Below are 461,373 nucleotides of genomic sequence, written 5' to 3' on the forward strand. Positions count from 1 at the left end.
CGCGTCGAGGGTGACGAAGCCGTAGCCCGCCGCCCGGAGCTGGGAGATCACCTGGGGGAGGGCCGCAGCGTCGAGCGTTGAGCCGTCGTCCGGGTTCGAGCCGAGGTGCATCAGGACGATCTCACCGGGCTGCGCGGAAGCCATGACGCGCTGGACGATAAAGGCCGGGCCGCGCGTTCCGTTCATGGTGCCTTGCCAGCCAAGGGTGTCGACGGTCCACCGGACCGCCGCGTAGCCGGCGCCGTTGACGTCGGCGATCGTGCGCGAATCGCGGGCGCCGAACGGGAAGCGGAAGAACGGGAGCGGGTCGCCTCCTGCGGCCTCGATGGCCCTCTGCGCGCCGCTGATCTCGGCCGCGATCTGGGCGTCGGTCAGGGTGGTGAAGTCCGGGTGGGTCATGGAGTGGTTGCCGATTCGATTCCCCGCGTTGTAGATCAGGGCCGGGTCGGAGGGGAACTGGTTGACCCAGTTTCCGGTGAGGAAGAATGTGCCGGGGACCCCGTTGGCTGTGAGGGTGCTGAGGATCGATGGCAGGCCGGCGTCGTTGGCGCCGGCGTCGAACGTGAGTGCGACAACCTTCTGCGTGGTCGGAATACGCTCGAGGTCCACGCCCAGAAGTGCCGCCGGGATAGTGGCATGGATGACCTCAATCCTGCTGCTGGCCTCATGCCACAGGATCGAACCGTGCTGGAAGTCGCTGCGTCGTCCGCCCGTGATGCCATACTCGTCGCTGGTCGGGTAGCCGAGCCTGCTGTGCTCCCAACCGAGGGCCGCCCACTGGGCCCGGATGGCTCCATGCACCTCCTGGGCTCCGGTGGCGGGGCTCCAGTAGATCGAGCCCCCGGCGAAGTGGTTGAACCTGCCAACGCCGTCTGGGGTTCCGGTTTCGTCGGTGAGGGGGAAGCCGAGGAAGCCGGCTGGGCCGCCGAGTTCTGCGTAGTGTCCGCCGATTGAGCCGTGTATTTCGTGGGCTCCGGTGGCGGGGCTCCAGTAGATCGAGCCCCCGGCGAAGTGGTTGAACCTGCCAACGCCGTCTGGGGTTCCGGTTTCGTCGGTGAGGGGGAAGCCGAGGAAGCCGGCTGGGCCGCCGAGTTCTGCGTAGTGTCCGCCGATTGAGCCGTGTGTTTCGTGGGCTCCGGTGGCGGGGCTCCAGTAGATGGTGCCGCCGGCGAAGTTGTTGTAGCGGCCGGGGATGCCTGGGGTGGCGGTTTCGTCGGTGAGGGGGAAGCCGAGGAAGCCGGCTGGGCCGCCGAGTTCTGCGTAGTGTCCGCCGATTGAGCCGTGTGTTTCGTGGGCTCCGGTGGCGGGGCTCCAGTAGATGGTGCCGCCGGCGAAGTTGTTGTAGCGGCCGGGGATGCCTGGGGTGGCGGTTTCGTCGGTGAGGGGGAAGCCGAGGAAGCCGGCTGGGCCGCCGAGTTCTGCGTAGTGTCCGCCGATTGAGCCGTGTGTTTCGTGGGCTCCGGTGGCGGGGCTCCAGTAGATGGTGCCGCCCGCGTAGTTTTGGGCGCGGCCCCCAGCGATGTCGTACGGGGTGCCGACGGGCGCTCCGAGGAACGATGCGCCGCCGCCGAGCTGCTGATAGTGCTGGACGATCGCGTCGTCGCCAACCTGCTGGACCGCTGCCGACGCCGGAACGCTCTCGTGCGAGGCTGCCGCTGACGCCGTGGCCGCGGGCGGACCCAGAGCCGTACCGCCGAGGCCACCGCCGAGGGCGAGGGCCAAGGCCATTCCGAGGACGGCGGGTCGGGACCGGCGCATTGTGACCCCTTCGTACTGACCGAGACATGCAAGCCTTGATCAAGACGCTACGCCCCGGGGGCGTGCCCGGGCAGGACCGGAAGTCCCGAATCTGCCCGGGCGGGCCGTGCAACGTCCCGGGTGCCTGGTCTTCCTACTTCAGGAACTTGGACGTGCGCCGGTCAGCCAGGATCTTGCCCTTGGTCTGGCAGGTGGGGCAGTACTGCAGTGCGGTATCCGCAAACGACACCTCACGGACGGTGTCGCCGCAGACCGGGCAGGGTTGGCCGGCACGGGCGTGGACCCGCATATGGCTGCGTTTGACGTCCTTGAGATCCTTGGGCGGCTTGCCGGCCGCTTCCGCCAGCGCTTCGCCCAGTACGCTGTGGATGGCGTCGTACAGCACCTGTACGGTCTCCCGGTCCAGTGACTTCGCGATGGCGAAGGGCGAGATGCGGGCCGCGTGCAGGATCTCGTCGCTGTACGCGTTGCCGATCCCCGCGATGACGCTCTGGCTGCGCAGGAGGCCCTTGATCTGCTGCGAACTGCCGGCCAGGATCTCAGCCAGCATGCCGGCGTCGAACGCCTCCGTGAAGGGGTCCGGGCCCAGCGAGGCGATGCCCGGCACCACCTGCGGATCACGCACCACGTAGATAGCCAGGCTCTTCTTGGTGCCCGCTTCCGTCAGGTCCAGCCCGCGCGGACCATCCGGCCCGGAGAAAGCGCATCGGACCGCGATGAGGCCCTTGCCCATCCGGAGCTGGCTGTCGGCGGGGGAGTCCGTGAAGCGCACCCAGCCGGCCCGTGCCAGATGGAACACCAGGGAAATGCCGTCGGTATCGATGCTGATGAACTTCCCGAACCGCCGGACGCCGGACACGGTGCGGCCCTCGACCGCGTTATAGGGAGGATCGGCCGTCTTGAGCACGGCAAAGGAGACAACCTGCAGTTTGGTGACCACGCAGCCACGCAGCTGTTCATCAAGGAACGCGGCCAGGCCTGCGACTTCCGGCAGTTCCGGCATGGCCTACCCCACCTTCCCCAAAGACGCTGCACCGGTGCTTGCACTCATGGGTTCCATCTTGTCAGAAAGGCCCGTGCCGGCCCCGGCAGTTATGCCTATACTTTCAGCGGCGGCCCGATTTCCGGGCCCCTTGTGACATTGGCGCGTACCCCGATGAAAGGCCCCCCATGAGCAACATTCCCGAAGACCTGTCCTACACCGCCGAACACGAGTGGGTTACCGCCCCGAATGCCGACGGCGTGGTCCGCGTGGGAATCACGGATTTTGCCCAGGACGCGCTCGGAGACGTCGTCTACGCCCAGATGCCCGAGGTCGGCACGAAGATTACGGCAAACGAAGTGGTGGGTGAGGTTGAGTCCACCAAGAGCGTGAGCGACATCTACGCGCCCGTTTCCGGCGAAGTCGTGGCCCGCAACGACTCCCTTGACAGCGATTCGGCCCTGATCAACACCGATCCCTACGGCGACGGCTGGCTCATCGAGATCAAACTGGCCGAACCTGACGCCGTTGAGTCTTTGCTCAGTGCATCCGAGTACGAACAACAGGTAGGCTAAAGCTAACCGGTATTTCCGGTCCGGCCCCGCGTCGCGGGCATGGCGTCTGCGCACGTCAGAGCCCGGATCGGGAGCCGGTGCCGGACCTGGCGGACAGGACCGGAGACTAACCGTTGGTTGCGGGTTGAGTGCCCGCAACGTCTAAGAGGAGGAATCCATGGCTGGCCACAGACACAACCCTGCCGATGGGGAATACGGCACGGGTGCGGCTAGGTCGTCGGAGACCACCTCGATCCATCTCACCCCCGTCACTGACGAACCCATCATCGCCCCCAAGCTGTCCTCGGAAGAGCGCAACTCGGTGGAGGCCCTGCCTGCCGGCTCGGCGCTGCTCGTTGCCCACAGCGGCCCGAACGCCGGTGCCCGGTTCCTCCTGGATTCGGATGTGACCACCGCGGGGCGCCACCCCGACGCCGACATCTTCCTGGACGACGTCACGGTATCGCGGCGCCACGTGGAGTTCCGGCGCACCGCCCGCAGCTTCGAAGTGGTGGACAAGAACAGCCTCAATGGCACGTACGTCAACCATGACCGCGTGGACAGCGTGGAGCTGAAGTCCGGCAGCGAAGTCCAGATCGGCAAGTTCCGCCTCACCTTCTACCTGAGCCCTGCCACGGCTGCAGGCCGCAGCTGAACCGGGGACCGCTGCCTGTGGCAATGGCACAACCGGAACGCCGGGGCCCCCAGGTCCTGAACATTGGTGAAGTCCTCGCCCAGCTGAGCGCCGACTTCCCGGGCATGACCGCGTCGAAGATCCGCTTCCTGGAGGAAAAGGGACTGATCAACCCGCGGCGCACCCCTGCCGGCTACCGGCAGTACTCGGACGGCGACGTGGAGCGGCTGCGGTTCGTGCTGGCCCTGCAGCGGGACCAGTACCTGCCCCTGAAAGTGATCAAGGACTACCTTGACGCCATCGACAGGGGAGAGCGGCCGGAGAACCTGCCGCCCGGCGTCGTGGTTTCCCCCCGCATTGTCTCCGATGAACTGGCCGCCGAACTGCAGAACCGTGGCCGCAAGCTGAGCGAGGAGCAGCTCCGTACCGAGTCCGGCGCCAGCGTACCGCTCCTGCAGTCCCTCCTGAGCTTCGGCCTCATCAGCCACAGCAACGGCCAGTTCGACGAGCACGCCCTCCAGGTGGCCCGCGCCTGCGTCCAGCTGGAAAGCCACGGCCTGGAACCACGGCACCTGAGGCCCTTCCAGGCAGCAGCCGAACGGGAATTCGGCCTCGTGGAACGCGCTGTCGCGCCGCTTGCCTCACGCAAGGACTCGGCATCCCAGGCACGCGCGGCAGAGGCGGCCCGCGAGATCAGCGATCTTTGCCTCACCCTGCACCGGGCCCTGGTGCAGGACCACATCTCACGCATGGACATCTGATGATCGAAGTCGAGATTGTAGGCGTTCGCATCGAACTGCCTTCCAACCAGCCGCTGGTCCTGCTCAAAGAGATGCACGGCGAACGCCACGTTCCCATTTGGATCGGCACCCCGGAAGCCAGCGCCATCGCCCTGGCCCAGCAGGGCGTGGTCCCGCCCCGGCCCATGACCCACGATCTCCTGGTGGACGTGGTGGAGTCGCTGGGCCACTCCGTGGTCAGCGTCAACATCGTGGCCGTGGAGGACAACATCTTCTACGGGCAGCTGCAGTTCGAAAACGGCACCACCGTTAGCTCGCGCGCCTCGGACGCGCTGGCGGTCGCGCTGCGCGCCAAGTGCCGGATCTGGTGTGCCGATTCCGTAATGGACGAGGCAGGCGTCCGCATTACAGAGCACGACGAGGGGGAAGACGCCGAGCCGGGCCCCACCGTGGACGAGGAGCGCGAACTGCGGCGTTTCCGTGAATTCCTGGACGACGTGGAACCAGAGGACTTCGACGGCTAAGGTCACGTTAAGGTTAAAGTTAAGGCTGAAAGTTTCGACACGCCTCTTCGAAGCCCCCGAGGTCTTTGACCTCGGGACCCGCCGGGCCTAACGTCGAAGTATCAAGTTCCCTTGCTTACGGCAGCCGCGCAAGTCACACTGGAAAGTGCGCCCCGCGGAGAAATTACACCCATGGTCTTCATGCCAAGGATGCTGTATCAGTTCCGGGGGAGCGTACGACAAGGAGGATCCAGGTGAGTCCCAAAGGCGAAGCAGGCGGGCTTAAACAGCCCACGGCTGGTGTTGCTGTGCCCGTGAGCGGTGCCCAAGGCCTCCTGTTCACCGAAGACCTGCCGGTACTGGATGAGGACGCCGGCTACCGTGGCCCCACTGCCTGCAAGGCCGCAGGCATCACCTACCGCCAGCTCGATTACTGGGCCCGCACTGGACTGGTCGAACCGGCCGTCCGCGGCGCCGCCGGCTCAGGCTCGCAGCGGCTCTACGGATTCCGCGACATCCTGGTCCTCAAAGTGGTCAAAAGGCTCCTCGACACCGGAGTTTCCCTCCAGCAGATCCGCACCGCCGTGGAACACCTGCGGGAGCGCGGCGTTGAGGACCTGGCACAGATTACGCTCATGAGCGACGGCGCCAGCGTCTACGAGTGCACCTCCGCCGATGAGGTCATTGACCTGGTGCAGGGCGGCCAGGGCGTGTTCGGCATCGCAGTGGGACGCGTATGGCGCGAGGTCGAGGGCAGCCTCGCATCGCTGCCCAGCGAGCACGCCGCCGAACAGTCCTTTCCGGACGACGAACTAAGCAAGCGCCGGGCAGCGCGGAAGATCAGCTGACCCACCCGCAGCCATACGAATAAGGGGCCGCCCTCCAGCTGGAGGGCGGCCCCTTATTCGTTTACGCGCTGTGGTTTTTGCGGCCTGCGGAACGTCCCGGTCAGCGGGCGCGGCTGCGGAGGCCGCTGCCGGCCGTCATCAGGTTGGACAGCAGGTCGTCAAACAAGCCGGCCGCGGACTTTGCCGAGTCACCCGGCCAATGGTGGACCGGGTGGGCTGCGCCCTGGATCTGCTGCCAGTTGGCCTGCTCGGGAATGCGCGGGCTCAGCAGGAGTTCGCCGAACATGGACTCCATCTCCGCAAGCCGGTAGGTGTGCTCGGAGGAACCGCTCCGGACCCGGTTGGCAACGATTCCTGCCGGCGAAAGATTGGGCGCAAACTCCTGCTTGAACAGCTGGATGGCCCGCATGGTGCGTTCGGTACCGGCAACAGAGAACAGGCCCGGCTCGGCAACCAGGGCCACTTTGTCACTGGCCGCCCAGGCCATGCGCGTCAGGCCATTGAGCGAGGGCGGGCAGTCGACCAGGACCAGCTGGTAGTCCGCGGCGCCGGCGAGCACGGCCGAAAGCCGCCGGAGATCGCGGCGGCCAAGGTCCGGCCGGTCGTAGATACCGGTGTAGGCGGAGCCGACGGCGACATCCAGGACGGCGGGCCCGGAACCGTTGGAGGGGGCGCGGTCGGCCCAGCTGCTGCGCACCACGTTCTCAGCCAGCTTCGCCCGGCGCGGGCTCTTCAGCATCCTGCCGATATCCAGCTGGTCACCCGGCTGCACGCCTAGGGCGGTGGTGGCGTCGGCGTGCGGATCCAGGTCCACCACCAGCGTGCGTACTCCTGCGGCCAGCGCCGCAGACGCCAATCCTGTGGTGACGGAAGTCTTGCCGACTCCACCCTTGAGGCTGCTGATGCTGACTACTTGCACTTGAGAGACCAAAACCTAACGCCGGATGCCGTGTTGGGGGTAATGTTTGCCTCGGCAGAGCCGAAGCCGGACGGTCCTGCCGCCCTACTCATCATATGTTGATGCGTCGGCGAATCCTGCTTTATCGGGCGTCGGCATGGCACCGACTGTGCTGCCGGGGCGGTTTCCGCCAGCCAGGCTGAAAGCGTTCGGGACATGACGGGAAAATCTGTGACCGTGGCCACAAAGATTTGTGTTTGTCCTTGCAGGTCCTAGACACTGTGACCACTCATCGATCCACCCGCAATGATGCAGGAGAAGTATGTTTTCCAAAGTTCTGGTGGCCAACCGCGGCGAAATCGCGATCAGGGCCTTCCGCGCCGGCTACGAGCTGGGCGCTAAGACCGTTGCCGTTTTTCCCCAAGAGGACCGTAACTCGATCCACCGCCAGAAAGCGGACGAGGCCTACCTGATTGGCGAGGAAGGACATCCCGTCCGCGCATACCTGGACGTGGCGGAAGTGGTGCGCGTCGCGAAGGAGTCCGGCGCAGACGCCATCTACCCGGGCTACGGTTTCCTCTCCGAGAACCCGGAACTGGCACGAGCCGCAAAGGAAGCCGGCATCACTTTCGTGGGTCCGCCCGCCGAAGTGCTTGAGCTCGCCGGCAACAAGGTGGCGGCCCTGAAGGCGGCCCGGGAGGCCGGGGTGCCGGTCCTGAAGTCCAGCGAGCCGTCCAAAGACCTGGACGAGCTCCTGGCCGCCGCCGATGAGATCGGATTCCCCATTTTCGCCAAGGCCGTGGCCGGCGGCGGCGGCCGCGGCATGCGGCGGGTGGACACCCGCGAGGCACTGCCCGAAGCACTGAAGTCGGCCATGCGCGAAGCCGATGCTGCGTTCGGTGATCCCACCATGTTCCTGGAGCAGGCGGTCCTTCGACCGCGGCACATCGAAGTGCAGATCCTCGCGGACGCCGAGGGCAACGTCATGCACCTCTTCGAGCGTGACTGCTCCATCCAGCGGAGGCACCAGAAGGTCATCGAGATCGCGCCCGCCCCGAACCTGGACGACAGCATCCGCCAGGCGCTCTACCGCGATGCGGTGAAGTTCGCCAAGGCACTCAAATACGTCAACGCCGGCACCGTGGAATTCCTGGTGGACACCGAAGGCGAGCGGGCAGGCCAGCACGTCTTCATCGAAATGAACCCCCGCATCCAGGTGGAGCACACCGTCACCGAAGAAGTCACCGACGTGGACCTGGTCCAGGCTCAGATGCGGATCGCCTCCGGTGAGACGCTCGCCGACCTCGGACTGTCCCAGGACACGGTCAGGCTTCGCGGCGCCGCCTTGCAGAGCCGCATCACCACCGAGGACCCCGCAAATGGTTTCCGCCCCGACGTCGGAAAGATCACCGGCTACCGCTCGGCAGGCGGTGCCGGTGTCCGCCTGGACGGCGGCACGGTCTACTCCGGTGCCGAGATCAGCCCCCACTTCGACTCAATGCTGGTCAAGCTCACCTGCCGCGGCAGGGATTACCCCGCCGCGGTTGCCCGCGCCCGCCGGGCACTTGCGGAGTTCCGCATCCGCGGCGTCTCCACGAACATCCCCTTCCTCCAGGCTGTGCTGGATGACCCGGACTTCATCGCCGGAGATGTGGCCACGAACTTCATCGACCAGCGCCCGGAACTGCTCAAGGCCCGCGTCTCGGCCGACCGCGGCACCAAGCTCTTGACCTGGCTGGCCGACGTCACCGTCAACAAGCCCAACGGCGACCTGGCCGTGCATTCGGACCCGGCCCACAAGCTGCCCGACGTCAAGGACATGCAGGCAGGACCCGGTTCACGCCAGAAGCTTCTCGAGCTGGGCCCGGAGGGCTTCGCGAAGGCACTGCGTGAGCAGAACGCCGTTGCCGTCACCGACACCACCTTCCGTGACGCGCACCAGTCCCTGCTGGCCACGCGTGTCCGCACCCGCGACCTCGTCGCCGCCGGCCCCGCCGTTACGGCCCTCATGCCGCAGTTGCTGTCCGTCGAGGCCTGGGGCGGCGCCACCTATGATGTGGCACTGCGCTTCCTGGGCGAGGACCCCTGGGACCGGCTCGCCGCACTGCGCAAGGCCATGCCCAACGTCTGCATCCAGATGCTGCTGCGTGGCCGCAACACCGTGGGCTATACCCCTTACCCCGAAGAAGTGACTGAAGCTTTCGTCAACGAGGCTGCCGCCACGGGCATTGACATCTTCCGCATCTTCGACGCCCTGAACGACGTCAACCAGATGGCTCCTGCCATCCGCGCGGTCCGGGCCACCGGCACCGCCGTCGCAGAGGTGGCGCTTTGCTACACCGGCGACATGCTGGACCCGGAAGAGAAGCTCTACACCCTGGACTACTACCTGGGGCTGGCACAGAAGATTGTCGACGCCGGAGCCCACATCCTGGCCATCAAGGACATGGCCGGGCTGCTTCGGCCCGCTGCCGCCGCCAAGCTCGTCGCGGCGCTGCGTGAACGCTTCGACCTGCCCGTCCACCTGCACACCCACGACACTGCCGGCGGCCAGCTGGCTACGCTCCTGGCGGCTGTCGACGCCGGTGTGGATGCCGTGGACGTGGCTTCCGCATCCCTGGCCGGCACCACCAGCCAGGTGTCGGCGTCGGCCCTTGTTGCTGCGCTGGCCCACACGCCCCGGGACACCGGCCTCAGCCTGGACGCCGTCAGCTCGCTTGAGCCGTACTGGGAGGCCGTCCGCCGCGTCTACGCGCCGTTCGAGTCCGGCCTGCCCGGCCCCACCGGCCGGGTGTACAAGCACGAGATCCCCGGCGGGCAGCTCTCCAACCTGCGCCAGCAGGCCATGGCCCTGGGCCTGGGGGAGCGGTTCGAAGCGATCGAGGACATGTACACGGCAGCCGACCGGATCCTTGGCCACCTGGTCAAGGTGACGCCGTCCTCCAAGGTGGTGGGCGACCTCGCCCTGCACCTGGTGGGACTCAACGCGGACCCCGCCGACTTCGAGGCCAACCCGCAGAACTACGACATCCCCGATTCCGTCATCGGCTTCCTGTCCGGCGAGCTCGGCGATCCTCCCGGAGGCTGGCCGGAACCCTTCCGCACGAAGGCCCTGCAGGGCAGGAGCGTCAAGGTCCGCGACGTCGAGCTCAGCGCCGAGGACAGCGCAGCGCTCAAGTCCGACTCCAAGACCCGGCAGCACACACTGAACCGGCTGCTTTTCGACGGGCCCACCAAGGACTACCTGAAGAGCGTGGAGACATACGGCAACATCTCGGTGCTGGATACCCGTGATTACCTCTACGGCCTCCAGCGCGGAACCGAGCACGAAATCCAGCTGGAACGCGGCGTACGGTTGATCGCCTCCCTGGAGGCCGTGTCGGAGCCGGACGAGAAGGGCATGCGCACCGTCATGTGCACCTTGAACGGCCAGTCCCGTCCCGTGGTGGTGCGCGACCGTTCCGTGGTGAGCAACGTCAAGGCCGCTGAGAAGGCCGATCCCGCGCAGCCCGGCCAGGTGGCCGCCCCCTTCGCCGGTGCCGTCACCGTCACCGTCAAGCCAGGGGAGACGGTCAAGGCCGGAGACACCGTGGCCACCATCGAGGCAATGAAGATGGAAGCGTCCATTACGACGCCGGTAGCCGGCAAGGTGTCCCGCCTCGCCATCTCCGCCGTGGAACAGGTCCAGGGCGGAGACCTGCTGCTGGTCATCGACCAGTAGGCTTCACCGGAGACGGCGAAAGGGTCCTCCCGTTCGTGAACTGCTCCCCGGAAGTTGGACTGATGATGAATTCAGTTCCGGCCTTCGGGGAGCAGTTTTTTGCGTGGAGACGGGAAGCCCGCCACCCCGGGAACAGTGCGAAGCCGCAGTGGTCCGGTCAGGCCAGCCAGCGCCACCAGCGTGGCTGCTCCGGTTCCGGCTCCGGTTCAGGCTCCGGCTCCTCGCCGAGGGCCAGCGCGGCCTGGACGATGTCGTCCGCGGTGAGGGTCATGACGGCTTCACGATCGAGGGCGTCGAGGCTTTGTTCCTCATCGAGCGAGAGCCGCAGCGCCTGGCGGTTGAGTGCCTGCTCGAACAGCGTGCGGGCGAACCGCGCGTTGCCGGAGTCTTCGCCCGCATGGAGCCCGGTGAAGATGCGGCGCAGCATCTGGTCCGCACCCGGCTCCAGCATGTACTCGTGCTGGGCCAGCATCTGGTGGAAGATCGTCTGGAGCGCGTCCACCGAGTAATCGGGGAAGGTGATCTCACGGGCGAACCGGGAGCGCAGCCCGGGGTTCGAGAGCAGGAAGGACTCCATCAGCGCCGGATACCCTGCCACAATCACCACCAGGCGGTGGCGGTGGTCCTCCATCCGCTTGAGCAGGACCTCGATCGCCTCCGGGCCGAAGTCCATCCGGCCGTCCTCAGGGGCCAGCGCGTAGGCCTCATCGATGAACAGGACACCGTCCAGCGCGCGCCGGATCACCCGGTCCGTCTTGATGGCGGTCTGGCCGACGTACTGCCCCACCAGGCCCGAACGGTCCACCTCCACCAGGTGGCCTTTCTGCAGCAGGCCGACCGCGCGGTACATCTCGGCCAGGAGCCGGGCCACGGTGGTTTTGCCCGTGCCCGGGTTTCCCAGGAACACCAGGTGCTGTGATGTGGCAACCTCCGGCAGGCCGTGCGCCTTACGGCGTGCCTGGACCTGGAGCAGTGCGACGAGGGCCCGCACCTGTTCCTTCACGGTTTCCAGTCCGACCAGCGCGTCGAGTTCGGCCTGCACTTCGGACAGCGGCCGGGCCGGCCCGGGCCTGGCCCCCATGAGATCGCCCACGAGGTCGTCCACGCGCTCCGAACCGCCGGGCAGCTTGAGCTGATCGGCGAGGTGTCCGATGGTTTCGCGCAGGTCATCGAGCGGTTTGCGGCTGGCAGCCATGCAACCACTGTAGTACCCGATGCCGAACCAGGGGTGGTCCGTGGAACAGGAAAGGGTCCTCCCGCCATGGGAGGACCCTTTCGTGTTACCGGCCTCAGGAGCGCGGGGCGGAGTACATTTCCTCGATTACGCTTTCGAAGTCCTTCATGACCTGTGACCTTTTGACCTTCATTGACGGCGTGAGGTGCCCGGAGGCTTCGGTGAAGTCGGCCGGGACGATGCGGAAGGACTTGATGGCTTCGGCCTGGGAGACCGACGAATTTGCCGCGGTAATGAGGTCCTGCACTGCTGCCTTAACCACTGGATTGGCCGCTGCCTGCTCCAGGGTGGTGTCCGCCGGAAGGCCGTGGCGCTGGAGCCAGCCCGGCAGGGCTTCCTGGTCCAGGGTTACCAGGGCCCCGATGAAGGGCCTGTTGTCGCCCACCACGAGAACCTGCGATACCAGGGCGTCGGCACGGATCTGGTCCTCCAGCAGGGCCGGGATGACGTTCTTGCCGCCGGCGGTAACGATGATTTCCTTTTTGCGGCCGGTGATCCAGACGAAACCGTCGTCATCCAGCTTGCCGATGTCCCCGGTATGGAACCAGCCATCCGTGAACGCCTCCGCGGTGAGGTCGTCCCGCCCGTAGTAGCCGCGCATGACGCAGACTCCCTTGGCCAGGATCTCGCCGTCGTCGGCAATCTTGACGGAGTTGCCCGGGAGGGGCTTGCCCACGGAACCGATCTTGATCCGGGACGGGGTGTTCACCGTGATGGGCGCGGTGGTTTCGGTGAGCCCGTATCCCTCCAGCACCTGCAGGCCAATGCCCTGGAAGAAGTGGCCCAGCCGCTCGCCCAGGGGGCCGCCACCGGACACGGCATGGGCAACATGTCCACCCATGGCAGCCCGCAGCTTGCCGTAGACCAGCTTGTCGAACAACGCGTGCCGCAGCTTCAGGCCCAGCCCCACCCGTCCGTCCTGCCGCGCCTTCGAGAAGGCGATGGCAGTCTCGGCGGCCCGGTGGAAGATGGCGCCTTTGCCGCCGTCCTCGGCCTTGGTCAGCGCGGAGTTGTAGACCTTCTCGAAGACCCTGGGCACCGCCAGGATGAACGTCGGTTCGTAGCTCTGCAGGTCCGCCAGGAGGTTCTTGATGTCCGGGGTGTGGGCCACCGTGGTTCCGGCTGCCATCGCCAGTACCGAGATGTACCGGGCAAACACGTGGGCCAGCGGCAGGAACATGATGGTCTTGGCATGCTCGTGGACAATTTCGCCGATGATGCCCAGGGCATTGTCCGAGAGTTCCACGAAGTTGCCGTGCGTCAGCTCACAGCCCTTGGGGCGTCCTGTGGTTCCGGAGGTGTAGATGATGGTGGCAACGTCCTGCAGTCCCGCAGCTTTGCGGCGGGACTCGAGGTCCTCATCGCTGACGCCGCGGCCTGCTTCCCGGAGGCTGTCCAGGCCCTGGCCCTCAAGCTGCCACACGTGCTGCACGTCCGTCAGGCCTTCGGCGGTGACGGCCTGGCGGATAACGTTCTCGTGCTGGGCGGACTCGCCGAACGCGGCCACCGCGCCGGAGTCACCCAGGTTCCAGGCCACCTGGGAAGGGGAGGAGGTTTCATAGATGGGGACCGAGACCGCTCCTGCGAACCAGATGGAAAAGTCCACGAGAGACCACTCGTAGCGGGTACGGGACATGATGCCCACACGGTCACCGGCGCCGACTCCACTGGCCATCAGCCCCTTGGCCAACGCCTTGACGTCGGCCAGGAATTCGGTGGCCGACACGTTGCGCCACGCACCCGAGGCGTCCAGGCGGGAAAACAGTGCCGGGTTGCTGGGCTTGGCCGCCTGCCGCAGCACCAGGTCAGTGATGTTGGTTTCGGGCGGGACAACAACCAGGGGCGGAACACTGAATTCGCGCACTATAGCTCCTTTGATATCTGAAGTCCCGCGCAGGGGGTTTGCCTAAAGACTAGTACCCCGGGCGGAACAGTGCAGTACACAAACCTACTGGCGAGTAACTTAGCCGTCAATGGGCGCTGTGAAGGGCTGTATGTCAAGACAATGTTTCCGCCCGCCTAGAATGGTGGACTATGTACGGACCGTTGCCCGGCGATCAGGCCGGCCCCCTGAAAAGACCAGCTCCGTGGCGCCGCCGTCCCGCCACCCACCGTGCCGGACAGCTCCATGGCGGCGCCGGCGGGCACCTCCGCCTGGGCCGCAAGGGACTGGCCATCGGAATCGACATCGGGGGAACCAAGGTCGCTGCCGGCGTGGTGGACGCCGAAGGACGGATCCTCAGCGAGGCCCGCCGCTCCACCCCCGGAACGGACCCGCGGGCAGTGGAGCAGGTCATTGTCGAACTGGTGGAGGAACTCGGCCGGGGGCACCGCATCTGGTCAGTGGGCATCGGCGCAGCCGGCTGGATGGACCTTGCCGGGGGAACCGTCCTTTTCAGCCCGCACCTGGCCTGGCGCAATGAGCCGCTGCGTGACAACCTCCAGCGGCTCCTCCGCCGGCCGGTGCTCCTGACCAACGACGCCGATGCCGCAGCATGGGCGGAGTGGCGCTTCGGCGCCGGGCAGGGGGAGGACCGGCTGGTCTGCATCACGCTGGGTACCGGCATCGGCGGCGCCATGGTGATGGACGGCAGGGTGGAACGCGGCCGCTTTGGCGTGGCAGGCGAGTTTGGCCACCAGATCATCATGCCGGGCGGCCACCGCTGCGAATGCGGCAACCGAGGCTGCTGGGAACAGTACGCTTCGGGCAACGCCCTGGGACGGGAAGCCCGGCTCCTGGCGCGGTCCAACTCACCGATGGCCCAGGACCTGCTGGCGGCCGTGGGGGGACATCCGGAAGCGATCACCGGAGCCATCGTGACCGAACTGGCGCTCGCCGGCGACCCCGCTTCGCGGGAGCTGATCGAGGAGGTCGGCGAATGGCTGGGCCTCGGGCTGGCCAACCTGGCAGCGGCCCTGGACCCGGGGCTGTTCGTTATCGGCGGCGGCCTGTGCTCAGCGGGCGACCTGCTGGTCGAACCGGCCCGCAAGGCCTTCGCACGGAACCTGACGGGGCGCGGATTCCGCCCGGCTGCAGGGATCGAGCTGGCGGCCCTGGGCCCCAACGCGGGGCTCATCGGAGCTGCCGACCTTTCCCGCGTCAGCAGCCGCGTCCGCAGCTGAGGACGACGGCGGTGCGGCCGCCGGGGAGCTAGACCCTGGCGCCGTCGTCGTCGCCGTTCTTTTCCTGGGGCAGCTTCATGATCAGGTACACCGTGGCCAGCACGAACACCGCAACGATGCCAACGATGGCCAGCAGGGGTGCTGACCGCCAGAACATGGCTGAGAGCAGCAGTGCGACGGGTCCGCCGACGGCCCCGAGCCAGGCGAGCATGGTCAGGGGGTCGGTGCCGGCCAGGCTGGGCGGTTCCTCCGGCACGAACTCTTCGCCGTCGTCGTCCACGTCATAGTCCCTGGGACCCTCGCCGGGCCCGTCCGCGCCATTCCCGGGCCGCGCCTGACGTTCGGCCGCGGACATTTCGGCGGGAGGAGTTCCCGCCAGTCCCAGGGGATCGAAATCGCGGAACGTTGGTTGCGCGGGGGGGTCCGGCGCAGCAGCCACCGGACCGGTGGGCACATGTTCCCCGGGAGCGGGGGAATCGGGGCGGATCGCCACGGTGTCCGATTCCAGCCTTGCCACCAGGTCCAGCCAGACGGCGTCGTCCTGGTTGGCGCCCTGGTCCGGCTGGTCGGAGTCAGGCCTGTTCACTGCGGACCTCCTGTCCGGGCCGCGCAGGGCCGGCCGGCGCATTCTGCAGGACGCGCCGGATGAACTCAACAGACCCCTCAAAGATGCGGTCGGCGTCGTTGTCCAGGGTCGCGACGTGGTAGCTGTTCTCCAGCCGCACCACTTCCAGCGGAGCGTGCGTCAGCCCGCGCCGGAGGGCGTTCATGCTGGCATCCGACACCACGTGGTCCACGGTGGAGCGGTAGACCTGCACGGGTGCGGTGACCCGTGGCAGGAGCCGGACGGTGTCCCTGAACATTTTGTTCAGTTCGTGGGCAGCGGCCACGGGTGTGCGTGCATAGGCGCCCTCATCCATCCCTGCCTTGAGGATGTCATTGCCGATGGAGGGGGTGCTTTTAAGCACCAGCTTCAGGATCCCTGCCAAGGGCGCGCGGGGATCATCAATCACCAGGCCGGGGTTCACCAGGATCACTCCCGCGACGGGCCGGGTGGCCGCAATGCGCAGGGCCAGAGCCCCGCCCATGCTCAGGCCGGCTGCGAAGACCTGGTCGCACTCCGCGTCCAGTTCCAGGAAGGCGTCGTCCAGGGCGCCGTGCCACTGCTGCCAGCGGGTGCGGGCCAGATCCTGCCACGTGGTCCCGTGGCCGGGCAGCAGCGGCATGCGGACGGCGAAACCGGCTGCGGCGAACGCCGCGGCCCAGGCGCGCAGGCCATGGGGGCTTCCCGTGAAGCCGTGGGACAGGACCACCCCCGTGCGGGATCCTTCGCCGCTGAAGGGGCTGGTGAACGGGCTGTGGTCCGGACCGGAGGTCATGGCGTCTCCAAGGGACTGGTGTGGCGGGCGTGGGCGGCGACGAATTCTCCTGACCTGGCGAAGATCGCGGGCGCGTCAACGTCCAGAGTAGCCACATGGCCGCTGCTGGCAAGGTCCACCACGTCGGTGAGGTTCGCGCCCAACCCCGTCCGCAGCAGGGCCAGCGATGTGGGCGGGACCACGGCGTCGGTACGCGACTTGAAGACCTGGACCGGGGCGTCGACACCGGGCAGCGCCCGTACGGTTGCACCGAACAGTTTCTTGAGCTCATGCACTGCCGCGAGCGGCGTCAGGGAGTAATCGCCATCGTTCGTCGCCGGCGCCCCGGTCTGCTCCTCCTGGATGGGGACCGTGGTCCGCTGGAAGTATTTGAGGAGGCCGATGATCCGTACCCGGCGGTCGTAGAAGCTGAGGCCCGGGTTAACGACGCTGACCCCTGCCACCTGGTGGCGGGATGCTGCGAGGAGGGCAATCGCACCGCCCATCGACAGGCCCGCCGTAAAACAGGAATCCGTCCGGCCCGCCAGGTCGAGGAGGGCCTTTTCATAGCTGCGGTACCAGTCCTGCCAGCCGGTCAGCGCTAGCTGGCGCCAGTCCGTTCCATGCCCCGGCAGAAGCGGGACGGATACGGCGTATCCGAGGTCCGCGAGGTGCTGTGCCCACGGCATGATACTCAGGGGACTGCCCGTGAAACCGTGACAAATGGCCACCCCGGTGCGGGCGTTGGCGCCGTGGCCCGGATAACTGAAAGCGGCCGGACGGGACGGGGGGCTGCTTTCAGTCATGACTCCATCGTGTCACTGTTCCAGCCAAATCTCACTAGAGTAGGGTTGCATTGAATCGCTGGCCAGGCCCGACGCAGGGCCTGGGGCTGCCTTCCGGAGAGGTTCACCACGTGTTCTATTGGGTCATGAAAAGGATCTTCCTCGGTCCGGTGATCAAGCTGCTCTTCAGGCCCTGGGTCAAGGGCCTGGACAACATTCCGGCGCAGGGGGCCGCCATCATCGCCTCCAACCACCTGTCGTTCTCCGACTCCATCTTCATGCCGCTCATGGTGCGGCGCCCTGTGGTCTTCCTCGCCAAGTCGGAGTACTTCACGGGAACCGGCATCAAGGGCAGGCTCACGGCCGCGTTCTTCCGCCTCACCAACCAATTGCCCATGGACCGCTCCGGGGGCGCTGCCTCCGCCGCGTCCCTGAACGCAGGGATGGAAGTACTCGGCGCCGGCGGCCTGCTGGGCATCTACCCGGAGGGCACGCGAAGCCCCGACGGACGGTTGTACCGCGGCAAGGTAGGCGTGGCACGGCTGGCGCTCCAGGCCGGGGTCCCTGTGATCCCCGTTGCCATGATCGGCACCGACAAGGTCCAGCCCATCGGCAAGCGCCTGCCCAACATCCGCAGGATCGGCATGATCTTCGGCGAACCGCTGGATTTCAACCAGTACCGGGAGCAGGCAGAAGACCGGACGGTCCAGCGCCAGGTCACGGACGAGATCATGTCCCGGCTGATGCGGCTCTCCGGCCAGGAATACGTGGATGAATATGCGGCCGTGGTGAAGCTGCGGCTCGCCGGGAAGCCGGAGGAACCGCGGGCTGCCGCCGAGCCCCTCGCGGCCCCGGCAGCCTCCGGAGACGGATTCATCCAGGACTCCGGGTCAGGCCCGGCGCCGGGCAGCCCCGGTGTGGAGGACGACGCCCGCACAGAGGCCGCGGGATAGCGGAACCTTCCGGCGGCCCCGCGGCAGTTGTGACGGGGACAGCGGGCAGCGTGACGGTCCGGTGCCCGGCGCTGCCGCCCTGCCGCTAGTCTTAGAGGGTGACTGAGCTATCTGCAAAACCAGCCTTTTCTCTGTCCAGCACCGCCCAGAGCGGAGCGGCCAACTATCCCGGACTGGACCATTGGCGGGACCTTCCCATCTCCCAGCAGCCCAGCTGGCAGGACCGGGATGTCTTTGAGGCCTCAGTGAAGGAACTGTCGGTCCTGCCGCCGCTGGTGTTTGCAGGCGAAGTGGACGTGCTTCGCGAGCGGCTGGCTGCCGCTGCCCAGGGCAAGGCGTTCCTTCTGCAGGGCGGCGACTGCGCCGAGACCTTCGAGGCTGCCACGGCCGACAAGATCAGCGCCCGTGTGAAAACCATCCTCCAGATGGCGGTGGTGCTCACCTATGGTGCCGCGATGCCGGTCATCAAGATGGGCCGCATGGCGGGCCAGTTCGCCAAGCCGCGCTCCTCCAATGACGAAACACGTGACGGCGTGACCCTGCCCGCCTACCGCGGCGACATCGTCAACGGGTACGACTTCACCCCCGAGTCGCGCGGCCACGACGCCGCGCGCATGCTGCGGGCGTACCACACGTCGGCCTCCACCCTGAACCTCATCCGCGCCTTCACGCAGGGCGGTTTCGCGGACCTGCGCTCCGTGCACCAGTGGAACAAGGGGTTTACCGAAAACCCGGCCCACGCCCGTTACGAATCACTGGCCCGCGATATTGACCGTGCCATCAAGTTCATGGACTCCTGCGGCGCCGACTTCGAAGCCCTCAAGCGGGTGGAGTTCTTCGCAAGCCACGAGGCACTGCTCTTGGATTACGAACGCGCGCTGACCCGTATCGACTCCCGCACCGGCTTCCCGTACGACACCTCGGCCCATTTCCTCTGGATCGGCGAGCGTACCCGGGAACTGGACCACGCCCATGTCGACTTCCTCTCGCGGGTACGCAACCCCATCGGCGTGAAGCTGGGCCCGTCCACCACCGGTGACGACGCCCTGCGCCTGATCGACAAGCTCGACCCGGACCGCGAGCCCGGCCGCCTCACCTTCATCACCCGCATGGGCGCCGGCAACATCCGCGAAAAGCTGCCGGCCGTCGTCGAGAAGGTCACCGCCTCCGGGGCGCAGGTCCTGTGGGTCACCGACCCCATGCACGGCAACACCGTCACCTCGCCCAACGGTTACAAGACCCGGAACTTCGACGACGTCATCGACGAAGTGCGCGGGTTCTTCGAGGTGCACCACGGACTGGGGACTGTACCGGGCGGCCTGCACGTGGAGATGACAGGCGACGACGTCGCCGAGTGCCTGGGCGGCGCCGACCCGATCGACCAGGATGCGTTCCTGGACCGCTACGAGTCGGTCTGCGATCCCCGCCTGAACCACATGCAGTCACTCGAAATGGCCTTCCTGGTGGCCGGCGCGCTCGCCAAGCACTAGGAACCAAGCCAAACGGTTCCGGGGTGGGCAGGCTTATGCCTGCCCACCTGGACTACACCACCGTGATGGTGACGACGGAGCCTTCCGGGACCTCCCGGTCCACCGGCGACTGGTCCCGCACGGTGCCGAAGAAGCCGCCCAGGATGTTGTTCACCCGGACCTGGAAGCCCAGTGCCTCGAGCGCCTTGCGTGCCTCCGAGGCCTGCTTGCCGATGAAGCTGGGGACAGCCACCATCTTCGGGCCCTTGGAAATGGTCAGGGTCACCGTGCCGCCCCTGGTCAGCGTCCCGTTGGCCGGGGACTGGCTGACCACGGCGCCCTCCGGAACGTTCCGGTCGAACACCTGGTCGGGGGCTACCTCGGCAGTGAGGCCTGCTGCCTCAACCGCAGCGACGGCGTCGTCCTCGGCCTTACCGACGACCGACGGAACGGCAATAGGCTGCGGTCCCTTGGAAACCGTAAGTCCCACGGGAGTACCGTGCCGGGCAGGGGTGCCGGCAGCGGGATCCTGGGACAGGACGGTACCGGCAGCTGCTTCCTCATCAAATTTTTCGGTGACCGTCCCCAGCGCCATCTCCGCCGCGTTCAGGGCGCTCTTCGCCGCGTCCAGAGTCCCGCCGGTAAGTGGTGGCAACGGGAAAAGCTGCGGCCCCTTGGACACCAGCAATGAGACGGGCTGGAACTTCCTGATTTCCGTCCCAGCGGCGGGCTCACTGCCCACCACGAGCCCGGTGGGCACGTCGTCGTCGAAGACGTCGCTCGTGGTGGAGCGGAAGCCCACCCCGTTGAGCAGTTGCTGGGCCTGTGCCACTGTCTTGTTGGCTACTGCCGGCACGGCAGCGGCGGCACCGGGGCCCATGCCGAAGAACCAGCCCGCGCCCGTCGCCAGCAGGGCCGCGAGGATGAGGACCACCACCCAGATGAAGCCGCGGCGGCGCGGATTTCCCTCCCGCAGGGTACGCACCGGAGTTGCGGCGGCCAGCGCGCGGAGCTTCTCGCTTTCCCGGTCCGCTTTCCGCTGCGCCCGCTTGCCCAGCCGCGGCGGCGGGGGAGACCAGCCGCTGTCCCCATCGTCGTCGTCGGGCAGCGTAAGCCCGGGCGGGTAAGCTGGCGCTGCCGGCCGGGAGGGAGGAAGCAGCGTTGTCGGATTGCTGGTGCGGCCCAGAATTTCCGTCGCGTGCTGCCACGCAGCGGCGGCCGCTGCCGGCGGCTGCAGGTCCAGCTCCGCATCGGTGAGGTTGGTCCGGATGTGGCGCAGCTCCTGGAGCAGCGCGTTGCCGTCCACGGGCCGGTTCTCGGGATCGTTGGCGGTACACCACTGCACCAGTTCATCCACTTCGCCGGCCAGCCGGGGGACCAGGTCCGACGGCGGCCCGACCATCCCGTTGACGTGCTGGTAGGCCACCTGGATGGGTGCTTCGCCCTCGAACGGCTGCCGCCCGGTCAGCATTTCGTACAGCATGATGCCCACCGAGTAGACGTCGCTGCGCGCATCCGCCGGCTTGCCGAGGACCAGCTCCGGCGAGATGTAGGCCACCGTCCCGATCAGGGCTCCGGTGCTGGTTGAGCTGGTTACGGCACGGGCGAGGCCGAAGTCGCCGATCTTGATCCGGCCGTCGTCGGCGATCAGGACGTTTTCCGGCTTCACGTCGCGGTGGATGAAACCGGCTGCGTGTGCCGCCCCCAGCCCCTCCACCACCGGATCTATCAGTGCCAGCGCCAGTCGGGGTGGCAGGGCACCCCGGTCGCGGAGGACGTCCCTGAGCGTGTGGCCCTTGATGTATTCCATGACGAGGTAGGCGGTGTTGCCGTCGTTTCCCTGGTCCAAAACACCCACCACGTGCGGATGGGACAGGCGGGCGGCGGCCTTGGCCTCACGGCCCAGCCTGCCCAGGAAGTTTTCATCTGCTGCGAGGTGGGGATGCAGCACCTTGAGGGCCACCTCACGGTCCAGCCTTTGGTCCACGGCCAGGTAGACGGTGGACATCCCGCCACGGGCGAGCCTGGAAGTGACGGCATAGCGGTTGTCCACCAGCGTCCCTACAACTGGGTCTGACACGTGTTCCTGCACCTTACGATCCTAATCCCGCAGCAAAACGCGTCTGAAATGAAAACGGGTCCGAACCGGTAACGGTTCGGACCCGCAATCATGAAATTGGTCAGCGGCCGGAGCTCAGCTGAAGTTCTTCTGGTGCGCCTTGATGGCCGCCAGATAGGCCTTGGTGTCGTCGTACATACCGTTCTTGCTCACCGAGTACTGGCCCTGGTAATAACCGGCGATGGCGGTGTCCTGATCCTTGCTGGTGGCCAGGAGCTGCCGGATGATGGCTACCCCGGCCGTGGCGTTGTCGTACGGGTCCAGCAGGTTCAGCTTCCGTCCAACCAGGTCCGATGCCCACTGCCCGGAGCTCGGAATGACCTGCATGGTGCCGATCGCGTTGGCGGGCGACACGGCGCGCTGGTTGAAGCCGGATTCCTGGAACGCGAAAGCCAAAGCCAGAGAGGGGTCCACGCCCATGCGGCGTGCCGTGTCCGCAACGATGTTCTTCATTTCGTCCCGCGAGGGAACGGGCGAGGCGTTCAGCAGGGCCTTGTTTTCATTGGCGGAGCTGACAACAGCGGCCGGGTAGCTGAACCCCAGGAAAGAACTGGGCACCAGGGGAGCGGCTGCCGGCTGGGGTGCTGCTGCGGGCTGCGCTGCCTGGCCGGAGCCCCCGGGAATCACCAGCTTGCTGCCCGGGTAGATAACCGTGGTCATGCCCAGCTTGTTCGCGGCGAGCAGGTCCGACAGCTTGACGCCGTGGCGCGACGCGATGGCGGAGAGCGTGTCGCCAGCCTTGATGGTGTACGAGCCCGTTGCCGGTGCCGCGGTGTTTGCCAGCGGTGCAGGTGCAGGTGCGGCGGGAGCCGGGGCTGCGGGGGCGGGTGCGGGATCGCCGCCGCCCACCTTGACCTTCTGTCCCGGGTAGATGATGGAGCGCATGGAGAGGTTGTTCCAGGCGAAGACGTCCGAGAGGGAGACGTTGTGCCTGGCCGCGATGGCACCAAGGGTGTCGCCGGGCTTTACCGTGTAGGTCGCGCCGCCCGCGGGGGCCGGCGCTGCGGGAGCCGGAGCGGCGGGTGCAGCGGCGGGTGCAGGAGCCGCAGGCTCCGCGGAGCCGGACAGCTTGAGCTTCTGGCCCGGGTAAATGATCGTGTTGGCCTGCAGGTTGTTCAGCTTCAGGATGTCCCCGGTGTTCAGGCCGAACCGGCCGGCGATCCCGCTGACGGTATCCCCGCGGACGATCGTGTACTCGGCGGGTGCCGCCGGCTGCGCGGGCTGGAACGCTGCGGGAATGGTGGTGGAGACAACTGCGGCGGGGATTACGGTGCCGGCCGCTTTCGCTGCAGCCTGTGCCTTCATTGCTGCTGCAAGGCTGCTGGGAATGTTCCGTACGGGCTGCTGGGCGGTCGCCGGCTGGGCGAGGGCCAAAGATGACAATACGACCGCTGGCAGCGCCGCAGTGGTGGCGGCAATCATCGGCAGACTCGGCTTGGGGGGCTGCTTGGGCGAGCGGGACATCGTCATCGGAAAGAATCCTCTTCTCAACTGCGGGTGCGGACGCGGACGGGGATGCCGCTGTCAATCTTGATACTACTGTGACTCAAGTTATTAGTGTTACAACTGTGATGTGTGTGAATCTCTCATGAATTTGCGGATAGCACAAGAATTTTGGAAATTCGGGTAATAGCTTCTTTTTGGGAGTGTCCCCAGGCCAGGGGCGGAATGAAATGCGCCGACTAGGCGCCGGGGTGGGCGGCGTGGCAACCTTGATCCGTGAGTAATGTAGAAAACCTGGTGGGCGAGTGGTTGCCGCTGCCCGACGTCGCCCGTTTGTTGGATGTATCAATCACCAAGGTGCACAGCCTTATTGACGAGCGTTCCCTGGCGGCTTTGCGCGTGGGGGACCGGAAAATCCGCTCGGTACCCGCGGAGTTCATCCAGGACGGCCAGGTAGTAGACAGCCTTAAGGGAACCATCGTGGTGCTGGCGGACGCCGGCTATTCAGACGAGGACCTTATTGTGTGGCTGTTTACGCAAGACGAGTCACTGCGTGGCCGCCCCATCGATGCCCTGCGTGAGGGCCGCAAGACGGAAATCAGGCGCAGGGCCCAGACCCTGGCCTGGTAACAGCCCGCTTCAGGAGGCTCGGCTGACCGTCGCTTCGGCCAGCCTCCGGAGGGCGGTTTTGGGCAACTCTTCCAGTTCAAGCCCGTCAAGTGCATCGAAGGCTGCCGAGCCGAATTCATTGATGAGGACTTCGGTGGCCTGGAGCGCTCCGGAGTCCTCGATGATCCGCCGGATCTCCAGGATGTCAGCGTCTGACAGATCCGGGCTGCCCAGGCTGGCATCGATGAATGCCGACTCTTCCGGCGAAGCCTGGTCCAGGGCGAGTGCCACCAAAACCGTCCGCTTTCCTTCGCGCAGGTCGTCGCCGGCCGGCTTCCCGGTGGTCAGCGGATCACCAAACACGCCCAGGACGTCATCGCGGAGCTGGAACGCTTCGCCCAGCGGGAGGGCAAATGCCGAGTAGCCCCGGAGCAGCTCATTGGTGGCCCCGGCCAGGGCCCCACCCAGGGCCAGGGGGTGTTCGGTGGAGTACTTGGCACTCTTGAACCGGATGATCGACTGGGCCCTGCCGACGGCACCGGCCCGGTCCCGGACCGGACCTGCTACTTCTTCCAGGATGTCCAGGTACTGGCCGGCCATGACCTCTGCCCGCATGAGGTTGAAGATGAGCCTGGCCCGGCTGCCCGACGCAGCCCGTTCGCCGATGTCAGTGAACGCCTCTTCGCTGAAGGAAAGGCAAAGGTCGCCCGCAAGGATGGCAGCGGCCTGGCCAAACCGTTCGCTGTCCAGCGCCCAGCCCTGCGCAGTGTGCAGCTGGCTGAAACGGCGGTGCACGCTGGGACCGCCCCGCCGCGTATCCGAACGGTCGATGATGTCATCGTGGATCAGGGCGGCCGCCTGGAACAGTTCAAGTGCGGCACCGGCCGTGACGACCTGGCTGGCCCCCGCCTCGCCGCCTGCGCCCCGCCAGCCCCAGTAGCACATCAGCGCCCGGAGGCGCTTGCCGCCGGTGACCAAATTGGAGATCGAGCCCATGATGGGTTCGATGTCGGGGGAAATGCCGGACATGACCGACTGCCGTGCCGTCAGGAAGCCTGTGAGCTCCCCGGCCACCCCTGCTACAAAGTCGGCCTGTTCATTCCTTAACTGCTCCGCGGCGGTCACTTTACCGACTCAGCAGCCACGTTGGCACCAATGGTGAAGGTGGAGACGCCGGCAGCTTCCACGACGGAGAGATTAACAGTCTCGTTGTCACCGCGGACGAAATCCTTGGATGCCACCCCGCCGACGTTGTCGCCCGGAACGGCCTTGAAACCCTGGCCCTCCAGAACCTTGCTGTAGAAATCGATGACAGAGGCGGTGGGCGCTTTGACGGTTCCCACGAGTGCCGCCGTGGACGGGGAAGACGCCTTGTCAAAGCTGCTGGACACCACCGTTGCACCGGTCATCAGCGGGAGGAGCTGCTGCGGAAAGCCTTCCACCACGGCGCCAACGGTTGCCGAGGTATTGGGCGACGCCGAGGGGCTCGGCGAGGCTGTCAGGGAGGACTGAGTGGCGGCGACGGAAGCGGATTGGGCTGGCTCGGCTTGTCCGGACGGGGCCTGGCTGCAGGCAGCCAAGACCAGCGCTCCGGCGGCGGCAAGCGCGGCGAGGCCAGCCGGCTTGAAGTATCCAATAGCCGTCACGACGACTTTCCTCCTGGTGTTGTGGGGGCGGAACCAGCCTCCAGTTTAGCCAGCCTGCGGTGCTCTCCCGACAAACAAGGGCAGCCCGCACAAACCGATAGGATGGCAGCCGTGGGGCCCGCAGGTATGAACCAGGCATCCGCCGCGCGCCCTCCGGCCCGGCGGCGCACGTGCATCATGCACGTAGACATGGACGCTTTCTTTGTCTCCGTGGAGCTGCGCACGCGCCCCGAACTTCGCGGCAAGCCCGTCATTGTCGGCTTTCCGGGGGAGCGCTCCGTGGTTCTCTCGGGGTCCTACGAAGCCCGGGCGTTTGGCGTCAAATCCGCGATGCCCATGGCCGTGGCCATGCGGATGTGTCCGCAGGCAGTAGTGATCGAACCCCGGCACAAGCTCTACTACGAGGTGTCCGGGCAGCTGATGGCCATCTTTGAATCCATCACGGGACTCGTGGAGCCGCTCAGCGTCGATGAAGCCTTCCTGGACGTTACAGGAGCCCTGCGGCGGCTGGGGCCGCCCAGGGGAATTGGCGAGCTGATCCGGCGCCGGGTCGCAGCGGAACTTGGCATCACCGCCTCAGTCGGGATTGCCGAGACCAAGTTCGTTGCCAAGATCGCGTCCACCCGGTGCAAGCCCGACGGCCTGCTGCTCATCGGACCGGACCAGACCGTGCCCTACCTGCACAGTTTGCCCGTGGGTGCGCTCTGGGGTGTCGGTGCCAAGACCAAAGAGGTCCTGGCAAAGATGGGGATCAGCACCGTGGCGGACGTCGCCGCAACCCCGGTGTCGTCGCTGAAGAAGGTCCTGGGCGCTACGGGGGAGCACGTTCACCAGCTTGCCTGGGGCATCGATCCCCGTCCCGTCACGCCGGTGCGGCTGGAAAAGAGCATCGGAGCGGAAGAGACCTTTGCCACGGATACCGACGACGACGCCCTCCTTCGCCGGGAACTGCTGCGGCTTTCGCACCGGACCGCGGGCCGTCTGCGGAGTTCCGGGATGGTGGCCCGGACCGTGGCACTGAAGCTGCGGTTCGCCGACTTTTCCACGATCACCAGGAGCAGGACCGTCCAGACACCAGTGGACAGCGCCCAATTGATCTACGCGGTGGCACTCCAGCTCCTGGAGTCCGTCGGGACCAGGGCCATGGCCGTCCGGTTGGTGGGGGTCAGGGCCGAGCAGCTCGAGGAAACGGCCCGGACCTCGCTCCAGCTGAGCATTGACCGCAGGGATGACAACTGGCGCGCGGCCGAGCAGGCACTGGACGAGGTGGCGCGCAAATTCGGCAACAAATCGGTCCTTCCGGCCCGCCTGATGGAGCCGGAAAACCGGCCGGGGGACAGCACGCAACGGCCCGCCTGACGGGGTCCGCCGAAGTCATTGCCGTCTTTCAGATCAGCCCTCAACAATCTATCCTTAGAGGTACATAGTTTCGAGTGAATGGACTTACTGCCGGACCCTCTTGGACATGCTTCCGCTCCCGCGACTGCATGCTGGGTTCCCGTTTTGGCAATGGCTGGCCAAGCGGGAACTTTCCAGCAACAGCAGGCGTTCATCGGAGTAGAAGTTATGGCTGGGATCAGCCCGGACGTTGGCCTACAAAAGGAGGTCGTGATGCCGCTGTCGGAGCACGAACAGAAGCTGCTTGAGCAGCTTGAAAAGCAGCTTCACGAGGACGACCCGAAATTTGCGAACTCCATGGGTTCGGACCCGGGGCGTTCATGGTCAACCAGGCATGTGGTCATTGGGGTTCTCGGCGCGTTGGCCGGCGTCTTCCTGCTTCTGGTCGGGGTCACCCTCCAGAACATCTTTGTGGGAGTGCTGGGCTTCGTGGTCATGGGCGGGGGCGTTTACTTCGCCACCATGCGCAGTTCCCGTGGCAAAGCCGGGTCCAAGGCCGGCGGGGGAAAGCCCGGCAAACAAAGGAGTTCGTTTATGAGCAGCCTTGAAGAGCGGTGGGACGAGCGCCGCAGGGGTGAACCCTAGGCACTACGGAAGCCCGGCCGCTATCCGGCTCCAGGCTCCTCCATTTCGCTCCCCCCGCAACAGGGGGCCGCAGGAAAAGACCCGCTCCGGCGGGTCTTTTCCTATTTTAATCGGCAATTCCCCGCAAATTCCGGGGCTCCCGCCGGCTGGCCGAATTCAACCGGCGCCGCGGAGGCCGAAATTTCCTCCACTTCCCACCACCGCATCCAATCCGCGGCATTTCAAGGGACTATTCCCATATTTGGGGGCCGCAACGGCACGTTTTGCGTTGACTGTGGTGGAAAGTGGAGTAATGTGGAGGACATAAGAGGGTGGTTGCAACATAGGGGATGTGCAGTTCCTGACGGCGGACAGGCGGTGGGCCAGTGTTTCTGGGCACTCACTCGCCGCGTCTGGATGAAAAGGGACGGATCATTCTCCCCGCTAAGTTCCGCGAGGAGCTTGCCAGCGGCTTGGTGCTTACAAGGGGCCAGGAGCGTTGCATCTACGTCTTCAGCGAGAAGGAATTTGCGCGGGTCCACGAGCAGATGCGGGAGGCTCCAATCTCCTCCAAGCAGGCACGTGACTACATCCGCGTCTTTCTCTCTGGAGCCTCTGACGAGGTACCTGACAAGCAGGGGCGCGTGACCATTCCACCGGCGCTCCGGGAGTATGCAGGACTCGGAAGGGAACTTGCCGTCATCGGCGCCGGTACCCGCGCCGAGATCTGGGACGCCCAGGCTTGGAATGAATACCTCGCGGAGAAGGAGACGGCCTTTTCCGAAACTGACGATCCCATTCCGGGCATTCTCTGAATTCCGGAACGGGCGGCAGAGGTTTCTTGGATGAGATCTCCAGCCGGCCCATCGGCTGCCAACCTGGCTCACCTTCCCCGGAGCCAGGCGGGCGGAACGGTAGGCGCGGATGGGGATCTGATCCCAGAAGCATCCAGGGGACAACGACGGCGGGAAAGGACCAGGCATGACCGATCAACCCAAGCCCACGTCCGAACGCCATGTACCGGTCCTTCGCGACCGGTGCATCAATTTGTTGGCACCGGGATTCGAAGCGGCACGGCTGCGCGGCGAGACCCCCGTTGCCGTCGACACCACCCTGGGCATGGGCGGGCACTCGGAGGCCATGCTGCAGAGGTTTCCCGACCTCCACCTCATCGGCATCGACCGGGACGAGGAAGCGCTGGCCCTCGCGGGGGAACGGCTTGCTCCGTTCGCCGCCCGGACTGACCTGGTGCACGCCGTGTATGACGAGATCCAGGATGTCCTGGCAGACCTCGGCGTGGCCGAAGCCCACGGAATCCTCATGGACCTGGGTGTCTCGTCCCTGCAGCTGGACGAGCGTGAGCGCGGCTTCGCCTACTCTTTCGACGCGCCGCTGGACATGCGCATGGATACCAGCCGGGGCCAAACCGCCGCGGACGTGGTCAATACGTACAGCGAAGAGGACCTGGTCCGGATCATCCGCAAGTGGGGCGAGGAAAAGTTTGCCGGGCGGATCGCCAACAGGATCGTCTCAGCGCGTGCGGCCAAGCCCTTCACTACCACCGGCGAACTGGTGGAGCAGATCCGTTCCGTGGTTCCGGCGTCCGCTGCGAAGTCCGGTGGACATCCCGCCAAAAGGACCTTCCAGGCTTTGCGGATCGAGGTCAACGAAGAGCTCGACGTCCTGGAACGGGCAGTGCCTGCCGCCGTCGATTCACTGGCCCTCGGCGGCCGCATCGTGGTCATGTCCTACCACTCACTGGAGGACAAGATCGTCAAAGGTGTTTTCCAGTCCCGCTCCAAGTCTTCGGCTCCCCTTGGTTTCCCGGTGGAGCTGGAAGAACACAAGCCCGAACTCAAGACCCTGACCAAAGGCACTGAGGTGCCCACCGCCGTCGAAATCGCCGAAAACCCGCGCGCCGCCTCCGCCAGGCTCCGCGCGGCAGAACGAATCAGAGCCAGGAGAGCTGCATGAGCACCGCCGCCGTCAAGAACTTTCCCGTTGTTTCCGGCAGCTCGGCGCCCGATACGAGGCAGGCAGGCAAACCCGGCGGGGGACAAAAAGCGCGCACACCGCTCTCCGTGGTCCGCTCGGCCCCGCGGAAACGGCGTGCACCCTTCGTCGTGCTGTGCTTTGCCATGCTCGCAGTGGCGCTGGTTGCGGTGTTGGTCCTGAACATCTCGGTGTCCACCGCGCAATACCAGCTGGTGGAGCTGCGTGCCAAGCAGAGCTCGCTGACCAAGGCAAACCAGGACCTTACCCAGCAGGTGCAGAGCTACGAGGCCCCGCAGAACCTCGCGGCCAAGGCCACGGAGCTGGGCATGGTGGCGTCGACCGTGAAGGGCCAGATCGACCTGTCGACACTGTCAGTAACAGGAAAGGCCACCCCCGCGGTCAAGGGCGCGGCAACAGGAGCAGTCATCCCGTCGCCCGCCGTGGCAGGGCAGCTGATCGTGCCGCCGGCGAAGAGCGCGGACGCCAAGGGGGCAGCCGGTGACAAGGCCGCCGCGCCGGCCACCGGCGCCGCTGCTGCCGCGGCTCCCTCCGCCGATGCCGGCCAGGCAGCCGCAGCCCAGGCGGCTGCAGCGGCACAGGCCGCAGCAGCTGCGGCGAAGCCGGCCCCCGAACTTCACGGCGGCTCCGTCCCGGCGCCGCAGCAGAAGGTCCCCGGACAGTAGGCCGGCAGGCAGGTAAGGCAGCAGCGTCGAGCAGCAAGGAAATACACGGTGGCGAAGACGACCGGCACGGCAGGAAAAAGCAAGGTACCCAACGCCACGAAGCGCTTGCGTCTGGGGCTGGGCATCATGCTCACACTCCTGCTGGTGGTGGGCGGAAAGCTGTTCCTGGTCCAGGGGCTCGACGTCGGCGGCATGGCCGAAGCGGCCCTGAACAGCCGGATGACGTCCGCCATCCTGCCGGCCGAGCGGGGCAGCATCCTGGACTCGCGCGGCACCGTCCTGGCCAACAGCGTGATCCGCTACAACATCGTGGTTGACCAGCGCGTCAACACGAAAACCGACTCCTACAAGCGGCTGGAACAAACCGACGGCCACGAAAAGCTGGTGGATGTCAGCCGCGACCAGGCAATCTCCGAACTCGCCTCGGCCCTGGGCATGGACACCAACGCCGTCAGGGACGCCGTCACCGGGCAGCAGCCGTATTACATTGTGGCCAAGGACGTGAAGCCCGACGTTGAGGACCGTATCTCCAAGCTCCAGGTCCCGGGCATCGTGGCCGAAGGCGTGAGCAAGCGTGTCTACCCTAACGGTGCGGTCGCTGGGGGAGTGGTGGGATTCCTCCAGGACGGCACCACCGGGCTGGCAGGCATTGAGCAGACACAGGACGACAAGCTGAAGGGAACGGACGGCAAGCGCCTGTTCGAGATCGGAGCGGACGGGCTGCGCATCCCCGTGGGCCTTGACGAGCTGACCCCGCCCCAGAACGGCAAGGACGTCAAACTCACCCTCAACTCCGACCTGCAGTACTTTGCCCAGCAGGCCATCCAGAGCCAGGCGGACAAACTGAGCGCCGAATGGGGCGTCATCATCGTCATGGACGCCAAGACCGGCAACCTGCTTGCCCTGGCGGACACCAACTCCCCGGATCCCAACAACCCCGGGCTGGTGGCAGCGAAGGACCGCGGCGTCCGCTCCGTGACCGCAGCGTATGAGCCCGGCTCGGTGGAGAAGATGATGACCGCCGCGGCTGTCATCGATGAAGGCCTCGCCAAGCCACTGGACACGTTCACCATTCCGCCCACCTACACCGTGGACGGCCAGACGTTCAGCGACGCGTTTACGCACGGCACCGAGGAACGGACGCTGGCAGGAATCATCGGGTACTCCATGAACACCGGAACCGTGATGGCTGGCCAGCGGCTGAGCAAGGAACAGCGCTACGACTGGCTGAAGAAGTTCGGCATTGGCGAGGCGCCGGACATCGGACTTCCCGCAACGGCATCCGGCATCCTCTCGCCCCCGGACCAGTGGGACGGGCGCCAGCAGTACACCGTCCTGTTCGGGCAGGGCGTTTCGCAGTCCACGCTCCAGACGGTCCGGGCCTACCAGAGCATCGCGAACAACGGCGTGATGCTGCAGCCACGGCTGATCGACTCCTACATTTCCCCGGACGGGACTGAGGAGAAGGTACCGGCACAGCCCTCCCGGCAGGTCGTTTCGGACAGCACGGCCCAGCAGGTCCAGGACATCCTGGAAAGCGCCGTCACCGAGGGCGAAATCAAGGACGCGGGCATCGACGGCTACCGCGTAGGAGCCAAGACGGGTACGTCCGAATCGCCCTGCGACGACGGCAAGTCCGGCTACTGCGGCTACACCGCCTCCATCGTGGGAATGGCGCCGATGGATGATCCGCGGTTTATTGTGGAGGTGGTGCTCCAGCGGCCGAAGGGCAGCATCTACGGCATCACCAACGGACCGGTGTTCCGCTCCGTTATGAGCCAGACGCTGCGGACCTACAACGTCCAGCCTTCAACCGGCGAGCCGGCCAGGATGCCCCAGTACGCCAAATAGCAGCTGTTCCAGGCCGGAAGTACCAGCAGCATCCAGCGCATCACAGTGCCCGGGCCGAACCATGCCGGGCACGCACTAGCACCATCGGAGATTCCCTTGTCAGAGTTCACCACGCCCGGCAGCGATGCTGCCCGGGATGAAAGCGCAGGCCGCTTCCGGCCTGAAGCCGTCGCACCCGTCCCGCTGGCCGCCGTCGGGCAGGCCCTTGGCGTAGCCGTGCCCGCTCCTGCTGCTGACGTGGAAATCACAGGCATATCCCTCAACTCCCGCACCGTGGAGCCCGGCGACCTGTATGTGGCGTTGCCGGGCTCCAGCAGGCATGGCGCCGACTTTGCCAGGGACGCCATCGGCGCCGGGGCGGTGGCCGTCCTGACGGACGACGCCGGTGCGCGCCTGCTTGCCCTGTCCGCGGACACGCCGGTTCCCGTGCTCGTCGTCGCGAAACCCCGCAACGAGGTGGGGCCCCTTTCTTCCATGATCTACCGCAGCCAGTCCGCGGACGGCCGCCCGCTGCAGCTTTTCGGCGTCACCGGCACCAACGGGAAGACCACCACCACCTACTTCATCACCTCGCTGCTGCGTGCCCTTGGCCGGCAGACCGGGCTGATCGGGACCATCGAGATCCTGGCCGGCGGCCAGGCGATTCCCAGCCTCCTCACCACGCCGGAATCGCCCGAGGTCCACGGCCTCATCGCCCTCATGCACGAACGTGGGCTCGACGCCGCGGCCATGGAAGTGTCCTCGCATGCCATCTCCTACCAGCGGGTGGACGGACTTGTCTTCGACGTGGCCGGGTTCACCAACCTGACCCAGGACCACCTGGACCTGCACAACACCATGGAGGAGTACTTCGCCACCAAGGCAGAGCTTTTCACTCCAGGGCGTGCCCGGCAGGCAGTGGTAACGGTCGACGACGAATGGGGCCGGCGGCTGGCCGGCAGCGCCCAGGTGCCGGTCACCACCCTCAGCACCAGCGGCTCAAGCCCGGCGGACTGGACCGTTACCTCGGCCTCACCGCGTGGCCTCGGGACCAGCTTCACCCTCGCGGGTCCGGACGGCGCCGTCCTGGACGTCCACACCGGACTGCCCGGCAGCTTCAACGTCGCGAACGCTGCCCTGGCCGTGCTCATGGTGCTGGCGTCCGGCGTCGGACTCTCCGACCTGCAGGCGGCCCTGGGCCACGCCGACCCCTTCACCGTCGCCGTGCCCGGACGCATGCAGCTGATCTCCGACCGGCCTGCGGCCGTGGTGGACTTTGCGCACAACACCGACGCCCTGGCCAGGGCGCTGGAAGCCGTCAGGTCCCCGGAACCGGACTCGCGCCTGATCGTCGTTTTCGGTGCCACAGGACAGCGGGACCAAGGCAAACGCCCCGCAATGGGTGCCATCGCGGCCCGGCTCGCAGACACCGTAATCATTACCGACGACGACCCGCACGACGAGGACGCGGCAGCGATCCGCGCCGATGTGCTGGCCGGGGCGCGTGATGCCGTGGAGACGGAGTCCCTGGGCGCCGAAGTGCTGGAGGTCTTCCCGCGGGAGGAGGCCATCCGGCATGCCGTGGCCCTGGCACGCCCCCAGGACAGCATTCTCGTCGCGGGACGCGGCCACGAGGTATGGCAGGAAGTGAAGGGCGTTAACCTCGCCCTGGATGACAGGGTTGAACTGCGCACCGCCTTGACAGCCAGGGGATTCAACGTTCTCCAAGACGACCGGATAGAGTCCTAGACCGAGATGATTGCATTTACTGCGGCGGAAATCGCCGAAATCACCAGCGGGCGCCTGGACGCCGATCCCGGAATTACGCCCCTCTCGGTGGTGACGGATTCACGCGAAGCCATCCAGGGTTCGCTTTACGTCGCGAAGCCGGGCGAGCACGCCGACGGCCACGATTTCATTGACGCAGCGTTCGCTGCCGGTGCGGTCCTGGCACTTGTCGAGCGCCCCGTACCCGGCCCCGACGGCACCGCCTACCCCTCCATCATGGTTCCCGACGCCGTCCTGGCGATGGGAGCCCTCGCCGCCGAAGCCGTCCGCCGCATCCGTGCCGCCCGTGCAGAAGCGGGAAGCCAGCTGACGGTTGTGGGCATCACCGGTTCAGCCGGCAAGACCACCACCAAGGACCTGCTGGCCGGAGTCCTGGCAACGCAGGGCAACACCGTGGCGCCCCAGGGCTCCTACAACGGCGAGGTGGGCGTCCCGCTCACGGTCTTCCGGGCGGGCACTGATACCCGCTACCTGGTCATTGAAATGGGGGCCACCGGCATTGGCCACATCCGCTACCTTGCGGAGATGGTCAAGCCGGACATCGGAGTTGTCCTGGCAGTGGGCACCGCACACGCCGGCGAGTTCGGGGGAGTCGGGAACATCGCGCTGGCCAAGGGCGAAATGGTTGAAGGCCTGACCGCCCAGGGAACGGCCATCATCAACCTCGACGACGAACGCGTCGCGGCCATGCGCAGCCGCACCGAGGCCACGGTCCTCGGATTTTCCGCGGAAGGCCGGCAGGACGCCCAGGTGCAGGCCCTGAATGCCGACACCAACGCCGGGGGCAGCCCCGAATTCGATCTCCAACTTCCCGACGGCGCCCCTCCCCGCCACGTGAGCAGCAGGCTCATCGGAGCCCACCACATGGGGAACCTGCTGGCAGCCGCCGCAGCGGCCTGGGCCGCAGGCGTGCCCGGAGACCACATCGCGGAGTCACTGAGCAACCAGGCAGCAGCCAGCCGCTGGCGCATGGAGCGTACCGAGCGGCACGACGGCGTCACCATCATCAACGATGCCTACAACGCCAACCCCGAATCAATGCGGGCAGCCCTTCGCACCCTGGCCGACCTTGGCCGGGGACGGCGCACCTGGGCCGTGCTGGGGGCCATGCTGGAACTCGGTGAGGACTCCATCCGCGAGCACACCGCCGTAGGCACCCAGGTTGTCCGCCTCAACATCTCGCGGCTGCTGGTAGTGGGCCGGGAAGCGAGGGCCCTCTACGTCTCCGCCGTGCAGGAGGGATCCTGGGGCGACGAATGCCTCTTCGCGGAGACGCTCGATGAGGCCTACGACGTCCTGGACGCAGAACTCGAGCCGGGCGACCTGGTGCTGTTCAAGTCCTCCAACAGCGTTGGACTCCGCCATTTGGGCGATCGGATAGCATTACCCCCAGCCCCCACCCCTGCCGACGAAAGGAGCACTCTGCTGTGATTGCTCTATTGATCGGCGCAGGCCTGGCCCTGCTCTTTGCCCTGGTGGGCACCCCGCTGTTCATCCGCCTGCTGGTGCACCGCGGCTACGGCCAGTTCATCCGTGACGACGGCCCCACCTCCCACCACACCAAGCGCGGGACGCCCACCATGGGCGGCACCGTCGTGGTGGCCGCAGTACTGCTGAGTTACGGACTCACCCACCTCATCATGCTGATGATGAACCCCGACTCACCCGGCCCCTCGGCCTCAGCACTCATCCTGCTGTTCCTTATGGTGGGTATGGGCCTGGTGGGTTTCCTGGACGACTTCATCAAGATCTCCCGGCAGCGGAGTTTGGGCCTGAACGCCAAAGCCAAGCTCATCCTCCAGGCGGCCGTCGGCATCGTCTTCGCCATCCTGGCATTGAACTTCCCCAACAGCGCCGGGCTGACGCCGGCGTCGACAAAGATTTCCCTGGTCCGCGACCTGCCCTGGCTCGACCTCGCCTTTGGCGGCACCGTCCTCGGCGCGATTCTGTTCGTCATCTGGTCCAACCTGATCGTCACCGCAGCCACGAACGGGGTGAACCTGACCGACGGATTGGACGGCCTTGCCGCCGGTGCCTCCATCATGGTCTTCGGCGCCTACACCCTTATGGGCATCTGGCAGAGCAACCAGGCCTGCGGTTCCCCCCGGGAGGCCGGCAGCGGCTGCTACCTCGTCAGGGACCCGCTGGACCTCGCCCTTCTGGCGGCCATCCTCAGCGCCGCCCTGGTGGGGTTCCTCTGGTGGAACACCTCCCCGGCGAAGATCTTCATGGGCGACACGGGGTCGCTGGCCATCGGCGGCGCCGTAGCCGGATTCGCCATCCTGTCCCGCACCGAACTGTTGCTGGGCATCGTGGGTGGCCTCTTTGTGCTGATCACGCTGTCCGTCATCATCCAGGTGGGCTACTTCAAGGCAACCGGCGGTAAACGTGTGTTCAAGATGGCGCCGCTGCAGCACCACTTTGAGTTGAAGGGCTGGGCCGAAGTGACCGTCGTCGTCCGGTTCTGGATCCTTGGCGGACTCTTCGTCGCCGTTGGCCTGGGCATCTTCTACGCTGAATGGGTTGTACTGCTGTGACCGTTTCCCCCCGCCTGGCAAACCTTGTCTCCTGGGACTCCGACTGGGCCGGCCTGCGCGTCGCCGTGACGGGCATCGGCGTCTCCGGCTTCGCGGCCGCGGACACCCTGATCGAGCTCGGCGCCCGCGTCGTGGTGGTGGACGCCGCCACCAGCGACACCGCACGTGCACACGCCGACACCCTGAAAATCGTCGGCGCCGCCGATGTCCTGCTGGGCCCTGACGCGGTGACCCACCTCCCACGGATCGACGGCGAACTGCCGGAACTGATCGTGACCTCGCCCGGGTGGCGCCCAGACCAGGCCCTCCTGGCGGCCGCGGCACGGAAGCACATCCCGGTGTGGGGCGACGTCGAACTCGCCTGGCGCGTGCGGATCAGGGAAGGCCGGAAGACGGCCGACTGGCTGGCCATCACCGGCACCAACGGCAAGACCACCACGGTGGGACTCACGGAATCGATGCTGCGGGCCGCAGGACTCAAAGCCATCGCTGTGGGCAACGTGGGCACCCCCATCCTTGATGCCCTTCGGGATCCCGTGGAGTACGACGTCTTCGCGGTGGAACTTTCCAGCTTCCAGCTGCACTGGACGGAATCGGTGTCGCCTGTTGCCAGCGTCTGCCTCAACGTGGCCGAAGACCACGTTGACTGGCACGGCTCCTATGATTCCTACCTGGCCGACAAGGCGAAGGTCTACGAGCGGACCCAAAAAGCCTGCATCTACAACGCCGAGCAGGTGGAAACCGAACGCATGGTGGAAAACGCCGACGTGGTGGAGGGCTGCCGCGCCGTTGGCTTCACCACACTGACGCCGGCCATCAGCATGCTCGGAGTGGTGGAAGGGCTGCTGGTGGACCGGGCCTTCATCGAAGAACGCAAGGACAGCGCAGCCGAACTCGCCTCCATGGCCGACCTTGGACCGCTGGCCCCGCGCCACATGGTGGCCAACGCCCTTGCCGCGGCCGGCCTGGTGCGCGCCTACGGCGTGGAGCCCAAGGCTGTGCGCCAGGGCATCCTGGACTACGTGCCCGGCGACCACCGCATCCAGCCTGTGGCCCGCCTGAACGGTGTCCTGTGGGTCAACGACTCCAAAGCCACCAACCCCCATGCCGCGTCGGCATCCCTGTCAGCTTTCAGCAACGTGGTCTGGATTGCCGGCGGCCTCTCAAAAGGCGTGAGCTATGACGACCTGGTGCGGGATCACGCAGCGCGGCTCAAGGCCGTGGTCCTGATCGGAACAGACACGTCGCACCTCCGCGAAGCCCTCCAGCGACACGCGCCGGATGTCCCGGTGATCGAACCGGGGGCAGGTGACACTGAAGGAGTGGAGACTGCTTCGGCGCCCGGCGGCACCACTGCCGGTACCCCCGGCAACGGAGAACAGGTGATGTCCTGGGCCGTTGCGTCTGCGGCCCGGCTCGCCGAATCCGGCGATACCGTGCTCATGGCTCCGGCAGCTGCTTCCATGGATCAGTTCTCTTCCTACGCTCACCGTGGTGGTACTTTCATCGACGCTGTCCGCGAGCTGGTGGAAGGGCAGGCCCAGACCGGCGAGGAGTAACAATGGTCAGCACGCCCACCCGGCAGCAGGGTGTTAAGCCGAAGGGCGCCAAAGCCCGCCCCGGCTCAACCGCCATCCGGCAGCCCGCCGCGGCCGGCGCAAAACTGCGGACCTTGTACCGCCGGTTCTGGTCCGCGCTTGAGGGCACGGGCAAGTCCCGGAACGGCTCCACCTACTACCTCATCCTTGGTGCCACCCTGGCCCTGACCGCCATTGGCATCATGATGGTCCTCTCCGCCTCGAGCGTTGAATCAATCGCCGCCGGCAAGTCCCCTTATGGCGATGCCCTCAAGCAGGGAGTCTTCGCCGCGATCGGCATCTTCACCATGTTCGTGCTCTCACGCATCAACGTTGTCTGGCTGAAGCGCCTCGCCTGGCCCGCCGTGGGGGCAGCCGTCCTGCTCCTGGGCCTGGTCCAGGTGGTGGGCACCGAGATCAACGGCAACCGGAACTGGATCGACCTTGGCGGCATCACCTTCCAGCCCTCCGAGGCGGCCAAACTGGCCCTTGCCCTCTGGCTGGCCACGGTGCTGGCCCGAAAGGGCAAGCTGCTGGGCAAATGGCAGCACGTGCTGGTACCCGCCATACCCATGGCAGCCATCGTCATCGTCCTGATTCTGGTGGGCAACGACCTGGGGACTGCCATGATCATCATGATGATCATGGCAGCGGCCCTGTTCTTCGCCGGCGTTCCGCTCTACCTGTTCGGCATCGCAGGCATCATCGCCGCCGCCGGCACCGCAGTCATGGCCGTCACCTCTTCAAACCGCATGTGCCGCATCACCTCCTGGTGGACCGGCCAGTCCTGCGCGGACGGAATTGACGCCAACTACCAGGCCACCAACGGCATGTACGGCCTGGCATCCGGAGGCTGGCTGGGCGTAGGCCTCGGGCAGAGCCGGCAAAAGTACAGCTGGATTCCCGAAGCCCACAACGACTTCATCTTCGCCATCATCGGCGAGGAACTCGGCCTGGTGGGCACCGTCGTCGTCCTGATCCTCTTCGCCATCCTCGGCGCTGCCATTTACCGCGTGGTGGTGGCACAGGAGGACATGTTCCACCGGGTCCTTGCCGGCACCATCATGGTCTGGCTGCTGGGCCAGGCCACCGTGAACATGTCCGTGGTCACCGGCCTCATGCCCGTCATCGGTGTTCCGCTGCCGTTTATCTCCTACGGCGGTTCGGCCCTGCTGATGTCGCTGTGTGCGGTGGGGGTGGTCCTCTCCCTGGCCCGGGAGCAGATGGCGCCTGCCATGCGACCCAAGCGGATGCTGAAGTTCAAGCTCCGGCCGGGGCGGGACAAGAACCAACCAAAGAATTCCAGAAAGCGTGCCTAACCCCAGATGACACCGACACAACCTTCCATCGTCCTGGCCGGTGGCGGAACAGCCGGCCATATCAGCCCGTTGCTTGCCATCGCGGCGGCCCTGCGCAGCGAAGCCCCCGGCGCTTCAATCCTGGCGGTCGGAACGCCGTCGGGAATGGAAACCCGGCTGGTTCCCGCCGCCGGCGTCCAGCTGGCCACGATCGACCGGGTGCCGTTTCCCCGCAGGCCATCCGCTGACCTGCTCCGCCTGCCGGCCCGGCTCGCCGGTGCCGTCCGGCAGGCCGGCGCCATCCTGGACCGGGCGCACGCCGACGTGCTGGTGGGCGTCGGCGGATACGTCTGCACGCCCATGTACCTGGCGGCGCGGAAGCGCGGCATACCCCTGGTGATCCATGAGGCGAACGCCCGGCCGGGACTGGCCAACCGGGTGGGGGCCTTCCTCAAGGGCCGGGTGGCTGTGGCTTTCGAGGGCACTCCGCTCCGCAACGCGGTGCACGTGGGCATGCCCATGCGCAAGGAGATTTCCGGCCTGGACCGGAAGACTGCCCGCACCGCCGCACGCGAGGCCCTTGGGCTGGATCCCCACCAGCCCACCCTGATCGTCACCGGCGGGTCCTCCGGCGCGCAGAGCATCAACCGGACCATCGCAGCCTCCGTGGCCCTCCTTGCGGAGGCCGGTATCCAGACCCTCCACGTCACCGGCCGCGGAAAAACCGTCCTGGACCCGGCCGGGCAGCCCCTTGCCGCTGAGGGTTACCGGCAGGTGGAATACATCGACGGCATGGAACGTGCCTACGCCGCGGCCGACCTCCTGCTGGCCCGGTCCGGGGCTGCCACGGTCTGTGAAGTCGCTGCCGTCGGCGTACCGGCAGTCCTGGTGCCCCTGCCCATCGGCAACGGGGAGCAGGCACTGAACGCAGCGGGCCTGGTCTCCGCAGGAGGCGCAGTACTCGTTGCCGACCGTGACTTCACTCCGGAATGGGTTGCGCGCGAGCTGGTTCCGCTGATCACCGATAAAGCACGGCTTGCCGCCATGGAAGCGAAGTCCTACCGGCTCGGCATCCGAAACGCCGACCAGCGCATGGCTGGTCTTGTCCTGGAAGCGGTATCTGCATGAACGCCCATAACACCCCCGGCCTGGAATCCCTTGGCAAGGTGCACTTCATCGGCATTGGGGGAGTAGGAATGTCTGCCGTGGCCCGCATCATGGTGGCGCGCGGCGTCCCGGTCAGCGGCTCCGACGCCAAGGACCTGCCCGTCATGGCGGACCTCGCCGCGGCCGGTGCACGCATCGCCGTCGGGTACGCCGCCGGCAACCTGGCGGACGCGCAGACCGTGGTGGCCGGATCGGCAATCCGTGAAGACAACCCCGAACTGGCGGCAGCCCGCACGGCGGGCCTGCCCGTGCTGCACCGGTCCCAGGCGCTGGCCGCCACCATGGGTGATGACACCGTGGTCACGGTGGCCGGAACGCACGGCAAGTCGACCACCACGTCCATGGTCACCGTGCTGCTGCAGGCGGCGGGCCTGGACCCGTCGTTCGCGGTCGGCGCCAACATCCCCGCGCTTGGCGTCAACGCCGCGCATGGCACGTCCGGCATCTTCGTGGCCGAGGCCGACGAATCCGACGGATCCTTCCTGAACTACCGGCCCCGCATCGCCGTCGTCACCAACGTGGAGCCCGACCACCTTGACTACTACGGCACGGCCGAAGCCGTGTACGAGTCCTTCGACCGCTTCACGGCGCTGCTGCCCGCGGACGGCCTCCTGGTGGCCTGCGCGGACGACGCCGGGGCGCTGGCCCTGGCCGAGCGCACCAGGGCCAGGGGCAACACCCGGGTGCTCCTGTACGGCACCAGCGAGGCCGCGGACGTCCGGCTGCACGACGACGGCCCGGGCCACGTCGCGGTATCGGCACACGGCGCCCGGTACGGGCTGTCACTGCAGGTACCAGGCCGCCACAACGCGCTGAACGCGGCCGCCGCCTTCGCCGTCGCCCTTGAACTCGGCGTGGACCCGGCCGCTGCCGCCGCCGGCCTGGCCCACTTCGCCGGCGCCTCGCGGCGCTTCGAACTGAAGGGATCGGTACGGGGCGTCCGGGTCTTCGACGACTACGCCCACCACCCCACGGAAGTCCGTGCCGCCCTCACCGCCGCGCGTTCGGTGGCAGGCGGCCACAAGGTCCACGTCCTGTTCCAGCCGCACCTGTTTTCCCGCACCCGGGAGTTCGCGGCGCAGTTCGCAGACGCCCTCAACCTTGCCGATACCGCCCTGGTCCTGGACATCTACCCCGCCAGGGAGGATCCCATTCCGGGCGTCACCAGCCAGCTCATAGCCGACCACCTCACAGCGGGCGGACGGCTGGCAGAGGGAGCCGACGCCGTCGAAACCCTGACCAAGGCCGCCGCGGACGGGGACGTCGTCCTGACCGTCGGTGCCGGTGATGTCACGTCTTACGGCCCACGGATTGTGGAGGCGCTGCGTGCCTAGCTCCCGCCGTCCCACCTACGCCCCGCCCCGGCGGAATGGCCGCCCAGACGCAGCGCCTGCGGAAAGTGCGGAGAAAGAGCCCCGATCGTCCGGGACGCCGGGCGCCTCCACAGGTGGCGATGTGATCACGGCATCCCGCAGCATCCCGGACCAGGCGCCGGCGCACAAGCCGGCGAAGGCGGAGAAACCTTCCGGGGCAACGGTGCTGGCGTTCCCCGAGCCCAAAGGCCGGCGCCGCAGGAAGAAAGTCCTGGCAGCTGCCGGAACAGTGGTTGCGCTGGTGGTGGGACTGCTGGCAGCCGCCATCTATTCGCCGGCCCTGGCCCTGCAGACCATCTCGGTGACGGGCACGCACTTCGTCACCCCGGCCCAGGTGCAGACGGCGCTGGAGCCACTGCGCGGCAAGCCGCTGCCCCAGATCAGCGACGACGACGTCCGCGGGCTCCTCCGCTCTTTGGTCCAGGTCAAATCCGTGTCCGTCGAGGCCCGGCCGCCGTCCACCCTCGCCGTTGCCGTGCATGAGCGGGTGCCCGTGGCGCTGGTCAAGCAGGGGGAGCAGTACCAGCTGGTGGACGTCGACGGCGTCCAGCTGGCCACCACCGACGATCCAGCGACGGCATCGCTGCCGGTCATCGACGGCGGTGCCGGTGCGATCGGACAGGACCTGTTCCGCGCCACGGCCGCAGTGCTGGGTGCCCTGCCGGCCGACGTCCTGGCGAAGCTGTCCAACGCGTCCGCGCAGTCCGTCGATGCCGTGGAACTCAAGCTCGTTGACGGCCAGACAATCGTGTGGGGCAACGCCTCGGAGAAGGAGCTCAAGGCCAAGGTCCTGGCCGCCCTCCTCAAGGCTCCGGCGGACCCTAAGAACCCGGTCAGGGTCTACGATGTCAGTGTGCCCCGGCACCCCGTGACGCGCTGAGCGCTTTCTTTCCCGGTATTAATCCGACACGCGGACCCGGTTATTGAATGTCGGAACCAGAGGAAATACCGTCACAGACAAGAGTTACTTGACATAACTCTAACCTTCAACCGGAGGGTTAGGGTTTAGGGTTTCAAGCTCACCATCAGTTTTCGCAATAAGACACGAACAAGGGACACGTAACGTGGCAGCTCCGCAGAATTACTTGGCCGTCATCAAAGTCGTCGGCATCGGCGGCGGTGGCGTGAACGCAGTCAACCGCATGATCGAGGTCGGCCTCAGGGGTGTTGAATTCATCGCCATCAACACCGACGCCCAGGCCCTGCTCATGAGCGACGCCGACGTGAAGCTCGACGTCGGACGCGAGCTGACCCGTGGCCTCGGTGCAGGCGCCAACCCCGAGGTAGGCAAGCAGGCCGCCGAGGACCATGCGGACGAGATCGAGGAAGTCCTCCGTGGCGCCGACATGGTCTTCGTCACCGCCGGTGAGGGTGGCGGCACGGGCACCGGTGGCGCGCCCGTCGTCGCCCGGATCGCCCGTTCGCTCGGTGCCCTGACCATTGGCGTGGTCACCCGTCCCTTCACCTTCGAAGGCCGCCGCCGCGCCGGTTCGGCAGAGGCAGGCATCGACGCCCTGCGCGACGAGGTGGATACCCTCATCGTGATCCCCAACGACCGCCTGCTGTCCATCAGCGACCGCAACGTGTCCGTCCTTGACGCGTTCCGCTCCGCCGACCAGGTCCTGCTGTCCGGTGTCCAGGGCATCACCGACCTCATCACCACCCCCGGCCTGATCAACCTTGACTTCGCGGACGTCAAGTCCGTCATGCAGGGTGCCGGCTCGGCCCTCATGGGCATCGGTTCGGCCCGCGGTGAAGACCGCGCCGTGAAGGCGGCCGAACTGGCCATTGCCTCGCCGCTGCTGGAAGCATCCATCGACGGCGCCCACGGCGTGCTGCTGTCCATCCAGGGTGGCTCGGACCTGGGCCTGTTTGAAATCAACGAGGCTGCCCGCCTGGTCCAGGAAGTGGCCCACCCCGAGGCAAACATCATTTTCGGTGCCGTCATCGACGACGCCCTGGGCGATGAAGCACGCGTCACCGTGATTGCCGCGGGTTTTGACGACGTCAAGGCCACCTCGCCCTCCATGGACCAGTCCCAGCCGCAGGCCGCGCCCCAGCGGCCGGCCGCCCCTGCTGCTGCTCCGGCTTCGGCGCACCCGCAGAGCGGAAACCACCAGGGCAACGGGAACCACCAGCAGAACGTCCAGCCGATCCACGCAGGCGTCGGCGCTGCCGGACTCAGCAACTGGGGTCAGCAGCGCCCGCAGGCCGTTCCGGCGGACTCCGGCTTCGACGTCGACCTGCCGTCCGTGGTGGAGCCGGACATGACCGGCACCCACCCGGATGACCTGGATGTTCCCGACTTCCTGAAGTAGGCAGCGGCTTGTTCCATTGGCGTGCCGACATCCTCCCGGGGGTGTCGGCCGCATTTACCGATGCGGGGGCGGGAAACCTCGCCCTGCACGTGGGGGACGATCCCGCCTCGGTCCAGGAGCGCCGGTCGCGCCTGGAAGAGTCCATCGCGGCGGCGCCCGGCTCGCTGCGCTTCATGAACCAGGTCCACGGCAACACCGTGGCGATCATGGAGGCCGGGTCACCTGCCCCTGAGGCCGATGCCATGGTGTCCCGTGGGCTGCCCCTGGCGGTCATGGTGGCGGACTGCATTCCGGTGCTGCTGGCGGGGGAGTCCGCACACGGGCCCGTCCTTGCCGCCGTGCATGCCGGGCGCCCCGGCATCGCAAACGGTGTCCTCCCGGCTGCCGTGGACGGCATGAAGTCGCTGGGTGCGTCCCGGATCCGTGCCTGGCTGGGACCATCGATCTGCGGGTCCTGCTACGAAGTCCCCGCAGCCCTGCGCGAGGAGGTGTCGGCCCTGGTTCCGGAGACGCGGAGCACCACCGCCTGGGGAACACCGGGGCTGGACCTTCCCGCCGGCGCACGCGCCCAGCTGGAGGCTTCCGGCGTCGAGGTGGAGTACGCCGGTTCGTGCACGCTGGAGACGGAAACGCTCTATTCGTACCGGCGGGACCGGAACACGGGCCGCTTCGCCGGCCTGGTCTGGTGCCATGACTGAGCGGCCGGGCAGCGGGCAGGGAAGTGATCCCCGCAGCGCGGAACTCGCCGAACGGCTCGCCGTGGTGCGGAAGCGGATCGCCGATGCCGCCGGCACCGCCGGCCGCAGTGACCGTCCGCCCTCGCTGATCGTGGTCACCAAGTTCCACCCGGCAGAGGACATCCGGCGCCTGGCCGCCCTCGGAATCACCGACGTCGGCGAGAACCGGGACCAGGAGGCTGCTGCCAAGGCGCTGGAGCTCGCCGATCTGGACCTGACCTGGCACTTCGTTGGCCAGCTGCAGACAAAGAAGGCCAAATCCGTGGCGCGCTACGCGGCCGCGGTCCACTCTGTGGACCGGCCGCAGCTCGTGGATGCGCTGGCAAAGGCTGTGCGGAACGAGATGGACTCCAACGGCCGGTCCCCGCTGGACTGCTTCATCCAGGTCAGCCTTGAGGAAAGAGAACACGACGGTGACGGCGGCACGCACCGTGGCGGGGCAGTCCCCGCCGACGTGCACCTCCTGGCAGAGCGGATCGCCGCGGCTGACAGCCTGAACCTGGCCGGCGTCATGGCTGTTGCGCCGCTGGGAGCGCCGCCTGAACCGGCGTTCGAAAAGCTCGCCGGGATTTCCGCCCGGCTGGTCGCAGCGTACCCCGGAGCCACCGGCATCTCGGCAGGCATGAGCCAGGACCTGGAGGCGGCCATCAGGTTCGGGGCGACACACCTGCGAATCGGTTCCGATATTCTCGGTTCCCGTCCTGCCGTGGGGTAGCGTCGGACCTATTGGAAGTGATGGGCGGGGGACTCCAGTGCTGTCAAATCATTGGGCGGCCCGCTTACGGGACACGATTAGGAGTCGACCATGGCCGGCGCTCTGCGCAAGACAATGATCTATCTTGGGCTCGCCGACGGCGATGAGCATTACGAGTCCGAGCAACAGACCACACGTAAGGATGAGGACGAACCGATGGAAGTTGACCGCGAGGAACGCCGTGCTCCGGCGCCGGTCCGCGAAGTCAGCCGCGAGGCGTCCTACGCCCCTGAAGAGGAATACCGCGCCCCTGTGACCCCCATTAAGCGTGCGGCCTCGAGCCGCGAAGAGAACACCGGTCTGCGCCAGATCACCACCATCCACCCCCGCTCCTACAACGATGCCAAGCTCATCGGCGAGAGCTTCCGGGACGGCATCCCGGTGATCATGAACGTCACGGACATGGGCGAGGCCGATGCCAAGCGCCTGGTCGACTTCTCGGCAGGGCTCGTCTTTGGCCTGCGGGGAAGCATTGAACGGGTCACCAACAAGGTGTTCCTGCTCTCACCGTCCTACGTCGAAGTGATCGGTGACGACAAGAAGGCCAGCGATACGCAGGCCAGCTTCTTCAACCAGAGCTAAGCGCCATCGGCTGCGCACAGATGCCAGGCAGGGACACCTGCCTGGCATCTGTGCTGAAATAGACAAGACAACAGCAGTACGACAGCGGCCGGACGCAATGAACCGGCCGCACGAATATGGAGATATGAAATAAGTCATGGGAATTGTTTTCGGACTTCTCTATCTCGCCCTGCTGCTGTTCTTTGTGGCCCTCATCATCCGCCTGGTCTTCGACTGGGTACAGATGTTTGCGCGGGAGTGGCGGCCGCGGGGCGCGGCCCTGGTGGTGGCCCACGCCGTCTACTCCATCACGGACCCGCCACTGAAGGGGCTGCGGCGGCTGATTCCGCCACTCCGCCTCGGCGGCGTCTCCCTGGACCTGGGCTTCCTGATCCTGTTCATCGGCGTCAGTATCGCGATGAGCGTCACCAGGGGACTGGCCTGATTTTTCCCCGCCGGACCCCGCAATGCAGTGTGTTCCTTCCCGGAACGGCTACTGTAAAGCGAAGAAACCTCCCGTTTGACACCGCAGTGTTGAATTAGAGTAAGCAGACCAAATTTAGGTACCTTAGTTTTGACGGCCGGAAGGCCTACTGACTAACCAGACCAGTGAGGTGACCAGATGGCTTTGACGCCAGAAGACGTTGTCAACAAGCGCTTTCAGCCCACCAAGTTCCGCGAGGGCTATGACCAGGACGAGGTTGACGACTTCCTGGACGAAATCGTCGTTGAACTCCGCCGCCTGAACCAGGAAAACGACGAGCTCCGCAAGAAGCTCGCCGAAGCAGGTTCCAGCGTTCCGGCAAGCTCAGCTGCCGCCCCCGTGGTGGAGAAGGTCCCCGCGCCGGTCAAGGCCGACAAGGACGAAGCCCGCGAGAAGGCTGAAGCCGAAGCGAAGGCTGCCGAAGCCAGCAAGAAGAAGGACGTCCAGCCGGCCGCTCCGGCCGCCGCCGCCCCCGTTGCACAGGCTCCCGCCGCTACTGCATCCGCCGAGTCCGCTGCCGGCCTGCTGGCCATGGCACAGCAGATGCACGACCGCCACGTCGCCGACGGCCAGGCCCAGAAGGACAAGATCATCGCCGAGGCGCAGATTGAAGCCAGCAGCCTCGTCAACGATGCCCAGGAAAAGTCCCGCAAGATCCTCGGCGCCCTGGAGCAGCAGCGCTCCGTCCTGGAACGCAAGGTGGAGCAGCTCCGCGGCTTCGAACGCGACTACCGCTCACGCCTGAAGGCCTACATCGAAGGCCAGCTCCGCGACCTGGATGCCCGCGGCTCCGTCGCTACGCCGGAAGTCAGCGAAGCCAACTAAGTCTGGCAGCACGTATTCTGAAAGCCGGTGGCTGAGGATTCCTCGGCCACCGGCTTTTGGCATTGACACCCAGTTCCACGAATTGAAAGCACCATGACTGACGAACTTGCCGCCGACGCGGCACGCCCTGTCCCACCCTCGCCGCGCCCCCGCCGGGCGGTGCTGCTGTCCCTGTTCGCGGGGTTCGCGGTCTTCGCCTACGTCCTGGACCAGCTGACCAAGCTGTGGGTCACCTCCACCATGGTGGAAGGGGAACGGATCCCGGTGCTGCCGCCCCTGCTCCACTGGTACTTCATCCGGAACTCCGGCGCCGCGTTCTCCATCGGTGAGAACGTCACCTGGGTGTTTTCCATCATCATGGCCGGCGTGGCTGTCGCCATCCTTTTCCAGGTCCGCCGGCTGGGCTCCGCCTGGTGGTCCCTGGCCCTGGGCCTGCTGCTCGGCGGGGCGCTGGGGAACCTCACGGACCGGCTCTTCCGTGAGCCCTCCTTCGGCATGGGACACGTGGTGGACTTCATCCAGCTTCCCAATTTCGCCATCTTCAACATTGCCGACTCCGCGGTGGTGTCCGCCGTCGCCATTATCTGCATCCTGACCATCCGCGGGATCGCCCTGGACGGAACACGGCTGGGGAGCGCACACAAGGACAAGCCTGGCCATGACTGACCGCATCGTCGTCGCCGAAGAATACGCCGGCGCGCGGGCGGACGCCGGCCTGGCCGGCCTCCTGGGCGTGTCCCGTTCTGTCGCCGCATCCCTTCTCGCGGACGGCCACGTCCTCAACCGGGGCAAGGCCCTGGGCAAGTCGGCAAAACTCGTGGCCGGGGACACCCTCGAGGTCACCGTCCCGGAACGGCGGGACCCGCTTGAAGTCGTGGAGGAAGTTGTGGAAGGCCTGAATATCCTGCTCGACGACGATGATTTCGTCGTCGTCGACAAACCCGTCGGCGTGGCAGCCCATCCCTCACCGGGCTGGGTGGGGCCCACCGTGGTGGGCGGCCTTGCCGCTGCCGGCTACCGGATCTCCACGTCAGGCGCCCCCGAGCGGGCAGGCATCGTCCACCGGCTCGACGTCGGGACCTCCGGCGTGATGGTGGTGGCCAAATCCGAGCGCGCCTACACCGCCCTCAAGCGCGCCTTCAAGGAGCGCACGGTGGACAAGGTCTACCACGCGGTGGTGCAGGGCCTTCCCGATCCCCTGACGGGCACCATCGATGCCCCCATCGGCCGCCACCCCGGGCACGACTGGCGTTTCGCCGTCATCGAGGACGGGCGCCCCTCCGTGACCCACTACGAAGTCCTGGAGGCCTTCGGCAAGGCCAGCCTGGTGGAAGTCCACCTTGAAACCGGCCGCACGCACCAGATCCGGGTCCATTTCTCCGCGCTCCGCCACCCCTGCGCCGGCGACCTCACCTACGGCGCCGATCCCCGCCTGGCCGCCAACCTGGGGCTCACGCGGCAGTGGCTGCACGCCCGTCAACTGGCCTTTGACCACCCCGTGACGGGGGAGCGCGTTACGGTCACCAGCGAGTACCCGCAGGACCTTTCCTACGCCCTGGAAGTGCTGGAGTCGGGCCAGGCCTGACACGGCCGGCCTGGCAGGACTGTCCGGGGGCAGCGCTTAGAATAGTGCGGTGAGTTCCAGCAATGATTCGTTTGTCCACCTGCACACCCACACCGAATATTCCATGCTGGATGGAGCGGCCCGCCTGGGGGAGCTGTTCGATGAGACCGAACGCCTTGGCATGCCGGCCCTCGCCACCACAGACCACGGCTACCTGTTCGGCGCGTTCGATTTCTGGCGCAAAGCCACGGACAAGGGCATCAAGCCGATCATCGGCGTCGAAGCCTATGTGACGCCCGGTACTGCCCGGACGGACAAGGAACGCGTGCGCTGGGGCGATGAATCCCAGCGCAAGGACGACGTCTCCGGCGGTGGGTCCTACACCCACATGACCCTCCTGAGCTACAACAACGTGGGCATGCGGAACCTCTTCCGGGCCTCCTCCATCGCCTCACTCGACTCGGTCTTCGGCAAGTGGCCGCGGCTGGACCGGGAACTGCTTAACACGTACTCAGAGGGACTCATCGCCACCACGGGCTGCCCTTCCGGCGAGGTCCAGACCCGGCTCCGGCTCGGCCAGTACCGCGAAGCACTCGAGGCGGCGGCCGAGTTCCGCGACATCTTTGGCGCGGAGAACTACTTCTGCGAACTGATGGACCACGGGCTGGACATCGAACGCCGGGTCACCGGCGACCTGCTGCGGCTCGCCAAGGACCTGAACCTGCCCCTGGTGGCCACGAACGACCTCCACTACACGCACGAGCACGACGCCAAGGCGCACGAGGCCCTGCTGGCCATCCAGTCCGGCTCCACGCTGCTGGAACCCACCTATGACAACGGCGGCTCCCGGTTCGCGTTCTCCGGCAGCGGCTACTACCTGAAGTCCCCGCAGGAGATGCGGGAGCTCTTCCGCGACCACCCGGAGGCGTGCGACAACACCCTGCTGATCGCCGAACGCTGCGAAGTGTCCTTCAACACCGACGCCAACTTCATGCCGCGGTTCCCCTGCCCGCCCGGCGAGGACGAGACCTCCTGGCTGGTCAAGGAAGTGGACAAGGGCCTGCAGTACCGCTACCCGGGCGGCATCCCGGATGAAGTCCGCAAGCAGGCCGACTACGAGCTCGGCGTCATCACCTCCATGGGTTTCCCCGGCTACTTCCTGGTGGTTGCCGACTTCATCAACTGGGCGAAGAACAACGGCATCCGGGTGGGCCCCGGGCGTGGTTCGGGTGCAGGCTCCATGGTGGCCTACGCCATGCGCATCACCGACCTCGACCCCCTGCGCCACGGGCTGATCTTTGAACGGTTCCTCAACCCGGACCGCGTCTCCATGCCCGACTTCGACGTCGACTTCGATGACCGGCGCCGCTCGGAAGTCATCGACTACGTCACCCGCAAGTACGGTGACGAGCGCGTCGCGATGATCGTCACCTACGGCACCATCAAGACCAAACAGGCCCTCAAGGACTCCTCCCGCGTCCTGGGCTACCCGTTCAGCATGGGCGAGACGCTGACCAAGGCCCTGCCGCCGGCCGTGATGGCCAAGGACATTCCCCTGGCGGACATCCAGAATCCGGAGTCCAAGCGCTACAGCGAAGCAGGGGACTTCCGGCAGCTGATCGCCACCGACCCCGAAGCCGCCAAGGTCTTCGAAACGGCCCTGGGCATCGAAGGCCTGAAGCGCCAGTGGGGCGTGCACGCCGCCGGCGTCATCATGTCCTCGGACCCCATCATCGACGTCATCCCCATCATGCGCCGCTTCCAGGACGGCCAGGTGATCACCCAGTTCGACTACCCGACGTCCGAGGGCCTGGGCCTGATCAAGATGGACTTCCTGGGCCTGCGGAACCTGACGATCATTTCCGATGCCCTCGAGAACATCAAGATGAACCGCGGCATCGACCTGGACCTTGAAAACCTTGAGCTGGACGATGCCCCGTCCTACGAGCTCCTGGCCCGCGGCGACACCCTGGGCGTGTTCCAGCTCGACGGCGGTCCCATGCGGTCGCTGCTCAAGCTCATGAAGCCTGACAACTTCGAAGACATCTCCGCCGTCCTGGCGCTCTACCGTCCGGGTCCCATGGGCGCCAACGCCCACACCGACTATGCGCTGCGCAAGAACGGGATCCAGGAAGTCATCCCCATCCACCCGGAGCTGGAGGAGCCCCTCAAGGAAATCCTCGGTGGGACCTATGGCCTGATCGTGTACCAGGAGCAGGTCATGGCCGTGGCGCAGAAGCTGGCCGGCTACTCGCTGGGCCAGGCAGACATCCTCCGCCGCGCCATGGGCAAGAAGAAGAAATCCGAGCTGGACAAGCAGTTCGCCGGCTTCTCCCAGGGCATGCAGGACAACGGCTACTCCATGGAGGCCGTCAAGACCCTCTGGGACATCCTGCTGCCCTTCTCCGACTACGCCTTCAATAAAGCCCACTCGGCCGCCTATGGCGTGATCTCGTACTGGACCGCCTACCTCAAGGCCCACTACGCCCCTGAATACATGGCGGCGCTGCTGACCTCGGTGGGCGATGACAAGGACAAGTCGGCCATCTACCTCAACGAGTGCCGGCGCATGGGCATCACCGTGCTTCCGCCGGACGTCAACGAGTCCGCCCTGAACTTCACTCCGGTGGGCAACGACATCCGCTTCGGCATGGGCGCCATCCGCAACGTGGGCGTCAACGCCGTGGAAGCCATGGTGGCAGCCCGCGAAAGCGAGGGAGCGTTCACCTCCTTCAAGGACTACCTGATGAAGGTCCCGGCCGTGGTCTGCAACAAGCGGACCATCGAGTCCCTGATCAAATCCGGCGCGTTCGACTCGCTGGGCCACCACCGCCGCGCCCTGGCGATGATCCACGAAGAGGCCATCGACTCCGTCATCACCCTCAAGCGCAACGAGGCCATCGGCCAGTTCGACCTCTTCGCCGGTTTCGAAGACGCCGGGGCGGAATCGTCCTCCCTGAGCATCGAGATCCCGGACCTGCCCGAGTGGGAAAAGAAGGACAAGCTCTCCTTCGAACGGGACATGCTGGGCCTGTACGTATCGGACCATCCGCTGCAGGGCCTGGAGGGACTCCTGGCCCAGCATGCAGAGATGAGCATTACCTCCATCATCGGCGAGGACGGGCCGCAGGACGGAGCGATCATCACGATCGCCGGCATGATCACGTCCCTGAGCCGCCGCATCGCAAAAGCCAGCGGCAATGCCTACGCCCGGGCCGAGGTGGAAGACCTGGGCGGCTCGATCGAAGTCATGTTCTTCGGGCAGGTCTATGGGCCGATCGCCTCCGTACTGGCGGAGGACCTGATCGTGGTGGTCAAGGGCCGGCTGCAGAAGCGCGACGACGGCGCCATCACGCTCAACTGCATGGAGCTTTCCGTTCCGGACCTGAGCGAAGGGCTGCACGGGCCCCTGGTCATCACCATGCCCACCCACAAGGCCACCGAGGCCGTGGTCACGGAACTTGGCGACGTGCTGCGCACCCACCGCGGCAACTCGGAGGTCAGGCTCCACCTGCAGGGCGATACCCGCACCGAAATCATGGGCCTGCCCGTCCACCTTCGGGTGAACCCCAGCCCGTCGCTGTTCGGCGACCTGAAGGTCCTGCTGGGCCCGGCCTGCCTGGACGCCTGACAAACAGGCGGCCGACGGCGGGAATCACCTCCCGCCGTCGGCCGCCTTTTTGCTGCGCCGGTCCGTGGGCGTCAGATCTCGTAGTCCAGCGGCACCGGCTGCCCATAGGCGCCGCCGTGGTACAGCAGCGGCGATCCTTCGCCGCCCACCTGGCCGTCCACTACCTGGACCACCACCACGGCGTTGTTCTCGAACGAGAGCCGCATCTGGATCTCGCCGATCAGCCAGCCGGCAACATCCTTGAGGATGGGCACCCCGTGCGGGCCGATCTCCCAATGGTTGCCTTCGAAGCGGTTGCCGGGGCGGGCAAAGCGGGCCGCCAGCTCCTGGTTCTCCAGCCCCAGCATGTGCACCCCCAGGTACTGGGTGTTGGCCACGGCGGGCCAGGACCTGGAGCTGCGCGCCATGTTGAACGTGAAGCGCGGCGGCTTCGCCGACAGGGACGCCACGGAGGTTGCCGTGAAGCCGTAGGGCTCATCCTGGTAATTCACGGTGATAATGGCGACGCCCGCGGCATGCCGGCGGAACATCTCCCTGAACGTCTGCTCGAACGGCTCGCTGTTGTCGGTCACCGGAACTCCTGAACTAAGTGGCGTAACTCTTTCCCCAAGCGTATTGGCCCACGGTCACGGCGGGAAAACAGGCAGCGGCCGCACCACGGCGGATGGCCTTGCAGGAACCTTTGTTAAGGTGTGTTGCATGACGAACTTCGCCCGCCCCGACAGGCGGCTGCTGCCATGGTCCCTGCTGCTGGTCCCGGCGGCCGCGGGCATCCCGGCGGGCATCCTCTGGTGGGTCCTTGCCCCGGGCGGATTGAACCTGATCACCCGCGACCCAGCCCTGGCGGCCGGCACCGTGCCCCTGGTCTGGCTGCCGCGCGATCTCACGCTCGCAGGCATCCTGGTGCTGGCCGGCTGCCTGCTGGCCGTATTCCTGGCGGACGGCAAGCGCCCGGACCCGCAGGCGGCACTGCTCACCGGCCTGGCCGGGGCGTTCGCGGGCAGCGCCGTGGCATGGGGGACAGGTGTCCTGGCGGGACGGCTGTGGGGTCCGGCCGTCGACACGTCGGCAAACGCCAGCATCGCCTTCTCCCTGCGGGCGTGGCCGGTCCTGTTGCTGTGGCCCGCCGCCACGGCCGTGTCGGTCTTCATCCTGGAACTGGTGGGCACCACGGGCAGGAAGCCTGATTCAGCCGGCGCGGAAACAGCAGGCGTGCACAGCCCCGTAAAATAGAGCGGTGACCACATCCCCGGAGTTTCCCGCCCCCGTGACCGCCGCCGTCGAGTTCCGCACCATTGACCTTCGGGGCCGCCACCTGAGCCTTCCGGCACTGCGCGCCGCGGTGCCACGCGCCAAGGGACAGACCGTGGCGGACGCCGAGGAAAAGGTCCTGCAGATCATTTCCGCCGTCCGGGAGCGCGGCTTCGCGGCGCTGGCCGAGCTGGCCGAACGGTTCGACGGCGTGGCGCAGGAGCACCCGCTGGTCCCCGGGGAGGCACTCGCCGCAGCGCTGGACCAGCTGGATCCGGCCGTGCGGGCTGCCTTGGAGGAATCCATCAGCCGGGCCCGGAAGTTCGCGGACGGGCAGCGCCCGCGCAATGTCGACGTCGAACTGGGCGACGGCGCCGTGGTCAGCCAGAACTGGGTTCCGGTGGCCCGCGTGGGGCTGTACGTTCCCGGCGGCCTTGCCGTGTACCCGTCATCGGTGATCATGAACGTCGTGCCCGCGCTGGCGGCGGGCGTGGAGTCCATCGCCCTCGCGTCGCCGCCCCAGAAGGAGTTCGGCGGGCTGCCCCACCCCACCATCCTGGCGGCGGCGGCGCTGCTGGGCATCACTGAGGTTTACGCCATCGGCGGGGCCCAGGCCATTGCCGCCTTCGCTTACGGCGTCGAAGCGACGGAGGCAGGTCCGGCCCTGGAGCCCGTGGACGTGGTCACCGGCCCCGGCAACATCTTCGTGGCCACGGCCAAACGCCTGGTTAAGGGCGTCGTCGGCATTGATTCCGAGGCAGGAACCACGGAGATCGCCATCCTGGCGGACGACTCCGCCCAGCCCGCCCTGGTTGCCGCCGACCTGCTCAGCCAGGCGGAGCACGATCCGAAGGCAGCGTCGGTCCTCATCACCGATTCCGAGGAGCTGGCCGCCGCCGTGCGTGCTGAACTGGCACTGCAGGCCGCCGCCACCAAGCACTCGGCCAGGGTGCAGGAGGCGCTGTCCGGCCCCCAGTCCGGCGTCGTGCTGGTGGACGGCCTCGAGCAGGGAATCGCCGCCTGTGACGCGTACGCAGCGGAGCACCTGGAAATCATGACCCGCGACGCTGCAGCCGTGGCCGCCCGCATCCGGAACGCGGGCGCGATCTTCGTGGGGGACTACAGCCCCGTCAGCCTTGGCGACTACTGCGCCGGCTCCAACCACGTGCTGCCCACCAGCGGTACGGCAGCCTTTTCCTCCGGGTTGAACGTGACCACCTTCCTGCGCGCCATCCAGGTGGTCAACTACAGCCGGGAAGCCCTGGCCGAGGTCAGCGGACACATCGTGAGCCTGTCCCGGGCCGAGGATCTTCCGGCCCACGGGGACGCGGTGACGGCCCGGTTCCCGGGCGACCGGTGATACCACTACATGTAGTAATTACAGGATTGTTATTACCCCACATCTGCCCGTAAACTGGGAACGCCACGGCATCGCCCCCCGGCGGTGCTGGTGGCTTCCAACGCCGTTGCACACCACAACCGAAAAGGGGGAACGCCATGTACTGCCCGTTCTGCCGCAACCCTGATTCCCGCGTGGTGGACAGCCGGATGGCTGATGACGGCTCGGCAATCCGCAGGCGCCGGCAATGCCCGGAATGCGGCCGCCGGTTCACCACGGTGGAAACCACCAGCCTGTCCGTGATCAAACGTTCCGGCGTGGGCGAGCCCTTCAGCCGAAGCAAGGTCATCAACGGCGTGCGCAAGGCGTGCCAGGGGCGCCCCGTGAGCGAGGATGACCTCGCCATGCTGGCCCAGGAAGTCGAAGAGCAGATCCGTGCCTCGGGCGCCGCCGAAATCGATGCGCACGAGGTGGGCCTGGTGATCCTCGGGCCGCTGCAGAAACTCGACGAGGTAGCCTACCTTCGCTTCGCCAGCGTGTACCAGGCCTTTGAGTCCCTCGAGGACTTCGAGACTGCCATTGCCCTGCTCCGCCACGAGGCCGGGGAAGGCGCCAAGGGCGCAGCTAAGAGCTCCGAGAAGAGCCCCCTCTAAAACTCCGGTGGCGGCAGCGGAGGGGAAGCCGCAGCCGCCACCGGCACCACTCCTACTTGGCCAGGTTGTGCTGGAGCGCGATTTCCAGCGCCGCACCCACGATGCCTGCCTCGTTGCGGAGGACCGCCGGGACAATCGGGGTACGGAGCTTGAGGTTGGGAAGGTACTCGTCGGCGCGCTTTGAAATCCCGCCGCCCACGATGAACAGTTCCGGCGAGAACAGGAACTCCACGTGCGAGAAGTAGCGCTGCAGCAGCACGCTGTACTCGTCCCAGGACAGCCCGTCACGTTCGCGGGCAACGGCGGACGCCTTGGATTCGGCATCGTGGCCGTCAATTTCAAGGTGCCCCAGCTCTGCGTTGGGGACCAGCTTTCCGTCAAAGATGAAGGCTGAACCGATGCCGGTACCGAGCGTGATCACCAGGACAGTGCCGGCGACGCCTTCGCCGGCCCCGTAGCGTGCCTCTGCCAGGCCTGCGGCGTCCGCATCATTGATGACTTCCACCGGCCGGCCGAGCCGGGCCGTGAGGAGGGCGTCGATGTCCGTGTCCAGCCAGCTCTTGTCCACATTGGCTGCGGAGTGGACCACTCCGTGCTGGATGATGCCGGGAAAGGTCACGCCCACGGGGGAGCCGGCTTCCGGGGCCTCGGGGCGTGCCGAGAGTTCGGCCACCACCAGGGCCACGGCCTCGGCTACGGCCTCAGGGGTGGCGGGCTGCGGGGTGGGCACCCGGAAGCGTTCTCCGAGGAGCTTGCCCTTCTTCAGGTCGACAATGCCGCCCTTGATGCCCGTACCACCGATGTCGATGCCGATCAGCGGTGCGTTCTTGTGCGACTTCTCGTCCTTCTTGGCCAATGGGATTCCGTTCTTGACAGGGGCGGGCAGGAAAAGGGGCGGCTTTGGGGGCGGCCCGTAACAGGTGTCCGGTCTGCACCGGCAGCATGCCCAGGGGGCATGGGCCGGGCTACGGCAGGGTAAGGATTTCGGCGCCGGTCTCGGTGACCAGCAGGGTGTGCTCGAATTGGGCGGTGCGCTTGCGGTCCCGTGTGACCACGGTCCAGTCATCGCTCCACATGTCCCACTCCACAGTGCCCAGCGTGAGCATCGGTTCGATGGTGAACACCATTCCCGCTTCGATCACGGTGTTGTAGGCAGGGGCGGCATCGTAGTGCGGGATGATGAGCCCGGTGTGGAAGGCTTCTCCGACGCCATGGCCGGTGAAGTCGCGGACCACGCCGTAGCCAAAGCGCTTGGCATAGGACTGGATGGCCCTGCCAATGACGTTGATTTCACGTCCCGGCGCCACGGCCTTGATGGCCCGGTTCAGCGACTCCTGCGTGCGCTCCACGAGGAGCCGGGACTCCTCGTCCACGTCCCCTACCAGGAACGTGTAGTTGGTGTCCCCGTGGACGCCGTTGAGGTAGGCCGTGATGTCGATGTTCAGGATGTCGCCGTCCCGGACCACGGTGCTGTCCGGGATGCCGTGGCAGATGACCTCGTTCAAGGAGGAACACAGTGACTTTGGGAATCCGCGGTAACCGAGCGTGGACGGGTAGGCGTTATGGTCCAGCAGGAATTCGTGGCCCACTTTGTCCAGCTCGTCGGTGGTGACTCCCGGCTGGATGTGCTTGCCCACTTCCACGATGGCCTGCGCCGCGATCTTCCCGGCAATCCGGATCTTCTCGATGGTCTCCGCAGACTTGACTTCGGAGCCGGTGAATTTGGCGGGTGCCGGCTTGCCGACGTATTCCGGACGGGGGATGGACGCCGGGACGGGACGCTGCGGACTCAGGGTACCCGGGGTGAGGGTGCCAATGGGTGCAGTTGAGGCAAGGGAAGGCATAGATTGATCATATAAGGCACCACAGAACGCCTAACAACCGACAAGCTGGGGAGGGGGCGCGTAAGTGTTTGTGTTACGTGGATCACCCCGGTATTCCTGTCGCCGGAACGAGGAGCAACGATGACTGAGTACTGGTTCAACGTCAATACCCACGAAGTGGAAGAGGACCGGCTGTCGGACTGGAGCCAGCTCATTGGGCCCTACAAGACCCGCGAAGAAGCTGAGCACGCCATCGAGAAGGTCCGGGCGCGCAACGAGGCCTGGGAAAAGGGCGACGACGACTGACGGGCCGTTTCCTGCCTAGAACGAGTGTTCCGGGCCGGGGAACGTGCCGGACCGGACGTCGTCCCCGTAGGCGGTGGCGGCGTCGTGCAGTGTGCTGCGCAGGTCCGCGTACTGCTTGACGAATTTGGCCATCCGGCCGCCGCGAAGCCCGGCCATGTCCTGCCAGACAAGGACCTGGCCCGTGGTGGCGTTCCCGGCCCCGATGCCCACGGTGGGCACGCCCACGGCGGCGTCAACCGCGGCGGCAGTCTCCGCCGGCACCATCTCCATCAGCACGCAAAACGCACCGGCCTCCTCAAGGGCGCGGGCGTCCTCGATCAGCCGTTGGGCGTCGTCGCCGCGGCCCTGCACGCGGTAGCCGCCCAAGGCGTGTTCGCTCTGGGGCGTGAAGCCGATGTGGGCCATCACGGGGATGCCCGCCTGCACCATCGCGCGGACCGTGGGGGCGTAGTACTTCCCGCCCTCGATCTTCACCGCGTGGGCCAGCCCTTCCTTCAGGAACCTGACGCCCGCGCCGACGGCCTGTTCCGCGCTGACCTCGTAGCTGCCGAACGGCAGGTCGGCCACCACCAGGGCACGCTTGGCGGACCTGGCCACCGCCCGGCAGAGGGGGAGCAGTTCGTCAACGGTCACCGGGAGGCTGGTCTCATTGCCAAAGACGTTGTTGGACGCCGAGTCTCCGACCAGGAGCACCTCGATGCCGGCAGCATCGAAGATCTCGGCCGTGTACTGCTCGTACGCCGTGAGCATGGCAAACCTGGTGCCGTCACGCTTGGCCTGCTGCAGGTGGTGGATGCGGACCTTGGCGGGCTTCCGTTCGGCAGGAACCGGCACGCCGGGGCCGTTGCCGTACGGGGCGGGTACTTCTGCGGACGCGCTGGAGTCGGAGCTGTTGGAGGCCATGGGATGAGCGTAGTGCGGTACCGGCCGTCCTAGCTACCGCGGGCATCCCCGCAAAAAGGTGATAAGCGCCATAGCTCCGCGCCGGGACGGGGTGCCGGGTATCGCTGGAAACCGCGCCTGGGGGCATGTTTTGGGGACCGCCAGGTTAATGCTGTGTTACGCACGGCGCAGGCTCAAGCATCGGCGCCGAATGATTAGTACAGTGATGATGAACTGCTGCCGGCTTTCCCCTTTGCGCGGACCCCGGAGCATGGACGTTGACCGGAGAAGAGGCCATCATGGACCGCCAGCAAGAGTTTGTCCTGCGCACAATCGAAGAGCGCGACGTACGTTTCGTGCGCCTGTGGTTCACCGACGTCGTGGGTTCGCTGAAGTCAGTGGCGCTGGCCCCGGCGGAGGTCGAGGGCGCATTCGAGGAAGGCCTGGGGTTCGACGGTTCCTCCATCGAAGGCCTGGCCCGTGTTTTCGAATCCGACATGCTGGCCCAGCCGGATCCCGCCACCTTCCAGATCTTGCCGTGGCGGGGCGAGACGGAGCAGACGTCCAGGATGTTCTGCGACATCCTGACCCCCGACGGCGAGCCCTCCGCCGCCGATCCGCGCAACGTGCTCAAGCGGACCCTCGCCAAGGCCGCGGACATGGGCTTCACCTGCTACACCCACCCCGAGATCGAGTTCTACCTGCTCAAGTCGCACGAGCCGGGTCCGAACGGTGCTCCTGTTCCGGTGGACGAGGGCGGCTACTTTGACCATGTCCCCGGTGGCGTGGCCCAGGACTTCCGGCGCACCGCGGTGACCATGCTGGAATCGGTCGGCATTTCCGTGGAATTCAGCCACCACGAGGCAGGCCCGGGCCAGAACGAGATCGATCTCCGCTACGCCGACGCCCTGCAGACGGCGGACAACATCATGACGTTCCGCACCGTCATCAAGGAAGTGGCGCTCCAGCAGGGCACCTACGCCACGTTCATGCCCAAGCCGTTCACCGACCACCCCGGGTCGGGAATGCACACGCACTTCTCCCTGTTCGAAGGCGACAGCAACGCGTTCTTCGAAGCAGGGGCTGAGTTCCAGCTGTCCAAGACGGCCCGGCAGTTCATCGCCGGCATCCTCAAGCACGCCCCGGAATTCACGGCCGTCACCAACCAGTTCGTCAACTCCTACAAGCGCCTGTGGGGCGGCGGCGAAGCACCCAGCTACCTCAGCTGGGGCCACAACAACCGCTCCGCGCTGGTCCGCGTGCCGCTGTACAAGCCAGGCAAGGGCCAGTCCGCAAGGATCGAGTACCGCGGCATCGACTCCGCCGCGAACCCGTACCTTGCCTACGCCGTGCTGCTTGGCGCGGGCCTGAAGGGCATCGAGGAGGGCTACGACCTTCCGGCCGCGGCAGAGGACGATGTCTGGTCGCTGAGCTCCGCGGAACGCCGCGCCATGGGCCATGACCCGCTCCCGGCCAGCCTGCACGATGCCATCCGTTCCATGGAGGACTCGGAGCTGATGCCGCAGATCCTGGGCGAACAGGTTTACGAGCACTTCCTGCGCAACAAGCGCGCCGAATGGCAGGACTACCGGCTTCAGGTGACGCCCTACGAGCTGCAGCGCAACCTCGGCATCCTCTAGGTGCCGGGCGTGAGCCTGGCACGCCGCCTGATCGCGGCCGGATTCAGCGACCTGGAGAAGGGCGAACGGTTCCTTGCCGCGCGCGAACTTGAGGGGCTGGACCAGGACAGGCTCTTTGCCGGGCTGCAGCTGGCCGCGAGCCCGGACACTGCCCTGCAGTCCCTGGTCCGGCTGATTGAAAAGCACCCGCAGCTGCGTGACCTGGCGGCCGCTGACGCGGAGGACAGCGAGCCCATGTACCGGGTCCTGGGTGCTTCCGAGGCCCTGGGGGAGTTCCTCATCAGGCACCCGGAACACCTGGAGGCCTTCCGGGTCCGGGCCAGTCCCGAGCCGCTGCCTGCCGACCCGGGCCGGCTGCGCACCACCCTCCTGCAGGCCGTGGGCGCCGACCCCCGCGCCGCACGTCCCGTGGCCGCCGCCACCGGCGCGGACGCCTACGCTGCCCTGCGCACGGCCTACCGGCGCGGACTGGTGGACCTCGCCGTCAAGGACCTCTGCGCCGCGGACCCGCTGGACTTCCTGCCATCGGTGGGCGGTGAACTGGCGGACCTGGCCGCGGCCGCCATCGAGGCTGCCCTCGCCGTCTCCCGCGCTGAAGCGGCGGAGCAGCACAGCGCTGCCGACGTCGCCGACGTCGGCCTGGCAGTCATCGGCATGGGCAAATGCGGAGCCCGGGAACTGAACTACATCTCCGACGTCGACGTCATCTACGTCGTGGACGCCGGCAGCCTGGAGGACGCCCAGGCCAACACCATCGGCACGGCGCTGGCAAGCGGCATCTCCCGGGCGATCTCCTCGGTCGCGAGGGAACCCGGACTGTGGGAAGTGGACGCGAACCTCAGGCCCGAGGGCAAATCGGGGCCGCTGGTCCGCACCCTCGCCTCCCACGAGACGTACTACGCCAGGTGGGCCGAAAGCTGGGAATTCCAGGCGCTGCTCAAGGCCCGTGCCATCGCGGGCGACGCCGCACTGGGCCGGGCGTACGAGGAAGCCGTGGCGCCGCTGATCTGGAGCTCGGCCGGGCGGGAGGGCTTCGTCGAGTCCGTCCAGGCGATGCGGCGCCGGGTCACCGAGAACATTCCGGCCGCCGAGGAGCAGCGCCAGATCAAGCTGGGCCGCGGCGGACTGCGCGACGTTGAATTCACCGTCCAGCTGCTCCAGCTGGTGCATGGCAAGGCGGATGAAACTTTACGACGGCGGGACACCACCTCTGCGATCGCTGCCCTGTCAGCGGGCGGTTACATTGGCCGTTCCGACGCGGCGGCATTCGACAACGCCTACCGTTACCTGCGGCTCCTGGAGCACCGGATCCAGTTGTTCCAGCTGCGCCGCACCCACCTCATGCCGGTGGCGGAGCCGGCGCTGCGCTCTTTGGCCAAAGCCGTCCTGGGGCCGTTCTCCAACGAACGGCCCAGCCCGGACTCCCTGCTGTCCGCCTGGCAGCGGACCAAGCGCTCGGTCCGTGAACTGCACGAGCGCATCTTCTACCGGCCGCTGCTGAATACGGCAGCCAAACTCAGCAGCGAGGACGCCAGGCTGACCCCCGAGGCGGCGCAGGGACGGCTTGCGGCGCTCGGATACCGGGACCCGCAGGGGGCGATGCGCCACATTGAGGCGCTGACCGCCGGTGTGAGCCGCCGGGCCGCCCTGCAGCGCCAGCTCCTGCCCATCCTGCTCGACTGGCTCGCCGAGGGCGTGGACCCGGACGCAGGCCTTCTGGCCTTCCGCCGCGTCAGCGAAGCCCTGGGCACCACCCACTGGTACCTGGGCCTGCTCCGCGACTCCAACGCCGCCGCTGAACGCCTGTGCCACATGCTGTCCAACTCCCGGCTCATCGCGGACCTGCTCGAGGTCTCGCCGGAATCGGTGGCATGGCTGGGACAGGACAAGGACCTGGTTCCCGTGGGCTTTGAAGCCCAATGGCAGGAGATCACGGCAAAGATGTCCCGGCACGAGGACCCGGAGAGTGCCATGCGCCTGATCCGGCTGATCCGTCGGCGGGAAATCCTGCGCATCGCCATCGCCGATTCGGCGGGCCTCCTGGACCAGGAACAGGTGGGCAGCGCCCTGGCGGACACGGACCGCGCCGCCGTCCTGGGCGCGCTGCGGGTGGCGGAAGGAATAGTCTCTGCCGCCGGCCCGCTCAAAACCACGGTGCTGGTGGTGGCCATGGGCCGGCAGGGCGGCCGGGAGATCGGCTACGGCTCTGACGCCGACGTCATGTACGTCCACAGGGCGCTGCCCGGCTTTACCGAAGCGGAGGCGCAGGAACAGGCGGCCCGCATCGTGGCGAAGGTGTCCAGCCTCCTCACGCAGCCCCTGAAGCCGGCCATCATGGCGGAACGGGTCCTCCAGATGGACGCCGACCTCCGTCCCGAGGGGAAAAACGGGGCCATGGTGCGCTCCCTGGACTCCTTCGCCGAGTACTACCGCCGCTGGTCCCTGATCTGGGAAGCCCAGGCGCTCCTGCGGGCACGGCCCATGGCCGGCGATGATGCCCTGGCCGCTGATTTCCTCTCGCTGATCGATCCCATCCGGTACCCGGAAACTGTGGCGGAGCAGGACGTACGGGAGATCCGGCGCATCAAGGCCAGGGTGGAATCGGAGCGGTTGCCGCGCGGCGCAGACCCAGCACGGCACCTCAAACTCGGCCGCGGCGGCCTCAGCGACGTTGAGTGGCTGGTGCAGCTGCTGCAGCTCCAGCATGCCGGGAAACACCCGGAACTCCGGACCACATCCACGCTGGAAGCCCTCACCGCAGCAGCGGAACTTGGACTGTTGGATGCTGCCGACGCCGGTTTGCTGGCCGAGGCCTGGCGGCTGGCCAGCCGCATCCGGTCCGCCAATGTCATCTGGAACGGTAAGGCTTCCGATCTCCTGCCATCCTCCCGCCGCGACCTTGAAGCCGTGGCGCGCTGGTGCGGCTATGAGCCGGGACACGCAGCCGCGCTGGAGGAAGACTATTTGCGGGTGAGCCGCCGCGCCCGGGCTGTTTTTGAACGTGTCTTCTATGGGCACTGACTGGGTCTGGCTCATCCCGCTCCGGGACCTGGACGCGGATGCCCGCGCCATCCAGTTGGGCGCCATCGCGGACATGTCGCTCCTGGCAGGCCAGGAACGTTTCGTGGGCGACCCCCTGCGCATGGCGCTGGCAGGCCTGGCCGAGGAATCACGGCACCCCTACGTCGTGGAGGCCGGCGGGAACGCATCCGGTGTCCTGACCCTCCAGGCGGGGGCGGCCGGCCTTGCCGGGTGGCCCGACGACAAGTCAGCGTGGCTGCTGCGGGGCTTCCTCATCGACAGCCGGCACCAGGGCAAGGGGCTGGGCACGCTGGCGGCCACCGCCGCTGTGGAGGCCGCACGCAGGCTCACCGTCCGGCACCAAAGCTGCGAGTCCGGCGTCGTACTTTCCGTCAATGAGGAGAACCATGCGGGCCTCTCCGCGTACCGCCGCGCCGGCTTCGTCGACGCAGGCCCGTACCTCGGCGGTTCCGCGGGGCCGCAACGGATCATGTTCCACAGCTTCGCTGCCGCCGCACCGGCGTAACGCGCCGGACCGGCATTGCGCTTAGCAAGCGTTTGCCCGATTATGTGGATGGCGGTGTTCTCCAACCTTGTTGGGGGGAAGGCTGGACAGTCTTCGTCTCGGGGGGCATTCGTCAGGGGGTCCGGCTCCCGGTCTCAGCACGTCTGGAGGCGGGCCCCCACCTTACGGTCTCCGTCTGCGGCCTTGACGGCCCGGACAACGCAAAAGGCGGCCACCGGATGAACCGGTGGCCGCCTTCGCTGCTTCAGCGCTCCTGCGGGGCAGGCCGCAGACTAGACGCCGTAGTAGAGCTCGAACTCGTAGGGGTTCGGGCGCAGGGACAGCGGACGGATCTCGTTCTCGTACTTGTACTCGATCCAGGTGTCGATCAGGTCCTGGGTGAAGACGCCGCCGGCCTGCAGGAACTCGTTGTCCTCGCGCAGGGCCTCCAGGGCTTCCTCGAGGTTGCCCGGAGCCTTGGGGATGTCCTTGGCTTCCTCGGCCGGGAGCTCGTAGAGGTCCTTGTCGATCGGAGCCGGGGGCTCGATGCGGTTGCGGATGCCGTCAATGCCGGCCATCAGCTGGGCAGCGAAGGCCAGGTAGGGGTTGGAGGAGGGGTCCGGTGCGCGGAATTCGATGCGCTTGGCCTTGGGGTTGGAGCCCGTGATGGGGATGCGGATACCGGCGGAGCGGTTGCCCTGCGAGTAGACCATGTTGACCGGGGCTTCGAAGCCCTTGACCAGGCGGCGGTAGGAGTTCACCGTCGGGTTGGTGAAGGCCAGGACAGCGGAGGAGTGCTGCAGCAGGCCGCCGATGTACCAGCGGGCGGTGTCGGACAGGCCGGCGTAGCCCTTCTCGTCGTAGAACAGCGGCTCGCCACCGTTCCACAGCGACTGGTGGCAGTGCATGCCGGAGCCGTTGTCACCGAAGACCGGCTTCGGCATGAAGGTCACGGACTTGCCCCAGGCGTCAGCGGTGTTCTTGATGACGTACTTGAACTTCTGCAGGTCATCGGCAGCGTGGGTCAGGGTGGTGAACTTGTAGTTGATCTCGGCCTGGCCGGCGGATCCAACTTCGTGGTGGCTGCGCTCGACCTCGAGGCCGGCTTCGTCCAGGGCAACGCACATGGCGTCGCGCAGGTCAGCCTGCTTGTCGGTGGGGGAGACCGGGAAGTAACCGCCCTTGACGGGGGTCTTGTAGCCCAGGTTGCCGCCTTCTTCCTCGCGGCCGCTGTTCCAGTGGGCTTCCTCGGAGTCGATCTTGTAGAAGCTGCCCTCGGGGGAGGACTGGTACTGGACGTTGTCGAACACGAAGAACTCGGCTTCGGGAGCGAAGAACGCGGTGTCGGCGATGCCGGTGGAGGCCAGGTAGGCCTCGGCCTTCTCGGCTACGCCGCGGGGGTCGCGGTGGTACGGGTCACCGGTGCGCGGGTTGACGATCGAGAAGTTCAGCGCGAGGGTCTTCTCCATGCGGAAGGTGTCCAGGAACGCGGTGGTGACGTCCGGGATCAGCTGCATGTCAGATTCGGCGATGCCCTGGAATCCGCGGATGGAGGAACCATCGAAGAGCTGTCCGTTGACGAAGAAATCAGCGTCAACACTCTTCGCGGGGACGTTGAAGTGCTGCTGGACACCCGGAAGGTCGGTGAAGCGGATATCGACGAACTTTACATCTTCGTCCTTGATGAACTTGAGGACTTCGTCCGCAGTCTTGAACATCTATGCTCCTAACGCATATGTAAATATCTGGCATGCACGCCATGTGATCCAGCGCAATCCAAAATCAGGGAGAACGCATGTTGTCCCTGTCGCGTGTACCTGCCGGGGGATTGCTTGAAACTTCTAACAGACTATGGATCCGGCATTTCCCGTCCATGTCCGCATTGTTTCGGGCAGGTTACAGAATGCCCTGCTATGACCACGCTATCGTCCGTCCACACTGTGGTCGAGCCCCATCCACAGTGTGGGCGCCCTGCTGCCCCGGGGTCGGTAAACTTGGACGGTGGTAGATCGCAAAGACATTGGCTCCTGGCTCACCGGACCTGACACCTCCGGCATCTCAAAGTATCCGGGGGAGCGCCTGGGGCTGCCGGAGTCCGGTCCCGGCTCCATTGCCCGGGCGGGGCGCAGGATCGTTGCGATCATGATCGACTGGGGCATCGCCTTGCTCATCAGCAACTTTGCCTTTGGCGGCGATTCCTGGGCCACGCTGGCGGTCTTCGCCATTGAACAGACCCTGCTGGTAGGCACCCTCGGCTACAGCATCGGCCACCGCATCATGGGCATCGCGGTGATCAAGCCGGGAGGCGGCACTCCGGGACCGCTTGCCGGCCTGGTCAGGGCAGTGCTCCTCTGCCTGGTTATCCCCGCAGTCATTTTCGACCCCGACCAGCGCGGCCTGCACGACAAGGCCATGAATACGCTCCTCATCCGGCGCTGAGGCTCGGGCCTCCCGCGGGCAACGGCACACCAAGGGACAACGGCGCACGACGGGCAACGGCGCCCCATGGCCGGGGCCGCTCTAAGCGCTGGCCGGGTGCTTCCGCCGGAAGGCCCGCGCATTAGTGACGATCACGCCGCCGACGACGATGGCGCCGCCCACAAACTGCGCGGCCGTGTGGACCTGTCCGGCCAGAATGGTCAGGACTGCGGTGAAGACAGTGATCAGGTTGAGGAACACGCCGGCACCGGCCGCCGGCAGGACCGTCAGGGCGCGGTTCCACAGCACGTAGGACAGTACCGACGGAAAAATCGCGATGAAGAGCAATGACGCCAACGCACTGCCCGTCCCAGGAAAAGCCAGGCCGCCCGTTGCGAACCGCACCGGGGCCAGGAGGGCCACCGCCACGGCTGCCTGCACTGCCGTAGCTGTGATCGGCGGGATCTTGGGTGCCAGGCGGCCAGTGACCGTGTAGGCCGTCCAGACAACCACCGCCCCCACCATCAGCATCTCGCCGGTGCCGAAGCCGGCAGTGGCCAGCCGGCCCACATTCCCTCCGCTGATGACGATGAGGACGCCGGCCAGCGCCATCACGACGCCGGCCACGGCCATCGGCGTGAGCCGCTCGCGCAGGAATACTGCGGCCGCCAGCGTGATCAGCGCCGGATTGAAGGCGTTGATCAGCGAGGCATTGAACGCATCGGTGTGTTCCAGGGCGAAGTACAGGAGAAGGTTGTAGCCGAGGAGCCCGCACACGCTGAGCGCCAGCAGCCACGGCCACGCAGCTGCAACGGACCGCCAGCAGGGCTTCTCCACAAGCTGGGCTATCAGCAGCAGCGGCACCAGTGCGATCGCCCACCGCAGGAAGACCAGGCTCAGGGGGTCGATGCTGTGGACAGCGCCGGCGCCCACCACGTAGTTGCCGGCCCAGAACAGGGTTGCCCCCAGCAGGGAGAGGAGAGCGATTACCCGCCTGCGTCCCTGCGCGCGCGTGCTCGGCGTCCCAGCCTCCTGCGGCGGCTGTGACGTCCGTCCCTGCTCAACCGAGTCCACTGCGGCGTGCCTGTCCCGCTAGGCGCGGCTGGACTCGAGGGCCGGGGCGTCCGCTGCGCGGGCAGCGCTGAGGTACCCGCGGCGCCCGGCCCAGCGTTCGAACAGGAGGGTGGCGAACGGGAAGACCGCCGAGACACCTGCCAGTACGGCCACCAGGAACGGCCAGCGCTGCACCCGCCACAGCATGAGCGCGGCGACCCCGTAACCGATGAACAGGGCACCGTGGACAGGGCCTGCCACCTGGACGCCGAGCTCCGTGGTGCCGGCAATCCATTTGAAATACATGCCGGCGAGGAGCGCGGCCCAACTGCAGGCCTCGGCCACGGCGAGGATGCGGAAGGCGCGGATCACTGTTGTCCTGAGGGGCATGGTCATGTCCTGTCGTCGGGCGGTGCGCTGGCCGCACATGTGATGGGAGGGCTGGGCGCGGCGGTTCGGGCAGAAAGAAAAACGCCCCGGCTGCCGGCAGTGCCGGTACCGGGGCGTTCAATCAGCTAGCGTCCGCGGTTGGGACGGGCCTTGTAGGGGTCGATGCCCTTGGGAATGGGAAGCCTGCTGCCCATGGACGCGATGCGCTTGGATACCGTGCTGACTTCAAGTTTGGTCAGTTCGTTCTTCATCTTGCCCATCTGCTTGGCCACCTGGCTCAGCGGCACCTGGCCTTCGCCGCGGCCGGTCTGGATGGTGTGGACAGGAACGTTGGGCAGGATGCGCGCCAGGCGCTTGCGCTCGGCATCGAGCAGCGGCTTCACCCGGTGGGCGGGGCCCTCGCTGACAAGGACGACGCCGGGACGTCCTACGGCGCGGAACACGGCATCCTGCGTGCGCGGGTTGACGGCCACGGGCTGCTCTTCGGTGATCCAGCCGCGGCGGAGCGTGCCCAGGGCAGCGCCCGAAGCTCCGGGCTGGTTTTCGATCTGCGCGAACGCAGCACGCTCAGCGCGCCGGGACAGAATGAAGGTGGCCGCCAGCAGGCCGAGCGGAATGCCGATGATCAGGCCGGTAATCCAGTTATCCAGCCAGAAACCCACCAGGAAGCTCACGGCCACAACACCGAGGAACACCAGCAGCATGAGCCACGGAACCATGGGGTCGTGGCGGCGGGTCATGGTGAAGACCTCGCCGATCTGCTTGAGCCTGCTGGGCTTCTTGGCCTTAGCTTCCTTGGGCTTGCGCGTGAACAGGCCGCGCTTCACCGCGCTTGAGCCCGCCGGGGTGGAGTTGCTGGAGTCAGGGGATTTCGCCATAGTGCCTCAATTCTACGTGACTTAAACCAAAGGGCCGGACGCTGGAGTCTTCCGGCGTCCGGCCCTCTGCCACTTCACAAAGGAGAGGTCACGAGTGTGCAGCGAGGAGGGTGGCGGCTTCCTGGCGGGTGGTGCCGGAGTCCTGGATGCCTTCGGCGATGTGGGCGAGTTCGGCGGGGATGTCGCGGCCTTTTTTGCGCATGGCGGTGGCCCAGAGGCGGCCGGCGCGGTAGGAGGAGCGGACCAGGGGGCCGGACATGACGCCGAGGAAGCCGATTTCTTCGGCTTCGTGCTGGAGGTCCACGAATTCCTGGGGTTTGACCCAGCGGTCCACGGGCAGGTGCCGTTCGGAGGGGCGCAGGTACTGGGTGATGGTGATCAGGTCGCAGCCGGCCTGGTGGAGGTCGCGGAGGGCTTCGCTGATTTCTTCGCGGGTTTCGCCCATGCCCAGGATGAGGTTGGACTTGGTGACCATGCCCAGGTTCCGGCCCTGGGTGATGACGTCCAGGGAGCGTTCGTAGCGGAACGCGGGGCGGATCCTTTTGAAGATCCGGGGCACGGTTTCGACGTTGTGCGCGAAGACTTCGGGGGCGGAGTCGCAGATCGCCTTGATGTGGTCGGGGTTGCCGGAGAAGTCGGGGATGAGCAGTTCCACGCCGGTGCCGGGGTTCAGTTCGTGGATTTTGCGGACGGTTTCGGCGTAGAGCCAGACGCCTTCGTCTTCGAGGTCGTCGCGGGCCACGCCGGTGACGGTGGCGTAGCGCAGCTGCATGGACTGCACGGAGCGGGCCACCTTGGTGGGTTCGAACATGTCCACGGGGGAGGGTTTGCCGGTGTCGATCTGGCAGAAGTCGCAGCGGCGGGTGCATTCGGAGCCGCCGATCAGGAAGGTGGCTTCCTTGTCTTCCCAGCATTCGAAGATGTTGGGGCAGCCGGCCTCTTCGCAGACGGTGTGCAGGCCTTCTTTTTTGACCAGGTTCTTCAGCCCGACGAACTCCGGGCCCATCTGGACCTTGGCCTTGATCCACTCCGGCTTGCGCTCCACCGGGACCGCAGCGTTGCGCTGCTCGATCCGCAGCATCTTCCGGCCTTCAGGTGCCAATGTCACAGTAGAGCTCCTTCAGGGCTCGAAACCAATGCTTCTTCGTGCTTGCGGAATTCCTCCACGAACCGCTCCGCGATGTCCGCGGGATGGATCTCCCTGCCCGTTTCAAGGGACATGGTGGTGACTCCGGCGTCGGTGATGCCGCAGGCGATGATCTGGCCGTAGGGCGCCAGGTCATTGCTGCAGTTGATGGCGACGCCGTGCATGGTGACGCCGTTCAGGACGCGGATGCCGATAGCCGCGATCTTGCGGTCGGGGCCCTTGGAATCGGCCTTGATCCATACGCCGGCGCGGCCTTTGATGCGTTCAGCCTTGATGCCGTAGTCCGCCATGACGGTGATCATGATTTCTTCCAGCCGCTCCACGTAGTCCCTGATCCCGGAGCGGTTCTTCAGCTTCAGGATGGGGTAGGCAACCAGCTGGCCGGGGCCGTGCCAGGTCAGTTTGCCGCCGCGGTCCACTGCGACGACCGGCGTACCGTCAAAGGGCCGCTCGTGGTCCTCGGTAAGCTTGCCGGCCGTATATACAGCGGCGTGCTCCAAAAGAAGGACTGTGCTGGGCGCACTTCCGGCGACAACTTTGTCATGGAGTTCGCGCTGGGCATCCCAGCCTTCCATGTAATCAACGAAGTCGGGGGCAAGACCCAGCTGTGAAAACTCAAGAGTCATGGCATCCAGCTTAGACCCCGCAGCCGCACCGGCCCGGTTTAGTGTCCAAGCTCACCGGCCCTGCCCTTTGTGACTGCAACCCCGGGGGCTGTGGATAACTTCTGCAGGCCGGACGGAACTCGGCTAGACATGGACCATGGACGATGTACAGGCACCCGACGTACCCGGCTACGACGTCGGCAGGCTGCTGGGCCGCGGCGGCAGCGCGGACGTGTGGCTGGCCAGGGAACAACGGACGGGACAGGAATACGCCCTCAAGTGCTTCCGGGCCGCCGGGAGGGGGACGCGCAGCAGCCCGGGCATTACCGAGGAGGAGGTGCGGCGGGAGATCCGCATCCTGTCAGTCCTGGACCACGAGCACCTGATCCGGGCCCACGACGCGGTGCAGGGGACGGAGCCGGGAAATGGTACGGCCCTGACCATGGATTATGCTGCCGGCGGTTCCCTGGCCCAGTTGGTGTCCGCCCGCGGCAGGCTCAGCGTGGGGGAGACGGTCACGGTATTGACGCCGATCGCCCAGGCCTTGGCGTACCTGCACGGCAAAGGCTTCACGCATTCCGACGTCTCGCCCGGAAACGTGCTCTTCACCGGGCAGGGAAAACCGATGCTGTCAGATCTCGGCGTCGCCCGGATGCTCGGGGACCCGGGCGGCGCCGGCACCGCGGGAACGGGCGGATTCCTTGATCCCGCCCCGGTGGACGCGGTCCGTGCCGGCCTGCAGCCCGAACGCGATGTGTACTCGGTGGCTGCCCTTGGGTGGTACTGCCTCACAGGTGAAGCGCCGGGACGCACGGCCGACCGTCCGCCGTTGTCCCTGTTGGTTCCCGGGGTTCCCAAAGACCTCGCGGCTGCCCTGGAAGCAGGCCTGAACGATGAGCGGCGCCTGCGCCCGGACGCGCTGGCGCTGGCCACGGCCGTCTACCGCAGCGCCGAACCGCAGCCCGTGGATCTTTCCGACGCGGTCCACCCCACTGTCCTGCCTGAGCTGTTGACGCGGCGGCACGTTCCCGTCGGGTCAAAGCGCAGCGCACTGCGAACGAAAGCCCAGGGCCTGCGACGCCGGGCGGCCACATCCCGCTGGTCCGCACGGCCGGGAGCGGCAACAGCGACAACCACGCCGGCCAAGGGAAAGCACGTGGACGGGCCCGTTGGTGGGCAGGCGCGGCGGGTGCTGCTGCGCTCCGTCATGCCGCTGATTGCCGCGGTGGCGGCAGTGGCGTGGTGGCTGTCGGCGACCGCAGGGGATGGCACGTGGCTTAAAGGTGCCGCACAGGGGCTGCCACCAACATCTGCGCCGTCAGCAAGTGCAAGTACGGGTGCGGATGCCGATTCAGGCGGCGGTAATGGGCTTCCCTTGCCCGTGGACGCCGCACGGCGGCGGGCCGGAGCAGCTGATCCGGTGGAAGCCGTTCAGGGGCTGGCGGCGCTTCGCGACTATGCCTTCAGCAGCGGGGGCGTGGAACTGCTGGCCGAGGTGAATGCCCCCGGGTCGACCGCCGCCGCGGCTGACCAGCGCGTCGCCGGCCAGTTTGCCGGATCCGGCCAGCGCCTCACCGGGTTCACCACCACGCTTTCCGAGATCGCCGCCGAAGATGGGGGCACCGAAGCCCATGCCGTGGTGCGGGCTGTATCCGCTACCTCCGGGTACCGGATGGTGGACGCCGGAGACACAGTAGTCGCCACGGGGGCACCCACCAGGCCGCAGCTGCTTCGGCTGGTGCTGGTCTCCGTGGAGGGCCGGTGGCTGGTAGCCGACATCCTTCCGGGCCCGTGAATCGGCACTCCGCTCCGGAGTCCCCGGCAGGGCTAGCCGGCGCTGGTCTTTCCAGCCACCCAGCGGGCAGCATCTGCCAGGTGCCCGTGCTGCCACGTGAACCCTGCGGCGGTCAGGACCGCCGGCTCCATCCGCTGGCTGTACAGCAACAGTTCTTCGCCCAGGCCGGGCATCACGGTGCGCAGCACGGGGGCAGGTACCCGCAGGATGGCGGGGCGGTGCAGCGCGTGGGCCAGCGCTGCCACGATGGTATTGACGTCCGCCTGTTCAGGGGCGGCGAGGTTGACCGGGCCGGAGACCGGGGAGCCCAGGAGGAACAGGAAAGCGGCCGAGACATCGGGCAGTGTCACCCAGGGCCAGAACTGCCGGCCGTTTCCGAACGGTCCGCCCACGCCCAGGCGCAGCAGCGGAAGCAGCTTACCCAATGCGCCGCCTGAGCGGCTGAACACCACCCCGGTCCGGGGCGTTACCACCCGCACTCCCGGCGGCGCCATAAGGGCGGCCTGCTCCCACTCAATGCAGATTTGCGGGAGTGTCCCCTCACCTGCCGCCGCATCTTCCCGCAGCACCGTATTGCCCGCATCGCCGTAATAGCCCGAACCGGACTGGCTGATGAAGGTGGCCGGTGGCATATCAGCCCGTGCCATTGCCTGCACCAGGGTCCTGGTTGGTCCCAGGCGGGAACTGAAGAGTTCCTCCACCCGCCTGCGCGTCCATGGCCTATCGCCGATTCCCGCTCCGGAGAGGTTGACGACGGCGTCAGCGCCCGAGAGTGCGCCCGGATCCAGGACGCCGGCCGCAGGGTCCCAGCGGACTTCGGCGGCGCTGGCAGGGGGCCGGCGGACCAGCGTCACCACCGAATGGCCGGCATTGCGGAATGCCGCGGACATGGAAGTGCCGATGAGCCCCGAGGCGCCGGCCATGACGATGTGCATGGTCCATCTCACCACGGCGGCGCGGGTTGTGTATCTCCCGCGGGGCGGGTGGGGGTTGACTATGATCGAACGATGACCTCTTCCAGCTACTTCCGTTTCCCGCATTTGCACGGCGATCTGGTCACTTTCGTGGCCGAGGATGACGTGTGGATTGCGCCCCTGGACGGCGGCCGCGCCTGGCGTGTTTCCTCGCTCCAGCTTCCTGCCCGCAACCCGCGATTCACCCCGGACGGCAAGCGCCTGGTGTGGACCGTAGTCCAGGGAACGGCGCCGGAGGTAGTGTCCGCACAGGTGGACGGCGGCGGGTACCGGCAGCTCACCTACTTTGGCCACAGCACCACCAAGGTCAAGGGGTTCACCACCGGTGGTTCCGTGGTGGTGACCAGCGCCTTCCGCCAGGCTGAGAGCCGGCACACCCACGCCTACAGCGTTCCGCTTGAGGGCGGCTGGGCCCAGGAGCTCCCGTACGGGCCGGTGGAGTCCGTTGCCTTCGGTCCCGAGGTAGGCGACGAACGCCCTGTAGTGCTGGCCAGCGTGCTCTCCCGTGAGCCGGCGTGGTGGAAGCGCTACCGCGGCGGAACGGCCGGAAAGTTGTGGATCGACCGCGACGGCAACGGCGAGTTCGAACGCCTGCTGCCGGACCTCGACGGCAACCTCACTGATCCGCTGTGGGTGGAGGGCCGGATCGCCTTCCTGTCAGACCACGAGGGCTACGGCAACCTGTATTCGGTGCTTCCCAGCGGCAAGGACCTGCGCCGGCACACCGACCACCAGGACTTCTACGTCCGGCATGCAGCCACGGACGGCAAGCGGGTGATCTTCGAATCCGCAGGCGAACTCTGGGTCCTCCACGGCCTTGCCGCAGACGCGGTCAAGCTCGACATCACCCTCGGCTCCGCCTCACAGACCCGCCGCCCCGCATTGCTCGACGCCGTCAAGCACCTGGGCGCGGTGGCACCGGACACTGCGGGTGCCGCCAGTGCGGTGGAGTCCCACGGCACCATCCACTGGCTGCGGCACAAGGACGGTCCGTCCCGCATCATCGAGGCCACCCCGGGCGTCCGGGGGCGGCTGCCCAGGCCGCTGGGGGACGGCCGCATCGCCTACATCGCCGACCACGACGGTGTGGAAGCACTGCAGATCAAGGACATCGCCACACCCGTCCCGCACACTGCCGGGAAGGTGGACGCGCCGAACAACACCCCGACTGCTGCGGCCAACGCTTCCGCGGAGGCGGCAGCCACCGGCGGGGAGGACGCGGAAGCGGTCAGCCTTCCCCAGCCTGTTCCGGCGTCCGGCGCCAAGGCGCCGGCGGCCGCCACGGTCCACGTTCCCTCCGATGACGAGCAGCAGGCGGACGTGGCGCCACAGGCCGCAGCACCCGTGGCTGACGCCCAGGCAACCACGGCGGGGCCAGGCATCACCGTCCCGACGCCGTCCCGGGCCAGTTCCCTGGAGGCAAGCCCCAACGGCCACTGGGTTGCCCTCGGGACCTCCTTTGGTGACGTGTTCGTCGTGGACACCCGCAGCGGAGACCTCACACAGGTCGCCAGCATCGGGGAAGGCAGTATCTCGGAACTGGCCTGGTCCGCCGATTCCCGCTGGCTGGCATGGTCGGAGCCTGTCACCTCTTTCGGTTCGCGCAGCCGGCTGCGCCTGGCCACCGTGGACCGGCTCGACGCCGAACCCGTAGATGTCACCGACGGCCGCTTCCGCGACGCCTCCCCGGCCTTCACGCCGGACGGCAAATTCCTTGCCTTCCTGTCCAACCGCAGCTTCGACCCCGTGTACGACGGGCATTCGTTCGACCTTTCCTTCCCCAGCCCCATCAAGCCGTACCTGGTGGCACTGACGGCTGAGACGCCGTCGCCCTTTGGCCCTTCGGTTGATCCCGCGGGCGGGGAACCGGACGCCGGCGCGGACGCAAAATCCACGGACGCAGACGAGGCCGGGGACAATGCCGTGCCTGCCGTCACGGTGGACGCGGAGGGCCTGGCCCACCGCGTGATCGGCGTTCCCGTGCCGCAGGGCAACTACAGCTCGCTGAAGGCCGTTGACGGGGCACTCCTCTGGCTCGACTCCGTCCTGGCGGGCGTCACCGGCGACGGAAAGGCCAGCCAGGAGGACAAGGACGCCCGTCCCAGCCTGGTCCGGTACGACATCGCCCGGCGCAAGCAGGCAACCCTGGTGGACTCCGTGGACAGCTACCGCCTCTCCGGTGACCGCAGCAAAGTGGTGATCGTTGCCGACAAGCAGGTGACCGTGGTTCCGTCGGACGCCAAGGCGGATGAGGAATCCGGCAAGGTGGTCAAGGTGGACCTGGGCCGGATCCGTGTCCTGATGGATCCGCTGAGCGTCTGGGGACAGGCTTTCGACGAGGCCTGGCGCCTGCAGCGCGACTTCTTCTGGACCGAGGACATGGCCGGCCAGGACTGGGAGTTCATCCACACCCGGTATCGGCCCCTGGTGGAACGGCTGGGGTCCCATGACGACCTGGTGGACCTGCTGTGGGAACTGCACGGCGAACTGGGAACCTCCCACGCCTACGTGCGCCCTGCCGCCGTCACCGAACGCGGCAGCCGCGGACAAGGCAGGCTCGGCGCCGACCTCACGCACACCGCCCGCGGCTGGGAGATCACCCGCATCCTGGCGGGCGAGTCCTCAGACCCGCTGGCCACCTCCCCACTCACCAGGCCGGGCGTCGGCGCCAAGGCGGGGGACATCCTGCTGGCCGTCGACGGCGTCCCGCTGTCCGAAAACATCACACCCGCCATGCAGCTGGTCGGGGCTGCCGGCCGCGCCGTGGAGCTTACCCTTCTCAACGGGCCCGGGCATGGCGGTGCTGAAGGCACCCAGCGCCGGGTCGCCGTCGTGCCTGTCAAGGATGAGGAGCGCCTGCGGTACCAGGAATGGGTGGCGGGCAACCGGCGGACCGTCCGGGAGGCGTCGAACGGAACCTTCGGCTACCTGCACATTCCGGACATGATGGCCAACGGCTGGGCCCAGCTGCACCGGGACCTGGACACGGAAACCGCGTTCGATGGCCTGATCGTCGACGTGCGCCGCAACCGTGGGGGACACACCTCGCAGCTTGTCGCTGAACTCATCGGCCGCAAGGTGACGGGATGGAGCATGCCGCGCGGGGAGAAGCCACGCACCTACCCGCACCACGCGCCGAGGGGGCCCGTGATCATCCTTGCGGACGAATTTGCCGGGTCCGACGGCGACATCATCACCCAGGTCTCGAAACTGCGCGGCATCGGCCCCGTGATCGGAACGCGCACCTGGGGCGGTGTTGTTGGAATCGACAACCGCTTCACGCTGGCGGACGGCACTGGCGTCACCCAGCCCCGCTACGCCAACTGGTTCAGCGGCGGCGTGGGCTGGAGCGTGGAAAACTACGGCGTTGATCCGGACATCGAGGTGACCTACCCGCCGCACGCGTACGCTGCCGGACGGGATCCCCAGCTGGAGTACGGCATCGGTGCGCTGAAGGAAATGATCCAGGAACTGCCCACTGACCGGCCTCCGGCCCGCTCGGGCTACCGGAAACTGTTGCCTGCTCCGCTGCCGGCGCGCCGGCAGGACGGCTGACCTCACCGGCAGCAACAAAGGCCCTGCCCTTCCGGAATCCCGGAAGGGCAGGGCCTTTGGTGTTGTGCGGGGCCGTGCGGCCTAGGCCTGCAGCGTGGCGTCGAGGGTGATTTCGATGCCGGCCAGGGCCTGGGACACCGGGCAGCCCTTCTTGGCGGCCTCGGCAATGCGCTGGAAGTCTTCTTCCGAGATGCCGGGGATACGGGCGTTGAGGGTCAGGTGGCTGCCGGTGATGCCGGTTCCGGGCTGGAAGCCAACTTCCGACTTGGTGTTGACCTCTTCCGGCGTGAAGCCCGCCTGGCTGAGTTCGTGGCTGAAGGCCATGGAGAAGCAAGCCGAGTGGGCGGCTGCGATCAGCTCTTCCGGGCTGGTCTTTCCGCCGGCAGCCTCCGTGCGGGCCTTCCAGGTGACATCGAAGGTTCCCAGGCCCGAGCTGTCCAGGGTGGTGTTCCCCGAGCCCTCGGTCAGGCTTCCGGTCCATACGGTGTGGGCGTTGCGTGTTGTAGCCATGTCTCTCCTCAACGTCGATTCGGTCCGGGTCCGGCAGCATGGCCGGGCCCACCGTTTCCCATCCTAGGGATCCGGCACCTGCCATGCACGGATAATCCGCTCTCAGAGGATTATGACCGGCGGTCCGGACGGGGCCGTTACTGCCAGATCGTGGCGATGGCGATGTTGACCAGGGCCAGGCCGCCGACGCCGTGCGCGAGTCCGGTGGAGACCGGCTCACCCTTCTTGACCTTGCGGGATCCGATCACAGCCAGGACGGCAACCACAATGGCGATAACGAACTTGATGCCCAGCTTGGCGTAGTTGGGGTCCTTGTCCGGCAGGAACGGAAGGATGCCCATCATGGCGATGCCGGTGAGCAGCTGCAGGAAAGCGCCATCACGCTGGCGCGGGTGCACGGTGGGGGTCCGCATCGTGGCGATCCAGTAGCCCACGATCATGGCCGCGCCCACCACATGGAGGAAAACCAGGATGTTAAAGAGGATAGTCATGGCTCCAGCTTAGCCAGTCAGTTCTACAGCCCGTAGCAAAGCCACGCTGTCCACCCGTGCCGGGTGCCTGTTAAACAACGACGGCGGCGCGCGCCGCCGGTGGTTATCCCACCGTTGGCACCCGCCGCCGTCGTTCGTGGCTGGCTGTTACAGCCCCAGGTCCGCTTCGAAGGCGCCTTCTTCGAGGCGTGCCTTCAGGGTCTGGAGGAACCGGCCCGCGTCGGCGCCGTCCACCAGGCGGTGGTCGTACGTCAGGGACAGGTACATCATGGAGCGGATGGCGATCGAGTCGTCACCGTTTTCGTCGGCAACCACAACGGGGCGCTTGACGATCGCGCCGGTGCCCAGGATGCCAACCTGCGGCTGGTTGATGATCGGGGTGTCGAACAGTGCGCCCACCGAACCGATGTTGGTGATGCTGAACGTGCCGCCGGACAGTTCGTCCGGACCGATCTTGCCGTCGCGGGTGCGCGAAGCAACATCGGCAATCTTCCCGGCCAGTCCGGCGAGGTTCAGGTTGCCGGCGTCGGAGATGACCGGGACCAGCAGGCCCTTATCGGTGTCGACGGCGATCGCCAGGTGCTCGGCGTTGTGGTAGGTGATTTCCTGCTTGTCCTCGTCGTATGCAGCGTTGAGCTTGGGGTGCTGCTTGAGGGCCTCGGCCACTGCCTTGGCGATGAACGGCAGGAAGGTCAGCTTGGTGCCGTTCTGTGCCTGGAACGAGTTCTTGGCACGGGCGCGCAGCTTGGCGACCTTGGTCATGTCCACTTCGTGCACCTGCGTGAGCTGCGTGGAGACCTCGAGGGACTCGCGCATGCGGCGGGCGATGACCTGGCGGATGCGGGGAGCCTTCTGGGTGGTTCCACGCAGCGACGAGGCTGCCGCACCCGACGCGGCCGGGGCGGAAGCGGCAGGGGCTGCTGCCGGAGCCGCTGCCGGGGCAGCCTTGGCTTCGGCGGCGGCAATGACATCCTGCTTGCGGATGCGGCCGCCAACGCCGGTGCCTGACAGTGAGGAGATGTCCACGCCGTGCTGGTTTGCCAGCTTGCGGACCAGGGGAGTGACGTAGCCGGATTCAGAACCTGCAGCCGGCGCGGCTTCCTGGGCTGCCGGGGCAGCCTGCGGGGCGGGCGCCGGAGCTGCGGCGGGGGCCGGTGCCGCCGCCGGAGCGGGGGCTTCCTGCTTGGGGGCCTCCTGCTTGGGAGCTTCCTGCTGGGGAGCGGCGGGCGCAGCCTGCGGAGCCGCGGCAGCGGGGGCGCCGGAGCCGATAACGGCAAGTACGGAACCAACCTCGGCGGTCTCGTCCTCGTTGACCCGGATTTCCTGCAGTGTGCCGGCAACGGGGGAGGGGATCTCGGTGTCAACCTTGTCGGTGGAAACCTCGAGCAGGGGCTCGTCGACCTCGACGGAGTCGCCTACGGCCTTGAGCCAGCGGGTGACGGTGCCTTCGGTGACGCTCTCACCCAGTGCGGGGAGGGTTACTTCGTGGCTTTCGCCGCCGGCAGCCGGAGCTTCCTGGGCGGGCGCTTCCTGGGCAGGTGCTTCCTGTGCGGGCGCTGCTTCAGCGGGGGCTTCCTGTGCGGGAGCCTCCTGTGCCGGAGCGGCCGCGGGAGCTTCTTCGGCCGGGGCGGAACCGCCGCCGGAGCCGTCACCGATGCGCACCAGCGGTGCGCCTACCTCGGCGGTCTCATCTTCAGCGACCAGGATTTCTTCAATCACGCCAGCTACAGGAGAGGGGATTTCAGTGTCTACTTTGTCGGTGGAGACTTCGAGCAGCGGCTCGTCCACCTCTACCCGGTCACCTACCTGCTTAAGCCAGCGGGTGACGGTTCCTTCGGTGACACTCTCACCGAGGGCGGGCAAGTTAACGGATTCAGACATGTCGTCCCCGTTCTCCTTATTGATCTTTAGTGCGAATGATTGCTGCCTTGTTGGAAGCCTAGTGCACCCGGTCTGCGCGACCGGGTGCACCAGGCCTGGTAATGCTGGTGGGAACTAGCCGTGCAGCGGCTTGCCGGCCAGCGCCAGGTGCGCTTCGCCGAGGGCTTCGTTCTGGGTGGGGTGGGCGTGCAGCAACTGCGCCACATCCTCGGGGTATGCTTCCCAGTTCACGATCAGCTGGGCCTCGCCCACCTGCTCGCCCATGCGGGCGCCGATCATGTGGACGCCCACCACGGGGCCGTCCTTCTGGCGGACCAGCTTGACCAGGCCGGAGGTGCCCAGGATGGAGCTCTTGCCGTTGCCGGCCAGGTTGTATTCCTGGGTCTGGACCTGGTCGTCGCCGAACTTTTCCTTGGCAGCCTTCTCGGTGTAGCCAACGGTGGCGATTTCGGGCTCGGAGTAGGTGACCTTGGGGATGTTGATGTCCTCGACCACAACAGGCTTCAGGCCGGCGATTTCCTCGGCCACGAAGATGCCCTGCTGGTAGCCGCGGTGGGCCAGCTGCACGCCGGGGACGATGTCGCCGACGGCGTAGATGTTGCCGACGCCGGTGTGGAGGCGCTCGTTGGTGATGACGAAGCCGCGGTCGATGGTGACGCCGGCTTCCTCGTAGCCCAGGTTGGCCGTGACGGGGCCGCGGCCGACGGCGACGAGCAGCAGGTCTGCTTCGAACGTCTTGCCGTCCACCAGGGTGACCTTGACGCCGTCGTCGTTCTGCTCCACGCCCTGGAAGAAGACGCCGGTGGAGAACTTGATGCCGCGCTTCTTGAAGGCACGCTCGAAGTTCTTGATGATGGTGGCGTCCTCGTTGGGAACGAGGGAGGGCAGGCCTTCAACGATGGTGACGTCCACGCCGAACGACTTCCAGACCGAGGCGAATTCGACGCCGATGACGCCGCCGCCCAGGATGATGGCGCTCTTGGGGATGTAGTCCATGGTCAGCGCCTGGTCGGAGGTGATGACCTTGCCGCCGATTCCGAGGCCCGGAAGGGTGCGCGAGTAGGAGCCGGTGGCCAGGACGATGTTCTTGCCCTTGTAGGCGGTGCCGTTCACCACGACGGTGTCGGTGCCCTGGAGCTTGCCTTCACCCTCGATGACGGTGATGCCCTTGGACTTGATGAGACCCTGCAGGCCCTTGTACTTGCCGGCGATGATGCCGTCCTTGTACGCGTTGACGGCGTTGATGTCGATGCCGTCGAGGGTGACGTTCACGCCGTACTTGGCGGAATCACGGGCGTGGTCGGCCAGCTCTGCGGAGTGCAGCAGGGCCTTGGTGGGGATGCAGCCGTTGTGGAGGCAGGTGCCGCCCAGCTTGCCCTTCTCCACGAGGCCGACGGTGAGGCCGAGCTGTACCGCACGCAGCGCTGCAGCGTATCCGCCGCTGCCGCCACCGAGTACCAGGATGTCGAATTCTTGCGCAGTTGCCTGATCGGCCACTAAAACGCTCCCTCGCGTGAACGATGACGCGATCAGCGCGCATCATCTGGTCTTGGAACTTGCACTGCCGTGATTATGTCAGCAGGGCAACTCTCTTGCATTTGTGACTACCGTGGTTCACCTTAGCGAACCACCTATCCATGCTCCACCTTGGCGCTGCGTTTGTGGAGCGCTTGTGTCCAGTGTCACGCGGCTCTGTGGCACAGGAATCACCTGGCCGCAGAGCCGCGTGGCACCGGGGCTGCAGCCGTTCTCAGGCGGCGGCCAGGATGTCCTCCACGTAGGCCACCAGGGTACGGACGGTGCATCCGGTGCCCTGCTTGTGCGTGTAGCCGTACGGGCTGCCGTTGTTAAAGGACGGTCCTGCAATGTCGATGTGCGCCCAGGGGATCTGTTCGCCTGCCTTGTCCTTACCCACGAATTCGCGCAGGAACACGGCTGCGGTCATCATGCCGCCATGCCGTTCGCCGATGTTGGCCAGGTCTGCCACCTGGGAATCGAGGGTGGGGCGCAGTTCCTCCGGCAGGGGCATGGGCCACACCAGTTCACCGGCACGGTCAGCCGCTGCCTTGAGCGCCCCCGTGACGCTGTCCGAGCCCATGACTCCCGCGGTGCGGTTCCCCAGCGCGATCAGCTGCGCGCCGGTGAGGGTGGCGACGTCGATGATCGCGTCAGGGTATTCGCGGCTGGCAGCGACGATGCCGTCCGCCATGACCAGCCGGCCTTCCGCATCGGTGTTGAGCACCTCCACCGTCTTGCCGCCGAACATGGTCAGTACGTCCGCGGGGCGTGAGGCGCCGCCGCCGGGCATGTTCTCGGCGATGCACAGCCAGGCGGTCGCCTTGACCGGCAGGCCCAGGCCGGCGAGGACCAGGACAGTGTTAAGGACGACGGCGGCGCCCGCCATGTCGCTCTTCATGTCACCCATGTTCAGGGCAGGCTTGAGCGAGATTCCGCCGGTGTCGAACGTGATGCCCTTGCCGACGAGGGCGATCTTGGCGGTGGCCTTGGCGGGGGCGTACTCGACCTTGACCAGGCGGGGCTGGCGCGTGGAGCCCTTGCCCACGCCCATGATTCCGCCGAAGCCTTCCTTCTCAAGGCGCTTCTCATCCCAGACCGTCACCTTGACGGGCAGGCCCTTGGCCAGTTCCTTGGCGGCCTCCGCGAAAGATTCCGGGTAGAGGTGGCTGGGCGGCGTGTTGACGAGGGAGCGGGTGTGGTTCACGGCCTTGGCAACGTGCCCGGCACGCTTGAGGGCCGCGTCCAGGTCCGCGCTGGCCGCCAGTTCGGTGAAAATCACGGCGTTGCGGACAGGATCCTTCAGCCCGTCAGTCGAGGAACGGAACTCGGTGAAGGAATAGGCGCCCAGTGCGGCACCTTCCGCGACCGCCGCGACGTCCTGCACCCCGGCGGTGGGGAATGCCAGGGTAACCGTGGCCAGGCCGGCCAGCTGCCGGACGGCGGACCCCGCTGCCCGGCGGAGCGACTCGCCCGTGAGCGTTCCGGCGGCGGGAACCTTGCCGACGCCGGCGAGGACCAGGATGCCTGCCCCGGTTTCGGGCAGGCCCGGCAGGCGGACCAGCTGGTCGGCAGCACCGGTCACCCCAAGTGCCTTGAGCGAGTCCGCGAGTGCCTCCGCGGACTTCGCCGTCAACGGGTTGTCCAGAAGGACCGGGCCATCGGCTCCCTGCCCCACCCCGATGACCACTGCGTCGCTGGGGCTCTTCTTAAGGTCCCGCGAGACGGTACTAAGGTTGACTTCAGTATTCTTGACCACAGGGATGAGTCCTCAATTCTCGAAATGTTCGGGCAGGGATGCATGTTGGGCGCTCTGCCATGGTGGCCCGGATCCGGCCGTTCCGGACGGTCCCGGGGTGGATGCAAGCCCGCCTGGCAGGCCAGTTCCGATCGTAGCCCTTACGCGGTGCCGCCGGAGAATTTCCTGAGAGGTGCGCCACACCTGCCGGCGGAATGCCCGGTGCGCCTGCCGCGTTATGAATGATGTCCACCCGCACCCCTGAAAGGAACATGCCGTGCTTGAACGGATTTCCGGCTCCCTGCTGGACCCCGACGCGCTCTATGCCAGCAACATTGAGCTGTTCCACAGCCCTGAACTCCAGGGGCTGAACATGGTCATGGGTTTCACCGGGTTTGCCGACGCCGGCCACGTGGTGAAGCAGATCAACGCCGAACTGCTGGACTCCCTCGACGCGCAGCCCGTTGCGGTCTTCGACGCGGACCAGCTGATCGACTACCGGTCCCGGCGGCCGCACCTGAGCTTTGTCGAAGACCACATCCAGGACTACCAGGAGCCCCGGCTGGCCCTCTACCGGCTGGTGGATGGCCTGGGGAAGCCCTTCCTCCTCCTGGCCGGCTTCGAACCCGACCTGCAGTGGGAACGGTTCGCCCGCGCCGTCGTGAACATCGTGGAGAAGCTCGACGTCAACCTGGTCACGTGGATCCACTCCATTCCCATGCCCGTGCCGCACACCCGCCCGGTAGGCGTGACCGTGCACGGAAACCGGCCCGAGCTGATCGAAGGCATCTCCGTCTGGAAGCCCACCGTTGAAGTTCCTGCCGCTGTGGGCCACATCCTGGAACTCCGCCTTGTTGAGGCGGGACGCAATGTTGCCGGATACGTCATCCATGTCCCGCACTACCTGGCCGAAGCCGAGTACCCCACCGCCGCCGTCGCCGGTTTGGAATACCTGGGCGCTGCGACGTCCCTCATGCTGCCCACTGACCGGCTCCGCGAATCGGGCCGCGAGGTCAGCCGCCAGATCGCCGAACAGATCGAGGCGTCCGAGGAAGTCCAGCAGGTGGTTTCCCGCCTCGAAACCCGGTACGACGAGAAGGCGGACGGCATGGTGCGCAGGTCGCTGCTGGCCAACGAGAACGACGAGCTTCCCGACGCCGACGACCTCGGTGCCGCCGTGGAGGCCTACCTGGCCAGGGAGAACCCCGGGCAGTAGCGCGGCGTCACAGCATCCGGGGTGCGCGCACGCGCCGGGCATAATGAAGTGGTGACTGCACCCCGCGCCTGGCTTATCTGGACCATTGGAATTTTCGGGTACCTGGTGGCCGTGGCGCAGCGGACCTCATTCGGCGTGGTGGGACTCGAGGCCACGGAGCGGTTCCACGCCAGCGCGTCCGCCATCTCCTTCTTTACCGTCCTGCAGCTGCTGGTCTACGCCGGTCTCCAGATCCCCGTGGGCCTGCTGGTGGACAGATTCGGATCGCGGGCCATGATCGCCGGCGGCGCGGTCCTGATGGGACTCGGGCAGCTGCAGTTGGCCTTTGCCGACAGCATTCCGGGGGGCGTCCTGGGCCGCGTCCTGGTGGGAGCCGGAGATGCCATGACCTTCATCTCCGTGATCCGGCTCATTCCGCTGTGGTTCGCTCCCGCCCGCGTTCCCCTGGTCACCCAGCTGACCGGCATGTCCGGCCAGTTGGGGCAGCTGTTCAGTGTCCTGCCCTTCGCGCTGGTCCTGCATCTCTCCGGCTGGACCCCTGCGTTCCTGATGCTGGCGGGGATGTCCGCCCTCGCCGTCGTACTGGTCGTCCTGCTGCTGCAGGACGCTCCGCCGGGCACCGAAAGGCCTCACGCGCGGCAGGGCCTCCGGGCCACCGGAGCGTCGCTGGCCCGTGCGTGGCGCCAGCCCGGCACCCGCCTGGGCATGTGGAGCCACTTCACCATCCAGTTTTCCGGCACCGTGTTTGCCATGACCTGGGGCTATCCGTTCCTGATCTCCGGCCAGGGCCTGGACGCCGGAACCGTCGCCGCCCTCATGGCGCTCTACGTCGCTGCCGCCATGGCGGTGGGCCCCTTCATTGGGCGCTTCGTTTCGCGGCACCCGCTGCGGCGTTCCACTATGGTCCTGCTGATCGCCGGCGGCACCGCCGCAGCCTGGGCCGCCGTGCTGCTGTTGCCCGGCCGCGCTCCGCTGTGGCTGCTGGCCGGCCTGGTGGTGGTGCTGGCAATCGGCGGCCCGGGATCGATGATCGGCTTCGACTTCGCCCGGACCTTCAACCCGGCGCACCGGATCGGCACCGCCACCGGGATCGTCAACGTCGGCGGCTTCATCGCGGCACTGGTGTCCATATTCCTGATCGGCCTGGTGCTCGACGTCCTCTACGCCTCCGGCTTCTCGCAGGGGGTGCTGTACGGACTGGATCCCTTCCGGTTGGCATTGAGCGTCCAGTTCCTGCTCCTGGCTTTTGGTGCCGCCGCCATCCTGGCCTGCCGGCGGAAGGTACGGCGGCAGATGGCCGACCAGGGGATCGTGGTGCCGCCACTGCGCAGCGCCCTGGCCCGGCAGCGCCGGGAAAGCCTGGCGCGCCGCCGCCAGACAACGCCTACGGACGACTGACTGCTCCTGCACAGGCCGGGTTTTGACCGCCCGGGGGCAGACTTGTCCACTTACGCGGGGAATCGCCTTACGGAAGGCCGGAGTCCGGGCGAAAGCTGGAGCCATGACAGCTTCAGAACGATTAACAGTCCGCGGTCCGGAAGACATCCTTGGCTTCATCCCACACTCACTGGGATATTGGCCCGTCTCCAGCCTGGTAGCCATGACGCTGCACGGCACCAGGCTCGGCGCCACGCTGCGGCTCGACCTTCCCGGACGGGACATCCAGGCAGCCCCGGCCGGGTTCGCCCGCGCCGTCCGCGGCTACCTTGAGGCAGACCGGGACGCTGACGGCTCGTTGCTGGCCGTTTTCACCAGCGACGCCCGGATGGTTCGGCCGTCCGCCTACGACCACCTGATCTCCGCGGTGCAGTCGGCCCTTGCCGACGGTGGAATGCCCGTGCGCGATGCCTGGTTTGTGGGAGACCGCTACTGGCGCGACGCGTCATGCACCGATCCTTCGTGCTGCCCGGTTCCTGGGCGCCCCGTACAGCAGATCAGGGACAGCCTGCTGAACGCTGAGATGGTGTACCGGGGCAGCAGCGTTGGCCCGGCTCCCCGGACAGGCCGCGGCCCGGCGACGGCGGTCCCCGCCATGCATCTGGCCGCCGTCCTTGAGGCACAGGCCACCTGGGAGGAGGAGCTTGGCGGCAGGTCCGGATGCAGGGCACAGTTCAGTGCCGTGCTCGACTTCTGGGAACTGCTGCTGGACCGGTCCCAGGCAGGGCCGTGGGTGCCCGACGTTGAGCGCGACGCATTCCTGCGTGCCACGCTGCTCTGTCCCACCTGGCGCGATGCTGTGCTGGTCATGGCAGCGGCCGGCCGCAGCGCTGCGGAAGCCGGAGCCGAACAGTTTGGAGTCCTTCAGGATGCGGGTGCGGACGGCGGCGCAGCCGCAGTGGTGCCGCTGCCTCTGTTGCCTCCGGTGAACTTCCCGGGCCGCCGGGCACCCGGGAACGGCATGCGGGACGAACCTGCCGGCACGCCTGACCCGGCTGCCGTACCCCGGCGGTTGCGCCTGGTGCAGGGCGCCCGGGGCACTTCCGGCCCCACGCCAGCCGGATACGGCGAGGTCCTGATGGGCCTGGCGCCGGACGTTCCCGACTGGGAGTGCCTGGACGCGCTGGACCGGGTCCTTGGGCAATTGGCTGTGCTGGGCGGCCGTCCGGCCGTTGCCGCGCTGACCCTTCAGGGCTGGGTTTCATGGTGCCGGGGCCGCGGATCCTATTCGGCCGGCTATCTGGGCCAGGCCCTTGAACTTGAACCGGACTACCGGCTTGCTGAGCTGTTGCTGGACCTCGTGGGCAGGGGAACACTGTGCGGCTGGGCTGCGCGGAAGGATGCTGCATGGCAGAAGTTCCGGGAGGAAAGCCCGGAGGAAGGTGCGGGGGAGCAGGCTGGCGGGTAGGAGGCCCTGGACGCGGAGGGCAGGCGCAGGCGGAGGTCTGGACACAAGCCAGGCTTTGGCGGCCCATGGCGTGTCAGCGGGAACGGATAACGGCCGGGGAGGCCCGATCCGGGCAAATCATGAGACAATGGATGCCGAGACCCGGTTGGGTCCGTGTATCGAGTGCTTGTAACCGTCCCCGCGAGGGAACATTACAGCCGCTTCGGGAGTTGTCTTAAGTGACTCTGCCGGCCGTGGTGGCGCTTGGTTTTCATCACGGACTTGACAGGGTCATAGTGGTGTTGCCCGTATGGTGATTCCACAGACCACCGCTAGAAAGGTTTTCTGTGACCCCGTCTTCCACGAAGAAGGATTCCGCCGCCCAGGACGTCTTGTCCCCTGAGGAGAAGCAGGCCGCGACCAACGCCAAGCGGGCAGCCACGCGGGCTGCCAACAAGGCTTCGGCCGGCGAGGCTGGAGCGGACGGCAAGCGCGAGCCCAAGAAGCGTGGGCCCAAGCCCGGCGCCAAGGCTGCAGCAGCGGCCGCTGGAAAGTCCGGTGACGTTGACACGGACGAGGTCGAAGAAGTTGAGGAAGACCTCGACGACATCGTCCTCGAAGGTGCGGACGCAGTTGAGGATGCCGACGCTGAACCCGTCAAGGGTGCCGCCGGCAGCGGCAAGGGCTTCGTCTACTCCGACGCCGACGACGATGACGCCCCGGTGCAGCAGGTCATGTCCGCCGGTGCCACCGCTGACCCCGTCAAGGACTACCTGAAGCAGATCGGCAAGGTGGCACTGCTCAACGCGGAGCAGGAAGTGGACCTTGCGCTGCGGATCGAAGCCGGGCTGTTTGCCGAGGAGAAGATCGCCGCTGACGACGGATCCATGGATCCCAAGTACAAGCGGGAGCTCGAGTTCATCATCCACGACGGCAAGCGCGCCAAGAACCACCTGCTGGAGGCCAACCTGCGCCTGGTGGTCTCGCTGGCCAAGCGCTACACCGGCCGCGGCATGCTCTTCCTGGACCTGATCCAGGAAGGCAACCTTGGCCTGATCCGCGCCGTGGAGAAGTTCGACTACACCAAGGGCTTCAAGTTCTCCACCTACGCCACCTGGTGGATCCGCCAGGCCATTACCCGCGCCATGGCCGACCAGGCCCGCACCATCCGTATCCCGGTGCACATGGTTGAGGTCATCAATAAGCTGGCACGTGTCCAGCGCCAGATGCTGCAGGACCTGGGCCGCGAACCCACGCCCGAGGAGCTGGCACTGGAACTGGACATGACCCCGGAAAAGGTTGTCGAAGTCCAGAAGTACGGCCGCGAACCGATTTCGCTCCACACCCCCCTCGGTGAGGACGGCGATTCCGAGTTCGGTGACCTGATCGAGGACTCTGAGGCCGTTGTCCCGGCCGATGCCGTGAGCTTCACGCTCCTGCAGGAGCAGCTGCACTCGGTGCTGGATACCCTTTCCGAGCGCGAGGCCGGCGTCGTCGCCATGCGGTTCGGCCTGACGGATGGACAGCCGAAGACTTTAGACGAAATCGGAAAGGTCTATGGCGTCACCCGCGAGCGGATCCGCCAGATCGAATCGAAGACCATGTCCAAGCTCCGCCACCCGTCCAGGTCGCAGGTGCTGCGGGACTACCTGGACTAAACCCTTCGCAGGGCCGAACAGGGGCCGTTCCGGATCCACTGAAAAGTGGGTCCGGGACGGCCCCTGTTAGTTTTCGGTTCTGTCGTCTCCGGGCTGGCAGGCGGTCCTGTTCCGCTATCGGCCGGGCCCAGTCCGGCTCCGCCTCCTTAAACGCCTGCGGGACCCTTCCGTGTGGAAGAGTCCCGCAGGGTTCGTTGTTACCGATGCCTCATCTAGTCGATTTCAACGGCAGCTTTCTCGTGAAGCTTTCCCGTCTCGTCGTGCCAGTCGGAGCTCAACGGCTTGAGCGTCGCCTCGACTGCACGGGCGTGGTGGCCGCAGAACAACAGCTCACCGCCGGAGGACTCGAGTACAACCCGGACATATGCCTGAGCTCCGCAACGGTCGCACCGGTCCAGTGCATTAAGCGTGCGGTCTGCCACTGCTGTTGTCATATCGGCCTCCTTAGTAGATCAGTACATCTATATAACCAGCATTCGTATCCAAACCATCGCAAGGATGGGGCAAGTTCGCTGTGCGCGTATCCGCAAGGTTCGGTCAAGAACTGCCCAGTTCCGCCCGTCACCAAGGCCCGTGGCGTGCCGCACACCGGCCCGTGGGTGTGGCAGACGGCTGTGGCCGCTGCCGCCGACTATTCTGGAAGGTGCGGTCCCAGCGCCGCGTCGACGTCCCTGAAGGAGTTCATCACCAGTGGCACCCAGCTCTGAGTACACCGCCCGGCACCTCTCCGTCCTGGAAGGCCTTGAAGCCGTCCGCAAGCGCCCGGGCATGTACATCGGTTCGACCGACTCGCGCGGCCTCATGCACTGCCTCTGGGAAATCATCGACAACTCCGTGGACGAGGCCCTGGCCGGATTCGGCCACGACATCCGCATCATCCTCCACGCGGACAACTCCGTGGAAATCCACGACGACGGCCGCGGCATCCCCATCGACAAGGAGCCCAAGACGGGCCTCACCGGCGTCGAAGTGGTGTTCACCAAGCTCCACGCCGGCGGCAAGTTCGGCGGCGGCTCCTACACCGCGTCCGGCGGCCTGCACGGCGTGGGCGCCTCAGTGGTCAACGCCCTGTCCTCGCGGCTGGACGTCGAGGTGGACCGGGGCGGCAAGACGTACCGCATGTCCTTCCGCCGCGGCGAACCCGGCCGCTTCAAGGACACCGGTTCCCGCCTGGACCCGGCAGCACCGTTCACGCCGTTCGTCAACGACTCCGTCCTGGACGTGGTGGGGAAGGCCAAGCGCGGCGTCACCGGGACCAGGATCCGCTACTGGGCTGACCGGCAGATCTTCACCCCGGACGCCAAGTTCTCCTACGAGGACCTCGTTGCCCGTGCCCGCCAGACCTCCTTCCTGGTGCCCGGCCTCAAGCTCACCGTGCGGGACGAGCGCAAGGTCCCCGGAACCCCGGGCGAGGCCGGCCCCCACGAAGAGGTCTTCCACCACGACGGCGGCATTTCCGAATTCGTCGAGTTCCTCGCCGCGGACCCGGCCGTCACCGACGTCTGGCGGCTGCACGGCGCAGGAAAGTTCAAGGAAACGGTCCCGGTCCTTGACGAACGCGGGCACAGCCAGCTGGCCGAGGTGGAGCGCGACTGCGAGGTGGACGTGGCGCTCCGCTGGGGGATCGGCTACGACAGCACCGTGCGGAGCTTCGTGAACATCATCGCCACCCCGAAGGGCGGAACGCACCAGTCAGGGTTCGAACAGGCCCTGATCAAGACCTTCCGCAAAGCCGTGGAGGCCAATGCCCGCAAGCTCAAGGCCGGCAACGACAAGATCGAAAAAGACGACATCTTCGCCGGCCTGACCGCCGTGCTGACCGTCCGGCTCGCCGAACCCCAGTTCGAGGGCCAGACCAAGGAGATCCTGGGCACCAGCGCCGTACGCGCCATCGTGGCCAAGGTGGTGGAGCGCGAAATCTCCGCCAAACTGTCCTCCAGCAACCGGAACGACAAAGCCCAGTCGGCACTGCTGCTGGAAAAGATCGTCAACGAGATGAAGTCCCGCATCTCGGCCCGCGTGCACAAGGAGACCCAACGGCGCAAGAACGCGCTGGAAACCTCCTCGATGCCCACCAAGCTCGCTGACTGCCGGACGGACGACGTCGAACGCTCCGAACTGTTCATCGTGGAAGGCGACTCCGCGCTGGGCACGGCCAAGCTGGCGCGCTCTTCCGACTTCCAGGCCCTGCTGCCCATCCGCGGCAAGATCCTGAACGTCCAGAAGGCCTCGGTGGGGGACATGCTCTCCAACGCCGAGTGCGCGGCCTTGATCCAGGTGGTCGGGGCAGGCTCCGGCCGCAGCTTCGACATCAGCGCAGCGCGCTACGGCAAGGTCATCCTCATGACCGACGCCGACGTGGACGGTGCCCACATCCGGACGCTGCTGCTGACCCTCTTCTTCCGGTACATGCGGCCCATGATCCTCGAAGGCAGGGTGTTCGCCGCGGTCCCTCCGCTGCACCGGGTGGAAGTCATCAACGCCGGGCAGAAGGCCAATGAAATGATCTACACCTACTCCGAGGCCGAGCTCCACGTGCTCCTGGCCCGCCTGGCCAAGGAAGGCAAGCGGTACAAGGAACCGATCCAGCGCTACAAGGGCCTGGGGGAGATGGACGCCGAGCAGCTGGCCGAGACCACCATGGATCCGCGGCACCGCACCCTGCGCAAGGTGGGAATCGAAAACGCCCAGCAGGCGGAAGAGATCTTCGACCTGCTGATGGGCTCGGACGTTTCCCCGCGCAAGGACTTCATCATTGCCGGTGCATCCAGCCTGGACCGGGAGCGCATCGACGCCTGACCGCCGGCGGCGTCAGTCTGTGGCCGGGCAGGTGTGTGCGGCCGGTTTCAGCCGAGCAGCCCGGGGACCACAAGCAGTGCGGTGGGCAGCGCCAGGAGCAGCGCGCAGCCGGCCATGACCGCACTGCGGACGGCCGCCGGAAGCTGGGGCTGCGGCGTCAGGAGGCGGCTGACCCTGGAGGCTGCGGTCCGGACGGCGTCCGAGCCCGGGCCGCCCGATGCTGCCTCGAGTCCGGACAGGGCCAGCGTGGGGGAGGACGGCCGGATGTCCGTGGTGCCCGCGTTGCCTGCAGAGCCGCTGGCCACAATGGCGATGGCCTTGATCAGGGTCGCTTTGCTCTCGGTCCGGAGCGCGACGTCGTCGGCCAGCATTTCGATCAGCGAATTCACCGACTCCTGCGCCATTCGGGTGGTGGGCAGCCATGGAAGGGCCTGCCGCCAGGCTGCGAAGGCCCACAGGAGCAGGTGGTGCCGCTGGCTCAGGTGGGCGTTTTCGTGGATCAGGACGGCACGCAGTTCGGCCGGTTCAAGGGCCGCCATGAGGCCGTCCGACAGGACGGTCACCGAGCGTGCGCCGCCCGGGAGGCAGTAGGCGACAGGGGAATCGTGGTTGATGACGAGCGTTCCGGCGCCCTGTGCCGAGGGCGAGGCCAGGAGGGCGAGCAGTTCCCGGTGCCGGCGCCGCTGCCGCTGGATTTTGTAATACGTCAGCAGCAGCGTGAAGACCAGGTGGGCCGTGAGCAGTGCGGCAGCGGACAGGGCAAAGATATGCCAGAACCCCAGTGCCGTGGTGGGGGCATTGAAAAGCACCATGCCGGCAAGGGCGCGCAGCCCCGCAATGAGGTTGTCACCAACTGGTTCCAGGCCGTAGACCAGCATGGCGCCGATCATGGAAAGCCCACCTGCGAGCGCGATTGCCTGCCACAGCAGCATGGCCGTGAAGGGTGACCTGGCCGGCCACTGGGCCCGTGACAGGAGGATTGGCACCGGCCAGGCCAGGATTATCGCAAGGACCGCCAGCAGGTATGAGGCCCAGAACATGGTGTGTTAGAGGTGACCCAGCAGTTTGCGCAGCGTCTCGGCTTCACCTTCGGAGACAGACCCGATGAAGCGGGCCAGGACGGCCTCGCGGTCCGGGGCTGACCCAAGGACCTCATGCATGAGTTCGGCGGTGTGGTCTGCACGGCTGGACACTGCCTGGTACCGGTGCGGGCGGGTTCCGCGTTCGCGCTCAACCAGCCCTTTCTTCTCCAGGCGGGAAAGTACGGTAAGCACCGTTGTGACGGCCAGTTCCTTGCCTTCGTGGCCCGGTCCGCCCTGTGCAGCCGACGTGCGCGCCAGCTGGTCCCTCAGGGTATTGGCCGTAGCCGCTTCCTGGCCCGCCCAGAGCAGGTCCATCACTGCCCGTTCCAGTTCACCAAGACTAGCCATTTCACTTTTCCTTTATTTCCCCGCACCGTGCGCTGTGAGGCGCCCGGTGACGACACGCGGTTGTTCAACTACACAACTAAATTTACCCCTAAACCGCCGAACCTTCTACATCGGGTAGAACATCTGGCGCGCCGCGTCCCGGTGGGCGATCCTTAGGGAGGGTGATCGGTTTTCGCCCGCCGTCGACCATGTTCTACACTGTGTAGAAGTTACAGTTCTACGAAGCGTAGAAAACTGCATTGGCTAACAGTAGGGACTGCCATGGACGCCTTGGAAATCGCACGCTGGCAATTCGGTATCACCACGGTCTACCACTTCATGATGGTGCCGCTGACCATTGGCCTGGGCCTGGTGGTCGCCGTGATCCAGACGGCCTGGTACCGCACCGGAAAGCCCGAGTACCTGCGCATGACCAAGTTCTGGGGAAAGCTCTTCCTCATTAACTTCATCATGGGCGTTGCCACGGGCATCGTGCAGGAGTTCCAGTTCGGCATGGCCTGGAGCGAGTACAGCCGCTTCGTCGGTGACGTCTTCGGCGCACCGCTGGCCCTTGAGGCACTCCTGGCGTTCTTCGTCGAGTCCACCTTCCTGGGCCTCTGGATCTTCGGCTGGAAGCAGCTCAAGCCCGCCATCCACCTGGCCTGCCTCTGGGTGGCCGTCATAGGATCAGCACTTTCCGCCTACTTCATCATCGTGGCCAACAGCTGGATGCAGCACCCGGTGGGCGTGGAAATGATCAACGGCCGGCCCGTCATGACCGACGCCTGGGCAGTATTCACCAACAACACCGCCCTCGTCGCCGTCCCGCACACCCTGTTTGGTGCTCTCGCCGTAGCAGGCGGATTCCTCCTTGGCATTGCCTGGTACCACCTGTGGCGCAGGCGGCACGACGGCATTGACACCGTGGGCGCCGACGGCCGCGTCATCCCCGGTGAAGACGCCCGCATCCCCGGCCGCGACCGCACCGACCACAGCGTGTGGATCCGGTCCCTGCGCATCGGCGCCGTGGTGGCCATGATCTCCTTCGCCGGCACCGCGGTCACCGGTGACCTGCAGGGCAAGCTCATGTTCCAGCAGCAGCCCATGAAGATGGCCGCCGCGGAGGCCGCCTGCCACGACGGCACCGGGTTCTCCGTCCTGAGCATCGGCAACGTGGGATCCAAGAACTGCGACGACGTGGTGGCCGTGATCGAAGTCCCCGGCATCCTGTCCTTCCTGGCCAAGGGCGACTTCACCACCGAGGTCCAGGGCGTCAACAGCCTGCTGCCCGAGTACAAGGCCAACTACGGAACCCACCTGCCGGACAATCCCATCTACGGCGAACGCGCCGGCCAGGAAATCCAGTACGTCCCCGTTATGGAAGTCACTTACTGGGGCTTCCGGATGATGATCGGCTTCGGCGGACTCGCCGCCCTGGCGGCACTAGTGGCACTCTGGCTCACCCGCAAGGGGACGGTGCCCGAAGCACGGTGGCTCATGCGGCTGGCCGTGTTCGGCATCCTGGCACCCTTCGGCGCCAATGCCGCCGGCTGGATCTTCACCGAGATGGGCCGCCAGCCGTTCGTGGTTGCGCCCAACCCGGATCCCAGCGGCATTGACCAGGTGTTCATGTTCACCGCAGCCGCCGTGTCACCGGGTGTCTCCGCAGGGGAACTGATCGCCTCCCTGGTGGCCCTGACCGCCGTGTACGCCGTCCTGCTGGTGGTGGAAGTGAAACTGCTGGTCAAGTACATCCGCGGCGGCGTGGTCTCCGCGATGCCGGAACTCGCCCATGCACCCGCGGACGAAAACGAGGACCAGACGCCCGGCCCAGGCGGCAACGGGGACACCAAGCCCGCCGACGACGTCCTGGCCTTCGCCTACTAACCGCATCCGGCTCCAAAGACCGAGCAGAGGAAAAACACAATGGAACTGCTGCCCACCATCTGGTTCATCGCCATCGCGGTGCTGTGGACCGGCTACCTCTTCCTGGAGGGCTTCGACCTGGGCGTCGGGATGCTGATGAAGCTCTTCGCCCGCAACAACACCGAACGCCGCGTGCTCCTGAACACCATCGGGCCCGTCTGGGACGGCAACGAGGTGTGGCTGCTGACTGCAGGCGGTGCCACCTTCGCCGCCTTCCCGCTCTGGTATGCGTCCTTGTTCTCCGCGCTCTACCTGCCGCTGCTGGTGGTCCTGCTTGCCCTGATCTTCCGTGCCGTGGCGTTTGAGTACCGCGGCAAGGTGGACACCGACAGCTGGCGGAACCGTTGGGACTGGGCCATCGCGCTGGGCTCCTTCTTCGCCGCCTTCGGCGTGGGGGCCGCCCTGGCCCTCACCACCACCGGCCTGCCGCTGAACGTCAACGGCGACCGCGAGGGCGGCCCCATGGCCTGGTTCAGCGGCTACGCCCTTCTTGGCGGCGTGGCGGTAGTGGGGTTCTCCCTCCTGCACGCCTTGGCCTTCCTGGCCCTCAAGACCGACGGGGACGTCCGGCACCGGGCCCGCCAGTGGTTCGTGCGGCTCCTGCCGGTACTGCTCCTGCCCATCGCGGCATGGGCACTCGCCATCCAGTTCATGGACGGCAAGCCCTGGACCTGGGCCGCCGTCATCCTGGCCGTAGGCGCCGCCATCACTGCCTGGCTGCTGGCACGGAGGGGTTCTGAAGGCAGGGCGTTCCTGGCCCTCGGCGGCTTCCTGGTGCTGGGCACCACCGCCATCTTCGGCGCCGTGTTCCCCGTGGTGCTGCCCTCCACGCTGGACAGTGCCTTCGACCTCACCATCTCCAACGCATCCTCCTCGGACTACACCCTGGGACTGATGAGCATTGTGGCGGCATTCGGCCTTCCCCTGGTGATTGCGTACCAGGCATGGACCTACTGGGTGTTCCGCCGCCGGGTGAGCGCCGCGCACATCCCGGAAGCCCACAGCTTCCTCCCGGCGGTCGCCGCCAGGGCCTTCACCACCAAGGGCTGACGTGCGCCCAACTTTCCCCGCCGGTCCGTCCACCCGCTCAGCGATCTATTGGCTGGGACTCCTGGCCGCGCTCAAGGCGCTGTCCCTGGTCCTGATCGGGCAGGCAGTGGCCTCCGTCCTGGCGGGACTGGTTGCCGGAAACCCGGCGTGGGGGAGCCAGCTGACCGCCGGACTTGCCGGCGTCGTCCTCCGCTCCCTGACCGTGTGGGGCCAGGCCGTCGCTGCACGCCGCGCGGCGCTGGGCGTGAAGGAGGAGCTTCGCGCTGAGCTGCTGGAGCGCGCCCTGCGCACCGGTGTGCGCGGATCCGGCCCCGGCGACGGCGGCCTGGCGGTCCTCGCCACCCGCGGCCTGGACGCCCTGGACAGCTACTACACCCAGTTCCTTCCCGCACTGGTCAACTGCGCGGCCGTTCCGCTGCTGCTGGGGGCCCGGATTCTCTTCGCGGACTGGGTGAGTGCGCTGGTCATCGTGCTGACGGTGCCGCTGATCCCGGTGTTCATGGTGCTGATCGGCCGGTACACCGAGGACAGCGTGTGGCAGGCCCAGGCGTCGCTGGCACGGCTCTCGGCGCACATGCTGGAGCTGGCCAAGGGCCTGCCGGTCCTGGTGGGGCTGGGCCGCGCCACCGCCCAACGCAAGGCCCTTGAAGAGATTTCGGAGGAATACCGCTCGCGCACCATGGGCACTTTGCGCACCGCGTTCCTGTCCGCGCTGGCCCTGGAACTCATCGCCACCATTTCGGTGGCAGTGGTGGCCGTCTTCATTGGCGTCCGGCTGGTCCATGGTGACATGCCGCTGGAGGCCGGCCTGCTGGCGCTCATCCTGGCGCCGGACTGCTACCTTCCGCTGCGCGAACTTGGCACCGCCCACCACGCCAGCGACGACGGCAGGGTGGCGCTCGCGGAAACAGCCGCCGTGACCGGGGCTCCCGAGGCTGCACCCCTGCCCGCTGCCAAGGCCGGCAGGCCCGGCGCTCCCTTGGAGGTCACCGGACTCACCGTGACGTATGCCGGCCGGTCCGGAGCCGCCGTCGGGCCCCTCACGTTCACCGCACCGCAGGACAGGATTACCGCCCTGGACGGCCCCAGCGGCGCCGGCAAGAGCACCGTCCTGGGCGTTCTCGCCGGAACGGTCGGCGACGGCGGCGGGACCAGTATTACCGGGTCCACCAGCGGACTGGACCGCCGCGCGGTGGCCTGGGTGCCGCAGCACCCCGTCATGGTGGCCGGAACCGTCCTGGACGAGGTGCTGCTCTACCTCTCACTGGACCCCGGGCACGGCCCGGACAGGTTCACCGCCGAGGAGGCTGCGCGGCGCTGCCTGGAACGCGCCGGCGCCGGGCACCTGGCAGCAAAGCACCAGGCGGAACTGAGCCCGGGCGAGCTGCGCCGGGTCGCACTGGCCCGCGGCCTGGCCCGGATCGAGGCCGGCGCCACCCTCCTGCTGCTCGACGAACCCACCGCACACCTCGATGACGCGTCCGCCGTGATCGTCGAGGACGCCATCCGCCGGCTCCGTGGCCAGGTCACCGTGATCCTGGTGGCCCACAACCAGCGCACCCGGCAGCTGGCGGACCTGCTGGTGCCGGTGGCGCCGGCGCCGGGGGCCGACGCCGTAGCCCACCAGGAGGGTGCTGCTGCCGCGTTGCTGCCCGCCACCATGCCGGCCACCCTTCCTGCCGGCCCGGCAGGAGGCCGCGCGGCAGACGAGGGGGCACCGGACGTCGCTTCCACGGACCTCCCCGCCACACGAAACCCGGCCGCGGGCGCCCCCGCACAGGCTGCCCCCGGCGCCGCCCGCCTCCTGGCCGCCCTCCTGGCACCGGTCCGGGGCAAGTTCGCCGCAGCGGCCTTCGTCGGCACCCTGGCAGCCGTCTTCGCCGTCGCGCTTTCCGGCCTGTCCGGCTGGCTCATCATCCGGGCCAGCGAACAACCACCCATCCTGTACCTCCTGACCGCCATCGTCGGCGTCCGGTTCTTCGGCATTGGCCGGGCTGTGTTCAGGTACTGGGAACGGCTGCTGCTGCACGATGCCGTGTTCGCCGCACTCACGCGCCTCCGCGGCCGCCTCTGGGAGTCGCTGAGCCGCAGGGCCCTGTCGCTGCGCCGGCTCCTGCAGGGCGGCAACGTGCTGGGAACGGTGATCGACGACGTCGACACTGTCCGGGACCTCCTGCCGCGCGTGGTCCTGCCGCCCGTCACGGCGCTCGTGGTGTCCATCCTGGCCGTGGCAGCCACAGGCATCCTGGTGCCGGACGCCCTTCCCGCCGTGGTGGGAGCTGCAATTGCCGGGCTGCTGCTGGCACCTGCCGCCGCCCTGTGGGGCGACCGCAAATCCGCCGCCGCCGAGCAATCCCTGCGGTCCGTCGTCCTGCGCCGCGTCACCGCTGCCCTCGATGCCCGGGCCGAACTGCACGCCAACGGCGTGGCGCCCCGCGTGCTTGACGCCCTGCTGGCGGAGGACCGCCATGCCACGCGCGCATCGCAGCGCTCCGCCTGGGCCGACGGGCTGGGACATGGCGTCGCCACCGCAGCCTGCGGCACGGCAGCCCTGGCGGCCGCGTGGCTGGCCGCCCCACGCGTCGTCTCGGCCCAGGTGGCCCCGGCGACGGCGGCCGTGGTGGTCCTGCTGCTGCTCGCGCTGGTGGAACCCTACGCGGCGATGACGACGGCGGTGCGCCAGTACCCCGCGCTGCGTTCCGTCCTGCGCCGGGTGGGGGAGTCCGGGGCCCTTGACGGGGGCGGGATCCCTGACGGAGGCCGGACCCCTGGCGGCGGAGAAACCCCCGAGGGCCTGCAGCCTGTTCCCGCCAGGGCCGGGAATGCGCCAGGCGTTGAACTGGTGGGTCTGGCCGCGGCATGGCCGGGCGGCTCTCCGGTCTTCTCCGGCGTGGATGCCGTGGCAGTCCCGGGACGTTGGCTGGCGGTCACCGGACCGTCCGGTTCCGGCAAATCCACGCTGCTCTCGGTGCTGCTGGGCTTCCTGCCACCGGCATCCGGTCAGGTCATGGTCACCGGCCGGGCTGCCTGGTGCCCCCAGGAGGCCCACCTGTTCGATTCCACCATCCGGGGAAACCTGCTGCTGGGACGGCCCGCCACCAACGGCGCGACTCCGGCAGGGGACCACGACCTGGAGGCCGTCCTGGCCGCCGTCGGACTCTCCGCGCTGGTGGGCCGGCTGCCGGCGGGGCTGGACACCCGGATCGGGCCCGGCGGTGCCTTCCTGAGCGGCGGCGAGCGCCAGCGCCTGGCGGTAGCGCGGACCCTGCTGACGGGCGCGGAAGTGATCCTGCTGGATGAACCCACAGCGCACCTCGATGCCGGATCCGCGGCTGCCATGCTGTCCGACCTGCGCGCCGGACTGCGGGACCGCACCGTGGTGCTGGTAACGCACAACCCGGCTGACATCCACGCCGGCGACGCCCGGCTGGAGCTTGCAGCCTCCGCCGGACAGCCCCGGGGATCCCTGGCGCCCTCGCGCTGAGCGAAGCCGGATGCGCTTCGCCGCGCCGGCTTCGGGTCCTGGCGGACCCCGGACGTCAGCCGTCGACGTCGTGCAGGTGGTGGACCACGTCGTGCAGGAAATACTGGGAAAGCGTCAGGACGGTGAACTCCGAGCCGTTGCTGCGCAGGCCCTTGCGGCCCCAGTCCTCTTCCGGGACGCCGGCGAAGGACTCGGCGGCCTCGTGACCTTCCGCCGCCAGTTCCGGGCCCACCTCGGATGGATCGGCGTTGGCGTAGTCCTTCTCAAGGGCTGTCCGGTCCTGGTCCCAGTCCGCGAAGCGGGCGCCATCCTCGGCGAGCATCAGGTTCAGGCGCTGGTTGAAAAGGGTGAAGACGTCCCGCACATGGCACGCGTACTCCAGCGCCGACCACGTCTGCCCGTCGGGGCGCTCCGCCGCGTCCGGCCGGCGGAGGACGGCCAGCCACCGGGGAATCATGCTTTCGATGCTTCCGGGAACCGTGGCAGGGGTGGCGGTGGAGGCATGGAAGTTGCATTCCGGGCAGGGCCGTGACAGGACCCAGGTCCAGTCCTTTTCATCAGGAACGATAGGCATGGGAGCAGTCTAAGCCGTGCGGGCCAAAAGACTCTGGGCCGGGTGCAGCGGCCCGGCCAGCGTGGCCGCATGAGCCCGGAAGCGCGCCTGGGCGCGGAGAGTATGGTGCAGCTGGCTGGCCTGATGAAGCGGTTCGGCCGGAACACAGCGCTCGACGACGTGACCCTCACCATTGGACCGGGCGAGGTGTTCGGATACCTGGGCCCCGACGGGGCAGGCAAGACCGCCACCATCCGGCTCCTGATGGGGATGCTGGGACAGTGTGCTGGTGGCCGCGGGCACCATTGCGGTGCTGGTGGCGCTCGTCGTCGCCGGGTTCCGGCGCAGGGACGTAGCCGGGCCGGCTGAGCGGGAGGTGGCCGCAGCCCTGCTCCCCGGCGGGCCCTACTCCGCGGCGTCCCCTGCTGCTGCGGCGTCCCCTGCTGCGCCGCCGTCCATCCACGCCATGGCCGGGCCCACTACCTCCACGGCCTGGGAGAGCGGGACGCCCGAGCCGTCACGGCGGCCGTGTTCCTGCGGCAGTGACCGCGCCACTCCGCCGGCGGAGGACGCCTTGGCCGGCCCGTGGCCCGCCCACGCGAGGAGCAGCATGTCCTCGCCCTTGAGGAACCGGTGCGACCGGACCCCTGCAGTGGCACGCCCCTTGGCCGGATATTCGGAGAATGCGGTGACCTTGGCCGTGCCCGGGGCGGTGCCTGGGAGGGCGCCGTTGGTCCCGGCGATGGTGACCACGACGGCGGCCTCGTCCTGGGGCTGTACGGCACCAAAGAAGATCACCTGGTCACCCGCGGCCAGTTTGATCCCGGCCATGCCGCCGGCAGTGCGCCCCTGGGGACGGACCACGGCTGCGGGGAACTTCAGCAGCTGTGCTTCCCGGGTGAGGAACACCAGTTCGGTGTCATCGGCCCCGGCCGGAGCGACTCCCACCACCACGTCCTTGTCCTTCAGAGTGATGACTTCCCAGTCTTCCCGGTTCAGCGGGTAGTCCGGCTGGACCCGCTTCACCACGCCCTGCGCGGTGCCGATGGCCAGGACTTCATCCAGCCGCACGAACGCCACCAGGGACTCACCCTTCACCAGGGTGAGGAACTCCTTGGCCGGCACGCCGCCGGCCAGGTTGGGCAGGCCGGCCACAGGAGGCAGGACCGGCATGTCCATGACCTGCAGCCTGAGCATCCGGCCCTGCGAGGTGACCGCCGCGATTTCGCCGCGGGCCGACGTCTTGACCACCGAGGTGTACACGTCGTGCCTGCTCCGGGGCCCTGCCTCGGCCAGCGGTTCCTGGGTGCTGGTGCGTGCCACCTGCCCGGAGGCGGTGAGGATGGCCCAGCAGGGGTCGTCAGCGATCTCGAGGGACAGCGGCGCAGCCTTGCCCTTCTTCGCCCCGGCGAGCTCGGCAGCGGCGACGGTGGGGGACACGGCCTCGGACTCCAGGAGGACCGTCCGGCGCGGGGTGCCGTGTTCCTCGGCAATCGCACCGAGTTCGTCGGAGACCACGGTGCGCAGCAGTTCCTCGGAGTCCAGGATGGCCTGGAGTTCCGCGATCTCGCGGCGCAGCTCGTCCTGCTCCTTCTCCAGCTCGATCCGGGAGTACTTGGTGAGCTGCCGCAGGCGCAGTTCAAGGATGTAGTTGGCCTGGACCTCGGTGAGGTCGTAGATGGACATCAGCCGCTCGCGGGCCGCCGCGGCCTCGTCCGAGGACCGGATGATCTGGATGACCTCGTCGATGTCCACGATGGCGATGAGGAGGCCCTCCACCAGGTGCAGGCGGTCCTTCTTCTTGCCCAGGCGGAAAACGGTGCGGCGACGGACCACGTTGATCCGGTGGTTGACGTACACGGACAGCAGGTCCACCAGGCCCAGCGTCTGCGGCTGGCCGTCCACCAGGGTGACGTTGTTGATGCCGAAGGAGTCCTCCATCGGCGTGTACCGGTAGAGCTGCTGCAGCACGGCGGTGGGGTTGAAGCCGTTCTTGAGCTCGATGACCAGCCGCAACCCGTGCTTGCGGTCGGTCAGGTCCACGATGTCGCTGATGCCGGTCAGCTTCTTCGCATTGACCGCATCCTTGATCTTTTCGATCACCTTTTCCGGGCCCACCATGTACGGCAGTTCCGTGACCACCAGTCCGGTGCGGCGCGCGGAGAGCTGCTCGATTTCCACCTTGGCCCTGGTCTTGAACGAGCCGCGGCCGGTGGCGTAGGCGTCGCGGATGCCGTCCAGGCCCACGATCCGGCCACCGCTGGGCAGGTCCGGGCCCGGGACGAACCGCATGAGGTCATCCAGGGTTGCGTCGGGGTTGGCGATCAGGTGCCGGGCGGCGGAAATGACCTCCACCAGGTTGTGCGGGGCCATGTTGGTGGCCATGCCGACGGCGATGCCGGTGGCGCCGTTGACCAGCAGGTTGGGGAAGGCGGCGGGGAGGACGTCCGGCTGGGTCAGCTGGTTGTCGTAGTTGGGGACGAAGTCCACCACGTCTTCGTCCAGGTGGTTGGTGAGCGTGAGGGCGGCCGCCGCCAGCCGGGCCTCGGTGTACCGCGGTGCTGCCGGGCCGTCGTCGAGCGAGCCAAAGTTGCCGTGCCCGTCAATCAGGGGCAGCCGCAGCGAAAAGCCCTGCGCCATGCGCACCATGGCGTCGTAGATGGCGGCGTCACCGTGCGGGTGCAGCTTGCCCATGACTTCGCCCACCACGCGCGCACTCTTGACGTGGCCGCGGTCCGGGCGCAGGCCCATGTCGCTCATCATGTACAGGATGCGGCGCTGTACCGGCTTCAGGCCGTCCCGGGCGTCAGGCAGGGCGCGCGAGTAGATCACCGAGTAGGCGTACTCCAGGAACGAACCCTGCATCTCGGACGTGACGTCGATATCGACGATGTTCTCCGTGTAGCTGTCGTCCGCGATGGGCGTTGAATTCTGGCGGCGGGCCATGGGTTTTGGTAAATCCTTCTGGGGTTACTGCGCAGCCTTGCAGGCGTGCTGCGATAGTTTGTGGCTAGGCTAAGCCTATGGTGGATCGGCCCGGGGACGGCGAATATCCGGAACATTGGGAAGCCGATGTCGTCCTGCGCGACGGCGGAACGGCGCACCTGCGCCCCATCCACCCCTCGGACGCAGACGCCGTCCAGGCCTTCCACACCGGGCAGTCGCAGAATTCAATCTACATGCGCTTCTTCGCCTTCAAGGCCAGGTTGTCCGCCAAAGAGCTGAAGCGCTTCACGGAAGTGGACTACAAGGACCGGGTGGCGTTCGTCATCACCATCCACGACGAAATCATCGGCATCGGCCGCTATGACCGGCTGCCGGACCCCACCGAAGCCGAGGTCGCCTTCAACATTGCCGACGCCCACCAGGGCAGGGGCATCGGCTCCATCCTCCTGGAGCACCTGGCCGCCGCCGCCCATGAAAACGGGATCCGGAAGTTCACCGCGGAGGTCCTGCCGGAGAACCGCAAGATGCTGATGGTCTTCTCCGACGCCGGCTACGACGTCAAGCGGCATTTCGACGACGGCGTCGTGAGCCTTGAGTTCAATATCGACCCCACCGAAAAATCGCGTGCCGTGATGGAATCCCGCGAGCACCGCGCCGAGGCGAGGAGCGTCCGGGAGCTGCTGGCGCCGTCGTCCGTTGCGGTCATCGGTGCCAGCCGCAAATGGGGCACGGTGGGCTACCAGCTGCTGGAACACATCATCGAAGGCGGCTTCCACGGCACCGTCTATGCCATCAACCCCGAGGCGCTGGAGCTGGCGGGGATGATGTCCTACGGCAAGCTCTCGGAGGTCCCCGAACCGGTGCAGCTGGCCATCATCGCCGTGCCGTACGAGGAGGTCCCCGGCGTGGTGGCGGACTGCGCGGCGGCAGGCGTCAAAGGCGTGGTGATCGCCTCCGCGGGCTTTGCGGACGACGGCGAGCGGGGGCTCCAGCGGCAGCGCGCCCTGGTGCGCCAGGCCAGGGCGAACGGGATGCGCGTGATCGGTCCGGCCTCCCTGGGCATCGCCAACACCCACCCCGATGTGTCGCTGAATGCCTCGATGGCGCCCACGATGCCGCTGCGCGGCGGCCTGGGCCTGTTCAGCCAGTCCGCCGCGATCGGCGTCGCGCTTTACGCCGCCTCCAGCCGGCGCCGGCTGGGACTGTCCAGCCTCCTTTCCGCGGGCAACAGGGCGGACGTCTCCGGCAACGACATGATGCAGTACTGGGAGGACGACGCCGACACCTCCGCCGTGGGCCTGTACCTGGAATCGATCGGCAACCCGCGCAAGTTCTCCCGCATCGCCCGGCGCCTGGCACGCACCAAACCGGTCATCGTTGCCAAATCGGACACCATGGGGCTGCGCCTTCCTCCGGGCCACGCCGTCCGGACCACCCAGGCGCCGGCCGGGGCCCTGGACGCCATGCTGCGCCAGTCGGGCGTCATCCGGGTGGAAACCATAGAACAGCTGGTGGACGTTGCGCAGGTGGTGTCAGGCCAGCCGCTTCCGGCCGGACCCGACGTCGCCGTCTTCAGCAACTCCCAGGCGCTGGGCAACGTGGTGGCGGACAGCGCCGTCGCGCACGGCCTGGGGGTGGCACAGGTGGTCTCCGGACTCGACCTTGACGCCGGCCAGTCAGTCGCCCTGCCCGCGCTGCGGAAGGCCCTCCTGGACGCCCTCGCCTCAGACGCCGTGCACGCCGCCGTCGCAGCCCTGCTCCCTGCCCGCGGCCTGACCGCCGACGCCGTCGCTCAGGTCCTGGCCGAATGTTCCGCCAGCGCGGGGAAGCCGGTGGTTGCCGCGTTCACCGGCATCCTGGATCCTGCCATCCACGTGGAGGGACTGGTGGGCGCCGACGGGTGCACCGTCCCCTGCTTCTCCAACCCCGGAGCCGCCGTCGCCGCGCTCGCAGCCGTGGTCCGCTACGCCGAGTGGGCCGCGCGCGACCAGGGGCAGTTCGTGGAGCCGGCCGGGTGCGACCCCAGGCAGGCCGAGGCCGAGCTCGACGCCCTGCTGGAAGACGTGAAGGGCGAGCAGCTCAAACAGCTGGACCCAACGGCCGCTGCCTCCCTGCTGGGGCATTACGGCATTTCCGTCCTGCCGTCCGCACCGTTCACCACCCCGGACGAGGCCGTGGCGGCAGCAGACGCGCTGGGCTGGCCCGTGGTGCTTAAGACCACCGATCCCGCGCTGCGGCACCGGCTGGATCTTGGCGGCGTGCGCCTTGGCATTGAGGATGCGGAATCGCTGCGGCTCAACATCGAACAGATGCGGCGGGCGCTCGCGGCCTACGGCAACCCCGCGCTCGAGGTGCAGGCGATGGCGCCGGTGGGGCAGGCCTGTACCTTCCGGGCCATCGAGGACCCGTTGCTGGGCCCGGTCATTTCCTTCGGCCTGGCCGGGGATGCCGTCAACCTGCTGGACGACTGGGCGCACCGGGTGCCGCCGCTCTCCGCGGCGGACGTGCACGACTTCATCCGGTCGCCCCGGGCCTCCCTTAAACTCTTCGGCTACCAGGGCCTGCCGGCTGTTGACGTGCAGGCGCTGGAGGAGCTTGCCGGCCGGCTGGCGTGGATGAAGGACAACCACCCCGAGATCGCGCTGGTGGAATTCAACCCCGTACTGTGCGGCACCGCCGGGGCCACCATCCTCGCCGCGGACGTGCGGATCGGCAACGCCGCGCAGCGCACCGACAGCGCCCGCCGGGCCATGCTGGGCTGAGGCGGTTAGCAAGTGACCGGCCGATCTGTGAAAATGGGGGCATGAGCTTCCAGCCTCCCGCGTCGGCGCCCGAAACGCCCGGAAACGAAAACCAGGCAGTCCGCCAGCACAGCTCACACAACCACGGAGTCCAGGGCCAGAGCCTGGAGGACGCGCTGCAGAAGGCCGGGTTCTACCCGCGCCTGGTGTCCGATGTTGTCGATGACGCACTGGATGGCCGGGACTGCGTGGCGCACCTGGTGCACCTGGAAACGCACTTCGACCGGGCAGAAGTGCGCCGCCACATCACCGTCCTGGTCCTCACCGCGGACATGCTGGTCATCACCCATGTGGACGACCAGCAGCTGGATGAGGCGGGGGAGCAGATCGTCGCCCAGATCTCCACGGAGTCCGTTCCCGTGTCCCAGATCAGGTCGGTGGTCCTCAGCTACATGTACGCGCAGCCGCAGAACTACAAGCCCTCCGACCCGGTTCGGGAACTGACCCTGTCCATCGCGTGGTCCGGCGGCCAGCGGCTGGACATGGGTCCGGCCAGCTGCGGCGATCCGCAGTGCGAAGCGGACCACGGCTACACCGGAACCATCGCGCAGGAGGACATCGTGCTCCGGATCAGCGCCGAAGCTGACGGGCTGCAGGCCGTGCAGGACGCCAAACTGTTTGCCCGGGCCCTGCGCGCCGTCAACACCGGTTCCGCGGCCCCCGTGTCCCACGCCCAGTCCATGGCGCCGCGGCCGCGCTCCGGAGTGTTCGGCAACCGGCTCAGCCGCGGGCACCAGCAGCGCTGATGCCGGTAGACCGCCACCACGCCGCACAAGCCTCCGGACGCACCCCCGACCTTCCGCCTGCTCCCGCCTATGGGCATCGTTCCATCGCTGAAGTGCTGACCGGTGCAGCCGCAAGCCTTGGGGTGGAAGGTTTTGCCAATACCCTCGGATTCCCTGCTGCCTCACGGGTGTGCGTGGTCCTCGCGGACGGACTGGGCCGGAACCTCCTCAAGCAGAAATCCGCGCACACCCCGTTCCTGCGCTCTGTGCTTCAGGCCGGGCAGGGCGACGTCCCGGTGTGGCTGGACTCCGCCTTCCCTTCCACCACAGCAGCGGCCTTGTCCAGCTTTGGGACCGGGCTTCCTGCCGGCCAGCACGGCATGGTGGGCTACGACGTCCTGGACCCTGACCAGGACAAGGTGGTCAACCTGCTGGGGAACTGGGATCCGGGCGTAGATCCGTCGGCCTGGCAGCCGTTCCCTACCGTGTTCGAACGGATCGCCGAACAGGTGGACGTCAGCACGGTCAGCCTCTCCCAGTTCGACGGCTCGCCCATGACCCGGGCCGCACTCCGGGGCGGCAGGTTCATTCCGGGGACAACCGCCCATGCCCGGACCGCCGCCGCGGCCGAAGCCATGGCAGCATCCGGCCCGTCCCTCATGTATTTCTACGTCAACGACCTGGACAAGGCCGGCCACCGCTACGGCTGCCGCTCCGAGCAGTGGGAACACCAGCTGGAAGAGCTCGATGCCACCGTCAAGCGGCTCAACTCCACCCTTCCCGCCGGCACCACCATCCTGCTCACGGCAGACCACGGGATGCTGGACGTGGCCGAACCGCAGCGGATCGATTTCTCCACGGACCCCGCCCTGGTGGAGGGCGTCCGGCACACGGCAGGTGAACCACGGATGGTCCACCTGTACCTTGAAGAAACGCCTCTGTCGGACGGCGGCGCGGAGCGGCTGCTGGCGGCTTGGAAGGCGCGGTTCGGAGACCGGATCTGGGCCTTCACACGCGGTGAAGCCGTAGCCGGGGGACTCTTCGGCAAGGGTGTCCGGCCCGCTGTTGAAGGCAGGATCGGTGACGTCATGATCGCGGCGCGGGACGCCGTCGCGCTTTACGATGGCCGGCGCATGCGGCCGACTGCCATGGAGGTGGTGGGCCAGCACGGCTCGCTGACCAAGGCTGAGCGGGAGGTCCCGCTGCTCTGCTTCACGGCCGAAGGAAGGAACCGCCGGCGTGGCTGAGCTCATCTTCTTCTCCGGCACCATGGACTGCGGAAAGTCCACCCTGGCCCTGCAGATGGACTACAACCACCGGGCCCGCGGCCGCGGCGGTGTCCGGTTCAGCCGCAACGACCGCGCCGGTGAGTCCCGGATCTCCAGCCGCCTGGGTCTGGAGACGGACGCCGTGGAAGTGCTGGACAGCACCGACTTCTGGGAGGAAGTCATGATCCGCCGCACCCAGGGGCAGCGCGTTGACTACCTGATCTGCGACGAAGCCCAGTTCTACACGCCCGAACAGGTGGAGCAGCTGGCCAAAGTGGTGGACGAGATCGACGTCGACGTCTTCGCGTTCGGCATCACCGCTGATTTCCGCACCAGGCTGTTCCCTGGTTCGCAGCGCCTGATTGAGCTCGCCGACCGGGTGCAGGTGCTCCAGGTGGAGGCGCTGTGCTGGTGCGGCCGCCGCGCCACCCACAATGCCAGGACGGTCGACGGCGTCATGGTCACCGAAGGTGCGCAGGTGGTGGTGGGCGACGTGGACATGGTGGTGGAAGCCGCTGCCCCCGAGGCAGGGCATGTTCCGGTGGTGGGGTACGAAACCTTGTGCCGGCGACACTTCATGAGGCGGGTGACGGCTCACGGCGCATCCCTGATGGCACAGCAGGACCAGTTGCTGCCGTTCGACGTCGATGCCTGCCTTTGGCACGGCTCCGGTGGACCCGGCGAGGGCCGGGGGACAGGCCGGCAGGGCTGACGCTTCCGCGCACGCATCCGAACTCCCGCACCGGCACCTCCATTCCGGGAAGCAGAAGCGCTTCCTTGCGGCTCCGACTCATACTGTCGTACCCCTTTGTCATGATGGGTTTATGGGGAAGGCAGCGGTGGCGAGGGCGTTCGGGGAGATCAAGGCTGCCCTTGCTGTGCTGAATGCTGAGGTGGATGGGGCCGGTTCGGTGCCTTTTTCTGCGGCTGACCCTCTGGGTGGTTTGGCGGATGGTTGCCTGGAGATTCTGGCCGGGACCCGTGAGGTGGAGGCCGGGATCGCTGCGGTGAAGGCCAAGGCTGCCGTTGGGTATGCGGAGAGCGCCGCAGCTGTTGCGGGGCCGGATGTTCCGGTGCAGGCGCAGGAGACGGCGGTCGCGGCGGAGATCGGGTGTGTGCTGGCCCTGGGGCCGCGGGCTGCGGGTTCGTTCCTGGTCACCTCGCACGCTGTCACGGCGACGTTGCCGCGGACGTTGGAGGCGTTGCAGGCCGGGGCGATCTCCTGGAGCCACGCGGTGGTGATGGCGGACGAGACAGCGTGCCTTGATCCTGATGGGGCTGCGGCGTTGGAAGCCCATTTCCTGGACCCGGACGCCCCGGACCCGGCGCGGGGGTGCCCGGTGGGGCAGTTGCCGGCGCACCGGTTCAAGGCCAAGGCCCGGACTTGGCGGGAACGCCACCAGGCCGGGTCCATCGAACAACGCCACGCCAAAGGTGTCGGGGACCGGCGGGTGGAGTTCCGGCCGGACCAGGACGGGATGGCCTGGCTCTCCGCCTACCTGCCCGCGGACCAGGCCCAGGCCGGGTGGAACCGGCTCACCGCGGCCGCCCGGGGCAGGCAGGGACCGGACGAGACCCGCAGCATGCCCCAACTCCGGGCCGACACCTTCGCCAACGCAATTCTCACCAACGGCGGCAGCACAGGCAACGGTGCCAGGGTCGGCGCGGGAACTGACCAGCAATCTCCGATCCGGGCGCAGGTGCTGGTCACGGTCCCGGTGTTCTCCCTGCTGGGCCAGACCGACGAACCGGCGATGCTGGTCGGTTACGGTCCCATCCCGCCGCCAATGGCCCGGCGGCTCGTCGCTGGCGGTGCTGGCTCGTTCTACCGGGTGCTGGTGGACCCGCGGGACGGGGCACCGTTGGAAATCGGCCGGACAAGCTACCGGGTCACCGGCGCGATGCGGGCGTGGCTGCGGCTGCGGGACGGCAAATGTCCGTTCCCTGGCTGCAGCAACAACTCCCTGGACAACGACGCCGACCACATCCTCGCCTGGGCCAACGGCGGCACCACCGGAATCAGCAACCTGGGACAGCCCTGCCCGAAACACCACAAACTCCGCCACACCACCGCCTGGAAACCCACCCCGGCCACCAAGAACGAACCACCCGGCTGGACCTCACCCACCGGCCGGCATTACCTGAGCGAACACCAGGACTGGGAACCTGCCCAATGGCCTCCGGGATGGCCGTCAGGGTTCTTGCCCGAGGCCCGCAACAAGCCTGGAGAACGGAGCCTTCTGGAAGATGCCCTCCTCCAGCACCTTGCCGTGTGATGCGCCCATGTGCGGCGCACGGCCGGGTTGAGCAGCGCTGACTGCTACTGGGCCGTCCGGCGGTAGCGGATGTGCGTGGCCAAGGGAGAGTGGAGTACCTCGACGGGTTCGAAGCCAAATGATTCAATGCCGTCAAAAATCCGTTCACCCGAACCGAGTAAAACCGGAGCGATGTCCAGGGTGAGCTCGTCGATCACGCCGGCGGCCAGCGCCTGGCGGACGGTGGATGCTCCGCCGGCGATATCCACTCCCTTGCCCCCGGCTGCCTCGAGCGCCGCCGCGTACGCCGCATCGAAGCCGTCGGTGACAAAGTGGAAGGTTGTCCCGCCCTCCATCTGGATCGGCTCATGCGGGTAATGGGTAAGGACGAACACCGGCGCATGGTAGGGCGGCTCAGGGCCCCACCATCCGCTCCAGTCCTCGTCCCAGTCCCCGCGGACGGGACCAAACATGTTCCGGCCCATCACGTAGGCACCCCGCGGGCGCATCAGCCAATCAGCCGCGATCCCGTTGGCCTCGTTGGCACGGGGATCGCCGATGTGCCAGCCGTGGAGTTCAAGCCCCCGCTTGCCCAGCGGGTTCTCGCGGCTTTGGTCAGGCCCGGCGACGAACCCGTCCAGGGACATTGACATGTGGCAGGTGGTGTCCGGCACAGCGAACCTCCAGGGGTAAGTGCAGCTTCTGACCGATGGTGTGCGGGGAGCCTAGCATGCAGCAGTTGGAGGAACTACCCCTGAAAGTGCCGGGAGAGAGCCTTTAGTCGCTCCGTGTGCCGAAGACGATCTCGTCCCAGGACGGGACGCTGGAACGCTTGGGCCGGGGAGGCCGTTCCGGCGCCTCGGTCTCGGGCAACTGCCCGGTAGAGGGGGATGCATCGTTCTGCTTGGGTGCCGGGCGGCGGGGATTGCTGCCCAGCAGCTCATCCAGCCCGGCGCCGCCGGAGTTGCCGGACCCGGCAGCAGGCGCGGAACCGGACGGCTTCTGCGGGGACGCCGCAATGGTGATTTCCCGGGTGTCGGTACTGACGCCGTCGTGAAGCCGCAGGGCGTCATCGTTGCCGTCCCGGTGCGGCGGGAGCAGGCTCAGCCGGGACAACATTGACGGCCTTGCATCACGGCGCCGGATGAACGAATCCCCCTGGGCGGCCGGTGCGTCCTGCGGCCCGTCCTGGGATACGGGGTCCTCCGATTCCGGCTCAGGAGCGGCCTCGGCGGCTACCTCGGAAGGCCGCGGGTGGGCAGCCGGGACGCCATGGGCCAGGAGCAGCGCCAGGGCGTCGTCCGAATCTTCGTCCACACCCAGCCGCTGGCCGCGCCGCGACCGGAGCATGTCCAGGAGGCCGTCGGATTCCTTTGCGGCTTCCTGCGCAGGACCCTGACCCCCAGGGGATGCCTTGGAGGAGTCCGCGTCAGTCTCAAAATCGAAGGGGCGGTCGGAAACCGCCGTGAGGCGGCGCGCGGGAACGGGGCCGTCCAAAGGCTCGAGTTCGCTCAGCTGCTGTGCCCAGCGGTTGGTGTTCTGCAGCGATTTGCGGCCGGGGTTGAAGGTCCACAGCGCGGGCGGCTCTTCCCCGATTCCGGAGGTCCCGCCGGGTTTGGCCTCAAAGCTTGCCGAGACAGTCCAGGTGCCGTCCTGGCGCCGCCACGAGTCCCATTCCACAGTGCCTGGGTCGATGCCGTGGGCCGAAAGCCGGTGGGCCACCATGTCGCCCAGCGTGGCCGGGTTGTCGCCGAACGCGGACCGGTAGACGTCGTGGCCGGGGGAGGGTGCCGCGACTTCAACCTTCCGTGCCTGCTGCGCAACGTACTCGCGCTCCGCCAGCACCGGGCCCTCGTAGCGCTCCACCTTGGCCAGCGGCATCCCGGACAACTCCGCGACGTCGGCAGCGGTGGCACCCGCACGGATCCGGGCCTGGATATCCCTGGGGGACATGGGAACGGCAGGCCGCTCCGTCCTCGGTTTCGCCGAGGACCGGCTGGCCGTCCTGAGGGCCTCATCGATCGGCAGCTGGAACATCTCGCCGCCGGCCCCGCTCAACAGGAGATGCGTCCCGTCGTCGTGCACGCCTACAAGCCGTAGATCCTGCATACAAATCCTCCACCCTGGCATTACTATCAACCGAAACTCTGCCACCCGGCGGTGCGGATTTGGCTCAAGAGGCAGGGCGCGCCGTGATTTTCCGCCGGATCAGGGCCCGGGCGGGGCGTAACGGGAGTGTCAGCGGCGGGCCAGGGCTGCCGTCAGTTGGTCCGGGTGGCGGGTCGAGGCCAGCCAGTAGGGGGTCCGGTCGGCCGGGTCAGTGATTTCGATCTTCACCACCGGATCGATCCAACCGCGGATGCATAGGTAGGCCAGCCCGTTCAGCCGGGTGCCGCGCTCCGCCGTCGCTTCGCCGGACGTGAACTGCTGCACACCGCCCACAAAGCGGCGTTCGATGGTGGCCCGTCCAACAGTGAGGGCGTCCGGCGTCACCGTGATGGCAGGCGTGGAAAGGACCAGGAGGACCGTGATGATGGCCAGGAGCACCAGTGCCGCGGTGTAGCCCGCTGCCATGCTGATGGGGGCGAAGACCAGGATGCCGGCCGCGGAGACACCGGCTGCGATAACCCAGATCCAGGCGTTGGGCCACAGCTTCTCCCGGTAAATAACCGGTCCGCCAGTGGATGGGGTGCTGGGAACGGACGCGGGCGAGCTTGATTCGGGCATAGCCCAAGCTTTCCACCTTTGGCCCGCTATTTCACCTTGGGGCAAGCCTCCCGGCCGGCGCCGTGGCCGCGGGCTCCTTAGGACTGATTCGGGGGCGCGGGTTAGAGTGAGTGACTGTGACTGATCATCCCGCCACGGTAGACCTTGTCCCGGACGCAGCATCACCCGCCCCCGCTGCCCCCACCCTGCAGGTCCAGTTGAAAATGCTGGATCCGGAGCTGGAAGCGCCGTCCTACGCACATCCGGGCGACGCCGGCGCCGACCTCCGTGCCCGCGAGGACGTGGTCCTGCTGCCGGGGGAGCGCAAACTGGTCCCCACCGGCGTCGCCATCGCACTTCCGGAAGGGTTCGTGGCGCTGATCCACCCCCGCTCCGGCCTGGCCACCAAGCACGGCCTCACGATCGTCAACGCGCCCGGCACCGTCGATGCGGGCTATCGGGGCGAGATCTCGGTGACCCTGCTGAACACCGACTCATCCCAGCCGATTGAGCTGCGCCGCGGCGATAGAATTGCCCAAATGGTCATCCAGCGGGTGGAGTACGCCCAGTTCATTCCTGTCAGCGAGTTGAGCGGTTCCGTGCGCGGCACGGGCGGCTTTGGGTCCACCGGCGGTTTCAACGTCCCCGGAGCCTGACACCAGGACGCACCCGCTGCCACGCCAGCACGCACGACGGTGGGACCTTCGCAGTTCCCACCGGAACCATTCAGAACTGGCACATTTTCAGGATTAAGGAGTCACCCATGGTCTTTGGGCTCGGCAGGAAAGCAAAGAATGAAGAGCCGGCGCAGCCGGCCGACGAGCTGACGATCGCGGAGGCCGGAGAAGGCGAACCGGGCACTGCCGCCCGCCGCCAGGACGGCCCCTTCGACGAGTCCGAAATCAGCAGCCGCGACGGCTTTGTTGACCTCGGCGCCCTGCTCATCACACCGAGCGAGGGCCTTCAGCTCCGCCTCGAGGTGGAAGAGGCAACGCAGCGGGTAGTGGCAGTCACCTTGGACCTTAACGGCTCCAGCCTCCAGCTGCAGGCGTTCGCCGCCCCCAAGACAGAGACGCTCTGGGATGAGATCCGCGAACAGATCGGCCAGTCAGTCGGCGCGCAGGGCGGCCAGGTTGAAGAGGTTGAAGGCGCTTTCGGCACCGAACTGGTGGCCAAGCTGCCCGCCGGACTTCCGGACGGCAGCCAGGGCTACCGGGTGGCCCGTTTCATCGGCGTCGATGGGCCCCGCTGGTTCCTGCGCGGCGTCCTGGGTGGACCCGCCGCGCTGGAACGCCCCGCCGCGGAACCGCTCGAGGCCCTGTTCCGGCAGGTCGTGGTGGTCCGCGGGGACAGCCCCATGCCGCCGCGCGATCTTCTGCAGCTGAGGCTGCCCAAGGACGCTTCAGCCACTCCTCCGCCCGCCGCACCCACCCTGGAGGAGCCCGAACGTGGTCCCGAAATTACCCAGATCGGCTGAGTCCCCGCAGGACGGAGCCACGCAGTCAACGCGTGGCGTCACGCCACTGGGCCAACTGCCCGACCGGGGCCGCGTCACGTGCCAGGGGCACATTGACTCCGTGACGTTTGTACCTGCGGACCGGACTGCCGAATTCAGCGCCATCGTTTCGGAGGACGACGCCGCACGTCCGGCCGCATCGGGACAGGGCCGGCCACCGCGGCTCCGCGTCGTCTGGCTGGGCCGCCGCCGGGTGCCGGGCATCGAAGCAGGTGCGGAAATCCGGGTCGAGGGGATGCTGGCCCGCGGCAAGGACATGCCCACCATATTCAATCCCCGCTACGAGATACTGTCCCGCCAGGAGAACGAATGACCGCGCACCAGCCTGAACAGCCCACCGGACCTGAGAACCCCGGCAGGAACGGGCAGCAGCAGGGCGGCCCTCAGGCTCCAGGTCCGTCCCCGGTTGCCGGCCTCGCCGCTGAGTACGCTGCAAAGGCCGGACTCCACCGCACCCACGACGGACGCGTGGACGTCCTGCGGAGCGCCGGCGGAGTGCAGGGCATTGCGGAGAGCATCGTTCCCGGCCTTGTCTTCCTGGTGGCCTTCACCATCACCCGCGAGCTCACCCTGTCCCTGGTGGCCGCCCTGGCGTCGGCAGCTGTGTTCACCGTGGTCCGGCTGGTGCAGCGGCGCCCCCTGACCCAGGCGCTGGCGGGAGTGGCCGGCGTCGGCATTTCCGCCTGGCTGGCCAACACCACCGGAAAGGCGGAGGACTTCTACCTTCCCGGCTTCTTCACCAACGGCGCCTACATCCTGGCGATGGTCCTTTCCATTGCCGTCAAGTGGCCCGTGGCGGGCCTCCTCTTCGGTTTCATCCGCAATGAGGGCGTGGAGTGGCGCAAGGAACCGGCCCGGGTCAAGGCATACCGGCTGGGCACGTGGATCATTGTCGCGGTCCTGGCGCTCCGGCTCATCGTGCAGGTGCCCCTCTACCTCATGGGCACCGACGGCCTCGCCGCACTCGCCACCACCCGCCTCATCATGGGTGCACCCCTGTACATCCTCGGGATCTGGGTTGCGTGGCTGGTAACCCGGCCTGCTCCGGCCGAAGCTGAAGCCGGCGCAGACCGTACGGCCTGACGCCCAGGCCTCGCGGCGGCCGGCCTAGCCGTCGAAGCCGTCGTCGTCCAAAGCATGGCCGTGGCCGCCCGCGTTGGCCGGCTGGCCGTTGCCCGGGGCCTGTTCCCCGGCGTCGATGCTGCCCGGGGCGGACGAGAGCAGCTCCCGCAGTCCGTCCTCGGCAGCAATGGTGGTGACGAAGAAAAGTTCGTCCCCGCCGTCGATGACGTCGTCCCTGCTGGGCGTGATCGGCGCCTGGTCCCGCAGGATGGCCACCAGGGTGGCGTCCTCCGGCCAGTGGATGTCTCCCACGGTCATGCCGATGACGTGGGAGTCGTGGGGCACGGTGAATTCCACCAGGGACGCCACCCCGGTCTGCAGCGTCAGCAGGCGGACCAGGTCACCGATCTCCACTGCCTCCTCCACGAGGGCGGTCATCAGCTGCGGGGTGTTGACGGCTACATCAACACCCCAGGAGTCATTGAACATCCAGTCATTCTTCGGGTTGTTCACCCGGCCCACGGTGCGGCCAACACCGAACTCGGTCTTCGCCAGCAGGGACACCACCAGGTTCACTTTGTCATCGCCCGTTGCGGAGACTACGACGTCGGCGTCCTCCACCTTGGCGCCCTGCAGCGTGGAGAGCTCGCACGCGTCGCCCACCAGCCAGTGGGCGCCCCGCAGGCCGCTGCGGCCGATCACCTCGGGCTTGAGGTCGATCAGGAGGATCTCGTGCTTATGCGCCAGCAATTCCCTGGCGATGGATGATCCGACGCTGCCGGCGCCGACGATAACGACTTTCACTGATACTCCTTGGCGGGGGCTTTGGCGAGGATCTGGGCGATCTGGGCGCTGCGGTCCACCTGCAGCATGGCGTGCACGGTGTCACCGTCCTGGTACGCCGTTCCGGCGCCAGGCAGCAGGCCCTCGCCAAAGCGGGTGACATAGGCCACGCGGACATCGGCGGCCTTCTCAATGCTGCTGATCCGGTGCCCGATCCAGCCGGCGTCCAGGTCCAGTTCAGCCAGGACCAGCCGGCCCGAGGGCTCACGGAAATCACCGGCGAGATGTTGTTCGGGAAGGATGCGGCGCAGCACCTGGTCCGCGCTCCAGCGGACGGCGGCCACCGTGGGGATGCCCAGGCGCTGGTAGATTTCGGCGCGACCCGGATCGTAGATCCTGGCGACGACATGCGGAACGTGGAAGGTCTCGCGGGCAACCCGGGTGGCCAGGATGTTTGAGTTGTCACCGCTGGAAACGGCGGCGAAGGCGTAGGCCTCGCCAACTCCTGCCTGCTTGAGGGTCTCGCGGTCAAAGCCCACGCCGGTCACCTTCCGGCCAGTGAAGCCCTGGCGGAGCCGGCGGAACGCGCGGTCATCCTGGTCGATGATGGCCACGGAATGACCGGCATCCTCCAGCGTGTGCGCCAGCGTTGCCCCCACCCGGCCACATCCCATGATCACGAAATGCGCCACCGTATCTCCTTTGTATCTAAGTCAGGATCGTGCAGCTAGAACTCTACCGGCATGGCCCTTGTTAGGCCTGGCAGCGGCCCGTCATGACATCGTCCGCGAATCAGACTAGCTTTGTGGGGTGTTGACAATACTGAACGCCGTCAAACGCGTGCTGGTGGGCAGGCCCTTCCGGAATGACCGACTGGCCCACACCCTCCTTCCCAAGAAGATCGCATTGCCGATCTTTGCGTCCGATGCCCTCTCTTCCGTAGCCTACGCACCGGACGAGATCCTGCTCACCCTGGCACTGGCCGGTGTCAGCGCCGTGGCGATCTCTCCGTGGGTCGGCCTGGCGGTGATGGTGGTGCTGCTGACCGTGGTGGCCTCCTACCGGCAGAACGTCCACGCGTACCCGTCAGGCGGCGGCGACTACGAGATCGCCAACGAGAACATGGGCAAGTACGCCGGCCTGACGGTGGCGTCCGCCCTCCTGGTGGACTACGTCCTGACCGTCGCCGTGTCGATGTCCTCCGCCGCGGCGTACCTGACCACGGCTGTGCCCTCGCTGCACGGCGAGCAGGCCGTCATCGCCACCATCGGCGTCGTCATCCTGGCCCTGGTGAACCTGCGCGGCATCAAGGAAGCGGGCAGCGTCTTCGCCGTCCCCACCTACATCTTCATGGCGTCCATCCTCGGCATGACCGCGGTGGGCATGTTCCAGGCCGCCACGGGGCAGTTGGGCGAGGCGCCGTCGGCTGCGTTCACCATTGTTCCCGCCGAAGGCTTCGACCAGGGCCTGGTGGGCCTGGCCGGCGCCTTCCTGCTGCTGCGGGCCTTCTCTTCGGGCGCCGCGGCCCTGACCGGCGTCGAAGCCATCAGCAACGGCGTTCCCAACTTCCGGCACCCCAAGAGCAAGAACGCAGCCACCACCCTGCTGCTCCTGGGCGTGATCGGCGCCGCCATGCTGGCGGGCATCATCTACCTGGCAAATGCCACCAAGGTCCACATTGTGCTGGACCCCGCCAAGGAATTCCTGCTGAACGGCAGCCCGCTGCCTGAGGGCTACATCCAGAACCCGGCCATCAGCCAGATCGCGCAGACCATCTTCGGCGAAGGGTCCATCCCCTTCTACATCGTGGTGGCCGCTACCGGCGTCATCCTGGTGTTCGCCTCCAACACCGCCTTCAACGGCTTCCCGGTCCTGGGTTCCATCCTCGCCCAGGACGGCTACCTGCCCCGCCAGCTCCGGACCCGCGGCGACCGGCTCGCGTTCAGCAACGGCGTGCTGGCCCTCGCGGCAGGCGCCCTGGTGCTCATTATTTCGTTCGACGCGGACGTCACCAAGCTCATCCAGCTCTATATCGTCGGCGTCTTCATTTCCTTCACGCTCAGCCAGCTCGGCATGATCCGGCACTGGGGGCGCGAGCTGAAACTGGCCAAGGACAAGGCCGTCCGGCGGAAGATGATCAAGTCCCGGACCATCAACAGCATCGGTTTCGGCATGACTGGACTGGTGCTGGTCATCGTCCTCATCACCAAGTTCCAGCAGGGTGCCTGGATTGCCCTGCTGGCCATGTTCATCCTCTTCCTGATCATGTGGAGCATCCGGGCCCACTACGACAACGTCGCCAAGGAACTCGCCGTGGACGAGGACTCCTCACCGCGCGCCCTGCCCACCAGGGTCCACGCCGTCCTGCTGGTCTCCCACGTCCGCAAGCCGGTGCTGCGGGCCCTGGCCTACGCGCGGGCATCCCGCCCCTCCCGGCTGGACGCCATCACCGTGGACATCGACCCGGACGAGACCGCACACACCATCGCGGACTGGGAAAAACTTGAGATCCCGGTGCCGCTGACCGTGCTGGCCAGCCCGTACCGCGAGACCGTCACGCCCATCATGGACTACGTCAAGCAGATGCGCCTGGATTCCCCGCGGGACCTGGTGGTGGTCTACATCCCCGAGTACGTGGTGGGCAAGTGGTGGGAGCAGTTGGTTCACAACCAGACCGCCCTCCGCATCAAGACCCGGCTGCACTTTGAACCGGGAGTCATGGTGGCCAGCGTTCCCTGGCAGCTCAAATCCTCCGAAGAAGCCAAGAACCTCCAGGATGTCCAGTGACCGCCAACCCTTCCGCCGCTTTGCCGGCATCAGATACTTCCCTGCCTGCAGGGGATGAAACCGGCCACACCGGTGAGGAGGCCGTCCTCGACGTCGGTCCGGTGGCCCACGGCGGGCACTGCGTGGCGCGCCATGAGGGCCGCGTGGTCTTTGTCCGGCACGCCATTCCGGGGGAGAAAGTCCGCGTCAGGCTCACCGACGCCGCGGACGGCGCCAAGTTCTGGCGGGCCGATGTCATCGAGGTGCTGGAAGCATCGCCGGACCGGGTGGAACACTTCTGGCACGTGGCCGATTCCCTGCGGGCCTGGGGCCACGGCCACCCGCCGGTGGGCGGGGCCGAGTTCGGGCACATGACCCTGGCCCGGCAGCGCGGCCTGAAAGCGGACGTCGTGGCAGAACAGCTCACCCGGCTGGCCGGCTTCGACCAGGTGCCGTCCGTATGGGCCGGCGGGGTCGAACGCGTAGGGGAAGCGGACGACGGCGGCACCGGCCTGGGGTGGCGCACGCGGGCGAGTTTTTCGGTCACCCCGGGCGGCAGGCTCGGGATGCACGCCCACCGCTCCAACCACATCGTTGCGGTGCGGGAGATGCCCCTGGCAAGCGAAGCCATCAACACCCTGCGCCTGTGGGACCTGGACCTGCAGGGCATCGAACGGGTTGAGGTGGCCGCGCCGGCCAACGGTTCCCGGCCCCTGGTGCTCCTGGCCCCCGCGCCGGGCACCAAGGACAAGCGGCTGCGGGCGATCGCCGCGGCCCTGCCGGCGGACGCATCGGTGGCAGCCTTCGATCCGCTGGCCGGAACCGTCACGCAGCTCCGGGGACGCACCTGGGTGCAGGAATCCGCCGCCGGCCATGACTACCGGGTGACCGGCGACGGTTTCTGGCAGATCCACCGCGACGCGCCCGGGACCCTTGTGGGGGCTGTCACAGAATTCCTCCGGCAGGGTGACTTCCTGAACCCCGGAGCCGTGGTCGCCGACCTCTACGCGGGCGCCGGGCTCTTCACCGCCGTGCTGGCTGATGCCGTAGGGGAGACGGGGTCCGTCCTCTCGGTTGAAGGGGCGCCGGGGGCAAGCCGGGATGCCCGGAAGAACCTGCACTCCGCACCGCAGGTGGAGGTGGTCCAGGGGCGCGTGGAGCGGGTCCTGCGCCAGAAACCGCGGAACTTCGACGCCCTGGTCCTCGACCCTCCCCGCGCCGGAGCCGGGAAAGCCGTTGTCGGCCAACTCGTCGCGTCGCAGCCCCGGGCCATTGCCTATGTGTCCTGCGATCCGGCGTCGTTCGCGCGTGACCTCGGTTACTTCCGACGCTCCGGGTGGGAGCTCGCCGGGCTGCGGGCCTTCGACCTGTACCCCCACACCCACCACCTCGAGACAGTGGCACTGCTGACTCCGGCTCCATGATGCCGCCACGGTTTTCGACTACGATGGCCGTAGTAGTCCCACGTCGCGCCCGAATTCTCGGCCGGCCGTGTGCAAATTTTCGGGCCCTGGAACTACTTAGGGCTTCCTAACTAGCAGGCGGTCAACCGCGCGACAAAGATGAAACTGTTGCGAGAGGAGTCCTGCGATGAGCACTGTGGACAGCTTCGGTTCAAAAGGCAAACTTAATGTAGCCGGAACCGAGTACGAAATTTTCCGGTTGAACTCCGTTGAAGGTGCAGAAAACCTTCCGTTCAGCCTCAAGGTATTGCTTGAAAACCTGCTGAGGACCGAGGACGGCGCGAACATCACTGCCGATCACGTTCGCGCTTTGGCAGGCTGGGATCCGAATGCGGAACCCGATACAGAAATCCAGTTCACGCCGGCGCGCGTGATCATGCAGGACTTCACCGGTGTTCCCTGCGTGGTCGACCTGGCCACCATGCGTGAAGCCGTCAAGGACCTGGGTGGCGATCCCAAGCGGGTCAACCCGCTGGCCCCGGCCGAAATGGTCATCGACCACTCCGTCCAGATCGACGCCTTCGGCAACTCCGGCGCACTGGAGCGCAACATGGAGATCGAATACCAGCGCAACGGTGAGCGCTACCAGTTCCTGCGCTGGGGCCAGACCGCATTTGACGACTTCAAGGTGGTCCCCCCGGGAACCGGCATCGTGCACCAGGTCAACATTGAATACCTGGCCCGCACCGTCATGACCCGCGAAGTGGACGGTGCACTGCGCGCCTACCCCGACACCTGCGTTGGCACCGACTCGCACACCACCATGGTCAACGGCCTGGGCGTGCTGGGCTGGGGCGTGGGCGGCATCGAAGCCGAGGCAGCAATGCTTGGCCAGCCCGTCTCCATGCTCATCCCGCGCGTCGTGGGCTTCAAGCTCAGCGGCAGCATCCCCGCCGGCGCCACCGCAACCGACGTGGTGCTGACCATCACCGAAATGCTGCGCAAGCACGGCGTGGTGGGCAAGTTCGTGGAGTTCTACGGTGAGGGCGTCGCGGCCGTGCCGCTGGCCAACCGCGCCACCATCGGCAACATGAGCCCCGAGTTCGGCTCCACCGCCGCCATGTTCCCCATCGACGACGTGACCCTGGACTACCTGCGCCTCACCGGCCGGTCCGAGCAGAACGTTGCCCTCGTGGAGTCCTACGCCAAGGAACAGGGCCTGTGGCACGATCCTTCCCGCGACATCAAGTTCTCCGAGTACCTGGAACTGGACCTGTCCACGGTTGTTCCGTCGATCGCCGGCCCCAAGCGCCCGCAGGACCGCATCGAGCTGACCGAGGCCAAGGACGAGTTCCGCCACGACCTGCTCAACTACGTCTCGCACGACGCGAACGCGGGCACCCTGGACGAGTCCCTCGAGGAGAGCTTCCCGGCTTCGGACGCGCCGTCCTTCACGGGCGGAGCGACCCATATCTCGGACACCGACCGCGAACCGCCGAAGTACTCCGCAGCGCATGGCGGCGCCGGGCGGATCTCCAACCCGGTGCCCGTAAAGATGGCTGACGGCCGCGAGTTTGAGCTGGACCACGGCGCGGTAACCATTGCCTCCATCACGTCCTGCACCAACACGTCCAACCCCTCGGTCATGCTCGCCGCCGCCGTGCTGGCGCGCAACGCCGTCGAAAAGGGCCTCACCGCCAAGCCGTGGGTCAAGACCTCCGTCGCCCCCGGCTCCAAGGTAGTCACCGACTACTACGAGAAGTCCGGCCTGACCCCGTACCTGGAGAAGCTCGGCTTCTACATCGTGGGCTACGGCTGCGCCACCTGCATCGGCAACTCGGGCCCGCTGGAAGCAGAGATCTCCGAGGCCATCCAGGCCAACGACCTCGCCGTCAGCGCCGTCCTGTCCGGCAACCGCAACTTCGAAGGCCGCATCAACCCGGACGTGAAGATGAACTACCTGGCGTCCCCGCCGCTGGTCATCGCCTACGCCCTGGCCGGTTCCATGGACTTCGACTTCGAGGCCGACCCGCTCGGCAAGGACGAGGCCGGCAACGACGTCTTCCTGAAGGACATCTGGCCCAACCCGGTTGAGGTCCAGCAGGTCATCGACTCGTCGATCGACAAGGACATGTTCGCCAAGGGCTACGAGGGCGTCTTCGAGGGCGACGACCGCTGGAAGGCACTGGACACCCCCGCCGGCGACACCTTCGCCTGGGACCAGAACTCCACCTACGTCCGGAAGCCCCCGTACTTCGAGGGCATGAAGGCCCAGCCGGAGCCCGTCAAGGACATCTCGGGCGCTCGCGTGCTCCTGAAGCTCGGCGACTCCGTCACCACCGACCACATCTCCCCGGCCGGTTCCTTCAAGTCCGACACCCCGGCCGGCCAGTACCTGCTGGCCAACGGCGTGGAGCGCAAGGACTTCAACTCCTACGGTTCGCGCCGTGGCAACCACGAAGTGATGATCCGCGGCACGTTCGCGAACATCCGTATCAAGAACCAGCTCCTGGACGGCGTTGAGGGTGGCTTCACCCGCGACTTCACCCAGGCTGACGGCCCGCAGGCATACGTCTACGACGCCGCGCAGAACTACCAGGCAGCCGGCACCCCGCTGGTGGTCCTGGCAGGCAAGGAATACGGTTCCGGGTCATCGCGCGACTGGGCTGCCAAGGGCACCGCACTGCTGGGCGTCAAGGCCGTCATCGCCGAGAGCTACGAGCGCATCCACCGCTCCAACCTCATCGGCATGGGCGTCCTGCCGCTGCAGTACCCGGCCGGCGAGAACGCTGCCAGCCTGGGCCTGACCGGCACGGAAACCTTCTCGGTGGAGGGCGTCACCGCCCTCAACGAGGGCAGCACGCCCAAGACCCTGAAGGTCACCGCCACCGCAGAGGACGGCTCCTCGAAGTCCTTCGACGCGGTGCTCCGCATCGACACCCCGGGCGAAGCGGACTACTACCGCAACGGCGGCATCCTGCAGTACGTGCTGCGCCAGATTTCCGCCAACTAGCGGGAACTGCCGCCCAGGCACCAACCTCCCCGAAGCCCCGGCCGGTCACCGACCAGCCGGGGCTTCGGCTTTGCATTCACACCAAGGCGTTAGAGTTAAACGGCACGTCTACCACCCGAAGGAGGGGTCATTGGGAATCTTGGACACCATCCGGAATCCGCAGGACCTGAACGAGTTGACCGAGGAACAGCTGGAACAGCTGGCTTCGGAGATCAGGGATTTCCTGATCACGAACGTCTCCCAGACGGGCGGCCACCTCGGGCCCAACCTCGGCGTCGTGGAACTGACGCTTGCCGTGCACCGCATCTTCGAATCCCCCCGCGACAGCATCGTCTTTGACACAGGGCACCAGTCCTACGTCCACAAGCTGCTCACCGGACGCCAGGACTTCAGCACGCTCCGCCAGGAAGGCGGGCTCTCCGGCTACCCGGACAGGGCCGAATCGGAACACGACATTGTGGAAAGCTCCCACGCGTCGTCGTCCCTGTCCTGGGCCGACGGCATTTCCCGGGCCCGCCAGCTCACCGGCGAAGGTGACCGGCATGTGGTGGCCATCATCGGCGATGGTGCCCTCACCGGCGGCATGGCCTGGGAAGCCATCAACAATATCGCGGCTGACAAGAAACGCCGCGTGGTCATCGTGGTCAACGACAACGGCCGGTCCTACGCCCCCACGGTGGGCGGCTTCGCGGACTACCTTGCCTCCCTGCGCCCCACCATCGACTCCTTCCGCGCCGCTCCCGCATACGAGGGCGCGCTTGACTGGTGGAAGAAGAAGCTCCAGGACGGCGGCCCCGTGGGGCAGTTCACCTACAAGAGCCTGCACGCCATGAAGAAGGGCATCAAGGACTGGTGGGCGCCGCAGGGCATGTTCGAGGACCTCGGCATGAAGTACATCGGCCCGGTGGACGGCCATAACCTCCAGGCCATGGAGCACGCGCTCTCCACTGCCCGGAACTACGGCGGCCCCGTGATCGTCCACGCCATGACGGAAAAGGGCCACGGCTACGCTCCGGCCCGGGCCCATGAAGCGGACCAGTTCCACGCTGTCGGCATCATCGACCCCGAAACGGGTGAGCCCACCGGCGCCGGCGGCGCCCAGTCCTGGACCTCCGTGTTCGCGGACGAGATCGCCGCCATCGCCGACGAACGCGACGACATCGTGGGCATCACAGGCGCCATGCTGATCCCGGTGGGCCTGCACAAATTCGCGGCCAAGCATCCCAAGCGCGTCATCGACGTCGGCATCGCGGAACAGCATGCGCTCACCGCAGCCGCGGGCATGGCTTTCGGCGGACTGCACCCGGTGGTGGCGGTGTACGCCACCTTCCTGAACCGGGCATTCGACCAGCTCCTCATGGACGTCGCCCTCCACAAGGCCGGCGTCACGATCGTCCTTGACCGGGCCGGCGTTACCGGCCCGGACGGCGCCAGCCACCACGGCATGTGGGACATGGCCATGGTCCAGATCGTCCCCGGACTGCACCTTGCCGCGCCCCGCGATGCCACCCGGCTCCGCGAGGAGCTGCGAGAAGCCGTTGCCATCAGCGATGCCCCCAGCGTCGTCCGCTTCTCCAAGGGATCCGTTGGCCCCGCCGTCGAGGCCCTGGAACGGCTCAGCGACGGCGTGGACATCCTGGCCCGCAGGCCTTCAGGCTCCACGGAAAACGACGTGCTGATCGTCAGCGTGGGCGCCATGGCCGAACTGGCCCTGGACGTTTCCAACCGGCTTGGCGCGCAGGGCATCAGCACCACCGTGGTGGATCCCCGCTGGGTCCTTCCCGTCCGCCGTTCCATCATTGCGCTGGCCTCACACCACCGCCTGGTGATCTGCATCGAAGACGGCGTCCGCGCAGGCGGCGTCGGCTCGCGTATCCGGCAGGAGATGCGTGCCGCGGGCGTCGACACCGCCCTGAACGAGGTGGGCCTGCCGGTGGAGTTCCTCGACCACGGCACCCGCAACCAGGTGCTGGAGCGCGTTGGGCTGACCGCCCAGCAGATCACGCACGACGTCGTCGCACAGGTCCTGGGAACGAAGGTTCCCTTTGCGCGGCCCCTCCCCGGGCAGCAGCACCCCACCACCGGCAGCCTTCCGATCCTGTGAGGGACGAGGACGAACTGAAGTACCCCGGGCCGGCGGGGGAGTCCGGACCGGTCCTGCACACCACCACCACACGCGTTCCCAACGGGCTGGAGCCGGGCCAGCTGGTGGTGTCCAGGAACCGCAAATGGAACGGCAAAGCCCACTGGGTGGTGCCGGGGCGGTACGTGGGCGAGGACCAGCACGGGTGGTGGATCTTCCAGGGCACCAACGAGTTCTGTTCCCGGCCCGGCGCCGCGTTCTACACCCGTTCGGACGCTGTCCTGCTGGTGCCGCGCCAGGGTGACTGGGTGGCCACGTTCTACGACTCCGCCCACCCCGGCGGAGTGCGGGTCTACATCGACCTCGCCGTGGGCCACGAGTGGACACACATCCGGCCGGCGGTAACCGAGTTCCATGTCATCGACATGGACCTGGACGTCATCCGCACCGCCGACCGCGGCGTCTTCATCGACGACCAGGACGAGTTCGCGGAACACAGCGTCTCCATGCACTACCCCCACCGTCTGATCAAGGACATCCAGGCCGCGGCGGACGGGCTCTACCACGCCGTCAAGGCACAGCACGCGCCTTTCGACGGCACCGACGTTGAATGGTTTACCAAAGGACGCACCACATGAGCGGCATTGTCAGGGTCTACAAACGCGACGACGAGGGCGCCCTCCAGTTCCGGGAAGCCTGGTTCGACGAGGAGTACTCCCAGTTCGTGATGAACTTCGGCGCCGTGGGGCACCAGAGCAAGACCGAGGAAACCGACGTCCCCGATGCAGGTGCTGCAGAAGGCCTCCTGGACGCCTTTGCCGCACAATGCGCGGAGGACGGCTACGCGGAGATCCCCAACGAGGAGCAGTTCTGGGTAGTGGCACAGTTCGCCCTCAAGACCAGGGAAGGCACCGACCGGGACCGCCGCCTTGAGCAAAAGGCCAAGGACGCCCTCATCAGCCACCTGGCCTGGCGCGGCCTGGGAACGGTTGAGCGGTCCGAATTCACCGACTACAAGCTGAACATCTTCTGCCTGTGCCCGGACGTCAACAAGGCAGTCAACGCCATCAAGGTGTGCGCCCGCGGCGAGGACCTCGACTTCACCAAGCTCAGCATCGCCGCCGCCCCGTTCAGCGACCCCGACCAGTACAAGCTCAAGCACTCCGCCAAGACCGCCAGCAGCTTCAGCCTCTAGGAGACCCCCGTGACCAGTTACCGCCGCGTTGGAAAATCAGGCCTCACCGTCTCCACCGTTGGCCTGGGCTGCAACAACCTGGGCCGCGCCAACACCGCCACGGAGTCGCAGGACGCCACGGACGCGGTGGTCAACGCCGCCATCGACTCCGGCATCACGCTGTTCGATGTGGCAGACAACTACGGCAGGGAACCGGGACTCAGCGAAACCATGCTGGGCAAGGCCCTCGGTCGCCGGCGCGGTGACGTGGTGGTTGCCACCAAATTCGGGATGGATGCCAAGGGCGCCAACGGCCCGGACTTCGGCGCCCGTGGTTCCCGGCGGTACATCATCCAGTCGGTGGAGGCCTCGCTGCGGCGGCTCGGTACCGACTGGATAGACCTTTACCAGTTCCACACCCCCGATCCGCTCACGCCCATCGACGAAACCCTGTCCGCGCTGGACACCCTGGTCCGCAGCGGCAAAGTCCGCTACATCGGCCACTCCAACCGCTCCGGCTGGCAGATCGCCCAAGCGGAATACGTGGCCCGCGAACTGGGCATCGCACGGTTCATCTCCTCGCAAAACCACTACAACCTCCTGGACCGGCGCGCCGAACTGGAGGTGACCCCGGCGGCGGAGGAATTCGGCCTGGGCGTCCTGCCATACTTCCCGCTGGCCAACGGCCTGCTGACCGGCAAGTATTCGCCGGGCCACGCTCCGGAAGGATCCCGCCTCAGCCACACCCGCACCAACATGGTGGACGACGCCGACTGGGACCAGCTGGGAAGGTACAGCGCCTTCGCGAAGGAGCGCGGCCTGACCGAGATCGAGGTGGCCTTCTCCTGGCTCGCCGCCCAGCCCTCGGTGGCCAGCGTCATCGCCGGCGCCACCAGGCCGGAACAGGTCCAGCAAAACGCGGAAGCGGCGGACTGGGTCCCCACCCCGGAGGACCTGGCCGCCCTTGACGGGATCTTCCCCGCCGTGCCCAAGGTCGCGCTCTTCTAGGCGACCGTGCCCGCCTACCTCCTGGACGTCGATACCGGCATCGACGATGCCCTGGCCCTAGCCTATCTTGCCGCCCTCCCGGACACGGAGTTCGTGGCGGTCACGGCCACCCCGGGCAACGTCGACGCCGACCAGGTGGCGCGCAACACCCTCGCCCTGCTGGAGCTGTGCGGGCGCCCTGGAGTGCAGGTGGCGGTGGGTGCCCGGAAGCCCCTGTCCATCCCCCTGATCACGACCCCGGAAACGCATGGGCCGCAGGGAATCGGCTACGCGGTGCTGCCTGAACCATCAGGCCAACCCAGTCCGCAGAATGCAGTGGACCTGTGGATCGAGCACGCCAGGGCCAGGCCGGGGGAGTTGACCGCGCTCATTACCGCTCCGCTCACCAACTTCGCTTTGGCCCTGCGGCAGGAACCGGAACTTCCCGATCTCCTGGCCAAAGTGGTGATCATGGGCGGCGCCTTCTACCACCAGGGCAACACCACACCCACCGCCGAGTGGAACACCCACGTGGATCCGCACGCGGCCAAGGAGGTCTACGCCGCCTACCGCGGCCGGCCGCTGGAGAAACTGCCCATTGTCTGCTCGCTGGACACCACAGAACGCATGGAAATGCACCCGGCCCACCTCAGGGCGCTGGCCCGGGCTGCGGGCGCCGCCGTTCCGGAGCTGGTACTCCCGGAAGACCCTGAGGGCCGGCGCAGCACTTCCGACAACACCCTTATCAGGCACCTTTCGGACGCCCTGCGCTTCTACTTCGAGTTCCACCGGCTCTATGACCAGGGCTACCTAGCCCACGTCCATGACTTCTTTGCCGCCGGGGTGGCCGCCGGCACCCTTGAGTACGCCGCGCGCCCGGCCACGGTGGACGTCGAAACGGAATCGGGGCTCCTCATGGGAACAACCGTGGCAGACTTTCGCGGGCTTTGGGGCGCACCCCCGAATGCCCGGATCGTGTCCGCCAACAACCCGGAGCAGGCGTTCGGTGAGCTGGTGTCCGCCGTGGGGCGCCTGGCCCGGAAGACGGGGTGAGGCAGGCGATCCACGGCCGGCGCGGCAGGAACATCCTGCCCGGGACGCTGCCGGAGGATGGCCGGTAGAATGGGCTCCGGACCGGCCCGGCGCAGTTGCCGCCGGCTGCTGCCGAGGTGACATAGGCAGCCACATCCCGGCCCGGTACTGCCGGGCCACTGCCAGCACCCCAAAGGAACATTCCCCATGTCATCGCCCTCTTTGACGCTTCCGTCCCAGGAACGCCCCGCGGCCCGCCGCCGGCTGCTGGAGATCCTCGGCGCCCTGGCCATTGCCGCCACGTACGTCTTCCTGGTCCTTAATCAGCCCGCAGACATCACCGGGGGTCCGGGCAGCGCATCGGCCCTGATCGCCCTCACCGGTTTCCTGGCAGGAGCGGTCCTGCTGATCGTCGCCGTGCTGCCCACGCTTCCCGCCTCCACCCTGGTGCTGATCCCGGTGGCGCTGGTCCTGAACATCATGCTGGGCCAGTTTGTCGGCAGCACCCTGGTTCCCTTCTACCTCGACGCCATCGGCACGGTGCTGATCGCCGTCCTGGCCGGCCCGGCCGCCGGCGCCGCCACCGGCGCGCTCAGCAGCATCGTCTGGTCCTTCTTCAACCCCACCGTGCTGCCGTTCGCCGCAGGCGCCGCGCTCATCGGTTGCCTGGCGGGCCTCGCGGCACGCTACGGCCTCTTCCGCCGCTTCTACCTTGCCCCGGTTGCCGGCTTCGTCACCGGGATCATCGCAGGCGTCGTGTCCGCCCCCGTGGCAGCCTTCGTCTTCGGCGGAACGTCGGGCGTGGCCACCGGCGCCATCGTCAGTGCCTTCCGGGCCATGGGGGACACCCTCCTGGCCGCCATCACCAAGCAGGCACTCCTGTCCGACCCCATGGACAAGGCCATCGTGTTCACCATCGTGGCCGTCCTGGTCTACGCGCTGCCGCGCCGGACGCGGCAGCAGTTCCCCTTCATCCGCCGCCACCGGGTGCTCGCCGGCAGCAGCCCGGCCCCGGCGCCGCAGACGGGTGCGCACGCCGACGGTTCGAAGCAGGCACCGGGTACTGCGTCGGGACCGGCCAGCGATTCAGCCCTGAACGGCTGACCCGGGCACCGTGACAGCATCCCCGGCGGGCAGGACCGCCGCCCCGGCCAGGCGGGAGCGGATCAATCCGCTGACCTCACTTGCCGCTGCCGCCAGCACCGCGGTCATGACGACGGCGGCAGCAAACTGGGTGCTCTCAGGCACCGTGGCTGCAGCCTGCCTTGGCCTGTCCCTGGCGGGCGGCACGGCCCGCCGGGTTGTGCCGGCTGCCGCGGCAGTCCTGGTCCCCCTCGGCCTTTCATTGCTGGTGCTGCACGGCCTCTTCTTCCCGGAAGGAAGGACCGTGCTGGCCGAGTGGGGACCTGCCCGCATCACGGCAGAGGGCCTGCAGTTTGCCGTGCAGCGCATCCTGCAGCTTGCCGCGGTGGTCCTGGCCCTGCTGCTGTTTTCCTTCAGTGTCAGCGTCCCGGACCTCGTGGCGGCCTTGTCGGCCCGCGGCGTGCAGGGCCGGTTCGCTTTCGTCCTGGCCTCCACCCTGACCCTGCTGCCGGCCATTGCCGGCCGGGCGCGCCGGATCCGGGAGGCGCAGGAATCGCGCGGCCTGGTCATCACCCGCGGGCTGCTGTCCAGGGTGGCCGCATTCCGGCTGCAGGCGGTTCCCCTGGTCCTGTCCCTGATCGAGGATGCAGGGACCCGGGCTGCTGCCCTGGAAGCGCGTGGACTGGGCAACCCCGGACCACGGACCACCTACCGGGAAGTGCCCGATTCCACCGCCCAGCGGGCAGTGCGGGCCGTCCTGGTGGTGGCGGCCCTGGCCGCAGTGGTTCTCCGGGTGGTGCAGGCCGGTGCCTGAACGCATGGCGGCTGCCGGCCGCGCCGTCCCCCTGAACAGCCCCGTGATGGCTGCCGGCATCAGGGACTTTACCTTCCACGACGGGCATGCCCCCGCCCTGCATGACCTGGCGGTTTCCGTTGCGCCGGGCTCCTTCACGGTCATCCTGGGCGCATCCGGGAGTGGCAAGTCCACCCTGGGCCGGTTGCTGGCCGGCTGGCTGGCACCGGGCGGCCACGGCACGCTGGCGGGGTTCCTTGAGCTGGCCGGCACACGGCTGGACTTCGACGGCGGCACCGGGGACCCCCGGATCGATCCCGCCCAGTGGGGCCGGCAGGTGGGTTTCGTGCCCCAGGACCCTGCCGGCGTCCTGTCCACCGTCCGGGCCACGGTGGCCGAGGAACTCGCATTCGGTCTGGAAAACACCGGCATGGACCGTGCCGGGATGAAAGCCGCCGTGGAGCGAACCGCCGCGCTCCTGGGGCTCGCCGGCCAACTGGACCAGGACCCTGCCCGGCTGTCCGGCGGCCAGCTGCGGCGGCTGGCCATCGGCTGCGCGATCATCCCCGGACCTCCGGTGCTGGTCATGGACGAGCCCTTCGCCTCCCTGGACGCGGCAGGGGCCAACGAACTGGCCGTGTTGGTCCGGGACCTCCTCAAACAAGGCACCGCCGTCGTGATCCTCAGCCAGGCGGTTGACCCGCTGCTGCTGGAGGCCGGCACTTGGCTGGTGCTGGCGGACGGCACGCTCACCTCCGGCGGGCCTCCTGCCGCGCCCAGGTCCGGCTCCGGGCTCCTGCCACCGGCCATCAGGCGCCTCGACCTGGAAACCGCTTCGAGCCCCGCGCCCCGGCCCTCCAGCCGCCGGGCGGTGGAGCTGCCTGCCGGCCCCGCGGCGCTGGAGCTGCGGAGGGTGTCCTTTGGATACCCTGAAGTGCCCGAACGCCGCCGCAGGCGTCGACGGCAGGAGCCGGGGCCGGACCGCCGCGCAATGGTGCTCCAGGACATCAACCTGTCAGTCCATCCGGGGGAAATCGTAGCTGTCACCGGCCCCAACGGTGCAGGGAAATCAACGCTCCTAAGGCACTTCAACGGCCTGCTCCGTCCCACCGCAGGCACTGTCCTGGTCCGCGGCGGCGACATCGCGGGAGCTCCGGTGGGAAAGACAGCGGCATCCGTCGGCCTGCTCTTCCAGCAGCCCCGTGACCAGCTGTTCGAACGGACGGTGCTGCGGGAAGTCGGGTTCGGGCTGGACCGCCTGTTCAGTCCGGCGATGGCGGCCGATTACGCAGCCGCGGCGCTGGAGGCTGTCGGCCTCGCAGGTACGGCCCAGGAACATCCTGCCGAGCTGCCGGCGTCCGCCCAGCGACTGTTGGCCCTGGCCACCGTCCTGGCCCGCCGGCCTGCCGTCCTGGCGCTGGACGAACCGACGGTGGCGCTGGACGGCGACGGACTCGCGCTGCTCGACACAGCCGTACGGTCGGCAGCGGAGGCGGGCGCCGCCGTCGTGCTGGTCACCCATGAACTGGGCTATGCACGCGCGGCGGCGCACCGCATCCTGGCGCTCGACGGCGGCCGGCTGGTACCGGCCTGACCGCCGGTACCACTAGTCCCGGGACTTGCTCGACGCGACGCCGGGCGCCAGGAAGCGCTTGCCGTTGACCCGCTCCGATGCACCGACCCGGTCCAGGTACGGCGTAATGCCGCCCAGGAACATGGGCCAGCCAGCGCCCAGGATCATGCACAGGTCGATGTCCTCGGCACCGGCCACGACGCCCTCGTCCAGCATCAGGCCGATTTCCTCTGCCAAGGCATCCTGGACGCGGCGCAGCACCTGCTCCGCGGTGGACGGGCTGGAGCCAAAGGACATCAGCTCCAGCGTGGACTGGGGGATAGCCCGGGAACCGTCCGGGGCGGTCTCCCACAGTGCCTTCACGTTGTTGTCGATGAGCTTCTTGAGGTTGTCGGAAACCGGGAAGCGGTCGCCGAAAGCGGCGTTCAGGGACTCCTGGACATGCTGCGCCACAGGCAGGCCCACCATGGCCAGCAGCGTGAACGGTGTCATGGGCAGCCCCATGGGCCGCAGCGCGGCGTCCGCCACTTCCGCGGGGGTGCCCTCGTCGAAGGCAGCTGTCACTTCGCCCATCAGCCGCAGCAGGATGCGGTTGACCACGAACGCGGCCGCGTCCTTGACCAGCACGCCGGTCTTTTTCAGGGCCTTGGCCAGTTCAAAGGCGGTGGCGAGCACGGCATCGTCGGTCCGCGGGGCGCGGACGATCTCCAGCAGCGGCATGACGGCCACCGGATTGAAGAAGTGGAAGCCCACCAGCCGCTCCGGGTGCTGCAGGTCCGCGGCCATCTCAGTCACCGAGAGGGAGGACGTGTTGGTGGCCAGGATGCACTCCGGCGACACGATGCCCTCCAGTTCGGCGAAGACCTGCTTCTTGATGTGCAGTTCCTCAAAGACGGCCTCGATCACGAAGTCGGCGTCCGCGAAGGCTTCCTTTGACACCGAGCCCGTCACCAGCGCCTTGGTGCGGTTGGCAGCGTCCTGGCTGACGCGCTTCTTCGCCAGCAGTTTGTCCACCTCGCCATGGACATAGGCCACGCCCTTGTCCACCCGGGCCTGGTCGATGTCGGTCAGGACCACAGGCACCTTCAGCTGCCGCGCGAAGAGGAGTGCCAGCTGGCCGGCCATCAGGCCCGCGCCCACCACGCCCACCTTGGTGACGGGCCGGGCCAGCTTGCGGTCCGGAGCGCCGGCGGGGCGCTTGCCGCGCTTCTGCACCAGGTCGAGGAAAGCGTAGACGGTGGAGCGGAACTCGTCCGTCTGCATGAGCCCGGCGAGGGTTTCGCACTCCAGAGCGGCTGACTCCGCAGCGGTCATGGTGCGGTTCGCATCGAGGATGTCCAGGACCTTGGCGGGGGCAGGGGAAGCGTTGGACGTCTTGCCTTCCACGAACTTCCGGGCGGCATCCACGGCAGCGGTCCAGCGGGCCGCGGCGTCAGGGGAAGAGGGGTCGACGGCGTTGGGCCGCTCCGGGACCACGTCGCCGGAGATGACGCCCGCGGCCCAGGCCAGCGACTGCTCCAGGAAGTCGGCAGGTTCGAAGAGCGCGTCCGCGATTCCGAGACCGAACGCCTGGGCGCCGGAAAGGGTCCGGTTGTTGCTCAGCGGGTTCTCGATCATCACCTTGACGGCGTTTTCGGGCCCCACGAGGCGGGGGAGGATGTACACGCCGCCCCAGCCGGGTACCAGGCCCAGGAAGGCTTCCGGCAGCGCCAGGGCGCCGGCACCTGTTGACACCGTCCGGTAGGTGGACTGCAGGGCAATCTCCAGGCCGCCGCCCAGGGCGGCGCCGTTGATGAAGGCGAAGCTGGGGACGCCCAGGTTGGCCAGGGTGGCATAGACGTCGTGGCCCAGTTGCGCCATCCAGAGTCCGTGCTCGCGCTTTTCCAGGGACTTCACCGCGGAAAGGTCGGCTCCGGCCACCAGGTAGTGCGGCTTGCCGGTGACGCCCACGCCCACGATTTCCCCGCGGTCGGCACGGTCGCGCAGGCCTTCCAGCACCGTGCCGAGCTCCACCAAAGTGTTGGGGCCAAGGGTGGTGGGCTTGGTGTGGTCAAAGTCGTTGTCCAGGGTGACCAGGGCAAAGGTGCCCGGGCTGGGCTTCCCTGCAGTTCCCGGCAGGGCGATGTCCTGGACGTAGGAGTGGGTCACGGTTTCGTTGGGGAAGAGGTCCGCCAACGTGCGGAAATCTGCGGCGCTCATGCCATGGCTCCTTCGGAAGCGGTAGCAGCGGTGTCCCCGGCGGGAGTTCCACTGTAGTCGGGGTGGTGCGGGTTCTCCCAGATCACGGTGCCGCCCATGCCCAGGCCCACGCACATGGTGGTCATCCCGTAGCGGACCGACGGATCTTCCTCGAACTGGCGGGCCAGCTGGATCATCAGCCGGACGCCGGAGGACGCCAGGGGGTGGCCCACGGCGATGGCACCGCCGTAGCGGTTGACCCGGGGGTCGTCGTCGGAGATGCCGTAGTGGTCAAGGAAGCTCAAAACCTGGACGGCGAATGCCTCGTTGATTTCGAACAGGCCGATGTCCTCGATGCCCAGGCCGGCGTTCTTCAGCGCCTTCTCGGTGGCCGGGACAGGGCCGATGCCCATGACCTCCGGCTCCACCCCGGCATAGGCGTAGCTGACCAGCCGCATCTTGACGGGCAGGCCCAGTTCGGCGGCGGCTTCCGAGGACGCCAGGACGGCGGCGGTTGCGCCGTCGTTCAGTCCGGCGGCGTTACCGGCGGTGACCCGGCCATGGGCACGGAACGGGGTGCGCAGGCCGGCGAGGTCGTCCAGGGTGGTGCCGGGGCGCGGCGGTTCGTCCTTGCTGTGGACAGTCCAGCCCTCGCCGGGCTTCCGGGCGGCAACGGGAACCAGGTCGGGCTGGATCATGCCGTCCCGGTAGGCGGCTGCCAGCTTGTCCTGGGAGGCCACCGCATAGGCATCGGTGCGCTCCTTGGTGATGGCGGGGAAGCGGTCATGCAGGTTCTCGGCGGTGTTTCCCATGTTCAGGGCTGCCGGGTCCACCAGCCGTTCGGACATGAACCGTGGGTTGGGATCGGCGCCCGAGCCCATCGGGTGGTGGCCCATGTGTTCCACCCCGCCGGCGATGACGACGTCGTAGGCGCCGAAGCCGATGCTGCCGGCCGTGGTGGTAACAGCGGTCATGGCGCCGGCGCACATGCGGTCGATGGCGAAGCCGGGAACCGTGCGCGGCAGGCCGGCCAGCAGCGCGGCGGTCCTGCCGAGGGTGAGGCCCTGGTCGCCGGTCTGGGTGGTCGCGGCGATGGCAACCTCATCGATCCGCTCCGCCGGCAGCGACGGGTTGCGGCGCAGCAGGCCGCGGATGCATTTCACGATCAGGTCGTCGGCCCGGGTCCCGGCGTAGATTCCCTTCTCGCCGGCCCTGCCGAAGGGTGTGCGGATGCCGTCCACAAAGACGACGTCGCGGACAGTGCGCGTGGATGCGCCGCTTCCGTGCTGGCTCACGTGTAACTCCTCATCGAGATGTGGCGCGCCGGGTGCATGCCGGAGGGCGGCAGCAGCCTGGCGTCGGTCACACCGATGTTACTCGTGAGTAACTTAGCCTGCAAGGGGTGGTGCGGGACAGTTACTGGCCGCCGGCCGCGGCGACAGGTTTGGCTTCCTTGGGCGGCAGCGGCTGCGGGTTCAGGAATGCGCCGGCGATCAGCGGTGCACTGAGTTCCACCTGCCACCCGCGGGCCCCGAGCGCCCGCAGCTCAGCGGCAATGGAATCTTCGGTAACGATTGCTGGAGGCCGCCACGCCACGCGCCGCAGGTAGTCGGGCGTCAACAGGTTCTCCAGCGGCAGGTTCAGTTCCTCTGCCTTGGCCTGGAGGAGGGGCCGGGCAGTGGCCAGCCTGGCGGCGGCTTCGGGATCGCGGTCCGCCCAGACCCTCGGCGGTGGCGGGGCGTTAGTGGGCAGGTGCAGGGGCGGCAGTTCCTCCAGGTCCCGTGCTGCGGCGATGCAGCGCAGCCACCGTGGAGCTTCGCGCTGGGCCGCGCGGCCGTGGAACCCCTTGGTGCTGAGCAGTTGCGGGACGGTGGCGGGCATGGCCTTCGCCGCCGCTACCAGGGCGGAGTCCGGAATGAGCCTGCCCGGTGCCACGTCGCGTTTTTGCGCCAGGGAATCGCGTTCCAGCCACAACTCGCGGACAGCGGCCAGTTGGCGGCGGTCCCGGATCTGGTGCAGGCCGGAGGTCTTCCGCCAGGGGTCCACCCGGGGCGGAGCGACGCCGGCTTCGAGGATGGCGGCAAATTCCTGCTCGGCGTACTCCAGCTTCCCGTCCGCCTGGAGCAGTTCAATGAGTTCCTCGCGCAGTTCGGTGAGGACCTCCACGTCCAGGGCGGCGTAGCGCAGCCACGGCTCCGGCAGGGGGCGGGTGGACCAGTCGGCGGCGGAGTGTTCCTTGGCGAGCCCGAATCCCAGGAGCTGTTCGATGACAGCTGCCAGCCCCACACGGGGAAGCCCGGCCAGGCGTGCGGCCAGTTCGGTGTCGAAGAGCTTGTCCGGCCACATCCCGAGTTCGGACAGGCAGGGCAGGTCCTGGCTGGCGGCGTGCAGGATCCATTCGACGCCGCGCAGGGCGTCATTGATAATGTCCAGGTTTCCGAAGGGTTCGGGATCGATCAGCCAGGTCCCGGCACCTTCGCGCCGGATCTGGACCAGGAAGGCCCGCTGGCCATAGCGGAACCCGGAGGCGCGTTCGGCGTCAACGCCTGCAGGGCCGGTGCCGGCGGCAATGGCGGCGGCGCAGCGCTCCAGGCCGGACTGGGTTTCGATGACCAGGGGAACGCCGTCCCGGGGTGCGTCAAGATCGATGATTTCGGGGATGGGGCTGTCAAAGCCCTCCACCGTGATGTGGGGTGCGGCAGCAGCAGCCGGGACGCCGGCTGTGGTGTTTTCCGGAATGTTTGGGGTCATGATGCCCCCAGTTTACCGGGCTGCCCCATAACCGTTCTGCTGGCCCCGGCGCCGGGGCGGAAGGGCCGTCACACCGTCGGGCAGTGGTGGCAGGCCCGCGAACGTGCAGACCATGTCGGACCAGGCTTCCAGGTGTGCCTGGACATCGGAGGAATCCGGCGTCCAGGAGGCCCGGAGCTCGATGTCGATGGAACCCGGGCGTTCGGCCAGGGTGCCGAAGCTTTCGGACAGGACGCGGGTGGCTGTGCCGCCGGCTGCCCTGTAAGCGGCCCTGTGGTTCTCCAGCGCTTCGACCAGCCACGTCCATGCCACGGTACCCAGCATCTGGTCGTTGCCCATTTCCGGTTCCAGTTCGGCCCGTATATAGGTCACGATGCGGAACTCACCGTCCCAGACCGCTGAGCCGTCCGGATCGTGCAGCAGGATGAACCGTCCGGTGGCGAGTTCCGTCTCATCGTCGTCCGTCGCTCCTGCGGCGGCGGTCCCGGATGCTGCTGCGAAAGCCAGTGCCGCCGGTCCGTGGACGGGCGTGGAAAGGCTGCCTGTGCCGGGGGCCATGACTTCGGCACCGAGTGCGACGGCGAACGGAGCCAGCCGCGCAGGGGCAGGGATTTCGGCCAGGTGCAATTCCTTGCGGCACCGGGCTTTCCTGAGGGTTCCCAAGGCGTGGAGGAAATCCGGGGGAACCTGGTCAAGTGCGTTCACCTTGGCAGATTACGGGGCCGGGCGGCGCCGGGCAGGCAGGCTCGCCGTCAACGGACGGTCACCCTGCCTGGCCGTCCCGGTAATCCCGCAGTTCATGGCCGATCGCGGCGGCAAAGGCATCAACATCCTCCTCGGTGGTGTCGAAGGAGCACATCCAGCGGACTTCCCCTGCTGCCTCGTCCCAGTCGTAGAAGCGGAAGGAACTGCGCAGCCGGTCCGCCACGCCGGGTGGAAGGACGGCAAAGACGCCGTTGGATTCCGTCTTCTGGGTGGGGCGGACGCCCTCAATGATGTCGACGGCGTCCCTCAGCCGGGAGGCCATGGCGTTGGCATGCGAGGCGGAGCGCAGCCAGAGGCCGTCTTCGAGCAGGGCGATGAACTGGGCGGACATGAACCTCATCTTGGATGCCAGCTGCATGTTCATCTTGCGCAGGTACACCAGGCCGTGGGCGGCCTCAGGGTTCAGCGCCACCACGACCTCGCCGAAGAGCAGCCCGTTCTTGGTCCCGCCGAAAGAGAGGATGTCCACGCCGGCGTCCCTGGTGAAGGCCCGCAGGGGGAGGTCCAGGTGGGCGGCGGCGTTGGCCAGCCGTGCCCCGTCCATGTGCAGCTTCATGCCCTTTGCGTGGACATGGTCGGCGATGGCCCGCACTTCCTCAGGGGTGTAGCAGGTGCCCAGTTCAGTGGTCTGGGTGATGGAGACGGCCAGCGGCTGCGCACGGTGCTCGTCGCCCCAGCCCCAGGCCTCCCTGTCGATCAGCTCCGGGGTCAGCTTGCCGTCCGGGGTGGGGACCTGCAGCAGCTTCATGCCGCCGATGCGCTCGGGTGCCCCGTTCTCATCCATGTTGATGTGGGCGGTGGAAGCGCACACCACGGCGCCCCAGCGGGGGAGCAGGGACTGCAGCGAAAGGACATTGGCGCCGGTCCCGTTGAAGACCGGGAAGCATTCGATGCCCGGGCCGAAGTGTTCAACCATCAGTTCCTGCAGCCGTGCGGTGTAGTCGTCCTCGCCGTAGGAAACCTGATGCCCCTCGTTGGCTGCAGCCAGGGCTGCCAGCACCTCGGGGTGGACGCCGGAGTAGTTGTCGGAGGCAAAGCCGCGCACGCTGGGGTCGTGCAGCCGCAGCGTCGAGCGTGTTTCTGCTGTTGTCGTCATAGGGTTGCTCACGCTTTCAGTGTAGGTACAGTTATGGCGGTATCAGCCCGCCAGCCGGAGGCGGACCCCGTTGAGTTCGGCGGACGGCGTGCCGAAAAGGAGTACGACGGCGGCGGCCAGGTCAGCCACGTCCGTGGCCCCCTGGAATTTCCGCTCGGGGTGCGCGCGGCGCAGTTCGTCGTCAACGAGTGCCTTGACCACCAGGATGGTGGCAGCAGCCAGGTGTCCGCCGTCCCCGGCGGCGCGGCGGAAGCCATCCGCCATGGCCATGGTCCAGGCTTCCGCGGCGGCCTTCGCTGCAACGTAACTGGCCACCGCGGCGGTTGGTTTGTCCAGGGCGGTGGAGGACACCATGGCAAACCTGCCGGCCGGAGATGCGGCGATGTCGTCGAAGAAGACGCGGGAGACGTTGCGCAGTGTGGTGATGGCCCCGCGCTCCAGGAAGTCCCAGTCGTCGTCGGACTGGTCGGCGATGCCCTTGGCCCCGCGCCAGCCACCCACCAGGTGGATCACGGCGTCAACGGGCCCGACGGCGGCGCTGACCTCTGCCCGAAGCTGCCGGACGCCGTCGGGGTCGGCGAGGTCGCACGTGAAGGGGGTGACGCCGTCGCCCGCCTTTTCCGCCGCCGCCCCGATCCTGGCCCGGTCCGAGCCCGCGGTGGCGACGCGGTGCCCTGCCGCAGCCAGTGCGCGCGCAACGGCGACGCCGGACGCGCCGCTGCCGCCGGCCACCAGGACCGTAAGGGCCCCGGTGACGCTGGGGGCAGCCGCGGCAGTGCCGGAACCGGTCACAGGGCGGAGCGGCCGGTGATGCCGGCGGTTGATTCGATGACGGGGCGCATCTTCTTCTCCAATGCCTCGTAGAACATGGACAGCGGGAATTCGTCGTCCAGGACCTGGTCCGTGAGGCCGCGGGGTGTTCCCGCCAGTGGCAGCGCGTCCGGCCCCTTGGCCCACACGGAGGCCGGGTTGGGGGTGACGGTTGCGGACACCAGCTGGTAGGCCGCCAGCCAGTGGGCGGTCTTGGGCCGGTCGATGGAGCGCCAGTACAGGTCATCGATGCTGGCTCCCAGGGCGATCACAGCGTCCGCCACCTCATCCCAGTCGATGGTAAGCCGTGTGTCCGTCCAGTGCAGTACGTGCTGCTGGTGCAGCCAGGCGAAAAGGAGCTGGCCACCCAGGCCGTCATAGTTGCGGACCCGGCTGCCGGTGATGGCGAAGCGGAAGATGCGGTCGAAGATGATGGCGTACTGCACGAGCTTGGCGTGCCGCCGGGCCTCGGGGTCGGCGTCGTCGTCCTTTTCGATCCGGACGGACTCGCGGAATGCGGTGAGGTCGCAGCGCAGCTCCTCGAGCGAGTACAGGAAGTAGGGCATCCGCTGCTTGATCATGAAGGGATCGAAGGGCAGGTCGCCGCGCATGTGCGTCCGGTCGTGGATCAGGTCCCACATGACGAAGGTGGCCTCCGTGAGGTCCTGGTCAGCGAGCAGTTCGGCCGCGCCCTCCGGAAGCTCCAGGGAGGTGATCTCCGCGGCCGCCTTGAGCACGCGGCGGAACCGGGCAGCTTCGCGGTCGGCGAAGATGGCACCCCAGGTGAAGGTGGGGGTCTGGCTGACCGCTACCGTCTCGGGGAAGAGGACGGCCGAGTTGGTGTCGTAGCCGGGCGTGAAATCGACGAAGCGGATGGGGACGAACAGCTTGTTGGAATAGTCGCCGGCTTCCAGTCCCGCGATGAACTCAGGCCAGATCACCTCGACCAGCACGGCCTCCACCAGCCGGTTGCTGCTGCCGTTCTGGGTGTACATGGGGAACACCACCAGGTGCTGCAGGCCGTCAATGCGCTGCTGCTGCGGCTGGAACGCCAGCAGGGACGACAGGAAGTCCGGGACGGCGAACCCGCCCGCGGCCCATGCCCGGAAATCAGCGCAGGCGGCCTCAAGGTACTCCGCGTCGTGGGGGAAGGCAGGGGCCAGCGCCGTGAGGGCCTCCACGATGGTTTCCACGGACCGGGCTGCCGCCGTGTGGTCCGCGGGCTCGGGGACGGAACCGTCCTGGACCTGGAGGGCCTGCAGGGCGGTGGCTGCGCCCTTGAGCCGCAGCCAATCCTCGTTCTGCGCGGAAATACCGGTGACGGCGGTGGTCAGGGTCTCTGTCATCGTCGGCTGCCTTTCTGGTTGCTTGCTTCTCTGGTGAGCGTAACAAGCAACCAGCAGGACTTATGCCCGAAGGGTTGTTGAATAAGAAATTCTTAGCCTATGGCCCGGCTGGGGAGGAACGAGACCGGCCCCCGGCTGTGGGAACAGCTGGGGGCCGGTCTTTTGGACGGGTTGCGGGGACTTCCCGTGGTGCTTATCGCTTAGCCCTGGGGTCCGTCGCCGGCTGCCTCTTTGGCGACGAGCCGGAGGGAGACCGAGTTGATGCAGTAGCGCTGGTCGGTGGGCGTTCCGTAGCCCTCACCCTCGAACACATGGCCCAGGTGTGAGTCGCAGGAGGCGCACCGCACTTCGACCCTGTCCATGCCCAGGGTGCGGTCATGGATGTAGCGCACCTTGCCCTCGGTCAAAGGGGCCCAGAAGGAGGGCCACCCGCAGTGGGAATCGAACTTCTCCTTGCTGGTGAACAGTTCAGCGCCGCACGCGCGGCACTGGTACACGCCCTCCGTATGGGTGTCCCAGTATTCGCCGGTGTACGGCCGTTCCGTGCCCGCCTGGCGCAGGACGTGGTATTCCTCCGGAGTCAGTTCCTCCCGCCACTGGGCATCACTCTTCTGGACTGCGGCCTCGCTGTCCGCAGCCTCCTGTGCGCTGCCGTGCTGCGTTCCGGCACCAACGCCTGGTGCCCTGTTGCCGAAGATGCTGTTTCCAAAGATGCTCATAGCTTTCCCAACGCTTAGGAGTCGCCGATAAATCCCGAGCCCGCGTACAGGTGGAGCACGGGGACGCCGAGTTGGTCCTGGGCCTTGTTGGCCCAGTCAGTGTGGAACGTATCGGCCACGGCATGCGGCCGCGTGATCACCACGGCCTGGGAAGCGCCGGTTTCGCGGACCTTGGCCACCAGGCTGTCAACGGCCTTGCCGTCCACCACCTGGCCGGTCACGCCGGAGCCCAATCCCTCGAGCGCCGCGAGGGAGGCCGCCAGGGTTTCGTCGGCGTGCGCCCGTTCGGTGGCGGCATCAGGGTTGCGGGCGGCGAGTTCGCGGAAAGCCTTGGCAACGTCCAGCATGGACAGGTTCTCAAGGAAGTCCACCAGCAGGTGCCGCTCGGTATTGGCCGGGACCAGGACCAGCAGGCGGCTGTCCGCACCATCCACGAGCCGTTCGATGTTAACGCGGTCGTCCGCGCCCAGGGGTTCTTCAGTCAGGATGACGATGGGATCACTCATGGCCTTAGCCTAGTCCCGCCCGCTGGCCCCCGCACTGCACCTGCCCTGGGACTCCTTGGGCCCTCGAACTGCACCGGCCCCTGAGCTGCACCGCGGCCCGGGTCCCTCCCGGGCCCGCCCGGCGTCGCCGTGCCGCCCGGGTGCGGGAATGCGGGTATCTGCGGCAGGGCCGGTAAGAATAGTCCCATGGCACCTTTCCGGCGAGCGCGCCCTGCAATGACTGCATCCACCAGGGAATCCGTTGGGGTGTCGCCGGGGGCCAAATGGGCCGTTGGCGGCGCCATCGCCGGCGGCTCGGTGGCGGGCCTGCTGGGAGCGGGTTCCTCGGCGCTCGCCGTGTATTTCGCGCGGCGGGTCATCACTCCGGCACGGCAACGGGCGGCCGACAAGGAAGTCCTGGCGGTGATCCGGGACGGGCAGAAGCTGCAGGTGATCCTGGCCGCGAACGACGACACCACGGTGGACGGCGTCTACGGGTTCTTCTTCGACGGCGGCAAAGGGCACGCGCGGATCGGCCGCATCGTGTCCTACTCGCCCGCCGAGCGGACTGTGCTGCGCGAGGTCGAAGCCGTGTACAGCGGGGATCTCTCCACGGCACGCTGGGGATGGTGGAGCGGTGCCACCTACCCGGACCCGGCCGCCGTCGGAATCCCTGCCGAGGACGTCCTGATTCCCGTTGAGCGCGGCGAAGCTCCCGCCTGGCTGGTCCGGGCAAAGGGAACTGCCCGGACCTGGGCCATCATGGTGCACGGGCGCGGTGCCACCCGGCAGGAGGCGCTGCGGGCGGTGGGACCGGCGCTGGAACTGGGCCTGACCAGCCTGCTGGTGTCCTACCGGAATGACGGGCTGGCACCGTCAGCCGATGACGGCCGCTATGGCCTGGGCTCGACGGAGTGGCAGGATATCGAGGCTGCCATCGGGTACGCACTGGCCAACGGTGCCGAGGAAGTTGTTCTGTTCGGCTGGTCCATGGGTGGGGCCATTTGCCTGCAGACTGCCGATCTCTCCCGCCACCGCCACCTGATCAGGGCGATGGTGCTGGACGCACCGGTCATCGACTGGGTAACAGTGCTGGCCCACCATGCGCAGCTGAACCGGATTCCGTCGCTGGTGGGCAGGTACGGCCAGCTGATGCTGGGCCACCCGCTGGGGCGCAGGCTCACGGGCCTCTCAGCGCCCGTGGACCTGAAAGTCATGGACTGGGTGTCCCGGGCCGTCGAGCTGCGGACGCCAACACTGATCATCCACAGCGTCGACGACGAGTACGTACCGTACGGGCCGTCCGCCCTGCTGGCCGAGCGGAACCCGGAGATGGTGACGTTCGAGACGTTCAACCACGCACGGCATACGAAGGAATGGAATGTGGACCCCGAACGCTGGGAACGGCTGGTGAAGGCCTGGCTGCGCCAGCAGCTCGCTCCGCGCCTCAATCCCGGCTCCGGCGTGACCCCTGGACGCATGGGGGAATCTCCGGCCCAGCCCACGCAGGCGGGTGGCTGACATGGCGAAAGCACGCCCGGCAGGAACTGTGACCGGCCGCGGCAGGGAGCTGGCGGCGGAGCTTGCCGGGCTGGTGGCGTCGTCGGGCCCCGGACGGCCGGCGCAGGACTCGCACGCGCCCTTCGACGGCACAGTGGTGGGGGAAGTGCCCGTATGCACCCCGGACGACGTCCATGCCGCCGTCGAAACCGCACGCATGGCGCAGCGGCTGTGGGCAGCCCAGCCAATCGCCGAACGCCGCGCGGTGATCCGGCGGTTCCTGGCGCTGCTCCTGGACAGCGAGCAGGACGTCCTTGACCTGGTCCAGGCGGAGAGCGGCAAGTCCAGGCTGAGCGCCTTCGAGGAGTTCGCGGACGTGGTCCTGACGGCCGGCTATTACGAGCGGACAGCTGACCGGTACCTCCGCCCGCGCCGCCGGAAGGGCGCGGCCCCGGTCCTCACGCGCACCACGGAATACCGGATACCCAAGGGGGTTGTGGGTGTCATCAGCCCCTGGAACTATCCCTTGACCCTCGCGGTTTCGGACGCCATCCCGGCCCTGCTGGCGGGCAACGGCATCGTCCTGAAGCCTGACTCGCAGACGCCCTTCACGGCCCTGCTGATGCTCAGCCTCCTGCGGGAGGCGGGCCTTCCGGCGGACCTGTTCCGGATCGTCACGGGACCGGGCACGGAAATAGGGCCTGCCTTGATCGGGCGGGTGGACTTCCTGATGTTCACGGGATCCTCCAGGACCGGCAAGACCGTCGCCAGGCAGTGCGCTGAGCGGCTGATCGGCTTCTCCGCCGAACTGGGCGGCAAGAACCCGATGCTGGTGCTCGCGGATGCGGACGCGGGCAAGGCGGCTGCCGGCGCGGTGCACGCCTGCTTCTCCAACTCCGGGCAGCTGTGCGTCAGCATTGAGCGGATCTACGTCCATGCCGACCTTTATGACCGGTTCCTGGCGGCGTTTACAGCCAAGGTGAAGGGCATCCGGATGGGGTCCGGACCGGACTGGGACATTGGCATGGGGTCCCTTATCAGTACGGCACAGGTGGAGCGGGTGGACCGCCACGTCCAGGATGCGCTCGCAAAAGGCGCCCAACTCCTGGCCGGAGGACGGCGCCGTCCGGACCTGGGTCCGCTGTTCTATGAACCCACCGTCCTGGCCGGGGTTACGGATGAGATGCTCGTCGCCCGGGAAGAGACGTTCGGGCCGGTGGTTGCCGTCTACCGCGCGGCCGACGACGACGCCGCCGTCGCCCTGGCCAACGACTCCGACTTCGGGCTCAACGCCAGCGTCTGGTCCGCCCGCCGCGGCGAAGCAGTGGCCCGCAGGCTCCAGACGGGGACCGTCAACGTCAACGAGGGCTACGCGGCCACCTGGGCCTCGCACGATGCACCGATCGGCGGCATGAAGGACTCCGGCGCGGGGCGCCGCCACGGCCGGGAAGGCATCCTCAAGTACACGGAACCGCAGACCATCGCCGTGCAGCGGCTGCTCCGGGTGGGCCCCGCCCCCGGGATGTCCAACCACACCTACGCACGGATCATGAAAGGGGCCATCACCTTGATGGGCCGCCTTCCCCGAAACCGCTGAGGACACAGCCTGTGCCAACACCCGAGGAGAACTGAGATGGCCAAAGCAACACGACTTTCCGGTGCAACACTGTTGGTCACGGGAGGGGGAAGCGGGCTGGGCCGCCGCCTGGCGCTCGGCGCCGCCCGGCGCGGGAGCCGGGTGGTGATCTGGGATGTGGACGCGGCAGCGGGAGCAGCGGTCCGCGACGAAATCCGGGCTGCCGGCGCGCAGGCTGAAGCCCATGCCGTGGATGTCACGGACCGGGAGGCGGTCAAGGCCGCCGCAGCCAGGACGGGGCCGGTGGATGTGCTGGTGAACAACGCCGGGGTGGTCAGCGGGCAGCGGCTCCTTGATGCGACGGAAGAGGCCATCCAACGGACCATGGACGTCAACGTCATGGCCCTGTACTGGGTCACCCGTGCCTTCCTCGGCGGGATGGCGCAGCGCGGGCACGGCACCGTGGTCACCGTTGCCAGTGCTGCGGGGATGGTGGGCGTCGCCCGGCAGACGGATTACTCCGCCAGCAAGTTCGCCGCGTTCGGTTTCACAGAGTCACTCCGGGCCGAGCTCCGGGCGGACCACACCGGGGTCAACACGCTGGTGGTCTGCCCCTACTACATCAACACGGGGATGTTCGACGGCGTCCAGACCCGTTGGCCCCGGCTCCTCCCCATCCTCGAGGAGGAGGACGTGGCAGCTGAAGTCCTTGACGCGATCGAGGCCGGCCGCCGGAAGCTCGTCCTGCCGCCCCTGGTGAACCTGCTCCCGGTCCTGCGGATCCTTCCGGTCGGCGTCTTTGACCGGCTCATGGATGTGCTGGGCGTCAACCGCACCATGGACCACTTCACGGGCCGTCCCGGCGGCCGCGCCGGAGAGCCGGTCCTGGAAGGCCCAGGGCGGGCCCCGGCCCTTTCCCCGGAAGGGGACACTCGGCCCTGGCGCTGACAAAGAGAGCTGCCTACCGTCGGCTGCAAGGGGGGAACCATCAAGGCAATTGAAATGGGGCCCACAATGTATCTGACAAGGCGGCAACTCCTGCAAGCCGGCGCCGCAGCCGGTGCGGCCGTTGCGACGCAGCCGTATGGACCGGGAAGCGGGCGGGCAATTGCCACGCCAGGACAGGCCGGCCAATTCACCGAGCAGCTTCCAACGCTGGCCGAACTCGGCGTCCTGGACATGAGTGCCGGCGGCACTGCGTCTCTCTGGATGCGAAACGCCCAGCACCGCTTCCAGGCCGGCATGGGTGTGGCCGACACCCTGGCGTACCAGGACGGGACCTCCTCCCGTACATATTTGGGCCCGGTCATCGTCGCCCGGAAAGGAACCCCATTCAGCCTCACCGTCCATAACGGGATCGAACGGCATCCCCTTGGCTACGCCGTCGACGCGGAGCTCGTTCCTCCCGGCAGCAACGATGCTGCAGCGCCCAGGACGTCCGTGCACCTCCACGGAGGCAACACCAGGCCAGAGTTCGACGGGGGTCCCGAGCAGGCATTCAGGCCCGGCGCTTCCTACACATACAGGTATGGCAACGACCAGGACGCGGCCGGTCTCTGGTACCACGACCACGCGCTCGGCATTACGCGGTTGAATGTCTATGCGGGGCTGGCCGGCGGCTACCTGTTGCGGGACTCAGGTGGATCAGGAATAGATACCGGCGACGGTACCCACCTGCCCCCGCCGCCCTATGAAGTTCCGCTGATCATCCAGGACAAGATGTTCAACCCCGACGGCACGCTTGCGTACCCGCCGAACCCGGACCTTTCCACTGCCGGCGGAACACCGCGTCCCTGGGCGCCGGAGTTCTTCGGCGACGCGGCAACAGTCAACGGCAAGTGCCGGCCGAATCTCGACGTGGCCCGGGGGAAGTACCGGCTCCGCATGTTCAACGGCTCCAATGCCCGGTTCTACGACCTCAAGTTCACAGTGGATGGCGCGGCGCTCGCCTTCTTCCAAATAGGAACGGACGGCGGCCTGCTCAACGTACCGGTCAGGCTGAACAGGCTGCTCATGGGACCGGGCGAGCGGGCGGATATCGTGATCGATTTCGCCGGACACAAGCCCGGCACACGGGTTGTTCTGGCCAACAGTGCCCGCGTCCCCTACCCGGACGGCCCCGCCACCATCCAGCTCGGGGGACTCCCGCTGCCGCAAATCATGCAGTTCACTGTGACATCCCAGGCCGGATACACAGCCCCGATGCCTGGCAGCCTCCGGGACTGTTCCATCACAGATCTGGTGGCCAGGACCCCGGAGGCCATCAGGCCCATGGCACTGGTGGAAGTGGCCAACGCCGCCGGGGTTCCCCTCATGGCGCTCCTGAACAACCGAAAATTCGAGAGCGAAGACATTCTTCGGGTCCGGAGCGACAGCCTCGAAGAATGGGAACTGATCAATACCACGGGGGATGCCCACCCGATCCATGTGCACTTCACCCAGTTCCAGGTCCGCGACCGGCAAAAATTCGACGTCGACGGGTACCTGGCAGCCACCGGCTATGTAGACCCAGGGACCGGCCTGGTGACGCCGGGCCGCGGCAGCGCCGTTTCGGTCCGGCCCTTCCTGATCGGACGCCCCAAAGGGGCGCCGGCACATGAGCAGGGCTGGAAGGACACGGTCATTGCCATGCCTGGGGAAGTCACCAGGATCCGTGTTCCGTTCGGGGCAGGGGCGGCGGACGGAGCCCCGCTGGCCATCGGCTCATCCTTCAATGGCGAGTACGTCTGGCACTGCCACATCCTCGAGCACGAGGACAACGAGATGATGCAGCGGTACATCATCGAGTAGCGGAATGAACCACCCCTGCTGCGGCTAAGCCCGGAGGTTGCCTGCGGCCAGGGAGCCGATGGGAGCCGTGACAGCGTCTGTCAGCCGGACCAGGTCAGCCGGCGCCAGCTCAATGTCCAGGCCCCGCCGGCCGCCCGAGACCAGCAGGGTCTCCAGTCCCAGGGCGCTGGAATCCAGCACCGTGGGGGAGGGCTGGCGCTGGCCGAGCGGGGAGATGCCGCCGAGGACATAGCCCGTCCGGCGCTGTGCTGCAGCGGGATCGGCCATGGCGGCTTTCTTGGCCCCCAGCGCCATGGCCATTGCCTTCAGGTCCAGGGTTCCGCTGACGGGAACAATGCCCACCGCGAGCCTGCCCTCCACGTCCACCATCAGGGTCTTGAAGACGCGGGACGGATCGATCCCCAAAGCCTCGGCTGCCTCCACACCGTAACTCGCCGCCGAGGGGTCATGGGTATACGGATGCAGCACAAAGGGAACCCCGGCCGCGGTCAGGGCCGCTGTGGCCGGGGTTCCCTGGGAGTTGTTCCTGCGTGCCATGACGGCAGGGTCAGGCCTGGCTGCGGGATGCTGCGGCAACCTTGCGCTTGATCCTGCCCAGCATGGCGGTCATGCCCCGCATGCGCAGGGGGGTGATGGCGCGGGTGAGTCCCAGCAGCTCCGGCATGTCGTCCGGCACCGACAGGATCTCGTCCGCTGTCAAACCGTCCAGGCCCTCGTGCAGCACCCCGGCGAAACCGCGCGTGGTGGGCGCCTCGGGCGGTGCCTTGAAGAACAGGCGGACGGCGCCGTCGTCGTTGGTTCCCGTCTCAACGGTGAGGAACAGCGGCGACTGGCATTCCACCACCTGCTCCAGGAGTTCGGGGTGGTCCTTGAGCCGGTCCGGGAGTTCCGGCAGTCCTTCCGAGAACTCCAGCAGCAGCTGCAGCCTCTCAGGTTCGGACAGGGCCTGGAAATCGTCCACGATCGCCGCCAGGGCGGAAGGCAAAGCTTGAGTAGTCATCGTTCCAAGTCTACGCGGGGGAGCGGGGTCAGGCTCCGACGGCGACGGGAACGGAACCCCGCTCGGCGCCCTTGACGATCGGCACGCGCACGGCGTTGCCCCACTCGGTCCAGGATCCGTCGTAGTTGCGGACGGTCTCAAAGCCCAGGAGGTACTTCAGGGCGAACCAGGTGTGGCTGGACCGCTCGCCGATGCGGCAGTACGCCACGACGTCGTCGCCTTCAGCCAGGCCGGCTTCGCCGAGGTAGATGGCTTCCAGTTCCTCCCTGCTCCGGAAGGTGCCGTCGGCGGCAGCGGCGCGTGCCCACGGGATGGACGCTGCAGTGGGGATGTGGCCGCCGCGCAGGGCGCCCTCCTCCGGGTAGGCCGGCATGTGGGTGCGCTGACCGGTGTACTCCTCGGGGGAGCGGACATCGATCAGGGGACCGGTGCCCAGGTGGGCCAGGACGTCATCCTTGAAGGCGCGGATCGGGGCGTCCTCACGCTCCACCACCGGGTAGTTTCCGGGAGCGGGAGCTGGCCGGTCCCTGGTCAATTCGCGGCCTTCGGCAACCCACTTGTCCCGGCCGCCGTCCAGCAGCCGGACGTCCTGGTGGCCGAACAGCGTGAAGACCCAGAGGGCGTAGGCGGCCCACCAGTTGGACTTGTCGCCGTAGATCACCACGGTGCTGTCGCGGGAAATGCCCTTCGACGCCGCGAGTTCAGCGAAGGCGGCACCGTCAACGTAGTCGCGGGCCACGTCGTCGTTCAGGTCCGTGTGCCAGTCGATCTTGACGGCGCCGGGGATATGGCCGGTTTCGTACAGGAGCACGTCCTCGTCGGACTCCACCACGACGAGTTCGCCGCGGGCCACGGCACCGCTTTCAACGGCGGCAGCAAGCCACTCAGTGGAGACCAGCCGCTCCGGGTGGGCATAGGCTGCGAACTTCTCATTCTGTTCAACCGGGTAGGGCATGGCTTGGCCTTTCACTAAGAGCACGGGAAACCGCGGAACATGCATTGGAACCTGTTCCCACACTAACCAGCGCCCGTGGGGTTGTCCGTATTCCGTTAACAGGGCGAAATGTTGCCTTCATCACGCCCCTGGGCGTGAGGCCGGCGCCCCGCCCGGGTAGGGCCCGCATTGCCGGTATCCTTTCTGGGGACCAACCACCAGCAGAACGGACCACCTTGGTACAGATCGAACAGCTTGCCGCCCGCACTCCGGCAGTATCGGTGGACGAACTCCTTAAGGGCTTCTACCCCTCGCCCCGGTTTGGGGAGGTTTCCTTTTCGAGCTACCGCCCCGACCCGAAGCAGCCCAGCCAGGCCGCCGCCGTGCGTGCCCTGGAGGGATTTGCCGACGGCGTGGGGTCGGGCAACGGAGGCGGGCTTTTCAAGAAGCTGTTCGGCAAGAAGGACGAATCCAGGGCGGGAATCTACCTGGACGGCGGCTTCGGCGTGGGCAAGACCCACCTGCTCGCCTCCCTGTGGCACGCGTCGCCCGGCCCCAAGGCCTTCGGTACGTTCGTGGAGTACACCAACCTGGTGGGCGCTCTTTCCTTCCGCAAAACGGTGGACGCGCTGAGCAGCTACCAGCTCGTGTGCATCGACGAATTCGAACTGGACGATCCCGGCGACACCGTCCTGATGTCCCGTCTCATGCGTGAGCTGGCTGACGCCGGGGTCAAACTTGCCGCCACGTCCAACACGCTGCCCGGCTCCCTGGGCGATGGCCGGTTCGCCGCTGTGGACTTCCAGCGCGAAATCCAGGTCCTGGCGGACCAGTTCGACGTGATCCGCATCGACGGCGAGGACTTCCGGCACCGTGGCCTCCCGGCCGCGCCGGCGCCGCTGAAGAACAGCGAGCTCAACGCGCACATGAAGGCGGAATTCGACGGGAAGACCGTGGCCCAGGATGAGTTCTCCACCCTCATCCACCACCTGGCCGGCGTGCACCCCAGCCGCTACCGCCAGCTGATCCACGGCATTGACGGCGTGGTGTGGCGCAACGTGGAAACCATCACGGAACAGGCTGTGGCGCTGCGGTTCGTGGTCCTTGCAGACCGGCTCTACGACAAGGATGTGCCGATCCTGGCCAGCGGCGTCCCCTTCGACAAGCTGTTCACCGAAGAGATGATGGCCGGCGGGTACATGAAGAAGTACTTCCGCGCCGTCTCCCGCCTCACTGCGCTTGCCCGTGAAGGCCAGAACCACGAGCCCTCCTAGGCGGACTTCTTCCCGGGCCGGGGCCGCAGCGCCAGCCGGACCAGCAGTCCGGCCAGCAGCGCCCAGAAAGCAGACCCGATCCCGGCGAACGCCAGGCCGGACGCGGCCATCAGGAACGTGACGGCCGGGGCAATCCGGTCGTCCGGGTCCGCCAGGGCTGCCGAGACCGCCGAGGCGAGGGTGCCGAGCAGTGCCAGCCCGGCAACGGCTTCAAGCATCCCGGCCGGCGCTTTGCTGACCACCGACACCAGGGCCGCCGAGAAGGCAGCCAGCACCAGGTAGGCCAGGCCGGACGTGAAGCCCGCGATCCACCTCCTGCTCCGGTCCCCGCCGGCTTCCTCGCCGGCGGCCAGGGCAGCACTGAGCGCCGCGAGATTGATGGCATGGCCGCCGAACGGGGCCCCCGCAACAGTTCCCGCTCCCGTGACGAGCATCGCCGGGCGCCACGGTGCCTCATATCCAAAAGACCTCAGCACGGCCACCCCGGGAATGTTTTGCGAGGCCATCGTCACCACGAACAACGGGAGCGCAAGGCCCGCCATCGCCTGGAGGCTGAACGCGGGTGTGGTCCAGGCCAGTGCCGGGACCAGGCCTGCCGGTTCAACAGGGGTTCCGGCAGATGCCAGGGTTATTCCGATCACGCCCAAGGCCGCCAGCAGGGCTGCCGGCACCGCCCAGCGCGGGGCGAACTTCATCATCAGCAGCCAGCACAAGATCACCGGCGCTGCAAACGCCGGGGCGGAGCCGAGGGCTTTGAAGGGTGCCAGGCAGAGCTGGAGCAGGACACCGGCCAGCATGGCCTGGGCCAGGGAAGTCGGGATACGCGCCATCAGCCTGCCAAGCGCCGGCACCAGGCCGGTCATGGCCAGCAGCAGGCCCGCACCAAGGAAGGCTCCGACGGCGGCCGGCCACCCGCCGTCGGGCACTCCCGATGACGCAAGCAGTGCTGCGCCCGGCGTTGACCAGGCCAGTGTCACCGGGACCCTCGAACGCCAGGCGAGCACCAGCACGCCGAGTCCGACGGTGAGCGTTACGGCCAGGAGGCCGGACGCAGCCTGGGCAGGATCAGCGCCGACTGCCTTGAGTCCGGCCAGGACCACGGCAAAGGATGAGGTGAAGCCCACCAGCGCGGTGACGATCCCTGCGACCACCGGCCGGGAATCGGTCCGGGTCAGTCCGGGCTTGGTTGCCGTGGTGGGGGCGGGGGACTTGGGCATACCGGCAGGTTACCGGCCCGGGTTTGGCAACCGGCAATTCGGGGCGGCGAATGTCGCCGTTAAACGCCAAAGGTGCGGGCGCCGCCTCCCGGCGGGACCCGCACCTCCTTGACGTGCCGGGCAAAGCCCTGGCCAAATCCTTTACGGAGCCCTGTCAACCGGCGGAACCGGATTTCCAGGAGCTGCCGGGGGAACCTGCTCGGCGGCAGGTTCCTGCCCCGGGGTGCCGTTCTTGTCAACGAGCTTGGAAGCGCCATCCTGGATCTTGTCGACGTGGCCTGCGTACTTGCCGCCGGTCCTGGTGTCGACGAAATCGCCGGCCTTGGTGATGCCGTCCTTGATGGCCTGCTCGTTGCCGCGGATGAGACCCTGAGCCTTGCCCTTTAGATCGTCAATCAAACCCACGGGCACCTCCCTTCTATCGCGGAGCCAGGTCGCTCCTCGCGCATTCGATCCTATCCGGGCCCGGGAGGCGTGCCAAGGGAATCACGTTCGCCAGCAGCGGATGCGGCTTAAACGAAAAAAGCAGCTCCGGAGAGCTGCTGTTCGTGTGTGGGCGATACTGGGATCGAACCAGTGACCTCTTCCGTGTCAGGGAAGCGCGCTACCGCTGCGCCAATCGCCCGGAACCGGAAGACCGGCTTATGGGATATAAGAGAGCGGACGACGAGATTCGAACTCGCGACATCCACCTTGGCAAGGTGGTGCTCTACCAGCTGAGCTACGTCCGCATTGTGCAGATTGTTCCGGAAAAATCCGGCGGTTCTGCCAGCAAGTTGCCTTGCCGAGTGGGCGATACTGGGATCGAACCAGTGACCTCTTCCGTGTCAGGGAAGCGCGCTACCGCTGCGCCAATCGCCCATTGCATCCGGAAACCCGGAAACCATGGTTTTCACCGAGGTGGGTACGGGATTCGAACCCGTGTATACGGCTTTGCAGGCCGCTGCCTCGCCTCTCGGCCAACCCACCGTGTTAGCGTCAATTCCGAAGAATGTTTGCTGTGACAGTGTCCTGCGAGCGGACGACGAGATTCGAACTCGCGACATCCACCTTGGCAAGGTGGTGCTCTACCAGCTGAGCTACGTCCGCATTTTGGAGGCTTGATTCCTTGCCGTTTCCGGCATTTCCTCGCGTTCCAACGAGTAAAAACAATATAGGAGGTTCCGGGAAACTCCAAATCGCCCCGGCGCGGCCGGTCCGCATGGCCCCAACAACCGCGGAATTCCGCGAACTTTTCGAGTTACAGGCGTGTAATTCCGGCCAGGGTGAGTACGGCCGCCACACCTTGTGCTGCCTGAGGCGCTGCTTTCGTGCAGGTGATGCGCTGCTTTCGTGCAGGCGCGGGCGGGGGTGGACGTGGCTGCAGGACCCCCATGGAGCATGGCTTTGCGTGTGGCGCCGGCCGATTTTTCAATTGGGGCAGACGTGGGCTAACATTCAAATGCATCGGGGCGATTGGCGCAGTGGTAGCGCGCTTCGTTCACACCGAAGAGGTCACTGGTTCGAACCCAGTATCGCCCACCGCAGAGGTCCGTTTCCGCTCATCAGCAGCGGAAACGGACCTTTTTTGCGTGCGGCTCCTGCCGCCGGAGATTTTGTCGGCCCCCTGTGAAAGAGTCTTTTGTATGACTGATCCGCTTCTTGCCCACGCCACCGAATACGGCCGGATGTACGCACGGTCAACGTCTGAGCAGTTCTCGGTTCCTTCCATCACCACGGTGATCAGCCAGCAGCCGCACGGCCTCGATGGCTGGTTCGGCTATATGGGTGCCAGCAGCCTGGCCAACGATCCGCTGCTCTCCGACTGCCTGGGGAGCCCGGCCAAAATCAAGCAGGCCATCAACCGTGCGGCAAAGGCGGCCGAAACGTACCGGGACGACGCCGCCAGGCGCGGGGACCGGGTCCACAACTACTGCGAGCAGGTGGCCCTGCGGGCGCTCGGACGCCCCCATTCCATGAAGGAAGCCCGCGATGCCCTGGCCGCCAACGGGGAGGAGGCTTTTGCCGTGCGCTTCGACGAATGGTGGGAACTCTTCCGCGTGGAGCCCATCGCCCCGGAAATCACGGTCTGGAACAACTCGGTGGGATACGCCGGAACCCTTGACCTCGTGGCCAGGATCAACGGACGCATCTGCCTGATCGACTACAAGACCAAGGGCACAACCCGGGACGGTCAGGTCAAGCCCCTGGATGACAAGGTGGTGATGCAGCTGGTTGCCGGCATGAAGGCGGAAGAAAGCCTCGTGGATCCGGAGGCGGGGACCTGGGAGCCCTGGAAGTACGGTGAGGACCCGGTCCTGCTGGCGGTGGCCATCGGTGAAACGGAAGTCCGCCCCGTCCGGGCCAACCCTGAGGTCCTCAAGCACCACTGGTGGAAGTTCTGCGCCCTGCGCCGCGTCTGGGAACTTTCCGCGGACACCATCAGCGCGGGCACTGCGCTGCTGCCCATCGCACCCCCGCCCCTGGCCCGTACTGCCTAAGGAGACGGTGCACGTGAAGAGACTGCACCTAAACTGGACAGGTTCACTTTCCCGCCAACCGTGAGGACACCCAGCGCATGGCTATTCTGAATATCCGCATCATCGGCGATCCTGTGCTGCGCACAGTTGCCGATCCCGTGACGGAATTCGGACCCGACCTTGCCAAACTGGTCGCCGACATGACCGAGACCATGGAGGACGTGGAAGGAGCCGGCCTTGCCGCTCCCCAGATCGGCGTCAGCAAGCGCATCTTCACCTACCGGATCGACGGCGTCGAGGGCCACATCATCAATCCTGTCCTGGAGAACAGCGAGGACTACCAGCCGGACCACGTGGAGGGCTGCCTGTCCATCCCGGGCCTGGGCTTCCCGGTCCGCCGTTTCCGCGCCACCCGTGTCACCGGCGTTGACATGCACGGCAACCCGGTCACCATTGACGGCGAGGGGATGCTGGCGCGCTGCTTCCAGCACGAAAACGACCACCTGGACGGCATCCTTTACACGGACCGCCTCGAGGGCGAGGACCGGAAGGCGGCGCTGAGGTCCATCCGCAACGCCAATTACGACGCCGTCGCCGGACGGACCACAGCCAAACGCGCCAAGAGTGTGGGGTCAAGCTTCGGCGGGACCAGCTTTGGCGGAACCAGCACCCCCGGCTCCAGCTTCGGCGCAGCCGGGTGAGGGTCCTCTTCGCGGGGACACCCGCCGTCGCAGTTCCCTCCCTGGACGCGCTGGTCAACGCCGGCTTCAACGTCGTTGCCGTCCTGACCCGGCCCGACGCGCCGCTGGGCCGGAAACGGGTGCTGACGCCGTCGCCCGTTGCCCAGCGGGCCGCGGAACTGGGCATCGAGGTCATCCGTGCCGCACGCGTCGATGCCGAGGCCATTGCCAGCATCAGCGCGGTGCAGCCGGACGTCGCGGCCATCGTCGCCTATGGCGGACTGGTTCCCCGCGATGCCCTGGGCATTCCGCGGCACGGCTGGGTCAATCTGCACTTCTCCCTGCTGCCCGCCTGGCGCGGGGCGGCGCCCGTCCAGCGGTCCATCATGGCCGGGGACGACGTCACCGGCGCAGTGACGTTCCAGCTTGAGGAAGGCCTGGACACCGGGCCCGTCTTCGGCACCCTGACGGAGGCCGTCAAGCCCCAGGACACGGCGGGTGACCTTTTGGAACGGCTGTCCCACAGCGGCGCGGTCCTGCTGGCCCAGACGCTTTCTGCCATCGATGCCGGTAAAGCAGCGCCGCAGCCACAGGCCGGCGATGTCACGCTGGCGCCGAAGCTGACCCTGGAGGATGGCCACCTGAACTGGGCGCATCCGGCCCTGGCCATCAGCAGGCAGGCGCGCGGTGTCACCCCCGAGCCCGGTGCGTGGACCGTGCTGGACGGGCAGCGGGTCAAACTTGAGCCGGTGCGGCTGCGGCCGGATGTTTCCGGGCTTGCCCCGGGATCCGTGGCACTGCGGGACAAAGCCGTGCTGGTGGGGACAGGTTCGCACGCGGTGGAACTTACCCGGATCCAGCCCGCCGGGAAAAAGATGATGGCCGCCGCCGACTGGGCGCGCGGTTTGGCTTCACTGGAGAGCGTGGTGTTCGAATGACCGGGTCCGGAGGCAATACAGGCGGACGGGGAAGTGCCGGGGGACGCAGCGGCGCCGGGAAAGGCGGGCAGGGCGGCAGCGGCGGACCTGCCGGCGGCGGCCGTGGGAACGGCGGTCCCCGGGACGCCAGCCGGCGGAACGCCAAGGGGCGGGAACGCAACCGCGGGCCGCAACGGAGCTTCACCGACCAGGCGCCGTCCCAGCGCACCAGGCGCGCAGATCCCGCCCGCCTGGTGGCCTTCGAGGTGCTCCGCGCCGTGGCGGCGGAGGATGCCTACGCCAACCTGGTCCTGCCCGCACGGATCCGGCACCACCACCTGGACAAGCGGGACGCCGGATTCGCCACCGAACTGAGCTATGGGGCCCTCCGCGGCCAGGGAACCTATGACGCCATCCTGGCGCGGTGCGTGGACCGGCCCCTGGCGCAGCTTGACCCGGCCATCCTCGACGCCCTTCGCATCGGTGCCCACCAACTGCTTGCCATGCGGGTCCCGGCCCACGCTGCCCTGGACCAGACCGTAGGGCTGGCCCGCGCCGTGATCGGCGCCGGACCACCGACGTTGATCAACGCCGTCCTTCGCAAGGTCGCCGCCCGGAGCCTGGAGGAATGGCTGGACCTGCTGGTGGAAGGCGAAACCGACGCTACGAAGGTAGCCGCGGTGAGGTACGCCCACCCCGAGTGGATCGTCCGGGCCATGCGCCAGTCCCTCGTCGCCCACGGCCGTTCCGCAACAGAGATCGACGACCTGCTGGAAGCGGACAACGACGCACCTGTGGTTAACCTCGTTGCCCTGCCCGGCCTGGGCAGCCTGGACGAAGCGCTGGAAAACGGCGCCACCCCCGGGGAGCTGGTTGAAGGCTCGGCGCTCTCCAGCGGCGGGGACCTGGGCCGCCTGGCCTCCGTCCGCGCCGGTACCACCAGGGTGCAGGACGTCGGTTCCCAGCTGGTGGCCAGGGCCCTGGCCGCGGTGGACCTCGGTGCACCCGGCGGAGCGGGCGGCACGGGAAGTGAACCCACGGCCGGTGACGCTGAAGCATGGCTTGATCTCTGTGCCGGTCCCGGCGGAAAGGCAGCGCTCCTTGGTGCGCTGGCACACCAGCGGGGCGCCACACTGCTCGCGAACGAGCCCGCGCCGCACCGGGCCAAGCTGGTCAGCCAGGCACTGTCCGCCGTTCCGCACGACAGCTGGCAGGTCCGCACCGGTGACGGCCGTGAAGTGGGCGGTGAGCAGCCCGGGCGGTATGACCGTGTCCTGGTGGACGTTCCCTGCACGGGCCTGGGAGCATTGCGCCGCAGGCCGGAGTCCCGGTGGCGGCGCTCGCCCAAGGACATTGCAGATCTCGGGCCGCTGCAGCGCGAACTGCTGGCCTCGGCCCTGGGTGCCGTCCGGCCAGGGGGAGTGGTGGCCTACGTGACCTGTTCACCCCATCCCGCCGAGACAACAGCCGTCGTGGACGACACCCTGCGCAAGCGCCCTGACCTGGAACTCCTCGATGCCGGTGCGGCCCTGGACGCGGTCAGCCTGACCGGGAGCCTGGGCGCCGGCCACGAGTCAACGGCGCAGCTCTGGCCCCATATCCACCACACCGACGCGATGTTCCTGGCCCTGATAAAGAAGAAGGCCTGACCGGGCAGAACGCCTGGGTTTCCCACCACGCACCTTGAAAGGCACCCCCGTGACGCAATGCTGCATCAATCCGAGCATCCTCTCCGCCGACTTCGTGAACCTTGAGGCCGAACTACAGCGGATCAGCAATGCCGACGCCGTGCACGTTGACGTCATGGACAACCACTTCGTGCCCAACCTGACCATCGGGTTGCCCGTCGTGCAGCGGATCCAGGCCGTCAGCCCCGTACCGCTTGACGCCCACCTGATGATCGCCGACGCGGACCGCTGGGCGCCTGGTTTCGCGGACGCCGGCCTGGCCTCCGTGACGTTCCACGCCGAAGCTTCCATTGCGCCCATCAAGCTGGCACGGGAACTGCGCAGCAGGGGATCCAAAGCGGGCATGGCCCTGCGCCCGGCAACCCCGGTGGAGCCATACCTTGACATGCTGCCGGAACTCGACATGCTGCTCATCATGACGGTGGAACCGGGCTTCGGCGGCCAGGCGTTCCTGGACATCACCCTGCCCAAGATCCGCAGGGCCCGCGCGGCCGTGGAGGGCTCCGGGCTGGGGGTGGCCATCCAGGTTGACGGTGGCATCACGGAAGAGACCATTGCCCGGGCCGCCGAGGCCGGGGCGAACGTCTTTGTGGCCGGTTCCGCCGTCTACGGCGCCGACGATCCCTCAGCTGCCATCGACCTGCTGCGCGCCAAGGGCAGCCGGACATTACGCGCGGCGACGGAATAACCGGGAGCCCATCCCGGTTGTGGCACAATAACAACACACATACGTGCTCCGGGGTCGGTGTAAGTCCGAACCGGCGGTGACAGTCCGCGACCCGCGCGCCGTTGTTCTCCCAGGAGGGCTCCGGCAAACGGTTGAACCGGTGGAATTCCGGTACCGACAGTTAAAGTCTGGATGAGAGAAGCACGTACAGCTGTATCTGCGCAGCCTTTTGGCTCCGCAGCGTTCTGCTGTCGTATCCCCGGAGCCATCGCGGTTCGACAGGGAAGGAACGACACACGAATGAACCCCCAGCGATGGCTCTTAAACGCCGCAAGCCCTGCCGCTTCAAAGGCAGGCCACACCTCCGCAACGGCAGCCGCATGACGGGCGCCGTAAAGCTTCAGCCCGCCGCCGGGGTGGTCACCGCCTTCAGCGCCGCCGAAACCACCGCCATGGAGCAGGCCCTCCAGGCAGCGCTAAAAGGCCCCCGCGGCGCGAATCCCCTGGTGGGCGCCGTCGTCGTAGGCGCTGACGGCAAGCAGCTCGTTGCCGGCTACCACCGCGGCGCCGGCACCGCACACGCCGAAGCCGACGCGATTGCCCAGGCCGCCGCCGTCGGACTGGACCTGTCCGGCTGCACCATGGTGGTCACGCTGGAACCCTGCAACCACGTGGGCCGCACCGGACCGTGCACGGAGGCGATCATCGCGGCCGGGATCACCGATGTGGTCTACGCCGTGGACGACCCCCACGATCCCGCTGCCGGGGGCGCGGCAACACTGCGCGCAGCCGGCGTCAGGGTCCGCAGCGGCCTGGGTGCCGACGAGGCCCTGGACCTGAACCGCCAGTGGTTCGAAGCGGTAGCTGCCAAGCGGCCGTTCGTCACCCTGCACATCGCGCAGACCCTGGACGCCCGCATCGCTGCCGAAGACGGCACCAGCCAGTGGATCTCCAGCCCGGAGTCCCTGGCTGACAACCACGGGATCCGCAGCCGCATCGACGCCATCCTGGTGGGCACCCAGACCGTGATGGTGGACAACCCACGGCTGACCGCCCGGGACGCCGCCGGCAACCCCGCGCCCAAGCAGCCGGTCCGTGCCGTCATGGGTCTCCGCGACATTCCGGAGGGCGCTGCAATCCACGGCGACGATGGCCTTGCCGTCCACCTTCCCACCCGCGACCCGCGCGAAGCCCTGTCCATGCTGTACTCGTCCGGCATCCGGCACGTCATGGTGGAGGGCGGGTCCAGTATCCTCAGCTCCTTCCTGGCGGCAGGCCTGGTCGACGAACTGATCGTCTACCTGGCGCCCACCCTGCTGGGATCGGGCACCCCCGCACTGAACGGGCTGGGCATCACCAGCCTTCCCGACGCCCAGCAGTGGGAATGGGACGCGTCCGACGGCGGCGCGGTCCGGACGCTGGGCCGGGACCTCAGACTCCACCTCAGACCGCAACGGCACGTTGCACTTGACCACCCACCAATCCGCACAGCCGCGGAGCCAGCCCAGGGAGGCTACTGATGTTTACCGGAATTATTGCCGAGCAGGGGCAGGTGCTGTCCGTCGAGCGCGACGGCACCACCAGCGCCACCGTCCGGCTGCACGCCCCCGCCTCCACCGAGGGCCTGGCACTTGGGGGCTCCATCGCCGTCAACGGGGTCTGCCTCACGGCAACAGCGATTGACGGCAAGGACTTCAGCGTCGACGTCATGGGGGAGACCCTGGTCCGGAGCACCATCGGCGAGCTCACTGCAGGCGAATCAGTCAACCTGGAGCGTTGTGTTCCCGCAGGCGGCCGCCTGGACGGCCACGTGGTGCAAGGCCACGTGGACGGCGTGGGCGTCCTGCTCGAACGGGAACCGCAGGGCAACTGGGAGCGGCTGCGCTTCGGCGTCCCCGCCAACCTGGCCCGCTACATCGCCGAGAAAGGCTCCATCGCCATCGACGGCGTCTCCCTCACCGTGACGGCGGTCAGCCCGGCCGCAGAGCAGGAACCCTGGTTCGAAGTGGGCCTGATCCCCACCACCCTCGCCGAAACCGGCCTGGGCACCAAGACCACCGGCAGCCGGGTAAACCTTGAAGTCGACGTCCTGGCCAAATACACCGAACGGCTCCTTGCCTTCAGCAGCGCCGCCGCACCGGCCGGCAGCGGCGAAGCTGCCACCGCGGGAGGTGCACGGTGAACGCAGCAGTACGCCTGGAACCCGCCGTGGCCCATGACCCCGTGACCAACGCCGTGACCGGCACCCCGGCATCCGGTGACCCGGTGACCGGCCGGGCATCGTCCGCGCCCGCCCGGGGACTGGACCCCATCGCGGATGCCGTGCGCGCCATGGCCGCCGGGCGTCCGGTGCTGGTGGTCGACAACGAGGACCGCGAAAACGAAGGCGACATCATCTTCGCCGCCCAGCACGCCACGCCCGCGCTGATGGGCTGGACCATCCGGTACAGCTCGGGCGTGATCTGCGTGCCGTTGACCGGGGACCGCGCGGACGCACTGGCACTGCCTCCCATGACGGCTGTCAACGAGGACGCGAAGGGCACTGCCTACACCGTCTCCTGCGACGCGGCCGTCGGCGTCAGTACGGGAATCTCCGCAACGGACCGGGCCCTGACCGCGCGCATCCTGGCGGACCCGCAGGCCGGTCCGGCATCCGTGACCCGGCCGGGGCATATTTTCCCGCTCCGTGCAGTTGACGGAGGTGTGCGGGAACGCCAGGGCCACACCGAGGCCGCTGTGGACCTGTGCCGCCTGGCAGGCCTTGCACCCGTCGGGGTGATCGCGGAAGTGGTGTACGACGACGGCGAAATGATGCGCCTGGACGGGCTCCGTTCGTTCGCAGCTGAACATGGGTGCCCCCTGATCTCCATCGAGGACCTGGTGGCGTATCTTGAAGCCGGGACCGGGGGAGCACCGGACGAGGATGCCCGGGCGGTCCCGGGTGAAGAAAAGGAGAAACGATGACGGCAGCGGCAGCCAGCGACGACAGCCAGCACAATGGTCACCGGAAGCCCCACGCGGTGTCCGGTGAAGCGCCCCATCCCGTCAGCGGAGGGCCCGTGGTGCAACTGCCCACCGCCTTTGGCGACTTCGTGGCGCAGGCGTGGACAGACCTCGTGACAGGCGTGGAGCATCTGGCCGTCAGTTCCCCCAATGCTCCCACCGACGGAAAAGCTCCCCTTGTCCGGCTGCATTCCGAGTGCCTCACCGGGGATGTTTTTGGTTCCTACCGTTGCGACTGCGGGGAACAGCTCGCCTTCGCGCTGGAGCTGATCCGGGACAACGGCGGAACCCTGCTCTACCTCCGCGGCCAGGAAGGCCGCGGGATTGGCCTGGCCAACAAGATCAAGGCCTACGCGCTGCAGGAAGCGGGCTTTGACACCGTCGAAGCCAACGAGCAGCTGGGCCTTCCCGTTGATGCCCGCTGCTACAAGGCCGCGGCCCAGATCCTCGCGGAAATGGGCCTGCATGAAGTCCGGCTGCTGAGCAACAACCCGGACAAGCAGAACAGGCTGGCCAAGGCCGGGGTGACGGTCGTGGAAATGGTTCCCACAGAGGTCCCCTCCCGCGAACAGAACATCCGGTACCTGCGCACCAAGAAGGACCGCATGGAACACCGGCTGGTGCTGGACACCCAGGTGGCTCCCGTGCCTGTGACGGCCCCCGAAACCCCTTACGACCACGAACAAGACTGACGTCTTCACGAACGAACGGAACACAACAAACCCATGAGCGGACACGGCGCCCCCGACATTGACCTCAGCACCCTCAACCCGGCTGAAACCTCGCAGCTGAAGCTGGCCATCATTGCAGCCAGCTGGCACACGCAGATCATGGATGGCCTCCTGGACGGTGCACTCCGCGCCGCCAAGGATGCCGGGATCGCCGAGCCCACGGTGCTCCGGGTTCCGGGCAGCTTCGAACTTCCCGTGGCCGCCGCGCGGCTGGCACCGCACTTTGACGCCGTGGTGGCCCTCGGCGTCGTGATCCGCGGCGGCACGCCGCACTTCGACTACGTCTGCCAGGCTGCGACGTCGGGCCTCACCGACGTCAGCGTCTCCACCGGCGTGCCGGTGGGCTTCGGCGTGCTCACCTGCGACACCGAACAGCAGGGCCTGGACCGCGCCGGCCTGCCCGGCTCCAAGGAAGACAAGGGCCACGAGGCCGTCACCGCGGCACTGGCCACCGCCGTCGTCCTCAAGCAGTACCGCAGCTAAGCGGCACTCCGCTGCACGGGCGCGGTGTGTATTCCCTCACATCGCGCCCGTCATGCAACCGCCCGGGAAGCGCCCCCACGGCCGCAGCAAGTAGGCTGGAGGGCGTGAAGAATTTCGAGACGCTGTTCGCTGAGCTCAGCGAGAAGGCAGCCACCCGCCCGGAAGGCTCCCGCACCGTCGCTGAATTGGAGTCCGGTGTTCACGGCATCGGCAAAAAAGTCGTTGAGGAAGCAGCCGAAGTATGGATGGCTGCCGAATATGAATCCGATGAAGCTGCGGCCGAGGAAATCTCCCAGCTGTTGTACCACCTGCAGGTTCTGATGCTCGCAAAAGGCCTGACCCTGGAAGACGTCTACAAGCATCTGTAGCCACCGGCCGGCGCTTTGCCGCCGGCCTCCTGTGGCCTGCATTGCCTGAAGACCCAGACCTTCCACCCAGAAAGAATTTCCCATGCTGCGAGTAGCCGTCCCCAACAAGGGCTCCCTGTCCGAAGCCGCCTCCGCCATGCTCTCCGAAGCCGGATACCGCCAGCGGCGCGACAGCCGCGAGCTGGTCATGGTTGATCCCGACAACGACATTGAGTTCTTCTTCCTCCGCCCCCGCGACATCGCGGTATACGTGGGCCGGGGAACGCTCGACGTCGGCATCACCGGCCGCGACCTGCTGCTGGACGCCGAGGTGGAAGCCGAAGAACTGCTTCCGCTGGGCTTCGCCGCCTCCACGTTCCGCTTTGCCGGCCCGGTGGGCGATTTCAGTTCCGCCGCCGAACTCGAGGGCAAGCGCCTTGCCACCAGCTACGACGGACTGCTGCGCAACTACCTGGCAGAACGCGGCATCAATGCCAAGGTGGTCCGGCTCGACGGCGCCGTTGAATCCTCCGTGCGGCTCGGCGTTGCGGACGCCATCGCCGACGTCGTGGAAACCGGCAACACCCTCAAGGCCGCCGGCATGGAAATCTTCGGCGAACCCATCCTCAAATCCGAAGCCGTCCTGATCCGTCGCACCGGCGCCGGCGGAGCCGCCAACGGCACGGCCAAGGAGATCGAGGTCCTCATCCGCCGCCTCCAGGGCGTCCTGGTGGCGCGCCAGTACGTCCTGATGGACTACGACATCCGCAAGGAACTCGTGGAGAAGGCCGCCAGCCTGACTCCCGGCCTCGAATCGCCCACCGTCTCCCCGCTGCGGGACTCCGACTGGGTAGCCGTCCGGTCCATGGTGCCCAAAAAGGAAACCAACCGGATCATGGATGAACTCTACGACCTGGGCGCCCGCGCCATCCTGGTCAGCAGCATCCACGCCTGCCGCATCTGATCACCGGCTTCCCCAGCACCACCGAATACCAGGAGTTCCCATGGCAGTAGCAGTACGGGTCATTCCCTGCCTTGATGTCGACGCCGGGCGCGTCGTCAAGGGCGTCAACTTCGAGGGCCTCCGCGATGCCGGCGACCCCGTGGAACTCGCCCACCGCTACGACAACGCAGGCGCCGACGAACTGACCTTCCTCGACGTCACCGCGTCGTCCGGCAACCGGGAAACCACGTTCGACGTCGTCCGGCGCACCGCCGAGGAAGTCTTCATCCCGCTCACCGTTGGCGGCGGCGTCCGCGGCGTGGCCGAGGTGGACAAGCTCCTGCGCTACGGCGCGGACAAAGCCTCCATCAACACCGCGGCCGTGGCGCGCCCGGACGTCATCGACGAGATCACCCGGCACTTCGGTTCCCAGGTGCTGGTCCTGTCCGTCGACGCCCGCCGGACGCGCCCCGGATCCCAGCCCACGCCGTCGGGCTTCGAGGTGACCACCCACGGCGGCCGCACCGGCACCGGGATCGACGCCATCGAATGGGCCCGGGAAGCAGCCGACCGCGGCGTCGGGGAGATCCTGCTGAACTCCATCGATGCCGACGGCACCAAGGACGGCTTCGACCTCGAACTCATCAAGCTGGTCCGGGCCGCCGTCAGGGTCCCCATCATCGCCTCCGGCGGTGCCGGGGAGCCGGCGCACTTCCCGCCCGCCGTCGCGGCCGGCGCGGACGCCGTCCTGGCTGCGTCAATCTTCCACTGGGGCCCGGACAACATGATGTCCCAGGTCAAGGAAGCGATCCGGGCAGCGGGTTTCGAGGTCCGCTGACCTGTCTGCCCACCCAACTAAGTAGCGCTACGTGCCGTTATGAGCCCTCATAACGGCACTTGGCGCTACTTAGTTGGGAAGTCAGAGCCCTACTTCGGCTGACTGCAGGAGGGCGACGGCGTCCGGCTGGCCTTCGAACGTGACCAGGGCATGGCGGGTGCGGCCGTGGGCGTGCATCAGCAGCTCGCCCGGCTCGCCGACGATGGCCACCGAAACAGGCGCACGCTTGGCTACGTGCCGCGGCCCGGACGGGCGGACCAGGACAATGCCCAGGTCCACGCCGCGGTAAAGGATGGCGGCGCGCTTAACCAGTTCGTCCCAGAGCGCGTCCGAGTAAGCCTCGTCCAGTGCCCGGGGGGCCCACCGGTCCACGGCGCGCCGGACGTCCTCCGTGTGCACGAAGTACTCGATCAGGTTGGCGCTTTCGTCCAGCGCCCGGATGCTCATCGGGGAGAGGGCCGGCGGCCCGGCGCGGAAGGTGTTCACCAGCCGGGCGTAGTCCTCGTTGGTGGTGAGCTTGGCGGCCAGCTTTGCGGTGGCCTGGTCCGAGGCCTTGGCCAGGCGCTTGATGATCAAACCGAGCCCGACGGCGGCCTTCCGCTCGCGCAGGTAAAGGTGCGCGGCAAGGTCCCTGGTACGCCAGCCCTTGCACAGCGTGGGCGCATCAGGGCCGGCCGCAAGCAGGGTTTCGGCCAGGACTTCTCGGGACGGTTCGACGAAATGCATCACTTGTGAAACTAGCACGAGTGGTGTGGAGATGGGCAGCACTGCGGTGGCCGGTGGCGTGCCGTTGTTCACAACAGGAGACCGGCCCGGGGAAGGCACTAGACTTGACCCGATGTCTGAGCAGCCAACCCCCGTCCAAACCGCAGGATCCGCCGTGTCCGCGCCCGTGCAGTCCGTGCCGGCGCCGTCCGTTGAATCCGTCCCGCCGGCAAGCCCGCTTCCCGAGGAGGTGGCCGCCGCGCTCAAGCGCGACGGTGCAGGCCTGCTGGCCGCTGTGGTGCAGCAGTACGACACGAACGAAGTGCTCATGCTTGGCTGGATGGACGACGAAGCCCTCCACCGCACCATGACCACCGGCCGCGTGACGTTCTACTCCCGCTCCCGCCAGGAGTACTGGCGCAAGGGGGACACCTCGGGGCACGTCCAGTGGGTCAAATCCGTGGCCATGGACTGCGACGGCGACGCACTGCTGGTGCGCGTCGACCAGGTGGGCGCTGCCTGCCACACCGGCACCCGGACCTGCTTCGACGGCAGGGACCTCGACGTTGTGGCCGGCCAGGCAGGGTAGGCGGCAGCCGCAGCCCGGCCGGCGTTTCCACCCGGCGGCGGCCATCCCAGCAAAGCACAACCAAGGTGCCGGCAACGCCGGCCCTTTTTGAAGAACAGGCGGACAAGCACAGCCATGCAGGACCTCGGAACCATCAGCCCAAGCCTTGAGGAGTTCCGGGAACTCGCCGGCCACAGCCGCGTCATTCCCGTCCGGCTCAAGGTCCTCGCCGACGCCGAAACCCCCATCGGCCTGTACCGGAAGCTGGCCCAGGGGCAGCCCGGCACCTTCCTCATGGAATCGGCTGCCGTGGGCGGAGCCTGGTCACGCTACTCCTTCATCGGTGCCAGGTCCCGCGCCACGCTCACCACCAAGGACGGCCAGGCGCACTGGCTGGGCGAGCCGCCCGCCGGGGTGCCGGTCAGCGGCAGTCCGGTGGACGCCATCCGCGACACCATCGACGCCCTGCGCACGGACCGCTTCGAGGGACTGCCGCCGTTCACCTCCGGCCTGGTGGGCTTCCTCGGCTGGGAAACCGTCCGGCACTGGGAGCGTCTGGTCAGTCCGCCGGAGGACGATCTGCACCTGCCCGAGATGGCCCTGAACCTGGTCACGGACATGGCGGTGCACGACAACGTGGATGGCACGGTCCTGCTGATCGCCAACGCCATCAACTTCGACAACAGCTCCGAGCGCGTCGATGAGGCCTGGCACGACGCCGTGGCCCGGGTCAAGGAACTCCTGGCCAGGATCAGCGCCCCCGTGGTGCAGCCTGTGTCCGTGCTGGCACCCGCTGCCCTGGACTTCGCCTCGAGCGTCCAGGAACGCTGGGATGAAGCCGAATACCTGGCGGCCCTGGACCGAGGCAAGGAAGCCATTGTCGACGGCGAAGTCTTCCAGGTGGTGATCTCGCGCCGCTTCGAAATGGAGTGCAAGGCATCCGCCCTGGACGTCTACCGCGTGCTCCGGAACACCAACCCCAGCCCGTACATGTACATCTTCAGCCTCGAAGACGCCGAGGGCCGCGAATACTCCATCGTCGGGTCCTCCCCGGAAGCGCTGGTGACGGTCACGGGCGAGGAAGTCATCACCCACCCCATCGCCGGCTCCCGCCCCCGCGGCAAGACGGTCGAAGCGGACAAGGCCCTGGCCGAGGAACTGCTGGCGGACCAGAAGGAACGCGCCGAGCACCTGATGCTGGTGGACCTGTCCCGCAACGACCTCTCCAAGGTCTGCGTTGCCGGCACGGTGGATGTCACCCAGTTCATGGAGGTGGAGCGCTTCAGCCACATCATGCACCTGGTATCCACCGTGGTGGGCAAGCTCGCCCCGCAGGCCAAGGCTTACGACGTCCTGAAGGCCACGTTCCCGGCCGGCACGCTCTCCGGAGCCCCCAAGCCCAGGGCGCTGCGCCTCCTCGATGAACTGGAACCGCACCGCCGCGGCATCTACGGCGGCGTGGTGGGCTACCTCGACTTCGCCGGGGACATGGACATGGCCATCGCCATCAGGTCCGCGCTGCTCCGGGAAGGGCGCGCCTACGTCCAGGCCGGCGGCGGGATCGTGGCGGACTCGGTGAACCCCACCGAGGCCATGGAAACCGTCAACAAGGCTGCCGCCCCGCTGCGCGCAGTCCACACCGCCGGATCGCTGCACAACATTTCGGCGGAATCCCTGCCCGGCGGGACGGATTCCTGATGCCGGAGTCCGGAGTAACTGCGGGCAAGGCCGGCAAGGCAGGCAAGGCGCGGAAGAACCGCAGCACGCCGGTGTGGGCACGCAAGTCGACGCTGGTGATGCTGATCGCCCTCCTCGCGCTGGCCGCCTTCGGCACCACCACCCAGACCTGGATGACTGCCACCCTGGACCCCAACCAGGTGGGCCAGGCTGCCGCCACCCAAAGTGCCATCCAGGTGCAGGGCAGCAAGGCCGCCACCACCGTCACGGCCCTGGCCCTGGTGGCCCTTGCCGGGGGACTGGCAGCGGCGATCGCTGGCCGGATCGCACGGTGGATCATCACCGCCATCATCGTCCTGGCCTCAGCCGGCGTGGTCACCGCCGCGGCAACGGTCCTGGCGGACCCCCTCTCGGCCGCGCAGGGAACCATTGCAGGCGCCACCGGGATCTCCGGCAGCCAGGCGCACGTGGAGCTCACTCCCTTTCCGGTCCTCGCCGTCGTCGCCGGCTGCCTCCTGGCGCTGGCAGCCCTCCTGATCCTGCCGGCGTCCCGTTACTGGAAGACGCGCACCAAATATGACGCGCCCGGCGCCGCGGGAACCGCTGCAGCGGCAGGGCCGGTGGACGAGATTGACAGCTGGGACCGGCTTTCCCGCGGCGAGGACCCAACGTAAGGCCTGCGGCCACCACCGCCGGCGCGGGCGTCGGGCCCAGCGGTACGCGGTCGGCGGCCAAAAAATGGCAGAATGTAAGCAGTATCCACCCTGAGGAGATTTTCCATGAGCAAAGCACCTGCGTCCGTTTCCAAGTCCGGCACCCGCCAGGTCGCCCCGGGCGCCATTGACCACAGCCAGGAACTGGGCCACGGCAACAGCCCGGCAGCATGGACCTGCGTCATCGTCATGCTCGTCGGCGCCCTCATCGCAGCCATCGCCTTCGTCATCGCCAGCACCCCCATCTTCATTGGCGGCGCCGTCGTCATGGTGATCGGCCTGATCCTCGGTTACGTCATGCGCAAGGCAGGCTACGGCGTCGAAGGCAGCAAGCTGAAGAACTCCGGCCACTGATGGCGACTGTTCTCGACGACATCAACGCCGGTGTCAGGGAGGATATGGAGGCCAGGAAGCGGCTCGTTTCCCTGGCTGAGCTGAAGGACCTGGCCCAGGCAGCGGCACCCGCCCGCGATGCCTGGGCGGCCCTCGGCGGAACCTCCCCAACCCGGGAACAGCTGAAAGTCATCGCCGAAATCAAGCGCCGGAGCCCCTCCAAGGGCGATCTCGCCAGCATCGGGGATCCGGCGTCGCTCGCCCGGCAGTACGCCGACGGCGGTGCCTCCGTCATCAGCGTCCTCACCGAACAGCGCCGCTTCAACGGGTCCCTGGCCGACCTCGACGCCGTGCGCGCCGCCGTCGACATCCCGCTGCTGCGCAAGGACTTCACGCTCGACGAGTACCAGATCTGGGAGGCCCGTGCCCACGGTGCCGACCTCATCCTGCTCATCGTGGCCGCGCTTTCCGACGCCCAGCTCACGGAGTTCAGCGCCCTCAGCCGCGAGCTCGGCATGAACGTGCTGGTGGAGACGCACACGGAGGAAGAAATCGAGCGGGCCGTCGCGGCCAACGCCCGGATCATCGGCGTCAATGTGCGCAACCTGAAAACGCTCGACGTCGACCGTTCCGTTTTTGCCTCCCTGGCAGGAATGATCCCCGCCGAGGCCGTCGTGGTTGCCGAATCAGGCGTCCGCGACGCGGACGACGTCACGCATTACGCCGCCAGCGGCGCCAACGCCATACTGGTGGGCGAGGCCCTGGTAAGCCACGCCACGCCGCGGGAACGCATCGCCGAGTTCACTGCCGCCGGCGCCGCCGCCATCGCTGCCCGCAGCTAAGGCACGCACCATCGAGCCTCCTGCGGGGCAGCAGCACGCTGGCCCGCGGGACAGGCACCCGTTCCGGCCCGGTACCGGAACTGCACACTTTTTGACCACCAACTTCGAACAGGACAGGACTGATGGCTGAAGCACCCTCAGGAAACGCTGACAACACCACCGCGGAAGCATTCCTGCAGGGGGGATCCCTCCGCCACGCCCCGGGGCCGTACTTCGGCAACTACGGCGGCCGATGGATGCCCGAGTCCCTCATCGCCGCCCTGGACGAACTTGAAGAGACCTTCAACAAGGCCAAGGACGACCCCGGGTTCCGGGCCCAGATCGCGGACCTGAACAAGAACTACTCCGGCCGCCCGTCCCTGCTCACGGAAGCCAAGCGGTTCTCCCAGCACGCCGGGGGAGTGCGGGTGTTCCTCAAGCGCGAGGACCTCAACCACACGGGCTCGCACAAGATCAACAACGTCCTGGGCCAGGCCCTGCTCGCCAAGCGCATGGGCAAGACCCGCATCATCGCCGAGACCGGCGCCGGCCAGCACGGCGTGGCCAGTGCCACCGCCGCCGCCCTCATGGGCCTGGAGTGCGTGGTGTACATGGGTGCCGAGGACTGCCGCCGCCAGGCGCTGAACGTTGCCCGCATGGAGCTGCTGGGGGCCAAGGTCATTCCCGTGACCAGCGGGTCCCAGACCCTCAAGGACGCCATCAACGATGCCCTCCGGGACTGGGTAGCCAACGTTTCCACCACCCACTACCTGCTGGGCACCGCCGCCGGAGCCCACCCGTTCCCCGCCATGGTCCGCTACTTCCACGAGGTCATCGGCGAGGAAGCCCGCGCCCAGATCCTCGAGCAGGAGGGCAGGCTCCCGGACGCTGTCTGCGCCTGCATTGGCGGCGGCTCCAACGCCATCGGCATCTTCCACGGGTTCCTGGATGATCCCAGCGTGAAGATCTACGGGTTCGAGGCCGGCGGCGAAGGCGTGGAGACCGGCCGGCACGCCGCCACCATTACCCTGGGCAAGCCCGGGGTGCTCCATGGTGCACGCTCCTACCTGATGCAGGACGACGACGGGCAGACCATCGAGTCGCACTCGATCTCCGCCGGACTGGACTACCCCGGGGTCGGCCCGGAGCACTCCTACTTGGCCGATATCGGGCGGGTCAGCTACGAGCCCATCACCGACGGCGAAGCGATGGACGCCTTCCGGCTCCTGTGCCGCACCGAGGGCATCATCCCCGCCATCGAGTCCTCGCATGCGCTGGCCGGAGCCATCAAGGTGGGCCAGCGGCTTGCCGCCGAGGACGCCGCTTCCGCCGGCGAAAAGATCATCATCGTCAACCTGTCCGGACGCGGTGACAAGGACGTGGCCACCGCCGCCGAATGGTTTGACCTGTTGGACAAAAATTCCGCCGAATCGGAAATCGGCAAAGAGGGGGAGCAGCTGTGAGCAGCGCAGACATGGCCAACCAGGCTGAGACGGCCAGTAAGTCGGCAGCAGCGATCGACAGGGCCCGTTCCCAGGGGCGCTCGGCGCTCATCGGCTACCTTCCCGCCGGCTACCCCAGCGTGGAGGAAACCATCGCCGCAGGCATCGCCCTGGCGGAGAACGGAGCCGACCTGATCGAAATCGGCATCCCCTACTCGGATCCGGTCATGGACGGACAGGTCATCCAGGCCGCCACCACCGAGGCCCTGGCCAAGGGCTTCCACGTCAGCCAGGTGTTCGACGTCGTCGCCGGCATCACCAGCAGGACCGATGCTGCCGTCCTGGTCATGACCTACTGGAACCCCGTGGTCCGCATGGGCGTGGATGAGTTCTCGCGCCGGCTCGCCGAAGCCGGCGGCGCAGGGCTCATCACCCCGGACCTCATTCCGGACGAAGCCGCCGAATGGATGGCAGCCTCTGACAAGTACGGCCTGGACCGGGTGTTCCTGGTGGCACCGTCCTCCACGCCGGAGCGCATGCAGCGCACCGTGGACGCGAGCCGCGGGTTCGTCTACGCCGTATCCATCATGGGGGTGACGGGCGCACGGACATCCGTCAGCACGGCCGCCAAGGATGTTGTGGCGGCAGCGCACGGTGCAGGAGCCGAACGCGTCTGCGTGGGGCTTGGCGTCTCCGCCGCTGACCAGGTCCGCGAAATCGCAGCCTACGCGGAAGGCGTCATCGTGGGCACGGCCCTGGTGGCCGCCCTCCGCGACGGGGGAGTGGACGCCGTCGGCGCCCTCACCAAGGACCTCGCCACCGGGCTGACCCGGGAATCCGGCCTCACGCAGGAAACCGGGGCGTAGCCAATGCAGCCGCTCCTTCAGGCAACCGCCCTGGCACCCACGTTGGTGTCCGCCAGCATCCCCAGCCCGGACTGGTCCGGCTTCGACATCCCCCTCCCGTGGGGCAGCCTGCGGATCCACGCCTACGCGCTGTGCATCCTGGCTGGCATCGTCGTAGGCCTGTGGCTGACGTCCGTCCGCTGGGCCAAGCGTGGTGCCCCTGAAGGCAGCGTCTGGGACATCGTCATCTGGGCCATCCCCTTTGGCATCATCGGCGGCCGGCTTTACCACGTGGTCTCATCCCCGGACGCCTACTTCGGCCCCGGCTTCGACGGCACCGGAGACCTCTCCCTGATCCCGCAGATCCAGCGGGGTGGCCTGGGAATCTGGGGCGCCGTCGTGCTCGGTGCGGTGGGTGCCTGGATCGGGTGCCGCCGCAGCGGCGTCAAGCTGAGCGCCTTCGTCGATGCCGCAGCGCCGGGACTGCTCCTGGCACAGGCCATTGGCCGGTGGGGCAACTACTTCAACCAGGAACTATTCGGCGGCCCCACCACCCTGCCGTGGGGCCTGCAGATTGACGCGAACAACCCCAACTTTCCGGCCGGCATGCCCGCCGACACCCTCTTCCACCCCACGTTCCTCTACGAGTCGCTGTGGAACCTGGCCGGCGTCCTGATCCTGCTCGCCCTGGACCGGCGCTTCAACTTCCGCCGGAGCAGGCTCTTCTGGCTGTACGCCATGTACTACACGCTGGGCCGCGTCTGGATTGAAGCCATGCGCATCGACGATGCTGAGCAGATCAGCATCTTCGGCATCACCACCAGGCTCAATGTGTGGACCAGCATCTTCGTGTTCCTGGCAGCCCTGGCCGCCTTCATCCTGCTCGGCCTCAAGGGCCGGCCGGACCCGGACACCGTGTACCTCGCCGGCCGTGAACCGGACAAGGCCGTGACAACGGGACCACATGCCGGGACAGTCACAGAGGTCCGTGATCCGGACACTGTTGTCTCAGATAGTGATTCGCGTGGTAATCTCCCTGATAACCACAGCGGTTCCAGGCATGCTTCCGACCCCACGGAAGAAGCCGCGGCGGCACCGGCCGGCCCAAAGCCCGGAGCGGATGCGACGGCTGCCGGACACTCCGGCAGCACAGCCACGGAACCCGCACCGGAGGCCGGCACCGGCAAGTAGGGCGCCGGCCAGGCAGGGCAGTAGAGCCACCGCTCGAAGAGCCCGAAACCACAACGTCGTGGCATGGGGCACCGTCCGTACAGCGTGAAGCTGCTGTCCGGTGTTGCCCCGGGCAGGGGCCTGCGTAACCGTTAGTTCAGCAGGCTGCGCTGACCTACAATTTCCAGTAATCAACACTTTGTTGTGCCCTTGCAACGGCGCCGACGAGTGGGGCCAACGGTGTCCCTTCCATACGCACGATCAGGAGGAAGGACGTCTCCCATGACCCAAACTCTTAACACTCCCAGCTGGTCCGAACCGGATCAGCCCGGGGCTGCACTGTCGCCGTTCAAGCGCTTCGCCGCCATGCCGGAGGCCGCCGGGCTGTACAACCCGGAACAGGAAAAGGACGCGTGCGGCCTCGCCATCATCGCCACCCTTCGCGGCGAACCCGGGTACGACATCGTCGATGCCGCCCTCACCGCGCTGCGCAACCTTGAGCACCGCGGTGCCGTGGGCGCCGACGAGGGAACCGGCGACGGCGCGGGCCTGCTCATGCAGATCCCCGACGAGTTCTTCCGGGCCGTCACCGAATTCGAGCTGCCGGCACCCGGCCAGTACGTTGCCGGTACCGCCTTCCTTCCGGCCGAGCAGCGGGAGGCCGACGCCGCCAAGGCAGGCATCGAAGGCCTGGCCGCGGATGAGGGCCTGAAGGTCCTCGGCTGGCGTGAGGTGCCGGTTGTCGCCGACCTCGTGGGCGCCATGGCCCGTGCCTGCATGCCTTACTTCTCCCAGCCGTTCCTGGCATCCGCCAACGGTGAGGAACTGGACCGCAAGGAACTGGACTCCCGCGCCTGGCGCATCCGCAAGCGCGCCCAGAACAAGTTCGGCGTGTACTTCCCGTCGCTGTCCTCGCGCACCATCGTCTACAAGGGCATGCTCACCACCGCCCAGCTGGAGCCGTTCTACCCGGACCTGTCGGACAAGCGCTTCAAGACCAAGCTCGCGATCGTCCACTCACGCTTCTCCACCAACACCTTCCCGTCCTGGCCGCTCGCGCAGCCGTTCCGGACCATCGCCCACAACGGTGAAATCAACACCGTCAAGGGCAACCGGAACTGGATGCGCGCCCGGCAGTCCCAGCTTGCCAACCCGCTGCTGGGTGACTCGCCGGAAGAGCTGTACCCCATCTGCACCCCCGGCGCCTCCGACTCCGCCTCCTTTGACGAGGTAGCGGAACTGCTGTGGCTGTCCGGCCGCCCCATCACGCACTCGATCATGATGATGATCCCTGAGGCCTGGGAAAACCACGCCACCATGGATTCGGCCCGCCGCGCCTTCTACGAGTACCACTCGCTGCTGATGGAACCCTGGGACGGCCCCGCCGCTGTTTCCTTCACCGACGGCAACCTGGTGGGCGCCACCCTGGACCGCAACGGACTGCGTCCCGGCCGCTTCTGGATCACTGAGGACGGTCTGATCGTCTTCGCCTCCGAGGTGGGCGTGATCGACGTCGAACCCTCCAAGGTGGTCAAGAAGGGCCGTGTGTCCCCGGGCAAGATGTTCCTGGTGGACACCGAGGCCGGCCGCATCATTGACGACGAAGAGGTCAAGGCTGAAGTGGCCGCGGCCAACCCGTGGGCCGAGTGGGTCAAGGACAACCTGATCGACCTCAACGACCTGCCCGAGCGCGAGCACGTGGTGCACACCGCCGCGTCCGTCAACATCCGCCAGCGCACCTTCGGCTACACCACCGAGGAACTGAAGATCCTGCTGGGCCCCATGGCCCGCACCGGCGCCGAGCCCCTGGGTGCCATGGGTTCCGATACCCCGGTGGCCGTGCTGTCGAAGCGCCCGCGCCTGCTCTTCGACTACTTCGTGCAGTCCTTCGCGCAGGTCACCAACCCGCCGCTGGATGCCATCCGTGAAGAACTGGTCACGTCGCTGACCTGCGCCATCGGACCCAACGGCAACCTCCTGGACACCAAGCAGGTCCGCCAGCCGCAGGTCCAGCTGCCCTTCCCGGTGATCAACAACGACCAGCTCGCCAAGATCGCCAACATCGAGGACGCCGACGGCAACCGCGTGGCCATGAAGGTCCGCGGCCTGTACCGCCCCGAAGGCGGCGAGAACGCGCTCCGTGCCCGGCTCACCGAAATCTGCGAGCAGGTCTCCGGTGCGATCAACCGCGGTGTCCAGTACATCGTGCTCTCCGACCGTGACTCCAACGCCCAGTGGGCGCCCATCCCGTCGCTGCTGCTGGTCAGCGCCGTGCACCACCACCTGCTGCGCAGCGCCAACCGCACCAAGACCGCCCTGGTGGTCGAGGCCGGTGACGTCCGCGAGACGCACCACGTGGCCGTCCTGATCGGCTACGGCGCCTCCGCCGTCAACCCGTACCTGGCCATGGAATCCGTGGAGCAGCTCATCGCGGCCGGTGACGTCACCGGGGTGACCCCGCAGGACGGCGTCTACAACCTCATCAAGGGCCTGGGCAAGGGCGTCCTGAAGATCATGTCCAAGATGGGCATCTCCACGGTGGCCTCCTACACCGGCGCCCAGACCTTCGAGGCGCTGGGCCTGGGCCAGGAACTGGTGGACGAATTCTTCGCCGGCACGCACTCCCAGCTGGGCGGCGTGGGCCTGGACGTCATCGCAGCCGAGGTCTCCGCCCGCCACCAGATGGCCTACCCGGAAGGCGGCATCGAACAGCCGCACCGCCCGCTCCTGGGCGGCGGCGAGTACCAGTGGCGCCGCGACGGCGAGCCGCACCTGTTCAACCCGGAGACCGTCTTCCGGCTGCAGCACGCCACGCGTGAGCGCCGCTACGACATCTTCAAGGCGTACACCAGGGGAGTGGACGACCAGTCCACCAACCTCATGACCCTCCGCGGCCTGCTCAAGTTCAAGAATGAGCGCCCGTCCGTTCCCCTTGAGGAAGTGGAGCCCGTCTCCAGCATCGTCAAGCGGTTCTCCACCGGCGCGATGAGCTACGGCTCCATCTCCCAGGAGGCCCACGAGACGCTGGCCATCGCCATGAACCAGCTGGGCGGCAAGTCCAACACCGGTGAGGGCGGCGAGGATGTGGACCGCCTGCTCGACCCGAAGCGGCGCTCTGCCGTCAAGCAGATCGCGTCCGGCCGTTTCGGCGTGACCAGCCTCTACCTGACCAACGCCGACGACATCCAGATCAAGATGGCGCAGGGTGCCAAGCCCGGCGAAGGCGGCCAGCTGATGGCGCAGAAGGTCTACCCGTGGGTTGCCCGCACGCGGCACTCAACCCCCGGCGTCGGCCTGATCTCCCCGCCCCCGCACCACGACATCTACTCGATCGAGGACCTGGCGCAGCTCATCTACGATGCCAAGCGCGCCAACCCCTCGGCCCGTGTCCACGTAAAGCTCGTCTCCGAAGTGGGGATCGGCACCGTGGCGTCCGGCGTGACCAAGGCGAAGGCCGACGTCGTCCTTGTTTCCGGACACGACGGCGGCACCGGCGCCTCGCCGCTGAACTCGCTCAAGCACGCCGGTGTTCCCTGGGAACTTGGCCTGGCCGAGACCCAGCAGACGCTCATGCTCAACGGCCTGCGCGACCGCGTGGTGGTGCAGGTGGACGGCCAGCTCAAGACCGGCCGCGACGTCGTCATCGCCGCCCTGCTGGGCGGCGAGGAGTTCGGTTTCGCCACCGCGCCGCTCGTGGTGGAAGGCTGCATCATGATGCGCGTCTGCCACCTGGACACCTGCCCCGTGGGCGTCGCCACCCAGAACCCCGAGCTGCGCGCCCGCTTCAGCGGCAAGCCGGAATTCGTGGTCAACTTCTTCGAGTTCCTCGCCGAGGAAGTCCGCGAAATCCTCGCTGAGCTTGGTTTCCGGAGCCTCGAGGAGGCCATCGGCCATGCCGAGGTCCTGGACACCCGCGACGCGGTGGACCACTGGAAGGCCGACGGCCTGGACCTGGACCCGATCCTGCACGGCCTGGAGTTCGACGACGACGCGCCGCTGCGGAACATGACCGGCCAGAACCACGAGCTGGACAAGCACTTTGACCAGCGCCTGATCACCATGGCCACCGAGGCCCTGACCGACCGCAGCCCGGTGAAGATCACCGTGGACGTCATCAACACCGACCGTTCGGTGGGCACCATGCTGGGACACGTGGTCACCAAGACCTTCGGTACCGATGTCCTGGCCACGGACACCATCGACGTCACGCTGAACGGCACCGCGGGCCAGTCCCTGGGCGCTTTCCTGCCCGCGGGCATCACGCTGCGGCTGTACGGCGACTCGAACGACTACGTGGGCAAGGGCCTGTCCGGCGGCCGGATCATCGTCCGTCCGGACCGTACCAACGTGTTCAAGGCGGAGACCAACGTCATTGCCGGCAACGTGATCGGCTACGGCGCCACCAGCGGTGAGATGTTCCTGCGCGGCCAGGTGGGCGAACGCTTCCTGGTGCGCAACTCCGGTGCCACCGCCGTCGTCGAAGGCATTGGCGACCATGGCTGCGAGTACATGACCGGCGGCCAGACGCTGATCATCGGGCGCACCGGCCGCAACTTCGGCGCGGGCATGTCCGGCGGTACCGCCTACGTCCTGGACCTGCGGACCACCCGCGTCAACAAGCAGGCGCTGGAGTCCGGCGAACTGCAGCTGCGCGAGCTGGACTCCGAGGACCGCGACATCGTCCACGGCCTGTTGGTCAAGCACGTGGAAGAAACTGACTCCCAGCTGGCGGCACGCCTCCTCGAGAACTTCGATGACACCGCCGCCCGCATCACCAAGGTGCTGCCGCGCGACTACGCGGCCGTGCTGCAAACCCGTCTCGACGCCATCGAAGAGGGCCTTGACCCCGACGGCGAAGAAGTATGGTCTCGAATCCTGGAGGTTACCGGTGGCTGATCCACGCGGATTTCTGAAAGTACGCCAGCGTGAAACCCAGCCACGCCGCCCCGTTCCTGTCCGCATCATGGACTGGAAAGAGGTCTACGAGGCGCAGGAAAAGGGCACGCTGAAAGCCCAGGCCGGACGCTGCATGGACTGTGGTGTTCCGTTCTGCCACCAGGGCTGCCCGCTGGGCAACCTCATCCCCGAGTGGAACGACCTCATGTGGCGGGACAAGGGCGATGAGGCAATCGAGCGCCTGCACGCCACGAACAACTTCCCCGAGTTCACCGGCCGGCTCTGCCCGGCGCCCTGCGAGGCGTCCTGCGTGCTGGGGATCAACCAGCCCGCCGTGACCATCAAGCAGGTGGAAGTGTCGATCATCGACGAGGCCTGGGACAACGGGTGGGTCAACCCGCTGCCGCCGGCCCGCCTCACCGGCAAGACTGTTGCGGTGGTCGGCTCCGGTCCCGCCGGCCTGGCCGTCGCCCAGCAGCTCACCCGGGTGGGCCACACCGTTGCCGTCTACGAGCGGGACGACAAGATCGGCGGCCTCCTGCGGTACGGCATCCCCGACTTCAAGATGGAAAAAGAGCAGGTGGACCGCCGCGTCGAGCAGATGAAGGCGGAAGGCACCCGGTTCCGGACCGGCGTGTCCGTGGGCACCGACGTCACCTGGGAGCAGCTGCGCAGGCGCTACGACGCCGTCGTGGTGTGCACGGGTGCCACCGTTCCGCGTGACCTGCCCATCCCGGGCCGCGACCTGGACGGCGTCCACTTCGCCATGGACTACCTGGTGCCCGCCAACCGCGCGGTGGCCGGGGAAACCATCGAGAACCAGATCAACGCCCACGGCAAGCACGTGGTGATCCTGGGCGGCGGCGATACCGGAGCCGACTGCCTGGGCACCGCGCACCGGCACGGCGCCGCCTCCGTCACCACCCTGGCCATCGGCAAGCAGCCGCCGGCCGAGCGGGCCAGCCACCAGCCGTGGCCGACGTTCCCCACCCTCTTCGAGATGGCCAGCGCACACGAGGAAGGCGGCGAACGCACCTACCTCGCCTCCACCGTCGAGTTCGTGGGCGAAAACGGCAAGCTCACCGGGGTCAAGGTGGCCGAGACCGAGTTCGTGGACGGCAAGCGGCTCCCCAAGGCCGGCACCGAGCGGATCATCCCCGCCGACCTGGTGTTCCTGTCCCTCGGCTTCACCGGCGCCGAACCTGCCGGCATCACCGAACAGGTGCACGCCGAATTCGACGGCCGCGGCAACGTGGCACGCGACGGCTACTACATGACCAACACCGAGGGTGTCTTCGTTGCCGGTGACGCCGGCCGCGGGCAGTCCCTGATCGTGTGGGCCATCGCCGAAGGCCGCGCCGCCGCCGCCGCGGTGGACAAGTACCTGATGGGAAGCACCATCCTTCCTGCACCCGTCGCGCCAACGGACCGCGCCATCGCTGTCCTCTGACCACTGTCCCGGGGGATGCATCGAGGGTTCACCTCGCAGACAACTTAACCAATGCAAGAGACCAATAGGGTAGGTATATGAGACGCGCAAAAATTGTGGCTACGTTCGGCCCGGCAATTGCCAGCTACGAAAACACCCTCGCGGTGCTGGAGGCCGGCGTTGACGTCGCCCGCATGAACATGAGCCACGGTGACTACACCGTGCATGACAACACCTACGAGAACGTCCGCAAGGCCGCGTCCGACCTGAGCAAGGCAGTGGCCATCATGGCCGACCTGCAGGGTCCCAAGATCCGCCTGGGCCGCTTCGTTGACGGCCCGCACGCCCTCGCTGTTGGCGACATCTTCACCATCACCACTGAGGATGTTCCCGGCACCAAGGACATTTGCTCCACCACGCTGAAGAGCCTCACCGAGGACGTCAACGTGGGCGACGCCCTGCTGATCGACGACGGCAAGGTGGCGCTGCGCGCCATCGAGGTCGACGACGTCAAGGTGGTCGCCGAGGTAACCGTCGGCGGCATGGTGTCCAACAACAAGGGCATCAACCTCCCCGGCGTGGCAGTCAACGTCCCCGCACTGAGCGAAAAAGACGAGGATGACCTCCGCTGGGCCATCCGCCGCGGTGTCGACCTGGTGGCGCTCTCGTTCGTCCGGGATGCCTCGGACATCACCCGCGTGCACGAGATCATGGACGAGGAAGGCCGCCGCGTGCCCGTCATCGCCAAGATCGAAAAGCCGCAGGCCGTGGAGCAGCTGCCCGAGATCATCGACGCGTTCGACGCCATCATGGTGGCCCGTGGCGACCTCGGCGTGGAACTGCCGCTGGAGGAAGTGCCGATCGTCCAGAAGCGCGCCGTGGAACTGGCACGCCGCTGGGCCAAGCCGGTCATCGTGGCCACCCAGGTCCTGGAATCCATGATCGACAACCCGCGCCCCACCCGTGCAGAGGCGTCCGACTGCGCCAACGCCGTGCTGGACGGTGCTGACGCCGTCATGCTGTCCGGTGAGACCAGCGTGGGCAAGTACCCGATCGAGACGGTCAAGACCATGGCCCGGATCATCGAGTCCACCGAAGTGCATGGCCTGGAGCGCGTTCCCCCGCTGGGGACCAAGCCCAAGACCCGTGGTGGCGCCATCACGCGTGCCGCCGTCGAAATCGCCGACCAGCTGGACGCGAAGTACATCTGTACCTTCACCCAGTCCGGCGACTCCGCCCGGCGCCTCTCCCGCCTGCGGCCCATCAAGGCCGTGTTTGCCTTCACCCCGGTGGAGCACGTGTGGAACCAGCTCGCACTGACCTGGGGCATCCAGCCGGTGCTGGTCCCCATGGTGGGCCACACCGATGAGATGACGTCCCAGGTTGACCGCAGCCTGCTGGAAATGGACCTGGTGGACGACGGCGACCTGGTGGTCATTGCCGCCGGTTCACCTCCCGGAAAAGCCGGCTCCACGAACATGCTGAAGGTCCACAAGGTGGGCGACCTCGCCGATGCCGGCAGCCAGGGCGGCGAGCCCGGCAGCAACCGTGAAAAGCTCGGCCCCTGGCCGGAAAAGAAGAAGAAGAACCAGGCCGCCCAGGCCTAGGCTTCACCGAAAAGGACCCCTGCCGGTTGGCAGGGGTCCTTTTTCGTTGTGGTGGTTGGCTGGTTCGGTGACCTGCCTGTGCGAGGCTGGCCCGCCGTCGTGCGTTTCCGCGGGCCAGCCGAAGCGCTAGTTGACCTGGTTGATGATGGTTTCGGCGACCTCACGCATGCTGAGGCGGCGGTCCATGGAGGTCTTCTGGATCCAGCGGAAGGCTTCCGGTTCCGTCAGGCCCATCTTGGTGGTCAGCAGGCTTTTGGCGCGCTCGACGAGCTTGCGGGTGGCGAACTGCTCCTGGAGGTCCGACACTTCACTTTCGAGGGCCTTGATTTCCTCGTGGCGGGAGAGTGCAATCTCCAGGGCCGGGATGAGGTCAGCAGGCGTGAACGGCTTGACCACATAGGCCATGGCGCCGGCGTCGCGGGCACGCTCCACCAGTTCCTTCTGGCTGAAGGCGGTCAGCAGCACCACGGGGGCGATGCGGGCCTTGACGATCTTCTCGGCCGCGGAAATGCCGTCCATGACGGGCATCTTCACGTCCATCAGGACCAGGTCCGGCTTCAGTTCCTCGGCGAGCTGGACGGCCTTCTCGCCGTTGTCCGCCTCACCCACAACGTCGTAGCCTTCACCGCGCAGGATCTCGATGATGTCGAGGCGGATGAGGGTTTCATCCTCTGCCACAATGACGCGGCGCGCCGGCTGGGACGTGGGCTTGGACTCCGTCTGTTCAGTCACGGGATCTCCTTGAAAAGGTACGGCGGGACATCACTATCTTAGGTGCCACCGCGGCTGTACTTGGCTTGCAGGGGTTCGTTTGCGGCGACGGCGGCGCGATTCTGGAATTCAGCCTATCTGCATGTAGAGTAATTCCGCGTACGTGAAGCGATCGCGTTGCTCACAGTCAGCTGTGGGCGTACTTCGGCTCCACGTAATCCGCGCCCGAGTGGCGGAATTGGCAGACGCGCCGCACTCAAAATGCGGTATCGAAAGGTGTGTGGGTTCGAGTCCCACCTCGGGCACAGTGTTTCCGCAGGTCAGGGGTTTGTTTCTCCTTAGGGTGTTGACAAATCTGCCGAAAGTGTTGACAGCGGCGTACCGTTTTTTGTGTGGCCAGCATTCGAAAACGCACCAAAAAGGACGGTTCATCGTCCTACATGGTGCTGTGGCGGGACCCGAAGAGTCGTGAACAGCAGGGCCTCACAGTCGCTAGCCTCGTCGAGGCTGAAACCCTAAAGAGGTTGCTGGACGCCAACGGGCAGTCCTTCGAAATTGCCCAACACGCCATCCTGACGAATGAAAAACGCCCTCCGACTGTGGCTGAAGTCATCCAGGAACACATTGACCTGCTGGTCCGCCCATCGAGCGGAACGGTCAAGACGTACCAGACCATGCTGGAGCTCCACATCCGGCCAGTCATCGGGCACGTTCCTGTGGACAAGCTCGACTATCGCGTCATCGCGCACTGGGTGAAGTCGATGATGGCCAAGGGTAAGGCACCCAAGACGATCCACAACATCCACGGCTTGATCTCGGCTTCGATGAACACTGCCGAGATGCTCGGCTACATCAGCCGTAATGCCTGCCGGGGCGTGCAGCTGCCGAACATTGAGAAGGCTGAAGACGAGGCTATGTTCCTGACCCATGCCGAGTACAGGCTCATCATGGAGGGGATGGGGGAGCGGTACAAGGCCTTCACAGACTTCCTGGTCATGACCGGCACCCGCTTTGGCGAAGCCACCGCATTGACCGTGGCGGACGTGGACCTGCTATCAAAGCCGCCCACTGCGCGTATAAACAAGGCCTGGAAGCGGGATGGGCAGAACAAATTCTACGTTGGACCGACCAAGACCGGAGCTGGCAAGAGGACCATCGGGCTGAACCCTGCGCTTGTGGAGCTGCTGATTCCGCTGGTGGCCAGCAGGCCAGGAAAGGACCTGGTGTTCACGACGCCCACGGGCGGCCGGATCGTCCACAAGCTCTACTGGGCGGACTACTGGGTCCCCGCGGTTCGCACGGCGCAGGCTATCGGCCTGACCAAAAGCCCACGGATCCACGACCTCCGCCACACCCACGCGTCCTGGCTGATTCAGGACGGCGTCCCCCTGTTCACCATCTCGCGCCGGCTGGGACATGCCTCCACGAAGACGACCGAGCAGGTTTACGGACACCTGATGCCTGAGGCATTGCAGGTGGGTGCCGATGCCACTGAGCGCTCAGTCACTGCTTTCCAGAGGTGACCGGCCTCAGGTCATGTCGGAGGGTCTTCCTGCTGGCATGAACATGGAAACAGGTCCGCATTCTGTTGGAGGTTTCCGTGGATATCGAGTTTTTTGAACCTGCCGAAGCTGCCGCTCTCATGCGCTGCACCGAGTCATGGCTTCGGGACGGCGCAACCAGCGGACGCTTCCCGCACGCGTGTTGGGGCAAAGGAAAGATCATCTTCACCTCCGAACATATTCTCGAAATTGCCAAGCTCAGTGAGATACTCCCCGGCAGCATCGGGTTGCCTTCTGGCAGTCTGCCAGTGACAAAGGAACGGTTGATCGGTACCCGCTCCAAAGTCAGGCTGGCTACGGCCAACTGAGAATGCGTGGTTGTTTCCTGCCCAGGAGGTGCACAGTGCGCCAGTGCGGATGCTCCCGAATGGTGACTGGCCCCTCCTGTGTGGCAGGCACCACGGAGTTGGTTACCCGCGGAGGGCGTGGGCCGAAGCTAGCGTGGAACGACCCCTATGACCCAGAGGACCATGAAGACCACCTGCTTGCCCGCCAAAGTTCTGACTGCCACCATCGCATTGATGCTGGCTGCGTCATTAGTAGGTTGCGATGCCACAGCCCACGCTTTCGAAGCCGCCCAATCTGCTCCAGGCATCCCGGGGCGGCCGACGGTAGCTCCGGAAGCTGCCGGCGACTCAGCCAGGGCGCTCGTCCAACTGGAGACCATCCCGGTGAAAGGACGGGCCCCAAAGACAGGCTATACCCGCGATCAGTTCGGGCCAGCTTGGGCGGACGTTGACCACAACGGTTGTGATACCCGCAATGACATTCTTGCCAGGGACCTAATCGACAAGACCTTCAAAGCTGGTACAAACAACTGTGTAGTCGCCAGCGGCACCTTGGCCGACAAATACACCGGAACAACCATTCACTTCGTCCGCGGCCAGGACGCGAGCTCCAAGGTTCAGATTGACCATGTCGTGCCCCTGAGTGATGCGTGGCAGAAGGGTGCACAGCAGCTCAGCAGCGAGCGACGTGAGGAACTCGCCAACGACCCGCTGAACCTCATGGCTGCTGATGGACCGACTAACGCCGCCAAGGGCGACAGCGACGCCGCGACGTGGCTGCCGCCGAACAAAGCCTTCCGGTGCGAGTACGTCGCCCGCCAAACTTCCGTCAAGGTCAAATACAGTCTTTGGGTCACCCAGGCCGAGCATGACTCTATTGCCGAAATCCTCGAGGGCTGTAGATAGAGGACGTACGTCCATCTCTAGCCAGCCTGTTTCGTCGGCTCCCGACCGACCGGGGGCTGCCACTGCAGATATTGGCGGCCAACGATGCTGTCGCGAATACTTGCAATTTCCGTCGCCGTTGGCGATTGATCGCAAGCCGGCGCGCCGGACGTTTTGGTGCCTTGGGGTGACGTAAGTCCGACCTCTTTCACCGACATCACTTCGGTGTTCCGCGACAGTTTTCGGACCGGGATGGCGACATCGAATGGCAAGAAACTTCGGCGACGACATTCTTGCCGTCCGCGCCCGAAGGTTGAAGCTCAGCTGCAAAGCGCGCGTGCTGACTTTGGATCTCCGCAACCTCGGCCTCATACCGATCTGAGGTAAGTGTCAGGACGCCCGCTTCACGAAGGAGGGCTAGGTGACTGTGCAAGGAAGGCAAAGGAACCTCCAGAGCGGCAGCCACGTCATGGCACGTTGCCGGCCCATGGGCAATCAAGAAGCGAATGATCTGGCTTCGCGTCCGATGCATCATGATGTTCGCCATGGAGACCATAATCCTGATGATGAAAACTCACTTCTGAGGAACATGCTGTAGACGGGTCTACAGCAAAACAATACGCCCCTAAGTAAGCCCGCGGAAGACGTCGAAGGCACTCATTGCACAAGAGGTAGACCAACGCAATACTGAGCATCACGTGAAGTCTCAAAGTGGTATCCCTGTGGAGGAGGTGGACGGTGTCCGGCGAAGACGAACGCCCTTCTGGTACTGCCTTGTCTCCTCAAGCTGAGCTGGCCCGGCGCCTGAATCTGCTTCTCGACGTCGCCGTCGCAGAACGAGGGCAGCCAATTACATTCCGCGAGGTTCACGAGAAGCTGGCGGACAGAGGAATCAAGCTCTCCAGGGCGCGCTGGTTCTACATGAAGGACGGGACCGGGCGATTGGTGAGCGACCCCACCTTACTGCGCGCGTTATGCGAAATTTTCGGCGTGGATCCTGCGTACCTCTTGGACTCGGATTCTGGGGAATTGCCCCAGCGCATCGATTCGCAGCTGGAGTTCGTCCGGTCCCTGCGGGCTGCGAGGGTGAAGACTTTTGCGACCCGAACCCTTGGGGACGTATCGCCGGAGACACTGCGAGCTATCACGGAGTACCTGAACAGGGACATCAGCCGGCGGCCGGAGGGCGAGCGTGCAGCGGCTTCGTCGCAGTCCGAACCGTTACAGCCGCCCGAGCAGTCCGGCTAATCGCATTTCGGCTACTGGTGTTCCTCCAGCAAGTACTTTAGGTGTGCGTCAAGCAGCTCCTTGATTCGGGCAGCATTTGCGGAGTACCGAGGTGATCGTCCATGCCTGCGCCCGGGCTCGACGTCGACCATCACCACACCCGCTTCCTCCAGTGCTACGAGATGCTTGGCCACGCTGGGGTCGCCCGCGCTGACAGCCGCGACGATGTCGCCGCGGGTCGCAGGCCCGCTGGCGGTAAGGAATCGGAGGATCTCGTTGCGCGACCTGTTGCCGAAAGTCGCGACGGCAGCCTCGACGTCGGCCGACCAGGCTGCGTCGTGCGGTTGCGTGATTCTCGGCATAGCGCCATTCTTCCCGAAGAAATTCGAAAAAGTAAGAACAGCACTCTTGACGATACTTTAAGTATCTTTGACAATAAATTCCATAGCTTCTGCTGATCGTTGTTGGATCTACGAATCCACGCACCGGAGCCGCCTTCACGGCGCCGCCCATACTCGATCTGAATATCTAAGCGGTGAAGCCATGGAAATTGAATCCGAGGCGCATCAAGTCAAGAGTCGCCCAACGACTCCTGTCGGAGTGGATGTCTCATTGCGAGGCGCTCCTCAGGCGGGGGAGCCCGTCGTCCCAATCGACCGGATTCTGGTCGCCGTGGATGGCGTGAACCGCTACGTCATCTCCCGTCTGCGACGAATCGGACGATCCTGCGACGTTGACGACGTCATGCAGGACATCCGCGTCGCTGTCTGGGACGGGGTAGCAAAGGGAAACTACCGAGAACTTCCCGGAATACCATTTGAAGCCTGGGTTCAGGGTGTCTGCAACAAGATCTGTGCTGCGTACATCCGGCGAGAACTAAGTCACCGGACGTTGCCATTGCTCATAGATTTCACGACCACGGAAACCTCGCCCGAGGTTCTCACCGTCATCGATACTGGCTCGCTTTTGGGCAGCCCCGAAGGCTGTGTCGACCAGGCCTGGGCGCAGGCAATGTTAGATCTGGTCCACCGGAGCGTGACTGAGGAGACATGGAAGCTTGCTGTGTCCAGTCTTGTCGGGCCGCGCCACTATGGACCTCCGACTCCCCAGGACCGGCGCCGGTGGCACGCCGTAACGGTTGTCCGGCAGACCGCCCAGACAATTAGCGCGGCATTGAACTGCCGTCCCAACCCTGAGATCGACCTTGTCGACCTTTGCCAAATGGCCGCCGACTGCCTTCCCACCGCTGTGCTTCGGCGAGTTGCTGCCTCCATTGTGCGTCCCGGATTGCGGGGACCCGACCGATCCACGCAAATGGCGGCCCTGGCGGGTGAGCTGGGCGTGAGCGAGAGATACATCGCCGTGAATATCGGCTTTGCCCGGCAGTTGTATCGTGCCGCTTGGCGTGTCCTCCAGCACGAAGCGAACAGGCCCGCGGTGTAGGCCATGATTGTCATCATCGGAGCTGGGCGATGAATTCGGTTCAAGAATTTAGCCGTCAACGTTGGTTCGCTGTGTGCGCCTGCGCCTTGCTTGCAGGCGCCGCAATCTTCCTGCTCTGGCCGTCTGATCACACTGGCAGGGATGGGTCACCGTTGGCGTCGGCAACTGCGCCCGCAGTGGGGACGCCATCGGCTTCAGCGCCACTTTACGTCCAATCCACCGCAGCTCCGATCATTGAGGAATCATCCACCGCCGCAACGGATGGCAAGCTGCCGCGCACAAGGGATTACCGGTCACTCGCTTTGGCGGCAGCAGAGGGAATCTACACCTGGGACAGTCGCTCGTCGTCGTATTCCGATGTTTACGCGCGCGTGCGGTCCTGGTGGGAGCTTCTCCCTGACGGGTCCAATCCTTTGTCCGCATTGGTGCGGGAGTTCGAGGGGACTGGCGTGACAGCAGGGACCTTCACCGTGCTGACTGAACAGTCAGCCCGGCGAAGCGGTACCGCTGAAGCCGTCCGTTGCGACCTTGAACTGGCCAAGGTCAAGGAGTACCCGGCCCCCTGGGAGGGCCTTCACGTGTGCACGGTGACCGTCCAGGTTGTGGACGAGTCGACCGCGGGCAAAAATGCTTACGCAGCGCCAGTTACCGTGATGGTCAATTGTCCGCCAGCGGTCACCGCTCCGGCGGATAGATGCGCCATGGTTGGTTTTTATGCAGCCGCCGAGCGGATCGTCTACTGATGCCGGCTCTGGCAGCGATTGCCGTCGTGGCACGACGACGGGCTCTACTTAAGATCGTTACCGCCGTTGTTGCTGTCGTCGTACTCGGCGGGCTGATGGCCTTTGTTGGCGTCCTGGCTGTACTTGCCGAGGCGACTGGAGAGCGTGCTGTTGCTTGTACGCCGGGTAGCGCGGACAGTCGTGCAAAGACCGCGGGAACGACTGGGGGCGTGGAAGTCCGCGACGCTGGCAAGCTGCTCTACGTATTGACGCCTCGTCAAGAGGGCGTCGCGCGGGCTTACATTTCGGTGGGGAAGCAACTGGGTGTGCCGCGTTCCGGACAAATCATCGCAATCATGATGGCGCTTCAAGAATCGGGCCTTCGCATGCTTGCGAACCCGGCAGTGCCTGGTTCCCTTACCCTCCCCAATGACGGTATCGGGGCCGATCACGATTCAATCGGGTCGGCGCAACAACGCCCGGCCGCCGGCTGGGGGACTGTCTCCGAGCTGATGGACGCCTCCTACAATGCCCGCGCGTTCTATGGCGGACCGACAGGTCCTAACCGTGGGAGCCCACGTGGGCTATTAGACGTGCCGGGGTGGAAGTCGATGGACAAAGGGCTGGCTGCACAGGCAGTTCAGGTCTCTGCTTTTCCGGAGCTGTATGCACAGTGGGAGCCGGCCGCAACAGCAATTGTTTCTGCGTTGGAAACCGACACAGCTCCTGCATATTGTTTGAGTCCTGCTGCAGGGAATCAAAATGTCGGACAGGTGCGGAACCTAAGCCAGCTGCGCCAGAACATCTTGCGGTTCACTCAGGAAGGCCTCGGCGGCAGATATGTCTGGGGCGGCACTGCTTTCAAGGCCTGGGACTGCTCGGGGTATGTCCAGTGGATCTACAGGCAAGCCGGCATTGAGCTGCCAAGAGTAGAGCAGTGGCGGGTAGGCACGCGAACGGATCACCCTCAGCCGGGAGACCTGGTGGTTCAGAGTCCCCAGGGACCCGACAACTGGGGTCACGTCGGCATCTACGCCGGGAACGGAATGATGTGGAGTGCACTCAACCCCACGGTGGGAACGTTGCTGCATCCAGTCAGCTGGAACTCTGGCACGGCTTACTTTGACCTGTTGAGGCGGTAGGGACGTCCCCTTGGAGCTTACGGGGGACATCCTTGGCTCAAGCGCCTGCATAGACGGCAGCGCAACGGGTTGCCCTCAGGTTTCTACCGGGCGCGCCGACGTCGCGGTCAGAGCAAGCGGCCTGGCTTGCCGGGTTGCTCGGCGTTGTACAGATTATGCATGCCCAATTGAAAGAGGAGCCGCTGCCAGCGAATCCACCGCCGTCGACCGAACTCCACCTGGAACTTCCCGGCGGCGGGTGCTTGCTTGGGCCAGCACACGAAACACCGGAGTCGCCCGTGCGCTTGCTGCTTAAGAACCCAGTCGGCAGGGTCCCCGCGACGTTCCGGGCAGCAGTCACGCGTAGAGGACCGAGGGTTGTGTAGCGGGGAAGTAGCATGCCTGTATGCGTATGACGCCTGGCGGAGAGATGTTGCCCAAGACGACGATCATGACCGGTCTGCCCACGACCCTCTCGAACGAGCATTTGATCGAATTAGGAACCGTAGCAGTGCACGCTTCGCGCCTGGAGTTTTCCTTGGCAGAGTTGGTGGCCGAATTGCTCGATCCACTGCCTGAAGTTGGCTTTGCCGTTACGGCTGGAATGCCTTTCCAGCGTTTGTTGGCGCTCGCTAACGAGCTTGTTGATACGCGCCTTACTGACACTAAATACGGAGTGAGGTTCACAGACATACGCAAGTTTGCTCAGCGCGCCATGGAGTCGCGAAATGAGTTGATGCACGGACACTGGATTGTCTCCTGGAATCAGCAAACCCTCACAAGGCAGGATGATTTGGCGACCCGACGTGGGCGTGTCAAGGTACGCCCTAATGTTAGGGTGCCAGACGTCGCGACTGTCGCGGGTGACCTAAACGTTGCGAACATGCAGGTTGAACTCTTCCACGCGAATATCCTGCTGCCCCTCGGCCGTCTTGTTGAGTTTGAGCCTGGAAAGTACTGCCGGGTATCTGAGTTGTAGTCCTCGGCGACTGCCGCGGGACCTCTCGCCTCTAGTACGCTGCAATCACAAACAAGAGGGATCATGTCGTTCCGTCCCGCCTCCGCCATGAACCACTGAGCTCATTTGCTCACTCCATGGAATACGACGGACGGAGCACCCATGTACAATGCAGCGGTGGACCCGGGGATCACCCCGAACGCGAGTTTCCCTTTCCTTGAATCACTGAAACAAATTGGCGGCGGCATCCTTGTCGGCGCCTTCATCATCATCGCCATCGTGGCGATCATTGGCGCCGCCTTGCTGCTGGCCGGCAAGCTGAGCCAGTCCTCGCGTCTTGCCTCGAGTGGGGGAGTGATCCTTCTGTGGACAGGACCGGTGGCTGCCATTCTCGGCGGTATCAACGGCTACATCCTCTGGTCGCAGACCGCTTTTCCCCTCGGGTTCTAGGTCATGCCCGTTGAGTGCGATCTCAATGGATGGTGGCCACCAGGCTGCGGCCTCGTGTCGCAAGCGAACGACGACGCCCTCGGTGCAGTCACGGCACTGTTTGCAAACGTCCTCCAGAACATGGCGTCCTGGCTTTGGGCCTTTATCACCGGCGCGTTCACCGTGTCGAACGTGGATGAATCCCAGTGGTTGTCTATCCAGGGGCTGACCAGTTGGTGGGTGGTCGTGATGCTGACGCCACTCGTCGTCGTGATGATCCTTCAGATCCTGTCAGGGCTGATAAGCCAGCAACCGAGACGCATCGGAAGGGCCATGATTGGAGGGGCCGTTGCTATTCCCCTGGTTGGTGCAGCCGTATATCTCGTCCGGCAGCTTACGCGGGCGACTGACCTAGCCTCCGCTGCTCTGCTTCGATCCATCGGGTCGGATCCCTACCTGGTGTTCATGAGGCTCTTCGGCTTCGAGCGGGCGCCAGCAGGAAGTGGCCGGGAATGGAACCTGGTCTCGCTTGCCCCTGGAAACACCGGAGGGCCAGCGGGCGCGGTAGTCGTGACCATGATGGCCGTCGTTGTCGTCTGGATACTTGCATTCATTCTGATGTGTTCGATGATTTTCCGCTCGTTCGCTCTTGTTGTCCTGGCTGCCGTGGCACCCGTGGCCGTCATGTTGCTGCCTTGGGATAAGACGAAGTCATGGGCACGTCGATGGTGCGAGGTCGTCATCGCTTTGGTCATAGCCAAGCCTCTTGCCGGAACAGTCCTTGCGGTCGCCGTGAAGCTCTTCGCCGATTCTAAGTCCTTCGCCGGATTGGCGGCCGGAACCGTCGGCATGGCCGTGGCTTGTGGTGCGCCGCTAATGGCCATGCGTTTGGTTAGCTTTGCCGGCGGCGAACTCGCCGCTGTAGCCCAGACCGCCGGAGGTGGCCATATCCTGTCCCGCAGCAGTAGTGTGGCAGCCCGCCAGATCAGTCGCCAGGCGGGGGGCCGCCTCACGCTCGCCAACCTGGTTAGTCGCTCTGCAATGACAAGGCCCATCAGCTCACGCCCCAGCATCTTCCCGACCCAAGTTTCCGCTCCCACTGTGCCCACCACGGCGTTCCCCTCGGGACCCGGCGGTGAGCCGCGATCCCTAGACGGAGCGTCCCCGACCACATCCCAAGACGTCCCGCAACCTGCGGACCAGGGGTTCGTGACTGTAGTACCCCAAAGCCAAGGCGCGGCCCCGCAAACACCTGCAAGACGGACCCCTTCGGTGGAGCCGGCACCGCGCGCGCAGCGCAACGGAGGCGCCGCCGGCCAAGCAAAAATGCAGCCTCCGAAACCCCAGCCACCAAGAATTGATCCTCTGAAGGGCGGTACCCCTGATGTCTGAAGACGCGCGTGCCCTGGAAGCCGTCAAGTTCCCTAGATATGAACGCCGCGGCTTCTTCCTAGGGCTAAAGTGGTATCAACTGCTGATCGTGAGCGGGGGAGTTGCGGTCGCCGTCGTGGCTTCTGCGAGTCACGGCCCCGCAGGATTGTTTACCTCCGGGCCTATGTGGCTCGGGCTTGTACTGCTCGGAATCCTGCAGTACTCCCGCATCCCCTATCCGGTCTGGGCGAAACAGATCGCCATGTTCTTTTGCCGGGCAGCAGCAAATCAGACACGGTTTCTCGCCAAGCCTCAGGCCCCGCATCTTGCCGGTCGGGTTGCCCTCCCCGGCGGGCTGGGCAATCTGGAACTTCGGACGACGGCCAACGGCGAATGCTTCATTGTTGACCGCCATGGCAGGGAGGCGATCGCAGTCCTGCGCTGCAGCACCAGGTCCTTTGCGTTGTTGGATTCTGATGACAAGGCGTGGGCCGTTCAAGCGTGGTCGCGTGTTCAAGCCGGGATGGCCCAGCGGCAAAGCGTAGCCCGGATCGCAATCCAGGATTACACGGTGCCTTATCCGTCCTCTGCACTGTGGGACTTCTACCGCGACAATGCGCTGCAGGCTGCGAACGGCGACGAGACGCTGGGCTGGGGACGGCGCGCCTATGAGGATCTCTTGGGTGCAGCCGGGGCAACCATGAGCCACGAACTCCTCGTCGCGGTCGTGCTGGACACAAGCAAGGCACGACGGCGGATCAAGGAGTCCGGTGGAGGGCTCAGCGGTATTGAACACGTCCTCCGGCTGGAAGTCGAAGCCATGCGCACGTCGTTAGGCACCCACAGTGTGAAGGTCGAGGAATGGATCGACGAGTCGGAGCTGCTGGGAACCATACGAGGAGCATTCGATCCTGCTTCTTTACCTCCAATTAAATCGTCCTTCGCCACCGTCCCTTTGCTGGAGGGTTCAGCCACTGCCGAGGCGGTTCACCGTCACCTGCAGGGGCCGATGGGCGTCGAGGAACATTGGACCTACTTGCGTACCGACAGCGGGTTCCACCAAACCTTTTGGGTCGCCGAATGGCCGCGACAGAAAGTCTTCCCGGGTTTCCTGCATCCGTTAATTTACGTCGGCGAGTTCCGCCATACCTTCACTGAAGTTGTCCGGGCGGTGCCGACGGCTGAAGCACTGAGGGACATCCGCTCCGCGCAGGAGGCCCACGAAACCCGCCGCCGCATCAATGCGCGCTTCGACAGGCCGCTCACCCGTGAGCAAAAGGCCGAGGAAGAAGAAGTGGCCCAGAGGGAGGAGGAGATCGTCGCCGGCCACGGTGACGTCCGCCCGGCGGCCTACCTGACCGTCTCAGCAACCTCGTTGGAAGACCTGGCGCGGCACCGTCAGGAACTGGAATCTGCTGCCGCGGGGGCGTTCGTAGAACTGCGGCTTCTGTACGGGCAGCAATGGGCGGCCTTTGTCGCCGGTGGACTGCCCCTGGGGAGAGGATTGCGGTGAGGCCGGCAATGAAGAGCTTTGAGTATCTTCCTTCCGGGAAGAAGGGGAGGAAAGGGAAAGCACGACGGCGGACGCCATCGTCCGTGGCCACGGGGACGGACTCAGCACTCACCAAGGGACGGTTCGATTTTGAGGCCTTCAGTCTCGGCGGGGACTGGGGCAGCAAGGAGCCGAACTCCCTGCGGGGACCTCACCGGTTGCGTCCTGCCCCGCACCGCGCCTCAACGATGACCTTCGCCGCCGCGTACCCATTCCTTACTGAGTCAGGTCTTGGCCACGAAGGAACCTACATCGGCACCGACGTCTTTGGCTCCGGCGCCTTCTCGTACGACCCCTGGATCCTCTACGACAAGGGCATCATCAGCGGCCCGTCCATTGTTGTGATCGGCACCGTTGGCACCGGCAAATCGATGTGCGGCAAATCCTTGGTAGCACGGTCCATCACTTTGGGGCGGAAGGCAGCTGTTGCCTCGGATCCCAAAGGCGAGTGGGTCGCCGTCGCCAAAGCTGTAGGTGGAAAGGTCATCAGCGTTGGCCCGGGCCGACCCGCAAGAGTCAACCCTCTCGACGCCGGCCAGCGCCCCAGGGCCCTCGCCGAAGCACAGTGGCAAGCAGTGGTGAGGCAGCGTCGGAGGTATCTCCTTGTCGCTTTGGTTTCCCTCATGCGCCAAGGCACGCCCCTTCGCCCCGTGGAACACACGGCATTGGACATCGCGCTCATGGAGACCATGTCTGAGAACTCGAATCCGACATTGCCCATGGTGCTGGACCACCTGTTGAAACCCTCGAAGGAAATGATCGCGCTTGTCGGCACAGAGGGCGGAACGGCAGTCAGCCATTCCTTGAGGCGGACCGTGTCCGGTGACCTCGAAGGGATGTTCGATGCACCTTCCACCGTCGCTTTCGATGCTGATGCTCCCATGATGGTGATGGACACCTCCGCCCTGATCGGGGCATCAGAGCAGGCGCTTTCACTGGCCGCCGCCTGCGGTGCCACCTGGCTGGAGGCGGCCATCACGAACCCCGACGGCGGAAAGCGGCTTGTCGTGTACGACGAGGGGTGGCGCATGCTCGCCGACCCTTACATGCTGGCGAAGATGAGCGAACAGTGGCGGCTCGCCAGAACGTACGGGATCGCGAACCTGCTGATCATGCACAAGGTGGCCGACCTCAACGAGATCGGAGACAGCACCAGCGGACACCGGCAGAAGGCATTGGGTCTGCTGACTGAGGCGGACACCAGGATCATCTACCGCCAAAAGCACGACGCCATGCGGCTGACAAAGGAAGCGCTCGGCCTCACCGAAGCGGAATGTGAACACGTTGAGAACCTTCCGAAAGGTGTCGGGCTCTGGAAGGTCGGGAACCGCTCGTTCATCGTGGCTAACCGCGTGACCACTGACGAGCTTGCCGTGTTCGGCACTGATGACAGGATGCTGTGAAGCGGCCAGGCGGCCCTCGGGCCGCAAGCGATAACCCGCTGGTCACCGCTGGGCTCATCGGGGCGGCGGCGTACGTGTGCCTCTGTGCTGTCATCCAAGCTGCCGGGCACGTGGTGGTGTCCTGGCGATGTGGCACTACACCGCCGTCGCCTTTCAACCCGGCAGCCGCCGTCGGACTTCTGGCCAATCGGATGGACTGGATAGTGGCGCCACGCTCAGGCTGTTCAGTAAGCACCGACGCTGTCTGGTGGGTCCTGGCCCCCGCGCTGCTTCTCGTGGGTTCGCTCGCCGTGGGTGCCGTCGTCATATGGCGACGGTGGAAGCAGTCCGGCCGATGGCTGCGGCAGGACATTCTGAACCGCGACGGCGTTGCCCGCCGTGCCGAGATCCTCCACGACTTCGGGGCCAGGGCTGTGCGGAGAAGAGGAAAGTTCACCAGGCCAGGCCTTGAAAACCCTTCTGTGCAGGACGTGTCGTGGACGCTGGGCCGCTCCCGCGGCGTCACCGTTCATGTCTCCACAGAGGAGTCGATGGTGATCCAGGGTGCTCCGCGTTCCGGTAAGGGCTTGTACGTCGTCATCAATGCGATTCTTGACGCGCCCGGGGCAGTTGTCACGACATCCACGCGTGCGGACAACCTGGTGGTGACGATGAAGGCGCGGGCCACCGGTGGGCGACCCGTGACGGTCTTTGACCCACAGGGTATGTCGGGGATCCCGTCATCACTTCGCTGGTCGCCAGTCCGTGGCTGCGAGGACCCGGACATCGCCACTCGGCGAGCCCTGGTCATAACTGCGGATACTGAGATGAAAGGCGAGAACGCTGCCTGGCAGAAGCGCTCGCTGATCGTTCTGCAATGTCTGCTTCATGCTGCAGCTTTATCTGGGGAAGGAGTGACGGCATTCCGCCGTTGGTCATCCAGCTCCGTATTGGCGAGGGAAGCTCTCGAGATTCTAGGCCGGCCGGGGGCTGCGCTGGGATGGCAGGCAGATCTGATGGGCATACTGGAGGATGACCCAAGGAACACCTCGAACTCATGGATTGGGGTTTCGGCGGCGGTAGCACCTTTGTCCTCGCCGAAAGTCTTGGCCGCGCTCAATCCGCAGGATGAGTCCGAGGAGTTCGACCCGAAAACGTTCATCCGGGATCGGGGAACGCTTTATCTCATCGGTACCCGCGCCGGCGCGGCTGCCGCGGGGCCCTACTTGTCAGCACTGATCGATGACATAGACAATGCAGCGCGGGAGATGGCCTTCGTCTCTCCGGGCGGGCGGTTGGAGCCGCCCCTTTCCCTGATCCTGGACGAGATCGCTAATCTCGCCCCTTGGCCCGGGCTGCCTGTGGCACTGTCCGACGGCGGCGGCATCGGAATCTCAACGCTCGTCGTTTTGCAGTCGTTGTCGCAGGCCCGTTCAGGTTGGTCCATTGATGAGGCGTCGACCATCTGGGACTCGGCGATCATCAAAGTAATTTTCGGGGGCGGATCCGACGAGCAGGATCTGCGCTCCCTTGCAGGGTTGCTGGGTGAACGCAGTCTTACCCTCACCACCAGGTCCTGGTCATCCCAGGGCAGGCAGGACGGCGAGCAGATACGCGAAAGCCCCGTAATCGCTCTGGATGAAATACGGCGGCTGCCCGCGGGAACGGCGCTCATGCTGGGCCGGCGTACTCGACCGATCCTTCTGGACCTTCTTGAGTGGCACAAGCGCAAGGACGCAGGGGAGCTGCGTCGGCTGAAAGCCGAGATGGAGCGCGTATTGGCCGACGGACACAGGGAACGCCAGCAGAAGGCGGAAGGGGTGCCGGATGCGCAGCCATGACGAGACGGACGAGTTCGACGTCCAGTCGGCCAGCTCCTTTGGGGACGATGAAATCACCGCTCAGCTCTTCCGGTCTGCATTTAGTGGGCCTTCCGCCTCCAAAAGCGTCACCCGCCGTTGGCGGGAGATGACGCCTGAACAGTCGCAGGAAGTCTGGGGTGTCCTCACCTCGTGGGTGAGATGGCTTGTGGCCACTTACCAACTGACGACGTCGGTCGTTCCCGATTGCTGGTGGCGCCACCCTGAAATCGTGGCTGAGCTGTACGCGCTGCACCGCGCGGAGCTCGCCTCCTACACTCAGGATGACCCGGGCTTCGGCCCGCTTGCCTTTCATGAACGGCTCCCGCACGCCGTCGAACGTCTGAGGATGCACACCCGGACTGCGGGATGCGTTGGGCTGCAGGCGCACAAGGAGCCTGCGCCTCGAATCCTGGCTGATGATGATCCTGCCTTTGTTGAGTGGCGCAAGGCTGCTCACCAGCTGATTGCTGACTTCTAAGTCATGTCGCTCTTGTGGGGCTTGGCCATGAACGGGTGTCTGCGCAGCAATGCTGCGGTCCGAAGAAGCATGAAGGGTGGCTGTCGTGGCCGCTACACCTGAAGTTCCCCTTACCAACTTGTCTGTCCAGGGCTCCCCGGAAGCCGGTCAAAACGTTCGCCGCATGGCCGCTGAGGAACGCATTGCCTCGTTGATGGACGGGTTGCGCTCCATCTTGGAGGGGGCCGTCGAGTCACCTTCACATTGGCAGGTCTTGCTTGATGCATCGGCCAATTTGTGGCGGTACTCCGGCGGCAATGTTGCACTGCTCATGATGCAGATGGCGCAGAGGGGGACGGACGAGCCGACGCTGGTCGCAGGGTACAAGGAATGGGAACGACACGGCCGCACCGTACTTCGGGGCGAGCATGCCCTGTGGGTCATTGCACCCCGGACCGCCCGTGTGCAGCAGATTCTCCTGCCCGACGGTACGCGCCAGCGCATTCCTGTGGGCGAGAAACCACCCAACGGTGCTGTCGACGAGGGGAAGAAGACCCTCATAACCGGTTGGCGCGGCCAGGCCGTGTTCGACGTCTCGCAGACCCAGGGGGAGCCGCTGCTGGTTCCCAGAACGAGTGATGCCTCGATCGTCGACGTTCCGCAGTTATGGGATGCATTGGCCCGGGTTGCACGCACGCACGGCTTCTCGATCCAAGTCACCGACGCGCAGTTCGGCCTGACGAGCGGTTTTACCGATTTTGCACAGCACCAGGTTCAAGTGGGGGGCTGGCTGAACGCAGAGGAGCGCGTCGCCGTGCTCGCTCATGAGCTCGGCCATGTCCTGCTGCACGGGCCCGACGACAAGGTGGGAAAGCTGTACGGGAGCAGCGTGGACCATCGCGGGCTGGCTGAAGTCGAAGCCGAGTCTGTGGCGTACACGATCCTCAAGGCTCACGGCATTGACAGGGGTCCCCAATCCGCCAGCTACTTGTCCGGTTGGGCTGACGCAGTGATTGAAGCGGAGCATTCAGTCGCGGCCCGCAGCTCTTCTCCGAGGCAACCCGCCTCGCGGGTCGACATTGCGAAGTCAGTACTAGGCCGCGTCACGGCGGCTACCAAGGACATCCTCGAAGTCACGAATCCTCCGGGTTTTGGCGGGAAGGTTCCGCCCGGTGATGCGTCGCTCCGGCTGCAAGGTCAGGACTCGTTCGCTGGCCCGCAGCATCCGGTCGGGCCTGCTCGAGGATTGGAGATTTCCGGCCCGTAGGGGCGACAGAAGTGTTGGATGGGAGAGCCCCGTCTGCAAGAGAAAGGGCAGAAGTTATGAGTACTAAGATCCCGGTCAACATCGCCGGCAACCTTGTCGCAGACCCGGAGCTCACTTACGGTGAGTCCGGGGTCGCGCACACCAAACTACGCGTGGCCGTGAACCAGCGGATTCAAGGAGCAGACGGCGCCTGGCACGATGGAGATCCGGTCTTCCATAACGTTTCCGCCTTTCGGGCGCTCGCAGAGAATGCCTCGACCTCGCTCAAGAAGGGGGATCCCGTCACGGTATCGGGTGAACTCGAGTTCCGCGCATTCGAAAAGGACGGAGAGCGGCGGGAAGCCCGTCGGATTGTTGCTGAAACCATTGGTCCTGACCTTCGGTTCGGCACTGCAGCATACCAGCGCTCTCCCCGGGCGGCAGCAGGCCCGGAAGCTGCGGTGGATGCGGGTGTGCAAGCGGCACCGGAGGCTGCCCAGCCCGCCTACAACATCTCGACGAAAGGGCCGGTGGCCGTGCCCCCTTTAGGCGGACCAGCCCGGGCTGACATTAGCCTCTGACCGGGGACCAGCAGGTTCAGGATGTAGCTCTATTGCCTGTTACAGTTCCACAAATTGCGATGGCCTGGTCCTCTGGGGACCAGGCCATCGCCGTGCGCGGGAGCTTCACTACAGCGCGCTGCTGCCCTTCCACTCTTCAGGCTTTACCCGCCTGATGCTCGAGGAATGCGCCCACCCCATGTGGTACTTGCCGGAAGAATCCAGCCATTCGATAAGGCCGTACTTGTGCGTCCATCCAACGGCCTTGCCGTAGATCCCGCCTACATACACAAGCGGACGGCCATACTTCGGGAAATCCCGGAGAGGTGCAGGGTCGTCTATGGGCCGGCTGGCTTCGGCGTCCATGCGAATCATCATTCGCTCGACATCTTCAGGGGAGCCGGACTTGATCATGAAAGCCATTTTAGAACATACGTTCGAATACGTTCACCGAAGGTCTCTGTGGTGTCATGGCTGCAACTGGGCTGGCCGTCCCTCGGCGGGTGCCCAAGCCAAGCAGTCGGCGGCGCTAATGAAGTAAGCATCCGGCCACGGGGCCCCTGGCCTCACTTGTGCTGGGTCGGGGATGATGAGCAGGATGGATCCTGGCCAGACGGGCTCCGGCAGCGCTTCTATCCACGCGCGCTGCACATGGTCGAAGCGGTTCCACAAGATGGTCACCCAAGACCCGGTCGGTTGAGTCGCATCAACATTCAGCAAAGTCACCTCGGTAGTGGTGCCGCTCGCCAGTTTGAGACTGTTAAAGGCTCTCCAGCGCTCTGCGGCATGTGCCTGCCACTGGCGGGATTCGGAGATGCGCTTCCACCAGCGCAGGCTCAGGAAAAGTGCAGCTGCCAGCCAAATGCCGCCGACAGTCGCAGTCACCGAAAGCGGGAGGCTGACGGCCGGGAAAAGTGCCAGGAAGAGAACGAGGAGTATCAAGACGCCGGCACTGGTCGATACCAGGGCGACTGTCGCAACTCTGGGTTTCATCACCGGATTTTCGACCATCGTCTTGTCCCTCTATCAGCTTAGAGCTGCCAGCCTGCGCTGGTAAGGACGACCTGCTGTGGAAAGTGCAATTCCCTTGAACTCGTTCCGGGGTGAGGAGGTATTACACGGGAATGGGCGTTGTCGATTGCCTGACTGAGTAGTTCACGCTGGGCAATGTGTTCCCACTCATAGTCGGCCGGAGGCAGGCCCAGGGGCAGGTGAGAGTCCGGCAGCGCCCACCTGTCGCGAAATACGGCAACGTCACGGACCAGCTGCCAGGTATCGCGGCTGCTGCTCTCTTTGACGGCTTCGAGCAGAGCACGTTTCCACTCAGGGTCCCCTGTCAGAGCTGACAGGTTCACGGACTCGATCCTCTCGGATATGCGTGCCTTGACTTGCTCGATCATCTCCGCCAAGTCAGGGCGGCTGGGCGTAAGTTTCTCGGTCACGGGTCCAACAGCCGTCGACGGCATCCCCTTCACGAAGCGACGCAAGCGTGTGCTGAGAACAGCACACCGGTCGTTGGCACGGGTGGTGTCGTAGCCGACCTGGGCCAGTATGCGTTCCGCACTCGGGCGGCTGATGGCTGTGGCCTTCCGCCATGCCGCGACGGCTGCGCCCCACGACGGAGATTGTTCCAATTTCTGCGACGCTCCGGGCGCATTCTCATCCATCCACTGTTTTAGGTCCAGCCCTGCAGCGATCTGCGCCAGATAGTCGTACTCTCCGTAGAGCCGCTCGAGGCTGTCAGCCTTCCTGAGCTCGGCGTCGCGTACCTCGTGTGCGGTCCGTTCGGCACCTTCAGCCGCCAGCACCTCGCCAAGGATGCCCTGCCATGAGAGCTGTAGTGATGGATCTACAGCCGGGTGGCCGTCGTCGTCACCTTCGCTGACGTAGGCAAAGTTGCCGGCGCGGCCACGGGTCATGCTCACGTACAGCAGCTCGCGGGTGAGCCGGCCCTGGGTGACCACCGTGTGGCCGGTGTCCACCGTAACGCCTTGGGAACGGTGTGCCGTTGTCGCATACCCCAGTTCGACAGATGACTCCAGATACGCTCCGGGGAGTATGACACTCGCGCCGGTGTCCCGCCGTCGAGCCAGCAGCGAGCCGTCGCGACGATTGATCTGAAGGACGTCGAACAGCGTGCCATTACTCACGAAATTACCGTCGGTGTCGACTAGCTTCCGGTTATTTCCGCGGGCGATGACCGTGTCACCGGAACCCGCTCGTAGGCCATCGCTGAGAAGCACTGTGTGCTCGGGATCCACTTCACCCCGGGCAACCCGATCCGCCTGCGCCCGTTCATTGAGCAAGCCGACCGTTTCATTGTCGGCGGCGATGAGGATGGATGACTTTCCTGCCCGAGTATCTTCCTGCCATGCGAGGTACGCCTTGTCAGCCATATCCACGTAGCTACCGTGCCGGATCCGCCCATGCCGGGCATAGTCGGCAATGGCTGAGTACTCACCCCTCCGGAGCTTCAGCGATGAGGCACGCTCCCACTCTTCATGGAATCTCCACACGGTGCTTAGCCGCGTTGCCTTTCCTTCCCGATCCAGCCAGCCAAGGACGCCGCCGGCATCAATCGCGTCCAGCTGGCCCGGGTCGCCTACCAAAAGAATCTTTGCATCGGCCTCCCGCGCTTGGTCCACCAGGGCGGCAAGCTGGGAAGTGGAAACCATTGAGGCCTCATCAATGATGATCAGCTGGTTTGCCCGGAAACACCACTGCTCCTGAGTGGCAGCGAGACGGGCAGCTTCCTGGGCGAACGCTATGTTCCGGCGCTCGCCGACGTGAGACATCTTCAGCTGGGCCTGTATATCGAAGAAGCGCTCGGCCCTGAAACAGGCTCCTTGCCCCGCCGACTCGTGCAGCCACTTTGTGACATTCTCGGTAGCCATAGCGAGTTCGCGCCCCAGCACATCCGCGCTCGCAGCTGCTGGGGCAAGCCCGACGACGCTTCCGGCGCCGTGCTCTGCTTCCCACGCCGCCTTGACCGCGCTCAACGTCGTGGTCTTTCCCGTGCCGGCAGGCCCAACCAGGGCATCAAGCCGGTGGCCGCTGAGGATGACGTCGGCAACTGCGGCGCGTTGGTCTGCTTGAAGCTCCGGCTTCCCTGCCTGCCTGACATGCTCAAGGGAATCCATGACGACGTCGGCACGCACCACCGGGCCGCCGTAGTCGTTTCTTGCCCCCATGATCGCGTCCTCCCACGCGAGCGTTGACGTGTCGGTGTACAGCCGGGATCCGTGAAAGTCGAAGACGCTGCGTTCCCGGAGCCGGAGGTCCGCGGCTGCGGACGGAGGGAGGCTGTAGCGGTATTCGTTCAGCGGTACTGACTGTTGTTCCGCCGCATCAGCGACGGCGCTGATCAGTGCGCTCCGGTCCGCCGCCGTGCGGCAGCGGATCTGCGCGCAGACCCGCTCAGCCTCAGCGAGTAGGTTCCAGCGGTTCCAGGTAGAGCGCCTGGCGGCGACGCGTTCACGAGCAAGCGTGGCGACGGAGCAGATCCAATCAGAGGTGAAATCCGTAAAGCGGAACGGTGAACCCTTGAAGCGTTGTACGGCGGCGGCGGTAACGTCAGCTGGTTGGAATCCTCTGGCTATGGACCGCGCCCGCCATTGGCTTGAGAGTTCACGCAGAGGAGTGGGGAGGTCCGCCTTTGGGGCTCGCGTGGCGAGGGTGGCTTGCTGACGAAGCTTGATTATTGTTGCTGCGGTCGGCGGATGTCCGTGACCGGTGGTCCATTCCGCTACGAGGCGGTCTGTTTCCAGATTGATGAGACGAGACCGATTGGAGAACTCACGGATTAGTTCGTCATCTACTCCGGTCAGCTGCTGGCTGGGGTTACGGGTATTGGTGGACGGGGACCGGATTTCGGTGGCGCTTCCGAGCGTCCGGTGGAGGGCATCGAACAGGAGTCCGTTGTAGTGTTCGCTTGCAGCGACGGCGGCCTTGTACAGCGTACGGGAGTCGAGGGTTACCCACGTACCGTCGGTGACACGCTGGACCCGGTTGGCGATGACCAAGTGCGTGTGTAGCTGGGGGTCGCCCGTGCGAGATTCCCAGTGGTCGAACGCTGCGGCTATGGCTCCCATGGTGCCGATATGGGCGACGCCGTTCCGTCCGGCCCGCGTATGGATGACGTTCTCTTCGAGCCATGACAGTGTCGCTGCTAACGCTTCGTGATGGGTTTGCAGGATCTGCTCCTGAGTGAGGCGAGGGCTGAGGGCCCAGAGAACCGACACAGATTTTGGCACGCTGAAGGTCAGGTCGAAGCCGACGACGCCGTGACGTACGGTCGGGGGACCGGTCTTGTTGTCGACGACGGAGGGCTGGTTGTGAGGACGGCCGAGCGGATGCAAGGTATCAGGATGCACGGCTGAGTCGAACACTGCCTTGGCGTCGGTTTCAGTGACCGGCGCCCCGGCCATGCGATCGATGCCTCTGAGTCCGGCGCCGACCCATCGTCCTTCGGGTGTTCCGGCGTTCATGTAGTAAGTGGTTGCGTCAGCGGGAGAAACGGCAAGATCATTCGTCATTGTCGTTTTGAAAAGGTAGCGCAGGCCTGACTGTGCCGAGAGCCGCGCGATGGACATCGTCACAGCCGCGGGGCTCCTGCATGGCGGTTCGTTGGATCCCATCCACGCCGGCGCATGATCTCCAACGTCTTAGGGTCAAGCGCCACTCCCTTTGCCTGGGCAACTGAGACAAGCCACGCCGCGATATGTGCCAGATCCTGGACATTGGTCCTTTGTGCGCGTTTTAGGCGGGCGACTTCAGACTGCAAGAGGCTGTTGCCCCGGAGCTGGTCAGACTTCTCGGCTTCGAGCCTGTCGATTTCGGACGCTTGGGCGCGAAGCTTGGAGGTGAGTATGTCTCGCTGGCGTTGACACGACGTTGTCGTGGAGTCCAGTTGACGTTTGATTGCTTGGAGTTGGGCTTTGAGGTGGGGGGCAGTCGTTTTCGGTGCCGGAGCCACTGCTGAACGACTGGCGAGCCGGCGTTTGCGGTCCCGGTGCCGATTGGCGCACCGAGTGGAACAGAATCTTTGACTCGTCCGTGAGGGCTCGAACGAGCAATTGCAGTCAGCACAAGTTTTTGTATTCACGTCCGTTCATCAGGACTGACGCCAACGGCAACATGACTGGCCGTGGGTCGCGGCTCACGCTGACGGCCTTGGATGCCAGAGGTGTGAGGGAAAATACTGCTGCGGTTGGAGGGGCTGTTAGCGATGTGGCATCTGGATAGTTGCGTAGGCGGACAGTTGTAGCCGGTGATGAGGTTACGCGGCTCTAAGCGTTGGATGGCTGTTGGTGATGCACGCCTTATGGTGCCATCTGGGTTCTGCTGCGGCTTTCAAGCTCTCGTTCGGCGCTTTCGACAATGAAGTGGTCCCGTGCGCTGAGTCGCTGTCCTGCGACGGAGTTGGCCATCTCGCAATCGCGGATCTCCACTAGTCGCCGATGAAGCTGCGTTTGGGCGTGGTGGCAAAAGAAGAGCAGCGGGGTGGCGCGCCGGTTCAGCAGCACCAGCTCATGCTGGCCATAAGCAACGTTGTTCCAGATGGGGCCGATCTTGACGAGCATCACCCGCGCACGCAGCCCGAGGATGCCGTGCCTGAGGCGGCCAGCCGTCCGGGGGAGGAGTAGGCCGAAGCTGACAAGCAGGACAGCAAAGGTTTCGCCTATCCAATACAGGTTGGTCAGGGCAATGGCAGCGGGGCTATCGGCGCCTTCGGTTCCGGTTACAACCCCATACAGCAGACGGTCGAGGAGGACCAGGGCAAACAAAACACAGCCGCCGGCGATAAGAATGAACGCCGAGCGGAAGACTTTCGCGCCCATGCGGGGAATGTGGCTGCGGCAGACCCGGGCTATGTCGAGACACACCCACATAATGAATGCAGATCCCGCCCAGAGGAAGACCGCCATGCCCGGCTGATCGCCATATCTCAGCGGCAAGTTGGGATCCGTCGTATCCACACGGCTGCCGAGAAACCCTGCCGTTACCGCGGTGCATGCAGCGAAGGTGACCCAACCACCCAAGGCGAGTTGCCGCCGTCGTACTCCTGGATCCGGTACTGCTGCCAGCAACATTGCTGTTCGGAACTGCCAGAACCCAAGGAGGAGAGACAGGAGGGTGACCATGCCAATGCGGTTGTGGCCGCCGAGGAGGGGATCGCCCCAGTAGTAGACGGCAGGAACGTAGAGCGTACAAGCGATCGCGGCCAAGATGGTTGCACGGAACACGCTTCCGCGCTCGGGATCCAATGCTGCAGGCAGCCTGAGGATGGTCAACACCCAGAGTGCGGCGGCCGGTACCGCTTCCATCAGCCGAATACGCGCCGAAACGCTAGGGGTTCGGTCGTAGGCTCGGTTTCGCTGTTGATTAGCCGCGTTGCAAGTTGGTCAGCGAGGGCCTCAGCTGTTAGCTCCGCATCATCGGTGTAGCTGCTGCGACCGAGGGCACGCACGATATCCACGTCGATGTCGGGGAGGAGTGCGGCAGCGAGTTCCTCATGTGTTCTCTGTAGGTCATGGGAGAGGATCATGTGGCTGAATTCGTGCAGGATTATTTGCTGCCGGTGCCAGGCGGACTTCACTGGCGCGTGGAGGACGATGTCCCGGTCCGTGCAGACCAGCCAGATGCCGCAGAGCTCCGTTCCAGCCAAGCCGGGCAACTCATCAATTTGTATCTTTCTGCCGCGTTGCGCTTCCAGTTTGTTCTGGATGAACTGCAGGGTGGCGTCGCCCGGCAAGCCGAAGGATTTCTCCGCCTTACGGGCTATCTTTCGCGCGTCACGATAATTCATGGCTGGCGGTTTTCGGCTGCGGAACGTTGTCGGGACCGATCTGATCCAGGGAGTATCCGCCTGGGTACAACGATGAGCCGGCTTTGCCTGGAGTGAAATGAGGATTCTGTCCGAGAGGCCGGCGCCGGCGGATGGCATTGCGGATCGCCAACCCACGCGTCATAAGGCCTGATGAGACCCGGCTCGGGCGGGGGAGTCCGAGCGCTTCGACGAGGCGTTCGTCGTCAAGCATCACGCTGATGATGTGGCTGGCGAAGGGCCACAGCGGGCGCGGCAGCCGGCTTTGGAAGACCTGTACTGTTGCGTCCATCAACTGTTGGCCTTCAGCTGATGGAGCGACGTGGGCTGCCTCGTAGCGGTCGAAGAACAGCTCGGCTTCAGCGTAGGTAGCGGGAATTCCAGCAATGTTCATCCGAGCGCCGAGCTCGGTGAAAAAGCTCGAAGCCGCAGCGAGTTCAGCTGACGTTGGCTGTCGCCAGCCATGGTGCTGGGTCCATCTGATGGGCACTACGAGCAGGGTGAGGAGGACGTAGAGGAAGTCATCGTTGCTGCCGGGGACGTTGCGGTGCGCGCGGTTTAGCAAGTCGATCATCTGGCGGCCGCGGTCGCTGTCCAAGCCGGACGCGATGAGCTCGTAGATGACGATTGCTGTGTCGTAGGAACGCTTCATTGGCCGCTGTTGGATCTCGCCGTTGGCGTGAAGAGTGGCCGCCATGCTGGGAATGGCGAAGTTTCGGTAATAGGAGAGGAAGAAGCCGAGCTCCATGTCTGCGGCGAGGTCGAAGAGGACCATATGCCGGAATGTCTCTTGCCAGTCCTCCGGGGCGGCACGCTCCTGACGGCGCTGACTTGCGGCGAGACTTGTGTGGATGATCATCGTCCCCCCATTCTTCCTGCCGCTAAAGTGCGCTCAAAGTTGAGGGTGGCACGGCTCCCCAGCTCGGCGACTGGTTCCATGGTAGGACTGTTGCCATTGCCTGACTAGGGAGACGTAGACGGGTCCACAGGATTGTTTTTGGGTGCCATTGTCAGGGCTTTCATCAGCCCGCTCTCGCCCTGGCGCATCAACAGAGCATGGGCGGCTGTGAAAGCCGGCGCAGCGATCGGTGTCAGCATGTTCATCCAGCGCTGGGTAGGGCGCACACGCCATTCGATGTCCATGCGGGTTGCTTGCCCTCGATCGTCGGGTATGAGCGTTACCTGGCCTTTGCCTTCCAGGTGACCCCCGGCGTCGAACTCTATCTCGCGCGGTGCAACCACCATTGTGGGGTGGATGCTGATGGTGAGCGTGTAGCCCAATGCGGCCTTGAAGCTCAGGTGCGCGGTGGTTGCCTTGAGGATGTCTGCTTGGGAGCTGCTCTCGGCTGGCCAACGCTCCAAAGGCGCCGCGAAACTGCAACCGGGCCACCACTGCGGCCAGCTCATGTCGATGTCCGCGATGATGGCCCAGACTTGCTCGGCCGGCGCAGGGAGGTACCAAGTGGAACTGAGATCGAAGAGACGAGGCTTCATGTTGTTATCTTGGCACCTCCGTGAAGGGGGGATGCTCATCCTATCCGCCCGCTTCTGTCAGGTTTGAGTTAAAGACTTAGGTGCTGAAACGTACAAGAACGGACTTCTCGAACCTATTCTGACGGAGTCGGCGCCGCTGCCTGACGTCAGGTTGGTGTGTACTCCTCCCAAAGACATCTGCCACTGGGGTCGCGTTCTTGAGACCGGACTGGATAGCGTTTGTTCTTGCGGCAACGGCTTATCGACTACCCGTTTACGACCGCGTTCAACGCGGCCGCGTGATGCTCGGATTTGCCAACATCAAGCCGCAGTAGACCTCGTATCCTTCGTTCATCCGGCGCTCCCTTGCACCACTTCTGGCCACAGTCACGACACCCGATGCTGGCACCCACGTTACAAAGAGACCTGGATCCTTCGGAAGGAGCCAACCGTGTCCCTATCAGCAGTCAACGCGTGTCTCCGAACCTGGCGACAACACCCCCGGATCATCAGTGACAGGGCAAGAAAGTCATACCAGGTCCAGCGCCCAAATCCCCGGCCCTCGGGGACGCAATAAATGTAATGGGGGGTGAAGTTATTGCGTGAGTCGAACCCCGGGTGCTGTCAACGACTTAAGTAAGGATGCGGCCGACTGCTGAACTCAGACTCGGAGGCGAACATCCGAGCGAATGATAGCACGGCGACCGTACTTTCGGATTCAAACTTCCGTACAAATTCCGGATTCAAAACGTATGCAAGTCAGATTGTCGTCGTGGGATTCGCCCACTTAGATGGAACCTGCCAAGTGACGTGCACAACAGACTAAAACTGGCCTCAGCGTCGAGGCACCCGCAGGAATGGTGGCCGCACAGCAGCTCTACCGGCTCGCCCCCCCCCAACCAAATCCAGGAGCATTTCCCATGTCTGAGATAAAAATGCATAAGGCTGAGATCGGCGTGGACCTTCCGCCGAGTAAAGATTCCCAACTAAAGGGAAGCATCGGCTTTGTAAACCTCATCTTTACTGTCTTGGCCTACAACGGCCCGATGGTGAACTTCCTCGGGTTCCTGCCCGTTGCGATCCTCCTGGGCAACGGCATCGGCACACCGGTGATGTTGCTCGTGTGTGGCGTTGTCGCTGCGCTCTTCGCCTCCGGTCTGGTCGCCATGGGGCTTCGCCTACCGAGACCAGGTGGCTACTACTCGTATGTTTCCGCCGGGTTGGGGAAGATCGCTGGTCTCGGTACAGGATTCACGGCCATAGTCTGCTACTTTGCAGCCAACATTGCCGGGTATGTCCTTGGTGGGATCGCCGCGGAGAACCTTGTACACAGCGCCCTCAATGGTCCAGACCTCCCATGGTGGCTGTACGGCAGCGTTATGTTTATCATCGTCTCGATCCTTGGCTATCTGAACATCGACTTCTCTGCGAAGATCCTTACAGTCTTCCTGGCGCTGGAGTTGCTCCTTATGGTCATGTACAACGTCTCCGTCATAACGCAGGGAGGCGCGGAGGGTATGGGTCTCGACAGCTTCAAACCAGAGAACATTTTCAGTGGTGACATCGGCATCGCCTTCATGTTCGGAATCGGCGTATATGGCGGATTCGAGGCCACCATCATCTTCCGGGACGAAGTAAAGCGCCCTGAAAAAACTATTCCGCGCGCAACCTTCGCGGTTGTCGCAATCCTGGCCATCCTCTACTCACTCACGGCGTGGGTATTTATCAACGCCTATGGGCCGAACGCCATCATGGGCGTACTCACCGACAATGTGGTGGAGGCCTCCGGGGCAAGCGTTCAGCAGTTTACCGGCACCGCGGCCTACTACGCGGTTACTTCCCTTCTGATTACCAGCTGCTTCGCCCTTTCTCTGGCGAGCCACAACATCGTCTCCCGCTACCTGTTCAACCTGGGGGCTGATGGAGCACTGTTCAAGTCATTGGCCCGTGTGCACGCCCGGCATGGTTCCCCGCATCGGGCTTCCGTCGTGCTCAGCGCAATGGTACTCGTCGGCATCGTCCTTTTCAGTGGAACCGACGGAGAGACGGCGTACGCACGCCTGGCAGGCATCTACTCATTCGCATTCGCAATACTCATTGCATTCGCTGCCCTTGCCATCACTGTCTTCCTTTCCCGGGATAAGAAAGGTGGCCGCAACGCGGTGTGGCCGGCCATTGGAAGCGGTGTCGCATTCGTATTTTTCGCCACAGCGCTTGTGCTCTCCGGACTCAATTTCGGATTGCTCACCAGTACCGAAGGATGGTTCACCTGGGCGCTCTTGGGCTTGATCCTTGCCATCATCGCTACGGGAATGATCCTGGCCGCGGTCTACCGCAGCCGTCGACCTGAGGTATACGCTAGAATCGGGCGAGACGACGCTGGCGACCTGGTTCCCGCTAGGGAAAGTTAATACGCTCTTTCTAAGCCCGGCACTGCAGCAGACGATACATCCCCTGAAGCGTCCCCCCTGATGACCGGGCAAAAGTGGCAGTGGCAGCTCGTCAATCGCCCTTCTCTTAGTTCACGCGCACTATCTGCGCGTGAACTAAGAGTCTCGACCGCGGTTATGCGTCTTTGAAAAGAATCCCATCCCGACAGAGTTACGGGATGCATGCAATAAGGAGCTCACATGCACCTCTCCAAGTTCGTCGCCAGGGAAAGTTTCGGCGTTCGTATTGGATCGGACGGCAATCGCACCTCCGGAACGCTGGACGACCTGTTCCCCGACTGGGGCATGACAGAGCGGCTTGGCATCGTATTGAGCAAACCGTATGGGGCAATTGAGGCGAGTCTCGCGTTGCTTGCCATGACGCCGTTGTTCTACGGACTGGTTCCAGAGCGTGCGACCACAAAGCCCCAGTATCCACCGATCATTCTCTTTCATGTCGGGCAGATGCACGGCAGCCACATCATGCTTGACGTGGTTCCCCATCGCTACGAGGTGCTTGTAGAGAACGACTCCTACTCTGTGCTCGCCGCCGTAAAGGACTATGGGATCACGCGGTTGATGGTCCCCGACGAACACGCGGAACATGATCTTTCCTATGTCGAGCGAGCTCCACTGGGCTGGACAGATCTCCGTTACCTGAGGGAAAACTTGCGCTCGGTCTATGCGTATGGTCAGGAGAACGGCCTAGCTCATTCCTCGACCATTGAGATCACCTCGATTGATCCGCGTCTGGAGGAATCCGTAACCCAGGTTCTCAGGCCCGAGGAAAGCATAAAGGTGTTCACTGATGCGACTGAGGAATCGCTGGCTACGAAAATGATCGGTGAGACGAGCCTAGAAGATCTCGAAACGCTTACGCCTATCGTGGCCAAGCGAATGAATGAGGTCGGAACAGAAGAAAGGGCGCGGTTACTCGCTTCTCGAGCAGCGCGTCGAAATCCTCAGGGGAACATCACACAGGCTTATCGGGAACTGAGTGTTGACGGCGGCCTCGCCCGGCTAGTCCCATAGCCTGCTTACATCCGTTCCGCTCCAGACGGGTCCTCCACACTGAATTGGGCGACTGCCAGGAGCAGCGGATCTGTTATGAACAGGAAATTTCGACAAAAATACTGCCCCTATCCGGGAGCAAGGGGCTCGAACCGAGGCACGCAGTCCCTCTTGCGGACTGAACCAGAGAAACTCAATTAACCGCGACTGTCGTGTGTCAAGAGATGGAGGAGCAGAAATTGGCATTATCAATGATAACCACGCCACTCAACATTGATGGTGATGTTCTTTTCCACGGCAATAATGATTTTAATGCGGTTGCGGGGATTTGGGACGGCCGCCACTTGCAGCAGCGGCCGTCGGTGATCGCGCGCTGCACGAGCGCGGGAGACGTTCAGAAAGCCATTCGCTATGCACGCGAAAATGACCTTGAGATATCGGTCCGCGCCGGTGGCCACAATCCAAATGGGTATGCGACCAACGACGGCGGCATCGTTTTGGACCTCAGGCTGATGAATAGCATCGACATTGACACGGTCACGGGTAGAGCGCGCGTCGGTGGTGGGGTGATCGCTGGCGATCTCGTCCAAGAGGCGGCCAGACACGGTCTAGCGGCTGTAACGGGCATGCACCCCAAAGTCGGTTTCTGCGGCCTCGCGCTCAATGGAGGCGTCGGCTTCCTCACTCCGTTCTATGGTCTCGCCAGCGACAACATCGTCGGAGCGACTTTGGTGACGGCAACAGGCGAGCTGGTTCACTGCTCGGAGGATGAACGGCCCGAATTGTTCTGGGCAATCAGAGGTGCAGGCCCTAACTTTGGTGTCGTCACAGAGGTCGAGGTCGCTCTCCATGAGCTGCCCAGACAGATGCTTGCCGGATTCATGACCTGGGAGCCAGCGGTCGATGAGCTGCCCAGCCTTCTGACGTCCATCCTCGATGCGCTCAATGCAATGGCAGATCATCTTTACCCCAGCGTTTTCATAAGCTTGGACGAAAGCGGGGCACCTGCTATCACAGTCTGCGTGGGTCACCTCGGAAAGCTCGATATCGCCGAACGGGACATCGAACGGCTTCGTGGCCTGGGTCGACCCGTGTCCGACTCCATTGCCATCCGCTCGTACGACGCGGTAGTCGCCCTTAACGCCGAGGTGGGTAGTTTCGAAGACGGAATGTTCAACCTTTGGATCGACCGGGAGATTGCCGTGTCAAACGGTCGTTTCGCTGAAGCCGTTGCGGCGAATCTCGATAAGTTCATCAGCGAGCCCTCGACCGGGAATTCTGTGAAACTGGAGATCGAAGGAAGGCCCTTCGGAAACCCGAAGGGAACGCCGGCCCGGCACCGCGATGCGATGGGCGTGCTGGCCGTCGCGGAATGGGACGGGACGAGCCACGGAGCTGCAAAGTACCCCGAGAGGGCACGAGAGCTGGACGCGGCCCTACTTCACGCCGGTGCCACGACTTCTAAATTCGGTCTTCTGAATAACAATTCAGAGGTCACACCAGAGATGGTCGTCGAGGTCTATACCCCAGAAGTTTACCGCCGCCTCGCTGCAGTAAAACGCGAATACGACCCGGAAAACCGCTTCCACCGCAACTACAATGTAGATCCCCAGCGATTCTGACCTCCCAGGACGCCGTGCTGACAAGCTCGGGTGGACTGCCAGACACTCATCTTGAACCACCAATTGGCCCGTTCAAGCGGAAGATCAACGACAGATCGAAGCGGACCGGAGGCCGCTGACGGGACGATTCTCAAACGAATTCGCTTGATGTTGTACTGGAACATTCCGCGGGCTTGTCCATTTCGCCAATGCTGCCGGGCGAGTGGAACTTTTCAATTGTTGTAAGTTGCGTTAGGTATGTGTAATGGCTGCTGTTGGAGCCGCCAGACAGGGGCAAGAATGAGTGCCACCAGGGTCATTCCTCGGCGCACAACTGCACGTGCTGAAGACTTCGCAGCCGTGCGCGGGGTCATCTATCCTGTTCTTGTTCCCCGGACTAGACGTTTGTGGTAGAAATTCAATCCTCATGAGGAGGCGGCGTGATAACCGTTGTCAGCACTATGCAGCTCGAGTCGAACTCAGAGCACGAATGGGATCGGCTAATCCGAGAGCGCTTTAAATCAGCCCACAACAAGGAAGGCTGGATACACGGTCAGTTGCTCACTCCCTCTGACGCCCCCGGTACTCGCGTCATCATTGGCACGTGGAGAAGTCAAGCGGACTGGGAGGCTTGGCATGCGGATCCCGCCTTTCTCGCCTCGCGTACCAGGCTCGACGAACTACAGCATGCAGACCACGGGACAGCACTGTACGACGTAATAGAGGATGCCCAGGGTACCAACTAATTTTGGCCCAATGGCCTCCGTCGGACTTTTCTCTCCACTGGGCCCAGGGTTGTCCTCTTAGGGCTAGGGCTTGGGCCAGTGGAGAGTTTGAGGGGTCTGTCCTCGTTTGGTATTGGTGAAATCGGCAGCCGGCGTACCCAACCAACGTGCCGGTACGGTGGCTGAAACTGGTTGCCAACAAATTCGCGCTGCCCTGAAGGCGTACATCGTTTGCCGCCGTTCCTGGCGGACTGTCCTACCGAGGGCGACTGTGCGACCGGCGGATCATGCATGCGGGTACGCTTGTGTGGTCGTGTCATCCGGTTGTGCCGTCAGTTTTGCTGACCCTCTTGGGGCGAGGGAGTTGATGAACGTCGTACGAGTTCCGTGACGAATTCGTAGCGCCGGATCTCAACGTCCTCACCTTGAATTTTGCGCAACAGTAACTGAACCGCATGCCGGCCCATCTCGGCGTAGGGCTGCCGGATTGTGGTTAGTTGTGGATCGACCAGCATGGCAGCGCGCTCATCGTCAAACCCCACAATGGAGATGTCTTCGGGTACCTTCAACCCGCGGGCACGAAGGGTCCGCAGGGCGGCAGCTGCCATAGTATCTGCAGCACAGAACATAGCGTCAATTCTGATACCTTTCGACAGTTCTGATTCCAGTTCCCTCCAGTGCATGCGTGTTTCATTAAAGGGATCCATGCAGTCAATTATCAGCGACTCGTCGAAGGTAATTCCGGCCGACTCCAGTGCATCCCGGTACCCCAGAGTGCGGTGGTCAATGAACAGCCCGTCACCCCAAGTATCCGTCTCCATTTCCATGTTTGGACGCAGGAGCGCGATCGATCGTCTGCCGAGTGAAATCAAATACTCAACGGCAATTCGGGCGCCTTCCCGATTCTGCGCGGAAATGGTCGGAAACCGAACAGTGCGACTAGTATCGTCGATCGCAATAGCAGGCAGTGCTATGCGGTCACATGCTTGGCGCACGCCATCTTGATCCGGCACTCCAATGATGATCACACCGTCCGTCGGTACGTTGGCAAGTGCCTCCACAATCGCGGCGGCCCCGCCTTTAGTGCCGGCGACTGGATGCGCCATAAGGTAGTAGCCCTCTTCGGCGGCTGCTCGAAATGCAGCGCGAACGACCGGCTCCCACCATCCCCACCCTGCATCGGGCACGATGACACTGATAGCGCGGTACTCACCGCTGCGCAGCGCCCGCGCTGTGGCAGAGGGACGATACCCAAGATTGCGCGCCACAGCGCGAACGCGCTGGCGCGTGGCTTCGCTGACATCCGGATGGTCCCCGAGAGCCCTGGATACCGTAGCTACCCCAACCTCGGCCGCGCGCGAGACGTCCGCCAATGTCACCTTACGAGGCATTAAGTTCCTATCCCTAGAGCTTAAGTTTGTGCTTTCGCTCGCACTGCAACAATCCGGTCCCTAGTATATCGGCAGCGTTTCCGGTAACGTTTCCGGTAGCGATTCCAACTGCGTCCACGACTCTCAATGGTGAGGATCATTTATGTCAGTACCCACTAGCGCAACCGAGACGGGGGCTACCAACAACGTCCCGGAGCGTGTCGGTCCCCTCTTCATCGGAATCTACGTGCTCGCGTTGTTCGGCATCTGGATGTCGATCAACTTGCCCGCTTCCGTCACGCTCGCGTTGCGTATCGACGAACTAGACCCGGATGGCAAGGCCACCAGCTACTCGATGGCTGCGGGGATCGGCACGCTGACCGCGTTGATCGCGAATCCCCTTTTCGGTCGGCTCAGCGACCGGACGCGGAGCAGGTTTGGCCGCCGCCGGCCGTGGATAGTGGTGGGGCTCGCCGGCACGATCGCCGGGGCTGCCGTCATCGGGTTCAGCAACTCAATGCCGCTATTGCTGCTCGGCTGGATCATCATGCAGGCCTTCGTAAACGCGGCGATTGCCGCTTCGCTGGCCATTGTCGCTGACCGCATCCCCGAAAAACAGCAGGGTTTCGTTGGGGCACTGTCTGGTATGGCCGCTTCTGCGGCATTACTCGTGGGCGTGTTCTTCGTACAGTGGTTCCCGTCAAACGTGCTGGCCCAGTTCGGTCTGCCCGTCGCGGTCGCAGTGATGTTCTGTGGGCTGCTGCTCGTGCTGTTGCGGGACGACGAACCATCAAGCGATGACATCGCTCCTTTCGGCTTCCGTGAGTTTTTGGGCAGCTTCTACGTCAACCCGCGCAAGTCCCCTGACTTCAGTGCCTTTCTCGTGGCGATGTTCCTTGTCACCTGCGCTTGGGGGGTTGTGTCGACCTATACTGTCTATCTCCTCCAAGACCGCATTGCAGTACCGGAAGATGAACTGCCGGGGGTCATCACCTTGGCCTACGTCATTCCCGGCATCCTTGCCGTGATCTTCGCTCCCATCGCCGGCTGGCTCAACGACCGCACCGGCCGCCGCAAGCTGGTCCTGGGGGCCACGGCTGTAATCATGGCCGCCGGAACCATCCAGATCGCATTCGCAGACGATGTCGCGCCATTCCTTATCGGTGTAAGCATTGTCAGCGGCATCGCCGGCGGAATGCTCTACGGCGGATACATAGGCTTCGCTGTAGCGACCATGAACGGCCCCAACACAGCGGCACGCGACCTCGGGGTCACCAACATCGCATTCACCCTGCCATTCTCGGTAATGCCATTCATCGCGCCGCTGCTGCTCGGCGTCGGCGGGGGAACCCCCAACTACCCGCTGTTGCTGGCCGTGGGGGCCGTGCTCACTTTGCTCGGCATCGTTCCTCTTTTCTTCATTCGATCGACTCGCTGAACGGAAACCGTTGTGAACGATTATCGAGACCCTGCCCTGCCCGCCGAACGCCGGGCAGAAGATGTGCTGGCGCGCATGACAGTCGCTGAGAAGGCGGCTCTGATGTTTCACCCTTCTACGAGCCCCGGCAGCGGTGGCCTTACCGACAGCGAGGCCCTCGCCGCTGCCGAACTGAACGTCGGCCGTTCGGGCATCACCCACTTCAACGTCCTGGGTGGAGAAGACAGCCTCTCTGTTGCTGCATGGCACAACACGCTGCAGGAGATCGCGGAAAGTACACGCCTTGGTATCCCTGTGACCCTGTCAACTGACCCCCGCCATGGCTTCCGCAGCAATCCATTCACCGGTCAGGCGCTCGGCAGTCTTTCGCGCTGGCCCGAGACGACCGGAATAGCTGCAACTGGCGACATCGATTCGGTCCGAAGCTACGCCGACACCATGCGCCAGGAACTAATGGCCATGGGAGTCCGAGTCCTCCTAGGACCGATGGCCGACATCTTCAGCGATCCGCGCTGGTCCCGCGGCTCAGGTACCTTCGGCGAAAATCCTGAACGCGTGGCCGAACTCACCGTAGCGTTCATCGAGGCTCTCAGAGGAGGCCCCCACCTTGGCCCCGAATCGGTGGCTGCAGTCGTCAAACACTTCCCCGGCGCCGGGCCTCAGTTAAGAGGCGACGACGCGCACGATCCCCGCTATCCGGAACAGGTGTACCCGGGCGGTATGCAGGAACTGCACATGGATCCGTTCCGCCGCGCCTTCGCAGCAGGAGCGACACAGGTCATGACCTACTACGGCAAACCTGTCGGAACATCCTGGGATGAAGTCGGATTCGCGTTCAACGCTCCGGTCGTACGCGACATCCTGCGACGGGAACTGCGCTTCGACGGTATCGTCGTAACCGACTGGAACCTGCTTGAGGCAGAGCAGATCGGCGACGTGACGTTCGGTCCAAACGGCTGGGGACTGGAACACCTCGAACCCAAGGAACGCGCCGCCATCGCAATAGACGTCGGGATCGACCAGTTCGGAGGCGACCGCAATCCCGTTCTGATCGAGGAACTCGTGGACTCAGGGCGCATCACAGAAGAACGCATCGACCAGTCCGCGCGTCGGCTCCTGCGCGAGAAATTCCGGCTCGGCACTTTCGAACATCGCCGGGTTGACGTGGAGACCACTCGCAGAGTGTGCGGCTCCCCGGTCTTCCTCGAACGGGGAGTAGCTGCTCAACGAGACTCCCTCGTGCTGATCTCCGCAGAGGAGGGGGCCCTGCCTCTTGCGGGAGGAACCCGCGTGTATCTCGACGGCCTGACAGCCCAAGATGTTGTTGACGAGCTGGTTATCACCGACGACATCACGGCCTCCGACGCGATTGTGGTCAGGCTTGATGCACCCTTCGAACCCGGCCGCGGCTCCCTCGGCGACTTCTTCCACGGCGGGACCCTCGATTTCCCCCAGGAAACCGTCGACCGCATCCGCGCCTACGCCACGCACGCCCCGGTGTACCTCTCGGTATACCTGGAACGCCCGGCAGTGCTCACACAATTGATCGGAGTCACGGCAGCAATAGTCGGTGATTTCGGCTGCAGTGACAAGGTCTTGCTCGATGCTCTCACCGGGCGGGCCCCATTCAGGGGAACCCTTCCCTTCGACCTGCCCTCCTCCATGACCGATGTCGAGGCCTCACGGGAAGACGTCCCCTTCGACATGGCCGTTCCGCTCTTCCGCGCAGGCTCCGGACTAAAGCTCGAGGCGGGCCCAAAAATCCCGTCAGCCGCCGACGCTTCTCCTGACACCTTCAACACGCGCTAAACGTTTACCACAGCACAGCCCCGCGAAGGGCATCAGGCAAGTGAGGTCGGTGGGTTGCCCTGCCCGCCGGCCTCACAAGGACGATTAGGAACTGCGGTGCCGAATGCGCTGACCAACCCATCCACAGGCCAAAACGAAGATTCAAGGTCTCCTGGGATGCTCGAGGTGACAGTCGCCGGAGGCGCCGCGGAAAGGGAACGAACGGTAGACGCCGCCATCGAACTGGTAACTCAGGCCGCACGGCGCAACGACATGGGGATCATGGTCACTGATATCGGGATGGGTCAGTACGTTGTACGGGCACATCCAACAGTGCCTGTTGACTTCGTGCGCCGTCAGGAGACCAGATTTACGGGGGGATAGCCACCCCAATAGCTGCCTGCCCACTGGGTCAGAACGAAGGGAAGATGAGTATTGTGTGCCTGATGCCGGAACACACTGGCCTTGTTCGCCCGGTGTCCCGGCATCAGCACCCATAACATGTCAGCGGCGGGGTGTGAAGGGTTTCCTGGACCCCCAGAACGAAAAATATGATTCGCGCGTCTAAAGACGCCCTGACCGCGCTGGACTAACGTGGACCCGTCACTGGTTTGAAGGACGCCTTCCTGAGTTGAAGCGATGCGGATCAAGAACCTCCTTGTGACTACAGGTTCATCAAGAACGCCCTGCAGGAGGGCCGAAGGAGGATTATATGAGTTCGAACGATACGAAGACAGCTGCCCCGTTCCCATCCCAGGCTCAGGAGGTCTTTCTTCCTCGCGGGGGCACAGACCCGGATTTTTATATGCCCGCTGAGTGGGGCCGGGGAGAACGGAGTTGGATGAAACGGATACAAAAACGATTGAGGCTCCTCATCGGCTTGTCCACGTAGCCGCCGGGCTTAATCAAGGCCCCGATCCGCCTCGCCTTCTCCAGGTCATCCCTGCGGGGTCATCAAAATGGGGTGTGCCGTACCGGACCCTATGACCACTGGTTGAAACCGACGCACGTGTCATGGAGCCGATAAATCTTCAGCAAAATCTGCCGGTCCTGTGAATAGGGCTCTGTCAGACGGAATCACCGATTCACCCGGAACCGCCGAGGCATTGACCTGGCCTTACAACTTCTGGTCGAACGTGGCGGATCGCCATTCGACACCACTGCCGCTCTGGTCCTGTCTGCTCTAGCATGCTGGGCAGAATCGCAACGGTCCGGTCTGGTCTTTCCTTGTTCGACTGGTTGCCCCGGAATAGGGCCACCGTTGCAGGACACTGCCTGCTCCGGACGTCTTCGTGACCAACTCCGGCGGCGCTTGTCGGCCAGTAAGGATGAGGGCAGGACACCCACTGCTGTACACCTTGTGATGAACTACCGCACGCGATTCCGGCATGACGAGACCCCGACGGCAGAGAAGATGGGCCCGAACGTTGTGTGCTATGCCGGGTAAACGGTGATGGCCGTAGCCTTGATGACGAAGTAGACGTTTATCCCGGGCATGAGCCCGAGGTCTGCCGAAGCGGCCGGGGTGATGTCTGCCATCAGGCCTCCGGCGTGGACACGGATATGGTCGCCGTGGGGTTCCAGATCCGTGATTCTGACGGCGAACGAGTTCCGTGGGCTACCGTGATCAGCAGTCGGGAAGACCGCAACCGCGATCGGTGAAAAGAGTGCAACGCCGTCTTGGCCGACGACTGCTCCGTCTTGAGGATGTGCGTTGATGTCAAGCCCGCAATTGGACGTGAGCCCGTGGCCTGTGATAGTTCCGGAGAGCAGGTTCAAGCCCGCCAGTCCGGCAGCAAATTTGCCGCGGGGTTTCTTCAGGATCTCCCGGGGTGAGCCTTCCTCGGTGATCCGCCCGTCTTCGATGACGATGGCGCGGTCGGCGAGCATCAGCGCGTCCAGGACATCGTGCGTGATGATGATGGTGCGGCGCGTAGCGAGGATCCGCTTGAGAAGGCGGCGCAGCGTGGGGGCGGCATGAATGTCGAGGGCCGCCAAGGGTTCGTCGAGGAGCAGTAGTTCGGGTTCCGTTGCAAGCGCGCGCGCTAAGGCAACGCGTTGAGCCTGACCGCCGGAAAGCTGGCCTGGCCGCCGGTTGGCGAACTCCACCGCTTCTACTTCCGCGAGCCAGTGTCGAGCCGTCTGAAGCGCACTGGCCCGATCCGCGCCGGCAGCCCGCGGACCGAAGGCTACGTTCTCCAACACGCTCATGTGCGGAAACAGCAGCGGTTCCTGTGCGAGCAGCGCGGTTCCCCGCATGTGCGGCGGCAGGAAGTTGTTCGTGCCGTCGCCAATTTCGAACAGCATCTTCTGTTTTAGCGCCGCGTTCCCGCTATCCGGGCGGATGAGCCCTGCGATGATTGCCAGCATCGTCGACTTGCCGGCACCGTTTGGACCCAGCACGGCTACTGTTTCTGTGCCTCCGAAAGTGAAGGAGACGTCGAAGTTGCGCGCGTGCAGGGCGGCATCGAGTTTGAAGGTCATCTTGATTCCGCATCCGCTGCCAGCGCCGGCGAATTCCGGAAGGAAAGTGAGACGACCGCGACCGCCACCGCCACAAGTACCAGGGAAAGGGCGACGGCAGCGTCGGCGTCGCTTTCACGCTGAAGGTAGATCTGCAGTGGCAGGGTGCGGGTGACACCTTGGAGGCTCCCGGCGAAGGTCAGGGTGGCGCCAAATTCGCCCAGGCATCGCGCGAAGGACAGCACGGCGCCGGAGGCAAGACCGGGCAGGACCAGCGGGAGAGTGACCCGGCGCAGCACCGTGCTCGGGCGGGCACCAAGCGTCGCTGCGACGGCTTCATACTTGGTGCCGGCGGTACGGAGAGCTCCGTCGAGACTGACCACCAGAAACGGCAACGCCACGAATGTCTGGGCGAGGACGACGGCGGTGGTGGAGAACGTGATTTGGATGCCAGCCAGTTGCATGCTCTTCCCGAGGAGTCCCTGACGGCCAAACGTGTAGAGCAACGCGATGCCGCCGACCACGGGCGGCAGGACGAGGGGTAGCAACACAAACGCCCGCAGCAGGTGCTGGCCCGGGAAGCTGGAGCGGGCCAGAAGGAGGGCCAGCGGCACCCCGAAGACGAGACACAACACCGTGCTGGCCGCAGCCGTCCGCAGGCTGAGGCCAAGCGCCGTGAGCGAGGATTCCGATGTGATGAGCGGGATGAAGTGCGCCCAGTTGACCCTGAACACCATTGCGGCAAGCGGCAGCAGGACAAACAGGCATCCTGCTGCTGCAAGGGCGAAAACCCACGGAGGGAGCCCTGTGTAACCGGTGTTTTGTCGGTTTGTCCTGCTGCCCGACCAGGCCTTCTTACGGGGCACCAAAACCGGCGTCACCGAGGACCTTCCTGCCTTCGCTTCCGGTGACCATGCCGATGAACGCGTTGGCCAGATCCTTGTTCGCGCTTGTTCCTACGGCAGCGATCGGATAAGTGTTCACAGCCTGGTCGGACCCGCTGAAAGCGATGCCCTTGACCTTGTCACCGGCGGTCTTGACATCGGTGACGTAGACAAGGCCAGCGTCGGCTTCCCCGGAGGTGATCTTGCCCAGGACGTCTGTGACGGAGGATTCCTCGCTGACAGGCTTCAGGGTTGTTCCCGTAGCCTTTTCCACCTTCCCCGTGGCGGAGCCGCAAGGAACCTGCGGGGCGCAGACAACTACTTTGATGCCCGGCTTCGCTAGATCTGCGAAGGAAGAAATCGACGCCGGGTTTACTGATGGAACTGCGATGGTCAGGACGTTCGTGGCGAAGTTGGTCGGCGTTCCGTTGATAAGCCCGGCAGCGGAAAGTTCAGCCATGTTCTTGACATCGGCGGAGGCGAAAACATCGGCCGGAGCGCCTTGGGTAATCTGCGAGACCAGGGCCGAGGATCCTGCGAAGTTCAGCGTAACCTTAGTGCCCGGGTTTGCGGCCTCGAACTTGGAGGCGATCTCGGTGAAGGGAGACTTTAAGGACGCGGCGGCGTAAACGGTCACCGAGCCTGTGCTCGTTGGGGGAGTGCCGGTACCTGGGCCCGGGGCTTTGTCATCGGCGGAGTTAGCGCAGCCAGCCAGTCCTGCCGCAACGACCCAGGGGGTCAGCAGCAGGCTGACGCGCACGCGAAAAATGTTCATGTGATGATCCTTTTAGGGCTCGGCTTGATTGACCCAAACGCTCGCATGGGATCAACCTGCTATGCCGGCACCGACCCATTCCAAGGTCCCATCGGCGAAGAACTGTTGCTTCCAAATGGGCACCTCTTTCTTGATGCGGTCAACCAGGTCCGAGCACACAGCGAATGCCTGTCCCCGGTGTCCCGCGGCTACAGCACAAACGAGAGCCGCGTCCCCAATTCCGAGTGCTCCCACCCGGTGCGATGCCCAGATCCGCACGGGAACGACTTCCTCCGCCTCATCAGCGGACGAGTACTTGGCAGCGACCGCTTCCAGAACATTTTTCAACGCCTGGTGTGCGGTGGGGTGAGCAGTGTAGGTCAGTCGGTCGACTGCCTTACCGCCGTCGTGATTGCGTACCACTCCACAAAAACTGACTACTGCTCCGGACGTGCTCGAATCCACAGCCGCTGTGGCCACCTCGACGGAGATGGGCTGATCGCTGAGCTCACAATTGACTACGGCAAAGGCTTGCCTCGTTGTCTGCGCTGCGGTGGCAGCTTCTCCTGCGTCCGTATGTTGGTCGGTGCTCATTCCTGTCCTCTCATTCAACGGCAGTCGCCTGTCAAGCCCACTCGTGTCTCCAGTCACGCCTATTCCTCCGAGGTTTTCAGAGACCAGTCCCCACTCTTGCCGCCAGTCTTGGCAAGTACCCGGATATCCGTAAGAACAGCGTGCTTGTCAACGGCTTTGATCATGTCGTAAACGTTCAGGGCGGCGACGCTTACTGCAGTCAAAGCTTCCATCTCTACTCCTGTCACACCCCTAGTCTTAACGGTTGCAACGAGCCGCACGCTGTCAGGTCCCAGTACGAAGTCGACCGTCGCCCTGGAAACAGGTAAGGGGTGGCACAGCACAATCAATTCGGACGTTTTCTTGGTCGCCAGGATGCCTGCGATCCGGGCGACGGCCATGGCATCGCCCTTGGGCAATCCCTCGGATGAGAGCAGCAGCAGGACTTCGCGAGTCGTACGAACTGTTGCCGTAGCTGTTGCCTCCCGGTTGGACTCAACTTTGTGTGAAACATCCACCATGTGGGCAGTGCCGTCCGTGCGCAGGTGGGTGAGGCCCGCGGACCAACCTTCCAGCGTCAAACCGCCCATACCTCCACCTCTGATCCCTCCGCCAGTTCCGAAATTCCCTCTGGGATGTGCACCAAGACATTTGATCGAGCAAGTGCTCCGAGCAGGTGGGAACCTTCGCCGCCTTCCAGTCGAACAGTGCCGTTCGCTAAGAGGACACCCCGCCGGACCTGGTGCTTTTTCGGGGGCGACGTTAAGGGATGCGAAAGGGGTGCGCGGAACGAGAGCCGGGGAGCCGGCGCAGCAAACATTTCGCCCAGGAGCGGACGCAGGAACATCTCAAACGAGACAAAGCAGCTCACCGGGTTTCCAGGGAATGCAAGGATCGGAGTCCCCTCGAAGGTGCCGACTCCCTGGGGACCGCCGGGCTGAAGGGCAACGTGGGAAAATTCGACGTCATGATCGGTCATGGTCTGCCTAACAGGCTCGTAGGCGCCCGCGCTCACGCCGCCACTGGTAACAATCAGGTCGACGTGCGCGGCATGGATTTTCAAGAGTTTCGATAGGGCGCCCGGCTCATCCTTGACTATGCCTGCCCTGACGACGTTGAGCCCTGCCTGAAGCATAGAGGACTCCAGGAGCGTGTTATTTGCATCGTAAATCTTGCCCGGTTCGGGCTTCTCACCGGGCTCAAGGACCTCGTCCCCGGTGGTGGCCAGCAGGACAGTCAGCTTTTGAGTAACAACAACTTCAGTGACACCCAATGCGGCGAGCAGACCAAGCTGGCGCGGACCGAGCACGGTTCCGGCGGGCAGTGCGCATTCGCCTTTAGCTATATCACTCCCTGCGCCGCGGACAAACGTACCGGCAGCTGTCTCAGGAAGCCACACTGTCGTATCCAACCCAGGGGGAGGGAAGTGGTTTGGCGCTGCCCGTTCAATAGGGACGACAGAATCAGCTCCATCGGGTAGCAGGGCCCCCGTCATGATGGGAGCAGCTGTCCCTCCAGCCAGAGGTGCCGGTACTGTGCCTGCCGGGACGGGTGATACCACACGCAATTTCCCTTGGCCGTCAGTGATGTCGCGGGATTTAACCGCATAGCCATCCATTTGGGAGTTGGTGAAGGGTGGCAAATTTGCCGGTGCCTTAACGGTTTCGGCCAGGCCACGGCCCAACGCTTGCATTAAGGGGATTCGCTCTACCTGGGGTGGGGTCAACAGCGGAAAGAGCACGTCCCGGATTGCCTGCAGGTGTGTCGATACACTTCGATGTTCATGTTCCGGCAGAGACCTTCCGAGGATCCGGGGGCCGGGACGCTTGCCACCCAGTGCGGTCAGCTGCTCTTCTTGCCTTTCCATGTCCTGCCTCCGGGAGATCTTTTTCGGTCTGGTGAATCCTGCTCGGCCACGCCAACCTGCTTATTCTTTCCAACGAAGCTTTTGGCGGAAGCATCTCTCTGGTTCTCGTGTGCGCCCAGGTTCGATCGTGTTGCGCAAACTGGTCCTCCTGGGTGCAAAGTGATTCCAACAGGAAAGCGACGCGCCAGCTATAGCTACTTGCCACAACTGGCTTCCGCAATTGTCAGTTCCAGCACAAAGGCCCCTGCCCTGCTTCGCGTAGCCTGAAGACATGAGTATCCAGCTAGGCATGCCGCAACCCCGGGAGGATGCCGGGCTGTCCGTATCCGCGTCAAGGCCTGCCGGCATAGGCGCCGCGCTGGTGGACCGGTATGGGCGCCGCGCCACTGACCTGAGGTTATCGTTGACGGATAAATGCAACCTCCGCTGCACCTATTGCATGCCTGCCGAGGGGCTCCAATGGCTATCCAAGCAGGCGGTCATGTCAGCCTCGGAAATTATACGGATCGTGCGGATCGGTGTGGAGAACCTGGGTATCCGCGAACTGCGGCTGACCGGAGGCGAACCCCTGGTCCGGCACGATCTACTGGGGATCATCGCCGAGTTGCGGCGAAACCACCCTCAGCTGCCGATTTCAATGACCACGAACGGTGTGGGGCTCGCCAAAAAAGCGGCCCCGCTCAAGGCTGCCGGGCTGACCCGGATTAACGTCTCGTTGGATTCGCTGCATGAGGAGACCTTCAACCAGCTGACGCGTCGGCCCTTCCTGGACCAAGTCCTGGCCGGGGTGGATGCCGCGTGGTCCGCCGGACTGGGGCCTGTCAAGCTCAATGCCGTATTGATGCGGGGCATCAACGATGCCGAAGCTCCTTCGCTGCTCGCGTGGGCGCTTGACCGTGGTTACGAACTAAGGTTTATTGAGCAGATGCCGCTGGACGCCGATCACGGCTGGACCCGGCGCAACATGATCACAGCAGCCGAAATCCGTACGCTGCTGTCCACTGACTTTGTCCTCACGCCGGATCCTCGGGCACGTGAGGGCGCGCCGGCGGAACGTTTCGAAGTACGGCGTCGGGCAGTTGGGTCGGAGGTGACTGACACTTCGTCGGCAGGGGGCCAGAACGTGCGTCCGGCGCTTGGGACAGTGGGGATTATCGCCTCAGTCACTGAACCCTTCTGCTCGGATTGCCGACGGACACGGATCACGGCCGAAGGCAAGATCATGGGCTGCCTGTTCTCCCGCGAGGAATTCGACCTGCTGGGTCTACTGCGATCAGGCGCCTCAGACGAGGCTCTCGCACGGCGGTGGCAGGATGCAATGTGGCTCAAGCCAAAAGCTCATGGCATGGATCATGTAGGACTAGACGCCCCGGACTTCGTCCAGCCGGACCGCAGCATGAGCGCCATTGGAGGATAGCTCTTTATGAACGTACGCTATTTTGCTGCCGCACGTGCTGCTGCCGGATTTGAGGAAGAAATGTTCGACCTTGCAGACGGCACGACTGTGGCAGGGCTCCTGAAGGCCATACGGTCCGTAAAACGTCCGGAACCTCCCGCAGGGACTCCCCCTCTGACCAATATTTTGGCAAGAAGCAGCCTCCTGTTGAATGAAGTTGCAGTGCGTGATCACTCAACGGTTGTAGGTCCGAACGATGTGGTTGACGTGCTTCCCCCGTTTGCCGGCGGATGAGCCGCTTCAGCTTTTTGTGCATCCGGTCTGCAACGCAGTGTTGCCAATCTTGAAGGTCTTAGCGCGCTTCACGGGCTTCTCGAAAGCGTGCGACACGTACAAACGTCGTCGTAGCGGCGATCGTTCTTCAGCTAGTTGTACTGGCCTGGTGTATTTGTGTTTGATGCCGGGACCAGGAGCTTCGTTGAAAAAACCCGTGAGCCGTAGCAGGAACCGTTGTCGGTCAGCACCCTGCGGGGTGAGACCCCGTAGCCCTGAAAGTAGGCGCTGACCGGTTGCCAGAATCGGGCAGCGTTGTTGTCCTGCCGCTCGTCTATGAGGATCTCTGAATACGCGAGCCGTGAGTAGTCATCAATGGCGGTGTGGATGTGGCGTAGCCGGGTTTAGGGCGGTCTTAGCACTGTCCGCGGTTGGACCAGCCCTTGGCCCGGCCCACGGCCCTGTTGCCTCCTCTGTCGGGGACCCGGCCGAGCTTCTTGACGTCGACGTGAACGAGAGCTCCAGGACTGTTTGTTCGTAGCGGCGAATGACTCGTCCTGTCGCCCGATCCAGACAGGACAGCCTCGCCAGACGATAACGGGACAGGACCTTGTGGGCCGTGGACGGGTGCAACCCGAGCAAATAAGCGATGCGGGCCGGCCCCCAGCGCCGGTTCACCCTTAGGGCAATGATCCGCCGCTCGACCCGCTGTTGTGTCCGCTGCGGGGATGATGCAGGACGGCTCGAGCGGTCATCCATAGCCTTGGCGCCGAGCTCGCGCGCCTGGGGACCAAGCTCAAGATAACGTTTGGCCCAACGGGCGGCGGTCGGCACAGAAACCTGCAAACGTTCGGCAGCGCGCCGCAACGGCCAGCCATCATCGACGATACATTTCGCCAATTCAAGCCGCCCCAAGGGCGCGAGGAAAGCGTTAGGGTGGGACACGAAGACCTCCGATTGTGGAACTTGACCTTAGACAAGCCCCGCTCCACTCGGAGATTTTCTTCATATCGCCATGCCATGCCGACTGTCACCAACGTCCGTGGTAACACAGCTAGTTGGATGCGTACCAACCGTGATGAAGAGTCGGGCTCTGAACATTGGTAGTTGCTCCCGTGGATTCTGGTGACTTTCGAATGGGTGGCGAACAACTGAAGTTCGTTAGGTGCCGCCGCAGGAGTACCAGTAGCCATACCTTCGCGTTTGGTGCAGGGGTAGACAGTTACGCCCCCTGGACGGTGAACGCATGCGAAGAAGCACCCGGGGGCTTGCGCTTCTGGCTCTTGCGCGATAGCCAGCGCACATAACAGGCTGTGCCTGCAAAAAACAGGGGAGGCAGGGGCGTGCCCACCCGGTCGTTTAACGGAACAGTCCATGACGTTTAAACGGACCCTTTGTCCTGCGTACCCTTTTCCCTGCCCAGGACAGGAATGGTGGGCGCGTTGTTCCTTGTGCACACTTCGACAAAAGGTCGGATGTAGTTGTCCTTCAATGCCATGCAAAAAGTCACGGCGGGTAGGGGAAGATGAAGGTCATTCGAGGGAGTGAAGGATGAAACTACCTAATATCAGATACGCATCACCAGCATCAATTGAAGATGCCTGCGATCTACTGTCAGCTGACGAGGACTCCAAGATCATTGCTGGAGGCCAGAGTCTGCTGCCTGTCATGGCCATGCGCCTAGCCCAACCGTCCGTCATTGTAGACCTGGGATACGTTCCTGGCCTGACTGACCTGGAGGAAGTCGGAGACTACATCCGCTTCGGACCTATGGTCACCCATGCAACGATCGTCAGTTCCCCTGCCGTTGCCAAGAACCTGCCAATGATGGTGGCAGCTGGCCACCACATAGCCCATCCCCAGATTAGGAATCGAGGGACCTTGGGCGGAGCCTTGGCCCATGGCGATGCAGCGGGCGAATGGCCGCTCGTATTGCTTGCCCTCAATGGAATGGTGGAGGTTCAAAGTGTAAGAGGACGGCGCACCATTGATGCCGATGACCTGTTCGTTGGTCCGTACATGACGAGCATTGCCGCTGACGAGATCATCACTGACGTTTGGCTACCTTCACGTCCCGACGGATGGGGCTATGGGGAGTTTGCTAGACGATCTGGAGACTATGGGCTCGCCAATGTTGCAGTCGTAATGTCGATCGAGGATTCACAAATTTCAAATGCGCGGGTGGCCGTTGGCGCCGCTGTTGGCAAAATCCAACGAGTGCCCGAGGCAGAAGACGTCCTCAACGGATCAGAGCTGTCACCGGAAAGGGCAGAAGTAGCCGCAAAAGCTGGAGCGAAATCGCTCTCGTACATCTCAGACATCCACGGCTCGGCCGAATATCGCCAAGGCCTGGTGCAAGAGCTGATTCGGCGCACCATAGTTGAAGCAGGAGCACGTACGTGACATCATCATCCCCATCAGAACGCGTCGAAATAGACGTGGAAGTAAACGGACGTCGGCGCACTGTTGCAGTAGACGCGCGCGATACTCTGGCCGACCACCTGAGGAATGACCAAAAACTCACCGGCATCAAGCTCGGGTGTGAGCATGGGGTCTGCGGTGCGTGCACGATCCTCATGGATGGGGCCGCCGTGCGGTCCTGCCTGACCCTTGCCGCCCAGGGAAACGGACGCAGCATACGGACCGTCGAAGACCTGTCGGATGGCGCTGCCCTTAGCCCACTTCAGGAAGCTTTCAAAAAGCACCATGCCCTCCAGTGCGGTTTTTGCACGGCAGGGTTCCTCCTATCAGCTACAGAGTTGCTAGACGCAAACCCTAGTCCGACAAGAGACGAAGTTGTCGAGGCCCTCTCCGGTAACTTATGCCGATGCACGGGCTACCAGACGATTGTTGAGGCTGTCCTGGATGCAGCGGGTCAGATTGGAAACTAAAATGGACAACCCACATTATTACTCTCCTCCGATAACAAGAAACGTTATAGGCAAGCGGGTCCCACGAACTGAGGACGCAAGACTTCTTACCGGGCGGGGAAAGTACCTGAACGACATCAACGTTGAGGGCCAGTTGCATGCTTGTTTCGTGCGCAGCCCTGCTGCTCATGCTCAAATCACGGGCATTGATACGTCGGTCGCCTCAGAGATGCCTGGCGTTCACCTTGTCTGGACGGCTTCTGACATCGAAAAGTACTGCGCCGGCATCGAGGCACAATATACGGCTGAGGGATGCGAAGCGATGACCATGCCTCTCTTGGCCAAGGACGTCGTACGCTACGTCGGTGAACCGGTTGTATTGATAGTCGCAGACTCGCGAGCGGTAGCAGAAGATGCATGCGATCTCGTAGGTCTCGAGCTCGAGCCCCTCGAAGTCGTGCTTGACCCCCGCAAATCGATCCAAGGGGGCCCAGTAGCAAACGGCGAACGCCCTGACAATGTGGGCATTCGCGGGAGGGCAACCTTTGGGGACGTGGACGAGGCGTTCGCCAATGCCGAGCATGTCGTTTCCGCCCTGTACCACCCTGGTCGGGTGGCAGCCGCCCCTATGGAGACGAGGGGTTGTCTAGCGGACTACGAATGGACTGAGGACCGGCTTAGGCTATGGGCGTCAACGCAGATGCCCCACTACGTGAAGATGTGCCTGAGCCTCTTTCTTGGTTTCGATGAGTCACGAAGCGAGGTCATTTCTCCTGATACCGGCGGCGGTTTCGGGCAGAAAGCGCACGTATTCCCTGAAGAAATGCTCATGCCGCTCGCTTCGAAGCACCTGAAGACGCCAGTAAAATGGGTAGAGGATCGGCGCGAAAATCTTTTGGCGGGTTCACACGCCCACGAGCAGTTCGTCACAATCCAATATGCCGCCAACGCTGAGGGACGAATAACTGGGGTTCGGACCCATTCTTTAGTTGACGGCGGCGCCTACCATATGCCCCCGCAGACTATGGCTGTGGAATGCTGGGCCACCGCGGCCGTCACGCCCACCGGTATATACGATATCCCAGCGGCGGAGTACGTTTACGAGGGGGCCGTCACCAACAAGTGCCCCATGGGCGCTTTCCGCGGAGTTGGGTACACGGCGGGAACTCTCGCCCGGGAATCCCTTATGGATGATCTGGCGCGACAGATGAAGGTGTCTCCTTTTGAAATCCGGAGACAGAATGTTGTTAAAGAATTTCCGTGGACAAATCCTCAGGGGGTCGTGTACGAGGAGGGGTCATTTCTTGAGGTAATCAACACCTTGGAAGAAATGGTCGACTACCCGGCCTTTCTTGAACGACAGGAAGAAGCCCGCAAAAACGGCAAATACCTGGGGTTGGGAATCAGCGTCTTCGTCGAAAGTAGTGGCGAGAGCACGGGCATGATGCAGGCCCATGGCGCAACCGATGTGTTCCATGACACAGCAACCGTCAAAATGGATTCGACCGGCTCGGTCACAATAACCTCGGGTTTGAATTCACAGGGTCAGGGCCACCAAACTACGCTTGCCCAGGTAGCCGCGGATGTCTTAGGCATTCCCTTCGAATCGATCAGCGTCGATGCGGGAACTTCCACCAAGGGCGCCTATGGCAGCGGCACCATTGGAAGCCGCGCAGCAGTCATCGCGGGCGGATGTGTTAATCGTGCAGCCCATGCCATTCGTGAAAAATTGGTTGCCGTTGCTGCCAACATGCTCGAGTCTTCTGAGGAAGACATCGTTTTGGAAGAAGGCTTCGCATCCATCGTAGGGGCTCCTGAATCGCGAGTGAGCGTCGCCGACGTGGCCATGGCAGTCTACTGGGACTCATCCAAGTGGCCCGCCGGTTTTGAACCTGGATTGGAGTTCACTAAGGCATGGGACACATCCCGGCCCATGTTTTCGAACGGCGGTCATGCCCTTATCGTTGAACTGGATCCCATCACCGGGTTTGTAACAGTCGAAAAGGTCTATTCCGTCGAGGACTGCGGCGTTATCATCAATCCCACTATTGTAGAGGGCCAAATTCGCGGTGGGGTCATACAAGGAATTGGCATGGGCCTTTTCGAGCAGCTCGTTTACGATAATTCAGGAAACTTGTCTACAACGTCTTTCCTGGATTACCAGACGCCAACGATGGATGTTTCTCCGCCATTTGAAATCAGGCACATTGAAACCCCGTCGGTGATGACAGCGTCGGGCGTGAAGGGGATGGGAGAGTCTGGTCTGATCTCGGCACCGGCTGCGGTACTCAACGCCGTGAATGATGCACTCTCTCCCTTTGGTTCCGTTCTCTATGAACTTCCAGCAACCCCCGAGAAAATTATCCGCGCCACCAAGGGAATTGTCGACCTGGAAGGCCCGGAGGATTGGTCGGACCTGTGGGATCGGGCAGGGGTGCCCGCGCTCGATCGAGGCCCAATGGATACGGAGTAGGGACAGCATGCGTGCGTCCCTGGTTGCAGACGCAAATCCCAAAGTCCAGGACATGTGAAAGAAGGCAAAATTTGTATGACGCAATTGTGGTTGGTGGCGGTTTTAGCGGCCTGAAAGCAGCACGTGACCTTACCAATGCAGGCCAAAAAGTACTTCTCCTTGAAGGGGGCGACCGCCTTGGAGGGCGAGCGTATTCCCGGGAGTCCCGGAATGTACCCAACCTGCAGGTCGAGATAGGTGGAGCGTACCTACACCGAAAGCACCACCCGCGGCTGGCAGCTGAATTGGACCGGTACGGAATTGCCACGGCGGCTGCTACCGAGTTCACCTCGTTTAGGCATCGTTTGGGCCCGACTGCACTGAATCAGGCATTTCCTATTCCTGGTTCGGAAGCAGTTGCAGTGGAAGCAGCCACCTACACTTTGCTGCGGGATGCGCACAGAATTGACCTGGAAAAGGGGTTGGAGAACCAGGACCTTGAGGACCTGGACGTCCCACTCATCGAGTACGTCGACGGGCTCGACCTGCCCCCTGTTTCCAGGCAGTTTTTGCTCGCCTGGGCGTGGAACATGCTGGGTCAGCCTGCTGACCAGTCATCCGCGTTGTGGGCGTTGCAACTTGTTGCAGCACATCACTACAGCATCCTCGGCGTGCTTTTCTCGCTGGATGAAGTATTTGCCAATGGTTCGGCTGACCTGGTCGACGCCATGAGCCACGACATTCCTGAAATCAGGATGCAGAGCGTCGTTACGGGCATAGATCAGTCAGGCGATGCAGTGCACGTGACCCTCAAAAGCGGGGACGCCTTCCAAGCACGTTCCGTGGTAGTTGCTACCCCAATGAACACTTGGCGGAGGATTCTTTTCACCCCGGCCCTACCTGAAAACCGGCGGTCAGTAATTGAGGAAGGGCACGGTGGCCGCGGACTTAAAATTCTGATTCACGTGCGGGGAGCGGAAGCCGGAATCGAATGCGTCGGAGACGGAATTTTTCCCACGCTTTACGACTATTGCGAGGTGTCGGAAAGCGAACGACTGTTGGTGGCGTTCACCGACTCGGGATCCTTCGATCCTACCGATCTCAGTGCTGTCAAGGACGCCGTGCACTACTATCTACCGGAGGTTGAAGTCCTCGGCATCGATTATCACGACTGGATCAAAGACCCACTTTTCGAAGGGCCCTGGGTCTCACCTCGAGTGGGACAGTTCAGTCGAGTACACAAGGAACTTGGTGAACCGGCAGGCCGTGTTTATTTTGTAGGATCCGATGTGTCGTTGGGGTTCCCGGGATATATTGAGGGCGCGCTGGAAACCGCTGACTCGGCGGTCAACGCGATTCTGCATTCGTAGAACGAGGGCTTCCTGATGCTCTCCCCGGCGCTTATGGTTCGCTCGCAGCCGGGGCAGCCATCCGGCCAAAAACGCTGACAAGAATGCAGTTGCACGGTTCCATCAACGCCATCGGCCATCAGGAATGATGGCCGATGGCGTTCTGTCGGGATCAAATATTAGGTTTAGGCGTTTGGGTGTAGCGTGATCCTCTAACCCAATGGTGCCCCCGATCCCGCCTCATGATCCTCCTGCTCCAGGGAGGGTCTCTGGTATCTGTCTGGTAACCAAGTTTCCTGCTCAGGGCCTTGCCGCGCCCCTGCAGGAACCGAACCACTGCCTCCGCCCGTGAGAGTTGCTGCTTCGCCTGGTCGTCCTCGGACCTCGCCGGTTCACATGAAATTCGATGCTTCACATCCCTTTCCTATACACAGGCAGTTTTGTTCTCACCCCGTTCACTTCTAGGAGATGAATTTGATGTCTATCGGTGCTATAGCCGGTCTGATTTCCGCTGGGGTCTTTGCGCTGCTTGTTCTACTGCTTGCAGTGCCGATCATGAGACTCGGCCAGGTACTAGACGAGGTACGAATTGCGATTAGGTCGTTGAGCGACGGCGCGATTCCGATAATGGATGGGGCCACAGTTATTGTGGCCACCGCCAATCAGCAACTTAGGAAAGTGGACGGCATTGCGTCGAATGTCTCTGATGTTAGTGCCGACTTCTCCGCCTTGACCTCCCTGGTCACGGCCAGTGTCGGAGCACCCTTGATCAGAATGGCGGCTTTCAGTCATGGTGTCAGAACCGCTTTAGCGAAACACCCTATGCCGGCTACAGGCCGACGAAGCCGCTAAAGTTCGGAGGCCAGTATGAACCGATTTATCTGGATGGGAACCGGCATGCTTATTGCAGTCATTGCCCTTCGGCAAGTGGATGCAAAAAAGACCGGACCCGGGTGTGTGGGCTGGCATCGAGTAGTAGGCCGATTCACTGACGCGATGCATGATTTTGCCGACGCGGTCCGCGTCGGAATGCACGAACGGGACACCGAACTTCGCGGCGCGCTCAGGAGAAACCGTGACTACTAGGCTTCGAGTGCCTTGTTCTTCTCCTGGCTGGGCGCCTCGAAACCGGAGCGTAGCATTCTCCGACATGGTCATGATCCGTGACAGACCCGAAGAAGTCACCAGCAAACTAATGCCAGGGCAGTGGAAATCTCAATCTTTCTGTCAAGCAGCTTGAGCGCTGATTCTTGGGATTGGTTTCTGACAGGGCGTGTGGTCTCGGAGCATCGCCCAGAGGACATTGATGCGGTGGAGGCGAGGGCTATGAGTGCCTGCTGATGCGCTTTTCCCTCTCCGCGTTTCCGGTCGTAGTAGATTCGCGAGGCCGGCCTGTTCTTCAGGCTGGAGAGTGCGGCGAGGTAATAGGTTCGCAGGAGTCTGGTTTGAAGCGACGCGGTTGATCCGGTGTTCATTCCGGCGGCGTGGCTGGCGATCGGTCGGCCCGGTTCGTAGTGACGCGTCAGGATTCACGGCTAGATTTAGGCTTCCCCGCCCGTGAAGGGCCTGATAGACGGTCTCAGGCACGACGTGCAATTCCGGCTGCCAGGAAGACATTACACGGCCGGTTGCCGATCTGGCGGGGGCTCCATCGCTGTTCGAGGTGCTTCCAGACGAAGGCCCACAGCTCCTGGAGCGGACGACGGCGGGACTTTGCTTGCGATTTTCCCGGTTCGCTGACGACTCCTTCTGCGCTCGGCACTGCGCAGGGCTGTCTGCGGACGGTAGTTGCCAGAGGGTTCTTGAAGGTTGCGGCTGATCTCCGTGCTCACGGTAGACGGACTGCACCCGAGCTGCCGGGCAATGGCACGGGTGCTACGCCGGGCATGCAGCAGGTCCGCAATCGTAAATCGGTTCCGGCTCGGAGATATGACGGCGGAGATCCCTGCAGGCCGCTGCTGTGAAATCGGTGCGTACGTCTTGATGTCTCCGGACTTTAAGACGACCGTTTGGCCGTGCCGCCACCGAGTGCCGGAACTACGGTTTGTTCCCACGATGCGGCAGGCTTCAGGATTGCTCATTTCCTGTTTTATCAGCTGATAATAGCAGCCCGGGAGCGTTCTTCGGTGGAGCGCATCGACCCCTCGCCGGTCCTTTCATCTGGCCCAATTGCAACTCATAATCGCTCAGGTGTTGCAACCACCGCTAGACGGCCAGCCCATACAACATGGCTCAATTTTCGAGCATTGCTGACACCAGGGTTCGTTTTGGATTCGGATGCAGGCTTGGATACGCCATCAGCAGCGCTAAGGAACGTTACGGTAGCGCTTAACACAGGGGAGGGGACAAGTTCCTCGAGTTGCAGGAGACGGCCGGCGGCAGACGTCGCCCCGCCTGCAGAGCGACACAGCCCACGCAGGCTGCGGGGAATGCAGGCGTTGCATTCCCCGCAGTCCATGACCGAGGGTGGATCCCGAGCCAGGAGGAGTCGTGTCTGGCCCGGAAAATGTGGGGGGACTGTCCCAGTTGGTCTTGCAGTAATCTTGTAGTTAGTGGCTTCCTATTTTCGGCAGTTGCCGCCTTGATTTCCGGTCACTCAGCTGTTTGGCCAGGATTCCCACATCGAGACCTGCTCAGAATCTTGGTACGCGGAGGCTGCGCGGAGAAGTATCTTCTGCAACGAAACTGTTTGCCAGAGCCGCTCACAGGGTTCGTGCGTCCGGATAGTTTCGTCTCCGCCCGGGAGCGCATTCTGTTGCATTTATCACCTCACGAGATGCCGCATTACTTCGCAGACCAACTGCCTGATTTCAAAGCCCGCAACCGGCGCGGAGGTGCCGGCCATGGCCGAACGGCCATGAGACCGTTAGCGCTGACGTGACGTGGCCGACGCGTGTCAGCTGCTGTGATTCCTACATTGGAAGGCTTCTACTGTGGCTTCCACGATTTGTTGGTATCCCGTACACCGGCATATATTTCCGGAAATAGCTTCGCGAGCGGTTGTCTCATCGAGGGTAACGTCTTCGTCGTCGTAGAGAGGCTTAAGAGACATCAAGAAACCTGATGTGCAAAAACCGCACTGCAGGGCGTGGCACTTTGAGAAGGAACTTTGTAGCGGGTGAAGGTCGCCTTCCTGCTGTAGGCTTTCGACTGTTTCAATCCTGGCATTGTTCGCCTGCACTGCCAGCACGGTGCAGGATCGAATGGGCTGACCATCCATCAGCACAGTGCAGGAACCGCAAACGCCGTGCTCGCAGCCTACCCGTGTCCCTCTGAGGTGCAAGTCATCGCGTAGGAAATCTGCGAGGAGCCGACGAGGCTCGACGTCCGTTTCGTGGTTGACTCCGTTTACTTCAACCGTGAGGCGAAAGGCGTTCATCAGTATTCCATGCTTTCCTTTGTCGGTCTCGCGCGGAGCCGTGCTTGGGCGAGGGTTCGTTCGACGATTGTCCGAATAACTTGGGTGCGATAGGGAGCGCTCCCGTGCACTGTGGGCACGGGATCAAGCCCCTGTACCGCCACCCGGGCAGCTGTGGCAACGTCGGCGCTGGACACGGTGCTGTCTATTAGGACTTTTTCCGCCTCTTGGCAGCGGATGGCGGTTGATCCTCCACCCAGGACAGTAATTCTCGCCCGCGAACATTTGCCGTGTTCGTCCAGGGTGACGATGGATGCCGCTCCTCCTATGGCGTAGTCGCCATGCCTCCGAGAGAACTCATCAAATGCAGCACCAGTGCCGGGAGGTAGCAGAGGTATGTTAACCTCCACAATGAGCTCGCCGGGAAGGATGCTCGAGACAAAATGTGAAACTAGCAGTTCCTTGATAGGAATCTTTCGCTCGCCTTGTAGAGACCGTGCGGTGACGGAGGCGTCAAGGGCTAGCAGGACTACGGGCAGCTCTGCCGCAGCATCAGCATGTGCAAGAGAGCCGCCAATCGTTCCTCGGGTACGAATTTGAGGGTGCGCGATCCACGCTGCCGCTTCCGACAAGATTGGAAGGTTTTGCGAAATGGTCTTGGAGGTCGTTAGCTTCGCATGACGGGTCAAGGCCCCAATCGCCATAGCATGGTCGGTCTTCTTTATGTTTGCCAAACCAGGCACCTGGTTGATGTCGACCAGAAGTGAGGGACGGGCCATCCGGAAATTCAGGAGCGGGACCAAACTTTGACCTCCGGCGATGACTTTCGCGTCATCGCCTCCCTCCGCGAGTAGGCGGAGCGCATCCTCAACCGAGTCGGCAACAACGTATTCGAAGGAAGGTGGCTTCACGGGCAATACCGCCGGCCGCGCTCATTGTTCATGCCACTACTTTGCCCCCTTGGTATGGCTTTGCGCTCTGCGTCATGGGACAAAACAGTGCCCGGACCTGCCTAGAACAGACAATTCCAAGCAGCGCTGATGCTGAGCGCCCTAACTCAGAGGATGTCTGTTTGGGCGATTGACTTCAGCAAACCATAAAGTCGTAGTGCGACAAGTAGTTCCACGTGGCGTTCGGCAACGCTGATGCCAAGCCGTTCTTCAATGGATCTGAGACGGTAGGCCACGGTGCGCTCATGAACCTGGAGTGCTGTCGCGGCCGCTACCGCATTGCAGCCGGCTGAGAAGTACGCCCGGAGGGTATCACAGAGTATGTCTTTGCGGGGATCGGTGAGCAAAGGACCCAGCTGCTGCGCGACCAAATCACGCACCGCTTGCATATTTGTGGCGAAGACAGCTTCCAGAGCTACGTCGCTATAGTGCGTTATTCGCGCCCCCGTGAGACGGCCGACTTTGTAAGCTCTCCATGCGCGCTGGTGACTGTGCCGAAAGCCGGAGAAACCCTTGTCAAGGGATCCCAGGGCAAGATGTGCTCCATCGGGCAGGTCGCCTTCTGTCAATTGCGTTGCAGAGCTCAGTCCATCTGACACAGGCAACCAGCCCAGAAAAGCTCCGCCGGTGCTTTCCAGTATCAGTGGCGCATTGCTGTTAAGGATGGTGGCGGCAAGGGTGATCATCCCCTTCGGATCATTTCCCCAGGCCACCACGGACAGGTGGTTTCCTTCGAAGGGGTAGGCAGCGTTAGGTCGGGCCGTGCGCCTTCCTGAAATGAAGTCCCGCAACTCATTCCTCAGCCGGTGATCCTCAGACTTGTAGAAGAACCGATGCTGTTCGGAACGATACGCGTCGATGACGTTGGCAACGACCACGTCATGCCATCGGTGCTGTAACTGGGAGACCCACTTCTGGATCTCTAATTGCTGTGATGCATCTGGGACAAGAGTTGTTGTGAGGTCTAGGAGCACATCCCAGGTCGCAGATTGCAGCACCCTGTAGGTGTGGATGAGTTCGAGTAGATCCACACCGGCTTGGGCTGTTTCGCGCGCCTCAAGGGTGGCCTCCCTCAGGAAATTTTCGTCTGGTTCATCTGACCCGGACAAGGCCCTGCTGATAGATAGCAGGGCGGCGGACAGCCGCTCAGACCGCCGCAGCGAAAGTGCCGGGTCTAAGCCCACACCGGCCTGAACGTCATCATGGAGTCGGCGGACCATCGAGTCGGACAAATGTTCGATATCTGATGTGACGGCGGCCGATATTGCCGATAGATGTTGTGTCTGGATCATGTTCCTATTTCATGCGCTGTGGTCTCGGCACAGACCAGCCCCCTTGATAGTCTCAGTGTATGACCATTGAGGAAGGACTGGACGAACTTTCCGTTGCAGTGAAGGCAAGGATTCCTGAAATCTACGACTGCATCCGGGCGAGACTGCAGTATACGTACGAAGACTATTCCGCCGCGACACGTAACTCGTCCCTCACGGAGGCAGAATCGGAAACCATCACAGCTTCCCTGCGTGATGTCCTCGAATACATCGGTCAAGGGCGGGTCGGGGCAACCAGAGCTTCCAATGAGACTCTCCGGGAGGTGAGGTTGGCGGCACGGGCCGGCGTGGACTTGCATCACCTGCTCCGGGGATCCAGGGCGGCTCAGGCCACTTTGTGGGAGTTTCTACTTGAGGAGGCGCACCGAATCATCACCGATCCCGTTCGAAGGTCCAACGTCCTGAGGCACGCAAGTGCAAGCCATTTTGCCTGGAACGATAGAGTTTCTGCGTCCATCATCGAGACATACCAAATGGAGAGCACTGCATTCTCCAGGCAGAGTCAAAACCGGAGGAAGCTTTCGACGCTGAGGGCTCTCCTCGCTGGACTGCCAATAGATTCGACAGTTTTTTCCTATAACCTTTCAGGCCGGCATCTTGCTGCGGTTGTGTCCGGTGACGGTGTGGAGGCTGTGGCTCGGACCCTCGGCAGCGCATCTAGGATCCGTCCCCTTGTTATCACAGCCGAGGATGAGACCGGCTATATTTGGGCCGAGTGGTCGAGTCGATTGCCATCACCACGGCAGGTTGTCCTGTCAAGTGACCTACCGAAGGACACGCGGATTTCGTTTGGGACTTTGAGCGAAGGCTTGGATGGGTTCGTAGTTACGCACAGACGAGCGCTGGAGGCCGACTCGGTCGCCCAAAAACTGGGCACCCAGGTCACCTGGTATGAAGATGTCATGCTTGAAGCGTTGGCTACGCGCGATCTCGCTGCCGTTACTTCATTTATTTCCGACGAATTGGGGGGCCTCGGATTGCACCAAGACCCCCCAAGTAGGTTAGTCGAAACTCTCGAAGCATATTTTGCTTCGGGCCAGAACGCGGCAGCGGCAGCACAGCGTCTGGGAGTTCACAGCCGTACTATCGCTTACCGTCTAAAACTCATCGAAGGCAAAATAGGTTCACGTGGCTTGCTCCGAGATGAACTGCCCGTCGCCATCAGGCTCTCGCGGATGGTCGAGGCTATGAAGCTGGAGCTCGGCGGGTTGGAGGATTCTCCCGGTCTCCCGCAACCCGCCCTCTGAGTGAACCCCTTTGAGGAGTCGCTGCCAGCCAGCGGCTTCTACTCCACCAAGAACCAGATTTCCTTGAATGGCTCGTGAAACTCCCAAGTAGACGTGTGTCCCTTCGGAAGGAATACCAGGTCGCCGGCGGTTACAGGGACCGGCTCCTGGGATGCAAGAGTTAGCGTTGCGGAGCCTTCGACAACGTAAATGATCTCGTTATCGGTGAGTTCATAAGTTGTTGTGCACGGCTGCGAAGTGAAGATACCCGTGCCGAATTGTGGAGAGGAAGTGCGTTCAAAGAGCGTGAACCCGTGCCCGTTCGGGCTTCCCTCATGGACGACTACACCGTCCGGCTGCCAGGATTCAAGCGGGGCGGTGCCCGTGCTGACTTTCCTGATCTTATCCATTGTGCGGCCATCCCTTCATAGCCGGGGGAGGTGTCTTTCCCGTCACTAGAACATCTTGGAGCCAGTCTGCCATGTCAAGCCTGGGCCTGATTCCCAGATTGTGGCAGCAGTGATCGCCGTCCTTTTCAACTACCAGGGTCAGGTGTTCTGCCGGGACCAGTTCGAGGACAGTGTCCACGAAGGACAGTGGAACTTCGTCGTGCACGCCGTGCAGAATGTATGTAGGGCATGCGATGTTTGGTAGGACGTCCCGGGTCTCCAGAGCAGCATGGACGTGCTGCCTTGCTTCCTCCAGAGTGTCAACTTTGGAGACGTACTTCCAGCTTTCCTTTGTCAAGGGAGTCTCAAGGTCCCAGTAGTCCAGGTCGGAGAATCCGCCCCAGGAAATGCACGCCGCCAGACGCGGTTCACATGCGGCCGACTTGAGCGCATAGTTACCGCCCAGGCTTCGGCCCAAAACTCCGATAGCTTCGTTCCGGATTGCTTCAAGTCCGATGAGTAGATCCACTACCGCTGACGCGTACTTTTCGTAGTCACCGGCAATCCGCTTGTGTTCAAACATTTCGCCCTGCCCAGGCCCGTCAAACGTGGCAGTAGCCATGCCCCGATCGAGCACCAGGTTTTCCATCTGGAAACTTTCCTCTTTGGTGCTCTCCAGGCCACCGAGCATGATGACCGCGGGGTGTGGTCCCTGGCCTTCCGGAATTCGCACGTAAACAGGCATCGGAATGCCGTCAACCACCAGTTCGTGTCGCTGTGCGGGCGGGGACAAGAGTGGGGCTGCTTTCTGGTATAGCTCAACTTTTCGAGATTGGCCCTTCTGTCGGCGCTCATCGAACCAAAGGAACTGGGCGTACTGGGCGCACAGCGCCGCTGACATCAGGAGCCCACCGGCGGACAGGTCGTGGCCCAGGGCCACTTTACTTTCCGCTTCCTGCTCGTACTCATTTGCGAGATTCATCCAGTAGTCAAACCAGGTAATCTCCTTAGGCCTATCGCGGGCACCCACCATGTCCGAGTAGGAAACGCCGTCAAGGATAAGGCGTCCCCAGTTCAGCATTTCATCTTCAGGTTTCACTTGCGAAGTTACAGTCATACTGCCGTCTCCCTAAATTCAGACTTCCGTGACCCCGCACAAGGGGTCTGCGGAATGATCTTGCTATGGAAGCGGCGCGAGGGCGCCTACTAACTGCGGATACTTAGGCGGTATTTTTGTCAATGCCTGAACATCCGGGCTTCCCGGCCCGGTGACATACTGAGCCCATGATGGCAAAGGCTAAAACGCTCATCCCTGATACCGGCACGGCCGACGCGGACAAGGGCAACAGACAGGCATGGATAGGCCAGGAGGTTCTGCGGCGGGAGGACCGCCGGCTCCTCACTGGATCAGCAACATTTGCTGGCGATCTGGGAGTGCCCGGGCAATTGCATATGCGCATTGTCCGTTCGACACAGGCCCATGCGCGGATCGTGTCCATAGACGTCACTGAAGCCGCAAAGACTCCGGGCGTACGAATGGTTGTCACGTCTGAGCACACGCGGCATTTGGGTTCCATCCTCTTGGAAGAGCTGGGATACCACGAGATTTACGAAAATATTGAGGACTTTAGCCACCCCGTCCTGGCAGTAGACAAGGTGCAGTATGTGGGGCAGCCGGTGGTTGCCGTACTTGCCGTTGATCCCTATCTTGCCGAAGACGCGGCCGAACTGGTCTCTATCGAGTACGAGCCGCTCCCGGTCCTCCTGGATCCGGAAGAAGCGTTGACCGGTGATATAGAGCTTTTTCCGGGGCGTGGCAATGAAGGTGCACGCATTAAAAAGGCCTACGGCGACATTGACCGGGCCTTTGCCGAGGCCGAGCACATCATCCGCCACAAGTACGTTACGAACCGCCATTCCGGTGTACCTATGGAGCCGCGGGCCGTAGTGGTGCAGCCCGACCCGGCAAGGGACACGTTATTCATCTGGGGCACAGTGCATGTGCATGACAACCGCAGGATCATCGCCAAGATGTTGAATCTTCCCGAGGTCAATGTCCGGATGAAACACGTAGAAATCGGCGGCAGTTTCGGGGTGAAGGGCGGAGTCTTCCCGGAAAACGTCGTTGCAGCATGGGCAGCCCGCACATTGGGAGTCCCGATCAAATGGACTGAGGACCGCGCCGAGCACATGACATCCACGTCCCATGCTCGGGAAATGGTGCATAAGCTGGAACTCGCGCTCGATGCTGAGGGCAAAATTCTGGGCATGAAGGACGAAATTTTCCACAACCATGGAGCCTATTTCAGGCAAGCCGAGCCACTAGTCAGCGACATTACCGCCGGCATTGTGTTCGGCCCCTACCGGGTTCCGGCCTACGATGCTACCCTGCACGCCGTCTTCACCAACAAAACACCTGTCGGTGCATATCGCGCACCTGGACGATATGAATCCACTTTTGCTCGTGAGCGGATCTTCGATCTGGCATGTGAAGAAATCGGTCTCAGTAAGGCGGAGTTCCGGCGGCGAAACCTTCTTACCACGGAAGACCTCCCGTGGACGCCTGGTCTCGATATCGTCCACGAGCCTTACCACTTCGACTCGGGAGATGTAGTAAAGCACTTCGGCGAAGCGCTGGAGGCGGCAAACTTTTCGGAGTGGATTGAAGAATCCAAACGACTGCGGGCGCAGGGCCGGAAAGTTGGCGTAGGCCTCGGCGTGCTTATGGACAAGGCAGGGCTGGGGCTTTTCGAAACAGGTGGTGTCGAAGTCAGCCGCGCAGGCCGCGTTACGGTCAAGACCGGAGGTTCTTCGGTCGGACAGGGAATCGAGACAGTTCTGGCCCAGATTGTCGCCGAAGAACTACAGATCGCTCCCGAAAACATTGACATCGTCCATAGCGACACAGAGCTCATTCCGGACGGCGTCGGCTCCTGGTCCAGCCGTTCAACTGTTCTCGCTGGGGGTGCTGCCCGCAAGGCGGCGCTTGCAGTGGTGGATAAAGCCAGGCGTCTGGCAGCTGAGATGCTCGAGGTTGATCCGGAAGACCTCGAATTGGCGGCAGGCAGTTTCAAGGTCAAGGGCACTGATCAGCAAATTACGCTGTACGAGATTGCGGCGGCGAGGGACCCTTTCACGGCTAGGGCGGACAATGATGAGCCGGGCCTCGCGGCGGACGCGGTCTACGTGAACAACGCCATGAACTACCCGTACGGGGTGACGCTGGTGCAAATCGAACTAGATCCTGGCACGGGCGGCCATAAGATACTTCGCTTCTCGACCTCCACGGAAGCAGGGCGTGTAATTAACCCGCTGACCACAAGGGGTCAGATCATTGGTGCCGCTGTGCAAGGCATTGGAGGCGCCCTTTACGAGGAGTTCCTCTACGAAGAGGACGGACAGCCAATTACGACTTCGTTTATGGACTACCTGTTGCCGGGCGCGCAGGAGATGCCGAACGTCGACTGTTTCGTAACTGAAGATGCCAAGTCGCCAGACAATCCCTTTGGCGCCAAGGGCCTTGGCGAAATTGGCATCATTGCCGCCGGCGCGGCAATCGCTTCCGCGGTAGATGATGCCATTGCCGATGGCATCCACACGGACCGGCTGCCAGTCACTCCCGAGCAGATCTTCACCCGCTGTCAAGGTTTGAACAAAGCACAACTGTAACTTGTGGCATCCGCCAGTGGGACAACTTCGCTGCTCTTACCAAACTGAACATACAACCCTGCGGGTAATCCAAGACACACATGAGAGGTCAACTGATGACTAAAGTTCGACACGTATTTGCATGGCGCGTAGCCGAAGGAAGCAACCAGGAGGAGATTGTTGAAATTCTCAACACCCTTCCGCCGCGTCTGGGTTTCATTCAAGGCTGGGAGATCGGCACTCATTCGGGCGACCCTGGCGATAACGGTGCGCCGTGGGATGGTGTCCTGATTTCTGATTTTGCAAGCTGGGCTGATCTGGACAAGTACTCCACCGATCCCTTTCACCTTGAGGTAGTTGCGACACTTATGCCGATGTTCGCGGACAGGGCTGTAGTGGACTACGAAGTTGAGGCGTTCTGATGAGCCAGACTGCTGACGTGAAGGTAGGGATTAGCCCTTGGGGCCCCGACGACGAGAGGGGAGCATTAAACCTCCTCGACGAGTCTGTTCGGGCAGACGTTCTTCAGCGGGCGGACCCCTCGCGGGTTTATGACCTCAGCGTTGACTACTTCGTAGGGATGCCCAGCTTTCAGGGAGCTGGCGATCCCAGCTACCAAATCTTCATGAGCCACACCCCTCAGGGCACGGTGGTGGATAACCTCAACGGTGTCGGCGAGGCTGTCAACAGGCACGTGTGCTACTCCGGAGATGTTGTATTCATGTATACCCACACCGGGACTCACATCGATTCGCTGAACCACTTCGGCGTCGACGGACAGATCTATAACGGGTACAAACCGGAAGAGAATTTGGGCAGTCGGACCTGGACCAAGGGTGGAGCGGAGACGATTCCCCCAATCATCACCCGCGGCGTGTTGCTGGATATTGCTGGCCTAAAGAACGTAGAGTGCCTGCCTGATTCCTACGCCATCACCACTGCAGATATTGAAGAGGCACTGGAAAAAGCGGGCCTCGTATTGCAGAGAGGGGATGTTCCCTTGGTTCGTACCGGACGTATGCGTCATTGGCCGGATGGAACTAAGACTCTTGGAAACCCTCCGGGACTGAGCTTGGATGCTGCCCGCTGGCTTACAAGCCAAAACATTTCTGCAATTGGTGCTGACCAAGAATGCGTGGAGGTAGGCCCGTCGGAGCATGAAGACAACTGGCTTCCCGGGCATACCCACTTCCTTGCGGAAGCAGGTGTGCCCATGGTGGAACTGTTGAACCTGGAGGAACTGGCAGCGGATGGAGTAAAGGAATTTTGCCTGATCGCTGCTCCTATCCGTCTTCGGGGAGCAAGCGGCGCCCCAATGCGTCCGCTCGCCATGGCATTAAGGAAGGACGCATGAGCCCGACAACCGAACGTATTGCGGTAGTTGGAGGTTCGATATCTGGGCTAACGGCAGCGCTGATGCTTCGAGATGCGGGCGTTGAGGTCGATGTCTATGAACGGTCGCCCCAGCCCCTCTCGGGCTTCGGCACTGGCATTGTCGTCCAGCCGGAGCTTGTTCGTTACTTGCTGGAGCAGGGTGTCGAGCTGGACTCGATCAGTGTTCCGTCGTCATCCATGGAATATGTCGACGCACTGACTGGAGAAAGCTTCGGGTCCGTTCCTGCAGACTGGCGCTTCACTAGCTACGACTCGATATACGGAGCGCTTTACGAACTGTTTGGGCCGGAGCGTTACCACACCAGTAAGTGCCTCGTCGGTCTCAACCAGGATTCCGACGCCGTACAGTTGCGCTTTTCAGACGGTACCCAGGCCGAGGCGAACTGGTTGATCGCCGCTGACGGCGGAGCATCAGTAGTTCGCAAACGCCTGCTGGGCATTGAACCGAAGTACGCAGGATACGTCACCTGGCGAGGGGTGCTCCAGCCGGGCGAAGTTTCCGACGATGTGTGGAACTACTTTAACGACAAGTTCACGTATGGGCTTCTGAATGATGGTCACCTCATCGCTTACCCCATTCCGGGCCGGGAAAACTCAGAGTCGCCGCGTTTGAATTTTCAGTGGTATTGGAACGTCCCTGAAGGAGCTGACCTCGACGAACTCATGACGGACGTTCGCGGCATCAGGCTCCCAACGTCTGTCCACAACAACTCACTGAATCCGCACAATCTGCGTCAGTTCCATAGCAAGGGTGAGCGTCTCTTCGCGCCTTTCAGGGACCTCGTACTCAAAGCTTCATCCCCATTTGTGACTGTTGTTGCAGATGCCACTGTCGAGCGCATGGTTCATGGCCGTGTTCTGTTGATTGGAGACGCGGCGGTGACCCCAAGGCCTCACGCTGCTGCGGGTGGAGCTAAAGCCTGTGACGACGCACGTACTCTTGCAGAAGTCTTTACGGAGAACGACAATCTGCAGGAATCCCTGCAGAGGTGGGAAACCAGGCAACTGCAGCAGGGGAACGCCTATCTCCAGAAAGTGAAAAGAATGGCGTCCCGTCTACAGCACGGGGGTAGCTTTGAGCCTGGAAACCCCGACTTCGCATTTGGGCTCCCCGCAGTGGATGAACCATCCGTAGTCAAGAACTTTTAAGGAAAACCGATCATGGAGATGACTAACACTTTCACCGTGCCTGTCCCGCCGGACGAGGCGTGGCCCGTCCTGCTGGACCTGCAGCGAATCGCGCCTATGCTTCCCGGCGCTTCCATCACCAGCGTTGACGGGGATGAGTACGAGGGCAAGGCGAAGATCAAGGTCGGCCCGATTACGGCCGAGTATGTTGGCGTTGCCCGTTTCATTGAGGTCGATGAAAAGGGACGGCGCGCAGTAATCCAAGCTCGTGCCAAGGATGCTCGTGGGCAAGGGAACATGTCCGCGACCATCACCGCACGGCTTGAGCCAGAGGCCAATGGCGCAACCGTCATTGTTCAGACGGAGCTGGACATGACTGGAAAAATCGCTCAGTTCGGGCGAGGTGTGATCAACGAGGCGGCTACGGCCATCCTTGGAGTCTTCGCTCAAAGGTTGGCTGTGGAGATGACTTCAGGAAGCGAGTCCCGGAGCGAAGCATCGACAGAGCTCTCAAAAGCTGACGGAGCCGCAGGAAGGGAACTAAAGCAGCCTGGTCAGGCGGAACCCGAAGAAGCTCTGGACCTCATTAAGCTGGCGAAGGAAACCCGCGCCGCTAAAAAGGGCACTGGCACTCAGCTCGAGGTTCCCGAAGTAGGAAAATGGCTCCCTGCAATTATTTCTGTCGTTGCTGCACTGATTGCAGTCTTCTCGGCAGGTGTTGCGGCCGGAAGCAACCGAAAGTCCTGAATCGATGAATGTTCGTGGATTGGTCCCAAATAGCGGGCAGCTTGACGTCTCAGCTGTTCAGGTGAGCTTTGATTCGACAGAGCTCCTCGAGGACAGGATTTCGCGTACGCAGGACTTGATTTCTGGCATCGACAAAGCGGACCTGATCGTTCTGCCTGAACTCTGGCTTCATGGCGGGTTCTCCTACGACAGCTGGCGAACGAACGCGATCTCGCTGCACAGTGAGGTGTTCACCTTCTTGTCCAAAATGGCCAGGGAAAAAAAGGCCTGGCTGCATGCCGGCTCTTTCATGGTGACGGAGCAAAGCAGTGCCGCTTCTGACATGTGGAATACATCGGTTCTTTTTGACCCTGCAGGATCCATCCGTGCCACCTATAAAAAGATCCATCGATTTGGATTTTCCGACGGAGAGCCAAAGCTGATAGCAGCGGGAGACGAGCCCGTGATCGTGGAGCTGCAGACGGAACGCGCGACGGCCATCACTGGGCTTAGCACATGCTACGATCTTCGTTTTCCTGAGCTGTATCGGCATATCGCAGCGGAGGGTGCGGCGCTAAATGTGGTACCGGCCTGCTGGCCACTTTCGCGAGTTCAGCACTGGCAGACCCTGGGGCGCGCGCGGGCAATCGAGAATCAGACCTTTGTCGTCCAGTGCAACATGACAGGATCTGACCAGAAGGTGGAGTTGGGTGGTCACAGTCAGATCGTGGACGGCAACGGAAATATCTTGGCGCAGGCAGAGAAAGAGGAAACCGTTCTCAAGGCGCGTCTCGATTTCGATTCGTTGAACGATCTGCGCACTTCTTTCCCGGTGCTTAACGACCGGCGGGCAGATATCTGGGTTGCTAAGGGTAAGACTATGGTCGTGAGCAACCTGCAGGAATAGCAAGGGGGCCACTTCGAGTGGTCCGGCTTCGGGGTGTTCTGCCTTGTCGATAGGGCGGGGCATCCCGGAACCGGCTGTTCTTACGTTTGAGTACGACGGTGGACCCTCGTCGACTGCTTGTATGCAGTGTCTGCATAAATTCACATCGCCATAAGCCGCACTCCACGACCTCTAAAACCGACTAGCAAGGCGAAACAATGAGTAACGACAATGTGACCAAACCGGAAAGCCCCGGTGAGATGGCGGCGCGGCTTAAGGCAGTCAACTACTTGGCTGACGAGGGTCTCTCCACCACCGTCTTTCTATCTGTTGCCATGAATAAGCCGTTGCTTGTTGAAGGTGCTCCCGGCACGGGCAAAACCTCCTTGGCTGAAGCTTTAGCTAAGATGCTGGGGATCCCGTTGATCCGACTGCAGTGTTACGAGGGCATCGAATCGACCCAGGCGCTCTACGACTGGGATTTTTCACGTCAGATTCTGTACTTGCGATCACTGGAAGCAGCAAATTCGGCAACGAGTGCGGAGGAACTAGAGCAGTCCCTATACACCGAACGGTTCCTGCTGCCACGACCAATTCTTCGGGCCCTGCAGGGGGGGCCGGCCGTTCTTCTCATCGACGAAGTTGACCGGGCGGACGACGAATTTGAAGCCTTCCTCCTGGAAGTGCTCGCGTCAAACCAAATATCCATACCCGAGTTGGGCACTATCACCGCTACTGTTCCACCCATCGTAATCCTGACCTCCAACCGGACTCGCGAGTTACACGAGGCTCTGAAACGGCGATGCTACTTCCATTGGATCGACCATCCAGAGCCGGCCCGCGAACTGGAAATTATCAGGACCCGGCTGCCCGGCATGGACGAGAAGCTGGCGCAGCAGGTGGTCGACGTGGTTCAGTCCTTGCGCAACGAGGGACGCTTGAGGCGTTCCCCTGGGGTAGCCGAGGCGCTCGACTGGGCCCAGGCTTTGAACCGCCTTGGCGGGCAGGACATCGACGCCGACAGTGCAGGCTTAACTATTGGCGCCCTCTGCAAAGACCAAGACGACAGGGAGCTGATCCTGAGCACCTTGAGAACCATCTTTCCTACCTAACGTGAATGGTGTTGGCGATGCACTCACAAGTAGGGTTGAAAATTTTCTATGGCTTCGTAGGAGCGCTTAGACATGAGGGGATGACCGTAGGGGCAGAACAGGTCGGCCTTTACCTTGAGGCCCTAAACGTTCTGGATCTCCAGCGTCGCAACGAGGTTTTTTGGGCCGGACGCGCTACGTTGTGTAAGAGCAGGTCGGACTTTGAGACTTACGACCGGGCGTTCCGCTTGTGGTTTTCATCCGAGCCTCCGGTACCTGTGCCCCTTTCGGAGAGACAGGAAGCAAGCCTGCCCGACGCAGCAGGCGGCGACAGCCCTCAGCCGGAACTTGAGCAACAGATTGCACTGGCTAGCAGGGATGAATCCCTGCAACACAGAGATGTGGCCCTCATGTCGGCGGAGGAAAAGAGGTACCTTGTAGAGGCCTTTGCTGCTCTGCCTATTAAAGCACCGCTAAGAAGGGCTCGTTACAAGCGGACCCATCGCCACAAGCGCATTGATCCGGCACACACTGTCCGAGACCACCTAAAAAGAGGCGGCGAACCAGGCCAACTGCAGTATCGCTTCCGAACGAAAAAGCCCCGCCGAGTTGTCTTGATTGTGGATGTTTCGGGATCCATGGAAGCCTACGCTGATAGTTTTCTTCGCTTCGGTAATCGGCTTTTAGCCACCAACGCCGACACCACAGAAGTATTTTCCATTGGCACACGCCTGACCAGAGTGACGGCGGCGTTGCAGCACCCGGATCCGGAAGTGGCGCTGTTGGACGCAGGATTCGCTGTGCCGGATTGGTCTGGAGGCACCCGGCTGGGCGAAGCCCTAGAGGCCTTCATCGCCCTCTGGGGACAACACGCAATGCTCAGAGGGTCTGTAGTTGTGATCGCAAGTGATGGCTGGGAACGTGGGGATACCAGAGATCTTGCGCATCAGGTATCCCGTCTCCATCGCCTGGCCCATCGTGTTATCTGGTCCAACCCCCACCGGGGAAAATCTGGATATGAACCTATACAAAGCGGCATTAAGGCCGTTCTCCCGCACATCGATGCCCTGGTCGCGGGCCACACCATGGCTGCTTTCAGGGACCTAGCAGATCGGATAGCAAATGCGTGACGTTATTGAAGCAGTGGCAGAGTGGACGAGGCGCGGAGAAACCTTCGCCCTCGCCACCGTCGTCAGCACGTCTAAATCTGCCCCGCGGCCGGCGGGCGCTGCGATGGCTGTAAGCACCGCTGGGGAAGCCGTCGGCTCAGTTTCCGGGGGCTGCGTTGAAGGAGCTGTTTACCAAATCGCGCAGGATGTCATCGAAGACGGTACCCCTGTTCTGCAACGCTTTGGTTATAGCGACGATGACGCTGTAGCGGTTGGACTAACCTGCGGCGGAATAATCGACGTCTTCGTTGAACGAGTCACCAAGGAAAGTTACCCAGAAATCAGGACGATCGTCCAGGACGTCCAGAACGGTAACCCTGTTGCCACAGCGACCGTCGTCGAACATGACCAGCCTGAAATACTGGGAAAGCGGCTGGCGGTTTGGCCGACCCACGCTGTAGGCAGCCTTGGCAGCAATATGCTGGACCATGCAGTGGCTGACGATGCAAGGGGCCTGCTGGCTTCCGGCGAATCCAAGGTGCTCACCTACGGTCCCCGAGGAGAACGCATGGAAACGGGCGCGAAGGTCTTTGTTTCTTCCTATCAGCCGAAGCCCAGAATGATCATTTTTGGAGCCATCGATTTTGCCGCCGCAGTCGCGCGGGCCGGGTCAATGGTCGGATTTCATGTGACCGTCTGCGATGCCCGCCCAGTATTTGCGACCGCCGCCCGTTTTCCTGGAGCTGACGAGGTGATCGTAGCGTGGCCTCACGTTTACCTTCAGGAACAAGTTTCGGCGGGAAAGGTGGACAACCGAACGGTCATTTGTGTTCTCACCCATGATCACAAGTTCGACGTCCCTGTCCTGGATATCGCTTTGCGGCTGGAAGAAGAATACAGGCCCTCCTACATAGGTGCCATGGGTTCTCGAAAGACACATGAGGACCGACTCAACCGCCTCTTGGAGGCTGGAGTAATGGAGAAGCAGATTGCCGAGCTTCATAGTCCGATCGGACTTGATCTCGGCGGTCGGACACCGGAGGAAACAGCAGTGTCAGTTGTGGCAGAAATAATTGCGAAACGGTGGCAAGGGACTGGCCGCCCTCTGCGCGATTCGGCTGGCGCTGTGCACTCGGACCCGGCCTAGCCATGCCGCACCTAAAAGAGTCGGCAACGCAACCTTTTGAAGACACCCGACAGTGGCAGGCGTTGGTGGCAACCAAGGCCGTGGTGGTTTCAAAGTCAGCGGAAGACCGCACACCCAGCAGACTTGACGAAGGCCAGCTACTTGATTTGGAAATGCTAGGGGAGGGCGACCGGATCCAGGTAATTGAAGATTACACGTCACGCTACTCCGGCGTCGTGGAAACGAGTGCTCCTTCCCTTGGGATTATCTGGATCCGCTTAGAAGGGCTGGGGGAGAGAAAGCTAATCCTTTGCACTGACTATAGGCTGCGTCAGAATCGCACCAGGCAATGGGACCTGACAGTTTTTTCATGCGGCGCATAGGAACCCCCCGCAGGAGGACAGGGATTTGGCGCGGGTAACGGGCTTATTGCTGGCAGCCGGCGCCGGAACACGTCTTGGGCGTGGTCCTAAGGCACTCCTGCCGTACCGCGGCCGCACTCTGGTTGAGGCAGCCGCTCACACGCTGCGTGCCGGCGGATGTCAGGAGGTTGTGGTTGTTCTTGGAGCGGATGCACAAGCGGTAAGCGCCGAAGCAGACCTTGAACCGTATCGGGTGGTGGTGAACTCCCACTGGTCCTCAGGTATGGGAAGTTCCTACCTTGCCGGTGATGCCGAAGCACATCCAAATAACCACCTCCTCGTAGCTCTGGTAGATCAGCCAGGGCTTACCGTCGCCATTGTTCATCGGTTACTCCTCTCCCATCGGCCGAGGCGCATTACTTCGGCTGCGTATCGCGCCATGGAAAACGATGGAGTGCTCCGTAGGGGTCACCCCATGGTGATCGATGCGCAACTCAGGTCAGCGGTGGCTAGCACTGTTAGCGGGGATGCGGGGGCTCGGGTTTTCTTGCAGCGGAAACCGTGGCTCGTAGACCTTGTCGATTGCAGTGATGAATCCACTGGCGAGGACATCGACACCATAGAGCAGATGAATCGCCTGTTGTAGGTCAAGGTGCTGCAACCCATGTTCGGTAGGTACTTTGGCGTTGTGAGAGCACGCCTGAGTCGGTGAAGTAAGGAAGTTCTTGCGTGGCATTACTACCGCTGTTGGATTGGTTGCTTGTGGCCCTATTTGGCCGTAGAGAGACTTGGTCTGGGCCAGCTTCGAGCGATGACCAATGGAGCTGGCTGGGATTGATGACCGGCCTACCGGCTGCTGCTAGCGGGCTTTGCCAGTCAAATACAAAGGGTCGAAGAGCTGCTGCCGAAACGGAAAGGGCGCCAGTGGAGATTACTTGTGCCCACGGGGGACTCGAATACCCTCGACAGGATGCATCGCAGTGAGAGCGCCCGCCTCTGCTCCAGCCGTGAAGTATTTTCGGTCCTGACCGGTCAAAGGAGCAAGTTAGTTGTGGCGAGGTGCCGATATCGGAATTGACAGGTCCTGGATAACCTTCTCTGAACATAGCAGCCGCGGGCCCTTGCCGCTTCTAGCTAGAAGCAAGTCCCGCGAAACGAATCATGTGCCTCCTCAGCCTGCAGGTGAAAGGCTATCATCTTCGACGCCAAGGGCGTCCGCAGCGTCCGCGACATCCACCCCGGTAAGTGCTGATCATTCTCCGGCGGCGCCTGCAGTTTGGACAAATCGAGGACCAGCGAAAAACGACGCGACCTAACTGCAGTCCCTCGCTTCGCAACTTCATTTGCACACGTGTCAAACGGGATGTACCTCTGGCTAGAGGGCGCATGTATAGTATCGGCGGCGTTGCGCGGGCGTGTTGAATACCGTTACGCACAGCACAGCCCCTTGCCTGCCCTTCCCCGACACATCAATCGGTCTCCGGAATGTTGCAAAATCTGCACGGATGCTCTTCGCAACCAGAACCGGCAGGCTCAAGTGAAAGGTAAGGGTGCCATCCCAGGCTGGGGACGGAGCTGACCGGTTTTGTGATGTGTCCGGCCGGAACTGTTGCTGTCATTATCGGACCTTTCTGTTCCTCAAGCCCAGGTTCTCGTGGACGAGAGGGTAAGGGGAGGGCTTAACTACAGGGACTTGACCTGCGCAAGAACAGGTATCAACCCATAGAAAGGTGCAAGTAAATTGGGTTACGGTTCTTGTTGCGCAGGGGTTGCCGTATCTCATGAAACCAACGACAACCCCTGTTCATCGAAGTTAGACGTTCCGGCGGCGGCAGTCATGATACCGAAAGCCAAAATTATGAGCGCTTTTTGTGTGATTCCTAGGACTCCCAGTGGGAACTGTTGATTTCAAAGGCAGAGGTTATGGATCGTAACTACCGGGAAGGGACGCCAACCTTGGTACGGCTCTCTTCCAGAAAAGCAGCTGGAATCGCACTTGACAGTAGGGTTCAGTCGGATCTGGACGAGTAGGACGGCCAGGCTTGAAACGCGAGCCAGAAGGCCGAAAAATCCGCTGAAGAAGCGATGTCTCGCCCTGTGACCTCTTTGATTCTGGTCAATCTGTAAGACAAGGTTTGACGGTGGATTCCGAGAGCGGCTGCCGTTTCATTCCAGCTGCGGTCGTGGGCAAGGAAGGCGAAAAGTGTTTCACGCAGAGCAGTCGATTTAGGATCTGCAGCCGCAAGCCCACCCAGCACTTGTTGAACAATGGCGCAAGCTTCCTTTTTGGAACGAGTAAGCAGCGATACAGGGACTCCGACGAAATCGGTCCATTGGTCGTTCGTCCCACCGGATGAAAAAACCTTTGCGGCCTCATCGGCAGCTGCTTTAGCATCCCGCAGGTCAAGGTAAGTTGACGATGCTCCGGCCCGGATGTCGAGGCGGCGGAGCAGCTGCCTGACCTCATTTCGGCTCTGCTCGGGCATTAGGACAAAAAACGAATTGCCTCCGGAGCCAGCCAGGATTGGCAGTGACTTGATGGAGGCGGCTCGGGCGACCTTGTTGCCGTCCTCTGCTGCCACTGCAACAAATTGATATCCCAGTGAAGTGCCGCCCGGGCCAAGCAGGGTCTCCAAGCCTTCCGGGCTCCGCCCTTCCAGGACGGACGCTAGCATTTGCGCGGAGCGTTCCGCACGGCGTCGAAGAGTCCTTAAAAGTTGACTCAAGGCGACATCCACCACTTGCAGGACGTGGATTAGCAGGAAACTGCTGACCTCCTCCCCGGGGTATTCCAAAATCATGAGCCGGGAGTCATTGTCCCCCGGGAGCGCATAGGTGCGTTCACGTGCCAAAGAGAGCATGGATTCCAGCGGTGTGCCCTCCACAATTGGGAGCCCTGTTTGCTCATCCAAGACTCTGAGCCCAGCCCTAAGAAGCGCCTGCAAATCATTCATCATCCGTACCGGATCAGTACGGGCGTAGGTGGACAACTGGTAGAGCTTGCTGAGCTTGAGTACTTGCATGGTTTGGGTAGTGGCCGTAGCAGCAGCAACTGTTCGCCCGATTGCGGCGAAGGGAGTGGCATCGTTCGTAAGAAGCACAGGGAAGGAGCGTTTCTCTGCTTCTTCGTATAGTTCCTGCGTGAGAGGGGGAAGACTTGGGTGATCCCCGAAGGCAACACCGGCAAGGCCGGCCTCGTCAAGCTTGCCAATAAAAGTCCGTTGTTCCTCGGCACTTCGTGGAACGCACAAACCCACGGTCATCAGTAACTCATGCGGACCGAGCCAGCGGTCGGGGTCACTCAACTCACAGCTATGCGCCCAGAGAACTTGCCGGTCAAGGCCGCCCGCGCCGGCAATTACCTTCGTACCCAGACTTTGGGCAGTAACAAGATCCCTGACCGTCAGCATTTGCTGTTCCATACGTGCATCTTAGTACTGGTGGATGAGGGAAGAATTAGTACTAAAGAACGAAGGCAGCCCACAATTTGTTCACTAGCCCAATTTCGGACCCCGGGAGCGGCTGCGTAATGTGTGGCCTTTGTAAGGGGAGTTAACGAATGACTTCGGCGGATCGACTCCCCTCATGGCTCGACTCCCAAAGCTGTGCTGAACGGTTCTGAGCCCCCCCCCTGGGAGCACCCTAGCGAGGACGTGACGCTTCTTTAAGCGATCCCTGCGTATCGATCGTCGAGGTTGACCGGCGGCTTCACTTGGTTTCTCCGTGAGGCGGGAGGGCGCTGCTCTCATTCGTGCGAGAACAGCAAGACTCAACCCCTTCTGGATAGCATCCTGCCGAAAGGCTGGGCCAGTTGGTGAGGCGCTGAAAAAATACCGGCGAACGACTCGGGCTGAACAAACAGATCAGTCGTGAACCAACCGCGTCGAAGTCACTATCGAGTAGGTGTAAGGACGCATCTTCTCACCCGCTGCCTTAACAAGGTTCTAAAGAAAATGGCACTTACGCGTCGTAGCCGCTCCGTGGCCTCGACTCACCTGAAAGGCGTACAGCTTTGCAAACTTCTTGTGAAAACGCAGGAGCATCAGCAGACGGTGGTTACGGCCCACCGACTCAAGATACAGCCCACGCAGATCTGCAGTTAGGGCACCTTACCGGCTCGCAGGTGATGGGACTTTCAATATCGTCCTTCATCCCCGCTGTCGGTCTTTCAGCAGTGCCAGCGTTTCTCGCCTCTTACACAGGGCGTTCCTCGTGGTTAGCGATGGCCGCTTCCGTCGTGGCTTTCACAATCATCGGGCTTTTTATCACCGTGTTCGCGCGACGGTATATCGGGACGGGGTCTCTCTATTCGTATATTCGCCACGTGTTCGGCTCGTGGAGTCCGCTCATTATCGCGGCAGCCATGGTGCCCGGTTACATAGTTGTAGTTATGGTTCTGGTCGTATCGCTGGGCCTGTATATCGGAAGTTTCCTCATGTCCGTGGGCCTGCCTAGCGCAGCAGGACCGGACACTCAGTTGGTTATCTATGTCCTGGCCGCGCTGGTGGCCATGGGTATCGCCTATCGTGGCTTGGATGTGTCCGTCCGGGCCAGCGTAATCCTCACAGTCGTTTCCGTACCGGTCATGTTGACTATCACCGTAGCAACCGCCTTCGCAGGAAATATCGATTTGCTGGGGCAAGCTAGCCTCAGCGATTTCACCTTCAACAGTTTCCTCCAAGGTTTAGCAATAGGTTCGACATTCTTCATCGGCTTCGAAAGCAGCGCAGCCCTTGGCGCTGAAACCCGAAACCCGACCCGCGCTATTCCTCGGGCGATCATGGTGGTTCCCCTCGTCCTCGGCACGGCCTTCCTTGCTGCCACAGTGATCCAGGTACCCACCCTTGTCGATTCCGCTGATCAACTTGCCCTTGGTGTCTCACCGAATGCGGTACTAGCTGAAGCAGCAGGGGTAGGCCTTTTGTCGAACATCAGTGACCTGGTACTTGCCGCTGCCGTCTTCGCCAGCCTCATCGGCTTCTTCAACTACGGATCGCGAGTTGTTGTCAGTGCTGCTTCAGACGGGCTCCTACCTTCTGCATTAACCAGGGTCAGCAAGCGCCACAAGAGTCCAGTGGCGGCTATTGGCTTCCTTGGAATTCCTTCGCTTGTTGGTCCCCCAGTGATGCTATGGCTAACATCAGCCGCGCCGCTGGAAATATATGGTTATATCGCTACGTTGTTGGTCTACTTCTGGGTAATTCCATACTTCCTCATCTGCATCGGCGGTGCGGTGTTGTTGAACCGCACCGGCCCTAGGAAGTCCGTTCTGGTCAACATTGGAGCTGTCCTGGCATCGGCTACTGTCCTTTGGCTTTACGTCAATGGAATCTTGTACCCCGTGGCGGGGCCGCTGAGCGCACTGCCTTATGTAATGATCGGGACGGTTGCCGTGTTCCTCATCGGCTTTGTGGCGTCCGTCCGGATTAAGAGGAAGACTGCGGTTTCCACGTAGGGGCCTCATTTGCACTACTAACTGCAGGCAGGCCACGGCGCTTTGCTTCAACTGCGGCGACGGGCAGCACTCTCCGAAATTGCCCCAAAGCCTAGAGGCTCCCGTCCAGTCCCCCTGGGCGGGAGCCTTTTCATTGCAACATCGCTCGTGATTCATATGGGCGGTGTACGGAGGCCTGCGATCTGCCGCATGGTCGATTACGTCTCAGAATCCGTCTTGACAGTTGCGCCACGCAATCCGCCACGGATGTAGAAGCCTTCATGAATCCGGCAGCCCGACCAACCTGGGCTGGCACGAGCGGTTTTATGGAAGCAGTTGCTATTCGGTCATTCCGCGCCATAGACGGTCGCGCGTCGTGCCCTCCCTGTTTGGGGAAGCCGACTGCCAACGATTTCAGGAGAACAGCACAAGGTGACTCGGTTTGGTGCCTGTGAGCATTTGGGCCAAGCCGGCTCCTTCGACCAGGTAATCGCGTGGCTCTGGCAGGCGGTGACGCCAGGTGTCAGCTGTGGGGCGCTAGTCTCGGTGTAGCGGGGCGACGGCAGCACGGCTCGCCAAGGGCCCCTATGCGCGTCGCCGACACCGGCGCAGTGTGGGCGTGACTAGGCATACGGTGAGGCCAGCACCCACACGTGCACAGAAAGCTCCCGCTTTCTCAGTTGTCAGCCTTCTGGAGTATGAAAACTATGATCTTTTCATACAAATACTGCATGGTCGCGCCGAATTTTGGGCCGTATGGTCGAGGCAGGATGCAGGTGCAGATGGCAGGGCTAAGCCTAGTTTTAGGCACTGTCCAAACCGTCCCTCCCCGCACGGGCACCCCAACGAACTAAATCTCCCAATAGGAGTCCTATGGAAAACGCCCAATTCCGCCAAGTAATTCTTTCACTCAGTTGCAGAGACAGGATTGGAATCGTTCATGCTGTCTCTGGGTTCCTGGTATCCCACGGCTGCAATATTCTTGCCAGTCAGCAGTTCGACGACAACGCAGAAGACAGATTCTTCATGCGCGTGCAGGTGTCTTGCCCAGCGGCCCTATCCGTTGGCGACCTGAAAAAAGCTTTTCTCGCTCTGGCCTCCACATTCGAGATGGAGTGGACGCTGGTTGATGCCGCCGATCGGCCCAAGGTTGCATTGCTCGTTTCCAAAGCTGAGCATTGCCTCAACGACTTACTCTTCCGTTGGCGCTCCGGACAACTTAAGGTGGATTTTCCGTTCATCGCCTCAAACCATACAACTCTCCAGCAAGTTGCAGACGCTCATGGCATCCCGTTCTTCCACATTCCAGTGACACCGGAAACCAAGCAAGAAGCAGAGGAAAAGCTCCTGGCTCTCCTGGCAGAACATCACGTGGATCTAACCGTTTTAGCCCGGTATATGCAGGTGCTCAGCGACGACCTTTGCCGCGAACTTTTCGGCAAGGCCATCAATATCCACCATTCATTTCTTCCCGGATTTAAGGGCGCCAAGCCCTACCACCAAGCATTTGACCGCGGGGTAAAGCTCGTCGGGGCGACGGCACACTATGTCACGGCCGAACTGGACGAGGGACCCATCATTGAGCAGGAAGTCCTCCGCGTCGGACATGAATACAGCCCAGCTCAACTAGCAGTGACAGGTCAGGACGCAGAGCGACTAGCACTGTCCCGGGCTGTTCAGTGGCACGCCGAACAGCGAATCCTCCTAAACGGCCACCGCACCGTCGTTTTCAAATAAGCACAACCATCCCGTGCCTGGGTCGTGCACTGACCTGAGCAGAAAAGAGGCCCCTAATGGACAGGCTTGTCGACCGCACAATCAGCGCGACGATGTTTACGGATACTTCTCACGACCCAATGCCGACGCACGTGCGGACAGTTGTGGTCGGTGGGGGAATCATAGGTGCAAGTATTGCCTATCATCTTGCAGCTGCAGGTGAGAACGACACTCTGCTCTTGGAAAGCAATGTCCTGGGCAGCGGCACGTCTTGGCATGCGGCAGGACTGGTCACAGGAGCCCGCGGCACCACGACTATGACGAAACTGGCCAAGTACGGTTTGGACTTTTACAGCCAGCTCGAGCAGATGTCAGGTCTGGACGTTTCATTTCAACGTTCCGGTTCCCTTAGCGTTGCGCGGACCGCTGGCCGCGTTGATGAGCTTCTATATGCAAAGGACGTGGCCGACCAGCAGGGGATACGGACTGAATGGCTGAGTCAGGACCGTTACGAGGAATTGTGGCCCCTGGCCTCCTCCTCAGGAGTCGCCGGAGCGCTCCTGCTACCTGACGATGGTCATATCAATCCCGGACACGCAACAGTGGCTCTCGCTAAACTCGCGTACGGCCTGGGGACCCAAATACGCGAAAACGTATCCGTCCAAAAAATCCTTCGCCAGGGTGATCTCGTCGTCGGCGTGCTCACGGACCAAGGAATCGTACACTGCGATCGATTGATTCTGGCATGCGGTTTGTGGACTCGGGATCTCGCGGCCACTGCCGATGTGAAGGTCCCCTTGTACGCTGCCGAACACATCCATGTCCGATCCGCAGAGATTGACGGGGCTGTCGCTGAACTGCCCGTATATCGGGACCTAGACAACAGCTACTACATCCGTCACGAGGCAGGGAGGCTCCTGGTCGGTGCATTTGAGCCTGACGGGCTTCCAAGGCCGCTTAAGGAAATCCCATCCAGCGGTTTCGCCGAGTTCGGGCCGGAATGGGAACACTTCGCTCCGATTAGAGCCAAGGCCGAAGCGGTAGTGCCGGCTCTTGCTTCAGCGGGATTCGATCGATTTCTGAATGCCCCGGAGAGCTTCACTCCGGATGCCAACTTTGCCGTGGGCGAAACCTCAGAACTTTCTAACCTCTTCGTCGCAGCGGGTTTCAACTCTCAGGGCATCATCTTTGCTCCCGGCATCGGCAAGGAGTTGGCCGAGTGGGTCATTTCAGGAACGCCCGGCTTTGACTCATCCTCGGTCGACGTACAGCGCTTCGCGGAACACCAAAACAATCGCAAGTATCTTAATGCACGAACCAAAGAGGGCCTGGGACGGCTGTACGCAATGCACTGGCCGAACCTCCAAATGGAGACGGGCCGCAACGTTCGTCGAACACCCCTTCACGGGCGTCTGGCTGAGCTCGGTGCCTGCTTTGGTGAAGTAAACGGCGGCGAACGGGCGAACTGGTACGGGGACCCAGGAACGTCTCCCAATTATGACTACAGCTATGGACGTCCGACCTGGTTCGACCGCGTAGCCGAGGAGCATGAAGCGGCGCGTGAGGGTGTGGTCCTTTTCGATCTGAGTCCATTCGCGAAGTTCGAAGTTGCGGGCCCTGATGCCCTCGAAGTTTGTCAGATGGCAGCAACAGCAGACGTCGACGTTGAGACTGATAAAGCCGTCTATACGCTCTTCTTGAATGATCGAGCGGGAATCGAACTGGACGGAACCATCACTCGTCTCGGCCGTGACCGGTTCCTGATCGTTACGCCATCGTTCACGCAGCAAAAGACGGCCGCATACCTCAAACGAGTCGCACGGGGAAAAGCAGCCGCAGTGTTTGACTGCACGGCGGCTCTGGCAACCATCGGAGTCATGGGGCCCAAGAGCCGAGAACTTCTTAGCAGGGTTTCCCCAGAGGACTGGTCCGACGGGGCACAGAAATACACCCACGGACGCATGGTCGAAATTGCCGATGGCTATGCCTATAGTCTCCGCGTTAGCTTTGTTGGCGAATTAGGCTACGAGTTGTATCCGAGCGCCGATATAGCAGTGAACGTACTGGATGCGCTGTGGGAAGCAGGGCAGGATCTGGGAGTGAAAATGGCCGGCTATCACGCATTGGATTCACTGCGCAGCGAGAAGGGATTCAGGCACTTGGGCCACGATATCGGGCCTATCGATGATCCGTATTCGGCAGGCCTTCGTTTCACGATCTCCATGGACAAACCGGGAGGCTTCGTGGGCAGGGACGCCCTCCTGAAGCTCGATCCTGCAGCGCCTGACCATCGGACAGTGTATGTGGCCTTAGAAGATCCGGATCCAGTGTTCGTACATGACGAGACGGTCTACTGCAACGGCCTTCCCGTGGGACGCATGACGAGCGGCAGCTATGGCCACACCTTGGGACGAGCAGTCGGAATTGCCGCTATTGACCCTGGCGTAGACCTCTCGGGTGACTTCGAGGTCAAGTGTAAGGGACAGAATTACCCCGCGAAGGTCTCCCGGCGGCCGTTTTACGATCCCAAGGGCGAACGACTCCGCGGGTAGAGCCACGTCCTTCAAAATCCCCTGACATGAACTCAGATGTCGACAGGGCGGCTTATGGACAGCCGGAGTCTCACACGAACACTGAATGGAAGGCCCATGGCTAAGGACGCGATGCAAAAACCGGAGGGCCAATTGGCGAACACTGGCAAAATCCTTGACGGCAAGGCAACAGCTCTTGCCGTAAAAACTGAACTCGCAAGTCGCGTTGCAGCGTTAAAGGACCTTGGCAAGACGGTTGGGTTGGGTACAGTTCTCGTCGGCGATGATCCGGCAAGCCATTCATACGTGGCGGGGAAGCACAGAGATTGTGCTGAAGTGGGAATGGCATCCATTCGTAGGAATTTACCGTCCACAATTTCTCAAGGGGAATTGGAGAGCGTACTGGATGAGCTAAATGAAGATACCCGAACCACAGGCTACATAGTTCAGCTGCCGTTGCCCCCGCACATCGACCAAAACGCTGTCTTGGAAAGGATAGCCCCTCAAAAAGATGCTGACGGTCTCCATCCGATCAACCTTGGAAGACTCGTACTGAACGTCAGCGGGGATCTTACTTCTCCTCTGCCCTGCACCCCTAACGCAATCGTGGAGCTGCTGACCAGACACGGGATCTCTCTCAATGGTTTGGAGGTGGTTGTCGTCGGTCGTGGAGTGACAGTTGGTAGGCCCCTGGGTCTGCTGCTAACACGGCGCGCCTGCAATGCAACTGTCACTTCAGCCCATACCGGATCGGTTGATCTGCCTAAACTGCTTAAGCGTGCAGATGTTGTCGTGGCCGCAGCCGGGGTACCAGGCATGGTGCAAGGCAAAAACCTCAAACAGGGGTCAATCGTCTTAGACGTCGGAGTATCGCGGAACACTGATGCCAGCACCGGCAAGGCCGTCCTTAAGGGAGACGTCGCTGCCGACGCTAGGCACGTTGCCTCCTGGATCTCGCCCAATCCCGGCGGAGTGGGTCCTATGACGCGGGCGATGCTCCTTGCCAACGTTGTTGAGGCGGCCGAACGGGACCTTTCTCTTAATTAAAATTGGAATGCGTCCCGGACGGTGGCGGCTTCGGGCAGTTCGTCGCGAATCGCGTTGGCGAAGGCGCGAAACGGATCAAGCGCCGCGGTTTTGATGCCTGCCGTAGATCTCTCTCCATGTTCTTTGAACCAGTCCGTGTAGGCCTTACCGGAACGGACCGGAACAAGGTCCAGCAACTTGGCGTGGACCACACCTTGGGGGTCGCGGACGTGATCCATGACCCTGGTGTCCATACCAGCGCCAGGTGGTCCGGTATGGGATCAGACGTGCTCGTCAACGCCGAGAGCGTCCACTCCTGTCAGCCTGCCGGCCGTTGTGATCCGCCGGGCGGCTTCTGCCTTGATGGCGTCCCAGGCAGTGTGCCAGGAGACGCGGAGCTGGTGGGCCAGGGCGGAGACCGAAGTGTCGAAACGCTGCAGGCCGTCGGCCGCCCATGTCACGGTCCTGGCAGTGAGTTCTGCCCGGGGCCCGGCCAACTCGTGCTCTTCGGTGAACGCGGTTCTTGGGCGATCCGGGTCCGGGCACCGCCAGACTCGCTTGGCCAGAGCAGTCGCACCGGACGGTCAAAAACACGGGGTGTCATGGAGCCGGACGGTCGGCGGCCATGCCCGATCGCGACGATGCCGCAGTCCGGACTGCCACTGACAGTTTGTGCTGTCTCCACGTGCAGAACCAGGCCGGTCCCGGCCGCTGTGACAGAGCAGACGTGGATACCTTCGACATCAAGAAGGGCGCCGGCCCGCTCGCACCAGCGACCGCCCGGGTTGCAAGTAGCATTGGGCCTAGCAGGGTCACTTTGTTATTTGGAAGCTTGGTAGCGGACAATTCAAAGTCGCACCTGAGCTCTCTCCTCCGCACCATGCCGCAGCGTCATCAGAACACACTCCCGGCCCTGGCGTCAGAGGTCCGCAAACACGCTCATCTGTGAAGGACCAGTAATGTGCCCGGAGCGAGTAGTACTGTTTGGGCACCTTGATCAAGGCCAATGCTAGGCGTTGACACTTCCCGGGCCTGTCTCTGACCGTCCGTTCGCTGAGTGGCCCTTTATGGCGCTCAGGTGACAGGGCTGGTTAAAGTGCCTATTCCCCCGAGGGTGATTTGAACGCGATCTCCCCGGCTAATAGCAGCGAATGTCCCCGGTGCGCCCGTCATCACGATGTCGCCAGGCTCAAGAGTCGTCCAACGGGTGACGTATACGAGACAGTCCACCACACTCGTGGGTAGGTTGAAGGACCCTGAGTCGGCTACAACACGGCCGTTCACGCGGACAGTGATGCTGACTTTGTTAGGATCACTGATTTCTGTTTCAATCCAGGGTCCAAGAGGTGTGTAATTTACCCCGGCTTTGGCTTGGAAAAGTTTCTCGTCGACAAGTCCCTGGTCCGCGTTTGTGACATCGTTTGCAATCGTGTAACCCAGCACATAGTCCATCGCAGATTCGGCAGTTAGTCCGACAGTGCTTTTGCGAATAACTACTGCCAGCTCCCCCTCAGCGTGTACTGCACCTGCGTCCTGAACCGGGTGAATATGATCACCCGGGTTCGCAAGCGTATGGACTGATTTGTGCCATGCCTGCACGGGGAGCGCATGTTTTTTCCCCGGGGGGTTGTGACTCATTCCAATGAGCACGGAGGGAAGAACGGGGACAAGTAGCTTCGCCCCTTCCGTGGGCGTAACTTGACCTGTAAAGGATATGACCTTGGCAAACGGGTCCTTCAGGTGGTGCCATTCGCCGTCCCGCAGCACTGCATGCTGAGGGCCTGCGTTCGTTTGTATCCTAGCGAGCCGCATTATCCACTCGTTCGGTCGGCCAGTGACGCCGGCAGTCGTTTAGTTCTCATAAGGGTCGTTGATGCCGATGTATTGGGTGGTGGTGTACTCGGCGATGCCTTCGGTGCCGCCTTCGCGGCCGAGGCCGGATTGTTTGACGCCGCCGAAGGGGGCTGCGGCGTTGGAGATGATGCCCGCGTTGAACCCGACCATCCCGAACTCGACTTGTTCCGCTACGCGGAGGAGGCGGTTGAAGTCTCGGCTGTAGAGGTAGGCCGCCAGCCCGTATTCTGAAGCGTTGGCCAGTTTGATGGCGTCCTGTTCAGTGGTGAAAGTGGTGACCGGCGCGACAGGACCAAAAATTTCCTGGCTGAGGATCGCCGCATTGTTAGGGACATCGGCAAGGACAGTGGGCTGGTAGAAGTAGCCTGGCCCCTCCGCGGGGCCCCCACCGACCAAGGCGACGGCCCCGGCATCGATGGCAGCTTTGACGAGGGCGTGGACGTCGTCGCGGGCACCGTCGTCAATAAGCGGGCCGACCTGGGAAGTAAGGTCAGTGCCGCGGCCGGTGGTGAGGGCGCCCATCGCGCCTGCAAACTTCCGAGTGAATTCCTGAGCCACGGATTCGTGGACGAGGAACCGGTTTGCAGCGGTGCAGGCCTCACCCATATTCCGCATCTTCGCCGCCATGGCACCTTCTACAGCTTTGTCCAAATCTGCATCTTCAAACACGATAAACGGCGCGTTGCCGCCCAACTCCATTGAAGTCCGCAGGACATGTTGCGATGCCTCTGCCATAAGGCGCCTGCCGACGGGAGTGGACCCCGTGAACGAAAGTTTCCGCAGGCGCGAATCCTTCAGCAGCGGTCCAGATATCTCTGAAGCCGATGATGAAGAAACAACGTTCAAAACCCCGGCGGGAAGACCGGCCTCCATCATGATTCGGGCGAAAAGTTGTGAAGTCAGGGGTGTCAGCTTGGCGGGCTTGAGAACCATCGTGCAGCCAGCGGCGATTGCGGGAGCAACCTTTCGCGTAGCCATCGCCAAGGGGAAATTCCACGGGGTTATCAGCAGGCACGGTCCTACGGGTTTGTGCTGGACCAGGATTTTGTTCTTGCCCTCGGGGGTGGTGAGATAACGGCCATAGTCCCGCACGGTTTCCTCGGAGAACCACCGCAAAAATTCAGCCCCGTAAGCGACCTCTCCCCGGGCTTCCGCGAGTGGCTTGCCCATTTCCAACGTCATCAACAGCGCGAAGTCCTCCGATCGTGCTGTTACTAAGTCAAAAGCACGGCGTAAAATCTCGGAGCGCACTCGGGGAGCGGTCCGCGCCCACGAGGCTTGCGCCTCGCAAGCTGCGTCCAAAGCGGCAACAGCATCCTCGCTAGTGGCGGAAGCCAGAGTGGTCAGGACCTCCCCGGTAGCAGGATCACGCACATCGAACGTGCCGCCGTCGGACGCGTCGAGCCACTGGCCGCCAATCAGCAAGCCCGTCGGCACAGACGCGAGCAGAGATGCTTCGCGCTCTTGGGGAGTGGTGGGCAGCGCAGCTGATTCAACGGTCATTTGTAGTCCTCAAGAGATTGATTTGTAAGCGATGATTGCCCTGCGGGCACTGCACATGGCGCGAAGGGGGATTAATTCACGAAAGACGTGAATCTGCGGCCAAGGTGCGCGGAGCGAGACAATCGGGGCCGCATGCGTAAAAAGCCCTTCACGCTCGGAGGTAACCAGTGAGCGTTAGATGTCCGGTAAATATCCAATATTGTTTCTCCACAGATCCCGTTCGACGGTAGTCCCTGGCGTAATGTCCGCCGAAAGACGGACACTGAACGTTTTTTGATCATGACGCGTGACAACAATCCCGTGTTTTGAAGTGTGGAGCGCGTGCACCATTGCCTCGGCGACCACGGCGCTGAGTCGTTCTTCCATCTCATATCGATGATCTACGGTGATGACTTTGTTGTAAGAGCCTATGTGCGCTGCCATGCCAAAGTTTCCTTCCGAAGCGGTTCGCGAGTTTCCGACCAGGCAATCTTTCAGACATGAGAGCGATTCTTGTGGGATCTGTTGTTTCAGTATGAACTCGAGCAGCAGTTCACGGCCCTACGCCTGTAGCAGTGAGTATGAAGCCGCGAAGGGTGGTCCGAACACAGTTCTTGCGGATAACTTCTGTACATATTTTGTACTTGAGTCTGAACTATGTCTTCCCTGCGCCTGTAAGGACTGTCTGCAGGACAACCGTATTCTTTTGTCTATAAGCTCCTCGGCCGCTCTTGTCCCTAGGGGTTTCGTGCCAGGACTACGCAAGGACTGTCCAAGAGTACAAAAACGGCAGTTATTTCTCGCTTTCGCACGATTTTCACCGTGAACCAAGCGGCCTAGCCTGAGGTGGAAGCAGCGGATGAAATCTGTCTGCGCCCCTGAACAAACGAAAAGGAGATGGCTGTATGGGCCGCATAGGGATTCTTGGTGCCGGCCTGGCTGGGCTGGCAGCTGCTACAAAACTTGCCGAAGCCGGAGAGCACGTCACAGTATTCGAAGCCCGCGACCGCCCCGGCGGTCGAGTGTGGTCCGAAACGCTTGACACGCCCACCGGCTGCTATGTCATAGAACGAGGTGCGGAATTCGTTCTTGACGGCTATACCTCAATGCGACGGTTGCTTTCCCAGTTCGGGCTTCGCTTGGTTGATACTGGCATGAGCTACTACGTTCGTGAGCCCGGCGACGTGCCTGACATCACTTGTGATGACATTATTCGTACCGGGCGGGAAGCGCTGCAACTAGCCAGTAGCAGTGGCCTCCAAGGGACCGCCGAAGCGCTGCTGGCCGACCTGCCCGACGAGCCGGAGTTGGTGGACGCCCTTCGTGCCCGCATAGAGATCTCGACGGCGGTGAGCGCATCAGAGGTTACGGCGAAATCCTTGCACCATATTGCATCGTTCGAACCCAAACCCAGCTGGCGAGTGGCTGGCGGCAATCAGCAGCTGCCCGATGCCATGGCAGGTGCACTTGGGGATGCTGTCCGCTATGGCGAAACCGTGAAAGCGGTTGAGAACATTAGTGACGGGGGCGTTCTCGTCACCACTGATGGCGGTACTTCGGTTTTTGATTCCGTAGTTGTCGCTCTTCCACTGGCCGTAGTCCGCCACCCTCAGGTGACACTGCCCACGAACGAAGCGCGCAACTCAGCCTTGAAGTACGTTCTTCAAGGTCATGCTGCAAAACTGCACCTCCCTTTGGAAACTCAGCCCACCACAAGTGCTGTCATGTCGGTGGAAGGCCGCTACTGGACTTGGACGGCCACCGATGAATCGGGGGGAGTGGTCCCAGTCCTAAACGCCTTTATGGGTTCCTCATCAGCAATAACCCGCGCCAACCTTAGGCAACACCCGGAGGAATGGGTTGCTAAGGCGCGAGCACTCCGGTCCGATCTCACCATCCCAGAGGACGCTTCCGCGCTGACCACTATATGGTCTCAAGATCCGCTGGCAGGTGGGGCATATGCCGCCCACGCCCCAGGTGTGACGGCCGCTGGAACGGCTCTCTTGGAGAAACCGGTTGGAGATGTTTTCTGGGCCGGCGAATATAGCGAACCGGAGTTTGTAGGCCTAATGGAAGGAGCTATACGCAGCGGCGAGCGGGCAGCAGGACGTGTCATTCAGCGCCTTCAAGCACGTTCCCGCAACTCAGATTCCGAAAGAACCAAAGCATGAGCACCGTACTTAACGCTTCTTCAGCGCACTGGCCAAAACCGGTCCCGGTTGCTTCCGAACGAATCATCCAGGGGACACCCGCCGCGAGCACTGTCGTGTTATTCACCGATGACAAAACGGAACTTGGGTTGTGGCGGGTCAGCCCTGGTGAATTCACCACAGTCCATCAGGGATACGAGGAATTTATAAGCGTTCTCGAAGGAGAAGGCCAACTGACTCATGATGACGGCTCGCTGATCACGCTCAAACCCGGAACAGTCCTAATTCTTGAAAACGGTTGGAGAGGTCGATGGAGCATCGACAGCACCCTTGTTAAGTCCTATGCCACAGTTCGAGTGTGAACCAGCACACGGGCAAGCACACATCCCGGAAGGCTTTTACTCCCGGGCCAAAGCGAAAGACGTTTACATCCATCGTTCTACAGAAGGTCTAGACGTGAACAAGCACTCGTCACACCCGTTCAGTCCCAGGTTTTGCCCCATGCGGTCAACCGAGCATCGCGCGCTTTACTTCCGAGATGGGCTGTTCGCGGCCGGCTGCATGTCCGCGGAGAAATCCCGTGACACGGACCTTCCTGCGTCACTCTCGGGGACGCCCGCTGCAAATCGCAGTCCGGAAGTGCGCGATCTTCTTCCCTGGCTCGGGTGGGTCACCGAATAAGCCGGCCTCCGGACAAGTCTGGTCACAGTCTCCGTATACAAAGGAAAGGACACTGAGGTTTTGACAGCAAAATCTAAAATTGGCTAGTCATAGCGCGCTTGGCTGCCGGTTCCATAAATCGGATTCTCTGGCAAGCCTTGATAAGTCTTGCCCAGAATGACCTCGAGTCCAGCGAAATCCCCATCAAGAATCTCCCGCTCTATAGCTATGACTACGACGCCGATTTCTCCCCGGAATGCCTAGTCGCTGAAGCGTGCTATCGAAGCATCCGACGGTATCCTCTTCGTGTCTCACGAATACTACCGTTCCATTCCCGGTGCCCTTAAAAACGCTATTGACTGTGGTTCTCGTCCTTGGGGGACGAATTCATTCGCCCGTAAACGCACGGGAATCATCGGGACCTCTCCCGGACGCATCGGCACAGCAGTGATGCGGTCGTCCTTCCTCAGCATCCTCAGCTTCCTAGAGCACCCCAACTGAATTCGCCTGAAGCGTAGGTTCATATGACATCGACGTATTTGAGGAACGGGGCGAAGTCAAGGATGAACGCACGGCGAAGTTCCTACGCCACATGGACGAGTCCGGCGCCTTCGTCGCCCGAGTCCTGCGGCAAACACAGCCGGGCACATCGGCGATACGGAGCCGGATCAGGACAAGCTATCCCGCTAAAAAACGATGCACCGCAGGAATGTGTGTAGGTTTTGGTGCTTCTTTGCTTTGGAGTTTCCTTGTGAGCACCGATCGCCAGGTTGGCCGCATTAACGCTAACTGAGCAAATATGAATTCGTGCATGTCGAGGCGACATCGCAGTCCTCGCCTGCACGCACCACCGGCTATCTATGACCCCGGCCGGTGCTGGCCTCTCCTGCGTGGATGTCGACAACAGGCTCGCGTTCGATGAGGCTCGTGCATGCTGCACCGGTGTCCTTGCTCGGAAGTTTGGCTGCGAAGGCGCCAGCGATATACCCAACCGCATTTCTACATGCCCGTGGACCGGCCGGTAGTCTCGTGAAAGATCTTCCCGCGGGTTCCCGGTGCGGTCCAGGCCGCTGCCGCGGGGAGATGGCGTGGGGAACCAGACGGTTGGCCATATGGGTGTTTGCAACGAGCGCTACGAGCCAACCTTCCGGCGGAGCCTCTCTCTGCGTCAGTTCCAGCGTCGTGGCGCTCCTCACCTCCGGCATGGCGAAGGTCCGCCCATCCCACCGCTAAGTTGGTCCGGCTTACTTGGTATCGCTCTCGCAAGCGAGCGTATCCTAGGAGGCCGCAACAACCCTGGCAAGGACCGATCAGGGGAGACGAACTAGGGCTTGACCTTTGTGGTTAATCGGGAACACGACTCCTCGTTTCGCTTTCGCAACAACAGGATTGCCAGTTCACCTTCTACAGCCTTCAAAGCACTGATCCTGCCGGGCCGCGTGGCCCCGACATTCCTCTGTTTCCTAGGTGAATCGGAACCTCCGCGCGCCGAACTCAACCTGCCATCCCACCTTTGGCCCCCGCTTACGGCAGAGAGTGGATCGTAAAAGATGACATCAAAGCCGTGCCGTCCAGTTGTCACGCCCGCAGGGAGGGGCGGCGCTGGAATTGCTGGTGTGACCCAATCGGGGATCCTTGCTCGGTAGTTCATTCCGTGCTTTCCTTTTCAAGCTCTTTAGCCAGGTCACGGCCTTTCCGATCTTGCCAGTCGGTTCCAGGAAATTCATAGACGATAACCTCTTGGCAGCCATACCCGGAAACCCTCATCGCCGTAGACGGCTATGCGTCCGCGGCCGCCGTCAAGCCAGACCCAGAAGACCGATGCATCTTGTGTAACGACATCGACTTCCCCGGAGACCGCCGGCTCACCGTCCCGCTGAACGATTACATAGTGACCTTCCTCCAGCTGGGCCCAGTCGGCGGCCAAGAGGTCTTCGCCCTTCTCGTGCGCCTTGGGAAAAGGGACTCCACAGTTATCCCGAGGTCCAGCGTCAAAGCTCATCGTCGGCCGTGCATCTACTAACGCGGCAGCTGCATCCGCCCACATGGAAAAGAATGCAAGCGATGATATGTGAGGGAACGAGTACGCCACCATGGGCCTCATTCGAACCCGGAGCGGGGTTCTCGGAACCACTACAATCCATACAAACTCCTATGTGGGGCACCGCCGTTGGCTGCCACTGAACAGTCCGGAGCCATGGCGACGCGAAGGCGATCGTCAAAAAGGCCAATTCCCAACAGAATTTAGCGTGCCTGTGACCCCCAAGGCCATGCAGTCAATGACTGAGCGGTCATTGCTTTTTGTACGCACGTACGGTTGCGCAGCGGCCAACGATACTGCCCTCGTCTATACAATCATTCCCACCTACACCCGTAACTACTTTACAAAGGACAGCCTCGCCGGGCCGCACCACAATGCTAAAGATCCGGGTCCAAGCCGCAGGTTTCCACACTGGCAGCCATGTACGGTCTGCGTGCTTCGCCGTTCCGGCCAGAGCATGCAATTGTTACTCGCTAGGGAACGCACTTGAAGCGTTAGACGTAGCGACACAAGGTGCGCGGCATTTTTATCAATTCACGACAATCGCGAACGGTCCGCCGGGCCCCATAGTTATCCGTGTCACTCAAGACGGCGCAGCACGGGCGTCTTCAGATCCATTAAGGAAAAGGAGAATGGTGAACTATGGCGGAAAGCGCAGCTAGTGCCAACAACATAATGCGAAAGCGGCTGAAATGGACCGATGGCTTCGCCCTGACGATCGGGGTTATGACGACGGGTATTTTCACCTCCGTCGGATACACAATGGGTACGGTAGGCCTGTGGGGCATGATCGCGGTATGGGTAAGTGCCGCGTTGATCGGACTACTCCAGGTCATGCTGTTCACTGAAATGGCGCTAATGTTTCCCAACAAGACTGGCGGCATTGGCGTGTTCGCCCACGAGGCCTGGCGGAAGTATTTTGCACCAATTGGTCCGTTCTGTGTCTACGGATACTGGATGGCTTGGTCACTCGCGCTCTCGGCGGTCGGTTTGACCTTTGGCAATCTTGTTAAAGCACAGTGGTTTCCGGATACCGGAATCTTTTTTACAATCTTTGGCGTAGATATTGGTACTCAGCATTTTATTGCAGCAGGTGCAATTATTTTGGTGTGGATGCTAAATGTGTTAGGGGTCAAGCCAACAGTTCGTGTTTTGTGGATCCTCAACATCGGAGTTGTGTTTGTCCTGCTCGTATTCGTGGTTATGCCATTCATAACAGGACAATGGAGCGCGGAGAGCTTCACGTTCCATTTCTCGGGGGCATGGGGCGGCTGGAAGCTCGCTATAGCTTTGATGTATTTGGCAGCCTGGAGTGTATACGGTACCGAAATTATTGCGACTTTCGCCCCGGAGTTCGGTGATACGAAGCGGGACGTGCCCAAGGCGACTTCGTTCAACGGGTTCACAATGGTTGCTATTTATATCTTGGTGCCTATCGGTGCAGCTGGCACGCTCGGCGAGAACGCTATAGCCAATGATCCCATTGGCTACGCCGTGTTGGCTTTCCAGCACTTAGTCGGGCCAGCCTCGGGGTTCGTCACTCTAGTTGTCTGTGCATCAATGTTTGCCTCGATGACAGCCTCCAGTGGTGGCGCGGGACGAGCGCTCTTCGGACTCGCACGCGAGGGCATGACGCTCAAACAGCTGGACCATCTTGGCAAGCGAAGTGGCATGCCCGTACGACAGATGACACTGGACATGGTGGTCAATGTTGCGATGGTGTTCTTCCTTGGGTCAACACTGGCGGTACTATTCGCCAGCAACTTCGGATACCTCGTGTGCACAACATTCGCAGTCGCCGGGTTCGTGTTGCTGCGCAAGGACCGCCCAGACTGGCCGAGGCCGTTCAAGTTGCGATCTTACTGGGTGGGTATTGCCGCGGTCCTTGCGATAGTTGATGCTGTCATAGCCTTGGTCGGCTTCCTTAACCCGGATCTGGGCGGTTACGGGGACGCCAGCTCGATCTTCATCGCTTTAATCCTGCTTTCTTTCGGGCCTATCACCTACGTCATCAGGAAGAAGTTCCAGGATGGTGTGAAGCTGGTGCTCCGGGAATGGGTGCCGACTCACCCAGACGAAGAAGACCCGTCGTTTGAGGGCAAGGCAAAAGGTGAAACAGCCACAAGGCCGGCGGCTGCCGAATCAAGCTGACCGTGGGGTGAAGTTACTTGCATGTGCCGCCTGGTTGATGCACGACGCAGGATGCGCCTCTTCCACGGGAGCATCGCTCGAAAAATTCGTAAGGGGCATTCCATGGTTGTCGTGACCAGTTCTGCATAGGGCGTGGACTAGCCTCCGCTCTGAGTGAGGCGCCGTTCTTAATCGCATGTTAGAAACGAGGAGGGTGCTCGAAGCCGCGACGTAGTGGTTATCCAAACCATAGTTTGCCGAGCGAACGAGCACCCTTTCCGTTTCTAATTTCGCCAGCTTTTACGTGATGGCCCTGAGCTACGCCGAACACTCGCAATGGGGACAGACATAACCCCGTCGGCTTAGACCTTTACGACTCTGGTTTCGTGGACCCCACGGCTTCGAACCAGGCGCTGATCAGCCAGATGCAAGCATCAGATTAGCCCTGCCGTGATGCCTGAGCCCGACCTCTTCGAGGTGCTCTCTCCAGTCGAACTGAAGCGCCGATAGTTTGCCCTGTTGTAAAGGTGGAAGAGAGTGATGGGTCCCCTGGATGCCTCAGTAACCGTGAGCTTGCTCCCCCGGGCCAGCGAAGGGTTCACCTGCGTCGTACTAAATTTGTTGGAGCAGTAGATGGAGCAATCGTCCCTGAACAATAAGACGGCAGCCGGAGCGGCGCTGCTGGTTGCTGTGAGCGCATGCGCCCCTGCCGGCGTCGACTGGCAGCCTGTGCACGAAACGATGTCAACGGACATAGCCAGGATTGTCGTGATTGGAGACTCGCTGAGTACCGGGTTGGGGACATCCCCACAACAGGCTTGGCCAGAACTCCTTAAGTCGGCACCCGGTTTCGACAAGCGTGCGGTTGAGATCACTAATGCTGCCGAGAACGGCAGCGGCTACGTAGCCACGGGTGTTGACGGCGACACTTTCCGCGGGGAAGTCCAGGCGGCAGTCACACCTTCAGCCGATGTGATCTTGTTTTTCGGGTCAGACAACGACGCGGGGACAGATCCTGAGGAGCTCAAGGCGGCGGTCGCGTCAACGTTCGACGCCGCGTCGTCGCTGGCTCCCCAGGCCAGTCTCGTGGCGATCGGTCCATTGACCGGGAGCGAGGGGCTGGATCAGGTGTTGGCCGCCGTGTGCCGTTCTGACGCTTCTGCCGCGCGCGACAAAGGGGTGAAATTCGTTGATCCCATAGCGGAGCACTGGCTCGGTGGCCGCGTCAGTGTGCTGCTCGGACCCGACGGCGAGCATCCCAGCGCCAAAGGACAGAGGTTCCTGCGAGACAAAATCGGGAGAATTCTTAGGTCCGCCCTATCCGACTGAAAGGCTCACCTTTTGGTAATCTCCCAGGTGCAGCGGGGGGGACCTTCGCGGAAGCCGCATGACGCACAGGTGACCCCTGACGGCTGCCAAGGTTTTCCTCTTTACCGTCACCACTTCTGCTTTCAAGGCCGATAATAAGGATCCCGTCAGCTCGGGGGGAGTGGTCAGGATTGCCAATTCATGACGGGGCTTTGGCTTCAGGACGTCGTCGTGCGCTTGTGTCAGGGTAAGGCGAAGTTCAGATTTACTGACAGTAGATCATGATGTTCTCAGATCACAGCCGGACGGTCGGAAGGGAAGAGGCCAAGCGGGTGAATCCCGGGGGTAGTCGAAGTACGCAAAGAAGTTGGGGCTTGACGGGATTAACTTGGGGCCGTGAGGAGCTATGCCCGCGTGCGCCTGAGAGGAGGCGTTAAGAACGAATGGGAGCCCCGTCCAACGTACGCGTGTTTCGCTTTGCCAGGCGCTTTCCACGTCAGATTGGGGTGTAGCCCATGCTGACCGCGAAGAATGGCTCTATAGGCCCGATTCCGCACGGCGGAATGCCCAGGCGGGGCTAGGGCGTGTCTCCTAAAGCGGTCAGCCAGATGCTGATGGCTCGGAGGACTGCTCCGCCGCGGTAGGTGAGTGCGAGTTTGTCGGAGCGGGTTGCCAGGGCTCGCCACTGTTTGAAGGTGTTGAAGTTGCGTTCGACGACGTTGCGGGCTTTGTAGTCCTCTTTGTCGAAGGCCGGCGGCCTGCCACCGGTGGATCCTCGGCGTTTCCGATGGCCGATCTGGTCCGATGGTTGCGGGATAACAGCGACGATGCCGCGGTCGCGGAGGCTGGTTCGGATGGCTCTGGAGGAGTAGGCCTTGTCACCGCGAACACGGTCCGGGCGGGTGCGCGGCCTGCCCGGACCAGCCCGGTTGATCTTCAACTGGTTCATCAGGTGGGGGAACATCGGCGCATCCCCGCCCTGGCCCGGCGCGACCAGCAGCACCAAAGGCCTGCCCTTGCCATCAACCAAGGCATGAATCTTGGTACTCAATCCACCGCGGGACCGTCCAATTGCATGGTCATCCGGCTCAGCAAACAGATTCATGTAATTCGAGCCGACCCCCTGTGGCACGGGGAAGGTTGGTGCCGTGCTGGTGGGCGCGGTTGACTGTCGAGTCGACCGAGACCGACCAATCGACTTCACCCCGGGAGTCCGCGATCGTCAGCAGTTTCGCGAGAATGCTGTCCCAGGTTCCGTCGCCGCTATAGCGCCGGTGACGCTTCCAGATCGTCTGCCAAGGGCCGAACTCGGCAGGCACATCCCGCCAAGCGATCCCGCACCGATACCGGTAGATGATGCCCTCGACCACCCGGCGGTCGTCCCGGAAAGGACGACCCCGGCGGCCAGTCGAGGACGGCAGCAACGGCTGAATGCGGGCCCACTGCCCGTCAGTCAAAACAGAAGTACGCGACACCCATCAAGCATCCCCGACGCCGACATGAGGATTTAGGAGACACGCCCTAGGCGACCCAGCTATTGGGGCTGATACTGCTTGGGGCCATGTGCACGTTGACGCCCAGGTCCCGGATGTCGTCCCGCATCTCGAGCGGAAGCTGGTCGTCGGTGATGATGGTATCCAGCCTTTTCAGCGGCGCCACGTTGAACCGGGATACGGTGCCGAACTTGGTGCTGTCCGCAAGCAGGAAGGACGACGACGACGCCTCGAGCGCGGCCAGCTTGACCTCCACCTTGTCCATCGAGGGCGTGGTGACACCCCGGGCCATGTTCCAGGTGCCCGTGCTGAGGAAGAACAAGTCGATGTTGATCGACTTCACGACGTCCGCGGCGATACGCCCGCAACTCGAGGCGCTCGACGGGTCAACAACACCGCCGGTGTGGATCGTCTCAACCTCCGGATGGGCGAACAGGCTACTCACCACGTAGAAGTCGTTCGTCACCACAGTAAGGTTCTGGCGGCCCGCGAGGTGCGGCACCACCGACTGGCAGGTAGTTCCCGCATCCAGGAATACCACCATGCCGTCTTCCACGAACCCGGCGGCGAGTCCGGCGATCGCCTGCTCGCGGGGAAGCTCCAGCTGCGCGCGGGACTGCCGTTCCCGCGGGGGCTCCTGGCTTGTCCATTCGGCGAGGCGCACGCCGCCCTTGACTGAGACGACCTGGCACTGGTCCTCCAGCGCAGTGATGTCCCGGCGGACCGTCATGTGGGAGACCTTCATGTAGTCCGTCAAACTGCGGATACTCAGGACGCCCTCGCGGCGCAGGAGTCGGAGGATCTCCTGATGGCGCTGTTCAGGGATGAGGGGTTGCACTGCTGGGCTCACGGCTTCTCCTTCGGGCTTGCCGCCCCCGCCCTGAAAACATCAATCAGCGCAACGCCGGTCTCCCGGCCCCATCTGTAGCTAAAGCAGGTCTAGGGAGATCCGTCTGCTTGGCTGTATGGTGCCGCGCGTGAAGAGGCTAACTACATGGGGACGGCGGTGGCCAGGTTGAGCGCGGGACAGCGGCCCCCACCGTTGCGGTGGAGGGGCTGTCCTCTCCTTTGTCACTTCACCGGAATCGGTTACAGAGACGTCAAGATTTTGAGCTGGGCCGACCGGGAATATGACTAAGAATAGATTTTGAAAAGCCGCCATCGACGCAGATGTCCTGGCCGGTGACGTAGCCCGATAGTGGGCTTATAAGAAATTCGATGACATTGGCAATGTCCATGGGGTCACCGATTCGGGCCAGAGGGATAATCCTTTCCCTTGCCTTTTTGATTTGGGGATCTTCGTACATTTTTTCGGTCATCCGCGTGTGGGTCATGCCCGGGGAGACGACGTTTGAGCGGATTCCGTCGGGGGCCCATTCCAGTGCGAGTGTTTGGGCCAGCATTGTCAGTGCAGCTTTGCTGGGGCTGTAAGCGCCGGATCCGGCGTGGGGTAGCTGACCGGACATGGAAGAGGTAAAGCATGCGGCGCCCTGGCTTTGCTTCAGGTGGGGGTAGCTTGCCTTAGCCAGAAGCCACGCGCCGCGGAGGTTAACGGAGAACATGTTGTCCCAGTCTTCAAGTGATACGTCACAGATCGCACCGGGATTGGCGATTCCCGCGTTTGCTACCAAGGCGTCCAGGCCGCCGAACTCAGCTACCGCGGTCTCTACCAGTTGACTTGGCACATCAGGGTCACCGATATCGCCCGCCAGTGCGATGGCCGTACCGCCGAGGGACTGGATTGAGCGAACGACTTGCTCCTGGCTGCTGTTCGGTTCGTGTCCACCGACCGCGATCATCGGATGCACACCCCGGGCCAAGGCAGCCTCTGCGATTCTGACGCAGGTAGCCGCTCCTATGCCGCTGCTACCGCCGGTAACCAAAGCTCTCATCACACAGTTCCTTTTTACTAGTGGTTCACACAAAAATTGTTTGACTGCCTAAACGGTAGAAATCGCCGGCTGGAGATGGCTTGTTTTGCTCATCAATTCGGCTTGTAGTCCGGAATTCCGTCCTAAACCGCAGCTGGCCCGCTTGCTGAAGGCTTGCTAATGGCCCAGGTCCCAGCCTTGGTTCTTGAGCTCCTGCATCGCCTTATTGAATTCCTGTAGGGGGTTCTCTTCGCGGATAATCTCAAGGACTACGTTGTTGACGCCGCACGTTTCTTTTACGGCTCTACCCAGCCCGTTCCAGTCGATCACTCCGGTGCCGATGGGATCATGGCCCCACGTGTCCGTGCCCGTATCCGAGATATGCACAAGTCCGATCGATTCGTGGTGGGAGCGCAGGCCTTGTACAGGATCTTCTTTTATGTAGGCCGCGTTCGCGACGTCGTAAACGATCTTGACTGCTTCGTCGTTGATTGTGCTCACGACGCCTGCCAGGTCCTCGACGGTAGGAGTGAAGCAGTAGGGAGTGTTTTCAAAGAGCAACCGCGTGCCGGCCTGTTTGGCCAGCGGGATGAGAGCCTCCAGGCTTTCGTACATCCACCCGTACACCTTTTCAAGTGAAGGTGAGATCATGGGGCGCCTTGTGCCGGGGGATATCACGACGTCGCGTACATCCCACGCTTCGGCCAGGTCAATCACCTGCTTGATGTGCTCGACGCTCTTACGGCGCATGTTGGCGCCGGGGCTGGCCAGGTTGATGTCGTACCCGCCCGCGTTCAGTGACCTGATGGTCGCACCGTATGCGTCGAGCCTTGCACGACTTGCCGAACGCTCCTGGAGGGATATTTCGTCGGGCCAGCAATGTGGCGAGCTGATCGGAACTTCGAAGGTTTTGTACCCGTTCTCGGCCAGTTCAGCTATTGCATCGATTGCTGTAGCTGACCATAGATAGGAAAAAGTATTGATAATCATGCCGTTCATTGCAGGCATCCTCTCTGTTCACCGCCTAGTCATGACGCGCTGCGAATTTTCAACCCTGCAAAAGGATCGCCAGCGCGAGCCGGGCAGCTCAACGAAACCCGGAGCGCAAGCCCCTTCTTCTCATTTGGTCGAGCCGTCACGGCTGTTGGTACAGCGTGCCTAGTGGGAACGCTTAGCCCCGTCGGTGGCAGACGAGGTGCTCGAGACCAGGTGTTCGCCTTCCAGCACCTCAGGGTCAGCCAGCGCCACAGTGGCACGGTCACCGCGGTTGCCGGTCTCGGGCAGCGTGAAGTAGACGACGAGGCAGAGGGCGACGATGACGATCATGTAGACCGCGACGAGCATCGGCTGTCCGGCGCCGACGAAGGCAGCGGCAATCAGCGGGGCGGTGCCACCGAAGACGGCAATCACGATCTGGTGAGCGAACCCGATACCGGACACGCGGACTGATGCCGGGAACAGTTCGGCCTGGATGGTTGGGTAGATCGACTGCCAAATACCCAGAACCACCCATCCGGATGCCGACACCAGAACGTATACGCCAAACCCGGGCTGGTTCAGCAGCAGGAGCAAGGGGTAGAAGAGGACGATCATGCCGATGGCGCCGATGATGGGGAAGATTTTGCGTCGGCCGAGTCGATCAGAGAGAGCACCGCAGACCGGCACGATGACCACGAGCAAGGCGAGCCCGATAACGCTTCCGGCCAGGGTGGAGGACAGGTCCCGGCCGGAGGTCAGCTTGGCGTAGGTGGGAAGGAATGTGGCCCAGGTGTAGTAGGCAACGGCCGGGGCAGAGAGGGCAGCTGCCTGGAGCAGAGCCTTCGGGTGTTCACGAAGCAGGTCCCACAGGCGGGCGGCAGCGGTCTTTTGATCGACGAGGGCACCTGCCTCGAATTCAGGGGTCTCCTCCGCGCGGGCCCTCAGGATAAGGCCGACGACGCCGAGGATGCCGCCTGCGACGAACGGGATGCGCCATCCCCATGCGGCGAGGTCAGCAGGTGAGAAGGATGATGTGACGATTGCGGCGGCGCCGGTAGCTGCCAGGGTCGCGAGGCCGCTGGCCATGTTGGAGAATGATCCGAACAGGCCCCTTCGGTTTGCGGGGGCGTGTTCGACCATGAACGCGATGGCGCTCTGCGCCTCACTGCCGGCGGAGATCCCCTGCAGGATCCGGGCAACCAGGAAGAGAATCGGTGCTGCATACCCGATGGTGGCAAACGACGGTGTGAGGCCGATGATCAGCGCACCGAGCGCCATGCCCGAGATCGACAGGGTCAGGATGAGCCGGCGTCCGAAGCGGTCGGCGAGTGGGGAGATGATGATTCCGCTGAGCGGGCGTACAACAAATCCGACTGCGTAGGTGAGCAGGGCTGCAACCAGGGATGCGAACGGGGAGTCGCTGGGGAAAATCTGTGTTGAGAACACTGCCGCTAGCAGGCCGTAGATGTACCAGTCGTACCACTCGACAAAGTGGCCGATGGTGCCCGCGACCATGTTGATGTGGCCGCGGGGCTCCTTGGGCACTGCCGAAGGGCCCGGGCTGTCGAGCGCTTCCTTTGAGGTCTTCATTGAACTCTCCATACTTTCACGTTTATTGAGGAGCGGTAACGGTATGTAGGGCAATCCATGCCTGTCACAGTTGCTGTTACCGCCGGGTCTCTAAGATCACTAGCACCAATACGATTCGATTACTGAGATCGGTTGCTGAGATCGGTTGCAACCACACTACGGGCGACAAAAGGAGCTTGTCAACGTCTCACTGTGAGCCGCGTCGCAGCTGCCCCCATGGCTGGCCCTGCCCCAGGGCGATCCGCTTCGTACAGTGGAGGCAGACGCCTGCCGCCAGGCAGTTCAGCGGCGGGCGCGGCTTGTCCATGCGGCGAGTGGCGTGAACGATACGCCCAGAACCGGCTCACCTGAGTTGGGCCACCGGCTCAGTCATTTACCCTTGTGCAGGAAGCGGTGTTTCGTTGTTGAAGTCCTGGTACCGCACCCCGGACCATGCGCATTCCATGCTTCCGTAGACGGACCAGTACTCGTCCCAGTGGGCAAGCTTCCATTGGTCGCGCTCCAGGCCGCGGCGGGTGAGCCGCTCCCGCAGAAGGTCCTGTGGGACTCTTACCCGGACCACCGTGGTTTCGGATGAAGGCCAATGGAATTTTTCTGCCGCGCGCGTCAAAAAGTCCGGTACGTCGAAGTAGGCGCCGAAAGGGGCATCGAGCACCACGGAGCGGCCGAGGCGCAGGTTGGCGCCGGCCACGTCCATGAGGGTGTCGTACTCGAGAGGGAGCAGGTTCTCGCGGTAGTAGTCGTTTGATTCCCGGTCGGTCGGGTCGTGCCCGGTTGCTTTTAGGGCGAACTCGACAAAGCGTCCGCATACCCGGTCCTTGTCGAGGTATGCGGCGTTGTTTTCTCTGGCAGTTTTTTGGGCGACGGTCGTTTTGCCGGAGCCGGCTGGGCCAATAACAACGAAGACACTGGGGACCGTCATCGGCGGGCCTCTGCCACTGCCGCCAGGAACTCCTTGGCTGCACTGGTGACGCGGTTGAAGTCGCCATCTTGCTGCCATGCCTTGGTCACGTAACTGCCGACGCCGACACCTGCCACGCCGGCCCCGAACCATTCGCCCACGTTCTGAACGGTCACGCCGCCTGCCGGCATGATCGGCAGATGGGCGAGGGGGGCGAGAACTGACTTGGCGTAGGGAATGCCGCCGGCCTCGGTGGGAAAGAGCTTGAGGATGTCAGCTCCCGCCTCCGCGGAATTGACGAGCTCGGTTGGTGTGTAGGCGCCGCTGACCGTCGGGACCTGGTACCGGTTCGCGGTCCGGATCATTGCCGGGTTCAATTGGGGGCTGACCAAAAATTCCGCTCCGGCGCGGATGCATTCGTAGGCCGAATGCTCGTCCAGTACCGTTCCGGCGCCAATCGCGACTCCGTTGGCCCCATGTTTGGCTGAGAGCCGACGGATCACCTCAACGGCGCCAGGAATTGACAGGGTGATTTCCAGGGCCCGGAAGCCTCCCGCGATGGCTGCTTCCGCAACTTGTTCTGCCACCTCTGCGTTTTCGAGGCGGACGATCAGGATTGCGCCAGATTCATCGATGGTCTGCAGGGTGCGAAGTTTTTTATACATGCTTGCCTTTCTTCCGGCCCGGGCTGGTGATATCTCCTCCACCGCTGACGGGCCGCCGTTGAAGTGTTCGTTGACAAACTTTCCCACCATCCATACTGTTATTGCAACCGATCTCAGCAACCGATCTCATACAAGGGGGTATTGCGGTTGACTAAAGTACGCACAATCATTCTTGGTGCTTCCCATTGGCATGTTCCGTTATGCGCGCCAGCGATGGCCGAAGAGCACGACATGGTCGGAGTCGGTGACGACGATGTATCCCGTGTGCAGGTGCAGGACTTGGCGAAAGCATGGGGTGCCCCGGTTGAAGCCGACTGGCGGAAGCTGGTGGATCTGCCCGACGTCGGACTCGCCTATGTCTTCGGCCCCCACGACGGTATGGCCGAAAAGTGTCTTGCCCTGATCCAGCGCGGCATTCCGTTCGTCGTGGAAAAGCCGTTGGGCACTTCCCTGGACGAGCTTTCTGTCGTGCGTCAGGCCGCCGAGGCAGCTGGCGTACCTGCCACCGTTCCGCTGGTGCAGCGCGGCGGACCCACAGAGCTATGGCTTGCCAAGGCCGGCCGGCCCACCTACCAAAGAGCTTCGTTTATTGCCGGTCCACCGGCCCGGTACCTCGGCAATGCCAATCCCTGGATGCTCGACCCCGTGAAGGCGGGCGGGGGCTGCCTGGCAAATCTGGGACCGCATTTTATCGACATGTTCCTCAGGGGTACAGGTGAGACAGAAACCCACGTGGACTCCCGACTCTCGTCGGCTCTTCACCACCAGAGCGTCGAGGATCACGCCAGTCTCATCATCACCACGCCAGAAGGACGCGAAGCAATCGTCGAAGTTGGCTACGCATTCCCCGACTCCCCACTGAAGCGTTACTGCAGCTTCACCTCGGTCGGCGAGGCAGGATTCGCGACAGTGGACTCCGACGGTTCGGCTACGTTCACGGCGGTGGACGGCACCACCGAGGTCGACAAGATCAACGTGGACAGCGACCCTCTTTACGATCCCTTCGTGCGGAGCGTCGCCCGGACGCTGGAAGATGGATTCCGGGGCCTGACTACGCTGGCCCAGCTCGAAAACGTCATGCGCCCGATTTGGCGGGCCTATGACAACCAGCACGGAGGAATAGAACATGCCTGATTTGAGTATCGACGTCGTTGCAAAAGCTGCCGGTGTTCACCGGTCAACGGTGTCCCGTGCATTCTCCCGCCCCGAAGCCGTAAAGAGTGAAACACGCGAGCACATCCTTCGCGTCGCCGAGGGACTCGGCTACACGATGAGCCCACTCGCCCAGGCGCTCCGCCGGAAAACCAGTACCTTCATCCCGCTGATCGTCCCTGATATCACGAACCCGTTCTTTGCAGAACTTGCCAAGACAATGACGCAGGCGGCGGATGAGCGCGGCTACCAGCTGCTGCTCTGCGTCACCAACGGCGACCCGGCCAAGACCGACGGCTACTTCACCGCCATGCAGGCCATGTATGCCCCCTTCGGTATCGTCGCGCCGTCGACGAAGGTCGATACGGAGGCCCTCAAACGCTTCGACTTCGGCCACAAGGTCGTCGTGATCGACCGTGTGGAAGGGGACGACGCCGTCCCAACGGTCACTGTTGACAGCCGCCGCGGGATCATGCTGGCCTTGGATCACCTGCATTCTTTGGGGCACACATCGATCGGCTACGTCTCCGGCATCGCCGGCACGCACACCGCCCAGGACCGTATGGACGCCTATTTGGAGTTGTCTGCCGAGAGCGGCAGCGCACCTGTCGTGCTGGACAGCGGATCGGATCTGGATGCGGGCACACGTGGGGCAGAACATTACCTCGCGATGGACAACCCCCCAACGGCCATCATCGCGGCCAATGACATGGTGGCCTTTGCGGTCATCTCGGCCCTCGGCCAAAGCGGTGTGCGGGTGCCGGAGGACGTGTCGGTCATCGGTTTCGACGGCTTGGCTCTGGGGGCCCGGTTTAACCCGGCCCTGACCACCATCCGGCAGCCCATCGCCGATATGGGACACATCGCCATCGAACTGGCTGAGAAGCAGAACGCGGACGGCTCCGTGGACCACATCGTCCTCGAACCGGAGCTCCTGGTCCGCGCCTCCACTTCAGGACCACGAGCATGACCGCGCCAATGAGCGGGGCACAGGAGTCGACGCTCCGGCGTTTGCCCGGGCTCCAGCACACGGACCACGTTGGTTTGACCGTCCCCAACCTTGAGGAAGGTATCCGCTTCTTCGTCGACGTCCTGGGAGCTGAAGAGCTGTACCGCTCCGAACGCGGCCCCGATGAAGACTTCATGCCGACAAACTTCGAGGTCCCGGCAGATGCCAAGCTCACGCTCGCCATGTTGCGCCTGCCGCCGAACCTCAACATCGAGCTTTTCGAATGGAGCAGCACTGAGCGGCGTACGACGCCGCCGCGGCACTGCGACGCCGGTGGCCACCACCTGTGCTTCGTCGTGGACGACGTCGATGAAGCGATCGCAGTGCTCCAGGACATACCGGGGGTACGCGTGCTCGGTGAGCGCAAAGAAGTTGCCGGCGACAGCCCCCGGGTAGCCGGCAACCGTTGGACCTACTTCATCACCCCTTGGGGCTTGCTGATGGAAATCGTGGACCGGTCCCGCGTCGCGGCCCCGCCCCGGCTGGTCGGTCCGACGGACTGGGCTGCACCACCAAACACTTCAGAAAGGACATGAACAATGCGGCTTGCCGGTCATACACTAGGCACCCCGAACCACACGGTTCCCCAAGCACTTGAACTCTTCCGGGCCGCAGGGCTCGACGCCGCCGAAGTCATCTACCAGAATGACTACACATCCGGATTGCCCCTGGGTGACCGGCGGGCCGCGATGGAGGCCCTCAAAGCCGCCGAAGCTACTGGAATACCGATCGTCGGGCTGACGCCTTACACGACCGCCATCAACTCCCTGGATGACACGGAATGGCGTCAAGGAGTCGATGAATTCCGCGGCGCCATAGACACCGCACACCTGCTCGGCGCCGACCGGGTCCGTGTCTACGCCGGATCCTGGCACCCCGGAGACACCGACCATGGGGCACGATGGGCACAACTGCGTAAAGCACTGGAGACCCTTGCTCCGGAAGCGGATCAGGCCGGCGTCCGCCTTTGCGTGGAAAACCACTTCGGCACCATGACCCAGACCGCGGCAGAAACTGCTGCCCTGGTACGGGAAATTGCCCAACCGTCTGTCCGCGTCCTCTATGACCAGGCAAACCTGACATTCACACATGACGAAAACTACGAACAGGCCTTCGCCGTTCAAGGGGACCTGATCGGCCACGTTCACGTGAAGGACCTCGTCTTCACGGACCCCAACGCGGCCTTCCGGGCTACCGAAACAGCCAGGGTCAACGCCTCTGAACGAGCCGTCCGCTCCCGCGTCGTTGGAAGCGGCGTCGTACCGTGGTCCCAAATCCTCGCTGCCCTGCTCCGTCACAGCTACGACGACGTGCTGAGCATCGAACTTGAGTACCGCTGGCACCCCCAAGACCTCCCCGCGCCCGAGGACGGATTCCGCCAATCCGCGACGGTCCTGCGCGCAATGCTCACTGAGCTGGCTGAAGTAAGGAACGCATGATGACCACCAACCGCCTCCGGGTCGGCGTTATCGGCGCCGGCAACATCGCCACTATTGCCCAATTGCCCACCCTCGTACAACGCAATGATGTCGAACTGGCCGCGCTTGTGTCCCGGCGCGAGGACCCGAGCAACCTGGTCCGACGCTGGGGCTTCAACGCCGCCTACAAAACGCCAGAGGACATGCTGGCCGCCCAGGAACTGGATGCAGTCTTCGTCCTGACGCCACGCTCCGAGCACGCCCACGCCGTCCAGCTATGCCTGAGCCGGGACGTGGATGTGTTCTGCGAGAAGCCGCTGGCCCCGGCAACCGATGAAGCAGAACGCCTGGCCGACCTCGCCGATGAACGGGGGCGAATACTGATGGTTGACTTCAACCGCCGCTACGCGCCGGTCTACACCGCCGGCCGGGAAGCCTTCGGCGAGAACGGCGCCACCTTCTGCGTCGCCCAAAAGAACCGGCCAGGTTCCGAATACCGTGCGACATTCGAGAACGCCATCCACATGGTCGATCTCCTGCGCTGGTACTGCGGCGGCGAACCCGAACACGTTGCCGCCCACGCCGCTGGCGAGGACCCCTGGGAAGAAGACGGCCTCGCCGCAACCATCCGCTTCAGCACCGGAAATACCGGTGTCCTGATGGCAGCCCGCACAGCGGGAGCGTGGAATGAGAAACTGGACGCCTACGGGGACGGAAAGACCGTCGAAGTCAGGGCACCGGAAACGGTCTCCACCACGATCAACGGCATCACCACGTCGCGGGAACTGAGCGCCGAAGCATACGGCTGGGCTACTGCGACAGACACCCTCGGATTTTCAGCCGCCGTTCATCACTTCCTGGACCGAGTCGCAGACAGGGCTCAGCCCCTCACTTCTGGCCGCGAAGCTGTACGTACCCAGCGCCTGCTGGACCAGATCCTCGCCGCCGCCGGACTGCCCACAGAGGAGCAAACCGGGCGCGAATGGGCAAGCCACGCAGTCAACGCAAGCTAAATTTCGACGGACACATGGAGGTGCCAACATCGCTCTCCTTCGTCTGCATCAGATGGCACCAAAAGTCCGAGGAACGGGGAAGCGGCCGCTTCAGGGGCGCTTCACCGCCCTTGTTGGCATCCTGCTGGTTGCCTTCAGCGCCAGGGAAGCGGTCTCGGCGGCGTCCCCGCTTTTACGTCAAATAGGCGCGGACCTTCCCTTCGACGCCCTGACCACAGGGGTCCTCGGGATGCTGCCGACCGCCAGCTTCGCCGTGATGGGCTTCCTTGCGCTGCCGCTCCTGCGGCGCATGCGACTGGAACACCTCCTGCTGGTTGCCCTTCTGCTAACAACATTGGGGCAGCTCGGCCGCGCAGTGGGACCGAGCGTCCTGACATTCTTGGTCTTCACGTGTGTCGCCATGCTCGGGATTGGTCTGGGCAATGTCGTCGCGCCGCCTCTCCTGATGAAATATTTTCCCGACAGGATCGGTATGGTCGGAGCGCTTCATGTCACTCTCCTGGGTGTCAGCACGGCGGTGGCCGCCCAATTGTCCATTCCTTTGGGCACTCTGTATGGCTGGCGGTTCTCCATCGGTATCTGGGCTGCCCTCAGCGCGGTGGCTCAGATCCCATGGCTGAGCCTTCTTGGCGTCAAAGGAGCGGCTGGGCGCCCCGGAACCCCTCCAACCAAGGATGGACTGCCGTCCCGGGCGAACGCTGTCACGCCTTGGAAGTCATCAATCGGATGGGGCATGGCTTTGATATTCGCCGGATTCTCCAGCAATACTTTCGCGGCGCTCACTTGGCTCCCGGCCGTCCTCGTCGATAAAGGAATGAGACAGGAAACTGCTGGCTCCATGCTGGCGGTCTACTCAATCCTGGCCCTGCCATTCGCTTTGATTGTGCCGGTGGTGGTTCAAAGAATGTCCCGCCCGCTGCCAGTGGCCGTCCTCTTTGTCGCCGCCTTCGCCATAGGTTACGGAGGCATCATCTTCGCTCCACCAGCTACGGCAGCGGTCTGGGTCGTCATTGCCGGGCTGGGTCAAGGTGCCTATTCCTTTGCGTTCGCCATGATCAATAAGCGAACTCGAACGCAATCCGGCTCCGGGAGCTTGTCCGCCTTTGCCCAGGGAACCGGCTACGCCCTGGCAAGCGCCGGACCATTCATGTTCGCGCTCCTGCACCGTCCGGGGGACGGCTGGCTGCCCTCATTCGCCATGCTCGGCGCCTGGCTCCTGGTGCTGGTGACGGGGGCCGTCATGGTCAACAAGGCACGCATGCTTGAAGATCACACCCTAGTCCCACGGCAGGCACTGAAAGGACAAGGTCCCTAACTGCACTTGAAGAAACGGAGTACGGTGCCACGGACGTCCGCAACCCATCCCATCGATTTCTTGAATTAACTCAAAGGAGAGACTGTATGCGCACCTTTTGCACCTTGGCCCTAATTGTCGTGGGGCCGGCATCATGACGCGGTCGGCACGGCCCCTGCGGGTGGCAGTGGTCGGCGCAGCCGGATGGGCAGGATCCCGACATGCCAGAGCATTCGCCAAGGCGGGTGCCAGTGTCACCCACCTAGTGGAGAAAGACGAGCGGGCCGCCCTGTTGGCCCTGGAACTGGGAGCGCAGGTGGTGCCCACCGTTCAGGAACTCCCTGCCGATGACTTGGACCTGGCCGTCGTGGCATTGCCCACTACTTTGCAGCCGGCCATCTGCGCTGATCTGCTGAACAGGGGATTTCGGGTGCTGACGGAAAAGCCGGTCGCGGCGGACGCCGAAGGTGCGGCCGTCTTAGCCGCCGCTTCGGGAGCAAACGAACGACTCATGGTTGGGTACACACTCCACCAGCATCCCGCCGTCGAGATCCTATCGCAGTGGGTACGAGACAACGACGTGATCGCTGTTAATGTCCGTTCGGTCGCCCATAAGGACAACATTGACTCATGGCGTGCTGATCCGAAAGAGGGCGGCGTTGCCGTGGTAAACGGGATCCACGCCATAGAGCTGGTCTCTTCGTGGTTCGAGGGTGATCCGGACGTCCTGGCCGCCAGCGCGAGCAACAGCCTGTATGGGTCTGCAGTACCAGAACACGTTCTATCCATCCTCGATTTTCCCCGTGGGCCGGTGTTCAGCTTGCAGAGCTATTGGTCTCCCTGGCAGGAACCCCAAGGGCTCAATCAGGGAGACTGGAGCCTCACCATCGATGTTCTGGCCACTGACGGCCGGATGTTGTGGTCAAACGATTCCCTTCGCTTGTGGAACCGCGACGGTGGCCAACACGAGCAAGATTTTGAACCATCCGACCTCTTCTTGCGTCAGGCAGAAGCGGCCCTGAGATTCTGCGCGGGTGGAATGCCCGCGGTCACTTTCGCCCAGGCGCTCCGCGCAACGCAAATCGCCGTTGCAATCCGGAAGGCGGCGGCCTCCGAAGCCCGGAAGGTGCCAGCCCCCCAGCACCGATGAAACCTGGCCTATCTACACCGGCCGAACCAAGCAACTTCAATCAAGGAAAACGAACATGAACCATGCACCTCACGCTCCGACCACAGGAGCATTTCAGTCAGGCTTCGCGCAGCAGAGCGGAGAGAACCGATGAGTCTCAAAGGCCAGGTGGTTCTGGTAACGGGATCAAGTGGAGGGATCGGTGACGCTGCAGTCACGGCGCTCATCGCAGCGGGAGCCGTCGTCGTCGGCGCCGACCGGTCCCCCAAAGAGGACCAGTCCCTGGAGTCGTTTTACTCCCTCGACATCACCTCGGAACAACAATGCGCAGCGGTCATACAGGACATCCAAGCCAAGCACGGCGGGATCGATGTCCTCGTGCATGCAGCAGGAGTGCTTGGCCCCACCCCGGACATCATGAAAACAACGTCCGAAGAGTTCGACTCCATCCTGAGGATCAATGCCACCGGGACCTTCACCCTCGTCCGGGAGACCGCAAAATCGATGCTTGAGACCGCCACAGCGGGCGCCATCGTGGTCCTGTCCTCGGTTGCGGCCAAAGAAGCGCGCCTCAATTACCTGCCCTACAACGCGAGCAAGCTTGCAGTCCTCCACATCATGTGGTCCTTCGCCGAACTGCTCGGACCTAACGGCATTTCCGTGAACGCGATCGCACCAGGGCCGGTCAACACCCCCATGTGGGCGCAATTTGCGAGGGACTCCGGCCCCGACGCAGCAGCCAACCGGGCGAAAAGGGCAGCGCAGTTGCCGATGCGCCGGTTTGCCGAACCCGATGAAGTTGCACGGGCCATCCTGTTCCTTTCTGACCCCGACAACCGCTACATCACGGGAGTGTCTCTCGACGTGGCAGGCGGAGCGCATCTGGGAATTGGAACCTAAAAATTCGCCAGGGCTTTTCGTGCCGCTGTGCCCTAATGTCGCAGCGACCCACCACTAAGGCATCAGGGCTACCCCCTCCTGAGGCAATTCAGCAAGTGGGGGAGAGCTTGATCTACCAAGGAGACCTCTAATGCGACATCATCACACCGCGCTGCACGTTACAGATATGGACCGCAGCGAACGATTCTACGTGGATGGCCTAGGACTAACACGTGTGGATGCCTGGACCTCGGGGCCATACGCCGGCGATCTTTACGGCCGTCCCAACGTCAAGGTCAGAGCCATGCTTCTAGCTACCAGTGACGGCTCCTTTCGGCTGGAACTCGCCCACGCAGAGCCGCTACTGCCAGCCGTCGATCCCTCTGAGGCGCAGCCTGGAACGGCTCACGTGGCCTTTACAGATATCGATGTGCGACAGGTTTACGCAAGAATGACAGCGCTTGGTTACAGCGCGGTATCCGAACCCGTCGCCCCAACCTCAGGCCCCATTGCGGGAGGATGGCTGGTTTACCTCCTCGATCCTGACGGAAACAGAGTGGAGCTCATTCAGCCGCCGGAATGGGGGCCGGGCGAGGACTCATAGCCGCTCGCTGAATGTCGTGCCTGACCGGTCCCTTCGTTTCGGGACTAGATACAGGGCGCGCGTCCGGTTTAAGTCATTGTGGTTTAGGCCTCTAATGGAGTGTGGGTGGACAGGTTGCATCCTGCCTGCCCACGCTGCATTTAACCTGCGTACGACGCCGGCGTGGAGCACCGGGGCCCTCGAAGCTTTGTGTTTAGCCCGGCAGTAGCCGGACCAGATCTCACGCTCGAGAGCTTGCCCGTCCGGCGAGGATCATCCGTGACAGCCAGAAAAACCGCTATGAGGTCCCTCGCTCTGCAACAGCTGGCCGCCAGTCAAAGTGACGAGACACACCCAAGCCCGCAGAAACTAGAATCGTCTGCTCTGCCCTGAACGGGCCAGGCGGCTGAGGCTAACGCCCCTAACGCGGAGAGCGGAGCGGCGACCACGTCCCTGGCAGATCCGGCATCCGGCCGCTGCTTGAGAAGTGGGGGAGCTCCGCAACCATTGTCTGCCGGGGAGGCTCGGGCTTCGTGCATCGGCGCATTGAAGTGCATCGGCGCATTGAATTTGCCTCCAGACACTTCGCTGGCTACGTTCATGGCACCACTGCGTCTTTGGCCCCACGCCGAGGATGAGCGGTCGCCATGTCGGCGGTTCGATCGGGCGAGGACGGACGGAGGAAAGCCTTTGTTTCTGTAGGTGTCCGGTCCGTGAGCGTACGTGGCGAACGGGACGTCCTGTCGTGGCATGTGCTTCTGAGCGCAGGCGGGCCCCGTGAGCCGTCAGAGACGGTCACGGGGCCCTTTGTTGATGGATATTGGCTGAACTGCTGCTGCGGCTAGCCCTTCACGCCACCGGATGTCATGCCGGCTACGAACCAGCGCTGGAAAGCCAGGAAGATGGAAAGCACGGGGACGAAAGCAACGACGATGAATGCGGCAAAGAGTCCCCAGAAGCTACCGAAGCCAGTGGTTATGTATCGCACGATGCCGTTCTGCACGGTTTTCATGTCTTCTGTCGTGGCGAGGACGGTGCCGACAAGGAAGTCATTCCACACGAACACGAAGATGAAAATGGCTACCGCAGCGATACCGGGACGGATGAGCGGGAGAATGATTCGCCATAGGATCTGTATCCTGGAGCAGCCATCAATTGCCGCCGCTTCCTCGATTTCAACGGGTATGTTCTCGATGAAGTTGCGAAGAAACAGGATGGTCTGTCCACAGATGATGGCCGTGTAGACGACGATCATCATGGGGTAGGTGTTGATCAGGGCGGTCTTGACGAACATGGAATACAGCGCAATGAAGACCACGATTGCCGGGACCATGGACAGCACCAGTATCCCGGTCATCAGGGTTTCCATGCGGCGGCTGCGGTATCTCGTGGCAACATACGCGGCCGGGACACAAATAGCCAGGGCAAGCACGATGGAGCCGCCGGCATAGATGAGCGAGTTGACGAAGAAGCGGATGTTGGTCGAGGTCAGCAGACCGACATAGCCCTCGGATGAGAATGGTTCCGGGATCCATTTTGGTGGGAACTCCAGGGTATCCGAGGCGGTTTTCAGCGACGTGGACAGGATCCATACAACAGGAGGCAGCACGACCGCGGCGGAGAGGATGATGTACGCCCAGGCCGGGACCGCCCTGATGACGGCGCCAACCGTTCGCTGTCGGCGTGAGGTGGTGGTGCTCACAGGCTTTCCTTCCGTCGGAAGCGGATGGCGACGAGTGTCAGGACGATGTTGACTGCAAAAAGGAGGATGGCCGTGGCTGAAGCGCCGGAGAGGTCGAACTTGTCGAACATTTGGTTGTAGACCCTCATGGACAGCGTTTCCGTGGAGCCGATCGGGCCTCCTCTTGTGGTGACCAGGATGATGGTGACCATTTGCACGTAGAGCATGAGCAGAACGACTACGACGGAGACGATGGTGTTGCGCAGGTAGGGGAGGGTGATGTTCACGAATGCGTGCCAGATGCCGCCGCCGTCGACCTTGAGGCTTTCGCGGAGCTCTTCTGGAATTGTCTGGAGGGCGCCCAGGAAGAGGAGCATGGCTTGCGGGTAGGACCACCAGGCAGTCATCAGGGTTACTGCAACGAGGGCGCTGGTTGGGGATGAGAACACGTCGGTGGGACCGAATCCGAGGGATTTGGTGATGGCTGATGCTGGGCCGTAGTTGGGGTTGAGGAACCACAGCCAGATTGTTCCTGCTGTGGCTTGTGACATCAGCCAGGGCAGGAGGAAGAGGCTCCGGACGGAGCGTTTGAAGCGGTGAATGTTGTTGAGCACGATCGCGGACAAAAGCCCCGCCGGCAGCGCGAGAATCAAGGCCCCTAGCGAAAACAACAGGGTTGTCCGGATGCTGCTGGGCAGGTCAGCGTCCGCGAATAGTCGGGCAAAGGAGTTGAGGCCCGAGAATTTACCGATCTGGTAGTACGTGGTTTCGTGGAGTGCTGTCCATGCCGTGTAGATGAGCGGGCCCACAAAAACAAAGAGGAAGATGGCGCTGACGGGGACGACGTAGAGCCAGACCATGCGGTCCCTTCGGACCCGGCGGAAAGTCTGGGTGGCTGAGGGGGCAGCTCCGGTCTTGCGTGTGCTGCGGGTGGGGCTTTTTGTTGACATTATCTGTCCCTTCCGAGGGGAGCCTGATGTCTCAGGCTCCCCTGCTATCGGGCTGCTACTTCTTGTTGGCAGCATCCTGCGCGGAACGGATAAAATCGCTCCCCGACGAGCCGTTGAGGATCAGTTTCTGCCCGCTCTGGGAAAGCCCTCTGGCGAGGGAAGTCCAGTTGCTGGAGTATGTGCGTGGCTTGCTATTGCTCTTGACGTAAGCGGCGATGTCATTCACCGTTTTGGACTCGGGCGAGGAGAAGAACGGCTGCTGGTAGGTGCCGGCACGCGTGGGTACCTCGCCTCCGGTGGCCATTTTTGCGCCGGCTTCCGGCCCCGTCATGTACTCGATGAACTTCCAGGCCGCCTCGGCGTGTTTGCTGCCGTTGCCTATGCCCAAGGTCCATCCAATGGTGGTGCCTGTCGTGTCGCCAGTGTTTGCTTTTGGCAATGCGGTCCACTTAAGGTCCGGATTCTGTGAGGCATAGGAGACGGCTCGTTCCGTGCCCATGACCGCCATCGCGACCGTGCCGCTTGCCATTCCGTCAGCTACGGTGCCGTAAGTATCCGAAACGACATTGCTGCCGAGGGCCTTTGCGTCCCTGAGCTTGGTAAGGAAGTTGCCAAAGTCCTCTCCCTTTGATGTCGCGAAATCTGCCTGCCCATCCTTGTTCCACAGCTCTTGGTCAACCTGTGTCATGAAGCAGTCGAAGAAAGTGCCGATGATGGCCGAATTGTCACTGTCCGAGAAGCCCGTTCCGAAACCGGTGAATCCAGCGGCGGCCGCTTTTCGTGCAACGTCGACTACCTGGTCGTAGGTGGTAGGAACGGTCGCGCCGATTTGAGAAAGAATCTTTTGGTTGTAATAGAGCGCACAGGTCCGGTACTCATAGGGCACGGCGACCTGCTTGCCGTCAGGACCGGCAAGAGCGTCGGTTGGACGCAGCCAGTCAGTCACCTTGGAGGCAGCATCAGGAAGCGGTGAGTAAACGCCGGCAGCGGCCATCTGAGGAACGACGGGAGTGTACATCTTGAAGACGTCGGGGGCCTGGCCTGCTGCCGCGGCTTGAGGCAGCCTGTTCAACATATCGCCCAGTGACACGACGGAAAGATTGATCTTGATGTTGGGGTTTGCCGCCTCGAAATTGGCAACGTTTTCCTTTAGGGCCTTTGAGCGCGGGTTGTTCTGGCTGGGATCGAGGAAGTCCCAGTAGTTAAGCGTCACCGGGCCCTCAGACTCCGGAGTTGAAGGGGCGCAGCCGCTGAGGGCAAGGCTGGCTACGACGGCTGTGAAGAGCGCCAGGCCCCATCGCTTTTTGATCATGAATTTCTCCTGTGAACTGGGTTGCTGATGCGGGAGCATGCCGTGCTCACTCGACGCCTACTAAGCGGGGGCCGCCGATGGGTGGGAGAAGCCACTGAATCATCGAGTCTCTCCTTTGAGATCGGTTGCATTTATACGATTAGCAGTGAGATCGGTTGCTGAGATCGGTTGCAATAAATGTAGGGGCGGAAAAAGGCGGTGTCAAGGAAAACTTTGACCGTGTAGATTCGCGGCCCCAATTTGGTGATGATGCGCGATGCAGGATCCCGATCACCCTCGAATCTTTGACCGGGGGGCGATGTGTCCTTGATGTGCCGCAAGGACCAGACCAGGGCGATCAGACGGTCGACGCGGTCGCTAGTTGCGGCAGCGACACGTGAGCCGCAAGGACAGTAGCAATGTCGAGCGCGGCGGGGTTGGATGTGGCGCTTGAGGAAGCGATTGCGTGTGTGATGGCCTGCGCCTTGGCCATTGAATAGGCGTGATGGTTACACCGATCAGTGCCGGCAGCTACATAGTGCGCGCCCACCCCGCAGTCCCGTACGGACTGATCCGCCAGCGGTATGAGTAACCACAGTTAGTAACAGAACGGACGAGGTACTTCCCACGCTTCAGAAGTAGAAGCCGATAATGGACGTTTTGTAAGGCTGGCCGGGTAGGGGTGTTTCGATGCGAGGTCCCGTTCGGTGGCGGGGACGGCTCGGTGAGTAGGGTGGATGGGTGGACTTCGCTCGCGTACTGGCCGACGGCGTTGTGCTGCGTCCGGTCCAACGTTCCGATGCAGTGGCTCTGGCAGCGGCATTCCAGGCGAACCGTGTTCATCTGGCCCCGTGGGAGCCGGTTCGGTCTGAGGAGTTTTACACTGCCCTGGGCCAGCGGGCCGCAATTGCCCGTCGGCTCGAGGACCTCGACTCCGGAACTGCGCTTCCGTTGGTGCTGGTAGATGATGAAAACGTTGTCGGCCTGCTGACTCTGCGTTCGATCGTGCGCGGCGCCTTCCAGAACGCCCACGTAGGGTACTGGATTGATAGGAGGGCTCAGGGTGCTGGGCTCATGACCGCAGCGGTCGGCGCCGCGGTTGGCATCGCCAGGGACGATTTGGGCCTGCATCGGCTAGAGGCCGCGACCCTTGTGCACAACACAGCTTCCCAGCGGGTTCTGGAAAAGAACGGCTTCGAATCCTACGGCACGGCCCGCGCCTATCTGCAGATCGCCGGCCAGTGGCAGGACCATCGGATGTTCCAGCGCATCCTCTGATCACTCAGTTCTGCGGGGGACCAGGAAAGGTCGAAGGCTTACATAGCGGGATCGCGCTACAGCCAGCTGAAGCGGTCACGGCAGAAGCTGCGCGCATAACAGGGCAAGAACCTGCAGACTTCCATGTTGAGGTCAGGCACTGACCGCTGGCCCATCCGCCGGGAATCTGATGGTTTGGGCTGCAGCGGGGCCGGATCCAGACGTGCTGAGACCGGGAGCCAGCCCCGCCTCCCCACGCGGTGCACACCACGGAGCGAACCCACAGCTTTCGCTCCGAACAAGGACAAGACGCGCACCGCTGCAAACTATCCGGCAAACACCGGCTCCGCACCAAGGAAACTGCGGCCACATGACGAAAATCCCTGACACAAATCACCCGGGAACCGGAAGGCTTCCGTTCGCACGGAACGCCGATAGCGGCTGTTCTGTAAGGCTGAAGTTCGATGGCAGGGGAGTGGCAAGGGTCTCCGGACGCGAATGATGGGGTCTGAAAGGATGACTTGTATGGAGAACGCTTCTGCCGGGATGGCTGAGAAGCCAGAGTCAATGCTGGAGATCCGTGTCGAGTTGACCGACGTCGAGCCAAAGATCTGGCGCCAGCTGGAGGTGCACAGCTCCTTGACTCTGGATGTGGTCCACCGGGTCCTACAAACCGCCTTTGGCTGGGAGGACATGCACCTGCACCGATTTGTAGCCGTTGACCCCTTCGCGCCGTTAGGGCCGGTGGATGGTGACATCCCGGAGACTCTGCAATGGCTTCCCAGGCAGGACTGCGCCGAACCGGGCGACAGGCCAGAGGAAGTCCTAGCCCTTGCCCAACTGCTGGCGCTTGGCGGTGGAGGGGCCTGTTATGAATACGACTTCGGCGACAGCTGGCTGCACCGGCTGGAGCTGGTGACACAGCGCCCCGCAACCGACGGCACTCCGCCGGCCCGGGTACTCGACGGTGCCCGACGAGGCCCGCTGGAAGACTCCGGAGGATTCGCAGGATACGAAGAACTCCTCGAGGCCCTGGCCGATCCGGCCCATCCAGACCACGCAGAGCACACCGAATGGGTCGCAGAGATCACCGGCACGGACGAGCCCTTTGACCCGGCGTTCCTGGACATCCAGGCCGTGAATCACGCGCTGGCTGCCCAGGTTCACACATGCAACTAGCGCGGAAGGCCCCACCATGACGCCCGTGCGATATCTTCCGGTGGTTCTTCCTCGGCCTCTGGACAATGTCCGATAACCGGTGTTCGAGGAGCCGGCAGCTCAGGAAAGCCGAGGAAGTTCACCCGTAGGCTAGTGAGGTGAGGGTAGCGAAAACGGACGCCATCGCCGGCGTGCCGGCAGAGCTGGCACGCGCCATCGTCCGCCGGTTCAGCGGCATGGAACTGACCACCCTGGCTGTGGCCGACCTGCTCGACGGCACCGGGCATGAACCCGGGACGGTGCTGGCCCAACTGGAAGCTGACGGATACATGGAGAAAGTCGAAACCGACGCCGCCGGGGAGACCTGGTGGGACACCACCATCCAGGGCAACGCCCTGGCCATGGCCAGCTTTGGGAAACCCATCAGCAGAAAAGACCGCCGACCGGCTGGTCACAGGCGTGCTGGACCGGGCACGGGCCTACAACGCCGACCCGGCCAAGCCCCTGTTCATTGACAAGCTGCGGGTGTTCGGCAGCTACATCAACCCTGAGATTGATCCGCTGGGCGACGTCGACCTGGAACTCAGCTACGGCCGCAGGACCACCAACCCGCAACTCGTGGCGGACTACGCCAAGGCCAGCGGGCGGTCCTTCAATACCTATGTGGACCGGCTGCTGTGGCCATATACCGAACTCGTCCAGCACCTGAAGCAACGTTCGGCGTTCATTAACATCACAACCGAGGACATCGCCAGGCTCACCGACCGGTCCGCAACCATCTACAGCATCGACCAAGACCTGCAGGCCGTCCCGCCGCCGGCCGACAGGACCCTCGTCGGCAGGTGAAAACGGCTGTCCGTTGTCAGTGAATCTGGCAGTGCTGACGTGGTTAAATGCCAGTTCTCCTGACAGGGATCCGGGGTTTTGGCTCACTAGATCTGGCAGTTCCGTAGGTGCGTCCTGAAAACGCGAGCCGAATCCCTTTGGCTCACCGGCAAAGGCCTAGGAGTACCCAGGAAAGTCACGCTGCCACCCCCGCTGACAAGATCGTCCAAAACCCGTGGGCTGCCGTGTCTTCTGACAAAACTGCCAACTCAACTGACAGCGGACAACGGCCCCTTTTCGGGCTGCTCCCCCGGCTACTTCCAAACGCCGATAATGGGTTGCCCAGCTTTTGGCGCACCGCTTACCCACCATATTTCCGTTTTCCGCTGGCATGATGATCCGATGAGCGCATCCATTTCAGTCCCGTACGCAGAGTCTCGGACAGGGGAGTGGCAAGGAGTTCGAAATAAATTCATGCCCTCTATGCCCGAGCATGATGTTCTCCGGGCGATGCACTGGTCCCGCCGTGCGCTTGGTGAGGCGTGGGGGCGCTGCGCCGGCAACCAAGCGGATGCACACGCTACTTGGACGGCAGCTGTAGAAGGAGTCTGGTGGGCCCTGGCACTAGACGAGGAACTCTGCGCCCGGATGCCAGTGATCTACCCGGAAGCCCGATCCCAGGACCCTTATGGCCAGACAGTGAGCGGCCTTCGGTGGCTGCGTAACCGGCATGCCCACGAGATTCTAGTCACGGGGCAGGGAGGGCCGAAAAAGGACTTCTACGGCAAGCCTGGGGATGGATACATGTTCTATATCAGCCCATCGAACCGATGGAAAAAGCGTGACGACGTATCCCCCCGTCGCGAAGAAGTGACGAAAGCAGCCGAAACAGCTCAGGAGCGATACGACGGCTACGTGGCCGGCTGGCCGCTGGATACGACACTTTCGCGAGCCTGCATCTGGTTCGACAGGGTGTTCAGCGCCTGTAATTACCCGCCGCTTGACGAGTCGGGCGACAAGACCGTCCTCTGACCGCCGGCGGTTCCCCTCACATTAGGGCCCCACCTCCGAAAAAGTGGGGCGCTAAAGCTTCTGGCATCTAGTGCGAGATCAGGGCCAAGACCGCGCCCAATAACTGAATCGAGCTTCCCGTTACGACCAGTGCCGCTACGCCTCGCTGGTCCTTGAGTAGTTGCGGCACCGCCAGCGATCGCTGCATGCCTGGATAGAGCGGTCCGTCGTTTGAATACTTCGGATTGTTGGGGCTGAAGCCAACGAGAAGCCACACTGCAGCCGTTACGCTAATCGCCCCGCCAACCATAGCCGCCCATAGACCTAGCGTTTCCAATTTGCCCCCACCTTTTGTCGATTACTGCCCCAGCTTACGGCTCGCAATGCAGGGGAATTTGACCGATAATCCGCCCCGGCTAAACCATCTTGCCCCTGAGGTCCGGTGATACTTCACGATCCCGAAGTAGTCCAGGCAGTTCAGCGTCAGTTTGCGCTTGGCCATGTTCGCTGGGATGGCCATCTTCGGCATGCGGAGCGTGGCCGGCCCCTTTCGTCGGGTGCCCTCGGAAGCACCAGACATTACTGTTCCGCCAGACGGCGCAGTTCGTTGACCACCGAGACGGCTGGCGAGTAGCCGCCAGCCCGCTGAAGCAAGAAGTCCCTCGCCGCTGCCGTCCTGTCAGCAACCAAACGGGCCTCCATCCACGCCCTGGTCAGGCGCAGTTCCGCAGCGAGCTCATCCATCTGGCCTGTGAGCCTCGAATATGCGGCCTGCGAGTTGTCTCGCACCAGACGGCTGGCTTCCTTCAGTACCTGGTCCCGTATGTAGGCGCCATCGTCGGACTGCAGCATCGGCTCCAGGACGTTTTTGCCAATGGAAGCTCGGGCCTGAAGGGTCCCGGCCCGGTAGCCAGGATCTCTTTCGACCTGCTCGGCGAGATGTGTGATGCGGATCAGTACAGCCCTGTACTCATCAGCCCGTTGGGCATCCCGGTCTTCGGACCAGCCGTCGCGCAACCCTTCGAGCTCCTGCTTCCAGGCCGGCACAGCAAGGAAAATGTACGTCGCCCCGCCGCCAACCCCCACCACGAAAACCCCGTCGATCTGCCCGGCACGTTCCTCCCATAATCCCAGGAGCTCAGCGGGTGGTTCCGGCGGCGCCTCGGAGAAGAAGTCTTTCTCACCCCAGCTCTCGATCAGTTCCGCCGTGTCGAGCCTAGAAACGGTCAGGCTCACAAATGGTACGAATGACTGCTGGGCGACGTCGAGCACTTCATCGGCTGAGGTCATCCCGTACCGGAAAATGACATCCGGCTTCTTGGGAAACTCTGCCTCCAACAACCGCAGGTTGCGTTTTTCGGCACCCGCCCGAAATTGCTGCACCAGTTCGTCAAAATCTTCCACTTTCGCAACATATCGGACGGCACGCTTGCCTGCCGCAGTGCCCACGCGTCCCGGTGCAGTTAGCGCATTGATTCTGGGAAAACCGGCACCGCGGGAAAGTCAGGATGCGGTGGACGGGAGATGACGTGCCTTCCATTACATGCGCGTTTCCCTCATCTAATGAGGGCCGAAATGAAACGCCGATAACGGAGCTTTCGTAAAGCTGGGGGTCGCGCTGGCGCAGTGTCCAACCAGTCCGGTGGGGTCAGATTTCCTAGCCTTAGTGTTCGCTAATCGAAGGGCAGTGCTTTGTAGGCGGTGTTTTTGTTCATGTTCCAGCCGGCGACGAGGCCGGAGCCAATCATTTGGTCGCTGAGGCGGGCGAGGCGGTAGGCGGGGTCGGTTTCGAGGGCGAGTTGGAGGAATTGGTGGGCCTTGCTTCCTCTGCCTTCCCACCAGTTGATGTAGCCGATGGTCGTGAGGACCGGGGCGGCATGTTCAGGGCTGGTGCGGGTGTATGCGTGCAGGAGGAGCTGTTGCGCCCACTCGATGCGCGACCACTTCGGCGTGCCCTCGGTTTGTGCGAAGAGGATCCGTGTCATGGGCTCCTCGAGGCCTGGGATGTCGGCGATAAGCCAGTCGCGGATGGCAGGGAACTGAAGGTTGGCCACCAGGGCGTGGCAATCGTCGTCGCTCGGAAAAGACGCTGTATCGAGCATCCCAGCCCACAGGTCCCGGGCTGTCTGTGTGGCGACGCCGGTTGGGAGGGACCGGATGGTGTCCATGTGGTGTTCGACTGCGGCCGCTTTAGCAAGTGCCCGGGTGGAGGCTGGGAGGGTGACCTGGTTGGTGGGTTGGACGTTGCTGCCACGGTAGATGAATTCTGCGTTGATTGCGCTGGTCTGCGTGGAGCTGACGGGCAGGGCGAGTTCGTGGCCGGGTTCGCCGTCGTAGGGGGAGAAGGTCTGGTCGCCGACGAAGAGGCCGTCGCGGATGGTGATGCCTTGTTCGGCGAGGACGCCGGTGAGCGCGGCGATGGTGCTGGCGTGGGGTTTGGGTTTTCCGGGCTGGCAGGGTTCGCTGGTGTAGACGGCGAACAGTAGGGACGTGGCGTTGGTGTCGGACGTGAGGTAGTGCGCGACAGTCCGGGCGTAGGAGAGTTCCTGCCCGGGTTGGCGGGGGAGGTCGATCCGCAACGTGGCGCCAACGCTGTTCTCATTCAGCGTGATGCAGACCAGGCTTTCCTGTGGCCAGAAGCCGAGAGTGTGGCCGATGAAGCTGAGGACATCCGGGGGTGTCTTGATGGTGAGCTTTTCCATGATCCCTGTTTCCTGTTCCTGGTCGACCTTGTTCTGCGGTTGTTGGTGGTGGGCGTCGTTCTGGTAGGGGACCATCCGCTGGGGTAGGGGCCGGAGTGCAACTTGGGAGACCGGCGTCGGGGCCGAAAACTTCGCCCGGGAACAACGCGTCCCCTGTGGGGTTGGTGAAGTTTTCGGTTTCGGTGCCGGCGCGGTAGCGCCCTGGTTGCGCGGAGGACCCGCCCAGCGATCATGGGACATTCCAGAATGACGAGCAGCGATACGGCTTTCACTCGTTCATAGGGGCCAGGTGGCCGGGCGGCATGACTTCCGACGAAGGCGTGACACGCGGCGAAATGTCCGGTCGGTTGTCGGTGCCCGGGGAGGACTATGAGGGTATGACGGTTCCGACGGTGGAGGCGGCCATCCATGAATTGATGGATCTCGCCTGGAATGTTGTCTACGACCTGCTCTCGGAGCGGGGACTGCTCGGCGACGGTTTCTTCGTCGAGGAGTACACCGGGATCCACTCCTGGCTCGACGGCACCGACCGTTATACGGTGGTCCACTCCGCGGGGGTGGCGGTCCTGTTCGCCGGCACACGACCGCTGGATGCGATTGTGTTCCATCACGAGTTGCTGGGCGCCGACGATCCGAAGAGTTTCTTAACGGCCGCTGTGGTGTAACCGGTGAGCCAGCACACTACGAGGCGCGGCTCGGGCCGAAGCCTGGTGTCAGCTTTCTGGGCGCATGGCCTCGATGTCGATGTCGAGTGCGATCTTTTGGTCCGGGGTGAGGGGCTGGACTGCCGTTTCGTAGAGCGTGATGCCTGGTGCCCATTTGTTCCATTGGCCGTCGCTGCGCAGTGTTCCAGGGTTTGCGGATTGCTGCGGCGGTGAGTATTGCGGTAACGACGACGTCGTAGGGCTTCCGGTCGGTTGTGCAGAACCAGGCAGGCGTTGCACGGGCGAAACCAGCGAGACCGAGGACGGTGAAGGTCGCGTAGGCTTCGCCGGCTGCGGCGAAGCCGTTCAGCCTGATGCCGTGGGTTTCGCTGAGGATGGGCAGGCCCTCACCGCGGGGTCCGCAGATCGTCACGCCGGATGCGTCGATGATCTTTCTGTCGTCGGCGACGACTACCGGCGTGGCGGTCAGGCCACGGTAGTAGTGGGTGTAACCCATGCCCTCTCCTTCAATCGGGACTTTTGCGATCATGCCTCGAAGGAGAAGGGCCAGCCCTCAGGATTAGGATCGAGGACGCTGGGCTTTCTGTGGTGGGTATCCGGGAGGGGCGGCTTGAGGGTGTGTACTTTGTACACACGCTTTGGTGTCGGACTGGGTCCAACTGCTTCGGACTGCCCCGGTTTCGGCATGTTTTCGCGGGTTCCCAGTGTTTTCAAGGGCAGGAATGCGGTTCGAGTCCCACCTCGGGCACTGTGTTTCCGCAGATCAAGGGCCTGTTTGAAAGTTGAGTGTTGACAAAGCTTGACTTTTCAGGGTTTGTCGTTTCCCTCAGGCTCCGGCTCTCTGGCAGTGACCTCTAGATTGCGCAGCATCCTCTGCACCTATCGGACTAGATGATCGTTTCTGGGCTCACCCGGATCCCTGGCCGCGTGAGAGCCGAAACGTACTGCGGCGTCCGCGGGCCGGCGGCCCGCTCGCGAACGGCCAGGGAGCGGGCCATCATGCAGGTGAGCCGGAGGCACGGCTACAACCTGAACCAGGAGTACACCTGCGTCATCCTGCCGCCCGATGAGGACGATGACTAAAAAACCGGCCGCCGCTGGGGTGACCGGTGTAGCTCCGACATCGCTTTTCAGGAGCTGAGTATGCGGTGCCCCGGTGTAAAGGGCACGGACGCTTGTATTTTTGATCCGGGTTAGGTACGTCGATGCGATTGTCGATGTGTACATATTCCCAAAGATAACCGGCAATTGGAACTGTAATTTATGACCATTGAAACAAAGTCATAAGAGGAATACAGTCTATATACAACAAAAGAACCAGATTCGCCCTGGCTCTTTCTCTCACGGTAGCAGAAAGCAGCCTCACGCTCAATGGCCATTTCTGTTGTCAGGTATTGTCCGCCAGTAAAAGGCACCGGCACCGAGCGAGGAAGCGTACATTTATAGGTTGATATGGGGAGTGGCGGAATAGGTAAGACGCTACAAAGCTAGTGAATGGAACACAGCAGGAGTGGGAGCGTAAAAAGGTTTCCATCGCTTAGACCACATGCAGGGTGACTATACGAGTGGCGAGTAAGGGTGCATTGACCGCCCTGAAGGAAAGCAATATCTCGTCTCGGCAAATCCTCGCCTCCCCATACCAGCCTATAAACCAAGCGCATAACGGTATCCGCATCAGGCTGGACTCCAGGCCGACTACCGCTCGATCCAAGAGAGTCAGATTCACTTGGACGAGTACCATGCGAACGCTAGAGGGTAGCTAACAAGGGGGCGCTGAAGCATAGCTTTCAGCCAGGGAAATATGTATCTTGAGAGCCCCCTAAGCGAAGCGCTTATAGGGGTAAGGGGTCGTTCAGAGGAGTTCGATGTCAGCACGGCTAGCTCACGTCCCGCCCGTCGAATCGGTGAAGTTCCTACCAGGTGAATCGGTTAATCAAGGCCTATGAAACCAGCCACGTCAGCGTCCAGGTCGTCACGACGGTTGTGCCAGACAAACGCACTCAGTCGGGGTCAAGGGTTTACTACGAAGCATTCATCACTTACCCGGCTTAGGGTAATGCGGAATTTCCTCCAACTCTCCGTTATGCCACCGCTTCCAACGGACGCCTGCTGTATCGGTGAACGTGGCATACGCGCCGCCCATCTGCTGCTCAAACTCCAAAAAGCTCTCGCTCTCACCCGCAAGGACGGACGTATACAGCTGCTGCTTACCGTCTCTGCCGTTACCTTTTTGGGTCGTAACTAGCGCCACGTTGAAAATCGCCAGCGTCCCGTCGTTCCGAACCTGGATGTTGAGACGCTCCTCTGGCTCATATCGTGGGTCCACTCTCAAAGGGAGGTACCTGGTAATGTTGACGGTCACCGTTTCCGCTTGCTGGCGCCGCCGCTTTACATCTTCAGCGTGTTTGTCACTTACTTGGCGGAAATAGGTCAGCGCAGCTATCAACGCTGCAGCCCCCGTGACAATCGCGCTAGCCATAGAGCCGATTCCGCTTAGCCAGGCCGCTGGCCCCTCTGGAGGTGTTGCTGTAGTGGGCGCCCCCGGGGTGGCAGATTCACCGTTTACCACTAAGGTCACCCAAACTATCGCCGTCACAGCACCTACTAGCAGAACGATCAGCAAAATGGTCTGAAGGCTAGGAATCCTGATAGTCCTATTCGCCGTTCCGTCCCACATCTCGCGCAGGGCACTGCGGCTAGGTAACCGTCTGGCCAAACGAATCTCTTTTCACTATTTCTTCCTAATCCATCGTCCAAGGAAAGCTGTCGCCGCTCTTTAGTTCGGTCAACTTCCCCGACCCATCTCTCTTCCAGGCAACGCCCGCACTATCCACGAATTTCACGAATGGCATAAAGTCCGAGGTCGACATCTTGAAAGAGGCTTCCTCTGTCGGCGCGAGCACCGCGCGGACTTCCTTTCGGCGTGAATCGACTGGGCCGGCGTACAACAGGACGTTGTAAACGGGCAAGGGACTGTTGTTGCTGACGAAATACACGATCCCGCGTTTGAGTTCGCCTATGTCGGTCCACTCCATCCACGGCCGATTTCCTACCGTCACACCGCTAGCTTGGGCGCGATGCTTGTCCTTCACCTGCTGCCGCAGCGTTACTGCGCCGACCCAGAGGGCACCGACGGTTCCAACGGCTGCTGCTGCGTCGGAGATGGCGCTGACCCAGTCAGTTACGTCAGAAATGGTTAATTCCTGTTACCCGTTGACAGCGGCTCTTCTACTAACCGTCCGTCGGCATAGCGTTTCCACTCAGCCCCCGCAGCGTCGCGGAACTCCACGAAGCTGGCTTCCTCGGTACTATCGACTGGCAGCGATTCGTCGTAAAGACCTCTTGGTCCAGTCAGGACCGGATGAAGGTAGTGTCGTTGCTTGTGCTGGCCCTCCGCATTGACGCCCACCATGTTCATACAAAAGATGGGAAGCGAACTATCGTTTCTCACGACAAACTCCCAAGTGGTGTGGGCGGCGGGCCTGGTCATTACCAGAGTCACGGCAGAGGCCTGGGCTCGGCGTTTCTCGACCAGTTCTTCATGGCGATCCTGACGTTGCTTCTCGTAGGTTCGAGCCGCGTACACGAGTGCTCCGCCGGTTAGCAGGGCTCCCACGGCAGTGGCGACGGCACCCCAAAATGTCGCTATCGCGCTCAGCCAGTCCGCGGCGCTCGGCGGCGTCTCAGACGTTGGGCCTTGGAGTAGGACTGAGCCGCACACAACGATGGCTGCGAGCCCCAGCGGGAGGGCGATCGCGGCAAAGGTGACGGTCAGAGTCCTCTTGCTACCGGACTGTGGAGCCATGCCCATCATTCTTCAGAAATACGGTCCACATAGTGCTGTTCGGCTGCTGGATGGAAGAGCAAGCAAATTGCATGGGGATGGTGTTGCCCGCCGGAGCATCGGTGTAACCCCCGGTGGTGTCATAGCTGCCGTCTGAGGCCTTGTACGTGGACTTGGTCTTGCCGGCCTGGATTGTGGCCGTGGGGTGGGTTTTCAGGAGCTTCTGCTCGCAGACGTAATTCGCAGTCTTGGCGTCCTCAGCCCGCTGGTCTGCCAGAGCCTTCTCACCCGCCGCGGCAATGGCCGCCATCTTGGATTCTTCGGCGATCGCGCTGGCCTTGGCGTCCGCCTCCTGGCCCGCCCTGATCGCCTGGGAGCTGACTGCGATGGCGATGATGGCCAGCAGGACGACGATGGCCGCGCCGATGATGATGAGCAGCTTGTTGCGGCTGGCCGGCGGCTTTACTTCAGGCGCAGTTTCAGTGGACATAGGACTTCTTTCGGTGCGGAGCGGCCGGGGAGTAAGGGCCGGCTGTGTTCCCCCAGCACTGCACCTTCAGATGAAGAGTATCCGCAGGAGCCGACAACAACCAACTAAGACACAAAAAGCCCCGACAAAAACAAGGCGCGTTTGGGTCGGGGCTATGTTTTGAATTATAACGCCTGTAGAAAAGGGGTGCAATATCACTATTGCATTTCCAAAGTGCTTGGCGCATAATAAGGTCACATAAACAAGGCGCAAATAAATGTCCAAACTTCCCCGTTATATCAATTCCCCTTCCTGGCGCCGTGCCGGAAATGAAGTAATCAACTGGTTAGCCGGAGCGGCTTATATCGCTACGTTCTTCCTTGCCCTCATCTTCCTGGGCCTCGCCCTCACGGGAGGTGCGCGATGAACCTCATAGATAAGGTCTGGGTCACTAAGCTCAAGTTCAACATGGGCCTACTTCCACGTAATGACTACATCGATCTCTTGAACCTGTACTACGCCAAGGCGGTGCAGTCGGAGAGCAAATAGATGCCTACCCAGAAGGAACGCATCCTTGATCTGCTGGAAGAGCGCGGTCAGCAAGGTGTCCTGAATATCGAGCTAAACGAAATCTGCTTCCGCTACGGTGGCCGGCTTCATGAGCTCCGCCAAGAGGGCTATCGCATTCGTACAACACAGGTGAAAGGCCCGGTCTTCCGGTTCACTCTGCTAGACCCAGGCGAACCGCAGTACCAGGACTTCCTAGAGGCCGCTGCATGAACGGAATCACACTCTGCTGCTACTGCAAGCAGCCCCGGCAGTTCTCGCTCGACCTCCACGGCTGCCCCGAATCCCTAGTCGCCATGAAGCGCCTCGACGCAGTCATAGAAGTCATCATCGGCATCCAGCTCGACCGGAAGCCCAAACTCATAACTAAATAGGAACCATCGGGACTGCCCCGGCTTTTGTTGACTCGGGGTCTTAGGCCGCTATGAGCTCGGTCCGGTTGATTGTTTCATATTCGATGGGCGTGAGCTTTCCCAGCCGTCTTTGCCGTCGCCGGCGGTGGTAAGTCCGCTCGATCCACGTTGTGATGGACAGCCGGAGGTCCCGCCTGGTGAGCCACCGCTGACGGTCCAAAACGTTCTTCTGCAGCAGCGAGAAGAACGATTCCATAGCGGCGTTATCCGCACACGCACCGACCCTGCCCATCGACCCCGTGAGGCCGTGGTGGCGGAGCGTTTCGACGAAGCGGCGGGACCGGAACTGGGACCCGCGATCGGAGTGCACCACTGTCCCCGCCGGGCGGCGTGCCCGTACGGCGTTCTCCAGCGCTGCCACCGCCAACGAGGACTTCATTCGCGAGTCCATCGAGTAGCCCACGATCCTTCCGGAATAGACGTCTTTCACCGCGCAGAGATAGAGCTTCCCCTCGGTGGTTGGGTGTTCGGTGATGTCCGTCAGCCACAGCTCATTCGGAGCCACGGCGGTGAAGTCCCGCTCCACCAGGTCGTCATGAACCGGCGGCCCGGGCTTCCGGTTCAGGCCCCGCTTCTTGGAGAACACCGACCAGATGCCGTGGTCCCTGCACAGCCGCTGGACCCTGTTCTCACCCGCCTTAATGCCCTTCTCCGGGAGCTCGTCGGCGATGAAACGGTACCCGAATGCGGGATCGTCGGCGTGGATGTCCAAGGCGGCGTTGACCAGGTGCGCGTCGACCCAGTCCCGTTCCGTCACCGGACTGGCCTTCCACCGGTAATAGCCTTGCTTGCTGAACTTCAACACCCTGCAGGTCACCGCCACGGGAACACCGCCGGCGGCAAGATCCGTGACCAGCGGGTACGTCATTTTGGGTTGATGTCCCTGGCCAGATAGGCAGCCGCCCGGCGGAGAATCTCGTTCTCCTGCTCCAACAGGCGGTTGCGTTTCTTCAGCTCCCGCATCTCAGCCGACTCAGCGGCCGCCGGGCCAGCCCCGGAATCTTTACGCTCAGAGATGGCAATCCATCGCTTCAGCGTGGTGATCGAAAGCCCGAAATCCTTCGCAATCTGCGCCAGAGGCGCCTCACCCTTGCGGGCCACATCAATAACATCCTGGCGGAACTCCGCCCCATAAGGCGTGGGCATGGTCAACATCCTTCCACGAGCACAAGCTCGCTAGGTCAAGGAGTCAACAAAACCGGGGGCAGTCCCATCCAATGCAAGACACCATTACGCCACTCGTTTCGAAAGTAGCTGAACTAAAAGCCCAACTGGCCCCGCTTGAGGCCCAGATGAAGCCGCTAGTCGAAGAGCTGGAAATAACCAAGATCGCCCTCATGCAGGCCATGCAGCAGTCCAAGAGCAAGCGCACCGAAGCGGTCGACGGCTACTACGTCGTCAGGGCCGAGCGGAAGAGCTTCAACATCACTGACCCGTCTGCCGTTGATGAATGGCTGGGGGACAACGGCTTCGACCTAGGTGAGTACTATAAGCTCGACAGCGCCCGCGTGAAAGCCGCCGCCGAAAGCGCCTCAAAAACGACGGTGAACTGATCCCCGGAGTAGAGGTGAACAGCACCGAGTATCTGACTGTGAAGGCGGCATAGCCATGGCAAAGCTCATACTCGACGCAAAAGAAGTCAGAAAGGCCTTGCTCGATTACGTCATCACAAACTATCGGGACTCTCTCGGCCTCAACTACACGGAGGCCACATCCTCAAATGCCCATGACCTGATTGAGTGGACGGATTACCGGCTCCAGGTGACCGAGGAACTCGTGTTCAGCCGGAAGGAGGTGGAAAGTGAATAATCATTCGGAGCAGCTCAACGATCTAGCCAAGGCCCTAGTAGCGGCGCAGGGCGAGTTTCCTACCGTCGCCAAAGACAGCAATAACCCGTTCTTTAAGTCCAAGTACGCTGCCCTGCCTGAAGTTATGAAAGCCGCTGGCCCCGTTCTGACCAAGCACGGTTTAGCCGTCAGCCAGTTCGTGACACACGAGGGAAGCGAGAGCCAGCTTCAGACTTACCTGCTTCACGAGAGCGGGCAGTTCATCACCCACGCCATGCCCCTGCTCCTGACCAAGCAGGACGCCCAGGGCCAGGGGAGCGCCATCACCTACGCCCGCCGCTACAGCTATATGGCTGTCTTGGGACTGGTAGCCGATGAGGACGACGACGGCAACGCTGCCAGCCGCCTACAGACAAAGCCGCCGCTCGTCATCATGCCCGCTCCAGCTCATATGTCCGAAAAGCCAGTAGTAACAGATAATCCTGCCGCCACAATCACCGCCGACCAGGCTAAAGAGCTGATGCAGATAGCCAAGATGAAAGGCCACACCGACCGGGCTAATGCTGTCGCCTTCCTGAATGAAGCCACCGGCCTCTCAGACTTCACCGATATGCCTGCCGACGAGTTCGACCTGTACAAGAAGCGGGTGACGACTGCCGGCTGGGGCAAGGCTGATAACTAGGTGCCGTTCTAATGAAGCCGGAAATCGAACTCCTAGTAGCCGAGTTGACCCTATTCAACTCGATGTTCGCCGACGGCCGCATCGGCTCGATGACCCTCGACGAGCTGGCCGACCTGAGCGTGAAGATCAGCGCCTACAAAGTCTTCCTAGGGGAGCACGTGGCCGCCCTGGAACGGGACGCCGACCTGGCCGAAGCTCACTATGAGCTAGTGCGGGAGCAAGCGTATAGGGACACCCGCAAATCAGGCGCGACCGGAGCCGACAGCGACAATGCCAAGCGCATCCAGTCCGCAATTGAAAAAGAAGCTTGGATTGATGCTAAGTACCAGTTCAAGGTCGTATCCAACCTCTGGCGGGACACCAGCTCCCTACTCGACACGCTCCGTAGCCGGTTGAGCTACGAGAAGATCGAGCTGGGGGAGGCCAAACGATGAGCTGTCGCCACCTTTGGATCGTCCTTTTGAACTTCCAGCAGTGGAACGAGCACCGGCTTTGCATGAACTGTGGGGAGCGGATTCTGCGGGCAAAACTAAACAAGAGGGAAAAGTAGATGTCAGTCGACCTGGCGCAGCTAAAGCGCATCCGGGACCTAGAGAAAGACACAGACCAAGGGAGCGTCGCACTCAAGTCCATCAAGGAACGGCGCACCGACCTCATTACCGCCATGGATGAGTTCGCCGAGCTGGAGCAAGCCCAGGCAGCTGTCAGGGCCGCGAGCGTCCGGCTCAAGTTGGCCATCCGGTCCAATGCTGAACTCACTGCACTGGAAGAACTGCGGGAGGACGAAGCCTGGCACCTGCATGACCTGAAGCACTAGCTCAGTCTGAACCTCATCGCCTACCGGGAGGATACCGCCCGCGACGTAGTGCAGGACTCTGACGGCCGCAACCGGAAGATCGAGCTGACAGCCAAGCTATCCAGGGCCAACAAGCGGGTACTCGACCAGACCAAGATGTCGTTCAGCCAGCACTTCGGGAATCGGATAGCGATACCGGAAGCGCCGGCGGCGAAGCAATTACTGATAACGGAGAACCTATGAATGGAGAAGCTAGTAGTCACTCTCGAAACATCGCGGCGGCTTAAGGCTGCGGGGTTCCCCGGCGAGGGCACGTTCTGGTGGCTGAAGGAGCCGCACCGGCCCTGGGCCGTCGGCATTACGAAGTTCGGTGCCAGCAACCGCGTAGCCGACCCCACCGCCCAAGAGATAGCCGACCGGCTTGACTGGCGATTGCCTCTCCGCAGCGGAGGCGACTCAGAACGCTCCCTGCACGGCGGTAAGGCTGAGGGCGGTTGGTTTTTCTACTACGGACAGCCGTGGCCCCTGATTGCCAGTGGCGACACCATGGCGGAAGCCCTCGCCCAACTATGGCTCACACTAAACGAATCTAAGGAGACCAAATAGATGCCAGGAACAGCTATCGGCGGTAAAAAAGCCGCTGCAAGCAATAAGCAAAGATACGGCGCCGACTTTTACCGGCAGATTGGCCGAGCCGGCGGTAAGAAGAGCAAAGGCGGTGGCTTCGCCTTCGACCACGAGCGCGCGGTCTACTGGGGGGAGCGTCGGCGGGAAGGCCTCCCGGAAGAGTAAGGCGGCCTAAGACTAGCCGCTATCGGCTACCGCAAAGAGGAGGCGATGACGGGGAAGCACTCGCCCGCCTTTGTCTCTAATCCACCGGGCACCTGAGTTATCACGAAAAGTCACCAGTGGGGCTTCGTCAAATTGAGCATTGAGCGTGAAAGCTTTTTCCGGCAGCAGAATATCGTATTCTGCTGCAAGCCATCTGCGTGATCCGTCCTGATGACGAGCGTATAACCTTATGTCGTATATAGGCTCCTCGCTAAGGTTCTGCACGATGTAACGTGTACTCATATCGAAGCTCACATTGCCATCAGCATCGGTAGAAGCGGGGATGCCGAACTCCTCGGTGATGTAAACCACCTTCCGAGCCTGCGATAACTTCCTTACTTTGGCATCCCGATTAATCACTATGGCTGTGGCGACGAAAGCCGCCGTAGTGCCGAGCCCGCCAACCCAGTCAGCGACGGTGCCCCAGGTGTCAGGGTTGAAGTCCACTAGAGTCACTCCCTAGGTCTAGGCGAATAAGTCTTTCTAGCTCGATGGACTTTTGGTCAAAGGTGACGTCGAGGTGAATTTCCTTCATTAAGTCCTTAGCCTTGGCCGCGTTGATCAGGTCATAGGCGAGCCCGATCGTGTCCAGTGCGCATTTCTGGACGTGTTCTGGTGCGAAGAGTTCCATATGGAGAGTTTCAAGCGCGTTACTGCGTTCTTGGACGACACTGTCGATCTCGTCCTTTAGATTGCCGACCTTGATGTCGTGGGCTGAGCCCACTAGGACACGCAATTGCAGGAGGAAGTTCACGTACGCATCTACCTTGCGATCCCTTAGCCACTTCTCGTGCTCGGAGGCTCGGTCCCGCTGCCATTGCTCGTGCTGGGCTGATCGATCACGATTCCATTGGTCTTTTGAGGCTTCAATAGTCGCCTGAGTGTTCTTGCGGTTGTAGCCACCTGCTATAAGGGCACCCCCCAAGCCGGCTATGACAGCTCCCATGAGGGTGCCAATCAGCCGTATCGTCTCCTGATCCATTAGGACAGTTTGTCAGACCACACGCCGCTCTTCTTGCTGCGGCGTATAGCGTAGATGGTGATGAAGCATCCAAGTCCGAAGAGCAACCAACCAAAAGCTCCAAGTTTGGAAAGTTCCTCTGGCACGCCTGTTAGAACGATCCCGGACATGATTGGCAGCAGACCGATGGAATCAATCACCACCGATTCTTGCTCTTTTGCCTTCAACTCTGACTGAAGGGCTATCAGGGCAGTACGAGTTTCCTCACTGATGCCTTGCAAGTGGCGGATAACATTTTCATTATTCTGGATGAACCCCTCGAAGCGCTGCTCAAGACGTTGCAGCTCTTCACGAATCCACTTGTGCTTCTCATCCGCCGTTCCGTCGGCCGGCCAAGGGTTGCTAACAAAGACCGAGGGCGTGCCCATTGTTGCTCTCGTCGTCCCAGCACCACCAAGTTGTACGTTTGCGGACCTGTGCTTTCGGGTTATCCAGAGATACAGTTTCTTCAATTCATCCCAGTTGCGCTTAGCCGCATCAAGGAACCTGCCGTATCCATGCCGAATCACGTGCGGAACGGCTAGGCCGGCTCCGATGATCGCCATGAGCACTCCGCCCCACTTGTTGAATCCTTCAAGTAGAGGTGCGTTGTTCCAAAAGGCGTCGAGGAGAAACTGTCCGACAGTTACCTGGTCCATGTGCTCAAGGCTACAAGAGGGGACCGACAAAATCTGTTCGGGTGGGTGGACATAAAAGAGCCAGCTTGCACCGCCTCGGCTGTCAAGGCTTCACGGCTAAATTATGTTCTAATATGCATGGCATAATTATCATCCCCAAAATCTTGTCAAGGTTTAGGTTCGATACAGCCCGACCGCCGCGCCGTTAAATCGACATTGGACGACCCGAACAAGCATGGCGAAAAATTATCGAAATTGAAATCTGTCAACTACCGGCAGTGTGGAAAAGAGTATTGCAATTGTAAAGTGCTTGGCGCATAATCTAGGGCACATAAACAAGGCGTCAAAATCATGCAGCAACAATTGCTGACCGAAACCGACCCGCTAACTGCGCTTTACATTACGAAGCGTATGTTGAAGGAAGTCCGAAAGAACAAACCAACCCGGCCATATCATGCAGCCCGCACTTGTAAATCGAACGGGTGTGTCTGGCATAAGCGGAGAACGGCGAAATGATAAGTCCGCGCGCGCTCCTAATCTCCGGCCTCATCGCCATCGCCGTCACAACTTTCGCCGGTGCCGGTATGTCATCCAGCGAACTCGACCTGCCCGGGCTGAACCAGCGCATCGACAACATCGACGCCCGCACTACCAACAACGAGCAGGACATCCAGGCGCTCCAGGCGTCCACCAGCACCACGCCGGCCCCGCACGTTGATGTCCCGGTAGCGCCCAGCTCGACCACGACTACGACAACCACCACCACCTCGACAGCTTCCGCTCCGGCGGATCCAGCGACAGGGGAGTGCCGGTGATGGAATCCCTAGTAGTCACCCTTGAAACAGCTAAGAAGCTAAAGGCGGCAGGGTTCTGGCAGCAAGCCCAGTACCACTGGCACACTGATGAAGACGGACTTGTGGAATTGAAGCAGGGCAATGGCTTCACGGGCCAAGGCCTCAAGCGCCACGACAGCTTCTCTGCCCCTAGCGCTCAAGAGATTATCGATCAACTGCCGCAGTTCATGAACCACGAGGGCCGGGAGCTTCGTCTTGAAATATCTCCGTCAGGCTTTCGTCCAGGAAAGTACCGAAGTCCATGGCTCGCTTACTTCGATAACAAGACTAGCGACTACATTCCGCACCTCGCCAGCGCTCCGAATATCGCTGAAGCCCTCGCGCTGCTGTGGATTGATTTGCAGGAAGCGAAGTTGTGGGGGAGTACGCCGACATCCAACTTCTACCCGGCCAGGTGGTCTACAACGACCCTGACGGCTTACTCCAGGCACAAAAAGAGGAGCAGCCGAAGAAGACTGCTCCCCGTATGGGGAAGATGGATTCACTTTCAGACCTGCCGGGCTTCAATGTGGTGAAACGATGAGCAAGAACTGCAAGCACAACTTATGCAACATGGGACGGTATAAAGGCTGTTGGTACAAGGCAACGGGCTGGCTTTAGCTCACCGCCGCACCAGCCCAAGCGCCAAGCCAACCAGTACAAGTACCAGAACCACCGTCACCGCCGACAACATAAGGGCATAGACGGGCGTACCTGAAGCCGCCGCCACACCAGCGGAAGCAATCAGGCCCACAATGAGCCCGATGAGCAGGCCCCGCTTATCCTGAGCATTCAGATTCATCACGCACACCTCATCACGTAATACCGAGGATAGACCCGCAAGACATCTGGGCAGTAGCCGTTGACTGCGATGTAGAACGACACCGCACCCAGGAGTGCAGCAGCAGCCGGACAAAGTACGCCATCGGTCTGGATGCAGATGACCGCCGCTACGCCGGCCGCCGCCCCGGAGGTCACAGCCCCCTGGTCAGTCCGGTTGAGGTCGATGTAGTAACCCAGGATCGGTTCGAGGAAGTCACTGCCGACAGCCACGGTGGGAGCCATCGAAGCAGGAGCCGGGGCCGCATTAGCGCTGACGCCGGTGGCAAATATCAAAGAAAGTGCCGCCACTAGCGACACGAGCATTTTTCGCATATTCCGAGCGTGGCACCAGCCAACATTCAGGGGCAATTAAGAAAATCAGGGCCAGAACCTGGAGTAAGTTCTGACCCTGATTCGTGAATTAGGCGGAGGTGAGAGCCGCCTATCATGGAGGGAGCCGGCGCCAGCCCTATGTCCCCCCATATGTGGCTGGTGCCGGTTTAGTGGGCGGCCTGGTACTTTTCCAAGATGTCCTGCTGGATACGGCCGCGGGCGTTCACCTTGAAGCCGTTGTCCAAGGCCCACATCCTGACGGCGTGAGTATCCGTCTTTGACGTGCTGGCCTTACGACCAGCCGGGCGACCGCGACCACCGGATGTTTTACGACCGGCATTGGTAAAGCGTTCCAGAGCTGAGCGAAGTTCACTCGCGTGGTCGTTATTCAAATCGATTTCGTATTCAGTGCCATCAAGGGCAAAAGATACCGTCTCCGCGCCTTCTGAGCCGTCGAGGTCATCTTCGAGGATTGTCACAGTGCGTTTCATAGTAAGCAAGCTTACTCCAATTATGCCGGAGAGATGATCGGCAGAGTCCCTAACTGAAGGGATACGTGAAGGGGCCATAAAACGGTTGAGTGAATCGCCAAATCGTAAAGGGTGTACCGATGACTAGGAACACCACTGCCAAGATGATGGATGAGCGACGGTCCCAAGTCTGAGTAATCGCTGTATATAGGAAAGCGATGCCAGCCGTGATAAGAAAAAGAGGTCCAATAGTCACCATGAGCCACTCGACGATGTACCCCATATCAATGTCCCTCCGCTAAGGCGGCTCCCCAGCCGTTCCGCGTGTCTTACAACGTTACGGGACGCTGGCCCGAGTATCGAGGCGAGTTCTGGTCAGAGTTTGGTAGCGATTATGCTCGTGCAGTGAATACTCAGCCCTCATGGTTCGACCAAAACGCAGGTTGGATCGGTTTCGTCAGCGCGATACTAGGTGTAATCAGCTTCGGACTGTCCATATTGTTCTACGTTTGGGGTCGGAAGCCGAAGCAGTTGGGTTGGCGCGTGCTGAGCAAATACGGGATGATCCGCGGCCGAAGGGCTCTGCCCAAACTGAGCGTGAGCTACGGGGGCCAGGAGCTTTTCAATCCCGTCGCAACGCTCGTGCGGATTGAAAACTACGGCAAGGTTGAAATTCGAAAGGAAGACTGGGAGATACCCGTCGAATTCAACTACGACGAGAGCCGTATCGTCCAGGCTGCGATTGTGGACAAGTCGGACGGGAACATCGGCGCCACCATCAACGAGCACAACCTTAGCGATGCCAAGTGCACGTTACAGCCGATGCTGCTCAACCAGGGTGAGTGGTTCGACGTCCAGATAATCACAGACGGTCCGGTAGAAGAGCCGGCCATCAACGCCCGGATTGCCGGGGTTACTGGCAAGTTGGCCGACATGGAAGAGCGGAAGCAGAAGTTTCAGCGGTGGATGTTTTTGGCGATCGTGGCGGGCGTTGCGCTCCTGGCTGTGGCATCCGTTAGTTTGTTTGGACTCGATGCGATACCCGTCTTCACTGCCGTCTTTGCCCTCGTAATCACGCTTGTTGTAGATAAGTTTTTGGTGGGAAAGCCTAAGAACAAGTAGCCTCTCTTGGCAGGGTTGGGGGGTTAGCTCATAATTCGGGATACCAAGGAGCCCTCAGGGGCTGATACCCCCAATATCAGACAGCTCGAATTCTTGAGGCCGGTCAAAGTTTGGGTGTGTCCTAGAGGCGTCTGATGTTCCTGGGCGCGGATGCAGCCTGGGTCAGTTCGGTGGCAAAGTTGCTGTTCAGGAAGCGGTGGCCATCGGCTTTCTCGATGAGAAATTCAATGGCGGCTAGCTTCTTACCCGCCTTGGTGTTCTGCATATAGAAGTCTTCGACGTTCGATAGCTCAATCGCGAGTTCGCGCTTGCGACTGCGGAAGTCCTCCTCAAACTCCACAGCTTTCGCGTTCACTATTTTGTTCGCTTCCGGAATGATCCGGTGCGTCAGAAGCACCTCATTGACTTCGCCCAGGCCAGCCGCCGCGATGATGCCAGGCGCGATGTGGCGCCGTTTGGTCACCTGCTCCCGGCGGTACTTAGGTGATTCAACCAAGGCGGTCACCATGGCGCGGATGTTGGCGTAGTACTCTTCCGTGCGGGCGTCGTCCTCCGCTTCAGCCTGATCTTCAGCTGCTTGTTTTGCTGCATCTATCTTCATGAGCAGCGGGCCGATCCATTCCGTTTGCGCCGTCCATTGATACGCCAGGCCATCGGCTACCCACCTGACTTCTACGGACACCAGCGAGCCGTCATGTTCTTCGGCGGCTTTGAGCATGCGTTCGGCCGCCGCCGGAAGGTCGTCGTAGCCTTCGGTAGCGCGAATCCGGCTAGCCCAGAACGTCTCGGTCTCCATGGTGATGAAGGGAGCGTTCGCTAATACCGCCACTCGGAGAGCATCCTCGATACTGGCCACAAAGGCGGAGATTTCCACATCTGCCTCCCTGACGATTTCAACGCCAGGAATGATTGCAAGACCGGCCGCGCCGGCTAGGCCTGGAATTTCGTCGACGATTTCAACCAGGTCGGCAGAGGTATAGGTGAAGGTCATGGTTCAGATACTAGGGCGTTCGATTGACATGACTTGTCGCCGGTGACAGTTACGATATGGCCATGGGGGAACCGCAACACGAATATGAGCTCGACGAGCATGACGTACGGATGGTGCAGGAGGCGCAGCCGCGTTTTATGCCGCCGTATGCAGAATTAGCCGCCGACCCTCAAGCCTTTTTATTTCAGTGGGGCAAGATGACTTACGTCTTCGGGTTACCCGACCCCGCCGGCTTTCCGCCATTGCCGACCCCGTTGAGTGAACCCGATTCTGATGCGATCAGCCGGTACATCGAGGTGTGCCGGGAACTGGCGACCTACAGCTTGATAAGTTCCACCGGGGGAGTGTCGGTCAATTGGACCGCCGAAGGGGGAGTTGAAGAGCTCAAAGTTGAAGGACCGCCAAAGGAAGCATTACGCGGATTCGCGGTTTTGTTCCGCCAGCTGCACTCCGACGATGACGAACCGGCCAGCTATAGAACGGTAAAGGGCATCCTGGATAAGGCATCCCACCGAGCTGGCGACGATAAGGTGGCCGAACGGTCAGCCATGCTAAAGCAATGGCATAGCGCGCGCGGCAAGCTGCTCCAGTTCAGTCTTACCGACTTGGCCCGCTCTAAAATGTACGCAGCTCGCAATGCTCCGCCCGAGTTCACCGACATCAACCGCGAGCACTCGCCCACAACCCTGATTTCTATTTTCAACTACGGCGAATACATCCACTGGGGCCGGCGGAGGCATGACCACCGGTCTGCGTTTGAAGACCCGGTTGGTGGCGCTCTGCTTGAGTTTCAGTTTCACGAATCGCTAATAGGGCTGTCGCATTTTTATCTCGGCTTCGCCAAGGTGCTGGAGTCGGCGGCCTCAGCATTCAAAACCCCCTGATTCCTACCCTTTTCGCGCCTTTCCCCTTCCCGCTAGGGGAATACGCGCACATACTGAGCCTTCCAAGCTGTCGGACTCTGCAGCGACAAGTGGAGGTTTCCTGATGCCGAAGAAGCAGGGAAAAGGTAAGCACCAGGGCAATAGCGAGGTAGACCCAAAGAAGCCATGGTGGAAAAACCCCGTGGTGAAGGTGCTGCTTTGGTTGCTAGGCATTGTCGCTGGAACCGTAGGTGCCACGCTGACGGGCGGGCTTAAGCCCATTACCGATGGGGTGTTCAACCACTTTACGGAGCACGGCGACCCAGTCGCGGTCAGTAGCTTAGAGGTAGCCCATGACGAAAGTATATGGGCGACCCCCGCGGGTGAGACGGTGAGCGCTGACGAAGCCCTGCATATGTCTTCTGATGACAAAGAGTTTTTCAGCGACCACCATGCCGCGCGAATTAGTCCGGTTGGAATAAGATTAGGCCTTCAGGGCAATCGAGCCGAAAAGGTACGCGTTACCGATCTGACAACTGAGCAAACTTGCGGGCCACCACAAAATGGCGCTTTCTTTGAAGCCCCAAACGCAGGTGCCGACCTTGTCATCCCAGTGACTCTCAATCTTGACTCGCCACACCCAGTAGCCCTCGCTCCTGCGCCGCAACCCGACCCGAAATTGAAACCAGAGCCAACACCATACTTTGATGCGAATACCGTTTCCTTGGCGAAGGATGAGCAGGTGTTCTTCAAGGTTATAGTCGTCACAACGAAATATCATTGCGACTTCCGACTTGTGATAACCGTGCTCGAAGGATCAGAAGTGCGCAAACAAGTCATTGATGATCATGGGCAGATGTTTTCGATAACACCGCGGCTGCCGTTGAAGGAGTTCCAGCAGGTTTATCTCGGAGGAGTAATGTGTGGAACACGTGGCTTTCACCCCGCTACTAAGGTCTACATTGAGAACCAGCGTACTTACCCGGATAGTCCTTGTGTGGAATAGCGAATAGCACCAAGAGGTCTTGGGTTCAGGAATGCTATAATTCGGGTATATCAAGGAGCCCGAATCTGTGGCCACAATCAAGCAACGAAAAGCCGCTGAACTGCTGGTTGAAAATGGTGGAAACGCCAGTAAGGCTATGCGTGACGCTGGGTATTCCCCAGCCACAGCCAAAACTCCGCAGAAGCTTACTGAGAGTACAGGGTTCCAAGAGCTATGCGACGAGTTGGGTCTCACGGACGAGTTCCTGCTCAAGGCACTCGTGGAGGATATCGCTTCCAAGCCAGGCGACCGGAAGCCGGAGCTAGAGCTGGGCTTCAAGGTCAAAGGCCGGATGACTGAGAACAACACTAGTAAAGCACGGGCAACGCCGGGGGCGAACCTAACCAGCAGATACACTCCCTAAAGATCCATAGACGAGGGGGCAAAGTGGACGTCACAACGAGACTTCGCGAAAGCGAGCTGGCATCAATCCGCGTCCAAATGGACTACGATTTGCGGGAGAACGTGCTCAAGAGTCTGGATGAACGTGGCGGCGCACAGGACTTAGTGCGACAACAGTACACCGGACGATATCCCTTCGAGTTATTGCAGAATGCCAACGACGCAGCACGTGACACCGGAACCCAGGGTCGCGCACACTTCTTGTTGACCGAAACAGCATTGATCGTGGCCGATAATGGTTCCGGGTTTGGTGATCCACAGGTCGAAGCCATTTGCTCACTGGGGAGATCCTCCAAGGACCCATCCGACTCAGTCGGTCACAAGGGGCTTGGGTTCAAATCTGTAGGGGAAATCACCGACCATCCGCAGATTGTCTCGCAGTTGTCTTCATTCCAATTCAACGGTACGCGCGTCCGTGCTGAAGTCGGCCGGCTTCTAGGATTATTACCGCCGCGTCAGAAGATGCCGATTTACGCCTTTCCGTTTCCCGTAGACAATACGGACCTTGGCCCTGATGCTGCCGCGGTTGAGAAACTTCGTGCGAACGGCTTTACGACGGTCATCCGGCTTCCCTTCCGGGACGGCGTCGAACGGAGGACAGTTGAAGCTGCTCTGATTGAAAACCTCGCCTCCCGTCTCCTTCTCTTTCTGCCACATGTCGATCATCTGCAGCTGGAAGGGACTTACCTTGACTTCTCTTCCGAGATCTTTCGCGAAACGGACGGCGGCGTGGAGCACGTCATTCTGGAAACCAATGGCAGTACCGAAGAGTGGTTTATTTATCGAGGCTCTATCGCGCCGGACCCAGCGGTGTTGGAGTCCCTTGGAGAGTCATGGAAGGAGATGGATGAAGTTCGCTTCGCCGTCGCCGTGCCGGTAGACGAACAGGGCCAGCCGCTCGTCGACGCTACATTCCCACTCCACGTCTATTTCCCGACTGACGAAGAGCCTGGCCTCCACGTGGCGGTCCACGCGGAGTGGATGCTGAGTATGGACCGACGTCAGATCGCCACGACTCCCGAAGCGGCAGATTTCAACCGCATGCTGTTCCGGGCAGTGTCACATCATCTCAAGTCGACAGTCGCTCCAGACTTGGTCCGGCGAACTCGGGCGAGTTCCGTCGCGATCGAGGCGCTCGTCCCAGCCAGCGTCCCGCCAGCCGGCGGGGGCGGGACCGCCATGCGCAGTTATTGGAGGGAAGCACTGCTCGCTTCTCAATTTCTGCCGACTGCAGATGGTTCATTACGTCGTCCCGAGGAGATTTTCCTCCTGCCGCGAAGTCTGCCGGATGCCGCGACTGCTCATGACTTGGCAAATCTGGATTGCGCTCACACGCTGCGCCCCGACGTCGAGCAGCTCACTCCGATTAAAGACTTTCTCGCTGGCGTCGCCGACAACCTTGAGATGGGGATTGGCGAGTTTATCGCTTTATTGACTGCGCCGACACGGGAGACTGCGGAGTACTACTACCAGTTCCTGGCGGACTGGCGCGAATCGGTCGGCATGAGAATCGTCAACGAACTCAAGAAGGCTCCAATCGTTCTCGGCGCGGCTGGTCAGCTTCTGACGCCGGGCAGTGACACCATCTTCTTTCCACGGGAGCGCGGTGACACCACCATTCCGGAAGATCTGCCGGTGCCCATTGCATATGTGCCCGACGGCGACGGCGTGAGGAACCTTCTTCGTGAGTTGGGGATCAAGTCATTTGAATGGCGCGAACTCATTCGCGAATATCTGATCAAGATTTTGAGCGACCCTGAACCTGATGGCGACGCGCGTGCTGGCGCTATGGCCGGCCTCCGGGCGTACCACCAGATGCGACTACAGGGAAGCGAGGAATTCGAGCCGCTGCTCGGAGGAGTACTTCTTCCTGCCAGGACGGCAGACGGCTCCGTCCAACAGATGCGTCCTGCAGCCGAGATCTACTTCGGTGCGCCGTGGATCGGTTCCGACCATTTGGAAGTTATCTATGGGCCGTTTGGTCACGCCGAGTTCCTCGACATCGCACCTCCCCAGGACTCCGAAAGCCGCCAGCATGACTTTGACTTTTACCGCATGCTCGGCGTTGTTGAACATCCCCGCCTTTCCAAAGCTGAAACGAACACGCCTGTCAACAACACCATCAGACATCCTCACCGCGGCGGGCTTTTCCGAGAGTGGTTCGAATGCTCTGAAGTCAGGGATGCGACGCAGTGCCCGCAAGGGCACACTCAATCTCAGCAACTGCGCGAGTCATTCCGCCTTGACCGTCATGAAGAACTCATTGCGTCCGAGGATCCTATCCGCCTCATGGCGCTCTGGAAGCAGTTCGCACGACGATGGGGATCGGTTTACGAGGACGGCATGCATGCCATCTTCTACTGCATCCACGGCAGCCATGCCGGCGAGCGTGGCCGTCGTGCCCCTTCGTTGTTCGCCTACACCCTCCGGGCGCAACCGTGGGTTCCGGTTGACCGGGGCAACACGCCGGATCTGGTCCGGCCGTCGGAGGCATGGATCGATGCGGCTCAAACGCCGCGCCGAATCCAACAACGCATCCCGCGAATCAGCGAGGCGATGTATCAAACCCACGGCGGTGCCGGCCTGGCTGCAGCCCTGCGCCTGACAGACGCCGGCCGACCGGGCGTGGCCGATCTTCTAACGCTGCTGGAGGGCATCGCAGAGGAAGCGAATGCCGCAGGGAGGACGAACCGTGAAATCGACCAGGCGGCGCGCTGGGTGCAGCGCACCCTGAACGATGTACTTCGCGATGAGCCCGAGCCACACCCTGCACCAGAGACAGTTCTGCTTCTGGCCAGCCAAGACGGCGTGACCCAGTTCGTGGCACAGCCGGCCTACGCTGACGATCCTCTTCTTCGAGACACTTTCGAGAAGCAACTCCCGATGCTTTCCGCCGAGGTCGGATTGACCAAACTGACCCGTTATCTCGCGCTGAACAAGCTCGACGACTCAGCAGTTACCTCCGCACTTCCCTTCGGTGAGGACCACGGTGCAACCGACGGTCAGGTGAGGCGGCGAATCAACGACATCAAGCCGTACCTGTTGGCGCTGGTTCGCGCCGAGAACTCTAGCGCCGAAAACCGCGTCCGGCCGGCACTTCGGAGGCTCGAACTCGTCGTCTGCGAACGGCTGGTCCTCACGTACGAATTTGGAGGCACGAAAGCCTCGCGTGAGGATGCCGTCTGTTATATCGCCAGCCGCTCCGAGAGACGGGGCAGGAAGACGATCAATGTAGGCACGGCATACCTGGAACTCGATGCCGCAACCGGCCTACCCCATTGGTTTCCGCTCGGACGACAGCTGGCCCAGCACCTAAACGTGCCGACTTTGGCGGACGCATTCACCATGTTGCTTACAGCCTCGCCCGAAGACCGAAACCGCATGATGGCCGACCGCCAGGTCCTGCCACACGACATTTCGGAGGCCAGGAGGCTGCTCAAACTGCCGCAAGAGGAAGACGAGGAACTTTTTAACGTCCTCGATTCGCTTCTACCCGATCTCAGCGAGGCGGATGCCGGTATTTCGTCTGGCCTGGCGGCACTAAAAACAGATCAAGCGGGGGTGGTCTCCGAGCATATTCCTGAGGCGGGGAACCATACGAATGACCCGAGCCAGCACGATTCCGCAGAGGATGAGCAGGAGGTAGCAAGCAAACCCGCGTCAAAGTCTTCCCCTCCAGCAGTCGACTTCTCAGCTGTTACCGTCGTCGACGGCGTACCGGGAGACCCGGTTCAGACCGGCAGGGCCACATCCAGTGGTTACAGGGGAAGCGGGGGAAACGGCCACAGCACCGCGCCAAGCATTCACACGGAGGAAGAAGATCGCCGTATCGGCAAGCGCGGCGAAGAGGTGGTGTTCCACGCAGAACGTCAGCGGCTGAGCAAGCTGGGCAAGAACCCCGACTCGGTTCGGTGGGTGTCCAAGGTCAATGAGCTCTCGCCATATGACCTGGTCAGCCTGGACGAAGACGGACAAGTGATCTACCTTGAGGTCAAGTCGACGAAGGGGATCGATCCTACGGAGACGTTCTACATCTCACACCGTGAGCTGATTGAAGCCACAGTGCACCGGAGTCGGTACTACATTTTCCGGGTTACTCTCGTCGACACTGCAGTTCCAGTCATCACCAGATGGCCCGACCCACTTGGATTGATCAGAAGTGGTAAGGGTCTGCTGCTGCTCGCGAACGCACAGATGGCCCTTTCTCTGGCCGGTGAGGCTGAGGGCGAATGAGGAAAGAGAAAACTGACTGTCGAGGTATGTCCGTATGGATTACCGCGAAATTGCCAGCCGATTTGCCTGGGCAACTGCGCCCGGCACACGCATGTCGGCCACGCGAGATACTCTGCATACTGTGAGCGTGAATCCCGAAGAGGAACCTGAGACAGGCGACGAGGTCGAACTGATCAGCGACGGTGAAAACTTGCTGGTTGTTGGTGACAAGCAGCATGCCGTTGAAAGCTTCTTGCGGACCAAAGGTTTGCTCGAAAGAGCCCGTGAAATCAGTCTCCAAGAACTTGGACCCGCCCTTCGTTCATCGGCAGGGCTCCTCCAGACAGTCTCCGAGGCTGTCACCAACTCAGGTCTCTGGGTGAAGATAACGCCGGAATCGGCGGACGCTATCAAGGAGTTCGGGCTCACGGACAGCGGAGTGCCTGGCGTTGCTTACGCAATGGCTGGCACTCGCGGCTCCATTAAGGAGTGGCTGAGGATCGACACGACCGCCGGAGCAAGGGCAGCGAACCCCGCCGTGCTGTCAGGCATCGCCGGGGCGCTGTCACAAGCCGCGCGCCAGCAGGAGGTCGCACAGTTGCGCCAGTTCCTGGGAAAACTGGACCAAAAACTCGACTACGTCCTCCGCGGCCAGCGGGATGACATTCTGGGCGACTTGGCCGGCATCGAAGGCGAGATCAGGGCTGCCCTCCGTACCGCCAAACTCGAAGGACAGCTCGACTCCCTGACCTGGTCAAAACTCTCCGGCGCATCACTGGAAATAAGACAGGTGCAGTCAAAGGCAATCCTGAAGCTGGCAGGCATCGCGGACGACTTCGACCTTCACAAGCGCATCGGTGACCTCAACCAACACCTCCCGCATGCCAAAAGCGGCGTGCAACTATGGCTCGCGACGATCGCCCGCTGCACCGCGGCTCTCGACGAGCTCGCGATTCTGGAAATCGACCACTACGCCACGATTGCCCCCGGCCAGGTGAATGCCAGACGAATGTCGCTCGAGGCCTCGCGCCGGGATGACCAAGCGGAACTGCATGAGGGCATCTCGGTTCTGCTGCGCCGCATGGACTCGGCAGCGGATCTTGCCAATCAGAACAAGATCTTTCACGTAAAGGCTGTGCCTGCGGTCATAGGGTCAATCGAGCAGACCCGAGGGCTCATCAAGAGGTTCTACGTCGCCTTGAACATCGAAGTCGATTGGGACTCGCTGGACCCAATAGAGTGGAGCGCCGCGATCCGAGAATGGCGACAGTGGAGAAACGGACTGGTGGAAGGCGGCTCGCTGGCATGGGAGAAGGGAAAACCGGTTCTCGGAACCATCGCACTCACAGTCCTGACGGCGGCGGTTAAGGACAAGATCAAGCTTCCCGGGAAGCCCTGGAACTAGGACAAATTTCCCAACAGCCTGGGGGTGTTCTAGCTTGGTACTCCATGTCGCCGGAATCCTGGCCCGTCGGCGTGCGGGCGGTGGAGTCGGTTTTCGGCCGCCTTTGGCCCCATCAAGGTCGTGGCCCGCGACGTTCAGCGCCTCGTAGGCTCTCTGGCAGAATAGACCGTCCATCTTGCCGCTGTAGGTCATACAACGGAGCGGCTCGTACGGTTCTTCGCCGGGCTCGTCGGGTCCTGGGTGCGCCACTCTTGTGCGCACGGGGCTGTTGCCGTGGCGCCGCTGTCTCTGAGACCCATAGAACGCGCTGATCGTGTTTCTGCCCGCGCAGGTCGTCAGGCTGGATGCTACGAAAGGCTGTTGGTGCTAAGTCCTCCTGCAGGGTTCCCTTGTTACCACTGTGAACCGCCAGGGGCGCAGTCGCAGAAGACCGCGGTGAAATGGATAGAGGAAGAATGGGGGGAAAGTGGGTGTTGACAATGTCAACACTTCCGACGCCGGATTGGATGGTAAAGCCTGCGGATTGCCCCTTAATGCGCATGTTTTCGCGAGTTCCCCGTGTTTTCAAGGCCCGGAATGCGGTTCGAGTCCCACCTCGGGCACAGTGTTTCCGCAGGTCAGAGGCTTTTTTGTTTCTAGCTGTTGACAAGGCTTGACTTTTTGAGATCGCCGCTCATCCCCTCTGGGGGTCCTCCCGGCTTTTGGGGTCGTCGGGCTGGGGGAGGAATGAACGCCGACGTGGCGGCATCCATCGAAAGCTATCCGCACTTGGGCATAGTCTCGATGGCATCCGCGACGGTTTTGGGCATGTTGTGCGACTTTGTGACGGGCGAATCCGGATGGATGAACTGGCCGTCGCTTAGCACGAGCCAGGGTAGCGGTATCTCACGAACTTCCGAGCAAACCCGGACCAGCGCGCCCTCGCCGGGGGGCAGCACAAGGGGTTCATTCTTGTGCATTTGAGTATCGCTTTTGCTTAGCTCCGGCAAATGAATCCAATGCGCGTCCATGCGGTGGTCCTCTTGGTCCGGTTCTGTGAAATCGAGAATGGTGATTGGCATGCGACCAGTGTTGGTTAGGATGAAGGTGAAGTCGGAACTGATCATTGACACGACTCCATCGTCTTGAACCTTCAGTCTCGTTTCATTGTCCGACGGGAAAGCGATAGAAAGGTTAGCGCCTTTGATAGCCTCGTTACCCTGTTGAATCTGGATCCCGACAAAAAATAGTCCTGCTACCGTGGCAACGCTAGCCAGGAAGCCGACTGCGGCTGAGACGCCGCCCCAAATCCTCGCTTTGCCAGGTTCTGCAGGGGGCGGCAGGTATGGCGCCAGTTCTTTCACCAGCGTTTTGAGTTGCGAGGTAGTGAGGACCTGCTCGGGTTGTTGGACCGGATCGATTTTCTCCTCTTCCTCGTTTTCGGGCCGGGATTGCGCCCTTTGTGTACTGAGCGGGGCGGAGGTCTTGGTCACCACGGGAACATACCAGATGTTTGAAGCCCAGGTTTGCCTTGGGAAGATGTGACCTTTCACCCCTCGTCTCGGGTCCCTGGCGTGTTGCTGTGGTGGCGGGCATGGCGTCGTACATTGACGCGGCAGCCTTGATCAGTTTCCGGACCGCCATTGTGATTTATCAGGCCGCTTTCGGGGCTCGCGTCTCATCAGGCCGGCGCCTGCCGGTCTTCGTGTTTAGGCGCGCCGGCTGTCACCGGATAGGTGCGTGATTCTCGCATTTGATGAGCGTTGAGGACTGGCGATAATGAACATTTTCGCCACCGAGATGGGCTGATAACGCTGCAGCGGGTGCCATCCTCGACCAATACACTCGATCCAATACAGCTGTACCCGCACCGCTCCAGGTGGACCTTACGAAGCTGCGGCCAGCCCCTCGGAAGCGTCTGCTTCCGTGTCGTGCCATTCCAAGCCATACGATCCGTTCTTTTCCAGGTAAGTGACGCCCTTACCCAGGAGCCGGGCGGAGTCTTGGAACATGCCCAGGCCCGCGTTGCAGGTGGTGCACAGTACGCCGCGCACCTTGCCGGTGTCGTGGTTGTGGTCGATGTGCGTGGCCTGCTGCTCTTCGCACAGATCGCAGAGCCGCGGGGTGCCCAGCAGTTGGTATGCCTCCCGCGGCGTCAGTCCGTAGCTCTTGCCGCGCTCCACAATCCGGTAGCACTTAGGACTGCAGAATTGGGTATCCAGGCGCTTTTCTTCAGGGATGTCCCCAAGGCAGGCGATGCATACCAGGATCCTGTCGGGGGCCCCAAGACGATCTCTCCGGCGGCAGACGTCCGAGCAGAAGAGTCGTTGCTTCGGTGCCGGGCCACCGCAGTAGTGGCAGATCCGGGTGTAGTCACGCATGATTCGGTCGATCGTGCCGTTGGTCCGGGTACGTCCGTAGTGCATTTCGCAAAGCCTGATCCCAGACTTGGTCCCCGACGACCTGCTCTTTTTCTCGCAGCCCTCGACGTCACAGGTGGGACAGTCCTGGCGCTTCTCCTCTTTCAGGGCCTTCCTGCGGGCGGCCTTGCACTCAGGGCTGCAGATCTGGGGCACCCGGCCGCGCCCCATGACCTGATAGTCAAATTCGATACCGCACTGAAGGCAGGTCACCGTATCTTCCCGCGGTTCCTGCCGCACCCGGTTCCTGTTCCGCGGCCTGACGCCGGACTTTTCTGCGTTGAACTTTGACCTGCACGGGGCGCTACAGTACTTTCGCACCGTCGCCCCTCCGACCCGTTCCCACTGGAACTCCTTGCCGCAGTATGCGCAGGCGGTGGTTTCGATGGAGCGGGGTTTAGGCTGCTTGGAGGACATGATCGCAGGGTAAATGCAGGGTCTGACAACCAGCGTTATTGCGTTGGTGTGTTGTTCAGTTCCTTTCAGGTCCGGGCGGAAGCCAGTCCAGCGCCGGCCGTCATCGCCGACCACCACGATGGGGAGGGCTGCATCAGTCCGTCTTCCTTGAACTTGGACGCCGTGTCAGGATGCTCGTCAAGCTGTACCGCTTCGTATGCGATACGCTCGCGCAGGAGTCGGCAGCAGGCGGACAAATAACCGGCCGGTCAAAGCGTGTTGATGAACCGTTCTCGGGATGCTGGCCGTCATGGTTGACCTGTGAGGACAGGACAATACTTCCCGGACGAGGCGGGCGCTGAGTTAGCGCCGCTGCGCGCAGCCAAGTACCCGCAGTCTTCTCTCCCGGCTCTGACGAGCGCGGAACGGCACTCATCCGGCGACTACACCGCAGAGCTGACACAGTTACTGTGGCCCGCGCGCCTCTACACCCGCGAGGAAGTGCTCGAGCGGTCCTCACCCGTGCCAAAGGTGTCCGGCGTGTACGCGTGGTACTTCGATGAAGTGCCACCTGGTGTAGACGTCCGCGACTGTCACGTCATCCCTGATGGGGTGATGCTCTACGTCGGCATCGCGCCGAAGGAGCCGTCTCGAAATGGAGCACGGCCGAGCACGCAGACGCTTTGGAACCGGATCCGATACCACTACCGCGGCAACGCCTATGGTTCCACACTACGGCTGACACTGGGCTGCCATCTGGCAGTGAATATGTCAACTTGATTCAAGACCACTAAGACGGCTTGATTCAGGGCCACCCTGGCTTCTGCCGATGGTCTTGTCACCTTCGCCCTACCGGGAGAGACTCACGGCATGACGTTGACGTTTCAGCAGGGACTGCTGTTCTGGCCGGGAATCATCCTTGTGGCCGTAAGTTTCTGGTTACTGATTACGGCGATACGGCGCGGACCGGATGCCTATTCTTCGTCGCGTGAACGAAAAAGGACATTCATGAGAATTGCGGTCCTTTGTGCAACCGGCGCAGTGTTACTTCTGGCACTGGTGTTGGTCGACTGAGATCCACCGTCGCAATGGACGCCCTTTTCGACCTCTTATGTCGCCTCTGTTAGCCCCTCTCAACCCCAAGGTTAGGACCCAACAGAACGGCCTCAACGAGGGTTCCCATCGGGACGCTGGGCGGGCCTCGTTGTCTTGGAGGGCTAAGCGTTTTGTTGGGCGATGGTGTGGGCGAGGCGGTAGGAGTCGGTGCCGGTCTCGATGATGGTGCCGTTGAAGGTGAGGCGGTCCACGATCGCGGCGCACAGGCGCGGGTCGGTGAAGGTCTTGGTCCAGCCTGAGAATGATTCGTTGCTTGCGATGGCGATGGAGTTCTTCTCTTCCCTTTCGGTGAGGACCTGGAAGAGGAGTTCGGCGCCTCGGCGGTCCAGCTCCATGTAGCCGAGCTCGTCAATGCAGAGCAGGTCGACCCGGCCGTAACGGGCGATGGTCTTGGCCAGGACTTTCTCGTCCGCGGCTTCGATGAGTTCGTTCACGAGCCGGGTCGCCAGGGTGTATTTGACCCGGTAGCCCTTTTCCGCGGCCGCGGTGCCGAGCCCGATGAGCAGGTGGGATTTCCCGGTCCCTGAGTCTCCGATGAGGCATAGGGGTGCGCCTTTGCGGATCCAGTCACCGGTCGCCAGGGTGTGGATGGTTGCGGGGTTGATGTTCTGGTTCGCGTCGAAATCGAAGTCCCCGAGCCATTTGTCCCGAGGGAAGTTCGCGGCTTTGACGCGGCGGATCGAGGAGCGCCGGTCCCGGTCGTCGCATTCGGCCAGCAGCAGCTCGGCCAGGAACCCCTGGTAGGACAGTTGCTCTTTCCCGGCAACGCTCAGTGCTTCGTCCAGCACCGCACGGACTGTGGGCAGGCGCAGCCGGCGGCAGGCCTGGTCCACGGCTGCGACCGCGGCTTGCTCGGTCAGCCCGCGCCGTCGGCGCAGGGTCGGAGTGATCGTGGCGGCCGGTGCGGTGGGACTCATGAGATGTTCTCCTTCGACGGTGTTCCTGCAGAGTGCTCGCTGCGCTTGGCCAGCAGCTCGTCATAGGCGCCGATCGACGGAATCGGGCGCGTGTCGGCCGGGAGCCCCGCGATGACCGCCGCAGGGTCCATGAGCCGGCGCTGGGTCAGGCTGACAACCCGTTGCACATTCACTTCAGCAAGAGCACGCGGATGACGGTCTGAATCGGACCCACCCCCGGTCGGCGCCGTTGCGTGTCTGCGGGCCTCGACCGCGACGACATCTGCACTGACAGCTCCCACGCCCAGCGCTGCGGTGATCCCTGCCTGAATGTCTCCGGCATCCATGGAGCGATGCAGCAACAGGACATCGACGAGTTCACGAGTCCCCTCGGCGTCGCCATTGACGCGGCGGGATGCTGCCCAGAACGCCTCATGGGCGCTGGTGAACGATCCGGACTGCCGGGCCCGGGCCAGCGCCGTGGAACCGGGCAGCGCACCGGGTTTGGTCCTCAGGACCTCAAGGTAGTGGTCCAGCTGGACCGACTGCCCGGACCGGGCGGCTACGCGTTGGTGCCGGGCGACCACGGCCCGGCCGTCGAACACCACGACCTCAGACGCCCTCAATGACACCCGGACTTTCCGGCCGATGAACCGCGCCGGAACGGAGTACTTCACCATCCGAACCGTGATCAATGAAGACCTGTCCACCGTCGGGTTGAGCACCAGGCCCGGATCAAATTCTTCCACTGGCAGCGGTGCCAGGAATGGCTGTTCGGTGACGAAGTCCTGGCCGATCGTGTGGATTCTGTCCATGATCCATCGGCGCTCATCCTGGACTTCCCAGGCCCGGATGCGGTCATTGAGTTCATCCAGGGACTCCACGACCGGCATCGGGGAGAGCCGGTTGCGACGGAACCAGCCCACCTCTCCCTCAACGCCGCCCTTTTCGTGCGCCCCGCCGATGCCGGGCTGGCAGTAAAAGGCGTCAAAGCCGTAATGCGAGCGGAATAGCACCCACCGGTCGTTCTCCTGCCGCTGCCGGCCTTGCCCGAACACCACGGCGGTGACCGCGCTGGTGAGGTTGTCGTAGCGGATGTGTCTGACCGGCACACCGCCGATTTCGTTGAACGCCTCGATGTGGCCTTCCAGGAAAGCTTCCTGGGCTTGGGTGGGGTAGATCCGGTGGATGGCCTTGCCGGAATGCGAGAGCCGGAAGACGAACATGTGGCACTTCGTCTTCACACCATTGAGCACCACCCAGAGCTCACCGAAATCCACCTCGGCCTCGGCACCGGGCCCGTGTTCCTGCGGCACGAACACCTCAACCCGGCGGCCGGCTTCCACATCGATTTGCGCCCGGCGGACCCGCACGTGGTCACGCACCGTCGAATACGAGAGCTCCTCCGCTCCGTGCTCCTCGATCAGCCGGGCCAGGATCCTCCGGGCGGTATGACGCTGCTTCCTCGGCGCCGAGGTGTCCGCGATCAGCATGGCGTCGATGGCCGGTTTGAACGGATCCAGCCTGGGCGATGACCGCACCGGTTTCTTCCGCGCTGGCGGGACAGGATCCGACAATGCCTGTCGGACGGTGTCCCTGCCGACCTGATGCCGCTTTGCCAACCCACGGATCGACATGCCCTCCACGCGGGCGTCTCGGCGGATCTTGGCAAACAGCTCCATGCGCACCCTCATCCGGGACCTCCAAAGCTCGCTTTCAACAGATGAAAGCAACACTGAGGTGGTCCTGACTCAAACCGTCATAAGCAACCGGCGAGTCGCGGGTGGTCCTGATTCAAGCCGTCACACCGGTCCTGAACCAAACTGCCATAGTCACACGTACAGGCGATAGAACCCTGAGCAACTTCCCGGAAGTTGGATGGGAAAATCGTCAGGTCTTGTCCCGATGAGGTAGCGAAACCGGTTGTCAAAAGTTCTTCGGACCACTGGTGCAACCGGCTGTGTAGAAAGCGCTGGATACACTCGTCCAGTGCACTGAGTCGCCCCACATCACGCCGGATCTAGACCGGCTCCCCAGGGGTGTAAGTACCGACCCAGCGACCGCTATTCGGCGGCTCTATTCCGGGCTGACAGACGTCAGGTTGCGGTGTACTCCAGCATAAAGTCCCGGAGGAACAAACCGAATCAAAACGACTGGAGTTGACTGGAGCACCGGGGCACGGTCTTGCTCTCGAAACCGGAAGACACCCCTGAGTTCCGGGTTTTGAACCGGGTCCTCCATCGTCCAAGTTCCCGTTCTTGGGGGCGGCTTAGGCATGACGGAGGTGCACATCAGGGTCTTTCTCGATGATGCGTCGAGGGACCGCCCCGTTCTGCTGCAGCCACAGGAGGCTTCCGTCATGTGTCACGCATTCCACTGTCCCGAGGTCTACCAGCTTCCCGAGATGGTGAACCTCGACGGGGGAGCCAACCAAGGCGCTCCAATCCTCTTCCGGCTGCCACTGGCTTGGTGCTGTGCCGGTGCCGGCTCCGATCGCAAGTCGGTTCACTATGATTTCGTTAGGGTTCACGGTGTTCCTGCCTCCTGCTTCTCTGGGGTTTCGGTATCAGCGTGTTGTGAACGTTCCGCAGCGGGGTCAGGTCTTCGGCCGTGATGTGCCCGCTGCGCTGCCCGTCGCTGCAGTTGTGTGGACTGGTTGTTCCGCAGCCTGGACAAGTTGGGCGAGGAACGGATTCCGCGCGGCTTGGTCTGGGTAGCTGGCAGTGTCCGCGACGCAGGTGGGGCACCAGTGGCCGGCTGTTAGGACCAGGCGGGGGCTGGCATCGAAGGCATGGTCGAATGCGCACCTCCACGTGATCGGTTTGGTGAATTGTCCCGGTGCGATGTCCTGGGTCAGCAGGTGCCCGCCTCTGAATTCTGCGGCGGAGCTGTAGTCTGTTCCGGTCCAGTCGGATGGCTTCTTGGTTTCGTCGTACCCGTGGTCGAGCAGGACTGGTGTCTTGTCAGGCGCAGGGGGATGGAACGTGGACCAGTCTCCGATTGACTGCCAGTTGGCAAGGGACCCGAAGTGGGCGTTGATTTCAGGAGTGTTGCCCGACCTCAGGGCGTGCATGGTCCCGCGTGGTTGGCGGGTAAGGGGTTTCATGACCAGATGCTTGATGAGCCAGCCGGGCACTTTCCCGGCCGACTTTACGGCAGCGGGCAGGGAACCGACGGCCCGGGACAGGGCTTCGGGGAAAGTGTCTTGGCGGAAGGGTACGAGCGCTTGAAGGCGGTCACTGTCGGTGTACCAGTGGCCGTGGAAGTTTCCGGTGGCGAACCAGTTGCGGTCGTACCATCGCGTGATGTCCTTTACTCCCAGCGCGTCGGCGATGGCGGTCTGGAGTTCCCAGTTGGTCAAACGCCACGGCGCGCCGCCGCCAATGTTGTAGATCCCGCCCCAGAATTCGTCGGGGACGGTGGGTTCGCAGATGTTGGCTAGCAGCCTGGCTGAGTCCTCTACCGATACCCATTCCATGACCCCGTCCAGGGTGGAGTGCGTCATGATGGGGTCGCGGATGGTGAGCATGTCCGGGTGAAAGATTCCCGTTTGCCGGAGCCAGGCCCAGCGGGGGAGCCCGGAGTCCGCCAGTTCCCGCTCGGCGATGACTTTGGTTTGTCCGTATTCATCGAAGGTTGAGACGCGGATCGGGTCCCCGATGCGGCCCCAGTGATGGGGGACCGCCCGGTTTCCTGTTTCGGCGACGGACCCCACTCCGACTACTTTGATGCGGGACGGATCTGGCAGGTTTTTGACCGCGCGGATGATGTTGCGCATGCTGCCGATGTTGACTTTGCGCGCGAGCTCGGGGTGCTGGTCGGCCAGGGGGGAGACCACCGCCCCCACGTGCAGGATGATGTCAGTGTCTGCAACGCAGCGCTCCACGGCTGCCGGGTCTGTCAGGTCGCCCCAGACGACGTTCAGGTTTTCCATGCCGCTGAATTCCTCCAGCGCGGTCCGGTCACGTTCGGTGGGAAGCACGAGCGCTGTCACGCTGATCCGGTCGGCACGTTCCCTGAGTTCCCTGAGCGTGGCCCGCCCCCAGTTCCCTGAGGCCCCTGTGAGGAAAACACGGGTCCGGGCTGGCTTGCCGGACTCGTCCCGGCCCTTCGGCCGGCTCATGAGGCCGCTTCCTCTTTTTTGCTCAATTCCATTAGTGCTTCCAGTGCTTCGGCGGGAAAGAGGCCGTTGGTGAAGGCAAGGAATTGCTGCATGGGCATGGACTCGACCATTTTGAGTTGGTCGTTGTTCTCTTGGGCCTGCTTGGCCTGTTCTTCGGTCATGGAAGCGGTAAGTCCTGCCATGAGCGCCGGGCCCACTGCAGGGTGGGCAAACCAGTCCCCGACGGTGGAGTCCATGGTCAGTTCGCGGATGATGCTGTCCCCGGCGAGGGTCACTTCCTGTTCTGCCAGGACAGTGGACGCGTCCGAACACACCTGGATGGTGTAGGAGCCCGCGGGCACCACCCAGCGGTCCAGTTCGATGTCCCAGTAGGCGAAGGCGCGGCGGTCCAGGGTTAGGGCGACCCGCTTACTTTTGCCTGGCTGCAGGCTGATTTTGGTGAAGGCACGCAGTTCCCGGGCGGGTCGGCGGACCGGGCCTGCTGTTGTGGCGACGTAGACCTGGACCACGTGCTTGCCGGGCCGTTCCCCGGTGTTGGTGACGGTCGCGCGGACGGTGACGCTGTCGTCGGAGAGCGTCTCGACGTCCAGCTCGGATGTGTCGAAGGTGGTGTAGGACAGTCCGTGCCCGAAGGGGTAGCGGACCTTCACGCCGGCGGTGGTGTAGTAGCGGTAGCCGACGAAGACCCCTTCGCTGTAGCGGACGTGGCCCTGCTCGCCGGGAAAGTTCAGCCAGCTCGGGTTGTCCTCCAGGTGCAAGGGGATGGTTTCGGCAAGGCGGCCCGAGGGGTTTACGACGCCGAAGAGGACGTCGGCGAGTGCCCCTCCGCCGGCTTGCCCCAGTAGCCAGCCCTCGACGATGGCGTCCACGTCATCGTGCCATCCTTCAAGCGAGACGACGCCGCCGTTGGAGAGGACGACAACTGTTTTCGGCGCTGCCGCGGCCACGGCCCGGATCAGTTCGACCTGGTTGGCGGGCAGTTCAAGTCCGGTCCTGTCGAAGCCTTCGGACTCTTCACGTTCGCTGAGGCCGGCGAAGACCACGGCGACATCTGCGGCCTGGGCAACGCTGATGGCCTCGTTCTGCAGGATTGCGGATCCCGGTTCCTCAAGGGAGAACCCGGTCGCGTAATCGACAGTGGCGTTGCGCTCGTTGGCGAGAGCTGTGAGTTCTTCTAGGGCTGAGTCGGTTCTGGTGGCGTTGATGTGGGAGCTGCCGCCGCCCTGGAACCTGGGGGAGGCGGCAAAGGGGCCGATGACGCCGATGCGCTGGCCGTTCTCCAGTGGCAAGGTCTCGCGGTTCTTGAGCAACACGACCGATTCTGCTGCGACTTCGCGGGCCAGCGCATGGTGCTCCTCCAGGGGCAGGTCGTGAGTGGCTTCCCTGGCCAAGGCTGTCAGGGCAACGACCCGGTGGACGGCGTTGTCGACCTGTTCTTCGGTGAGACGGCCGGCGCGGACGGCGTCGATGATCTGCTGGTCGGTGGTTCCGCCGCTGCCGGGCATTTCGAGGTCCATCCCGGCGGCGACGCCTGCGACGCGGTCACTGACCGCGCCCCAGTCAGAGACGACGGCACCGTCGAAGCCCCAGTCGCCCCGCAGGACGTCGGTCAGCAGCCATTTGTTGTGTGAGGCGTAGACGCCGTTGACCTTGTTGTAGGAGCACATGACGGTTGCTGGGCGGGCTTCGGTGACGACCCGTTCGAAGGCGGGGAAGTAGATTTCGCGCAGCGTTCGTTCATCGACGTCTGCGCTGATGCGCATCCGTTCGGTTTCCTGGTTGTTGGCGGCGAAATGCTTGACGGAGGCGCCGGGGCCGGTTCCCTGGAGGCCAGTGACGTGGGCGGCTCCGAGGACGCCGGACAGCAGCGGGTCCTCGGAGTAGTACTCGAAGTTCCGTCCGCATAGCGGGGACCGCTTGATGTTTACGCCCGGTCCGAGGACCACGGATACCCCGAAGGCCCTGGCTTCGCGGCCGACGGCGGCGCCCACGTTGGCGGCCACGTCAGGGTCCCAGCTTGAGCCCACGGCCACGGCCGGAGGGAAGCAGGTGGATGGCAGGCTGTCGTTGATGCCCAGATGATCCGCCGCCGCATCCTGACGGCGGATCCCGTGGGGTCCGTCGGTAAGGACAATGGAGGGTATTCCGGCGTCATCGATGCTTTTGGTGGACCAGAAGTGTTTTCCGGAGAGCAGGGACGCCTTGTGCTCAAGTGTCAGGGCGGAAATATCGGCGGTCATGCGTGGGCTCCTTGGGAAGCGGACGTGAGTGCTGTCGCGAGGTCGGTTTTGAGTTCATCGGAGGCGCCGGGGACGTAGTCGAGCATGGTCCGCACGGACATCACTGCCGCCTCAGGTGCTCGACCGTCCAGGGGCACGCCGGGGAAGTGGCTGGAGAATGCGTCCGTGAAGGCCCGCCAGGCGCGGGCGTTGCCGGCGATCTGCCCCAGCGTTGAGTCCAGGGTGAAGACAGCGTCGGCGGCTGCCTGGTCTTCCATCTCGTAGGACCATTGGTGGGTTCCGCCGCTGATGTTGATGGTGGGGGAGTTCGGGTGCAGCGGTAGCCGTACCTCTGCGCTTGTTCCGGCCGGGAGGGTCGCTTCCAGGGTCATGGTGCGGTCGGTGATGGACCAGGAGATGTTTACTTCGCCGTGGACGGTGTCGTGGCGGAGGTGCGCGTGGGTGAGTCCGCCGCCGGGGTGGGGTGCGATGCGCATGTGCCGGTAGCCGGGTTCGACGGCGGTGAGCCCGCCGATGGTGCGGTGCATCCAGTCCACCACCGCGCCGAGGGCGTAGTGGTTCAGGGAGGTCATGCCGGAGGGGTTGATGGTCCCGTCGGGCCGGATGGAGTCCCAGCGTTCCCAGATCGTTGTCGCTCCCATGGTGATGGGGTAGAGGAATGATGGGCAGCCGGTTTCGAGCAGCAGGAGGTAGGCCTCGTCGAGGTGGCCGGTCATCGAGAGCGCGTCGGTGACCAGGGGTGTTCCGGCGAAACCGGTGGAGATGCGGTACCCGGACTTGGCTACCGTTGTGGCGAGGATTTTTCCGGCGAGCTTTTGCTGGTCTGCGTCAAGGATGCCGAATGTGATGGCCAGGGCGTACGCGGTGGCGGTCTGGTCCACGAGCCGCCCGTTTTTCGTGACGTACTCGTTAATGAACGCGCGGCGGACCCGGTTGGCGAGGGTGGAGAATTCTTCGGCGTCAGCGTCCCGGCCGAGGATCCTGGCGGTGTCGGTCATTTCGCGGGTGGTCCGGCACAGGTAAGCCGAGGCGACGAGGTGCCTGTCGGTTTTGCCGCCGGCGGGGTTGTCCATGGGGGCGTCCGGGTCCAGCCAGTCACCGTACTGGAAGCCGCTGCTCCACAAACCGTTCGCGTCCAGCAGGCCTGCGACCTGGCGGATGAAGGTTGCCATGGAGTCATAGGCGTTGGCGAGGATGGTCTCATCACCGTATTCGCGGTAGAGGGCCCAGGGCAGGCTGACCGCGACGTCGCTCCACAGTGCGGTGGGGGAGGACGGAGTGGACAGGACGTCTGGCACCACCCACGGTACGAAGCCCTTCTCCGCCTGTTCCGCGGCGAGGTCCTCCAGCCAGGAGCTAAGGACTGACCGTACGTCGTAGAGGAACGCGGCGGTGGGGGCGAAGGCGTTCAGGTCTCCGGTCCAGCCCAGGCGTTCGTCGCGCTGTGGGCAGTCCGTGGGAACGCCCACGAAGTTGTCCCGCATGGACCAGACCGCGTTGGCGTGCAACTGGTTCAGCAGCGGGTTTGAGGTTTCCAGCCAGCCTGTGCGGCGCATGTCCGAGTGCACGACCACGGCACGCAGCGCCTCTTGGTCCAGGGTCCCTGGCCAGCCGTCGATCTCGACGTACCGGAAGCCGTGGAAGGTGAACCTTGGCTCCCAGGTTTCGGGTTCTCCTCCGCGGAGTGTGTAGCGGTCGGTGGCTTTTGCGGTGCGCAGGGTTTCGACGTCGATTTCCCCTTCGGTCATCACTTCGGCGTGCCGCAGTGTGACGGTGGTTCCTGCCTCGCCCTGAACGGTGAGGCGCACCCACCCGGAGATGATCTGACCGAAGTCCACGACGGTCTTACCGGTGGGGGTGGTGAAGATCTCGACCGGTGCGACTTCTTCTATGCGGCGGATGGGGTCGGCCGTGGCTTCAAAGAGGGCATCGAGAGGCCAGTCAAAGGACTCCGCAGATCCCCAGGCTGAGTCGTCAAACCCTGGACGGTCCCACCCGTCGGGTTCGAGCCGGGCGTCGAATTCCTCGCCGTCGTAGATGCTGTTGGCGCCCACCCCACCTGCGCTTGCCCGGAAAGACGCATCGCTGGTGATGGTTTCTGTCCGGTCCGCATATTCAAGGTCCAGCTCAAGATACAGGGCGGGGCGGTCCGTGTAATGGTGCCGTTTGTCTTCCCAACCCAGCCGGCCCATCGCCCACCCCTGTCCCACGATGGCACCAACGGCATTGGTTCCGACCACAATTGCGTCGGTGACGTCGTGGGTGCTGACGGCAAGACGGTGCCGGTAGGAAGTCCACCCGGGGGCTAGGACCTCATCACCCACTACACCGCCGTTCAGGTGCGGTTCGACCAGCCCGAGTCCTGTGACGTGCAGGATGGCACGCACAGGAGGCTCGGGAACGTCGAACTCCCGGCGGAGATACGCGGCGGGGTCATTTTCGTTGCCGTGCGAAGCAGTGGGGGTGATGTACTGGCCGGTCCAGATGCGGGACATAACGTATTCCTAAAAACGGGGTGTAAACTAGCGGACGGAGCGGATGCGAAGGACCACCAGGCCACCGAAAATGGTGCAGGCCGCAGCGATCACGTACAGCAGGAGATAGTTTTTCTCGCCTCCTGCAGCAACACCGACTGCGAGGAAGATCGGGGCGATGAGCGGGGCGATCGACTGCGGAATGGACGTGGCGAAACCGGTGATGCCCATGAACCGGCCCGCGTCCGTGTCCCTTTCGGGAAGGACATCCAGGAGCAGTGCCTGGTCAACTGCGGAGAAGGCACCGATGCCGAGCGATCCAAGCAGTGAACCGACGACGAGCATGGGCATCTCCGTGGCGAACGCCATTACAATGGCGCCGGCTGCGAACACGATGCCCGCGCCGAAAACGAAGGCGCGCCGACGCCGCAGCTTGTCGGAGAGGAAGCCGCCGCCGATGGCACCGGCCGTGGTAGTCAAAATCCCTGCCATGGAGAGAACGGCGATGATCCCGGCGACGTCCGTGACGCTGACCCCCAGACGGGAGGCGAAGAAGAATGCGGTGAAAGTGGTGTTCAGGGTAAGGCCGAAGTAGAAGAAAAAGCGGCCGAGCCAGTTCCAGGAGAAATCCGGGTACTGCTTGGGGTTGTAGAGGTATTTCCGCAGCAGGCTGCCCAGGTTGAGCTTCTCATCAAACGTGTTGCCGCGGCTGTCACTTTCGTGCACCAGGAGGACGAACAGGGTGGTCAGGAGGACGCCAACTGCTCCGGGAACCAGGAACAGCAGCAGATTATCGGTAGTGAAGCTTCCAGCGAGGACCACACCCACAACGGGTGCGACCTGGGTGGCAAACCCGGTCAGGCCGGCGACCTTGCCGCGCTGATTTTCCGGCAGCCGATCGGCAGTGGAAATCTGCAGGTTGCTAAGCACCTGGCCCCAACCCAGTTGGGCAAGGACCCAGCCTGCTCCGAGCACGAGGACGCTCGGGGCAGTTGCCATGACCACCAGAGAAACGACCCCAAGGATCATCCCGCCGATCATGAACGGCCGGCGGCGGCCCAGACGGGTACGTGTGCGGTCGCTGGCTACGCCCAGGAACGGCGCAGTCAACATGACGGCGAATGCTCCCGCACCCGTGATGTAGCCCAGGTATTCCTCGTGTCCGGGAGCCAGTTGGTTCAGGCGAATCGCCAGGGAAATTGCAAGAGGCGTGATGAAAGCGACGAAGACCCCGAACTGGGCGAGGACCATCAGCCAGATGTAGCGCTTGCCGACCGGAGCCTGGGAAGGTGCAGTCGCCGGCATCGTCAGCTCGGGTGCTTCGGGGAGTACGTCGAGCTGGGGGAGGGATTGGGGCAAGGGTGCGTCAGAACGCGGCGCGCTGCCCGTCGAAGAATTTGTCAATGATGACTCCGTTGTCGACACCAATCAAGGTGATTCAGATCGCTAGCGCGTGCTAGCTTCCTAAATCGTAACTGCTAGGACTATCGCGCGCAAGGTAATCTGTGAGGATGACAATGGAGACGAAGAATCGGCGGGTAACAGCGACGGATGTCGCCAAGTCATTGGGTATTTCCAGGGCGACCGTGGGCTTCGTCCTCAACAACACCCGGGGCCAGACAATCTCTGAGGCCACAAGGGAACGCGTTATCGCAGAGGCTGCACGCCTCGGCTACCGACCCCACAGCGCAGCGCAGGCTCTTGCCCGTGGCCGCAGCAGGATCATTTTGCTGGTGCTGCCGGACTGGCCCATTGAACACAGTATGAGCCGACACATCGAGGAGGCGTCCAGTTTCCTGGACGAGGCCGGCTACTCCCTCGTGACCTACACACTTCACGAAGGCGGTACCGCGCGGCCACTTTGGGAAGTGCTGGATCCGGATGTGGTGATGGGTCTACTCCCCTTCTCAGCCCGCGACATCGCCTCCATGCGCGCAAGCGGCATCACCAACATCATTCCGGACCCCGAAGCGGACACCGCAGCCTGGCAGACAGGACCGAGCATTGTCGCCGGCCCGGAACTCCAGGTAGAGCATCTTGCCGGCTTGGGCCACAGCAGAATTGGTTTCGCGGCGCCAGCTGATTTGCGACTCACGTTGATTACTGAGGCGCGGCTCGCGGTTGTTCGCAAGAAGCTGGCGAACCTGGGTCTGGGCGAGGTGGATCACCGCACTATCAACGTCCATGACACGTCCGCCCGGACCGCGGTCCAGGAGTGGTCAAACAGCGGCACTACGGGAGTGGTGGCGTACAACGACGAAATTGCCGCCGTTGTGGTGGGCGCCGCTTTGCGCGAGGGGGTTTCCGTCCCCGGCGAGTTGGCTGTTATCGGCCATGACGACAACCCGTGGGCCGAATTGTTCGTCCCGAGCCTCTCCAGCATCCGGATGGACATTGAAGGTCTTGGACGTCAAATGGCACTTACCGCCCTGAACGCCGCCGATGGCAGGGCGGTCCCTGCCGAAGAACCTGCCATGATCGCGATGCTCGTCCGCCGCGAGTCAACCTGACCCTCTCGCCTATGGATCATCGAGTAAGAACAGCGTGCTGCGCCTTGGCTGAAGACCAGGCCCCGCAACTGCGGTTCAGCGGGATCGTAGTCGACGGTCTGCCGTACGGTCGGGCCTCCTCCTTTTGGCAGATCCCACATGAACCATTAGTCCAATACCGGCAAGCTAGCGCCCACGTCACGGACCGAACCATGGCCCAGAGAGCGCCCCGCGCGCACCGATGCCGTGCGCCCCGCCTCCAAGGGAGGGGCGAGCCGCACGTGCCATAGGACGACCATGGCAGGCTCGTAGCTGCGGAACTTATCGAATACCCTGGCCGCGGTCCAAGGGAGCCTTGCGGAGACCTTGCACCACACCTAAGATTGCCTCCACTAGCACGAGCTAGCATTGGATCCCTAACCACCTGGGGCGTCCACTGGAGTCTCATGGATAGCATGCCGCGAGGAGGCAGCGCAGCTCGAGGTGCTTGGGGCCTCCTAGACCGGCAAAGGCACCCTATTGCACACGCCGCTCTTCACAATGAGTTTATGCAGGATGGTAGGGAATGGGCCTTTCTATAGCCGAGGATGCGGGCGGAGTTGTACACCTGTTGGGAACGGTTCCTGTCTACGCAGGCCGTCATTTACATGTAGTCGACTACCCTGTGCACAGCCATTCGTTTGTCGAAGTGGTAGTCGTCGTCAACGGGTCCGCCGTCCACGAATGCGGGACAAGTTCAGCAAGGATACACCAAGGCGATGTGATATTCCTCAAGCCCGGGATTGCGCATGGTTACGGGTCTTGCCGTGACCTCGAAGTCTATAACTTCGGTATTAGCACCACTTTGTTGCATCACTCTCTTTCGTGGATGGTGAGCGATACTCGTGTAGCCCGAGCACTTTTCTCCAACGCAGATCCCGGGTCCGAGCAAATGTTATTTAGCGGACGGCTGCCCAATTGTGTCCTCACATCGTTCATCGAGCGGATGGCTGCGCTTGTACAGCTGTGCAGAGATGACTCGGAAAAGCGAGCAGAATTTATGTCTGGTTTGCTTCTGCTTCTCGACGACCTGGTACGTCAGGTTGTCAAGAACCAAGAAGCTTCCTCGGCCGCTACTCATCCGGCCGTAATCGAGGGCATTCGGCTGTTCGAGGAGAGCCTGCAGGAATCTTGGACCTTGGATGCTTTAGCCCGAAAGCTGCATATCACTCCAAGCCACTTGGCGCGGCTGTTCAGAGCGCAGCTTGGTTTGCCTCCGTTGGCCTATCTGGCGCGGCGACGGGTGGAGACGGCGGCTCGTCTTCTTATTGATACTGACAACTCAATCGCCCGGATAGGACGCGAAGTAGGGTGGCCAGACGCGAATTACTTTGCCCGACGTTTCAGGGTACATTCGGGACTCTCGCCAACGGCATATCGACAGCGATTCGGGCGACCGCGGGAGGCTTGACCGTTTTGATCCCGTTAGGCGAGTCATGGCACCTAACGGGATCAATCCGGACCGGCTAGCCCTTATAGGAGCGGGAGCCCGGCAGGCAGGCCATCCTGAATACCCCGCAACGCGGGCTCCGCCTTAGCGATGTTGCCCTCAGGTGTAAAGAAGCTCATCGGCTGCCAGCCGCCGAGTGCATAATCCGGCGCCCAGGGACGTATTCCGGACAGCACACCGCTGGTTGCACCCCAGGCAGTGAGGTCGCGGTAGAAGCGGTACTCGCCATCTTGATCCTGGGGGTATTCGATCAAGGGCGAATTCCAGGCGAACGGTTGGCCCATGGTGCCCGACGGGTAGCCGGTTTCACTGATAAAGACCTTCTTCCCGTACCGCTCCTTCAGGAGAGTCGCCGTGGCCTGGAAAGAAGTCAGAGACCCACCAGTGGCGGTGGGGTAGTAGGAGACGCCAATCTCGTCGAAGTCGATGCCAGCATCGCTCATCGATTGCCAGAATTCCGTGAGGAGGTCTGGGAAGTAGAAAGCAGTCGTACTGGTATGGGTACTGAATCGGGCATGAGGGTCAACACTGCGGATTCCCGAGGCCACCGCCGCGAAAATTGCACCAATGTGTGGCCAGAGGTGCTGTTTGAGCCAGGCTGTCCGGTCAGGCATGCCAAAGAGCTGCATAGCGGTCATCCTGCCAATTTCTGGATCTACTGCGTCCGGCGGGCTGTACGACCAGTATGCTGTGGATTCGGTGAAGCTCCGTATCGCAACACCCGCGGATCCGAACTCAACTTCATTACCGAGGTCCCAGACATTTACTTCCGCGCCGGTGGCCAGAATTTGTCTTGCAACACGTGCCCCATAGTCCTTCATGGCCGCAACCATGACGGTAATCGGCTGGGAGGTCCAAGGCCCAGGTACCGCGATCTGTGGGTAGTCAGAGAAATCAGGGCCAGGTTGATGCGAAATATCGCCGTAGACCGCAAACAGGCCCAGTTCGGGGTTGAAGGGCAATCCTAGCTTGCGAGCAAGGCGGGCCTTTTCGAGACCCGGTTCCAGTCCGTGCTGTGCGTCCACGTCATTGGCGGTTCGCCGCGTGGCAATCCGCGCATAAACCTCGTTTCCGCCATGTGCCATGAAGAGCCGTTGTACCTCTTCCAGGGACGCTGCCGTCAGCGAACCGTCGGTGTAGGTAAGGCCCTTCTGGAGCATCGATGACGTAAAGGGGGAAACCGACAATCCCGCACGGAACGTGGCGCTGGGAGGCAAAACACTTTTGGGTTTAGCCCACGCCGAAGGGGCACCTGCCGCTATGCCAGCGCCGGCCATCAACCCACCGGCGGCAGAGATCGAGAGGAATTTGCGACGGTTAAAGTCGCTTCGCGGAGATTGCGATGGAGGATTTAGTGACGTCATCGTCGGTCTTTCTTTTCGTGGGAACTCGGCTTGATCAAAGCTGCCTTTCAATTCTGGGGTTTGCCCGCATTCCTCGATAGCACTCTGTTGCTTTCCTCTAGCACCCAGTTGATCTATTCGACGTTTCACACCCGCCGGGAGATGCTTTCCTCCAGCGGTCCTGAGACGGGTTCCGATAACGTGATCAACCACGCGAGGGCGTTACTCGTGCGGCAGAGAGACGCTCCGGATAGCGTGCGGGCACAGTTTCGTCACCAAGCCGCGGGTCAGACGCAGCACAACCTCCATATGTGAGCGGACACTGCCAGGGCCTGCACTGTGCCAAGACGTCAGTCCTGGCGACAACGGGCCGTTCAAAGCCGCACTTTGCAAGGTTCGGAGGTGATGACCCGGACCAAGCGAATGGCCGACTTTGTAGCCTACGTCCCGTTCCCCACAGCTATGACCGCATGTGCCGTAGATTCGGTGGCCCACCCCAATGGCCGTAGGTGGGCCATGATTCCGCTATGTGTTCTTTGCCGAATCCGGGGACTGTTCAGGCCGTCGGGACCATGGTGACTTCGAAGCTATGCCTGCCTGATGCGATGGTGTGCGTGGTGCCATCTGGAAGGATGACATCGGCAAGAATTCCTTCAGGGACGAGCGTTTCGACGGTCACGTGATGTTCTCCGTCGCGGCTCCAGCCGCACTCGGCCGTCCCGTGGGGGGTGTCCAGGGTTGCCTTGGCGTAATCGAGCCCTGGTCCCGGCACGGGTTGCAACAGCAGACGTGAGTAGCCAGGTTCGGCGGGACGGAGGCCGGCTACATAGGTGTAGAGCCAGTCGACGACGGCACCGAGGGCATAGTGATTGAAGCTCGTCATCTCGCCGGGGTTGATGGTGCCGTCCTCGAGCATCGAGTCCCAACGTTCCCAAATTGTGGTGGCGCCCATGCTGACGGGGTATAGCCAGGAGGGGTTGCCCGTCTCCAGGAGCAGGCGGTAAGCCTCCTCGATGTGTCCGGTTTCAGTGAGGGCGCGATTGATAAAGGGGGTACCAGCGAAACCAGTAGAGATGCGATAGCCCGCGTTTCGGACCAACTCGGCAAGCCGGTCGCCGGCTGGCTCCAGCAGGTCCTCCGGAAGCAGCGCAAAACAGATCGCCAGAGTGTAGACCGTAGGGCAGTCGGAAACGATCCTGCCCGACCCATCGACGTAAGCATCGTTGAATGCTGCGCGCGTGCGTTGAGCCAGCTCATGCCAGCGTTCGGCGTCACTGGTCTTCCCAAGGAGTTCTGCGGTCTCCGCAGCAACACGGGCTGAGCGGTAAAGGCAGGAGGTTGCAACTACTCCGGGATCGGCCTTGGCTTTCCACGGTTCATCAGGTGCGGCGTCAGGGTCGAGCCAGTCACCGAACTGGAAGCCTTGGTCCCACACACCGGTGGCGGAAAGCCGAGGAAGCACGGATTCAAGGTGGAGGACCATGCCGGGGTAATGTTCGGCCAACCGCTGCCGGTCCCCGTAGGCGTTCCATAGTGCCTCCGGAACCCAGACTGCCGCGTCACCCCAGATGGTCTTAGGGCCCGCAAACAGCTCTTCCCGTTCAGCGTGTTCGTCCGGAAAATTGGCGTATTTGAGTACGTCAGGAACAACGTGCGGCACCCCGTATTTCCCGTGGCGGGTTTCTTCTGCGAGATCGAGAAGCCACTTGTGCAGGAAATCTGCGGTTTCAAACTGAAACGTTGCCGTGGACGCGTAGGCTGCCAAGTCACCGGTCCAGCCGAGACGCTCATCACGTTGCGGACAATCCGTTGGTACGTCAAGGAAGTTGCCTTTCTGGCTCCAGATGGAGTTGCTGACGAGCTTGTTGACCAGCTCGTTTGAACACTGGAACCAGCCAGTGCGACGCATTTGAGAGTGGACCACCACTGCTTCGAGATCCTCAATGCCGGGGGTACCCGGCCAGCCAGTGATCTCCGCATAACGGAAACCGTGGAACGTCAGGGTCGGTTCGAACGAGTCGAGTTCCCCGGAAAGCACGAAAGTGTCGGTGGCCTTGGCCCCGCGCAACGGACGGGTCCCCAGCTCCTCGTGCTCCAAGACTTCGGCGTGCCGGATAGTTATTTCAGAGCCGGCCGGACCCTGGACCCGGAAGCGAAGCCAACCGACCAGGTTCTGCCCGAAGTCCACCAGCACGCGGCCGGCCGGTGAAGTCCAGATGCGCTGGGGACGAAGCGATTCCTGCCGCACCACCGGCGGCCCGACCTGTGAGATCAGTGTCGAGCGGTCAAAATCTAAACAGCGGACTTCCAACGCAGCACCCGCGCCCCGGAGCCGGGCGTCAATTTTTTGTCCGTTATAGAGGCTGTTTTCGGGGGTATCGCTCGCGTGGGCACCCCAGGAGTCGTCCGTAACGATCTTTTGGCTGCTCCCATCTGAATAGGTGAGTTCGAGCTCCCCGATAAATCCGATTTCCTCGCCGTAGTTGGCGTTGGCATTCTCGAAGCCCAAGTCTCCGCGGTACCAGCCATTGCCAAGCAGGACCTCCAAGTCCACGCCGTCCTGCACCAAGTCGATGACGTCCACTTCCTGCACCTGCAGCCGCCACTCATAGGAGGTCCAGCCTGGCGTCAAAAGTGCCTTTGAAACGGGCTGGCCGCCAATGCGGGCCTCGTACACACCGTGGGCGGTGGCACGCAGAGTCGCCTTCTGGAGGTGGCCTGCACGCGTGTCCAGCTTGATAGTGCTAGTCAGCACGACGGCGGCGGTGCGTCCGGCGTCTGCAGTGATCATGGTTGCGGTTTCGAGCACGGAGGTTTCCTTCGGTGGCGTTTGGGAGGCAGCTGAACGCGTTGTATGGGCTTAGCAATACGCACGTGCCCCCAGTAGGCGGGATCGGTGTTGGTACGTAAGGCGCCGCAATCCAAGAAATTCGTGACGCGGCGGGCTGGGCGGAGGAGAGGTGGCCTTAGCCCTTTACCGCTTGACGCGGGGAGGGGAGATGGGGCCATACCTACTCAGGATTTGCTGCCAGCGGCAAGAGTACTTGGAAGTATAGACGGGAACACCCGAAAATGAATCGATCCAATTTGGTTGCGCCCGATCATCGAACCGTTTACGATCAATCTCAGCTAGCTCGCGATAGTTACGCAGCTCACAGAAAATTGTTACCACGTTTTACTGGTAGCAACCAAAGAAGCGGCGTGCAGAGCCTGCACCGAAGTCCGCGCAACCAGGGCCTCCTGCCCTTCGGCTGCGCGGCAAGTCGGAGGTGCGCGAAAGGCTGTCAACTGTTCTTGAATCCTCGGATCGGCGCAATCCGTCCGAAACATTGAAACGTTCCAAGCGCGTCGCAGCGCTGGAACCTAACTTCCAGGAGGCTGGATTGGGAATTAGAAAGAACCACGCCGCATTCGTGGGTGCCGCAGCGACGCTGGCCCTTGCTCTCACAGGGTGCGCTGGAGGCGGCGGAGCGGCAACGGGGGGCAAGACGACGCTTTCGTTCCTAGTAGACAACGCGGACGCCACCGTTGCAGCGGCCCAGGAGCTGGCGAAGGAGTTCACGGCAGCCAACCCTGACATCGTGGTCGATGTGCAGACCCGGCCCGGCGGCTCGGACGGCGACAACGCCGTGAAGACCAAGCTTGCCACGGGCGACATGGCCGACGTGTTCCTGTACAACTCCGGTTCATTGTTCCAGCAGATCAGCCCTGAACAGAACCTTGTTGCTGTGACAGACCAGCCGTACATGTCAGGGGTCTCCGACTCGTTCAAACCAGTCGTGACCGTGAACGGGCAGGCATACGGCGTGCCGTTCGGTAGCGGCATGGCCGGGGGGGTGCTCTACAACAAAAAGGTATATTCGAAACTTGGCCTTTCGGTGCCAAAGACCTGGGCTGACTTCATCGCCAACAGCCAGAAGATCAAAGACTCCGGCGTCACACCGATCATCCAGAGCTATAAAGACACCTGGACGTCACAGCTCTTCGTCCTGGGGGACTTCGCCAACGTCGCAAAGTCCGAGCCGAACTTTGCTGCCGACTACACGGCAAACAAGGCCAAGTACGCGACAGACACTGCCGCGATCAAGGGATTTCAACACCAGGAAGAAGCCGCAAAAGCCAGCCTCTTCAACAAGGACTTCGCCTCCGCAACATACGCTCAGGGCCTCGATATGCTCGCGAACGGCGACGGCGCCCAGTACCCGATGTTGACCATGGGGCTCGCGGGCATCCAAGCAAGCAACCCTGACAAGCTCAACGACATCGGGTTCTTCCCTCTGCCGGGGGACAGCGCAACGAGCAATGTCGCCACGGTTTGGCTGCCGGGTGGGGTCTACATCCCGAAGTCATCCAAGCACGTCTCCGAGGCCGAGAAATTCCAGGCTTTCATCGCGAGCAAGGAAGGGTGTGACGCCCAAACGAAAGCAGCCGGCGTCACCGGGCCGTATCTCGTGAAGGACTGCACATTGCCATCCGATGCCCCCGCTGCAGTGCAGGACATGCTCCCGTTCTTCAACGACCCTGCGAAGAACAGCCCTGCGCTAGAGTTCCTCTCCCCTGTCAAGGGACCTTCGCTGGAACAGTTCACGGTGCTGGTCGGCACCCAGCAGGCGGACGCCCAGAAGGCTGCGCAGCTCTATGACGAGGACATCAAGAAGCAGGCCCAACAGCTCAACCTGCCTGGTTGGAACTGATCAGAACCACAAAGGTCCGGGGCGGCCATGTCGCCCCGGACCCGCTCCAGGAGTTTCAATGACCGTCAACCAGACCTCGCCGACCGTCTCGCCTCCTCGCCAGGAGGCAGCGGCCCCGCCCAGCGGCAAGCCCTTAGCGCGGAAGGCCAAAAAAAGCGCCTACCCCTACTGGTTTTACCTACCGGCCGCGGCAATCTACGCGGCCCTGTTCCTGCTGCCGACATTCGCCTCGTTCATCTTCAGCTTCACGCGCTGGACGATCTTCGACGCCACGTTTATCGGTTTCGGTAACTTCATTCAATTCTTCCAGGAGCCGGCACTTGTAACCGGCCTACGAAACACCATTGTCTATGCCGCAGTGACTTCCGTGTTGAAGGTCGTACTCGGCATGCTGTGCGGAATCCTGCTCACGTCGAACATCATTGCGCGGGGATTCCTGCGTTCGGTGTTGTTCTTCCCGGTACTCCTGAGCACCATCGGGGTCGGCATCATGTTTAGCGTCCTCATGGATCCAACCAAGGGGCTCATCAACCAGGTTCTCGGCGTCGTTGGGATCCAAGGCCCCGCGTGGCTCGCCGACCCAGCCTGGGCGCTTCTCTCCGTCGCACTCGTGGACGTATGGAAGGGCGTAGGCCTGGCAACAGTGATCTACATCGCCGGAATCGTGTCCATTCCCCAGGAATTCTTTGAGGCCGCGAGGGTCGATGGCGCTGGCTCCTTGAAAACCTTCTGGAATATCACAATGCCGCTTGCACGTCCGGCGACGACGACGGTCATCATCCTTTCCCTCATCGGCGGCCTGCGATCGTTCGACCTCATCTGGGCCATGACTCAAGGCGGGCCCGGATTCGCGTCCGACGTCATCGCCTCAGTCATCTACAAGCAGTACCAAGCCGGTTTCTATGGGCTGTCCACCGCCGGAAACGTGGTCCTCTTCCTCATAGTCACCGCCGTCATCCTTCCCCTGTCAATTCTTCTCAACCGCAAGGAGGTCGAGCAATGAGAAATTTGAAACGCTATGGGCCCGGCACTCTCGCCATCATCCTGGCCACCGCGTTGTTCCTCGTCCCTCTCGCGTTCATGGTGCTCACCGCAGTCAAGGACCGCCGTCAGGCGGCAAAGCTCGACTGGTCCTGGCCCACGAACTTTTCCCTGCTCGAGAACCTTCAGCAGGTCATCTCGGCGCGGAACTTTATGCTCGTCACGGCCTTCGTCAACAGCACTATCCTGACTTTAGTAAGCATCACCGTTTTGGTGGTCCTCGCGGCGATGGTCGCCTGGGTTCTACAACGACGCCGCAGCCGCTGGAACGGAGTGGCCAACTTCCTCATCCTCTCCGGACTCATCATCCCGCCCGCTGTCGTACCGACTATCTGGGTACTTCAAGGACTGGGCCTGTTCAAGACCATGCCCGGGCTCATCCTCGTAGAAGTAGCCTTCGGCATGTCCTTTTGCGTGATGATCTTCCGTGCGTTTATCTCCACCATCCCCCGCGAACTCGACGAGGCCGCAGTGATAGACGGCTGCGGCCCGGTACGGCTCTTCTTCCGGGTGATCTTTCCGCTCCTACGCTCGGTCATCGTGACAGTGGTGGTTGTCCAGTCCGTCGCAATCTTCAACGATTTCCAAAACCCGCTGTACTTCTTCCCAGGCGACAAGAACGCCACCGTCCAGCTCACGCTCTTCAACTTCCAGAGCCAGTTCACAACCAGCTACAACCTGCTCTTCACCGACATTCTGCTTGTCACCATTCCACCCCTCATCATGTACCTATTCTTCAACCGCCAGATTGTCGCAGGAATGACCGCCGGCGCCGTCAAAGGCTAGCCCTCGCGCATCAGAGCTCACTAGGTATGCCGCCCTCCGATAGGTGAAGCGCCTGCCCCTTTTGGCTGCTTAGCGGGCTAACAAAGCAACCTCAGGCTCACGTGGCGGGCGGCCCATGCCATCTACTGAGCCAGCAAAAACAAACACGAACAAGACACCGGAAAGAACCATCATGAACGACGTAGCAACGGCGCTGGGCAGGCTCGGGGAGCTTGCCATCGAGGTCCCTTCGTGGGCCTATGGAAATTCGGGGACGCGGTTCAAGGTGTTCGGTACGCCCGGCACGCCCCGGACCGTCCAGGAGAAGCTGGCGGACGCCGCGAAGGTCCACGAGCTGACGGGCCTGGCGCCCACCGTGGCCCTGCACATCCCGTGGGACAAGGTGGATGACTATTCCGCTTTGAAGGAGTACGCGGCGGGGTTGGGCGTGGGCCTGGGCACCATCAACTCCAACACGTTCCAGGATGATGAGTACAAGTTCGGTTCCCTGACCTCCTCCAACGAGGCCGTGCGGCGGCGGGCGGTCGACCACCACCTGGACTGCATCCAGATCATGCATGCCACGGGGTCCCGCGACTTGAAGATCTGGCTGGCGGACGGCACCAACTACCCGGGCCAGGACGATCTGCGCGGCCGGCAGGACCGCCTGGCCGAGTCGCTGCAGGAGATTTACGCGGCCCTGGGGGATGAGCAGCGTTTGGTGCTGGAGTACAAGTTCTTCGAGCCGGCGTTCTATCACACCGATGTTCCGGACTGGGGCACCTCGTACGCCCAGACCCTGGCCTTGGGGGAGAAGGCGTTCGTCTGCCTGGACACCGGCCACCATGCGCCGGGCACGAACATCGAGTTCATCGTGATGCAGCTGCTGCGCCTGGGCAAGTTGGGCTCCTTCGACTTCAACTCCCGCTTCTACGCCGACGACGACCTCATCGTGGGTGCGGCGGATCCGTTCCAGCTGTTCCGCATCATGCACGAAGTGATTCGGGGCGGCGGCTACGGTAAGGACTCCGGGGTGGCGCTCATGCTGGACCAGTGCCACAACCTGGAGGAGAAGATCCCGGGCCAGATCCGCTCGGTGCTCAACGTCCAGGAGATGACCCTGCGCGCCCTGCTGGTGGACACCGCGGCGCTGGGTGAAGCGCAGCGTACCGGCGACGTCCTGGCAGCGAACGGCATCTTCAACGATGCCTTCTACACCGACGTCCGGCCCATCCTGGCCGAATGGCGAGAATCCCGCGGTTTGCCCGCGGACCCGATGGCCGCCTTCAAGGCCAGCGGCTACCAGAAACAGATCAATGAGGACCGCGTGGGCGGCCAGCAAGCCGGATGGGGCGCCTGATTAGTTATGACCGATAAGACTGTTGAAGACCTGATTTCCCGTTCCAACCGCCTGGGCGCGGACAAGCGGAACACCAACTTCGCCGGCGGCAACACCTCCGCAAAGGGCACCGCAACGGACCCGGTCACGGGCGAGGACGTCCAGCTGCTGTGGGTCAAGGGCTCCGGCGGGGACCTGGGCACGCTGAAGGCAGAAAACCTGGCGGTGCTGCGGCTGGACCGTCTGACCGCGCTCAAGAACGTCTACCCCGGGGTGGAGCGCGAGGACGAGATGGTGGCCGCGTTCGACTATTGCTTGCACGGCAAGGGCGGCGCGGCTCCCTCGATCGATACCGCCATGCACGGCCTGGTGGACGCAGCGCACGTGGACCACCTGCACCCGGACTCCGGCATCGCCATTGCCACGGCCGTGGACGGTAAGGCGCTGACCACCAAGATTTTCGGCAGCAAGGTGGTGTGGGTGCCGTGGCGCCGGCCCGGGTTCCAGCTTGGCCTGGACATCGCCGGGATCAAGGACGCCAACCCGCAGGCCATCGGGACCATCCTGGGCGGCCACGGCATCACCGCCTGGGGCGCCACCAGCGAAGAAGCCGAAGCCAACTCCCTGTGGATCATTGAGCAGGCAGAAAAGTACATCACGGACAACGGCAAGGCCGAACCCTTCGGGCCCAAGCTTCCCGGCTACGGTGCGCTGCCGGAGGCGGAGCGCCGCGTCAAGGCCGCGGCCCTGGCACCGGTGATCCGCGGCCTGGCCTCCACGGACAAAGCGCAGCTGGGGCACTTCAGCGATGACGCCGTCGTCCTGGATTTCCTGGAAGCCGCCGAACACCCGCGGCTGGGCGCCCTGGGCACCTCCTGCCCGGACCACTTCCTGCGCACCAAGGTCAAACCCCTGATCCTGGACCTGCCCGCGGACGCCTCGATCGAGGACTCCATTGCCCGGCTGCACGAGCTGCATGCCGACTACCGCGAGGACTACCAGGCCTACTACGACCGCCATGCCGACGCCGACAGCCCGGCGCTGCGCGGCGCGGACCCGGCCATCGTGCTGGTCCCGGGCGTGGGCATGTTCTCCTTCGGCGCCAACAAGCAGACCGCACGCGTTGCCGGCGAGTTCTACATCAATGCCATCAACGTCATGCGCGGCGCTGAGGCGATCTCCACCTACGCCCCGATCGAGGAATCCGAGAAGTTCCGGATCGAGTACTGGGCGCTGGAGGAAGCCAAACTGGCCCGGATGCCCAAGCCCAAGTCCCACGCCACCCGCATCGCTTTGGTGACCGGCGCGGCGTCGGGCATCGGCAAGGCCATCGCCACCCGCCTCGCCGCGGAAGGCGCCTGCGTGGTCATCGCCGACCTCAACCTGGAGAACGCGCAAAAAGTGGCCGAGGAACTCGGCGGCCCGGACGTTGCTGTTGGTGTCCAGGCGGACGTGACGGACGAGGCCCAGGTTTCCGCGGCCATCGACGCAGCCGTCCTGGCCTTCGGCGGCGTGGACCTGGTGGTCAACAACGCCGGCCTGTCCATCTCCAAGCCGCTGCTGGAAACCACCGAAAAGGACTGGGACCTGCAGCACAACGTCATGGCCAAGGGCTCCTTCCTGGTGGCCAAGGCCGCGGCGAGGGTGATGATCGCGCAGGGCATGGGCGGGGACATCATCTACATCTCGTCCAAGAACTCCGTGTTCGCCGGGCCCAACAACATCGCCTACTCCGCCACCAAGGCCGACCAAGCCCACCAGGTCCGGCTGCTCGCGGCGGAGCTGGGCGAGCACGGAATCCGCGTCAACGGCATCAACCCCGACGGCGTGGTCCGCGGCTCCGGCATCTTCGCCGGCGGCTGGGGCGCCAAGCGCGCCGCGGTCTACGGCGTGGACGAGGAGAAACTGGGCGAGTACTACGCCCAGCGCACCCTGCTCAAGCGCGAAGTCCTGCCCGAACACGTGGCCAACGCCGCCGCCGTCCTCACCAGCAACGAACTGTCACACACCACCGGCCTGCACATCCCCGTGGACGCCGGAGTGGCCGCAGCCTTCCTCCGATGAGCACCGCGGAATCAGCCGCGGACACCGCTCCGGCACCCGCCGGGGCGGTGTTCGCCGCCATCGACATCGGAGCGTCCTCCGGCCGGGTCATGCTTGGCAAAGAAACACGACCGTTTCTGGGGCGGGGTTCTTGGCGCGATGGTGGATTGGCCGATTGAGGGCGTTGTTCGCCAGCTGCTCAAACACCGACTCGGCGATAGCCAATACGACCGTTTCTGAGCGCGATCTCGGGCGGCAGTGGGGGAGCGGTCGTTCTCGTTCTCGTCTTCGAGACGTCAGGAGCGCCGATTTGGGGTGGCTCAATAACGGCCGTTTTTGATGTGTGTTGCCGGGGGCCCGCGGGTTGCGACTCGGGGAGGATCTCGGCAGCCCGGGTATAACGAAGGCCCACCTGTGGGGGACAGGCGGGCCTTAGCACCTAACGACATAGCGCTGTTCGTTAGCTATCGAAGAGACAGGGGCCTAGACAGGCGGCTTGCTCCAAGGCAGTGCGACTTCCAGTGGGCTGCGGAAGTTCGGCCGTCCGCAGCCTCGCTGGAAGAGCCACTCACGCTTCGGTTGGGCGGTAGTCTGGGTCCAGGTGGTGTTTGGGGGTGAGGAAGTTGTCGGTGAATTCCCCGCGGGAGACCTTGACCGGGACTTCTCCTTCGACGCCGAGTTCGACGATGTCATTGCCGGACTTGAGTTCTTCGGAAGTTAGGGCTTGGATTCGGGTGGCGATTTGTTCGGCTTGCCAGGCGTTGAGCATCCAGGTGAAGCGGTTATCTTCTGAGGTGGGTCGTAATCCGTAGGGGGCGTCCGGTCCTTCTCCGGGTATGAGGGTCAGCTGGGAACGTCCCCCGGCATCGGGAAGTGCTTGGCGTACATCGGTTGCCTGGGGATTGTCGGCGAAGCGTTGGAGCAGCCCGACGAGTTGGTCGAGGTCGTTGCGGTCGCCGAGGAAGAGAAAGAGCGGATGAAAATCGCTTGGCATGTGGTCGAAGCGCAGCACAGTGACTCCTTCGGGTTTATTTCTCAACGACTCGCAGGATGTCCTGCGAGTGGGTTAGTTCGGTGTCAGCACCCTCGTCTTCGGCCACCTGTACCCACTGACCGTCTTCCATGTTTTCCTGCACGGTGACCTGACGGCCGTCGACCAGTTCGAGGCGGGTGCCGGGGGTCAGATCAAAGACGTTAATCATTGGGTTTTCCTTTAGAAGAAGGTGGTCAGGTTCTTGGCCAGCAGGATGTTTTGGTCGAGGATGATTTCTCGGCGGGCGACTTTCCACCCGTCCTCGGTGAGACGGAGGGTGTCGTTTCGTTTCCCGACGAAGAAGTACGTTTCGTATTCGACGCGGTTCTGGTAGACGAGGAAGCGGGAGCGGACGTCAACTTCGCGCTGGGTTCCGTTGTTGCGAACCGCCTGGATCTGGACGTTCGAGACCATGTGGCAGACCCGTGAGAGCGGTTCTTCGGCGTAGTGGACGCCGGTGAGGATTTGTTCGACGCGTTTGTTTAGGGTCCATTTGCCCTCGTCAAACCAGCTGATGCCTTCGCCAAGTCGTGTGTTTTCTTTTTCGGTGTGCTGGCCGAATTTCACGTTGCGGCGGATGGGCATGAAGTAGGTGATGTCCTCGGTGAGGAGGTCGAGCCAGTCTTTGAACCGGCGTTCGTCCAGGAGGTCGGCTTCGGTGTAGAGGAAGTCCTCGATGTCGGCCTTGAGCCGGTGGTACTCATCGTTGCCGACGGTGCCCTGCTGGATGCTGGTCGCACCGGAAAGTGATTGCGCGGTCATTTGGTGTCCTTTCTTTTGACGGGGCCGCCTTGATTGGCGAAGCATCCGACATCAATGACGGTTCCTGAGATGGCTGCGGCTTCGTCGCTGATCAGGAAGGCGACGACGTTGGCCATGTCGGTGCCGGTTACCGGTCGGCCTGCCGCGGAGCCGGGGGCGCTTTTGTCGATATTGGCGATGTCCCCGCCTACCCGTCCCAGGCTCATGCCGGAGATGATGCCGCCCCCACCGGGTACCACGGTGTTGACTCGGATCCGGTCGTGGAGGAAGTCGTAGGCTGTTGCGGCGGACAGGGCGAACACGCCACCCTTGCTGGCCGCGTAGGCTGCCATGTTTGGCTTGCCCCAGCCGGCGCCCGAGCCGATGTTCACGATGGAGCCGCCGCCACGTTCGATGAGGTGTGGGAGCACTGCACGTGAGCAGAGGTAGGGACCTTTCAGGTTCACGGCCATGATCCTGTCGAACAGCTCTTCTTCTGTGTCCAGGATGGTGCCGAGAGGACCGACGGCGGCGTTGTTGACCAGGGCGTCGATCCTTCCGTGCCGGGACAGGCTGTGGCCGACGACGCCTGCCACGGCGGAGGCGTCGGTGACATCGGCTTCGAGCACGTCGATGTCGAGGCCGAGCTCGGCGATTTCCTTGCGCAAACTGTGGACCGAGCCTTCGGCGGTGCTTGATTGTTGGGCGGCGTCGAGCCCGAAGGCCGTGACGTGGTGGCCGCGTTCGGCTAGGGCGATGCTGATTTGCCGGCCGATGCCGAAGGTGCCGCCGGTTATGATGACGACTTTGGAATCGGTCACTGGGCGTCCCGGCCGAGCAGGGTGTCCCAGGAGGCGCTGTTCATGTAGTTCTGCCAGGTGCGGTAGTAGCCGCGGGCCATCTGTTCGGTGGGCTGCAGGGTTACGCTGCCGGGGAGGTCGAACTCGTTAGTGGCCTTGCCCAGGGACTGCTGGTAGTTGAAGGGGTAGCGGCGGGCCACGGTGCCGGTGCTGGCGGCGGTGGCATACAGCCAGTTCTCCATGTCGTCTTGTTCAGTCATGCCGGCCGGGCCGGAGTACCGCATGTAGTAGTGACGGAGGTAGTCCTTCACCTCGGCGGGTGCGTCCTTGTCGACGAGGAAGAAGCGCCATGCCTCGGTGCTCGTGGGGGACTGGGGGTGCCAGGCGCACAACCCGCGCGGTTGGCGGCCGTGGTAGGAGGTGTTGGGGAAGATCGATCCGACGAAGGGCAGAAGCCTGGCCTGCTCGCCGAGCCGGGCCTTGCGTTCCTCGTAGCAGTGCCGGAAGTATTCCTCGAGCACGGGGTTGTCCAGGAAGGACTCGATGTATTCGTTGACCGAGGGCTGGACAGCGGAGTGCACACCGTGGCCCTGGGGGAAGCTGACCCAGATGTGCTGGGCCTTTTCGAGTTCGTCGTCGCGGCGGCCCTTTTTGCCGGACTCGGCGCTGGGACCGATGCCGATGAGGTCCACCGAGCGGTGGCTGGGGTTGTGGTAGGTATCGCCAAGGAAGTTCTCAGCGGCAAACTTCCAGTTCGCGGGAAAGACCCATTTGTGGATGCCGATGACTTCCGAGCCGCCTTCGCGGCCGTCGCGGCAGTCCAGTGCCTGGTCCAGGTGCAGTTTCGCGTCTCCCAGGTACGTCAGGAAGTCGGGTGCGTCCTTGTCCCAGGTGGCCCAGATGGTGCCCTTGTAGTTGTGAAGCTTGGCAACGGATACGAGCCCGTTGGCTTCGCGGTCCAGGTTGCCCTCGTAGAGGGAGCGGTACTGGGGTACGCCCTGGAGTTTGCCGTCGGTAGTGTAGGTCCAGGAGTGGTAGGGGCAGGTGAAGAGGGAGGTATTGCCGGATTCGTAGCGGCAGACTTTCATGCCCCGGTGCCGGCACGAGTTGAGGAAGACCTGGATCTTTTTGCTCTTGTCGCGGCAGAGAATCACCGACTCCTCGCCCATGCGGGAGGTGAAGAAGTCGCCGGGCTCCGGGATCTGGCTTTCGTGTCCGACGAACAGCCAGGCCCGGGTGAAGACTTTGTCCAGTTCATCTTTGTAGAGGCTGGGGTCAACGAAAAGGTCCCGGCTGATGTAGCCGTTCTCCGTATCGACGTAGCCGTTCATCATTTCCCGTGTCATTTCAGTCATGAGATTGTCCTTTCTGGGGATTCAGCGCGAGGTTGGTGCGGCCGTCAGAGTGGCGGCGCTGAGGGCGGTCCGCAGTGAAAAACCTGGGGCGCTCAGCTGCGCCTCGTCCAAGGGCAGGCCTGAGGCCAGGAGTTTGCGGCTGGCGAGGTGGTCGCCGGGGCTGTTGATGGACTCGATGGCGACCAGCTGGTCGTCCCGGAGCCGGCAGACGGAAAACCGTCCCGTGGCAGGGTCGCCAAGAATGAGCGACTGGTCACCGGGTTGGGAGAGCCCGGCGATCTGCAGCTTGTCGCCGGCTTGGTGGCTCCAGAACCACGGAACGTCCTTGTAGCCTCCGTTGAGCTCTTCCGTGGCCGCGCAGAGTTGGCGGGCTAGGAACCGGGCCTGGTCCGCTGCGTTCTGCACCGACTCGACCCGCACCCGTCCTGATGACTCCGGCCGAGGGTGGCTGGCACAGTCACCGATGGCGAAGATGGACGGATCGGTGGTGGCAAGACTTGAGTCGACGACGATGCCGTTATCAACGGTCAGCCCGGCGTCCTGAGCAAGTTCGGCGTTCGGAATGACGCCAATGCCGACGAGGACGAGGTCTGCGTCGTGAAGCTGTCCATGGATGCGCAGGGCGGTGACCAGGCCGTCGTCGGATCGGACAAACTCGTCGATCGAGGTGCTGCAGAGCACCTTTACACCTGTGGCAGTATGCCGGTCGGTGAAGTGCGCAGAGATCTCCGTGGAGACCGCACGGCCCATAACCCTGTCAGCCATTTCAACGACCGTGACGCGTGCGCCCCGTCCGACCGCGACGGAGGCGAATTCCAGGCCGATGAAGCCGGCACCGACAATCAGGACGTTTCGCGCGTCCGTGAGGGCGCTGCGCAGGCGGGCTGCGTCGTCACGGGTCCTGAGGTAGTGGACGTTTGCCGGTTCGCTGTCGTCGAAGCTGAGCCGGCGGTTTCGTGATCCCGTTGCCAGAACGAGATGCTCATAGGGCATGCGTTCACCCGTTGCCAGAACGATGCATGTCGCGCCGCGGTCAATGGATGACACGGCGGCGCCGGTGCGCAGCCAAATGTCCTGCCCTTGGTAGTACTCCGCCGTACGGATTGGCAGCTCCGTCCCGGCGATGCCTCCAGCCATGTACTCCTTGGACAAGGGGGGCCGATGGTAGGGGGTGTGAGGTTCATCGCCGATCAGGGCGATACCGTCCGGGTAGCCGTTCTCGCGGAGAGACGTGGCCAGCTGTGCCCCGGCCTGTCCCGCTCCGACGATGACAGTACCGGCGCTCATTGGGACTCCGGCAGGTTAAGGATCAGACCGTCGAGGTCTTGGTCTACGCGGATCTGGCAGGAGAGACGGCTGTTGGGCTTCCGTTCGCACGTTGTGAACTCGAGCATGTCGTCCTCGTCGGGTCCCGGCTCCCCGACTTTGTCGACCCACGCCGTGTCGACATACACGTGGCAGGTAGCGCAGGAAGCTTCCCCGCCGCAGTCTGCCGCGATTCCGCTCACGCCACCGGTTAGTGCCGCACGCATCGCGCTTGAACCTTCGGCTGCTTCCACCTCCTGGGTTTTACCCTCGTGGTGGACAAAGAGAATCCTGGACATTATTCCGCTTCTTTCTTAGTTGTTATGGTGCTAGCCGCACCTGGGACTTTTTCGCGGACAAAGAGCATCACGATGGCACCCAGGAACGGGCCAACGGCAAGGGTGATGAAAGCCGCGTTGAATGATCCGGTTGCTGCGAAGACGGCGCCTACTGCCATCGGCGCAAACACGCTTCCGAGTTGCCACACCGCGTTAGCGAGTCCGGAAGCCGCTCCCGTGACCGAGCTGCGCACCAGCCTCGGAACCAAGGAGACGAGCAGTGGAGACCAGCCGTAGGCGGCGATTCCAAGGAACGGTGCGGCAATGATGAAAGCGATGGATGTCTCGAGCGTGCCAAATAGCAGGAGGATGAGGCCGAACAGACCGAGGAGGACAATGGTGGGGCCTTTCCGGGCTCCCTTGAAGAACCTGTCAGTGACGAACCCGATGGCCGGTTTGGCCAGGATCGCGCTGATGGCAAAGATTGCCACGACAAGGCCGGCGGTTTCAGGATCGATGCTGTGGCCCTTAATCATGAGCGCGTTGGACCAGGTGACGAAGCCGTAAAGACCCCAGAAGGCGCAGAGCCCGGCCAAGCACGTCAGGATGAGGTTGCGGTTGCGGGCCAGCGACCCAAACTCGGGTTTCTTGCCGGCCTCGCGGTTTAGCGCACGTTCCTCAAGCAGTGGGCCGGGGCGGACGGTGAAGAAGAGGGCGATTGCAACCACCACGGAAATGGCGCCAAATACGTGGTAGGAGGTCTGCCACCCGGACTGAGTGATCAGGGCCGGGACCACCAGGTTTGCGACGGCAGTACCAAGAGAGGTGGCTGTGGTGAATATACCCATGGCCAGGCCCTGTTCGCGGGGACGGAACCAGCTTGTAATCAACCGGATCCCCGCAGAGTAATCCGCACCCGCGAAGAATCCGACGACCGCCTGGATGGCGATGCCGACCACGGGCGACGTAGCTGACCCGAACATGAACATCGCAACACCGGCGCCAAGAAGGGAAATCGTCAGGACTATCCGTCCACCAAACGCGTCGGCGGCGAAGCCGCTGAGGGCGTTGGACACGACGTACCCGATGTAGTACGCCGTGGCAAAGGCACCGAGGCTGGCAATGGGCACCGCAAGGCTATCGCCCACAAAGACAGATGCCGGTCCCCATGTGGACCGATCAATAGAGGTGAGAGTGAAGGATAACCACGCGGCCAAGAGAACAAGCCATCGGTAACCCGGCAATCTGATCCCTGATGTAGTAGCCGTGATTTCTGTGCTCGACATTGAGCCTCCGGGATTGGGTTCCGTCTTCCAACCGGAAGGCGGAAACGAATTTGTCATTGCCCCGATTATCATTCTGTGATAACCTATTATCAGTGGGGTAGATCCACCATAGAGCGGTACTGTCATGGAGTCAACAGAGGAGTGCTATGTCCGCAGCAAAGTCGGGAACTGACAGTGCCCGCCGGGCGCTGGATCTTCTGTTCGCCTTCGAGAAAATGCCCATGGCCACGGTCCGGGAACTCTCCGATCAAACGCAGATGCCCCTTCCAACCGCCCACAGGTACGTGGCCATGCTGCGGGAAATGGGGCTGATAGAGGAGGCCAGGCACGGTACCTACCGGCTCACTATGCGGATGGCTTCCCTGGGGCAGGCGGCCCGCCAGGCGACGTCCCTTATTGACCTCGTTCACCCCTTCATGCAAGCGCTCAGTGACGAAGTTGAGGAAACCGTGCTGTTGGTCCAGCCTGTAGCTGGGCTGCCCGTTTGCACTCACCGCGTGGAGGCCAAACGGCGATTGCGGTTGTCCTTCGAAGTCGGGCAGCACATGCCTGCCCTACGCGGCGCAAGTCCCCGGCTGCTGCTCGCGAGTCAACCGGAAGATCGACGCCGCGCCTACATTGAAGAGGCGCTGGCCCGCGGGGAATTGGCGCCCGTCGCGGGCGTGGACGAACTTTTGGCCGAAGTTCGCGAGGACGCCGCGCGTGGGTGGGCGATCAGTAAAGAAGAGATCGACGAGGGGGTATGGAGCGCAGCAGCCCTAATCCGCAGCGAAGGCAAACCAATCGGCACGTTGTCAGCACCCTGTCCTATCTTTCGTCTCGACGAAGACAGAGCGGACACTCTCTTGAAGGCCGTGACTGACTCTGCTCGTAAAATCAGTACCGCCCTTGGTTCCTGACGGAGTCTGCAGAGGAGGGATTAACCCCATATCTCCAGGACGCGCCAGGTATTGGAACGGCTCGTCATTAACGACCGTTTCTGACTCGCGACCAGCATGCTTCCCAAAAAGGTCGAAAAAGGTCCCTGTCGTCGGTCAGAACTGAGCTCCGAAATAAAAGGTGGTCAAAACCTACCGTCGAGGCTTTTTTACGCATACGGCAGCGTTATTCGGGTTGCCAGGGTAAGTACCCGCGGAAGTCACTGGATTCCCAAGTAGCCGTAGAAGCGCCGTCTGCATCCTGGAGGAGTGAGCATTCGAACTGCCCAAGCAAGGACATGATGAAAGGACTGCTCGGAACTACCTGCAGCGACGCAACGTTTGCATGCCAATCTCTGATCAAAACTGGTACTCGAAAAGAATGTTGGTCAAAACTGTAGGTGCAGGCATTTTGCCCTCGCCGGCAAGGGCGGCAGTCGTCGGATCGTAGTGGACGAGCTCGTCGCATCAGGGACCGGTCATGTCTAGACCTGTTCGATGGCTCAGTAAGCAAGAGACAACTGGACGACTTGTTTGCTTCAGCTGCAACCAGGGATAAGCTCCGCGCGCAATCCGCGGAACCGGTGAGGATGTAGGTGTACAAGGTCCTCAGCTATCCCAGAACGATGCACCAGTGGAATCCCGGCGTCCTGACGCCGGAAGAAATTGAGGTGATGGGCGGAACCCGCTACTCGGAGGCACCGACCGCCCTGGAACACGTGGAGCAACTGGCAAAGAGGACCGGCAACTTCTCAGGGCACTGGAACGCGATGGCCGCGCCAGTTACGAGGAACTGGCGCGCATCACGGGACTCTCGGTGCAGACGACCCAGCGCAGGGTGGAGCGGATGCGGCGCGAGGGGACACTGTTCATCCGCGCAGTCTTCGAGCCTGCGCTGCTCGGATTGCCGGTAGAGGTGCTGCTGTGGGTCAAAGTGCCGTTTCCGGAACTGGACCGCGTGGAAGCGGAAATGCTTCCTTCCCCGTCAGTCCGGTACGCCGCGGTCCTCGCCGGTGACTTCCAGCTTGTTGTCGATGCCGTCTTTCCCAGCCGCGCCGCACTTTCCACGTACCTGAAAGAGTCCCAGTGGGCCACCCGGGCGCAGGCCATCGAGCCGGCCGTGGTGGTAGACGCGCTGAAGCGCAGCGGAACAATGGCACTGTCGTTCGGCGAAGACCTCGGCGGGTACAGCTCCTGACAGGGTTCGCCGTCGTGGCCGCTGGGGCAACACGACTTCCAGGCACTACGCCAATGTGTTCAGGGTTTCCTGTTCCGCGGCGATGGTGGTGTTGTCGCCGTGGCCGGTGCGGACCACGGTCTGGGCGGGGAGGGTCAGCAGCTTCTCCCGGATGGAGGCCAGGATGGTGGGGTAGTCGCTGTAGGACCGGCCGGTGGCACCGGGGCCGCCGTTGAACAGCGTGTCCCCGGTGAAGACCGTTCCTTCGCTTTCGAGGTAGAAGCAGGTGGACCCCGGGGAGTGGCCGGGCGTGTGGATGGCCTTCAGGGTTGCCCCGCCCACCTGGAACTCGTCGCCGTCTGAGTGGTACTGGTCCGGTTTGGCGTCGGGGTAGACCTGCTCCCACAGCACCAGGTCCTCGGCGTTCAGGATGATCGGGGCGCCGAGGGCGTCAGCAATCTCCCGGGCGGCGCCGATGTGGTCGTTGTGCGCGTGGGTGAGCAGGATGGCCTTGACCTTCCGGCTGTGTACCTGGTTGATGATCGCGGCGGCGTCGTGGGGCGCGTCAATGATGAGGCATTCCTCGTCGTTGCCTACGATCCAGACGTTGTTGTCCACGTCCCAGGTGCCGCCGTCGAGCGAGAAAGTGCCCGAGGTGACCAGGTTCTCGATGGTGACGCTCATGCGGCAGACCCTGCCGGCTGGACTTCGACGACGGAGCGCAGCACTTTGCCCTCGTGCATCTTGCCGAAGGCTTCCTCCACTTGGTCGATGGTGATGCGCTCGGAGACGAACGCGTCCAGATCCAGGTTGCCCTGCTTGTAGTGCGAGACGAGCATGGGGAAGTCCCGGGAGGGCAGGCAGTCGCCGTACCAGGAGGACTTCAGCGATCCGCCGCGGCCAAAGACGTCCAGCAGCGGCAGCTCCAGCTGCATCTCCGGCGTCGGGACGCCGACCAGGACCACGCGGCCGGCGAGGTCGCGGGCGTAGAACGCCTGCTTGTAGGTTTCGGGACGGCCGACGGCGTCAATCACCACGTCGGCGCCGTTGCCTCCGGTGAGGGCGCGGATGGCCTCCACGGCGTCCTCCTGCCGGGAGTTCACGCCATGGGTGGCGCCGAGGGACGTGGCCATGCCGATCTTGTTGTCGTCGATGTCAACGGCGATGATCGTCGTCGCACCGGCCAGCCTGGCGCCGGCGATCGCGGCGATGCCCACACCGCCGCAGCCGATCACTGCGACGGACTCGCCGCGCTTGACCTCGCCGGTGTTGATCGCGGCACCGATGCCGGCCATGATGCCGCAGCCCAACAGGCTCACCGCGGCAGCATCGACGTCGGGGTCCACCTTGGTGCACTGCCCGGCAGCCACCAGGGTCTTCTCGGCGAAAGCACCGATGCCCAGCGCCGGCGAAAGCTCCGTGCCGTCCTCGAGGGTCATTTTCTGGGTGGCGTTGTGCGTATTGAAGCAGTACTGCGGCTGGCCCTTGGCACAGGCCCGGCACTCGCCGCACACGGCGCGCCAGTTCAGGATGACGCGGTCCCCGGGCGCCACGGACGTCACGTCCGGACCAACGGCGCTCACAACACCCGTGGCCTCATGACCCAGCAGGTACGGGAAATCATCGCCGATGCCGCCCTGCTTGTAATGCAGGTCCGTGTGGCAGACACCGCAGGTCAGGACGTCCACCAGCGCCTCCCCCGGCCCCGGATCCGGCACCAGGATCGTCTCCAACGACACCGGAGCGTTCTTTTCCTTAACCACTACTGCTTGGACTTTGTGGACCATGAGGCTGTGTTCCTTCATTTGTGTTCTTGCTGTCGAACCGGCGGATCAGATGTTTCTGGTGCCGAGATGCCAGATTCTGTGGGTCCCGACACTGAGGAGTTGGCGGTCACCACTGGAGAGTCTGCGGACCCAGATGACACCGATGTCCGCTGCTGTTTCTTCCACTTGGAGCCCGTCCTGGTAGAAGAGGTCTTCTGAAACGGCGACCCTGTCCCCGGCCTGGAGAATGGACCAGTCCTCTATTTCAACTGCCTGGGTATGGCGGTTCATTGAATCCTCCGCAATATCGCTTGGCACTACCGCTCGCTGTAACTACGAAGCGACCCTCAGCCTTGGCCTTCCGCGGTGGGGCACTGCCTGCAGCGGTGCCCCCCGTCAGTGGTGTTTCAGCCGTTGATGATTTGGGGCACGCCGAGGTGTTTGAGTCCTTCGACGCCGAATTCGAGCCCGTAGCCGGATTGTTTCGCGCCACCGAAAGGGATACGTGGGTCGACGGCGCCGTGTTTGTTGATCCAGACGGTACCTGCTTGGATTCGGGCGGCGACGTTGCGGGCTGTTGCCGGGTTGGAGGACCAGACGGAGGCGCCGAGGCCGACGTCGAGGGCGTTTGCTTTCTGGATTGCTTCGTCGATGGTGCTGTAGCGGATGATGGGCAGGGCAGGGCCGAATTGTTCTTCGGCGACGAGCGGGTTGTCGTTGTCGACGTCGGCCACGAGGGTGGTGGGGTAGAAGTAGCCGGGCTGGTCAGTGTCCGGGTTTCCGCCGAGGAGGACGCGGGCCCCGGAGGCTTTGGCGGCCTCGACCAGGTTCGCGACGATCTCGTACTGTGCCTTGTTCTGCAGCGGTCCCAGGACATTGTTTTCGTCCAGGCCGTTGCCCATCGGCATGGCCTTGGCCACATTGGTGAGCTCCTCGCAGACGGCGTCGTAGATGTCGTCGTGGACGTAGAGGCGTTTCAGGGCAGCGCAGGTTTGGCCGGTGTTGATGAAGGCACCCCAGAACAGACCTTCGGCGATGGCCTTCGGGTCGGCGTCGGGCAGGACGATGCCGGCGTCGTTACCGCCGAGCTCCAGGGTGAGCCGCTTGACGGTGTCCGCGGAGGATTTGATGATCGCCTTGCCCGTTGCGGTGGAGCCGGTGAACATGATCTTCCCGATGGAAGGGTGCGAGGCGAGGGCCTCGCCTACATCGCGTCCGCCGGAGACCACGGTGAGGAGTCCTTCGGGCAGTGCTTCGTTGAGGGTTTCAACGAGGGCAAGCACGCTGAGCGGGGTGTATTCGGAGGGTTTGACCACCACGGCGTTGCCCATTCTCAGTGCGGGGGCGACCTGCCATACGGTGATCATCATGGGCCAGTTCCATGGCCCGATGGCCCCGACGACGCCGATGGGCCGGTAATGCAGCTCCGCACGGGTTTCACCGTCATCGACCAGGGTTTCCGATTCGAGCGGTGTCCCGGCGGCGGCGCGGAGCCAGGCGGCGCAGGCGCCGACTTCGAAGCGGGCGTTGGGGCCGTTCAGCGGTTTGCCCTGCTCGCGGGACAGCAATTGGGCGAGTTCTTCCGCGCGCGCTTCGACGGCGTCGGCGGCCTTCAGCAGTGCAGCGGACCGTGCCTCGTGACCGAGTGTGGCCCAGCCGGGCTGGGCGGCGACGGCTACGTCGATGGCGTGCTGCAGGTCCGCGACCGTGTGGACGGGTGCGTCGCCGACGGGTTCACCGGTGGCGGGATTGAAGATGGTCCGGGTGGAGACGGAGTCCTGGGTAAGGACAGGCGTGGTGTTCATGGCATTCTCCTCATTGAGTGGTTAGTTGTTGTTCCGGGTGAATCCGGGATGGTCACCATTGGTTTTGATCAGCTGGGTCGTTGAGTGTTTCCAGTGCCAGACGGAGTTGCTCGATCATGTGTTGGGCGTGTTCGAGTTCGAAGACGAGCGGTGGCCTCATTTTGAGGACGTTTTCGTGGCGACCGATCTTTCCGATCAGGACGCCGCGGGAACGCATCTCTTCTGTGAGTGCCTTGGTGGCGGCGGGGTCCGGCGTCGCATCGTCGGGATTGACGATTTCCAGGCCAAAGAAGAGGCCCCGGCCGCGTACGTTCTTGATCCTGGGGTTGCCCTTAGTAAGGGCTGCGAGTTCGTCAGCGATGTATTTGCCGAGTTGGTGTGCATTGTCAAGAAGCCCGTTCTCTTCCATGACCTGCAGGACAGCAAGGCCTGCTGCCGACGAAACGGGGTTTCCAGCAAATGTGTTGAAGTAGGTGTTGTTTTCCCCGAATTCCTCCATCAGTGCGTGCGTGGTGATGACGCCACCTACGGGGTGGCCGTTACCCATCGGCTTGCCAAGCGTCACCAGATCAGGGGTCCTGGCGAAAGCCTGGTGGCCCCACATGTGGTTGCCGGTCCGTCCGAAGCCCGACTGGACCTCGTCCGCTATGACCAGTCCGCCGGCGGCCCGGACCCGGTCGGTGACCGCCTCGATGTAGCCCTCGGGGGTCTGCAGGAGTCCCTCGGTTGAGAACAGCGGGTCATACAGGATGGCTGAGACGCCGTAGCCTTCGGCCTGGAGCGAGGAGATGGCTGCGTCGACGTCGCGCAGCGCTTCCTGGAGGAGGCGCTTTCGTTTAGCCGGTGTCAGCCCTGCTGCGTCCGGAATCCGAAGGGGGCGTACGTGGGCGCCGAGGGGTTCTTTGACCTGGAGGCCGGTGGTCAATTCGGCAAGGGTCGTGGTGTTGCCGTGGTAGCTGTGGTCCGAAATAAGGATGCCGGTGTTGCCGGTGTGTTGCCGTGCGATTCGCAGCGCGAGCTCGTTTGCTTCCGATCCGCTGTTGGTGAAAAACACCCGCTCCAAGGGGGAATCAAAGAGCGCCAGCAGCTTTTCCGCGTACTCAACGACGCGCGAGTTGAGGTACCTCGTGTGGAGGTTGACGGTCTGCAGCTGGGCTGTGATTGCTTCGCGGACGACAGGGTTGGAGTGTCCGACGTGGGGAACGTTGTTGTAGACATCCAGGTAGGTCTTGCCGGTGGCGTCGTGGACCCACACGCCTTCGCCGGCCACGATTTCCAGGGGAGTGGCATAGAACAGCGGGGAGTGGCGCCCGATGGTGCGTTCGCGGCGGTCAATGAGGCTTTCTTGAAGGAGCGCGTCGGGTGCCGGTTCTGTGGCTGTTTCGAGTGTCATTGCTGTCCTTGGCCGTTGGTGCGGATTTAAGTCCGGAACATGAGTCGGTGGGTGTTGCCGGGGTCGGACGGTCGATGGCCGGCCCCGGCAACCGGTTAGAGGGCTTGGGCGCCGGCAGTAGCGACCAGGTGGTCGTTTTCAACGGTGCTGCCGCTGACACCGATGGCGCCGACGGTGACCCCGTCTTTGGTCAGTGGGATGCCTCCGGGAAAGGTGATCAGGCCGCCATTGGATACTTCGATGTTGAACAGCGGTCCGCCGGGCTGCGAGATGGAGCCGATGTCTCCGGTCGGCATGTCGAAGTAGCGCGCCGTGCGTGCCTTCTTGATGGCGATGTCTATGCTGCCAAGCCACGCACCGTCCATGCGGGTGAAGGCCTTGAGGTTTCCGCCGGCGTCTACAACGGCAATGTTCATCAGGGTTTCCGAGGACAGGGCTGCCTCTCGTGCCGCTTCAACTATCTTGTGTGCTTCTTGCTGCGTGATGTCGTTCATCTGTTGCTCCGAAATCTTTTCCTGTTTAAGGGCGTAGTTGTATTGACTGGCGTAGAGCCAGCCCTGGTCAGGTGCTAACGCGCGCGGGGGTTTTGTTAGACGAGAGCTGCCGGTTTTGCGGCTGCCTTTATTAAGTCGGGGAAGTCAGGGGCTGTTATTTCAGTGACCAACCCCTCCCAACAGGTACGCAGTTCCCCTGCGTAGTCGGCGTCGTCATTGGGTGCGGCGTTGCCCATGGCGGTGATCCACAGTCCGCTGTTGGACCAATGAGCCACTGCCATGAAGAGCCTGGCACGCGCCATTTTTACCGGGTCAGCGTTGCCGAAGTAGGCCTCAAAGAGTGCGCGTGCCTTCTCTTTCCCGAATCCGTTTTGCGCTGCAATGAATCCAATCTCGTAGCACGGGTCCGAGTTGCCGGCGAGATCCCAGTCGATGATGTTGTAGGTCATCGAGGAGGTGTCCTTGATGATGTTTGCATCCCAAATGTCCAAATGGCAGGGAACAAACTGGGAAGGATCCAGGGCCAGGACGGTCTCCAGGCGGTCCATCAGGGCCTGGATGGCTGACGTTCCGGGCGGCAGCTCGATACCTTGTCTTCTGGCGGCCTCCATCCTTTGTCGGGCCAGGTTGAAGGGGTTGATGTCGTTGAGGAACCGGCGGCCGGAGTGATGAAGCCGGTGAAGGGCAGGGACGAGTCGGGTGACGGAGTCATCGTCGTCGCTTAGCCTCGGGTGGCCTCCCGGAACAAAGTCGAGGGCCAGCGCCAAGGGTTCGTTTGAGACTGTTATGACGGGCGCGCCTACGCCGATGTCGGCGGCAATTCTCGTGTTCTCCAGAACCACGTGGGCGGCGGGCAGAACTCCTACCGTTTCCCAGTAGTTGTTCCAGAGCTTGACGACGCAGCGACGGGAACCGTCCTCGACGAGGTAGTTCTTATGGGCCTGGCCGCCGGAGAGGGAATGTGCGGTGACGTGACAGCCAGCCCAGTCGGGGTTCGTCGAAAGCACCGCCTCAATGCTGGTGATTTCGGTATCAGGGACGATGGTCATTAGGATTGGATGTCCTTCGATGTTCGAATGCAGGTGCACTGTGTTGGGGTCGGAGGTTGTCCTGGCTGCACTGTTCGCACTGTTTCACGAGCTCCCACAAGCTCTGTAACGGTGCGGTCAGGACGTCTGCCGGTGTCACTGTTTACGCCTTTGCTGTGGCGAAGCGTGAAGGCAGGAACAGGTTTGTTTCGGGGCGGGAAATGCCGTCGACATGATCGGCCAGCATTTCACCAACAACCGCTGCATAGCGGAACCCGCGGCCCATGTCTCCGGTGCCGATGACGACATCGGACGACTCCGGGTGTCCACCGATAACCCAATGGCCGTCCTCCACCTCAGACCACATGCATACGGTGGTCGATACCGGGTTGGTGTCGATATCCGGGAGCCTGGCGCTGAGGACTTCCTGGATCCGTTCGAGGTCTCCGGGCCTGAGGTCCTGACTGAGGTCCTCGGGATCGATCCAGTTTCCCTTCCCGGGGACGGAGAACTTCCATTCACCGTTAGGCTCGGAGCAACCGTAAGCCGGTGCCTCGTCCGATCCTGGGGGCTTGGCGAAGTAGATGGCCGGCTTCGGTGGCCCGTCCTGGCGGAAATTGGCCAGCACCTGACGGTCCACCTTGTAGGGCAGATCCAGTTGCATCAAATGGTTGGCGCGGGCACCCACGGTGACGACGACCTTGTCGGCTGAATAGTTACCCTGATCGGTGCTTACGACGATGCCCGAAGCGCTCTCATCCCAGCCTTGAACCGCTTCTCCCGTGCGCAGGGTTGCGCCGAGCCGGCGAGCCTCTGACTGCAGGGCCTTGATGGCGGGGTGAACGAGGGCAACGGTGCCGTTTGGCTCCCATACGGCGACTTCGTCGTCTTTAATCGTGGCCCAAGGGAACCGCTTCCGTGCCGTCGACGCGTTGAGGGCATCGTACTCAAAATCGGACGCGTTCAGGGATGCCACCGTTTTGTCGAACCACATTGATCCGGGTTCGCCGACGAACACAGTTCCCGAACGTTCCAACAGCCGGGTCCCGGTTTTCGCGGCCAACTCGTCCCACAACTCAAAGGTCCGCTTTGTGAAGGTGGTGTACTGGGCTCCTGCGCTGCTGGACTGGCGGGCCAGCCGTGTGGCGCCTCCGTGCGAACCGTGCATGTGTGGTGGTGCAAACTTATCCAGGCCGAGCACAGACTTGCCGCGGGCCGCCAAGTGCCAGGCCGCTGATGAACCCCAGGGGCCCAGTCCAATGACGATGACGTCGTAGTGTTGTTTTGACACAAATTCCTCCGTTGTGGTTTTTCAGCCCGGTGGGTCAGACCGTGGCTCGTATGAGAAGTCCGTCCATGAGTAGCCGGATAGCCGCGACGGCCGGCTCGGCGTCCTCCGGCTTACGTGCAGCAGCAGCCCCGGCAGCGCGGATTGCCCCGGTGATGGTTGCGGCCAAGGCTTCGGTGGGCGCGTCCTCAGGCAAAGTGCCGCTGTCTTTGGCATCCTTCAGATCGCGCGCGATGAGCTCTTCGAAAGAGCGGGAAGTCGAGCCCATGACATCCGAGAGGGCCGACACCAGGTCCGGTCCCATCACCCCGTAGAACCGGCCCTTGGGCTCCTTTGTCGCCTCCACCAGCGCGGTGGCCAGCGCCGTGATTCTTGCACCGGGGTCCGTGAGGGGATCGCGCAGGCTGATGCCCCGTACGTAGACGGCGTCGGCGATCCGCAGATACACCTCACGGACAATTTCGTCCCTTCCACCGGGGAAGTGGGCATAAATGGTCCCCCTCGAAATACCCGCCTGCTGGCTAAGGACTTCAAGGGCGGTCGAAGCGTACCCCTCCGAACTCAGCAGCTCAGCTGCGGTGTCGAGAATGTCGCCGCGGGTTCTCATACGGTTGCGTTCCCGAAGGGAGAGGGGCTTGTTGGAGGCACTCATTTTTTGATCCTTCGCGTGGGTGTCCGGTGATCTGCTTCACAGCATTGCACACCCTCTTCTAAAAGTGAACAGTCTGTGCAAAATTTGACGAGTGTAGCCTAGCCCGCATGCCCCCGTCGCGAACATTGAACACCATGCCCAAGGTTTGGATTAGTTAAGCAAGAAATATTTGATGTGTTCTATTGCAGGACGAAACATTCAGTGTTTACCTTCTGTGTATGAAACAGGTCACACCAGGCTTGGCTGGCCCTAACTCCCTTGAGGGCGTCCGGAACTTCCGAAGCCTTGGAGGACTGCCGGCGCACGGAGGATCCCGTGTCGCTGAAGGCCTGCTATACAGGAGTGGGCACTTCGGATACTCGACAGCCCAGGATCGTCAGAGGCTGGAGGCGGTGGGCCTGCACTTCATGGATCTGCGAAGTCCTTGGGAATCCGAAGCCGAAGACCGTTGCGTGCCTGCGTTGAAGACTGTACAAACGCCACTTCACGCTAAAGACAGCAGGGACGCGTGGCTGTGGTCTGCGGTTCGCGAAGGTCGCGTGAGCGAGCTTGGCAGGGCCCTGACGGCAGCGCGGGCGGAAGAAGCAATGCATCGACTCTATGCCCGTGACATAGCAGGCAACCCATCGGTATTTGCCAGCTTCCTTCATTCATTGACTCGAGTTGAGCTGCCTGTCGTCGTCCACTGCTCGGCAGGGAAGGACAGAACCGGATGGGCAATAGCCATCCTTTTGACCATCCTGGGAGTACCTGAAACCGCGATCCTCGAAGACTACGTTCAGAGTTCATCACCGGAGAACCAATACCTCATCAGAGACTCCGCAGGCAGCGTCACCAGCATCGACAAACACCTGCGAACCGTCATCACACCCTTGCTGGAAGCGCGGCAAGGGTACCTCGAAACCGCATGGCACAGCGTGGAGCACGCCTGGGGATCACGCCACTCCTACTTGGAAGACGGACTCGGCATCACTCCGGCGCTCACAAACAAACTCAAGGCACGGCTCCTCGTCTGAGGAATCCCGACCATGGCCACGGCCAATTTCTGCCCCGAAAGAGGAAACCCATGATTGATAACGTCAGCGAGTTGCCGGCAACGACGCCGTCCAACACACCTGTCCAACCGCAAGCAGGCCATCTCCGCTCAAATAAACTCGGCGTCTTCGCCATCGCCTTCTTCGTCATCGCAGCGGCGGCCCCCATGGCGGCCGTCGTCGGCACCGGTCCCGTCGTCTTTGCTGCGGTTGGACCTGCAGCCCCATTGATCTACGCGATCGCCGCACTGCTCATCGCACTCTTCGCCGTCGGATACCTACGCATGAGCAGGCATGTCACCAACGCCGGCGGCTTCGTCGCCTACATCGCCAAAGGCCTCGGTACACCCTGGGCCACCGCAGGAGCTGGTCTGGCCCTGCTCATGTACCTCAGCCTGCAGGTCGGGCTCTGGTCACAGTTCGGCGTCTTCGCCGGGCAATTGCTGGAGAGCCTCACAGGACTCTCCGTGCCCCCGCTCGTCTGGATAGTCGCGTTGCTCGTCATCACCACGGCACTCACCATGCGGGGCGTCGACACGAGCATCCGACTCTTGGCCGTCCTCATCATCGGCGAAACCCTCGTCGTTGCTGCTCTGGTCATTGTGCTCGTTACCAGCAAGGGGCCGGGAGTCTTCACATTCTCCGGCTTCACCGCTGAGAACCTCTTCAGCCCGGGCCTGGGCATTGCATTGCTGTTCGCCTTCCTGTGCTTCACCAGCTTCGAAGCAACCGTGGTGTTCTCGGAAGAAGCAATCAACCCCCGCAAGACCATCCCGCGGGCCCTCTACGCCGTGATCGCCTTTGTCGGAATTTTTTACACGCTCTCCATCTGGGTTATCGGAGGGGCCATCGGGGTGGACAACATCCAACAGGCGGCAACAGATGACCCTGCAGGATTCATCTTCAACCTCGCCTCCGAAAGCGGAGGGAGCGTCTTGAGCATGGCCATGCAAGTCCTCGTCGTGACCAGCTACCTCGCCATGCTGCTGGGCCTGATGAACATGTTCGCCCGCTACCTTTTCGCCCTCAGCCGTGCCGGAGTCCTGCCGGCCAGGCTGGCCAGCGTTTCAAAGGATGGGAGTCCCGCCACCGCAGCCCTGTCCAACGGCGTGGCCGTCGGCATCGTCGTGGTTACCTTCCTCGTCCTCGGCGCAGACCCACTGACCGTCGTGTTCGCCTGGTTCAGCGCCCTGGCAACGGCAGCCTTCATCACCATCCTCATCGTGGCGTCCGTATCCATCGTCGTGTTCTTCGTCCGGACCAAGGACAACACCAGTATCTGGGCGACGAAGATCGCACCTACCCTCTCCACCGTGATCCTCTCCTATATCGGCTACGTGACGATCGAGAACTACGACTCCCTCATCGGGCCTGACAACGCCGCCGCAAAGTGGCTGCTCATCCTCATTCCTGCCGCGATGCTTGGCGGCCTGGTATTCGGCAGGAGCAAGCGCGACATCGACTACGCCAAAGAAGTTATCTGAAACGGTTAGCGTGCTGCCGCCTCCGCGGGCGGCAGCACGGCAATTAATTCGTTTCCTCCGGGACCACAACGTCTTCACGAGGTGGCCCAGTGGTATGCCCGCATCGTCTTTGAAGTCTGACGATCGGTCCTCCACGAGTAAGCGAAAGCACACACCTTCGAAACAGAACCGGGAGATCAGAATGACCCCCAAATCAGTTGCAGTTATTACCGGCGGAGGAACCGGAATAGGAGCCGCCACTGCCGCAACACTCCGGGGCCAAGGGTGGGAAGTTGTCGTCTGCGGACGCCGTCCAGAAGCTGTAAGCCGAGTCGCTGACATGACCGGCGCCCGCGCTGTCGTCGCGGATGTTGCTTCCGCTTCCGACATGGAACGGCTGGTCGCGGATACCGTGGAGCAATTCGGCGCTATTAACGGCCTCGTACTGAATGCCGGAATTGTCCGCGCCGGCAGTGCCGGCGAACTGTCCGATGAAGACTGGAACGCCATGGTCAGCACCAACCTCACCGGGCCCTTCCTACTAGTCCGTGCCGCCTTGCCGCACCTGATCAAAGCCAGCGGCTCGATCGTAGGGGTGGCCTCAGCGGCAGCGCTTCGCGCGACGGCTGGAATCGCGGGCTACGACGCCACGAAGGCCGGCCTTGCCATGTTGATGCAATCCATCGCGGTCGATTACGGACCGCTCGGGGTGCGCGCCAACGCGGTATGTCCCGGCTGGACCCGGACGGAAATGGCGGATATGGAGATGGGCGAATTTGCTGAACACAGCGGCATCGATCGCGAGGAAGCTTACAGCCTTGCCACTGCGTTCGTCCCCAGTCGGCGCCCGGCCGCGTCCTCCGAGGTCGCCGATGTCATTGCCTGGCTGCTCTCCGATCAGGCCTCGTACGTTAATGCAGCCACGATCCCGGTGGATGGGGGACTGATCGCGGTCGAACCGGAGCCATCGCCTTCGACCCCCGTGTCAGTATCGGCACCGCTGCCGTAGACGGACCCATCCCGGCGATGCAGGCAATTCCTGACTAAGCGCTACAGTCCGTCTTTCAGGTGTTACTTGAAAAAGGAGTGTGGACATTGTCCACACTCTTCCCTTCGGATCCGACGATACTGCCGACGGACTGCTCCGGATTCCGCATGTTTGCGCGGATCCCGAGTAGTTGCAAGGCCTGGAAGTCAGTTCGAGTCCCACCTCGGGCACAACAGATCGCCTCGTCAGGGGCGATTTTGCTTCAACGTGTTGACAAAGCTTGCGGTCGCGTCGCCTGACGGGTTGGGTCGCGGGCTGTAGCCTGGCCGCCGCGGGGGGTATGCAGGTGTGTGGGTGGCGGGTCCAGGACCCTGGCTGGTGGGCCCTCCGCGTGCTGTTTGATGGGGTCATACGGTTCCTCGCTTCCGGTCTTGTCGGGTAGGCCCCGGTGTGGCCTACACCTATTCATGGGCCGGGGGAGAGACGACGACATGACCGCAGCGCGTTTGACTGGCGGCCTCCGATGCGAGGTTTCGACGACCCAAAAAGCACATTGCGTTCATCGCTTTGACCAGCCAAAGTAAGTGTGGACACTGTCCACACTTACGTCTGATTTGATGCTCTGCCCGGCGCCGGCCGGGAGTTCGAGTTCTCGCATTCCCGCTTGCCGTGACTTAGCACAGGGCCGTCAGATGAAAGACTGTTGGACTCGGCGGTGTGCCGCTCTTCCCCGAGGCAGGTGGGAGGGTCAGCTTGAGATATATCGCTGCTGGGAGTCGGTGTCCAAGGGGCCGTAATCCGACTCTAGCCTGACGCCGTCGGACGGTCAGACTGATGTCCGATTGGGGTGTAGTGCACTCGGATTCGCGCCCTTATTGGATTTGCTTCTGGTTGAGCCAAGGTTGGCCTCCCGGAGGCTTGTCGGCTGCGCAGGCACGGCCGGTGGGATGTACCGCATCAATGCCAGCGTCTCCCCAGGACCGTCACAGCGGCGGTGATGGCGATGCCGAGGCCGATCGGGACGCTGAGATGGATCTGCAGCAGGAGTACTCCGATGGCGGCCCCGGCGAACATAGCGAGGACAGCGCCCAGCCGTCGGTTGAGTAACCGGGGCCGTTGCTTGCCCACAAGTGACTCTCCGGCGAGGGAGGTGATGGTGGAAGTAATGACCACTGTGGTCATGTCTCGTACGCCCAAATGCCGCGCAATCAAAGCCTGGGAGCCCATGTGCATGGCGATAAGGGCGGCAACGATGACACGAATGGACTGGTGGCCGACGTCTTCCACGATGAGAGAGATGGCAGCGGTTCCCGTCAACGCGATACAACCCGCTGTGAGAAGGAGCGTTACCCTGCGGTTCCAGCCTTTCGGGCTTGACTGGAGTGTAAATCCGGCGACCGCAGCGCCGAGGAGAAAGGCGCCAAGTGCTACCAGTGGGCCCAAAGTTGGCAGGTTCGCGGCCCCGGCCAACGCCATCGCAAGAATTACCACGTTGCCGGTCATATTTCCGGTGAAGACGCGATCAAGTCCAAGGTAGCCGACGGCGTCAACCACACCTGTAACGAGCGTGAGGGCCATCATGAGCATCAGTCGGAACTTTTCCGGAGACGCATTTTCTTGCCGAGTACAGGTGGTTTTAGTACCTGAGCTGGCTATGGCTGATGTCATGGTTTATGGAATCCTTCATCGTGAGGGGTGGTCTCTATGACCACCCCTCGGACATGCTTATTGGTCATCGTCAATCAGGCCCTCGTCAAGGACGTGGTCGTTGGCCGTCTGTGCGTCCATGCCGCCAACCACGAAGCGCGAATGGCGGCAGTTATACTTCCGCCGTCGTGAGCCGTTCTGCTTCCTGCCTCCATTGTTGGCGCGGCGCTCAGCCTTCAAGCTTGGAATGCTCGCCCAGGCGGTGCCATGAACGGTTGTGGTAGACCAGAGCGTCGCCGGGTTCGCCCGCTTGGACGTCACGCATCACACGGGACTCCAGGGCGTGAACGGCGATGATGGTGGAAGTCCCCACCTCCATGCGATCGATGACGGCGCAGCGCACCCAAGCGCGGACATCGTCATACACCGCTTCGCCGGTTGCAAGGGCCGACCAGCGGTGCGTCTGGTCAAAGCGGTCGGCGCCGGGGGTCGCTCCCAACTTGGCCAGGTCGACGTCGTGCGCGTCCAGCAGGTGCACGACGACGGTCTCGGCGCGCGACAGCACCTCGGACGAAGAAGACAGTGCCGAGACCGAGAAGATCAGCAACGGAGGGTCCGCACTCACCGACACGACCGACGATACCGTCAGCGCCACAGGCCCTTCGCCGGCATCGGCCGTGACGACGGCGACACCTCCCGGGTGCCCACGGAACAGTGCTTTGAATTCATCGGCCGAGAGGGAAGACGGGAAGCTTTGCTGCGGAGCCTCGAGCCAAGTGTCTGCGGGGTAGGCGTGAAACACCGTTATGACACCTTGGGGGTGGAGCGGGCCAGTTCTTCGCGAACGATGGTCGTCCCTGCGCTGAGAGCACTCAGCTTGGCCAGTGCGACATCCCGGGGGAACGGTGCCATGCCGCAGTTCGAGCTGGGCAGGAGCTTGTCCGCATCGACGAACTGCAGGGCCTTGCGGAGGGTGTCGGCGACCTCCTCCGGGGTCTCGATGGTCTCGCTTGCGACGTCGATTGCCCCGAGCATGACTTTCTTGCCCCGGAGGAGCTCGATGAGGTCCATGGGCACGTGGGAGTTCTGCGATTCCAGCGAGATGATGTCGATGCTGGAGCTCTGGAGCAGCGGGAACGTTTCCTCGTACTGCCGCCACTGTGAGCCGAGCGTCGCCTTCCATTCATTATTCGCCTTGATCCCGTATCCGTAGCAGATGTGCACGGCGGTCTCCGCACGCAGGCCTTCTGCCGCTCTCTCAAGCGCAGCCACGCCCCAGTCCTTGACCTCATCGAGGAAGACATTGAACGCGGGCTCGTCGAACTGGATGATGTCCACGCCGGCCGCCTCGAGTTCCTTTGCCTCCTGGTTCAGGATCGCGGCGAACTCCCAAGCGAGCTTCTCGCGGCTCTTGTAGTGGTCATCGTAAAGCGTATCCACCATCGTCATCGGACCGGGAAGAGTCCATTTGATCGGCTTGTCGGTAGTTGAGCGGAGGAATTTGGCGTCTTCGACGAATACCGGCCGTTCGCGGCGCACCGGCCCGACGACGGTTGGCACGCTCGCGTCGTAACGGTCACGGATGCGCACGGTCTTGCGCTGTTCAAAGTCCACCCCGACGAGATGCTCGATGAAGGTGGTGACGAAGTGCTGGCGGGTTTGCTCGCCGTCGCTGACGATGTCGATGCCTCGCCGACTCTGCTCCTGGATGGCAATGCGCAGCGCATCCTGCTTTCCCTCGAGCAACGACTCTCCCTCAAGTTTCCAAGGGGACCAAAGAGTCTCCGGCTGTGCGAGCCAGGATGGTTTGGGCAGGCTTCCGACAACGGTGGTGGGCAAAAGTGTGTTCATGATTGACGATTCTCCGTGGGTCAGTTGACGAGTGCGGGGTATTTGGCGGTCCACCGGTCCAATAGATCCTTGTGGGGCGTAATGAAGTGTTCCTCGGTGTACTTCGCCTGGGTGATCGCGAGCTGACTGCGCTCGACGCGGTCGTAGGCGATCTGGGTCCGCGAGAAATCCTGCTCGCCCAGGCTCGGCTGGTAGACGGCGGCGGCGGCGGAGTTCGCGTTGTAGACCTCCGGGCGGTAGATCTTCTGGAACGTCTCCATGGTGCTGATCGTGCCGATGAGCTGCAGGTTGGAGTAGTCGTTGAGCAGGTCGCCGCGGAAATAGAAGGCGAGGGGAGCCACGCTGCCGCGTGGCATGAAGTAGCGAACCTGCAGCCCCATCTTTGCGAAGTACGCGTCCGTCAGCGAGAACTCGTCCTGTGAGTACTCGACGCCCAGGACCGGGTGATGGTTTTCCGTCCGCCGGTACGTCTTGCTCGTGGAGACGCTGATGCACACCACTGGCGGCTGCGGGAAGCGTTCCTGGCAGGCGGGCGAATCGAGGAATTGCTGGAACAGCTTGCCGTGAAGGTCTCCGAAGTCCTCGGGTACGGTGGGCTTGCCCGAGTCAGCTGCTGCCGCCGGCAGTACCACGCTGAAGTCGAAGTCGCGGACGTAGGAGGAGAAGTTGTTTCCCACGATCCCCTGGTGGCGGACCCCGTTCAGTTGGTCGACGATCTGGATGTCGAGGACCTCGAACAGGGGGAACTGCCGATCCGTACCTTCGGCAGTGAAATCTATCTGCACGGAAACGATCTCAAGCTCCAGCGTGTAGCGGTCCCGGTCCGGGTTGTCCCAGCTTGCGAGATCGTTGAAGCGGCGCCGAATCATGGTCAAGGCGTTGCGGAGGTTCTCCTGGCGGTGCTCGCCCCGTGCGAGGTTGGCGAAATTCGTGGTGATCCGCGAGCCTTCCGAGGGGGAGTAGTCCTCGTCGAAGGGCGTGGTGGTGATGCTGAAGGTGAAGTCGTCTGCCATGTGATGCCAATCCGTTGATGGGCCGGAGACGGCCTTTCCGAAGGGGATGTATCCATGGTGCAGCTTTTCGCAGGGTATCAAGTAACCAGTGGTTACTATGCTCCCATATAGAATTTCCCTATGGCCCAGATTTCGAGTGGATTGACCCTGCAGCAGCTCCGCTACTTCATAGAAGTTGCAGCGGAGGGTTCGATCTCGGCGGCTGCAGATCTCCTCTACGTAGCGCAGCCCACCATGTCCGCCTCGATGAAGGATTTGGAGGCCCGGGTAGGCCGGGCGCTCCTGGTCCGCTCCGCCCGCGGAGTCACCCTCACCGAGGACGGAGCGGAGTTCCTCGGCTACGCGAGGCAGGTGGTGGAGCAGTTCGCCCTCCTCGAGCAGCGCTACCTTGGCAGGCCACCGCGGCGACGCCTGCTCGGGGTGTCAACGCAGCACTACTCGTTCGCGGTGGACGCCTTCGTCCGGATGGTCAAGGCCACTGATGTGGCCGAATACGAGTTCTCACTGCGTGAGTCCCGAACCTGGGACATTATCGAGGATGTCCGGACGCTCCGCAGCGAAGTTGGCATCCTCTACCGGAACGATTTCAACCGGAAGGTCATCGACAAGCTGCTCCGGGAATCCGGGCTCGCGTTTACGCCGCTTTTCCTCGCCGATCCGCACATTTTTGTTTCACGAAAAAACCCGCTCGCGTCAAAAGAGCGTGCCACTCTCGATGATCTCGCGGGCTTGCCGCGGCTAACCTTCGATCAAGGTGCGAACAACTCCTTCTACTTCGCCGAGGAAATTCTTTCCACCTTGTCCAGTAAGCAGGAGATCCGGGTCTCTGACCGTGCGACAATCTTCAACCTCATGATCGGGCTCCACGGTTACACGATCTCGACGGGCATCATCAGCGGGCAGCTCGACCCGGAGATCGTCGCCATCCCACTCGACGTTGACGAACGCATCGAGATCGGCTGGATCGGTCACGCCGCGATTCCGCTTACCGACCAAGCGCAGCGCTACCTCAGGGAACTGCGCGCCGTCGTCGCTGAGTTCGGCCTAGCGCTACTCGACTGACTGCAATTGAGCGGGCGGGTCTGATCTGCTCAGGCGCCATGAGGACGCGTGACGGCATGCCGGGACCTCGAGCATGCCCTTCAAGTAGTCGATCGGTACGGCTTCCATGTCGATGAGGTCCGTTTGTTGGCCGAGCGTTGGCCAGGCCGGCGACGACTGTCAAGGAGGATGCCGAGGCTTACCCGGAACTGGTGTCGTCGGAGTCGCCGCGGGAACTATTGACTTGCTGGACTCTGCCGCCCAAGTTCACGGCATCTGCTGCCCCGGCAATACTTTGCCATCTCCGAAAACGGGTGTGGACAATGTCCGCACTTTTGGTCTCGTACTGCCGCGTAGAGCCTTCGGGCCGGTCCGGATTCCGCATGTTTTCGCGGGTTCGCAGTGTTTGCAGGGCCACGAATGTAGTTCGAGTCCCACCTCGGGCACAGTGTTTCCGCAGGTCAGCCGCGTATTGGCGCGCGTAGCGCTGACAAATCTTGACCGCGGCTGCGATAGCAGCGTTCAGGATGACAAAGGACGACAACGGTCCCAGGTGGCCTAAGACCGTTTGTTGGGGTGTGGACAGTGTCCACACTTTGGCCTTTGGACTGGGGAGGAGATCGCTCGGACCCGCCCGGATTCCGCGTATTTCCGCCACTTCCCCGTGTTTGCTGGGGGTGGAATGAAAGTTCGAGTCCCACCTCGGACACGACAGATTCCCTCGTCAGAGGCGATTATGCTTTGACTTGTTAACAAAGCTTGTGGTCGCGTCGCTCTGACGGCTGGTTTGCGGTCCCTGGCCTGGCTGCCGCGATGGCCTCTTCAGGTGTGTGGGGTGGCGGGTTCAAGACCCTGGCTAGTTGGCCTTCCGCCTGCTGAAGTGGTTTATATGGTTCCTCGTTCCGGTGCTGTCGGGTGGGCCGGGATGGCCTACACCTATTCATGGGCCGGGGGAGCGGGGACGACATGACTTCGGCGCTCTGGCTTAAGAGCGCCCCTGGAGTCGGTCTCACGGCGTGCCCGCGCAGTCGCGCCTCAACGTTTGTCCTGCCAAAGAGGGTGTGGACAATGTCCACACTTACGTCTGCTTTATCGGGGGGCCGTGAGGACTCGAGTCCTATGCCTGGTTGGGCCATAAACCTTTCGATCAAGGTCCCTGAAAAGTTGGTTCTTGGAGCACAATGTGACTGTGATTTGGGGTGGTTTGGTCCGATGAACGGCGGTGCTTCAGCCCCCTATGTGGCGACTTCCGATGCCCCTCCGCGGGTGTAAGAGGCAGTCAGGTCAGCTCTCGCCTGCAGGCCGGTTGTCTCGAAAGGCTAGGGTTTCGAAACACTGAGGCTATTAGTCACCCAGGTGGGGTCAGAGAAGGAGTCGGCGCCCGCTGGCTGGCTTTCATCTATCGCATTAGCTTGTCACTTGCCGGACCTGAATACTATCGAGTCGAAGACGGCGCGTGCCTCGCTCGTCAGCTCCGGATTGATCGATGTGTGGAATTGGACCACCCAGATCACACCGCGCTGGCCGTTCAAGTCGACCACGCGGTAGGTTTCGCGCTCAGCGGCGCTCGAGTACCAGCGTGTGCATTCGTTTGAAAGGTCTGAGTGGATGCAGAACTTGCCGCGGTCGCAGGCTTTGATGTCCATGTCGCCTTCGACGGAGTGGTCGAACTCGAAGCCGGAGTAATCGCCCAACATGACTTCGACGGGAGCAGTGCTCACCGTTGGCGTCTGCGCCGTCATCGCGTCGACGAAGACTTCAGGCGACGGACCGACCTCGACGAGGGCGTCCTCCCACGCGCATGCGTCCGTCGGCACATATTTGGCGGGCCACCAACCCACGAAGACCCCCCATTCATCAGGGTCATCCGGGTCGTCCTTGGCCAGACCTTCGCCGTCTGTGCTCGACCAGCCATCTGGGACGGTGATCTCGAAAGGCACCGCGAAGCCGGTGGCTGGGACGAGGTATGTGCCGGCAGCGATGTTGCCATTCTCCGGCAGCAGTGGGACGGTGCCGGTGTCGCCGCCGTACGGAAGCGGTGGGACGGTGTGGGCTTCCGTAGTGGGAAGACTGGCGGACGGCAGCGGGACGTCATTGGACTCATACTCGCATCCGCCGAGACACCCAATTAGTGCGATAGCCAGCAGGGACAGGATATGGCGCGACCGCTGAGCGCCCTTTCCGGGGGGTGCCATGGAGCTCATCGATCCACCAGGCCGCTACCGGGTACTGTGAGGCCCCGCAGCCGGGTGGCCCCGCGGGCGGCCCGAGATGGGGTGCCGTACCCTAAAGTCTCCTCCGGCACAGAACCCGTGACAATGACGAGTTGTACGAAGATCGGTTCCGATTCAAGTAATCCCCCGAAATGTGACTCGAGACGGGAAGGTTTCGAGTCACCGGGTGACATTCGGCTTTCGACAGTAGCGCAGTAACTCGCCCGGGGGCTGCGTCTGGCTCATCAGCCTAGGACCCCACACGCATGCTTTGAGGTTTACTTTGTGGGGATTGCAGTTGTGCTCGCGACTAAGGCTCTGGGGTCCGAGCCTTAGTCGGCTTTTGACGCCGGGTAGAGGAAGACGTCCACCGAGTGTCCGCGGTAGTGGAACCGGGCGATGCTCCCGTCTGGGAGACCTGGGATACCTTCAATAAGGTCGTGGTTCTGCAACGGCCACGTACCAACGTCAGCAAAAAGATCCACCCCAGGCGGTACGCAAGTTGGGTTAGGCGCCCCGTAACCTGGTCCGAAAATCCTTAAGCACTGGTAGCCCCGCCTATCCATGTGGAACACCGGCTGGCGTCCCCGATACGGCTGGTAGCCGCGAATAGTGGACTCATCGGCGTTCGATGAATAGAAGCTCAGCGTCTTGAACACCGCGTTCTCTGCCTCGTCTGCGATTGGTTGCAGTATGGCATCGGGACGCGGCTGTCCGACGAGGAACCCCATGGTGTAAGAGAAAGCCAAAAAGACCACCATCGCGCCGGCCACTAACCAGCTGCGGCGGGCACGTGTAGCAATAACGCGACGCCAAAGCGACCGCGGCGCGCCCCCGCGCGAGGCAGTCCGGGCGGGATCGGGGCTGGGCGCGCCATCCGCGGCTGCAGCAGGTTCGCCAAGGCCATTGTCCGCGGCGTCGAGCGGGACCGCTTTGCGTGCCGCTTCCAGTTCCTCCAGCCTTGCCAGAGCAGCGGGGTCAGCCTGGATATCGGGATTCGGACCATATGCCCTCCTGCGGAGCGCATCCAGTTCTCGCTTATCGTCTGAGGGCTGCGAGGATGTGTCCATCAGTCGGCCTCTGGCAAGAGGTAGACGTAGGCGTCCACCGTGTCGCCACGACGTATGAACCTAATGATGCCGTCGCCGGTGGGTATGTCGAGTCCCTCGCCTGACGAAGAGACGTCCACAACGAGGTCTGCCGGAAACGGAGCGCAGCGCGCTCTTGAGAGGTAGTCGAATGCCCGGTGCACTGCCACGAGACACGGAGAGCCAAAAGCATTCACGCCCGACCAGACATTGAAACCATGGTACGACCCGTATGCGCGGAGCGTTGAGGGGTCGATTTCGTACCCACCAGCTCGCTCCGCGGAAGTCACCAGGGTGCGGACCTGGTCGTCAGCCTCGACCGCCGTTAAACGCAAGGTAGCGTCGGGTCGTGGCGTAAAAATCAGTAGGGCTGCCACGACGATGGCGGCAGCGACTACCAACATGCCAGCCCCCCCCCGCGAGGCGACCCCACCACGTCCTCATCGCGCGTCGCAGGAGCGACCGCAACGAACTGTCCTTTACTGGCTGCGACAGCGGCGCGATCGCCCGTCCGGGCTCCGGCGACCCCTGTGCTTCAGCTAAGGCGACGGCGGGAACCGCCACTTTCCCGGTTTCCGTACCGGCCGAGCTTTCGCTCGCGGCCGCGTCCGCCCGGCGTTCGACGTTGGCGAGGTGCGCAGCCTCAAGTTCGCGCAACCTCGCGAGAGCCCGAGGATCACCATCGATGTCGTGATCCGGACCGTATGCCCTCACGCGTAGTTCATCTAGCTCGCGGCCGGCGTCAGAAGGGTGGGTGAAACCTTCCACAGCTGAAAGTACACCCGCCGCTAGATGCGAGTCCATACGCAATCACGGATGGGCCACTCCCAGACGCGTCAAGTAATGGAGAAGCTGGTGGTTCCCAAGAGCTTCGTCTCGAAACCCTTGGGAGACGAGACGTCTCGACGAGCGAATAGTCGTCTGACCTGAACAGTTGCAGATCTTCTGCGGAATGTGAATGCGGGAGGGCAACGGTGATTCTCGTAACTATGTCTCATAACCTCGTGGCAAAATCGATTACCCAGCCTTAGTTATGAGGCAGGTGAGCGGGGATCGGCTGGAGCCGATTGGAGCGAGGCGTGGAAGCAAAAACAATTCTTAGTTCGGCTGCCTCGCGTCTTGTAAACAACAGCGTTTCAGTGTCCGGGGGTGTCGGCTGGGTAGGCGGAAGGTCAGAAGTCCCTGCGGCTCGGAAACACGTTTCACCAGAAAACTGTCGCGTCCGCACCGTGCCGGCATTTCGAGTAAAAATGGCCTCGGGGAGCACTGACGACAACCGGTGCCAGTACGTCCACCAGCGCCTCAAGCTGCAAGTGGAGGAGTACTCGAAAGACCCGACGCTTGATGCTTCCCAGGTAGGGTCCCTGACAGCTCCAAGCCACGCTCCATCGTCGGGAGAGGACGGGGCGGAAGTCAACATCGACAGGCAGCGCATCGTCGGCCTCGGGCATCCCGGCTGTGTGGCTGAGCAGTTGCCGCACGGTGATCGGACCTGGAAGCTTGAGGACAGTTGTGAATTCTGGAAAGACATCGGTGACGGGGTCGTCGAGTCCGATGAGGTGGCCGTCGGCAAACCTGAGCACGGCCACGGCTGTCATGGTTTTGGTAACGCTGGCGGCCTGCACCCGGTCATAGGTTGCGCCTGCGTCTTGGTCTCCAGGTCGCGCACGCCGTAGGCCCTGGGCCTTCCCCCTCGGGCCACCTGACTTGCACAACGGCGGATACATCGCCCTCCGCCGACGGTTCGGATCTCGTCGACCGAATCCCTTCGGTTCGTCAGGCTACGGAGAATGATTTCCGGTGATGCCCCAAGTAGGAAAAAGCGCTACCTTGTCCCGTGGCGGAAGGGCGATATGAACAGTGGTCTGCCAGACCACCCCATCACAGATAAGAAACGCACAGTTGCCTGAGTATGGCCAAGCGGCCAGGCCGGCCGCGGCGGTCCAAGCGGAACCAGCCGGAGGGCCCTTGTCCTAGTCGGCGACATTTCGGCAGGTTCGGCGGTCGAAGATCAGCCTGCAGGGACCCTCCTCACAAATGGAGCATCGGCTTTGAGGCTGGGTCATCGGATGGAGCCGGCCATCCGAGGAGGGAAGCTGGGTTTGTTGTCATCATGTTCCGGAGGAGATCGTCCCCTGCCAGGGCTTGGGCCCAGTCCAGGACATCCGTGAATCTATGTTCTTCGTGCCTGGTGAATGGCCAATCGCTGCCGAAGACGAGTCTGGCTGCGCAACCTTGCTCCAAGAGTTCGGCGAACACCATCGCGGCGTGTTGGCGGGAGGACCGGTACGGGCCGGAGACTTTGACCCAGACATGTCCGAGGAGGGCGAGCTCAAGCACCGTGCGAAGCGCTTCGGGATATTCAGAGTGTGGTAGTCCCAGGTGGTCTATGACCAGTTTTCCTGGCCAGGCTCGGAGGGCCGGTGCGAGATGAAGCCATTGCTGCCCGATAGCCTGGATTTCCAGGTGCCATCCGTGCTGTGCCATCGTGACCGCCGCGGATTGCCATGCCGGAGAAGAGAGGTCCGGCAGTGGCTGGCCGATGAGATTCAGCCGGACACCGCGGACCCCTGCCTTGTGCAGGTCTTCCACTCTCCCTTCGGAGAGTTCGGAGCAAACGTGTTCTGGTGACACCACGATAACTCCGCGAAGCCTCGCCGGTGCGGCTGCGAGGGCGGACAGAAGATAGCTGTTGTCCGATCCCAGAAAGCTCGGCTGCACCAGAACGCCCCGATCCACTCCGTGGGCGGTCAGCATGTCGAGATACTGCTCCAAGGTGGCGGCGTAATCCGGCACGTACCTGGCATCAGCGACGGACATTAGGGTCGGTTCAAAGATATGCGCGTGGGTATCAGTCGCAGCGGCGGGCAATCCAATCATGGCAACAACTCTAACCCAAACCCATAAACCTTTATAGGACTAGACCTATATAGGAATTTGATCTACGCTGTGAGGCATGACACAAGCTTCCAGCTCCCCGGCGTTGGCCCAGACGGATCAGCGACTGCCGCTTCACGCCCGGGTCAAAGACGACCTGATCCGGCGCGTCCGGGCAAACGAATGGGCCAGCACAACACCGCTGCCGCCCGAGTCTGCTTTGGCTGAGGAGTACGGCATATCAGTAGGAACGCTGCGGCGTGTCCTTGCCGAACTGGCGGCGGACGGGATTCTTGAACGCCACCAGGGACGGGGCACGTACGTTCGTCGGGCTACATTCCAGCACTCCTTGTTCCGTTTCTTCCGGATGCAGGGTGGAGCCGGGCAGACCCCCGGCAGCCGCATCCTTGAGCGGACCACGCAGGACGCACCCTCCCACGTCGCCGCCGCCCTGCAGATCCACGAACATTCCCCCGTATTGCACCTTCACCGTCTTCGTTTGTGGCAGGACACCCCTTTCCTGGTCGAAGACATCTGGCTCCCGCTGCCGCAGTTTCAGGCCATCGCCGACATTGAACTCAAGGAGCTGGGCAACCTGCTGTATCCGGAATACGAAAACCGGATCGGCCTCATCATCGGCTCAGCAACCGAGGAACTCTCCGTCACCCAGACAACAGACGCGCAGGCCGCACTTCTGGGCTGCAAAACCGGGGACCCCCTCGTCAAAATCAACCGCACCGCACGAACCCACACCGGCGACGTCGCCGAGTACCGCGAGTCCTATGGACTGGCATCAACATTCCGATACCAAGTGGAGATCAACTAAGCCATGCAAGAACTCGTGGCCGTTTCCGGCCTTGTCCTCATCTTCGGCCTCTCAATGTGGCGCAACATCAACATGGGCGCCGTCGCCCTGGTTGTTGCCTTCCTGCTCGGCGTACTCTATTTCGGCCAAACGGCCACCGACATCGCCTCCGGCTTCCCGGGCAGCCTCCTGATCACCCTGCTGGGCGTGACCTACCTCTTCGGCATGGCACGGGCCAACGGCACCATCGACCAAATCGTCGGCGGCGCCGTCGGGGCAGTCCGGGGGCGGGTTGCCCTCGTTCCGTGGGTCTTCTTCATCCTCGCCGCCATCATCACCGGATCCGGGGCGCTGTCTGCAGCCACCAACGCCATTCTCATCCCCGTGGGCCTGGCCTTCGCCCAGCGCTACAGGATTAACCCGCTGCTGGTCGGGCTGTGCATCATCAACGGCACCAATGCCGGCGGCTTTTCCCCCATCGCCGTGTACTACAACATCGTCAACGGCGTCCTGGCGAAAGTGGGCGTCTCCGTGGACGCCGGTCAGCTCTTCCTCTGGACCTTCATCGCCAACGTTGTCATCAACGCGGTCGCGTTCATTCTCCTTGGGGGACCGGAACTGATGCGCCGCGGTCGCGAGGAAGACACCGCGGACTCCACCACCTCCTACCTCGGCGGCGGCACCGCCACCATCACTAGAACCGCTACCTGGACCGGCGAGAAAATCGTCACCGTGGTCCTCATGGTCAGCATCCTGGTCGGCGCCCTGGGCTTCAAACTCGACGTCGGATTCCTCGCCCTCGCCGCAGCCGTCGTTCTCTCCGCCCTGTACCCGCAACACTCCAAGGAGGCCCTGGGACACATCGGCTGGAACGTCATCCTGCTGATCGGCGGAATCGTCACCTACATCAGCGTGCTGGAATCCGCGGGTGTCATCAAAGAACTCGCCCACTCCGTCGCGGGCATCGGCACGCCACTGCTCGCCGCACTCATGATGCTCGTAGTGGCAGGCGTCGTATCAGCCTTCGCCTCCACCAACGCCATGTTCGTCGTCCTGGTCCCCCTCGCAGCCCCGCTGCTTGTCACAGGCTCCGTCGCGGTTCTGGGCTTCGTGATCGCGCTCTGCATCGCAGCATCGGCTGTGGACTCCAGTCCCTTCTCCACCGGTGGCGCACTCGTCATCGCCAACACCGAAGAAGACAAACGCGACAAGACCTTCCGCGGCATGATGATCTGGGGCATGTCCATGATCGTGGCAGCACCCCTGCTGGCCTGGCTCCTGTTCGTAGTGATCTAACCCTTAAACACCAACAGAAGGAGGGCTGAGTTCTCAGCCCTCCTTCATCACTCCCGAGTTATCACAACAACGACATCAAATATCAGTCTCACCCCTTCAGGCAGGACAAGAAGGACGGCCGTGCCAGCTCCGTTACAAGAACCGGTCCCGAATTGGACCAAACTACGACGTGGGGATCGAGTAGCAGTCTCCAAAAACGGGACACTTCTGGCGTCGGGAATCGTCGATATGGTCGCGTTGGACGGCAGCGTCTTCTGGCTAAACCAAGACGGCGTCGCCGGCCGCAGCCTGCTCCTCTACGCAGACAAACTCACGGTCCTAAAACGACCGTAGGAGTGCCCTTAAGGGATACGACTATCGTCTCGTCCTCAGGACACTGGCCCGGTTTTCCACCACGCAGGGTGAAAGGTGGTGCCGCCCAAGGAGGACCACGCCTGCGTCAGGAAGCCGAGCTCGGCGTTGGCCCCTTGCGCCTGTGGGGACAGGACCTTCAACACGTCCTGCAACGCCCGCTCGCTGGACGGGATGAGGGAGTTGTTCCACGCGGCGCAGGCCGCTACCGGCAAGAAGGGCCTTGTGCGGGTAGCCAACACCTGCCACTTCGCGTACGACGGCACCCTTACTCTTTGAACGCCACGAACGGCGGCTGAGGGTAAGACCCGCGGCGACCAAAAGGATCAACAAACTGGTCGCCGCCGGTTTGGTGACCCGGGAAAGCAATCCGCGGGACGGTCGCGGGGCTTTGATTCGTTTGACCCCGAAGGGTCAGGAAACCATCCTTCCTGTGCTCCGCTCCGTGTCCGACTTTGAAGCAAAGCTCGTTGGCTTCGTGCCGCCTGAGGACCGAAATGCCCTCACCGAACGGCTCCGCAGCCTCCTAACCAACGTCGAAGCGGTGGAGCGCTAGGCCGCAACGATACCGGTCCGGCCGTCCTGTGGATGGCCGGACCGGCTGTCCGGAGCGTCGGAGACTCTAGTGTTGGTGTGAGGCTCCGTGCGCGTGTGCAGGCGGGGTGGCCGTGCCGGAGATGCTGCCGGTAATCCAGGACATCATGCCCGCCGCGGCGTCGAAAGCCGGCTTCCGGTCTGCGTTGGACCAGACTGTCTCTGGACGGCACTGAAGCAGGATCACGTTACTGCCCTCGGGGAGTTCTTCGTCCACGGCAAACTCGATGTCCTGGGGTGCCTGATGGATCCGTTCGAGCTTCTTGCCGAGCGTGGCCAGGGCAACTACTTCGTCGTCCTGCAGGCACAGGATGTTCCGGCGTTCAGCAGGAACGTCCACCGGCGCGTCTCCGCTGCGGTATTCGATGATCTTGTTACCCAGTGACCGGTCGGCAATGCCCAGACCCACCTTGTCCACCACGAACCGGTCAGGTGTCACCTCACCACCGACCACCGACAGCCCCAGGCCCCAGCTGGCTTCCAGCACGATTTTGGAGCGGTCACCGCTGGTGGGGCTGAGGGTGAACATCACGCCTGCCGCGCGTGCCCGCACGGTCTTCTGGATCACCACAGCCATCTCGATGGCGTGGGGATCGATGTCCTTCTCGGAGAGGTAGGACAGGACCCGCCCGGCAAAGACGCTGACGTAGCACTCATGCACGTACTTCAGGACCTCGTCCGCACCCACGATGTCCACCCAGGTTTCGAACTCGCCCGCAAAACTGGCGCCCACGGAATCCTCAGCCGTTGCGCTGGAGCGCACGGCCACCGCGATGTTCTCCACCCCTGTTTCGGTGCACAGCTTCGTGTAAGCCCCGCGCACTGCGTCTGCCACCTCTGCCGGGATGGGCACGTCGGCGAACCGTTGGCTGATGCGGTGCGCGGCGTCGTCGAACGCTGCCTGGTCCCGCCCGCTGCCCAGCCCGTCCAGCACGCGTCGGGTGAACTCCTTCAGTCCATCCGCCTCAAGGTAGGCCCGGTAGGCCGCAGCGGTCACGGCGAAGCCGGGTGCCACGGGCAGCCCTTCGGCCGTCATCTGGGCGAGGCCGGCGGCCTTGCCGCCCACTTACCTGACGTCCTGGCAGGCGGGGTCGGTGAATTCGTGGATATACACAGTCAAGCTCCTAGCTGACCACTGCAGCGGTGTCGGTGGCGTGAACGGTTTCGGGGGCGGGTTCAAGTACGACGACGGTGCCCGCCTTGCCGTCGATCCTTACCCTTTGGCCGGTGGTCAGGCGGGCGGTGGCGAAGCCAGTGCCGACCACGGCAGGTATGCCATACTCGCGGCAGACAATGGCGGCGTGGCACATCATGCCTCCAATGTCGGTGATGACGCCGGTGGCTACGGCGAAGGCCGCTGCCCACGACGGCGCGGTAATCGGAGCCACCAGGATTTCGCCGGTCTGCAGGAGCGGAAGGTCCTTTTCGGAACGCAGGACCCTAACGGTGCCTTCGACGATGCCGAGGGACCCCGGGATGCCGTTGAGCTTGTCCGTGGCGCCGTCGGAGGCGCCGAGCCAGTCCTGCACGCGTTCGGTGGTGACACCGTAGTTCATCACGGCAAACGGGTCCGTGACCTGCTGCGGCGGGATGCCGTAGGCGGGCGGGGCGCTGGCTGCCTGGAGCGCTGCGACGATGGGCCGGCGGCGGGCGATTTCTGCCTGCCAGCGCTTCTTGCCGCGGGCAGGAACGCCGATGGCCCATGAGTCCACCACGTCAAAGAGAGCGGTGTCCAGCTCGAAACGGTTCAGGTAGAACATGTCTTCGGCGGTGTCGAGGAAGCCGGCATCGACCAGGAAGCGCGCCAGGTCCCACGCTTTTTCCCAAAAGACTTTGTGGGACCAGTGCTCTACGTAGATGTTGTGTTCCTCGATGTAGGGGAAGACCTTTCGGGCCAGTCCGAGCAGTTCGTCGAACTGTCGTGCTTCATCGCCGGTGAGGAGGGCCCGGTATTCGTCCACGATCTCGTCCCGCTCTTCGCGGAGCCGCTCGATGGGCCGGGAGATGTCTTCGCCGTTGGCAATCTTGAGCGCGTACCGTGAGATGCCCTGCAGCGGGATGGAGAGGTCGCTGGCCCAGGTTTCCTGGTCATGGGTGAACCCGTACTCGGCGAAGTAGTTGAACCAGGGGTCCTGGGCCTCTTCGAACGCCGCCAGCCAGGTCCGGCCGTTGGTGGATTCGGCCAGCGCGGCGAGGATGGCGTCGGGGCCGGTGTCCCCGGTGATGATGCTGTTCAGGCCGAGTTCGTGGGAGAGCGCCGCGAGCTTGCGCAGTTCGTCGTCCGGGCGGAAGGCGAGGACATCGACGCCGGCCACCATGCGGGAGATGGACTGCTCGCTGATGAGCGGGAAGGCCTGCTTGCAGAACTGGAAGAAGGTGATGTAGCCGCCGTAGCCCAGGTTCAGGAATTCGAAGTGGTACTGCCAGATGGAGAAGAATTCATCGATCAGCCGGTGGTAATTCTCGATGACGGCCATGGCCGAGGACCGGCCGCGTGCTTCCGAGACCACCTCGGCGGGGTCGTATTCGGTGAGCCGGGGGAATTCGATGGTGCGAAGGGAATCGATGGCGCCTTCCATCTTGGTCTTCCACTTTCCGTACAGCTCGTCCCAGTTGGCGTAGTAGTAGCCGGCGCGTTCCTGGAAGATGGCCACGCGCTCCCGGATCCGGGCCGGGTCCTCCACGCCAAGCGGCGAGATGTAGACATACCCGTTGACAACCCGGACGTCCAGTCCCAGCGACACGGGCAGCGCGAAGATGCGGGTGCTGAACGTTCCCACGCCCAGGTACACGGCCTCGGCGCCGATGCTGTCGAACGGGTGGCAGCCGCGCGACCAGTGCATGGTGTCGGCGAACCAGAACTGGGCATTCTCGTGTTCAGTAGTTTCCTCGCTGGGGACGAGGTAATAGGGATACATCGACTCCCAGCCCTCACCCCCGGCCGGGGAGGTGGACTCGCTGAAGAACGGGAAGCGGGCTGCGCTGCCCGGCGTGGTTTCGGTCATGATCTGGCTCCTTGCGACAGTGAAAGGGAGGGTGTGAGGAATTCAAGCAGTTCGGCGACATCCGCCAAGGCGAGATCCGGCCTGGCAGCTCCTTCGAGCGTGGCAATCAGCCCGGGAGAGGTTGCGCCGGAGAGGACCAGGGCGCTGTTGGCACCCATCGACCGGGCGAGGTCGATTTCGACGGTGGCATCGCCGACCACGGTGACCTCTGCGGCGGGAAGGCCCAGCCGGCGCAGCAGGGTTTCGCCCAGGGCAGCCGAGGGTTTTCCCAGCACCTGGGGAACGGCCCCGGCAGCCCAGCCGACGGCATTGGCAATGGCGGCCGAGACGCACACGGATTTACCGAGTCCGCCGTAAAACCACGGCACGTCGACTGTGGTGTAGAGCGGGGCGCCGGCGTCGACGGCCAGGCTGGCCGCGTTAATCATTTCCGTGCTGTACCCGTTCGCTGCCCCGACGACCACGACGTCGGCGACGTCAGGATCCCCGGGACCGGCGAGGCTCACGCCCAGGCTGCGCAGCGGGGCGGTCAGACCCTCCGCGCCGAGCGCCAGCACCCTGGCCCCCGGATGCCGGTGGGCAATGTACCCGGCGGCCGCGCTGCCGGCGGTGGCGAAATCCTCGTCCCGGATTCCGATTCCCCGTGACCGGAGGTGTGCGGCGTATTCGGCCGGGGTCTTCTCCGAGGCATTGGTACAAACGACGACGGCGTGTCCGGCAGCGTAGAGCGCTGCCACCAGCTCCGCGGCCCCCGGCATGGCTTCCCCGCCGGCACCACCGGCACGCTTTGTGCGCATCAGGCAACCATCGACATCCAGAACCCAGCCGCGCGAATTCCGTATCGGATCATTCATGCTGTAGCCCCCTGTGCGGCACTGTCGACTGCGGTACCAACCTTGTTGGAGGGCCCGCGTTGAATGGAAAATTTCGTGGTGCCGTCGCTGACGGATACGGAGGTGGAGGGCCGGTCATCCACTGCTGCGAGCAACCGCTGCAGCGTTGACGTGGCCGAATCCTTCTTCGCGGCGTACATGGTGTCCACCTGCTCGGCCGGCATGACCGCCCGGAGCAGCAGTTCCTCGTCGCTGATCGTGGCCCCAAAGCGCCGCCGCAAATCAGAGATGGTTACCTCGCCGCCGTCGTTAATAGGCTGTTGTCCGCGTTTGGTGGCCATGGCCCTGTCCATCAGTTCGGGATTCACGGCGCCGGGCAACGGTCCAAAGTCACCGCGGAGCAGGTCGATGACCTCATCGGAGATCTGCTTGTACCGCTCACCCGTAATAACGTTGAGGGTGGCCTGGGTGACGATGTACTGCGCAAACGGGGTCATCACGATCGGCCAGCCCAGGTCTTCACGGACCTGCACGGACTCCTCGATCACCTGGTCAAACAGGTCGGCGCGCCGGATTTCTCCGAGCTGCCGGCGGGTGGTGGACTGCACCCCGCCGGGAATGGTGTGCCGGTAGTAGGCTTCGTCGTACTCATTGGGGCTGCCGGCGGGCAGGTTCTTGATCCGCCCCTGGCGTTGCAGGTAGGCGGACGCGTTGGCCATGGCCTCCAGATCCACGTTGACGTTGTGGCCGCGGGCCCGCAGGTTATGGACCAGCCGCTGGGCTTCCGGGTGCGAGCTTCCGTTGGCCAGCGGCGGCAGGGCGCAGTGGATGGTTTCGATGCCGAGGTCCGCCGCGTCCAGGACGGTGATGGGGGACAAACCGGTGGTGCTGTGCGAGTGGATCTCGTTCAGCCGGGTGCTGGTGAGGCTGGACCGCAGCAGCGGAACCAGGCTCTTCACCCGGTCCGGTGTCAGCAGCCCTGCCGGGTCCTTCAAATAGACGCTGTCGATGGCGTTGCAGTCGTCGAGTTCCTTGGCCTTCATTGCGAAGTACTCGTCCGTGTGGACGGGGCTGGTGGTGTAACAGATACCGCCGATCACCTCCTCGAACCCCACCCGCTTGGCCATTTCAGCTGTCCGTTTCGCGCCCTCCATGTCATGCATCGGATCGATCACCCAAAGCCGTTTGACGCCGTTGCGGGCCAGCAGTCGGAAGGCAAGTTCGAAGACGGCGTCCGGGGTGCGGTGGAACGTGATGAACCTTTTCCCCGTGGTGAGGAAGCCGAGCTGTGTGTTGGGCATCAGGTCGCGGGCGACCCGCAGCCGCTCCCACGGGTCCTCCTGGTGATACCGCACGGCCGTGGCCATCAAGGTGCTGGAGGCCAGCTCGATGGCGTGGTATCCCACCTGGTCCAGCAGCGGAGCGACGCCCCGGACCATGCGGGTGGTGACTCCGGTGGCACCCCAAATGCTTTGGTTGCCGTCCCGGAGGGAGACATCGACAAGTTTGACCTCGGTCATGAATTCACCTTTTCCATCATGAGTTCGTTCAGCCAGTGGGTGGTCACCGTGTTGTCCCGGAAAACCGGATGGGCCAGGATCCGGCGCAGCAGCGGCAGCGAGGTGGTGACACCTTCGATCTCGAACGCTGCGAGGGCCTGCTCCATCCGTTCGATGGCGGCGGCACGGTCCGGCGCCCACGCAACCTGCTTGGCCATCAACGCGTCGTAGAACGGCGGGAAGCGGTAGCCCTCGTAAATGTGCGTATCGAGCCTGAGTCCGCCGGCGGCCGAAGGACGCCACCGGGTGACGGTTCCCGGCGAAGGCTGCAGGTCGTTCTCCGGGTCCTGCGCCGTGATGCGGCATTCGATGGCGTTGCCGGTCAGGGTGACCTCTGCCTGGGTAAAGGACAGTGGCTCGCCAAGCGCCGCCAGGAGTTGTTCGCGGACAAGGTCGACGCCGGTGATCGCCTCGGTGACAGGGTGCTCCACCTGTACGCGCGGATTCACCTCGAGGAAGGCCAGCGAATCACGCTGAACGTCGTAGAGGAACTCCACGGTTCCCAGGCCCACATAGTCCAGGGCTTCGGCGATGCGCAGAGCGCTCTGGTACAGCAGCGCGCGGGTTGGTCCCGGGAGGGCGGTACAGGGAGCTTCCTCCACCACTTTCTGATAGCGGTACTGCACCGAACATTCCCGTTCACCGAGGTGGACGCGGTGGCCGTGGCGGTCCCCGAGGATCTGGACCTCCACGTGCTTGGCATCCTGGACAAACCGCTCCAGGAACACGGTGCCGTCCCCGAAGGACGCTTCCGCCTCGGAGGATGCCAATTGCCAGGCCTCGGCCAGTTCCGCAGTACTTTCCACGAGTTTCATGCCGCGGCCGCCGCCGCCATGGGCTGCCTTGATGAGAGTCGGGTAGCCGATCCGTTCGGCCAGCTGCCGCACTTCCTCCGCCGTTTGCGCGGTGCCGCCCGCAGAGACGGGAACGTCCACGGACTCGGCAAGCTGCCGGGCCGTCAGCTTGTCACCGAGTGCCCGCAGCGCCTCGGGCGACGGACCAATAAAGGTCAGGCCGTTTGCAGCGCACAGTTCGGCGAAGGCCGGACGTTCGGAGAGGAATCCGTAGCCCGGGTGGACCGCCGTGCAGCCGGTGGACAGGGCAGCCTGGATCACAGCGTTCATGTTGAGGTAGCTGTCGGCAGGCCGGGGCCCACCGATGGTCACGACCCGGTTGGCCCGTTTAGCGGCCAGGGTGTCCTTGTCCGCCTTTGAGACGCCGAGAACAGTGTCGTAGCCCAGTCGGTCGCAGGCCTCAATGATGCGGACCGCGATCTCGCCGCGGTTGGCAACGAAGATCCGGTGGTTCATGACGTGGCCCGGATGGCGAAGAGCGGCTGCTCGAACTCCACCAGTTCTCCGTCCTTCACGAATACGGCAGCCACCTCGCCGGCCGCGCCGGCGGTCACGGAGTTCATAAGCTTCATGACCTCCACGATGCACAGCACGGCATCGGCGGTCACGGCATCGCCCACCTGGACGAAAGCGGGCTCGCCGGGCTTGGGTGCCCCATAGTATGTGCCGAGCATCGGTGCGGTGACGAGCATGTGACCGGCCGGAAGCGCATCAGGTCTGAGGGCGGGGGAGTGGCTATTGGGCGCAGGGGAATTTACGACGACGGGTGCCGGCGCCGGGGGTTTTGGTGCGACTGCGTCTGGTGCCGGCTCACCGGCCACCGGTGGTGCCGCAGCGGCGACGGCGGATGCAGGCGACTGGATTGCGCCGTCCGGAATGTGTCCGCCCCTGCGCACATGCAGCCGCAGTTCGCCCTTTTCGTACAAAAAATCCGTGAACTCGGTCTTGTCCAGCTGCTCGATAACAGCCGCGAGTTCTTCCAGGTCGATGTCCATGTGCGGAATGTCCTTCTGTAACGCCTGTCCTCGTTGATCAGGCCCGAATGTGGGCTGTGCCACTTGGTTCAGCGTAGGAAGGCATCCCGGTGTCCGCAACGGAATGGGAAGAGATTCCGCTCTGCGCAATCTAGGCCCTAATGTTTGCTGCTCTCAGGAGGCCCTTTTCCGTCATCGATGCCGCCTCCTGGAGCGCCTGCACGTGATCGGCAACCATCGATTTCTGGAATCGTGCGGTGGGGATGGCCGTCGTGTAGGCCGCGATGGGCTTGCCCGTCGAGTCCCTGACGCATACGCCAAGGCCGCTGACGCCCTGCTCCGTTTCCTCAAAATTTGTTGCATAGCCTGCCTTGCGCACTGCTGCCAGCTGGCGCTTGAGGGCTGGCAGGGCGTGAATCCTGGCGGTGGGCCAGGGGGTCAGGCCACCCCGGTAGATCTTCTCAAGCTCAATATTTCCGAGTTCGGCCAGGATTGCCTTGCCGCCTGCTGAGCAGTAGGCCGGCATGAGATCGCCCATCCTGGCTTTGACGTGAAGGGCCGCCTCGGACTCGATGCCATCAATGAAGCGGATGTGAGGCCCCGTCAGAACCATGAGCTGAACGGTGTCGTTGATATCGGCATAAAGCTTCTGCAGGGCCGGCCGGCCGACCTGCCGCAACTGGTTGACCGAGAAATTGGCCTCGCCATGAGGGGTCAACTGCGGACCTGCACGGTACCGCCGCTCCCGGTCCTGGACGGCAAAGTCCCGCGCGACCAGCGCACCCAGAAGCCGGTGCGCCGTGGATGGGGCGACACCTAGTCGTTCTCCGGCGGCCTTGACGCTGATGGATTCACCCCCGCGCAGGAGCATCAGCAGTTGGAGTGCGCGGTCAACGGATTCGAGCCTGGAGGGGCTTTCGGAATTTTGCATAGGAGAATACTGACACTCGACTTAGCGCTTGACTAGCACTCAAACTCGCCCCGGCTATAACTACAATGCTGCAAATGCCTGGCGCCACGCTTGCGGCCCATAATTCTGCTGATCGAAATCTCTGACATTCTTGTGGAATCTCTCCTACGCGCGTGACTACGCTCACTGCATACCCTCATCTTTAGGCACCAAGGAAGAAGACATGGACGTCTTGACCCAAATCCGCCAGTCGCGGATGACCCGTTTCCAGGTGATGGCAGTTGCGATTGCCTTGACCCTGATCCTCATTGACGGATTCGACGTGGCCGTGATGGCCTACGCCGCGCCCAGCCTGTCGAAAGCGTGGGGGCTGGACCCCGTGACGCTTGGCTTCCTCCTCAGCGCCAGCCTGTTCGGGATGGCCGCCGGCTCCATCTTCCTGACTCCGCTCGCGGACAAGATCGGCCGCCGGAAACTGGCGCTGATCTCGCTGGTCATCATCAGCATCGGCATGGTACTCTCCATCTTCGCCGGTGACCCCATCCAACTGATGGCGTTCCGGATCATCACCGGCCTTGGCGTAGGCGGCATGATGGCCAACCTGAACGTGCTCGTCTCTGAATACTCCTCGGACAAGCGCCGCGGCACCATAATCGGCATTTACGCGGCCGGCTACCCGATCGGCGCCACCGTGGGCGGTCTCGTGGCAGGTCCCATGATCCCCGTTTTTGGCTGGCACTCGGTCTTTATTGTCGGCGCGGCACTGACGGTTATGATGCTCCTCACTTCCTGGCGTTTCCTGCCGGAGTCCCTTGACTACCTCCTCGTCCGCCGCCCGGGGAACGCGCTGCTGAAGGTCAACGGCATCCTCGCCAAGATCGGCCGGCCGGCTTTGGCAGCGCTGCCCGCTCTCCCGGCAGCCGTCCGGGAGCAGGGAGCCGTGGCAGAGATCCTGAGCCGTCCCACGCGCTTCCGCACATTGGCACTCTGGATCGGCTATGCCTGCCTGGTGGCGGCCTACTACTTCGCCAACACCTGGACCCCGAAGATCGTTGCGGCAGCCTCGGGCAGTGATTCCCTCGGCGTGACTATCGGCGTAATCGCCAACGCCGGCGGCATCCTGGGCTGCTTCATCTTCAGCGGCCTTGCCATCAAGTACCGTAGCCGCCCCCTGCTCGTCTGGGCACTTGGCCTGGCCGCGGCCGCATACCTGCTCTTCGGTCTGGTCTTCACCCAAATCAGCGTCGCCGTCGTCGTCGCCCTCTTCCTGGGCATCCTCACCACCGCGGGGATCGCAGGCTTTTACGCCGTAGCACCTGAGGTATATACCGCCAAAGCACGGGCCACCGGCATCGGCTGGATGATCGGCCTGGGTCGCCTGGTATCCATCATTGCCCCCATCCTCGTGGGCTACCTGATCTCAGGCGGCTGGCAGCCGGAACGGATCTTTTTCCTCTTCGCCATCCCGCTCGCGGCCTCCGCCCTGTGCATTGTGTCGCTGGGCGTATCACTGAAGCGGACACAGCCTCCGGCAGTCGCGGACACCACCCTGGCCCCCAGCACACCTGCCGCCTAAGCGGAACCCACACTCTCCTCGTCAAGACTCAGAAGGAAAACGAATGCGTTCAGTTGAAACCGGCACCCTCCTGCGGGCCGCCCCCCAGCGCGAGGAATGGTCCGCATCCCGGATGGGACGCTTCCTGGCCGACGTCGAGCGGAAGACAGGGCGGACTTTCGCCTCCTATGAGGATGCCTGGCAGTGGTCCGTGGACAACCTCGAAGAATTTTGGGCCGAAGTTTGGGACCACTTCGAAATCATCTCCCATACGCCGTACGAGGCAGTTTTGGGCGACCGCAGGATGCCGGGTGCGGACTGGTTCCCAGGTGCCACCATTAACTACACCGAACACATTGTCCGTGCGGTCCGGGGCCGCCAGGACGACGTCATGGTCAAGGCCCGGAGCCAGACCGCCGGCAGTTCCGATTGGACGGGCAGACGGCTACTGGCGGAGACCGGACGCATCCAACAGGGCCTGATTCGGCAAGGCATCGTGGCAGGGGACCGCGTGGCCGGATACTTGCCCAACATCCCGCAGACCCTGGCCGCCTACCTGGCCACAACCGCCCTCGGCGCCATCTGGTGCTCCGTCCCGCCCGAAATGGGCCCCAAATCAGTGGTGGACCGCATCAGCCAGCTGGACCCGAAACTGATCATCGCTATCGACGGCTACCGCTGGGGCAAGAAAGACCTGTCCCGGGCGGACGACCTGCTGCGGGTCCGCATGGAGTTGCCGGACACCCAGGTGGTCCTGCTGCCATACCTCGACCAGGACTGCCCGATGCCGGCCAACACCATTGCCTACGCCGACTTCACGCGTGAGAACGCCGACATCCGCTTCGAGGCCGTGCCGTTCTCCCACCCGCTGACCATCCTGTTCTCGTCCGGAACCACGGGCAAGCCCAAAGCGATCGTGCACTCACACGGGGGCCTCCTGCTTGAGCATTTCAAGGCCATGGGGCTGCACTTTGACATGGGCCCCAAGGACACCGCGTTCTGGTTCACCACCACGGGCTGGATGGTCTGGACCCTGGGAATTTCCACCCTGCTGACCGGCGCCGCCGTCGTCCTCATGGACGGGGATCCCAACTGGCCCTCTCTCGATAGCGAATGGTCCCAGTGGGCCGTGCTGGCTGAAACCGAGGCCACGTACCTCGGTACGGGGTCCGCCTACCTCGCGGCCTGCGCCCACGCCGGGCTCACGCCCGGCAAGACCTGGGACCTCAGCCGCCTCCGCGAGATCCAGTGCTCCGGCTCGCCGCTCGCAGCGGACGTTGCGGGGTGGGTGTACGACGACGTCAGCCCGGACCTGGTGCTTGCCCCCACCTCCGGGGGTACTGATATCTGCGCCGCGTTCCTGGGCGCCAGCCCACTGACCGGTGTCTACGCCGGCGAAATGTCCTGCCGGCCACTCGGCGTGGCTGTGGAATCCTGGGACCGGGACGGACAGCCGTTGCACGGCACGGCGGGCGAGCTCGTGGCCACCAAACCCATGCCATCCATGCCGGTGTTCTTCTGGGGGGACAAGGACAACGAACGGTACACCGACAGCTATTTCAGCGCGTACCCGGGGGTCTGGCGACACGGCGACTGGCTCATCGAGACCGAACGTGGCACCTGGGTGATTTCCGGCAGGTCCGACGCCACCCTCAACCGGGGCGGCGTGCGCCTGGGCACGGCAGAGTTCTACGCAGTGCTCGATGGCCTGCCACAGGTCAACGACAGCATGGTGCTGCACTTTGAGGATCCCGCCGGGGGAATGGGCCGTCTCGCGCTGCTCGTTGAAGCCCAGGAAGGTGCCGATACGGCACAACTGGAGTCCGCTGTCCGCCGTGCCCTGCGGACGGAACTGTCGCCCCGCCACGTTCCCGACGACGTCGTCTTCGTCCCCAGCATCCCACGCAACCCCTCAGGAAAGCGGCTCGAAATCCCACTCAAGCGCATCATCCAGGGCGCCGTGCTGGGCGATGCCCTGGACCCAGGCGTGCTGGTGAAGCCCAATGATGTCGGCGAGACAGTACGGCTCATCAAGGAAGCATTCGCCGCATGACTACCACCAGAAACGCAAATCCCATGAATATTTCCGACCTCGTCGCCATCGACATGCACGTCCATATCGAAGCCGACGGCCACGGTCACACCGACATGCCTGAGGACTTCCGCGAAGCCGCCCGCAAGCACTTCGGCACCTCACACGAACCGGTGAACGTCGACAGCGTGGCCGCGCATTACCGCGAACGCAACATGGCCGCCGTCGTCTTCACCGTAGACCACGAATCACAGACCGGGCACCCACCCATCTCCAACCGTGAGATCGCCCGCCAGGCCGCAGCGCACCCGGACGTCCTCATTCCCTTCGCCAGCATCAACCCAGCCCGCGGGGAAAACGGCGTCCGGGAAGCGAAAATCCTCGTTGAGGAATATGGAGTCAAAGGCTTCAAATTCCACCCCAACCTGCAAGGATTCTTCCCGAACGATCAAGTGGCCTACCCCCTTTACGAGGCCATCCAGGAACTCGGGGTTCCCGCGCTGTTCCACACGGGACAGAGCGGAATCGGGTCCGGAATGCCAGGCTCGGGCGGAATCCGGTTGAAATACTCCAACCCGATTGTGCTCGATGACGTGGCCGTGGATTTCCCGGACCTGAAGATCATCATGGCCCACCCGTCGTTTCCCTGGCAGGACGAGGCACTGGCCGTCGCGGCGCGGCACACCAACGTTTACATCGACCTCTCGGGATGGTCCCCGAAATACTTCCCGCCGCAGCTTGTGCAGTACGCCAACTCACTCCTGCGGACCAAAGTCCTGTTCGGCTCCGACTACCCGATGATCCCACCGGACCGCTGGATCGCCGATTTTGAGAAACTGGCCATCAAGCCCGAAGTCAGGCCGCTGATCATGCGCGAGAACGCCATCCGGCTGCTTGGCCTCGCCGGAGCCTGAGCCTGCCCCAACTACCGACGAGGAAAAAGCCATGTCACAACGCGTACTTATCACTGCCGGAGCCAACGGGATCGGCATGGCCACCGCCAGGGCCTTCACTGCCGCCGGCGCCCAGGTCCACATCGCCGACATCGACGCCGACGCCGTCAAGGCCGTCACCGGCGAATTCGAGAACATCACCGGATCCGTCACAGACGTCAGCAATCCTGACGCCGTCGCCTCCCTTTTCGCTAATGTCGTCAATGAACTAGGCGGCCTGGACGTCCTGGTCAACAACGCGGGCATCGCCGGCCCCACCGCCCCGGTAGAGGAATACGACGCCGCCGCGTTCGCCGCCGTCGTCGGCGTGAACCTTCAGGGGACATTCAACGTGACCCAGCAGGCCATCCCGCTGCTAAAGAAATCCGATGCTGCGTCCATCATCACCATGTCCTCCCTGGCCGGACGCTTCGGGTACCCCAACCGGGTTGCCTACTCCACCACGAAGTGGGGCCTGGTCGGCTTCGCCAAAACCCTCGCCATGGAGCTTGGCCCGTTCGGCATCACCTCGAACACCATCCATCCCGGCGCCGTGGACGGCCCCCGCATCATGAGCGTCTTCGAAGGCCGCGCTTCCGTCTCCGGCCGCACCGTCCAGGAAGAAATCGACTCAGCCATGGTGAACCAGTCCGTGAAGAAGTTCATCAACCCGGACGACATCGGCGCCCTGATCCTGTTCCTCGCAGGCCCGCACGCCCGCACCATCTCCGGCCAGATGTTCCCCATCGATGCCGACTCCAAGGCAGCCGTCTAAGCACTGCCCTGATCCACCGCAGACGCTCCAGCCACGGACACATACACCCGAAACTCCAAGCCCTCCCGCCGGGCGGCCGGCTGTTGGTATGGACGAGGGCGTGCTCACGGTGGGCTTGCGGTTCTGGGGACAATGTCCACGCTTTTCGTCGCGGACTGCCTCGTAATGCCTTTGGACTGCTCCGGGCCCGCCAAAGAGGGTGTGAACACTGTTGCCTGCCCGGCGCGGGCCTGAAGTTCGGGTGCTCGTTTGATCTGCCAAAATCCAATCAGCTTTGGCTTTCAGCGGGTTAGGTTGACCGATTGAATGCAGTCGTCTGGTGCGCCAAAATATCTTGAAAGCTGTCGTGCTCCATCGCAGGCCAATTCGATGATGCCGGGAGAGGATTCCGGTTGATGGAGTATGGCGTCTCGGAGGCCGCTGACCGAGAGGGAGGCGATGACATGGCCACGGTGATCAAAGATTGGGGCACCGACGGCTGCCATCCCGGTGGTTACTTCGTCGTCGCTCAAGGCGAAGCCGGCATCGCGGATTTCTTTGAGCTTTCCATAGAACTCCGTTCGGGATCGAGCGCCCAAACTAAATTCCGCGCTTTGGCTCAGGAGCGCAGCATATTCCTCCCAGGATGGGGGAGTGTCGAAAGCCAACAGTGCGCGCGGGGCGGCACCGATATGTAACGGCAAAGAGCTTCCAAGGGCCAACCGGCGACTGTTCACTCGCCTACCGTCTATGCGCTCGATGCACACGGCCCGGGTACCGCTCCTGATGCACAGGAGTACTGTCTCCCCGGTTTCATTGTGGATTTCGCGAAGCACGGGTATCGCAGCCCGGCGCAAGTCTAGTTGGCTTAGGAGACTTCCCGCCAAGGAAATCATCTTACTGCCGACGCGATAGGAACCGCGGTGGCCGATCTGTTCTATCCAGCCTGCCTCAACAAGGGTTCCCAGCATGCGGTAGACCGAGCTGATGTGTTCGCCTGTGAGGCTGGCCAGTCTGGCCGAGGTTGCGACTCGTTCGCGAGCCAACGCGTCCATCAGCGAGCTGGCCTTCGTCAGAACCGATTCCTTCGACTCTGGCGCATCAGACTGCTCATTGGCGCTTGGGACCACCCTGAAGTCTTTCATAAGATCGGTCAGGGTCTGCGCGGCGGCTGCGAGCACGGTCTTGGCTTCTTCCTGCAGCTTGACTACGTGGTCCACCAGGCCCGCCGCCGTCAGCGCGCCGAAGATGCTGCCGTCCGCATTGAATACGGGAAATCCCACGGCTGCGATCCCATCGACAATCTCGTTGGATTCCATCCTCCAGCCCTCGCGTTTGGTATCTGCAACCAGTTGGCGGAGTGTCTCGGCGTCAACGGGCGTCCTTGACGCCAATTTTTTGTAGGGGGCTTGGGCGAGGACCTCTTCGAGTATTTCCGGGGATTGCCATGCCAGGAGGACATGTGATGCGGCACTAGTGTGAAGGGGCAGGATCCGGCCGGATGAAAGCTCGTGGAGATCAACTTCAGTGGAATCTACCTGCTCCAAGCAGACGGCTGTGCCGTTGCGTGGTATCCAGAATGCAGCAGTTAGACCAAGCGAAGACTGGATCCCCTCGAGCAACGTGATAAGGGCTTCATGATCGAGGAGAGCGTCGGTTGCCGCGTCCGCCAACCGCAAGATCCCCGTGCCCAATTCAACGAGTCCGCCAGGTGCACGGCGGAGGATTCCAGACTCTTCCAGTGATCCGATGATCCTATACACCGAGGGCCGCGGTTCATCGATAGCTTTTGCCAGATCTGCCGGGGTCGAGGGGCCGAGAACGGATGCTTTATCCACCAATTGTGTGGCCTTAAGGACCAGCTGAATCAGGTTTGCTGATTGTGGCATGTTTGCACCTCTCGATCGAACAACCAAGCACTAACAGGCGGTGTGAATCGGGAGAGCCGCAAACGAACATCATTCTGCTTCGCACCAAGTGGAAAACTGCGGTGGGACGAGCACTGTTCCATGGTGGCGACACTCGCCGATGGTAGTGCGCGAACATCCTGTCCACTATATGTGATGTGGACCGCCATGAGAGGTCGCTGAACACATAGGCTGTCGCTGCGGTGTCGCTATGGCGGTGTCGATACCGGCGTCCTGCTTCCCAATGCGTAGATGGCACCACCTGTTAAGAGCAGGGCTGCAACGGCTAGGGCAACACGCCAAAACCACGGAAAACAGTTCCGGACGGCGCCAGATAGCGTTGGCGTCAAGCCAGGCCAACACCGTGTCGCGGCTGCGGAACGGAGTTGAGGATGGCGGCCGCCAGCTCAAGAACGGACGTGGAACGGGACGTCGAGTGGTCCGGATCGCTTAACGCCTTCGCCATCTACTTCGGGTTGCTCAAAGTCCCGGATCTGAAGGTTTCTTCGAACTCTTCGAGGCTGCGGCCTTGTGTCTCGGGTAGGTATTTGACGGTGAAGGCGATGGCAACGAATCCAATCACTGCGAACACGAGGAAGGTTCCGAATCCCATCACTGCTACGAGCGGCGGGAAGACTAGGGCAACTGCAGCGTTCGTCAACCAAAGCACCAGAACAGACGCGCCGATCATGAGTCCACGCATGCGGAGGGGGAAGATTTCAGAAATCATGAGCCAGGCCAGCGGCCCGATTGTTGCCTGCATCATGGCGATGAACATGAGGATGAACGCTAGAAGGATCCAGGGGCGGATCAGGCTGTCCTGGGGCACGAGGATGCCCACCAGCCCGACGCCGATGTGGGCTGTGGTTGTTCCAATGAATCCCGTGATCATCATGCTGCGGCGGCTGACGCGGTTGATGATGTAGAGCGCAACGAGCATGGGCAGGACAGATGCGACGCCGTTGAGAACATTGAAGCTGAGGGCGGCATTTCGGTCAAACCCTGCCTGTTCCAGGACTTGAGTGCCGTAGTACATCATCGAGTTGATGCCCGTGAGCTGTTGGAAGATACCGATGCCGAAGCCGATAAAGAGCAGGCGTCGGGTCCACGGCGTTGTGAGGACCTCTTTCCAGGAGCCGAGTCGCTCAAGTCGCTCCTCTTCAGCGAGTTCATGGACTTCCGCCATTTCAGCGGCCGCACGCTCAGGGGAGCGCATGGTTCGAAGAACTTCGTGGGCTTCGGCGTCCCGCCCCTGAGAGACCAGCCAGCGGGGGCTTTCCGGCATCCTAAGCATTCCGAAGAAGAGCACGAATGCAGGTATGGCCGCCACTGAAAGCATGTAACGCCATACATCAGGGTTACTGCCGAACGTGTTGCCGATGATTGCGTTGATCAGGAAAGCCAGGAATTGGCCGGTGACGATCATGAGCTCGTTACGCGAAACCAGGCTGCCTCGTTTTTCGAAGGGTGCCACCTCGGCCAGGTACACGGGTACCGTCACGGATGCACCACCAACTGCCAGGCCCAGGACGAACCTGAAGGCAAGCAGTACGTCAAAACGCAGTGAAAATACAGAGCCGGAGGTTCCGATGAAGAAGAGGACCGCGAGGGCAATGATGAAGCCCCGGCGGCCGTATCGGTCGGAAATTCGTCCGCCGAGGAAGGCGCCGGTTGCAGCGCCGATGAGCAGGACGAAAGTGACCAATCCTTCTTCCCAGGGAGTGATGTTGAAGTAGCTGCTTATGAAAGAAAGCGCTCCGTTGAGCACACCGGTGTCATAGCCAAAGAGAAGGCCGCCGAAGGTCGCGATGACGGCTACCATCCCGAGACGTTTGTTGTAGCTCCCCTTTTCCAGTGGCGGCAAATGCCTGGTGCCGCGTTGAGGGATTGTGTCGAGATGTGCCATGTCAGCGCTCCTTTAGAGTGCAGTCAGATGAAAATGATGGTCGCGTTTGGTTACGCCGTTGTCCACCGTTCGGTTGCCGTCCGCATTGGAAAACCAGATTCTGAATCGGTGATCCCGCCAACCGAGGACCAGCTTCCTACGCCGAAAAAGGACGAAGATCCTTGTGGCGTCTTGGGCGTTACGCCTACCGGTGCCGGTGCGGATGGAGTGGAGCCGGCCTAAGTTGGGGGATCTGGCCTGAACGCCCGGGAACCGGGCTGGGAGCAGGGGTGCTTGTTCCCGGGCATTCGGCTGCTGTCTCCTTGCGGAGTCGGCGGCATTTGAACGCGACACCTGGTGGATGAACCACCAGGCAGGGTGGTGCGAACCTAGTCCGCTGCCGGCGGCAGGACGATGTCAAAGCGGGTCCGTGCCCAGGCATGTCCCCCGAGTTCGCGACCGTCGGGAGTGGGAGTACCCGGGTCCTGCTGTACGAAGTCTTTGATCAAGGACTCCTTGACGCCGAAGACGGTGTCGTATTTCAAAAGCTCATCGCCGCGGACAAAGATGTGGGTAACCAGGGTCCGAAGTCCGGGTTTGGTGACCATAAAGTGAAGGTGTGATGCGCGCATGGGGGAGCGGCCGACAGCTTCAAGCATCTTTCCGACCGGCCCGTCATGCGGAATGGGGTAGGGGGTCGGGGTCAGTCCCCAGAAGCGGTAGTTTCCGTCTTCGTCGCTGTAGAGGTGGGCGCGGCCGGAGACGCGCTGGTCGCTGTACTGGACGTCGTAGAAACCGTCTTCGTCGGCTTCCCATACCTCGATGCGGGCGTTGGGGACGGGGTTTCCGTCGGTGTCCTTGACCGTTCCTTCGACCCAGCAGGGTTCCCCCGGGGCTGCGCCGGCGATGTCTCCGCCGTTTTCAATCCGGGGGGCATCTTCGACGAAGAAGGGTCCGAAGACTGTGGCTTCGGTGGCGTCACCGTAGGCTTCGTTGTTGACGTTGATGGTCTGCATCGATGCTCCGAAGACGTCTGAGAGCAGAATGAACTCTTGTCGCCGGTCGTCGGTTATGTGGCCGACGGCCGTAAGAAACTCGATGGCTTTGTTCCACTCTTCCTCTGTGAGCCTGACATCACGGATGAAGGCATGCAGGTGGGTTACGAGGGACTGCATCAGCTGCTTCAACCGGGGGTCCTGGCAGTCTTCGAATGAGCGCAGCACGTTGCGGACCAGTTGTTCCTCGACGTTTTGCTGGGCCGCGGACACCTGCCCGGAGCCGGGGGTGCTTTCGGTTTCTGGGACACGGGTTTGCTGGGTCATTGTGGGTTCCTCGTTGTTGTTGTGATGTCGAGTATGCGGTCCGGGGCTTAGGTTTGCGATGCCTCGTCGAGCAGCTGCAGCTCCTTGTCACTCAACTGCAGATGCAGTGAGTCGAGAAGGGTGGAGAGCTGGACGGTGGTGCGTGCGCTGGCGATGGGGGCGGCCACTCCTTCCTGGGCGGCAAGCCAGGCCAGCGCGACGGATGCCGGCTCGGTGGCGTGTTCTCCGGCAACGGCACGCACCGCTTCAATGACCTTCCGGCCCTGGGGGGTCAGGTACTTCTGCGCATCGGAGGCGCGGGGGCTTTCGATGTCTTCCTCGCCGGTGTATTTGCCGGTCAGGAATCCGTGCGCCAGGGAGTAGTAAGGCACGACGGCCAGACCGTGGGTGCGCGCCAAGGGCAGGATGTCGGCTTCTATGCCGCGTTCGACGAGGTTGTATTGGGGTTCAATCACCATGGGGGCATGGAAGCCTTCGTCGGCCGTGATGTTCAGCCAGTCTTCGATCCGCTCCGCCGTGTAATTCGATATGCCGACGCAACGGACCTTGCCTTGGTCTACCAGCTCCGACATCGCCGCGATGCTCTCTACGAGGGGCGTGCTCGGGTCGTCGAAGTGGGCGTAGTAGATGTCGATGACATCGATGTCGAGCCGGGTCAGGGAGGCGTCGATGGCAGCTCGGATCGTCTCCGGGGCCAAACCGGCGAACTGCGGGTGGTGGCTTACCTTGGTGGCAATGACCAGGTCGTCGCGGTCGGACCGTCCCGCCAACCATTTCCCGATGATTGTCTCTGACTCTCCTCCGGAGTTACCTTCGGCCCAAAAGGAGTACGAATCAGCGGTGTCCAGGAAATTGCCACCACCGTTTACATAACCGTCGAGGACGGCATGCGATGTTTCGGTGTCTGCGGTCCATCCAAAGACATTCGTGCCGAGGGCCAATGGGGATACGGCTATTCCTGGGGCAATGGTCCTTTTGGTGACCAAGGTCTACCTCCTAGTGTTTCTGCAAGTTTGCGATTGGGCGGGTGGTTTGCCGGGGGCCGCACGGACCCTCCGATAGTGACTGGCTGGTTCACTACCGAGGGTCCGTGATCCTGCCTTCTTATCCGGTGGATTAGAAGGTGGGGTTAGCGCTCGGCGGCTTGCCTGCCCATGCTGCATGCAGAATGCCGCGGACATCATCGAAGGTGATCGGGCGGGGGTTGCCGTAGGACCGGCTGGTCACTTCTTCGGCGATGCGGTCGATGTCTTCTTCCTTCATGCCCAGCTCAGCAAGGGTGCGGGGAGCACCGAGTTCTCCGGCGATCTGCCACAGTCTCTCGGCGGGGTCTGCAGCCCCACCAAGGGCGCGGGACAAGGCGGCGGTAGCATCGGGGGCTGCCGGTTGGTTGAAGGCCAGAGCGTGGGGGAGAACGACCGTGTGGGTCTGGGCGTGCGGCAGGTTGAGGGTACCGCCCAGTGCGTGGCACAGCTTGTGGTGCAGGGACATCGTGGTGGCGCCAAGGCAGGCGCCACAAAGCCAGGAGCCGTAGAGGGCATTGCTTCGGGCTTCAGGGTCAGAGCTGTTGGCTACGATGGCCGGCAGCGCGGCTGCGAGTGCCCGGACGCCTTCCTCAGCCATCAACGAGATGATCGGTGTGGCATCAGGAGCGTAGAGGGCCTCCACAGCGTGGGCGATGGCATTGATGCCGCTGGTCACCGACATGCCGGCAGGCAGGGTAGCTGTCAGTTCGGGGTCGTAAACGACGCTGCGGGGCAGGACCCGGGGATCCTTGCCTGTTTCTTTACGCCCGTCGGTCGTCAGCCCCCACACGGGGGTCATTTCTGATCCTGCGTAGGTGGTGGGTACGGCAACGATGGGCAGTCCATGTTTGAGTGCGATTGCCTTGCCGAGCCCGATGGCCGAGCCGCCGCCGACGGCTACGCAGCCGTCCGCACCGACCCTGGCGGCTTCGTCGCTGGCGCGCTGGGCTACCTCGTTCGGGACGTGCATGACAGCTTCGGGGAGCACCCCGACGCAGCGGTCACCGAGTGCCTGGGCCACCCGGTGGCCGGTGTCTTCCTGTTCCGGAGAGCAAAGGACCAGGACTCGCTTGAGCCCGATCTGGTCGAGTTCCTCGGGCAGGGTTGCCAGGGAATTGACGCCGAAACGCACCCGCATGGGGAGGGCTTCGTACACAAACTGGTGGGTCATCGGGTGATTCTCCTTAGTGGGAACTTCTTTGGTGAACGGGGGTGTTCACCGGTGGTTTTCGAGGAAGGGTTAGCGTGAGCCGGCGCGGCGCTTGTTGAAGATGTCGAACGCGACGGCGAGCATCAGGACCAGGCCCTTGACGACGGACTGAACCGACTGGTCGATACCCATGAGCTGCATGCCGTTGCTCATCACGGCCATGATGAGACCGCCGGCCATGGCGCCGACGACTTTGCCGACGCCGCCGGTAACGGCCGCGCCGCCGATGAACGCTGCAGCGATGGCGTCGAGTTCGAACATGTTGCCGGCTCCTGGCTGTGCGCCGTTGGAGCGGGAGGAGTAGACGATGCCGGCCACGGCGGACAGGAAGCCCATGTTCACGAAGATCCAGAAGTTGACGCTGCGGACCTTGACGCCGGACAGGGCTGCGGCGACGCGGTTGCCGCCGATGGCGTAGACCTGACGGCCGAAGACGCTTCGCTGCATGATGACGCTGTAGACCATGATGAGGATGGCAAGCATGATCAGCACGACCGGCATGCCGCGGGCGATGGCCAGCTGCCAGGCGAAGACCATGACTGCGATGGCGATGACGAGGATTTTGGCGATGAACAACGGAAATGATGGGACGACCTGGTTGTAGCCGATCAGGGTTTTGCGGGTCCGGTACTGGTTGAAGGCGTAGCCGATCACGGCTATGGCGAAGATGAGGAGGGTGAAGATGTCGTATCCGGCGCCTCCCAGGAGGCCGTTGAGGAAGCCGGAAGCGATTTGGCCGTAGTCAGCGGGGAAGGGGGAGAGGGAGACGTTGTTCAGTACGACCAGGGTTAGGCCGCGGAAGAGGAGCATGCCTGCGAGGGTGACGATGAACGCCGGGATGCCGACGTAGGCGACCCAGTAGCCGTGCCAGGCTCCAATGGCCAGACCCGTGGCGAGGGCGGCGACGACGCCGACCCACCACGGTTGGCCGTGCTGGATCACGACGGTCGCCGAAACGGCGCCGGTCAGAGCTACGACCGAACCCACCGACAGATCGATGTGCCCTGCGATGATCACGATGACCATGCCGATCGCCAGGATCAGGATGTAGGAGTATTGCAGGACGATGTTGGTGATGTTTCCCGGGCCCAGCGAGGCGCCGCCGGTGAGCGCGGCGAACAGGGCCACGATCGCCACGAGCGCGATGTAGATCCCGCTGGTGCGCAGGTTACGGGTGAACAGCTCCCGGATTTCGCTGGTTCCGGTATTGACGACCGCTGCTGCGGCCGGCGCATCTTTCCTTTGGGATCCCCGGGGGGCTGTCACGGTCATGCTGTGAGTTCCTTCTCTTTGGTCATGAGTGTCATGAGGCGTTCCTCGGAGGCTTCGGCCTTGGGTAGCTGGCCGGTGATTCGGCCTGCAGAAAGCGCGTAGATGCGGTCGCAGGTGCCGAGCAGTTCGAGCAGGTCCGAGGAGATGACCACGACTGCCTTTCCGGCGTCCACGAAGCTGTTGATGAGTGTGTAGATTTCGTATTTCGCGCCGACATCAATGCCGCGGGTGGGTTCGTCCAGGATCAGTACCTCAGGGTCCGTGAGCAACCACTTCGAGAGCACGACTTTCTGCTGGTTCCCGCCGGAGAGTTTGCCGACGATCGATTTCACGTTGGGGGCCTTGATGTTCATCGATTTCATCGCGAACTCGGCAGCGCGCGCTTCTTCGTGATGGTTAACGAAGCCCCAGCTCGCCAGTTTTCCCAGTGCTGCGGCTGAGACGTTGCGGGCGATGTCGTCGATGAGGTTCAGGCCGAAGGCTTTGCGGTCTTCGGTGGCGTAGGCGATCCGGGCCTCGATGGCTGCGGCGACGGATCGGGTGTGGATCTCCTTGCCGTGCATGAAGACTTTGCCTGATACGTACTTGCCGTAGGAGCGGCCAAACAGACTCATCATCAACTCGGTGCGTCCGGCGCCCATGAGGCCGGCGATGCCGATGACCTCTCCGGCGCGGACTTCGAAGCTCGCCCCATCGACGACCAGGCGGTCCTGGGTGGGGTGCTTGACTGTCCAGTCCTCCACCCGAAGAACGACCTCGCCCGGGTTTGAAACGCGGTCGGGGTAGAACGCTTCGAGGTCCCGGCCTACCATGCCGCGGATAATGCGGTCGACGTCCACGTCGGGATCTGCCATGTCCAGGGTTTCCACAGTCTTTCCATCCCGGATGACGGTGGTGTGGTCCGCAATCGCTTCAATCTCATTGAGTTTGTGAGAAATGATGATCGAGGTGATGCCACGATCGCGAAGCGCGCGGACCAGGTCAAGCAGGTGGGCGGAGTCATTGTCGTTGAGCGCAGCGGTCGGCTCGTCGAGGATAAGAAGCTGCACTTCCTTGGACAGTGCCTTAGCGATTTCGACCAGCTGCTGCTTGCCAACGCCAAGCTGTCCGACGGGGGTGGTGGGCTCTTCCCGCAGACCGACGGACGCGAGGAGTTCGGCGGCCTCGGCGTTCGTCTTGTGCCAGTCGATCAGTCCTGAGGCTCCGCGGCGCTCGTTGCCCAGAAAGATGTTCTCGGCGATCGACAGGTCAGGCACGAGGGCCAGTTCCTGATGGATGATCACGATGCCGGCATGTTCTGAATCTCGGATGCCGGAAAAAGAACACGTCTGCCCCTTGAACAGGATGTCGCCCCCGTAGCTCCCGGCGGGGTAGACGCCGGAGAGGACTTTCATGAGGGTGGACTTGCCTGCACCGTTCTCGCCGCAGATGGCGTGGACCTCTCCGCGTTCCACAGCCAGCGAAACGCCGGACAGCGCTTTAACGCCGGGGAAGGTCTTAGTGATGGATTGCATTTCCAGGATGTGGTCGGCCATTGGCCCGCCGTCCTATCAGTCTTGTAGGGAGAAAGGGCCGGGAGGGGCACTGGGTGCCCCTCCCGGGGGCACTTACTTAAGGCGGCCGGCTGCAACCTGTTCAGCGGTGTAGTAGCCGGAATCGATCAGGGCGGACTTGGTGTTGTCCTTGTAGATCGGCTGGATCGGGACCAGGAACGAGGGGACGATCTTGGACCCGTTGTCGTAGGACTTGGTGTCGTTGATCTCAGGGTCTTTTCCAGCCAACAGGTCCTGAGAGGCTTTCACTGCCTGGGCGGCCAGGGCGCGGGTGTCCTTGAACACCGTGGAGAACTGGACGCCGTCGTTGATGGACTTGATGGAGGCAACCTCGGCGTCCTGGCCGGTGGTGACAGGCATGGGCTTGGGCTGTGACGAAAGTGTCGGGCCGTATCCGGCGTTGCGAAGGGCGGTGATGACGCCGCGTGCGATGTTGTCGTTGGGGGTGAGGACACCGTCCAGCTTGGCGCCGCCGCCGTTGTAGCCGGCGGTTAGGAGGTTATCCATGCGCTCCTGCGCCTTTTGTTGCGACCAGTTTTCGGTTGCCACCTGGGAGAGCTTGTTCTGCCCCGACTTCACCACGAGCGTGCCGTTGTCGATGTACTTCTGCAGCACAGACATGCCGCCGTTGAAGACGAAGGTTGCGTTGTTGTCATCGAGCGATCCGCCGAAGAGCTCGATGTTAAAGGGGCCCTTTGCGGATCCTTCGGTACCGTCCTTGTTGAGCACGCCCAGCCCAATGAGGAGCGATGTGGCCTGCTGAGCCCCGACCTTGAAGTTGTCGAAGGTGACGTAGACGTTGACGTTGGGGCTGTTTCGAACGAACCGGTCGTAGGAAACGATCGGGATCTTCGAGCTTGCCGCCTGCTGCAGTTGCGGGGCCAGTGCCGTTCCGTCGAGCGGAGCCAGGATCAACAGGTTGGCACCTTTGGTCATCATCTGGTCCACCTGCCGCTGCTGGGTGGGGATGTCGTTGTTGGCGTACTGGAGGTCCACCTGGTATCCGGCCTTTTCAAGGCCATCCTTGATGGCCTTGCCATCGGTGATCCACCGCTCTTCGTCCTGGCTGGGCAGGGATACGCCGATTCGGGTGTCGCTGGCTGCCTTGGGAGCACTGCCGGCGGCGGCGCCTCCACCGGCACCTCCACCCGCGCAACCAGCAAGTACCAGTGATGTGACTGCTGTTGCTGCGAACAAGAAAATCTTCTTAAACACCGTTCTCCTCCTTTGGAGAGCCGCGTGACGCTTGAAGCGTCTGATCTGCTTCGGCCTTCGCCGAGCCTGAATTGGGGATGTGATTGCGAGCACTTAGTGCCGTACAATGGACATCATGTTCGCACAGTACCAGCTATTGAAGCTAGTGGTGTTCCAAATTACATTTCGACGGGCCAGTTGAAAGCCTTTCCGGAAAGGCTTGAGGGCAGCGAACATCCTTGACTTGAAGGAGTCAGGCGCGGCGCATCCGCGCGAGCGATGACGCGAGTGCTAACTGTCCCGGGAGGGGCAAGAAAAGAGGCGGTTGGTGAACACCATTCAGCTGTTGATGAAGGCCAGCCAGGTCATAGACGAACTGGCTCGAATCGGCCAATCAACACCGGCGGAACTGGCCAAAGTAGTGTCCGAGCCCCGGCCGACCGTTTATCGGATCGTCGCAGCCCTGGAGCAGGAGAAGCTCGTACGGTCGGGCGGTGACGGCAAACTTGAGCTGGGGACTGGAATTCTCAAGCTTGGTGACGCTGCGGCGGACGCCCTTGTGGACCGCTCAGAGCTGCGGTCGCAGCTGCGGTGGGTCCGCGGGCAGCTTGGCATGAGCGCGTTTTTCTGCGTGCTGCGGGAGTACGGCGCTGTTTGCCTGGATCAGATCCAAGGGGCGGACGTTGACCTGCTCGGCCTTGCGCCGGGTCGCACCCTCCCTCTGCACGCTGGCGCCGCACCGCAGGCGCTGCTTGCGTTTGGGTCACCCGAATTCCGCGAGTCCGTGCTGGCCTCGGGGCCATACCCGAGCATCGCTTCACAGACACCGCTGTCCGGCGAACAGTTGCGGGAAAGAGTGGACCGCACGGCCCGCCGCGGATGGAGCGTTGAGGACAGCGAGGTCATCGAGGGCGTTGCCTCAATCGCCGTTCCTGTGTTCCGCCGGGACGGCACTCTGCTTGGGGCCATGTCCGTCGCCGGCCTTCGCGCTAATGTCCAGGGGCAGGAAGAGAGAGCTCATCGGATACTCAATGCCGCCGCCAAGACCATCGCGGCCTCCATGGCGCAGGAAGACCCCAACGACACGCGGGACGCTTCGCGTCTGGATCCTCCCGAAGGCTCTGAACGGGACTCGCCGCGCGCGCCCGCAGTAATCGCCAAAGCCAGCGCATTGATGAACGCTCTCGCCGAGGAACGGATTGCCACCTCTACCCGGCTGACGGAACTTCTCGAGGAACCCCCGAGTTCGGTCTATCGAATGTTGGCCACCCTGGCGGAAGCCGGCTGGGTGGAACAGATCGGACACCGCGGGGCGTACCGCATCGGAAGCAAGCTGCTGTCCCTCTCCAGCGAACTTACCCAGCGCTTGGATATTCGTCGCGCAGCGGCTCCTGTCCTGCGCGAAATCCATGCAAAGACGGGGGAGACGACCTTCTTGTGCATCCGCAGCGCTACGCGGGCTGTCTGCATCGAGCGTATCGATGGGATAAGGGTCAACAGCAGGGTCCTGAAACTCGGCGAGTCCCTTCCACTGCATGTCGGCGCGGCACCCCGGGCCTTGCTCGCGTTCGAGGACCGCTCGTCCTGGGACGAATACGCAGCAATTGTTGCCAACAGCGGAGAGCCCTGGCGAGATGTCAGAACCCGATCCGAGTTCTATTCAGGCCTGGAGCAGATCCGGGGCCAGGGCTTTGTGATCAGCGATAACAATGTGACCCCGGGAATCGCGGCCATCGGAGCCCCTGTCTTTGACCATCGCGGTGGGGTAGCCGCCTCCTTGTCTGTCAGTGGCCTTCGCGAGGGCATGCTGTCCCAGCCGGTGGGCGCTGAACCTATCGTCGATCTCGTCCTCGCGGGGGCCCGCGCGTTGTCCGAGTACCTTGGGGCGCCGGCTGTAGCCAAAGCGGATGCAGACGTGTCACATGTCATAGCTTGACCCGCCGCCCCGTCCGTGACATGCTTCCGGACAGGGTGTCCACTAGGTGACACTGAAACTCAATTTCTCGGCGTGACAGACATCGCTTACCGAACCTGCACGCCCACCACCGAAATCGCACCAACCTGGGTGCTCAGTCGAAGGAGACAAGCGTTGGAACCGATCGTCGTAGGACTCTTAGGAATCACACACCCGCACGCTTCTGCCCGGGTTCGCGCCCTGCGTGAAATCGAGGGCGTTGAGGTACTCGCAGCCGCTGACGAGGATTCCCGGCTGAAATACTTCACCGATAAGTACGATATGGAGCCGCGCGACATCGATTCGCTGCTCCAGGATGAGCGCATCAACGCGATCATGGTCCACTCCAAGAGCAAGGACATGGTTCCCCACGCGCTCCGGGCCCTCGCCGCCGGCAAATCCGTCGTCGTCGAAAAGCCCGGCGGAGGCACCGTCGAGGACCTCGAGCGGTTGGCCGAGGCCGAAGCCAAAGCCGCCCCCGGCCTCGTTGTGCAGGTCGGTTACAACGTGCGCCTCGCACAGTCCATCGCCGAGGCCAAGAAGCTAATCGCGGACGGCGTCATCGGTGAAGTCGTCTCGGTATCCGCCCGCGGCGCCGCCCTCGTCGGTGAACACCTGACCGCGCACCTGAACCAACCCGCGGACATGGGCGGCGCCCTCTGGATCATCGGATGCCACATGCTTGACTCCCTGGTCCACATGTTCGGCGCCCCCGACTCGGTCAACGCGCGCGTCCACAAGTCCGGCCGCCTCTCGGATGAGAAGAGCCGCGAGGACTCTGCCGCCGTCCTGCTGAACTACCCGGACATGTCGGTGACCTTCAGCTTTGACGGACACGACCACCTTGAGTGGTTCGAAAGCTCCAGGGTCTCCGTCTACGGGACGGGCGGCATGCTCGAAATCGGCATACTGCCCCAGAAACTCCGCGTGTACGTGGACCAGGACCGCGCCGGGTGGCGGGCCGGATGGACCGAATGGACCCAGAGCTACTTCACCCCGCCCTTCGCCCGGACCGAACTCAATAAGTTCTCGGAACTTCCGGAACTGGAAAACATCAGCAACTTTCACCCTGAGATGCGCGGCTGGGTCGACAGCATCCGCACAGGCGCGCCGGTCGTCGCGCCCGTCGCTGATGCCCTTGCCGTCGCCCGGATCGTTGAGGCATGCTACCGCTCCGAGAAGGAGCAGGGAGCATCCGTCGAGGTCGAGAGCGCATGAACTCCCAGAACGAGGAAACCGTGACTCCACAGCTAATTGCCACCTGCTGGGTGAGTGCAGGGGACACCGCCCCCGGCCTCCCGGACGAGACCAGCCCCATCCCGATCGAGGAGCGCATCGAACTGATCGCCCAGACCGGATGGTCCGGCATCGGTTTGGTGCACCACGACCTGCTGCAGGCCCGCCGAACCATCGGCTACGCCGAACTCTCCCGGATCATCCGCGAGGCAGGAATCGACATCGTCGAGGTGGAGTTCCTGAACGGCTGGTGGACCACCGGTGCCGAGCGCGCCGAATCCGACATCCAGCGCGCCGAATTGTTTGAAGCCGCGAAGGCCCTGGGCGCGCGGCACATCAAGGTCGGAGCCGGCGAGACAGACAACCCTCTTCCGCTGTCGACGATGGCCAGCGCCTTCGCTGATTTGGCGGACGAAGCTGCCGAATCCGGCATACGGCTGGCACTGGAGGCCACGCCTTTCTCCCACCTGCGCACAACCCAGGAAGCGGTCAAGGTCGTCACACACTCCGACAGCCCGGCCGCGGGTCTGATGATCGATATCTGGCACACCCACAGGTCAGGACTCTCACATGACGACCTCTGGGACGTCGTACCCATGGACAGGGTTTTCGCCGTGGAAATCGATGACGGACACAAGGACGTCGTCGGCAGCCTCTTCGAAGACACCATCAACAACCGCGCCTACTGCGGCGAAGGGGACTTCGACACCCGCAGGTTCATCCGACGAACACTGGATGCCGGATACAAGGGCCCCTGGGGTGTGGAGATTATCTCCGCCGAACACCGCAGCCTCCCCGTAGCGGAGGGCCTCAAACGAGCCTATGAGACCGCCATGAACTGCTTCCCCAGTACCGTAAACGCCCGCTGACCAGCACCGCGCACGAGGCCGGCCCAGTACGGACCGGCTCTGAACACGCATCGGTGTAAAACCGACTCCAACTTTCTGAAAGGCCACACCATGTCCAACGACAAGCGCCTGCGTCTGGCCCTTTTCGGCTCCGGCCGCATCGGGCAGGTACATGCACGCAACATCGCAGCACACCCGAACATCGATCTCGTCCTGATCGCTGACCCCTTCATCGACGGGGCACGCCGTCTGGCGGAAAGCACCGGTGCACTCGCTGTGCAGGACCCCGAAGAAGTCTTCGCAGACACCAGTCTGGACGGGGTCATCATCGGCTCGCCCACCAGCACTCACGTGGACCTTATTTCCCGCTCGGTAGCCCGAGGCCTTGCCGTGCTCTGCGAAAAGCCCATCGATCTGGATATCGACACCGTCCTCGCGTGCCGCGAACAGATCAAAGACTCCACTGTCCCCATCATGCTCGGGTTCAACCGGCGCTTCGATCCCTCCTTCGCTGCTGTCCGCGCCAGGGTGGAAGCCGGAGAAATCGGCAAGCTGGAACAGCTCACCATCACCAGCCGCGACCCCGAGCCAGCGCCACGGGACTACATCGCCGGATCAGGCGGCATCTTCAGGGACATGACGATCCACGACCTGGACATGGCCCGTTCCTTTATCCCGAACATCGTCGAAGTCTCCGCAGTGGCGTCCAACGTCTTCAGCAAAGACATCGAAGAGCTTAACGACTTCGATTCCGCCGTAGTGACTCTGCGCGGCAGCGAAGGCGAGCTCATCACCATTACCAACTCCCGTCACTGCGCTTTCGGCTACGACCAGAGGCTGGAAGCATTCGGGCCGGACGGCATGCTCTCGGCGGCCAACGTCGCGCCCACCACCGTCCGCAAATCCGGTGCCAAAGGTACAGAAGAAGCTGACGCCTACTACCCCTTCTTCCTCGAACGCTACCCGCAGGCCTACTACGCAGAGCTGGATGCATTCGCGCACTCCATCCGGAGCGGGGCAACCACCTCACCGAGTTTCGCCGACGGGGTTTCCGCCCTGATCCTGGCGAACGCGGCAGCAGAATCCGCCGTCACCGGCAAAACTGTGAGCGTCGTCGAGCTCTAGCACTCCACATTGGGGGTTCGCATCGCCGATGCGAACCCCCAATCGCAAATCGCTACGTTATTCAGTTCTATCGCTTCAGGCTGCCCGTCCCCGCCGGCGAATACTGCCGCTATGGGCAGCCCAGGATCAAGGAGACCCATGGCAACCGGTAAATGGGCCTGGACTGTCAGCGAAGGCGACGTCGTCGCATGGGCTGACAGGAAGCAGCGCCTCCACGGAACAGTCGTGGAAGCTGCACCCGAGCTCGGCGTCGCATGGATCATCGACATCGTATACGGGGAACGCCACATGGTGATGATGCAGGATCTCCTTCCTGAATCCCCGGCTGCCCCCGGATTCGCCGTCCCGTTGTCTCAGTTTCAGGCGCCTCAACGGCCGACAAGCTAATAAGAATCCGGGGTAATTCGGCACCTTCCCATCACTGAGAAGCACCACGAGAAAGAAACGAACCCCTAGTGAAAGTCTTTAGCTCTCCGGCCGTCAAAAAGGCCCTCGATGAAGTCATCGATCTGTTCCAACAGGCAACATCAGTCGACGTTAAGGCTGTCTTTGAGCCAACAGGCCAGCTGCTTGGACGCATAGAAGCCCGTGAACCGTTCGATGCGATGATCGCGGTAAGCGGCTCGTTCGCGTCGTTGGGGCCCGTAATCGATGCCAGTACCCTGACACCTGTGGCTCGCGCCGGCATCGGTGTCGCCGTCAACGGCGGCACTTCAGCTCCTGACATCTCGACGGCCGAATCCTTCATCAAGACCATCCGCGGCGCCAGGTCGGTAGCCTACTCCGGTATCGGAGCCAGCGGAGCCTACTTCGCGACACTGCTGGAAGTCCTGGGCCTCAGCGAAGAAGTCGGCTCCCACGCCACCATCGTCAAAAAGGGTTACGTCGCCGAAGCCGTCGTGGACGGCACCGCGGATATAGCAATCCAGCAGCTCAGCGAACTGCTGTTCGTACCCCAAGCCCACATCGTCGGTCCACTGCCCCCCGAGTTCCAGCACTACACAGAATTCTCTGCGGCAGTAAGCGCCGACTCCACTACACCAGTGGAAGCGCAGTCCTTCGTATCCTTCCTAGCCTCCCCGGCAGCACAAGCCAAATACCTGCAAACGATGCTCGAACTGCCAACGGCCCCCGGCAAATAGAGCGCCCTTCCGGAGCTGACCTTCCAGGCCCGGCCGAAACGGCCCACCGCCGACATTTTGTCTTCTCCACCATGACAGCGAAAAGAGACAACCCCGATGAACCAGGCTTTTGTGTACGACGCTGTGCGCACCCCCTTTGGAAAGTTCGGCTCCGGCCTCGCCGCCGTCCGCCCGGACGACCTTGCTGCGCACGTGATCAAGGAATCCGTCAAGCGGGCGCCGTCCCTCGACGTCGAGCGGATCGATGAGGTGGTGTTCGGCAACGCCAACGGTGCCGGTGAGGAGAACCGCAACATCGCCCGGATGGGCACGCTGCTGGCCGGGCTCCCGGTTTCCATCCCGGGCACCACGGTGAACCGGCTCTGCGGGTCCTCCCTGGATGCCGCCATTATTGCCTCCCGCCAGATCAATGCCGGTGATGCCGACCTGATGTTGGTCGGTGGCGCCGAGTCGATGTCCCGCGCGCCCTGGGTGCTGCCGAAGACGGAGAAGCCGTATCCGGCCGGGGACATGACCCTGGCGTCCACGACGCTGGGCTGGCGCCTGGTGAACAAGGCGATGCCGAAGGAGTGGACCATCTCCCTGGGCGAGGCCACCGAGAGGCTCCGCGAGAAGTACGGCGTGACCCGGGAGGCGCAGGATGAGTTCGCCGCTGCCTCGCACAACCTGTCCGCGGCCGCCTGGGACGAGGGCTTCTACGACAACCTGGTCGCCCCGGTGCCGGGCACGGACCTGGTGCGCGACGAGGGCATCCGGGCGGGTTCTTCGGCGGAGAAGCTCGCCGGGCTCAAGACCGTGTTCCGGGCAGAGAACGGCACGGTCACCGCGGGGAACGCGTCCCCGTTGTCCGACGGCGCCTCCGCGGCCTGGATCGGGTCCGAGGCGGCCGCGGGGCTGCTGGGCCTGGACCCGCTGGCGCGTATCGCCGGGCGTGGCGCGCACGCCAACGATCCGCAGTACTTTGGCTACGCCCCGGTCGAGGCGGCGAACAAGGCCCTCGAAAAGGCGGGCATCGGCTGGGAGCAGGTGGGCGCTGTCGAACTTAACGAAGCGTTCGCCGCGCAGTCCCTGGCCTGCATCAACGCCTGGGGCGTCGACCACTCGATCGTGAACCGGCACGGCGGGGCGATTGCCATGGGCCACCCGCTGGGTGCTTCCGGGACCCGGATCCTGGGCACCCTGGCCCGGTCCCTGCAGGCCTCCGGCGAACGCTGGGGTGTCGCTGCGATCTGCATCGGCGTGGGCCAGGGCCTGGCCGTCGTGCTCGAAAACGTGACCGCCGCCGGAACCAACACTGGAAAGGACCAGTAATGCTGAACTTCGTAGATTCGGTCCAGGACGCCGTCGCCGGCATCAAGGACGGCTCCACCGTGATGATCGGCGGGTTCGGCAACGCCGGCCAGCCGTTCGAACTGATCGACGCGCTGCTGGAGTGCGGCGCCACGGACCTGACCGTGGTGAACAACAACGCCGGCCAGGGGGATCAGGGCCTGGCCCTGCTGATCAAGGAGGGCCGGGTGAAGAAGATGATCTGTTCCTTCCCGCGGCAGTCCGATTCCTGGCATTTCGACGCCAAGTACAAGGCCGGCGAGATCGAGCTCGAACTCGTCCCGCAGGGCAACCTCGCCGAACGCATCCGCGCCGCGGGGGCCGGGATCGGCGGGTTCTTCACCCCCACCGGCTACGGCACCATGCTCGCCGAGGGCAAGGAAACCCGGATCATCGACGGCCGCGGCCACGTGTTCGAAACCCCCATCCACGCCGACGTCGCCCTCATCAAGGCCCTGAAGGCTGACGGCAAGGGCAACCTCGTCTACCGCAAGACCGCCCGGAACTTTGGCCCCATCATGGCAGCGGCCGCGAAGCACACCATCGTCCAGGTCTCCGGGATCGTGCCCACCGGGGCGCTGGACCCGGAGAACGTGGTCACCCCGGGCATCTACGTCAACAGCATCGTCAAAGTTGCCGGGAGCGGCAGCACAGCAGGAAAGGCGGCCTGACATGAGCGTGCAGTCCAACGAAAAGTCCCTCCAGACCTCGGCGACGCCCCTGGGCCGGGATGACCTGGCCCGGCTGGTGGCAAAGGACATCGCCCCCGGGTCCTTCGTGAACCTCGGCATCGGCCAGCCCACCCTGGTGTCCAACTACCTCACCGAGGACCAGAACATCACCCTCCACACGGAGAACGGGATGCTGGGCATGGGCCCGGAAGCCAAGGGCGACGAGATCGACGAGGACCTGATCAACGCCGGCAAGATCCCCGTCACCGAACTCCCGGGCGCGTCCTACTTCCACCACGCCGACTCGTTCGCGATCATGCGCGGCGGGCACCTGGACATCTGCGTCCTGGGCGCCTTCCAGGTCTCCGCCACCGGCGACCTCGCCAACTGGCACACCGGCGCACCCGGGGCGATTCCCGCCGTCGGCGGTGCCATGGACCTGGCCACCGGCGCCAAGGACGTCTTCGTGATGATGACCCTCCTGACCCGCGAAGGCGCATCCAAGATCGTGGACGCCTGCACCTACCCCATCACCGGCGTCGGCTGCGTCACCCGCGTCTACACGGACAAAGCCATCTTCCTCACCGGCCCGGACGGCGTCACCGTCCGCGAAACCTTCGGCTGCACCCTCGAGGAACTCCAGGACCTGGTACCCGTCCCGCTCAAGGCCACGCCCGGTGCCATGGATCAAAGGTAACGCCGGCAGACAACGATAGGTCGCTCCTCCCGGTCTTCTGGAATGGGCACGGTGTGCTTGGATACCAAACTTTCCGTTGAGCAGCGTCACAACCACTCAACTGACGGCCGAGCCGGAAGGGGAGCGGCCCACCTTAGCTTGACGCCGTTAAACGCACTCAACCGACGAAGACCTGCCAGGGCTAGAAGCTGAAATCCTCGTGGTGGAGTTGCCTCCGCGGAACGCCGGCCTGCCTTAGAGCCAATGTCGCGGCGGAGGAGAGTCGTGGTGAGGCGCACATGTAGACGTCTCGGGTGGCAAGGTCCGGGACCATAGCCAGCAGGTTTTGCGCTGACATCGCGTTCCGCGGGTCGGAGGCAGATCCGGTCAGGAAGATCAGTTGCGCCCCGCGCTGCCGAGCGATGTGCTCGAGCTCGTCGCGGAAGAGAATCTCTTCCACGGAGGAGGCCCGATACAGCAGGGTCAGTTCCCGTCCGTGGACCGGGAGTGTCTCGAAGAGGGCCCTCATAGGGGTGATTCCCACCCCGCCACCGATTAGAAGGACTCCCCGGCCTTCGCGTCGCTCATTCGTCATGGCACCATACGGGCCCGCGCCGAGGACCCTTGTTCCGGGTTTCACGGCGTGAATGAGGCGGGTGCCGTCGCCTACCGCCTTGACGGTTATCCGGAGGAATTGGGGGTGCGGCGGCGCTGACAGCGAGAAGGGGTGGGAAGACAGCCAGAGGGGTCCAGCCAGGAATCGCCACCGAAAGAATTGGCCGGATTCGGCGTTGAGTTCTTCGAGGTGGCGGCCTCGAAGGATGATGCTGACCACGCCTGCTCCCTCGTGGACGATGTGATCTACGCGCAGCCGGTGCCGCCACATCTGCGTGAGCGGGGCAAGCACCCGGTACCGGAGTACCAGCCCGAAACTTAGGGTGTAGAGCAGGCTCCATGCGATCTGTACGAGGGGCATCCCCGCCAGGTCCGGGCCTGCCAGTTCGTGGGCGAAGGACAGCGCGATGGCCACGTAAGTGAGGAGATGCACTAAGTGCCAGGACTCGTACTGCATCCTGCGCCGCACGTTTCGCGTAGACACGTAGCCGACTCCGATGAACAGCAATGTTCCGGCTGTGGCAGTAACAAGTCCGGGCATCCGAAGAACGTCCACTGTGGCCGCACTCAACGGGATCCGTTGAACCATTGACCAGGCCACGGTCGCGGCTACGCCGTGAATGAGCATCAGCACGAAGATGGCCCTGCCGCCCAAGCCGTGCCATCGGGATAGCCGGTCAGCACCGACTCCACGTTCCAGCCCAGGTGCGCGTGACATCAGGCCCATCATGACGGTGACACCGTAGCCGGCCAACAGTCCGGACATGTGGGCCACCAGGGGAAGGTTGAACTGCACCGGATGGGGGGCCTTGATCACTCCCAGGGCCATGACTGCGACCGCACCGGCCATAATCAGCCACAGCGCCAGGGCAGGTGAGACGCTCCCGGACGCCCCCGCTTCTGACCGGGCAGCTCCGGGATGGTCGGCTGTTGCTGTCATCGTTTTTCCTTTGTGGCAGCCAAGCGGCGCCGGTAAGTCATCAAATAGCTATGAGGAGTCCTAGCGCCTTCCTCTGTTGCCGCCAGGCGTCGTCGCACCCCTGGCGGGCCCGGTCCGTCCTTGTTGATTCGGGGTGGCCGCCGCGGCAGGTCCGACTGTATCGGCGGCCATAACGGTGGTCTGGACGGGGGAGACGGCGGGCCCGTTCAGGCCCAGCTGCACGCCGATAATCACGGCTGCGGCGACGATGGCGGCGGATAGCACCTTCTGGAACCATCCCCAGGCAGCAGCGCGGTTCCCTGTTGGACGCCGGGCGGCGATGTGTTGGGTGCCGGCAGGTGCGGTGCTATTCATGGCGCGAATGTTTCGGTAATGGGGGCATGGGCGGTGGAGCGCCCGCGGTCTGTCATCGGCGGGACCAGCGGGAGTTTGACGGCGGTCATCAGCGTCTTTCTTGTGCGAGGGCCGGCAGGGATTACCTCAAACGACGGGCCCTGGACATGAATGAAGGTCGATTCAGCTTTGAGGTGACGTTGTTGTTCGGGCGGACGCCGGTGGTCAGCGTCCGCCCGAAGAAGCACGCTTCGGCTCAGTGGCCGCCGGTTTCGGTGGCGGTGATGGTGAAGTTGGTGTCGAGCTTGACGGTGGCGTGGGTGTTGTCGGATTTGGTGATGTGGGCTTCGTAGGCGGCGGAGCCGTCGTCTTCGGTGGTCATGGCATCGATGGTGGCGCCGGCGTTGGCGGCCAGGACGGCGGCCTTGACCTTGTCCGCGGTGTCCCCGGTGAGGGCTGTTTCGTTTCCATCGTGTCCATGGCCGCCAGGGCCACCGCCAGGGCCGCCGGTTTCGGTGGCGGTGATGGTGAAGTTGGTGTCGAGCTTGACGGTGGCGTGGGTGTTGTCGGATTTGGTGATGTGGGCTTCGTAGGCGGCGGAGCCGTCGTCTTCGGTGGTCATGGCATCGATGGTGGCGCCGGCGTTGGCGGCCAGGACGGCGGCCTTGACCTTGTCCGCGGTGTCCCCGGTGAGGGCTGTTTCGTTTCCATCGTGTCCATGGCCGCCACGGCCACCGCCAGGGCCGCCGGTTTCGGTGGCGGTGATGGTGAAGTTGGTGTCGAGCTTGACGGTGGCGTGGGTGTTGTCGGACTTGGTGATGTGGGCTTCGTAGGCGGCGGAGCCGTCGTCTTCGGTGGTCATGGCATCGATGGTGGCGCCGGCATTGGCGGCCAGGACGGCGGCCTTGACCTTGTCCGCGGTGTCCCCGGTGAGGGCTGTTTCGTTTCCATGGGCGGCACCGGCTTGGGCGGTGCTGGACGGGCTGGGCGCCGTGGTGGCAGCGTTGGCCGGCAGTGCGGCTGCAGTGAGGGCGCCGCCTCCGATCAGTGCACCGACAAGGCTGGCCCCTGCCGCGATTCTCCGGACGTTCTTCATCAGTTTTCTCCTTGTTGATGCCACTCCGTATTTCGAAGTTGTTCCAATCCTGCGGGGGCGCGCTGTCCAGGTCCTTTCCCTCTCCTGTGGGTGAACTGTGAGCTGTTTCAGGGCTGCTCCACAAAATTTGAAACCACCATTGCTGCCCGGCAGGATCGATTCACTGCCAGCCCGCACCCTAGACAGCCGTCGACCGCCCATTCGACGACAGGAATCAGCGTCGGGTTAAAAGAGCCGAGAATGGTGATTCTGTTCGCTTGGCAGAAGGTACATGGTGCACCGTCTGAAGGGGACGAACTCCGAACCTGGACGTGTCCTGGCGAAGGGCTTAGTCGCGACGAATTCGGACGGTCCCAGGTGGCCTAAAGACCGTTTGTTGGGGTGTGGACATTGTCCACACTTTGGCCTTTGGACTGGGGAGGAGATCGCTCGGACCCGCTCGGATTCCGCGTATTTCCGCCACTTCCCCGTGCTTGCAGGGCTGGACTGTAGTTCGAGTCCCACCTCGGGCACAGTGTTTCCCCTCGTCAGAGGGATCTTTGCTTTTCCGTGTTGACAAAGCTCGCGGTCGCGTCGCCTGACGGGTTGGGCCGCGGGCTGTGGCCTGGCCGCCGCGGGGCCAATTCAGGTGTGCGGGGGTGGCGGGTACAGGACCCTGGCCCCTGGGCCTTCCGCCTGCGGGGTGTGGGTCATTGTGGTTCCTCGTTTCCGGTGCTGTCGGGTGGGCCCGGGGTGGCATATACCCACGCTGCTGACCGGACTGTCCCTGGTGCATCTCGTCTCCGGCGGCGCCAAGGAGGCTTCAGAGCTGCCGCGCATCACCGGGCCGCCGCTCAGCACGGTGCATCGGCTCCCGCAGGTACTTAAAAGCGAAGGCTACCTCCGGGACGCACTCGTGGGTCTCGGCCTGGGACCAACCCTGATCGTGCTGGGGTTCAACGCCCTCTCGTCCAACCCGCTGGCCGCCGTCGCAACACCTCATCTGGACACCCTGGCTGGCCAGGTGCTGGACACCGTGCACATGGCCGTCCCCGATCACGGCTCGGTTCTCTACCTCGTCAAAATTCCCGGCTATCAGTGAGCGGAGATGCGCTCACGGGTCGGCCTGCGCATGCCTCTGACGCGCACGGGTATCGGTAGGGCAATGTTGTTAACTGATGATCCCGCTGCCTGGGTGCAGCGCTGGCGCGCGGAGGCACCGGCTGACGACACCGGCGCCCCCGCGCCAGCACTGCAGGCCCCAATGCCGATGATGACTTCGTCGGGTGCATTCACCACTACCGCAAGGGCGGCTACTCATACGACATGGACGAGAACGAACCGGGGATCCGCTGTGTCGCAGCACCCGTCCGGGACGCTCAGGATCCATCGAGGGGGCCATCAGCGTCTCGGCAACCCCCTTACAGGCCAGCGCACCGCATGCGGGGAACTCCTTCCCTCGGTGCAGCGCGTTGCCGCCGCCATTTCGGGGGAGAGGGGCTTCAGGCCGGCGCGCTAGACCGCTTGCGCAAGGACCCGAAACACCCCGCTTGCCCTGGGCGGGGGGCTAACTGGTCGCGTCCTGCCCCGAATCGATTCCCGAGCGCAGCGAATAGCGAATCTGACCAGGCTGTCGGCTGGCGGCCTGCAAAGGCCTGGCGCGCATCAGGCCCGGCGGCGAGACTGCGGGTGTTGTTGAGCGGTTGCTCGTTTGCGGGTCGCCGCTGGCGGTGGAACTAGGTCATGGCAGCGCGTGGCGCGCAGGCGCTGGTGATGAGGCGCCGGGCCAGCTCGACGGCGCGTTTTCCGTACGTGCCACCGTCAAGGACGGACGCGGTGGCGTAGGCCCCATTGAGGACGATGAGGAGTTCTTCGGCGAGCTGGTCGGGTTCGTCGGCGCCAGCCTCAGCCGCCAAGGAGTAGAACCAGTCTCGGATTTGTTGTTTGTGGGTAACGGCTGCCTGGTGTGCAGGGTGATGGCCTTCTGGAAACTCAGTGTTGGTATTCAGCATGGGGCATCCCCGGTAGGTGCTGCGGGCGCAGTCCGTGGCGAGTACTTCGAAAATGGCGATGAGCTTGTCCCGTGGGTCCGCGTGTTCCCCGGCGGTGTTGCGCATGCGCTCGAACCAGGCGTCTGCGCGGCCTTCCACGTAGGCCGTGGCGAGGGCATCCTTGGTGGGGAATTGACGGTAAACGGTGGCGTTGCCAACGCCGCACTCCTTGATGACCGTATCCATCCCCACTGCCCTGATACCCCGCGTGTAGAACAGGCGCGTGGCCACCTCAAGAATATTGCGGCGGTTTTCCTCACCCGTTCTGCGCATCGCACACTCCTTCAATTCCTACGTTGCCTGATCCTAGTTTGACAGACGGAACGATCCGTCACAAACTTGAGAACGATCCGTCACGTAGGGTCTCGTGCCCTGAACCTTAAAACACCGGGAGAACATCATGAAGACAGCAGTCCTTGGAACCGGAATGGTCGGCCGCACCATCGCGGCACGGTTGGCCGAGCTGGGCCACTCAGTCACCGTAGGCACCCGCGATGCCGAAGCTACGCTGGCCCGCGTTGACGCGGACGCCATGGGCACCCCGCCCTTCGCCACATGGGCTGCAGAAAACCCGGGCATCAATGTCGCGAGCTTCGCTGACGCCGCCCTGGGGGCGGAACTCATCGTCAACGCCACCAACGGCGGCGCATCCCTCGAAGTGCTGGGCGCGGCAGGGGAGGAAAACCTCGAAGGCAAGATCATTCTCGACATCGCCAACCCACTCGACTTCAGCAACGGCATGCCCCCAACCCTGTTCGTCAAAGACACCGACTCCCTGGGCGAGCAGATCCAACGCGCCTTCCCCGGAGCCCGCGTAGTGAAGTCCCTCAACACGATGAACGCCGACCTGATGGCCCGCCCGGGACAGCTCTCCGATCCCGGCACGGTCTTCGTTTCCGGCAACGATGCCGAGGCCAAGACCATCGTCAGCGGCCTGTTGAAGGACTTTGGCCACCAGGATGTCATCGACCTCGGCGACATCACCACAGCCCGCGGAACCGAAATGCTCCTGCCCGTCTGGCTCCGCCTCTGGGGCGCCCTCGGAACACCGGCATTCAACTTCAAAATCGTGCGCTGACCGGCAACACCGTCGCGCCCCGTCCTACGGGCTGCTGACCACTCTCCTGCACCGACGAAAGGCACCGTCACCATGAAAGCCGCCTCGACATCGAAAACCACCACTGCCAACTCGCAGGAATGGAGAACAAGGCGGCCCCGCTGCTTCAGGGCTACATCGACAAAGGGCGGATGGGCGTCAAGAGCGGCCGCGGGTTCTACAGCGACTACGCCGATCCGGCCACCGGCGAAATCCTTGAAGGTGCGGCCAGCGGTGAGCTCCTGGTGGGCGGCCTGGGACGAGGACGGCGCACCGCCGGTCGAGGGAGCAAGACCCGAGGTACCCGAAGCAGTATTTGAAGAAATGATGCAGTTCATGGAGCGGGGCCTTGCTCCTGACGCCGCCACCATAACCACCCCGCCCCAGGAAGGGACGTTGCCATGACCCAGACAGCCAGCCAGGGAACCTACCGCACGACGGAAGTGGCGGTACGCGGCGGAACACTCCACACTGCCATCTGGGGCCCGGATGATCCTGCCGCTCCAACCGTCCTTGCTGTCCATGGTGTCACCGCTTCCCACAAGTCCTGGGCCTGTCTCGCCGAAGCCCTGCCCGACGTCCGGATCATCGCTCCGGACCTGCGCGGGCGCGGGCGCAGCAACCAGTTGCCCGGACCATACGGAATGACCACGCACGCACAGGACCTGGCGGCCGTCCTCGAGGACCTGGCGGATGGGCCCTTGGTCGTGGTGGGGCACTCCATGGGCGGCTTCGCATCGCTTGTCCTTGCGGACCTGTTCCCGGAACGCGTCCGTTCGCTGGTACTGGTGGACGGGGGCCTGCCTCTGCAGGTTCCGGCCGGCCTTTCGGACGAAGAAGTCATCTCCTCGGTCCTGGGTCCTGCTGCCGAGCGGCTCAATGCCACCTTCCCAAGCCGCGAGGTTTACCGTTCCTTCTGGAGGGAGCACCCCGCCTTCAGCGCCGACTGGGGTCCGCTCGTGGATGCATATGTGGACTACGACCTCACCGGCGAAGAACCGGAACTTCGGCCCGCCACGCGGTACGAGGCGATGGCGGAAGATACGGCGGACCTGCACCGCGGTGCTTCGCTGTTGGCGGCACTGGACGGCCTGACGGTAAACACCGATGTCCTCCGGGCGCCCCGGGGACTGCTGAACGAACCGACGGCCCTCTATGCCCCCGGATACCTGGAGTCGTGGGCAGCGAAGCTTCCCGCGCTGCGAGTCACGCAGGTGCCGGACGTCAACCACTACACCATCATCATGGGCCAGTCGGGCGCTGCTGCTGTTGCCGAGAGTGTCCGCGCCGCCCTGGCCGGAATGTGAGCGGCGCCAGCACGTGAAAAGGTCAATGGCCGGGAGTTCTGACTGCCGTCTCTCCGAGCGATTTTCGAGCGCCGATAATGGTGATTCCGTAAAGGCGGCTTTGCGCCTCGACGAGCCTTCGCCCCCTGCTCGACTGCGCGGACTTACTCCGCGGTGGCGACCCCGAGGTCCGCGGCGTGGCCGCTGATGGTGCGGGCGAGGTCGATGTCGCGGCTGGTGATGCCGCCGACGTCATGGCTTGAGAGCATGACGCCTACATGGGGGTAGGTGAGCGTGATGTCGGGGTGGTGGTTGGCCTCCTCGGCGGAGGCGCCGATGCGGTTCACGAGCTCCAGCCCGGTGGAGAACTTCCGGGTCTTGAAGGTGGCCGTGATGGCCTCGCCGGTCAGGCGCCAGCCCGTAAGTCCTGCTTCGGTGAGTTCGGCGGCGGACAGCTTCCGTTGGGGATCAGTCATAGTGCCATCATGGCTCCGGAGGGCCGCCGCGGGCTACCCCTAGAGGCAGCACGCCCCCTAAGGGTGATGGCGGGCACCGGCGACGGCGGTTTCAGCTCGGCATTTGGTGGGGATGACGCCGTCGCGCCGGGGCGGTTGGGGGAAGGTTCAGTCTCGATGCCAGGCGCGTCCTTCTCTGAGCCCCTAGACACTATGTGAGGGCCCTGCAGCGTATCTTCCGTCAATTGCCAGTGAGAGTTGGGCTGATGCCGGTGCCATCGGGTGGAATCGTTGGCCGGCACCGTTATTGGAGCTACGTGGTGATGGGCGTATGAATTCGCTCTGAAGGCGACCGGCGGAGTTCGAAAGTTGGCCCCTGCTGAGGGTGTCGACAATGTCCACAATTCTCATATCGGAGTGCCTCGGTACCGCCGGCGAACTGCTTCGGATTCCGCATATTTTCGCGGATTCGCAGTGCCTGCAGGGGATGGAATGTGGTTCGAGTTCCACCTCGGGCAAAGTGTTTCCGCAGGACAAGGGCCTGTCGTCTTGCGCCACGCCTCCAAGCATCTCTTACGCAGACCGTTGTTGCGTTTGAGCCGCATCCAGTTCCGGGTGCATTAAAGCGTCGCCTCGAGTACACGCAGAAAAATTAGGACACTCGGGCGCGAGGCGGGGTAAGTATTCCGCAACTTATCTTTTCTTCAGCTGCGCTCCCGCGGGGTGCTGGACTTCAACGTTTCCGCCAAGATGCGTCTGTGCGGCGGTCTCGCAGCCTTTAGGGTGCCCCTCGCTCAAGATCTGATAGTTCAGATTCCAGTTGCTGGGTCAGGGTCCGAAGGCGGCGGATGTGCTCTTGGGAGACGCGTCCGGGTTGGGTTGTGACTTGTGCGTCGACGTCGAAGACTGTGTTGGGGCTGTGCCAGACGTTGAACCATTCCAGACCATGGCCCAGGGCGTCGCGGGTAACGCCCTGGAGCAGGAGCAGCGGTTCGCGCGTGTTGATGTTGAGCTTCCCGGCCAGGTCGGGATCCGATGAGACTGCCTGTACTTGGCGGGGTCCGCCGGCGGGGTGGTAGCCGTGGTCCCGCATCAGGTTCAGGAGTGAGGCGTTTTCCAGCAGTTCTGCGGTGAAGTGCGGGAAGAAGTCGCGAGGGACCCAGGTTCGCATGAAGGCCACGGGAAGGTCGTCGAGATAGCGAACCCGCTCGATCTTCCAGGTATTCGAGGTGTTGAGGGCCTCGACGCCGGCCTTGGGTGGCTCGGATGGTTCCACGCTGAGGACGTGAGTGCGCAAGCGCTGGCCGTGTGCTGCGGCTTGTTCGTCGAGGCCGCCGGCGCGCTGTACGTGCCGGCGAAGGACAGGTGTTGCAGCTACGACGCTGCCGCGGCCGCGCTGGCGGCGAATCAGGCCCAGGTCGGCGAGGCCGGACAACGCTTGGCGCACGACGCTCCGAGAGACGCCGAACTGCCTCGTCAGCTCATCCTCGGTAGGGAGTGAAGATCCCGGGGAAAGTCCCATCTCTGCGATTTGCCGGTGGAGGATGTCCCGGATTTGGGCGTGGAGAGGACCTCCGTCTTCCCGGTTCAGAGGGCTGGTGCGTCCCGCCTGCTCTGCCGATGTTACTGCTGGTTCCGAACTCACGTTGTCTCCTCTGCCCTGTTCAAATCTTAGCCCTCGCCTTCCTGCCCCTCGGCTGGACAACAATAAGCGGCCTTGACGTGACCCACACCACCGATTATTGTACGTATCAAAGGTACGTACAACTTCGGTTCCGGATCACAGAAGCTGCTCTGAACGCGAAGTCCCGAGTCACCTGCTTGAGCCCGCATCGGCGCGTGAGCGAAGTGAAAGTACCTGCAGGTGACAGTCGGATACGTAAGTTTCAAACCCCCACATTGGAGAGTTCCATGCGCGACCCGCGCTCGGTGCGTTGCACCTACTACCTAGAATCCGAAATTGACCCGGAAAAGGCCGCCGCCATCATGGCTGGCGAACAGTCCAGCGGCACCTTCCTGCCGGTCCCGGGCGAATCCGCCCGGATCCGGGAGCGGCACGCGGCCCGGATCTCGGATGTGCAGGAACTCGGCTTTTGCCGCCCTTCCCTGCCATCACGGGCGAACCCGGAAAAGGTCCGTGCAGCATTGGTCACTGTTGATTTCCCTATGGAGAACGTCGGAACCGACCTGGCAACGCTGCAGACAGCCATTGCAGGCAATCTTTTCGAACTCGGCGATCTTTACGCCTGCCGTCTTCAGGACATCCAGTTGCCGGAGGACTTCGTCGCCGCCCACCCGGGTCCGGCCTTCGGTATCGACGGGACCCGCAAGCTCATCAGCAATGTCCAGGGCGTGATGGTTGGCACCATCGTCAAGCCCAACGTCGGGCTTTCCGAAGAGGAGTTCCGGCTGGTTGTCCGCGATCTGGCGATGGCGTCCATCGACCTGATCAAGGACGATGAACTCATGACTGATCCGGCCTATCTGCCGCTGGAACGCAGGGTCGCAGTCGCCACCGAAGAGATCCGGGCCGCCGAGCAGGTCACCGGCCACTCGACCATGTATGCCTTCAACATCACCGGTGACCTCGCCGGCCTTCAGAAGCGCCACGACCTGGTCGTCGAGGCCGGGGGCCACTGCGTAATGCTGAACATTCCCGTGATGGGGCTGCCGGCCCTGGCGCTGTTGCGCAGCTTCGCCGAGGTTCCCATTCACGGCCACCGGGCGGGTCTCGCGGCCTCCATGAGGTCCAAGGCCCTGGGCATGGATTACCGGGTGTGGCAGCAGATGGCCCGTCTGGCCGGTGCCGACCACCTGCACGCCAGCGGGTTGGGCAGCAAGTTCTACGAACTCGACGAAGAAGTAGCCTCTAACATCCGCAGCCTGCTCGAACCGCTCGGCCAAACCATCACACCGCTTCCCGTATTGTCGTCCGGGCAGAACGTCACCACCCCGGGCCCCACGTTCGACGCGGTGGGTTCCACCGATCTGATGATGCTCGCCGGAGGCGGAGTCGCCGCCCACCCGGACGGACCAGGAGCCGGAGTGCGCAGCCTCCGCCAGGCCTGGGAAGCAGCCGTCGACGGAGTGCCCCTGCAGAGCGCAGCGGACAAACTCGCCCACACCGGGGACGAGGCTCTCCTGCACGCAGTCCAGACATTCGCGAAAGGTGCCTGACATGCCCGCTTTCGGTTTCGTCGCCGACGACCTCACCGGAGCCGCCGATGTCCTCGCCCAAGCCCACCGTTATGGGCTCGAAGCCGCGCTCGTCATCGGAGACGCCCCACTGCCCTTGGACACCGACGTCGTCGGGTTCGCCGGGCCGGCCCGTTCCCTGTCCGGCACGGCCTTCGACAACCTGGTCACCCGTGACCTTGCAGGCATCGCCACGCTGAACCTGGAGGTCCTGCTCTACAAGGTCTGCTCCACCTTCGACAGTTCCACCACCATCGGGAGCATCGGCCGCGGTATCCAACTGCTCCACCAGCAGTTCCCGCTGCATGGACCCATCCCGGTAGTACCGGCCCAACCCGCTTTCGGCCGATACACCGCCTTCAGCAACCATTACGCAACCTACGCAGGCAAGATCTACCGGCTGGACCGTCACCCGGTCATGTCCCGCCACCCTTCAACGCCCATGTCCGAAGCAGACCTGCGTCAGGTCCTGGCTGAACAGTTCGGCGACTACGAGGTACCGGGGGCCATCCATCTGCCGGCTTATGACGACGGAACCTTCAAGGACGCCTGGGCGGACCGGAGGCGGGAACCCGGGGCGCAGGCCTTCGTGGTCGACGCCGTCGACGAACACCACATGGACGCCGTCGCAGAAGCACTTACCCGGGAAGAACACGGTCACGGTCCCTCGATCGTGGTCGGATCCGGGGGCATCATGGCCGCGCTGGCCCGGTCCAATTCGGACCAGGCTGCACGCACCCCCGGCCCGCAGAAGCCCTCAGGACCCGTGCTGGCCGTCAGCGCCTCGGCCTCCAGCACCACAGCGGAGCAGATCAACGACGCAACCTCCAATGGCTGGGAGGACGTCCCGGTCCCTGCCGAGCTGCTGCAGCGCGACGACACCGCATTGGTTGCGGCTCTGGATGAGCGGGTTTCCGCCGCGCTCCAGGCAGGGCGCAATGTCGTCGTTCACACCACCCGCGGCGCGGCAGACCCACGCTACGGAGCAAGCACACCAGTGGACGCCGGCTACGTAGGCACCTTGATCGGCGGCATCGCTGCCCGCATGGCCGTTGCCGGGCTCACACGGGACATCGCCGTCTGTGGCGGCGATACCTCCAGCCACGCACTCATCGCCATGGGCGTGCGCCAACTCCGGGTATCGGACCAGTTCGTCACCGCCGGCCCCATCCTCCGCGCCGATGGCGCTTCCGCCGTCGGCGGATGCCGGCTGCTGCTCAAAGGCGGACAAGTGGGACCCACTGACATCCTGCGCCGCTTCGCCGGCCAGCTCCCGAGCTGACACCCCACACGAATTCCCTCCACGCATCAAGAACCAGTGAAAGGCGGCCCCCAATGCGGGCAGTAGTCAAAAATGCAGCCGAACGAGGCGTAACGTACGTCACGGACGCCGGCGACCCCAAGGCAACAGAAGGCTCCGTCGTCATCGAAGTCGGCGCAGCCTCCCTGTGCGGCACGGACCGTGAACTTTACGAATGGACCCCCTCCGCCCAGGCCTTCAACCTCAACCTCCCGGTCATCCTCGGCCACGAAGGCGCAGGAACCATCGTCGAGGTTGGCCCCGGCGTCACCGGCCTGAACGTGGGCGACCAGGTCGCCCTCGAAAGCCACCTGACCTGCGGCCAGTGCTTCCCGTGCCGCACCGGAGACGCCCACACCTGCGAACGCACCGGCATCCTCGGTATGCACATCGACGGCGTCTTCGCCGAATACGCCGCCGTCCCCCAGGACATCTGCGTCAAACTTCCCACCGGCCTGTCCCTCGAATCCGGTGCCCTACTCGAAGCCGCCGGCGTCGCCGTCCACGCCATCCAGCGCGCCAACTACTCCGTCGCGGGCAGGGCAGTGCTCGTCAGCGGTGCCGGCCCCGTCGGCCTTGTTGTTGTAAACCTGGCACTGCTCATGGGCGCCTCCCACGTCATCGCCGTCGACCCCAACCCCTACCGCCGCGCGCAAGCCGAAAAGCTCGGCGCGACCGCCCTTCACCCCAACGACGGCATCGTTGAGCGCTGCCGCGAACTCACCGGCCGCCGCGGCGGATTCGACGTTGCCTTCGAATGCTCCGGAGCCCCCGGCACCCTGACTACTCTCTTCGAAGCCGTCCGCCGCGAGGCCACCGTCATCACCGTCGGACACCCCAGCCGCCCGGCAGAGGTCGACATCGCCGCCTACATCAACAAAAAGGGCATCACCCTGCGCGGCATCTTCGGCCGCAGGCTCTGGGAAACCTGGGAACAGAGCCTGCTGCTGCTGGACTCAGGAAAGCTCGAGCTCGACTGGCTCATCACCCACCGCAAGAAGCTCAGCGAGATCGACGACGCAGTGGAACTGCTCACCGGCGACGCCTGCAAAGTCCTGCTCATCCCTGGCCTCGGCTAACCCCACAAGCAACGGAACTGACGGACCGAACGGCAGTTCCCAACCGCTCAGCTATTCAATAGGAGAAATCAATGTCGATTCCCATCAAGAAAGCTCTGGAGAAGGTCCCCGGCGGCATGATGCTGGTGCCCCTCGGCATCGGTGCCGTCATCCACACCCTGGCCCCGGACGCCGGTAAGTTCTTCGGATCCTTCACAGGAGCCTTCTTCACCGGCCTGGCGCCGCTGCTGGCCGTGTTCTTCGTCTGCCTCGGCGCCACTCTCGAGGTCAAATCAACGCCCTACATCCTCAAAAAGGGCGGCGTGCTCCTCGGCTCCAAAATCCTCTTCGCGATCCTCATCGGCGTGATCGCCGGGCGCTTCCTCGGCGAAGCCCCCATCGACTCCGGAATCCTCGCCGGCCTGTCCACCCTCGCGTTGGTTGCTGCCCTTAACGACACCAACGGCGGGCTCTACATCTCCCTCATGGGCCAGTTCGGCCGCAAGCGCGACGCTGGCGCCTACTCCATCCTGTCCTTGGAATCGGGCCCCTTCCTGACCATGGTCACCCTTGGCATCGCCGGCCTGTCAGCCTTCCCCTGGCAGGCACTCGTCGGCGCCATCCTCCCGCTGGCACTGGGCATGCTCCTCGGGAACCTGGATAAAAATATGAGGAGCCTCCTGGCCCCACTGGTACCGGCCATGGTCCCGTTCCTGGGCCTGGCCCTCGGCCTGACCATCAACCTCAACGCAGTCGTTGAAGCAGGCCTGCTCGGCATCGCCCTCGGCCTGTTCGTGGTCTTCGTCGGCGGAGCAGTGCTGCTCCTCGCCGACAAACTCACCGGTGGCGACGGCGTCGCCGGCCTCGCCGCAGCAACCACCGCCGGCAACGCAGCCCTCGTCCCCGCCATCATCGCCACAGCCAACCCTGTTTACGCCCCGGCCGCCGACCACGCCACCGTCCTCGTGGCAGCATCAGTCGTCGTCTCCGCTGTGCTCTGCCCGATCGTAACCTCAGCATGGGCAAAAAGGGTGCAGAAAAGGGCCCGTCTCCAGGAGTCAGATGACAACTCCCGTGAACGGGAGGCACCAACCCCCAAGCACGCAGGTAGTACTCCGGAACTGACCTAGCAGTACTAAAGGACATGAGCGGGGCGTGCAAAGAGCACGCCCCGCTTCCTTATATCCACATCTGTCCCTACTGAAGCTGGGCACCAGGCGGAATACCAGTATGAAAGGAACAACAATGATTGCGGACGCACAAATGGCTGACTTGTCAACGGTGACAGTCGGAGCCCGCCCATTGAGCTATCACAACTGGGTCCACCTAAACCCCGGCGACCGAGTGCTTGTGAAACGACACGGATTCGCACCCGAACAAGGCACCTTGGACGAAATCAGCGAGGACGCCAGCTACTTCTGGGTCTGGATCGACGGCCAAAGCCGAATCCTGATCTTCCACGGCGACGGAGCAACCATCCACAAACAGCTTGGCTAGAGGTTCCCTTTCGCATTCCTGGGTGAGTACCAAGGCGCGTCGGTTTGCCAGGAGCCCACCTGGTTACCGGGAGCGGCTCTGCGCGCTGGGGCTCACGTCGTCAGCGCGGCAGCATGACTTGAACTTGGTCCGTGATGTCTTGACGTAGGAAGTTGCTGCTCTATGCGGATGCTCATGTGTAAGTGAGGGTAGCTCGACAGCAGATGTCAGTTCGTCCAGGGTCGGCGGCTTCGCTCCGGGGCGCTGCACGGTGATCGCCGCTGCTGTGGCTGCGGTTCGTCCGAGTTGCTCCATGACGGTGGGGGCGAAGCCTTCGGTGCCGCGGGTGAGGAGGCCCATAATGAGTGCGGCCATGAAAGAGTCACCGGCGCCTATGGTGTCCGCGACCGTGGCTTTGACGGCGGGGATGGTGATGCGTGCGTCCGGGGAGGTGAACTGGGAGCCTTCGGCTCCCTTGGTGATCACTGCCAACCCGGCGCCCAGTCGGAGGATGTGGTCAGCGGTTTCCTCCAATGTTCGCCGGGGGTAGAGCCAGCGGGCGTCCTCGTCGCTGAGTTTGACGACGTCGGTCAGGGAGACGAGTTCTTCAAAGATCCCCTTCGCTTCGGCGTGGCTGCCGAGCAGGGAGGGCCTGATATTCGGATCGTAGGTGATGGTGGACTGCGTGTGGGCTTGTTCGAGCAGGGCTTTGACCGCACCGGCCCCGGGGTCCAGGAAGGTGGCTATGGAACCGGTGTGCAGAATTCTGGGAAAGCAGGCGGGCGTAGTTGTTGGCAGGTCCCAGTGGATGTCGAAGTCGTATGCGGCGGATCCGCCGGGTGCAAGGGTTACGGTTGCTGTTGCCGTGCGGGTGAGGGATTTTGATCCGGGCAGGAGAGCTACTCCTGCCCGCCGGAGGTGGTCCTCTATCGATACTCCCCGGGCGTCGGGTGCGATGGCCGTGAGCAGGCCGGTATGCACGCCAAGACGTCCGAGTCCGTAGGCCACATTGGCGGGAGATCCGCCGGGATGCTCCACCTGGCTGTCCGGGGTGGTGACCACGTCGATCAGTGCTTCACCGACAACGACGGCGTCAAGGGGCTTCTGGGCTTCTTGGCGGGCTGCTTTGAGGTGTTCCATGCTGTGCCTCTCGGGACAGGAGTCGGGGTCATCTGGCGGTCGTGGTCGGACCGCGGAAGGCGGCGCCGAATCGTGGGTCCAAGGTCTGGCTGTCAGTTTTCAAGGGCGCGTAAGGAAGGACTCGACCTTTTCCGGGTCCCTCTCGACCACGGGGCCGAGGATCTCATCGGCTTCTGCGAGCAGCTTCGGGTCCAGCCTTGCCCCGGACGCCTTCGTGTTGTCGACGAGTTGTTCGGGGCGTGAGGCGCCGACAATCGCCGCGGACACGTTGGGGTTCTGCAGCACCCAGGCGACGGCGAATGCCGCCATGGACAGGCCGGCTTCCGCGGCCAGCGGCAGGAGTCGCTGGACGCGGGTGAGGATGTCGTGGCCAAGAAAGCGGTGGTCATCCTTGAGTTTTCCGTCGGGGCCGCGGAAACGGGAGCCTTGTGAAACTGCTGCGCCGGGTGCGTATTTGCCGGTGAGGACTCCCTGGGCGAGGGGAGGCCAGCAGATTTGTCCAATCCCCAGGTCCTCGCTGAGGGGGACAACCTGTGCTTCGATGACGCGCCAGAGCATGGAGTACTGGGGCTGGTTGGAGACGAGCTGAACGCCGTGTTCCTTTGCCAGGGCAGCCCCGGCGCTGATTTCGTCGGCCGTCCATTCGGACACTCCGATGTAGTGTGCTTTTCCGGCCCTGACGATGTCGGCGAAGGCCTGCATGGTCTCTTCCAGCGGCGTCTCGTAGTCGTAGCGGTGTGCCTGGTAGAGGTCCACGTACTCGGTCTGGAGCCGGCGAAGGGAGCCGTTCATTGACTCCATGATGTGTTTGCGTGAAAGGCCGCGGTCGTTTCGGCCTTCGCCGGTGGGGAAGTAGACCTTGGTACAGATTTCAACGCTCTCGCGCCTGACCCCCGCAAGTGCCTCGCCGAGAGTTGATTTCGCCCGGGTTCCGGCGTATGCGTCGGCGGTGTCGAAGGTGGTGATTCCCAGGTCCAGAGCCTGCTGGACACAAGCGGTGGCGGTGTCCTGGTCGATTTGCTCCCCGTGGGTGTACCAGTTGCCGTAGGCGATCTCACTGAGGTACATGCCGGACGAGCCAAGCTTGCGGTATTCCACTACGCGTTGCCCTGTCCGACTGCAGCCAGCTGTAGAAGTGCCTCGGCTGAACCGTTGGCGGAGAACAGGGTGATGGCCGTTTGGGCCGGGTCCGGGAAGACCAACTCGGTAAGAGTCACGAGGCCGTCCTGCGCGAAGACCTCGACGGAGCAGCGGTCAATAAAGATCCGCAGCGAATAGGTACCGTCCAGTGCCCGCAAGGGTGCTTTGCTGACAGAAGGAAATGCCGGGTGGAAGCCGGAGTTGCCGGAGTTCGTCCGGTCCAGCACCAGTTCGCCCGCTCCAGGGCTGATGCTGATCCGGGTGCCGGAGGACCCGGCCGCTCCGTCAGTTGCGCCACGGACCACGAGACCGAACTCGTCGGCCGTTCCGGGCGTAAAGGTGACGTCGACCAGCTGCACTGCTGCGCCGCCGTCGACCGCCACCGTCCCGCTCAGGGACACCCGCTGTGCCGGCCCGGGCCGCGACCCTGCGGTGCACTCGGGGGCTGGTTGTTGCACAAGCCGCGGCTGTCCGTCCACCATGGCCAGGGAAACTTCCCGGACAAGGCTCATGGGGCTGCGCCAGGGGGAGGTGGGAATCTGGTTGGCATATTGCCAGTTGTTCATCCAGCCGATCATGAGCCTGCGGCCGTCCGGGACGTTGCTGAAGGACACGGCAGCGTAGTAGTCCCGGCCCCAGTCCAGCCACTGGTACTGATCTACCAGCCCGGGGTCCTGCATGCCCTCGGTGAGGGTCGTTTCGGAACGGAAGCTCACGCCGTCGAACTCTCCCACGAAGTACTGTCCGGCGGAGCCCCCGTTGGGGCCGCCGGGATTCATGTTCACGGTAAGAACCCATTTTGTGGTCCCGGGAAGACCGTCGACCGGCAGCTCGAAGAGGTCGGGGCATTCCCAGATCCCGCCGGTGCCGTTTGCCGGACCGAATGTGCTCAGGTAGTCCCAGTGACGGAGGTCGTCGGAGCGGTAGAGAAGCACGGCGAAATCGTGGGCTTCGACGGCGGCCATCACCCAGTAGCTGCCGGCCGGGCCGTTGTAGCGGAAGACTTTGGGGTCGCGGAATTCGGGGGAGTTCCTGGTCAGGACAGGGTTGCCCGAGTATTTGGTCCAGGAGTAGCCGCCGTCGATGCTCCAGGCGAGGGATTGGGCCTGGATGCCGGGATGGGCCGAACCGGGCTTGTAGGCACTGGTGTAGATGGCCACCAGTGGTGCAACGCCTCCCACGCCGAAACCAGAGGAATTCCCATGGTCCACCACGATGCTGCCCGAAAAGATCTCCTCGATGTCGTCACACGGGATGGCGACCTGATGCTCTTCCCAGTTGACGAGGTCGGTGGAGGTGGCGTGCCCCCATGACATGTTGCTGTGGACGTTCCCGAAGGGATTGTTCTGGTAGTAAAGGTGGTACATGCCCTCATGGAAAACCAGGCCGTTGGGATCGTTGAGCCAGGTGTCCTTGGCCGTGTAGTGCATCGCAGGGCGATAAGCCTCAAGGGTGGGCGCAACGGTGTTCATGGAGCAGGTCTCATTTCATGGATGTGGCCCGTTCGCGTGGGGCCGGAAGATTTTATTGGGGGCAGGCCGGGGATCGGGCACGGACGTTCCGTACCCGGTCCGCTGTGGGAAATCAGATGGTCAGGAGTTGTTCTTGAACCGGTTGTATGCCTGCTGGTAAACGTCGATCATTGTGTCGACGCCGACGTTCTTCAGCTGCGAAACGTAGCCGTCCCACTCCTGGTCGATGCCGCCGGAGACAATCCATTTAGCGGTGTTCTGCTTCACGAGAGTGGCAACGTCGGTCTCAATGGTGCTGATCTGCTGGAGTTCTTCGTTGGAGAGCGCCACTGGCGGGTATCCATCGTTTGCGGCGAACGGCTTGTAGTTTCCTTCAACCGTCTTCTGCCGTTCAGCGGCCCGGGGCTCGGGCGCTACGACTTTCTGGAAGTTTTCTGCGGTGTTGGCCTTGGGTCCTCCCGGTGCAACTTTTTGGCGCCGTTCGCCTTCACTCGTACCGGCCGGCGCCGGAATCTGGGTCAGCAGGCCGGTTGCCGGGTCTTTCTGCAGGGTCTCGCCGATGGGGCCCCAGTTGGCCTGGGCTGACTGGATGGGGTCATAGAGGTTGTCGGCCCAGCGCATGGTTGCGGCAGGGTACTTATCGGCCCGGGTGATAGCGAAGGCTCCGCGGGCGATTTCCTGGTTATTGGACTGGCTGGCCAGCCTCTTGCCATCCACCCCCTCGAGCACGGGCAGCAGTTTGTAGTCGCCGGCGCGGTCAGCCCCGACCATTTCCTTGATTTCCCACCAGACGAAGGAGCCGAGGTTTTCTGTTCCGGCCTTTCCCTTGGCCAGGTAGGCCTTGTCGTCCTGCGAGAAGGATTCGGGATCGATCAGGCCTTCCTGGTACCACTGGTGCAGGGTCTGGATGGCTTTCTTGTAGCCGTCCTGGGTGGCCGTGTAGATGACTTTGCCGTCCTGGACGATGCGGTGGTCCATGTTGTCCGGAACGCCGCCAAGAGCTGCGATGAGGTCGACGATGTCCCCGCACCAGGAACTGGGCATGAAGCTCAAGGGGATGGTCTTGCCGGTGCCCGAGGCGTCCTTGGTTTTGAAGGCGAGCAGGGCGTCGTGCAGTTCGTTCACGGTCTTCGGCATCGGGATGCCGAGCTTGTCCAGCCATGCGGTATTGATGGCCATCTCGTTGGGGAATTGGACCAGGCCAAGTTCCTCGATGGAGGGCAGCGAGTAGATGTGGCCGTCAGATGAAGTGATGGCGGCCTTGATGTCCGGCCGCGCCGCGAGAAGTTTGGAAAGGTTGGGTGCGTTCTTCTCGATGAGGCCTTCGAGCGGAATGAGTGTGCCGTTTGCTGAGTAGGTGCCGATTTCGGCGTCGGTAAGGCCGCTGTTGAAAAAGGCGTCAGGGAGGTCGCCGCTGGCCAGGATCAGGTTCTTCTTTTCCTTGAAAACCGTCTCCGGGAGGTTCTGCCAGTCGATGTGGATGTTGGTGTCCTTTTCCCACTGCTGCACCAGGGTCATGGTGCTGTAGTCGGGAGCGAGGGCGGTCTTTGTTCCGGAGAACTTCAGGGTCAGCTGGTTCTTGACGATGGGGAAGCCGGTTTCCTGGAACCCGGCTTCTGCCGAGGAGTCCTTGATGTCGCCGGTTCCCTTGGAGTTGCCCGAGCATGCGGTGAACAGCATTGTTCCTGCCATGAGGGTGCCGAGGATGGCGAGTTTGCGGCTTGTAGCCATGGGTCGTTTCCTTTTCTGGTTTGCGGGGGAGGGGTGATACCGGCGGAAGGTGGGTACCGCCGTCGGGCATTAGCGTCTGGTTCCGGGGCCTAGCTCTTGACGGCGCCGATCATGGTGCCTTTGGTGAAGTGTTTTTGCATGAAGGGCAGCGCAATCATCAGCGGCAGGCTGGAGACGACGATCATGGCGTACTTGGTCAGCTCACCGATGCGCTGCGCGGCGGCGTAGGACTCGATGTCGCCGCCGGTGGTGCCGGCGGAGGAGACATCGGACTGGATGAGGATGTTTCGTAGCACGAGCTGCAGGGGGTATTTGGTGTCGTCGTTGAGGAAGATCAAGGCGTCAAAGAACGAATTCCAGTGCGCCACCACATGGACCATGATCATGAGCATGATGAGCGGCTTGGACAGGGGGAGCACCATCTTGAAGAAGAAGGTGAAATCGTTGGCGCCGTCCATCTGGGCAGCTTCCCGGAGCTCTCCGGGGATGGTGTTCTCGAAGAAGGACCGGGCGATAATCAGGTTCCAGACTCCCACTGCCCCTGGCAGCACGACTGCCCAGACAGTGTCCAGCATGCCCAGGTCCCGCACTACCAGGTACTTGGTGATCAGGCCGCCGTCGAAGAACATGGTGATGACGAAGAGCAGCATCAGGAACTTCCTGCCCGGCATGTCCTTGCGGGAAAGCGCGTAGGCACCGAACAGGATAGTGGTCACGCTGATCGCTGTCCCCAGGACCGTATAGATGACCGTGTTGCCCAGACCGTTCCAGATCCGGCTGTCTGCGAGGATCCGCTGGTATCCCTCCAGCGTGACCCCGGAGGGGAACAGCCATACATTGCCTTCGTAAACGGCATTGGGATCGCTGATCGAGGCGATGACGATGAAGTACAAGGGATAGACGACGGCGACGATGGACAGCGCCAGGATGGTGACGGACGCGATGTTGAAGGCGGAGTCGGCCCATTTGTCGCGGAACGACGTCGACCGCCTGCGGAGGGGTTGGGGTTGGTTGACGGGGGCCGGGGCGGCCACGGCTTCGGTGTTCAAGGACATGACGGCATCACCACAGGGTTGCTTGGTTGGCCCGGCGCGCTACCCAGTTGAAGGTCAGCAGCAACACGAGGTTGAGGACGGAATTGAACAGGCCAATGGCGGCCGAGTAGCTGAACTGCGCCTGCTGCAGGCCTGCGTGGTAGACGTACGTTTGGATGATTTCCGACGTCGGCAGGTTCAGGTTTGTTTGCATCAGCAGGGCTTTTTCGAATCCCACGTTGAGCAGGTTCCCGATGGCGAGGATGAACAGCACCGTTATGACGGGCATGATGCCGGGCAGGTCGACGTGCCGGATGCGTTGCAGCTTGGAGGCGCCGTCAACCTTGGCGGCGTCATGCAGTGCGGGGTCGATCCCCGACAAGGCAGCCAGATACACGATCATGGAAAAGCCCGCGTTTTGCCACACATCTGAAATGACGTACACGGGCCGGAACCACTCCGGGGAGCCCATGAAGAAGACCGGTTGGCCGCCTGCCAGTTGAATGGCGTTGTTGACCAGGCCCGACCGCGGGGAAAGCAGGACGAACATGATGCCCACAACGACCACCGTCGAGATGAAAGCCGGCGAATAGAGCACGGTTTGGGTGAACTTCTTGAACCGTTCGCTCTGGAGTTGGTTGACCAGGAGCGCGAGGATGATCGGAATGGGGAAGGCCAGCAGCAGCCCCAGGACAGCGATCCAGAGGGTGTTACCAACCACCTGGCTGAACTGGTAGGAGTTGACGAACCGAATGAAGTGCTGCAGTCCAACCCAGGGGCTTCCGGTGAATCCATCCACGGGGTTGTAGTTGCGGAAAGCTATTTGTACCCCGTACATCGGCCAATACTTGAAAACTGCGATGTAGAGGAGCGACGGGATTAGTAATACGTATAACTGCCACGCCCTCGCAACTCTCTTCAGGCGCAGCGAAAAGGCCTTCCGTTGGCGCGTTCGAGCCGGGGGCGCCGGGGGCGCTGCCGGCGTGGGCCGAGCCAGGACACGGCTCATGGCTTCTCCTTTGGATGTGTCACTGAGTTCCGTTCAATCAGCGGGCAGGTCATGAACTCGACCCGCCCGTCAGGTTCGGCGCCCTGCAGGATGAGGTCAACGGCACGGCGCCCCATCTCGACAAAAGGCAGCTCTAGAGTGGTGAGTCCCGGCCTCAGGTGCGGGGCCAGGGTCTCCTGGTTGTCGAAGCCGACGATGGATACATCGCCGGGGATCGAAAGGTGCAGCTCCGCGGCGGCCTGGTAGGCCCCCCATGCGGTGCGGTCATTGGCGCAGAAGATGGCGGTCGGGGGCTTGCCGGATGTCAGCAACTCCGTTGCATAGGTGAAACCGTCGTCTTCGTTGCCGGTGCCGAAGCGGACCAGCTCCGATGACACCGGGATGCCGGCCTCGGTCAGTGCTTTGGTGTAACCGTTGAAGCGTCCCACGGCCGCGGGGAGTTCACTTTCCAGGGTTTCGATGTTGATCATCGCTACCTGCGTATGTCCGGCTTCGATGAGGTGCCGGGTGGCGGTGTAACCCCCCAGTTCCTCATCCGGGGCGACGCTGGGAAGGCGCAGCTTTCGGTCCTGGGAATTCAGCACTACCGAGGGGACGGCCTCCAGTGCTTCAGGGACATCGAGCCGGCGGTGGTACATCCCCGCGTAAACGACGCCGGCAACCTTGTAGGAGAGCATGGAATCCAGCGACGCTGATTCCAGTGCCTTGTCTCCGCCGGTGTTCATGGTCAGCAGAAGCAAGCCGTCTTCCCATGCGCGTTCCTGTGCCCCTTCAATGATCTTTCCTGCAAAAGGTGTGGTGGCAACGGCGTCACCAAGGAACCCGATGATTCCGGAAATGCCTTCCCGGAGGGTTTTGGCGTGGGCGTTAGTACGGTAGCCAAGCTGCTGCACCGCGTCCTTCACCCGCTGGCGGGTTTCGTCCGAGAACCTGGAACCGGACGCTGAATTCAGGACCAGGGAGACGGTGGCCTGGGAAACTCCTGCGGCAGCCGCCACGTCATGCATGGTGGGTCCGGAGTGGGGGCGGGACCGGGCCATGGGCACCTCCTTGGGCCGTTAGTTATGCGTATCAGTTATTCGTATAACCGACAGAAAGAACAGTAACCTGCACCACACGGCGGCGTCAAGATGTTACTTATTCAGCCTGCACGCGGGGTCCCAATGTTTGCAGGGCATGGAATGTGGGAGGCGGCGCACTCATCCCAAGCAGGCCGGACTCTCACTTCTGTGTGCGTTGGCGGTAGTGCCGCGGGGTTTCTCCCGTGTCGTTGAGGAAGTGTCGGTTGAAATTGGAGAGGTTGGTGAAGCCGACTTCGTAGCAAATGTCTGACACCGCCTTATCGCTGCGCTCGAGCAGGCGCCGGGCATGTGCCAGCCGCAGTTTCCGGACCAGGTCACTGAAGTTCTGTCCGGTGGCGCGCTTGAAGTACTTGGAAAAGGTGGGCTCCGGCATCCCCACCAGGGCAGCAGCCTCAGACATCCGGACGCTGCCGGAGTGATTGCTGAACACGTACTCCAGGACAAGGTCGACGACGGCGGCGGCCTGTCCGTCCAGCTGCGGCCTGAACCATTCTTCCGCGAGATACCGGCGGTCACCTTCCGGCGCCGCGGCAAGGAGTGCGAACAATTCAAACAGGTGCTGGAGGCGCTCCAGGCCGGTGGTCTGGCCCATGGCCTCAATGGCCACCGCCGCTGCCGCTGCGGTTTGTCCCAGGAATTCGATGCCACGCGCTGACTGTTCGAGCAACGGACGGACCTCGGCCAGCTCGGGGACCACGCCGGCCGCCTGCTCCACCCACTTCCCGTCGAACTGGATGACAGCGTCCCGGTTCTCCAGTACTTCGCCCGGCTCCAGGTCGCTGACCCAGTCGTGCGGCAGGCCAGACCCCACGATCGACACGTGGCCGGCCTCAAAGGTGCCGATGTGGTCGCCGACGATGAATTTTCCGGTGCCCTTGCGGATGAGGTGGATCTCGTACTCAGGATGGTAGTTCCATCGCGCCAGCGGGCTTGGGTAGCTGTGCTGGTGCCACCGCACCGAGTGGTTGGGATCCGGGGGAATCACTTCGCGGTTGGCCCGCATGCCCAGAAGTCTTTCGGCCAGCCGGGCAGTCGCTTCCTCGGCATCATCCACTGTGGCCATGGCAGTCTCCGTGTATCCGGTGGTTATGAATTTTGGACAGCATCCCCTCCGCCCTAACCAGCGTACCGGCTGATGAGGCTTATCGAATTGGAAAATAAGTATCAGAAACGGGCAACGGTGACGCTAGTTGTGGCACATCCCCCACACCTACTGTTGAGGAACAAGAGCACGCCACCGGGATCCCGGAAGCTGGCCGCACACCAGACCGGCACCCTGACGCAGCAGTCGGGTGCATCTGCCCTGAATCTTCCTGAAGAACAAAGGAGTCCTTAATGCGCCCGAAAACGCGCGCTGCCGTCCTGTCCGCCGGAGCCCTCTGCATCGCTCTGGGCGCCACGGCCTGCGCAGGTGCCGGCGGAGGCAATTCCGCCGGCAACCCCAACAGCATCAACGTCCTGATGGTCAACAACCCCCAAATGGAGGACCTGCAGAAGCTCACCGCAGACAACTTCACCAAAGAAACCGGCATTAACGTCAACTTCACGATCCTGCCGGAGAACGACGTCCGGGCCAAGATCAGCCAAGAGTTCTCCAGCCAGGCCGGTCAATACGATGTCGCATCGCTGTCCAACTACGAAATCCCGTTCTATTCCGCCAACGGCTGGCTGGCACCACTGGACAGCGTGGCCAGGGACCCCGGCTTCGACCAGGCGGATATCCTCCCCGCCTACACTGCTTCCCTCACCGGTACGGACGGCAGGCTCTACGGCGAACCGTTCTATGGTGAATCGTCCTTCCTGATGTACCGGAAGGACATCCTCGAGGCCAAGGGCCTGACCATGCCGGACAAACCCACCTGGGACCAAGTGGCCGACATCGCGGGGAAAGTAGACGGCGCAGCACCCGGCATGAAAGGCATCTGCCTGCGCGGCCAGCCCGGCTGGGGCCAGGTCTTCGCGCCCCTGACCACAGTGGTGAACACCTTTGGCGGCACCTGGTTCGACAAGGACTGGAATGCCCAGGTCAACAGCCCGGAGTTCACCGCCGCCACCGAGTTCTACACCAACCTGGTCCGCCAACACGGTGAAGCAGGAGCCGCCCAGGCAGGCTTCACCGAGTGCCTGAACAACATGAGCCAGGGCAAAACGGCCATGTGGTACGACGCAACCTCGGCCGCGGGTGCCCTTGAAGCCGACTCCTCTCCGGTCAAAGGCAAAATCGGCTACGCCCAGGCTCCCATTAAGGAGACCAAGTCCTCGGGCTGGCTCTGGACCTGGTCCTGGGCCATGCAGGCCGCCTCCAAGAAACAGGATGCCGCCGGGAAGTTCGTAGCCTGGGCCAGCTCCAAGGACTACGAACATCTCGTGGCATCCAAGCTCGGCTGGGCCAAAGTCCCCTCCGGCAAACGCGTCTCCACCTATGAAAATGCGGAATTCCAGAAGGCTGCCCCCTTCTTCACCGCGGAGCGGTTCGCGATCGAGAACGCCGATCCCAAGAACCCCGGCACCCAGCCGCGACCCGCCGTCGGAATCCAGTTTGTGGGCATCCCCGAGTTCGCCGCCCTGGGCACAAACGTTTCGCAGGGCGTCAGTTCCGCCATCGCGGGGCAGGGCACGGTGGCGGACGCTTTGGCCAAGGGCCAGGACGCCGCCCAAAAAATCGGCAACAAGTACAAGTAGCACCAACCGAACCGCAGGAGAATCCCATGACTACCGCAACGGCGCGTATCTCCCGACCGGGACACACCGCAGCCAAACCCACACGACGTGGGCCATCCCGTGAACGCGCCATGGCCTGGGCACGGCGTGCGCCGCTGCTCCCGGCCCTGATCTTCCTCATCGTGGTAACCCAGCTTCCTTTCGTGGTGACGTTGTTCATCTCGTTCCTGAACTGGAACAGCCTTAGCCCCAGCAAGACGGCCTTCGCCGGGCTGGAAAACTACATCACCGTCCTCACCGACCCGGACCTGCGGCAGGCGATCTTCACCACCATCGTCCTCACCGTCTCTGTGGTGCTCGCCAGCCTGCTCATCGGGCTGGGCCTGGCCCTGCTGCTGGACAAGAAGTTCCTGGGCAGGGGATTGGCACGAACCCTGCTGATCGCACCGTTCCTGGTGGTCCCCGTGGCTGCCGCGCTGATCTGGAAGCACGCCCTCCTGAACCCCGCTTACGGGCTGATAAACGGCATCCTCACCTGGCTCTGGTCGCTTTTCGGCAGCAGCGCTGCCCCGCAGCTGGACCTGCTGTCCCAAGCACCCCTGGCAGCCGTCGTCGTCTCCCTCGTATGGCAGTGGACGCCGTTCATGATGCTCATCCTGCTCGCCGGTTTGCAGTCGCGACCCATGGACACAGTGGAAGCGGCCCAAATGGACGGCGCCACACCTTGGGCGATCTTCCGGCACCTGACGCTGCCACATCTGCGCCAGTACCTGGAACTCGGCGGTCTGCTCGGCGCCATCTACATCGTGCAGAACTTTGACTCCGTCTTCACCCTCACGGCGGGCGGCCTGGGCACCGCCAACCTGCCCTACGCCATCTACCAGACGTTCTACTACGCCAACGAATATGGCCTGGCCTCCGCCGCCGGCGTCGTGGTGGTCATCGGCACCATCATCGTGGCGACCTTCGCACTCCGCACCGTCTTTTCACTCTTCAAGAAGGAGGCAGCACGATGAGCACCCTTACCCCCGCTGCACCGCAGAGCACCCCACCTCGCCCCACAGCGCTGACCACCGGTAACCGCAAGCGCGGTAAAACGAGGATGGACCCCACGCGCAACAACACCGCTGCCGGTGTCGCTGCGTGGCTGCTGGCCCTGCTCTTTGCATCCCCCGTGGTGTGGATGATCCTGACCTCGTTCCACTCCGAGACGGATGCGGCCACCAATCCGCCGTCGATCGCGGCAAGCCTGACCTTGGACGCCTACCGGGAATTCTTCGGCGAGACGTCCGGTGTCAGCCCGTGGCCGTCCCTGATCAACTCCGCCACCGCATCCATCCTGTCCACGGTCCTGGTCCTGGTGCTGGCCATCCCCGCCGCCTACGCACTCTCCATCCGGCCGGTGAAGAAGTGGACCGATGTCATGTTCTTCTTCCTCTCGACGAAGATGATGCCCGTGGTGGCTGCGATCCTGCCGCTTTACCTGTTCGCCCGCACTGTAGGGGCACTGGACAACATCTGGTTCCTGATCCTGATGTACACCTCCATGAACCTGCCCATCGCGGTGTGGATGATGCGGTCCTTCCTCGCCGAAGTTCCCGAAGAAATGCTGGAGGCGGCCCAAATCGACGGCGCCAACCTCCTGCTGATCCTGCGCAAGGTCATCGCCCCGGTCGCGATGCCGGGCATCGCCGCCACCGCCCTGATCTGCTTCATCTTCAGCTGGAACGAACTGCTCCTTGCCCGCGTCCTCACCGGCGTCGTGGCGGGCACCGCCCCGGTCTTCCTGACCGGCTTCGTGTCCGGGCAGGGATTGTTCCTCGCCAAAGTCTGCGCGGCCGCCGTCGTCATTTCCCTGCCGGTGCTGTTCGCCGGTTTTGCCGCCCAGGACAAACTCGTCCAGGGCCTCTCCCTGGGCGCTGTCAAGTAACGTGCACGCCGCTTTCGAAAGGATCGCTCCGATGACAACTCCCACAACCCGGTTCCGCCCCCACGCCCACGCGAAACTGCCCGCGACCATGCGGGCCAGCGTCCTGAAGAGCCAGGGCGACATGTCCATGGAAAGCTTGCCGCTCCCGCAACCCGATGCGGACCAGGTACTGGTGCAGGTCACCGCCGTCGGTGTCTGCGGCAGCGACGTCCACTACTACGAGCACGGCCGGATCGGCCCTTACGTTGTGGACCACCCGCTCATTTTGGGCCACGAACTCTCCGGCCGGATCGCCGCCGTCGGCAGCTCCGTTGACCCCGCCCGCATCGGCCAGCGCGTCGCCGTCGAACCCCAACGGCCTTGCCGTACGTGCAAGCAGTGCAAGGCCGGCCGCTACAATCTATGCCCGGACATCGAGTTCTACGCCACACCGCCGGTCGACGGCGCGTTCGCCGAGTACGTGACGATTCAGTCGGACTTTGCCTACGACATCCCGGACAGCGTCAGCGACGAGGCCGCCGCCTTGATCGAACCTCTCTCCGTGGGTCTCTGGGCTTGCGAACGCGCCGGGATCAAGCCCGGCAGCCGGGTCCTGATCGCCGGAGCCGGGCCCATCGGCATTATCGCCGCCCAAGCCGCCCGCGCCTTCGGCGCCACCGAAATCTACATCTCCGATATCGCCGAGGACCGGCTCGCGTTCGCCCTCCAGCACGGCGCCACGCGCGCGCTCAACGCGAAGACCGACAGTGTGGAAGGGCTCGACGTCGATGCGTTCATTGACGCCTCCGGCGCACCCCAGGCGGTCCGCGCCGGGATCAAGGCAGTGGCACCCGCCGGCCGCGTCATCCTGGTGGGGCTCGGAGCTGACGACGTGGAGCTGCCCGTCTCCTACATCCAGAACCGGGAGATCTGGCTCTCTGGCGTTTTCCGCTACACCAACACCTGGCCGCTGGCCATCCAGCTCATTGCTGACGGGAAAGTGGACCTGGACATCCTGGTCACCGGCAAATTCAACCTCGCCCAGTCAGAAGAGGCACTTAAGGCCGGCAAGCTGCGTGGACAGCTTAAAGCCGTGGTCTACCCGGGCCGCTAGATCCATGTTCCCGGGACTGATGAAGAGAACTGCGAGGAAGCAAGCCATGACCGATACCGGACCCACACCTGCGCGCCTACCGGCTGAACGGGGAGCCATCGTCACCGTCATTGGTGAATCGCTCGTCGACGTCATCCGGGAAGCCGGACGGACAACTCCGGCCCGGGTACACGCGGGCGGGAGTCCCCTCAACGTCGCAGTCGGGGTGGCCCGCTTGGGCTTTGCCAGCAATTTGGTGACGCACTACGCCGATGATCAGTACGGTCTCATGATCGAAGAGCACCTCCAGTCCAACGGCGTCACGGTGATCAGGGGCGGCAGCGCACCGACGTCGACGGCCACCGCAACGTTAGGTGCCCGCGGTGCCGCCGCTTATGCGTTCGACATCAGCTGGGACCTGGCGGGGGCAACACTGCCTGCGTTGGCCGCCGTCGAGACTTCCTCCCATGTGCACGCAGGATCAATTGGGGCTCTACTGGGGCCAGGGGACCAGGCCGTCCTTGGCCTTCTCGAGGCGGCGGGGGAGGGGGCAACGATCAGCTACGACCCCAACTGCCGGCCGGCCATCAGCCCTGATGTCACCGCAGCTCGTACACGGGCGGAACGGTTTGTGGCGGCCAGCGACATCGTTAAGGCCAGCGACGAAGACCTGGCCTGGCTGTACCCCGACCGCAGCCCGGAGGAAAGCCTTGCAGCCTGGCTGGAACTGGGACCGTCCATTGCAGCCCTGACCCGGGGCGCCGCTGGCCCGGTCATCATCACCCGGCGCGCGCGCATTGAAATGCAAGCAGAACCCGTCACCGTGGCTGACACCGAGGGCGCCGGCGACTCTTTCATGGCCGCTGTCATCGCCGGCCTTGCCCAGCTCGGAACGCTTGGGGCAGCCGGAAGACAACGCCTGCAGACGCTGGGCACGGACGAGCTCCATGCCCTGGCCGCATATGCCAACCGGGCCGGCGGGATCACCTGCTCCCGGCCGGGAGCCGACCCTCCCCATACCACTGAACTGGGACCGCTGTCCGCCGCAGCACCAGTGCGGTGACTTCACCCTCCAGGACACATCCACACAGAATTGCGGCCATACATAGATAAGGAACCATCTTTCGTGAACTCCGAGCAGCTACAAACCCCCGCACTGAAGGTCGGTGTCGTCGGCATCGGCTGGGAAGGCCAACAGCATTTGAAGGCCTACAGCAGCATCCCCGGTGTTGAGACCCTCGCCGTGGCGGGGATGGAAGAGGAGCCCCTGGCTGACATTGGCATCCACGTCCTCGACTACGCGCACCACCTGCTGGGCGAACCAAAGGTCCTGAGTGTCTCGGCGACCATCCACGCGGAGCTGTCGGCCAGCCCACGATCTTCACCGGCAAAGACGGGCAGAACGCCGACTACATTCCCGAAGCCCAGCCGGGCCTGGGTCTGGGCGCCATACGTGACGGTCAAGCCCCGTCACCATCGTTCGAGGAGGGGTTGCAGGTCCAGCGGGTCTTGGCAGCCATCGAGGAATCAGCGGCCGCAAAATCGATTGTCGTTCAGATCTGAAAGAGCAGGCAACCGCGCCCGACCCGGTGGCCGTGGCCGTACGGACAGCAGGACAGGGCAAAGAGAGGGAGAGCGGGGCATGTATCCATGCGCCGCTCTCCCTTGGTGTATCTAGTTCTTTCGGCCGGGCAGGAGCAGGAGCGCGTCACCGATGGGGCGTTCGCCGGTGGCGTCCGACGGTGAGTTCATGACTTGGCCATCCTCGACCATGGTGGTGGATCCGCCGCCGTCGAGGTTCATGGCGTTGACCATGCCGAGCGATTTGGCCACGTCTGCTTCCTCGTTCAGGCTCAGGCCCAAGGAGGTGGTTTGGCGGCCGTCGGCGGTGACCAGCAGGGTCCGGCCCTGGGCGTCCACGCCGGCGAAGGTGCGGGGGTTGCGCTTGTGGACCCAGCCGTAGAAGAAGCTGTTGCTGTCGTTGGTCCGGACCATGCCGTCGCGCTTGGCGGTGACGTCCAGCTGGCCGTTCCGGACCAGAGTCGGGCCGCCGTTGACAACGTCCGTAGTCGGCGTGGTGGTCAAGGTTTTGCCATTTTCGGTGAGCAAGTCCGTGTCGACTTTCAGCTTCTTGCCGGGCACGGCCAGGGCGGCGAGCTTGTCGACGTCCGAGCCGATCGCCTGCAGGGTCTGGCCGCCGGCGGGGATGGCGCTGCCGCGGGTGGGGTTGACCGCGGTGACGGTGCCCTGCGCGTCCAGGACGGCCTCGAGTCCGGGGCCGGCCGGGGTGGTGGGGCCGTACTCGGGGGTAAAGGCGACGATTTCGTTGGCGTCCGTGCAGGTGAAGTCGTGCAGCGGAAGGTTGGTCGGGGTGTCGTCGGTGCCGCCGCAGTTGCGGATGAGCCCGGGCACGCGGTCGACCCCGTCCAGGGGGAGTTCTGCCGAGCCGGGCGCGGTGACGGTGCCGTGCCAGTGCAGGCGCTCGATAGTGGTGCCGTTCTTGTCCAGAACCAGGGAAGGCCGGTCGCCGACGGGTTCGCTGAGGACCTTCCCGTCGTGGACTGCGGCTCCGGCTGGGTCCCCTGGGGCGCCTGCTGCCGGGTCCATGGTGAAGAATCCGCCGTTCACCGCTGCCAGCGCACCGGAAGCAGCGGAGAGCTGGCTTGTCGCTTCGCGGTCTTCGAGGTTGGGGCCGAAGGAGGAGGTGAGGTCTCCGTGGAATTCCTTCGGGTCAATGGTGAGGACCTGCAGGTTCCAGGGGCCGCGGTCGTCCTCGCTGGTACCGGCATCGCCGTCCCAGCCTGTGTAGATCACCGAGGCTTTGTAGCCGGTGGCCTTGATCTGGTCGAGGGTGGGGGAGCCGTCGGCCTTGGACCCGAACTGGCCCACGCGGACCCGGTAGCCGAGGTCGCCGCCGGCGTCGGCCAACTGGGGTGACTGGACGTGTTCGACCCGGGCAGTAAGGCCGGCGGCGTTGAGCTTGTCGGCGACCATCTGGGCCTGCGACTGGGTGGACAGCGCGGAGGCGGGGGCGTCAGGGTCCGGCGACGTGGATGGGACCGCGACTTCGGCGGTCCAGAAGAAGTCCTGGTTGGGGGTGCCGCGGGTGATTGTGGTCCGGGTCAGGCCCGGGGCCAGGGTGGTTACGTTGCGGGTCTCGGGGAGGTCCTTGGCGCCGAGGTCCAGGTGGGTGGACGACGGCGCGGCGGCCTTCTGATCGGGAGCCGGTGCCGTGGGTGCCGCGGTGGAGGGGCCTGCGGGGGTGAGGAAGGCGAAGGGGAGGGACACGGCCAGTGCGGTGATGACCGCACGGCGGTGACGCTGATTGGGGGTGATCATGGTTACCGACCTTAGGGTGCCTCGAAGTCAGAGCGGGCTCCCACGCGCCGGGGTTAAACATGCTTTCGGCAAGTGTTCATCACGCGTTGGGAAGACCGTGTCCGGATGTTCCGTGCGGCTGTGACGCCGATGAAGTTCCTCGACTCCCCACGCGGCCCCACGCGTCGGCACAGATGGTGTTGATTTCGATGAGTTCCTGGCCGGGGCCAGCGCCGCCCTTCGGTGTCGGCTCGACGGGCCGTCCGCTTTTGTAGTGGTTGGTCCAAAGATCACCGGCATGGTGGTGGCCTCGCTACAAAAAGGCCGGAGGCAGGGCTGTGTAGCCTTCTTCGCAGGACCCCGTCCAACACCACAGGAGGAACCATGACCCGACCGGCGACGCCGAGCCCGGCCCCGTCCCAGTCCCCGGCCCAGGCACCGCGCCCCGCGGCCGGGACCGGACCCCGCACGACCCGCCGGATATGGGATGCGCAGTCACTGGCCCTTATTTCCGTGTTCGCCGCGTTGATCGCAGCCTCGGCGATCGTCCCGGGCATCCCTGTCGGCGGCTTCGGGGTGCCCATCACCCTGCAGACCCTGGCCATCATGGTGACCGGCCTCGTCCTGGGCGGACCGCGTGCCGCAGCCGCCGTAGCGCTGTACCTCCTCCTGGCGTTCGCTGGCCTGCCGATCTTCTCCGGCGGCCGGGCGGGACTGCAGGTCCTCGCCGGCGGATCGGCCGGATACATCGCGGGGTTCATCCTCGCCGCCCTGCTTGTCGGCATGGCCGCGGAGCAGGTCATCCGGCGCGTCCCGGCCAAGCGGCGCGGCCTCTGGTTCTTCCTCTCCGCCGTCGTGGTTACCGTGGTGGCATCACACCTGCCCGGCGTGCTCGGCATGATGGTCAACCTCAAGCTGTCGTGGCCGGCTGCCTTCGCCAGTGACCTGATCTTCTACCCGGGCGACATTGTGAAGGACGCGGTGGCGTCCGCAGCAGCGGTGGCCGCGCACCGAGCCTTCCCGGACATCCTCGTGCGCCGGGTGAAGTGAGCGGGGCCGGACCCATGATGATCTTCGGCAGGACCGTGGACGACCAAACCCGCTGCATTCACTACCACACCCAGGAAGACGTGATAGCGATCAAGTTCAAGTGCTGTCGTCGGTACTATCCCTGCCATCTATGCCATGAGGAGGCAGATCACCGGGCCCAAACGTGGCCGCGGAACGAGTGGTCCGAGCCGGCAGTTCTCTGCGGTGTCTGCAAAGGTGAGATGTCCATCCATACCTATCTGGCAACCTCATCGTGCCCCTACTGCGGCGCGCGTTTTAACGAACGGTGTGGCGCCCACACGCACCTGTACTTCCAAACGACGTAACGCCGGGCAACCGGGATGGATCCAAATCTGGCGACTCATCTGCGAGAGGGCCATGATGCAGATCCCGCCGCCAAGCAGGATGAAAATCCCGAGGCCAAAAAGCAGACCCGCGCCCAGTCCGGACGTAGGTGGCCTGACCGCGAGCACACCGGCAAGGGCCAAATAGACCCCGATGGGGATGAAGACTGCAGGTCCCGCGAGGAAGGTCTTGGCCAGCAGGTAGCCGAACAAGCCCAGTCTTGCCAGCAGGATCAGCCACCTGAGCGCATCAGCATTCACTGTCCGCCCTACGCTCCGTCTTGCCCGGCGACGCCAGTCAAAAGTTGACCGATCCACTACACGAAGCCCATGCAGGCCACGAAGATTCCAACTACGGCCACGTCAGCCATCAGCCACCTCGCCCATGACAAAGCCGTCACGTGCGCCGCGGTCGCCGGGCCGTTATCTTTCCGGTCCCCAGCATTCCCCGTCTCCTGAGTCCTAGAATGGCGTCAAGGCTTGATCCCGCACCACTGACCGAAGGGTTCATCAGCGTGAGTAATGAAAATGTAACGCCGGCCGCCACCACTGCGGCCCGTACCCTGTTCCGTGCCGCGCTTGGCGGTGTGCTCGTCGCACACGGGTCGCAGAAACTCTTCGGTTGGTTTGGCGGCGGCGGTATTGAGGAGACCAGCAAGGGCATGGATGCCATGGGCTTCCGCCCTGCGAAGACCAGTGCCATGCTGGCTGGTCTCGGTGAAGCCGGTGCCGGGCTGGCGCTTGCCCTGGGGTTCGCCACGCCTGCGGCGGGAGCGGCCGCTGCTACCACCATGGGGGTGGCGGCCAGTGTGCACGCGCCGAACGGCTTCTTCGCCATGGACGGCGGCCTGGAATACCCCGCAGTGCTCGGGCTCGCGGCCACGTCCTTCGCGATCGGGGGACCAGGGCGGGTTTCCCTGGATGCCCTCACCGGTCATGTTTTGGACAGGCCGTGGATGCGGGCAGTCGCCGTCACTGCCATACCGGTGGCTATCGGTATCCAGATTTACCGTCGCCGCCAGGCGCTTGCTGCAGACCACACGCCTGCCTCGAGCGCCACGCCGGCGGAGGACGGGTCCTCTCAACCGTCCTGAACCAGCATGCCGGTGCGCCACGCCAGCCCCCTCCCTTCTCGCTGCGTGATCCGGCTGCAGTACTTATCAGGCAGCACGGCAGCCCGGTTGGCACTGGATTCTTGAAGGTCACGGCTACTCCTTGCGCGTCGTAGCCTCACCAAGGGTGGGCCGTCCCCGCCGGAGCTTTCCGGCAGGAATACCGGGCCAGGTCTGACCCTCGTTGTATTTGCGTTGGAGTCGCTTGACTTCCTCCATCGTCGCGGCAACCACGAGATCAGAGAGCGAGGCGTACCCTTCCCCGGGTCCGGCGGCCTGAAGGGCCGCCCGGACCTGGTCAGCCTGATCGGCGGTGAAATATGGGTTGATGTGAGCAGCCGATTTCGCCTTTGAAAATGAACACGTTCCCCACTCGGTCGCCCCCGCGGGGTTAGGTTTGGGGTGGCGTGTCCCCGGCTCTTGCTCGGAACGACGTACCACCTGGGCGGGCGGCGTATATTGCAGGGCGCGCATCGCTTCCCTTACTTTCTCGCGGGTATCCGGAGCGACAACGTCCGGCTGGTTGAGAACATTGGAAACGGTCGCCACTGAGACGCCCGCTGCCACGGCCACATCTGCCATGCGTGCTGTAGTCGGCAATTGGTCTCCATCGTGAGTTTTTGATTGAGAGCCGGTCGTAAGAACGGCCCGTAAGGCGGAGGACCCGAGTGTCCGGCCCTCCGCCTCCCGATGCTCCGACAAGTTAGCCCTTGCCGTCCTGCTTCGAGGCCTCAAGGAGGACCCGTACGTCCCAGGCCCCCAGCTCGATCTTGGTGAGGCTGGTCTTCTCCGCATCGAGCAGGTCGTCCATGGAAGCCGGCGCGGCAACCGTGGCTGGTTCCCAGCCCCAGTTGTGCACGAAGTGGAGACGGCCGCCGTCAGCACTTGTCGCGGAGTGGACGGTTACAGTCTCCGGCAAGTCTTCCCAGCCTGAGGCGTTTTCCGGGGCCAGCCAGCGCACCAGGTCCGCTGCAAGTTCCGTATTGGGCAACGTGCCGACGCTGGTGATCCTGCCGCCCCCCGCCGTCGTCGTGGTGATGGCGGGGTAGCGGCCGAATTGCGGGTGGACGTAGCTGGCAAGGGCTGTGCCATTCTGCTGCTCGAGGTAGTCGATCCACTGGGTCGCGAGGCTGCCCGTTGAAAGATGGAATCCTTCTGCCGCTTCCAGTTTGAGCGGTTCGGCGAGCTGCGAGAATTCCTGGTAGCTGACCCCTGCTTGTTCGGCGAGGCGGGAAGGTTTGGTTTCGAGCCGGGCCCGGGCTTCATGGTCCGCGTATGCGGTGCGCATTCCCAATACGAGGTGGCCGCCGGCTTCGGCGTAAGCCCGCAGCCAGTCCAGGAGTTCGTCGTCCGCAATGTACAGGCCCGCGGCAATCAGGACTGGCAGTTCCTTAGCCACATGGGCAGGGTCCATTCTCTGGCCCTCCGTGCCGGTGATCTGGCGGTCGTGCAGGATCCGAACGGGAGTTCCCGCCCGGAAGGCACCTTGGTAGAAGGCTTCGAAGATCTTCTGGTAGGAGCGTTCGTCTCCCGTCATGGGCGGCTCGGACAGGAAGCAGGGCTGGCCGGCCAGGCCCCACTTGGAGTCGTTGGAGTAGATCATGCCCACTTTCGCATCCGGTGTGAGGCCGACCAGGGCTTTGTCTGCAGTTTTGAGCTCGGCTCCGAGCTGGGCAAGTTCCCGATAGACGCGTCCGGGTTTCTGGTCGTGTGGAAGGACACCAACCCAGTAGGTTTCAGCGCCGTAGTGGTTGGTGGCCCAATGCCAGTATTCGATCATTTCGGCGCCCCGCGAGATGAACGCATAAGCAGCCTGTCGCCACTGCCCATCAAACGCCGGGTACTGCATTGCTGACCCGCCGATTGCTCCTGCGTTGGTCTCGGTAACCAGGAACGGTGCCTGTTTGGATGAGTACATACGGTCGCCGCTCTGGAAGAGCGTCCAGGCGCCGCTGGTCGCCCACCCCTGGGGTGAGCTTTTCGACGGCGGGATGGCGAACGCGTCCTGCATGGCGTAATAGGGGTTACCTGCCGTGACATCGAAATCCCGGGTCATGTCCTGATCGTGCTGCGAGGGACGGTCGTACGCGATGCAGGTGGTGACAAACTGCTCCGGGGTGGAGTACTCCCTCACGATGGCGGCCTGCCATTGAAGGAATTCGGTGGTGAGCCGCGCTTGAAACCGGCGCCAGGCCAGATCGTATTGCGGTTGGGCGTTGTTATCCGGTGTCCAGAGGTCCGCCCACGTGGAGAGCTGATGGGACCAGTAGACCAGGCCCCATTCCTTGTTGAGGTTCTCCACCGTTCCGTACTGGTGCCGGAGTTCGTCTGTGAAGCGTTGGAAGACGCCGCGGTTGTGGAATGCGAGGAGGCCCGGCTCGTTGTCGACCTGGTAGCCGATTACCGCAGGGTGCGTCGCGAAGCGTTGGACGATTTTGCGGATGATCCGTTCGGCGTGGAATTTGAAAGCGGGATGGGTGTAGTCCACTTCCTGCCTGGCACCCCATCCCAGTTGCTGGCCGGTCTTCGGCTCTCCCGCGATTTCCGGGTAGCGGCGGGCAAGCCACATCGGAATGGCGTAGGTCGGGGTACCCAGGACCACGGAGATGCCGCGTTCGTGGGCTCCGTCCAGGACCGGGGCCATCCATTCCAGGGCAAATTTGCCGTCCTCGGGCTCCCATTGGGACCAGGTGGATTCACCAACTCGGATGACGGTCATGTTGGCCGCTGCCATGAGGTCGAGGTCCTGCTGGAGGCGGGGGGAGGGCTGGTATTCGTGGTAGTAGGCGGCGCCGAAGAGTACTTTGCGGGGTCGTTCAGTCATGGATTTTAACTTTCGTGGAGGAGGAGGGGTGCGTCACGCTTTGACGGCACCGGTGCCGAGGCCGGACTGCCAATACCGCTGAAGGAACAGGAACGCGGCCATGAGGGGGAGTACCGAAACCAGTGACCCGGTGATGACGGTGGAGAACAGCGCCTGGGATCCGGAACCGGCTGCCGATGCTGCCTGCCATTGGGCAAGTCCGACCGGAAGAGGGAACAGTTCAGGGCTGTTGAGCATGATCAGGGGGAGGAAGTAGTTGTTCCAGGAGGCGACGAGTGCGAACAGCAGCACCGTGATCGAGCCGGGTACGAGGAGCCGGAGGACGATTTGGAAGAAGATGCGCATTTCACCCGCCCCATCGACGCGGGCGGCTTCGATGAGTGAGTCCGGGACTGCGTCGGCGGCGTAGACCCTCATGAGGTACACGCCGAACGGGCTGACAAGGGACGGCAGGATTACTGCCCAGGGGGTGTTGGTCAGGTTTGCCCCGGCGAAGAGCAAGTACGTGGGGATGGCGAGGGCCGTCATGGGAATCATCACGGCGCCCAACACGAGGGTGAACATCGCGTCACCACCGGGGAACTTGTATTTAGCGAAGGCATACCCCGCGGCAGTAGCCAGAGATGATGCGCCCAGGCCACTGACGACGGCGTAGACCAGGCTGTTGATCATCCAGTGGAGGAAGACGCCGTTTTGGAAGGTGAAGACATTGTGCAGGTTTTCGGCCAGGTTCATGTGGGAGAACCAGAGGCCGAAACTGCTGAACAGGTCTTCGTTTGCCTTGGTGGAGGCAACGACGAGCCAGAACATCGGCAGGAGGAAATAGACCAGGCACAGCAGCATGGCGACGGTCAGGAGCGTGCTCCGGCCCGAGCGTCTGCGCCGCGCCGGCGCCGTAGCCTGGGTTCCTGTTG

400 protein-coding genes, 7 tRNA genes, 6 pseudogenes and 1 riboswitch (2 of these 414 running past the window's edge) are annotated in these 461,373 nt (G+C 63.4%); of the genes and pseudogenes, 231 read left to right on the forward strand and 182 right to left on the reverse strand.

Annotated features, from left to right (window positions below):
- Both LDO22_RS00260 and LDO22_RS00265 read right to left on the reverse strand, forming a co-directional pair.
- On the reverse strand, positions 1-1,758 hold the 5' portion of the coding sequence (locus LDO22_RS00260) for a polysaccharide deacetylase family protein (protein ID WP_224025655.1). Its footprint begins 12 nt before the window's first position; only the first 1,758 of its 1,770 coding nucleotides appear in the window; the start codon lies at positions 1,756-1,758; the stop codon falls past the left edge of the window.
- Between the two features lie 133 nt (positions 1,759-1,891).
- Positions 1,892-2,761, reverse strand: a complete 870-nt coding sequence (locus LDO22_RS00265; protein WP_224025656.1) for a DNA-formamidopyrimidine glycosylase family protein — start codon at positions 2,759-2,761, stop codon at positions 1,892-1,894.
- A 167-nt stretch (positions 2,762-2,928) separates the two neighbouring features.
- Here LDO22_RS00265 and gcvH point away from each other — a divergent pair, with 167 nt between their 5' ends.
- The 5 genes from gcvH (at position 2,929) to LDO22_RS00290 (ending at position 6,019) form a co-directional block, all read left to right on the forward strand.
- Positions 2,929-3,315, forward strand: a complete 387-nt coding sequence (gene gcvH / locus LDO22_RS00270; protein WP_159632264.1) for a glycine cleavage system protein GcvH — start codon at positions 2,929-2,931, stop codon at positions 3,313-3,315.
- A gap of 157 nt (positions 3,316-3,472) precedes the next feature.
- A complete protein-coding gene (locus LDO22_RS00275; protein WP_159632263.1) occupies positions 3,473-3,949 on the forward strand; it encodes an FHA domain-containing protein in 477 nt (158 codons plus the stop codon).
- A gap of 23 nt (positions 3,950-3,972) precedes the next feature.
- Positions 3,973-4,689 carry a MerR family transcriptional regulator gene (locus LDO22_RS00280; RefSeq protein WP_018763526.1) on the forward strand — a complete coding sequence of 239 codons (717 nt, stop codon included), beginning with the start codon at positions 3,973-3,975 and terminating at the stop codon, positions 4,687-4,689.
- Positions 4,689-5,192 (forward strand): bifunctional nuclease family protein, encoded by a 504-nt coding sequence (locus LDO22_RS00285; RefSeq protein ID WP_056331728.1) that lies wholly within the window; start codon positions 4,689-4,691, stop codon positions 5,190-5,192. Before LDO22_RS00280 ends, LDO22_RS00285 begins: the two co-directional genes overlap by 1 nt.
- A 233-nt stretch (positions 5,193-5,425) precedes the next feature.
- Positions 5,426-6,019, forward strand: a complete 594-nt coding sequence (locus LDO22_RS00290; protein ID WP_018763528.1) for a MerR family transcriptional regulator — start codon at positions 5,426-5,428, stop codon at positions 6,017-6,019.
- A gap of 100 nt (positions 6,020-6,119) precedes the next feature.
- Here LDO22_RS00290 and LDO22_RS00295 read toward each other — a convergent pair whose 3' ends face one another.
- The gene (locus tag LDO22_RS00295) at positions 6,120-6,938 is read right to left on the reverse strand and encodes a ParA family protein (RefSeq protein ID WP_224025657.1); all 819 of its coding nucleotides are present in this window, start codon (positions 6,936-6,938) and stop codon (positions 6,120-6,122) included.
- 301 nt (positions 6,939-7,239) lie between these two features.
- Between LDO22_RS00295 and LDO22_RS00300 the strand changes: the two genes are divergently transcribed.
- Positions 7,240-10,638 (forward strand): pyruvate carboxylase, encoded by a 3,399-nt coding sequence (locus LDO22_RS00300; RefSeq protein ID WP_224025658.1) that lies wholly within the window; start codon positions 7,240-7,242, stop codon positions 10,636-10,638.
- Positions 10,639-10,795: 157 nt separating this feature from the next.
- Here LDO22_RS00300 and LDO22_RS00305 read toward each other — a convergent pair whose 3' ends face one another.
- Together LDO22_RS00305 and LDO22_RS00310 are read right to left on the reverse strand one after the other, a co-directional pair.
- Positions 10,796-11,833: an AAA family ATPase gene (locus tag LDO22_RS00305; RefSeq protein ID WP_224025659.1), complete on the reverse strand. Its 1,038-nt coding sequence runs from the start codon at positions 11,831-11,833 to the stop codon at positions 10,796-10,798.
- Positions 11,834-11,927: 94 nt separating this feature from the next.
- Positions 11,928-13,736, reverse strand: coding sequence for an AMP-dependent synthetase/ligase (locus tag LDO22_RS00310; RefSeq protein ID WP_224025660.1), 1,809 nt, complete (start codon positions 13,734-13,736; stop codon positions 11,928-11,930).
- 170 nt (positions 13,737-13,906) lie between these two features.
- Here LDO22_RS00310 and LDO22_RS00315 point away from each other — a divergent pair, with 170 nt between their 5' ends.
- Positions 13,907-14,995: an ROK family glucokinase gene (locus LDO22_RS00315; RefSeq protein WP_224025661.1), complete on the forward strand. Its 1,089-nt coding sequence runs from the start codon at positions 13,907-13,909 to the stop codon at positions 14,993-14,995.
- Positions 14,996-15,023: 28 nt separating this feature from the next.
- Here the strand turns inward: LDO22_RS00315 and LDO22_RS00320 are convergent, their stop codons facing one another.
- The 3 genes from LDO22_RS00320 to LDO22_RS00330 are packed head-to-tail and all read right to left on the reverse strand — an operon-like array spanning position 15,024 to position 17,159.
- Positions 15,024-15,581 (reverse strand): hypothetical protein, encoded by a 558-nt coding sequence (locus LDO22_RS00320; protein ID WP_224025662.1) that lies wholly within the window; start codon positions 15,579-15,581, stop codon positions 15,024-15,026.
- Complete coding sequence (locus LDO22_RS00325) at positions 15,568-16,374, reverse strand: alpha/beta fold hydrolase (RefSeq protein ID WP_224025663.1); 807 nt, start codon at positions 16,372-16,374, stop codon at positions 15,568-15,570. The genes LDO22_RS00320 and LDO22_RS00325 overlap by 14 nt, the downstream gene beginning before the upstream one ends.
- The gene (locus tag LDO22_RS00330; protein ID WP_224025664.1) at positions 16,371-17,159 is read right to left on the reverse strand and encodes an alpha/beta fold hydrolase; all 789 of its coding nucleotides are present in this window, start codon (positions 17,157-17,159) and stop codon (positions 16,371-16,373) included. The genes LDO22_RS00325 and LDO22_RS00330 overlap by 4 nt, the downstream gene beginning before the upstream one ends.
- A 110-nt stretch (positions 17,160-17,269) precedes the next feature.
- Between LDO22_RS00330 and LDO22_RS00335 the strand changes: the two genes are divergently transcribed.
- Together LDO22_RS00335 and LDO22_RS00340 are read left to right on the forward strand one after the other, a co-directional pair.
- Positions 17,270-18,091 (forward strand): lysophospholipid acyltransferase family protein, encoded by an 822-nt coding sequence (locus tag LDO22_RS00335; protein ID WP_224025665.1) that lies wholly within the window; start codon positions 17,270-17,272, stop codon positions 18,089-18,091.
- A 98-nt stretch (positions 18,092-18,189) separates the two neighbouring features.
- A complete protein-coding gene (locus LDO22_RS00340; RefSeq protein ID WP_159632253.1) occupies positions 18,190-19,581 on the forward strand; it encodes a 3-deoxy-7-phosphoheptulonate synthase class II in 1,392 nt (463 codons plus the stop codon).
- Between the two features lie 52 nt (positions 19,582-19,633).
- Here the strand turns inward: LDO22_RS00340 and pknB are convergent, their stop codons facing one another.
- Together pknB and LDO22_RS00350 are read right to left on the reverse strand one after the other, a co-directional pair.
- Positions 19,634-21,652 carry a Stk1 family PASTA domain-containing Ser/Thr kinase gene (gene pknB / locus LDO22_RS00345; protein WP_224025666.1) on the reverse strand — a complete coding sequence of 673 codons (2,019 nt, stop codon included), beginning with the start codon at positions 21,650-21,652 and terminating at the stop codon, positions 19,634-19,636.
- 102 nt (positions 21,653-21,754) lie between these two features.
- Complete coding sequence (locus LDO22_RS00350) at positions 21,755-23,149, reverse strand: lytic transglycosylase domain-containing protein (protein WP_224025667.1); 1,395 nt, start codon at positions 23,147-23,149, stop codon at positions 21,755-21,757.
- 249 nt (positions 23,150-23,398) lie between these two features.
- Between LDO22_RS00350 and LDO22_RS00355 the strand changes: the two genes are divergently transcribed.
- Entirely contained in the window at positions 23,399-23,752 is a 354-nt protein-coding gene (locus tag LDO22_RS00355; protein ID WP_201302431.1) for an Rv2175c family DNA-binding protein, read from the forward strand.
- A gap of 9 nt (positions 23,753-23,761) precedes the next feature.
- Here LDO22_RS00355 and LDO22_RS00360 read toward each other — a convergent pair whose 3' ends face one another.
- A complete protein-coding gene (locus LDO22_RS00360) occupies positions 23,762-24,856 on the reverse strand; it encodes a polyprenyl synthetase family protein (RefSeq protein WP_224025668.1) in 1,095 nt (364 codons plus the stop codon).
- Positions 24,853-25,377 (reverse strand): hypothetical protein, encoded by a 525-nt coding sequence (locus LDO22_RS00365; RefSeq protein WP_159632250.1) that lies wholly within the window; start codon positions 25,375-25,377, stop codon positions 24,853-24,855. The genes LDO22_RS00360 and LDO22_RS00365 overlap by 4 nt, the downstream gene beginning before the upstream one ends.
- 126 nt (positions 25,378-25,503) lie before the next feature.
- Between LDO22_RS00365 and dinB the strand changes: the two genes are divergently transcribed.
- From dinB to dnaE, 23 genes are all read left to right on the forward strand, one after another.
- Entirely contained in the window at positions 25,504-26,736 is a 1,233-nt protein-coding gene (dinB, locus tag LDO22_RS00370; protein WP_159635567.1) for a DNA polymerase IV, read from the forward strand.
- Positions 26,737-26,988: 252 nt separating this feature from the next.
- A complete protein-coding gene (locus tag LDO22_RS00375) occupies positions 26,989-27,360 on the forward strand; it encodes a DUF3040 domain-containing protein (protein ID WP_159632249.1) in 372 nt (123 codons plus the stop codon).
- 365 nt (positions 27,361-27,725) lie between these two features.
- A complete protein-coding gene (mraZ, locus tag LDO22_RS00380) occupies positions 27,726-28,154 on the forward strand; it encodes a division/cell wall cluster transcriptional repressor MraZ (protein ID WP_018763545.1) in 429 nt (142 codons plus the stop codon).
- Positions 28,155-28,320: 166 nt separating this feature from the next.
- A complete protein-coding gene (rsmH, locus tag LDO22_RS00385; RefSeq protein ID WP_159632248.1) occupies positions 28,321-29,313 on the forward strand; it encodes a 16S rRNA (cytosine(1402)-N(4))-methyltransferase RsmH in 993 nt (330 codons plus the stop codon).
- Positions 29,310-30,017, forward strand: coding sequence for a hypothetical protein (locus LDO22_RS00390; RefSeq protein WP_224025669.1), 708 nt, complete (start codon positions 29,310-29,312; stop codon positions 30,015-30,017). The genes rsmH and LDO22_RS00390 overlap by 4 nt, the downstream gene beginning before the upstream one ends.
- Positions 30,018-30,065: 48 nt before the next feature.
- A complete protein-coding gene (locus LDO22_RS00395; protein WP_224025670.1) occupies positions 30,066-31,868 on the forward strand; it encodes a penicillin-binding protein 2 in 1,803 nt (600 codons plus the stop codon).
- 96 nt (positions 31,869-31,964) lie between these two features.
- Complete coding sequence (locus LDO22_RS00400; protein ID WP_224025671.1) at positions 31,965-33,596, forward strand: UDP-N-acetylmuramoyl-L-alanyl-D-glutamate--2,6-diaminopimelate ligase; 1,632 nt, start codon at positions 31,965-31,967, stop codon at positions 33,594-33,596.
- A 6-nt stretch (positions 33,597-33,602) separates the two neighbouring features.
- Complete coding sequence (gene murF, locus LDO22_RS00405) at positions 33,603-35,066, forward strand: UDP-N-acetylmuramoyl-tripeptide--D-alanyl-D-alanine ligase (protein WP_159632244.1); 1,464 nt, start codon at positions 33,603-33,605, stop codon at positions 35,064-35,066.
- The gene (mraY, locus tag LDO22_RS00410) at positions 35,063-36,172 is read left to right on the forward strand and encodes a phospho-N-acetylmuramoyl-pentapeptide-transferase (RefSeq protein ID WP_159632243.1); all 1,110 of its coding nucleotides are present in this window, start codon (positions 35,063-35,065) and stop codon (positions 36,170-36,172) included. Before murF ends, mraY begins: the two co-directional genes overlap by 4 nt.
- Entirely contained in the window at positions 36,154-37,731 is a 1,578-nt protein-coding gene (murD, locus tag LDO22_RS00415; protein WP_224025672.1) for a UDP-N-acetylmuramoyl-L-alanine--D-glutamate ligase, read from the forward strand. Before mraY ends, murD begins: the two co-directional genes overlap by 19 nt.
- A gap of 2 nt (positions 37,732-37,733) precedes the next feature.
- Entirely contained in the window at positions 37,734-39,068 is a 1,335-nt protein-coding gene (ftsW, locus tag LDO22_RS00420; protein ID WP_224025673.1) for a putative lipid II flippase FtsW, read from the forward strand.
- 6 nt (positions 39,069-39,074) lie between these two features.
- Positions 39,075-40,175: an undecaprenyldiphospho-muramoylpentapeptide beta-N-acetylglucosaminyltransferase gene (murG, locus tag LDO22_RS00425; RefSeq protein WP_224025674.1), complete on the forward strand. Its 1,101-nt coding sequence runs from the start codon at positions 39,075-39,077 to the stop codon at positions 40,173-40,175.
- Positions 40,172-41,548, forward strand: a complete 1,377-nt coding sequence (gene murC / locus LDO22_RS00430; RefSeq protein ID WP_224025675.1) for a UDP-N-acetylmuramate--L-alanine ligase — start codon at positions 40,172-40,174, stop codon at positions 41,546-41,548. Before murG ends, murC begins: the two co-directional genes overlap by 4 nt.
- A 121-nt stretch (positions 41,549-41,669) precedes the next feature.
- The gene (locus LDO22_RS00435) at positions 41,670-42,467 is read left to right on the forward strand and encodes an FtsQ-type POTRA domain-containing protein (RefSeq protein ID WP_307489690.1); all 798 of its coding nucleotides are present in this window, start codon (positions 41,670-41,672) and stop codon (positions 42,465-42,467) included.
- A gap of 184 nt (positions 42,468-42,651) precedes the next feature.
- Entirely contained in the window at positions 42,652-43,905 is a 1,254-nt protein-coding gene (ftsZ, locus tag LDO22_RS00440; RefSeq protein WP_159632237.1) for a cell division protein FtsZ, read from the forward strand.
- A gap of 8 nt (positions 43,906-43,913) precedes the next feature.
- Entirely contained in the window at positions 43,914-44,603 is a 690-nt protein-coding gene (locus LDO22_RS00445) for a polyphenol oxidase family protein (RefSeq protein WP_224025677.1), read from the forward strand.
- Entirely contained in the window at positions 44,596-45,357 is a 762-nt protein-coding gene (locus LDO22_RS00450; RefSeq protein ID WP_224025678.1) for a YggS family pyridoxal phosphate-dependent enzyme, read from the forward strand. The genes LDO22_RS00445 and LDO22_RS00450 overlap by 8 nt, the downstream gene beginning before the upstream one ends.
- Positions 45,358-45,447: 90 nt before the next feature.
- Positions 45,448-45,978 (forward strand): cell division protein SepF, encoded by a 531-nt coding sequence (gene sepF, locus LDO22_RS00455; protein WP_142121297.1) that lies wholly within the window; start codon positions 45,448-45,450, stop codon positions 45,976-45,978.
- 136 nt (positions 45,979-46,114) lie between these two features.
- Positions 46,115-46,402, forward strand: a complete 288-nt coding sequence (locus LDO22_RS00460; protein WP_043453045.1) for a YggT family protein — start codon at positions 46,115-46,117, stop codon at positions 46,400-46,402.
- Positions 46,403-46,579: 177 nt separating this feature from the next.
- On the forward strand, positions 46,580-47,266 hold the full coding sequence (locus LDO22_RS00465; RefSeq protein ID WP_159632234.1) for a DivIVA domain-containing protein: 687 nt from the start codon (positions 46,580-46,582) through the stop codon (positions 47,264-47,266).
- A gap of 93 nt (positions 47,267-47,359) precedes the next feature.
- Positions 47,360-47,932, forward strand: coding sequence for a signal peptidase II (lspA, locus tag LDO22_RS00470; RefSeq protein WP_159632233.1), 573 nt, complete (start codon positions 47,360-47,362; stop codon positions 47,930-47,932).
- Positions 47,925-48,851: an RluA family pseudouridine synthase gene (locus LDO22_RS00475; RefSeq protein WP_159632232.1), complete on the forward strand. Its 927-nt coding sequence runs from the start codon at positions 47,925-47,927 to the stop codon at positions 48,849-48,851. Before lspA ends, LDO22_RS00475 begins: the two co-directional genes overlap by 8 nt.
- Positions 48,852-48,900: 49 nt before the next feature.
- Positions 48,901-52,461: a DNA polymerase III subunit alpha gene (dnaE, locus tag LDO22_RS00480; protein WP_159632231.1), complete on the forward strand. Its 3,561-nt coding sequence runs from the start codon at positions 48,901-48,903 to the stop codon at positions 52,459-52,461.
- Between the two features lie 71 nt (positions 52,462-52,532).
- Here dnaE and LDO22_RS00485 read toward each other — a convergent pair whose 3' ends face one another.
- A complete protein-coding gene (locus LDO22_RS00485; protein ID WP_056331660.1) occupies positions 52,533-53,033 on the reverse strand; it encodes a flavin reductase family protein in 501 nt (166 codons plus the stop codon).
- 127 nt (positions 53,034-53,160) lie between these two features.
- On the opposite strand from LDO22_RS00485, the gene LDO22_RS00490 reads away from it, so the two are divergent.
- From LDO22_RS00490 to nrdR, 3 genes are all read left to right on the forward strand, one after another.
- The gene (locus LDO22_RS00490) at positions 53,161-53,694 is read left to right on the forward strand and encodes a hypothetical protein (protein ID WP_224025679.1); all 534 of its coding nucleotides are present in this window, start codon (positions 53,161-53,163) and stop codon (positions 53,692-53,694) included.
- A gap of 4 nt (positions 53,695-53,698) precedes the next feature.
- Entirely contained in the window at positions 53,699-55,072 is a 1,374-nt protein-coding gene (hisD, locus tag LDO22_RS00495; RefSeq protein ID WP_224025680.1) for a histidinol dehydrogenase, read from the forward strand.
- A 137-nt stretch (positions 55,073-55,209) separates the two neighbouring features.
- Positions 55,210-55,704 carry a transcriptional regulator NrdR gene (gene nrdR, locus LDO22_RS00500; protein WP_224025681.1) on the forward strand — a complete coding sequence of 165 codons (495 nt, stop codon included), beginning with the start codon at positions 55,210-55,212 and terminating at the stop codon, positions 55,702-55,704.
- Between the two features lie 52 nt (positions 55,705-55,756).
- On the opposite strand, the gene LDO22_RS00505 is transcribed toward nrdR, so the two are convergent.
- Both LDO22_RS00505 and map read right to left on the reverse strand, forming a co-directional pair.
- Complete coding sequence (locus LDO22_RS00505) at positions 55,757-56,560, reverse strand: polyphosphate--glucose phosphotransferase (protein WP_159632227.1); 804 nt, start codon at positions 56,558-56,560, stop codon at positions 55,757-55,759.
- Between the two features lie 109 nt (positions 56,561-56,669).
- Positions 56,670-57,548, reverse strand: coding sequence for a type I methionyl aminopeptidase (gene map / locus LDO22_RS00510; RefSeq protein WP_224025682.1), 879 nt, complete (start codon positions 57,546-57,548; stop codon positions 56,670-56,672).
- Positions 57,549-57,668: 120 nt separating this feature from the next.
- On the opposite strand from map, the gene LDO22_RS00515 reads away from it, so the two are divergent.
- Positions 57,669-57,833: an SPOR domain-containing protein gene (locus LDO22_RS00515; RefSeq protein WP_159632225.1), complete on the forward strand. Its 165-nt coding sequence runs from the start codon at positions 57,669-57,671 to the stop codon at positions 57,831-57,833.
- A 15-nt stretch (positions 57,834-57,848) separates the two neighbouring features.
- Here the strand turns inward: LDO22_RS00515 and panB are convergent, their stop codons facing one another.
- Positions 57,849-58,736: a 3-methyl-2-oxobutanoate hydroxymethyltransferase gene (gene panB / locus LDO22_RS00520; protein ID WP_224025683.1), complete on the reverse strand. Its 888-nt coding sequence runs from the start codon at positions 58,734-58,736 to the stop codon at positions 57,849-57,851.
- A gap of 278 nt (positions 58,737-59,014) precedes the next feature.
- Between panB and glnA (LDO22_RS00525) the strand changes: the two genes are divergently transcribed.
- Genes glnA (LDO22_RS00525) through LDO22_RS00535 form a run of 3 tightly spaced genes read left to right on the forward strand, consistent with a single transcriptional unit; the run spans position 59,015 to position 63,902 of the window.
- Positions 59,015-60,355 (forward strand): type I glutamate--ammonia ligase, encoded by a 1,341-nt coding sequence (gene glnA / locus LDO22_RS00525; protein ID WP_141160830.1) that lies wholly within the window; start codon positions 59,015-59,017, stop codon positions 60,353-60,355.
- A gap of 9 nt (positions 60,356-60,364) precedes the next feature.
- Positions 60,365-63,376 (forward strand): bifunctional [glutamine synthetase] adenylyltransferase/[glutamine synthetase]-adenylyl-L-tyrosine phosphorylase, encoded by a 3,012-nt coding sequence (locus tag LDO22_RS00530; protein ID WP_224025684.1) that lies wholly within the window; start codon positions 60,365-60,367, stop codon positions 63,374-63,376.
- Positions 63,366-63,902, forward strand: a complete 537-nt coding sequence (locus tag LDO22_RS00535; protein ID WP_224025685.1) for a GNAT family N-acetyltransferase — start codon at positions 63,366-63,368, stop codon at positions 63,900-63,902. The genes LDO22_RS00530 and LDO22_RS00535 overlap by 11 nt, the downstream gene beginning before the upstream one ends.
- 272 nt (positions 63,903-64,174) lie before the next feature.
- Here the strand turns inward: LDO22_RS00535 and glnA (LDO22_RS00540) are convergent, their stop codons facing one another.
- Entirely contained in the window at positions 64,175-65,599 is a 1,425-nt protein-coding gene (glnA, locus tag LDO22_RS00540; RefSeq protein WP_224025686.1) for a type I glutamate--ammonia ligase, read from the reverse strand.
- Positions 65,600-65,882: 283 nt separating this feature from the next.
- Between glnA (LDO22_RS00540) and LDO22_RS00545 the strand changes: the two genes are divergently transcribed.
- Complete coding sequence (locus LDO22_RS00545; RefSeq protein ID WP_141160826.1) at positions 65,883-66,320, forward strand: RDD family protein; 438 nt, start codon at positions 65,883-65,885, stop codon at positions 66,318-66,320.
- Positions 66,321-66,401: 81 nt separating this feature from the next.
- Here the strand turns inward: LDO22_RS00545 and LDO22_RS00550 are convergent, their stop codons facing one another.
- The 5 genes from LDO22_RS00550 to lipB form a co-directional block, all read right to left on the reverse strand.
- On the reverse strand, positions 66,402-67,373 hold the full coding sequence (locus LDO22_RS00550; protein WP_224025687.1) for a DMT family transporter: 972 nt from the start codon (positions 67,371-67,373) through the stop codon (positions 66,402-66,404).
- Between the two features lie 18 nt (positions 67,374-67,391).
- Entirely contained in the window at positions 67,392-67,742 is a 351-nt protein-coding gene (locus tag LDO22_RS00555; RefSeq protein WP_224025688.1) for a DUF3817 domain-containing protein, read from the reverse strand.
- 125 nt (positions 67,743-67,867) lie between these two features.
- The gene (locus LDO22_RS00560; protein ID WP_159632207.1) at positions 67,868-68,620 is read right to left on the reverse strand and encodes a DUF4191 domain-containing protein; all 753 of its coding nucleotides are present in this window, start codon (positions 68,618-68,620) and stop codon (positions 67,868-67,870) included.
- An 88-nt stretch (positions 68,621-68,708) separates the two neighbouring features.
- Positions 68,709-69,728 (reverse strand): lipoyl synthase, encoded by a 1,020-nt coding sequence (gene lipA / locus LDO22_RS00565; protein WP_224025689.1) that lies wholly within the window; start codon positions 69,726-69,728, stop codon positions 68,709-68,711.
- Entirely contained in the window at positions 69,725-70,402 is a 678-nt protein-coding gene (gene lipB, locus LDO22_RS00570) for a lipoyl(octanoyl) transferase LipB (protein ID WP_263422201.1), read from the reverse strand. The genes lipA and lipB overlap by 4 nt, the downstream gene beginning before the upstream one ends.
- Before the next feature lie 127 nt (positions 70,403-70,529).
- On the opposite strand from lipB, the gene LDO22_RS00575 reads away from it, so the two are divergent.
- The gene (locus tag LDO22_RS00575) at positions 70,530-72,167 is read left to right on the forward strand and encodes a serine/threonine-protein kinase (protein WP_224025690.1); all 1,638 of its coding nucleotides are present in this window, start codon (positions 70,530-70,532) and stop codon (positions 72,165-72,167) included.
- 32 nt (positions 72,168-72,199) lie between these two features.
- On the opposite strand, the gene LDO22_RS00580 is transcribed toward LDO22_RS00575, so the two are convergent.
- Positions 72,200-73,102 (reverse strand): TIGR01777 family oxidoreductase, encoded by a 903-nt coding sequence (locus LDO22_RS00580; protein WP_224025691.1) that lies wholly within the window; start codon positions 73,100-73,102, stop codon positions 72,200-72,202.
- A gap of 72 nt (positions 73,103-73,174) precedes the next feature.
- Between LDO22_RS00580 and LDO22_RS00585 the strand changes: the two genes are divergently transcribed.
- Positions 73,175-76,696 carry a S41 family peptidase gene (locus tag LDO22_RS00585; RefSeq protein ID WP_224025692.1) on the forward strand — a complete coding sequence of 1,174 codons (3,522 nt, stop codon included), beginning with the start codon at positions 73,175-73,177 and terminating at the stop codon, positions 76,694-76,696.
- A gap of 81 nt (positions 76,697-76,777) precedes the next feature.
- Here the strand turns inward: LDO22_RS00585 and LDO22_RS00590 are convergent, their stop codons facing one another.
- From LDO22_RS00590 to LDO22_RS00610, 5 genes are all read right to left on the reverse strand, one after another.
- Positions 76,778-77,206, reverse strand: coding sequence for an OsmC family protein (locus LDO22_RS00590; RefSeq protein ID WP_018761077.1), 429 nt, complete (start codon positions 77,204-77,206; stop codon positions 76,778-76,780).
- Between the two features lie 137 nt (positions 77,207-77,343).
- Positions 77,344-77,697, reverse strand: coding sequence for a hypothetical protein (locus LDO22_RS00595; RefSeq protein ID WP_224025693.1), 354 nt, complete (start codon positions 77,695-77,697; stop codon positions 77,344-77,346).
- 147 nt (positions 77,698-77,844) lie between these two features.
- Positions 77,845-79,578, reverse strand: coding sequence for a 2-oxoglutarate dehydrogenase, E2 component, dihydrolipoamide succinyltransferase (gene sucB, locus LDO22_RS00600; protein WP_224025694.1), 1,734 nt, complete (start codon positions 79,576-79,578; stop codon positions 77,845-77,847).
- A gap of 114 nt (positions 79,579-79,692) precedes the next feature.
- Positions 79,693-81,075 carry a dihydrolipoyl dehydrogenase gene (lpdA, locus tag LDO22_RS00605; RefSeq protein ID WP_224025695.1) on the reverse strand — a complete coding sequence of 461 codons (1,383 nt, stop codon included), beginning with the start codon at positions 81,073-81,075 and terminating at the stop codon, positions 79,693-79,695.
- A gap of 253 nt (positions 81,076-81,328) precedes the next feature.
- A complete protein-coding gene (locus tag LDO22_RS00610) occupies positions 81,329-82,852 on the reverse strand; it encodes a leucyl aminopeptidase (protein ID WP_224025696.1) in 1,524 nt (507 codons plus the stop codon).
- Positions 82,853-83,108: 256 nt separating this feature from the next.
- Here LDO22_RS00610 and LDO22_RS00615 point away from each other — a divergent pair, with 256 nt between their 5' ends.
- From LDO22_RS00615 to LDO22_RS00630, 4 genes are all read left to right on the forward strand, one after another.
- Entirely contained in the window at positions 83,109-84,047 is a 939-nt protein-coding gene (locus LDO22_RS00615) for a PAC2 family protein (RefSeq protein ID WP_224025697.1), read from the forward strand.
- A 51-nt stretch (positions 84,048-84,098) separates the two neighbouring features.
- On the forward strand, positions 84,099-85,445 hold the full coding sequence (locus tag LDO22_RS00620; RefSeq protein WP_159632195.1) for an MFS transporter: 1,347 nt from the start codon (positions 84,099-84,101) through the stop codon (positions 85,443-85,445).
- Positions 85,446-85,548: 103 nt separating this feature from the next.
- The gene (locus tag LDO22_RS00625) at positions 85,549-86,892 is read left to right on the forward strand and encodes a DUF4192 domain-containing protein (protein WP_224025698.1); all 1,344 of its coding nucleotides are present in this window, start codon (positions 85,549-85,551) and stop codon (positions 86,890-86,892) included.
- Between the two features lie 326 nt (positions 86,893-87,218).
- Positions 87,219-88,529: an RNA polymerase sigma factor gene (locus tag LDO22_RS00630; RefSeq protein ID WP_159632193.1), complete on the forward strand. Its 1,311-nt coding sequence runs from the start codon at positions 87,219-87,221 to the stop codon at positions 88,527-88,529.
- A gap of 212 nt (positions 88,530-88,741) precedes the next feature.
- Here the strand turns inward: LDO22_RS00630 and LDO22_RS00635 are convergent, their stop codons facing one another.
- Positions 88,742-88,963, reverse strand: a complete 222-nt coding sequence (locus LDO22_RS00635) for a hypothetical protein (protein ID WP_013600696.1) — start codon at positions 88,961-88,963, stop codon at positions 88,742-88,744.
- Between the two features lie 256 nt (positions 88,964-89,219).
- On the opposite strand from LDO22_RS00635, the gene LDO22_RS00640 reads away from it, so the two are divergent.
- The gene (locus LDO22_RS00640) at positions 89,220-91,328 is read left to right on the forward strand and encodes a DNA topoisomerase IV subunit B (protein WP_159632192.1); all 2,109 of its coding nucleotides are present in this window, start codon (positions 89,220-89,222) and stop codon (positions 91,326-91,328) included.
- Positions 91,329-91,375: 47 nt separating this feature from the next.
- Here LDO22_RS00640 and LDO22_RS00645 read toward each other — a convergent pair whose 3' ends face one another.
- Both LDO22_RS00645 and LDO22_RS00650 read right to left on the reverse strand, forming a co-directional pair.
- Positions 91,376-92,368, reverse strand: a complete 993-nt coding sequence (locus tag LDO22_RS00645; RefSeq protein WP_224025699.1) for a M56 family metallopeptidase — start codon at positions 92,366-92,368, stop codon at positions 91,376-91,378.
- A gap of 6 nt (positions 92,369-92,374) precedes the next feature.
- A complete protein-coding gene (locus LDO22_RS00650; RefSeq protein ID WP_018769682.1) occupies positions 92,375-92,758 on the reverse strand; it encodes a BlaI/MecI/CopY family transcriptional regulator in 384 nt (127 codons plus the stop codon).
- Between the two features lie 261 nt (positions 92,759-93,019).
- Here LDO22_RS00650 and LDO22_RS00655 point away from each other — a divergent pair, with 261 nt between their 5' ends.
- Genes LDO22_RS00655 through cydD form a run of 3 tightly spaced genes read left to right on the forward strand, consistent with a single transcriptional unit; the run spans position 93,020 to position 99,197 of the window.
- Entirely contained in the window at positions 93,020-94,624 is a 1,605-nt protein-coding gene (locus LDO22_RS00655; RefSeq protein WP_159632190.1) for a cytochrome ubiquinol oxidase subunit I, read from the forward strand.
- A 39-nt stretch (positions 94,625-94,663) separates the two neighbouring features.
- Complete coding sequence (cydB, locus tag LDO22_RS00660; protein WP_224025700.1) at positions 94,664-95,713, forward strand: cytochrome d ubiquinol oxidase subunit II; 1,050 nt, start codon at positions 94,664-94,666, stop codon at positions 95,711-95,713.
- Position 95,714: 1 nt separating this feature from the next.
- Positions 95,715-99,197, forward strand: coding sequence for a thiol reductant ABC exporter subunit CydD (cydD, locus tag LDO22_RS00665; RefSeq protein WP_224025701.1), 3,483 nt, complete (start codon positions 95,715-95,717; stop codon positions 99,195-99,197).
- A 55-nt stretch (positions 99,198-99,252) separates the two neighbouring features.
- Here the strand turns inward: cydD and LDO22_RS00670 are convergent, their stop codons facing one another.
- A complete protein-coding gene (locus LDO22_RS00670; RefSeq protein WP_224025702.1) occupies positions 99,253-99,771 on the reverse strand; it encodes a DinB family protein in 519 nt (172 codons plus the stop codon).
- Positions 99,772-99,840: 69 nt separating this feature from the next.
- Between LDO22_RS00670 and LDO22_RS00675 the strand changes: the two genes are divergently transcribed.
- Positions 99,841-100,119 (forward strand): ATP-binding cassette domain-containing protein, encoded by a 279-nt coding sequence (locus LDO22_RS00675; protein ID WP_224025703.1) that lies wholly within the window; start codon positions 99,841-99,843, stop codon positions 100,117-100,119.
- Positions 100,120-100,155: 36 nt separating this feature from the next.
- Here the strand turns inward: LDO22_RS00675 and LDO22_RS00680 are convergent, their stop codons facing one another.
- The gene (locus LDO22_RS00680; RefSeq protein ID WP_224025704.1) at positions 100,156-102,696 is read right to left on the reverse strand and encodes a DNA topoisomerase IV subunit A; all 2,541 of its coding nucleotides are present in this window, start codon (positions 102,694-102,696) and stop codon (positions 100,156-100,158) included.
- A gap of 77 nt (positions 102,697-102,773) precedes the next feature.
- Here LDO22_RS00680 and LDO22_RS00685 point away from each other — a divergent pair, with 77 nt between their 5' ends.
- The 5 genes from LDO22_RS00685 (at position 102,774) to LDO22_RS00705 (ending at position 109,766) form a co-directional block, all read left to right on the forward strand.
- Positions 102,774-105,458, forward strand: coding sequence for a bifunctional GNAT family N-acetyltransferase/acetate--CoA ligase family protein (locus tag LDO22_RS00685; RefSeq protein ID WP_224025705.1), 2,685 nt, complete (start codon positions 102,774-102,776; stop codon positions 105,456-105,458).
- Positions 105,459-105,499: 41 nt separating this feature from the next.
- On the forward strand, positions 105,500-106,243 hold the full coding sequence (locus LDO22_RS00690; RefSeq protein WP_159632184.1) for a DUF5998 family protein: 744 nt from the start codon (positions 105,500-105,502) through the stop codon (positions 106,241-106,243).
- Positions 106,243-107,469 carry a nucleotide pyrophosphatase/phosphodiesterase family protein gene (locus LDO22_RS00695; RefSeq protein WP_224025706.1) on the forward strand — a complete coding sequence of 409 codons (1,227 nt, stop codon included), beginning with the start codon at positions 106,243-106,245 and terminating at the stop codon, positions 107,467-107,469. Before LDO22_RS00690 ends, LDO22_RS00695 begins: the two co-directional genes overlap by 1 nt.
- Entirely contained in the window at positions 107,462-108,202 is a 741-nt protein-coding gene (locus tag LDO22_RS00700) for a thymidine kinase (RefSeq protein WP_224025707.1), read from the forward strand. The genes LDO22_RS00695 and LDO22_RS00700 overlap by 8 nt, the downstream gene beginning before the upstream one ends.
- 112 nt (positions 108,203-108,314) lie before the next feature.
- Positions 108,315-109,766: an HNH endonuclease signature motif containing protein gene (locus LDO22_RS00705; protein ID WP_224025708.1), complete on the forward strand. Its 1,452-nt coding sequence runs from the start codon at positions 108,315-108,317 to the stop codon at positions 109,764-109,766.
- A gap of 44 nt (positions 109,767-109,810) precedes the next feature.
- Here LDO22_RS00705 and LDO22_RS00710 read toward each other — a convergent pair whose 3' ends face one another.
- From LDO22_RS00710 to LDO22_RS00720, 3 genes are all read right to left on the reverse strand, one after another.
- Positions 109,811-110,398 carry a dihydrofolate reductase family protein gene (locus LDO22_RS00710; protein ID WP_224025709.1) on the reverse strand — a complete coding sequence of 196 codons (588 nt, stop codon included), beginning with the start codon at positions 110,396-110,398 and terminating at the stop codon, positions 109,811-109,813.
- 124 nt (positions 110,399-110,522) lie between these two features.
- A complete protein-coding gene (sepH, locus tag LDO22_RS00715) occupies positions 110,523-111,854 on the reverse strand; it encodes a septation protein SepH (RefSeq protein WP_224025710.1) in 1,332 nt (443 codons plus the stop codon).
- 129 nt (positions 111,855-111,983) lie between these two features.
- Positions 111,984-112,472, reverse strand: a complete 489-nt coding sequence (locus tag LDO22_RS00720; protein ID WP_224025711.1) for a DUF3093 domain-containing protein — start codon at positions 112,470-112,472, stop codon at positions 111,984-111,986.
- A 116-nt stretch (positions 112,473-112,588) separates the two neighbouring features.
- Here LDO22_RS00720 and dut point away from each other — a divergent pair, with 116 nt between their 5' ends.
- From dut to LDO22_RS00740, 4 genes are all read left to right on the forward strand, one after another.
- Complete coding sequence (gene dut / locus LDO22_RS00725; RefSeq protein ID WP_224025712.1) at positions 112,589-113,107, forward strand: dUTP diphosphatase; 519 nt, start codon at positions 112,589-112,591, stop codon at positions 113,105-113,107.
- 107 nt (positions 113,108-113,214) lie between these two features.
- A complete protein-coding gene (locus LDO22_RS00730) occupies positions 113,215-113,928 on the forward strand; it encodes a DUF3710 domain-containing protein (protein WP_224025713.1) in 714 nt (237 codons plus the stop codon).
- 100 nt (positions 113,929-114,028) lie between these two features.
- The gene (locus tag LDO22_RS00735) at positions 114,029-114,280 is read left to right on the forward strand and encodes a hypothetical protein (RefSeq protein ID WP_346347077.1); all 252 of its coding nucleotides are present in this window, start codon (positions 114,029-114,031) and stop codon (positions 114,278-114,280) included.
- Complete coding sequence (locus tag LDO22_RS00740; protein WP_224025714.1) at positions 114,277-115,050, forward strand: DUF3159 domain-containing protein; 774 nt, start codon at positions 114,277-114,279, stop codon at positions 115,048-115,050. The genes LDO22_RS00735 and LDO22_RS00740 overlap by 4 nt, the downstream gene beginning before the upstream one ends.
- 24 nt (positions 115,051-115,074) lie before the next feature.
- On the opposite strand, the gene LDO22_RS00745 is transcribed toward LDO22_RS00740, so the two are convergent.
- Both LDO22_RS00745 and LDO22_RS00750 read right to left on the reverse strand, forming a co-directional pair.
- Positions 115,075-115,833: an NAD-binding protein gene (locus LDO22_RS00745; RefSeq protein ID WP_224025715.1), complete on the reverse strand. Its 759-nt coding sequence runs from the start codon at positions 115,831-115,833 to the stop codon at positions 115,075-115,077.
- Positions 115,830-116,504: a TrkA family potassium uptake protein gene (locus tag LDO22_RS00750; RefSeq protein WP_159632173.1), complete on the reverse strand. Its 675-nt coding sequence runs from the start codon at positions 116,502-116,504 to the stop codon at positions 115,830-115,832. The genes LDO22_RS00745 and LDO22_RS00750 overlap by 4 nt, the downstream gene beginning before the upstream one ends.
- A gap of 118 nt (positions 116,505-116,622) precedes the next feature.
- Here LDO22_RS00750 and LDO22_RS00755 point away from each other — a divergent pair, with 118 nt between their 5' ends.
- The 11 genes from LDO22_RS00755 (at position 116,623) to LDO22_RS00805 (ending at position 131,740) form a co-directional block, all read left to right on the forward strand.
- Positions 116,623-118,599 (forward strand): APC family permease, encoded by a 1,977-nt coding sequence (locus LDO22_RS00755; RefSeq protein WP_159632172.1) that lies wholly within the window; start codon positions 116,623-116,625, stop codon positions 118,597-118,599.
- A 41-nt stretch (positions 118,600-118,640) separates the two neighbouring features.
- Positions 118,641-120,002 (forward strand): TRAM domain-containing protein, encoded by a 1,362-nt coding sequence (locus LDO22_RS00760; protein WP_224027126.1) that lies wholly within the window; start codon positions 118,641-118,643, stop codon positions 120,000-120,002.
- A 166-nt stretch (positions 120,003-120,168) separates the two neighbouring features.
- Complete coding sequence (locus LDO22_RS00765; protein WP_159632171.1) at positions 120,169-122,994, forward strand: aconitate hydratase; 2,826 nt, start codon at positions 120,169-120,171, stop codon at positions 122,992-122,994.
- Positions 122,995-123,124: 130 nt separating this feature from the next.
- On the forward strand, positions 123,125-125,098 hold the full coding sequence (gene dxs, locus LDO22_RS00770; RefSeq protein ID WP_159632170.1) for a 1-deoxy-D-xylulose-5-phosphate synthase: 1,974 nt from the start codon (positions 123,125-123,127) through the stop codon (positions 125,096-125,098).
- Positions 125,095-125,715 (forward strand): DUF402 domain-containing protein, encoded by a 621-nt coding sequence (locus LDO22_RS00775; RefSeq protein WP_224025716.1) that lies wholly within the window; start codon positions 125,095-125,097, stop codon positions 125,713-125,715. The genes dxs and LDO22_RS00775 overlap by 4 nt, the downstream gene beginning before the upstream one ends.
- The gene (locus tag LDO22_RS00780) at positions 125,712-126,272 is read left to right on the forward strand and encodes a hypothetical protein (protein WP_224025717.1); all 561 of its coding nucleotides are present in this window, start codon (positions 125,712-125,714) and stop codon (positions 126,270-126,272) included. Before LDO22_RS00775 ends, LDO22_RS00780 begins: the two co-directional genes overlap by 4 nt.
- Positions 126,273-126,281: 9 nt before the next feature.
- The gene (locus LDO22_RS00785; protein ID WP_224025718.1) at positions 126,282-127,259 is read left to right on the forward strand and encodes an aldo/keto reductase; all 978 of its coding nucleotides are present in this window, start codon (positions 126,282-126,284) and stop codon (positions 127,257-127,259) included.
- 6 nt (positions 127,260-127,265) lie between these two features.
- Entirely contained in the window at positions 127,266-128,291 is a 1,026-nt protein-coding gene (locus LDO22_RS00790; protein WP_224025719.1) for a nucleoside hydrolase, read from the forward strand.
- A 186-nt stretch (positions 128,292-128,477) separates the two neighbouring features.
- On the forward strand, positions 128,478-129,374 hold the full coding sequence (locus LDO22_RS00795) for an ECF transporter S component (protein WP_224025720.1): 897 nt from the start codon (positions 128,478-128,480) through the stop codon (positions 129,372-129,374).
- A 10-nt stretch (positions 129,375-129,384) separates the two neighbouring features.
- Positions 129,385-130,167: an energy-coupling factor transporter transmembrane component T gene (locus tag LDO22_RS00800; protein WP_224025721.1), complete on the forward strand. Its 783-nt coding sequence runs from the start codon at positions 129,385-129,387 to the stop codon at positions 130,165-130,167.
- 46 nt (positions 130,168-130,213) lie between these two features.
- Positions 130,214-131,740 (forward strand): ABC transporter ATP-binding protein, encoded by a 1,527-nt coding sequence (locus tag LDO22_RS00805; protein WP_224027127.1) that lies wholly within the window; start codon positions 130,214-130,216, stop codon positions 131,738-131,740.
- A 12-nt stretch (positions 131,741-131,752) separates the two neighbouring features.
- On the opposite strand, the gene LDO22_RS00810 is transcribed toward LDO22_RS00805, so the two are convergent.
- The 9 genes and pseudogenes from LDO22_RS00810 to LDO22_RS00850 form a co-directional block, all read right to left on the reverse strand.
- On the reverse strand, positions 131,753-133,918 hold the full coding sequence (locus LDO22_RS00810) for a 3-hydroxyacyl-CoA dehydrogenase NAD-binding domain-containing protein (RefSeq protein ID WP_224025722.1): 2,166 nt from the start codon (positions 133,916-133,918) through the stop codon (positions 131,753-131,755).
- The gene (locus LDO22_RS00815; RefSeq protein ID WP_159632162.1) at positions 133,915-135,192 is read right to left on the reverse strand and encodes an acetyl-CoA C-acyltransferase; all 1,278 of its coding nucleotides are present in this window, start codon (positions 135,190-135,192) and stop codon (positions 133,915-133,917) included. Before LDO22_RS00815 ends, LDO22_RS00810 begins: the two co-directional genes overlap by 4 nt.
- A 121-nt stretch (positions 135,193-135,313) precedes the next feature.
- Entirely contained in the window at positions 135,314-136,648 is a 1,335-nt protein-coding gene (locus LDO22_RS00820; protein WP_159632161.1) for an HRDC domain-containing protein, read from the reverse strand.
- A gap of 12 nt (positions 136,649-136,660) precedes the next feature.
- Positions 136,661-137,353: a DUF3000 domain-containing protein gene (locus tag LDO22_RS00825; RefSeq protein WP_224025723.1), complete on the reverse strand. Its 693-nt coding sequence runs from the start codon at positions 137,351-137,353 to the stop codon at positions 136,661-136,663.
- A gap of 58 nt (positions 137,354-137,411) precedes the next feature.
- Positions 137,412-138,509, reverse strand: a complete 1,098-nt coding sequence (locus LDO22_RS00830; RefSeq protein ID WP_224027128.1) for a low specificity L-threonine aldolase — start codon at positions 138,507-138,509, stop codon at positions 137,412-137,414.
- A gap of 42 nt (positions 138,510-138,551) precedes the next feature.
- The gene (locus tag LDO22_RS00835; protein ID WP_224025724.1) at positions 138,552-139,301 is read right to left on the reverse strand and encodes an SDR family NAD(P)-dependent oxidoreductase; all 750 of its coding nucleotides are present in this window, start codon (positions 139,299-139,301) and stop codon (positions 138,552-138,554) included.
- A pseudogene (locus LDO22_RS00840) lies at positions 139,301-140,665 on the reverse strand (DUF6421 family protein); the annotation flags it as partial. The pseudogene LDO22_RS00840 and the gene LDO22_RS00835, both read right to left, overlap by 1 nt.
- A gap of 200 nt (positions 140,666-140,865) precedes the next feature.
- On the reverse strand, positions 140,866-141,384 hold the full coding sequence (gene msrB / locus LDO22_RS00845; protein WP_224025725.1) for a peptide-methionine (R)-S-oxide reductase MsrB: 519 nt from the start codon (positions 141,382-141,384) through the stop codon (positions 140,866-140,868).
- Between the two features lie 14 nt (positions 141,385-141,398).
- The gene (locus LDO22_RS00850; protein ID WP_159632156.1) at positions 141,399-141,890 is read right to left on the reverse strand and encodes a hypothetical protein; all 492 of its coding nucleotides are present in this window, start codon (positions 141,888-141,890) and stop codon (positions 141,399-141,401) included.
- 216 nt (positions 141,891-142,106) lie between these two features.
- On the opposite strand from LDO22_RS00850, the gene LDO22_RS00855 reads away from it, so the two are divergent.
- The 4 genes from LDO22_RS00855 (at position 142,107) to LDO22_RS00870 (ending at position 147,735) form a co-directional block, all read left to right on the forward strand.
- Positions 142,107-143,390 (forward strand): alpha/beta fold hydrolase, encoded by a 1,284-nt coding sequence (locus LDO22_RS00855; protein ID WP_224025726.1) that lies wholly within the window; start codon positions 142,107-142,109, stop codon positions 143,388-143,390.
- Position 143,391: 1 nt separating this feature from the next.
- Positions 143,392-144,966 (forward strand): succinic semialdehyde dehydrogenase, encoded by a 1,575-nt coding sequence (locus LDO22_RS00860; RefSeq protein WP_224025727.1) that lies wholly within the window; start codon positions 143,392-143,394, stop codon positions 144,964-144,966.
- Positions 144,967-145,002: 36 nt separating this feature from the next.
- On the forward strand, positions 145,003-145,893 hold the full coding sequence (locus LDO22_RS00865; protein WP_224025728.1) for an SDR family oxidoreductase: 891 nt from the start codon (positions 145,003-145,005) through the stop codon (positions 145,891-145,893).
- Between the two features lie 66 nt (positions 145,894-145,959).
- Positions 145,960-147,735 (forward strand): multicopper oxidase domain-containing protein, encoded by a 1,776-nt coding sequence (locus LDO22_RS00870; RefSeq protein WP_224025729.1) that lies wholly within the window; start codon positions 145,960-145,962, stop codon positions 147,733-147,735.
- A gap of 24 nt (positions 147,736-147,759) precedes the next feature.
- Here LDO22_RS00870 and ybaK read toward each other — a convergent pair whose 3' ends face one another.
- From ybaK to LDO22_RS00885, 3 genes are read right to left on the reverse strand one after another with little or no spacing between them, the layout of a single operon-like run.
- A complete protein-coding gene (gene ybaK / locus LDO22_RS00875; protein WP_159632151.1) occupies positions 147,760-148,272 on the reverse strand; it encodes a Cys-tRNA(Pro) deacylase in 513 nt (170 codons plus the stop codon).
- A gap of 10 nt (positions 148,273-148,282) precedes the next feature.
- Positions 148,283-148,735 carry a SufE family protein gene (locus tag LDO22_RS00880; protein ID WP_159632150.1) on the reverse strand — a complete coding sequence of 151 codons (453 nt, stop codon included), beginning with the start codon at positions 148,733-148,735 and terminating at the stop codon, positions 148,283-148,285.
- A gap of 28 nt (positions 148,736-148,763) precedes the next feature.
- Positions 148,764-149,690, reverse strand: a complete 927-nt coding sequence (locus tag LDO22_RS00885) for a sulfurtransferase (protein ID WP_159632149.1) — start codon at positions 149,688-149,690, stop codon at positions 148,764-148,766.
- 215 nt (positions 149,691-149,905) lie between these two features.
- Between LDO22_RS00885 and zapE the strand changes: the two genes are divergently transcribed.
- Complete coding sequence (gene zapE / locus LDO22_RS00890; RefSeq protein WP_224025730.1) at positions 149,906-150,943, forward strand: cell division protein ZapE; 1,038 nt, start codon at positions 149,906-149,908, stop codon at positions 150,941-150,943.
- On the opposite strand, the gene LDO22_RS00895 is transcribed toward zapE, so the two are convergent.
- The 7 genes from LDO22_RS00895 to LDO22_RS00925 form a co-directional block, all read right to left on the reverse strand.
- Positions 150,940-152,160 carry a benzoate/H(+) symporter BenE family transporter gene (locus LDO22_RS00895; RefSeq protein WP_224025731.1) on the reverse strand — a complete coding sequence of 407 codons (1,221 nt, stop codon included), beginning with the start codon at positions 152,158-152,160 and terminating at the stop codon, positions 150,940-150,942. The genes zapE and LDO22_RS00895 overlap by 4 nt on opposite strands.
- 141 nt (positions 152,161-152,301) lie before the next feature.
- On the reverse strand, positions 152,302-152,565 hold the full coding sequence (locus tag LDO22_RS00900) for an antitoxin (RefSeq protein WP_159632146.1): 264 nt from the start codon (positions 152,563-152,565) through the stop codon (positions 152,302-152,304).
- Between the two features lie 148 nt (positions 152,566-152,713).
- A tRNA-Val gene (locus LDO22_RS00905) sits at positions 152,714-152,785 on the reverse strand.
- Positions 152,786-152,818: 33 nt separating this feature from the next.
- Positions 152,819-152,891: transfer RNA gene (locus LDO22_RS00910), tRNA-Gly, on the reverse strand.
- Between the two features lie 58 nt (positions 152,892-152,949).
- Positions 152,950-153,021, reverse strand: a tRNA-Val gene (locus tag LDO22_RS00915).
- Positions 153,022-153,058: 37 nt separating this feature from the next.
- Positions 153,059-153,129: transfer RNA gene (locus tag LDO22_RS00920), tRNA-Cys, on the reverse strand.
- Between the two features lie 47 nt (positions 153,130-153,176).
- Positions 153,177-153,249 (reverse strand) — tRNA-Gly (locus LDO22_RS00925).
- A gap of 360 nt (positions 153,250-153,609) precedes the next feature.
- Between LDO22_RS00925 and LDO22_RS00930 the strand changes: the two genes are divergently transcribed.
- The 14 genes from LDO22_RS00930 (at position 153,610) to hisF (ending at position 164,916) form a co-directional block, all read left to right on the forward strand.
- Positions 153,610-153,681 (forward strand) — tRNA-Val (locus tag LDO22_RS00930).
- A 104-nt stretch (positions 153,682-153,785) separates the two neighbouring features.
- Positions 153,786-154,640: a cytochrome gene (locus LDO22_RS00935; RefSeq protein WP_224025732.1), complete on the forward strand. Its 855-nt coding sequence runs from the start codon at positions 153,786-153,788 to the stop codon at positions 154,638-154,640.
- Positions 154,641-154,717: 77 nt separating this feature from the next.
- Positions 154,718-155,320, forward strand: a complete 603-nt coding sequence (def, locus tag LDO22_RS00940) for a peptide deformylase (RefSeq protein WP_159632144.1) — start codon at positions 154,718-154,720, stop codon at positions 155,318-155,320.
- A complete protein-coding gene (gene fmt / locus LDO22_RS00945; protein WP_224025733.1) occupies positions 155,317-156,237 on the forward strand; it encodes a methionyl-tRNA formyltransferase in 921 nt (306 codons plus the stop codon). Before def ends, fmt begins: the two co-directional genes overlap by 4 nt.
- Positions 156,234-157,865 (forward strand): transcription antitermination factor NusB, encoded by a 1,632-nt coding sequence (locus tag LDO22_RS00950; RefSeq protein ID WP_224025734.1) that lies wholly within the window; start codon positions 156,234-156,236, stop codon positions 157,863-157,865. The genes fmt and LDO22_RS00950 overlap by 4 nt, the downstream gene beginning before the upstream one ends.
- A 49-nt stretch (positions 157,866-157,914) precedes the next feature.
- Positions 157,915-158,592, forward strand: coding sequence for a ribulose-phosphate 3-epimerase (gene rpe / locus LDO22_RS00955; protein ID WP_224025735.1), 678 nt, complete (start codon positions 157,915-157,917; stop codon positions 158,590-158,592).
- Between the two features lie 39 nt (positions 158,593-158,631).
- Positions 158,632-158,780: riboswitch (FMN riboswitch) on the forward strand.
- A gap of 171 nt (positions 158,781-158,951) precedes the next feature.
- Positions 158,952-160,091, forward strand: coding sequence for a bifunctional diaminohydroxyphosphoribosylaminopyrimidine deaminase/5-amino-6-(5-phosphoribosylamino)uracil reductase RibD (gene ribD, locus LDO22_RS00960; RefSeq protein WP_224027129.1), 1,140 nt, complete (start codon positions 158,952-158,954; stop codon positions 160,089-160,091).
- Positions 160,091-160,753, forward strand: a complete 663-nt coding sequence (locus LDO22_RS00965; protein WP_224025736.1) for a riboflavin synthase — start codon at positions 160,091-160,093, stop codon at positions 160,751-160,753. The genes ribD and LDO22_RS00965 overlap by 1 nt, the downstream gene beginning before the upstream one ends.
- An 83-nt stretch (positions 160,754-160,836) precedes the next feature.
- Positions 160,837-161,535, forward strand: coding sequence for a 3,4-dihydroxy-2-butanone-4-phosphate synthase (ribB, locus tag LDO22_RS00970; protein ID WP_224027130.1), 699 nt, complete (start codon positions 160,837-160,839; stop codon positions 161,533-161,535).
- Entirely contained in the window at positions 161,532-162,266 is a 735-nt protein-coding gene (ribA, locus tag LDO22_RS00975; protein WP_224025737.1) for a GTP cyclohydrolase II, read from the forward strand. The genes ribB and ribA overlap by 4 nt, the downstream gene beginning before the upstream one ends.
- 33 nt (positions 162,267-162,299) lie before the next feature.
- Positions 162,300-162,788, forward strand: coding sequence for a 6,7-dimethyl-8-ribityllumazine synthase (ribH, locus tag LDO22_RS00980; protein ID WP_224025738.1), 489 nt, complete (start codon positions 162,300-162,302; stop codon positions 162,786-162,788).
- A 104-nt stretch (positions 162,789-162,892) separates the two neighbouring features.
- Positions 162,893-163,156 (forward strand): phosphoribosyl-ATP diphosphatase, encoded by a 264-nt coding sequence (locus tag LDO22_RS00985; RefSeq protein WP_009358176.1) that lies wholly within the window; start codon positions 162,893-162,895, stop codon positions 163,154-163,156.
- An 82-nt stretch (positions 163,157-163,238) separates the two neighbouring features.
- On the forward strand, positions 163,239-164,099 hold the full coding sequence (gene hisG / locus LDO22_RS00990) for an ATP phosphoribosyltransferase (RefSeq protein ID WP_159632138.1): 861 nt from the start codon (positions 163,239-163,241) through the stop codon (positions 164,097-164,099).
- 40 nt (positions 164,100-164,139) lie between these two features.
- Entirely contained in the window at positions 164,140-164,916 is a 777-nt protein-coding gene (hisF, locus tag LDO22_RS00995) for an imidazole glycerol phosphate synthase subunit HisF (protein WP_159632137.1), read from the forward strand.
- Between the two features lie 81 nt (positions 164,917-164,997).
- Here the strand turns inward: hisF and LDO22_RS01000 are convergent, their stop codons facing one another.
- A complete protein-coding gene (locus LDO22_RS01000; RefSeq protein ID WP_224025739.1) occupies positions 164,998-165,642 on the reverse strand; it encodes a TIGR03085 family metal-binding protein in 645 nt (214 codons plus the stop codon).
- A 112-nt stretch (positions 165,643-165,754) separates the two neighbouring features.
- Here LDO22_RS01000 and hisI point away from each other — a divergent pair, with 112 nt between their 5' ends.
- The 11 genes from hisI to pyk all read left to right on the forward strand — a co-directional run bounded on the left by hisI (position 165,755) and on the right by pyk (position 181,122).
- On the forward strand, positions 165,755-166,210 hold the full coding sequence (gene hisI / locus LDO22_RS01005; protein ID WP_224025740.1) for a phosphoribosyl-AMP cyclohydrolase: 456 nt from the start codon (positions 165,755-165,757) through the stop codon (positions 166,208-166,210).
- A gap of 114 nt (positions 166,211-166,324) precedes the next feature.
- The gene (locus LDO22_RS01010) at positions 166,325-167,887 is read left to right on the forward strand and encodes an anthranilate synthase component I (RefSeq protein ID WP_224025741.1); all 1,563 of its coding nucleotides are present in this window, start codon (positions 166,325-166,327) and stop codon (positions 167,885-167,887) included.
- Positions 167,887-168,540 carry a Trp biosynthesis-associated membrane protein gene (locus tag LDO22_RS01015; protein ID WP_224025742.1) on the forward strand — a complete coding sequence of 218 codons (654 nt, stop codon included), beginning with the start codon at positions 167,887-167,889 and terminating at the stop codon, positions 168,538-168,540. Before LDO22_RS01010 ends, LDO22_RS01015 begins: the two co-directional genes overlap by 1 nt.
- Positions 168,541-168,645: 105 nt before the next feature.
- Positions 168,646-168,933: an HGxxPAAW family protein gene (locus LDO22_RS01020; RefSeq protein ID WP_141160741.1), complete on the forward strand. Its 288-nt coding sequence runs from the start codon at positions 168,646-168,648 to the stop codon at positions 168,931-168,933.
- Complete coding sequence (trpC, locus tag LDO22_RS01025; protein ID WP_159632132.1) at positions 168,933-169,754, forward strand: indole-3-glycerol phosphate synthase TrpC; 822 nt, start codon at positions 168,933-168,935, stop codon at positions 169,752-169,754. The genes LDO22_RS01020 and trpC overlap by 1 nt, the downstream gene beginning before the upstream one ends.
- Positions 169,755-169,876: 122 nt before the next feature.
- Entirely contained in the window at positions 169,877-171,196 is a 1,320-nt protein-coding gene (trpB, locus tag LDO22_RS01030; protein WP_224025743.1) for a tryptophan synthase subunit beta, read from the forward strand.
- Between the two features lie 11 nt (positions 171,197-171,207).
- Positions 171,208-172,041 carry a tryptophan synthase subunit alpha gene (trpA, locus tag LDO22_RS01035; protein ID WP_224027131.1) on the forward strand — a complete coding sequence of 278 codons (834 nt, stop codon included), beginning with the start codon at positions 171,208-171,210 and terminating at the stop codon, positions 172,039-172,041.
- A gap of 3 nt (positions 172,042-172,044) precedes the next feature.
- Complete coding sequence (gene lgt, locus LDO22_RS01040) at positions 172,045-173,211, forward strand: prolipoprotein diacylglyceryl transferase (RefSeq protein ID WP_224025744.1); 1,167 nt, start codon at positions 172,045-172,047, stop codon at positions 173,209-173,211.
- A gap of 261 nt (positions 173,212-173,472) precedes the next feature.
- Complete coding sequence (gltB, locus tag LDO22_RS01045; RefSeq protein ID WP_224025745.1) at positions 173,473-178,086, forward strand: glutamate synthase large subunit; 4,614 nt, start codon at positions 173,473-173,475, stop codon at positions 178,084-178,086.
- Positions 178,079-179,536: a glutamate synthase subunit beta gene (locus LDO22_RS01050; protein WP_159632128.1), complete on the forward strand. Its 1,458-nt coding sequence runs from the start codon at positions 178,079-178,081 to the stop codon at positions 179,534-179,536. Before gltB ends, LDO22_RS01050 begins: the two co-directional genes overlap by 8 nt.
- A gap of 77 nt (positions 179,537-179,613) precedes the next feature.
- On the forward strand, positions 179,614-181,122 hold the full coding sequence (gene pyk / locus LDO22_RS01055; RefSeq protein ID WP_224025746.1) for a pyruvate kinase: 1,509 nt from the start codon (positions 179,614-179,616) through the stop codon (positions 181,120-181,122).
- A gap of 126 nt (positions 181,123-181,248) precedes the next feature.
- Here the strand turns inward: pyk and LDO22_RS01060 are convergent, their stop codons facing one another.
- Positions 181,249-181,854: a response regulator gene (locus LDO22_RS01060; RefSeq protein ID WP_009358190.1), complete on the reverse strand. Its 606-nt coding sequence runs from the start codon at positions 181,852-181,854 to the stop codon at positions 181,249-181,251.
- A 202-nt stretch (positions 181,855-182,056) separates the two neighbouring features.
- Here LDO22_RS01060 and LDO22_RS01065 point away from each other — a divergent pair.
- The 5 genes from LDO22_RS01065 to LDO22_RS01090 all read left to right on the forward strand — a co-directional run bounded on the left by LDO22_RS01065 (position 182,057) and on the right by LDO22_RS01090 (position 185,815).
- Positions 182,057-182,138, forward strand: a tRNA-Leu gene (locus LDO22_RS01065).
- Between the two features lie 87 nt (positions 182,139-182,225).
- The gene (locus LDO22_RS01070; protein ID WP_224025747.1) at positions 182,226-183,356 is read left to right on the forward strand and encodes a site-specific integrase; all 1,131 of its coding nucleotides are present in this window, start codon (positions 182,226-182,228) and stop codon (positions 183,354-183,356) included.
- Between the two features lie 77 nt (positions 183,357-183,433).
- Complete coding sequence (locus tag LDO22_RS01075; RefSeq protein ID WP_224025748.1) at positions 183,434-183,703, forward strand: hypothetical protein; 270 nt, start codon at positions 183,434-183,436, stop codon at positions 183,701-183,703.
- A gap of 162 nt (positions 183,704-183,865) precedes the next feature.
- Complete coding sequence (locus tag LDO22_RS01080) at positions 183,866-184,588, forward strand: HNH endonuclease family protein (protein ID WP_224025749.1); 723 nt, start codon at positions 183,866-183,868, stop codon at positions 184,586-184,588.
- Between the two features lie 717 nt (positions 184,589-185,305).
- A complete protein-coding gene (locus LDO22_RS01090) occupies positions 185,306-185,815 on the forward strand; it encodes a hypothetical protein (RefSeq protein WP_224025751.1) in 510 nt (169 codons plus the stop codon).
- Positions 185,816-185,826: 11 nt separating this feature from the next.
- Here the strand turns inward: LDO22_RS01090 and LDO22_RS01095 are convergent, their stop codons facing one another.
- Positions 185,827-186,156, reverse strand: a complete 330-nt coding sequence (locus LDO22_RS01095; protein ID WP_224025752.1) for a helix-turn-helix transcriptional regulator — start codon at positions 186,154-186,156, stop codon at positions 185,827-185,829.
- Positions 186,157-186,337: 181 nt separating this feature from the next.
- Between LDO22_RS01095 and LDO22_RS01100 the strand changes: the two genes are divergently transcribed.
- The 12 genes from LDO22_RS01100 (at position 186,338) to LDO22_RS01155 (ending at position 198,918) form a co-directional block, all read left to right on the forward strand.
- Entirely contained in the window at positions 186,338-187,237 is a 900-nt protein-coding gene (locus tag LDO22_RS01100; RefSeq protein WP_224025753.1) for a hypothetical protein, read from the forward strand.
- A gap of 449 nt (positions 187,238-187,686) precedes the next feature.
- Complete coding sequence (locus LDO22_RS01105) at positions 187,687-187,980, forward strand: hypothetical protein (protein ID WP_224025754.1); 294 nt, start codon at positions 187,687-187,689, stop codon at positions 187,978-187,980.
- Positions 187,980-189,101 (forward strand): C40 family peptidase, encoded by a 1,122-nt coding sequence (locus LDO22_RS01110; RefSeq protein ID WP_224025755.1) that lies wholly within the window; start codon positions 187,980-187,982, stop codon positions 189,099-189,101. Before LDO22_RS01105 ends, LDO22_RS01110 begins: the two co-directional genes overlap by 1 nt.
- A 385-nt stretch (positions 189,102-189,486) precedes the next feature.
- Positions 189,487-190,059 carry a hypothetical protein gene (locus LDO22_RS01115; RefSeq protein ID WP_224025756.1) on the forward strand — a complete coding sequence of 191 codons (573 nt, stop codon included), beginning with the start codon at positions 189,487-189,489 and terminating at the stop codon, positions 190,057-190,059.
- Between the two features lie 141 nt (positions 190,060-190,200).
- The gene (locus tag LDO22_RS01120) at positions 190,201-190,488 is read left to right on the forward strand and encodes a hypothetical protein (RefSeq protein ID WP_224025757.1); all 288 of its coding nucleotides are present in this window, start codon (positions 190,201-190,203) and stop codon (positions 190,486-190,488) included.
- 54 nt (positions 190,489-190,542) lie between these two features.
- Positions 190,543-191,859, forward strand: coding sequence for a type IV secretion system protein (locus LDO22_RS01125; RefSeq protein ID WP_224025758.1), 1,317 nt, complete (start codon positions 190,543-190,545; stop codon positions 191,857-191,859).
- Entirely contained in the window at positions 191,852-193,351 is a 1,500-nt protein-coding gene (locus LDO22_RS01130) for an SCO6880 family protein (protein WP_224025759.1), read from the forward strand. The genes LDO22_RS01125 and LDO22_RS01130 overlap by 8 nt, the downstream gene beginning before the upstream one ends.
- An 83-nt stretch (positions 193,352-193,434) precedes the next feature.
- On the forward strand, positions 193,435-194,793 hold the full coding sequence (locus LDO22_RS01135) for an ATP-binding protein (protein ID WP_224025760.1): 1,359 nt from the start codon (positions 193,435-193,437) through the stop codon (positions 194,791-194,793).
- Between the two features lie 275 nt (positions 194,794-195,068).
- Positions 195,069-196,613, forward strand: a complete 1,545-nt coding sequence (locus tag LDO22_RS01140) for a type IV secretory system conjugative DNA transfer family protein (RefSeq protein WP_224025761.1) — start codon at positions 195,069-195,071, stop codon at positions 196,611-196,613.
- Positions 196,600-197,112, forward strand: coding sequence for a DUF4913 domain-containing protein (locus LDO22_RS01145; RefSeq protein WP_224025762.1), 513 nt, complete (start codon positions 196,600-196,602; stop codon positions 197,110-197,112). Before LDO22_RS01140 ends, LDO22_RS01145 begins: the two co-directional genes overlap by 14 nt.
- A 163-nt stretch (positions 197,113-197,275) precedes the next feature.
- The gene (locus LDO22_RS01150; RefSeq protein WP_224025763.1) at positions 197,276-198,358 is read left to right on the forward strand and encodes an ArdC-like ssDNA-binding domain-containing protein; all 1,083 of its coding nucleotides are present in this window, start codon (positions 197,276-197,278) and stop codon (positions 198,356-198,358) included.
- Between the two features lie 56 nt (positions 198,359-198,414).
- On the forward strand, positions 198,415-198,918 hold the full coding sequence (locus LDO22_RS01155) for a single-stranded DNA-binding protein (RefSeq protein WP_224025764.1): 504 nt from the start codon (positions 198,415-198,417) through the stop codon (positions 198,916-198,918).
- A gap of 108 nt (positions 198,919-199,026) precedes the next feature.
- On the opposite strand, the gene LDO22_RS01160 is transcribed toward LDO22_RS01155, so the two are convergent.
- From LDO22_RS01160 to LDO22_RS01190, 7 genes are all read right to left on the reverse strand, one after another.
- Positions 199,027-199,311 (reverse strand): hypothetical protein, encoded by a 285-nt coding sequence (locus LDO22_RS01160; RefSeq protein ID WP_224025765.1) that lies wholly within the window; start codon positions 199,309-199,311, stop codon positions 199,027-199,029.
- A 54-nt stretch (positions 199,312-199,365) separates the two neighbouring features.
- Positions 199,366-199,908: a hypothetical protein gene (locus tag LDO22_RS01165; protein ID WP_224025766.1), complete on the reverse strand. Its 543-nt coding sequence runs from the start codon at positions 199,906-199,908 to the stop codon at positions 199,366-199,368.
- A 20-nt stretch (positions 199,909-199,928) separates the two neighbouring features.
- Entirely contained in the window at positions 199,929-203,489 is a 3,561-nt protein-coding gene (mobF, locus tag LDO22_RS01170; RefSeq protein ID WP_224027132.1) for a MobF family relaxase, read from the reverse strand.
- A 729-nt stretch (positions 203,490-204,218) separates the two neighbouring features.
- Positions 204,219-205,223 (reverse strand): hypothetical protein, encoded by a 1,005-nt coding sequence (locus tag LDO22_RS01175; protein WP_224025767.1) that lies wholly within the window; start codon positions 205,221-205,223, stop codon positions 204,219-204,221.
- Positions 205,223-205,705 (reverse strand): hypothetical protein, encoded by a 483-nt coding sequence (locus LDO22_RS01180; protein WP_224025768.1) that lies wholly within the window; start codon positions 205,703-205,705, stop codon positions 205,223-205,225. The genes LDO22_RS01175 and LDO22_RS01180 overlap by 1 nt, the downstream gene beginning before the upstream one ends.
- On the reverse strand, positions 205,692-206,582 hold the full coding sequence (locus LDO22_RS01185; protein ID WP_224025769.1) for an oxygenase MpaB family protein: 891 nt from the start codon (positions 206,580-206,582) through the stop codon (positions 205,692-205,694). The genes LDO22_RS01180 and LDO22_RS01185 overlap by 14 nt, the downstream gene beginning before the upstream one ends.
- Before the next feature lie 104 nt (positions 206,583-206,686).
- Positions 206,687-207,217, reverse strand: coding sequence for an SRPBCC family protein (locus LDO22_RS01190; protein WP_224025770.1), 531 nt, complete (start codon positions 207,215-207,217; stop codon positions 206,687-206,689).
- A gap of 899 nt (positions 207,218-208,116) precedes the next feature.
- Here LDO22_RS01190 and LDO22_RS01195 point away from each other — a divergent pair.
- The 4 genes from LDO22_RS01195 to LDO22_RS01210 all read left to right on the forward strand — a co-directional run bounded on the left by LDO22_RS01195 (position 208,117) and on the right by LDO22_RS01210 (position 212,983).
- A complete protein-coding gene (locus LDO22_RS01195; RefSeq protein WP_224025771.1) occupies positions 208,117-209,607 on the forward strand; it encodes an APC family permease in 1,491 nt (496 codons plus the stop codon).
- A 219-nt stretch (positions 209,608-209,826) separates the two neighbouring features.
- The gene (locus LDO22_RS01200; RefSeq protein ID WP_224025772.1) at positions 209,827-210,657 is read left to right on the forward strand and encodes a hypothetical protein; all 831 of its coding nucleotides are present in this window, start codon (positions 209,827-209,829) and stop codon (positions 210,655-210,657) included.
- 203 nt (positions 210,658-210,860) lie between these two features.
- On the forward strand, positions 210,861-212,258 hold the full coding sequence (locus LDO22_RS01205; RefSeq protein WP_224025773.1) for an FAD-binding oxidoreductase: 1,398 nt from the start codon (positions 210,861-210,863) through the stop codon (positions 212,256-212,258).
- A 419-nt stretch (positions 212,259-212,677) separates the two neighbouring features.
- On the forward strand, positions 212,678-212,983 hold the full coding sequence (locus LDO22_RS01210; RefSeq protein ID WP_224025774.1) for an antibiotic biosynthesis monooxygenase family protein: 306 nt from the start codon (positions 212,678-212,680) through the stop codon (positions 212,981-212,983).
- A 311-nt stretch (positions 212,984-213,294) separates the two neighbouring features.
- On the opposite strand, the gene LDO22_RS01215 is transcribed toward LDO22_RS01210, so the two are convergent.
- Entirely contained in the window at positions 213,295-214,230 is a 936-nt protein-coding gene (locus tag LDO22_RS01215; RefSeq protein WP_263422188.1) for a LacI family DNA-binding transcriptional regulator, read from the reverse strand.
- A 265-nt stretch (positions 214,231-214,495) separates the two neighbouring features.
- Here LDO22_RS01215 and LDO22_RS01220 point away from each other — a divergent pair, with 265 nt between their 5' ends.
- Together LDO22_RS01220 and LDO22_RS01225 are read left to right on the forward strand one after the other, a co-directional pair.
- Positions 214,496-215,770, forward strand: a complete 1,275-nt coding sequence (locus tag LDO22_RS01220; RefSeq protein ID WP_224025776.1) for an MFS transporter — start codon at positions 214,496-214,498, stop codon at positions 215,768-215,770.
- Between the two features lie 12 nt (positions 215,771-215,782).
- Complete coding sequence (locus tag LDO22_RS01225; protein WP_224025777.1) at positions 215,783-217,579, forward strand: glycoside hydrolase family 3 N-terminal domain-containing protein; 1,797 nt, start codon at positions 215,783-215,785, stop codon at positions 217,577-217,579.
- Between the two features lie 1,413 nt (positions 217,580-218,992).
- Here the strand turns inward: LDO22_RS01225 and LDO22_RS01230 are convergent.
- From LDO22_RS01230 to glp, 6 genes are read right to left on the reverse strand one after another with little or no spacing between them, the layout of a single operon-like run.
- Positions 218,993-220,042: an ABC transporter ATP-binding protein gene (locus LDO22_RS01230; protein ID WP_224025778.1), complete on the reverse strand. Its 1,050-nt coding sequence runs from the start codon at positions 220,040-220,042 to the stop codon at positions 218,993-218,995.
- The gene (locus LDO22_RS01235; RefSeq protein ID WP_346347078.1) at positions 220,039-220,902 is read right to left on the reverse strand and encodes an ABC transporter permease; all 864 of its coding nucleotides are present in this window, start codon (positions 220,900-220,902) and stop codon (positions 220,039-220,041) included. Before LDO22_RS01235 ends, LDO22_RS01230 begins: the two co-directional genes overlap by 4 nt.
- Entirely contained in the window at positions 220,877-221,680 is an 804-nt protein-coding gene (modA, locus tag LDO22_RS01240) for a molybdate ABC transporter substrate-binding protein (RefSeq protein WP_224025779.1), read from the reverse strand. Before modA ends, LDO22_RS01235 begins: the two co-directional genes overlap by 26 nt.
- A 51-nt stretch (positions 221,681-221,731) precedes the next feature.
- Positions 221,732-222,253, reverse strand: coding sequence for a molybdenum cofactor biosynthesis protein MoaE (locus tag LDO22_RS01245; protein WP_224025780.1), 522 nt, complete (start codon positions 222,251-222,253; stop codon positions 221,732-221,734).
- Between the two features lie 59 nt (positions 222,254-222,312).
- The gene (gene moaC / locus LDO22_RS01250) at positions 222,313-222,822 is read right to left on the reverse strand and encodes a cyclic pyranopterin monophosphate synthase MoaC (RefSeq protein ID WP_224025781.1); all 510 of its coding nucleotides are present in this window, start codon (positions 222,820-222,822) and stop codon (positions 222,313-222,315) included.
- Positions 222,810-224,099 carry a gephyrin-like molybdotransferase Glp gene (gene glp / locus LDO22_RS01255; protein ID WP_224025782.1) on the reverse strand — a complete coding sequence of 430 codons (1,290 nt, stop codon included), beginning with the start codon at positions 224,097-224,099 and terminating at the stop codon, positions 222,810-222,812. Before glp ends, moaC begins: the two co-directional genes overlap by 13 nt.
- A gap of 271 nt (positions 224,100-224,370) precedes the next feature.
- Here glp and moaA point away from each other — a divergent pair, with 271 nt between their 5' ends.
- Together moaA and LDO22_RS01265 are read left to right on the forward strand one after the other, a co-directional pair.
- A complete protein-coding gene (gene moaA / locus LDO22_RS01260) occupies positions 224,371-225,516 on the forward strand; it encodes a GTP 3',8-cyclase MoaA (RefSeq protein ID WP_201302373.1) in 1,146 nt (381 codons plus the stop codon).
- 6 nt (positions 225,517-225,522) lie between these two features.
- Positions 225,523-225,789, forward strand: a complete 267-nt coding sequence (locus LDO22_RS01265; RefSeq protein WP_159629977.1) for a MoaD/ThiS family protein — start codon at positions 225,523-225,525, stop codon at positions 225,787-225,789.
- A gap of 135 nt (positions 225,790-225,924) precedes the next feature.
- Here LDO22_RS01265 and LDO22_RS01270 read toward each other — a convergent pair.
- Positions 225,925-226,713 (reverse strand): annotated as a pseudogene (locus tag LDO22_RS01270) (IS481 family transposase); the annotation flags it as partial.
- A gap of 606 nt (positions 226,714-227,319) precedes the next feature.
- Here LDO22_RS01270 and ndhA point away from each other — a divergent pair.
- The 5 genes from ndhA (at position 227,320) to LDO22_RS01295 (ending at position 233,291) form a co-directional block, all read left to right on the forward strand.
- The gene (gene ndhA / locus LDO22_RS01275; protein ID WP_224025783.1) at positions 227,320-228,171 is read left to right on the forward strand and encodes a 2,6-dihydroxypyridine 3-hydroxylase subunit NdhA; all 852 of its coding nucleotides are present in this window, start codon (positions 227,320-227,322) and stop codon (positions 228,169-228,171) included.
- Positions 228,168-228,659, forward strand: a complete 492-nt coding sequence (gene ndhB / locus LDO22_RS01280; RefSeq protein WP_346347079.1) for a 2,6-dihydroxypyridine 3-hydroxylase subunit NdhB — start codon at positions 228,168-228,170, stop codon at positions 228,657-228,659. The genes ndhA and ndhB overlap by 4 nt, the downstream gene beginning before the upstream one ends.
- Before the next feature lies 1 nt (position 228,660).
- Positions 228,661-231,111 carry a 2,6-dihydroxypyridine 3-hydroxylase subunit NdhC gene (gene ndhC / locus LDO22_RS01285; RefSeq protein WP_224025784.1) on the forward strand — a complete coding sequence of 817 codons (2,451 nt, stop codon included), beginning with the start codon at positions 228,661-228,663 and terminating at the stop codon, positions 231,109-231,111.
- Positions 231,112-231,182: 71 nt separating this feature from the next.
- Positions 231,183-232,460 (forward strand): (S)-6-hydroxynicotine oxidase, encoded by a 1,278-nt coding sequence (locus LDO22_RS01290; RefSeq protein ID WP_224025785.1) that lies wholly within the window; start codon positions 231,183-231,185, stop codon positions 232,458-232,460.
- Between the two features lie 456 nt (positions 232,461-232,916).
- Positions 232,917-233,291 carry a DUF948 domain-containing protein gene (locus LDO22_RS01295; protein WP_224025786.1) on the forward strand — a complete coding sequence of 125 codons (375 nt, stop codon included), beginning with the start codon at positions 232,917-232,919 and terminating at the stop codon, positions 233,289-233,291.
- Positions 233,292-233,666: 375 nt separating this feature from the next.
- Here LDO22_RS01295 and LDO22_RS01305 read toward each other — a convergent pair.
- The 4 genes and pseudogenes from LDO22_RS01305 to LDO22_RS01325 form a co-directional block, all read right to left on the reverse strand.
- A pseudogene (locus tag LDO22_RS01305) lies at positions 233,667-233,881 on the reverse strand (IS110 family transposase); the annotation flags it as partial.
- A 1,454-nt stretch (positions 233,882-235,335) separates the two neighbouring features.
- Positions 235,336-235,818: a 6-hydroxypseudooxynicotine dehydrogenase complex subunit beta gene (gene kdhB / locus LDO22_RS01315; RefSeq protein ID WP_224025789.1), complete on the reverse strand. Its 483-nt coding sequence runs from the start codon at positions 235,816-235,818 to the stop codon at positions 235,336-235,338.
- Positions 235,818-236,708 carry a 6-hydroxypseudooxynicotine dehydrogenase complex subunit alpha gene (gene kdhA, locus LDO22_RS01320; RefSeq protein WP_224025790.1) on the reverse strand — a complete coding sequence of 297 codons (891 nt, stop codon included), beginning with the start codon at positions 236,706-236,708 and terminating at the stop codon, positions 235,818-235,820. The genes kdhB and kdhA overlap by 1 nt, the downstream gene beginning before the upstream one ends.
- A gap of 146 nt (positions 236,709-236,854) precedes the next feature.
- Entirely contained in the window at positions 236,855-238,039 is a 1,185-nt protein-coding gene (locus LDO22_RS01325) for a PucR family transcriptional regulator (RefSeq protein ID WP_159629997.1), read from the reverse strand.
- A gap of 59 nt (positions 238,040-238,098) precedes the next feature.
- Here LDO22_RS01325 and LDO22_RS01330 point away from each other — a divergent pair, with 59 nt between their 5' ends.
- Complete coding sequence (locus LDO22_RS01330; protein ID WP_224025791.1) at positions 238,099-239,325, forward strand: helix-turn-helix domain-containing protein; 1,227 nt, start codon at positions 238,099-238,101, stop codon at positions 239,323-239,325.
- 38 nt (positions 239,326-239,363) lie between these two features.
- Here LDO22_RS01330 and LDO22_RS01335 read toward each other — a convergent pair whose 3' ends face one another.
- Complete coding sequence (locus LDO22_RS01335; RefSeq protein ID WP_159630001.1) at positions 239,364-239,714, reverse strand: cupin domain-containing protein; 351 nt, start codon at positions 239,712-239,714, stop codon at positions 239,364-239,366.
- Complete coding sequence (locus LDO22_RS01340; protein ID WP_224025792.1) at positions 239,707-240,810, reverse strand: 2,6-dihydropseudooxynicotine hydrolase; 1,104 nt, start codon at positions 240,808-240,810, stop codon at positions 239,707-239,709. The genes LDO22_RS01335 and LDO22_RS01340 overlap by 8 nt, the downstream gene beginning before the upstream one ends.
- A gap of 167 nt (positions 240,811-240,977) precedes the next feature.
- Between LDO22_RS01340 and kdhC the strand changes: the two genes are divergently transcribed.
- From kdhC to nboR, 10 genes are all read left to right on the forward strand, one after another.
- Positions 240,978-243,362, forward strand: a complete 2,385-nt coding sequence (gene kdhC / locus LDO22_RS01345; protein ID WP_224025793.1) for a 6-hydroxypseudooxynicotine dehydrogenase complex subunit gamma — start codon at positions 240,978-240,980, stop codon at positions 243,360-243,362.
- A 95-nt stretch (positions 243,363-243,457) separates the two neighbouring features.
- Positions 243,458-243,763, forward strand: a complete 306-nt coding sequence (locus tag LDO22_RS01350; protein WP_159630007.1) for a Dabb family protein — start codon at positions 243,458-243,460, stop codon at positions 243,761-243,763.
- Positions 243,763-244,695 (forward strand): cyclase family protein, encoded by a 933-nt coding sequence (locus tag LDO22_RS01355; protein WP_159630009.1) that lies wholly within the window; start codon positions 243,763-243,765, stop codon positions 244,693-244,695. The genes LDO22_RS01350 and LDO22_RS01355 overlap by 1 nt, the downstream gene beginning before the upstream one ends.
- Entirely contained in the window at positions 244,692-245,885 is a 1,194-nt protein-coding gene (locus LDO22_RS01360; protein ID WP_159630011.1) for an FAD-dependent monooxygenase, read from the forward strand. The genes LDO22_RS01355 and LDO22_RS01360 overlap by 4 nt, the downstream gene beginning before the upstream one ends.
- Before the next feature lie 12 nt (positions 245,886-245,897).
- Positions 245,898-246,611, forward strand: coding sequence for an SRPBCC family protein (locus LDO22_RS01365; RefSeq protein WP_224025794.1), 714 nt, complete (start codon positions 245,898-245,900; stop codon positions 246,609-246,611).
- A gap of 61 nt (positions 246,612-246,672) precedes the next feature.
- The gene (locus LDO22_RS01370; protein ID WP_236560688.1) at positions 246,673-247,497 is read left to right on the forward strand and encodes a carbon-nitrogen family hydrolase; all 825 of its coding nucleotides are present in this window, start codon (positions 246,673-246,675) and stop codon (positions 247,495-247,497) included.
- A gap of 197 nt (positions 247,498-247,694) precedes the next feature.
- Positions 247,695-248,588, forward strand: a complete 894-nt coding sequence (locus tag LDO22_RS01375) for a MoxR family ATPase (RefSeq protein ID WP_159630015.1) — start codon at positions 247,695-247,697, stop codon at positions 248,586-248,588.
- An 80-nt stretch (positions 248,589-248,668) separates the two neighbouring features.
- Complete coding sequence (locus LDO22_RS01380) at positions 248,669-249,697, forward strand: VWA domain-containing protein (RefSeq protein WP_159630017.1); 1,029 nt, start codon at positions 248,669-248,671, stop codon at positions 249,695-249,697.
- A complete protein-coding gene (locus tag LDO22_RS01385; protein WP_159630019.1) occupies positions 249,690-250,823 on the forward strand; it encodes an XdhC family protein in 1,134 nt (377 codons plus the stop codon). The genes LDO22_RS01380 and LDO22_RS01385 overlap by 8 nt, the downstream gene beginning before the upstream one ends.
- A gap of 387 nt (positions 250,824-251,210) precedes the next feature.
- Positions 251,211-251,810, forward strand: coding sequence for a nicotine blue oxidoreductase (gene nboR / locus LDO22_RS01390; protein ID WP_159630021.1), 600 nt, complete (start codon positions 251,211-251,213; stop codon positions 251,808-251,810).
- Positions 251,811-253,173: 1,363 nt separating this feature from the next.
- Here nboR and pmfR read toward each other — a convergent pair.
- The gene (gene pmfR, locus LDO22_RS01395; protein WP_224025795.1) at positions 253,174-254,586 is read right to left on the reverse strand and encodes a transcciptional activator PmfR; all 1,413 of its coding nucleotides are present in this window, start codon (positions 254,584-254,586) and stop codon (positions 253,174-253,176) included.
- 704 nt (positions 254,587-255,290) lie between these two features.
- On the opposite strand from pmfR, the gene LDO22_RS01400 reads away from it, so the two are divergent.
- The 4 genes from LDO22_RS01400 (at position 255,291) to LDO22_RS01415 (ending at position 261,892) form a co-directional block, all read left to right on the forward strand.
- Positions 255,291-256,619 carry an APC family permease gene (locus LDO22_RS01400; protein WP_159635063.1) on the forward strand — a complete coding sequence of 443 codons (1,329 nt, stop codon included), beginning with the start codon at positions 255,291-255,293 and terminating at the stop codon, positions 256,617-256,619.
- 852 nt (positions 256,620-257,471) lie between these two features.
- Positions 257,472-258,335 carry a formyltetrahydrofolate deformylase gene (purU, locus tag LDO22_RS01405; RefSeq protein WP_159630031.1) on the forward strand — a complete coding sequence of 288 codons (864 nt, stop codon included), beginning with the start codon at positions 257,472-257,474 and terminating at the stop codon, positions 258,333-258,335.
- Between the two features lie 56 nt (positions 258,336-258,391).
- A complete protein-coding gene (locus LDO22_RS01410) occupies positions 258,392-260,866 on the forward strand; it encodes an FAD-dependent oxidoreductase (protein WP_159630033.1) in 2,475 nt (824 codons plus the stop codon).
- A 96-nt stretch (positions 260,867-260,962) separates the two neighbouring features.
- Positions 260,963-261,892: a bifunctional methylenetetrahydrofolate dehydrogenase/methenyltetrahydrofolate cyclohydrolase gene (locus tag LDO22_RS01415; protein ID WP_224025796.1), complete on the forward strand. Its 930-nt coding sequence runs from the start codon at positions 260,963-260,965 to the stop codon at positions 261,890-261,892.
- On the opposite strand, the gene LDO22_RS01420 is transcribed toward LDO22_RS01415, so the two are convergent.
- The 5 genes from LDO22_RS01420 to LDO22_RS01440 form a co-directional block, all read right to left on the reverse strand.
- Entirely contained in the window at positions 261,889-262,110 is a 222-nt protein-coding gene (locus tag LDO22_RS01420) for a transposase (RefSeq protein ID WP_263422189.1), read from the reverse strand. The genes LDO22_RS01415 and LDO22_RS01420 overlap by 4 nt on opposite strands.
- Positions 262,111-262,152: 42 nt before the next feature.
- Complete coding sequence (locus LDO22_RS01425; RefSeq protein WP_346347080.1) at positions 262,153-262,332, reverse strand: hypothetical protein; 180 nt, start codon at positions 262,330-262,332, stop codon at positions 262,153-262,155.
- A 613-nt stretch (positions 262,333-262,945) separates the two neighbouring features.
- Positions 262,946-263,683: a fumarylacetoacetate hydrolase family protein gene (locus LDO22_RS01430; RefSeq protein ID WP_224025799.1), complete on the reverse strand. Its 738-nt coding sequence runs from the start codon at positions 263,681-263,683 to the stop codon at positions 262,946-262,948.
- 39 nt (positions 263,684-263,722) lie between these two features.
- On the reverse strand, positions 263,723-265,228 hold the full coding sequence (locus LDO22_RS01435) for an NAD-dependent succinate-semialdehyde dehydrogenase (protein WP_224025800.1): 1,506 nt from the start codon (positions 265,226-265,228) through the stop codon (positions 263,723-263,725).
- Positions 265,229-265,402: 174 nt separating this feature from the next.
- Entirely contained in the window at positions 265,403-265,651 is a 249-nt protein-coding gene (locus LDO22_RS01440) for a hypothetical protein (protein ID WP_224025801.1), read from the reverse strand.
- A 461-nt stretch (positions 265,652-266,112) separates the two neighbouring features.
- On the opposite strand from LDO22_RS01440, the gene LDO22_RS01445 reads away from it, so the two are divergent.
- The 5 genes and pseudogenes from LDO22_RS01445 to LDO22_RS01465 all read left to right on the forward strand — a co-directional run bounded on the left by LDO22_RS01445 (position 266,113) and on the right by LDO22_RS01465 (position 273,517).
- Positions 266,113-267,378: an NAD(P)/FAD-dependent oxidoreductase gene (locus LDO22_RS01445; RefSeq protein ID WP_275966964.1), complete on the forward strand. Its 1,266-nt coding sequence runs from the start codon at positions 266,113-266,115 to the stop codon at positions 267,376-267,378.
- Positions 267,375-267,719: a cupin domain-containing protein gene (locus LDO22_RS01450; RefSeq protein WP_224025802.1), complete on the forward strand. Its 345-nt coding sequence runs from the start codon at positions 267,375-267,377 to the stop codon at positions 267,717-267,719. The genes LDO22_RS01445 and LDO22_RS01450 overlap by 4 nt, the downstream gene beginning before the upstream one ends.
- Positions 267,720-268,127: 408 nt before the next feature.
- Positions 268,128-268,707: pseudogene (locus tag LDO22_RS01455) on the forward strand (NADPH-dependent FMN reductase).
- A gap of 1,993 nt (positions 268,708-270,700) precedes the next feature.
- Positions 270,701-272,209 carry an APC family permease gene (locus LDO22_RS01460; protein WP_224025803.1) on the forward strand — a complete coding sequence of 503 codons (1,509 nt, stop codon included), beginning with the start codon at positions 270,701-270,703 and terminating at the stop codon, positions 272,207-272,209.
- A 612-nt stretch (positions 272,210-272,821) separates the two neighbouring features.
- Positions 272,822-273,517 carry an SGNH/GDSL hydrolase family protein gene (locus tag LDO22_RS01465; RefSeq protein ID WP_224025804.1) on the forward strand — a complete coding sequence of 232 codons (696 nt, stop codon included), beginning with the start codon at positions 272,822-272,824 and terminating at the stop codon, positions 273,515-273,517.
- A gap of 556 nt (positions 273,518-274,073) precedes the next feature.
- Here LDO22_RS01465 and LDO22_RS01470 read toward each other — a convergent pair.
- From LDO22_RS01470 to eda, 7 genes are all read right to left on the reverse strand, one after another.
- Positions 274,074-274,971 (reverse strand): IS5 family transposase gene (locus LDO22_RS01470; protein ID WP_224025805.1). Its coding sequence is split into 2 segments (ribosomal slippage): positions 274,074-274,619 and positions 274,621-274,971, totalling 897 coding nucleotides; the frame shifts between segments, so codons are not numbered across the junction.
- 46 nt (positions 274,972-275,017) lie between these two features.
- The gene (locus tag LDO22_RS01475) at positions 275,018-275,839 is read right to left on the reverse strand and encodes a DeoR/GlpR family DNA-binding transcription regulator (RefSeq protein WP_224025806.1); all 822 of its coding nucleotides are present in this window, start codon (positions 275,837-275,839) and stop codon (positions 275,018-275,020) included.
- A 250-nt stretch (positions 275,840-276,089) separates the two neighbouring features.
- Positions 276,090-276,881 carry an SDR family oxidoreductase gene (locus LDO22_RS01480; protein ID WP_224025807.1) on the reverse strand — a complete coding sequence of 264 codons (792 nt, stop codon included), beginning with the start codon at positions 276,879-276,881 and terminating at the stop codon, positions 276,090-276,092.
- 156 nt (positions 276,882-277,037) lie between these two features.
- Positions 277,038-277,859, reverse strand: a complete 822-nt coding sequence (locus tag LDO22_RS01485) for a sugar phosphate isomerase/epimerase family protein (protein WP_224025808.1) — start codon at positions 277,857-277,859, stop codon at positions 277,038-277,040.
- Positions 277,860-278,018: 159 nt separating this feature from the next.
- Complete coding sequence (locus tag LDO22_RS01490; RefSeq protein ID WP_224025809.1) at positions 278,019-279,428, reverse strand: MFS transporter; 1,410 nt, start codon at positions 279,426-279,428, stop codon at positions 278,019-278,021.
- A 373-nt stretch (positions 279,429-279,801) separates the two neighbouring features.
- Complete coding sequence (locus LDO22_RS01495; protein WP_224025810.1) at positions 279,802-280,350, reverse strand: AAA family ATPase; 549 nt, start codon at positions 280,348-280,350, stop codon at positions 279,802-279,804.
- Positions 280,347-280,994 (reverse strand): bifunctional 4-hydroxy-2-oxoglutarate aldolase/2-dehydro-3-deoxy-phosphogluconate aldolase, encoded by a 648-nt coding sequence (gene eda, locus LDO22_RS01500; protein ID WP_224025811.1) that lies wholly within the window; start codon positions 280,992-280,994, stop codon positions 280,347-280,349. Before eda ends, LDO22_RS01495 begins: the two co-directional genes overlap by 4 nt.
- A gap of 147 nt (positions 280,995-281,141) precedes the next feature.
- Here eda and LDO22_RS01505 point away from each other — a divergent pair, with 147 nt between their 5' ends.
- From LDO22_RS01505 to LDO22_RS01540, 8 genes are all read left to right on the forward strand, one after another.
- Positions 281,142-282,128, forward strand: a complete 987-nt coding sequence (locus LDO22_RS01505; protein ID WP_224025812.1) for a Gfo/Idh/MocA family oxidoreductase — start codon at positions 281,142-281,144, stop codon at positions 282,126-282,128.
- Positions 282,121-283,116, forward strand: coding sequence for a LacI family DNA-binding transcriptional regulator (locus LDO22_RS01510; protein ID WP_224025813.1), 996 nt, complete (start codon positions 282,121-282,123; stop codon positions 283,114-283,116). Before LDO22_RS01505 ends, LDO22_RS01510 begins: the two co-directional genes overlap by 8 nt.
- Entirely contained in the window at positions 283,113-283,691 is a 579-nt protein-coding gene (locus LDO22_RS01515; protein WP_224025814.1) for a VOC family protein, read from the forward strand. Before LDO22_RS01510 ends, LDO22_RS01515 begins: the two co-directional genes overlap by 4 nt.
- A gap of 3 nt (positions 283,692-283,694) precedes the next feature.
- Complete coding sequence (locus LDO22_RS01520) at positions 283,695-284,594, forward strand: sugar phosphate isomerase/epimerase family protein (RefSeq protein ID WP_224025815.1); 900 nt, start codon at positions 283,695-283,697, stop codon at positions 284,592-284,594.
- Positions 284,594-285,586 (forward strand): Gfo/Idh/MocA family oxidoreductase, encoded by a 993-nt coding sequence (locus tag LDO22_RS01525; RefSeq protein WP_224025816.1) that lies wholly within the window; start codon positions 284,594-284,596, stop codon positions 285,584-285,586. The genes LDO22_RS01520 and LDO22_RS01525 overlap by 1 nt, the downstream gene beginning before the upstream one ends.
- Before the next feature lie 52 nt (positions 285,587-285,638).
- A complete protein-coding gene (locus tag LDO22_RS01530; RefSeq protein ID WP_224025817.1) occupies positions 285,639-286,901 on the forward strand; it encodes an MFS transporter in 1,263 nt (420 codons plus the stop codon).
- 133 nt (positions 286,902-287,034) lie between these two features.
- Positions 287,035-288,030: a Gfo/Idh/MocA family oxidoreductase gene (locus tag LDO22_RS01535; RefSeq protein WP_224025818.1), complete on the forward strand. Its 996-nt coding sequence runs from the start codon at positions 287,035-287,037 to the stop codon at positions 288,028-288,030.
- 129 nt (positions 288,031-288,159) lie between these two features.
- Entirely contained in the window at positions 288,160-288,909 is a 750-nt protein-coding gene (locus LDO22_RS01540; protein ID WP_224025819.1) for an SDR family oxidoreductase, read from the forward strand.
- 1,403 nt (positions 288,910-290,312) lie between these two features.
- On the opposite strand, the gene LDO22_RS01550 is transcribed toward LDO22_RS01540, so the two are convergent.
- The 3 genes from LDO22_RS01550 to LDO22_RS01560 are packed head-to-tail and all read right to left on the reverse strand — an operon-like array spanning position 290,313 to position 293,414.
- Positions 290,313-291,173: a carbohydrate ABC transporter permease gene (locus LDO22_RS01550; protein ID WP_224025821.1), complete on the reverse strand. Its 861-nt coding sequence runs from the start codon at positions 291,171-291,173 to the stop codon at positions 290,313-290,315.
- Positions 291,170-292,102: a sugar ABC transporter permease gene (locus tag LDO22_RS01555; protein WP_224025822.1), complete on the reverse strand. Its 933-nt coding sequence runs from the start codon at positions 292,100-292,102 to the stop codon at positions 291,170-291,172. Before LDO22_RS01555 ends, LDO22_RS01550 begins: the two co-directional genes overlap by 4 nt.
- 55 nt (positions 292,103-292,157) lie before the next feature.
- Positions 292,158-293,414, reverse strand: coding sequence for an extracellular solute-binding protein (locus LDO22_RS01560; RefSeq protein ID WP_224025823.1), 1,257 nt, complete (start codon positions 293,412-293,414; stop codon positions 292,158-292,160).
- A 720-nt stretch (positions 293,415-294,134) separates the two neighbouring features.
- On the opposite strand from LDO22_RS01560, the gene LDO22_RS01565 reads away from it, so the two are divergent.
- The 5 genes from LDO22_RS01565 to LDO22_RS01585 all read left to right on the forward strand — a co-directional run bounded on the left by LDO22_RS01565 (position 294,135) and on the right by LDO22_RS01585 (position 297,665).
- The gene (locus LDO22_RS01565; protein WP_224025824.1) at positions 294,135-294,671 is read left to right on the forward strand and encodes a GNAT family N-acetyltransferase; all 537 of its coding nucleotides are present in this window, start codon (positions 294,135-294,137) and stop codon (positions 294,669-294,671) included.
- Positions 294,672-295,175: 504 nt separating this feature from the next.
- Positions 295,176-295,829, forward strand: a complete 654-nt coding sequence (locus LDO22_RS01570; protein WP_224025825.1) for a plasmid pRiA4b ORF-3 family protein — start codon at positions 295,176-295,178, stop codon at positions 295,827-295,829.
- A 137-nt stretch (positions 295,830-295,966) separates the two neighbouring features.
- Positions 295,967-296,323 carry a hypothetical protein gene (locus LDO22_RS01575; protein ID WP_224025826.1) on the forward strand — a complete coding sequence of 119 codons (357 nt, stop codon included), beginning with the start codon at positions 295,967-295,969 and terminating at the stop codon, positions 296,321-296,323.
- Entirely contained in the window at positions 296,268-296,654 is a 387-nt protein-coding gene (locus LDO22_RS01580; RefSeq protein ID WP_224025827.1) for a hypothetical protein, read from the forward strand. The genes LDO22_RS01575 and LDO22_RS01580 overlap by 56 nt, the downstream gene beginning before the upstream one ends.
- A gap of 627 nt (positions 296,655-297,281) precedes the next feature.
- A complete protein-coding gene (locus LDO22_RS01585) occupies positions 297,282-297,665 on the forward strand; it encodes a hypothetical protein (protein WP_224025828.1) in 384 nt (127 codons plus the stop codon).
- Between the two features lie 558 nt (positions 297,666-298,223).
- Here LDO22_RS01585 and LDO22_RS01590 read toward each other — a convergent pair.
- Positions 298,224-299,048: a hypothetical protein gene (locus LDO22_RS01590; RefSeq protein WP_224025829.1), complete on the reverse strand. Its 825-nt coding sequence runs from the start codon at positions 299,046-299,048 to the stop codon at positions 298,224-298,226.
- 269 nt (positions 299,049-299,317) lie between these two features.
- Positions 299,318-300,421: a DUF4192 domain-containing protein gene (locus LDO22_RS01595; protein WP_224025830.1), complete on the reverse strand. Its 1,104-nt coding sequence runs from the start codon at positions 300,419-300,421 to the stop codon at positions 299,318-299,320.
- Between the two features lie 227 nt (positions 300,422-300,648).
- On the opposite strand from LDO22_RS01595, the gene LDO22_RS01600 reads away from it, so the two are divergent.
- Complete coding sequence (locus LDO22_RS01600; protein WP_224025831.1) at positions 300,649-301,011, forward strand: hypothetical protein; 363 nt, start codon at positions 300,649-300,651, stop codon at positions 301,009-301,011.
- A gap of 16 nt (positions 301,012-301,027) precedes the next feature.
- Here LDO22_RS01600 and LDO22_RS01605 read toward each other — a convergent pair whose 3' ends face one another.
- A complete protein-coding gene (locus tag LDO22_RS01605) occupies positions 301,028-301,540 on the reverse strand; it encodes a hypothetical protein (RefSeq protein WP_224025832.1) in 513 nt (170 codons plus the stop codon).
- A 398-nt stretch (positions 301,541-301,938) separates the two neighbouring features.
- Here LDO22_RS01605 and LDO22_RS01610 point away from each other — a divergent pair, with 398 nt between their 5' ends.
- The gene (locus tag LDO22_RS01610; RefSeq protein ID WP_224025833.1) at positions 301,939-302,094 is read left to right on the forward strand and encodes a hypothetical protein; all 156 of its coding nucleotides are present in this window, start codon (positions 301,939-301,941) and stop codon (positions 302,092-302,094) included.
- A gap of 952 nt (positions 302,095-303,046) precedes the next feature.
- Here LDO22_RS01610 and LDO22_RS01615 read toward each other — a convergent pair.
- The 4 genes from LDO22_RS01615 to LDO22_RS01630 form a co-directional block, all read right to left on the reverse strand.
- Positions 303,047-303,490: a hypothetical protein gene (locus LDO22_RS01615; RefSeq protein ID WP_224025834.1), complete on the reverse strand. Its 444-nt coding sequence runs from the start codon at positions 303,488-303,490 to the stop codon at positions 303,047-303,049.
- A gap of 262 nt (positions 303,491-303,752) precedes the next feature.
- Positions 303,753-304,046, reverse strand: coding sequence for a hypothetical protein (locus tag LDO22_RS01620; protein ID WP_224025835.1), 294 nt, complete (start codon positions 304,044-304,046; stop codon positions 303,753-303,755).
- Positions 304,047-304,207: 161 nt separating this feature from the next.
- Positions 304,208-304,816 (reverse strand): hypothetical protein, encoded by a 609-nt coding sequence (locus LDO22_RS01625; protein ID WP_224025836.1) that lies wholly within the window; start codon positions 304,814-304,816, stop codon positions 304,208-304,210.
- Positions 304,797-305,285: a hypothetical protein gene (locus tag LDO22_RS01630; protein WP_224025837.1), complete on the reverse strand. Its 489-nt coding sequence runs from the start codon at positions 305,283-305,285 to the stop codon at positions 304,797-304,799. Before LDO22_RS01630 ends, LDO22_RS01625 begins: the two co-directional genes overlap by 20 nt.
- Positions 305,286-305,813: 528 nt before the next feature.
- Here LDO22_RS01630 and LDO22_RS01635 point away from each other — a divergent pair.
- Together LDO22_RS01635 and LDO22_RS01640 are read left to right on the forward strand one after the other, a co-directional pair.
- Positions 305,814-306,044 carry a helix-turn-helix domain-containing protein gene (locus LDO22_RS01635; protein WP_224025838.1) on the forward strand — a complete coding sequence of 77 codons (231 nt, stop codon included), beginning with the start codon at positions 305,814-305,816 and terminating at the stop codon, positions 306,042-306,044.
- The gene (locus LDO22_RS01640) at positions 306,041-306,205 is read left to right on the forward strand and encodes a hypothetical protein (RefSeq protein WP_224025839.1); all 165 of its coding nucleotides are present in this window, start codon (positions 306,041-306,043) and stop codon (positions 306,203-306,205) included. Before LDO22_RS01635 ends, LDO22_RS01640 begins: the two co-directional genes overlap by 4 nt.
- 40 nt (positions 306,206-306,245) lie before the next feature.
- On the opposite strand, the gene LDO22_RS01645 is transcribed toward LDO22_RS01640, so the two are convergent.
- A protein-coding gene (locus LDO22_RS01645) for an IS3 family transposase (protein ID WP_224025840.1) occupies positions 306,246-307,390 on the reverse strand; the annotation gives its coding sequence in 2 pieces (ribosomal slippage) (positions 306,246-307,114 and positions 307,114-307,390; 1,146 coding nt in all).
- Between the two features lie 71 nt (positions 307,391-307,461).
- Between LDO22_RS01645 and LDO22_RS01650 the strand changes: the two genes are divergently transcribed.
- The 7 genes from LDO22_RS01650 (at position 307,462) to LDO22_RS01680 (ending at position 310,302) form a co-directional block, all read left to right on the forward strand.
- Positions 307,462-307,797 (forward strand): hypothetical protein, encoded by a 336-nt coding sequence (locus LDO22_RS01650; protein WP_224025841.1) that lies wholly within the window; start codon positions 307,462-307,464, stop codon positions 307,795-307,797.
- Positions 307,798-307,852: 55 nt separating this feature from the next.
- On the forward strand, positions 307,853-308,053 hold the full coding sequence (locus LDO22_RS01655) for a hypothetical protein (RefSeq protein WP_224025842.1): 201 nt from the start codon (positions 307,853-307,855) through the stop codon (positions 308,051-308,053).
- Positions 308,046-308,714 carry an ERF family protein gene (locus tag LDO22_RS01660; RefSeq protein ID WP_224025843.1) on the forward strand — a complete coding sequence of 223 codons (669 nt, stop codon included), beginning with the start codon at positions 308,046-308,048 and terminating at the stop codon, positions 308,712-308,714. The genes LDO22_RS01655 and LDO22_RS01660 overlap by 8 nt, the downstream gene beginning before the upstream one ends.
- Positions 308,715-308,725: 11 nt before the next feature.
- Positions 308,726-309,148 (forward strand): hypothetical protein, encoded by a 423-nt coding sequence (locus LDO22_RS01665; RefSeq protein ID WP_224025844.1) that lies wholly within the window; start codon positions 308,726-308,728, stop codon positions 309,146-309,148.
- A gap of 116 nt (positions 309,149-309,264) precedes the next feature.
- The gene (locus LDO22_RS01670; protein WP_224025845.1) at positions 309,265-309,531 is read left to right on the forward strand and encodes a hypothetical protein; all 267 of its coding nucleotides are present in this window, start codon (positions 309,265-309,267) and stop codon (positions 309,529-309,531) included.
- 222 nt (positions 309,532-309,753) lie between these two features.
- Positions 309,754-310,116 carry a hypothetical protein gene (locus LDO22_RS01675; RefSeq protein ID WP_224025846.1) on the forward strand — a complete coding sequence of 121 codons (363 nt, stop codon included), beginning with the start codon at positions 309,754-309,756 and terminating at the stop codon, positions 310,114-310,116.
- Positions 310,117-310,302 (forward strand): hypothetical protein, encoded by a 186-nt coding sequence (locus LDO22_RS01680; protein WP_224025847.1) that lies wholly within the window; start codon positions 310,117-310,119, stop codon positions 310,300-310,302.
- A gap of 12 nt (positions 310,303-310,314) precedes the next feature.
- Here LDO22_RS01680 and LDO22_RS01685 read toward each other — a convergent pair whose 3' ends face one another.
- Genes LDO22_RS01685 through LDO22_RS01695 form a run of 3 tightly spaced genes read right to left on the reverse strand, consistent with a single transcriptional unit; the run spans position 310,315 to position 312,000 of the window.
- Positions 310,315-310,788, reverse strand: coding sequence for a hypothetical protein (locus tag LDO22_RS01685; protein WP_224025848.1), 474 nt, complete (start codon positions 310,786-310,788; stop codon positions 310,315-310,317).
- Positions 310,772-311,323: a hypothetical protein gene (locus tag LDO22_RS01690; protein WP_224025849.1), complete on the reverse strand. Its 552-nt coding sequence runs from the start codon at positions 311,321-311,323 to the stop codon at positions 310,772-310,774. Before LDO22_RS01690 ends, LDO22_RS01685 begins: the two co-directional genes overlap by 17 nt.
- Positions 311,323-312,000: a hypothetical protein gene (locus tag LDO22_RS01695; protein ID WP_224025850.1), complete on the reverse strand. Its 678-nt coding sequence runs from the start codon at positions 311,998-312,000 to the stop codon at positions 311,323-311,325. The genes LDO22_RS01690 and LDO22_RS01695 overlap by 1 nt, the downstream gene beginning before the upstream one ends.
- A gap of 491 nt (positions 312,001-312,491) precedes the next feature.
- On the opposite strand from LDO22_RS01695, the gene LDO22_RS01700 reads away from it, so the two are divergent.
- Together LDO22_RS01700 and LDO22_RS01705 are read left to right on the forward strand one after the other, a co-directional pair.
- A complete protein-coding gene (locus LDO22_RS01700; protein WP_224025851.1) occupies positions 312,492-312,794 on the forward strand; it encodes a hypothetical protein in 303 nt (100 codons plus the stop codon).
- A complete protein-coding gene (locus tag LDO22_RS01705) occupies positions 312,794-313,348 on the forward strand; it encodes a hypothetical protein (protein WP_224025852.1) in 555 nt (184 codons plus the stop codon). Before LDO22_RS01700 ends, LDO22_RS01705 begins: the two co-directional genes overlap by 1 nt.
- 86 nt (positions 313,349-313,434) lie before the next feature.
- On the opposite strand, the gene LDO22_RS01710 is transcribed toward LDO22_RS01705, so the two are convergent.
- From LDO22_RS01710 to LDO22_RS01720, 3 genes are all read right to left on the reverse strand, one after another.
- Positions 313,435-313,614, reverse strand: coding sequence for a hypothetical protein (locus tag LDO22_RS01710; RefSeq protein WP_224025853.1), 180 nt, complete (start codon positions 313,612-313,614; stop codon positions 313,435-313,437).
- Positions 313,614-313,967, reverse strand: a complete 354-nt coding sequence (locus LDO22_RS01715; RefSeq protein ID WP_224025854.1) for a hypothetical protein — start codon at positions 313,965-313,967, stop codon at positions 313,614-313,616. Before LDO22_RS01715 ends, LDO22_RS01710 begins: the two co-directional genes overlap by 1 nt.
- A gap of 167 nt (positions 313,968-314,134) precedes the next feature.
- Positions 314,135-314,458 carry an Lsr2 family protein gene (locus LDO22_RS01720; RefSeq protein WP_224025855.1) on the reverse strand — a complete coding sequence of 108 codons (324 nt, stop codon included), beginning with the start codon at positions 314,456-314,458 and terminating at the stop codon, positions 314,135-314,137.
- Between the two features lie 384 nt (positions 314,459-314,842).
- On the opposite strand from LDO22_RS01720, the gene LDO22_RS01725 reads away from it, so the two are divergent.
- Entirely contained in the window at positions 314,843-315,559 is a 717-nt protein-coding gene (locus LDO22_RS01725; protein WP_224025856.1) for a hypothetical protein, read from the forward strand.
- 121 nt (positions 315,560-315,680) lie between these two features.
- Here the strand turns inward: LDO22_RS01725 and LDO22_RS01730 are convergent, their stop codons facing one another.
- Complete coding sequence (locus LDO22_RS01730) at positions 315,681-316,550, reverse strand: hypothetical protein (protein WP_224025857.1); 870 nt, start codon at positions 316,548-316,550, stop codon at positions 315,681-315,683.
- Between the two features lie 56 nt (positions 316,551-316,606).
- Here LDO22_RS01730 and LDO22_RS01735 point away from each other — a divergent pair, with 56 nt between their 5' ends.
- The 5 genes from LDO22_RS01735 to LDO22_RS01755 all read left to right on the forward strand — a co-directional run bounded on the left by LDO22_RS01735 (position 316,607) and on the right by LDO22_RS01755 (position 324,477).
- Positions 316,607-317,434, forward strand: coding sequence for a hypothetical protein (locus tag LDO22_RS01735; protein WP_224025858.1), 828 nt, complete (start codon positions 316,607-316,609; stop codon positions 317,432-317,434).
- 103 nt (positions 317,435-317,537) lie between these two features.
- Positions 317,538-318,419: a hypothetical protein gene (locus LDO22_RS01740; RefSeq protein ID WP_224025859.1), complete on the forward strand. Its 882-nt coding sequence runs from the start codon at positions 317,538-317,540 to the stop codon at positions 318,417-318,419.
- Between the two features lie 67 nt (positions 318,420-318,486).
- On the forward strand, positions 318,487-318,822 hold the full coding sequence (locus LDO22_RS01745) for a hypothetical protein (protein ID WP_224025860.1): 336 nt from the start codon (positions 318,487-318,489) through the stop codon (positions 318,820-318,822).
- A 23-nt stretch (positions 318,823-318,845) separates the two neighbouring features.
- Complete coding sequence (locus LDO22_RS01750) at positions 318,846-323,093, forward strand: DUF3883 domain-containing protein (protein WP_224025861.1); 4,248 nt, start codon at positions 318,846-318,848, stop codon at positions 323,091-323,093.
- Between the two features lie 127 nt (positions 323,094-323,220).
- On the forward strand, positions 323,221-324,477 hold the full coding sequence (locus LDO22_RS01755; protein ID WP_224025862.1) for a hypothetical protein: 1,257 nt from the start codon (positions 323,221-323,223) through the stop codon (positions 324,475-324,477).
- 758 nt (positions 324,478-325,235) lie between these two features.
- On the opposite strand, the gene LDO22_RS01760 is transcribed toward LDO22_RS01755, so the two are convergent.
- Together LDO22_RS01760 and LDO22_RS01765 are read right to left on the reverse strand one after the other, a co-directional pair.
- On the reverse strand, positions 325,236-325,949 hold the full coding sequence (locus LDO22_RS01760) for a hypothetical protein (RefSeq protein WP_224025863.1): 714 nt from the start codon (positions 325,947-325,949) through the stop codon (positions 325,236-325,238).
- 393 nt (positions 325,950-326,342) lie between these two features.
- Positions 326,343-326,882: an endonuclease domain-containing protein gene (locus tag LDO22_RS01765; RefSeq protein WP_224025864.1), complete on the reverse strand. Its 540-nt coding sequence runs from the start codon at positions 326,880-326,882 to the stop codon at positions 326,343-326,345.
- Between the two features lie 711 nt (positions 326,883-327,593).
- Here LDO22_RS01765 and LDO22_RS01770 point away from each other — a divergent pair.
- The gene (locus LDO22_RS01770) at positions 327,594-328,052 is read left to right on the forward strand and encodes a GIY-YIG nuclease family protein (protein WP_224025865.1); all 459 of its coding nucleotides are present in this window, start codon (positions 327,594-327,596) and stop codon (positions 328,050-328,052) included.
- Positions 328,053-328,142: 90 nt separating this feature from the next.
- Positions 328,143-328,346: a hypothetical protein gene (locus tag LDO22_RS01775; RefSeq protein WP_224025866.1), complete on the forward strand. Its 204-nt coding sequence runs from the start codon at positions 328,143-328,145 to the stop codon at positions 328,344-328,346.
- 143 nt (positions 328,347-328,489) lie between these two features.
- Here LDO22_RS01775 and istB read toward each other — a convergent pair whose 3' ends face one another.
- The 6 genes from istB to LDO22_RS01805 form a co-directional block, all read right to left on the reverse strand.
- A complete protein-coding gene (istB, locus tag LDO22_RS01780) occupies positions 328,490-329,305 on the reverse strand; it encodes an IS21-like element helper ATPase IstB (RefSeq protein WP_224025867.1) in 816 nt (271 codons plus the stop codon).
- Entirely contained in the window at positions 329,302-330,978 is a 1,677-nt protein-coding gene (gene istA, locus LDO22_RS01785; RefSeq protein WP_224025868.1) for an IS21 family transposase, read from the reverse strand. The genes istB and istA overlap by 4 nt, the downstream gene beginning before the upstream one ends.
- Positions 330,979-331,880: 902 nt before the next feature.
- Positions 331,881-333,407, reverse strand: coding sequence for an NAD(P)-dependent oxidoreductase (locus LDO22_RS01790; RefSeq protein WP_224025869.1), 1,527 nt, complete (start codon positions 333,405-333,407; stop codon positions 331,881-331,883).
- Positions 333,404-335,647 (reverse strand): glycoside hydrolase family 3 C-terminal domain-containing protein, encoded by a 2,244-nt coding sequence (locus tag LDO22_RS01795; RefSeq protein ID WP_224025870.1) that lies wholly within the window; start codon positions 335,645-335,647, stop codon positions 333,404-333,406. Before LDO22_RS01795 ends, LDO22_RS01790 begins: the two co-directional genes overlap by 4 nt.
- Positions 335,644-338,142: an alpha-L-rhamnosidase gene (locus LDO22_RS01800; protein WP_224025871.1), complete on the reverse strand. Its 2,499-nt coding sequence runs from the start codon at positions 338,140-338,142 to the stop codon at positions 335,644-335,646. Before LDO22_RS01800 ends, LDO22_RS01795 begins: the two co-directional genes overlap by 4 nt.
- A 27-nt stretch (positions 338,143-338,169) precedes the next feature.
- Positions 338,170-339,480, reverse strand: coding sequence for an MFS transporter (locus LDO22_RS01805; protein ID WP_224025872.1), 1,311 nt, complete (start codon positions 339,478-339,480; stop codon positions 338,170-338,172).
- A 158-nt stretch (positions 339,481-339,638) separates the two neighbouring features.
- On the opposite strand from LDO22_RS01805, the gene LDO22_RS01810 reads away from it, so the two are divergent.
- The gene (locus LDO22_RS01810; protein ID WP_224025873.1) at positions 339,639-340,631 is read left to right on the forward strand and encodes a LacI family DNA-binding transcriptional regulator; all 993 of its coding nucleotides are present in this window, start codon (positions 339,639-339,641) and stop codon (positions 340,629-340,631) included.
- A gap of 1,491 nt (positions 340,632-342,122) precedes the next feature.
- Here the strand turns inward: LDO22_RS01810 and LDO22_RS01820 are convergent.
- The gene (locus tag LDO22_RS01820) at positions 342,123-343,655 is read right to left on the reverse strand and encodes a glycosyl hydrolase 53 family protein (protein ID WP_224025875.1); all 1,533 of its coding nucleotides are present in this window, start codon (positions 343,653-343,655) and stop codon (positions 342,123-342,125) included.
- A 343-nt stretch (positions 343,656-343,998) separates the two neighbouring features.
- Complete coding sequence (locus tag LDO22_RS01825; RefSeq protein ID WP_224025876.1) at positions 343,999-346,251, reverse strand: alpha-L-rhamnosidase; 2,253 nt, start codon at positions 346,249-346,251, stop codon at positions 343,999-344,001.
- 460 nt (positions 346,252-346,711) lie between these two features.
- Here LDO22_RS01825 and LDO22_RS01830 point away from each other — a divergent pair, with 460 nt between their 5' ends.
- The 6 genes from LDO22_RS01830 to LDO22_RS01855 all read left to right on the forward strand — a co-directional run bounded on the left by LDO22_RS01830 (position 346,712) and on the right by LDO22_RS01855 (position 353,503).
- Complete coding sequence (locus tag LDO22_RS01830; protein WP_224025877.1) at positions 346,712-348,136, forward strand: extracellular solute-binding protein; 1,425 nt, start codon at positions 346,712-346,714, stop codon at positions 348,134-348,136.
- Between the two features lie 58 nt (positions 348,137-348,194).
- Positions 348,195-349,139 (forward strand): sugar ABC transporter permease, encoded by a 945-nt coding sequence (locus LDO22_RS01835; RefSeq protein ID WP_224025878.1) that lies wholly within the window; start codon positions 348,195-348,197, stop codon positions 349,137-349,139.
- Positions 349,136-349,963, forward strand: a complete 828-nt coding sequence (locus tag LDO22_RS01840) for a carbohydrate ABC transporter permease (RefSeq protein ID WP_224025879.1) — start codon at positions 349,136-349,138, stop codon at positions 349,961-349,963. Before LDO22_RS01835 ends, LDO22_RS01840 begins: the two co-directional genes overlap by 4 nt.
- Positions 349,964-350,135: 172 nt before the next feature.
- Entirely contained in the window at positions 350,136-351,302 is a 1,167-nt protein-coding gene (gene rhaI, locus LDO22_RS01845) for an L-rhamnose isomerase (protein ID WP_224025880.1), read from the forward strand.
- 6 nt (positions 351,303-351,308) lie between these two features.
- Positions 351,309-353,345, forward strand: a complete 2,037-nt coding sequence (locus LDO22_RS01850; protein ID WP_224025881.1) for a bifunctional aldolase/short-chain dehydrogenase — start codon at positions 351,309-351,311, stop codon at positions 353,343-353,345.
- Positions 353,342-353,503, forward strand: coding sequence for a hypothetical protein (locus tag LDO22_RS01855; protein WP_224025882.1), 162 nt, complete (start codon positions 353,342-353,344; stop codon positions 353,501-353,503). The genes LDO22_RS01850 and LDO22_RS01855 overlap by 4 nt, the downstream gene beginning before the upstream one ends.
- Positions 353,504-353,892: 389 nt before the next feature.
- On the opposite strand, the gene LDO22_RS01860 is transcribed toward LDO22_RS01855, so the two are convergent.
- The 8 genes from LDO22_RS01860 to LDO22_RS01895 are packed head-to-tail and all read right to left on the reverse strand — an operon-like array spanning position 353,893 to position 360,122.
- The gene (locus LDO22_RS01860) at positions 353,893-354,336 is read right to left on the reverse strand and encodes a hypothetical protein (protein WP_224025883.1); all 444 of its coding nucleotides are present in this window, start codon (positions 354,334-354,336) and stop codon (positions 353,893-353,895) included.
- Between the two features lie 16 nt (positions 354,337-354,352).
- On the reverse strand, positions 354,353-354,526 hold the full coding sequence (locus LDO22_RS01865; RefSeq protein ID WP_224025884.1) for a hypothetical protein: 174 nt from the start codon (positions 354,524-354,526) through the stop codon (positions 354,353-354,355).
- Between the two features lie 11 nt (positions 354,527-354,537).
- A complete protein-coding gene (locus tag LDO22_RS01870; RefSeq protein ID WP_224025885.1) occupies positions 354,538-355,119 on the reverse strand; it encodes a 3-phenylpropionate/cinnamic acid dioxygenase subunit beta in 582 nt (193 codons plus the stop codon).
- Positions 355,116-355,919, reverse strand: coding sequence for an SDR family oxidoreductase (locus LDO22_RS01875; protein ID WP_224025886.1), 804 nt, complete (start codon positions 355,917-355,919; stop codon positions 355,116-355,118). Before LDO22_RS01875 ends, LDO22_RS01870 begins: the two co-directional genes overlap by 4 nt.
- Positions 355,916-357,253, reverse strand: coding sequence for an aromatic ring-hydroxylating dioxygenase subunit alpha (locus LDO22_RS01880; RefSeq protein ID WP_224025887.1), 1,338 nt, complete (start codon positions 357,251-357,253; stop codon positions 355,916-355,918). Before LDO22_RS01880 ends, LDO22_RS01875 begins: the two co-directional genes overlap by 4 nt.
- 21 nt (positions 357,254-357,274) lie before the next feature.
- Complete coding sequence (locus LDO22_RS01885) at positions 357,275-358,540, reverse strand: FAD-dependent oxidoreductase (protein ID WP_224025888.1); 1,266 nt, start codon at positions 358,538-358,540, stop codon at positions 357,275-357,277.
- Positions 358,537-358,857 carry a 2Fe-2S iron-sulfur cluster-binding protein gene (locus LDO22_RS01890; RefSeq protein ID WP_224025889.1) on the reverse strand — a complete coding sequence of 107 codons (321 nt, stop codon included), beginning with the start codon at positions 358,855-358,857 and terminating at the stop codon, positions 358,537-358,539. Before LDO22_RS01890 ends, LDO22_RS01885 begins: the two co-directional genes overlap by 4 nt.
- Positions 358,857-360,122 carry an MFS transporter gene (locus tag LDO22_RS01895; protein ID WP_224027135.1) on the reverse strand — a complete coding sequence of 422 codons (1,266 nt, stop codon included), beginning with the start codon at positions 360,120-360,122 and terminating at the stop codon, positions 358,857-358,859. The genes LDO22_RS01890 and LDO22_RS01895 overlap by 1 nt, the downstream gene beginning before the upstream one ends.
- A 146-nt stretch (positions 360,123-360,268) precedes the next feature.
- Here LDO22_RS01895 and LDO22_RS01900 point away from each other — a divergent pair, with 146 nt between their 5' ends.
- Positions 360,269-361,021: an IclR family transcriptional regulator gene (locus LDO22_RS01900; protein WP_224025890.1), complete on the forward strand. Its 753-nt coding sequence runs from the start codon at positions 360,269-360,271 to the stop codon at positions 361,019-361,021.
- A 769-nt stretch (positions 361,022-361,790) separates the two neighbouring features.
- Positions 361,791-362,237 (forward strand): annotated as a pseudogene (locus LDO22_RS01905) (Lrp/AsnC family transcriptional regulator); the annotation flags it as partial.
- Between the two features lie 45 nt (positions 362,238-362,282).
- On the opposite strand, the gene LDO22_RS01910 reads toward LDO22_RS01905, so the two are convergent.
- From LDO22_RS01910 to LDO22_RS01950, 9 genes are all read right to left on the reverse strand, one after another.
- Positions 362,283-362,900 carry an MBL fold metallo-hydrolase gene (locus tag LDO22_RS01910; RefSeq protein ID WP_224025891.1) on the reverse strand — a complete coding sequence of 206 codons (618 nt, stop codon included), beginning with the start codon at positions 362,898-362,900 and terminating at the stop codon, positions 362,283-362,285.
- Positions 362,897-364,003, reverse strand: a complete 1,107-nt coding sequence (locus tag LDO22_RS01915; protein WP_224027137.1) for an S-(hydroxymethyl)mycothiol dehydrogenase — start codon at positions 364,001-364,003, stop codon at positions 362,897-362,899. The genes LDO22_RS01910 and LDO22_RS01915 overlap by 4 nt, the downstream gene beginning before the upstream one ends.
- A 45-nt stretch (positions 364,004-364,048) precedes the next feature.
- Positions 364,049-364,273: a hypothetical protein gene (locus LDO22_RS01920; RefSeq protein WP_224025892.1), complete on the reverse strand. Its 225-nt coding sequence runs from the start codon at positions 364,271-364,273 to the stop codon at positions 364,049-364,051.
- Between the two features lie 116 nt (positions 364,274-364,389).
- On the reverse strand, positions 364,390-365,787 hold the full coding sequence (locus LDO22_RS01925) for an aldehyde dehydrogenase family protein (RefSeq protein ID WP_224025893.1): 1,398 nt from the start codon (positions 365,785-365,787) through the stop codon (positions 364,390-364,392).
- A gap of 52 nt (positions 365,788-365,839) precedes the next feature.
- Positions 365,840-367,180 carry an aspartate aminotransferase family protein gene (locus LDO22_RS01930; protein ID WP_224025894.1) on the reverse strand — a complete coding sequence of 447 codons (1,341 nt, stop codon included), beginning with the start codon at positions 367,178-367,180 and terminating at the stop codon, positions 365,840-365,842.
- A 95-nt stretch (positions 367,181-367,275) separates the two neighbouring features.
- Positions 367,276-367,674, reverse strand: a complete 399-nt coding sequence (locus tag LDO22_RS01935; RefSeq protein ID WP_224025895.1) for a heme-binding protein — start codon at positions 367,672-367,674, stop codon at positions 367,276-367,278.
- A 95-nt stretch (positions 367,675-367,769) separates the two neighbouring features.
- Complete coding sequence (locus LDO22_RS01940; protein ID WP_224025896.1) at positions 367,770-368,723, reverse strand: phosphotransferase; 954 nt, start codon at positions 368,721-368,723, stop codon at positions 367,770-367,772.
- Positions 368,724-368,865: 142 nt separating this feature from the next.
- Positions 368,866-369,993 carry an N-methyl-L-tryptophan oxidase gene (gene solA / locus LDO22_RS01945; protein WP_224025897.1) on the reverse strand — a complete coding sequence of 376 codons (1,128 nt, stop codon included), beginning with the start codon at positions 369,991-369,993 and terminating at the stop codon, positions 368,866-368,868.
- 34 nt (positions 369,994-370,027) lie between these two features.
- Positions 370,028-370,642 (reverse strand): TetR/AcrR family transcriptional regulator, encoded by a 615-nt coding sequence (locus tag LDO22_RS01950; RefSeq protein WP_224025898.1) that lies wholly within the window; start codon positions 370,640-370,642, stop codon positions 370,028-370,030.
- A 218-nt stretch (positions 370,643-370,860) separates the two neighbouring features.
- Between LDO22_RS01950 and LDO22_RS01955 the strand changes: the two genes are divergently transcribed.
- From LDO22_RS01955 to LDO22_RS01965, 3 genes are all read left to right on the forward strand, one after another.
- On the forward strand, positions 370,861-371,658 hold the full coding sequence (locus LDO22_RS01955) for a tyrosine-protein phosphatase (protein ID WP_224025899.1): 798 nt from the start codon (positions 370,861-370,863) through the stop codon (positions 371,656-371,658).
- A 50-nt stretch (positions 371,659-371,708) separates the two neighbouring features.
- On the forward strand, positions 371,709-373,160 hold the full coding sequence (locus tag LDO22_RS01960) for an APC family permease (protein ID WP_224025900.1): 1,452 nt from the start codon (positions 371,709-371,711) through the stop codon (positions 373,158-373,160).
- Positions 373,161-373,341: 181 nt separating this feature from the next.
- Entirely contained in the window at positions 373,342-374,148 is an 807-nt protein-coding gene (locus LDO22_RS01965) for an SDR family NAD(P)-dependent oxidoreductase (RefSeq protein ID WP_224025901.1), read from the forward strand.
- 936 nt (positions 374,149-375,084) lie between these two features.
- On the opposite strand, the gene LDO22_RS01970 is transcribed toward LDO22_RS01965, so the two are convergent.
- The 5 genes from LDO22_RS01970 to LDO22_RS01990 are packed head-to-tail and all read right to left on the reverse strand — an operon-like array spanning position 375,085 to position 378,638.
- Entirely contained in the window at positions 375,085-375,795 is a 711-nt protein-coding gene (locus tag LDO22_RS01970; RefSeq protein ID WP_224025902.1) for a YoaK family protein, read from the reverse strand.
- Between the two features lie 57 nt (positions 375,796-375,852).
- A complete protein-coding gene (locus LDO22_RS01975) occupies positions 375,853-376,014 on the reverse strand; it encodes a hypothetical protein (RefSeq protein WP_224025903.1) in 162 nt (53 codons plus the stop codon).
- A complete protein-coding gene (locus tag LDO22_RS01980; RefSeq protein ID WP_159632126.1) occupies positions 376,004-376,576 on the reverse strand; it encodes a flavin reductase family protein in 573 nt (190 codons plus the stop codon). The genes LDO22_RS01975 and LDO22_RS01980 overlap by 11 nt, the downstream gene beginning before the upstream one ends.
- A gap of 2 nt (positions 376,577-376,578) precedes the next feature.
- A complete protein-coding gene (locus tag LDO22_RS01985; RefSeq protein ID WP_224025904.1) occupies positions 376,579-377,625 on the reverse strand; it encodes a methionine synthase in 1,047 nt (348 codons plus the stop codon).
- A gap of 20 nt (positions 377,626-377,645) precedes the next feature.
- A complete protein-coding gene (locus LDO22_RS01990) occupies positions 377,646-378,638 on the reverse strand; it encodes a DUF1852 domain-containing protein (protein WP_224025905.1) in 993 nt (330 codons plus the stop codon).
- Between the two features lie 120 nt (positions 378,639-378,758).
- Between LDO22_RS01990 and LDO22_RS01995 the strand changes: the two genes are divergently transcribed.
- Positions 378,759-379,700 carry a LysR family transcriptional regulator gene (locus tag LDO22_RS01995; protein WP_224025906.1) on the forward strand — a complete coding sequence of 314 codons (942 nt, stop codon included), beginning with the start codon at positions 378,759-378,761 and terminating at the stop codon, positions 379,698-379,700.
- Between the two features lie 1,394 nt (positions 379,701-381,094).
- On the opposite strand, the gene LDO22_RS02000 is transcribed toward LDO22_RS01995, so the two are convergent.
- From LDO22_RS02000 to LDO22_RS02015, 4 genes are all read right to left on the reverse strand, one after another.
- Positions 381,095-381,883 carry a hypothetical protein gene (locus tag LDO22_RS02000; RefSeq protein ID WP_224025907.1) on the reverse strand — a complete coding sequence of 263 codons (789 nt, stop codon included), beginning with the start codon at positions 381,881-381,883 and terminating at the stop codon, positions 381,095-381,097.
- A 341-nt stretch (positions 381,884-382,224) separates the two neighbouring features.
- Positions 382,225-382,962 (reverse strand): hypothetical protein, encoded by a 738-nt coding sequence (locus tag LDO22_RS02005; RefSeq protein ID WP_224025908.1) that lies wholly within the window; start codon positions 382,960-382,962, stop codon positions 382,225-382,227.
- Between the two features lie 1,220 nt (positions 382,963-384,182).
- Positions 384,183-384,605 (reverse strand): serine hydrolase domain-containing protein, encoded by a 423-nt coding sequence (locus LDO22_RS02010; RefSeq protein WP_224025909.1) that lies wholly within the window; start codon positions 384,603-384,605, stop codon positions 384,183-384,185.
- Between the two features lie 406 nt (positions 384,606-385,011).
- The gene (locus LDO22_RS02015) at positions 385,012-385,860 is read right to left on the reverse strand and encodes an amidohydrolase family protein (protein WP_224025910.1); all 849 of its coding nucleotides are present in this window, start codon (positions 385,858-385,860) and stop codon (positions 385,012-385,014) included.
- Positions 385,861-385,936: 76 nt separating this feature from the next.
- On the opposite strand from LDO22_RS02015, the gene LDO22_RS02020 reads away from it, so the two are divergent.
- Together LDO22_RS02020 and LDO22_RS02025 are read left to right on the forward strand one after the other, a co-directional pair.
- Positions 385,937-386,683, forward strand: coding sequence for a GntR family transcriptional regulator (locus tag LDO22_RS02020; protein ID WP_224025911.1), 747 nt, complete (start codon positions 385,937-385,939; stop codon positions 386,681-386,683).
- A 3-nt stretch (positions 386,684-386,686) separates the two neighbouring features.
- Positions 386,687-387,958, forward strand: a complete 1,272-nt coding sequence (locus tag LDO22_RS02025; protein WP_224025912.1) for an SLC13 family permease — start codon at positions 386,687-386,689, stop codon at positions 387,956-387,958.
- 973 nt (positions 387,959-388,931) lie between these two features.
- Here the strand turns inward: LDO22_RS02025 and LDO22_RS02035 are convergent.
- From LDO22_RS02035 to LDO22_RS02065, 7 genes are all read right to left on the reverse strand, one after another.
- Positions 388,932-389,969 carry a PEP/pyruvate-binding domain-containing protein gene (locus tag LDO22_RS02035; protein WP_224025913.1) on the reverse strand — a complete coding sequence of 346 codons (1,038 nt, stop codon included), beginning with the start codon at positions 389,967-389,969 and terminating at the stop codon, positions 388,932-388,934.
- 58 nt (positions 389,970-390,027) lie between these two features.
- Positions 390,028-391,908 (reverse strand): PEP-utilizing enzyme, encoded by a 1,881-nt coding sequence (locus LDO22_RS02040; RefSeq protein WP_224025914.1) that lies wholly within the window; start codon positions 391,906-391,908, stop codon positions 390,028-390,030.
- Positions 391,905-392,762, reverse strand: coding sequence for an HAD hydrolase-like protein (locus tag LDO22_RS02045; RefSeq protein WP_224025915.1), 858 nt, complete (start codon positions 392,760-392,762; stop codon positions 391,905-391,907). The genes LDO22_RS02040 and LDO22_RS02045 overlap by 4 nt, the downstream gene beginning before the upstream one ends.
- Complete coding sequence (locus LDO22_RS02050; protein ID WP_224025916.1) at positions 392,759-394,261, reverse strand: pyruvate/oxaloacetate carboxyltransferase; 1,503 nt, start codon at positions 394,259-394,261, stop codon at positions 392,759-392,761. The genes LDO22_RS02045 and LDO22_RS02050 overlap by 4 nt, the downstream gene beginning before the upstream one ends.
- Positions 394,258-395,610, reverse strand: a complete 1,353-nt coding sequence (locus LDO22_RS02055) for a biotin carboxylase N-terminal domain-containing protein (RefSeq protein WP_224025917.1) — start codon at positions 395,608-395,610, stop codon at positions 394,258-394,260. Before LDO22_RS02055 ends, LDO22_RS02050 begins: the two co-directional genes overlap by 4 nt.
- The gene (locus tag LDO22_RS02060; RefSeq protein WP_224025918.1) at positions 395,607-396,149 is read right to left on the reverse strand and encodes a biotin/lipoyl-containing protein; all 543 of its coding nucleotides are present in this window, start codon (positions 396,147-396,149) and stop codon (positions 395,607-395,609) included. The genes LDO22_RS02055 and LDO22_RS02060 overlap by 4 nt, the downstream gene beginning before the upstream one ends.
- A gap of 130 nt (positions 396,150-396,279) precedes the next feature.
- Positions 396,280-397,059, reverse strand: coding sequence for an IclR family transcriptional regulator (locus LDO22_RS02065; RefSeq protein ID WP_224025919.1), 780 nt, complete (start codon positions 397,057-397,059; stop codon positions 396,280-396,282).
- 202 nt (positions 397,060-397,261) lie between these two features.
- On the opposite strand from LDO22_RS02065, the gene LDO22_RS02070 reads away from it, so the two are divergent.
- Genes LDO22_RS02070 through LDO22_RS02085 form a run of 4 tightly spaced genes read left to right on the forward strand, consistent with a single transcriptional unit; the run spans position 397,262 to position 402,332 of the window.
- The gene (locus LDO22_RS02070; protein WP_224025920.1) at positions 397,262-398,614 is read left to right on the forward strand and encodes an MFS transporter; all 1,353 of its coding nucleotides are present in this window, start codon (positions 397,262-397,264) and stop codon (positions 398,612-398,614) included.
- Positions 398,615-398,657: 43 nt separating this feature from the next.
- A complete protein-coding gene (locus LDO22_RS02075) occupies positions 398,658-400,646 on the forward strand; it encodes an acetoacetate--CoA ligase (protein ID WP_224025921.1) in 1,989 nt (662 codons plus the stop codon).
- Positions 400,643-401,539, forward strand: coding sequence for an amidohydrolase family protein (locus LDO22_RS02080; RefSeq protein ID WP_275966976.1), 897 nt, complete (start codon positions 400,643-400,645; stop codon positions 401,537-401,539). Before LDO22_RS02075 ends, LDO22_RS02080 begins: the two co-directional genes overlap by 4 nt.
- Before the next feature lie 31 nt (positions 401,540-401,570).
- On the forward strand, positions 401,571-402,332 hold the full coding sequence (locus tag LDO22_RS02085) for an SDR family oxidoreductase (RefSeq protein WP_224025922.1): 762 nt from the start codon (positions 401,571-401,573) through the stop codon (positions 402,330-402,332).
- Positions 402,333-402,613: 281 nt separating this feature from the next.
- On the opposite strand, the gene LDO22_RS02090 is transcribed toward LDO22_RS02085, so the two are convergent.
- The 8 genes from LDO22_RS02090 to chvE all read right to left on the reverse strand — a co-directional run bounded on the left by LDO22_RS02090 (position 402,614) and on the right by chvE (position 413,700).
- The gene (locus LDO22_RS02090) at positions 402,614-404,200 is read right to left on the reverse strand and encodes an IclR family transcriptional regulator C-terminal domain-containing protein (RefSeq protein WP_224025923.1); all 1,587 of its coding nucleotides are present in this window, start codon (positions 404,198-404,200) and stop codon (positions 402,614-402,616) included.
- Positions 404,201-404,684: 484 nt separating this feature from the next.
- Positions 404,685-406,124 carry a sugar porter family MFS transporter gene (locus tag LDO22_RS02095; RefSeq protein WP_224025924.1) on the reverse strand — a complete coding sequence of 480 codons (1,440 nt, stop codon included), beginning with the start codon at positions 406,122-406,124 and terminating at the stop codon, positions 404,685-404,687.
- Between the two features lie 368 nt (positions 406,125-406,492).
- The gene (locus tag LDO22_RS02100) at positions 406,493-407,425 is read right to left on the reverse strand and encodes an intradiol ring-cleavage dioxygenase (protein ID WP_224025925.1); all 933 of its coding nucleotides are present in this window, start codon (positions 407,423-407,425) and stop codon (positions 406,493-406,495) included.
- 47 nt (positions 407,426-407,472) lie between these two features.
- On the reverse strand, positions 407,473-408,411 hold the full coding sequence (locus tag LDO22_RS02105) for an aldo/keto reductase (protein ID WP_224025926.1): 939 nt from the start codon (positions 408,409-408,411) through the stop codon (positions 407,473-407,475).
- A gap of 130 nt (positions 408,412-408,541) precedes the next feature.
- A complete protein-coding gene (locus tag LDO22_RS02110) occupies positions 408,542-409,621 on the reverse strand; it encodes a maleylacetate reductase (RefSeq protein ID WP_224025927.1) in 1,080 nt (359 codons plus the stop codon).
- Positions 409,622-409,690: 69 nt separating this feature from the next.
- Positions 409,691-410,932, reverse strand: a complete 1,242-nt coding sequence (gene mmsB / locus LDO22_RS02115) for a multiple monosaccharide ABC transporter permease (protein WP_224025928.1) — start codon at positions 410,930-410,932, stop codon at positions 409,691-409,693.
- Complete coding sequence (mmsA, locus tag LDO22_RS02120; RefSeq protein ID WP_224025929.1) at positions 410,929-412,467, reverse strand: multiple monosaccharide ABC transporter ATP-binding protein; 1,539 nt, start codon at positions 412,465-412,467, stop codon at positions 410,929-410,931. The genes mmsB and mmsA overlap by 4 nt, the downstream gene beginning before the upstream one ends.
- A gap of 72 nt (positions 412,468-412,539) precedes the next feature.
- Positions 412,540-413,700 (reverse strand): multiple monosaccharide ABC transporter substrate-binding protein, encoded by a 1,161-nt coding sequence (gene chvE / locus LDO22_RS02125; protein ID WP_275181230.1) that lies wholly within the window; start codon positions 413,698-413,700, stop codon positions 412,540-412,542.
- 307 nt (positions 413,701-414,007) lie between these two features.
- Here chvE and LDO22_RS02130 point away from each other — a divergent pair, with 307 nt between their 5' ends.
- The 9 genes from LDO22_RS02130 to LDO22_RS02170 all read left to right on the forward strand — a co-directional run bounded on the left by LDO22_RS02130 (position 414,008) and on the right by LDO22_RS02170 (position 422,681).
- Positions 414,008-415,615, forward strand: coding sequence for an IclR family transcriptional regulator (locus LDO22_RS02130; RefSeq protein ID WP_224025930.1), 1,608 nt, complete (start codon positions 414,008-414,010; stop codon positions 415,613-415,615).
- 153 nt (positions 415,616-415,768) lie between these two features.
- Positions 415,769-416,851, forward strand: coding sequence for a Gfo/Idh/MocA family oxidoreductase (locus LDO22_RS02135; RefSeq protein ID WP_224025931.1), 1,083 nt, complete (start codon positions 415,769-415,771; stop codon positions 416,849-416,851).
- The gene (locus LDO22_RS02140; RefSeq protein ID WP_224025932.1) at positions 416,848-417,738 is read left to right on the forward strand and encodes a sugar phosphate isomerase/epimerase family protein; all 891 of its coding nucleotides are present in this window, start codon (positions 416,848-416,850) and stop codon (positions 417,736-417,738) included. Before LDO22_RS02135 ends, LDO22_RS02140 begins: the two co-directional genes overlap by 4 nt.
- Before the next feature lie 90 nt (positions 417,739-417,828).
- Positions 417,829-418,842 (forward strand): inositol 2-dehydrogenase, encoded by a 1,014-nt coding sequence (gene iolG, locus LDO22_RS02145; RefSeq protein WP_224025933.1) that lies wholly within the window; start codon positions 417,829-417,831, stop codon positions 418,840-418,842.
- A gap of 138 nt (positions 418,843-418,980) precedes the next feature.
- Complete coding sequence (locus tag LDO22_RS02150) at positions 418,981-419,229, forward strand: hypothetical protein (protein WP_224025934.1); 249 nt, start codon at positions 418,981-418,983, stop codon at positions 419,227-419,229.
- Positions 419,230-419,297: 68 nt separating this feature from the next.
- Positions 419,298-419,984, forward strand: a complete 687-nt coding sequence (locus tag LDO22_RS02155; protein WP_224025935.1) for a substrate-binding domain-containing protein — start codon at positions 419,298-419,300, stop codon at positions 419,982-419,984.
- A gap of 96 nt (positions 419,985-420,080) precedes the next feature.
- Positions 420,081-421,295: a thiolase family protein gene (locus LDO22_RS02160; protein ID WP_224025936.1), complete on the forward strand. Its 1,215-nt coding sequence runs from the start codon at positions 420,081-420,083 to the stop codon at positions 421,293-421,295.
- On the forward strand, positions 421,295-421,984 hold the full coding sequence (locus LDO22_RS02165) for a 3-oxoacid CoA-transferase subunit A (RefSeq protein ID WP_224025937.1): 690 nt from the start codon (positions 421,295-421,297) through the stop codon (positions 421,982-421,984). Before LDO22_RS02160 ends, LDO22_RS02165 begins: the two co-directional genes overlap by 1 nt.
- Before the next feature lies 1 nt (position 421,985).
- Positions 421,986-422,681, forward strand: a complete 696-nt coding sequence (locus LDO22_RS02170) for a 3-oxoacid CoA-transferase subunit B (protein WP_224025938.1) — start codon at positions 421,986-421,988, stop codon at positions 422,679-422,681.
- Between the two features lie 181 nt (positions 422,682-422,862).
- Here the strand turns inward: LDO22_RS02170 and LDO22_RS02175 are convergent, their stop codons facing one another.
- The 3 genes from LDO22_RS02175 to LDO22_RS02185 all read right to left on the reverse strand — a co-directional run bounded on the left by LDO22_RS02175 (position 422,863) and on the right by LDO22_RS02185 (position 425,644).
- On the reverse strand, positions 422,863-424,215 hold the full coding sequence (locus LDO22_RS02175; RefSeq protein WP_224025939.1) for a ferredoxin reductase family protein: 1,353 nt from the start codon (positions 424,213-424,215) through the stop codon (positions 422,863-422,865).
- A gap of 60 nt (positions 424,216-424,275) precedes the next feature.
- Positions 424,276-424,569, reverse strand: coding sequence for a hypothetical protein (locus tag LDO22_RS02180; RefSeq protein ID WP_224025940.1), 294 nt, complete (start codon positions 424,567-424,569; stop codon positions 424,276-424,278).
- Between the two features lie 235 nt (positions 424,570-424,804).
- Complete coding sequence (locus tag LDO22_RS02185) at positions 424,805-425,644, reverse strand: hypothetical protein (RefSeq protein WP_224025941.1); 840 nt, start codon at positions 425,642-425,644, stop codon at positions 424,805-424,807.
- 721 nt (positions 425,645-426,365) lie between these two features.
- Here LDO22_RS02185 and LDO22_RS02190 point away from each other — a divergent pair.
- Positions 426,366-426,725, forward strand: coding sequence for a helix-turn-helix domain-containing protein (locus tag LDO22_RS02190; RefSeq protein WP_224025942.1), 360 nt, complete (start codon positions 426,366-426,368; stop codon positions 426,723-426,725).
- A gap of 634 nt (positions 426,726-427,359) precedes the next feature.
- On the opposite strand, the gene LDO22_RS02200 is transcribed toward LDO22_RS02190, so the two are convergent.
- Positions 427,360-427,947, reverse strand: a complete 588-nt coding sequence (locus tag LDO22_RS02200) for a TetR family transcriptional regulator (protein WP_224025943.1) — start codon at positions 427,945-427,947, stop codon at positions 427,360-427,362.
- A 127-nt stretch (positions 427,948-428,074) separates the two neighbouring features.
- On the opposite strand from LDO22_RS02200, the gene LDO22_RS02205 reads away from it, so the two are divergent.
- The 3 genes from LDO22_RS02205 to LDO22_RS02215 all read left to right on the forward strand — a co-directional run bounded on the left by LDO22_RS02205 (position 428,075) and on the right by LDO22_RS02215 (position 430,077).
- On the forward strand, positions 428,075-428,752 hold the full coding sequence (locus LDO22_RS02205; RefSeq protein WP_224025944.1) for an NAD(P)-binding domain-containing protein: 678 nt from the start codon (positions 428,075-428,077) through the stop codon (positions 428,750-428,752).
- A gap of 119 nt (positions 428,753-428,871) precedes the next feature.
- Entirely contained in the window at positions 428,872-429,090 is a 219-nt protein-coding gene (locus LDO22_RS02210) for a hypothetical protein (protein WP_224025945.1), read from the forward strand.
- 81 nt (positions 429,091-429,171) lie between these two features.
- Positions 429,172-430,077: an alpha/beta hydrolase gene (locus LDO22_RS02215; protein ID WP_224025946.1), complete on the forward strand. Its 906-nt coding sequence runs from the start codon at positions 429,172-429,174 to the stop codon at positions 430,075-430,077.
- Positions 430,078-430,220: 143 nt separating this feature from the next.
- Here the strand turns inward: LDO22_RS02215 and LDO22_RS02220 are convergent, their stop codons facing one another.
- Entirely contained in the window at positions 430,221-430,532 is a 312-nt protein-coding gene (locus tag LDO22_RS02220) for a 4a-hydroxytetrahydrobiopterin dehydratase (RefSeq protein WP_224025947.1), read from the reverse strand.
- Positions 430,533-431,289: 757 nt separating this feature from the next.
- Entirely contained in the window at positions 431,290-432,156 is an 867-nt protein-coding gene (locus LDO22_RS02225) for a GntR family transcriptional regulator (protein ID WP_224025948.1), read from the reverse strand.
- 266 nt (positions 432,157-432,422) lie between these two features.
- On the opposite strand from LDO22_RS02225, the gene LDO22_RS02230 reads away from it, so the two are divergent.
- The 4 genes from LDO22_RS02230 (at position 432,423) to LDO22_RS02245 (ending at position 437,194) form a co-directional block, all read left to right on the forward strand.
- Positions 432,423-433,688, forward strand: coding sequence for a RuBisCO large subunit C-terminal-like domain-containing protein (locus LDO22_RS02230; RefSeq protein WP_224025949.1), 1,266 nt, complete (start codon positions 432,423-432,425; stop codon positions 433,686-433,688).
- A gap of 1 nt (position 433,689) precedes the next feature.
- The gene (locus LDO22_RS02235) at positions 433,690-434,988 is read left to right on the forward strand and encodes a four-carbon acid sugar kinase family protein (RefSeq protein WP_224025950.1); all 1,299 of its coding nucleotides are present in this window, start codon (positions 433,690-433,692) and stop codon (positions 434,986-434,988) included.
- Between the two features lie 53 nt (positions 434,989-435,041).
- Positions 435,042-436,085, forward strand: coding sequence for an alcohol dehydrogenase catalytic domain-containing protein (locus LDO22_RS02240; RefSeq protein WP_224025951.1), 1,044 nt, complete (start codon positions 435,042-435,044; stop codon positions 436,083-436,085).
- Between the two features lie 71 nt (positions 436,086-436,156).
- Positions 436,157-437,194, forward strand: a complete 1,038-nt coding sequence (locus tag LDO22_RS02245; RefSeq protein WP_224025952.1) for a 2-keto-3-deoxygluconate permease — start codon at positions 436,157-436,159, stop codon at positions 437,192-437,194.
- A gap of 430 nt (positions 437,195-437,624) precedes the next feature.
- On the opposite strand, the gene LDO22_RS02250 is transcribed toward LDO22_RS02245, so the two are convergent.
- The 8 genes from LDO22_RS02250 to LDO22_RS02285 form a co-directional block, all read right to left on the reverse strand.
- Positions 437,625-438,680, reverse strand: a complete 1,056-nt coding sequence (locus LDO22_RS02250) for a carbohydrate kinase (RefSeq protein ID WP_224025953.1) — start codon at positions 438,678-438,680, stop codon at positions 437,625-437,627.
- A 99-nt stretch (positions 438,681-438,779) separates the two neighbouring features.
- Positions 438,780-439,778: an aldo/keto reductase family protein gene (locus LDO22_RS02255; RefSeq protein WP_224025954.1), complete on the reverse strand. Its 999-nt coding sequence runs from the start codon at positions 439,776-439,778 to the stop codon at positions 438,780-438,782.
- Positions 439,778-441,292, reverse strand: coding sequence for a glycoside hydrolase family 32 protein (locus LDO22_RS02260; RefSeq protein WP_224025955.1), 1,515 nt, complete (start codon positions 441,290-441,292; stop codon positions 439,778-439,780). The genes LDO22_RS02255 and LDO22_RS02260 overlap by 1 nt, the downstream gene beginning before the upstream one ends.
- A gap of 120 nt (positions 441,293-441,412) precedes the next feature.
- Positions 441,413-443,023: an ABC transporter substrate-binding protein gene (locus LDO22_RS02265; protein WP_224025956.1), complete on the reverse strand. Its 1,611-nt coding sequence runs from the start codon at positions 443,021-443,023 to the stop codon at positions 441,413-441,415.
- Between the two features lie 89 nt (positions 443,024-443,112).
- Entirely contained in the window at positions 443,113-444,078 is a 966-nt protein-coding gene (locus LDO22_RS02270) for a carbohydrate ABC transporter permease (protein ID WP_224025957.1), read from the reverse strand.
- A gap of 7 nt (positions 444,079-444,085) precedes the next feature.
- Entirely contained in the window at positions 444,086-444,895 is an 810-nt protein-coding gene (locus LDO22_RS02275; protein ID WP_224025958.1) for an ABC transporter permease subunit, read from the reverse strand.
- Between the two features lie 167 nt (positions 444,896-445,062).
- Positions 445,063-446,106 (reverse strand): LacI family DNA-binding transcriptional regulator, encoded by a 1,044-nt coding sequence (locus LDO22_RS02280; RefSeq protein ID WP_224025959.1) that lies wholly within the window; start codon positions 446,104-446,106, stop codon positions 445,063-445,065.
- A gap of 181 nt (positions 446,107-446,287) precedes the next feature.
- Positions 446,288-447,211 (reverse strand): AraC family transcriptional regulator, encoded by a 924-nt coding sequence (locus LDO22_RS02285; RefSeq protein WP_224025960.1) that lies wholly within the window; start codon positions 447,209-447,211, stop codon positions 446,288-446,290.
- 272 nt (positions 447,212-447,483) lie between these two features.
- On the opposite strand from LDO22_RS02285, the gene LDO22_RS02290 reads away from it, so the two are divergent.
- The 6 genes and pseudogenes from LDO22_RS02290 to LDO22_RS02315 form a co-directional block, all read left to right on the forward strand.
- A complete protein-coding gene (locus LDO22_RS02290) occupies positions 447,484-448,830 on the forward strand; it encodes a sugar ABC transporter substrate-binding protein (protein WP_224025961.1) in 1,347 nt (448 codons plus the stop codon).
- Positions 448,831-448,856: 26 nt separating this feature from the next.
- Positions 448,857-449,825: a sugar ABC transporter permease gene (locus LDO22_RS02295; protein ID WP_159632700.1), complete on the forward strand. Its 969-nt coding sequence runs from the start codon at positions 448,857-448,859 to the stop codon at positions 449,823-449,825.
- Positions 449,822-450,739 (forward strand): carbohydrate ABC transporter permease, encoded by a 918-nt coding sequence (locus tag LDO22_RS02300; protein ID WP_159632699.1) that lies wholly within the window; start codon positions 449,822-449,824, stop codon positions 450,737-450,739. Before LDO22_RS02295 ends, LDO22_RS02300 begins: the two co-directional genes overlap by 4 nt.
- Positions 450,740-450,770: 31 nt before the next feature.
- Complete coding sequence (locus tag LDO22_RS02305) at positions 450,771-451,832, forward strand: NAD(P)-dependent alcohol dehydrogenase (RefSeq protein WP_224025962.1); 1,062 nt, start codon at positions 450,771-450,773, stop codon at positions 451,830-451,832.
- A 46-nt stretch (positions 451,833-451,878) separates the two neighbouring features.
- Positions 451,879-452,874: a carbohydrate kinase gene (locus tag LDO22_RS02310; RefSeq protein ID WP_224025963.1), complete on the forward strand. Its 996-nt coding sequence runs from the start codon at positions 451,879-451,881 to the stop codon at positions 452,872-452,874.
- Positions 452,875-453,251: 377 nt separating this feature from the next.
- Positions 453,252-453,374 (forward strand): annotated as a pseudogene (locus LDO22_RS02315) (gfo/Idh/MocA family oxidoreductase); the annotation flags it as partial.
- A 111-nt stretch (positions 453,375-453,485) separates the two neighbouring features.
- Here the strand turns inward: LDO22_RS02315 and LDO22_RS02320 are convergent.
- Positions 453,486-455,150 carry a phosphodiester glycosidase family protein gene (locus LDO22_RS02320; protein ID WP_224025964.1) on the reverse strand — a complete coding sequence of 555 codons (1,665 nt, stop codon included), beginning with the start codon at positions 455,148-455,150 and terminating at the stop codon, positions 453,486-453,488.
- Between the two features lie 363 nt (positions 455,151-455,513).
- Between LDO22_RS02320 and LDO22_RS02325 the strand changes: the two genes are divergently transcribed.
- Entirely contained in the window at positions 455,514-456,179 is a 666-nt protein-coding gene (locus LDO22_RS02325; protein ID WP_224025965.1) for a biotin transporter BioY, read from the forward strand.
- A gap of 17 nt (positions 456,180-456,196) precedes the next feature.
- Positions 456,197-456,505 (forward strand): CHY zinc finger protein, encoded by a 309-nt coding sequence (locus tag LDO22_RS02330; protein WP_346347086.1) that lies wholly within the window; start codon positions 456,197-456,199, stop codon positions 456,503-456,505.
- On the opposite strand, the gene LDO22_RS02335 is transcribed toward LDO22_RS02330, so the two are convergent.
- Positions 456,428-456,784, reverse strand: a complete 357-nt coding sequence (locus tag LDO22_RS02335) for a hypothetical protein (RefSeq protein ID WP_159633084.1) — start codon at positions 456,782-456,784, stop codon at positions 456,428-456,430. The genes LDO22_RS02330 and LDO22_RS02335 overlap by 78 nt on opposite strands.
- Positions 456,785-457,038: 254 nt before the next feature.
- On the opposite strand from LDO22_RS02335, the gene LDO22_RS02340 reads away from it, so the two are divergent.
- On the forward strand, positions 457,039-457,617 hold the full coding sequence (locus LDO22_RS02340; protein ID WP_201302463.1) for a DoxX family protein: 579 nt from the start codon (positions 457,039-457,041) through the stop codon (positions 457,615-457,617).
- Positions 457,618-457,731: 114 nt separating this feature from the next.
- Here the strand turns inward: LDO22_RS02340 and LDO22_RS21825 are convergent, their stop codons facing one another.
- From LDO22_RS21825 to LDO22_RS02360, 3 genes are all read right to left on the reverse strand, one after another.
- Positions 457,732-458,217, reverse strand: a complete 486-nt coding sequence (locus LDO22_RS21825; RefSeq protein ID WP_328699867.1) for a LacI family DNA-binding transcriptional regulator — start codon at positions 458,215-458,217, stop codon at positions 457,732-457,734.
- Between the two features lie 121 nt (positions 458,218-458,338).
- Positions 458,339-460,459, reverse strand: coding sequence for a beta-galactosidase (locus tag LDO22_RS02355; RefSeq protein ID WP_224025967.1), 2,121 nt, complete (start codon positions 460,457-460,459; stop codon positions 458,339-458,341).
- Positions 460,460-460,492: 33 nt separating this feature from the next.
- Positions 460,493-461,373, reverse strand: partial view of a carbohydrate ABC transporter permease gene (locus tag LDO22_RS02360; RefSeq protein WP_224025968.1) — the 3' portion only. The gene runs 28 nt beyond the window's last position; only the last 881 of its 909 coding nucleotides appear in the window; the start codon falls outside the window, past its right edge — the gene reads right to left on this strand; the stop codon is at positions 460,493-460,495.

Source organism: Arthrobacter sp. NicSoilC5, from assembly GCF_019977395.1.
Classification (GTDB): domain Bacteria; phylum Actinomycetota; class Actinomycetes; order Actinomycetales; family Micrococcaceae; genus Arthrobacter.

Bases quoted from the DNA above. Each gene is read 5' to 3' on its own strand.
- LDO22_RS00265 (WP_224025656.1), bottom strand. From the start codon at position 2,761: ATGCCGGAACTGCCGGAAGTCGCAGGCCTGGCCGCGTTCCTTGATGAA.
- gcvH (WP_159632264.1), top strand. From the start codon at position 2,929: ATGAGCAACATTCCCGAAGACCTGTCCTACACCGCCGAACACGAGTGG.
- LDO22_RS00275 (WP_159632263.1), top strand. From the start codon at position 3,473: ATGGCTGGCCACAGACACAACCCTGCCGATGGGGAATACGGCACGGGT.
- LDO22_RS00280 (WP_018763526.1), top strand. From the start codon at position 3,973: ATGGCACAACCGGAACGCCGGGGCCCCCAGGTCCTGAACATTGGTGAA.
- LDO22_RS00285 (WP_056331728.1), top strand. From the start codon at position 4,689: ATGATCGAAGTCGAGATTGTAGGCGTTCGCATCGAACTGCCTTCCAAC.
- LDO22_RS00300 (WP_224025658.1), top strand. From the start codon at position 7,240: ATGTTTTCCAAAGTTCTGGTGGCCAACCGCGGCGAAATCGCGATCAGG.
- LDO22_RS00305 (WP_224025659.1), bottom strand. From the start codon at position 11,833: ATGGCTGCCAGCCGCAAACCGCTCGATGACCTGCGCGAAACCATCGGA.
- LDO22_RS00315 (WP_224025661.1), top strand. From the start codon at position 13,907: ATGTACGGACCGTTGCCCGGCGATCAGGCCGGCCCCCTGAAAAGACCA.
- LDO22_RS00325 (WP_224025663.1), bottom strand. From the start codon at position 16,374: ATGACCTCCGGTCCGGACCACAGCCCGTTCACCAGCCCCTTCAGCGGC.
- LDO22_RS00330 (WP_224025664.1), bottom strand. From the start codon at position 17,159: ATGACTGAAAGCAGCCCCCCGTCCCGTCCGGCCGCTTTCAGTTATCCG.
- LDO22_RS00350 (WP_224025667.1), bottom strand. From the start codon at position 23,149: ATGACGATGTCCCGCTCGCCCAAGCAGCCCCCCAAGCCGAGTCTGCCG.
- dinB (WP_159635567.1), top strand. From the start codon at position 25,504: ATGAACCAGGCATCCGCCGCGCGCCCTCCGGCCCGGCGGCGCACGTGC.
- LDO22_RS00375 (WP_159632249.1), top strand. From the start codon at position 26,989: ATGCCGCTGTCGGAGCACGAACAGAAGCTGCTTGAGCAGCTTGAAAAG.
- rsmH (WP_159632248.1), top strand. From the start codon at position 28,321: ATGACCGATCAACCCAAGCCCACGTCCGAACGCCATGTACCGGTCCTT.
- LDO22_RS00390 (WP_224025669.1), top strand. From the start codon at position 29,310: ATGAGCACCGCCGCCGTCAAGAACTTTCCCGTTGTTTCCGGCAGCTCG.
- murF (WP_159632244.1), top strand. From the start codon at position 33,603: ATGATTGCATTTACTGCGGCGGAAATCGCCGAAATCACCAGCGGGCGC.
- murD (WP_224025672.1), top strand. From the start codon at position 36,154: ATGGGTTGTACTGCTGTGACCGTTTCCCCCCGCCTGGCAAACCTTGTC.
- ftsW (WP_224025673.1), top strand. From the start codon at position 37,734: ATGGTCAGCACGCCCACCCGGCAGCAGGGTGTTAAGCCGAAGGGCGCC.
- murG (WP_224025674.1), top strand. From the start codon at position 39,075: ATGACACCGACACAACCTTCCATCGTCCTGGCCGGTGGCGGAACAGCC.
- murC (WP_224025675.1), top strand. From the start codon at position 40,172: ATGAACGCCCATAACACCCCCGGCCTGGAATCCCTTGGCAAGGTGCAC.
- LDO22_RS00450 (WP_224025678.1), top strand. From the start codon at position 44,596: ATGACTGAGCGGCCGGGCAGCGGGCAGGGAAGTGATCCCCGCAGCGCG.
- sepF (WP_142121297.1), top strand. From the start codon at position 45,448: ATGGCCGGCGCTCTGCGCAAGACAATGATCTATCTTGGGCTCGCCGAC.
- LDO22_RS00460 (WP_043453045.1), top strand. From the start codon at position 46,115: ATGGGAATTGTTTTCGGACTTCTCTATCTCGCCCTGCTGCTGTTCTTT.
- LDO22_RS00465 (WP_159632234.1), top strand. From the start codon at position 46,580: ATGGCTTTGACGCCAGAAGACGTTGTCAACAAGCGCTTTCAGCCCACC.
- lspA (WP_159632233.1), top strand. From the start codon at position 47,360: ATGACTGACGAACTTGCCGCCGACGCGGCACGCCCTGTCCCACCCTCG.
- LDO22_RS00475 (WP_159632232.1), top strand. From the start codon at position 47,925: ATGACTGACCGCATCGTCGTCGCCGAAGAATACGCCGGCGCGCGGGCG.
- LDO22_RS00490 (WP_224025679.1), top strand. From the start codon at position 53,161: ATGACGAACTTCGCCCGCCCCGACAGGCGGCTGCTGCCATGGTCCCTG.
- nrdR (WP_224025681.1), top strand. From the start codon at position 55,210: ATGTACTGCCCGTTCTGCCGCAACCCTGATTCCCGCGTGGTGGACAGC.
- map (WP_224025682.1), bottom strand. From the start codon at position 57,548: ATGCCTTCCCTTGCCTCAACTGCACCCATTGGCACCCTCACCCCGGGT.
- LDO22_RS00515 (WP_159632225.1), top strand. From the start codon at position 57,669: ATGACTGAGTACTGGTTCAACGTCAATACCCACGAAGTGGAAGAGGAC.
- panB (WP_224025683.1), bottom strand. From the start codon at position 58,736: ATGGCCTCCAACAGCTCCGACTCCAGCGCGTCCGCAGAAGTACCCGCC.
- glnA (WP_141160830.1), top strand. From the start codon at position 59,015: ATGGACCGCCAGCAAGAGTTTGTCCTGCGCACAATCGAAGAGCGCGAC.
- LDO22_RS00535 (WP_224025685.1), top strand. From the start codon at position 63,366: ATGGGCACTGACTGGGTCTGGCTCATCCCGCTCCGGGACCTGGACGCG.
- glnA (WP_224025686.1), bottom strand. From the start codon at position 65,599: ATGTTCAAGACTGCGGACGAAGTCCTCAAGTTCATCAAGGACGAAGAT.
- LDO22_RS00555 (WP_224025688.1), bottom strand. From the start codon at position 67,742: ATGCCCCTCAGGACAACAGTGATCCGCGCCTTCCGCATCCTCGCCGTG.
- LDO22_RS00560 (WP_159632207.1), bottom strand. From the start codon at position 68,620: ATGGCGAAATCCCCTGACTCCAGCAACTCCACCCCGGCGGGCTCAAGC.
- LDO22_RS00575 (WP_224025690.1), top strand. From the start codon at position 70,530: ATGGACGATGTACAGGCACCCGACGTACCCGGCTACGACGTCGGCAGG.
- LDO22_RS00580 (WP_224025691.1), bottom strand. From the start codon at position 73,102: ATGCACATCGTCATGGCCGGCGCCTCGGGGCTCATCGGCACTTCCATG.
- LDO22_RS00585 (WP_224025692.1), top strand. From the start codon at position 73,175: ATGACCTCTTCCAGCTACTTCCGTTTCCCGCATTTGCACGGCGATCTG.
- LDO22_RS00590 (WP_018761077.1), bottom strand. From the start codon at position 77,206: ATGGCTACAACACGCAACGCCCACACCGTATGGACCGGAAGCCTGACC.
- LDO22_RS00595 (WP_224025693.1), bottom strand. From the start codon at position 77,697: ATGACTATCCTCTTTAACATCCTGGTTTTCCTCCATGTGGTGGGCGCG.
- sucB (WP_224025694.1), bottom strand. From the start codon at position 79,578: ATGTCTGAATCCGTTAACTTGCCCGCCCTCGGTGAGAGTGTCACCGAA.
- LDO22_RS00625 (WP_224025698.1), top strand. From the start codon at position 85,549: ATGACAGCTTCAGAACGATTAACAGTCCGCGGTCCGGAAGACATCCTT.
- LDO22_RS00635 (WP_013600696.1), bottom strand. From the start codon at position 88,963: ATGACAACAGCAGTGGCAGACCGCACGCTTAATGCACTGGACCGGTGC.
- LDO22_RS00645 (WP_224025699.1), bottom strand. From the start codon at position 92,368: ATGTTCTGGGCCTCATACCTGCTGGCGGTCCTTGCGATAATCCTGGCC.
- LDO22_RS00650 (WP_018769682.1), bottom strand. From the start codon at position 92,758: ATGGCTAGTCTTGGTGAACTGGAACGGGCAGTGATGGACCTGCTCTGG.
- LDO22_RS00655 (WP_159632190.1), top strand. From the start codon at position 93,020: ATGGACGCCTTGGAAATCGCACGCTGGCAATTCGGTATCACCACGGTC.
- cydB (WP_224025700.1), top strand. From the start codon at position 94,664: ATGGAACTGCTGCCCACCATCTGGTTCATCGCCATCGCGGTGCTGTGG.
- LDO22_RS00670 (WP_224025702.1), bottom strand. From the start codon at position 99,771: ATGCCTATCGTTCCTGATGAAAAGGACTGGACCTGGGTCCTGTCACGG.
- LDO22_RS00675 (WP_224025703.1), top strand. From the start codon at position 99,841: ATGAGCCCGGAAGCGCGCCTGGGCGCGGAGAGTATGGTGCAGCTGGCT.
- LDO22_RS00680 (WP_224025704.1), bottom strand. From the start codon at position 102,696: ATGGCCCGCCGCCAGAATTCAACGCCCATCGCGGACGACAGCTACACG.
- LDO22_RS00685 (WP_224025705.1), top strand. From the start codon at position 102,774: ATGGTGGATCGGCCCGGGGACGGCGAATATCCGGAACATTGGGAAGCC.
- LDO22_RS00690 (WP_159632184.1), top strand. From the start codon at position 105,500: ATGAGCTTCCAGCCTCCCGCGTCGGCGCCCGAAACGCCCGGAAACGAA.
- LDO22_RS00695 (WP_224025706.1), top strand. From the start codon at position 106,243: ATGCCGGTAGACCGCCACCACGCCGCACAAGCCTCCGGACGCACCCCC.
- LDO22_RS00705 (WP_224025708.1), top strand. From the start codon at position 108,315: ATGGGGAAGGCAGCGGTGGCGAGGGCGTTCGGGGAGATCAAGGCTGCC.
- LDO22_RS00710 (WP_224025709.1), bottom strand. From the start codon at position 110,398: ATGTCAATGTCCCTGGACGGGTTCGTCGCCGGGCCTGACCAAAGCCGC.
- sepH (WP_224025710.1), bottom strand. From the start codon at position 111,854: ATGCAGGATCTACGGCTTGTAGGCGTGCACGACGACGGGACGCATCTC.
- LDO22_RS00720 (WP_224025711.1), bottom strand. From the start codon at position 112,472: ATGCCCGAATCAAGCTCGCCCGCGTCCGTTCCCAGCACCCCATCCACT.
- LDO22_RS00730 (WP_224025713.1), top strand. From the start codon at position 113,215: ATGGTCTTTGGGCTCGGCAGGAAAGCAAAGAATGAAGAGCCGGCGCAG.
- LDO22_RS00740 (WP_224025714.1), top strand. From the start codon at position 114,277: ATGACCGCGCACCAGCCTGAACAGCCCACCGGACCTGAGAACCCCGGC.
- LDO22_RS00765 (WP_159632171.1), top strand. From the start codon at position 120,169: ATGAGCACTGTGGACAGCTTCGGTTCAAAAGGCAAACTTAATGTAGCC.
- LDO22_RS00780 (WP_224025717.1), top strand. From the start codon at position 125,712: ATGAGCGGCATTGTCAGGGTCTACAAACGCGACGACGAGGGCGCCCTC.
- LDO22_RS00795 (WP_224025720.1), top strand. From the start codon at position 128,478: ATGTCATCGCCCTCTTTGACGCTTCCGTCCCAGGAACGCCCCGCGGCC.
- LDO22_RS00805 (WP_224027127.1), top strand. From the start codon at position 130,214: ATGGCTGCCGGCATCAGGGACTTTACCTTCCACGACGGGCATGCCCCC.
- LDO22_RS00810 (WP_224025722.1), bottom strand. From the start codon at position 133,918: ATGAGCGCCGCAGATTTCCGCACGTTGGCGGACCTCTTCCCCAACGAA.
- LDO22_RS00820 (WP_159632161.1), bottom strand. From the start codon at position 136,648: ATGACCCCAAACATTCCGGAAAACACCACAGCCGGCGTCCCGGCTGCT.
- LDO22_RS00830 (WP_224027128.1), bottom strand. From the start codon at position 138,509: ATGACGACAACAGCAGAAACACGCTCGACGCTGCGGCTGCACGACCCC.
- msrB (WP_224025725.1), bottom strand. From the start codon at position 141,384: ATGAGCATCTTTGGAAACAGCATCTTCGGCAACAGGGCACCAGGCGTT.
- LDO22_RS00850 (WP_159632156.1), bottom strand. From the start codon at position 141,890: ATGAGTGATCCCATCGTCATCCTGACTGAAGAACCCCTGGGCGCGGAC.
- LDO22_RS00855 (WP_224025726.1), top strand. From the start codon at position 142,107: ATGACTGCATCCACCAGGGAATCCGTTGGGGTGTCGCCGGGGGCCAAA.
- LDO22_RS00860 (WP_224025727.1), top strand. From the start codon at position 143,392: ATGGCGAAAGCACGCCCGGCAGGAACTGTGACCGGCCGCGGCAGGGAG.
- LDO22_RS00865 (WP_224025728.1), top strand. From the start codon at position 145,003: ATGGCCAAAGCAACACGACTTTCCGGTGCAACACTGTTGGTCACGGGA.
- LDO22_RS00870 (WP_224025729.1), top strand. From the start codon at position 145,960: ATGTATCTGACAAGGCGGCAACTCCTGCAAGCCGGCGCCGCAGCCGGT.
- ybaK (WP_159632151.1), bottom strand. From the start codon at position 148,272: ATGGCACGCAGGAACAACTCCCAGGGAACCCCGGCCACAGCGGCCCTG.
- LDO22_RS00880 (WP_159632150.1), bottom strand. From the start codon at position 148,735: ATGACTACTCAAGCTTTGCCTTCCGCCCTGGCGGCGATCGTGGACGAT.
- LDO22_RS00885 (WP_159632149.1), bottom strand. From the start codon at position 149,690: ATGCCCTACCCGGTTGAACAGAATGAGAAGTTCGCAGCCTATGCCCAC.
- LDO22_RS00895 (WP_224025731.1), bottom strand. From the start codon at position 152,160: ATGCCCAAGTCCCCCGCCCCCACCACGGCAACCAAGCCCGGACTGACC.
- LDO22_RS00935 (WP_224025732.1), top strand. From the start codon at position 153,786: ATGACTGATCCGCTTCTTGCCCACGCCACCGAATACGGCCGGATGTAC.
- def (WP_159632144.1), top strand. From the start codon at position 154,718: ATGGCTATTCTGAATATCCGCATCATCGGCGATCCTGTGCTGCGCACA.
- LDO22_RS00950 (WP_224025734.1), top strand. From the start codon at position 156,234: ATGACCGGGTCCGGAGGCAATACAGGCGGACGGGGAAGTGCCGGGGGA.
- ribD (WP_224027129.1), top strand. From the start codon at position 158,952: ATGACGGGCGCCGTAAAGCTTCAGCCCGCCGCCGGGGTGGTCACCGCC.
- LDO22_RS00965 (WP_224025736.1), top strand. From the start codon at position 160,091: ATGTTTACCGGAATTATTGCCGAGCAGGGGCAGGTGCTGTCCGTCGAG.
- ribA (WP_224025737.1), top strand. From the start codon at position 161,532: ATGACGGCAGCGGCAGCCAGCGACGACAGCCAGCACAATGGTCACCGG.
- ribH (WP_224025738.1), top strand. From the start codon at position 162,300: ATGAGCGGACACGGCGCCCCCGACATTGACCTCAGCACCCTCAACCCG.
- hisG (WP_159632138.1), top strand. From the start codon at position 163,239: ATGCTGCGAGTAGCCGTCCCCAACAAGGGCTCCCTGTCCGAAGCCGCC.
- hisF (WP_159632137.1), top strand. From the start codon at position 164,140: ATGGCAGTAGCAGTACGGGTCATTCCCTGCCTTGATGTCGACGCCGGG.
- LDO22_RS01000 (WP_224025739.1), bottom strand. From the start codon at position 165,642: ATGCATTTCGTCGAACCGTCCCGAGAAGTCCTGGCCGAAACCCTGCTT.
- hisI (WP_224025740.1), top strand. From the start codon at position 165,755: ATGTCTGAGCAGCCAACCCCCGTCCAAACCGCAGGATCCGCCGTGTCC.
- LDO22_RS01010 (WP_224025741.1), top strand. From the start codon at position 166,325: ATGCAGGACCTCGGAACCATCAGCCCAAGCCTTGAGGAGTTCCGGGAA.
- LDO22_RS01015 (WP_224025742.1), top strand. From the start codon at position 167,887: ATGCCGGAGTCCGGAGTAACTGCGGGCAAGGCCGGCAAGGCAGGCAAG.
- LDO22_RS01020 (WP_141160741.1), top strand. From the start codon at position 168,646: ATGAGCAAAGCACCTGCGTCCGTTTCCAAGTCCGGCACCCGCCAGGTC.
- trpC (WP_159632132.1), top strand. From the start codon at position 168,933: ATGGCGACTGTTCTCGACGACATCAACGCCGGTGTCAGGGAGGATATG.
- trpB (WP_224025743.1), top strand. From the start codon at position 169,877: ATGGCTGAAGCACCCTCAGGAAACGCTGACAACACCACCGCGGAAGCA.
- trpA (WP_224027131.1), top strand. From the start codon at position 171,208: ATGGCCAACCAGGCTGAGACGGCCAGTAAGTCGGCAGCAGCGATCGAC.
- lgt (WP_224025744.1), top strand. From the start codon at position 172,045: ATGCAGCCGCTCCTTCAGGCAACCGCCCTGGCACCCACGTTGGTGTCC.
- gltB (WP_224025745.1), top strand. From the start codon at position 173,473: ATGACCCAAACTCTTAACACTCCCAGCTGGTCCGAACCGGATCAGCCC.
- pyk (WP_224025746.1), top strand. From the start codon at position 179,614: ATGAGACGCGCAAAAATTGTGGCTACGTTCGGCCCGGCAATTGCCAGC.
- LDO22_RS01080 (WP_224025749.1), top strand. From the start codon at position 183,866: ATGAAGACCACCTGCTTGCCCGCCAAAGTTCTGACTGCCACCATCGCA.
- LDO22_RS01095 (WP_224025752.1), bottom strand. From the start codon at position 186,156: ATGCCGAGAATCACGCAACCGCACGACGCAGCCTGGTCGGCCGACGTC.
- LDO22_RS01100 (WP_224025753.1), top strand. From the start codon at position 186,338: ATGGAAATTGAATCCGAGGCGCATCAAGTCAAGAGTCGCCCAACGACT.
- LDO22_RS01110 (WP_224025755.1), top strand. From the start codon at position 187,980: ATGCCGGCTCTGGCAGCGATTGCCGTCGTGGCACGACGACGGGCTCTA.
- LDO22_RS01115 (WP_224025756.1), top strand. From the start codon at position 189,487: ATGCGTATGACGCCTGGCGGAGAGATGTTGCCCAAGACGACGATCATG.
- LDO22_RS01120 (WP_224025757.1), top strand. From the start codon at position 190,201: ATGTACAATGCAGCGGTGGACCCGGGGATCACCCCGAACGCGAGTTTC.
- LDO22_RS01130 (WP_224025759.1), top strand. From the start codon at position 191,852: ATGTCTGAAGACGCGCGTGCCCTGGAAGCCGTCAAGTTCCCTAGATAT.
- LDO22_RS01145 (WP_224025762.1), top strand. From the start codon at position 196,600: ATGCGCAGCCATGACGAGACGGACGAGTTCGACGTCCAGTCGGCCAGC.
- LDO22_RS01150 (WP_224025763.1), top strand. From the start codon at position 197,276: ATGGCCGCTGAGGAACGCATTGCCTCGTTGATGGACGGGTTGCGCTCC.
- LDO22_RS01155 (WP_224025764.1), top strand. From the start codon at position 198,415: ATGAGTACTAAGATCCCGGTCAACATCGCCGGCAACCTTGTCGCAGAC.
- LDO22_RS01160 (WP_224025765.1), bottom strand. From the start codon at position 199,311: ATGATCAAGTCCGGCTCCCCTGAAGATGTCGAGCGAATGATGATTCGC.
- LDO22_RS01165 (WP_224025766.1), bottom strand. From the start codon at position 199,908: ATGGTCGAAAATCCGGTGATGAAACCCAGAGTTGCGACAGTCGCCCTG.
- mobF (WP_224027132.1), bottom strand. From the start codon at position 203,489: ATGTCCATCGCGCGGCTCTCGGCACAGTCAGGCCTGCGCTACCTTTTC.
- LDO22_RS01175 (WP_224025767.1), bottom strand. From the start codon at position 205,223: ATGGAAGCGGTACCGGCCGCCGCACTCTGGGTGTTGACCATCCTCAGG.
- LDO22_RS01180 (WP_224025768.1), bottom strand. From the start codon at position 205,705: ATGAATTATCGTGACGCGCGAAAGATAGCCCGTAAGGCGGAGAAATCC.
- LDO22_RS01185 (WP_224025769.1), bottom strand. From the start codon at position 206,582: ATGATCATCCACACAAGTCTCGCCGCAAGTCAGCGCCGTCAGGAGCGT.
- LDO22_RS01190 (WP_224025770.1), bottom strand. From the start codon at position 207,217: ATGAAGCCTCGTCTCTTCGATCTCAGTTCCACTTGGTACCTCCCTGCG.
- LDO22_RS01195 (WP_224025771.1), top strand. From the start codon at position 208,117: ATGTCTGAGATAAAAATGCATAAGGCTGAGATCGGCGTGGACCTTCCG.
- LDO22_RS01200 (WP_224025772.1), top strand. From the start codon at position 209,827: ATGCACCTCTCCAAGTTCGTCGCCAGGGAAAGTTTCGGCGTTCGTATT.
- LDO22_RS01205 (WP_224025773.1), top strand. From the start codon at position 210,861: ATGGAGGAGCAGAAATTGGCATTATCAATGATAACCACGCCACTCAAC.
- LDO22_RS01220 (WP_224025776.1), top strand. From the start codon at position 214,496: ATGTCAGTACCCACTAGCGCAACCGAGACGGGGGCTACCAACAACGTC.
- LDO22_RS01230 (WP_224025778.1), bottom strand. From the start codon at position 220,042: ATGACCTTCAAACTCGATGCCGCCCTGCACGCGCGCAACTTCGACGTC.
- modA (WP_224025779.1), bottom strand. From the start codon at position 221,680: ATGAACATTTTTCGCGTGCGCGTCAGCCTGCTGCTGACCCCCTGGGTC.
- LDO22_RS01245 (WP_224025780.1), bottom strand. From the start codon at position 222,253: ATGAGCACCGACCAACATACGGACGCAGGAGAAGCTGCCACCGCAGCG.
- moaC (WP_224025781.1), bottom strand. From the start codon at position 222,822: ATGGGCGGTTTGACGCTGGAAGGTTGGTCCGCGGGCCTCACCCACCTG.
- glp (WP_224025782.1), bottom strand. From the start codon at position 224,099: ATGGAAAGGCAAGAAGAGCAGCTGACCGCACTGGGTGGCAAGCGTCCC.
- moaA (WP_201302373.1), top strand. From the start codon at position 224,371: ATGAGTATCCAGCTAGGCATGCCGCAACCCCGGGAGGATGCCGGGCTG.
- LDO22_RS01265 (WP_159629977.1), top strand. From the start codon at position 225,523: ATGAACGTACGCTATTTTGCTGCCGCACGTGCTGCTGCCGGATTTGAG.
- ndhA (WP_224025783.1), top strand. From the start codon at position 227,320: ATGAAACTACCTAATATCAGATACGCATCACCAGCATCAATTGAAGAT.
- ndhC (WP_224025784.1), top strand. From the start codon at position 228,661: ATGGACAACCCACATTATTACTCTCCTCCGATAACAAGAAACGTTATA.
- LDO22_RS01295 (WP_224025786.1), top strand. From the start codon at position 232,917: ATGTCTATCGGTGCTATAGCCGGTCTGATTTCCGCTGGGGTCTTTGCG.
- kdhB (WP_224025789.1), bottom strand. From the start codon at position 235,818: ATGAACGCCTTTCGCCTCACGGTTGAAGTAAACGGAGTCAACCACGAA.
- LDO22_RS01325 (WP_159629997.1), bottom strand. From the start codon at position 238,039: ATGATCCAGACACAACATCTATCGGCAATATCGGCCGCCGTCACATCA.
- LDO22_RS01330 (WP_224025791.1), top strand. From the start codon at position 238,099: ATGACCATTGAGGAAGGACTGGACGAACTTTCCGTTGCAGTGAAGGCA.
- LDO22_RS01335 (WP_159630001.1), bottom strand. From the start codon at position 239,714: ATGGATAAGATCAGGAAAGTCAGCACGGGCACCGCCCCGCTTGAATCC.
- LDO22_RS01340 (WP_224025792.1), bottom strand. From the start codon at position 240,810: ATGACTGTAACTTCGCAAGTGAAACCTGAAGATGAAATGCTGAACTGG.
- kdhC (WP_224025793.1), top strand. From the start codon at position 240,978: ATGATGGCAAAGGCTAAAACGCTCATCCCTGATACCGGCACGGCCGAC.
- LDO22_RS01350 (WP_159630007.1), top strand. From the start codon at position 243,458: ATGACTAAAGTTCGACACGTATTTGCATGGCGCGTAGCCGAAGGAAGC.
- LDO22_RS01355 (WP_159630009.1), top strand. From the start codon at position 243,763: ATGAGCCAGACTGCTGACGTGAAGGTAGGGATTAGCCCTTGGGGCCCC.
- LDO22_RS01360 (WP_159630011.1), top strand. From the start codon at position 244,692: ATGAGCCCGACAACCGAACGTATTGCGGTAGTTGGAGGTTCGATATCT.
- LDO22_RS01365 (WP_224025794.1), top strand. From the start codon at position 245,898: ATGGAGATGACTAACACTTTCACCGTGCCTGTCCCGCCGGACGAGGCG.
- LDO22_RS01375 (WP_159630015.1), top strand. From the start codon at position 247,695: ATGAGTAACGACAATGTGACCAAACCGGAAAGCCCCGGTGAGATGGCG.
- LDO22_RS01380 (WP_159630017.1), top strand. From the start codon at position 248,669: ATGACCGTAGGGGCAGAACAGGTCGGCCTTTACCTTGAGGCCCTAAAC.
- LDO22_RS01385 (WP_159630019.1), top strand. From the start codon at position 249,690: ATGCGTGACGTTATTGAAGCAGTGGCAGAGTGGACGAGGCGCGGAGAA.
- pmfR (WP_224025795.1), bottom strand. From the start codon at position 254,586: ATGGAACAGCAAATGCTGACGGTCAGGGATCTTGTTACTGCCCAAAGT.
- LDO22_RS01400 (WP_159635063.1), top strand. From the start codon at position 255,291: ATGGGACTTTCAATATCGTCCTTCATCCCCGCTGTCGGTCTTTCAGCA.
- purU (WP_159630031.1), top strand. From the start codon at position 257,472: ATGGAAAACGCCCAATTCCGCCAAGTAATTCTTTCACTCAGTTGCAGA.
- LDO22_RS01410 (WP_159630033.1), top strand. From the start codon at position 258,392: ATGGACAGGCTTGTCGACCGCACAATCAGCGCGACGATGTTTACGGAT.
- LDO22_RS01415 (WP_224025796.1), top strand. From the start codon at position 260,963: ATGGCTAAGGACGCGATGCAAAAACCGGAGGGCCAATTGGCGAACACT.
- LDO22_RS01420 (WP_263422189.1), bottom strand. From the start codon at position 262,110: ATGGATCACGTCCGCGACCCCCAAGGTGTGGTCCACGCCAAGTTGCTG.
- LDO22_RS01430 (WP_224025799.1), bottom strand. From the start codon at position 263,683: ATGCGGCTCGCTAGGATACAAACGAACGCAGGCCCTCAGCATGCAGTG.
- LDO22_RS01435 (WP_224025800.1), bottom strand. From the start codon at position 265,228: ATGACCGTTGAATCAGCTGCGCTGCCCACCACTCCCCAAGAGCGCGAA.
- LDO22_RS01440 (WP_224025801.1), bottom strand. From the start codon at position 265,651: ATGGCAGCGCACATAGGCTCTTACAACAAAGTCATCACCGTAGATCAT.
- LDO22_RS01445 (WP_275966964.1), top strand. From the start codon at position 266,113: ATGGGCCGCATAGGGATTCTTGGTGCCGGCCTGGCTGGGCTGGCAGCT.
- LDO22_RS01450 (WP_224025802.1), top strand. From the start codon at position 267,375: ATGAGCACCGTACTTAACGCTTCTTCAGCGCACTGGCCAAAACCGGTC.
- LDO22_RS01460 (WP_224025803.1), top strand. From the start codon at position 270,701: ATGGCGGAAAGCGCAGCTAGTGCCAACAACATAATGCGAAAGCGGCTG.
- LDO22_RS01465 (WP_224025804.1), top strand. From the start codon at position 272,822: ATGGAGCAATCGTCCCTGAACAATAAGACGGCAGCCGGAGCGGCGCTG.
- LDO22_RS01480 (WP_224025807.1), bottom strand. From the start codon at position 276,881: ATGAGAGCTTTGGTTACCGGCGGTAGCAGCGGCATAGGAGCGGCTACC.
- LDO22_RS01485 (WP_224025808.1), bottom strand. From the start codon at position 277,859: ATGAACGGCATGATTATCAATACTTTTTCCTATCTATGGTCAGCTACA.
- LDO22_RS01490 (WP_224025809.1), bottom strand. From the start codon at position 279,428: ATGAAGACCTCAAAGGAAGCGCTCGACAGCCCGGGCCCTTCGGCAGTG.
- LDO22_RS01495 (WP_224025810.1), bottom strand. From the start codon at position 280,350: ATGACGGTCCCCAGTGTCTTCGTTGTTATTGGCCCAGCCGGCTCCGGC.
- eda (WP_224025811.1), bottom strand. From the start codon at position 280,994: ATGTATAAAAAACTTCGCACCCTGCAGACCATCGATGAATCTGGCGCA.
- LDO22_RS01510 (WP_224025813.1), top strand. From the start codon at position 282,121: ATGCCTGATTTGAGTATCGACGTCGTTGCAAAAGCTGCCGGTGTTCAC.
- LDO22_RS01515 (WP_224025814.1), top strand. From the start codon at position 283,113: ATGACCGCGCCAATGAGCGGGGCACAGGAGTCGACGCTCCGGCGTTTG.
- LDO22_RS01520 (WP_224025815.1), top strand. From the start codon at position 283,695: ATGCGGCTTGCCGGTCATACACTAGGCACCCCGAACCACACGGTTCCC.
- LDO22_RS01525 (WP_224025816.1), top strand. From the start codon at position 284,594: ATGACCACCAACCGCCTCCGGGTCGGCGTTATCGGCGCCGGCAACATC.
- LDO22_RS01530 (WP_224025817.1), top strand. From the start codon at position 285,639: ATGGCACCAAAAGTCCGAGGAACGGGGAAGCGGCCGCTTCAGGGGCGC.
- LDO22_RS01535 (WP_224025818.1), top strand. From the start codon at position 287,035: ATGACGCGGTCGGCACGGCCCCTGCGGGTGGCAGTGGTCGGCGCAGCC.
- LDO22_RS01540 (WP_224025819.1), top strand. From the start codon at position 288,160: ATGAGTCTCAAAGGCCAGGTGGTTCTGGTAACGGGATCAAGTGGAGGG.
- LDO22_RS01555 (WP_224025822.1), bottom strand. From the start codon at position 292,102: ATGTCAACAAAAAGCCCCACCCGCAGCACACGCAAGACCGGAGCTGCC.
- LDO22_RS01560 (WP_224025823.1), bottom strand. From the start codon at position 293,414: ATGATCAAAAAGCGATGGGGCCTGGCGCTCTTCACAGCCGTCGTAGCC.
- LDO22_RS01570 (WP_224025825.1), top strand. From the start codon at position 295,176: ATGGAGAACGCTTCTGCCGGGATGGCTGAGAAGCCAGAGTCAATGCTG.
- LDO22_RS01585 (WP_224025828.1), top strand. From the start codon at position 297,282: ATGCCAGTGATCTACCCGGAAGCCCGATCCCAGGACCCTTATGGCCAG.
- LDO22_RS01595 (WP_224025830.1), bottom strand. From the start codon at position 300,421: ATGGTCCCCTACCAGAACGACGCCCACCACCAACAACCGCAGAACAAG.
- LDO22_RS01600 (WP_224025831.1), top strand. From the start codon at position 300,649: ATGACTTCCGACGAAGGCGTGACACGCGGCGAAATGTCCGGTCGGTTG.
- LDO22_RS01605 (WP_224025832.1), bottom strand. From the start codon at position 301,540: ATGATCGCAAAAGTCCCGATTGAAGGAGAGGGCATGGGTTACACCCAC.
- LDO22_RS01615 (WP_224025834.1), bottom strand. From the start codon at position 303,490: ATGGCTAGCGCGATTGTCACGGGGGCTGCAGCGTTGATAGCTGCGCTG.
- LDO22_RS01620 (WP_224025835.1), bottom strand. From the start codon at position 304,046: ATGGAGTGGACCGACATAGGCGAACTCAAACGCGGGATCGTGTATTTC.
- LDO22_RS01625 (WP_224025836.1), bottom strand. From the start codon at position 304,816: ATGGCTCCACAGTCCGGTAGCAAGAGGACTCTGACCGTCACCTTTGCC.
- LDO22_RS01630 (WP_224025837.1), bottom strand. From the start codon at position 305,285: ATGTCCACTGAAACTGCGCCTGAAGTAAAGCCGCCGGCCAGCCGCAAC.
- LDO22_RS01635 (WP_224025838.1), top strand. From the start codon at position 305,814: ATGCCTACCCAGAAGGAACGCATCCTTGATCTGCTGGAAGAGCGCGGT.
- LDO22_RS01640 (WP_224025839.1), top strand. From the start codon at position 306,041: ATGAACGGAATCACACTCTGCTGCTACTGCAAGCAGCCCCGGCAGTTC.
- LDO22_RS01650 (WP_224025841.1), top strand. From the start codon at position 307,462: ATGCAAGACACCATTACGCCACTCGTTTCGAAAGTAGCTGAACTAAAA.
- LDO22_RS01655 (WP_224025842.1), top strand. From the start codon at position 307,853: ATGGCAAAGCTCATACTCGACGCAAAAGAAGTCAGAAAGGCCTTGCTC.
- LDO22_RS01665 (WP_224025844.1), top strand. From the start codon at position 308,726: ATGAAGCCGGAAATCGAACTCCTAGTAGCCGAGTTGACCCTATTCAAC.
- LDO22_RS01670 (WP_224025845.1), top strand. From the start codon at position 309,265: ATGTCAGTCGACCTGGCGCAGCTAAAGCGCATCCGGGACCTAGAGAAA.
- LDO22_RS01675 (WP_224025846.1), top strand. From the start codon at position 309,754: ATGGAGAAGCTAGTAGTCACTCTCGAAACATCGCGGCGGCTTAAGGCT.
- LDO22_RS01680 (WP_224025847.1), top strand. From the start codon at position 310,117: ATGCCAGGAACAGCTATCGGCGGTAAAAAAGCCGCTGCAAGCAATAAG.
- LDO22_RS01690 (WP_224025849.1), bottom strand. From the start codon at position 311,323: ATGGATCAGGAGACGATACGGCTGATTGGCACCCTCATGGGAGCTGTC.
- LDO22_RS01695 (WP_224025850.1), bottom strand. From the start codon at position 312,000: ATGGACCAGGTAACTGTCGGACAGTTTCTCCTCGACGCCTTTTGGAAC.
- LDO22_RS01700 (WP_224025851.1), top strand. From the start codon at position 312,492: ATGATAAGTCCGCGCGCGCTCCTAATCTCCGGCCTCATCGCCATCGCC.
- LDO22_RS01705 (WP_224025852.1), top strand. From the start codon at position 312,794: ATGGAATCCCTAGTAGTCACCCTTGAAACAGCTAAGAAGCTAAAGGCG.
- LDO22_RS01710 (WP_224025853.1), bottom strand. From the start codon at position 313,614: ATGAATCTGAATGCTCAGGATAAGCGGGGCCTGCTCATCGGGCTCATT.
- LDO22_RS01715 (WP_224025854.1), bottom strand. From the start codon at position 313,967: ATGCGAAAAATGCTCGTGTCGCTAGTGGCGGCACTTTCTTTGATATTT.
- LDO22_RS01720 (WP_224025855.1), bottom strand. From the start codon at position 314,458: ATGAAACGCACTGTGACAATCCTCGAAGATGACCTCGACGGCTCAGAA.
- LDO22_RS01730 (WP_224025857.1), bottom strand. From the start codon at position 316,550: ATGACCTTCACCTATACCTCTGCCGACCTGGTTGAAATCGTCGACGAA.
- LDO22_RS01735 (WP_224025858.1), top strand. From the start codon at position 316,607: ATGGCCATGGGGGAACCGCAACACGAATATGAGCTCGACGAGCATGAC.
- LDO22_RS01740 (WP_224025859.1), top strand. From the start codon at position 317,538: ATGCCGAAGAAGCAGGGAAAAGGTAAGCACCAGGGCAATAGCGAGGTA.
- LDO22_RS01765 (WP_224025864.1), bottom strand. From the start codon at position 326,882: ATGCACTACGGACGTACCCGGACCAACGGCACGATCGACCGAATCATG.
- LDO22_RS01775 (WP_224025866.1), top strand. From the start codon at position 328,143: ATGACGTTGACGTTTCAGCAGGGACTGCTGTTCTGGCCGGGAATCATC.
- istB (WP_224025867.1), bottom strand. From the start codon at position 329,305: ATGAGTCCCACCGCACCGGCCGCCACGATCACTCCGACCCTGCGCCGA.
- istA (WP_224025868.1), bottom strand. From the start codon at position 330,978: ATGAGGGTGCGCATGGAGCTGTTTGCCAAGATCCGCCGAGACGCCCGC.
- LDO22_RS01790 (WP_224025869.1), bottom strand. From the start codon at position 333,407: ATGAGCCGGCCGAAGGGCCGGGACGAGTCCGGCAAGCCAGCCCGGACC.
- LDO22_RS01795 (WP_224025870.1), bottom strand. From the start codon at position 335,647: ATGACCGCCGATATTTCCGCCCTGACACTTGAGCACAAGGCGTCCCTG.
- LDO22_RS01800 (WP_224025871.1), bottom strand. From the start codon at position 338,142: ATGTCCCGCATCTGGACCGGCCAGTACATCACCCCCACTGCTTCGCAC.
- LDO22_RS01810 (WP_224025873.1), top strand. From the start codon at position 339,639: ATGGAGACGAAGAATCGGCGGGTAACAGCGACGGATGTCGCCAAGTCA.
- LDO22_RS01835 (WP_224025878.1), top strand. From the start codon at position 348,195: ATGACCGTCAACCAGACCTCGCCGACCGTCTCGCCTCCTCGCCAGGAG.
- LDO22_RS01840 (WP_224025879.1), top strand. From the start codon at position 349,136: ATGAGAAATTTGAAACGCTATGGGCCCGGCACTCTCGCCATCATCCTG.
- rhaI (WP_224025880.1), top strand. From the start codon at position 350,136: ATGAACGACGTAGCAACGGCGCTGGGCAGGCTCGGGGAGCTTGCCATC.
- LDO22_RS01850 (WP_224025881.1), top strand. From the start codon at position 351,309: ATGACCGATAAGACTGTTGAAGACCTGATTTCCCGTTCCAACCGCCTG.
- LDO22_RS01855 (WP_224025882.1), top strand. From the start codon at position 353,342: ATGAGCACCGCGGAATCAGCCGCGGACACCGCTCCGGCACCCGCCGGG.
- LDO22_RS01865 (WP_224025884.1), bottom strand. From the start codon at position 354,526: ATGATTAACGTCTTTGATCTGACCCCCGGCACCCGCCTCGAACTGGTC.
- LDO22_RS01870 (WP_224025885.1), bottom strand. From the start codon at position 355,119: ATGACCGCGCAATCACTTTCCGGTGCGACCAGCATCCAGCAGGGCACC.
- LDO22_RS01880 (WP_224025887.1), bottom strand. From the start codon at position 357,253: ATGACTGAAATGACACGGGAAATGATGAACGGCTACGTCGATACGGAG.
- LDO22_RS01885 (WP_224025888.1), bottom strand. From the start codon at position 358,540: ATGAGCGCCGGTACTGTCATCGTCGGAGCGGGACAGGCCGGGGCACAG.
- LDO22_RS01890 (WP_224025889.1), bottom strand. From the start codon at position 358,857: ATGTCCAGGATTCTCTTTGTCCACCACGAGGGTAAAACCCAGGAGGTG.
- LDO22_RS01895 (WP_224027135.1), bottom strand. From the start codon at position 360,122: ATGTCGAGCACAGAAATCACGGCTACTACATCAGGGATCAGATTGCCG.
- LDO22_RS01900 (WP_224025890.1), top strand. From the start codon at position 360,269: ATGTCCGCAGCAAAGTCGGGAACTGACAGTGCCCGCCGGGCGCTGGAT.
- LDO22_RS01910 (WP_224025891.1), bottom strand. From the start codon at position 362,900: ATGAGCGTCACCATCGAGAACCTGGTCACCTCGGGCACTTTCTCGCTC.
- LDO22_RS01915 (WP_224027137.1), bottom strand. From the start codon at position 364,003: ATGGTCCACAAAGTCCAAGCAGTAGTGGTTAAGGAAAAGAACGCTCCG.
- LDO22_RS01920 (WP_224025892.1), bottom strand. From the start codon at position 364,273: ATGAACCGCCATACCCAGGCAGTTGAAATAGAGGACTGGTCCATTCTC.
- LDO22_RS01925 (WP_224025893.1), bottom strand. From the start codon at position 365,787: ATGAACACCACGCCTGTCCTTACCCAGGACTCCGTCTCCACCCGGACC.
- LDO22_RS01930 (WP_224025894.1), bottom strand. From the start codon at position 367,180: ATGACACTCGAAACAGCCACAGAACCGGCACCCGACGCGCTCCTTCAA.
- LDO22_RS01935 (WP_224025895.1), bottom strand. From the start codon at position 367,674: ATGAACGACATCACGCAGCAAGAAGCACACAAGATAGTTGAAGCGGCA.
- LDO22_RS01940 (WP_224025896.1), bottom strand. From the start codon at position 368,723: ATGACCATCGTCCCTGATACCGAAATCACCAGCATTGAGGCGGTGCTT.
- LDO22_RS01950 (WP_224025898.1), bottom strand. From the start codon at position 370,642: ATGAGTGCCTCCAACAAGCCCCTCTCCCTTCGGGAACGCAACCGTATG.
- LDO22_RS01955 (WP_224025899.1), top strand. From the start codon at position 370,861: ATGAAACAGGTCACACCAGGCTTGGCTGGCCCTAACTCCCTTGAGGGC.
- LDO22_RS01960 (WP_224025900.1), top strand. From the start codon at position 371,709: ATGATTGATAACGTCAGCGAGTTGCCGGCAACGACGCCGTCCAACACA.
- LDO22_RS01965 (WP_224025901.1), top strand. From the start codon at position 373,342: ATGACCCCCAAATCAGTTGCAGTTATTACCGGCGGAGGAACCGGAATA.
- LDO22_RS01970 (WP_224025902.1), bottom strand. From the start codon at position 375,795: ATGACATCAGCCATAGCCAGCTCAGGTACTAAAACCACCTGTACTCGG.
- LDO22_RS01985 (WP_224025904.1), bottom strand. From the start codon at position 377,625: ATGAACACACTTTTGCCCACCACCGTTGTCGGAAGCCTGCCCAAACCA.
- LDO22_RS01990 (WP_224025905.1), bottom strand. From the start codon at position 378,638: ATGGCAGACGACTTCACCTTCAGCATCACCACCACGCCCTTCGACGAG.
- LDO22_RS01995 (WP_224025906.1), top strand. From the start codon at position 378,759: ATGGCCCAGATTTCGAGTGGATTGACCCTGCAGCAGCTCCGCTACTTC.
- LDO22_RS02000 (WP_224025907.1), bottom strand. From the start codon at position 381,883: ATGAGCTCCATGGCACCCCCCGGAAAGGGCGCTCAGCGGTCGCGCCAT.
- LDO22_RS02005 (WP_224025908.1), bottom strand. From the start codon at position 382,962: ATGGACACATCCTCGCAGCCCTCAGACGATAAGCGAGAACTGGATGCG.
- LDO22_RS02015 (WP_224025910.1), bottom strand. From the start codon at position 385,860: ATGATTGGATTGCCCGCCGCTGCGACTGATACCCACGCGCATATCTTT.
- LDO22_RS02020 (WP_224025911.1), top strand. From the start codon at position 385,937: ATGACACAAGCTTCCAGCTCCCCGGCGTTGGCCCAGACGGATCAGCGA.
- LDO22_RS02025 (WP_224025912.1), top strand. From the start codon at position 386,687: ATGCAAGAACTCGTGGCCGTTTCCGGCCTTGTCCTCATCTTCGGCCTC.
- LDO22_RS02040 (WP_224025914.1), bottom strand. From the start codon at position 391,908: ATGACCGAAACCACGCCGGGCAGCGCAGCCCGCTTCCCGTTCTTCAGC.
- LDO22_RS02045 (WP_224025915.1), bottom strand. From the start codon at position 392,762: ATGAATGATCCGATACGGAATTCGCGCGGCTGGGTTCTGGATGTCGAT.
- LDO22_RS02050 (WP_224025916.1), bottom strand. From the start codon at position 394,261: ATGACCGAGGTCAAACTTGTCGATGTCTCCCTCCGGGACGGCAACCAA.
- LDO22_RS02055 (WP_224025917.1), bottom strand. From the start codon at position 395,610: ATGAACCACCGGATCTTCGTTGCCAACCGCGGCGAGATCGCGGTCCGC.
- LDO22_RS02060 (WP_224025918.1), bottom strand. From the start codon at position 396,149: ATGGACATCGACCTGGAAGAACTCGCGGCTGTTATCGAGCAGCTGGAC.
- LDO22_RS02065 (WP_224025919.1), bottom strand. From the start codon at position 397,059: ATGCAAAATTCCGAAAGCCCCTCCAGGCTCGAATCCGTTGACCGCGCA.
- LDO22_RS02070 (WP_224025920.1), top strand. From the start codon at position 397,262: ATGGACGTCTTGACCCAAATCCGCCAGTCGCGGATGACCCGTTTCCAG.
- LDO22_RS02075 (WP_224025921.1), top strand. From the start codon at position 398,658: ATGCGTTCAGTTGAAACCGGCACCCTCCTGCGGGCCGCCCCCCAGCGC.
- LDO22_RS02080 (WP_275966976.1), top strand. From the start codon at position 400,643: ATGACTACCACCAGAAACGCAAATCCCATGAATATTTCCGACCTCGTC.
- LDO22_RS02085 (WP_224025922.1), top strand. From the start codon at position 401,571: ATGTCACAACGCGTACTTATCACTGCCGGAGCCAACGGGATCGGCATG.
- LDO22_RS02090 (WP_224025923.1), bottom strand. From the start codon at position 404,200: ATGCCACAATCAGCAAACCTGATTCAGCTGGTCCTTAAGGCCACACAA.
- LDO22_RS02095 (WP_224025924.1), bottom strand. From the start codon at position 406,124: ATGGCACATCTCGACACAATCCCTCAACGCGGCACCAGGCATTTGCCG.
- LDO22_RS02100 (WP_224025925.1), bottom strand. From the start codon at position 407,425: ATGACCCAGCAAACCCGTGTCCCAGAAACCGAAAGCACCCCCGGCTCC.
- LDO22_RS02110 (WP_224025927.1), bottom strand. From the start codon at position 409,621: ATGACCCACCAGTTTGTGTACGAAGCCCTCCCCATGCGGGTGCGTTTC.
- mmsB (WP_224025928.1), bottom strand. From the start codon at position 410,932: ATGACCGTGACAGCCCCCCGGGGATCCCAAAGGAAAGATGCGCCGGCC.
- mmsA (WP_224025929.1), bottom strand. From the start codon at position 412,467: ATGGCCGACCACATCCTGGAAATGCAATCCATCACTAAGACCTTCCCC.
- LDO22_RS02140 (WP_224025932.1), top strand. From the start codon at position 416,848: ATGAACTCCCAGAACGAGGAAACCGTGACTCCACAGCTAATTGCCACC.
- iolG (WP_224025933.1), top strand. From the start codon at position 417,829: ATGTCCAACGACAAGCGCCTGCGTCTGGCCCTTTTCGGCTCCGGCCGC.
- LDO22_RS02150 (WP_224025934.1), top strand. From the start codon at position 418,981: ATGGCAACCGGTAAATGGGCCTGGACTGTCAGCGAAGGCGACGTCGTC.
- LDO22_RS02160 (WP_224025936.1), top strand. From the start codon at position 420,081: ATGAACCAGGCTTTTGTGTACGACGCTGTGCGCACCCCCTTTGGAAAG.
- LDO22_RS02165 (WP_224025937.1), top strand. From the start codon at position 421,295: ATGCTGAACTTCGTAGATTCGGTCCAGGACGCCGTCGCCGGCATCAAG.
- LDO22_RS02170 (WP_224025938.1), top strand. From the start codon at position 421,986: ATGAGCGTGCAGTCCAACGAAAAGTCCCTCCAGACCTCGGCGACGCCC.
- LDO22_RS02175 (WP_224025939.1), bottom strand. From the start codon at position 424,215: ATGACAGCAACAGCCGACCATCCCGGAGCTGCCCGGTCAGAAGCGGGG.
- LDO22_RS02180 (WP_224025940.1), bottom strand. From the start codon at position 424,569: ATGAATAGCACCGCACCTGCCGGCACCCAACACATCGCCGCCCGGCGT.
- LDO22_RS02185 (WP_224025941.1), bottom strand. From the start codon at position 425,644: ATGAAGAACGTCCGGAGAATCGCGGCAGGGGCCAGCCTTGTCGGTGCA.
- LDO22_RS02200 (WP_224025943.1), bottom strand. From the start codon at position 427,947: ATGCGCAGAACGGGTGAGGAAAACCGCCGCAATATTCTTGAGGTGGCC.
- LDO22_RS02205 (WP_224025944.1), top strand. From the start codon at position 428,075: ATGAAGACAGCAGTCCTTGGAACCGGAATGGTCGGCCGCACCATCGCG.
- LDO22_RS02210 (WP_224025945.1), top strand. From the start codon at position 428,872: ATGGAGAACAAGGCGGCCCCGCTGCTTCAGGGCTACATCGACAAAGGG.
- LDO22_RS02215 (WP_224025946.1), top strand. From the start codon at position 429,172: ATGACCCAGACAGCCAGCCAGGGAACCTACCGCACGACGGAAGTGGCG.
- LDO22_RS02220 (WP_224025947.1), bottom strand. From the start codon at position 430,532: ATGACTGATCCCCAACGGAAGCTGTCCGCCGCCGAACTCACCGAAGCA.
- LDO22_RS02230 (WP_224025949.1), top strand. From the start codon at position 432,423: ATGCGCGACCCGCGCTCGGTGCGTTGCACCTACTACCTAGAATCCGAA.
- LDO22_RS02235 (WP_224025950.1), top strand. From the start codon at position 433,690: ATGCCCGCTTTCGGTTTCGTCGCCGACGACCTCACCGGAGCCGCCGAT.
- LDO22_RS02240 (WP_224025951.1), top strand. From the start codon at position 435,042: ATGCGGGCAGTAGTCAAAAATGCAGCCGAACGAGGCGTAACGTACGTC.
- LDO22_RS02245 (WP_224025952.1), top strand. From the start codon at position 436,157: ATGTCGATTCCCATCAAGAAAGCTCTGGAGAAGGTCCCCGGCGGCATG.
- LDO22_RS02250 (WP_224025953.1), bottom strand. From the start codon at position 438,680: ATGGAACACCTCAAAGCAGCCCGCCAAGAAGCCCAGAAGCCCCTTGAC.
- LDO22_RS02260 (WP_224025955.1), bottom strand. From the start codon at position 441,292: ATGAACACCGTTGCGCCCACCCTTGAGGCTTATCGCCCTGCGATGCAC.
- LDO22_RS02265 (WP_224025956.1), bottom strand. From the start codon at position 443,023: ATGGCTACAAGCCGCAAACTCGCCATCCTCGGCACCCTCATGGCAGGA.
- LDO22_RS02270 (WP_224025957.1), bottom strand. From the start codon at position 444,078: ATGTCCTTGAACACCGAAGCCGTGGCCGCCCCGGCCCCCGTCAACCAA.
- LDO22_RS02275 (WP_224025958.1), bottom strand. From the start codon at position 444,895: ATGTACGGGGTACAAATAGCTTTCCGCAACTACAACCCCGTGGATGGA.
- LDO22_RS02280 (WP_224025959.1), bottom strand. From the start codon at position 446,106: ATGGCCCGGTCCCGCCCCCACTCCGGACCCACCATGCATGACGTGGCG.
- LDO22_RS02285 (WP_224025960.1), bottom strand. From the start codon at position 447,211: ATGGCCACAGTGGATGATGCCGAGGAAGCGACTGCCCGGCTGGCCGAA.
- LDO22_RS02290 (WP_224025961.1), top strand. From the start codon at position 447,484: ATGCGCCCGAAAACGCGCGCTGCCGTCCTGTCCGCCGGAGCCCTCTGC.
- LDO22_RS02295 (WP_159632700.1), top strand. From the start codon at position 448,857: ATGACTACCGCAACGGCGCGTATCTCCCGACCGGGACACACCGCAGCC.
- LDO22_RS02300 (WP_159632699.1), top strand. From the start codon at position 449,822: ATGAGCACCCTTACCCCCGCTGCACCGCAGAGCACCCCACCTCGCCCC.
- LDO22_RS02305 (WP_224025962.1), top strand. From the start codon at position 450,771: ATGACAACTCCCACAACCCGGTTCCGCCCCCACGCCCACGCGAAACTG.
- LDO22_RS02310 (WP_224025963.1), top strand. From the start codon at position 451,879: ATGACCGATACCGGACCCACACCTGCGCGCCTACCGGCTGAACGGGGA.
- LDO22_RS02320 (WP_224025964.1), bottom strand. From the start codon at position 455,150: ATGATCACCCCCAATCAGCGTCACCGCCGTGCGGTCATCACCGCACTG.
- LDO22_RS02325 (WP_224025965.1), top strand. From the start codon at position 455,514: ATGACCCGACCGGCGACGCCGAGCCCGGCCCCGTCCCAGTCCCCGGCC.
- LDO22_RS02330 (WP_346347086.1), top strand. From the start codon at position 456,197: ATGATCTTCGGCAGGACCGTGGACGACCAAACCCGCTGCATTCACTAC.
- LDO22_RS21825 (WP_328699867.1), bottom strand. From the start codon at position 458,217: ATGGCAGATGTGGCCGTGGCAGCGGGCGTCTCAGTGGCGACCGTTTCC.
- LDO22_RS02355 (WP_224025967.1), bottom strand. From the start codon at position 460,459: ATGACTGAACGACCCCGCAAAGTACTCTTCGGCGCCGCCTACTACCAC.